General features: G+C 71.4%; 364 protein-coding genes and 5 pseudogenes (1 of these 369 only partly in view). 192 read left to right on the top strand and 177 right to left on the bottom strand.

Annotation, left to right across the window (positions count from 1 at the left end):
* Window positions 1-2,024: the 3' portion of a fused isobutyryl-CoA mutase/GTPase IcmF gene (gene icmF, locus AB0D85_RS09665; RefSeq protein WP_362316244.1), read on the top strand. The gene continues 1,201 nt to the left of window position 1, outside the view; only the last 2,024 of its 3,225 coding nucleotides appear in the window; its start codon lies beyond the left edge, outside the window; its stop codon occupies window positions 2,022-2,024.
* 28 nt (window positions 2,025-2,052) lie between these two features.
* Here icmF and AB0D85_RS09660 read toward each other — a convergent pair whose 3' ends face one another.
* From AB0D85_RS09660 to AB0D85_RS09625, 8 genes are all read right to left on the bottom strand, one after another.
* A complete protein-coding gene (locus AB0D85_RS09660; protein WP_362316241.1) occupies window positions 2,053-2,691 on the bottom strand; it encodes a TetR/AcrR family transcriptional regulator in 639 nt (212 codons plus the stop codon).
* A 130-nt stretch (window positions 2,692-2,821) separates the two neighbouring features.
* Complete coding sequence (locus AB0D85_RS09655) at window positions 2,822-3,409, bottom strand: helix-turn-helix domain-containing protein (protein WP_362316238.1); 588 nt, start codon at window positions 3,407-3,409, stop codon at window positions 2,822-2,824.
* A gap of 32 nt (window positions 3,410-3,441) precedes the next feature.
* On the bottom strand, window positions 3,442-4,611 hold the full coding sequence (locus AB0D85_RS09650; RefSeq protein WP_362316235.1) for an aminotransferase class I/II-fold pyridoxal phosphate-dependent enzyme: 1,170 nt from the start codon (window positions 4,609-4,611) through the stop codon (window positions 3,442-3,444).
* A 20-nt stretch (window positions 4,612-4,631) separates the two neighbouring features.
* Window positions 4,632-5,429, bottom strand: a complete 798-nt coding sequence (locus AB0D85_RS09645) for an SDR family oxidoreductase (protein ID WP_362316232.1) — start codon at window positions 5,427-5,429, stop codon at window positions 4,632-4,634.
* A 53-nt stretch (window positions 5,430-5,482) separates the two neighbouring features.
* Complete coding sequence (locus AB0D85_RS09640; RefSeq protein ID WP_362316230.1) at window positions 5,483-6,487, bottom strand: allophanate hydrolase; 1,005 nt, start codon at window positions 6,485-6,487, stop codon at window positions 5,483-5,485.
* Window positions 6,484-7,224, bottom strand: coding sequence for a carboxyltransferase domain-containing protein (locus AB0D85_RS09635; RefSeq protein WP_362316227.1), 741 nt, complete (start codon window positions 7,222-7,224; stop codon window positions 6,484-6,486). The genes AB0D85_RS09640 and AB0D85_RS09635 overlap by 4 nt, the downstream gene beginning before the upstream one ends.
* An 18-nt stretch (window positions 7,225-7,242) precedes the next feature.
* On the bottom strand, window positions 7,243-8,058 hold the full coding sequence (locus tag AB0D85_RS09630; RefSeq protein ID WP_362316224.1) for a 5-oxoprolinase subunit PxpA: 816 nt from the start codon (window positions 8,056-8,058) through the stop codon (window positions 7,243-7,245).
* Window positions 8,059-8,085: 27 nt separating this feature from the next.
* Entirely contained in the window at window positions 8,086-9,462 is a 1,377-nt protein-coding gene (locus AB0D85_RS09625) for an MFS transporter (RefSeq protein WP_362316221.1), read from the bottom strand.
* A 397-nt stretch (window positions 9,463-9,859) separates the two neighbouring features.
* On the opposite strand from AB0D85_RS09625, the gene AB0D85_RS09620 reads away from it, so the two are divergent.
* Together AB0D85_RS09620 and AB0D85_RS09615 are read left to right on the top strand one after the other, a co-directional pair.
* Window positions 9,860-10,498, top strand: a complete 639-nt coding sequence (locus AB0D85_RS09620; protein ID WP_362316218.1) for an RraA family protein — start codon at window positions 9,860-9,862, stop codon at window positions 10,496-10,498.
* The gene (locus tag AB0D85_RS09615) at window positions 10,495-11,715 is read left to right on the top strand and encodes a D-2-hydroxyacid dehydrogenase (protein WP_362316215.1); all 1,221 of its coding nucleotides are present in this window, start codon (window positions 10,495-10,497) and stop codon (window positions 11,713-11,715) included. The genes AB0D85_RS09620 and AB0D85_RS09615 overlap by 4 nt, the downstream gene beginning before the upstream one ends.
* Here the strand turns inward: AB0D85_RS09615 and AB0D85_RS09610 are convergent.
* The 8 genes from AB0D85_RS09610 to AB0D85_RS09575 all read right to left on the bottom strand — a co-directional run bounded on the left by AB0D85_RS09610 (window position 11,645) and on the right by AB0D85_RS09575 (window position 19,648).
* Window positions 11,645-12,652, bottom strand: coding sequence for an NADP-dependent oxidoreductase (locus tag AB0D85_RS09610; protein WP_362316212.1), 1,008 nt, complete (start codon window positions 12,650-12,652; stop codon window positions 11,645-11,647). The two genes, AB0D85_RS09615 and AB0D85_RS09610, sit on opposite strands and share 71 nt — an antisense overlap.
* Window positions 12,649-13,143 (bottom strand): nuclear transport factor 2 family protein, encoded by a 495-nt coding sequence (locus AB0D85_RS09605; RefSeq protein ID WP_362316209.1) that lies wholly within the window; start codon window positions 13,141-13,143, stop codon window positions 12,649-12,651. The genes AB0D85_RS09610 and AB0D85_RS09605 overlap by 4 nt, the downstream gene beginning before the upstream one ends.
* 32 nt (window positions 13,144-13,175) lie before the next feature.
* Window positions 13,176-13,922, bottom strand: a complete 747-nt coding sequence (locus AB0D85_RS09600) for an SDR family oxidoreductase (protein ID WP_362316206.1) — start codon at window positions 13,920-13,922, stop codon at window positions 13,176-13,178.
* 39 nt (window positions 13,923-13,961) lie between these two features.
* Window positions 13,962-15,140, bottom strand: coding sequence for a cytochrome P450 (locus AB0D85_RS09595; RefSeq protein WP_362316203.1), 1,179 nt, complete (start codon window positions 15,138-15,140; stop codon window positions 13,962-13,964).
* A gap of 13 nt (window positions 15,141-15,153) precedes the next feature.
* The gene (locus tag AB0D85_RS09590; protein ID WP_362316200.1) at window positions 15,154-16,305 is read right to left on the bottom strand and encodes a serine hydrolase domain-containing protein; all 1,152 of its coding nucleotides are present in this window, start codon (window positions 16,303-16,305) and stop codon (window positions 15,154-15,156) included.
* Window positions 16,306-16,335: 30 nt separating this feature from the next.
* On the bottom strand, window positions 16,336-17,280 hold the full coding sequence (locus AB0D85_RS09585) for a PDR/VanB family oxidoreductase (RefSeq protein WP_362316197.1): 945 nt from the start codon (window positions 17,278-17,280) through the stop codon (window positions 16,336-16,338).
* Window positions 17,277-18,116: an SDR family NAD(P)-dependent oxidoreductase gene (locus AB0D85_RS09580; protein ID WP_362316194.1), complete on the bottom strand. Its 840-nt coding sequence runs from the start codon at window positions 18,114-18,116 to the stop codon at window positions 17,277-17,279. Before AB0D85_RS09580 ends, AB0D85_RS09585 begins: the two co-directional genes overlap by 4 nt.
* Before the next feature lie 89 nt (window positions 18,117-18,205).
* Complete coding sequence (locus AB0D85_RS09575; RefSeq protein ID WP_362316192.1) at window positions 18,206-19,648, bottom strand: hypothetical protein; 1,443 nt, start codon at window positions 19,646-19,648, stop codon at window positions 18,206-18,208.
* Between the two features lie 260 nt (window positions 19,649-19,908).
* Between AB0D85_RS09575 and folD the strand changes: the two genes are divergently transcribed.
* Genes folD through AB0D85_RS09560 form a run of 3 tightly spaced genes read left to right on the top strand, consistent with a single transcriptional unit; the run spans window position 19,909 to window position 22,757 of the window.
* Entirely contained in the window at window positions 19,909-20,766 is an 858-nt protein-coding gene (gene folD / locus AB0D85_RS09570; protein ID WP_362316189.1) for a bifunctional methylenetetrahydrofolate dehydrogenase/methenyltetrahydrofolate cyclohydrolase FolD, read from the top strand.
* A gap of 3 nt (window positions 20,767-20,769) precedes the next feature.
* Window positions 20,770-21,672 (top strand): dioxygenase, encoded by a 903-nt coding sequence (locus tag AB0D85_RS09565; protein ID WP_362316186.1) that lies wholly within the window; start codon window positions 20,770-20,772, stop codon window positions 21,670-21,672.
* Window positions 21,669-22,757 (top strand): maleylacetate reductase, encoded by a 1,089-nt coding sequence (locus AB0D85_RS09560; RefSeq protein WP_362316183.1) that lies wholly within the window; start codon window positions 21,669-21,671, stop codon window positions 22,755-22,757. Before AB0D85_RS09565 ends, AB0D85_RS09560 begins: the two co-directional genes overlap by 4 nt.
* A gap of 141 nt (window positions 22,758-22,898) precedes the next feature.
* Here AB0D85_RS09560 and AB0D85_RS09555 read toward each other — a convergent pair whose 3' ends face one another.
* From AB0D85_RS09555 to folP (AB0D85_RS09490), 14 genes are all read right to left on the bottom strand, one after another.
* The gene (locus tag AB0D85_RS09555) at window positions 22,899-23,858 is read right to left on the bottom strand and encodes a sugar kinase (RefSeq protein ID WP_362316180.1); all 960 of its coding nucleotides are present in this window, start codon (window positions 23,856-23,858) and stop codon (window positions 22,899-22,901) included.
* Entirely contained in the window at window positions 23,855-24,511 is a 657-nt protein-coding gene (locus AB0D85_RS09550) for a bifunctional 4-hydroxy-2-oxoglutarate aldolase/2-dehydro-3-deoxy-phosphogluconate aldolase (protein WP_362316177.1), read from the bottom strand. The genes AB0D85_RS09555 and AB0D85_RS09550 overlap by 4 nt, the downstream gene beginning before the upstream one ends.
* Complete coding sequence (locus AB0D85_RS09545; protein WP_362316174.1) at window positions 24,508-25,932, bottom strand: MFS transporter; 1,425 nt, start codon at window positions 25,930-25,932, stop codon at window positions 24,508-24,510. Before AB0D85_RS09545 ends, AB0D85_RS09550 begins: the two co-directional genes overlap by 4 nt.
* Window positions 25,933-26,084: 152 nt before the next feature.
* Window positions 26,085-27,119 carry an alcohol dehydrogenase catalytic domain-containing protein gene (locus AB0D85_RS09540; protein WP_362316172.1) on the bottom strand — a complete coding sequence of 345 codons (1,035 nt, stop codon included), beginning with the start codon at window positions 27,117-27,119 and terminating at the stop codon, window positions 26,085-26,087.
* 34 nt (window positions 27,120-27,153) lie between these two features.
* On the bottom strand, window positions 27,154-28,674 hold the full coding sequence (locus tag AB0D85_RS09535; RefSeq protein WP_362316169.1) for a mannitol dehydrogenase family protein: 1,521 nt from the start codon (window positions 28,672-28,674) through the stop codon (window positions 27,154-27,156).
* A gap of 1 nt (window position 28,675) precedes the next feature.
* On the bottom strand, window positions 28,676-29,899 hold the full coding sequence (gene manD / locus AB0D85_RS09530; RefSeq protein ID WP_362316166.1) for a D-mannonate dehydratase ManD: 1,224 nt from the start codon (window positions 29,897-29,899) through the stop codon (window positions 28,676-28,678).
* The gene (locus AB0D85_RS09525) at window positions 29,896-30,894 is read right to left on the bottom strand and encodes a 2-hydroxyacid dehydrogenase (protein WP_362316163.1); all 999 of its coding nucleotides are present in this window, start codon (window positions 30,892-30,894) and stop codon (window positions 29,896-29,898) included. Before AB0D85_RS09525 ends, manD begins: the two co-directional genes overlap by 4 nt.
* Window positions 30,891-31,904: a LacI family DNA-binding transcriptional regulator gene (locus AB0D85_RS09520; RefSeq protein WP_362316160.1), complete on the bottom strand. Its 1,014-nt coding sequence runs from the start codon at window positions 31,902-31,904 to the stop codon at window positions 30,891-30,893. The genes AB0D85_RS09525 and AB0D85_RS09520 overlap by 4 nt, the downstream gene beginning before the upstream one ends.
* Window positions 31,905-32,124: 220 nt before the next feature.
* Entirely contained in the window at window positions 32,125-32,901 is a 777-nt protein-coding gene (locus AB0D85_RS09515) for an SDR family oxidoreductase (protein WP_362316157.1), read from the bottom strand.
* A complete protein-coding gene (locus AB0D85_RS09510) occupies window positions 32,898-33,833 on the bottom strand; it encodes an alpha/beta fold hydrolase (protein WP_362316154.1) in 936 nt (311 codons plus the stop codon). The genes AB0D85_RS09515 and AB0D85_RS09510 overlap by 4 nt, the downstream gene beginning before the upstream one ends.
* Window positions 33,830-35,041 carry an FAD-dependent oxidoreductase gene (locus tag AB0D85_RS09505; RefSeq protein ID WP_362316151.1) on the bottom strand — a complete coding sequence of 404 codons (1,212 nt, stop codon included), beginning with the start codon at window positions 35,039-35,041 and terminating at the stop codon, window positions 33,830-33,832. The genes AB0D85_RS09510 and AB0D85_RS09505 overlap by 4 nt, the downstream gene beginning before the upstream one ends.
* Window positions 35,042-35,061: 20 nt before the next feature.
* Window positions 35,062-35,991: a formyltetrahydrofolate deformylase gene (purU, locus tag AB0D85_RS09500; RefSeq protein WP_362316149.1), complete on the bottom strand. Its 930-nt coding sequence runs from the start codon at window positions 35,989-35,991 to the stop codon at window positions 35,062-35,064.
* 48 nt (window positions 35,992-36,039) lie between these two features.
* On the bottom strand, window positions 36,040-37,557 hold the full coding sequence (locus AB0D85_RS09495) for an FAD-binding oxidoreductase (RefSeq protein WP_362316146.1): 1,518 nt from the start codon (window positions 37,555-37,557) through the stop codon (window positions 36,040-36,042).
* Window positions 37,554-38,486, bottom strand: coding sequence for a dihydropteroate synthase (gene folP / locus AB0D85_RS09490; RefSeq protein WP_362316143.1), 933 nt, complete (start codon window positions 38,484-38,486; stop codon window positions 37,554-37,556). The genes AB0D85_RS09495 and folP (AB0D85_RS09490) overlap by 4 nt, the downstream gene beginning before the upstream one ends.
* Before the next feature lie 107 nt (window positions 38,487-38,593).
* Here folP (AB0D85_RS09490) and AB0D85_RS09485 point away from each other — a divergent pair, with 107 nt between their 5' ends.
* Complete coding sequence (locus tag AB0D85_RS09485; RefSeq protein ID WP_362316141.1) at window positions 38,594-40,921, top strand: LuxR C-terminal-related transcriptional regulator; 2,328 nt, start codon at window positions 38,594-38,596, stop codon at window positions 40,919-40,921.
* Between the two features lie 505 nt (window positions 40,922-41,426).
* Here AB0D85_RS09485 and AB0D85_RS09480 read toward each other — a convergent pair.
* Window positions 41,427-42,104, bottom strand: a complete 678-nt coding sequence (locus AB0D85_RS09480; RefSeq protein WP_362316139.1) for a GntR family transcriptional regulator — start codon at window positions 42,102-42,104, stop codon at window positions 41,427-41,429.
* A 155-nt stretch (window positions 42,105-42,259) separates the two neighbouring features.
* Between AB0D85_RS09480 and AB0D85_RS09475 the strand changes: the two genes are divergently transcribed.
* From AB0D85_RS09475 to AB0D85_RS09460, 4 genes are read left to right on the top strand one after another with little or no spacing between them, the layout of a single operon-like run.
* On the top strand, window positions 42,260-42,655 hold the full coding sequence (locus AB0D85_RS09475) for a carboxymuconolactone decarboxylase family protein (protein WP_362316137.1): 396 nt from the start codon (window positions 42,260-42,262) through the stop codon (window positions 42,653-42,655).
* A complete protein-coding gene (locus tag AB0D85_RS09470; RefSeq protein ID WP_362316133.1) occupies window positions 42,648-43,574 on the top strand; it encodes an NAD(P)-dependent oxidoreductase in 927 nt (308 codons plus the stop codon). Before AB0D85_RS09475 ends, AB0D85_RS09470 begins: the two co-directional genes overlap by 8 nt.
* Window positions 43,567-44,364: an N-acyl homoserine lactonase family protein gene (locus AB0D85_RS09465; protein ID WP_362316130.1), complete on the top strand. Its 798-nt coding sequence runs from the start codon at window positions 43,567-43,569 to the stop codon at window positions 44,362-44,364. Before AB0D85_RS09470 ends, AB0D85_RS09465 begins: the two co-directional genes overlap by 8 nt.
* A gap of 30 nt (window positions 44,365-44,394) precedes the next feature.
* On the top strand, window positions 44,395-44,556 hold the full coding sequence (locus AB0D85_RS09460; RefSeq protein ID WP_362316623.1) for a hypothetical protein: 162 nt from the start codon (window positions 44,395-44,397) through the stop codon (window positions 44,554-44,556).
* A 7-nt stretch (window positions 44,557-44,563) separates the two neighbouring features.
* Here the strand turns inward: AB0D85_RS09460 and AB0D85_RS09455 are convergent, their stop codons facing one another.
* Window positions 44,564-45,367 carry a hypothetical protein gene (locus AB0D85_RS09455; RefSeq protein WP_362316128.1) on the bottom strand — a complete coding sequence of 268 codons (804 nt, stop codon included), beginning with the start codon at window positions 45,365-45,367 and terminating at the stop codon, window positions 44,564-44,566.
* A gap of 147 nt (window positions 45,368-45,514) precedes the next feature.
* Window positions 45,515-45,817 (bottom strand): hypothetical protein, encoded by a 303-nt coding sequence (locus AB0D85_RS09450; RefSeq protein WP_362316125.1) that lies wholly within the window; start codon window positions 45,815-45,817, stop codon window positions 45,515-45,517.
* A gap of 149 nt (window positions 45,818-45,966) precedes the next feature.
* Here AB0D85_RS09450 and boxC point away from each other — a divergent pair, with 149 nt between their 5' ends.
* From boxC to AB0D85_RS09435, 3 genes are read left to right on the top strand one after another with little or no spacing between them, the layout of a single operon-like run.
* Entirely contained in the window at window positions 45,967-47,634 is a 1,668-nt protein-coding gene (gene boxC / locus AB0D85_RS09445; RefSeq protein WP_362316122.1) for a 2,3-epoxybenzoyl-CoA dihydrolase, read from the top strand.
* 4 nt (window positions 47,635-47,638) lie between these two features.
* Window positions 47,639-49,060 (top strand): benzoyl-CoA 2,3-epoxidase subunit BoxB, encoded by a 1,422-nt coding sequence (gene boxB / locus AB0D85_RS09440; RefSeq protein ID WP_362316119.1) that lies wholly within the window; start codon window positions 47,639-47,641, stop codon window positions 49,058-49,060.
* 10 nt (window positions 49,061-49,070) lie between these two features.
* A complete protein-coding gene (locus tag AB0D85_RS09435; protein WP_362316117.1) occupies window positions 49,071-50,666 on the top strand; it encodes a benzoate-CoA ligase family protein in 1,596 nt (531 codons plus the stop codon).
* Here AB0D85_RS09435 and AB0D85_RS09430 read toward each other — a convergent pair.
* Together AB0D85_RS09430 and AB0D85_RS09425 are read right to left on the bottom strand one after the other, a co-directional pair.
* On the bottom strand, window positions 50,639-51,481 hold the full coding sequence (locus AB0D85_RS09430; protein ID WP_362316114.1) for a PaaX family transcriptional regulator C-terminal domain-containing protein: 843 nt from the start codon (window positions 51,479-51,481) through the stop codon (window positions 50,639-50,641). The two genes, AB0D85_RS09435 and AB0D85_RS09430, sit on opposite strands and share 28 nt — an antisense overlap.
* A 188-nt stretch (window positions 51,482-51,669) precedes the next feature.
* Window positions 51,670-52,311: pseudogene (locus tag AB0D85_RS09425) on the bottom strand (acyl-CoA dehydrogenase family protein); the annotation flags it as partial.
* Window positions 52,312-52,760: 449 nt separating this feature from the next.
* On the opposite strand from AB0D85_RS09425, the gene AB0D85_RS09420 reads away from it, so the two are divergent.
* Both AB0D85_RS09420 and purU (AB0D85_RS09415) read left to right on the top strand, forming a co-directional pair.
* Entirely contained in the window at window positions 52,761-54,044 is a 1,284-nt protein-coding gene (locus tag AB0D85_RS09420; protein ID WP_362316111.1) for a hypothetical protein, read from the top strand.
* Window positions 54,045-54,070: 26 nt separating this feature from the next.
* Window positions 54,071-54,928 carry a formyltetrahydrofolate deformylase gene (gene purU / locus AB0D85_RS09415; RefSeq protein ID WP_362316109.1) on the top strand — a complete coding sequence of 286 codons (858 nt, stop codon included), beginning with the start codon at window positions 54,071-54,073 and terminating at the stop codon, window positions 54,926-54,928.
* A 50-nt stretch (window positions 54,929-54,978) separates the two neighbouring features.
* On the opposite strand, the gene AB0D85_RS09410 is transcribed toward purU (AB0D85_RS09415), so the two are convergent.
* A complete protein-coding gene (locus AB0D85_RS09410; protein ID WP_362316621.1) occupies window positions 54,979-55,860 on the bottom strand; it encodes a bifunctional methylenetetrahydrofolate dehydrogenase/methenyltetrahydrofolate cyclohydrolase in 882 nt (293 codons plus the stop codon).
* A 218-nt stretch (window positions 55,861-56,078) separates the two neighbouring features.
* Between AB0D85_RS09410 and AB0D85_RS09405 the strand changes: the two genes are divergently transcribed.
* On the top strand, window positions 56,079-57,590 hold the full coding sequence (locus AB0D85_RS09405) for a histidine kinase (protein WP_362316107.1): 1,512 nt from the start codon (window positions 56,079-56,081) through the stop codon (window positions 57,588-57,590).
* Window positions 57,587-58,249 carry a response regulator transcription factor gene (locus AB0D85_RS09400; protein WP_362316104.1) on the top strand — a complete coding sequence of 221 codons (663 nt, stop codon included), beginning with the start codon at window positions 57,587-57,589 and terminating at the stop codon, window positions 58,247-58,249. Before AB0D85_RS09405 ends, AB0D85_RS09400 begins: the two co-directional genes overlap by 4 nt.
* 255 nt (window positions 58,250-58,504) lie before the next feature.
* Here AB0D85_RS09400 and AB0D85_RS09395 read toward each other — a convergent pair whose 3' ends face one another.
* Window positions 58,505-59,362, bottom strand: coding sequence for a DMT family transporter (locus tag AB0D85_RS09395; RefSeq protein ID WP_362316101.1), 858 nt, complete (start codon window positions 59,360-59,362; stop codon window positions 58,505-58,507).
* 97 nt (window positions 59,363-59,459) lie between these two features.
* Here AB0D85_RS09395 and AB0D85_RS09390 point away from each other — a divergent pair, with 97 nt between their 5' ends.
* The 3 genes from AB0D85_RS09390 (at window position 59,460) to AB0D85_RS09380 (ending at window position 61,212) form a co-directional block, all read left to right on the top strand.
* A complete protein-coding gene (locus tag AB0D85_RS09390) occupies window positions 59,460-60,395 on the top strand; it encodes a LysR family transcriptional regulator (RefSeq protein ID WP_362316099.1) in 936 nt (311 codons plus the stop codon).
* A 142-nt stretch (window positions 60,396-60,537) separates the two neighbouring features.
* Window positions 60,538-60,744 (top strand): DUF2180 family protein, encoded by a 207-nt coding sequence (locus tag AB0D85_RS09385; RefSeq protein ID WP_362316093.1) that lies wholly within the window; start codon window positions 60,538-60,540, stop codon window positions 60,742-60,744.
* An 18-nt stretch (window positions 60,745-60,762) separates the two neighbouring features.
* Complete coding sequence (locus tag AB0D85_RS09380; RefSeq protein WP_362316090.1) at window positions 60,763-61,212, top strand: Fur family transcriptional regulator; 450 nt, start codon at window positions 60,763-60,765, stop codon at window positions 61,210-61,212.
* 18 nt (window positions 61,213-61,230) lie between these two features.
* Here the strand turns inward: AB0D85_RS09380 and AB0D85_RS09375 are convergent, their stop codons facing one another.
* From AB0D85_RS09375 to AB0D85_RS09365, 3 genes are all read right to left on the bottom strand, one after another.
* Window positions 61,231-62,298, bottom strand: a complete 1,068-nt coding sequence (locus tag AB0D85_RS09375) for a class II fumarate hydratase (RefSeq protein WP_362316618.1) — start codon at window positions 62,296-62,298, stop codon at window positions 61,231-61,233.
* 16 nt (window positions 62,299-62,314) lie between these two features.
* The gene (locus tag AB0D85_RS09370) at window positions 62,315-62,578 is read right to left on the bottom strand and encodes a hypothetical protein (protein WP_362316088.1); all 264 of its coding nucleotides are present in this window, start codon (window positions 62,576-62,578) and stop codon (window positions 62,315-62,317) included.
* 62 nt (window positions 62,579-62,640) lie between these two features.
* The gene (locus AB0D85_RS09365; RefSeq protein WP_362316085.1) at window positions 62,641-63,696 is read right to left on the bottom strand and encodes an alpha/beta hydrolase; all 1,056 of its coding nucleotides are present in this window, start codon (window positions 63,694-63,696) and stop codon (window positions 62,641-62,643) included.
* Between the two features lie 475 nt (window positions 63,697-64,171).
* On the opposite strand from AB0D85_RS09365, the gene AB0D85_RS09360 reads away from it, so the two are divergent.
* From AB0D85_RS09360 to AB0D85_RS09335, 6 genes are read left to right on the top strand one after another with little or no spacing between them, the layout of a single operon-like run.
* The gene (locus AB0D85_RS09360) at window positions 64,172-65,755 is read left to right on the top strand and encodes an ABC transporter substrate-binding protein (protein ID WP_362316082.1); all 1,584 of its coding nucleotides are present in this window, start codon (window positions 64,172-64,174) and stop codon (window positions 65,753-65,755) included.
* A gap of 2 nt (window positions 65,756-65,757) precedes the next feature.
* Entirely contained in the window at window positions 65,758-66,714 is a 957-nt protein-coding gene (locus tag AB0D85_RS09355) for an ABC transporter permease (RefSeq protein ID WP_362316079.1), read from the top strand.
* Window positions 66,711-67,610 carry an ABC transporter permease gene (locus tag AB0D85_RS09350; RefSeq protein WP_362316077.1) on the top strand — a complete coding sequence of 300 codons (900 nt, stop codon included), beginning with the start codon at window positions 66,711-66,713 and terminating at the stop codon, window positions 67,608-67,610. The genes AB0D85_RS09355 and AB0D85_RS09350 overlap by 4 nt, the downstream gene beginning before the upstream one ends.
* Complete coding sequence (locus AB0D85_RS09345; RefSeq protein ID WP_362316073.1) at window positions 67,610-69,346, top strand: ABC transporter ATP-binding protein; 1,737 nt, start codon at window positions 67,610-67,612, stop codon at window positions 69,344-69,346. The genes AB0D85_RS09350 and AB0D85_RS09345 overlap by 1 nt, the downstream gene beginning before the upstream one ends.
* On the top strand, window positions 69,343-71,352 hold the full coding sequence (locus tag AB0D85_RS09340; protein WP_362316071.1) for a CocE/NonD family hydrolase: 2,010 nt from the start codon (window positions 69,343-69,345) through the stop codon (window positions 71,350-71,352). The genes AB0D85_RS09345 and AB0D85_RS09340 overlap by 4 nt, the downstream gene beginning before the upstream one ends.
* Window positions 71,349-72,017 (top strand): TetR/AcrR family transcriptional regulator, encoded by a 669-nt coding sequence (locus AB0D85_RS09335; protein WP_362316068.1) that lies wholly within the window; start codon window positions 71,349-71,351, stop codon window positions 72,015-72,017. The genes AB0D85_RS09340 and AB0D85_RS09335 overlap by 4 nt, the downstream gene beginning before the upstream one ends.
* 124 nt (window positions 72,018-72,141) lie before the next feature.
* Here AB0D85_RS09335 and AB0D85_RS09330 read toward each other — a convergent pair whose 3' ends face one another.
* On the bottom strand, window positions 72,142-73,026 hold the full coding sequence (locus tag AB0D85_RS09330; protein ID WP_362316064.1) for an AraC family transcriptional regulator: 885 nt from the start codon (window positions 73,024-73,026) through the stop codon (window positions 72,142-72,144).
* Window positions 73,027-73,210: 184 nt separating this feature from the next.
* Here AB0D85_RS09330 and AB0D85_RS09325 point away from each other — a divergent pair, with 184 nt between their 5' ends.
* The 3 genes from AB0D85_RS09325 to AB0D85_RS09315 all read left to right on the top strand — a co-directional run bounded on the left by AB0D85_RS09325 (window position 73,211) and on the right by AB0D85_RS09315 (window position 75,585).
* On the top strand, window positions 73,211-73,801 hold the full coding sequence (locus AB0D85_RS09325) for a non-oxidative hydroxyarylic acid decarboxylases subunit B (RefSeq protein WP_362316061.1): 591 nt from the start codon (window positions 73,211-73,213) through the stop codon (window positions 73,799-73,801).
* 66 nt (window positions 73,802-73,867) lie between these two features.
* Entirely contained in the window at window positions 73,868-75,298 is a 1,431-nt protein-coding gene (locus AB0D85_RS09320; protein WP_362316057.1) for a non-oxidative hydroxyarylic acid decarboxylases subunit C, read from the top strand.
* Between the two features lie 53 nt (window positions 75,299-75,351).
* Complete coding sequence (locus AB0D85_RS09315) at window positions 75,352-75,585, top strand: non-oxidative hydroxyarylic acid decarboxylases subunit D (protein ID WP_362316054.1); 234 nt, start codon at window positions 75,352-75,354, stop codon at window positions 75,583-75,585.
* Between the two features lie 78 nt (window positions 75,586-75,663).
* On the opposite strand, the gene AB0D85_RS09310 is transcribed toward AB0D85_RS09315, so the two are convergent.
* A complete protein-coding gene (locus tag AB0D85_RS09310) occupies window positions 75,664-76,998 on the bottom strand; it encodes an NAD-dependent succinate-semialdehyde dehydrogenase (RefSeq protein WP_362316052.1) in 1,335 nt (444 codons plus the stop codon).
* Window positions 76,999-77,184: 186 nt separating this feature from the next.
* Between AB0D85_RS09310 and AB0D85_RS09305 the strand changes: the two genes are divergently transcribed.
* On the top strand, window positions 77,185-77,808 hold the full coding sequence (locus AB0D85_RS09305; protein ID WP_362316049.1) for a TetR family transcriptional regulator C-terminal domain-containing protein: 624 nt from the start codon (window positions 77,185-77,187) through the stop codon (window positions 77,806-77,808).
* Window positions 77,809-78,050: 242 nt separating this feature from the next.
* Complete coding sequence (locus AB0D85_RS09300) at window positions 78,051-79,286, top strand: MFS transporter (RefSeq protein ID WP_362316046.1); 1,236 nt, start codon at window positions 78,051-78,053, stop codon at window positions 79,284-79,286.
* Window positions 79,287-79,305: 19 nt separating this feature from the next.
* Here the strand turns inward: AB0D85_RS09300 and AB0D85_RS09295 are convergent, their stop codons facing one another.
* The 4 genes from AB0D85_RS09295 to AB0D85_RS09280 form a co-directional block, all read right to left on the bottom strand.
* Complete coding sequence (locus AB0D85_RS09295; protein ID WP_362316044.1) at window positions 79,306-81,087, bottom strand: ABC transporter ATP-binding protein; 1,782 nt, start codon at window positions 81,085-81,087, stop codon at window positions 79,306-79,308.
* 110 nt (window positions 81,088-81,197) lie between these two features.
* The gene (locus AB0D85_RS09290) at window positions 81,198-81,323 is read right to left on the bottom strand and encodes a hypothetical protein (RefSeq protein WP_260327453.1); all 126 of its coding nucleotides are present in this window, start codon (window positions 81,321-81,323) and stop codon (window positions 81,198-81,200) included.
* 155 nt (window positions 81,324-81,478) lie between these two features.
* The gene (locus AB0D85_RS09285; RefSeq protein ID WP_362316041.1) at window positions 81,479-83,200 is read right to left on the bottom strand and encodes an MFS transporter; all 1,722 of its coding nucleotides are present in this window, start codon (window positions 83,198-83,200) and stop codon (window positions 81,479-81,481) included.
* Between the two features lie 60 nt (window positions 83,201-83,260).
* Window positions 83,261-83,665: a MarR family transcriptional regulator gene (locus tag AB0D85_RS09280; protein WP_362316615.1), complete on the bottom strand. Its 405-nt coding sequence runs from the start codon at window positions 83,663-83,665 to the stop codon at window positions 83,261-83,263.
* 206 nt (window positions 83,666-83,871) lie between these two features.
* On the opposite strand from AB0D85_RS09280, the gene AB0D85_RS09275 reads away from it, so the two are divergent.
* Window positions 83,872-84,483: an XRE family transcriptional regulator gene (locus tag AB0D85_RS09275; RefSeq protein WP_362316039.1), complete on the top strand. Its 612-nt coding sequence runs from the start codon at window positions 83,872-83,874 to the stop codon at window positions 84,481-84,483.
* A 4-nt stretch (window positions 84,484-84,487) separates the two neighbouring features.
* Here the strand turns inward: AB0D85_RS09275 and AB0D85_RS09270 are convergent, their stop codons facing one another.
* From AB0D85_RS09270 to AB0D85_RS09250, 5 genes are all read right to left on the bottom strand, one after another.
* On the bottom strand, window positions 84,488-85,315 hold the full coding sequence (locus AB0D85_RS09270) for an IclR family transcriptional regulator (RefSeq protein WP_362316036.1): 828 nt from the start codon (window positions 85,313-85,315) through the stop codon (window positions 84,488-84,490).
* Between the two features lie 153 nt (window positions 85,316-85,468).
* Window positions 85,469-85,630: a hypothetical protein gene (locus tag AB0D85_RS09265; RefSeq protein ID WP_362316034.1), complete on the bottom strand. Its 162-nt coding sequence runs from the start codon at window positions 85,628-85,630 to the stop codon at window positions 85,469-85,471.
* Between the two features lie 52 nt (window positions 85,631-85,682).
* Window positions 85,683-86,513: a fumarylacetoacetate hydrolase family protein gene (locus tag AB0D85_RS09260; protein ID WP_362316031.1), complete on the bottom strand. Its 831-nt coding sequence runs from the start codon at window positions 86,511-86,513 to the stop codon at window positions 85,683-85,685.
* Complete coding sequence (locus tag AB0D85_RS09255; protein WP_362316029.1) at window positions 86,510-87,457, bottom strand: 3-carboxyethylcatechol 2,3-dioxygenase; 948 nt, start codon at window positions 87,455-87,457, stop codon at window positions 86,510-86,512. Before AB0D85_RS09255 ends, AB0D85_RS09260 begins: the two co-directional genes overlap by 4 nt.
* 11 nt (window positions 87,458-87,468) lie before the next feature.
* Window positions 87,469-88,452, bottom strand: a complete 984-nt coding sequence (locus AB0D85_RS09250) for a zinc-binding dehydrogenase (protein WP_362316027.1) — start codon at window positions 88,450-88,452, stop codon at window positions 87,469-87,471.
* A 101-nt stretch (window positions 88,453-88,553) separates the two neighbouring features.
* Between AB0D85_RS09250 and AB0D85_RS09245 the strand changes: the two genes are divergently transcribed.
* From AB0D85_RS09245 to AB0D85_RS09210, 8 genes are read left to right on the top strand one after another with little or no spacing between them, the layout of a single operon-like run.
* Window positions 88,554-89,942 (top strand): SRPBCC family protein, encoded by a 1,389-nt coding sequence (locus tag AB0D85_RS09245; RefSeq protein WP_362316024.1) that lies wholly within the window; start codon window positions 88,554-88,556, stop codon window positions 89,940-89,942.
* Window positions 89,939-90,274 (top strand): non-heme iron oxygenase ferredoxin subunit, encoded by a 336-nt coding sequence (locus AB0D85_RS09240; protein WP_362316021.1) that lies wholly within the window; start codon window positions 89,939-89,941, stop codon window positions 90,272-90,274. The genes AB0D85_RS09245 and AB0D85_RS09240 overlap by 4 nt, the downstream gene beginning before the upstream one ends.
* The gene (locus AB0D85_RS09235; RefSeq protein WP_362316018.1) at window positions 90,271-91,467 is read left to right on the top strand and encodes an FAD-dependent oxidoreductase; all 1,197 of its coding nucleotides are present in this window, start codon (window positions 90,271-90,273) and stop codon (window positions 91,465-91,467) included. Before AB0D85_RS09240 ends, AB0D85_RS09235 begins: the two co-directional genes overlap by 4 nt.
* 60 nt (window positions 91,468-91,527) lie before the next feature.
* Window positions 91,528-92,103 (top strand): 3-phenylpropionate/cinnamic acid dioxygenase subunit beta, encoded by a 576-nt coding sequence (locus AB0D85_RS09230; protein WP_362316016.1) that lies wholly within the window; start codon window positions 91,528-91,530, stop codon window positions 92,101-92,103.
* 31 nt (window positions 92,104-92,134) lie between these two features.
* Window positions 92,135-92,992, top strand: coding sequence for an alpha/beta fold hydrolase (locus AB0D85_RS09225; protein WP_362316014.1), 858 nt, complete (start codon window positions 92,135-92,137; stop codon window positions 92,990-92,992).
* A complete protein-coding gene (hcaB, locus tag AB0D85_RS09220; protein WP_362316011.1) occupies window positions 92,992-93,828 on the top strand; it encodes a 3-(cis-5,6-dihydroxycyclohexa-1,3-dien-1-yl)propanoate dehydrogenase in 837 nt (278 codons plus the stop codon). The genes AB0D85_RS09225 and hcaB overlap by 1 nt, the downstream gene beginning before the upstream one ends.
* Before the next feature lie 49 nt (window positions 93,829-93,877).
* The gene (locus AB0D85_RS09215) at window positions 93,878-95,473 is read left to right on the top strand and encodes a long-chain fatty acid--CoA ligase (RefSeq protein WP_362316008.1); all 1,596 of its coding nucleotides are present in this window, start codon (window positions 93,878-93,880) and stop codon (window positions 95,471-95,473) included.
* Between the two features lies 1 nt (window position 95,474).
* Window positions 95,475-95,936, top strand: a complete 462-nt coding sequence (locus tag AB0D85_RS09210) for a hypothetical protein (protein ID WP_362316005.1) — start codon at window positions 95,475-95,477, stop codon at window positions 95,934-95,936.
* Between the two features lie 138 nt (window positions 95,937-96,074).
* On the opposite strand, the gene AB0D85_RS09205 is transcribed toward AB0D85_RS09210, so the two are convergent.
* The 7 genes from AB0D85_RS09205 to AB0D85_RS09175 form a co-directional block, all read right to left on the bottom strand.
* Window positions 96,075-96,926, bottom strand: coding sequence for a PaaX family transcriptional regulator C-terminal domain-containing protein (locus tag AB0D85_RS09205; RefSeq protein WP_362316002.1), 852 nt, complete (start codon window positions 96,924-96,926; stop codon window positions 96,075-96,077).
* Window positions 96,923-97,414, bottom strand: a complete 492-nt coding sequence (locus AB0D85_RS09200) for a hotdog domain-containing protein (RefSeq protein ID WP_362316000.1) — start codon at window positions 97,412-97,414, stop codon at window positions 96,923-96,925. The genes AB0D85_RS09205 and AB0D85_RS09200 overlap by 4 nt, the downstream gene beginning before the upstream one ends.
* Window positions 97,411-99,786 carry a bifunctional salicylyl-CoA 5-hydroxylase/oxidoreductase gene (locus AB0D85_RS09195; RefSeq protein ID WP_362315996.1) on the bottom strand — a complete coding sequence of 792 codons (2,376 nt, stop codon included), beginning with the start codon at window positions 99,784-99,786 and terminating at the stop codon, window positions 97,411-97,413. Before AB0D85_RS09195 ends, AB0D85_RS09200 begins: the two co-directional genes overlap by 4 nt.
* Window positions 99,783-101,492, bottom strand: a complete 1,710-nt coding sequence (locus AB0D85_RS09190) for an AMP-binding protein (protein ID WP_362315994.1) — start codon at window positions 101,490-101,492, stop codon at window positions 99,783-99,785. Before AB0D85_RS09190 ends, AB0D85_RS09195 begins: the two co-directional genes overlap by 4 nt.
* Window positions 101,489-102,439: an acyl-CoA thioesterase domain-containing protein gene (locus AB0D85_RS09185; protein ID WP_362315991.1), complete on the bottom strand. Its 951-nt coding sequence runs from the start codon at window positions 102,437-102,439 to the stop codon at window positions 101,489-101,491. Before AB0D85_RS09185 ends, AB0D85_RS09190 begins: the two co-directional genes overlap by 4 nt.
* Window positions 102,439-102,954 carry a cupin domain-containing protein gene (locus tag AB0D85_RS09180; protein WP_362315988.1) on the bottom strand — a complete coding sequence of 172 codons (516 nt, stop codon included), beginning with the start codon at window positions 102,952-102,954 and terminating at the stop codon, window positions 102,439-102,441. The genes AB0D85_RS09185 and AB0D85_RS09180 overlap by 1 nt, the downstream gene beginning before the upstream one ends.
* A gap of 100 nt (window positions 102,955-103,054) precedes the next feature.
* Window positions 103,055-103,870: a fumarylacetoacetate hydrolase family protein gene (locus AB0D85_RS09175; protein WP_362315985.1), complete on the bottom strand. Its 816-nt coding sequence runs from the start codon at window positions 103,868-103,870 to the stop codon at window positions 103,055-103,057.
* A gap of 149 nt (window positions 103,871-104,019) precedes the next feature.
* Here AB0D85_RS09175 and AB0D85_RS09170 point away from each other — a divergent pair, with 149 nt between their 5' ends.
* Window positions 104,020-104,454, top strand: a complete 435-nt coding sequence (locus AB0D85_RS09170) for a RidA family protein (protein WP_362315982.1) — start codon at window positions 104,020-104,022, stop codon at window positions 104,452-104,454.
* Window positions 104,455-104,561: 107 nt separating this feature from the next.
* Here AB0D85_RS09170 and AB0D85_RS09165 read toward each other — a convergent pair whose 3' ends face one another.
* The gene (locus AB0D85_RS09165; RefSeq protein WP_362315980.1) at window positions 104,562-106,163 is read right to left on the bottom strand and encodes an NAD(P)/FAD-dependent oxidoreductase; all 1,602 of its coding nucleotides are present in this window, start codon (window positions 106,161-106,163) and stop codon (window positions 104,562-104,564) included.
* Between the two features lie 62 nt (window positions 106,164-106,225).
* On the opposite strand from AB0D85_RS09165, the gene AB0D85_RS09160 reads away from it, so the two are divergent.
* From AB0D85_RS09160 to AB0D85_RS09135, 6 genes are all read left to right on the top strand, one after another.
* Window positions 106,226-106,357, top strand: coding sequence for a hypothetical protein (locus AB0D85_RS09160; protein ID WP_362315977.1), 132 nt, complete (start codon window positions 106,226-106,228; stop codon window positions 106,355-106,357).
* 350 nt (window positions 106,358-106,707) lie between these two features.
* A complete protein-coding gene (locus AB0D85_RS09155) occupies window positions 106,708-108,366 on the top strand; it encodes an ABC transporter substrate-binding protein (RefSeq protein ID WP_362315975.1) in 1,659 nt (552 codons plus the stop codon).
* 67 nt (window positions 108,367-108,433) lie between these two features.
* The gene (locus AB0D85_RS09150) at window positions 108,434-109,438 is read left to right on the top strand and encodes an ABC transporter permease (protein WP_362315972.1); all 1,005 of its coding nucleotides are present in this window, start codon (window positions 108,434-108,436) and stop codon (window positions 109,436-109,438) included.
* Entirely contained in the window at window positions 109,435-110,295 is an 861-nt protein-coding gene (locus AB0D85_RS09145; protein ID WP_362315969.1) for an ABC transporter permease, read from the top strand. Before AB0D85_RS09150 ends, AB0D85_RS09145 begins: the two co-directional genes overlap by 4 nt.
* Window positions 110,292-111,290, top strand: a complete 999-nt coding sequence (locus AB0D85_RS09140) for an ABC transporter ATP-binding protein (protein ID WP_362315966.1) — start codon at window positions 110,292-110,294, stop codon at window positions 111,288-111,290. Before AB0D85_RS09145 ends, AB0D85_RS09140 begins: the two co-directional genes overlap by 4 nt.
* Window positions 111,287-112,108, top strand: coding sequence for an ATP-binding cassette domain-containing protein (locus tag AB0D85_RS09135; protein ID WP_362315963.1), 822 nt, complete (start codon window positions 111,287-111,289; stop codon window positions 112,106-112,108). The genes AB0D85_RS09140 and AB0D85_RS09135 overlap by 4 nt, the downstream gene beginning before the upstream one ends.
* A gap of 29 nt (window positions 112,109-112,137) precedes the next feature.
* On the opposite strand, the gene AB0D85_RS09130 is transcribed toward AB0D85_RS09135, so the two are convergent.
* Window positions 112,138-112,746 (bottom strand): TetR/AcrR family transcriptional regulator, encoded by a 609-nt coding sequence (locus AB0D85_RS09130; protein WP_362315961.1) that lies wholly within the window; start codon window positions 112,744-112,746, stop codon window positions 112,138-112,140.
* Window positions 112,747-112,845: 99 nt separating this feature from the next.
* On the opposite strand from AB0D85_RS09130, the gene AB0D85_RS09125 reads away from it, so the two are divergent.
* From AB0D85_RS09125 to AB0D85_RS09110, 4 genes are all read left to right on the top strand, one after another.
* Window positions 112,846-113,316, top strand: coding sequence for a hypothetical protein (locus AB0D85_RS09125; protein WP_362315958.1), 471 nt, complete (start codon window positions 112,846-112,848; stop codon window positions 113,314-113,316).
* A 10-nt stretch (window positions 113,317-113,326) separates the two neighbouring features.
* Entirely contained in the window at window positions 113,327-114,766 is a 1,440-nt protein-coding gene (locus AB0D85_RS09120) for an amidase (RefSeq protein WP_362315955.1), read from the top strand.
* Between the two features lie 310 nt (window positions 114,767-115,076).
* The gene (locus tag AB0D85_RS09115; RefSeq protein ID WP_362315953.1) at window positions 115,077-116,747 is read left to right on the top strand and encodes a CocE/NonD family hydrolase; all 1,671 of its coding nucleotides are present in this window, start codon (window positions 115,077-115,079) and stop codon (window positions 116,745-116,747) included.
* 120 nt (window positions 116,748-116,867) lie between these two features.
* Entirely contained in the window at window positions 116,868-118,472 is a 1,605-nt protein-coding gene (locus tag AB0D85_RS09110; RefSeq protein WP_362315950.1) for a class I adenylate-forming enzyme family protein, read from the top strand.
* A 25-nt stretch (window positions 118,473-118,497) separates the two neighbouring features.
* Here AB0D85_RS09110 and AB0D85_RS09105 read toward each other — a convergent pair whose 3' ends face one another.
* Together AB0D85_RS09105 and AB0D85_RS09100 are read right to left on the bottom strand one after the other, a co-directional pair.
* Complete coding sequence (locus AB0D85_RS09105; RefSeq protein WP_362315947.1) at window positions 118,498-119,145, bottom strand: TetR/AcrR family transcriptional regulator; 648 nt, start codon at window positions 119,143-119,145, stop codon at window positions 118,498-118,500.
* Window positions 119,146-119,240: 95 nt separating this feature from the next.
* The gene (locus AB0D85_RS09100; protein WP_362315944.1) at window positions 119,241-120,716 is read right to left on the bottom strand and encodes a GMC oxidoreductase; all 1,476 of its coding nucleotides are present in this window, start codon (window positions 120,714-120,716) and stop codon (window positions 119,241-119,243) included.
* 434 nt (window positions 120,717-121,150) lie between these two features.
* Between AB0D85_RS09100 and AB0D85_RS09095 the strand changes: the two genes are divergently transcribed.
* Window positions 121,151-121,843, top strand: coding sequence for a helix-turn-helix domain-containing protein (locus tag AB0D85_RS09095; RefSeq protein ID WP_362315942.1), 693 nt, complete (start codon window positions 121,151-121,153; stop codon window positions 121,841-121,843).
* 204 nt (window positions 121,844-122,047) lie between these two features.
* Here the strand turns inward: AB0D85_RS09095 and AB0D85_RS09090 are convergent, their stop codons facing one another.
* The 5 genes from AB0D85_RS09090 to AB0D85_RS09070 form a co-directional block, all read right to left on the bottom strand.
* On the bottom strand, window positions 122,048-122,599 hold the full coding sequence (locus AB0D85_RS09090) for a hypothetical protein (protein WP_362315939.1): 552 nt from the start codon (window positions 122,597-122,599) through the stop codon (window positions 122,048-122,050).
* Window positions 122,600-122,693: 94 nt separating this feature from the next.
* A complete protein-coding gene (locus AB0D85_RS09085) occupies window positions 122,694-123,599 on the bottom strand; it encodes an aldo/keto reductase (RefSeq protein ID WP_362315936.1) in 906 nt (301 codons plus the stop codon).
* 193 nt (window positions 123,600-123,792) lie between these two features.
* Window positions 123,793-124,812 (bottom strand): phosphotransferase, encoded by a 1,020-nt coding sequence (locus AB0D85_RS09080; protein ID WP_362315933.1) that lies wholly within the window; start codon window positions 124,810-124,812, stop codon window positions 123,793-123,795.
* Between the two features lie 41 nt (window positions 124,813-124,853).
* The gene (locus AB0D85_RS09075) at window positions 124,854-125,471 is read right to left on the bottom strand and encodes a TetR/AcrR family transcriptional regulator (protein WP_362315929.1); all 618 of its coding nucleotides are present in this window, start codon (window positions 125,469-125,471) and stop codon (window positions 124,854-124,856) included.
* A 168-nt stretch (window positions 125,472-125,639) separates the two neighbouring features.
* Window positions 125,640-126,668: a LuxR C-terminal-related transcriptional regulator gene (locus AB0D85_RS09070; RefSeq protein ID WP_362316613.1), complete on the bottom strand. Its 1,029-nt coding sequence runs from the start codon at window positions 126,666-126,668 to the stop codon at window positions 125,640-125,642.
* Window positions 126,669-126,747: 79 nt separating this feature from the next.
* Between AB0D85_RS09070 and AB0D85_RS09065 the strand changes: the two genes are divergently transcribed.
* Window positions 126,748-128,487: an amidohydrolase family protein gene (locus AB0D85_RS09065; protein WP_362315926.1), complete on the top strand. Its 1,740-nt coding sequence runs from the start codon at window positions 126,748-126,750 to the stop codon at window positions 128,485-128,487.
* 36 nt (window positions 128,488-128,523) lie between these two features.
* Here the strand turns inward: AB0D85_RS09065 and AB0D85_RS09060 are convergent, their stop codons facing one another.
* A complete protein-coding gene (locus AB0D85_RS09060) occupies window positions 128,524-129,828 on the bottom strand; it encodes an aspartate aminotransferase family protein (protein WP_362315924.1) in 1,305 nt (434 codons plus the stop codon).
* 146 nt (window positions 129,829-129,974) lie between these two features.
* Here AB0D85_RS09060 and AB0D85_RS09055 point away from each other — a divergent pair, with 146 nt between their 5' ends.
* Complete coding sequence (locus tag AB0D85_RS09055; protein WP_362315921.1) at window positions 129,975-131,414, top strand: amidase; 1,440 nt, start codon at window positions 129,975-129,977, stop codon at window positions 131,412-131,414.
* Window positions 131,415-131,600: 186 nt separating this feature from the next.
* Here the strand turns inward: AB0D85_RS09055 and AB0D85_RS09050 are convergent, their stop codons facing one another.
* On the bottom strand, window positions 131,601-132,191 hold the full coding sequence (locus AB0D85_RS09050) for a hypothetical protein (RefSeq protein ID WP_362315918.1): 591 nt from the start codon (window positions 132,189-132,191) through the stop codon (window positions 131,601-131,603).
* Between the two features lie 27 nt (window positions 132,192-132,218).
* On the opposite strand from AB0D85_RS09050, the gene AB0D85_RS09045 reads away from it, so the two are divergent.
* From AB0D85_RS09045 to AB0D85_RS09035, 3 genes are all read left to right on the top strand, one after another.
* On the top strand, window positions 132,219-132,455 hold the full coding sequence (locus AB0D85_RS09045) for a hypothetical protein (protein ID WP_362315915.1): 237 nt from the start codon (window positions 132,219-132,221) through the stop codon (window positions 132,453-132,455).
* Window positions 132,452-132,859 carry a carboxymuconolactone decarboxylase family protein gene (locus AB0D85_RS09040; protein WP_362315913.1) on the top strand — a complete coding sequence of 136 codons (408 nt, stop codon included), beginning with the start codon at window positions 132,452-132,454 and terminating at the stop codon, window positions 132,857-132,859. Before AB0D85_RS09045 ends, AB0D85_RS09040 begins: the two co-directional genes overlap by 4 nt.
* Before the next feature lie 66 nt (window positions 132,860-132,925).
* Window positions 132,926-133,570, top strand: a complete 645-nt coding sequence (locus AB0D85_RS09035; protein WP_362315910.1) for a TetR/AcrR family transcriptional regulator — start codon at window positions 132,926-132,928, stop codon at window positions 133,568-133,570.
* 23 nt (window positions 133,571-133,593) lie between these two features.
* Here AB0D85_RS09035 and AB0D85_RS09030 read toward each other — a convergent pair whose 3' ends face one another.
* Both AB0D85_RS09030 and AB0D85_RS09025 read right to left on the bottom strand, forming a co-directional pair.
* Window positions 133,594-134,550: an ornithine cyclodeaminase family protein gene (locus tag AB0D85_RS09030; RefSeq protein WP_362315908.1), complete on the bottom strand. Its 957-nt coding sequence runs from the start codon at window positions 134,548-134,550 to the stop codon at window positions 133,594-133,596.
* Window positions 134,547-135,308 carry a helix-turn-helix domain-containing protein gene (locus AB0D85_RS09025; RefSeq protein WP_362315905.1) on the bottom strand — a complete coding sequence of 254 codons (762 nt, stop codon included), beginning with the start codon at window positions 135,306-135,308 and terminating at the stop codon, window positions 134,547-134,549. Before AB0D85_RS09025 ends, AB0D85_RS09030 begins: the two co-directional genes overlap by 4 nt.
* 174 nt (window positions 135,309-135,482) lie before the next feature.
* Here AB0D85_RS09025 and AB0D85_RS09020 point away from each other — a divergent pair, with 174 nt between their 5' ends.
* Window positions 135,483-136,796, top strand: a complete 1,314-nt coding sequence (locus tag AB0D85_RS09020) for an amidohydrolase family protein (RefSeq protein ID WP_362315902.1) — start codon at window positions 135,483-135,485, stop codon at window positions 136,794-136,796.
* Entirely contained in the window at window positions 136,793-137,881 is a 1,089-nt protein-coding gene (locus AB0D85_RS09015; protein WP_362315899.1) for a membrane dipeptidase, read from the top strand. The genes AB0D85_RS09020 and AB0D85_RS09015 overlap by 4 nt, the downstream gene beginning before the upstream one ends.
* Here AB0D85_RS09015 and AB0D85_RS09010 read toward each other — a convergent pair.
* A complete protein-coding gene (locus AB0D85_RS09010) occupies window positions 137,854-139,050 on the bottom strand; it encodes an MFS transporter (protein ID WP_362315897.1) in 1,197 nt (398 codons plus the stop codon). The genes AB0D85_RS09015 and AB0D85_RS09010 overlap by 28 nt on opposite strands.
* A 54-nt stretch (window positions 139,051-139,104) precedes the next feature.
* Between AB0D85_RS09010 and AB0D85_RS09005 the strand changes: the two genes are divergently transcribed.
* Window positions 139,105-139,848 (top strand): helix-turn-helix transcriptional regulator, encoded by a 744-nt coding sequence (locus tag AB0D85_RS09005; protein WP_362315895.1) that lies wholly within the window; start codon window positions 139,105-139,107, stop codon window positions 139,846-139,848.
* A 23-nt stretch (window positions 139,849-139,871) separates the two neighbouring features.
* Here the strand turns inward: AB0D85_RS09005 and AB0D85_RS09000 are convergent, their stop codons facing one another.
* Window positions 139,872-141,068, bottom strand: coding sequence for an MFS transporter (locus tag AB0D85_RS09000; RefSeq protein WP_362315892.1), 1,197 nt, complete (start codon window positions 141,066-141,068; stop codon window positions 139,872-139,874).
* A gap of 105 nt (window positions 141,069-141,173) precedes the next feature.
* Between AB0D85_RS09000 and AB0D85_RS08995 the strand changes: the two genes are divergently transcribed.
* Window positions 141,174-141,755 carry a TetR family transcriptional regulator gene (locus AB0D85_RS08995; RefSeq protein ID WP_362315889.1) on the top strand — a complete coding sequence of 194 codons (582 nt, stop codon included), beginning with the start codon at window positions 141,174-141,176 and terminating at the stop codon, window positions 141,753-141,755.
* 42 nt (window positions 141,756-141,797) lie between these two features.
* Here the strand turns inward: AB0D85_RS08995 and AB0D85_RS08990 are convergent, their stop codons facing one another.
* Window positions 141,798-143,153, bottom strand: a complete 1,356-nt coding sequence (locus tag AB0D85_RS08990; protein ID WP_362316611.1) for an RICIN domain-containing protein — start codon at window positions 143,151-143,153, stop codon at window positions 141,798-141,800.
* 193 nt (window positions 143,154-143,346) lie between these two features.
* Here AB0D85_RS08990 and AB0D85_RS08985 point away from each other — a divergent pair, with 193 nt between their 5' ends.
* On the top strand, window positions 143,347-143,886 hold the full coding sequence (locus tag AB0D85_RS08985; RefSeq protein ID WP_362315886.1) for a GNAT family N-acetyltransferase: 540 nt from the start codon (window positions 143,347-143,349) through the stop codon (window positions 143,884-143,886).
* A 160-nt stretch (window positions 143,887-144,046) separates the two neighbouring features.
* On the opposite strand, the gene AB0D85_RS08980 is transcribed toward AB0D85_RS08985, so the two are convergent.
* Both AB0D85_RS08980 and AB0D85_RS08975 read right to left on the bottom strand, forming a co-directional pair.
* Window positions 144,047-144,622: an SMI1/KNR4 family protein gene (locus AB0D85_RS08980; RefSeq protein ID WP_362315882.1), complete on the bottom strand. Its 576-nt coding sequence runs from the start codon at window positions 144,620-144,622 to the stop codon at window positions 144,047-144,049.
* A 42-nt stretch (window positions 144,623-144,664) separates the two neighbouring features.
* Window positions 144,665-147,664, bottom strand: a complete 3,000-nt coding sequence (locus AB0D85_RS08975) for a glycosyl hydrolase (protein WP_362315879.1) — start codon at window positions 147,662-147,664, stop codon at window positions 144,665-144,667.
* Window positions 147,665-147,936: 272 nt separating this feature from the next.
* Between AB0D85_RS08975 and AB0D85_RS08970 the strand changes: the two genes are divergently transcribed.
* Window positions 147,937-148,875 carry an amidohydrolase family protein gene (locus AB0D85_RS08970; protein ID WP_362315877.1) on the top strand — a complete coding sequence of 313 codons (939 nt, stop codon included), beginning with the start codon at window positions 147,937-147,939 and terminating at the stop codon, window positions 148,873-148,875.
* 11 nt (window positions 148,876-148,886) lie between these two features.
* Here AB0D85_RS08970 and AB0D85_RS08965 read toward each other — a convergent pair whose 3' ends face one another.
* Window positions 148,887-149,393: a hypothetical protein gene (locus tag AB0D85_RS08965; protein WP_362315874.1), complete on the bottom strand. Its 507-nt coding sequence runs from the start codon at window positions 149,391-149,393 to the stop codon at window positions 148,887-148,889.
* Between the two features lie 75 nt (window positions 149,394-149,468).
* Complete coding sequence (locus AB0D85_RS08960) at window positions 149,469-150,098, bottom strand: TetR/AcrR family transcriptional regulator (protein ID WP_362315871.1); 630 nt, start codon at window positions 150,096-150,098, stop codon at window positions 149,469-149,471.
* A gap of 81 nt (window positions 150,099-150,179) precedes the next feature.
* Here AB0D85_RS08960 and AB0D85_RS08955 point away from each other — a divergent pair, with 81 nt between their 5' ends.
* From AB0D85_RS08955 to AB0D85_RS08940, 4 genes are read left to right on the top strand one after another with little or no spacing between them, the layout of a single operon-like run.
* Window positions 150,180-150,977, top strand: a complete 798-nt coding sequence (locus AB0D85_RS08955) for a sugar phosphate isomerase/epimerase (protein ID WP_362315868.1) — start codon at window positions 150,180-150,182, stop codon at window positions 150,975-150,977.
* Complete coding sequence (locus tag AB0D85_RS08950; RefSeq protein WP_362315865.1) at window positions 150,977-152,095, top strand: Gfo/Idh/MocA family oxidoreductase; 1,119 nt, start codon at window positions 150,977-150,979, stop codon at window positions 152,093-152,095. Before AB0D85_RS08955 ends, AB0D85_RS08950 begins: the two co-directional genes overlap by 1 nt.
* Window positions 152,096-152,148: 53 nt before the next feature.
* On the top strand, window positions 152,149-153,252 hold the full coding sequence (locus AB0D85_RS08945; RefSeq protein WP_362315862.1) for a Gfo/Idh/MocA family oxidoreductase: 1,104 nt from the start codon (window positions 152,149-152,151) through the stop codon (window positions 153,250-153,252).
* On the top strand, window positions 153,249-154,262 hold the full coding sequence (locus AB0D85_RS08940) for a sugar phosphate isomerase/epimerase (protein ID WP_362315859.1): 1,014 nt from the start codon (window positions 153,249-153,251) through the stop codon (window positions 154,260-154,262). The genes AB0D85_RS08945 and AB0D85_RS08940 overlap by 4 nt, the downstream gene beginning before the upstream one ends.
* A 33-nt stretch (window positions 154,263-154,295) precedes the next feature.
* Here AB0D85_RS08940 and AB0D85_RS08935 read toward each other — a convergent pair whose 3' ends face one another.
* Both AB0D85_RS08935 and AB0D85_RS08930 read right to left on the bottom strand, forming a co-directional pair.
* Complete coding sequence (locus tag AB0D85_RS08935) at window positions 154,296-154,739, bottom strand: universal stress protein (RefSeq protein ID WP_362315856.1); 444 nt, start codon at window positions 154,737-154,739, stop codon at window positions 154,296-154,298.
* Between the two features lie 163 nt (window positions 154,740-154,902).
* Entirely contained in the window at window positions 154,903-156,534 is a 1,632-nt protein-coding gene (locus AB0D85_RS08930; RefSeq protein ID WP_362315853.1) for a phosphodiester glycosidase family protein, read from the bottom strand.
* Window positions 156,535-156,689: 155 nt separating this feature from the next.
* Between AB0D85_RS08930 and AB0D85_RS08925 the strand changes: the two genes are divergently transcribed.
* Entirely contained in the window at window positions 156,690-156,848 is a 159-nt protein-coding gene (locus tag AB0D85_RS08925) for a hypothetical protein (protein ID WP_362315850.1), read from the top strand.
* 31 nt (window positions 156,849-156,879) lie between these two features.
* On the opposite strand, the gene AB0D85_RS08920 is transcribed toward AB0D85_RS08925, so the two are convergent.
* Window positions 156,880-157,854: a helix-turn-helix domain-containing protein gene (locus AB0D85_RS08920; protein ID WP_362315847.1), complete on the bottom strand. Its 975-nt coding sequence runs from the start codon at window positions 157,852-157,854 to the stop codon at window positions 156,880-156,882.
* Window positions 157,855-158,093: 239 nt separating this feature from the next.
* Between AB0D85_RS08920 and AB0D85_RS08915 the strand changes: the two genes are divergently transcribed.
* The 3 genes and pseudogenes from AB0D85_RS08915 to AB0D85_RS08905 form a co-directional block, all read left to right on the top strand.
* On the top strand, window positions 158,094-158,543 hold the full coding sequence (locus AB0D85_RS08915; RefSeq protein WP_362315845.1) for a peptidase inhibitor family I36 protein: 450 nt from the start codon (window positions 158,094-158,096) through the stop codon (window positions 158,541-158,543).
* 228 nt (window positions 158,544-158,771) lie between these two features.
* Window positions 158,772-159,632: a hypothetical protein gene (locus AB0D85_RS08910; protein ID WP_362315843.1), complete on the top strand. Its 861-nt coding sequence runs from the start codon at window positions 158,772-158,774 to the stop codon at window positions 159,630-159,632.
* Between the two features lie 329 nt (window positions 159,633-159,961).
* Window positions 159,962-160,048: pseudogene (locus tag AB0D85_RS08905) on the top strand (short-chain dehydrogenase/reductase); the annotation flags it as partial.
* A gap of 93 nt (window positions 160,049-160,141) precedes the next feature.
* Here the strand turns inward: AB0D85_RS08905 and AB0D85_RS08900 are convergent.
* Window positions 160,142-161,146: a ribosome-inactivating family protein gene (locus AB0D85_RS08900; protein ID WP_362315840.1), complete on the bottom strand. Its 1,005-nt coding sequence runs from the start codon at window positions 161,144-161,146 to the stop codon at window positions 160,142-160,144.
* 325 nt (window positions 161,147-161,471) lie between these two features.
* On the opposite strand from AB0D85_RS08900, the gene AB0D85_RS08895 reads away from it, so the two are divergent.
* The 3 genes from AB0D85_RS08895 to AB0D85_RS08885 all read left to right on the top strand — a co-directional run bounded on the left by AB0D85_RS08895 (window position 161,472) and on the right by AB0D85_RS08885 (window position 166,293).
* Window positions 161,472-161,942, top strand: a complete 471-nt coding sequence (locus AB0D85_RS08895) for a DUF1003 domain-containing protein (protein ID WP_362315838.1) — start codon at window positions 161,472-161,474, stop codon at window positions 161,940-161,942.
* 200 nt (window positions 161,943-162,142) lie between these two features.
* Window positions 162,143-164,827: a glucosidase gene (locus AB0D85_RS08890; RefSeq protein ID WP_362315835.1), complete on the top strand. Its 2,685-nt coding sequence runs from the start codon at window positions 162,143-162,145 to the stop codon at window positions 164,825-164,827.
* On the top strand, window positions 164,824-166,293 hold the full coding sequence (locus tag AB0D85_RS08885; RefSeq protein WP_362315833.1) for an alpha-amylase: 1,470 nt from the start codon (window positions 164,824-164,826) through the stop codon (window positions 166,291-166,293). The genes AB0D85_RS08890 and AB0D85_RS08885 overlap by 4 nt, the downstream gene beginning before the upstream one ends.
* A gap of 49 nt (window positions 166,294-166,342) precedes the next feature.
* On the opposite strand, the gene AB0D85_RS08880 is transcribed toward AB0D85_RS08885, so the two are convergent.
* Window positions 166,343-166,636 (bottom strand): WhiB family transcriptional regulator, encoded by a 294-nt coding sequence (locus AB0D85_RS08880; protein WP_362315829.1) that lies wholly within the window; start codon window positions 166,634-166,636, stop codon window positions 166,343-166,345.
* A 134-nt stretch (window positions 166,637-166,770) separates the two neighbouring features.
* Here AB0D85_RS08880 and AB0D85_RS08875 point away from each other — a divergent pair, with 134 nt between their 5' ends.
* Window positions 166,771-167,223: a hypothetical protein gene (locus AB0D85_RS08875; RefSeq protein WP_362315827.1), complete on the top strand. Its 453-nt coding sequence runs from the start codon at window positions 166,771-166,773 to the stop codon at window positions 167,221-167,223.
* A 12-nt stretch (window positions 167,224-167,235) separates the two neighbouring features.
* Here AB0D85_RS08875 and AB0D85_RS08870 read toward each other — a convergent pair whose 3' ends face one another.
* The 7 genes from AB0D85_RS08870 to AB0D85_RS08840 all read right to left on the bottom strand — a co-directional run bounded on the left by AB0D85_RS08870 (window position 167,236) and on the right by AB0D85_RS08840 (window position 178,265).
* Complete coding sequence (locus AB0D85_RS08870) at window positions 167,236-167,661, bottom strand: SsgA family sporulation/cell division regulator (RefSeq protein WP_362315824.1); 426 nt, start codon at window positions 167,659-167,661, stop codon at window positions 167,236-167,238.
* Window positions 167,662-167,764: 103 nt separating this feature from the next.
* Window positions 167,765-168,028 carry a hypothetical protein gene (locus tag AB0D85_RS08865; protein ID WP_362315822.1) on the bottom strand — a complete coding sequence of 88 codons (264 nt, stop codon included), beginning with the start codon at window positions 168,026-168,028 and terminating at the stop codon, window positions 167,765-167,767.
* 108 nt (window positions 168,029-168,136) lie between these two features.
* Window positions 168,137-168,790, bottom strand: coding sequence for a BON domain-containing protein (locus tag AB0D85_RS08860; RefSeq protein WP_362315819.1), 654 nt, complete (start codon window positions 168,788-168,790; stop codon window positions 168,137-168,139).
* A 142-nt stretch (window positions 168,791-168,932) separates the two neighbouring features.
* A complete protein-coding gene (locus AB0D85_RS08855; protein ID WP_362315816.1) occupies window positions 168,933-169,892 on the bottom strand; it encodes a LysR family transcriptional regulator in 960 nt (319 codons plus the stop codon).
* Between the two features lie 94 nt (window positions 169,893-169,986).
* Complete coding sequence (locus AB0D85_RS08850; protein ID WP_362315813.1) at window positions 169,987-172,662, bottom strand: AAA family ATPase; 2,676 nt, start codon at window positions 172,660-172,662, stop codon at window positions 169,987-169,989.
* 31 nt (window positions 172,663-172,693) lie between these two features.
* Window positions 172,694-175,408, bottom strand: coding sequence for a helix-turn-helix transcriptional regulator (locus AB0D85_RS08845; protein WP_362315810.1), 2,715 nt, complete (start codon window positions 175,406-175,408; stop codon window positions 172,694-172,696).
* A 124-nt stretch (window positions 175,409-175,532) separates the two neighbouring features.
* Window positions 175,533-178,265, bottom strand: a complete 2,733-nt coding sequence (locus AB0D85_RS08840) for an AAA family ATPase (RefSeq protein ID WP_362315807.1) — start codon at window positions 178,263-178,265, stop codon at window positions 175,533-175,535.
* 140 nt (window positions 178,266-178,405) lie between these two features.
* Here AB0D85_RS08840 and AB0D85_RS08835 point away from each other — a divergent pair, with 140 nt between their 5' ends.
* Both AB0D85_RS08835 and AB0D85_RS08830 read left to right on the top strand, forming a co-directional pair.
* Window positions 178,406-181,177: an AAA family ATPase gene (locus AB0D85_RS08835; RefSeq protein WP_362315804.1), complete on the top strand. Its 2,772-nt coding sequence runs from the start codon at window positions 178,406-178,408 to the stop codon at window positions 181,175-181,177.
* Between the two features lie 49 nt (window positions 181,178-181,226).
* The gene (locus tag AB0D85_RS08830; RefSeq protein ID WP_362315801.1) at window positions 181,227-183,965 is read left to right on the top strand and encodes an AAA family ATPase; all 2,739 of its coding nucleotides are present in this window, start codon (window positions 181,227-181,229) and stop codon (window positions 183,963-183,965) included.
* 11 nt (window positions 183,966-183,976) lie between these two features.
* Here the strand turns inward: AB0D85_RS08830 and AB0D85_RS08825 are convergent, their stop codons facing one another.
* Window positions 183,977-186,451: a lysylphosphatidylglycerol synthase transmembrane domain-containing protein gene (locus AB0D85_RS08825; RefSeq protein ID WP_362315798.1), complete on the bottom strand. Its 2,475-nt coding sequence runs from the start codon at window positions 186,449-186,451 to the stop codon at window positions 183,977-183,979.
* Between the two features lie 434 nt (window positions 186,452-186,885).
* Between AB0D85_RS08825 and AB0D85_RS08820 the strand changes: the two genes are divergently transcribed.
* Both AB0D85_RS08820 and AB0D85_RS08815 read left to right on the top strand, forming a co-directional pair.
* Window positions 186,886-187,437: a DUF308 domain-containing protein gene (locus tag AB0D85_RS08820; RefSeq protein WP_362315795.1), complete on the top strand. Its 552-nt coding sequence runs from the start codon at window positions 186,886-186,888 to the stop codon at window positions 187,435-187,437.
* 285 nt (window positions 187,438-187,722) lie between these two features.
* Window positions 187,723-188,082: a hypothetical protein gene (locus tag AB0D85_RS08815; protein WP_362315792.1), complete on the top strand. Its 360-nt coding sequence runs from the start codon at window positions 187,723-187,725 to the stop codon at window positions 188,080-188,082.
* 38 nt (window positions 188,083-188,120) lie between these two features.
* Here AB0D85_RS08815 and AB0D85_RS08810 read toward each other — a convergent pair whose 3' ends face one another.
* Together AB0D85_RS08810 and AB0D85_RS08805 are read right to left on the bottom strand one after the other, a co-directional pair.
* A complete protein-coding gene (locus AB0D85_RS08810; RefSeq protein WP_362315789.1) occupies window positions 188,121-188,501 on the bottom strand; it encodes a luciferase family protein in 381 nt (126 codons plus the stop codon).
* A 123-nt stretch (window positions 188,502-188,624) separates the two neighbouring features.
* Complete coding sequence (locus tag AB0D85_RS08805) at window positions 188,625-189,212, bottom strand: hypothetical protein (RefSeq protein ID WP_362315786.1); 588 nt, start codon at window positions 189,210-189,212, stop codon at window positions 188,625-188,627.
* Between the two features lie 207 nt (window positions 189,213-189,419).
* Between AB0D85_RS08805 and AB0D85_RS08800 the strand changes: the two genes are divergently transcribed.
* Both AB0D85_RS08800 and AB0D85_RS08795 read left to right on the top strand, forming a co-directional pair.
* On the top strand, window positions 189,420-190,307 hold the full coding sequence (locus AB0D85_RS08800) for a sugar phosphate isomerase/epimerase (protein ID WP_362315783.1): 888 nt from the start codon (window positions 189,420-189,422) through the stop codon (window positions 190,305-190,307).
* Window positions 190,308-190,367: 60 nt separating this feature from the next.
* Window positions 190,368-191,216 carry a sugar phosphate isomerase/epimerase gene (locus AB0D85_RS08795; protein ID WP_362315780.1) on the top strand — a complete coding sequence of 283 codons (849 nt, stop codon included), beginning with the start codon at window positions 190,368-190,370 and terminating at the stop codon, window positions 191,214-191,216.
* Window positions 191,217-191,264: 48 nt separating this feature from the next.
* Here AB0D85_RS08795 and AB0D85_RS08790 read toward each other — a convergent pair whose 3' ends face one another.
* Window positions 191,265-192,278 (bottom strand): Gfo/Idh/MocA family oxidoreductase, encoded by a 1,014-nt coding sequence (locus AB0D85_RS08790; protein WP_362315777.1) that lies wholly within the window; start codon window positions 192,276-192,278, stop codon window positions 191,265-191,267.
* 147 nt (window positions 192,279-192,425) lie between these two features.
* Window positions 192,426-193,604, bottom strand: a complete 1,179-nt coding sequence (locus AB0D85_RS08785; RefSeq protein WP_362315774.1) for a phytanoyl-CoA dioxygenase family protein — start codon at window positions 193,602-193,604, stop codon at window positions 192,426-192,428.
* A 110-nt stretch (window positions 193,605-193,714) separates the two neighbouring features.
* On the opposite strand from AB0D85_RS08785, the gene AB0D85_RS08780 reads away from it, so the two are divergent.
* Window positions 193,715-194,776 (top strand): LacI family DNA-binding transcriptional regulator, encoded by a 1,062-nt coding sequence (locus AB0D85_RS08780; RefSeq protein WP_362315771.1) that lies wholly within the window; start codon window positions 193,715-193,717, stop codon window positions 194,774-194,776.
* A gap of 12 nt (window positions 194,777-194,788) precedes the next feature.
* On the opposite strand, the gene AB0D85_RS08775 is transcribed toward AB0D85_RS08780, so the two are convergent.
* Window positions 194,789-199,741, bottom strand: coding sequence for a hypothetical protein (locus AB0D85_RS08775; RefSeq protein WP_362315768.1), 4,953 nt, complete (start codon window positions 199,739-199,741; stop codon window positions 194,789-194,791).
* 132 nt (window positions 199,742-199,873) lie between these two features.
* Here AB0D85_RS08775 and AB0D85_RS08770 point away from each other — a divergent pair, with 132 nt between their 5' ends.
* On the top strand, window positions 199,874-200,326 hold the full coding sequence (locus AB0D85_RS08770; RefSeq protein ID WP_362315766.1) for a hypothetical protein: 453 nt from the start codon (window positions 199,874-199,876) through the stop codon (window positions 200,324-200,326).
* Window positions 200,327-200,367: 41 nt separating this feature from the next.
* The gene (locus AB0D85_RS08765; protein ID WP_362315763.1) at window positions 200,368-203,592 is read left to right on the top strand and encodes a CHAT domain-containing protein; all 3,225 of its coding nucleotides are present in this window, start codon (window positions 200,368-200,370) and stop codon (window positions 203,590-203,592) included.
* Window positions 203,593-203,608: 16 nt separating this feature from the next.
* On the opposite strand, the gene AB0D85_RS08760 is transcribed toward AB0D85_RS08765, so the two are convergent.
* Complete coding sequence (locus AB0D85_RS08760; RefSeq protein WP_362315761.1) at window positions 203,609-204,379, bottom strand: hypothetical protein; 771 nt, start codon at window positions 204,377-204,379, stop codon at window positions 203,609-203,611.
* A 62-nt stretch (window positions 204,380-204,441) separates the two neighbouring features.
* Here AB0D85_RS08760 and AB0D85_RS08755 point away from each other — a divergent pair, with 62 nt between their 5' ends.
* A complete protein-coding gene (locus AB0D85_RS08755; RefSeq protein WP_362315758.1) occupies window positions 204,442-208,326 on the top strand; it encodes a CHAT domain-containing protein in 3,885 nt (1,294 codons plus the stop codon).
* A 184-nt stretch (window positions 208,327-208,510) separates the two neighbouring features.
* Window positions 208,511-209,923 (top strand): alpha/beta hydrolase, encoded by a 1,413-nt coding sequence (locus tag AB0D85_RS08750; protein ID WP_362315755.1) that lies wholly within the window; start codon window positions 208,511-208,513, stop codon window positions 209,921-209,923.
* A gap of 60 nt (window positions 209,924-209,983) precedes the next feature.
* On the opposite strand, the gene AB0D85_RS08745 is transcribed toward AB0D85_RS08750, so the two are convergent.
* From AB0D85_RS08745 to AB0D85_RS08735, 3 genes are all read right to left on the bottom strand, one after another.
* Window positions 209,984-211,048 carry a sugar ABC transporter substrate-binding protein gene (locus tag AB0D85_RS08745; protein WP_362315752.1) on the bottom strand — a complete coding sequence of 355 codons (1,065 nt, stop codon included), beginning with the start codon at window positions 211,046-211,048 and terminating at the stop codon, window positions 209,984-209,986.
* Window positions 211,049-211,138: 90 nt separating this feature from the next.
* Window positions 211,139-212,389 carry a sugar ABC transporter permease gene (locus AB0D85_RS08740; RefSeq protein WP_362315749.1) on the bottom strand — a complete coding sequence of 417 codons (1,251 nt, stop codon included), beginning with the start codon at window positions 212,387-212,389 and terminating at the stop codon, window positions 211,139-211,141.
* Window positions 212,390-212,403: 14 nt separating this feature from the next.
* A complete protein-coding gene (locus AB0D85_RS08735; RefSeq protein ID WP_362315746.1) occupies window positions 212,404-212,625 on the bottom strand; it encodes a hypothetical protein in 222 nt (73 codons plus the stop codon).
* A gap of 488 nt (window positions 212,626-213,113) precedes the next feature.
* Between AB0D85_RS08735 and AB0D85_RS08730 the strand changes: the two genes are divergently transcribed.
* On the top strand, window positions 213,114-214,196 hold the full coding sequence (locus AB0D85_RS08730; RefSeq protein ID WP_362315743.1) for a substrate-binding domain-containing protein: 1,083 nt from the start codon (window positions 213,114-213,116) through the stop codon (window positions 214,194-214,196).
* Window positions 214,197-214,225: 29 nt separating this feature from the next.
* Here the strand turns inward: AB0D85_RS08730 and AB0D85_RS08725 are convergent, their stop codons facing one another.
* Window positions 214,226-215,014, bottom strand: coding sequence for an AraC family transcriptional regulator (locus AB0D85_RS08725; RefSeq protein ID WP_362315740.1), 789 nt, complete (start codon window positions 215,012-215,014; stop codon window positions 214,226-214,228).
* Window positions 215,015-215,084: 70 nt separating this feature from the next.
* On the opposite strand from AB0D85_RS08725, the gene AB0D85_RS08720 reads away from it, so the two are divergent.
* Both AB0D85_RS08720 and AB0D85_RS08715 read left to right on the top strand, forming a co-directional pair.
* Window positions 215,085-215,903 carry a phytanoyl-CoA dioxygenase family protein gene (locus AB0D85_RS08720; protein WP_362315738.1) on the top strand — a complete coding sequence of 273 codons (819 nt, stop codon included), beginning with the start codon at window positions 215,085-215,087 and terminating at the stop codon, window positions 215,901-215,903.
* Window positions 215,900-216,184 (top strand): hypothetical protein, encoded by a 285-nt coding sequence (locus tag AB0D85_RS08715; RefSeq protein WP_362315735.1) that lies wholly within the window; start codon window positions 215,900-215,902, stop codon window positions 216,182-216,184. The genes AB0D85_RS08720 and AB0D85_RS08715 overlap by 4 nt, the downstream gene beginning before the upstream one ends.
* 21 nt (window positions 216,185-216,205) lie before the next feature.
* Here the strand turns inward: AB0D85_RS08715 and AB0D85_RS08710 are convergent, their stop codons facing one another.
* Together AB0D85_RS08710 and AB0D85_RS08705 are read right to left on the bottom strand one after the other, a co-directional pair.
* Window positions 216,206-216,856, bottom strand: a complete 651-nt coding sequence (locus AB0D85_RS08710) for a response regulator transcription factor (protein WP_362315732.1) — start codon at window positions 216,854-216,856, stop codon at window positions 216,206-216,208.
* Window positions 216,853-217,989, bottom strand: coding sequence for a histidine kinase (locus tag AB0D85_RS08705; protein ID WP_362315729.1), 1,137 nt, complete (start codon window positions 217,987-217,989; stop codon window positions 216,853-216,855). The genes AB0D85_RS08710 and AB0D85_RS08705 overlap by 4 nt, the downstream gene beginning before the upstream one ends.
* 133 nt (window positions 217,990-218,122) lie before the next feature.
* Between AB0D85_RS08705 and AB0D85_RS08700 the strand changes: the two genes are divergently transcribed.
* Window positions 218,123-218,851: a methyltransferase domain-containing protein gene (locus tag AB0D85_RS08700; protein ID WP_362315726.1), complete on the top strand. Its 729-nt coding sequence runs from the start codon at window positions 218,123-218,125 to the stop codon at window positions 218,849-218,851.
* A complete protein-coding gene (locus tag AB0D85_RS08695; RefSeq protein ID WP_362315723.1) occupies window positions 218,848-219,483 on the top strand; it encodes a VTT domain-containing protein in 636 nt (211 codons plus the stop codon). Before AB0D85_RS08700 ends, AB0D85_RS08695 begins: the two co-directional genes overlap by 4 nt.
* A gap of 9 nt (window positions 219,484-219,492) precedes the next feature.
* Here the strand turns inward: AB0D85_RS08695 and AB0D85_RS08690 are convergent, their stop codons facing one another.
* From AB0D85_RS08690 to speB, 5 genes are all read right to left on the bottom strand, one after another.
* On the bottom strand, window positions 219,493-220,149 hold the full coding sequence (locus AB0D85_RS08690; RefSeq protein WP_362315720.1) for a transglycosylase SLT domain-containing protein: 657 nt from the start codon (window positions 220,147-220,149) through the stop codon (window positions 219,493-219,495).
* A 418-nt stretch (window positions 220,150-220,567) separates the two neighbouring features.
* The gene (locus AB0D85_RS08685; protein WP_362315717.1) at window positions 220,568-220,993 is read right to left on the bottom strand and encodes a nuclear transport factor 2 family protein; all 426 of its coding nucleotides are present in this window, start codon (window positions 220,991-220,993) and stop codon (window positions 220,568-220,570) included.
* Entirely contained in the window at window positions 220,990-221,643 is a 654-nt protein-coding gene (locus AB0D85_RS08680; protein WP_362315714.1) for a cyclase family protein, read from the bottom strand. Before AB0D85_RS08680 ends, AB0D85_RS08685 begins: the two co-directional genes overlap by 4 nt.
* A 5-nt stretch (window positions 221,644-221,648) precedes the next feature.
* Window positions 221,649-223,217 (bottom strand): cytosine permease, encoded by a 1,569-nt coding sequence (locus tag AB0D85_RS08675; protein WP_362315711.1) that lies wholly within the window; start codon window positions 223,215-223,217, stop codon window positions 221,649-221,651.
* A complete protein-coding gene (speB, locus tag AB0D85_RS08670) occupies window positions 223,214-224,182 on the bottom strand; it encodes an agmatinase (protein ID WP_355724108.1) in 969 nt (322 codons plus the stop codon). Before speB ends, AB0D85_RS08675 begins: the two co-directional genes overlap by 4 nt.
* Before the next feature lie 152 nt (window positions 224,183-224,334).
* On the opposite strand from speB, the gene AB0D85_RS08665 reads away from it, so the two are divergent.
* Window positions 224,335-225,822, top strand: a complete 1,488-nt coding sequence (locus tag AB0D85_RS08665; protein WP_362315707.1) for a PucR family transcriptional regulator — start codon at window positions 224,335-224,337, stop codon at window positions 225,820-225,822.
* A gap of 93 nt (window positions 225,823-225,915) precedes the next feature.
* Here the strand turns inward: AB0D85_RS08665 and AB0D85_RS08660 are convergent, their stop codons facing one another.
* On the bottom strand, window positions 225,916-227,049 hold the full coding sequence (locus AB0D85_RS08660; protein ID WP_362316608.1) for a S1 family peptidase: 1,134 nt from the start codon (window positions 227,047-227,049) through the stop codon (window positions 225,916-225,918).
* Between the two features lie 292 nt (window positions 227,050-227,341).
* Here AB0D85_RS08660 and AB0D85_RS08655 point away from each other — a divergent pair, with 292 nt between their 5' ends.
* From AB0D85_RS08655 to AB0D85_RS08630, 6 genes and pseudogenes are all read left to right on the top strand, one after another.
* Window positions 227,342-228,820: a glutamate--cysteine ligase gene (locus AB0D85_RS08655; RefSeq protein WP_362315705.1), complete on the top strand. Its 1,479-nt coding sequence runs from the start codon at window positions 227,342-227,344 to the stop codon at window positions 228,818-228,820.
* Window positions 228,821-229,336: 516 nt separating this feature from the next.
* The gene (locus AB0D85_RS08650; protein ID WP_362315702.1) at window positions 229,337-230,563 is read left to right on the top strand and encodes an aminotransferase class V-fold PLP-dependent enzyme; all 1,227 of its coding nucleotides are present in this window, start codon (window positions 229,337-229,339) and stop codon (window positions 230,561-230,563) included.
* Window positions 230,564-230,741: 178 nt separating this feature from the next.
* Complete coding sequence (locus AB0D85_RS08645; protein WP_362316605.1) at window positions 230,742-232,757, top strand: discoidin domain-containing protein; 2,016 nt, start codon at window positions 230,742-230,744, stop codon at window positions 232,755-232,757.
* A gap of 15 nt (window positions 232,758-232,772) precedes the next feature.
* Window positions 232,773-233,363: a TetR/AcrR family transcriptional regulator gene (locus AB0D85_RS08640; RefSeq protein WP_362315699.1), complete on the top strand. Its 591-nt coding sequence runs from the start codon at window positions 232,773-232,775 to the stop codon at window positions 233,361-233,363.
* Between the two features lie 112 nt (window positions 233,364-233,475).
* Window positions 233,476-233,928 carry a DUF6082 family protein gene (locus tag AB0D85_RS08635; protein ID WP_362315696.1) on the top strand — a complete coding sequence of 151 codons (453 nt, stop codon included), beginning with the start codon at window positions 233,476-233,478 and terminating at the stop codon, window positions 233,926-233,928.
* Between the two features lie 12 nt (window positions 233,929-233,940).
* Window positions 233,941-234,215, top strand: a pseudogene (locus AB0D85_RS08630) (transcriptional regulator); the annotation flags it as partial.
* A gap of 267 nt (window positions 234,216-234,482) precedes the next feature.
* Here AB0D85_RS08630 and AB0D85_RS08625 read toward each other — a convergent pair.
* Window positions 234,483-236,357, bottom strand: coding sequence for an arabinofuranosidase catalytic domain-containing protein (locus AB0D85_RS08625; protein ID WP_362315693.1), 1,875 nt, complete (start codon window positions 236,355-236,357; stop codon window positions 234,483-234,485).
* A 186-nt stretch (window positions 236,358-236,543) separates the two neighbouring features.
* Between AB0D85_RS08625 and AB0D85_RS08620 the strand changes: the two genes are divergently transcribed.
* Window positions 236,544-237,068 (top strand): HAD domain-containing protein, encoded by a 525-nt coding sequence (locus AB0D85_RS08620; protein WP_362315691.1) that lies wholly within the window; start codon window positions 236,544-236,546, stop codon window positions 237,066-237,068.
* 20 nt (window positions 237,069-237,088) lie between these two features.
* Here AB0D85_RS08620 and AB0D85_RS08615 read toward each other — a convergent pair whose 3' ends face one another.
* Both AB0D85_RS08615 and AB0D85_RS08610 read right to left on the bottom strand, forming a co-directional pair.
* Window positions 237,089-238,702 carry a cation acetate symporter gene (locus AB0D85_RS08615; RefSeq protein WP_362315688.1) on the bottom strand — a complete coding sequence of 538 codons (1,614 nt, stop codon included), beginning with the start codon at window positions 238,700-238,702 and terminating at the stop codon, window positions 237,089-237,091.
* Window positions 238,699-239,118 carry a DUF485 domain-containing protein gene (locus AB0D85_RS08610; RefSeq protein ID WP_362315685.1) on the bottom strand — a complete coding sequence of 140 codons (420 nt, stop codon included), beginning with the start codon at window positions 239,116-239,118 and terminating at the stop codon, window positions 238,699-238,701. Before AB0D85_RS08610 ends, AB0D85_RS08615 begins: the two co-directional genes overlap by 4 nt.
* Window positions 239,119-239,757: 639 nt before the next feature.
* On the opposite strand from AB0D85_RS08610, the gene AB0D85_RS08605 reads away from it, so the two are divergent.
* Complete coding sequence (locus AB0D85_RS08605; RefSeq protein WP_362316603.1) at window positions 239,758-240,702, top strand: L,D-transpeptidase; 945 nt, start codon at window positions 239,758-239,760, stop codon at window positions 240,700-240,702.
* Window positions 240,703-240,768: 66 nt separating this feature from the next.
* Here AB0D85_RS08605 and AB0D85_RS08600 read toward each other — a convergent pair whose 3' ends face one another.
* Genes AB0D85_RS08600 through AB0D85_RS08565 form a run of 8 tightly spaced genes read right to left on the bottom strand, consistent with a single transcriptional unit; the run spans window position 240,769 to window position 249,407 of the window.
* The gene (locus AB0D85_RS08600; protein ID WP_362315682.1) at window positions 240,769-241,704 is read right to left on the bottom strand and encodes a sugar phosphate isomerase/epimerase; all 936 of its coding nucleotides are present in this window, start codon (window positions 241,702-241,704) and stop codon (window positions 240,769-240,771) included.
* On the bottom strand, window positions 241,701-242,309 hold the full coding sequence (locus AB0D85_RS08595; RefSeq protein ID WP_362315679.1) for a nucleoside deaminase: 609 nt from the start codon (window positions 242,307-242,309) through the stop codon (window positions 241,701-241,703). Before AB0D85_RS08595 ends, AB0D85_RS08600 begins: the two co-directional genes overlap by 4 nt.
* Entirely contained in the window at window positions 242,306-243,865 is a 1,560-nt protein-coding gene (locus AB0D85_RS08590; RefSeq protein ID WP_362315675.1) for a GMC oxidoreductase, read from the bottom strand. The genes AB0D85_RS08595 and AB0D85_RS08590 overlap by 4 nt, the downstream gene beginning before the upstream one ends.
* Window positions 243,866-243,897: 32 nt before the next feature.
* Window positions 243,898-245,028 (bottom strand): ROK family protein, encoded by a 1,131-nt coding sequence (locus AB0D85_RS08585; protein ID WP_362316600.1) that lies wholly within the window; start codon window positions 245,026-245,028, stop codon window positions 243,898-243,900.
* An 8-nt stretch (window positions 245,029-245,036) separates the two neighbouring features.
* Window positions 245,037-246,359, bottom strand: coding sequence for a carboxylesterase family protein (locus tag AB0D85_RS08580; protein ID WP_362315672.1), 1,323 nt, complete (start codon window positions 246,357-246,359; stop codon window positions 245,037-245,039).
* A gap of 2 nt (window positions 246,360-246,361) precedes the next feature.
* Entirely contained in the window at window positions 246,362-247,243 is an 882-nt protein-coding gene (locus AB0D85_RS08575; RefSeq protein WP_362315669.1) for a carbohydrate ABC transporter permease, read from the bottom strand.
* Complete coding sequence (locus AB0D85_RS08570) at window positions 247,240-248,112, bottom strand: sugar ABC transporter permease (RefSeq protein WP_362315666.1); 873 nt, start codon at window positions 248,110-248,112, stop codon at window positions 247,240-247,242. The genes AB0D85_RS08575 and AB0D85_RS08570 overlap by 4 nt, the downstream gene beginning before the upstream one ends.
* Complete coding sequence (locus AB0D85_RS08565) at window positions 248,109-249,407, bottom strand: extracellular solute-binding protein (protein ID WP_362315663.1); 1,299 nt, start codon at window positions 249,405-249,407, stop codon at window positions 248,109-248,111. Before AB0D85_RS08565 ends, AB0D85_RS08570 begins: the two co-directional genes overlap by 4 nt.
* Window positions 249,408-249,626: 219 nt before the next feature.
* Here AB0D85_RS08565 and AB0D85_RS08560 point away from each other — a divergent pair, with 219 nt between their 5' ends.
* Window positions 249,627-252,806 (top strand): amidohydrolase family protein, encoded by a 3,180-nt coding sequence (locus AB0D85_RS08560; protein WP_362315660.1) that lies wholly within the window; start codon window positions 249,627-249,629, stop codon window positions 252,804-252,806.
* A 125-nt stretch (window positions 252,807-252,931) separates the two neighbouring features.
* On the opposite strand, the gene AB0D85_RS08555 is transcribed toward AB0D85_RS08560, so the two are convergent.
* Window positions 252,932-253,921, bottom strand: a complete 990-nt coding sequence (locus tag AB0D85_RS08555; protein ID WP_362315658.1) for a D-cysteine desulfhydrase family protein — start codon at window positions 253,919-253,921, stop codon at window positions 252,932-252,934.
* Between the two features lie 202 nt (window positions 253,922-254,123).
* Here AB0D85_RS08555 and AB0D85_RS08550 point away from each other — a divergent pair, with 202 nt between their 5' ends.
* Window positions 254,124-254,858 carry a hypothetical protein gene (locus AB0D85_RS08550; RefSeq protein WP_362315654.1) on the top strand — a complete coding sequence of 245 codons (735 nt, stop codon included), beginning with the start codon at window positions 254,124-254,126 and terminating at the stop codon, window positions 254,856-254,858.
* 27 nt (window positions 254,859-254,885) lie between these two features.
* Window positions 254,886-255,314, top strand: coding sequence for an OsmC family protein (locus AB0D85_RS08545; protein ID WP_362315651.1), 429 nt, complete (start codon window positions 254,886-254,888; stop codon window positions 255,312-255,314).
* 62 nt (window positions 255,315-255,376) lie between these two features.
* On the opposite strand, the gene AB0D85_RS08540 is transcribed toward AB0D85_RS08545, so the two are convergent.
* A complete protein-coding gene (locus tag AB0D85_RS08540; RefSeq protein WP_362315649.1) occupies window positions 255,377-256,645 on the bottom strand; it encodes an MFS transporter in 1,269 nt (422 codons plus the stop codon).
* A 188-nt stretch (window positions 256,646-256,833) separates the two neighbouring features.
* Window positions 256,834-257,280 (bottom strand): DUF1772 domain-containing protein, encoded by a 447-nt coding sequence (locus AB0D85_RS08535; protein ID WP_362315646.1) that lies wholly within the window; start codon window positions 257,278-257,280, stop codon window positions 256,834-256,836.
* Window positions 257,281-257,371: 91 nt separating this feature from the next.
* On the opposite strand from AB0D85_RS08535, the gene AB0D85_RS08530 reads away from it, so the two are divergent.
* The 3 genes from AB0D85_RS08530 to AB0D85_RS08520 all read left to right on the top strand — a co-directional run bounded on the left by AB0D85_RS08530 (window position 257,372) and on the right by AB0D85_RS08520 (window position 259,872).
* Window positions 257,372-257,950, top strand: coding sequence for a TetR/AcrR family transcriptional regulator (locus AB0D85_RS08530; protein WP_362315643.1), 579 nt, complete (start codon window positions 257,372-257,374; stop codon window positions 257,948-257,950).
* 150 nt (window positions 257,951-258,100) lie between these two features.
* Window positions 258,101-258,592, top strand: coding sequence for a hypothetical protein (locus tag AB0D85_RS08525; protein WP_362315640.1), 492 nt, complete (start codon window positions 258,101-258,103; stop codon window positions 258,590-258,592).
* A 104-nt stretch (window positions 258,593-258,696) separates the two neighbouring features.
* The gene (locus AB0D85_RS08520) at window positions 258,697-259,872 is read left to right on the top strand and encodes a cytochrome P450 (protein ID WP_362315637.1); all 1,176 of its coding nucleotides are present in this window, start codon (window positions 258,697-258,699) and stop codon (window positions 259,870-259,872) included.
* A 54-nt stretch (window positions 259,873-259,926) separates the two neighbouring features.
* On the opposite strand, the gene AB0D85_RS08515 is transcribed toward AB0D85_RS08520, so the two are convergent.
* Entirely contained in the window at window positions 259,927-260,721 is a 795-nt protein-coding gene (locus tag AB0D85_RS08515; RefSeq protein WP_362315634.1) for a TetR/AcrR family transcriptional regulator, read from the bottom strand.
* A gap of 104 nt (window positions 260,722-260,825) precedes the next feature.
* Between AB0D85_RS08515 and AB0D85_RS08510 the strand changes: the two genes are divergently transcribed.
* The 3 genes from AB0D85_RS08510 (at window position 260,826) to AB0D85_RS08500 (ending at window position 267,135) form a co-directional block, all read left to right on the top strand.
* The gene (locus tag AB0D85_RS08510; protein WP_362315631.1) at window positions 260,826-261,305 is read left to right on the top strand and encodes an SRPBCC domain-containing protein; all 480 of its coding nucleotides are present in this window, start codon (window positions 260,826-260,828) and stop codon (window positions 261,303-261,305) included.
* 261 nt (window positions 261,306-261,566) lie between these two features.
* Window positions 261,567-265,817, top strand: coding sequence for a beta-galactosidase (locus AB0D85_RS08505; RefSeq protein ID WP_362315628.1), 4,251 nt, complete (start codon window positions 261,567-261,569; stop codon window positions 265,815-265,817).
* 79 nt (window positions 265,818-265,896) lie between these two features.
* A complete protein-coding gene (locus AB0D85_RS08500) occupies window positions 265,897-267,135 on the top strand; it encodes a 4-hydroxybenzoate 3-monooxygenase (RefSeq protein WP_362315625.1) in 1,239 nt (412 codons plus the stop codon).
* A 33-nt stretch (window positions 267,136-267,168) separates the two neighbouring features.
* On the opposite strand, the gene AB0D85_RS08495 is transcribed toward AB0D85_RS08500, so the two are convergent.
* From AB0D85_RS08495 to AB0D85_RS08485, 3 genes are all read right to left on the bottom strand, one after another.
* Entirely contained in the window at window positions 267,169-268,344 is a 1,176-nt protein-coding gene (locus AB0D85_RS08495; protein ID WP_362315622.1) for an MBL fold metallo-hydrolase, read from the bottom strand.
* 186 nt (window positions 268,345-268,530) lie between these two features.
* Complete coding sequence (locus tag AB0D85_RS08490) at window positions 268,531-269,442, bottom strand: LysR family transcriptional regulator (protein WP_362315619.1); 912 nt, start codon at window positions 269,440-269,442, stop codon at window positions 268,531-268,533.
* Between the two features lie 80 nt (window positions 269,443-269,522).
* Window positions 269,523-270,128, bottom strand: coding sequence for a TetR/AcrR family transcriptional regulator (locus AB0D85_RS08485; protein WP_362316598.1), 606 nt, complete (start codon window positions 270,126-270,128; stop codon window positions 269,523-269,525).
* Between the two features lie 238 nt (window positions 270,129-270,366).
* On the opposite strand from AB0D85_RS08485, the gene AB0D85_RS08480 reads away from it, so the two are divergent.
* The 9 genes from AB0D85_RS08480 (at window position 270,367) to AB0D85_RS08440 (ending at window position 280,262) form a co-directional block, all read left to right on the top strand.
* Window positions 270,367-271,716, top strand: a complete 1,350-nt coding sequence (locus AB0D85_RS08480; protein WP_362315616.1) for an aminomethyl transferase family protein — start codon at window positions 270,367-270,369, stop codon at window positions 271,714-271,716.
* 187 nt (window positions 271,717-271,903) lie between these two features.
* Window positions 271,904-272,791, top strand: coding sequence for a dihydropteroate synthase (gene folP / locus AB0D85_RS08475; protein WP_362315613.1), 888 nt, complete (start codon window positions 271,904-271,906; stop codon window positions 272,789-272,791).
* A 115-nt stretch (window positions 272,792-272,906) separates the two neighbouring features.
* Window positions 272,907-274,250, top strand: coding sequence for an aminomethyl transferase family protein (locus AB0D85_RS08470; protein WP_362315610.1), 1,344 nt, complete (start codon window positions 272,907-272,909; stop codon window positions 274,248-274,250).
* Window positions 274,251-274,327: 77 nt separating this feature from the next.
* Window positions 274,328-275,134: a methylenetetrahydrofolate reductase gene (locus AB0D85_RS08465; RefSeq protein ID WP_362316595.1), complete on the top strand. Its 807-nt coding sequence runs from the start codon at window positions 274,328-274,330 to the stop codon at window positions 275,132-275,134.
* Window positions 275,131-276,036 (top strand): formyltetrahydrofolate deformylase, encoded by a 906-nt coding sequence (gene purU / locus AB0D85_RS08460; RefSeq protein WP_362315608.1) that lies wholly within the window; start codon window positions 275,131-275,133, stop codon window positions 276,034-276,036. Before AB0D85_RS08465 ends, purU (AB0D85_RS08460) begins: the two co-directional genes overlap by 4 nt.
* Before the next feature lie 19 nt (window positions 276,037-276,055).
* Window positions 276,056-276,919: a bifunctional 5,10-methylenetetrahydrofolate dehydrogenase/5,10-methenyltetrahydrofolate cyclohydrolase gene (locus AB0D85_RS08455; protein WP_362315605.1), complete on the top strand. Its 864-nt coding sequence runs from the start codon at window positions 276,056-276,058 to the stop codon at window positions 276,917-276,919.
* Window positions 276,920-277,220: 301 nt separating this feature from the next.
* The gene (locus AB0D85_RS08450; RefSeq protein ID WP_362315602.1) at window positions 277,221-278,147 is read left to right on the top strand and encodes a LacI family DNA-binding transcriptional regulator; all 927 of its coding nucleotides are present in this window, start codon (window positions 277,221-277,223) and stop codon (window positions 278,145-278,147) included.
* Between the two features lie 283 nt (window positions 278,148-278,430).
* Window positions 278,431-279,801 (top strand): aminomethyl transferase family protein, encoded by a 1,371-nt coding sequence (locus tag AB0D85_RS08445; protein WP_362315599.1) that lies wholly within the window; start codon window positions 278,431-278,433, stop codon window positions 279,799-279,801.
* A gap of 80 nt (window positions 279,802-279,881) precedes the next feature.
* Entirely contained in the window at window positions 279,882-280,262 is a 381-nt protein-coding gene (locus tag AB0D85_RS08440) for an antibiotic biosynthesis monooxygenase (protein WP_362315596.1), read from the top strand.
* A 140-nt stretch (window positions 280,263-280,402) separates the two neighbouring features.
* Here AB0D85_RS08440 and AB0D85_RS08435 read toward each other — a convergent pair whose 3' ends face one another.
* Window positions 280,403-282,277 carry a DNA/RNA non-specific endonuclease gene (locus AB0D85_RS08435; RefSeq protein ID WP_362315593.1) on the bottom strand — a complete coding sequence of 625 codons (1,875 nt, stop codon included), beginning with the start codon at window positions 282,275-282,277 and terminating at the stop codon, window positions 280,403-280,405.
* A 390-nt stretch (window positions 282,278-282,667) separates the two neighbouring features.
* Between AB0D85_RS08435 and AB0D85_RS08430 the strand changes: the two genes are divergently transcribed.
* Window positions 282,668-283,750, top strand: coding sequence for a S8 family peptidase (locus AB0D85_RS08430; RefSeq protein WP_362315590.1), 1,083 nt, complete (start codon window positions 282,668-282,670; stop codon window positions 283,748-283,750).
* Between the two features lie 42 nt (window positions 283,751-283,792).
* Here the strand turns inward: AB0D85_RS08430 and AB0D85_RS08425 are convergent, their stop codons facing one another.
* Window positions 283,793-284,647, bottom strand: coding sequence for a TIM barrel protein (locus AB0D85_RS08425; RefSeq protein WP_362315587.1), 855 nt, complete (start codon window positions 284,645-284,647; stop codon window positions 283,793-283,795).
* Window positions 284,644-285,705: a Gfo/Idh/MocA family oxidoreductase gene (locus AB0D85_RS08420; RefSeq protein ID WP_362315584.1), complete on the bottom strand. Its 1,062-nt coding sequence runs from the start codon at window positions 285,703-285,705 to the stop codon at window positions 284,644-284,646. Before AB0D85_RS08420 ends, AB0D85_RS08425 begins: the two co-directional genes overlap by 4 nt.
* 148 nt (window positions 285,706-285,853) lie before the next feature.
* On the opposite strand from AB0D85_RS08420, the gene AB0D85_RS08415 reads away from it, so the two are divergent.
* Complete coding sequence (locus AB0D85_RS08415) at window positions 285,854-286,912, top strand: LacI family DNA-binding transcriptional regulator (protein WP_362315581.1); 1,059 nt, start codon at window positions 285,854-285,856, stop codon at window positions 286,910-286,912.
* Between the two features lie 185 nt (window positions 286,913-287,097).
* Here AB0D85_RS08415 and AB0D85_RS08410 read toward each other — a convergent pair whose 3' ends face one another.
* A complete protein-coding gene (locus tag AB0D85_RS08410) occupies window positions 287,098-288,018 on the bottom strand; it encodes a LysR substrate-binding domain-containing protein (protein WP_362315578.1) in 921 nt (306 codons plus the stop codon).
* A gap of 117 nt (window positions 288,019-288,135) precedes the next feature.
* Between AB0D85_RS08410 and AB0D85_RS08405 the strand changes: the two genes are divergently transcribed.
* The 4 genes from AB0D85_RS08405 to AB0D85_RS08390 all read left to right on the top strand — a co-directional run bounded on the left by AB0D85_RS08405 (window position 288,136) and on the right by AB0D85_RS08390 (window position 292,586).
* Window positions 288,136-289,257: a diaminopropionate ammonia-lyase gene (locus tag AB0D85_RS08405; RefSeq protein ID WP_362315575.1), complete on the top strand. Its 1,122-nt coding sequence runs from the start codon at window positions 288,136-288,138 to the stop codon at window positions 289,255-289,257.
* A 103-nt stretch (window positions 289,258-289,360) separates the two neighbouring features.
* Window positions 289,361-289,975: a LysE family translocator gene (locus AB0D85_RS08400; RefSeq protein WP_362315572.1), complete on the top strand. Its 615-nt coding sequence runs from the start codon at window positions 289,361-289,363 to the stop codon at window positions 289,973-289,975.
* Between the two features lie 48 nt (window positions 289,976-290,023).
* Window positions 290,024-291,298, top strand: a complete 1,275-nt coding sequence (locus tag AB0D85_RS08395) for a Zn-dependent hydrolase (RefSeq protein ID WP_362315569.1) — start codon at window positions 290,024-290,026, stop codon at window positions 291,296-291,298.
* 49 nt (window positions 291,299-291,347) lie between these two features.
* Window positions 291,348-292,586 carry an ArgE/DapE family deacylase gene (locus AB0D85_RS08390; protein ID WP_362315566.1) on the top strand — a complete coding sequence of 413 codons (1,239 nt, stop codon included), beginning with the start codon at window positions 291,348-291,350 and terminating at the stop codon, window positions 292,584-292,586.
* Between the two features lie 504 nt (window positions 292,587-293,090).
* Here AB0D85_RS08390 and AB0D85_RS08385 read toward each other — a convergent pair.
* Complete coding sequence (locus tag AB0D85_RS08385) at window positions 293,091-294,845, bottom strand: hypothetical protein (protein WP_362315563.1); 1,755 nt, start codon at window positions 294,843-294,845, stop codon at window positions 293,091-293,093.
* A 306-nt stretch (window positions 294,846-295,151) separates the two neighbouring features.
* Between AB0D85_RS08385 and AB0D85_RS08380 the strand changes: the two genes are divergently transcribed.
* Both AB0D85_RS08380 and AB0D85_RS08375 read left to right on the top strand, forming a co-directional pair.
* Window positions 295,152-296,375 (top strand): FAD-dependent monooxygenase, encoded by a 1,224-nt coding sequence (locus AB0D85_RS08380; protein ID WP_362315560.1) that lies wholly within the window; start codon window positions 295,152-295,154, stop codon window positions 296,373-296,375.
* A 345-nt stretch (window positions 296,376-296,720) separates the two neighbouring features.
* Window positions 296,721-297,935, top strand: coding sequence for a hypothetical protein (locus tag AB0D85_RS08375; protein WP_362315558.1), 1,215 nt, complete (start codon window positions 296,721-296,723; stop codon window positions 297,933-297,935).
* A gap of 145 nt (window positions 297,936-298,080) precedes the next feature.
* Here AB0D85_RS08375 and AB0D85_RS08370 read toward each other — a convergent pair whose 3' ends face one another.
* The 3 genes from AB0D85_RS08370 to AB0D85_RS08360 form a co-directional block, all read right to left on the bottom strand.
* Window positions 298,081-298,734 carry a hypothetical protein gene (locus AB0D85_RS08370; protein ID WP_362315555.1) on the bottom strand — a complete coding sequence of 218 codons (654 nt, stop codon included), beginning with the start codon at window positions 298,732-298,734 and terminating at the stop codon, window positions 298,081-298,083.
* An 84-nt stretch (window positions 298,735-298,818) separates the two neighbouring features.
* The gene (locus tag AB0D85_RS08365) at window positions 298,819-299,523 is read right to left on the bottom strand and encodes a hypothetical protein (protein WP_362315552.1); all 705 of its coding nucleotides are present in this window, start codon (window positions 299,521-299,523) and stop codon (window positions 298,819-298,821) included.
* A gap of 37 nt (window positions 299,524-299,560) precedes the next feature.
* Entirely contained in the window at window positions 299,561-301,324 is a 1,764-nt protein-coding gene (locus AB0D85_RS08360) for a serine/threonine-protein kinase (protein WP_362315551.1), read from the bottom strand.
* Window positions 301,325-301,658: 334 nt separating this feature from the next.
* Here AB0D85_RS08360 and AB0D85_RS08355 point away from each other — a divergent pair, with 334 nt between their 5' ends.
* Together AB0D85_RS08355 and AB0D85_RS08350 are read left to right on the top strand one after the other, a co-directional pair.
* Window positions 301,659-302,576, top strand: a complete 918-nt coding sequence (locus AB0D85_RS08355) for a pentapeptide repeat-containing protein (RefSeq protein ID WP_362315549.1) — start codon at window positions 301,659-301,661, stop codon at window positions 302,574-302,576.
* 173 nt (window positions 302,577-302,749) lie between these two features.
* The gene (locus AB0D85_RS08350) at window positions 302,750-303,283 is read left to right on the top strand and encodes a hypothetical protein (RefSeq protein WP_362315547.1); all 534 of its coding nucleotides are present in this window, start codon (window positions 302,750-302,752) and stop codon (window positions 303,281-303,283) included.
* Here the strand turns inward: AB0D85_RS08350 and AB0D85_RS08345 are convergent.
* Window positions 303,273-305,693, bottom strand: a complete 2,421-nt coding sequence (locus AB0D85_RS08345; protein WP_362315544.1) for a BTAD domain-containing putative transcriptional regulator — start codon at window positions 305,691-305,693, stop codon at window positions 303,273-303,275. The two genes, AB0D85_RS08350 and AB0D85_RS08345, sit on opposite strands and share 11 nt — an antisense overlap.
* Window positions 305,694-305,906: 213 nt before the next feature.
* Window positions 305,907-306,719, bottom strand: a complete 813-nt coding sequence (locus AB0D85_RS08340) for a hypothetical protein (RefSeq protein WP_362315541.1) — start codon at window positions 306,717-306,719, stop codon at window positions 305,907-305,909.
* A 526-nt stretch (window positions 306,720-307,245) separates the two neighbouring features.
* Between AB0D85_RS08340 and AB0D85_RS08335 the strand changes: the two genes are divergently transcribed.
* Both AB0D85_RS08335 and AB0D85_RS08330 read left to right on the top strand, forming a co-directional pair.
* Complete coding sequence (locus tag AB0D85_RS08335; RefSeq protein ID WP_362315539.1) at window positions 307,246-308,649, top strand: hypothetical protein; 1,404 nt, start codon at window positions 307,246-307,248, stop codon at window positions 308,647-308,649.
* 148 nt (window positions 308,650-308,797) lie between these two features.
* Entirely contained in the window at window positions 308,798-308,980 is a 183-nt protein-coding gene (locus tag AB0D85_RS08330; RefSeq protein ID WP_362316592.1) for a PQQ-binding-like beta-propeller repeat protein, read from the top strand.
* A gap of 217 nt (window positions 308,981-309,197) precedes the next feature.
* On the opposite strand, the gene AB0D85_RS08325 is transcribed toward AB0D85_RS08330, so the two are convergent.
* Window positions 309,198-312,566, bottom strand: coding sequence for a BTAD domain-containing putative transcriptional regulator (locus AB0D85_RS08325; RefSeq protein ID WP_362315536.1), 3,369 nt, complete (start codon window positions 312,564-312,566; stop codon window positions 309,198-309,200).
* 519 nt (window positions 312,567-313,085) lie between these two features.
* Between AB0D85_RS08325 and AB0D85_RS08320 the strand changes: the two genes are divergently transcribed.
* Window positions 313,086-313,319: a DUF1963 domain-containing protein gene (locus AB0D85_RS08320; RefSeq protein WP_362315533.1), complete on the top strand. Its 234-nt coding sequence runs from the start codon at window positions 313,086-313,088 to the stop codon at window positions 313,317-313,319.
* An 83-nt stretch (window positions 313,320-313,402) separates the two neighbouring features.
* On the opposite strand, the gene AB0D85_RS08315 is transcribed toward AB0D85_RS08320, so the two are convergent.
* From AB0D85_RS08315 to AB0D85_RS08305, 3 genes are all read right to left on the bottom strand, one after another.
* A complete protein-coding gene (locus tag AB0D85_RS08315) occupies window positions 313,403-314,188 on the bottom strand; it encodes a peptidoglycan-binding domain-containing protein (protein ID WP_362315530.1) in 786 nt (261 codons plus the stop codon).
* A 70-nt stretch (window positions 314,189-314,258) separates the two neighbouring features.
* On the bottom strand, window positions 314,259-315,257 hold the full coding sequence (locus AB0D85_RS08310; RefSeq protein ID WP_362315527.1) for a helix-turn-helix domain-containing protein: 999 nt from the start codon (window positions 315,255-315,257) through the stop codon (window positions 314,259-314,261).
* Window positions 315,258-315,715: 458 nt separating this feature from the next.
* Window positions 315,716-316,729: an RICIN domain-containing protein gene (locus tag AB0D85_RS08305; protein ID WP_362315525.1), complete on the bottom strand. Its 1,014-nt coding sequence runs from the start codon at window positions 316,727-316,729 to the stop codon at window positions 315,716-315,718.
* Window positions 316,730-317,269: 540 nt separating this feature from the next.
* On the opposite strand from AB0D85_RS08305, the gene AB0D85_RS08300 reads away from it, so the two are divergent.
* Window positions 317,270-318,448 (top strand): Cmx/CmrA family chloramphenicol efflux MFS transporter, encoded by a 1,179-nt coding sequence (locus AB0D85_RS08300; protein ID WP_362315522.1) that lies wholly within the window; start codon window positions 317,270-317,272, stop codon window positions 318,446-318,448.
* 57 nt (window positions 318,449-318,505) lie between these two features.
* Here the strand turns inward: AB0D85_RS08300 and AB0D85_RS08295 are convergent, their stop codons facing one another.
* From AB0D85_RS08295 to AB0D85_RS08285, 3 genes are all read right to left on the bottom strand, one after another.
* Window positions 318,506-318,973, bottom strand: a complete 468-nt coding sequence (locus tag AB0D85_RS08295; RefSeq protein WP_362315519.1) for a hypothetical protein — start codon at window positions 318,971-318,973, stop codon at window positions 318,506-318,508.
* 161 nt (window positions 318,974-319,134) lie between these two features.
* A complete protein-coding gene (locus tag AB0D85_RS08290) occupies window positions 319,135-320,136 on the bottom strand; it encodes a glycoside hydrolase family 43 protein (protein ID WP_362316590.1) in 1,002 nt (333 codons plus the stop codon).
* A gap of 271 nt (window positions 320,137-320,407) precedes the next feature.
* Window positions 320,408-320,989: a hypothetical protein gene (locus tag AB0D85_RS08285; RefSeq protein WP_362315516.1), complete on the bottom strand. Its 582-nt coding sequence runs from the start codon at window positions 320,987-320,989 to the stop codon at window positions 320,408-320,410.
* A gap of 464 nt (window positions 320,990-321,453) precedes the next feature.
* Between AB0D85_RS08285 and AB0D85_RS08280 the strand changes: the two genes are divergently transcribed.
* Entirely contained in the window at window positions 321,454-321,675 is a 222-nt protein-coding gene (locus AB0D85_RS08280; protein WP_362315513.1) for a hypothetical protein, read from the top strand.
* A 181-nt stretch (window positions 321,676-321,856) separates the two neighbouring features.
* Here AB0D85_RS08280 and ligA read toward each other — a convergent pair whose 3' ends face one another.
* Window positions 321,857-323,947: an NAD-dependent DNA ligase LigA gene (ligA, locus tag AB0D85_RS08275; protein WP_362315510.1), complete on the bottom strand. Its 2,091-nt coding sequence runs from the start codon at window positions 323,945-323,947 to the stop codon at window positions 321,857-321,859.
* A gap of 155 nt (window positions 323,948-324,102) precedes the next feature.
* Here ligA and AB0D85_RS08270 point away from each other — a divergent pair, with 155 nt between their 5' ends.
* Complete coding sequence (locus AB0D85_RS08270; protein WP_362315507.1) at window positions 324,103-324,399, top strand: LysM peptidoglycan-binding domain-containing protein; 297 nt, start codon at window positions 324,103-324,105, stop codon at window positions 324,397-324,399.
* Here the strand turns inward: AB0D85_RS08270 and AB0D85_RS08265 are convergent.
* From AB0D85_RS08265 to AB0D85_RS08250, 4 genes and pseudogenes are all read right to left on the bottom strand, one after another.
* Window positions 324,360-324,656 (bottom strand): annotated as a pseudogene (locus AB0D85_RS08265) (transposase); the annotation flags it as partial. The gene AB0D85_RS08270 and the pseudogene AB0D85_RS08265 sit on opposite strands and share 40 nt — an antisense overlap.
* 213 nt (window positions 324,657-324,869) lie before the next feature.
* Window positions 324,870-325,157, bottom strand: coding sequence for a hypothetical protein (locus tag AB0D85_RS08260; protein WP_078918362.1), 288 nt, complete (start codon window positions 325,155-325,157; stop codon window positions 324,870-324,872).
* Window positions 325,158-325,657: 500 nt separating this feature from the next.
* On the bottom strand, window positions 325,658-326,044 hold the full coding sequence (locus tag AB0D85_RS08255) for a hypothetical protein (protein WP_362315504.1): 387 nt from the start codon (window positions 326,042-326,044) through the stop codon (window positions 325,658-325,660).
* Between the two features lie 274 nt (window positions 326,045-326,318).
* Window positions 326,319-326,903: a hypothetical protein gene (locus AB0D85_RS08250; RefSeq protein ID WP_362315501.1), complete on the bottom strand. Its 585-nt coding sequence runs from the start codon at window positions 326,901-326,903 to the stop codon at window positions 326,319-326,321.
* Between the two features lie 584 nt (window positions 326,904-327,487).
* On the opposite strand from AB0D85_RS08250, the gene AB0D85_RS08245 reads away from it, so the two are divergent.
* The 5 genes from AB0D85_RS08245 (at window position 327,488) to AB0D85_RS08225 (ending at window position 332,006) form a co-directional block, all read left to right on the top strand.
* The gene (locus AB0D85_RS08245; RefSeq protein WP_362315499.1) at window positions 327,488-328,339 is read left to right on the top strand and encodes an NmrA/HSCARG family protein; all 852 of its coding nucleotides are present in this window, start codon (window positions 327,488-327,490) and stop codon (window positions 328,337-328,339) included.
* Between the two features lie 220 nt (window positions 328,340-328,559).
* Complete coding sequence (locus AB0D85_RS08240; RefSeq protein WP_362315496.1) at window positions 328,560-329,414, top strand: hypothetical protein; 855 nt, start codon at window positions 328,560-328,562, stop codon at window positions 329,412-329,414.
* A 164-nt stretch (window positions 329,415-329,578) separates the two neighbouring features.
* Complete coding sequence (locus tag AB0D85_RS08235; protein WP_362315493.1) at window positions 329,579-330,055, top strand: DinB family protein; 477 nt, start codon at window positions 329,579-329,581, stop codon at window positions 330,053-330,055.
* Window positions 330,056-330,280: 225 nt separating this feature from the next.
* On the top strand, window positions 330,281-330,811 hold the full coding sequence (locus AB0D85_RS08230; RefSeq protein WP_362315490.1) for a ParH-like protein: 531 nt from the start codon (window positions 330,281-330,283) through the stop codon (window positions 330,809-330,811).
* Window positions 330,804-332,006, top strand: coding sequence for an MAB_1171c family putative transporter (locus tag AB0D85_RS08225; protein WP_362315487.1), 1,203 nt, complete (start codon window positions 330,804-330,806; stop codon window positions 332,004-332,006). Before AB0D85_RS08230 ends, AB0D85_RS08225 begins: the two co-directional genes overlap by 8 nt.
* Here the strand turns inward: AB0D85_RS08225 and AB0D85_RS08220 are convergent.
* Complete coding sequence (locus AB0D85_RS08220; protein WP_362315484.1) at window positions 332,003-334,393, bottom strand: LuxR C-terminal-related transcriptional regulator; 2,391 nt, start codon at window positions 334,391-334,393, stop codon at window positions 332,003-332,005. The genes AB0D85_RS08225 and AB0D85_RS08220 overlap by 4 nt on opposite strands.
* 205 nt (window positions 334,394-334,598) lie before the next feature.
* Between AB0D85_RS08220 and AB0D85_RS08215 the strand changes: the two genes are divergently transcribed.
* On the top strand, window positions 334,599-335,075 hold the full coding sequence (locus AB0D85_RS08215) for a helix-turn-helix domain-containing protein (protein WP_362315481.1): 477 nt from the start codon (window positions 334,599-334,601) through the stop codon (window positions 335,073-335,075).
* Window positions 335,076-335,176: 101 nt separating this feature from the next.
* Here AB0D85_RS08215 and AB0D85_RS08210 read toward each other — a convergent pair whose 3' ends face one another.
* From AB0D85_RS08210 to AB0D85_RS08150, 13 genes are all read right to left on the bottom strand, one after another.
* Complete coding sequence (locus tag AB0D85_RS08210; protein WP_362315478.1) at window positions 335,177-335,863, bottom strand: 2OG-Fe(II) oxygenase; 687 nt, start codon at window positions 335,861-335,863, stop codon at window positions 335,177-335,179.
* An 87-nt stretch (window positions 335,864-335,950) separates the two neighbouring features.
* Complete coding sequence (locus AB0D85_RS08205; RefSeq protein ID WP_362315475.1) at window positions 335,951-337,624, bottom strand: B12-binding domain-containing radical SAM protein; 1,674 nt, start codon at window positions 337,622-337,624, stop codon at window positions 335,951-335,953.
* 64 nt (window positions 337,625-337,688) lie between these two features.
* A complete protein-coding gene (locus tag AB0D85_RS08200) occupies window positions 337,689-340,805 on the bottom strand; it encodes an AAA family ATPase (protein ID WP_362315472.1) in 3,117 nt (1,038 codons plus the stop codon).
* Between the two features lie 145 nt (window positions 340,806-340,950).
* Entirely contained in the window at window positions 340,951-341,154 is a 204-nt protein-coding gene (locus AB0D85_RS08195; protein ID WP_362315470.1) for an aroma-sacti cluster domain-containing protein, read from the bottom strand.
* A 74-nt stretch (window positions 341,155-341,228) separates the two neighbouring features.
* Window positions 341,229-342,506: an MFS transporter gene (locus AB0D85_RS08190; protein ID WP_362315467.1), complete on the bottom strand. Its 1,278-nt coding sequence runs from the start codon at window positions 342,504-342,506 to the stop codon at window positions 341,229-341,231.
* Window positions 342,503-343,207: an iron-containing redox enzyme family protein gene (locus AB0D85_RS08185; protein WP_362315464.1), complete on the bottom strand. Its 705-nt coding sequence runs from the start codon at window positions 343,205-343,207 to the stop codon at window positions 342,503-342,505. Before AB0D85_RS08185 ends, AB0D85_RS08190 begins: the two co-directional genes overlap by 4 nt.
* Window positions 343,204-344,238 (bottom strand): radical SAM protein, encoded by a 1,035-nt coding sequence (locus AB0D85_RS08180; protein ID WP_362315460.1) that lies wholly within the window; start codon window positions 344,236-344,238, stop codon window positions 343,204-343,206. Before AB0D85_RS08180 ends, AB0D85_RS08185 begins: the two co-directional genes overlap by 4 nt.
* Window positions 344,213-345,313, bottom strand: a complete 1,101-nt coding sequence (locus AB0D85_RS08175) for a radical SAM protein (RefSeq protein ID WP_362315457.1) — start codon at window positions 345,311-345,313, stop codon at window positions 344,213-344,215. The genes AB0D85_RS08180 and AB0D85_RS08175 overlap by 26 nt, the downstream gene beginning before the upstream one ends.
* A 4-nt stretch (window positions 345,314-345,317) precedes the next feature.
* Window positions 345,318-345,950, bottom strand: coding sequence for a GAF domain-containing protein (locus AB0D85_RS08170; RefSeq protein ID WP_362315454.1), 633 nt, complete (start codon window positions 345,948-345,950; stop codon window positions 345,318-345,320).
* Window positions 345,931-346,890, bottom strand: a complete 960-nt coding sequence (locus AB0D85_RS08165; protein ID WP_362315451.1) for a S8 family serine peptidase — start codon at window positions 346,888-346,890, stop codon at window positions 345,931-345,933. The genes AB0D85_RS08170 and AB0D85_RS08165 overlap by 20 nt, the downstream gene beginning before the upstream one ends.
* Before the next feature lie 417 nt (window positions 346,891-347,307).
* Window positions 347,308-348,069 carry an alpha/beta fold hydrolase gene (locus tag AB0D85_RS08160; protein ID WP_362315448.1) on the bottom strand — a complete coding sequence of 254 codons (762 nt, stop codon included), beginning with the start codon at window positions 348,067-348,069 and terminating at the stop codon, window positions 347,308-347,310.
* 113 nt (window positions 348,070-348,182) lie between these two features.
* Window positions 348,183-349,157: an alcohol dehydrogenase catalytic domain-containing protein gene (locus AB0D85_RS08155; RefSeq protein WP_362315445.1), complete on the bottom strand. Its 975-nt coding sequence runs from the start codon at window positions 349,155-349,157 to the stop codon at window positions 348,183-348,185.
* The gene (locus AB0D85_RS08150) at window positions 349,154-349,369 is read right to left on the bottom strand and encodes a hypothetical protein (protein WP_362315442.1); all 216 of its coding nucleotides are present in this window, start codon (window positions 349,367-349,369) and stop codon (window positions 349,154-349,156) included. Before AB0D85_RS08150 ends, AB0D85_RS08155 begins: the two co-directional genes overlap by 4 nt.
* 153 nt (window positions 349,370-349,522) lie before the next feature.
* On the opposite strand from AB0D85_RS08150, the gene AB0D85_RS08145 reads away from it, so the two are divergent.
* Together AB0D85_RS08145 and AB0D85_RS08140 are read left to right on the top strand one after the other, a co-directional pair.
* Window positions 349,523-350,731, top strand: coding sequence for a cytochrome P450 (locus AB0D85_RS08145; protein ID WP_362315439.1), 1,209 nt, complete (start codon window positions 349,523-349,525; stop codon window positions 350,729-350,731).
* The gene (locus AB0D85_RS08140) at window positions 350,724-352,304 is read left to right on the top strand and encodes a serine hydrolase domain-containing protein (protein ID WP_362315436.1); all 1,581 of its coding nucleotides are present in this window, start codon (window positions 350,724-350,726) and stop codon (window positions 352,302-352,304) included. The genes AB0D85_RS08145 and AB0D85_RS08140 overlap by 8 nt, the downstream gene beginning before the upstream one ends.
* Window positions 352,305-352,367: 63 nt before the next feature.
* Here the strand turns inward: AB0D85_RS08140 and ccrA (AB0D85_RS08135) are convergent, their stop codons facing one another.
* From ccrA (AB0D85_RS08135) to AB0D85_RS08120, 4 genes are all read right to left on the bottom strand, one after another.
* Window positions 352,368-353,720 carry a crotonyl-CoA carboxylase/reductase gene (gene ccrA, locus AB0D85_RS08135; protein ID WP_362315433.1) on the bottom strand — a complete coding sequence of 451 codons (1,353 nt, stop codon included), beginning with the start codon at window positions 353,718-353,720 and terminating at the stop codon, window positions 352,368-352,370.
* A gap of 242 nt (window positions 353,721-353,962) precedes the next feature.
* On the bottom strand, window positions 353,963-355,051 hold the full coding sequence (locus tag AB0D85_RS08130) for a hypothetical protein (RefSeq protein WP_362315430.1): 1,089 nt from the start codon (window positions 355,049-355,051) through the stop codon (window positions 353,963-353,965).
* Window positions 355,052-355,389: 338 nt separating this feature from the next.
* Window positions 355,390-356,925, bottom strand: a complete 1,536-nt coding sequence (locus AB0D85_RS08125) for a bifunctional 3-(3-hydroxy-phenyl)propionate/3-hydroxycinnamic acid hydroxylase (protein WP_362315427.1) — start codon at window positions 356,923-356,925, stop codon at window positions 355,390-355,392.
* A gap of 20 nt (window positions 356,926-356,945) precedes the next feature.
* Window positions 356,946-357,380 (bottom strand): type II 3-dehydroquinate dehydratase, encoded by a 435-nt coding sequence (locus AB0D85_RS08120; protein ID WP_362315425.1) that lies wholly within the window; start codon window positions 357,378-357,380, stop codon window positions 356,946-356,948.
* Window positions 357,381-357,527: 147 nt separating this feature from the next.
* Between AB0D85_RS08120 and AB0D85_RS08115 the strand changes: the two genes are divergently transcribed.
* The 12 genes from AB0D85_RS08115 to AB0D85_RS08060 all read left to right on the top strand — a co-directional run bounded on the left by AB0D85_RS08115 (window position 357,528) and on the right by AB0D85_RS08060 (window position 406,541).
* A complete protein-coding gene (locus tag AB0D85_RS08115; RefSeq protein ID WP_362315422.1) occupies window positions 357,528-358,691 on the top strand; it encodes a DegT/DnrJ/EryC1/StrS family aminotransferase in 1,164 nt (387 codons plus the stop codon).
* On the top strand, window positions 358,691-359,752 hold the full coding sequence (locus AB0D85_RS08110; RefSeq protein WP_362315419.1) for a Gfo/Idh/MocA family oxidoreductase: 1,062 nt from the start codon (window positions 358,691-358,693) through the stop codon (window positions 359,750-359,752). The genes AB0D85_RS08115 and AB0D85_RS08110 overlap by 1 nt, the downstream gene beginning before the upstream one ends.
* Complete coding sequence (locus AB0D85_RS08105) at window positions 359,737-360,402, top strand: HAD-IA family hydrolase (protein WP_362315416.1); 666 nt, start codon at window positions 359,737-359,739, stop codon at window positions 360,400-360,402. The genes AB0D85_RS08110 and AB0D85_RS08105 overlap by 16 nt, the downstream gene beginning before the upstream one ends.
* Window positions 360,395-361,426, top strand: coding sequence for a 3-dehydroquinate synthase family protein (locus AB0D85_RS08100; RefSeq protein WP_362315413.1), 1,032 nt, complete (start codon window positions 360,395-360,397; stop codon window positions 361,424-361,426). Before AB0D85_RS08105 ends, AB0D85_RS08100 begins: the two co-directional genes overlap by 8 nt.
* A gap of 238 nt (window positions 361,427-361,664) precedes the next feature.
* Window positions 361,665-377,120 carry a type I polyketide synthase gene (locus AB0D85_RS08095; RefSeq protein WP_362315410.1) on the top strand — a complete coding sequence of 5,152 codons (15,456 nt, stop codon included), beginning with the start codon at window positions 361,665-361,667 and terminating at the stop codon, window positions 377,118-377,120.
* Window positions 377,117-383,557, top strand: coding sequence for a type I polyketide synthase (locus AB0D85_RS08090; RefSeq protein WP_362315407.1), 6,441 nt, complete (start codon window positions 377,117-377,119; stop codon window positions 383,555-383,557). Before AB0D85_RS08095 ends, AB0D85_RS08090 begins: the two co-directional genes overlap by 4 nt.
* Before the next feature lie 29 nt (window positions 383,558-383,586).
* Window positions 383,587-388,911: a type I polyketide synthase gene (locus tag AB0D85_RS08085; protein ID WP_362315404.1), complete on the top strand. Its 5,325-nt coding sequence runs from the start codon at window positions 383,587-383,589 to the stop codon at window positions 388,909-388,911.
* 8 nt (window positions 388,912-388,919) lie between these two features.
* Window positions 388,920-395,378 carry a type I polyketide synthase gene (locus AB0D85_RS08080; protein WP_362315401.1) on the top strand — a complete coding sequence of 2,153 codons (6,459 nt, stop codon included), beginning with the start codon at window positions 388,920-388,922 and terminating at the stop codon, window positions 395,376-395,378.
* The gene (locus tag AB0D85_RS08075; protein WP_362315398.1) at window positions 395,375-403,639 is read left to right on the top strand and encodes a type I polyketide synthase; all 8,265 of its coding nucleotides are present in this window, start codon (window positions 395,375-395,377) and stop codon (window positions 403,637-403,639) included. Before AB0D85_RS08080 ends, AB0D85_RS08075 begins: the two co-directional genes overlap by 4 nt.
* A 28-nt stretch (window positions 403,640-403,667) precedes the next feature.
* The gene (locus AB0D85_RS08070) at window positions 403,668-404,423 is read left to right on the top strand and encodes an arylamine N-acetyltransferase (protein ID WP_362315395.1); all 756 of its coding nucleotides are present in this window, start codon (window positions 403,668-403,670) and stop codon (window positions 404,421-404,423) included.
* A complete protein-coding gene (locus AB0D85_RS08065) occupies window positions 404,423-405,649 on the top strand; it encodes an LLM class flavin-dependent oxidoreductase (RefSeq protein ID WP_362315392.1) in 1,227 nt (408 codons plus the stop codon). Before AB0D85_RS08070 ends, AB0D85_RS08065 begins: the two co-directional genes overlap by 1 nt.
* A gap of 10 nt (window positions 405,650-405,659) precedes the next feature.
* Window positions 405,660-406,541, top strand: coding sequence for an ROK family protein (locus tag AB0D85_RS08060; protein WP_362316587.1), 882 nt, complete (start codon window positions 405,660-405,662; stop codon window positions 406,539-406,541).
* Between the two features lie 21 nt (window positions 406,542-406,562).
* Here the strand turns inward: AB0D85_RS08060 and AB0D85_RS08055 are convergent, their stop codons facing one another.
* The gene (locus AB0D85_RS08055; RefSeq protein ID WP_362315389.1) at window positions 406,563-407,648 is read right to left on the bottom strand and encodes a cytochrome P450; all 1,086 of its coding nucleotides are present in this window, start codon (window positions 407,646-407,648) and stop codon (window positions 406,563-406,565) included.
* A 241-nt stretch (window positions 407,649-407,889) separates the two neighbouring features.
* Here AB0D85_RS08055 and ccrA (AB0D85_RS08050) point away from each other — a divergent pair, with 241 nt between their 5' ends.
* From ccrA (AB0D85_RS08050) to AB0D85_RS08015, 8 genes are all read left to right on the top strand, one after another.
* On the top strand, window positions 407,890-409,254 hold the full coding sequence (gene ccrA / locus AB0D85_RS08050) for a crotonyl-CoA carboxylase/reductase (RefSeq protein ID WP_362316584.1): 1,365 nt from the start codon (window positions 407,890-407,892) through the stop codon (window positions 409,252-409,254).
* A gap of 3 nt (window positions 409,255-409,257) precedes the next feature.
* The gene (locus AB0D85_RS08045; protein ID WP_362315386.1) at window positions 409,258-410,259 is read left to right on the top strand and encodes a ketoacyl-ACP synthase III; all 1,002 of its coding nucleotides are present in this window, start codon (window positions 409,258-409,260) and stop codon (window positions 410,257-410,259) included.
* Window positions 410,256-411,116 (top strand): 3-hydroxybutyryl-CoA dehydrogenase, encoded by an 861-nt coding sequence (locus tag AB0D85_RS08040; protein ID WP_362315383.1) that lies wholly within the window; start codon window positions 410,256-410,258, stop codon window positions 411,114-411,116. The genes AB0D85_RS08045 and AB0D85_RS08040 overlap by 4 nt, the downstream gene beginning before the upstream one ends.
* Before the next feature lie 764 nt (window positions 411,117-411,880).
* On the top strand, window positions 411,881-414,679 hold the full coding sequence (locus tag AB0D85_RS08035) for an AAA family ATPase (RefSeq protein ID WP_362315380.1): 2,799 nt from the start codon (window positions 411,881-411,883) through the stop codon (window positions 414,677-414,679).
* The gene (locus tag AB0D85_RS08030; protein ID WP_362315377.1) at window positions 414,672-415,301 is read left to right on the top strand and encodes a malonic semialdehyde reductase; all 630 of its coding nucleotides are present in this window, start codon (window positions 414,672-414,674) and stop codon (window positions 415,299-415,301) included. The genes AB0D85_RS08035 and AB0D85_RS08030 overlap by 8 nt, the downstream gene beginning before the upstream one ends.
* Window positions 415,302-415,398: 97 nt before the next feature.
* Window positions 415,399-416,118, top strand: coding sequence for a hypothetical protein (locus tag AB0D85_RS08025; RefSeq protein WP_362315375.1), 720 nt, complete (start codon window positions 415,399-415,401; stop codon window positions 416,116-416,118).
* Between the two features lie 45 nt (window positions 416,119-416,163).
* Window positions 416,164-416,709, top strand: coding sequence for an AAA family ATPase (locus AB0D85_RS08020; RefSeq protein WP_362315372.1), 546 nt, complete (start codon window positions 416,164-416,166; stop codon window positions 416,707-416,709).
* 38 nt (window positions 416,710-416,747) lie between these two features.
* Entirely contained in the window at window positions 416,748-417,086 is a 339-nt protein-coding gene (locus AB0D85_RS08015) for a hypothetical protein (protein WP_362315369.1), read from the top strand.
* 49 nt (window positions 417,087-417,135) lie between these two features.
* Here the strand turns inward: AB0D85_RS08015 and AB0D85_RS08010 are convergent, their stop codons facing one another.
* On the bottom strand, window positions 417,136-417,966 hold the full coding sequence (locus AB0D85_RS08010) for a YwqG family protein (RefSeq protein ID WP_362315367.1): 831 nt from the start codon (window positions 417,964-417,966) through the stop codon (window positions 417,136-417,138).
* Window positions 417,967-418,215: 249 nt separating this feature from the next.
* Between AB0D85_RS08010 and AB0D85_RS08005 the strand changes: the two genes are divergently transcribed.
* Complete coding sequence (locus AB0D85_RS08005; RefSeq protein ID WP_362315364.1) at window positions 418,216-419,022, top strand: hypothetical protein; 807 nt, start codon at window positions 418,216-418,218, stop codon at window positions 419,020-419,022.
* A 486-nt stretch (window positions 419,023-419,508) separates the two neighbouring features.
* Here the strand turns inward: AB0D85_RS08005 and AB0D85_RS08000 are convergent, their stop codons facing one another.
* Together AB0D85_RS08000 and AB0D85_RS07995 are read right to left on the bottom strand one after the other, a co-directional pair.
* Window positions 419,509-420,420 carry a YHYH protein gene (locus AB0D85_RS08000; protein ID WP_362315361.1) on the bottom strand — a complete coding sequence of 304 codons (912 nt, stop codon included), beginning with the start codon at window positions 420,418-420,420 and terminating at the stop codon, window positions 419,509-419,511.
* Window positions 420,421-420,936: 516 nt separating this feature from the next.
* On the bottom strand, window positions 420,937-422,385 hold the full coding sequence (locus AB0D85_RS07995; protein ID WP_362315358.1) for an amidohydrolase family protein: 1,449 nt from the start codon (window positions 422,383-422,385) through the stop codon (window positions 420,937-420,939).
* A 273-nt stretch (window positions 422,386-422,658) separates the two neighbouring features.
* Here AB0D85_RS07995 and AB0D85_RS07990 point away from each other — a divergent pair, with 273 nt between their 5' ends.
* The 22 genes and pseudogenes from AB0D85_RS07990 to AB0D85_RS07885 all read left to right on the top strand — a co-directional run.
* A complete protein-coding gene (locus AB0D85_RS07990; RefSeq protein WP_362315355.1) occupies window positions 422,659-423,486 on the top strand; it encodes an IclR family transcriptional regulator C-terminal domain-containing protein in 828 nt (275 codons plus the stop codon).
* Between the two features lie 72 nt (window positions 423,487-423,558).
* Complete coding sequence (locus AB0D85_RS07985; RefSeq protein ID WP_362316581.1) at window positions 423,559-424,749, top strand: CoA transferase; 1,191 nt, start codon at window positions 423,559-423,561, stop codon at window positions 424,747-424,749.
* On the top strand, window positions 424,742-425,584 hold the full coding sequence (locus AB0D85_RS07980) for a citryl-CoA lyase (protein WP_362315353.1): 843 nt from the start codon (window positions 424,742-424,744) through the stop codon (window positions 425,582-425,584). The genes AB0D85_RS07985 and AB0D85_RS07980 overlap by 8 nt, the downstream gene beginning before the upstream one ends.
* A 58-nt stretch (window positions 425,585-425,642) precedes the next feature.
* Window positions 425,643-426,500 (top strand): dioxygenase, encoded by an 858-nt coding sequence (locus AB0D85_RS07975; protein ID WP_362315350.1) that lies wholly within the window; start codon window positions 425,643-425,645, stop codon window positions 426,498-426,500.
* 472 nt (window positions 426,501-426,972) lie between these two features.
* On the top strand, window positions 426,973-427,830 hold the full coding sequence (locus AB0D85_RS07970) for a DUF6879 family protein (RefSeq protein WP_362315347.1): 858 nt from the start codon (window positions 426,973-426,975) through the stop codon (window positions 427,828-427,830).
* Between the two features lie 252 nt (window positions 427,831-428,082).
* Complete coding sequence (locus AB0D85_RS07965; protein WP_362315344.1) at window positions 428,083-428,646, top strand: carboxymuconolactone decarboxylase family protein; 564 nt, start codon at window positions 428,083-428,085, stop codon at window positions 428,644-428,646.
* Between the two features lie 151 nt (window positions 428,647-428,797).
* Window positions 428,798-430,087 carry an MFS transporter gene (locus tag AB0D85_RS07960; RefSeq protein WP_362315341.1) on the top strand — a complete coding sequence of 430 codons (1,290 nt, stop codon included), beginning with the start codon at window positions 428,798-428,800 and terminating at the stop codon, window positions 430,085-430,087.
* A 64-nt stretch (window positions 430,088-430,151) separates the two neighbouring features.
* Window positions 430,152-431,447, top strand: coding sequence for a neutral/alkaline non-lysosomal ceramidase N-terminal domain-containing protein (locus tag AB0D85_RS07955; RefSeq protein WP_362315338.1), 1,296 nt, complete (start codon window positions 430,152-430,154; stop codon window positions 431,445-431,447).
* On the top strand, window positions 431,444-432,688 hold the full coding sequence (locus AB0D85_RS07950; protein WP_362315335.1) for a hypothetical protein: 1,245 nt from the start codon (window positions 431,444-431,446) through the stop codon (window positions 432,686-432,688). Before AB0D85_RS07955 ends, AB0D85_RS07950 begins: the two co-directional genes overlap by 4 nt.
* A gap of 297 nt (window positions 432,689-432,985) precedes the next feature.
* Entirely contained in the window at window positions 432,986-434,383 is a 1,398-nt protein-coding gene (locus AB0D85_RS07945) for a hypothetical protein (RefSeq protein ID WP_362315332.1), read from the top strand.
* Window positions 434,384-434,448: 65 nt separating this feature from the next.
* Window positions 434,449-435,012 (top strand): hypothetical protein, encoded by a 564-nt coding sequence (locus tag AB0D85_RS07940; protein WP_362315330.1) that lies wholly within the window; start codon window positions 434,449-434,451, stop codon window positions 435,010-435,012.
* A 50-nt stretch (window positions 435,013-435,062) separates the two neighbouring features.
* Window positions 435,063-435,494: a hypothetical protein gene (locus AB0D85_RS07935; protein ID WP_362315327.1), complete on the top strand. Its 432-nt coding sequence runs from the start codon at window positions 435,063-435,065 to the stop codon at window positions 435,492-435,494.
* 93 nt (window positions 435,495-435,587) lie between these two features.
* Window positions 435,588-436,982 (top strand): alpha/beta hydrolase-fold protein, encoded by a 1,395-nt coding sequence (locus tag AB0D85_RS07930; protein WP_362315325.1) that lies wholly within the window; start codon window positions 435,588-435,590, stop codon window positions 436,980-436,982.
* Window positions 436,983-437,590: 608 nt separating this feature from the next.
* Complete coding sequence (locus AB0D85_RS07925; RefSeq protein ID WP_362315322.1) at window positions 437,591-438,619, top strand: LacI family DNA-binding transcriptional regulator; 1,029 nt, start codon at window positions 437,591-437,593, stop codon at window positions 438,617-438,619.
* 118 nt (window positions 438,620-438,737) lie between these two features.
* Window positions 438,738-439,979, top strand: a complete 1,242-nt coding sequence (locus AB0D85_RS07920; RefSeq protein WP_362315319.1) for an extracellular solute-binding protein — start codon at window positions 438,738-438,740, stop codon at window positions 439,977-439,979.
* Between the two features lie 21 nt (window positions 439,980-440,000).
* Window positions 440,001-440,984: a sugar ABC transporter permease gene (locus AB0D85_RS07915; protein ID WP_362315316.1), complete on the top strand. Its 984-nt coding sequence runs from the start codon at window positions 440,001-440,003 to the stop codon at window positions 440,982-440,984.
* Complete coding sequence (locus tag AB0D85_RS07910; protein ID WP_362315313.1) at window positions 440,981-441,844, top strand: carbohydrate ABC transporter permease; 864 nt, start codon at window positions 440,981-440,983, stop codon at window positions 441,842-441,844. Before AB0D85_RS07915 ends, AB0D85_RS07910 begins: the two co-directional genes overlap by 4 nt.
* 89 nt (window positions 441,845-441,933) lie before the next feature.
* On the top strand, window positions 441,934-443,673 hold the full coding sequence (locus AB0D85_RS07905) for a trehalase family glycosidase (RefSeq protein WP_362315309.1): 1,740 nt from the start codon (window positions 441,934-441,936) through the stop codon (window positions 443,671-443,673).
* A 70-nt stretch (window positions 443,674-443,743) separates the two neighbouring features.
* Window positions 443,744-445,597 (top strand): RICIN domain-containing protein, encoded by a 1,854-nt coding sequence (locus AB0D85_RS07900; protein ID WP_362315306.1) that lies wholly within the window; start codon window positions 443,744-443,746, stop codon window positions 445,595-445,597.
* A gap of 187 nt (window positions 445,598-445,784) precedes the next feature.
* Window positions 445,785-446,378: an HAD family acid phosphatase gene (locus tag AB0D85_RS07895; RefSeq protein WP_362315303.1), complete on the top strand. Its 594-nt coding sequence runs from the start codon at window positions 445,785-445,787 to the stop codon at window positions 446,376-446,378.
* A gap of 170 nt (window positions 446,379-446,548) precedes the next feature.
* The gene (locus AB0D85_RS07890; protein WP_362316633.1) at window positions 446,549-446,749 is read left to right on the top strand and encodes a hypothetical protein; all 201 of its coding nucleotides are present in this window, start codon (window positions 446,549-446,551) and stop codon (window positions 446,747-446,749) included.
* A pseudogene (locus AB0D85_RS07885) lies at window positions 446,686-446,982 on the top strand (TIM-barrel domain-containing protein); the annotation flags it as partial. The gene AB0D85_RS07890 and the pseudogene AB0D85_RS07885, both read left to right, overlap by 64 nt.
* A 265-nt stretch (window positions 446,983-447,247) precedes the next feature.
* Here AB0D85_RS07885 and AB0D85_RS07880 read toward each other — a convergent pair.
* The 5 genes from AB0D85_RS07880 to AB0D85_RS07860 are packed head-to-tail and all read right to left on the bottom strand — an operon-like array spanning window position 447,248 to window position 453,094.
* Window positions 447,248-448,654: an MATE family efflux transporter gene (locus tag AB0D85_RS07880; protein WP_362315300.1), complete on the bottom strand. Its 1,407-nt coding sequence runs from the start codon at window positions 448,652-448,654 to the stop codon at window positions 447,248-447,250.
* Window positions 448,654-449,709 (bottom strand): cysteine synthase family protein, encoded by a 1,056-nt coding sequence (locus AB0D85_RS07875; protein WP_362315297.1) that lies wholly within the window; start codon window positions 449,707-449,709, stop codon window positions 448,654-448,656. The genes AB0D85_RS07880 and AB0D85_RS07875 overlap by 1 nt, the downstream gene beginning before the upstream one ends.
* Before the next feature lie 18 nt (window positions 449,710-449,727).
* Window positions 449,728-451,059: an alanine racemase gene (locus tag AB0D85_RS07870; protein WP_362316578.1), complete on the bottom strand. Its 1,332-nt coding sequence runs from the start codon at window positions 451,057-451,059 to the stop codon at window positions 449,728-449,730.
* Window positions 451,056-452,096 (bottom strand): ornithine cyclodeaminase family protein, encoded by a 1,041-nt coding sequence (locus AB0D85_RS07865; RefSeq protein WP_362315294.1) that lies wholly within the window; start codon window positions 452,094-452,096, stop codon window positions 451,056-451,058. Before AB0D85_RS07865 ends, AB0D85_RS07870 begins: the two co-directional genes overlap by 4 nt.
* On the bottom strand, window positions 452,093-453,094 hold the full coding sequence (locus tag AB0D85_RS07860) for a TauD/TfdA family dioxygenase (protein WP_362315291.1): 1,002 nt from the start codon (window positions 453,092-453,094) through the stop codon (window positions 452,093-452,095). The genes AB0D85_RS07865 and AB0D85_RS07860 overlap by 4 nt, the downstream gene beginning before the upstream one ends.
* A gap of 286 nt (window positions 453,095-453,380) precedes the next feature.
* Here AB0D85_RS07860 and AB0D85_RS07855 point away from each other — a divergent pair, with 286 nt between their 5' ends.
* The 4 genes from AB0D85_RS07855 to AB0D85_RS07840 all read left to right on the top strand — a co-directional run bounded on the left by AB0D85_RS07855 (window position 453,381) and on the right by AB0D85_RS07840 (window position 458,291).
* On the top strand, window positions 453,381-454,937 hold the full coding sequence (locus AB0D85_RS07855; RefSeq protein WP_362315288.1) for an ABC transporter substrate-binding protein: 1,557 nt from the start codon (window positions 453,381-453,383) through the stop codon (window positions 454,935-454,937).
* 80 nt (window positions 454,938-455,017) lie between these two features.
* A complete protein-coding gene (locus AB0D85_RS07850) occupies window positions 455,018-455,926 on the top strand; it encodes an ABC transporter permease (RefSeq protein ID WP_362315285.1) in 909 nt (302 codons plus the stop codon).
* On the top strand, window positions 455,923-456,738 hold the full coding sequence (locus tag AB0D85_RS07845; RefSeq protein WP_362315282.1) for an ABC transporter permease subunit: 816 nt from the start codon (window positions 455,923-455,925) through the stop codon (window positions 456,736-456,738). The genes AB0D85_RS07850 and AB0D85_RS07845 overlap by 4 nt, the downstream gene beginning before the upstream one ends.
* Window positions 456,735-458,291, top strand: a complete 1,557-nt coding sequence (locus AB0D85_RS07840) for an ATP-binding cassette domain-containing protein (RefSeq protein ID WP_362315280.1) — start codon at window positions 456,735-456,737, stop codon at window positions 458,289-458,291. The genes AB0D85_RS07845 and AB0D85_RS07840 overlap by 4 nt, the downstream gene beginning before the upstream one ends.
* A gap of 26 nt (window positions 458,292-458,317) precedes the next feature.
* Here AB0D85_RS07840 and AB0D85_RS07835 read toward each other — a convergent pair whose 3' ends face one another.
* On the bottom strand, window positions 458,318-459,256 hold the full coding sequence (locus AB0D85_RS07835; protein WP_362315277.1) for a M48 family metalloprotease: 939 nt from the start codon (window positions 459,254-459,256) through the stop codon (window positions 458,318-458,320).
* 361 nt (window positions 459,257-459,617) lie between these two features.
* Here AB0D85_RS07835 and AB0D85_RS07830 point away from each other — a divergent pair, with 361 nt between their 5' ends.
* Both AB0D85_RS07830 and AB0D85_RS07825 read left to right on the top strand, forming a co-directional pair.
* Window positions 459,618-460,295, top strand: coding sequence for a response regulator transcription factor (locus tag AB0D85_RS07830; RefSeq protein ID WP_362315274.1), 678 nt, complete (start codon window positions 459,618-459,620; stop codon window positions 460,293-460,295).
* A gap of 149 nt (window positions 460,296-460,444) precedes the next feature.
* Entirely contained in the window at window positions 460,445-460,816 is a 372-nt protein-coding gene (locus AB0D85_RS07825; protein WP_362315271.1) for a BlaI/MecI/CopY family transcriptional regulator, read from the top strand.
* Window positions 460,817-461,373: the final 557 nt, after the last annotated feature.

Below are 461,373 nucleotides of genomic sequence, written 5' to 3'. Positions count from 1 at the left end.
CGCTGTCCGGTGGTGCCCTTCAGCCGGTCGATGTGCGCCACTCCTCCGGTATCCGGCAGGTGGTCCCGGCCGACCGGGTCCGCTACCTCGCCGAGATCAGCGACTCCGTCCGCGCGTACCACGGGGAGACCGGCCGGCTGGCCGAGGCGGCACGCCGGGTGCAGCGCCTGGAGGCGGTCCGGGCCGAACTCACCGGGGCGGGCTTCGACGCGAAGGACGTACGGTCGCTGCTGGCGGACGCACAGCGGCAGCTGCCGTACGAGATCACGGAACAGATCGGGGACTGGCCTGCGGTCGTCGCGTCCTACTCCGGCGACGAGCAGGTCGTGACGGTCCGGGACAAGGAGATCCGTACCAAGCTCAACCGTGAGTCCCTCTCCGGGAACAAGATCCCCCGCGTCGCCCTGCCCCGCTTCACCGACCACGGCGAACTGGTCCGGTTCTGGCGCGCGGAGAACCTGCCGGGCCGCTTCCCCTTCACCGCCGGGGTGTTCCCCTTCAAGCGTGACGGCGAGGACCCGGCCCGGATGTTCGCCGGCGAGGGCGACCCGTTCCGCACCAACCGGCGCTTCAAGCTGCTCTCCGAGGGGCAGCCCGCCACCCGCCTGTCCACCGCCTTCGACTCGGTCACCCTCTACGGCCGCGACCCCGACGAACGCCCCGACATCTACGGCAAGGTCGGCACCTCCGGCGTCTCGGTCGCCACGCTTGAGGACATGAAGGCGCTGTACGACGGCTTCGACCTGGTCGCCCCGACCACCTCGGTCTCCATGACCATCAACGGACCCGCGCCGACCATCCTCGCCTTCTTCCTCCACACGGTGATCGACCAGCAGACCGACAGGTTCCGCGCCGCCGAGGGCCGTGACCCCTCGCCCGACGAGGCGGCCGGGCTGCGGGCCCGTGCGCTGGCGACGGTGCGCGGCACGGTGCAGGCCGACATCCTCAAGGAGGACCAGGGCCAGAACACCTGCCTGTTCTCCACCGAGTTCTCGCTTCGGATGATGGCCGACATCCAGGAGTGGTTCATCGAGCAGAAGGTCCGCAACTTCTACTCGGTGTCGATCTCCGGTTACCACATCGCCGAAGCCGGGGCCAACCCGATCAGCCAGCTCGCCTTCACCCTCGCCAACGGCTTCACCTACGTCGAGGCCTACCTGGCCAGGGGCATGCACATCGACGACTTCGCCCCCAACCTCTCCTTCTTCTTCTCCAACGGCATGGACCCCGAGTACTCGGTCCTGGGCCGGGTCGCCCGCCGCGTCTGGGCGGTCGCGATGAAGGAGAAGTACGGCGCCAACGAGCGCAGCCAGAAGCTGAAGTACCACGTGCAGACCTCCGGACGCTCCCTGCACGCCCAGGAGATGGACTTCAACGACATCCGTACCACGCTGCAGGCCCTCATCGCGATCTACGACAACTGCAACAGCCTGCACACCAACGCCTACGACGAGGCCGTCACCACCCCCACCGAGGACTCCGTCCGCCGGGCCCTGGCCATCCAGCTGATCATCAACCGGGAGTGGGGCCTGGCCATGAACGAGAACCCGCTCCAGGGCTCGTTCGTCATCGACGAGCTCACCGACCTCGTCGAGGAGGCCGTGCTGAAGGAGTTCGACCGGATCAGCGAACGCGGCGGGGTGCTCGGCGCGATGGAGACCGGCTACCAGCGCGGCCGTATCCAGGACGAGTCGATGCTCTACGAGCAGCGCAAGCACGACGGCACCCTGCCCGTCATCGGCGTCAACACCTTCCGCAACCCGCACGCCGACACGGCCGAACCCGTCGTCGTCGAACTGGCCCGCGCCACCGAGCAGGAGAAGCGTTCTCAGCTGACGCGGGTCCAGGACTTCCAGGCCCGCCACCAGGAGCCGGCCCATACCGCCCTGGCCGCGCTCAAGGACGCGGCGGTCAGCCGCGACAACGTGTTCGCGGTCCTGATGGACGCAGCCCGCGTCTGCTCCCTCCAGCAGATCACCGACGCCTTCTTCGAGGTCGGCGGCCAGTACCGCCGTAACGTCTGAAAGGACCTCCCGAGGGGGCAGGGGAGGGTCAGGTGTGCGCGATGCTGCTCACCGCGGAGCGCAGGTCGTCCTCCTCGTGCAGCGGCGGGGGCAGCGGGGTCGCGTTGGCGGGATTGAGCGAGTCGAACAGCAGGGCGATGAAGCGGGCCCGGAGGGAGGGGGGAGTACCCGGAATCGCCAGGCCGGCGACGGCCATGACGAGAAAGCGCGGGATGTCCTCCGCGGTGAGATCCTCGCGGACCTCCCCCTGCTGCTGCGCGCGCAGCAGCAGGGGGTGCAACGACTCGCTGACGCGCTGAAGGGCGTCCACGGCGACATCGGTGAAGTTGCTGACGAAGGTGACCAGCCCCTTCTCCTCCGTGATCAGGTCGAGCAGCCGGGTGGCGACGTCCTGGAGCGACCGGCGCGGGTGCGGCGAGTCGGCCGCCCGGTCGATGAGGGGGAGCAGGTCGGTCTTGAGGATGTCGTCGAGGACCGCGCGGACGAGGGCCTCCCGGTTCGGGAAGTGGCGGTAGAGGGTCGCGATGCCGACGCCCGCCTCGGCCGCGATCTGGTCGAGGGACCCCTCGGCCGTGCCGAGGACGGCCCGTCCCGCGGCGGTGATGCGCTCCACGCTTGAGCGTGCGTCGACCCTGCGTCGTGGACCGCGGTCCTTGGCGGTGGCCATCTGAGGCTCCTTCTCGTTTCCCTCCACTGAGATGAAGGCTATCCGGACCCCCGCCCAACTGATAGTAATCTATCTGTTCGACAGTGCACTCTCGGTTTGAGAGTACCTTCTTATGATGCCGGACTTCGTCTCATTCCCCCTGGTGCTGCCTCGCGGCGGCCCAGCCGATCAGGGCGCCACGCAGCGCGGAGACCAGACAGCCCGCGGCCTCGTCCTCAGTGCGTCCGCTCTTGATGAGGTCGAGGATGTCCCGGGGATCGAACAGCGCGTTCCACAGGAACAGGGCCTCGTCGCCGAGGTCGCCGAGGCCGAGGTCCTCGGTGGTCTGCCGCAGCGGCTCGGTGAGCGCCTCGGCCTGCGGGGTGAGGTAGGCGGTCCCTTCGCGCAGCCGCTCCAGATAGCCGCGGTGCGAGCGCATCTGGGCCATCGCTCCGCCGTGTTCGAGGACGAGGGACACCCAGTACCGCGACACGGCTTCGAGCCGGGCCATGCCCCGGGTGGTCTGCCGCACGCTGAAGTCCCGCAATTCGGAACCCACTTGGGCCCGGAAGGCGTGCAGGATCTCCTCGACGGAGGAGAAGTGGCGGTAGGCCGTCGCGGTGGACACCTCGGCGTGCCTGGCGATCTCGGCGAGGCTGACCGGCGTCGGCGAGTTCTCGAAGAGCAGCGCGGCGGCCTTGATGAGATGCCGGCGGTTGCGCTCGGTGTCACTGCGCATGGGGCGACTCCTCGTGGTGGGCGGGACGGCGCTCATCGCAGGGACGCGAGGCCGTCGGCCAGCCTGCGGACGCCCTCGGTGATGGACTGCGGGCTGGCAGCGTACGACAGCCTCAGGTGCCCTTCACCCCGTGCCCCGAACTCGCTGCCGGGCCGGACGGCGACGCCGTGCGCCCGCAGTGCCGCGACGACCTCCACGGACGGCAGGCCGATGTCGTAGCGCGGGAACTGGTAGAAGGCGCCCTCGGGTTCGCTGAGCGTGAGGCCGGGGACCGCGGCCAGTTCCGTCCGCATGATCTCGCGGCGCTGCTCGTACGCGGCACGCATCCGGGCGACGTCCCCGGCGCAGTGCTCCACGGCGGCGAGCGCGGCGTCCTGGACGACGGTGTTGACCGAGCCGTTGAAGGTGTTGTGGACGCGCGCCGCCGCCCGGACGACCGGTGCGGGTCCCCAGAGGTAGCCGACGCGCCAGCCGGTCATCGCGTAGCTCTTGGAGAAGGTCTGGCAGTGGACGGTACGGTCGCGCAGGCCGTCGACCGAGATCGCCGAGGTGAACGGCCGGCCGGTGTAGTCAAGGTCGGAGTACGCCTCGTCGGAGATGACGAGCGTGTCCGTACCCGTCAACAGACCTGCGAGCGCCTCCAGTTCCGCGCGGCCGTGCACGATGCCGGTCGGGTTGACGGGGTTGCAGAAGACGAAGAGCCGGGCGCCGGTGAGGGCGTCGGCGAGCCGGTCGAGGTCCCAGTGGAGGTCGGACGCCAGCGGCACGGGTACGACGATGCCGCCGGCCATGCTGACCAGGTCGGCGTAGAGGGAGTAGGTGGGGTCGGGTACGACCACCTTGTCGCCGGGGTTGACGATGCCGAGGATCGACGCGGCGAGCCCGGCGGTGCCGCCCTGGGTGACCAGGAGGTCGGCGGCGGAGACGGGGGCACCGGCGATGCCGGTGAGCCGGTCGGCGAGCGCCTCGCGCAGCGCGGGCTCGCCCAGGAGCGGCGAGTAGTGGGTGCGTCCGGCGCGCAGCGAGGCCTCGGCCGCCTCGGTGATCTGCCGGGGCGTGTCGAAGTCGGGTTCGCCCATGGCGAGGGAGACCAGATCGGACCGGGACTGCGGCTGCTGGGTCCGGCGGGAGACGGCCTCGATCCGGGCGACGGCGTCGGCGGTGGTGAACCGGGGCGGCTGGGTGGTGACGGTGGGCGGCATGCGCTCTCCTGGTGGCGGGTTCAGATCTGGGGCCTGGCGTCGGCGGGCGCGCCCGCCCACCGGCTGATCTCGAGGTCGGCGGAGACGTCGCGCTGTCTGGTCGGGGCGACGACCATCTCCTGGAGGACCACGCGCTGGGGAAGGGCGACGGCGAGCCGAATGGCCTCGGCCACGTCCTCGGGCTGCACCATCAGGGCGCGTTCCTCCGGCGCCGGCGGCCGGGCGCGGTTGTCGAGGATGGGGGTGTCCGCCTCGCCGGGCAGCACGGTGATCGCCCGCAGCCCCTGGTTGCGGAAGGTGTTGTGCAGGAAGGTCATGAAGTTGCGGACCCCGGCCTTGGCCGCGCCGTAGGCGGCGCCGCCGAGCAGGTTGGGGTTGACCGCGGCGAGCGAGGAGACGGTGACGATCGTGCCCTTGTTCCGGGCGAGCATGCCCGGCAGCACGGCCTGGGTGAGCCGGAAGACCGCGGTCAGGTTCACTTCGAGAACCTGGCGCCACTCCTCGTGGGGGGTCCATTGCGGGTTGAGCACCGACGAGGCGCTGCCCGCGTTGTTGACGAGGACGTCCACCGGGCCCAACTCCGCCTGCGCCCGGTCGAGGACGCGCGTGACGTCGTCGGCGCGTGTGATGTCCGCGGCCAGGGCGAGGGCGGTTCCGCCCTCTTCGCGGACCGTGGCGGCGACCGCGTCCAGCGCCTCCTGTCTGCGGCCGACCAGGACGACGGTGGCACCGTCCCGGGCGAGGAGCCGCGCGGTCTCGCGCCCTATTCCGCTGCCGGCTCCCGTGATGAGCGCGATGGCGCCGGGCTGCGTCGTCACCGTTCCTCCTTGAAGATCAATTCGAGATCTCCTTCTTAAATGAGAATAACTTTTCACTTAATCGCGGACAAGGGCGGCATGAAGCCGAGGGCACCGAATGCCTCGGCGACGGCGCGGCCGAGCCTGTGGACCTCCGCCTCGCGGCGCGCGACGCGGCGAAGCGAGGTCTCGCGGTCGATCCAGCGGAACCGCAGCCGACGTCCGGGACCGGCTTGTCCGAGCAAGGGCAGGGATGCCTGTGAGGCGACACCGACGATGGGATAGCCCGCGGTCAGACTGCGGTAGCGGCCGAGGACGATCAGCTCGTCCGCGTGCGGGATCTGCAGCGACCCGACGGGCACGCCGTGCGAGACGATCTCCTCGTCGTCGTCGGGGTGCAGCACCGGCCCGTCGAGCCGCAGCCCCACATGGTTGGAGCGGGGTGTGACGACATAGGTCGCCCCCTCGATCACGTCGCGGATGCCAGGGATCGCCCGGACTCCGTGGGCGGCGACGACATCGATGACCCAGGGGTCCTCGTCGAAGCGCGTGACCGGGACCGGGAGCCGGAACAGCGGCGGCTCGAACAGTTGGCGTCTGAAGCCTCTGAACTCCGTTTCCAGGAGCACGCGCGAGCCCGCGGCGATCGTCTGCCCGAATCCCATGCGGGCGTCCGGGGCCGCGCTGCCGAGCAGGGTCCTCGTCTCCAGGGTGCCGTTCACGGCGAGGTAGGTGCGGGTGCCCCGGTCCATGTCCGGGCGGACCCTGATCTCCTGGCCGGCCGGGACCACCAACGGCGTCCAACTGCTCGCCGGTGTCCCGCCGATGGTGACCCGGGCGGGAGCGCCGGTCACGGCGAGCAGGACGTCGGCGTCCGGCACGAGGGCGAGTTCGCCGCCGAGGTTCTCGATCAGGGTGGCGTTCCGAGAGTTGCCGGCGAGAAGGTTCGCGACGGCGGCCGAGTGCTGGTCGGCCGCACCGCCCGTGGGCACACCGCGGCGCTCGGTGCCGCGGCGGCCGAGGTCCTGGAACGTCGTGACCCATCCGGCGCTGATGACGTCGAGTGCGACAGTGGTCATGCGTGTTCCCCCTCCAGCGGAAGCAGGAATCCGGCTTCGAGTGCTGCGGCTTCCGCGGGGGAGACGGGGACGAAGCGGACCACGTCGCCGGTGCCGAACGAGACCGGATCCGGGCGGGAGATGTCGACGACGGTGTACGGGGTGCGTCCGACCACACGCCAGCCGGTGGGCCCGGGGAACGGCTGGATGATCGCGTTGGTACCGGCGATCATGACGGCACCGGGGGCGACGTCCGTGCGCGGCTCGGCGCGTCGGCGTACCGGCCGGGGCACCTTGAGCCCGTCCATCATCGGGGCCATCGCCGCTCCGAGCAGGACGATCGTGAACGTGGACTCCGCGATCGCCTCGACGACTTCGGCAGGGGACAGCCCCAACTCCTCGGCGACGGAGGCCAGATCGGGCCCGGTCCCGTCGTCGAAGACCACAGGGATGGTGAACTGCTGTACGGCGCGGGCACGGTGGGCGTGGTCCGACGGTGAGGGCGCCCAGCGCGCCACCAGGCGGGCCGCGTACGCCACGTGGTCGAGTGCGGTCTGCAACGGGTCGAACTCGATGAGCAGGGACTCCAGACCGGAGACGACGTCGAGCACACCGTGCGGGAGGTGCGCCAGGAACCGTTCGCGGAACGCGGCGATCCCGGCCCTGCGGACGGCCCGGTCGCCGTGGGGGATGGTCACCATCACCGCCGAGTCCCCGAAGGGATCGACGGTGATGGCGCCGTACTCTGCTGTGGTCATCGCCTGACGCGTCCGGCCTCAGCCGGCCAGCGCGGCCTCGGTCTTCCGGGCTTTCTCCGCCAGGACCTCCCGCAGGCCCGTGACGCGGATGTCCTCGGCTTCGAGCGCGGCGCGCAGCGCCTTGCCGTTCGCCAGCACGGACGGGTGGTCGCCGTGCAGGAGCAGGACGTCCGCGTCGTGGCCGAGGGGGACCACGTTGCCGTTCACCGAACGCACGGTGCCCTCCTCGACGACCTGGGCGGAGCGCCGGCCGATCAGCTCGGGGTCGTGGATCAGCCCGCCCTCGTGCGACCGCGGGACGGGCATGCCGTCGTCGCCGTAGCCGCGGTCGGCGAGGAACACGTAACCGACGTCCAGGCCGCGCTTGCGGGACTCCTCGGCGAGCAGCCCGCGCTGGCAGATCACGATGTAGTCGGTGTTGTACGCGGCGATCGCGTCGGTGATGGCGCGCGCGTGCTTGGCGTCGGTCTGCGCGATCGACCCCATGCGTCCGTGCGGGGCGACATGGCTGATGGTGCCGCCGTGCACGCGTGCGAAGGCGTCGAGTGCGCCGAGCTGGTAGAGCACGTCGGTGCGGATCTCCTCCTCGGTCGCCTCGATGAGCCGCCGCCCGAACCCGACGAGGTCGGGGTAGCCGGGGTGGGCCCCGAGCTCGATGCCGCGCTCGACGCAGTCGGCGACCGTGCGGTCCATGATGCGGGGGTCACCGGCGTGGAAGCCGCAGGCGATGTTCGACGAGGTGACGAGCCCGAGCAGGGCGGCGTCGTCCCCGATCGTGTAGTTGCCGAAGCTCTCGCCGAGGTCGGCCACTACGGCCACGGACTTGGTTCCCATGATGTCTCCTGAGGTGGGGGTCGGGGTTCAGCCGGCGGCGAGGGGCCGGCCCTTGGTCTCGCGCAGGAAGGCGATGGCGGTCAGGGTGATCAGGGCGGTGGTGAGGGAGGCGAAGGCCGGGATCAGGTTGGAGCCGGTCGACTTGATGAGCTCGGTCATCACGAGCGGGGCGCTGCCGCCGAAGATGATCGTGGAGATGCTGAACCCGATGCTGTAGGCGGAGTAGCGCACGGAGGTCGGGAACATCTCGGCGAGCGCGGTGTGGACGACGGCGGCGTGGCCGGAGAAGGCGACCGCCAGCACGATCGTGCCGATACAGGCCAGCCCGAACTCGCCCGTGGTGATGAGCTTGAACATCGGGTACGAGACGGCGGCCATGGCGACGGCGGAGCCCGCGAGCACGGGCTTGCGGCCGATACGGTCCGACAGGCGGGCCATGAGCGGGATGGACACGGCGATGGCGACCAGGCTGAACGCCGTGACCGTGAGCGCCCTGAGCATCGAGAAGTTGTGCTCGCCCAGGTTGGTCTTCAGGTAGGTCGGCATGTAGACGAAGAGCAGGTAGTAGCCGGGGCCGTTGAGCGCGGGCAGGAAGATCGTGAGCGCGATCGCCCTGAGGTGGCGCGGGGAGGTCAGGGCCTCCTTGAGCGGGTTGCGCGCGACGGTGTTCTGCTCGCGCAGCGCCGCGAAGTGCGGGGTCTCCTCCAGCTGACGGCGGATGTAGAAGCCGATGTAGCCCAGCGGGACGGCGAGCAGGAACGGCACCCGCCAGGCCCAGGAGGTCATCGCGTCGTCGCCGAGCGCGGTGATGAGGACGGCGGAGAAGGCGCTGCCGAACATCAGGGCGACGAACGAGCCGACGGCGATGAAGCTCATCATGTAGTTGCGGCGCGCGTCCGGCGCGTACTCGCCGACGAACGACATCGCGCCGGCCACCTCGCCGCCGGCGGAGAAGCCCTGCAGCACCCGGAGGAGGACGAGGAGCGCGGGTGCGGCGACACCGATCACGGCGTGGGACGGGACGAGTCCGATGGACGCGGTCGCGGCCGAGATGAGCACCAGGAGGGTGGCGAGCAGGCCTTTGCGGCCGAGCCTGTCCCCGAGGTAGCCGCAGATCACGCTGCCGAACGGGCGGGCGAGGAAGCTGATCAGGAAGCCGACGTTGGTGAGGAACAGGCCCCCGGCCTCCGCCTCGCCCATGATGTTGATCGCGAGATAGGTGACGAGCAGGCCGTAGATGCCGTAGTCGTACCACTCGACGAACGAGCCGACCGCGCCCGCGACGGTCGCCTTGCGGACGACCTTGTCGTCGGCGGTGACGACGCCGGCCGCGGTGGTGCCGAGCCCGTCCGGTACGGCGTCGGGGCGATCTGATGTGGTGTCGATCCGGTCTGACATGGTCATTCGCGTTCACTTTCGGTGTCGCGGACGCCGGGGACGGTGTCCTGAGGATCGTGCGCCTCGGGGGGAGTTGTGTGCCGTCGGTGCTGTAGGGGGGCCTGTGGAGACCGGGTGGGGGCGTCACGGTCGAGGGCCGTCGTGGGCCGCAGAACGGTGCTGGGGCCAAGATGCAATGTGAATCGCGAATGAGAATAGGTTCGCATTCTGGGGTGGTCAAGACTCCGTGTTGCCCGGAAGTTAACGTTCTGGATCCATCCCGATTCCGCCCTGTAGGCCTGCTGATCCGCCGTGCACACCCCTTGTCTTATGGAGCGGGCGGCTGCACACTGTCACTCGAAAAACGCGAAAGACTTCTCACTTCCTGTCAGTCTTTCTTGCCAGTCGTCCGAAGGAACCTGCGATGACCCAGGACAACGTGCGCGTCACCACCGCATGGCAACGCGTCGACGGCCACCTCCTCGACCGCTTCCGTGCCCACTCCGTGGCGAACCTCGGCGACGCCCTCGACCGGCTGAACATCGTCGACGGCGGCGTCGCGCCCGTCTGGACCGGCGCCAGGGCCGTCGGCACGGCGCTTCCCGTGCTCACGGTCGCCGGTGACAACAAGGCCGTGATCGCGGCCCTCGAACACATCCGACCCGGCGACATCCTCGTCATCAACGCGTTCGGCTACGACGGCCGCGCGATCATCGGCGACAACCTCGCCCAGCGGTTCGCCGTGTACGGCGCCGTCGGCGCGGTCGTCGACGGATACGTGCGTGACGCCGCGATCATCGAACAGCTCGGCGTCCCGGTCTTCGCCCGCGGGCTGACTCCGGCCGGCCCCTTCAAGAACGGACCGGGCACCATCGGCGAACCGGTGGCCGTCGGAGGCGTCGTGGTGAACCCGGGCGACATCGTCGCCGCCGACGGGGACGGCGTCATCGTCATACCGCCGCACCGTGCCGAGGAAGCGCTCAAGGCCGTCGAGGAGATCGTCGCCCGCGAGGCAGCCCTCGACGCCGAGGTCGAGGCGCTGCGGAACAAGGCCGCCGTATGACCGGGCGGGTCCCGGCGCCGGACCGCCTCCGTGTCGCGATCGCCGCTCCGGTCTCCGAGGAGAACTGCGCGCGCATCCAGGAGCTGGAGCCGCGTATCGACCTGGTGGTCGACCAGTCCCTGCTCCCGCCCATGCGCTGGCCCGCCGACTTCGCGGGCGATCCGGACTGGCGGCGCACGCCCGGGCAGCAGCGCGCCTACGAAGCCGCCGTCGACTCGGCCGACGCCCTGTACGGCATCCCGGACGTCGACCCAGCGGCGCTGGCCCGCGCCGTCCGGTCCAACCCGCGCCTGCGCTGGGTGCACACCATGGCCGCGGGCGGCGGTGGGCAGGTCAGGGCGGCCGGTCTGACGACCGGGGAACTCCAGCGCGTCCTGTTCACCACCTCGGCCGGAGTGCACGGACGTCCGCTCGCCGAGTTCGCCGTCTTCGGTGTGCTCGCGGGCGCGAAGGACCTGCCCCGCCTCAACCGCCAGCAGCGCGACCACACATGGAGCGGGCGCTGGACGATGGGGCAGGTGAGCAGGCAGACCGTGCTGGTGCTCGGCCTCGGCGGGATCGGCCGCAAGGTCGCCGAGACGCTCGGCGCACTGGGCGCCGAGGTCATCGGCACGAGCAGAGGGGGTACCGGAGCAGGGGGTACTGGAGCAAGGGGTGCCGGAGCAGGGGGTGCCGACGTCCCTGGCGTCTCCGCCGTCGTGCATCCCGACCGCATCACCGACGTGGCCTCCACCGTGGACGCGGTCGTGAACACGCTCCCCGGCACGGAGGCCACCGAGCACCTCCTGGGCAAGCGGTTCTTCGACGCCCTGCGCCCCGGGGCCGTCCTCGTCAACGTCGGCCGCGGCAGCGTCGTCGACGAGGCCGCCCTTCTCGACGCCCTCGACTCCGGCCGGGTCGGCTTCGCCGCGCTGGACGTCTTCGAGACCGAACCACTGCCGGCGCACAGCCCGCTCTGGGACCACGAAGGTCCTGGTGAGCCCGCACACCGCGGCCCTCGACGCCGCCGAGGACCGTCTCATCGCGGAACTCTTCGCGGCCAACGCCACCCGCCTCCTCGACGGACACGACCTCCTCAACCGCGTGAACACCGTCGAGTTCTACTGACCAGGAAGACCTCCCCCTCCGCTCGCACCTTCGGTGCCGCTACACCCGCACCATCAGCTTCCCGTCGTTTCCGCCCTCCAGCAGAAGCGAGACGGACTCCGGTGCGTTGACGAGGCCCTCGACGACGTGGGAGCGGGCGGTGACGGAACCGTCGAGGTACAGGGGACGAAGGAGGTCGTCGAACTCCTGGTAGCGGTCGGCGTAGGCCGCGGCCACGAATCCTTCCAGGCGGGCGCACTTGTACAGCAGGAGGGGCAGGTTGGTGCAGCCGTAGGCGTCGTCGGGGCTCGCCAGGTCGTACTGCGACATCGCTCCGCAGACGACGATGCGGCAGTTCCACGCCATGTTCGCGAGTACGGCGTCGAGGAGCGGACCGCCGACGTTGTCGAAGAAGAGGTCCACGCCCTGGGGACACTTCTCCGCGATCGCCTCCCGGACGACCTCGGCCCGGTAGTCGATGGCGTCGTCGGCGCCCAGTTCGTCCACGACGAAACGGCACTTGCGTTCCCCGCCGGCGATTCCGATGACCCGGCAGCCCTTCGCCTTGGCGATCTGCACCACGAGTGACCCGGTCGCGCCGGCCGCCGCCGACACGACGACCGTGTCCGTCGGCTTCAGCCTGCCGATCTCCATGAGACCGATCGCGGCTGCCCGTCCGACGTGGGAGAAGACGGACAGGTACGCCTCGTCCGGGATCCGGTCGTCCCGCTCGTGGCGCTGGATGAACTGCGGCGAGGCGAGCGCGTATTCGCCCCAGCCCCACAGGCCGCTCACCAGGTCACCGGCCTCGAACCCCTCGGCGCGCGACTCCACCACCTCCCCCACGGCCACGCCGATCATGACGTCACCGACCGCCAGGGGGATGTAGGCCGTGGCGGGGTCGAGCTTGAGCCAGTTGCGCGAGGTCGGGTCGATGAAGAGAAGGGTGGTCCTGACCAGGACGTGACCGTCCGTCGGCTCGGGTACGTCGCGTTCTTCCCAGCGCAGGCACTTGGGGTCGTAGGAGCCGACGGACCGCTCCGCCACCACCCACACGTGGTTCTTCATCGGGCTTCTCCCGCCGAGAGCTCCGTCATGTCGCTGAGGACCCGGAACTCACCGGCGGGCCAGCCGCTGACCCAGCCGTTCTCCCAGCGGCGGCTCGCGATCCGCCAGCCGTCGGCGGTGTGCACGACCCGGTCGTGGTACCGCCCGTGGACGTGGTACAGCCGGTGCCCGCCCTCGGAGTCCACCGTCGCCCAGGGGTTGAAGGTCGTGGAGAGGGTCCTGGCGGAGTTCCCGTCCTCCTCGAAGTCGATCTGCAGGTTCGAGGTGATGTGGAAGAAGTGCTGGAAACCCCAGCCGCCCATGAAGTCGGACTCCTTGACCTGCGTCCAGGACATGACCGGACCGCCCGCGTCGGACATGTCGAAGGAGGTCTCCGTGACGAAGATGCGCTGTTCCAGGGTGCCGTAGTCGCTCTTGTCGACGGCGTGGACGTAGCGCGCGTACAGATCGGTGATTTCCAGGCGGGCGGACATCTCTTCGCGGCTCAACATGCTGGGTGGCTCCTGTCGGTGAAGGTGTCGGCTCAGGTGACGAGGAATCCGCCGTCCGCGGCGAGCACATGCCCGCTGACGAACGCGGCGTCGGGGGAGAGGAGGAACGCGACGGCGGCGGCGATGTCCTCCGGGCGGCCCAGGCGGCCCACCGGGGTGCGGGACATACGGAGCCGGAAGCCCGCGTCGTCGACCACGGCACGGGCGCCGTCGGTCGGCACGGAGCCGGGCATGACGGCGTTGACCCGGATGCCGTCCCGCCCCAGCTCACCCGCCGACTGGAGGGTCAGACTGGTGACGGCTCCCTTCACCGCCGCGTACAGCGCGCCACCGGGAACGCTGCGCACGGCGGCGGGGGAGGAGAGGTTGACGATCGCCCCACCGCCCTGGGCCCGCATCAGGGGGACGGCCGCCTGCATGGTCCAGATCGCGGCCTTCACCCCGATCCCGAACATGCCGTCCACGGTGTCCTCGTCGAAGTCGACGAGGGGCGCGTACGTGATCCACATGGCGTTGTTCACGAGCGCGTCCACCCGGCCCAGCCGCTGCCGGAGTTCGGCGAACGCGTTCAGGACGGCGGTCCGGTCGGTGACGTCGAGGGCCAGGGCCTCGGCCTGTCCGCCGCTGCCGCGTATCGCCTCGGCGGACTCGCGGGCGCCGTCGGCGTCCCGGTCCGCGGCGACGACGTGGTAGCCGTCCTCGGCCAGTCGCGCCGCCACGGCACGCCCGATGCCGCGACCGGCACCGGTGACCACGGCGACCTTGTGAGTGGGTGCCATTGCTCGCTTCCTTGGAGAGTTCCGTGCGGGGAAGGGGAATCAGACGAGGGCGACCCGGAGTCGGGTGACCTCCGTGATCGCGTTGGTCTCACGGGTCGTCCAGTCCTCCGTCAGCCGCAGCCCGGGAAAACGCCGGGCGACCGCCAGCACCGCCTCGTTGATCTCCAGCCGGGCGAGGTGCTGGCCCAGGCAGTTGTAGGGGCCGGCGCCGAACATCATCGGCCGTACGGCCGGCCGGTCGAGCCGCCAGGTCCCGGGGGCGTCGAACACCTCGGGGTCGCGCTGCGAGGCGCGCACCGAGACGTACACCCAGGAGCCGGCCTCGATCGGGAACCCGTCGATCTCCACGTCCTCGGCGGCGAGCCGGAAGATCGTGTTGAAGCGGGGCCGCAGCCGGATCGCCTCCTCGGTGGCGGCCGGGATCCTCGCCGGGTCGCCGACGACGTCCTGCCAGCGGGACGGTTCTTCGAGGAGCTTGCCGAAGGCGATGGCCGTCTGGTGGACGGTGTTGTCGATGCTGGCCTGAAGGATGGCGAGGGCCTCGGCGTGCAGCTCCTCCTCGGTCAGGTCACCGGCGAGCTGCTGCCGGATCATCGCCGAGGTGAAGTCGTCCCCGAGGTTCGAGCGCCGGGCGTCGATGTGCTCGCGGACGAAGTCGAGCCCCTCCCAGAAGGTGTCGACGAACTCCTGCCTGCGACCGCGGTCGTTGGTGAGCAGGGGGCCGAGCACACTGTCCGAGAGCCGGGCGATCGTGGGCGCCAGCTCCACCGGCGCGGACACCAGGTGGCAGTAGACCCGGGAGGGGATCTTCCACGCCAGGGCCTGGAGCAGGTCCACCTCGGCGGGATCACCGATCTCGTCGAGGACGTCGTGGACGATCCCGCGCACCGTGTCCCGCAGCTTCGAGATCTGCATCGGCCGCAGCAGCTTCGCCAGCGGCACCCGCATCCGCTTGCGCTGGTCGCCCTCGGTGGTGGTGACGACCTGGTTCCAGCGCCTGCGGATCTCGCCGTCGACGATGCCCAGGTCGTCCAGGCGCTTCAGGAACGACGGGCCCTTGAGGAGGCCCGGGTGCTCCAGGACGCTCAGGCCGGGGCCGTACCGGAGGACCTCGTAGCCCCGGTCGCTGCGCGCGATCCAGCTCCTGTCCCGGGCCTCTTCGAGCTCGTGCAGATCGGTGGTGTCCGCGGTGATCCACGGGACGTCGGTGGTGGTCATCGGCTGCTCCCCGTCACAGTGCGGCGCCGACGACGATGTCGGCGAGTCGTTCGAAACGTTCGATGTTGCGGGCCTGGGGGAGCAGACCGGCGGTCATGCCGACGAACGTGATGTCCAGCGCCGGATCGATCCAGAACACCATGCTGCCCGCGCCGTAGTTCCCGAAGGTCTCCGGTGTGGTCAGCGTGCCGAGCTGGTGGTTGACGATCCGGGGGCCGCGCACGTTGAAGCCCAGGCCCATGTAGGCCGGCGGCGGGGTGTAGCCGGCACGCAGGGCCACCGCCTTGTACAGCTCGTTGGGCAGGTCCTCGGTCCACACCTGGCGCGCCAGCCGTACCGTGCGCGGCGAGAGGATCCGTATGTCGTCGACGGTGCCCCCGCCGCGCAGCATCTCGGCGAAGCGGAACAGGTCGGCCGAGGTGGACGACGCGCCCGCCCACACGCTTTCGTTGTGCTCGGCGGTGAAGAGGCCGAAGTCGTCGTTGTTCTCGTGGGACAGCACCCTGATCGGGATCACCCCGCGCATGTCCGGAACGATGTGCCGGTGCTTGACCGCGGAGGGGACGCCGAGGTTCGTGTCGGACATGCCCAGGGGCTCGAAGAGGTCCTGGCGGAGGATCTCCGCGATGGAGCGCCCCTGCGGGTCGGTGCGGACCAGGGCCGCGGCGAGCAGGGCGTGGTTGGCCATGGGCGCGTAGTCGCAGCGGGTGCCGGGCTCGCTGGTGCCGTGGACGAGCTCGCACACCGCGGCGACCGTCTCGTCCAGGCGGTCCCAGGGCACCCCGGGCTTCGGCTCCCACACCCCGGGCATGCCGGTGGTGTGGGTCAGGAAGTGCAGGACGGTGGCCCGGTCCCGGGGCGCGCCGGCGAACTCGGGCAGCAGATCGACCATCTTCGTCGTCAGCCCGAACAGGCCCTGCTCCACGGCCCGCAGGACCAGGACGTTGACGAACGCCTTCGTGACCGAGAAGACGGAGAAGACCGAGTCGGTCCGGAGCGGGACCGTGCGCTCCGCGTCGCCGTAGCCGATGGCGACGTCGAGGACGGTCCGCCCGCCCCGCGCGATCCGGAAGGCACCCCCGTGATAGAGCCCGGACTCCACGTCGCGTTCCACGACCTCGCAGAAGCGGACGAGGCGGTCCGGGGCGAAACCTTGCTGGCCCATGAGTATGCGGCTCTCCTGAGTGTGTTCGTGTCAGAGATCGAGTTCGATGCCGGGGGTCAGCGACCGGGAGACGCAGATCAGCATCGTCTCGCCGGACTCCCGCTCCTCCGGGGAGAGGACCGAGTCCCGGTGGTCCGGGCGGCCGCCGAGGACCGCCGTCTCACAGGTGCCGCACGTTCCCTCACGGCACGAGTACTCGACCGGGATGCCGTGTTCCTGCGCCACGTCGAGAATCGACGTGTCCGCGGGCACCTCGGCAGTGATGCCGGAGCTCGCGAAGGTCACGGTGAACGGCCCTCCGGGGGCCGCCTCCTGGGGTGTGAACCGCTCGACGCGCAGGGCGCCGGCCGGCCGGCCGGCCATGGCGGACTCGACGGCCCGGAGCAGTCCCTCCGGCCCGCAGGCGTAGACGAGGCGGTCGTCGCCGCCGGATGCGAGGAGCTTCCCGAGGTCGGCGGTGCCGGACTCGTCGTCGGCGTGCACGTGCACGCGACCGCCCGGCAGCTCCGCCAGTTCGTCCAGGAAGGCCATCGACTCACGGGACCGGCCCAGATACGTCAACTGCCAGTCGGTTCCCCGCTCTTCGCACCGCCGCACCATCGGCAGGATCGGTGTGATCCCGACCCCGGCCGCCAGGAAGTGGTGCCCGGCGCCCCGGTCGACCAGCTCGAAGTGGTTCCGGGGTCCGGTGACCGTGACATCGTCACCCTCGCGGAGGTGGGCGTGGATCCACGCCGAGCCGCCGCGCCCGTCCGGTTCCCGCAGTACCCCGATGCGGTACGAGCCACGGTCACCCGGATCCCCGCAGAGCGAGTACTGCCGTTCGACCCCCGTCGGCAGGTGCACGGTCACATGCGCCCCGGGCTCCCAGGACGGCAGTTCGCGACCCTCGGGATGTTCGAGGACGAACCCGGCGACCGTGGCGGAGGCGCGGAAGCGGGTCCGCAGCCGCAGCCGCAGCGTCGGCGTGGTCATGCCCTGGCCTGCTCGATGGCCGGGCCGCCCTTGAGCCATGCGATGCGCTGTTCGAGCGCGGCCACGGAGTCCTCCGGCCGTACGACGACGAAGAACCGCTCCTCGTACAGGGCCTGTACGACCATCTCGGCGAACTCCGAGGGTTCGAGGCCGATCCGGGCGGTGACCTTGCGGATGGTGTCGAGGACCTGGTCGTGCACGGCGTTGCCCGCGCTGGACGGAACGTCCTCGGGCCGGTTGCGCTCCGCGTCGGGCATCCGGGTCTTGGCGATCGGCGCCAGGAAGGACACCCGCACGGGTTCGTCGTTGGCCCGCAGTTCCATGTCCAGGCTCTCGGTGAGCCCGAGGACCGCGAACTTCGAGGTGGCGTACGGGGCGAAGGCCGGCAGGGCGGCGGAGAAGGAGGAGCCGGAGCCGGTGTTCACGATGTGCGCCTCCTCCTGCTGCCTCAGCAGCGGCAGGAAGACCCGGCACCCGTGGATGACCCCCCACAGATTGACGTCGAGCACCCACTTCCAGCTCTCCGCCGGAACGTCGGAGAACTCCCCGCCCGTCTCGACACCGGCGTTGTTGCACAGCACGTGCACACTGCCGAACGCCGACACGGCCGCGTCCGCGAGCCGCCGGACGTCCTCCTCGAACCGGACGTCGGTGCGCACCGCGACCGCCTCGGCCCCACCCGCACGGATCCGCTCGGCCGCGGCCTGCAGGGGCGCCTCCTCGATGTCGGCGAGGACGACCTTCATCCCCTCCGCGGCGAACCTCTCGGCCAGGCCCAGGCCCACACCGCTGGCGGCTCCTGTCACGACGGCGACCTTGCCCCGCAACGACTTCATCGTCTTCCTTCCGTCCTCACCCGGCCGGCCGTCCCTGGCCGGGGGTGGATCGATCCTCGGTTCGTGCCGCGCCGCGCCGTAGCGCAGAACTACGCGTTCGCGGTACGCGCTTCGCCCGCGGGTGCCGTCCCAGCTGCCCGTGCCGGGAAGCGGCTGGGGATGCCGGACACGTCGAAGCGCTCGTTGCGGACCGGGTCGACGAGGTACGGGAAGCGGGCGACGGTCGCGCGGATCTCCTTCTGCCTGGTCCCGGGATCACCCCAGACCACGACGACCTCGGTGCCCTCCACCGCGACCGCGGTCTCGACCGTGGCCAGCGAGAGCATCTCGCCGGAGTGCGCGCTGAAGCACCGCCCCGACGACGTCCCGATGTCCCGCCCGGCCACCAGCACCCGGTCCGCCCACAGGCTCTGCAGGTGCTCGCGGTCGCCGACCTCGTACATGAAGTGGTTGGGCATGTTCATTTCCGGGTGTTCTTCGCCCTTGCGGAACTGCGACAGATACACGTCGGCGATGTCCTCGGGGTTCCACACCAGGGTGACCATGGTCCGCGCGTTCGCCGCGGCCTCCCGCTCCAGGGCCGCGCGGCCCACGAACTCGTGGTCGAACCTGACCATGTGTCCCCAGCCCAGCTCGTACGGGCTGCGGTAGCGGCGCGCCATGTCCTCACCGGCGCTGCCGTGCAGCCGCAGGAACTTGCCGATCGGCGGGAAGCCGAGCCCCGCGAAGAACGCGGCCAGTTCCTCGTCCTCGCCCCAGGGCAGCGGGAAGTGGTAGTACGCCTGCCCGAAGCCGCCCTGGGTGTGCTGGCACATGTAGGCCTGCACGCCCATCCTGCGGATCCCGTACTCCTCGCCGGCGGCCATCAGGGCCTCGTAGACGGGGATCGCCTGCTCGACCGGCCCGTGCACCTCGTAGGCGAGGGTGCCCGACATGCCGATCCGGATCACCCGGACCTCCGTGCCCGCGATGGTGGCCGTCCGGTGCCGGAGGAACCTGACGTCGTGCAGGTTCTCCTGGGCGGCGCCCTCCAGGACCTCCAGCGACCGGGGGCCGCTGAGCTGGAAGAGGAAGACCCGGCCGGTGAGGTCCTCGGCGGTGACGTCGAGGTCGGGGCGGTGGCTGAGCCGGTAGGTGAGGTAGGGCGACAGCCAGTAGGTGATGAAGTCGTCCTCGGCCAGCCGCAGCAGCATCCCGTGCGCGGCGACGCGGCCCAGCTCGTCCGTCATGATCGCGTGCCGGGACGCGCCGACCCGGAAGTTGGCGAAGCTGTTCACGCACACGCTGGACAGGAACTCCAGCGCGTCGGGACCCGTCAGCCGCAGCGTGGGCGAGGGGTTGAGATGACCGTGCAGCGAGGCGGTCGTCGTCGCGGCCAGCGTCTCGTCGCGCCACCCCGTGTACTCCCAGGCCTCGGCGTCACCGCCGAAGGCCCAGGCCGCGCACTCGTAGAACTGCACGATGGGGTCGTAGGGGACGAAGGGCGAGTGCGGGAAGGTCGGAAGCTGCGGCATCTGCGGCGTGTCGGCCATGGTGAACCTCTCTGATCGGTGCGGTACGACGCTGTAGTCGGCGGGCGGCGGCTCTTCTCCGGGAGAAGCTCCGTGGATGCTGCGGCCGGGAGCAGCCGCCGACATAGGGCAGAACTACGTGTTCGCGGTACCTGCACCCGCCGCAGGGCGTGCTCGGAGCACGTGGGATCGGTTAGCGTGCGCGGCAGACAACGGTCGGCTAGCAGCTGTCAGACAAACCGCTCCGGCCAGGGACAGGGACACACGACGGAGGTCGACGCATGGCCGCAGGAACACTCGACGGCACCGCACTGGCACGCCAGGTCCGCGAGGAGGTCGCCAAGGGGGTGGCCGCCCATCAGGCGGCCGGCGGCGGCGTGCCCGGCCTCGCCACCGTGCTCGTCGGCGACGACCCCGCGTCGGAGGTGTACGTCCGCAACAAACGGCGCCAGTGCGTCCAGGCCGGCATGCTCGACCTGCACCGCCGGCTCCCCGCGACGGCCGGGCAGGCGGAGGTCGCCGAGCTGATCGACGAACTCGCGGCCGACCCCGCGGTCTCGGGCATCCTGCTCCAGCTGCCGCTTCCGGCACACCTGGACGCCCAGGCGCTGATCGAGCGCATCCCGGCCGCCAAGGACGTCGACGGCCTGACCACGGCCAGTGCCGGGCTCCTCGCCCAGGGCCGCCCAGGGCTGCGCCCGTGCACCCCGGCGGGCGTGATGCGGATGCTCGACGCCTACGACGTGCTCCTGACGGGCGCGAACGCCGTGGTGGTCGGCCGCTCCGTCCTCGTCGGCCAGCCGATGTCCCGGCTGCTCCTGCAACGCGACGCCACCGTCACCGTCTGCCACTCGCGCACCCGCGACCTCGCCGAGGTGTGCCGGCGGGCCGACATCCTCGTGGTGGCGGCCGGCAAGCCGGGGATCATCGGCGCCGACGCGGTCGCCCCCGGGGCCACCGTGATCGACGTCGGCATCCACCGGGGGCCGGACGGCCTGCTCGGGGACGTCGACGCCGGGCCGGTCGCCGAGGTCGCCGGACTGCTGAGCCCGGTACCCGGCGGAGTCGGCCCGATGACCATCGCCATGCTGCTCGCCAACACCCTGGCGGCCGCCACCGCCGCCGACCCGAGGAACTGACCCATGACACCCGCACCCCCGAGCCGCCCCCTGTTCTCCGCCGAGCGCTCGGCGGAGGTCGTGACGGAGGCCTTCCGCGACACCCCCGACCCCCGGCTGCGCACCGTGCTCACCTCGCTGGTGGCGCACCTGCACGCCTTCGCCAAGGAAGTCGCCCTCACCCAGGCCGAGTTGGACACCGCGATCGACTTCCTCACCCGGACCGGCCACGCCTGCACGGACGTACGCCAGGAGTTCCAGCTGCTCTCCGACGTCCTGGGCATGTCGATGCTCGTCGACTCCCTCGACCACACGGGACCCGGCCAGGCGTCCGCGACCGAGTCGACGGTGCTCGGCCCCTTCCACATGGTCGACTCGCCGCCACGCGACCTCGGGGAGTCGATCTCCCTCGCCGAGGGCGGCGAACCCACGCTGGTCACCGGCCAGGTGCTCGGCGCCGACGGCACGCCGCTCGCCGGTGCCCTCGTCGACGTCTGGCAGGCCGACGAGAAGGGCTACTACGACGTCCAGCGGCCCGGCGAGGTACCCGACCGCAATCTGCGCGGCCTCTTCACCTGCGACGAGGAGGGCCGCTTCCGCTTCCGCACGATCCTCCCGGCGGCCTACCCGATCCCCGACGACGGCCCGGTCGGCCAACTCCTGAAGGCCACCGCCCGCCACCCCTACCGGCCCGCGCACATCCACTTCATCGTCGGCGCGCAGGGCCACCGCCCCCTGACCACCCACGTCTTCGTCGCGGGCTCGGACTACCTCGACTCCGACGCGGTGTTCGGCGTGAAGGAGAGCCTGGTGCTCGACTTCGACGAGGTGCGCGAACCGGAGCGGGCCGCGCCGTACGACCTGCCCGTGCCGTTCCGGCACGCCCACGTCGAGATCTCCCTGCGCGTGGCGGAGGCACACCGATGACGGTGATCCCCACGGACGGATTCGTCCACGAACAGCGCACGCTCCGGGTGCTCTTCCGCGAGGGCGCGCTGGACGACCTGGCTGCCGAGACGGACCGGCTCGGACTGACCCGGGTCATGGTGATCGCCGGTCCACGGCACGCCGCACGCGTGACGGAGCTCCTCGGCCCTCGCCAGGTGGCGGTCGTCCGGGACGCGCGCATGCACGTTCCCCTGGAGCAGGCCGAGGCGGTACGGGCCCGGTGCGCCGAGGCCGGCGCCGACGGCATCGTGGCGGTCGGCGGCGGGTCGGCGACCGGCCTGGCCAAGGCCGTCGCACTCACCCTGCGGATCCCGATCGTCGCCGTACCGACGACCTACGCCGGGTCGGAGATGACCCGGGTGTGGGGCCTGACCGAGAACGGCGTCAAACGCACGGGCCGCGACCCCGTGGTCGCACCGCGCACCGTGCTCTACGACCCCGCCCTGTTCGCGTCCCTCCCCGCCGAGCTCGCGATCCCCTCCGCCTTCAACGCGCTGGCGCACGCGGTGGAGGCGCTCTACGCCCCGGACCGCACACCGATGACCGACGTCGTCGCGGCGGAGGCCGCCGGCCGGATCGTGCGGGGGCTGTCCCGCCCGGCTCTGGACACCCAGGCACGCACCCAACTCCTGTACGGCGCCTGGCTGTGCGGGACGAGCCTGGACGCCACCACCATGTCGTTGCACCACAAGCTCTGCCATGTGCTCGGCGGCAGCTTCGGGCTGGCTCACGCGCCGACGCACACGGTGGTCCTGCCGTACGCGCTCGCCCACAACGAACAGGCCGCGCCCGAGGCCGCCGCCGTGGTGGCGGGGGCACTGGACGACGCGGGGGCGGCCGACGGTCCCGGCCCCGGTGAACGGCTGCGGCGATTCGCCCAGTCGGCCGGCGCGCCGAGAAGCCTGCGGGAGTTGGGGCTCGCCCGGGAGGACCTGGGGACCGCCGCACGGCTGGCGCTGTCATCGCCGTACGCCAACCCGGCGCCCCTGGACGAGGACAGCGTGCGCGCGCTCCTCGAACGCGCCTGGACCGGTATCCCCGCGCAGCCCGAGGGCACGCTCTGATCCGCAGATCACCGCCGAGCGGGACCTTCGACCGCAAGAGGCTGCGGCACCTGCCATGCGCGGCGGTGCCGCCACCCGCATCGGCGGCGGAGAGCTGCTCCGTCGGCCCGCGGTAAGCGCGCGACGGAGCGCGGGTGTCGCTCAGCGCAGCACGTCACCCGTGGCCTGCCGGCCGGCGAGTGCCGTTCGGCTGGGCATGCCCTCCCAGTCGCCGGGGACCGTGCACACCATCGCCCCGGCGAGCACCGCGGTGGCCAGGCACTGTTCGACGTCGGCGCCCGCGAGGAACTCGCTGAGGTAGGCGCCGACGAACGCGTCGCCCGCGCCGACCGGATCCGTCACCTGCACCGGGACGGCGGCCCGGTGGTGGGGGACACCGTCCACCAGGGCCATGGCTCCCTCGGCCCCCAGCTTGACGACCGCGACGGCGGGGCCCAGGGCGGTGAGGCTCCTGGCGAGTTCCTCCGCCGTCCTGTCTGCCGAGTCCAGGCCCGTGACCAGGCAGGCCTCGTCGTCACCGGCGAAGACCAGGTCGGCGCGGGTGACCAGGTCGCGGAGGACGGGGGCCGCCCGTTCGGGCGGCCAGAGCGCGGACCGGTGGTTGACGTCGACCGACACGGTCACTCCGTGCGAGCGGGCGACGTCCACGGCGTACGACACCGCGGCCGCCGCGGATTCGCCGAGTGCCGGGGTGATGCCGGTGACATGGAGGAGCCGGGCGCCGGCGACGAGTTCGGGGTCCACGTCGCCGGGGGCGAGCCGGGAGCCGGCCGAGCCGGACCGGTAGTACCAGACCTTGACCGCACCGCCGGGCAGCCGTTCCTTGAGCATCAGCCCGGTGGGCGCACCGTCGTCGCGCACGGCACGGACGTCGATCCCCTCGGCGGTGAGCTCACGCACGACACGGTCGCCGACGGAATCCGCGCCGACCCTGCCGATCCAGGTCACCGGGGTGTCCAGCCGGGCCAGGGCCACGGCGACGTTGCTCTCGGCACCGCCGACGCCCAGGGCTATCTGCGGTACATGCCGCAGATGGCCGACGGTCGTGGCGGCCAGCAGCCCCATCGTCTCGCCCAGGGTGACGACGCGCGGGCCGTTCACGACCGGGCTCCGGCGGCCAGGCCGAGGACGCGCCGCGCGCGGTGGGCGAGGGCTTCGAGGTCACCGCCGGACAGGGCGTCGCCCAGCAGCGGGCCACCGAGGCCGACGGCCAGCGCGCCGGCCCGCAGCCAGGCAGGGACGTCGTCGATGCCGATGCCTCCCGTGGGCATCACCGGCACGTCGGGATACGGACCGCCGAACGCGGCGAGATGGGCGGGGCCGACGGTCGAGGCGGGGAACAGTTTGACCGCCGAGGCTCCGGCGTCCCAGGCCGCGGCCAGTTCGGTGGGTGTGAGTCCGCCCGGGTAGGAGGGCACCCCGGCTGCCGTGGCCAGGGTCACCACGTCGGGCCGGAAACCGGGTGAGACGACGAAACCGGCTCCGGCGTCCAGGCTGCGGCGCGCCTCGTCGCCGGAGCGCACGCTGCCCATGCCGATGTCGACCGAGTCGCCCAGCTCCTTGCGGAGCGTCGCCAGGGTCTCCAGGGCGCCCGGGGTGGTGAGTGTGAGTTCGAGGCAGACGAGGCCCGCGTCGGCCAGTGTGCGGGCGACGGGGAGGAGATGGCGTCCGGAACCGGCTCGCAGGACCGCCACCACGGCGGTGCGGCGCAGCGCCTCGTCGGGCGGTATCCGGTGTGGTGCGGTGAGGGTCACGACGTGCTCGTTTCGTTCGCGGCCGAGGCGGGAGCGGGAGCGGGAGCGGGGGAGAGGGAGGGGGCGGTGGCGTCGGTGAGAGCGGTCAGGTCACGGTTGCGGGTCTCCGGCGCGATGAGGGCTGCGGCCAGGCTGATGATCATCATGAGGGTCATGTAGCCCGCGACGGGGACCCACGAGCCGGAGAACGAGGTGAGGAGGGAGGCGCAGATGAGCGGAGCGACGCCGCCGCCGAGGACGGAGGAGAACTCCCGGCCCAGGGTGACGCCGGCGTAGCGGTAACGACTGCCGAACAGCTCGGGGAAGTAGCTCATCTGGACACCGACGGCGCCCTGCCCGGCCAGCACGAACCCGATGATCATCGTCACGGTGATGGCCACCGGTGAGCCCGTGTTCAGCGCGACGAAGGAGGGTCCGGGCAGCAGCACCAGGGCGGAGAGGATGGCCGTGTAGACGGGCTTGCGGCCGACCCGGTCCGACAGGATGCCGAAACCTATGGCACCGAGGCCGCCACAGGCCGCTCCGATCATGAGGACCTTCGGCACGAAGGAGGCGTCCACACCGACGGTGGAGACCAGGTAGGAGGCCATGAAGACCTGGTAGGTGTACGACTGGGCGCTGATGCCGACGTTCATGAACAGCACCAGCAGCATGGGCTTGCGGCCGTGCCGGAAGACCTCGCCCACCGGGGACTCGGGCTTGTCCTGACGGTGCTTGAGATCCTGGAAGACGGGGCTCTCGGCCAGCTTGCGGCGGATCATGACGGCGGCGACCGTGACCAGCAGACTGCTGGCGAAGACCAGCCGCCAGCCCCAGCTCATCAGCTGTCCGTCGGGCAGGCTCTGCGCGAGGATCCAGGCGGCGGCGCCCATGACCGTGCCGAGCGCGGCGCCGGTCATCACCAGCGCGGCGAGTCGTCCGCGTCGTCCGGGCACGGCTGTCTCGGTGAGGAGAGTCGCTCCGCCGGACTGCTCGGCGCCCGCTCCGAAGCCCTGGAAGAAGCGGCACAGCACGAGCAACGCCGGTGCGAGGACGCCTACTTGGGAGTAGGTCGGCAGCAGTCCGATGGCGAAGGTGGAGCCGCCCATCAGGAACAGGGTGGTGATCAGGATCCACTTGCGGCCGAGCCGGTCGCCGAAGCGGGAGAAGAAGAGCCCGCCGAGGGGTCGGGCGGCGAAGCCCACGGCATACGCGGCGAAGCTGGCGAGCAGGGCGACCGCCGGCGTGGCGTTGGGGAAGAACAGGTCCCCGAAGACCAGCGCCGAGGCGGTGCCGTAGATGACGAAGTCGTACTGTTCGAGAGCGGTGCCGACGAGGCCCGCCCAGGCCGCGCGGCGGACCGCGCGCGGGTCGGCGGGAGCGAGTTCGGCGGGAGCGGGTGGGGTGGTGTCACTCGCGGGGGATCCAATGGGAGTGTCCATCAGCCATGCCTCCTTGAATGGGATGGGCCCTCTGCACGGTGGGGGACGTAGAGGTGCGGCGAATTGCCGTAAACGGGGTGAAATGCCGCTTGGGCGGCGTGAGGGTCCCGCTGGGTGGGCGGGAGATCCTGGAACGGGAGGACCGCGGCAGGTCAGACCGAGGTGCCGTCGGGGCGGATGACGACCTTGAGATGGGCCGGGTCCACGACGGGGGCGCGCAGCGCGTCGGCGGCGCGGTCGAGCGGGTAGCTGCCGGTACGCAGGGCCGCCAGATCGACCCGGCCGTCGGCGGCCAGCGCCAGCGCGCTGGGGAAGGCGTGAGCGTAGCGGAAGGCGGCGACCAGGTCGATCTCCCAGCGCTGAAGATGCGCCAGGGGTAGTCCGTCCACCGCGGGCGCGGCCTGGCCGACCACGGCCGCGCGGGCGCCGGGCCTGAGGGTCCGGACGCCCTGCCACAGGGCGGCGGGGTGGGCCGAGCACTCCACCAGGCGGTCCACGTCGGCGAGTTCGAGTTCTCGTACGGCCGTGTTGACCACGTGCGTGGCACCGAGCCGTCGGGCCTGCGCCAGCCGGGCGTCGTTGACGTCCGTGACGATCACCTCGGCGGCGCCGGCGGCGCGCGCGACCTGCGCCACCAGGATGCCGATCGGCCCGGCCCCGGTGACCAGCACCCGGTGCCCCACCTCGACCGCGGCCCGGCGCACCGCCCAGACGGCGACGGCCAACGGCTCGATGAGCGCGCCCAGTTCGAGGGGTACGGCGTCGGGCAACGGGTGGACGGCGCGTGCGGGAACGACCACGTGACCGGCCAGCACACCGTGCGTCGGGGGCGAGCCGAAGCAGGTGCCGGACGGGCACAGGTTGTAGCGGCCCGAGCGGCAGGTGGTGCACGTGCCGCAGCCGACGGCCGGTTCGATCGCGACCCGGGTGCCCACGTCGAGGGCGGTCTCCGGGCCGGACGCCACGACCGTACCGGCGGCTTCATGGCCGAGGACCGTCGGCGTGCGCAGCGTGTTGGCGCCGTTGCGGCCATGGGCGAAGTAGTGCATGTCCGAGCCGCAGACTCCGACGGAGTCGACTTCGACGACCACCTCGTCGGGGCCGGGTGGCCGGAGCGGCAGCTCCTCGATGCGGAGGTCTTCCGGACCGTACAGGACGGCCGCCCGGGTCAGCCGGGGAACTTTCATGGGTCTCACATCCTCGCGGGTCGTGGGTGGGAGTTCAGACAGCGGGCGACGGCTCCGCGTCCGCGGCCTCGCCGGCGGCCGCGGTCGCGGCCGCCGTGCCGTGCCGGGTGAGGACATCGATGAGTTCGGCGACTCGCGCGGTGAACTCGGCGTGTTCGGCGAGCCGGTTCCCGAGCAGTCCGCTGTCCATGACGGCGGTCACGAAGTCCCTGACCGAGGTGGAGCGGCGGGCGGTCTCACGGAGGCCGTCCCGGGCCGGGTCCGTCATGGCGGCGGCGTGCGGGCCCGGGTCGAATCCGGCGGGCGGCGCCATGCAGCACAGGTACGCGGCGACGGTGAGGGCCAGGTGATGCGGTACGCGTCCGGCCCGCAGCCGGACCAGCGCGGGATCCGGTACACGCTGGCGGAGTTTGACGGAGCCGTCCGAGCCGACCTGCCGGGTCCGGTGCCCCAGTGCGGAGTTGGCCCACCGCTCGAAGAGCTGTGCCACGTACGCGTCCTGATCGATGCCGTCGGGCACGGTCAGGCTCGGCAGGTACTCGTCGTGCAGCACCCGGCCGGCCGCGTCGGCGATGTGGGGGCGGGAGATCGCGTCGGGGATCGTGGCCCGGCCGTCGAGCGCTCCGAGGTAGGCGATGAGCGAGTGGGTGCCGTTCAGCAGGCGCAGTTTGAGCAGTTCGTACGGCTCGACGTCCTCGGTGAACAGCGCACCGCCGTGTTCCCAGGCGGGCCGGCCGGCGGCGAAGCGGTCCTCCAGCACCCACATGCTGAACGGTTCCGCGGGTACCGGAACCTCGTCGCGCAGCCCGAGCCGGTCGGCCACGGCCGTCCTCTCGGCGTCCGTGGTGGCCGGAACGATCCGGTCCACCATCGTGTTGGGGAAGGCCACGCAGTCGTCGAGCCACGCGGCCAGGTCGGCGCCCTCGGCGCCCGGCAGCGCTGCCGTGAACTCGCGTACCAGGCGGGCGGTCTGGGCACCGTTGCCGGCCAGGTTGTCACAGCTGAGGACGGTCACCGGCGCCGAGTGCCGGCGCAGGCGCCGCTGGAGCCCGCGGACGATCTGCCCGATCACGGTGCTCGGCGGTCCGTCCCCCCGCAGGTCCGCCGCCACGCCCGGATGGTCCAGGTCGAGACGGCCGGTGCGCGGCGAGAAGGTGTAGCCGTGCTCGGTGACGGTGAGGGAGACGATCCGGGTTCCAGGGGCCGCGATGGCGTCGACGACGGCATCGGGCTGACGGGCGGCGACCAGAACGCCGGTGTGCACGGCGGGTACGACGACCCGCGAACTGCCCGGTGCGATCTCCACCACGGAGTACCGGAAGTCCTGTGCGCGCAGGGCGTCGGCGACGGCCGCCGAGCGGCTCGCCACGCCCAGGATCCCCCACGGGCCGTCGGAGCGGTCCAGCACGCCGGCGGTGTAGACGGCCTGGTGCGCACGGTGGAAGTTGCCGAGGCCCAGATGGACGATGCCGGTCTCCGGGAGCGCGCGCCGGTGCAGCAGCGACCCTGCGGGAACGGTGTGGGCGTTGAGGCGCGGAAGGCAGGTGGTCGTCATCTCACCAGTCCGTCATCGAGCCGTCGCGGCGCCGGGCCACGGGCAGGTAGGCGGGTTCGTAGGGGAAACGCGCGGCGAGTTCCTCGTCGACCTCGACACCGAGGCCGGGCGCGTCGCCGGGGTGCAGATGGCCGTCGGCGTAGCTCCAGTCGTGCCGGAACACCTCGTGGACCAGCGGCTCGTAGCCCATGTACTCCTGGATGGCGAAGTTGGGTGTCGACAGGCCGACGTGCAAGGACGCGGCCAGCGCCACCGGGGAGACGTCGGACGGCCCGTGCGGACCGAGCCTGACCTGCCAGATGTCGGCGAGCGCGGCGATCCGACGGAGGCTGCTGACACCGCCGGCGTGCGTGACACAGGTGCGCACGTAGTCGATCAGCTGCTCGGTGATGAGGGACTGGCATTCCCAGACGGTGTTGAAGACCTCGCCGATCGCCAGCGGGGTCGTGGTGTGCCGGCGCACATGGCGCAGGACCTCCTGGTTCTCGGCCGGGGTGACGTCCTCCAGCCAGAACAGGTCCACCTCCTCCAGCGCACGGCCGAGCCGGGCGGCCTCGTTCGGGGTGAGCCGGTGGTGGGCGTCGTGCAGCAGGTGCAGTTCGGGGCCCACATGGTCGCGGACCGCCGCGAGGGCGCCGGGGGCATGGCGCAGATACGCGGCGGTGTCCCACACCTCCTCGGCGGGAGCGGTGCCCCGGCCGGCCGGCTCGTAGCCCGCGCCCTTCGCGGAGACCCCGTAGACCGTGTCGAGCCCGGGTACGCCCGTCTGCGCCCGGACCGCCAGGAAACCGCGCTCGCGCCGGGCGTCGACGGAGTCGAGCAGCCGCGGCACGTCCCAGCCGGTGGCGTGCGTGTACGCGAGGACGCGGTCCCGGACCGCCCCGCCGAGCAGCTGGTAGACGGGCTGCCCGGTGGTCCTGCCCTTGATGTCCCACAGCGCGAGGTCCACGGCCCCGATCGCGGTCATGGTCACCGGGCCGCGCCGCCAGTACACGCCCCGGTACAGGTACTGCCAGGTGTCCTCGATACGGGCCGGATCACGTCCGACGAGCAGCGGGGCGACATGGTCGCGCAGATACGAGGCCACGGCGAGCTCGCGGCCGTTGAGGGTGGCGTCGCCCCAGCCGGTCAGGCCCTCGGCGGTGGTGATCTTCAGGGTGACGAAGTTGCGCCCCGGGCTGGTGACGAGGACGTCCGCGGCGACGATGGTGTCGGGCTTGCTCATCGGGCCACCGCCACCACGTTGTCGATGCCCTGACCGGCGGCCAGCCGGCGGATGTTGGCCGTGATGTCCTCCGCGCGGCGGGCGAAGGTGTGCCGGGCCAGCCCCGAGGAGTGCGGTGTCATCAGGGTGTTGGGCAGTTCGTGGAAGGGATGCCGGCTCGGGGCCCCGGTGCGCCCGTCGGCGGGGTAGTCGTACCAGACGTCGAGGGCGGCGCCCGCGATCACCCCGTCGCGCAGGGCGGCGTACAGCGCGTCCTCGTCGACCACCGGGCCCCGGCCCACGTTGACCAGCACCGCCGATTCCCCCATCCGCTTCAGCTCCTTCGCCGCGATCAGCGAGGTGGTCCCGTCGTTGAGCGGTACCGAGACGACGACCACGTCACAGGTCTCCAGCAGGGAGTCCAGGTCGTCCATGTCACCGGCCCAGGCCAGCCGTTCGGCCACGGCGTCGACGCTGCCCCGGCGGGTGACGGCCACGCCCTGGGCGCCGAAGGCCCGGAAGCGTTGCCAGGCGCGGGCCCCGATGTGCCCGAAGCCGACGAAGCCGACGACGGCCTCGCTCAGCAGGCCGGGATAGGTCGGTGCCTCCCAACTGCCGCGCCGCAGCGCCGCGTCCTGACGGAGGAAGCCCCGCCTGAGCAGGACCGTGGCGGCGACCGCGTACTCGGCGATCGCGTCCTCGTGATGGAACGTGTTGGCCACGAGCGTGCCCGGCGCGAGCGCGCCGACGGCGATCCCGTCGATGCCCGCGCCGGCGGCGTGCACGAGGCGCAACTGCCTGCCCGCCGCGGCGAGTTCGGCCGGACAGGTCCCCGACACGAGGACATCGGCGCCCCGCAGCGCCGCCTTCACCGCGTCGGTGTCGGCGGGGTCGGGCCACCGAACGGCCGTCCCGGCGGGGAGTCCGGCCTCGAACTGCTCACGTATTGCCCGCAGATGGATGTCGCTGACCACGACGGTCAGCTCGTCACCGTGCTGGGCGGAGGGCTGCGTCATGAGCGCTCCCGTACGACGGCGTCGGCGCGGTCGGACACCTGGGCGGTGGAGCCGCGGACGACGAGCTGGGTGGACAGCCGCAGGGTGCGGGGCTGGTGCCGCTCGTCGCCGGCGGCCTGGGCGAGCAGTTCCAGGCTGAGCGATCCGGCCCGGTCCATCGGCACCGCGATGGTGGTCAGGGCGGGGTGCGAGGTGGCGGCCAGGGGCATGTCGTCGATACCGACGACACTGAGGTCCTCCGGGACCCGTACGCCCAGTTGACGTGCTCCGGCGATGACACCGAGGGCCACGAGGTCGTTGTGCGCGATGACGGCCGTGGCACCGGAGGCGATCACGCCCGCGGCGGCCGCGGTGCCGCCGGCCACCGTCTCCGACTGCCAGCCGAGCACCTCCAGCCGCAGTCCGGCCCGCTCGGCCTGCTCCCGGGCCACGTCGACACGGTGGCTGTTCGACCAGGAGTGCTGCGAGCCCTGGACGTACGCGACGTGGCGGTGCCCGAGCGCGGCCAGGTACTCGGCGGTCTGCCGCAGTCCGTCGCCGGCGTCGGCGAGGACGCAGTCGGCCGTCGTGGTCTCACGGTTGACGAGGACGACCGGGGTGTCGCCGCACAGGTCCAGCACGTCCTCGGCGTCGAGCCGCGGTGAGCACACGACGATGCCTGCCGACCTGGCACTCAGCTGGGTGATCACCTCCCGCTCCCGGTCGGGGTCGAAGTCGGTGTCGGCGAGGACGATCGTCTGCCGGCGGTGCCAGCCCTGTGCCTGGGCGGCCTTGACGAAGGTGCCGAAGACCGGGTTGGCGATGTCGGGAACGACCACGGCAACGGTCAGGTCGTCCGACGGTGCCTCGGCCGGACGCGGGGGAGGCGGTTCGTAGCCCAGCTCCTGGGCGGCCTCCAGAACCTTGCGCAAGGTTTCCGGACCCAGTCTCGTCGGGTCGCTGAACGCCCGAGAGGCTGTGGAGAGAGCGACCTTCGCGCGCTTCGCGACATCGGTCAAGGTGGGGGCCACGCCGCCACTCCGTTTCCTCGGTGGTGCTGAAGCGGCTCCGTCGACGTAACGTCGGCGAAACCTGAACGGTGTGGCTCTATGGTCGGCAAGCTTGCGCAAGCTTGTCAATGGTTGCGCAATGCGGATTGCGGCGGTCGTCCGTGACCGGTGAGGCGGAGAACGAGGACGGCCGGGCGCGGCAGCACCGCACCCGGCCACCGGCACCCGGCCCTCGGCGTTCTCAGTAGGCGACGACACCGCCGTCCACGGCGACCGCCGCGCCGGCCATGTAGGACGCGGCGTCGCTGCACAGCCACACGACGGCTTCGGCGACTTCCTCCGGGCCCGCGAACCTGCGGATCGGTGTCAGGGCCAGCAGCTGGTCCTTGACCTCCTGCGGCAGATCGGCCGTGAAGGGCGTCTCGATCGGGCCCGGCAGCACCGCGTTGACCCGGATGCCGTCCGCCGCGTAGTCCACGGCCGCCGCCTTGGTCAGTCCGACGACTCCGTGCTTGCTCGCCACGTACGTGGACAGCCCACCGGGGCGCGCGACCAGACCGGAGGCCGAGGCGGTGTTGACGATCGCGCCGCCCCGACCGGCCATGGCCCTGATCTCCGCCCGCAGGCACAGCCACACCCCGGTGAGGTTGACGCCGATGACGCGATTCCAGTCGGCCTCGGTCACCTCGGCCAGCCGCGTCACCTCGCCCTCGACCCCCGCGTTGTTGTGCGCGAAGTCCAGTCGGCCGAAGCGGTCGACGACGGCACGCACGGCCCCCTCGACCGACTCGCTGTCCGACACGTCGACGTGGAACGCCTCGGCAGTGCCCCCGGCTTCCGTCACCTCCTTCACCGTCCGCGCGGCCTGGGCGTCGTCGATGTCGAGCACCGCGACCTGGGCGCCGCGCCGGGCGAAGGCGAGGGCCGTGGCCCGGCCGATACCGCCGCCGGCCCCGGTGACCAGCGCGACCCGGCCGGTCATGTCCTGCGGGTTGACCTGCATGAGCCTGCCTTTCATGAGGGGAGGTCGAGGGTGCCCAGCCACGTCAGGACGACGTCGAGCACCTCGTGGTTGTTGAGTTCGAGGACCATGCCGTGGCCGTTGCCCCGGACCTCGTGATCCACGAGCCGGAGGTGGTCGGCGTGCGCACCCACCTCGCGCAGGTACTCCGCGACGGCCCGCGCCCCGCCGCCGAGCGGCGAGGCCTCGGCCTCGACGACGGCCACGGGCAGGTACTTCAGCCCGGGCAGCGTCGGCTTCGCGGCCTGCCGCAGCTCCTCCGGGGAGGTGACGGGCGGGTCGTACGGCAGGGGCGCGGAGGTGAGCCCCCAGCCGAGGGACAGGCCGATCTGCGGGGCGTCCAGGAACGGCGGTCCCGGCGGCTCGATCGCCACGACGGCCCGCACCAGGTCCGGGCGGGCGGCCGCGGCGAGCCAGCCCGCGGGGGCACCGAGGGAGTGGGTGACGACCACGGCGGGGCCGATGTCCTCCAGCAGCCGCACCAGTTGCTCGCCGTCGTGCCGCTGCGCGGCGGCCTGGTCCAGGGCAATGCCCGCCGAACTCGCGGTGAGCTGGACGATCGCGGGGTCGTCCGGACCACCCGGCCCCGGCCACTGGGTGTGCCGGGGATCGGCGCCGGAGGCGAAGATGCCGGCGGTCATCTCCCGCACGGGAGCGGGGCCGCGCTCGGCGGCCTCCGGGCCGGTACCGGCGGCCCGTCCGTACCCCGGGCGGTCGACGACGTACACGGGCCAGCCCAGTTCGACCAGCAGCGGTGCCCAGCCCGGACGGCCGTCCGGGGTACCGAGCCAGTCGGTGCCCTGGCCGCCGCCCCCGTGCACCAGCACGATCGGTGTGGACGAGCCGAGGCCCTCCGGCCTCTCCCATTCGACGTACAGCGCGCCACCGGGAGCGGAGGCGCCGATCCACCGGAATCCACGGGTGCTCATGACGCCGCTCCGGTGGGGACGAGCCGCGGCGAACGCAGCTGGGCCATGCCGAGCTGGGCGGCCCGTACCTTCGCGGGGTCGCCCGCTATGGACCGCGGCCCGGCCAGGTCCGCTTCCAGCCGCTCGGGGTCGGCCGAGTGGTAGACGAGCCGCTTGAACTCGCTCGCCATGGGCGAGGCGACATCGAGGAACTTCCGCCGCCGGTCCTCGGCGTAGCGGTCGAGCACCTCCGCCGGGGCCTCGCCGCGTACGACGGCCGCCAGCGCCGGGTACAGCACGAACAGGTCGAGCAGACCGCAGGTCAGGCCGAGGCCGCCGGTCGGGTTGGTGGCGTGTGCGGCGTCACCGGCCAGCAGGACGCGGCCCGCCCGGTAGCTCTCGGCCGACCGCTGGTGCAGCCGGTACGGCGAGTGGTGCACCAGGTCGACGTTCTTGTCGCCGGGCAGAAAGGCGTCGAAGAACGCGATCAGCCGTTCCGGCACGCTCTCGGCCGGAAGCGCCGCGTCCTCCGCGTACGTCACCCGCCACAGCCCCCGGTCGTCGATCTTCGCGACGACCGCGCCGTACTGGGGATCGACGACCATGTTGGCGTCGTTGAACCCGTACGCGTCGAACGGGTAGCGGACGTTGGTCGCCACGAACCGCTCCGGCCAGGTGAGGCCGTCGAAGCCGAGGCCCAGGGCCTTGCGTACGGTGCTGCTCGCGCCGTCGGTGCCGACCAGCCAGCGGGCCGTGAACTCGGCGGGTCCGTCAGGGCCTTCGGCCGTGACACGGACCCCGTCCTCGTCCTGGACGAGCCCGGTGACGGCGGTGTTCCACCGGACCGTGACGCCGGTCTGCTCCCGGAGCCGGCGCAGGGCGATCTCGCCGAGCCGGTCCTGGCCCAGGTGGATGTTGTTGTAGGAGCGGCCGGTGATCTCCTCCAGGGAGACCTTGCCCCACTCGACGACCTCGCCGGTGCGGGGGACCCGCAGGGTCAGTCCGTCGAGGGAGCACAGGCCCTCTCCCTCCATGTCGGGGAGGACGCCGAGTTCGTGGAGGCCGTCGAGGACGAACCACAGATAGGTCATGGCCCGTGGCGAGTCGCCGATGGCGGCCTCGCGTTCGAGCACGGTCACGCTCAGGCCCGACCGGGCGAGCCCGAGTGCGGTGAGCAGGCCCACCGGACCCGCGCCCACCACGAGGACGTCGGTGGATGGCTGTGTCACTGTCGTTTCTCCCAGCGGGCTCAGAAGACGATGGTCTGGTTCTCGTGCCGGACGATCCGGTCCTCGCAGTGCCAGCGCACCGCGCGCGACAGCACCGCCCGTTCGACGTCCGCGCCCAGTCGTACGAGGTCGGCGGTGGTGTGTTCGTGGCTGACCCGGACGACGTCCTGGTCGATGATCGGGCCCTCGTCGAGGTCCTCGGTCACGTAGTGCGCCGTGGCGCCGACGAGCTTCACCCCCCGTTCCTTGGCCCTCTTGTAGGGCGCCGCGCCGATGAAGGCGGGGAGGAAGGAGTGGTGGATGTTGATGAGCGGTGCGCCGACCTCCGCGAGGAAGCGCGGGGTGATGATCTGCATGTAGCGGGCGAGGACGACCAGGTCGACGTTGCCGCGCAGCAGCTCCAGCTGGCGCTCCTCCGCCTCGGCGCGGTTGTCGCGAGTCGCCGGGATGTGCACGAACGGCACTCCGAACGGGCGGATCTCGTCGGCGAGGTCGGGATGGTTGCTGATCACCATCGCCACGGTCATGTCGAGTTCGCCGCGCCGGTTGCGCCACAGCAGGTCGAGGACGCAGTGGTCGGTCTTCGACACCATGATGGCGACGCGCTTCGGCCTGGCCGCCTCGCTCAGCCGGAAGTCCATCCGGAAGTCCGCCGCGACCGTCTCGCGGAACTCGCGCTCGAACTCCTCGCGGGCGGCCGCGAGTCCGGGCAGCCGGAAGGTGGTGCGCTGCACGAACGTACCGCCGGCCGGTTCGGTGGAGTACTGGTCGAGCGAGACGATGTTGGCGCCGGCCCCGGCGAGGAAGGTGCTCACGGCGGACACCACCCTGGGCCGGTCCGGGCAGCTGACGAGCAGCCGCCCGAGATCCTGCACGGAAGAGACGGGGGAGGGGGACTGCGGCGCGGGGCGGGTGACCCGGTCCCTGCTTTCGGCCACGTCGACGGGCATGACTTGCTCCTTGACTTGCTGACGTGCGGGTGTTCCGTGGAGGCGGTTTCAGACGCGGTCGCGCAGCCGGCGCGGCCAGATCCCGGACTTGCCCGGCGCGAGGATCCCGTTCGGGTCCAGGGCGTCCTTGATCGTCTCGGCCAGCCGGCGCTGGGCGTGGTCGCCGAACGCGAACTGCTCCGCGACCAGGTCCATGTGCTGGAGGTTGGTGCGGTACGGCGTGTAGCCGATCGCCGCGACCTCCTTGACCAGGTCGGCGTAGCCGTCGTAGACGGACCGGGTCTGTTCCTCGTCGCGCGGGTCGAAGAACGTGGTGCTGATGTGCAGCGCGCTGCGGGGCATCAGGTACAGGCCGTTGACCTGGACGTGGCCGTGCCGGACGTACAGCGAGCGGATGAGCTGCTCGACCCGCACCACCGCGTCGCCCGTGTTCGGTCCGACCGGCGAGAAGTCCAGATGGCCGGTCACCTCGCCGAAGGGCAGCATCTTCGGGTCGAGGAGATCCATGTCGGGGATGCCGCGCTGCACGCGCTCGTCGTGGTTGGCCGGACCGGCGAGGTCGGTGGAGTCGAACGTCCGGCGCAGCACCTCGACGCCCGGTATCGCGCGCAGGGTCTCCTCGACGACCGCGTACTGCGCGTCGACCATCGCCGCCCGGCCGTAGAGGGCGAACCGAGCCGACCAGCCCTCGCCCTCGGGGTCGAGGAACATCGCGCCGCTCTCGTCGATCTCCAGACCCCGGTTGAGCAGCGGCAGGTTCTCGATCGTGCGGTCGAGCATCAGCCCGCGCAGGGCGTCGACGACCTTGCCGAGGGCGTCGTAGCCCCGGAAACGCGCCCAGCAGGTCGCGTACGTCTCGGGGCGGCGCATGACCCACCAGCCCGCGTTGGTCACGATGCCGAGGTTGGACTGCTGGAAGAGCCCGCCGAAGGAGGGGCCGAAGCTGTGCGGGTACACGTGCCGGGCCACGTTGCCCTCCATCGCGCCCATGCCGGTGCGCAGCAGGGAGCCGTCGGGCAGCACCACCTCCAGACCGCAGAGATTGCGCGAGTGGTCGCCGTAGGGCGTGTAACCGATGCCGTATTCCAGGGAGTTGCCGATGACGCTGCCCCAGCCGAGGTCGGGGATGGAGGGCCAGAGGTCACCGCCGGCCGCCTGGAGCGCGTCGAAGAGGTCGAACCAGCGCACGCCGGGCTCGACGACCGCGTAGGCGAGGTCCGTGTCGACCTCCAGGACCCTGTTCATGTTCCGCAGGTTGACCAGGACGCTGCCGCGCAGCCGCGGGGCGGAACCGCCGTAGGTGTTGTTGCGGCCCTGGCTGAAGGTGGACAGCGGGACGCCGTGCTCGTTGGCGATCCGTACGACGGCCTGCACCTGCTCGGTGCTCGTGGGCAGCAGCGCGGCCGAGGCGTCGAACTCGTCGGACTCCAGGTAGGTGTACGGGTCGCGGAACTCGCGCAGGGCCGACGGCTCGCTGATCACGGCCTCGGAGCCGAGTTCGGCGGTGAAGGCCGCGAGCGCCTTGTCGAGCGCGGCCGGGGTGGTGCCGTGGGGAACCGTCGTCATGCCGGTGCCTTTCTCAGAGGTGCGGGTGATGAGGTGAGCCGGGAACTCGGGGTGAGCCGGCTGCTCGGGGTGAACTGGGTGCTCGGGGTGAACTGTGTGAACTGCCGTGCCACACGGACCGCGTCCGCGGTGGCCGCGACGTCGTGGACCCGGACGCACCAGGCGCCGGCCGCCGCCGCGAGGGCGGACACGGCGGCCGTGGCCCGGTCCCGGGCATGCGGCGGCGGGGGAGCACCGTCGTCGGCGAGCAGTGCGCCCAGGAACGCTTTCCGCGACGCTCCGACCAGGAGCGGCCGGCCCAGGGCATGGAACTCGTGGAGCCGGCCGAGGATCGCCCAGTTGTGCTCCGCGTTCTTGGCGAAGCCGAGACCGGGATCGAGGACGACGCGGTCGGGACGGACTCCCGCGTCGGTGAGGGCGTCGAGGCGCATGCCGAGTTCGGCCACGGTCTCCGTCACCACATCGCCGTAGCGGGCCCGCTGCTGCATCCGCGCGCTGTGCCCCCGCCAGTGCATCGCGACATACGGCACGTCCGCCTCGGCGACGCAGCGCGCCATGTCCGGATCGGCGAGCCCGCCGCTGACGTCGTTGACCAGGACGGCGCCCGCGTCGAGGGCTGCCGCGGCCACCCGTGCCCGCATCGTGTCGATACTGACCAGGGCGCCGCTCGCGGCCAGCCCCCGTACCACCGGGAGCACGCGCGCCAGCTCCACCGGCTCGGGGACACGCAGGGCGGACGGTCGGGTCGACTCACCGCCCACGTCGACGAGGTCCGCTCCCTCCGCGACGAGCGCGAGCCCGTGCTCGACCGCCCGCGCGGGATCGTCGTACTCCCCGCCGTCGGAAAAGGAATCGGGCGTCACGTTGACGATTCCCATCACCAGGCAGCGATCGGTGACCGGCATGCCGAGGGGGCCGCGGAAATTCATTGCATTCCCCCGTCTTCCCCGAAGGCGTAACCTCGGCCGTACCGGGAGGCCGAAGTTGTTCGACCCGGAGACTTCATCTGGCTGAAACAATTCGTTAGGGTGCGGGCGTGGCACGACTGCAACGAGGCAATCTGCCGGCGGAGATGACGAGTTTCGTCGGCCGCCGAGCGGAGTTGCCCACCCTGAAGAAATCGCTGGAGCGGTACCGGACGGTCACGGCGACCGGCACCGGGGGCGTCGGCAAGACCCGACTGGCCCGCCGGGTGGCCGCCGAAGTGGCGAGCGCCTTCGCCGACGGGGCCTGGCTCATCGACCTCGACGATCTCACCGACGGCACCCTGCTGCCGTCCACCGTGCTGCTCGGTCTCGGCCTGCGCGACGACGGCGGAATGCCGGTGGAGGAGCGGCTCGCCGACCACTTCCGCGGCCGGCAGACGCTGCTGCTGCTCGACGGCTGCGACGGAGTCGTCGACGCCTGCGCGGGCCTGGTCACGCGGCTGTTGCGCGCCGCACCCGGTCTCAAGGTGCTGAGCACCAGCCGAAGGCCGCTGCATGTCGAGGGTGAGGCCGTCGTCGCCGTGGGGCCGCTGCCGGTGCCGTCCGACGACGCGCCCGAGTCCGGGGGCGCCGCGCTGACCGGGTACGACTCGGTCGCCCTGTTCATCGAGCGAGCCGCCGCCGTCCGGCCCGACGTCCTGGAGTCCGACGCCCGGCTGGCCGCGGTCGCACGCATCTGCCGGCGCCTGGACGGTCTGCCCATGGCGATCGAGTTCGCCGCCGACCGGCTCGACGTGCTCGCGCTCGACGAACTCGACGACCGGCTCGAGGACGCCTACCGGGTGCTGGTCTCGGGCCGGCGAGGCACCCCCGAGCGGCAACGGACGCTCCAGGCCCTCGTCGACTCCAGCTACGCGCTGTGCTCGCCGGAGGAACAGACGCTGTGGTCCCGGCTGGCGGTCTTCACCGGCCCCTTCGGTCTTCCGGCGATCGAGCACGTGTGCACCGACGACGTGATCCCGGAAGACAGGGTGCTCGATCTCGTCGCCGGGCTGATCGACAAATCGGTGCTCGTCCGTGAGGAGCGGCCCGGCGGGTCCTGGTACCGGCTGCCCCGGCTGCTCCGTGAGTACGCGATCCGCCGGGTGACCGAGCCCGCCGAATGGGAACGGCTGCGCGGACGCCATGTCCAGTGGTGTCTGTGGCTCGCCGGCCGGGCCTCCGACGGGCTGCTCACCGAGCGCTCCCAGGACTGGATCAGCCAGATCCGCGGCAACTACGCCAACTTCCGTGCGGCACTCGAATACTGCTTTCAGGACAAGGACGCCGCACAGGACGGGCTCCAGCTCGCCGCGGCCCTCTGGTACCACTGGCTGATGGCCGGCCTGGTCGCCGAGGGACGGGAGTGGCTGGACCGCGGGCTGGCCATCGCGCCCCCCGAGCCGACCGTCGGCCGGGCCCTCGCCCTGACGGCCGCCGCCTACCTCGCGGTCGTCGGCGGCGACTCCGCCGACGACCTGCTGGCCGCGTCCCACGAGGTCGTCGGCCACCTCGCGGATTCCACCGCCACCGGCCATCTGTGGTTCGTCGAAGGACTGCTCGCCGTCCAGCACGGCGACCTGGTCGCCGCCTGCGGGAAACTCGATGTCGCGCTCGCGGCGTTCCGTTCGGCGGGGAGCATGATGAGCAGCGGCAGGACGCTGTGCCTGCTCGCCATGGCGTGGACGCTGCGCGGCGACTGGGAGCGCGGCCGCCGGTACTGCGAGGAGTTCCTCGCCATGCCCGGTGCCGTGAGCGAGAACTGGGGCTTCGCCTACATCCAGTGGACGACCGCGCTCGCCGAGTGGCGGCACGGGAACTACGCCGACGCGCGGGCCGCGCAGGAGAACAGCGCCCGGCTGGCCCGCCGGTTCGACGACCGGTTCGGCATGGGCTCCTGCGTGCAGAGCGGTGCTCTGGTGTTCGCCGCGACGGGTGGTCACCGCAAGGCCGCACTGCTCATGGGGGCCGCGGAGACGCATCGCTTCCCGGCCTTCACTGTGCTCGACGGGCTGCGGCGGGAGTACGTCCCCGTGGTGCGCGAGGCACTCGGCGACGCCGTCTTCGCCGCGCTGGTCGAGGAGGGCCGGGGGCTGACCCTCGGGCAGGCCACCGAGGTCGTCGCGGGTGCCCGGTCCGCGCCGGGACTGGCCGCCGCCCCGGCGGTGCCGGACGCCCTGTCGCGACGGGAGTGGGAGGTGGCCCAGCTGGTGGCCGACGGCCAGGGCAACAAGCACATCGCCGCCGCCCTGGTCATCTCGACCCGCACCGCCGAGGGCCATGTCCAGCGCATCCTCGGCAAGCTCGGATTCACCTCGCGGGCGCAGATCGCCGTGTGGGTGACCGAGCAGCGCGCGCTCGCGAGCGCCGGGTCGCCCGTCGGCGAGGGCCGCGGCTGAGTCGGTGAGTCCAGGCATGAGCACCCCTTCGTGATCTCCTGGCAGCGTCCCGTGCGGGGCGCGCCGGGTGAACGCGGGGAACTACCTGTCGCCTACCTGTTCGTGCGCCGTGGGCAGGTGGGCGGCGGGTACGGGTAGACGCCCGGCAACGGCGAAGGCCCACCCGGTTCGGGTGGGCCTTCGCCGTGGAAGAAGTGGAGTCGGCCACTAGGAATTCGTGGTCGAATTTCATATTGCGAGCACAGCAGAGTTCCACAGGGCTTCGGTAATGGTGCAGGGCTTCGGTAATAGCCGGATATCTGCTTCCCGTCGAAGCTTCCCGAGATATGGGCGGGTTGCGCGAAGGCGGGCATCGAACTGCGGAACACGTCCAGATATTCGGCCATGTCCTCGTCCGGGATCGCCGGAATGCGGTCGGTGGCGATCACCGGGAAGCACGCCTCCAGGTGGCGGGCCCTGGAGGCCGTACGGCGGCGGGGAGTCCGGCGGGCCGCCGGTCAGCGGGTCATGGCGCGGCGGGAGTGTCGGACACCGCGGCCATCATGACCCTGGCGGCCTCCTCCACGTGGGCCGTCGCGGCGGCCTGTGCCGCGGCCCCGTCCCGGGCGTCGACCGCGGCGACGATCGCGCCGACCTCGACGACGCTGCGCTGCGCCCGGCCCTCCTGGGCGAGCGTCAGCGCGCGCAGCCGGGTCACCCGGTGCTGGAGTGTCTGCACCGTCTGGTGCAGGACCGGATTGCCGCACCCCCGGAACAGCACGTCGTAGGCCCTGGACTTCGCCTTCAGCAGTGCGGCGGCGTCGGCACCCCGCTCGGTCTCGTCCGCCAGCTCGGCGACGGCCTCGCGGAAGGCGGCCCGGTCCTCGTCGCTCCCGTTCTCGGCGAACAGCCGGGCGGCCAGTCCCTCCAGGGGCGCGCGCACCTGGTAGACCTGCAGGGCGGTCGCGGGAGAGATCACGGTGACGCACGTGCCGCGCCCGTTGCGCGACTCCACCAGCCCCTCCGCCTGGAGCTGTCGCAGCGCCTCGCGCACCGAGGCGCGGCTCGCCGAGGTCATCTCGCACAGCTCCCGCTCCACGAGCAGCTGCCCGGGAGTCAGCCGCTGGTCGACGATCGCGTCACGCAGGATGTTCGCCACCTGCTCGCGGATGGGGGCGTGCCGCAGCACCTGCATGTCGCTCATACACCGAGGATACTCAAGCCCGGACTGCTGTCAGACAGAAGACCAGGAACTGTCGGGCGAACTTTGTCTGACAGCTGCTAGCTTCTTTCAGTCGTAACCTCGGTTATGGTGACCGCACCGAAGCGTTCGACCCAGGAACCTCTGGAGGCACTGCCGTGACTGCCCACACGGAACCGATCGATCAACTCGCCGCAGGCGACGCCATGCGCCGCCGGGTGCTCGGCGACGCGCACGTGGACCGCTCCCGCGCCAACGCGACCCCGTTCAGCCGACCGCTCCAGGACCTGGTCACCGAGTACTGCTGGGGTGCCGTCTGGACCCGGCCGGGGCTTGAACCGCACATGCGCAGCCTGCTGAACATCGCCATGCTGACGGCGCTGGGCAAGCCCGACGAGCTGCGCCTGCACGTACGCGGGGCGATCAACAACGGGTGCACCACGGAGCAGATCCAGGAGGTGCTGCTGCAGGCCGCCGTCTACTGCGGCGTCCCGGCGGCGCTGGAGGCCTCCCGGGCCGCTCAGCAGGCCATGGTGGAGCTGGGACATGAGTGAGGCACCCGAGCGGCAGCGGATCGGGCTGGCCGGGCTCGGCCGGATGGGGCGTCCCATGGCCCGACGCCTGGTCCTGGCAGGCCACGACGTGTACGGCTACGACGTCGCCGAAGAGCTCCGCGCGAGCGTCGTCGCCGACGGGGTCACCCCGGTGGACTCACCGGCCGCACTCGCCGGATCCGCCGAGGACGTCATCCTCATGCTGCCCAACAGCGACATCGTGGAGGCCGTCGCCGCGGACCTCGCCGACGCGGTCCGGTCCGGCGCCCGCTGCCGTCGTATCGTCGACATGAGCTCGTCGGAGCCCGCACGGACCCGCCAACTCGCCGCCCGTCTCGCCGAGTCGGGCATCGAACTCGTCGACGCCCCGGTCTCGGGCGGCGTGAGCGGCGCCGAGGCCGGCACCCTCACCGTCATGGTCGGCGGCACCGAGGAGCAGTACGAGCGCGCCGAGCCGCTCCTCGCCCCGCTCGGCTCGTCGGTCGTGCACGTCGGCCCCGTGGGCTCCGGGCACGCCATCAAGGCGCTGAACAACCTGATGTCGGCGTGCAGCATGCTCATCACCGCCGAGACCATGACCGTCGCCGCGCGCTTCGGCATGGACCCGGCCACCGCGCTCGCGGTGGTCAACTCCGCGAGCGGCCGCAGCGGTTCGACCGAGGTGAAGTTCCCGAAGTTCGTCCTCACCGGCGCCTTCGACTCCGGCTTCACGGCCGCGCTGATGGCGAAGGACGTCGGCATCGCCACGCTGCTCGGCAAGGACCTGGCCGTCGAACTTCCGCTGGCCGAGGCGGTCGAGGCCCGCTGGCGCGAGCTGACCGCCGAACTGGCGCCGGGTGCCGACCACACCGAGATCGTGCGCCCCCTCGAAACGCGGCACGGCGTCAGCATCAGAGCGGCCTCGCCCCGCCATGACTGACACCTCGACGCCCGCGCACTGGGAGGTCTACGCCGTCCGCTTCGGCCGGCACCGGCTGCCGCGCAGCGCCTTCTACCTCAACTACGCGGGCTACGGCGAACCCGACGGCGACCTCACGATGGACTACTATCTCTGGCTGGTGCGCGGGCCCGCCGGAACCATCGTGGTCGACACCGGGTTTGCCCCGGAGGCCGGTCGGCGCCGTGGCCGCGAGGTCCTGGCCGATCCGGTCGCGGTCCTCGCCGAACTGGGCGTGGACGCCTCGACCGTGCCCACGGTGGTGGTGACCCACGCCCACTACGACCACATCGGCAACCTTCATCGCTTTCCGGCCGCCGAGGTGGTGATGAGCCGGCGCGAGTACGCGTTCTGGCAGGGGCCGTTCGCGGGCCGCGCGCACTTCGCGATCCCGACGGAGCCCGCCGAACTGGCCCTTCTCCCCGAGTTGTTCGAGGAGGGCAGGCTGACGCTGGTCGGCGCACAGCACCGACTCGCGCCGGGAGTGGAACTCCTCGAGGTCGGCGGCCACACCCCCGGCCAGCTGATCGTCGTGGTCCGCGGAGCGGCCGGTACGGCGGTGCTGGCCTCGGACGCCATCCACTCCTACGAGGAGTACGAACGCGACCGTCCCTTCGCGATCGTCGCCGACGTCGCGGGGATGTACCGCGCCTACGACCGGATCCGGGAGCTGGAACGGCAGCCGGGCACCAGCGTCGTGGCCGGCCACGACCCGGAGGTCATGACCCGCTTCACGCCCCATCTGCCGGGCACGGTCTGCCGCGTTCTTTAGACAACATCTTGTCGTAGCGAGGGCCACCGCATCCGCGTCCAGGTCTCCAGCGGCGCCTTCCCGCGCTTCGCGCGCAACCCGGGCACCGGAGAACCCCGGGCCACCGCGACCGCCCTGCGCGCCGCGGACCAGCAGGTCTTCCACGACCCCGGCCGCCCGTCGGCGCTGGTCCTCCCGGTGCACCGGACCTGAGCAGCGGTCAGGGACTTGCGGGGCCGATGCTCAGCCGAAGACCTCGAACTCCTTGCTGTTGGCCCAGTGACTGTTGTTGATGCCGGTCACGGTCAGCTTCACATACCGGTACGTGCCGCTGACGGTGCCGGTCACCGGTGCGCTCGTGGTGACGCCCGCCGAGTGTAACGAGGAGCTGCTCGCCGTCCACTGCGTGCTCGTGCTGCCGTCCACGACATTGGCCGCGCCCTGTCTGCTGTAGGCGGAGGAAGCGCTGGCCGAGGCATTCAGCGCCAGGTCGGAGACCTTCGAGACATTGCTGACCTTGATCAGCTCGCCGGAGTTGATCTGGATGTCGCCATTGCTCGCGACCGCCCTGCTGCCGCCGGAGGCCCGCGCCGACCTGCGCCGTCGCCGAGGACGAGGCGAGGTTGTAGGCGGCCGAACCGCCGGTGTCCGAGACCAGGTAGTAGCTGTCGCTCGCCGCGTCGTAGAGCGCCATCCCGATCGATTTGTCCGTGGCGGTGTACGAGATGACCGCGCCGTCGACGGCGGCCGAACCGCTGTAGCTGGTGGCCGGGATGTTGGTGCCGATGTTGAAGCCGGCCATGTCCGCGGGCAGCGCCTTTGCGACGAGCTGGGTCATCTTGTTGACCGCGGTGTTGAACCCAGTCATCCGCTTGGCTCCCTCGGGCATGGTGGGGATGCCGTACAGCGAGTGATTGGTGTCCGCCCACGAGTCGTTGAGCTGCCAGTAGTTGACGAATCCGCCGTTGACGAGGGCGGTGGTGGCGATGTCCGAGACGTTCCAGTTGCAGTCGTCCGGCCCCACGAAGTCGATGTTCGGCAGCGCGCCGATGGGGCTGTCGGCGCTGGAGACGCGGCTGCCGACGACATAGTTGGAGCTCTTGACGGCTCCGCCCCGCTGGTTGATCAGGCTGAACCACAGTGAGCGCTGCGCGGACCAGTTGCCGTTGGTTCAGTCGTAGAAGCCCTGGGCGATGGGTTCGATCTGGTTCCAGGCCAGCTCGATCTGGATGGTCTTGAAACCGGCGGCGGCCGTCTTCTCGAAGGTGTTCTGCAGCCAGTCCTGCGACAGGATCCGTGTGCTCTGGTCGGTGGGGATGGGGCTCATGTTGCCGTTGCCGAACGTCTGACACTCGCCGAAGGACTGGACTCCGCCCATGGTGAAGGGCTTCCCGTCGACCTCCAGACAGCCCTTGGTCCCGTTCGTGGCCACCTGGGACACCACGACGGAGTCGGCGTGGGCCTGGGGCTGCACGACGATCAGGCTCGCGATCAGTACGGCGGAGGTCAGCAGGGGTCTGGTGATTCCCGGTGATTGATGTTCTACAGAACCTTGACGTAGTTGAGAATTCATGTGGAGGATTTGCTCACTGGTACCCGTGCCCGCCCGAGGAGGCGCTCAGCATGGTGGTGGTGTCCTTCGACCGGAGCCCGCAGACGTACCGGCACTGGCGACTGAGCACGGACGGGCCGCTCGCCTGGCTGGAGTTGGACGTCGACGAACAGGGCGGCCTGGTCCCCGGCTATGAACTCAAGCTCAACTCCTACGACCTGGGCGTGGACATCGAGCTGTACGACGCCGTGCAGCGGCTGCGCTTCGAACACCCCGAGGTGCGGTCGGTGGTGGTGACCAGCGCCAAGGAGAAGGTGTTCTGCGCGGGGGCCAACATCCGGATGCTGGCGGCCTCCCCGCACGAGTGGAAGGTGAACTTCTGCAAGTTCACCAACGAGACCCGCAACAGCATGGAGGATGCCTCGGAGCACTCCGGACTCACCTTCATCGCCGCCGTCAACGGCGCCTGCGCGGGCGGCGGTTACGAACTCGCGCTGGCCTGCGACCGGATCCTGCTGATCGACGACAACGCCTCCACGGTCGCGCTGCCGGAGGTCCCGCTGCTGGGTGTGCTGCCCGGCACCGGCGGGCTGACCCGGGTCACCGACAAGCGCCGCGTCCGCAAGGACCTCGCGGACCTGTTCGCCACCCGCAGCGACGGCGTGCGCGGCAAGACGGCGGTGGACTGGCGGCTGGTCGACGAGGTCGTACCGCGCCGGGAGTTCCGTACGATCGTCGAGCAACGGGCCCTGGAGGCGGCCGGGCGCAGCTCTCGTCCGGCGGACGTGCGGGGCATCTCGCTGACCCCGTTGAAGCGCGAAGTCACCGATGACGGGCTCGCCTACCGCCACGCCCGCGCCGAGTACGACCGTCCGCTCGGCCTGGTCCGCATCACCGTGCGCGGTCCCGCCGGGCCCCCGCCCGCCGACGCCGGCGCCCTGCACGCCCAGGGCGCCGACGGCTGGCTGCTGGCCGTCACCCGCGAACTCGACGACCTGATCCTGCGGTTGCGCACCAACGAGACCGAGCTGGGCACCTGGGTGCTGCGCACCGAGGGCGTCCCCGAACTGGTCCTCGCCCATGAGCGGGCCGTGCTGGACGCGGCCGCCGACGGCGACTGGCTCGCGGGCGAGATCCTGCACTACTACAAGCGCACCCTGAAACGGCTGGACGTCACCAGCCGCAGCCTCGTCGCGCTGATCGAGCCGGGCGGCTGCTTCGCCGGGCTGCTCCTGGAACTCGCGCTCGCCTGCGACCTCCAGTACATGCTGGACGGTCCGCCGCCCGACGATCCCGACAGCCCCGAGCGGGCCGTCCTCGCCCTCTCCGCCGCCAACTTCGGCCCCTTCCCCATGGGCAACGGCCTGACCCGCCTGGAATCCCGCTTCTACCGGGAGGACGACCACCTCGACTGGCTGCGCCAGGAGACCGGCCGCCCGCTGAGCGCCGCCCGGGCCCGCGAACTCGGCCTGGTCACCGACGCGCCCGACGACCTCGACTGGGAGGACGAGATCCGTCTCGTGCTGGAGGCGCGGGCGGCCCTGAGCCCGGACGCGCTGACCGGGATGGAGGCCAACCACCGGTTCGTCGGCCCGGAGACCATCGAGACCAAGATCTTCGGCCGGCTCACCGCCTGGCAGAACTGGATCTTCATCCGCCCCAACGCCTCCGGTCCCGAGGGCGCGTTGCGCCGCTACGGCACCGGCCAGAAGGCGGTCTACGACCGGAAGCGAGTGTGACCCGATGCCCTCCGCGATCGACTACGACTCCCGCATCCCCAACAACGTCTCCCTCGCCGACGACCGCCGCCTGCAACGGGCGTTGGAGGGCTGGCAGCCCAAGTTCCTGAACTGGTGGGGCGAGATGGGCCCCACCCTGGAGAACCACGGCGTCTATCTGCGCACGGCCGTCTCCGTAGGCCGGGACGGCTGGGCCCACTTCGGCCACGTCAACGTGCCCGACTACCGCTGGGGCATCTTCCTGGCCGAGCCCACCCCCGACCGCCGTATCGGCTTCGGAGAACACCAGGGCGAGCCGGTCTGGCAGCAGGTGCCCGGCGAGTACCGCGCCGACCTGCGCCGCCTCATCGTCGTCCAGGGCGACACCGAGCCCGCGTCGGTCGAACAGCAGCGCCTGCTCGGCCTGACGGCGCCCAGCCTCTACGACCTGCGCAACCTCTTCCAGGTCAACGTCGAGGAGGGCCGCCACCTCTGGGCGATGGTCTACCTGCTGCACGCCTACTTCGGCCGCGAGGGCCGCGAGGAGGCCGAGGCGCTGCTGCACCGCAACTCCGGCAGCCCCGACGCGCCGCGCATCCTGGGCGCGTTCAACGAGGAGACCGCCGACTGGCTGGCGTTCTACATGTTCACGTACTTCACCGACCGGGACGGCAAGTACCAGCTCGGCTCGCTCAAGGAGAGCGCCTTCGACCCGCTCTCCCGGACCTGCTCCTTCATGCTGAAGGAGGAGGCGCACCACATGATGGTCGGGACCACGGGCGTCGACCGCGTGGTCACCCGCAGCGCCCAACTCGTCCGCGAGCACGACACCCTGGACATCGCCGCGTGCGGGGGCATCCCGCTCGACGTCATCCAGAAGTACATCAACTTCCACTACACGGTCTCCCTCGACCTGTTCGGCGGCGAGACCTCCACCAACGCGGCCAACTACTACACCGCCGGACTCAAGGGACGCTGGATGGAGGAGCGCCGCAAGGACGACCACCGGCTCACCGACGACAGCGGCTTCTTGAACAAGCCGCAGAACGACGGCAGTTGGACCCAGGAAGAGGTCTCCGCGCTGCTCGCCCTCAACCTCGACCTGCGCGACGAGTACATCTCCGACTGCCGGGGCGGTGTCACCCGCTGGAACCGGATCCTCGCGGAGCACGGCATCGACTACCGGCTGACCCTGCCCCACCCCGGCTTCAACCGCGACGTCGGCCTCGCCGCCGGACACCACATCACCCCCGACGGCACGATCGTCGACGAAGGGACCTGGGAGGCGAGCCGCCACCACTGGCTCCCCACCGCGGAGGACCTCGCGTTCGTCAGGTCGCTGATGCAGCCCGTCTACGAGCGCGGCAGGATCGCCCACTGGGTGGCACCGCCGGCCAACGGCATCAACGGCCAACCGTTCGACTACGAGTACGTCCGACTGGTGTGAGGTGAGCCGGATGCCCGAGGTGTTCAACGCGGCGGACCACCTGGTCGACCGGCATCTGCGCGAGGGGAACGGCGACCGCACGGCCCTCGTCACCCCGACCCGGAGCCTCACCTACGCGCAGCTGTCGGCGGAGGTCCGCCGGGTGGCGGCGGGACTGCGCGCGCTCGGCGTACGGCCCGAGGAACGCGTCCTGATGTGCATGACGGACGACGTCGAGTTGTTCACCGCGATCCTCGCCGCCTTCCGGATCGGCGCCGTGGCGGTCCCCGCCTCGACCATGCTCACCGGCGGTGAACTGGGCGCGCTGATCGCCGACTCGCGCTGCCGGGTGGTGCTCGGCTCCGCCGAGTTCGCCCCGCTCGTACGGGCCGCGCTCGGGTCGGCACCGGAAGTCTCACAGGCCGTCCTGACCGGCCCGGACGCCATGGGCCTTCCGGACCACGTACACGGCCGGACCTGGGAGCAACTGCTGGGCGCCGCCTCCGACGACCCGCCGTACCCGACCTGGCCCGACTCGCCCGCGCTGTGGCTGTACACCTCCGGCACCACCGGTACCCCCAAGGCGGCCATGCACCGGCACGCCGACATCCGGCTCGTGGCCGAGAACTACGGGCGGCGCGTCCTCGGCATCGGCCCGGACGACCGCTGCCTGTCGGTCGCCAAGCTCTTCTTCGCGTACGGCCTCGGCAACTCGCTCTTCTTCCCGCTCGCGGCGGGCGGCACGGCGCTGCTCGAACCCGCCAGACCGTCCCCGGCGCTCTTCGCGAAACGCGCGGCGGCCGACCGGGCCACGGTCCTGTTCGGCACCCCCAGCTTCTACGGCCCCCTGCTCGCGAGCGCAGACGTCCCCGACGACGCGTTCACCACCGTACGACTCGGTGTCGCGGCCGGTGAGGCACTGCCCGCGCCGATGTACCACGGCATGCTCAAGCGGTTCGGCGTGGAGGTGCTCGACGGCATTGGCTCCACCGAGATGCTGCACATCTTCGTCTCCAACCGCCCGGGACGCGTGCACCCCGGCTCCTCCGGCGAACCCGTTCCGGGGTACACCGTGGAGCTGCGGGACGCACAGGGCGGGGCGGTGGCGGGCAGCGGCACACCGGGGGAGCTGTACGTGCGGGGCGAATCGGCCGCCGTCGGGTACTGGTGCCGGGCGGAGACCACCCGCCAGGTGTTCCTCGGCGACTGGGTGCGCACCGGCGACACCTACGTCCGCAACGCGGACGGCACCTACACCTGTCTGGGCCGCACCGGCGACCTGCTCAAGGCCGGCGGCATCTGGGTCTCGCCCACCGAGGTGGAGGAGCGGCTGCTCGCCCATCCCGACGTGGCCGAGGTCGCGGTGGTCGGCGGACCGGACGCGGACGGCCTGGACAAGCCGGTCGCGTGCGTGGTGCCGGTGCCCGGCCGGGACATCGATCCGGATGCCCTGGTCGCCTGGTGCCGTGAGGGCCTGGCCGCCTTCAAACGCCCGCGCGTCGTCGTGCAGCTGCCCGAGCTGCCCCGCACCCCTACCGGCAAGATCCGCCGTAACGTCCTGCGGGCCATGGCCCGCGACGGCTCCTGGGCCGGTCCCCCTCAGGAACCGCCACTCCGGTCTCCCTGATCCCGTGTCAGCTCCGTCCAGCGTGCCAGTGCCGCCGGGCTCCACTCGGCATGTCTGCTGTGGAACAGCGCGGCGGCCCTGGCCCCGTTCCAGCCGGGCGGCAACAGCTTCGGAGGCAGCCGGGGGTCGAGGAACGGGAACCGGCGCCACTCGTGCACCAGCATGGTCTGGGCGTGCAGTACGGCGTCGCCGTCGGCCGGGCGCAGACCGGTGAACTCGTCGATGAACGCCTCGTAGCGTTCCTCGACCTCGCTCAGGTCCCAGGCGCGCGCCACCATCGCGGCCTCGCTGCCCACGGCGCCGTACGAGGCGGTGAAGGACATCGCGCCGTCGGCGAGCCCGAGTTCCTTCAGGACACCTAGCGCCTCCCCCTCCCGGTCCGCGTGCGGGGTGATCCACACACCGGGTTCGGGGGAGCCGAAGCCCGCCCAGGTCAGCCGGGTGCGCACCCGGTGGCGCAGATCCCGTTTCGCCTCCGGCACCGACGCCAGGACCACCAGCCAGGTGCCGTCCCAGGCGGCCTCGCCGCTCCCGAAGTCGTAGATGCGCTGTGCGCCCTCGGTCAGCAGCCGGCGTCCCGGCGGGGTCAGCGCCCAGCGCACCCGGCGGCCGACGCGCTCGGAGGCCAGCCAGCCCTCGGCCCCGGTGCGCGCCAGCGACTGACGGGCCGACTTCTCCTCGACCCCGAACCTCGCCAGCGCGTCCACCAGTGCCGACGTCCACACCGGGCGGCCCTGCGGCAGCACGTACTCGCCGAGCATGGTCATCAGCAGCGACCGCGCGCTGACCTCGCCGATTTCCCGGCGCCGGCTCACTACCGGCCGCGTCCGACCCGGGGCGGTCCCGCCGGACCCGCTCGCCGCCGCATCCGCCATGGCCGTCCGCCTCCCTCACTGCCACCGTCTCCGTGTAGTACACAATAACTTGTCGGTACGATGGATTTCAGTAGAGAGTCGGCATCCCTGAGCCGACAAGCCGACTACCCTCGCCGTCGATGGGGCGGTCAGCCTTTGTCGGGTGTCAGATCGCGTCCGATCAGCTCCTTCATGATCTCGGTGGTACCGCCGTAGATCGTCTGGATTCTGGTGTCGACGAACGCCCTGCCCACCGGGTACTCCGTCATATAGCCGTAGCCGCCGTGCAGTTGCAGGCACCGGTCGACGACCCGCTTCTGCAGTTCGCTCACGTACCACTTGCCCTTCGCCGCGTCCACGGCGGTCAGTTCACCGGCGTTGTAGGCCCGTACCGAGCGGTCGACGTAGGCCTCGGCGACGTCGATCTCGGTGGCCATCTCGGCGAGTTCGAAGCGGATGTGCTGCAGGTCGCCGATGGGCCGGCCGAAAGCGCGGCGCTCGAAGCAGTGGGCACGGGTCAGGTCGAAGATCGCACGGCTGGTCGCGATCGCCGTGGCGGTCACGCCGAGACGCTCCCGGGGAAGGTGGCTCATGAGCTGCTGCAGGCCCGACCCCACCGCGCCGAGGACGTTCGCGGCCGGTACCCGCACGTCCTCGAAGAACAGTTCGGCCGTGTCCTGGCCGGGCAGACCGATCTTGTCCAGTTTGCGGCCGCGGGTGAAGCCGGGCATGTCCCGCTCCACCACCAGGAGACTGAAGCCCCGCGAGCCGGCGTTGGGATCCGTACGCGCGGCGGCTGTGGCCCGGCCTGGCGGAGCACTTCGGCTCGGGCCGGCAGCGGATCCCGTTCGAGGACATGCGGGAACGGATGCTGTTCGCCGAGGCGTTGGAGGCCGTGCGCTGCTTCGACGAGTGCGTGATCGTCTCCGAGGCGGACGCCCACATCGGGTTCCGGTCGCCGTCGGTCCGGCTCAGTTCGCCGCCGAAGGCCATCGAGGCGCCGTACGACCGCCGTGGACGAGACGCCAGGGGGTGCCGGAACTCCTCGCGGCCCACACCGACTCCTGGTTCGGCCGGGCATAGCCGACCGGCGCGTTCCCGTACGTCATTTGTCGCATCGCGGACGCGGTGAAACGGAGGGCAAGCGGAGTCATCCGATCGTTCCGGAGCCGCCGGACCCCGGCCTAGCGTCGATGCTCGCCAGGCATCGGAGCCGGCCCGCACAGCGAGGGACGACGAAATGAACTACACGGTCAGCAGCATGCGCACGCCCCCGGAGGGCTACGCCTGGAGCCGCTTCGGCCAGCCCGAGTACACCGACTGGCTCGACGAGAGCATGTCCTGGAAGAACGCCTGTTACATCGGTGACTGGTCGTTCCTGTGGCAGCACCGGATCACCGGGCCCGACGCGCTCGCCATGCTCGGGGACATCACGGTCAACAGCTTCGCGTCGTTCGCGATCGGGCAGTCCAAGCACGCCGTCCACACCAACCGGGACGGCAAGGTCATCCACGAGGGGATCCTCACCCGCTTCGGCGACGAGGAGTTCATGCTGCACGGCCGTGGCGGCTTCTGGGCCCGCCACTACCTGGGGACCACGGACTACGACGCCAGGATCGAGCAAGAGGACTGGTTCATCCTCCAGGTCTCCGGGCCGTCCGCGGTCAAGGTCCTGGAGAAGGTCTCGGGCGCCTCGGACCTGCGGGAGACCAGGTTCATGTGGGTCAACTCGCTCAGGATCGTGGGCCATGAGGTGTGGGCGCTGCGCCAGGGCATGGCCGGTGAGATCGGCTTCGAACTGCAGGGTCCCATGGCGGCCAAGCAGGACGTCTACGACGCCGTGGTCGAGGCCGGGCAGGAGTTCGGCATCCGCAAGCTCGGCGCCAGGACCACGATGATCAACCACCTGGAGGCGTGCTTCCCGACGATCGCCACCGACTACATCCCGGCCATCTTCGACGAGGACATGGCGGGCTACCGCGAGTTCTTCACCTCGTCCATGCCGGCGTTCGCGCAGCCCGCCTACATCGCCGGTTCCTACGACGGGGCCGAGATCAGCGACTACTACCGCAGCCCCGTCGAACTGGGCTGGGCCCGCACCATCAGGTTCGACCACGACTTCCTCGGGCGGGAAGCCCTGGAGATCGAGAAGGCCGAGCCGCGGCGGGTCATACGGACCCTGGTGTGGCACGGTGACGACGTCGCGGACGTCTTCGCCTCGATGTTCCGCGAGGGCGAGCACTACCCGTTCATGGACATGCCCCGCGACCAGCGCGGTTTCATGTGGGCCGACAAGGTCACGGCCGGTGACGGCCTTGTCGGCGTCGCCACCTCCCGCGGCTACAGCTACTACTACCGGCAGATGCTGTCGCTGTGCACGATCGACGTCCGGCACAGCGAGCCCGGCACCGAGGTGACCGTTCACTGGGGAGAGCCCGGCGGTCCCCAGAAGGCCATCCGGGCCATCGTCGCCCCCGCTCCCTACAAGCCCGACCGCCGCCGCGCCGACCTGCACTCGGCGTGAGCGTCTCGAAGGAGAAGGGCGACCCCGTGTCCCAGACTTTCATCCTCAAGTTCGCCTGCGAGGACCGTCCCGGAATCGTCAGCCGGGTCACGACGGGACTCGTCAGGATCGGCGGCAACATCGAGGAAGCGAGCCACTTCAACGACCCGCTCTCCGGCCGGTTCTTCTGCCGGCTCGCCTTCGCGGTCCCGGCCGGGGTCGACGAGACCACCGTGCGGGAGAACGTCTCCGAAAGCCTCACCCCACTCGACGCGACATGGTCGGTGACCGGGGACGAGGCCCGGGCGAGGGTCCTGATCATGGCCTCGAAACTGGACCACTGCCTCGCGGACCTGCTCTACCGCTGGCGCATCGGGGAACTGCCCATGGACGTGGTCGGACTGGTCTCCAACCACCCCCGGGAGGTGTACCGGCACATCGATCTGGCGGACGTCCCGTTCCACCACCTTCCGGTGACCAGGGAGAACAAACCCGAGCAGGAAGCGAAACTGCTCACGCTCGTCGACGAGTACCAGGTCGACCTGGTCGTCCTCGCCCGGTACATGCAGATCCTGTCGGACGAACTCTCGGCGAGTCTCGAAGGCCGCTGCATCAACATCCACCACTCGTTCCTGCCGGGCTTCAAGGGAGCCAAGCCGTACCACCAGGCGTACGCCCGCGGTGTGAAGCTGATCGGTGCCACGGCCCACTACGTGACCGGCGATCTCGACGAGGGGCCGATCATCGCCCAGGACGTCGAGCCCGTCACCCACCGGGACACACCGGAGCAACTGGTCCGCAAGGGACGGGACATCGAGCGCCGGGTGCTGGCCAGGGCCGTACGCCATCACCTGGAGAACCGTGTGCTCCTCAACGGGCGGACGACCGTGGTCTTCCCCGACTGACAACCGTCTGTGGGGCCGCCGGACAGTGCCCCGGCGGCCCCACAGGCGAGTCAGGAGCCGGACAGGGACCTCTCGGCGGCCTCCACCACGTTGGTCATGAGCATCGCCCGGGTCATGGGTCCGACACCGCCGGGCATGGGAGCGAGCATATGGGCGACATCCGCGACATCGGCGGCCACGTCACCGACGATGCCGGCCTCGGTCCTCGTGATGCCGACGTCGAGGACGATCGCACCGGGCCTGACGTCGTCGGCCCGGACCAGTTCCGCCGCACCGGCCGCCGCGACCACGATGTCGGCACGCCTGATGTGAGCGGACATCTCACGCGTCTCCTGATGGCACATCGTCACCGTCGCGCTCTCCGTGTTCCGGGTCAGCAGCAGCGCCAGGGGCCGCCCGACCGTCACGCCACAGCCCACGATGACCACGTCCGCGCCGGTCAGCGGAACGCAGTAGCGGCGCAGCAGCTCGACGATGCCCCGCGGGGTGCAGGGCAGCGGCCCGGGCGCGCCGATGACGAGACGGCCGAGGTTCGTCGGGTGCAGGCCGTCGGCGTCCTTGGCGGGGTCGATGCTCTCCAGCACCGCTCCACGGTCGATCCCGTCCGGCAGCGGGAGCTGCACGATGAAGCCGGTGCACCCGGGGTCGGCGTTCAGGTCTTCGACGGCCGCGAGCACATCACGCCGGGTCGCCGACGCGGGCAGCTCGACGCGCAGCGACCGGATGCCGATCTGCTCGCAGTCGCGGTGCTTCCCGGCGACGTACGCCGCACTGCCCGGATCACTGCCCACCAGTACGGTCCCGAGACCGGGCCGTACCCCCTTCGCGGCCAGCCGGGCCACCCGCTCCTCGAGTTCCGCGCGGATGGTCCGGGCGGTGCCACGGCCGTCCAGGAGGTGGGCCGTGGCCGGCCGGCCCGCCCGAATCGTCATCGTGCCCATGAGGGTCGCCTTTCTGCAGGTGAACAGGGGTGCGAGTACGGTGGTGAAACCGCCGGTGGCACGTCGCACCACCCGTGCGGTCGCGTCGACAGTAGGAAAGGTGTCCGGGCCCGGTCATCGGGCGTACGACGCGATGTCCCGGCTGATCGCGGACGGCGGGGTGCGGACAAATGACGTATGCGCGCGACGGGCAGGAAGGAGGTCCCCCGGTGGAGAACGACGGGGAGTCGGTGCTCGACGGCGTGCCGACGGGCGTGGCCCTCGTGGGCACCGACGGCACGATCCGGTGGGTCAACCGGGCCGGGGCGGCCATCCTGGGCGGCACCCGCCGGGAGCTGACCGGCGTCGGCGCTCCCTTCCGGCTGGGCGGCCCGGACGGCGGATCCGGGGAAGAGGTGTGTTCCTGGTCGGACGGGACTCGCTGGCTGGCCTACACATGGGGGGCGAGCGTCCACGAAGGCGGCGACGGGACGCTGGTCGGCTTCCGGGACGTCACCGAGCAGCAGCAACAGCACCGCCGGGTCGCGGCGCTGGCGAGGACCGCGGCGAGCATGGCGTCGAACAGCTCCCTGGAGGAAGTCCTCGGCGCGATGGCCGCGGAGATCCAGCTGTCGCCCGGCGTCGCCGGTACCCAGATCATCACCTTCGCCCCGGGCGGGGACCGGCTGCAGCTCATGGGCTCCGCCGGGTTCACGGACGTGGAGACCTTCTTCGACCTGCTGATGGCCTCACGGGACCGGGGCGCCGACCTGGCCACCCTCCGGAGCATGGGCGAGCGCCGCCAGTGCGTCCTCCCCGAGCGCCGGGCCCGGATGCTGGCGGACCCGTCCTGGCAGCCACTGCACGCGTACGTCTCCCAACTGGACTGGGAGGACTTCGTGAGCACACCGCTGCTCTCCCGGGGCAAGGCGCTCGGCGCGCTCAACGTCTACCTCGCCTCCGGCCACCGGGCGACTCCCGCCATCCTCGAATTCCTCGGCGCCATGGCCGAACAGGCCGCCCTGGCCGTCGACTACGCCACCCTCCTGCACGAGGAGCGCAGCGCTGTGCGCCGGGAAGAGCGCAAGAGGCTGGCCCGGGACCTGCACGACTCGGTCGTCCAGCATGTCTTCTCCATCGGCATGCAGGCCAAGGCCCTCGGCGGGATCGCACGGCGCCTCACGGATCCACTCGCGCCCCGGGTGGAAGCCGTGGCCTCGGAGGTGACGGAACTGGTCGACGCCGTGCAGCGAGATCTGCGCGGCGTGGTGCTGGCACTCCAGCCGTCCGTCTCCGCCAAGCTGGGCCTCCTCCCCGCTCTGCACGCCCTCGCCCAGGGCATCGAACGCCGGCACGACGTGGCCGTCGACCTCGCCGTCGACCCCGTGATCGAAGAGGGCATCAAGGCGCCGGCGTTCAGCGAGGACGTCTACCAGATCATCAGCGAGGCCCTGCACAACGCGGTCAAGCACGCCGCACCGACATCCGTCCGGGTCGACGCCCGACGCGACCGCGACGGACACCGGTTGGGGATCGACATCGTCGACGACGGGCGCTGGGTACCGCCCGGCGCCGGGGAACGCCACGGCTTCGGTCTCGTCTCCATGCGGGACCGGGCCGGGCGGTGGGGCGGCTCCGTCACGGTCACCACCGCGACGGACGACACCGGCACCAGGGTCCGGGCCGAACTTCCGCTGCCCCACAGCGACAAGGAACAGCGGCGGAACGAGGGAACGGCATGAGCGGGCGGACCACGGACACCACTGTCTTCGTCGTCGACGACCACACGGTCGTCCGGCGCGGCATCGCGAGCTTCCTGGAGTTCACCGACGACATCACCCTCGTCGGCGAGGCGGCCGACGGCCAGGAGGCGCTGGACGCCCTCGGCGCGATGAGCATCCGGGGTGAGCTTCCCCATGTCGTCCTGCTCGACCTGCAGATGCCCCGGCTGGACGGCATCCAGACGGCGGAAGTGATCGCCGAACGGTATCCGCAGGTCCGCACGGTCATCCTGACCAGCTTCTCCGAGATCGAACGCGTCCAGTCCGCCCTGGCCCGAGGGGTGTCCGGGTACGTCCTCAAGGACGCCTCCTCGGACGAGCTGGAGGAGGCCATCAGGGCCGCCCGACGCGACGAGGTGTTCCTCGACCCTGCCGTGGCCCGACGGGTCACCCAGCGGCTCGTCACCCCGTCCCACGGCCTGGCCGCACTGAGCGCCCGGGAACGCGAGGTCCTCGTCCTCATCGCCCAGGGGCTCTCGAACCAGGCCATCGCCGAACACCTGTCGATCAGCGAACGCACCGCCCGCACCCACGTCAGCAAGCTCCTGACGAAGCTGGACCTGACCTCGCGCACCCAGGCCGCGCTGGTGGCCGTACGCGAGGGCCTGGTGCAGCCCTGAGGCAAGGCGCCGGCTGGGCCGGGACCCGCCGACGCCACACCTCGCGCGCAAGCGCGCGGTCTGCCCCGGACCCCGGTCCGGTCCGCCCCGCCACGGGCGGACCGGACCAGGCGTCCGGGCCACCTCAGCCGGAAGAGTGACGCCGGGTCAGCCGCAGCAGATGCCGCTCGCGCCGGCGGCTGTGGGACATCGCCGCCTTGGACTGCCGGAATCCGGCCGGTATCGGCTGGGCGGGGGCATGCCGGCCCTCCTCCCTCACCGCATGATGTCGACGAGGTGGGGCACGACGCGGGTCAGCCGGATCACGCCCCACAGGATCAGAGCGGCCCCGAGCACCTCGGGCACCAGCCACCAGCCGGTGCGGACCGACTCCCCGAACAGGGTGACGCCCAGCAGCAGGCTCACCGCCGCGTCGCCGATCGTCAGCGCGGGCTGCGAGGCGACGAGCGGACCGGCCTGCAGCGCGTTCTCCAGGAGCATCAGCGCCGCGATCCCGGCCAGTGCAAAACCGTACGTCTGCCAGGTGCTGAGGAAGGCCGGCAGCCCCGCGTCGGCGAGGCGGCCGGTGGCCGACTTCATCAGGGCGGCGGTCAGCGCGTTGCCGATCGCGGCCCCCGTCGCCAGGCCCGCCGCGCGGAACAGGGGCGAGGAGGAGGACCGTACGAGCAGCACGGCGACGGTGATGGCACCCAGGGTGAGGACGAGGACGGGGACCCAGCGCTGCATGGGGGCCTGCTGGCGGCCGCCGGAGGGGGAGGCGGAGGCGAGGAGGACGGCGAGGCCGGTCACCACTGCGGCGACCGCCTGCCAGCCCTGTGGGTCGAGCCGGCGGTGCATCAGCGGCATGGCGATCAACAGGGCGAACGGCAGTTCGAGCATGAAGAGGGGCTGGACGAGTGCCATCGGGCCGTTGACCAGGGCGAGCGCCTGGAACGCGGCGGCTCCCGCGACTCCGGCGATACCGATGGCCCATACGGGCTGCCGCACCAGGGCCCGCAGCAGACGAAGTCCGCTCCTGCCGGGGACGGCCGAGGCGGCCTTGCGCTGGAAGGCCGTGCCCGCCGCATTGCTGACGGCGCCCAGGACGGCGAAGAGCACGGCGAGCACGATCATGATTCCAGCATGCCCTCGACAGGCCGCCCCCTGCGCCTCGTGCGGGTGCGCGGAGACCACCGGCCACAACCGACGGTTGTGCTCATAGGCTGTCGGCATGGACCTCGACACCGTCCGGACCTTCGTCGCCGCCGCCGACGCGGGCCGGTTCCAGGAGGCCGCCGCGGAACTGGGAGTCACCCAGCAGGCCGTCTCCAAGCGCATCGCCGCGCTGGAGCGCAGCCTCGGGGTGCGGCTGTTCACCCGGACCGCGCGCGGTGCCGGGCTCACCATCGACGGGCAGGCGTTCCTGCCCCACGCGCGCGAGCTGCTGCGTGTCGCGGAGCGCGCCGCCGCGTCCGTGCGCTCCGGCCGCCGTCCGCTGCGCGTCGACGTGATCAACTCACGCGGCGCGACGTCGGGCCTGATGCGCGGCTTCCACCGCGCGCACCCCGAGATCGACCTCGGCGTCCTGATGCTGTTCGACATCGAGGCGGCCGTCGCCGCCCTCCGCTCCGGCACGATCGACGCGTCCTTCCGCGCGGTCGGAATGCCCGGCCGGCCCCTTCCTGAAGACATCGAGTCCGTACGGGTCCTCGACGAGCCGCTCCAGCTGATGACCGGCCCCCGACATGCGCTGGCCGGCGCCCGGTCGGTGACCCTCGCCCAGCTCGCCGGGCACCGGATCTGGATGCCCGGCATCGTCCCCGGCACCGAATGGGCCGCCTACTACGACGACCTCGTCGCCGAGTTCGGCCTCACCATCGAGGCGACGGGCCCCAACTTCGGCTCCGACGTGCTCCTCGACACCGTCGCCGACACCCCGGCCCTGGCCACCTTCATGAGCGAGCAGACCCGCCTCGTCTGGCCCGCCGGCCGCGACCTGCGCCGCATCCCGGTCGTCGACCCGACCCCGGTCTATCCGCACTCGCTCCTCTGGCACCGCGACAACCCCCACCCGGCGCTGGCCACCCTCCGCGCCCACCTCGCCGCCACGGCGGACGACCACGGCGCCGCCGGGACCTGGACGCCTGACTGGGTGACCACGCACTGAACACCGGTGCGCCCGCGGCCGCGCTAGAATTGACTCTGTCAAAACTAGCGGGTTATGTTCGATGAGAGCCGCCCAGCGAACGCGCGGCTGTCACATGCCCCACCGCGCAAGGCGGGTGGGCCAGTTCTCTCCGGGAAGCACCATGCACTGTTACGACTGCGCCCAAGAGGGGCGGAACGACAACACCGGGATCGGCGCCTGCACGCGCTGCGGACTCTTCGCCTGCGCCGATCACTCACGGGTCGTCCGCACGACCGTCCAGCGGCCCATCGGGGTGATCCCCATGACGAGCGCCGTCCCGTCCCGGCGCCTGGTCTGCGGCGCCTGCCGTACGGCCGAAGCCGCCTAGAACGGACAGGAGAGCCACATGGCCGCCGAGCAGTCTGCGAGCGACCTGCTCAAGCGCAGGGGGCTGCGCAGCACGGCCCAGCGCAGGGCCGTGCTGACCGCTCTCCAAGGCCATCCGCACTCCACGGCCGCGGACCTCGAGACACGTATCGGCACGGGTACGGACAAGGCCGAGGCCGGCGGACTCTCCAGGCAAGGCCTGTACAACGTGCTCGAAGACCTGACCAAGGCGCAGCTCATCCGCTGTATCGAGCCCGCCGGTTCGCCCGCCCGCTACGAACTGCGTGTCGGCGACAACCACCATCACCTCGTCTGCCGCCGCTGCGGTCTGATCGAGGACGTCGACTGCAGCGTGGGCGCGGCACCGTGCCTGAGCCCCGACGACGACCGGGGCTTCGCCGTCGACGAGGCCGAAATCACCTGGTGGGGACTGTGTTCGGCGTGTCAGGAGACCGTCGCGCAGCCGTGAACGGCCCTGGTGGCCGTGCTAGGTCCGGCCGACCATGGCGGCGGGATCGACGATGCGGTCGAAGTCCTTGGCGCTGATGTAGCCGGAGGCCACCGCTGCCGCGCGCAGGGTGGTGTCCTCGTCGTCGGCCCTGTGGGCGATCGCCGAGGCCTTGTCGTAGCCGATCACGGGCGAGAGGGCGGTGACCAGCATGAGGGAACGGTCGACGTAGGCGTCGATCTGGTCCCGGTTGAGTTCGAAGTTGCCCTGTGTGCCGGCGAAGGCGATGGCCCCGTCCTCGGACAGCACCTGGATGCAGACCATGACCATCGCCTCGCACTGGGTCGGGTTGACCTTGCCCGGCATGATCGAGGAGCCGGGCTCGTTGGCGGGGAGGACGAGTTCGTCCAGGCCGCAGCGGGGCCCGGAGGCCAGCCGGCGGATGTCGTTGGCGATCTTCATCAGCGGCACGGCCAGGGCCCGCAGCCCGGCGGAGGCGCCGGCCATGGCGTCCAGACCGCCCTGGGTCGCGAACTTGTTCCGCGCGGTGGTGAACGGGTGGCCCGTCGCGTCGGCGATCTCCGCCGCCACCTGTTCGCCTAATCCCGGCGGGGCGTTGAGTCCCGTACCCACCGCGGTGCCGCCCATGGCGAGTTCGTAGAGACCCTCGGCGGCGCCGGTGACCCGGTCCACGGCCTGCTGCAGAGCCCGCACGCTGGGCAGCAGATGCTCGTGGATCTCCCTGACCGCGGCGATGTGCATGGCGGTGGGGAAGGCGTCGTTGGAGGACTGCCCCATGTTGACGTGGTCGTTGGGATGGACCGGTGACTTGCTGCCGAGTGTCCCGCCGGCCAGCTGGATGGCACGGTTGCTGATCACCTCGTTGGTGTTCATGTTGGACTGGGTCCCCGAACCCGTCTGCCACACGTACAGCGGGAAGTGGTCGTCCAGTTCGCCCGCGACGATTTCGTCGGCCACCTGCCGGATCAGCCCGGCCTTCCAGGCCGGCAGCCGCCCCGCGCGCCCGTCGACGGAGGCGGCGGCCTTCTTGACGTGGCCAACTACCGGCTGACGGGCTGCGCGACTCCACTCGGCGACGCGCCGCAGGGTCCTCTCGGCGGGATCACGAGCTACGGCCGGACCTGGCGGCTCGACGCGCGCGCAACCGCATGGCCAGGTCGGCCACGACCGCCAAGGGGGCCGCCACGCAGGTGAGGTAGAGCAGAATCAGCGGCTGCCCGGGACGCGGCCGGATGTCGGTCCCAGGGATCGGGTCCGAGTTGAACGCCAGGGATGGCTTCACGTGGTGCCAGCGCGTGACCTCCAGGTACATCAGATACCAGGAACCGATCCACATCGCACCGCCGAGCCACTTCGCGTAGCGCATCCCCCGAGAATGCTGCCGCCGAGGACACAGCGCAAGACGCCGGTCACCGGTGGATCGGGCGGTCAGAGTCTGTCGACTTCCACGACAGCCGCCGCGAAGGCCTGCGGAGCCTCCTGCGGAACGTTGTGTCCTACCGGCAGGGTTCGGTGCGCATATTTCCCCGTGAATTTCTTGCGATATGCGGAACCGTTTCCCGGTGGCGTGAACGGATCATGGGCTCCGTCAATGGTGATCGTCGGCACCCCGATGGTCGGCGCAGCGGCGAGTCGCTTTTCCAGGGAGCTGTACCGCGGTTCGCCCTTTGCGAGGCCCAGCCGCCAGCGATAGTTGTCGATCACGATACCGACGTAGTCCGGATTCTGAAAAGCAGCCGCCGTACGGTCGAAGGTGGCATCGCTGAAATTCCATGTCGGCGAGTTGAACCGCCACACCAGTTTCGCCAGGTCGTGTCGGTACTCCTTGAGGCCGAGCACGCCCCTTTCGGTGGCGAAGTAGTACTGATACCACCACGCCCATTCGCTCTTCGGCGGCGACGGCATCTTATTGGCTTCGACGTTCACGATCAGATAGCCGGTCGTCGATATCAGCGCTTTGCAACGCTCCGGCCAGAGGGCCGCTATGATGTCGCCCGTCCGTGATCCCCAGTCATATCCGGCGAGTATGGGCTTCTCGATCCTGAGGGCGTCCATCAGGGCGACGATGTCAACAGCGAATGCCGACTGCTGGGCGTTCCTCGGTGTTTTGCCCGAAAGGAATCGCGTCGTTCCGTGACCTCGCAGATAGGGCACGACCACCCGGTATCCCTTCGCCGCGAGCAAAGGGGCGACCGCGACATAGCTGTGAATGTCGTAGGGCCAGCCGTGCAGAAGGATGACCGGTTGCCCGTGCACAGGCCCGGCCTCGACATACCCCACGTTCAGGTCACCCGCGTTGATCTGCTTCACCGGACCAAAGGAGGTGCTCGTCACGGGAACAGCCGCGGTGCGAGGCTCGGGTTTTTCCGATGCGGACTGCGTTTGCGCACCGCACGCCGTTCCGAACGGGGCCGTCGCCGCGGCGGCGGTCGCTGCCGTGCCAAGGAAGTGCCGACGACTGGGCGGGAGCCCGGACATGTCCATCGATGCATCTCCTTTTGGGGCGGCGCCGCGCCCGGGAGGCTTCGAGCCGCCCCTCGTGCTGACGCTTCCTCCCCGCCATCGCACACCCGTCGGAGTGATGACGCATCACGCGGTGCTCCGTCCGAGTGATGCGGGCATCCGGCACGTTTCTCGCAGAGCCGGCCGTGCCGACCGTGGTGACGCCCTCGACGGGTCGGGGGTGTGTCCGCCCTGCCCAGGCACCTCCGGGCCCTCGTCGCGGTGTGCGGGTTTCGACGCGGTCCTGCTCCACGCCTCCGTGTTCCTGGTCCCGGGTGCGACCGCCGCGCTCGCACCCGGAGCGCCCGGCTCGCGTCCTCCGACACCCCGTTACCGATCCGTTTCGCGACGTTAATTTCCGCGTCCGAAGGGTTGGCCGGAAGCCGCCGTCTGGTTATCGTTCACGAACTTCACTCAATCGTTCCACTGAACGAATAGCGAGAGAGACGGTCGGTCCATGCCCGACATCCACCTCCCGGGGCGCCGCTCGGTGCTCGCCGCGGGCGCGGCCGGCGCAGCCTCGCTCGGCGCGTCCTGGCTGCTCACCGGCTGTACGGGGGCAGCCGCAGCCCCCGATCTGACGGCTGCCACCCTGAAGGGCACCCCCGACCCCGGCGGCACCCTGCGCATCGCCCGGCCCCCGGCCTCCGACGCCGAGACCCTCGACCCGGCGAGCTCCCTGTCGGCGTACGAATACCTCGGCGCCCTCTACAACCGGCTGGTCCGCGTCGGCGCGGACGGCGAACTCGCCCCCGACCTCGCCGAGTCCTGGGAGTCCGACACCAAGGCCCGCACCTGGACCTTCCGGCTGCGCAAGGGCGTCACCTTCCACGACGGACGCGCCTTCACCTCCTCCGACGCCGCCTACACGCTCCGGCACATCCTCGACAAGGCCACCGCCTCACCCCAGGCCGCCGTCCTCGCCCCGCTCGTCGACCCGAGTACCCTGCGCACCCCCGACGCCCACACCCTCGTCGTCCCCCTGAAGACCCCGAACGCCGAGTTCCCCAGCCTCCTCACGCACTACAACTGCTATGTCATCCCCGACGGCAGCGCCAAGGGCATCGGCCGCACCGGCATCGGCACCGGCCCCTTCAAGCTGGAGTCGTTCGCCCCGGCGGGCCCCGGCCGGGTCACCGCGAACAAGGACCACTGGGCCGGCCGCCCGGTCCTCGACGCCATCGCCTTCTACTCGGTCGCGGACATGTCCGCGCGCTCCAACGCCCTGCTCGCCGGGCAGGTGGACCTGCTCTCCCAGACCAACCTCGACTTCGCCACCGCCCGGGTGGTCGCCGCCTCCGACCGGGCCACCGTCGCCCGGGTCAAGGACGCGCAGTGGTACGTGCTCCCGATGCTCACCACCGAGAAGCCCTTCACCGACGTCCGCGTCCGCCAGGCGATGAAGCTCGCCTACGACCCCGAGCACGTCGTGAAGGTGGCGCTCCAGGGCGCGGGCACGGCGGGGTGGGACAACCCCGTGCCGCCGACCGACCCCGCCCACATCGCCACTCACCCCGCGCACGACCCCGAGCAGGCCCGCCACCTCCTCAAGCAGGCCGGACACGAGGGACTGAGCATCGACCTCTACACCTCCGCCTACGACCCGCTGTTCACGCCGATGGCCCTCGCCTACCAGGACTCCGCCAAGCGGGCCGGTATCCGGATCCGGGTGAAGACGGCCGCCGCGGACTCGTACTACACGCAGATCTGGATGAAGAAGCCGCTGATGGCCACCTACTGGTTCACCGGGCGGCCGGTCGACCAGCTCTTCACCCAGATCTTCCGCAGCGGCTCCTCCTACAACGAGACCGCCTGGTCCGACAAGGAGTTCGACGCCGTCCTGGACCGCGCCCGCGCCGAGACCGACGACACGAAACGCCGTGAACTGTACGGCGAGGCGCAGACGTTGGTGATCGAGCGGGGCGGGGCGATGACCCCGATGTTCGCCGACCGGCTCGTCGGCATCTCCCGCAAGGTCCGCGGCTACGCCGAGCACGGCTTCGAGTTCGACTACCTCAGCATCGGCGTGAAGGGGGCCTGAGCATGCTGTCGTTCACCCTGCGCCGACTGGCCTCGGCCGTCGGCACGCTGTTCCTCTCCTCCGTCCTGGTCTTCCTCGCCGTCCAGGCCCTGCCCGGGGACGTGGCCACCCAGATCCTCGGCAAGGACGCCACCCCCGACGCCGTGGCCGCCCTGCGCGAACAGCTCGGTCTCGACCGGCCCGCCTGGGAGCGCTACTTCGACTGGATCAAGGGCGCCCTGCACGGCGACTTCGGCACCTCCCTCGTCTCCGGCAAGGGCGTCGGCGGCCAAGTCGCCCTGTACCTCGGCAACTCGGCGCTCATCGCCCTCGTCACCGTCCTGTTCGCGGTGACCGGTTCCCTCGTCCTCGGCGTCCTCGCCGGTCTCTACCGGGACCGCTGGCCCGACCACCTCATCTCCACCGTCAGCCTGGTCGGCATGAGCGTCCCCGAGTTCGTGGTCGCCACCGTCCTGGTGCTGGTCTTCTCGGTCGCGCTGCCCTGGTTCCCCGCGGTCGTCCTGTACGGCCCCGAGGCGAGCGTCGGACAGCTCCTGCCCGCCGTATGGCTGCCCGCGCTCGCGCTCGCCGTGGTCATGGCCGCCTACATCGTGCGGATGGCCCGTACCTCCGTCATCGACGTGATGGCCGGGGAGTACGTCACCACCGCCCGCCTCAAGGGCCTGTCCACCTGGCGGATCGTCACCCGGCACGCGCTGCCCAGCGCCCTGCTGCCCACCCTGCACGTGATCGCTCTCAACGTCGCCTGGCTCGCGGGCGGGGTCGCGGTCGTCGAGAACGTCTTCAACTACCCCGGCATCGGAAAGCTGATGCTCTCCTCCGTACAGAACCGCGACCTGCCCGTCATCCAGGCCATCGCCCTCGTCAGCGCCGTGATCTACGTCGTCTGCAACCTCGCCGCCGACCTCGGCGCCATGGCCCTCAACCCCAGGCTCCGCACCCGAGGGAGGACCCGGTGACCGCACTCGACACCACCCCGGCCCCTGCCAGTGCCGTCCCCGCGGCCGCGCACGCCGCCGTCCGCGCCTGGCGCGGCCTGCGCTCCTCCCGCACCGCCCTGGTGGGCCTGGCCGTCGTCGCCGTGCACATCCTCGTGGCGCTGCTCGCCCCGCTGCTCACCTCCTACGACCCGATCGCGAACGACGCCTCGCACGCCCTGCTCGGCCCGAGCTGGGAGCACTGGGCCGGCACCGACCAGTACGGTCGCGACGTCCTCGCCCGGGTGCTGTACGGAGGCCGGTACGGGCTCGGCGTCTCCGTCGCCGCCACCCTGATCACCGTCGCCCTCGGCACGGTCGTCGGCTGTGCGGCAGCCCTGCGTGGCGGCTGGTTCGACGACCTGCTCGGCCGGGTCCTGGACGCCATCCTGTCCGTGCCCTCGATCCTGGCCCTGCTCGTCATCGTCACCGCCCTCGGCACCGGCCCCGCGGTGATCGTCCTGGCCATCGCCGTCGTCTACGTTCCGCAGGTCGTCCGCGTGGTGCGCGGCGCCGCGCTGGCCGTCGTCCCCATGGACTACGTCACCGCCGCCCGCGCCCGCGGCGAGAGCACCTGGGCGATCCTGCGCCGCGAGGTGCTGCCGAACATCACCGACGTGGTCTGCGTGGAGTTCGCGATGCGCGCCTCCTGGGTGGTGCTGCTGATCTCCTCGCTGTCCTTCCTCGGCTTCGGCGCCGACCCGCCGACCCCCGACTGGGGGCTGATGGTCGCCGAGAACCGCACCGCCATCACCGTCGTCCCGATGGCGAGCCTCGCGCCGATCATCGCCCTGGCCACCCTCGTGGTCGGGCTCAATCTCGCGGCCGACGGCCTCTCCAAGGCGTGGGGCGTGGACCGGATCAGGGAGGGTTCCTGATGACCTCTGTCGTTTCCGTCGACTCCCTCTCCGTCGCCTACCGTTCCGGTGGTCGCGAGATACCGGTCGTGCACGAGGTGTCCCTTGAGGTGGCCCCCGGTACGACCCTCGCCCTCGTCGGCGAGTCCGGCAGCGGCAAGTCGACCGTCGCCGCCACCCTGCTGGGCCACCTGCGGCACGGCTCCCGCGTCACCGGCGGCAGCGTCCACGTTGATGGGCAGGACGTGTTCGCGCTGCCCGCACGGGAGTTGCGGCTGCTGCGCGGCGGGACCGTCGCCATGGTCGGCCAGAACGCCGGGCAGGCGCTGACCCCGACCATGCGCATCGGGCGGCAGATCGAGGAGGCGGGCGGCCAAGTGCCGGTCGTCGACCTGCTCGAACAGGTCCGGCTGCCCCGCCCCGCCGAACTCGCCCGCCGCTACCCGCACGAACTCTCCGGCGGCCAGCAGCAGCGCGTCGCCATCGCCATGGCCATCGCCGCCCGCCCCAAGGTCCTCGTCCTCGACGAGCCCACCACCGGCCTGGACGTCATCACCCAGCGCAGCGTCCTCGACCTGATCGCCGCCCTGCGCGACGAACTCGGCCTGGCCGCCGTGCTGGTGAGCCACGACCTCGGCGTCGTCGCGCACATGGCCGACGAGGTGTGTGTCCTGAAGGCGGGCCGGGTGGTGGAGGCGGCGGCCACCCGCCGGCTGTTCGCCGCGCCCCAGGACCCGTACACCAAGCGGCTGTTGGCCAGCGTGCCGCGCCTCGACGACGCCGGGCTCGCGGTCGTCGACGAGGCGGGGGAGCGGACGGTCCGCGCCAAGGCCGCCGTACCCGACGGCTCGCCGGTCGCCGTCGCCGCGCACGACGTGACCATCGACTACGGCAGTACGCGCGCCGTGCACGGCGTGTCCTTCGACGTCCGCCGCGGCGAGGTCCTCGCCCTCGTCGGCGAGTCGGGCAGCGGGAAGTCCACACTGGCCTGGACGCTCGCCGGACTGCGCACCCCCTCCGGCGGCACCATGACCCACGAGGCCGGCGACCTGGCCCGCCCGGCCCCGAAGCGCCCGCTCTCCCTGCGGCGCCGGGTCCAGCTGGTCTTCCAGAACGCCGACACCTCCCTCAACCCCCGCCGCTCCGTCGGTGACGCGGTCCGCCGCCCGCTGCGGTTCTTCGGCACCGCGACCGGCCGCACCGAGGCCGCCGAACAGGCCCGCCGGCTCATCGCCGACGTACGTCTGGACCCGGCCCTCGCCGACCGGCTGCCCGCCCAGCTCTCCGGCGGACAGCGCCAACGCATCGGCATCGCAAGGGCGTTGGCCGGGGAGCCGGACGTCCTGATCGCCGACGAGATCACCACCGCGCTGGACGTCTCCGTCCAGGCCGAGGTGCTGCGGCTCCTGGACGACCTGCGCCGGGAACGCGACCTGGCCTGCCTGTTCATCAGCCATGACCTCGCCGTGGTGCGCGGCATCGCGGACCGTGTCGTCGTGCTGCGGCACGGGGTCGTCGTGGAGGAGGGCCCCACGGAGGCCGTCTTCGACGCGCCCGGCCACCCCTACACCCGCCGCCTGATGGCCGCCGCCCTCGAACCCGACCCCGACGCACCGCCGTTGCCCGACGACGCCCCCGACTGGACGGACGCGACGGACGCGAGCGACACCGTCGACATCTGGACCGACCTCGGCGACGGCCACCGCATCCGCCGCTGGGAGCCCGTCAACGCCCCTGTGGCCGAAGGAGTTTCGTGAAGTACCGCGAGCAGTTCGAGCGCCAGGTCGTCCGCGAGGACGTCTGGATCCCCACCCGGGACGGCGAGACCCGGCTGCACGCCCGCATCTGGCGGCCCGTGGACGCCGAGGCCGACCCCGTGCCCGCGCTGCTCGAATACCTCCCGTACCGCAAGAGCGACTGGACCGCGCCCCGCGACGCCCAGCGCCACCCCTGGTACGCCGGACACGGCTACGCCTCCGTCCGCGTCGACATCCGCGGCCACGGCGACAGCGAGGGCACCCCCGGCGACGAGTACGACGCCCAGGAACTCGCCGACGGCGTCGACGTCGTCAACTGGCTGGCCGCACAACCCTGGTGCACCGGCAAGGTCGGCATGTTCGGGATCTCCTGGGGCGGCTTCAACTCCCTCCAGATCGCCGCCCTCGCCCCCGAACCGCTCAAGGCGGTCGTCACCGTCTGCTCCACCGACGACCGTTACGACAACGACGTCCACTACACCGGCGGTGCCGTCCTCGGCATCGACATGCTCGCCTGGGCTGGCACCATGCTCGCCTTCGCCTCCCGGCCGCCGGACCCGGCGGCCGTCGGCGCCGACCGCTGGCTGCCCATGTGGCGCGAGCGCCTCGATGCCCTCGTGCCCTTCCTACACACCTGGCTCGACCACCAGGAGCGCGACGCCTACTGGAAGCACGGCAGCGTCTGCGAGGACTACGGCGCCATCGACGCCGCCGTCCTTGCCGTGGGCGGCTGGAACGACCCGTACCGGGACACCGTCCTCCGCCTCGTCGAGCACCTCCCGGCCGACCGGGTGCGCGGCCTGATCGGCCCCTGGTCCCACCAGTACCCCGACCGGGGGCTGCCGCCCGGCCCGGCGATCGGCTTCCTCCAGGAGACCCTGCGCTGGTGGGACCAGCACCTCAAGGACACCGACACCGGTGTGATGCGCGAACCGCTGCTGCGCGCCTGGATCAACGACCCGGTGCCGCCCGCCACTTCGTACGACGTGCTGCCCGGCCGCTGGGTCGGGGACGACAACTGGCCCTCCCCGAAGGTGACCTGGAGCGAGCGCGCCCTGGCACCCGGCACCCGCACCCCGGTTCTCGTCCGTTCCCCGCAGCACACCGGGCTCGACGCCGGCCGGTTCTTCCCCTTCGGCAACGCGAGCGACCTGCCGCCCGACCAGCGCGAGGAGGACGGCCGTTCGGTCTGCTTCGACTCCGAGCCGCTCGCCGACCGCGTCGAGATCCTCGGCCGACCACGCGTCCGGCTGCGGCTGGACAGCGCCACCCCGCGCGCCAATGTGATCGTCCGGCTGTGCGATGTCGCTCCCGACGGCTCCTCGACGCTGGTCACCCGGGGGGTGCTCAACCTGCTGAGCAGGCACGGCCGGGACAAGGCGGTGGAGTGGATACCGGGGACGTACGAGGATGTCGTGGTCGAACTCACCGGCACCGGTTACGCTTTCCCGCCCGGCCACCGGGTCCGGGTCGCCGTCTCCGACGCCTACTGGCCGTGGGTGTGGCCGCACGGCGAGCGCGGGGAACTGCGCGTCGTACCCGCGGACAGTGCCGTACTCCTGCCGGTGCGGGAGGCCGGTGACGAGCCGTCGATCGTCTTCGAGGAGCCGGAGCAGGCGCCACCCCTGGCGGTCACCTACGATCAGCCGGCCGAGCCCCGGCCCGAACGGCTGATCACCCATGACGTGGCGGCGGGGGAGTGGACCCTGGAGGTCGATCCCAACTACGGGGGATCGCGGACGTACCCGGACGGGCTCCGCTACGAGGAGAGCGCACGGGAGACGTACCGTGTCCGCAGCGACGACCCGCTGTCCGCGAGCGCCGTGTCGCAGTGGCGGATCCGGCTGCGGCGCGGCGACGACTTCGACGCTGAGATCATGGCGCGTACGGAGCTGCGCGCCACGACGGAGGACTTCGTCATGGACAGCCGTATCGAGGCACGGGCGAACGGAGAGACAGTGGTCAAGCGGTCCTGGCACCACACCAGCGCGAGGACGTCGGGATGACCGCCGCCGAGTCGCCGCGCTCCGCGAAGACCCCGCGCCGTGCCGTCGCGGCGGCCGACCGCACCCGCCAGCCCACCGAGGTCAGGCGTCGGCTGATCGTCGAGGCGGCGATTCCGCTGATCGCGGAACGCGGCTACGCGTCGGTGGGCGTGAGGGACGTGGCCGCCGCTGCCGGGGTCTCCGTCGGCACGGTCACCTATCACTTCGGCAGCGTCCAGGAGATCCTGTCCGAGGCGATGGTGCTGCACATCGAGCGGTACTACGCGGAACTCAGCGAGGCCGCCGAGCGGGCGGGCAGCGGCGCGGAGGCGTTGCGGCTGCTCGTCGACGCCCTGTTCACCGAGGACACCGACCGGCACTGGCGGATGTGGTTCGACTACTGGAACGCGGGCGACCCGGCCACCGACGAGGCGTTCGCCCGCGGCCAGGCGGAGCGCTACGCCGCCTGGCACCGGCAGATCCGCGAGCTGGCCGAACGGGGCGTCGCGGACGGCGAGTTCCGCGGCGACGACCTGGACGGCTTCACCGTCCGCTTCGCCGCCCTGGCCGACGGCCTCGCCCTGCAGCGGATGCGCCAGTCACCCCCGCTCAGCACGCAGGACGCCCGTCGGCATCTGAACCGGCTCGTGGAGAGCGAACTCGCCGTCCGCCCGGACCGCGACTGATCCCACCGGCCGTGCGGACCCGCCCGCCCTGCTCGGGGTGCGTCCGCACGGCCGCCACCTCGGCCACGACGACGCACACGAACGCCGTGACCAGGTACATCGTCGCCGTCATCCGGTGGGCGGGTCAGGACTCGGCGTTGCGGTAGCGGGCCCGGAAGGCGGCCGGGGTCTCCCCGGTGCGGGTCCGGAAGAACCGGGTGAACGCCGTGGCCTCGGGGAATCCCAGGCGCTCCCCGACCACGGACGTCGCTAGGCCGCTGTGCACCAGCAGCCGCCGGGCCTCCAGCAGCACACGCTCGTCGACGAAGTGCTTGGCTCCGCAGCCGGCGGCGTCCCGGGTGGCGCGCGTGAGGGTGCGGACGCTGTAGCCGAGCCGGCGGGCGTAGTCCTCCACCCGGTGGGAGTGCGCGAAGTCCCGCTCGACCGCCTCCCTGAACCGCTGGAACGCCTCGTTGTCCCCGCCGTCCTCACCGGGCCCGCCGCGCCCGTGCGCCAGCCGCAGCAGGAGGACGGAGAGCAGATGCCGTACGACCTCCATGTGGGCCTCCAGGGGCAGCTCCCCGAGCCGGCCGAACTCGTCCTCCAGCAGGTCCAGGGTGCGCCTCGGAGCATCGTCCCCGGGGTGCAGCGGGACCGTGCGCGGCGCGGGCCGGTCGACCCGGGCGGCCCGCGCGGTGGCCGCGTCGAGGAGGCCCGGCTGGAACAGCACCACGCTGCCCTCGGCCGTGGCCAGACCCGACCGGAACTGGAGGATCTGCCCCGGCCGCACCCAGAGCCAGGCCCCCTCCTCCAGCGTGTGGTCGGCGAAGTCGACGGAACACGACAGCGGGCCGGACCGCACGGCGATCAGGTGGTGGAAGGACGGCCGCACCGGCGCGGCCAGCCCCCGGCCGTGCTTCAGGGCGCGGGTGTGCAGCGCGCCGAGGGACAGCACCTCGGCGCCCGGCGGTGCTCCCGCGGACGTCCGCAGATGGAGATCCGTGACCTCGATGTGTCCGTTTCTGTTCATGGCCTGTCGCCAGCGTACGACCTCCGGAACCGATTCCCCGCCTAGCGTGGAATGCGACGGGGCCGCCGCGCGGCAGCACGGGCCCCGGATTCCCTGAGCATCCCCCGTGGGCGGCCACGACCGAAACGGTCCGTGCGTGCCCGCCGAGTCGATGCCTCACCGCAACCCAAGGAGCTGATCACCCGTGCGACTCATCGTGGGCATGACCGGGGCGACGGGCGCGGCCCTCGGCGTCCGGCTGCTGCGCAGTCTCGCCGAGCTGCCGGAGGTGGAGACCCATCTCGTGCTCAGCAGGTGGGCCCGCGCAACGATCGAGCTGGAGACCGGCCTCACCGTGGCCGAGGTGAGCGCGCTCGCCGATGTCACCCACCGACCCGAGGACCAGGGCGCGGCCATCTCCTCGGGCTCCTTCCGTACCGACGGCATGGTGATCGTGCCCTGCTCGATGAAGACCCTCGCGGGCATCCGTGCCGGATACGCCGAGGGCCTCGTCGGCCGCGCCGCCGACGTGGTCCTCAAGGAGGGCCGCCGGCTCGTCCTGGTGCCGCGCGAGACGCCGCTGAGCGAGATCCACCTGGAGAACATGCTCCGACTGGCCCGTATGGGAGTGCGGTTGGTGCCTCCCATGCCCGCCTTCTACAACCACCCGCGGTCGGTCGACGACATCGTGGACCACATCGTCGCCCGTGTCCTCGACCAGTTCGACCTGCCCGCCCCCGCCGCCCGGCGCTGGGAGGGCATGCGCGCGGCCCGCGAGCCGCGCACCGCCGTCTGACCCGCCGCGCACCACCCCCCCCCGGAACCCCCCGGCCCCCGGAACCACCCAAGGACGAGAACCCTCATGGCCTACGACGATCTGCGTACCTTCCTGGACACCCTGGAGAAGGAAGGACAGCTCCTGCGCATCACCGAGCCGGTCCTGCCCGAACCGGACCTGGCCGCCGCGGCCAACGCCGCCGGCCGCATCGGCGAGGGCGCCCCGGCGCTCTGGTTCGACAACGTCAGGGGCTTCACCGACGCCCGGATCGCGATGAACGTGCACGGCTCCTGGGCCAACCACGCCCTCGCCCTCGGCCTGCCCAGGTCCACCCCGGTCAAGGAGCAGGTGGCGGAGTTCGCCCGCCGCTGGGACGCCTTCCCGGTGCCGCCCGAGCGCCGCGAGGACGCCCCCTGGCGGGCGAACACCCAGGAGGGCGCCGACGTCGACCTGTTCTCGGTGCTGCCCCTGTTCCGCCTCAACGACGGCGACGGCGGCTTCTACCTCGACAAGGCCGCCGTCGTCTCCCGCGACCCCGAGGACCCGGACCACTTCGGCAAGCAGAACGTCGGCACCTACCGCCTCCAGGTCATCGCCCGCGACCGGCTCGCCATCCAGCCCGTCCCCGTGCACGACGTCGCCCTCCACCTGAACAAGGCCGAGCAGCACGACGAGGACCTCCCCATCGCCATCACCCTCGGCAACGACCCGGTGATCACGATCGTCGCCGGCATGCCGATGGGTTACGACCAGAGCGAGTACGAGATGGCCGGCGCCCTGCGCGGCGCCCCCGCCCCGATCGCCACCGCGCCGCTCACCGGCTTCGACGTCCCCTGGGGCTCCGAGGTCGTCATCGAGGGTGTGATCGAGGGACGCAAGCGCCAACTGGAGGGCCCCTTCGGCGAGTTCACCGGCCACTACTCCGGCGGACGCCGGATGCCGGTGGTGCGCATCGACCGGGTGTCGTACCGCACCGACCCCGTCTTCGAGTCCCTCTACCTCGGCATGCCCTGGACCGAGTGCGACTACCTCGTCGGCCCCAACACCTGCGTCCCCCTCCTCAAGCAACTGCGCGCGGAGTTCCCCGAGGTGCAGGCCGTCAACGCCATGTACACCCACGGCCTGATGGCCATCGTGTCGACGAAGAAGCGGTACGGCGGTTTCGCCAAGGCCGTGGCGATGCGGGCCATGACCACCCCGCACGGACTCGGCTACATCACCACGGTCATCGTCGTCGACGAGGACGTCGATCCCTTCGACCTGCCGCAGGTCATGTGGGCGATGTCCGCGAAGGTCAACCCGTCCGGGGACGTCGTGGTCCTGCCCAACCTGCCGGTCGTGGAGCTGGCGCCCGCCGCCCAGCCCGCCGGCATCACCAGCAAGATGATCATCGACGCGACCACCCCGGTCGCCCCCGACGACCGCGGCAACTTCTCCACGCCGGTGAAGGACCTGCCCGAGGCGGCCGACTGGGCCGTGAAGATCCGCCAGTTGCTGTCCGAGGCCCGCGCCTGACCGGCCCGGCCGCCCCCCCGCCGCCCCGACCGCCCCGCCAAGGAGACTGCGCCATGCCGTCCTGCCCCCGCTGCACCCACGAGACCGTCGAGACCCTGTACACCTCGCCCGACCCCGGAGTCTGGGACGTACTGCAGTGCCGCCGCTGCCTGTACACCTGGCGCACCACCGAACCCGACCGCCGCACCCGGGCCGACGCCTACCCCGAGGAGTTCCGGCTGACCCCCGCGGCGATGGCGCACGCGCCGGAGGTCCCCGCCGTACCGCCCCTGCTCGGCCGGCCCTAGCCGCGCGGCCCGGACCGTCCCCGGCCCCCGCAGCCCGGCGACGGTCCGCGGGGCCCGCCCGGAGATCCACGCTGCCGCTCAGGCCACCGTGCGGATCAGCTTCTTGTTGGTGAACTCCTCGATGCCGAGACGGCCCAGCTCCCGGCCGAAGCCCGAGCGCTTCACCCCGCCGAACGGCAGCTCGGCGCCCTCCGCGCCCACGCCGTTCACGAAGACCATGCCGGCCTCGATGCGGTCGGCTACCCGCGCGGCTTGCTCCGGGTCGGTGGTGAAGACGTAGGAACCGAGGCCGTACGGGGTGTCGTTCGCGATCCGTACCGCGTCGTCCTCGTCGGCGGCCTGGAAGACCATCGCGACCGGTCCGAACAGCTCCTGGCGGGCCGCCGTGTGCTCGGTGGTCAGCCCGGTCAGGACGCCCGCCGGGAAGTAGGCACCCTGCCGCTCGCCGGAGCCGTGCAGGGTCGCGCCCTCCGCCACCGCCTCGCCGACCTGCCGGGCCAGGGTCTCGGCGGCGGCCGCCGAGGAGAGCGGCGCCCCGGTGGCGGAGTCGAGCAGCCGGGCCGTGAACTTCTCCACGAACCCGTCGTACAGGTCCGCCACGACCACGAACCGCTTGGCGGCGTTGCACGCCTGCCCGGTGTTGTCGAGGCGGGCGGCGACCGCGGCCTCGACGACGGCGTCCAGGTCGTCGGTGGACAGCACCACGAAGGGGTCGGAGCCGCCGAGTTCCAGGACGACCTTCTTCAGATGCCGTCCGGCGATCTCGGCGACGGCGGCGCCGGCCCGCTCGGAGCCGGTCAGCGAGACGCCGTGCACCCGGGGGTCGGCGATCACGTCGGCGATCTGCTCGTTGGTGGCGTACACGTTGACGTAGGCGCCCGCCGGGAAGCCCGCCTCCGCGAACAGCCGCTCCAGCAGCGCCGCCGTAGCGGGACACTGCGGGGCGTGCTTGAGGACGATGGTGTTGCCGACGGCCAGGTTCGGGGCCGCGAACCTGGCGACCTGGTACGCCGGGAAGTTCCACGGCATGATGCCCAGCAGGACGCCCACCGGACCGCGCCGGACGACCGCGGTGCCGGGGCCCGAGGTGACGTCGAGGGGCTCGTCGGCGAGGAACTCCTCGGCGTGGTCGGCGTAGTAGTGGTAGATGTCGACGCAGAAGCCGACCTCGCCCTCCGCCTCGGCGAGCGGTTTGCCCATCTCCCGCACGATGCTCGCGGCGAGTTCGGAACTGTGCTCCGCGTGCAGGTCGCCCAGGCGGCGCAGCAGCGCGGCGCGTTCGGCCACGGAGCTGGACCGGCCCCAGGCCCCCGCGGCGTGGGCGGCGTCGACGGCCGCGGCTGCCTCGGCGTCCGTGGCGGTCGGATAGGTCTCGACGACCTCGCCGGTGGTCGGGTCGGTGACGGCGTACATGGTGTCTCCATATGTAGGGCGTACGGGGGACAGGCGGTCCCGGCCCGGCGTCCGGACCGGGCGGCCACCGGATTCCGGCCCCACGGCGGTCGCCCGGCCCCTGTGACCGGCGGCTTCCGGCCGGTCCCGCTTATTGGGTGTGTGACCAATTGATTTATTGGTCGCCTACTCAATAACATCCGTCGCATGACGTCAAGAGCTCCGGGCGGGCGGGTCCGCAAGGCGCCCGCCGAACGCCGCAACGAGATCGTCGCGGCGGCGGCGCGGATCGGCCTCACCGAGGGCCTGGAGTGCATCACCCTGCGCAGGGTCGCCGACGAGCTGGGCGTCCGCCCCGGACTGGTCGGCCACTACTTCCCCGCGGCGGACGAACTGGTCGCCGAGGCGTTCACCAGCGCCACCATGACCGAACTCGACGGTCTGCTGCCGCCGGAGCCCGACGCCCCGCTGGACACCTTCCGGCGCTTCTTCGGCCTCATGTCGGACAGCGAGTTCGACGACGTCAGCAAGCTGTGGCTGAACGCCCGGCACCTGTCGCGCTACCGTCCGGTGCTGCGCGAACACGTCGTGAAGCAGGAACTGCTGTGGTGCCGGCGGCTGGAGGAGGTCATCGCCGCGGGCTCCGCGGCCGGGGTCTTCTCCTGCGCGGACCCCTGGGGCGCCGCCATCCGCATCCACGTCGCGATCGACGGCGCCAGCGCCTACGTCAACACCAGCGCCGACCACCGCCGGATGCCGACGGCGGACATGCCGCGCACCGTGGCGGAGGCCGAACTCGGCCTGCGGCGCGGCACGCTGGCCATCGACTGAGCGCTCCTGCGGTACGACCGTCGTGCGAGTGCCGTACAAGCCCGGGTGCCCTGGTGACGCAGGTCACCTCGTGGTGGGGGCCGATCGCGGAATGCGCGAGCATGTCATTCCGCTGCAACGTTCTTGGGGTGTGCTGGGCAAGGGTGCTCGGCGCGGCCGGTCACGGAGGGTGGAGACACCTCCCGGTACCGTCCCGCCCCCCCGCTCCGCACCACCGTCCCCGAAAGGTCTCCCCACCCGCCATGCCTCTGGCTCTGCTGGCCCTTGCCGTCGTCACGTTCGGTATCGGCACCACCGAATTCGCCACCATGGGCCTGCTGCCCCAGATCGCGGACGGGCTGGGTGTGTCGGTGCCGCACGCCGGCAACCTCGTATCGGCCTACGCCCTCGGCGTCGTCGTCGGTGCCCCCGTGCTGACCGGTATCGGCGCACGGGTGGCCCACAAGCGGCTGCTGCTCCTGCTGACCGGGCTGTTCGTGGTCGGCAACACGGCGTCCGCCCTCGCCCCGAACTTCGGTCTGCTCTTCGCCGCCCGCTTCCTGGCCGGACTGCCGCACGGCGCGCTCTTCGGCGTGGGCGCCGTGGTCGCCTCCCGGCTGGTGGCCCCCGACCGCGCCGCACGCGCCGTCTCCTGGGTCTTCCTCGGCCTCACCATCGCCAACATCGTCGGCGTCCCCGCCGGCACCGCCCTCGGCCAGCACCTGGGCTGGCGGTACGCCTACTGCGGCGTCGCCGTCATCGGGCTCGTGGCGCTCGCCGCGCTCGCCCTCCTCGTGCCCCACCAGCCGCGCGGCCCGCAGGCCGGCATCCGGCAGGAACTGCGGGCCATGGGCAACCGGCAGGTCTTCATCGGCCTGGCCACCGCCGTCGTCGGCTTCGGCGGCTTCTTCGCCGTCTACAGCTACCTCGTCCCCATGCTGACCCACCTGACGGGCATCTCCGACTCCTCGACCACCGTCGTCCTCGCCCTCTACGGCGTCGGCATGACCCTCGGCACCCTGGTCGCGGGCCCCCTCACCGACCGCGCCCTGCGGCCGACCCTCTACGCGGGGATCGTCCTGCTGGCCGCCTCGCTGGTGACGTTCTACTTCACCGTGCACAGCACGGTGCCCGCCCTGGTGACGGTCACCTTCATCGGCGCGATGGGCGCGCTCATCACCACGCCCGTCCAGATGCTGCTGATGATGAACGCGAAGGACGCCCCGACGATGGCGGCGGCCTCCAACCACTCCGCCTTCAACCTGGCCAACGCGGCCGGCGCCTGGCTCGGCGGTCTGGTCATCTCGGCGGGCTGGGGCTGGGCCGCACCCAACCTGGTCGGCGCCGCCCTCGCCGTCGCGGGACTCGGACTGGCCGTCACCGGCGGCTTCCTGGACCGCGGCGACCGCCCTTCGAAGGTGGTCACCTCGCAGGGCGCCGCGGAGCCGGGACCGGCCCCCGCACCGGCGGAGGGCCTGACCGAGCCGAACCGGGGCTGAACCGCCGCCCGCCCTGCCCTCAGGCGCCACGGGCCGCGACACCGCCCGGCACCGTGCTGGTCGCGGCCCCGTCCGCCAGGTGGAGCACCAGGTCGGCCTGGGCGGTCAGCCGCAGGTCATGGGTGATGAGGAACGTCGTACGGCCCGCGGCCAGCCGGCGCAGGGGCGCCATCACCCGGGTCGTGGCGGCGTCGTCGAGACCGGCGGTCGGTTCGTCGAGGACGAGCACGGGCGCGGTGCGCAGCAGGGCGCGGGCCAGCGCGATCCTGCGGCGCTGGCCGCCGGAGAGACTGTTCCCGCGCCGGCCGACGGGCGTGTCGTAGCCGTCGGGGAAGGCCACCACGAAGTCGTGGGCGTCGGCGGCCTCCGCGGCCGCGAACACCTCCGCGTCGGTGGCGTCGGGGCGGCCGTAGACGATGTTCTCGCGGACCGTGCCGTCGAAGAGCATGCTCTCCTGGGGCAGCAGCGTGATGTGCCGGCGCACCTCGGCCACCGGGAGCGCGGCGATGTCCAGGCCGTCGAGCAGGATGCGGCCCCGCGAGGGGTCGTGGAACCGCAGCAGCAGAGAGACCAGCGTGGACTTGCCCGCTCCGCTCGGCCCGGTCACCGCGACCAGCAGACCGGGCGGCACCTCCAGGCGCACCCCGTGCAGGACGGGGCGCCCCTTGCCCGGATAGGCGAAACCCACGTCCTCGAAAGTGACGGCACCCCGCAGGGGGCCGATCGGCAGCGGGACGTCCGGGTGGGGGAGGGCCTCGGGGGCAGGAGTGGTGCGCAGGACCTCGACGAGCCGTTCGCAGGCGGCGGTCGCCGAGGAGGCGCCGACGACCAGTTCGCCGAGCTCCTGCAGACGCGGGTGGAGATAGCCCAGGTACGCGGCGAAGGCGAGCAGCCCGCCGACACTGAGGTGGTGCGCGGAGATCTGCCAGGCCCCGGCCCCGATCACCGTCAGAACGCTGACCGTCTCCAGGAGTTCGCCGAGCGGGCCGTACACCGACGACAGCCGGATCTGCCGCAGGCCCGCACGCATCCAGTCCCGCCCCTCGCGGTGCACCTTGGCCCGCTCGGCCTCCTCACGGCCGTACGCCTGCACCAGGGGCATGTTGGCGAGGCTCTCCTCCAGCAGGGAGGCCAGCCGGCCGTTGCTGTCGCGTTCCTCGCGGGTCGCGCTGCGCATCAGGGTGCCGAACACCCGGGCGCCGATCCAGATCAGCGGGGCGGCGGCGAACGTGATCAGGGCCAGCTGCCAACTCGTGTACAGGGCGGCGGCCGCGAAGACGAGGGCACCGACGGCGGAGGTGAGCAGTTCGACGGGCGCGGAGGCCACCAGCGTCTCGACGACCTCGACGTCCCCGGTGAGGCGGGAGACGAGGTCCCTGGTGCCGTAGCGGTCCAGGCCGTCCGGCGGCAGCCGCTGGAGATGACGGAAGAGGCGGTCGCGCAGCCCGAGCAGGAAGTGCTCGCTCGTCCAGCCGGCCAGATAGCCGCCGGCCGTCGAGGCGACCGCGCCGACCGCGGCGAGGCCCAGCCACAGGGCCGCGGGGTCCCAGAACGCGGCGAGGTTTCCGGGCGTGAGCACATCGTCGGTGAGTTGCCCCGCGATACCGATCGCCCCCGCGTCGCAGCCCGCCGACACCACGAGGAGCAGCGCCGACACGAGTACGGCGACGCGATTGCCGCTGACCAGCGGCCAGAACGTGCGGAACGCCGCCCACGGCGAGAGCCGGGCGTGCCGCATCCGCGCCGAGGGGGCGGCGGGGTTCGCGGGGACGGACATGTCGAGCGGTGCGGCGGTAGCCATGGCCGGCCGGTACTCCCTGACTCCGTGGGCGCTGCCCGGTCTGCGGGCGGGCCGGGGCCGTCCGCCTCCGAGGGAAGGCGGTCCGGCCCCGGCACCGTCCGGCGGTCGCGTTACTTGGCGTGCTTCTTGTGCTTGCGGTGGTGCTTCTTGTGGTGGTGCTTGTGATGCGCCTCCTTGGCGGCACCGACTTCCTTCTTCTTGGCCTTCTTGGCCAGTGTGATCTTGGCGAAGGACACGACCATGCCTCCTTTCACATTCGACGGAACGCGGTACGCCGGTGAATACGAGGGCTGAAGTAATCGGATTCAAGAAGTGGGTTGTGTGTTGAATTAGATTCCCTTACCGAACCCACAACCTGAAATCCGCGTCAAATGCGTTGTGTTCGCGGTGATCAGGCCGGGCTGTCGCGCAGCCGGACGAGCGTGGACGCGGTCAGCCGGAGCGGTGCCCCGGCCGGGTCGACGAGGACGACCGTGCAGGTCGCGGCGTGCGCGAGCGCGGTGGTCAGACTGCCGTCGGTGAACTGGGCGAGCGGTCCGCGCGGCGAACGTCCGACGGCGATCGCGCGGGCGTGCACCTCGGCGGCATGCCGGGCCAGTACCCGGCCCGCGGCGGCGTGATCGCCGACGCTGTCCAGGATCTGGCCCGTGGCGGCGATCCCCTGGGCGGCGAGCCGGTCGAGGTGGGCGGTGACGGCGGCCCGGGCCTCGGCGGCGCTCTCGGTGTCCGCCGCCTGTTCCTCGACTACGGCGGTCCGCTGGACGTGGACCACCTCCAGCGGACTGCCGGTGTCCCGCGCCAGCCGGGCGGCGCTGTCCACGATGGCGGCGGCCCGCTCGTGGTCCCCGACGGCCACGACGACCGGGCCCGCGCCGGCCGCCACCCGCGGTCCGACGGGGGTGAGCGTCGGGACGACCGGCTCGCCGGCAACGAGCCGGGCCTCCGCGTCGCGCAGCAGCCGGTGCCCGCTCGCCAGCACCGGGATCGCGAGCAGGAAGGTACCGGCGCCCAGATAGAACGGGACGCTCAGATCGGTGGCGTCGGCGAGCTTCCCCGCGACGTACGGGGCCAGACCGCCGCCGATGAACCGCAGGAAGCCGTACGCGGAGGAGGCCACCGGACGCTCTACCGGCGAGACCACCATCACCGCCTGCGTGGTGAGGGTGTTGTTGATGCCGATGAAGACACCGCTCACGATCACCGCGACGATCACGACCGTGGGCGTGCCGACCCCCGCGGCGATGACGGCCATCACCGCACCGAGGCCGACGAGGTTGGCGTACAGCACGGGCGCGGTGCCGAACCGGGCCTGCAGACGCGGCGCGAAGAACACGCTGAACGCGGCCACCAGCAGACCCCAGCCGGTGAACACGAGCCCGAGCTGATGGGCGTTCAGCTCCATCGGATAGGGCGCGTAGCCGAGCATGGTGAAGAAGCCCCAGTTGTACAGCAGGGCCATGATGCCCATGGTCAGCAGACCGCGATGGCGCAGCGCCGAGATCGGCGCCAGCGGCGAGGTACGGCGCTCCGGCCTGGGCAGCTCCGGTACGAAGGCCAGGGTCGCGACGAGGGCTATGGCCATGAGGACGGCGACGCCGAAGAACGGTCCGCGCCAGCTGATGGCGCCCAACTCCCCGCCCAGCAGCGGGCCGACGGCTATGCCGAGGCCGAGGGCGGTCTCGTAGAGGATGATCGCGCCGCCGAAACCGCCGCTCGCCGAGGCGACGATGACGGCCAGCGAGGTCGCGATGAACAGGGCGTTGCCCAGCCCCCACCCGGCACGGAAGCCGACGATGCCGTTGATCGAGCCGGAGGCGCCGGCGAGCGCGGCGAACACGACGATGACCGCGAGACCGGCGACGAGGGTGCGCTTGGCGCCGATCCTGCTGGAGACCCAGCCGACGATCAGCATGGCGACCGCGGTCACGATCAGATAGCTGCTGAACAGCAACGAGACCTGACTGGGCGAGGCATGCAGGCTCTCGGCCAGCGCGGGCAGGATCGGGTCCACGAGGCCGATGCCCATGAACGAGATCACACAGGCGAACGCCACGGCCCACACGGCCTTCGGCTGCCTGAAAGGGCTCGCGGCCCTCGGATGCGGAGCACTCACAGCGGTCCTCTTTCCGGATGCGGACGGACGGGACAGGCCCTCGGGGAAGGGCCGGAGGGGTCAGCCGCGGGCCCGGCGATCCTCGATCGCCCGGGCCAGGGCGGGCAGGGCGAGCCGCACGGCCCGCTGTTCGGGCTCGGTCAGCTCCTCGATCAGTTCCTGGAGGGCGTGGGCGCGTTCGGCGCGCCGCTGCCGGAAGACGTCGAGTCCGGGGTCGGTGATCTCCACGAGGACTCCCCGTCCGTCGGTGCGGTCGGCGCCGCGGGCCACCAGCCCCGCGCGCTCCAGCCGGCCGACCAGCTGGGTCATCCCCGGCTGCGAAACGCCCTCGGCACGGGCGAGTTCGGTCAGCCGTAGCGGACCCTCCCGGCCCAGCCGGGCCAACGCGGCGGAGGCGGCGGTGCTCAGACCGCCGGCGGTGGCGCTGTGGCGCACATGCCGCACCAACTGCTCCACGGCGATCATCAGTTGCTCCGGCACCCCGGCCGGACCCTCCGCGCCGGCCGGTGCGCCACCACCGTCCCGATCGTCGAACCGGTTGTCCATAATGGCATTATGCATCTAGCTGTACCGTGAAACAATGTGTTCCGCGGTGATGACCTGCGCGCTCTTCCCCCTCCGGCGCGCCGGGCGCTGTCCCGGCGTCCGTGGCCTGCGCCTACAGTAGGTGCGTGTCCTCAGGAAACGCCGTCGTGGCGCGCAATGTGCGCCTCCTCAGAGAGCAGCGGGGTCTGTCCCTGGCCGAACTGGCCCGGCAGGCGGGGCTGGCGAAGCAGACCCTGTCCAATCTGGAGCAGGGGACCGGCAATCCCACGGTGGACACCCTCTTCTCCATCGCCGCCGCGCTGGGCGTGCCGGTCACCCGACTGGTGGCGGAGCGCGAACAGGTGATGACGGTTCAGCGCGGCGACGAGGTGGTCTGGGACCGGCACGCCGGCCATGAGTCCCGTTCCCTGGACCATGTCTACGGTTCCGGTGTCATCGAGAACTACCTGATCCGAGTCGGCCGCGAACCGCGGGACGAGGTGAAGCCGTCCGAGCCGCACCCGGTCGGAACGCTGGAGCACCTGTACGTGATCAGCGGCCGGGTACGGGTCGGCCCGGTCGACTCGCCCGTGGAGCTGTCGGCCGGGGATTTCGTGCGCTACCCGGGCGACCGGCCCCACATGTACGAGTCACTGGAGGGCGAGAGCCTGGTGCACGTCGTGGTGAGCGTGCCGCGGGTGCAGCCGGGGACCGGCGCCACCAACGTCGCGCGCACGCACGGCAACGGCCGGCACTGACGGATCAGGGGCGGGCCGCGGCGGCGGGTGCGTGCTGCCGGGCCCGGGCCGCCACGACCGCCCGGGAGGCCTCGTGGGCCACCCGGCGCAGGGCCGGGGCGAACCGCGCGGGGTCGAAGCGGGCGTCGGCGCCCGCGACGGAGAGGGCCGCCACCGGGTGGCCGGAGGCGCCCATGACGGGCACGGCCACGCAGGCGAGACCCCGGGCGGCCTCCTGGTGGTCGTAGGCGATGCCGTCCTGGCGGATGCGCCGCAGTGCCGCGCGGAAGCGGTCGGGATCGGAGAGCGTGTGCTCGGTACGGGCCGGCAGCCCCTCCGCGACCGCCGCCTCCGCCGCGTCGTGGTCGAAGGCGAGGAGCGCCTTGCCGACGCCGGTGCAGTAGGCGGGCAGCCGCGCGCCGATCTGTGAGGGGGAGCGGGCCGCGCGGTGGCCGTGGAGCTTGTTGACGTACACGATGTCGGTGCCGTGCAGCACGGCGAGATGCACGGTCTCGTGGGTCAGTTCGTACAGGTCCGCGAGGTGCGGCATCAGCACCTCCCGCAGCAGCAGCGGGGTCGGGCCGTAGGTGCGGGTGCCGATGTCGAAGAGCTGGGTGCCCAGCCGGTACCCGCTGCCGACGCGCTCGACCAGGTCGTTGCGCTGGAGGATGCCGAGCAGCCGGAAGGCGGTGGACTTGGTCAGCCGGGTGCGCCGGGCCAGCTCGCTGACGCCGACCTCCCCGTCCAGCTCCGCGAGCGACTTGAGCAGGACGAGGGCCTTGTCGACCGCCGTTGCGGATTCTCGGTCCGGTGCGGGCCGGACGCGCGGGGGAAGAGGTGTGGGCACGGGCATGACGGGCTCCGAGGACGTTCCGGGCGGCCATTATGGTGGACGCACGTCCAATGTAAATGACCGCTACGGCGATGTAAACGGAAGCAGAGGGCGGGGCGACGACCAGCCTCGTCACCCCGCCCTCTGCTTCCGCCCCGGGCCCCGCCCGATCCCTCAGGACACCGCCGCTGTCGGCGGCAGATCCGGCGCGATGTCCACGATCACGTTCTCCCTGCCACCGGCCGGCCCCCGGCTGCCGACCTCCAGCAGGATGCCGCGGACGTCGACCCGTACCGCCGGGACGCGGCCTCGGCGTGCCGCGGGACGCTGGAGCACACCCCGGCGTGGCCGATGGTGCCGGAGCCGATCACGGCCATCTCGGTCTCCTTCATGCCGCGTCCTTGTCGTCCTTGCCGTCCTTGTCGTTGTTGTCGCTGAACGTGGCGGAGACCGTGCCGAGGCCGGAGATCTCCGCGCGGACGGTGGCACCGGGAGTGACGCCGGACATGGGGCCGAGTGCCCCGGACAGCACGACCTGCCCGGCCCGCAGCGGCTCCCCGTAGGCACGGGCGGTACGGGCCAGCCACAACAGGGCGTCGAGCGGGTCGCCCAGACAGGCGGCGCCGTTCCCCTCGGACACGAGGACGCCGTCGACGTACATGCGCATGACCGCCTCGCGGGGCTCGAACGCCGTGAGCGGCAGACGTGCCTCCCCGAGGACGTACAGCCCGCTGGAGGCGTTGTCGGCGACGGTGTCGGTGATGGTGATGTCCCAGTCGGCGACGCGGCTGTCGACGATCTCCAGCGCGGGCACCGCGTAGGCGACCGCGGCACGGACGTCGGCCGGAGCGATGTCATCGCCGTCCAGGTCCGTCCCCAGGACGAAGGCGATCTCCGCCTCCGCCTTCGGCTGCAGCAGCCGTGACATGGGCACCCCGGCGTGGCCGGAGACGTCCATGTCGGCGAAGAGCACACCGAAGTCCGGCTGGTCCACGCCGAGTTGACGCTGCACGGCGGGGGAGGTGAGGCCGATCTTGCGGCCACTCACGACGGCTCCGCCGGCCAGCCGGAGCTCGATCAGCCGACGCTGGACCTGGTAGGCGGCGTCGACGTCGACCGTACCCAGCACATCGCGGACCGGAGCGCAGGGCTCCCGCTTCTCCGCGGCCACCAGCAGCCGGTCCGCCGCGATCCGGATCGCTTCCTCGCGCTCGGTCACCGGGAGGACTCCTGTTCCGCCGTGGCCACCGCGAAGCCGGCGATCCACTCGGGGATGGGCGCGTAGAAGCGGGAGGTCATGCGGTACCCGCCGGTGGCGGCGAGGGAGGCGAACGCGGCGATCCAGGTGCGTACTTCGTGGGCCGAGCCGCCGCCCTCCGCGCCCATCCACGCCACGCTCCAGCCGTCCACGTCACCGAGACGGCCGCTCTCCAGGGTGTCGAGCACGTGGTTGTCCCAGGCCGGGTTGATCGGGATCATCCTCGTCGAGCCCGCCGCGTAGTCCCGGCCCGCCTGGACGACCCGCTCCTCGCCCCGCGCCCGCTGCTCGGGCGTGGGCGGATGGCCCTCGATCAGGGCGTCGGCGACCCGGGGCGGCGCGCCGTCGAGGACCGGGACGGGCGGGTCGTGGGACAGCCCGCCGGAGCCGAGGAAGAGCACCCGCCGGTCCAGTTCGGCGGCGGCCTCGCCGATCGCGGTCCCCAGGGCACGGACACGGCTGACCGGCCCGAGCGGGGTGGCGACCCCGTTGACGAAGACGGGGACGACCGGGATCTTGTCGATACCGCCGAAGAGGACCTCCAGGGGCTGGACGAAGCCGTGGTCCACGGTCATCCGGGCGGACACGGTCAGGTCCACGCCCCGGTCGAGAACACCGCGGGCCAGGGCGCGGGCGGCGTCCGTGTCCACCGACAGCGGCCCCGCGGCGGAACCGAAGTCGCCGACGGCGTTCGCGTCCGTCGCCAGACAGAACGGGGGCATCTCCTTGTAGAAGAAGCCGTTGTAGTGGTCGGGGGCGTACAGGACCACCAGTTCCGGGTCGAAGGCACGGACGAAGTCGCGCGCGGCGTCCACGGCGCTCTCGACGGACCGGAGGACGTCCGGGGCCGGGTCGTTCTTGCCGATGAGGGGGGAGTGGGACAGGCCCACGGCGGCGGCGGTCATACCGGTGCTCCTCACTGTTCGGGGGCGGGCGGGTGGATGACGAGCTTGCCGGTGAGCCGCCCGTCGATCATCAGCTGGAAGCCCTTGTGGATCTCGTCCAGGGGCAGGGCGCGGTCGACGACCGGGCGCACGCCCGTGGCGTCCATGAGCTTCAGCAGACCGACCAGCTCACCGCGGGTGCAGCCGGTCGAGCCGAGGACGCGCTGCTGGAGGTAGAAGACACGGCCCAGGTCGGCGGGAGGGTTGGTGCCGCTGGTGGCACCGGCGATGACGACCGTGCCGCCGGGCCGCAGCGACTTCAGCGAGTGCGACCAGGTCGCCTCGCCCACCGTCTCGATCACGACGTCGACCCGCTCGGGCAGGCGCTCCCCGGTCGGTACGGCCTTGCGTACGCCCCAGGACTCGGCCTGTGCCCGCTTGTCCGCGCTGCGGCTGGTGGCGTACACGACCGCCCCGGCCGCGACCGCGAGCTTGATCGCGGCCGAGGCGACGCCACCGCCCGCGCCCTGGACGAGCACCCGGTCACCCGCGCTGATCCGCGCCTGTGTGAAGAGCATGCGGTACGCGGTGCCCCAGGCCACGGGCAGGCAGGCGGCCTCGTCGAAGGTGAGCCAGTCCGGCTTGGGGATCAGGTTGCGGGTGGGGACCGAGAGGTACTGGGCGAAGGCGCCGTGGTGCTGCTCCGAGAGGAGGGCGCGGTTCGGGTCCAGCGTCTCGTCGCCGAGTCCGGCGTCGGGGTCGGCGAGCACCGGGTGGACGAGGACAGCGTTGCCGTCCTCGTCGTAGCCCGCGGCGTCGCAGCCGAGGACGATGGGCAGCCGCTCGGGCGGATGGCCCACTCCCCGCAGGGTCCACAGGTCGTGCATGTTGAGTGAGGACGCGACCACGCGGACCGTGGACCACCCGGGGCGCGGTTCGGGCTTGGGGATGTCCCCCAGCACGAGCCCCGACAGCGGGTCGGTCGCGCTCTGGGAGATGGCGATGGCGGCAAGCATGCGGTCACGCTCTCCCGGGGGCGCGGACGGCCGACAGCGCGTGTGCCACTCTGCGGCACGACCGATGGCACATCCTTTCGCCGCTGCTGTTGCCTGAGCGCATGACCTCGACGAACGAACCCCAGGGCGCTGCCACGGCGGCACCGCGCGGGGCGCTGCGGCGCCCGGCAGACCTGGCACGGAACATCGACGTCTCCGGGCTCGTGGACACCGAGGGCGGACTGCTGGACCGCGTGATCTTCACCGACCAGGAGCTGTACCGGCAGGAACTGCGCCGTGTCTTCGCGCCGAGCTGGCTGTTCCTCGCGCACACCGACCAGTTCCACAAGCCCGGCGACTTCTTCACCACGTACATGGGCGAGGACCCGGTCATCGTCACCCTGGACCGCGACCGCCGCATCCGCGCCTATCTCAACTCCTGCCGCCACCGGGGCGCCCGCGTCTGCCGCGCCGACTTCGGCACCACCCGCAACTTCACCTGCACCTACCACGGCTGGTCCTACAACCTGGACGGCTCGCTGGTGAGCGTCCCCAACAAGGACGGCTATCCCGAAACCTTCGAGTCGGGGCAGTGGGGCCTGGTGGAGGTGCCGCACGTGGAGACGTACCACGGGCTGGTCTTCGGCACCTGGAACCCGGAGCCGGTCCCGCTGCGCGAGTCGCTCGGCGACATGGCCTGGTACATGGACGCCATGCTCGACCACGACGACGAGGGCACGGCCGTCGTCGGCGGAGTGCACAAGTGGGTGCTGGAGGGCAACTGGAAGCTGGCGGCCGAGCAGTTCGCCACCGACTGGTACCACGTGAACATGAGCCACGCCTCGGCGCTCATGGTGCTCTCGCCCGCCGGCAAGAAGCCCAAGGACGAGGTCGTGCACCGCACCGGCCGCCAGTACTCCGACGCGAACGGCAACGGCGCGGGCTTCCCGGTCCACCCGAAGAACCGGTTCGACGCCCAGACCGTGCACCGGTGGACCGACTACGACGCCCTGCGCGAACGCCTCGGCGACGCCCGCGTCGAGGGACCGCTGACCAACGGCCACGCCACCGTCTTCCCCAACTTCTCCTACCTCCCCGTCAACGGCTCCATCCGCGTCTGGCACCCCAAGGGACCGGACCGGATGGAGGTGTGGGCCTGGACGGTCGTCGACAGATCGATGCCCGAGGAGGTCCGTGAAGCCCAACGGCTGTACAACCTGCGGACGTTCGGGCCCAGCGGGATCTTCGAGCAGGACGACGGCGAGAACTGGAGCGAGGTGCAGGCCATTTCGAACGGCTTCATCACCAACGGCGTCGCCCTCAACTACCAGATGGGCATCGGCAGCGAACGCGAGGACGGCCGATACCCCGGGACCACCAGCGAGCTGTACAGCGACGCCGCCGGCCGGGCCTTCTACGGGCGCTGGCGCGAGCTGATGAACACCCCCGCATGGCACGAGGCCGCACACGAGGCTGCGCACGGGGCTTCGCACAAGGAGAGCACGGCATGAGCAACGGCATCCGGGTCGCGTCCCTGGACGACATCCCGCAGGGCGAGGGCATCGCCATCGACAAGGCGGTCACCGGGACCGCCGACGACATCGCCCTGCTCCGGGACACCGACGACAGCGTGTACGCCCTCGACGACACCTGCACCCACGAGACCGCCTCCCTGGCCGAGGGCTGGGTGGAGGACGGGTTCGTCGAATGCCCCCTGCACTCCAGCAGGTTCTGCCTGAAGAGCGGCGAGGTGCAGGGACTGCCCGCGACCCGGAACGCCTGTCCGCACCGGGTCGAGGTCCGCGACGGCGAGGTCTATCTCTTCCCCGGGGAGACGCCGTGAACGTGGTCGTCGTCGGCGGCGGAATCGCCGGCGTCAGCACGGCCGCCGCCCTGCGCTCCGGCGGCTTCGACGGCGACGTGACGCTCGTCGACGCGGGCGAGTTCCCCTACGACCGGCCTCCCCTCTCGAAGGACTTCCTGGCCGGCGCGAAGGACATCGAGCAGATCGCGCTGCAGCAGCCGCAGTGGTACGACGACCAGCGGGTGCGTCTGATCAACCGGACCGTCGTCACCGCGCTGCGGCCGGGCGAGGGCGCCGTCGAACTCGGCGACGGCCGGCTCCTGCCCGCCGACCGGGTCGTCCTGGCCACCGGCGGTGGCGCGGCCCGCCCGCCGATCCCCGGCGTCGACAGCGAACGTGTGCACGTGCTGCGCACGGCCGACGACGCCGACCGGCTGCGCCCGTCGCTCACCCCGGGCGCCCGGGTGCTGGTCGTCGGCGCCGGACTGATCGGCGCCGAGACGGCCTCCACCGCCGTACGCCTCGGCTGCCAGGTCGACCTGGTCGACCCGGTGGCCGTCCCGCTGGCCGGTGTCCTCGGCCCGGAACTGGCCACCTGGCTGCACGACCTGCACGCCCGGCACCCGATCACCACCCTGCGGGCCTCCGTGGAGTCCTTCACGGAGCGGCCCGGCGGCATCGAGGCACGGCTCACCTCGGCCGCCGTACCGCGGCTGTACGACGCCGTCGTGCTCGGCGTCGGCATGGTGCCGAGCACCGAGCTCGCCCGGATCGCCGGACTTGAGGTCGACCGGGGGATCCTGGTGGACGCGGGGCAGGTCACCTCCAACCCGGCCGTGCTCGCGGTCGGGGACCCGGCCCGTACCCGTGGGCGGGCTCGCGCCGAGCACTGGGAGGCGGCGCAGCACGACGGCGCCCGCGCGGCCGCCACCCTCCTCGGCACCCCGCCGCCGGCGCCCACGGCGTCCTGGTTCTGGACGGACCGGCACGCACGCCATGTCGAGGCCGTCGGACACCTGGCCGAGGCCCCTCGAACAGTTCTGCGCGGCTCCTTCGACGGACCGTCCTTCGCCGTCTTCGGCCTGCGGGACGGGCTCGTCGTCGCGGCGGCCTCCGTCGACGACCCGGCGGCCGTGCGCGCGGCGCGCCGCATGATCGACCGCCGGATCCCGGCCGACGCGGACCGGCTGGCCGACCCGTCCGTGAAGCCGCGCGACCTGCTGCGCGGCTGACGTGCCGCCAGGCGGCACAGCCCGTACCCCCTCGGCCCGCAGAAGGGATCGAATGACACCGTGAGCACAGCGACCGAGCAGACCCGGTCGGGCGCGGGGGACCGCGCCGACCGAGACACGCACTTCGAGGTCGAGCAGTTCTACTACGAGGAGGCCGCCCTCCTCGACGACGGCCGCTATGCCGACTGGCTGGAACTGCTCGCCGACGACCTCGACTACTGGATGCCCACCCGCACCAACCGGCTGCGCCGCCAACAGGCGCTGTCGGTGGCCGCGCGGGGCGAGGCCGCCTTCTACGACGAGACCAGGGAGAGCCTGGCCTGGCGCATCCGCCGGTTCGACTCGGGCATGGCCTGGGCCGAGGACCCCCCGTCCCGGACCCGCCACCTGGTGACCAACGTGATGGTGCGGTACGCGGACCCGGCCGAACACGACGGGTTCACGGAGCACGACCTCTGGGTGCGCTCCGCGTTCCTGGTCTACCGCAACCGGCTCGAACGCGAGGAGAACGTCTTCGCCGGCAGCCGCACGGACCTGCTGCGCCGGACCGGCGACGGACGGCTCCAGGTGGCCCGGCGGACCATCCTCCTCGACCAGAACATCCTCCAGGCGAAGAACATCTCCACCTTCTTCTGAGCCCCGGCTCCTCATCGGATTGGGACATCCCGTGACCGACCTCGATCTCGAACAGCATCGCGTGCAGACCTCACTGGGTGAGATCGCCGTGGCCGAAGCAGGTGAAGGGCCCGTGCTGGTCATGCTGCACGGCGGCGGACCGGGCGCCTCCGGCGTCAGCAACTACCGGCAGAACCTCCCCGCCCTGGCCCGGCACTTCCGCGTGATCCTCCCGGACCAGCCCGGATTCGGCGGCAGTTACCGTCCCACCGAGGAGGATCTCCGGCAGCGGTCCATCACCGAGCTCACGGTGGACGCCCTGTACCAGGCGCTCGACGCACTCGGGATCGACACCTTCCACCTGCTCGGCAACAGCCTCGGCGGCGCGGCCGCGATCGCCATGGCCCAGCAACGCCCCGAGCGTGTACGGCGGTTGGTGCTGATGGCTCCCGGCGGCGGCTGGCTGCCCTTCGGGCCCACCCCGACCGAAGGCCAGAAGGAGATGTTCCGCTACTACAACGGCGGCGGGCCCAGCGAGAAGAAGATGGCCGCGTTCATCCGCACCATGGTCTTCGACCACGGGCAGTTCGGCGAGGACGTCGTCCGCGCCCGCTACGAGGCCTCCCTGGACGAGAGCCACATCGCCTTCTACCACCGCTACAACGCGGCGTTCGCGAAGCGCGGGGGCATGGACCCGCTCTGGCGGGACCTGCACAGGATCACGGCGCCCACGCTGCTGCTCTGGGGCCGTGACGACCGTACGATCACGCTCGACGGCGCCCAGCTGATGCTCAAGCAGATCCGGGACGTCCAACTGCACGTGTTCAGCCGCTGCGGTCACTGGGTGCAGCTGGAACGGCAGCACGAGTTCGACCGGCTGGTTGCCGGCTTCCTTGCGGAGGAGGCGTGATGAGCGGCGGCTGGCTGGAGGGACACTCGGCCCTGATCACCGGCGGCGGCTCGGGAATCGGCCGTGCCGTCGCCGAGCGCTTCCTCGCCGAGGGCGCCTCGGTGACCGTCCTCGGCCGGGACAAGACCCGGCTCGACGAGGTCGTCCGGGCGGCCCCCGACCCCTCCCGGATCCACGCCGTCACGGCCGACGTGCGCGACTCCGCCGCCCTGCACACCGCCGTCGCCGAGACCGTCGAATGCTTCGGCAAGCTCGACACACTCGTCACCAACGCGGGCCTGTGGGACTACCAGCGCCAGCTCACCCGGCTCGGCCCAGAGGAACTCGACGCCACCTTCGACGAGATCTTCTCGGTCAACGTCAAGGGATATCTCCTCGCCGCGGAAGCGGCCTGGCGGGAGCTGGTGAAGACCCGCGGCAGCATCGTCATGACCCTCTCCAACGCCTCCTTCTACGTCAACGGAGGCGGCCCCCTCTACACCGCCAGCAAACACGCCTGCCTCGGCCTGATGCGCGAACTCGCCTACGAACTCGCCCCCAAGGTCCGGGTCAACGGCGTCGCCTGCGGCGGCATGAACACCGACCTGCGCGGCCCCGAGTCACTGGCGCTCGCCGACCGGTCGATCTCGGCGTCGTTCGCGAAGAAGGCACCGGACGCGCCCGCGCCGCCCATCCCGCTGCACGACTCCAGCACGGACCCCCGTGACTTCACCGGACCGTACGTGCTGCTCGCCTCCCGCGCCCAGAGCGGCCCGATCACCGGGCACGCGATCAATGTCGACGGCGGTATCGGCGTACGGGGGTTCGCGACCGCCGCCGGCGGCGACCATCTCTGACACCCACCCCTCTCGACGATGCTCGACGAAGCTCAATGAGGAGCCGCTCGTGACCACGCTCGCCACGACTCCGCACCCGGCCAACTCGGGCCTGCGGGTCGACCTCAATCCGGCCTCGGCCGTCGAACGCAACGCCCGCTACCACGGTGACGCGGTCGTCGTCCGCTACCCCGGAGGCGACCTGACCTACGCCCAACTCGACGACAAGGCCGCCCGGCTGGCCGGAGTGCTGGCGGACGGCGGTGTCTCGGCCGGGGACCGGGTCGCCTATCTGGGCCTCAACAGCGGCTCGTTCCTGGTGACGATGCTGGCCGCGTTCCGGCTCGGCGCCGTCTTCGTGCCGGTCAACTTCCGGCTGGCCGAAGCCGAGTTGGAGGCCGTCCTCAGCCGCAGCGGCGCCGTGGCCCTGGTCTGCGAGGAGGGGCACCGGGAGAGTGCCGACAGCGTGCGCGGCCGCACGAGCATCGCCCGCTTCCTGCTCGTGGACGACGACCCGGAGGTGCCGACGACCGGCGCGCCCGGCTGGGAGACCTGGTCGCCGCTGCTCGCGGCCGCCCGGCCGGCCGCGGACGTGGCGGCCAGGAGCGCGGACGACCCGGCGGTCCTGATGTTCACCTCGGGCACCACCGGCACCCCCAAGGGCGTCGTCCTGACCCACGGCAACATCTGGTGGAACTCCGTGAACGTGGAGCTCAGGCTGGACACCCGGCGCGGTGACGTCACGTACGCCGCCGCCCCGCTCTTCCACGTCGGAGCCCTCAACAGCTTCGTGCTGCGCACTCTGGTGCGGGGCGGCACCGTGGTGGTCCGCCGTGGCTTCGACCCCCGGACCTGCCTCGACGATCTCGTCGACCACCGTGTGAACTCCATGTTCGGAGTGGCTCAGATGTTCGCCGCACTCGCCCGGGTGCCCGGTGTCTTCGAGGCGGACCTGATGTCGCTGCGGTCGGTCGTGGTCGCGGGAGCACCCGTGCCGCCCTCGCTGATCGAGCTGTACGCCGAACACGGCATCCTGCTCCAGCAGGCCTGGGGACTCACCGAGACCGCTCCCTTCGCCACCCATCTGCCGGTCGAGCGCACCCTGGAGAAGGTCGGCTCCGCCGGCATCCCCATGCCCTTCACCGAGGTCCGGGTCGTCGACGCGACGACCAACCGGCCGGTCGGCGCGGGCGAGGCCGGGGAGATCGTCGTCCGCGGCCCCAACGTCACGGCCGGCTACTGGAACAACCCGGAGGCCGACAAGGCGGCCTTCGACGACGAAGGCTGGTTCCACTCGGGCGACATCGGCCACCTCGACGAGGACGGCTGCCTGTACATCGTCGACCGGCTCAAGGACATGATCATCAGCGGTGGGGAGAACGTCTACCCCGCGGAGGTCGAGCGCGTGCTGTCCGCGATGCCGGGCGTGATCGATGTCGCGGTCGTCGGGGTCCCCGACGAGCAGTGGGGGGAGACCGTGGCCGCCGTGATCAGCGTCGACGACCCGGCGGCGGTCACTCTGGAGGCCGTACACACCTGGGCGGCGGGGCGGCTGGCCCGCTACAAGCTGCCGAGACGCCTCACCGTCGTGCCCGCCGTCCCCAGGAACGCCTCCGGCAAGCTGGACAAGGCGGTCGTGCGGCGGCTGGCCGAGGGGAGGAACTGACGTGCCGGCGGTGCCCGGACTCCCCGCGCTGACCGTCGAGGGCGCGGGGCGGGCCACCGTCGAGTCGTGGAACCGGCGGTCGGGCAGTCTGCGGCTGCGCCGGGGCGGCACCGAAGCCCTGGTGCGCGTGGAGCGCTGCGCGGCCGGCCGGCTCCGGGACGCCTATCCCGTCAGCGCCCACGACGTGGAACTCGTGCTCGACCGGGCGGAACAGCGTGCGGCGACGGCCCCGGTGCTCCTCGGCGCGCTGGTGCGAGCCGTCCGCGCGGCCGATCCCCGCTGCCGCCGGGTGGTGTACGCGGTGGCGGAGGGCGACCGCGTCGCCACGGAGCACGCCGAGGCCGCGGGCTTCCGGTACGCCGTCGACGTGGACCTCCGGGACGAACCGCTGAGCCTCCTGGTTCACGAACCCGACTGGGTCACGCACACCGACATGGACCTGGACCGCGTACCCGGGAGCTGACCGGCAGGGGCCGCGCCCGGACCGGACACGGCCCCTGGAAGCGCTTCACACGTCCGGGTGTTGGGCGGCGAGCCGGTAGCTGCCGGCCACGCCCTCTCGGCTGGTTCAGCGCCCCCGACGGGCTTTGCCACGGCGCGGTCAGGACGGCGAGGACCAGTACGCGGCCGCATGGGCCAGCGCCCGGCCCTCCAGGATCGCGACCATGCGTTCGAAGAGGTGGACGGCGGCGGGGCCGGACCAGTGCTCGGGCAGCACCTCGCGGGGCAGTCCGGGGTCGCGGAACGGGAGCTTGCGCCAGTGGTCGATCACGGCGAGGTACGTGACGTAGGCCTGCCGCCCGTCGATGACCGCGGCCTCCGTGAGGCGCCGCGCCTCACCCTCGTACGCGGTGATGAACTCCCGGTAGCGCAGGTCGATCTCGTCGAGGTCCCAGCCGCCCCGGACCATGGCGGTCAGCGGCTGCCCGGCGACGTAGTCGCCGACGAAGACGGCGCACTGCTCGGTGAGGTCCAGTTCGGCGATGGCGCGCTGCGCGGCCGGGAGCATCCGGGCGGGCGCGATCCAGACCGCGGAGCCGATGTTGCCGAAGCCCAGTGAGGTCAGGTGGGCGGTCAGCTGGTGGCGCAGCGCGCGGGCGGACTCGGGCACGGAGAAGTTCACGAAGCACCAGCCGTCGCCGAGTTCGGCCGGCTGCCGGGCGTGCCAGATGACCTCGTCACCGGCGGCCAGCGCCTCCAGCGCGGCCGGCGTCAGCGCGTAACCGCGCATCCCCGCGCGGCTCTCCGACTCCAGCCAGCCGCGCTTCTTGAGCCGGAAGACCGCCGTCCGGACGCTCGCGGCGTCCAGCCCCGACGCGGTCAGCAACTCGACCGTGCCGGCGATGGGCATCCAGTTGCCCATCTTGCGCACGATGGCGCCGAGAAAACTCACGAGCACGGTCCGGGACCGGCGCGCCGCTGTGGTGGGCCGGTCGCCCTTCGTCTCGCTCATTCCAGTGAGTATGCCGGACCGGGATCGCATGATCGGACCGCCCCGGTCGATCGAACGGGACCGGTCAGCGCCGCGACCCACTCCTGCGGCCAGGGCACGCTCACGGCACCGCTCGCGTGGTCGCGGCCGATGTGCGCCGTCACATAACGGCCGTGCGCGGCCCGGGCGCGCGGACGGCCCTGGAACTCCTCGCCCCAGACCTTGAAGGCGAAGGTCATCGAGCTGGTGCCGATCCGCACCACTTCCACGACCGTGCGCACGTCCTGGCCGAAGAACAGCGGCGACTCGAAGTCCACCTCGTAGCGGACGCGGGGCGCCACCGGGAAGTAGCCGTGGAGACCGAGCCCGGCCATGAGCGAGGCCTCCGCCGCCTCCACGAACCGTACGACCGTGCTGTTGTGGTAGATCCCGGCCGCGTCCGTGTCGATCCACTCGATACGCGTCCGGTGCACGCCGACCGCGTGCGCGGCCGGGGGCGCGGCGGTCATGCCGGCACCGTGCGCGCGGCCGGGGTCCAGCGCAGGTGCACATCGCCAGCGGCGCCCGCGCGCAGCAGCGACAGCCGGGGCGGGATCTTGTCGGTGCGGGAGGTGGGCGGCTTGCGCCGGCCCGCCGCCCACTGCACCGGCCACTCGGCACCGGCCCCGATGTACTCCTGCTCCGCCGCCGACTGGAGGGTCCACTGCGGGTTGTAGAGGTGGGTACGGCCGAGGGCGCACAGGTCGGCCCGACCGGCGAGCAGGATCGAGTTCACGTCGTCGTACGAGGAGATGGCCCCGACCGCGATCACCGGCACCCCCGCGGGCCCGGCCACCTGGTGGCGGATCCGGTCGGCGAACGGGGTCTGGTAGGAGCGGCCGAACGCGGGCTTCTCGTCCTTGGCGACCTGGCCGGAGGAGACGTCGATGGCGGCGGCGCCGTGCTCGATGAACGCGCGGGCGATCCGCACCGCGTCGTCCGCGGTGTTGCCGTCCGGCATCCAGTCGGTCGCCGAGATGCGGACCGTGACCGGGATGCCGGGCGGGACGACCTGGCGGACCGCGTCGAAGACCTCCAGCGGGAAGCGCAGCCGGTTCTCCAGGGAGCCGCCGTACTCGTCGGTGCGCCGGTTGGCGACGGGGGAGAGGAAGGAGGAGAGCAGATAGCCGTGGGCTGCGTGCACCTCGACGAGGTCGAAGCCGGCCGCGACCCCGCGAACGGCGGCGGCGATGAAGTCGGCGACCACCTTGTCCAGGTCCTCGCGGGTGGCCTCCCGGGGGACGTGGCAGCCGGTGCCGTACGGGAGCGCCGAGGGGCCGATGACCTCCCAGTTGCCGTCGTCGAGCGGCTCGTCCATGCCGTCCCACATGAGCTTGGTCGAGCCCTTGCGGCCCGAGTGGCCGAGCTGGAGGCCGATCTTCCCGGTCGTACGGTCGTGGACGAAGTCCGTGACCCGGCGCCAGGCGTCGCGCTGCTCGTCGGTCCACAGCCCCGGGCAGCCCGGCGTGATCCGGCCCTCGGGCGACACGCACACCATCTCGCTCATCACCAGGCCGGCGCCGCCCAGCGCCTTGGAGCCCAGGTGCACCAGGTGGAAGTCGCCGGGGACACCGGAGTCCGAGGAGTACATGTCCATCGGGGAGACGATGATCCGGTTCTTCAGTTCGAGCGGGCCGATCCGGACCGGCTGGAACATCGCCGGGGCGACCTCGGGGGCCTGCTGGTGGCGGGCGAACTCGGACTCCATCAGCGCGGCGAACTCGGCGTCGCGCTCCTTGAGGTTCTCGAAGGTGATGCGCCGTGAGCGGGTGAGCAGGTTGAAGACGAACTGCGCCGGGTCCTGGCCCGCGTACATGCCGATGTTCTCGAACCACTCCAGCGACGCCTGCGCGGCCCGCTGGGTCGACTCGACGACCGGCTTGCGCTCGGTCTCGTAGGCGGCCAGCGCCTCGGCCACCGTCGGGTGCTCGTGCAGGCAGGCGGCGAGGGCGAGGGCGTCCTCCATGGCGAGCTTGGTGCCCGAGCCGATCGAGAAGTGCGCGGTGTGGGCGGCGTCGCCGAGCAGCACCACGTTGCCGTCGGACCAGCGTTCGTTGCGGACCGTCGTGAAGTTCAGCCACTTGGAGTTGTTGGTGAGGACCCGGTGGCCCTGCAGCTCGTCGGCGAAGATCTCCGCGATCCGGGCCACGGCGTAGTCGTCGGAGACGCCCGGCGGGAACACCTGGTCCTCGGTGCGGTCGAAGCCGGCCCGCCGCCAGACGTCCTCGTGCATCTCGACGATGAAGGTCGAGCCGGTGTCGGAGTAGGGGTAGCCGTGGATCTGCATGGTGCCCCACTCCGTCTGCCTGACGAAGAACTGGAACGCCTCGAAGACCAGGTCGGTGCCGAGCCAGATGTACTTGTTGTGCCGCCGGTCCAGGGACGGCCCGAACACGTCGGCGTACTTGGTGCGGATGGCGGAGTTGAGGCCGTCGGCGGCCAGCACCAGGTCGTGCGTGGCGCGCAGTTCGTCCACGTCGGGGGCCTCGGTGCGGTAGTGGACGGTGACGCCGAGATCGGCGGCCCGCCGCTGGAGGATCCCCAGCAGCTCCTTGCGGCTCATCGCCGCGAAGCCCTGACCGCCCACGGTGAACCGCTCGCCGTCGACCTCGACGTCGATGTCCGTCCAGCGGGCGAACCGGTTCTCCATCGCGGCGTGCACGACGTCGTCGGCGTTGTCGATGCCGCCGAGGGTCTCGTCGGAGAAGACCACGCCGAACCCGAAGGTGTCGTCGGGCGCGTTGCGCTCCCAGACGGTGACCTCGTGGGCCGGGTCGAGCTGCTTCATCAGGGCGGCGAAGTACAGCCCCCCGGGGCCGCCGCCCGCGATAGCGATCCTCATGGCCGGTCCTCCACGATCTGTTCTGCCACGATCTGTTCTGCCACCATCTGGTCCGTCGCGATCTGTTCTGTCGCGCTCTGCTCCGTGACGATCCGACGGAGCTTGAAGTGCTGGAGCTTGCCGCTCGGGTTGCGCGGCAGCGAGTCGGTGAAGCGCACGTCGCGCGGGTACTTGTACGGCGCGATCTGCCGTTTGACGTGGTCCTGGATGCCCCGGGCCGCCGCCGCGTCACCGGCCACTCCCTCGCGCAGGACGACGAACGCGCAGACGACCGAGCCGCGTTCGGCGTCCGGCGCCGCGACGACCGCCGCCTCCACGACGTCCGGGTGGGTGAGGATGGCGGCCTCCACCTCGGGACCCGCGATGTTGTACCCGGACGACACGATCAGTCCGTCGTTGCGCGCCCGGTACCAGTAGTAGCCCTCCTTGTCTCGGAGGAAGGTGTCACCGGTGATGTTCCAGCCGCCCAGGACGTAGGCGGCCTGCCGTTCGTCGTCGAGGTAGCGGCAGCCGACCGGGCCGATCACGCCGAGCAGGCCCTCGGCGCCGGGCCCGAGTTCCTTGCCGTCCGGTGCCAGGATGGCCGCGCGGTAGCCGGGCACGGGCTTGCCGGTCGCCCCGGGGCGGATGTCGTCGCCGTCGGCCGAGATGAAGATGTGCAGCATCTCGGTGGCGCCTATCCCGTCGATGACCTTGAGGCCGAGCCGGTCGCGCAGTTCCTCCCACAGGGCCTGCGGGATGTGTTCGCCCGCGCTGACCGCGCGGCGCAGCCCGGTGAGCCGGTCCGCCTTCCCGGACTTGAGGATCTGCTGGTACGCGGTCGGGGCGGTGGCCAGGACGGTCACCCCGTGCTCGGCGACGAGGTCGGCGAGTCCGGCCGGCGGCACCGACTCGGTGAGGAAGGCACAGGCGCCCGCCCGCAGGGTGAACACGACCAGCATGCCGAGGCCGAAGGTGAAGGCGAGCGGGGCGGTGCAGGCGACCAGGTCCTCGGGGAGCAGCCGGAGCGTGTGCTTCCCGAAGGTGTTGTCGATCGACAGGATGTCGCGGTGGAAGTGGGTGGTGATCTTCGGGACGCCGGTGGTGCCCGAGGTCGGCCCGAACAGCGCGACGTCGTCGGCGGCGGTGTCGGCGGCCTCGAACCGCCCCGCCTTCGCCTCGACCCGGTTGCTCAGGTCGTCGGCCGTGTCGCCGCCGTACGGCACGACGACCAGGTCCGGCGCGACCGAGTCCCGTACCGCGGACACGTCGTCGAGGAAGCGGTGGTCGACCAGTGCGACGACCGGCCGGGTCTTCGCCACGACGGGCGCCAGCTCGCCCGCCCGCAGTACGGCCATGGTGGTGACGACGATCCCGCCGGCCTTCACCACGCCCAGCCACGCGGCCACGGTCCAGGGGGTGTTGGGGGAGCGCAGCAGCACCCGGTTGCCGGGCACCAGGCCGAGGTCCTCGGTGAGCACCTGGGCGATCTGGTCGGCCCGCCGCCGGAGCTCGCCGTAGGTCCAGACGTCGCCGTCGGGGGTGCGCAGCGCGGGGCGGTCGGGGCCGAAGGCCGCCAGCGGGCGGTCGATCAGCTCGACGGCGGCGTTGAGCCGTTCCGGGTACCGGAGCGCCTCGGTGGTGAACTCCAGCACCGGCCACTGCCCGGCCGGCGGAAGGTGGTCGCGGGCGAAGGTGTCGGTGTGCCCCGAGGGCGACAGGGTCATCGTCGCCCTCCCTCGGCGGCGCGGATCTCGGCGGCCCGGATCATCCCTTCCTGGACGACGGTGGCCAGGTGCGTGCCGTCCGGGGTGAAGAAGCGGCCCGCGGCGAGCCCCCTGCCGTCGTCGGCCGCGACCGCCTGCTGGGCGTAGAGCAGCCAGCCGTCCACCACACCCGCCCCCGGCGCCCGGTGGAACCACATCGCGTGGTCGAGGCTGGCCGTGACCAGCCCTTCCCGCGCCCAGGGCAGGTCGAGGACGCGGAGCACCGGCTCCAGGATCGTGTAGTCGCAGACGTAGGCGAGGGCGGCCGTGTCCCGCTGCGCGTCCGTGAGCCCGTCGACCGGCCGCAAGGTGTCGAACGGCCTCACCCAGACCGCCTGGTGGGGCTTCCGCTCGCCCTCGACGTCGAGGTAGACCGGCCCCGGCACATGGCGCATGTCGAAGCCCCGGCCGCCGCACCAGTAGTCCCTGGAGACCTCGGTCATCGTCCCGCCGGTCCGCCCGGCGAGATACTCCGCGGAACTCGGCAGTTCCTCCGGATCGGGCAGGCCCGAGGCGTCCAGCCAGTCCGGGAGGTCTTCGCCGTAGCTCCCGCCGGGCTCGCCGGCGGCGAAGTTGGCCAGGCAGACGTAGAGCGGCTTGCCGTTCTGGTAGCCGCGCACCTGCCGGGTCGCGTAGCCGCGGCCGTCGCGCAGCAGCTCCACCTCGTAGCGGACCTCGGCGCCGATGTCGGCGGGGCGCATGAAGTAGGAGTGCATGGAGTGCAGCGTCTTGCCGTCGTCGACGGACTTCATCGCCGCCGCCGCGGCCTGGGCGACCAGATCGCCGCCGTACGCCTTGGGCCACGGGCAGGGCTGGGTGACCGCCGTGAAGGCGAGGTCGAAGCGCTCGGCCTCGGCGGGGGTGAGGGTGACGGCGGCGGTGAAGACCTCGGAGGTGGTGTCGGTCATCAGGGGCGGTCCGTCCAGTCGCGCAGGTCCGCGTCCGCGACCTGGGGGAGGTTGACCACGATGTTCTCCGGGGTACGGGTCGTCATCCAGGTCAGCGGGTTGTTGCGGTCGAGGTTGCACTCGACGTGGGGCAGGAACGGCGGGACGAACACCCAGTCGCCCTCCGCCATGTCGATGTAGTCCTCGAACTTCGCGCCGAAGTAGATCCGGGCCCGGCCGGAGAGCACATAGCCGCCGGTCTCGGCCTCGCCGTGGTGGTGGGGCACCGAGCGGTAGCCGCCGTCGTTGTGGACCTTGCCGAACCAGAGCCGGGTGGCCGGGGTGTGCTGGATGCTGACGCCCGAGATCCGGGTGGCACCGGCGGACTGCCCGGTGTCGCCGGGTTCCGTACCGCCGCGGGTGACGACCGGTACCACCAGGCCGCTCTCGGTGGCGTACATCGAGTTGTCGCCGTCGAGGACGTACTGCCCGGGGACCTGCTGCCCGGGGACGTACTGACTGGGATCGGGGTTCATGAGGACTCCAAGCCGGTGGATGAAGGGGGCGTCGGCGGACCAGCGGGTGCGGGCGGGTGCCAGTGGGTGCGAGCGGGTGAAGCGTCGGCGCCGACCGGGGTCAGCGGGTGAGGCGCACGGTGTTGCGGAGCGTGCCGATTCCGGATATCTCCGTTTCCACGATGTCCCCGTCGGCGAGGAAGCGCTTGGGCTCCCGGGCGACTCCGACGCCGCCGGGCGTGCCGGTCAGCACGAGGTCGCCGGGGCGCAGCACGGTGAACGTCGAGATGTACGCGAGCAGGTCGGCGGCGTCGAACACCAGCGTCTTGGTGGTGTCCCGCTGGACCTGCTCGCCGTTCACGCGGCAGATCACCTCCAGGCCCGCCGTCGGGTCGACCTCGTCCGGGGTCACGACCACCGGGCCGACGGGGGTGGAGGCGTCCCAGGCCTTGCCCTGGAACCACTCCAGGGTGCGGTACTGCCAGTCACGCACCGAGATGTCGTTCGCCACGGTGTACCCGGCGATCCCGGCCAGCGCGGTCGCCCGGTCGGCGCGGCGCAGGGTGGCACCGACCACCACGGCCAGCTCGGCCTCCCAGTCCACCTGGAGACCGGCCGGCAGCACGATGTCGGCCTCGGGACCGGTGAGAGTGTCCGCGTACTTCGGGAAGAGCGTGGGGTACGACGGCAGCTCGCGCCCGGTCTCCCGGATGTGGTCGGCGTAGTTCAGCCCGCAGCAGATCACCTTGCCCGGAGCCGGCAGCGGCAGCACCGGAACGGCGTCGACCAGCGCGTCCCCGGCCAGGCCGGCCACCTGCCGGACCGGCACCGCCGCCAGCAGGGCCGACAGGTCGCCGGCCGGCAGCGCCCGCCAGGTGCTCCTGTCGAGCACCGCGGCGCTGGTACCGGCGGCGTGGGCGACGGTCGAAAGACGCATGGGTTCTTCTCTCCCTCAGGCGCGGTGTGCTCCTTCTCGATATTTCATTATTTCCGCGAGCGTCACATCTCTGTCAATAGATGCTACGGTGTGGCGCCAGACAGCACAGATCCGGCACAGACCCGGCAACGCCCCCGCAGGAGTTCTCCATGGCGATCAACTCGGCCCCGGTTCCGGTGAACCCCGCGTCCCTGCCCAAGCCCAGCGGCTACTCGCACGGGACGCTCAGCGGCAACACGCTCTACCTGGGCGGCCAGACCGCTCTGGACAAGAACATGAAGATCGTCACCGGCGGGATCGTCGAGCAGTTCCGGCAGGCGTTCGGCAACGTCCTCGCCACGCTGAAGGAAGCCGGTGGCATCCCGGAGGACCTGGTGAGCATCACGCTCCACCTGACCGACATCCCGGACTACCAGGCGCACGGCAGGGAGATCGGGGCGGTGTGGCGCGAGCTCGCGGGGCCGGTCTATCCCGCGATGGCCGGCATCGGCACCACGGGCCTGTGGCAGCCCGAGGCCCTGATCGAGATCCTCGGCGTCGCGGTGATCCCCGACGAACGCCTCGTCCGGCCCGCCACCGTCTGAACCTCCGCGCCCTCGCGGCGAACGGCAGCCGTCCTGGCCGGCACCCGGGAGAACGGGAATCCCTCCGGAGACGGCCAGGACGTTTTCCCGCGGCCGGGTGAACGGCGTCAGTGCCCGCGCGAGCGGCGGCCCCGGCGCAGCAACTGCTGGGCGGCGAGATGGCCGGAGCCGCCGCCGAGACCGGGGCCGGGGTGTGTCGAGGCGCCGATGTGCCACAGCCCCGGCACCGGTGTCGCGTGCCGGGAAGCGGCCGGCAAGGGGCGCCAGAGCAGGTTCTGGTCCAGCTCGGCCGAGCCGCCGTACGGATCACCGGCGACCGCGTTGGGGTTGGCCGCCGCCAGGTCGGCGGGCGTGACGACGTCCAGGGCGAGCAGCTTGTCCGGCAGATCGGGGGCGTGCCGCGCGACCCGGGCGAGCACCCGCCGGGCGTACCCCTCCGCCAGCTCCTTCGTCCAGCCGGCGGACACGTCGAGTTCCTCCCCGGCGTCCCCGGCCGGGGCGAAGGGCAGCTCCTGGAGCTGCAGCCAGAGCGCCGCGCCGCCCTCCGGAACCCGCGAGGGATCCAGCACGTGCTGCTGTCCCACGACGACCGTCGGCCGACGCGGCAGCAGCCCCGCCTCCGCCTCGGCACAGGCGATGCCGGTGCTCGCCGAACCGTCACTGAGATGCAGCAGCGGTACGCCGGCCAGCCGGTCGTCGTTCCAGGCCGGCGGGGCGGAGAGCGCGACGTGGAGCTGCATCGCGGCCCGGCCGTGGCGGAACCGGCCGGCCTGCGCGCGAACCGTGGGGGAGACGCGGGCGTCGGCGGGCAGCAACTCGCCGTACAGCGCGGACGGGGTCACCGAGGCCAGGACGGCGCGGCGGGCGAGCAGGGTCTCACCCTCGCAGACGACACCGACGGCGCGCCCGTCGCCGTTCACCACGACCCGCTCCACGGTGTGTCCGGTACGGACGTCCACCTGCCACTCGGAGAGCAGTGCCCGGAACGCGTCCACGAAGCGGCCGGCCCCGCCCGCCACCACCGGCAGACCGAAGCCGTGGACGGTCGCGGCCAGGATCGGGAGCATGAGCGCGCCGGAGGCATGGTCGGGCGACAGCCCCGCATGCAGCAGCCAGGGCACCCACAGCAGATCCGCCTCGTCCCCGTGGAACTCGCGGCGGCAGTAGGAGCGGCCGCTGGTGACCGTGTCCCGCAGCCAGGCCTCCGTACCGGCCGGCTTCTCGTGGCGCAGCAACCTGACCGCGTGGCGCAGCACCTGCGGTGAACGCGGCTCGCTGCCGAGGAAGCCCCCGATCGCGTCGGCGTTGTCGAGGAAGCGTTGCAGCATCGCGAGGTAGGCGGCGCCGTCCTCCGGGTGGGTGAACGCGGCCGCGGTCGCCTCCGGAGCACGGTGGGCCAGCACCACCCGGCCGTCGTCCGCGACCGTGCCGGTGACGAACGCGTCGGCGTTGAGGTAGCGCAGGCCGTGCCGGTGCAGATCGGCGCCGAGCGCGGCGTACGCGGGGCCCGAGACGAACAGCGGGTGCCAGGAGGAGTACGTGTCGTGCAGGTATCCGGGGACGGTACGTTCCTCGGTGGCGATGAAGCCGCCCAGCCGGTCGGCGCGTTCGACGAGGGCGACCGACCAGCCGGCCTTCGCGAGTTCGGCGGCGGCGACCAGGCCGTTCACTCCGGATCCGACGACGACGGCGTCGACCGTGGTGGCCATGTGTGCTCCTGTCGGGTGTCGAAGAGGCGGGCCAACGGGGTACGGACCGCCCGATCCCTACGGTGGCGGCGCTCTCCGGCAGCGCGGCGGGCGCGTTCTCGTGGATCCGTACCCCGGTACGGGCCGAAGCCTCCGCCCGGCACGGGCGCCGGTACGGCACCTCCCTGTCCGGTGGCTCCCGGCAGGTCGCCTGAGGGGGCAGTGCCAGGGCCTGCCGGGCCACGCCCTGGACAATGTGTCGAGCTTTATATAAAGCTTGCTACACAGTGACGGTAGGGCGAAGCCCAGGGGCTGCCCCAGGATCTGGCAGTACCCGGAGGGCGCGGCCCGGCCGGTCCCGTAGCGGTCCGCGCCGGATCTCGACGGCCGGTCGCCCGCCGGCCGGGCAACCGCTCTCGATGCCCGCATGGAACGTACCTGTAAATCCTGCGTGAACCCTGGCTTTGTTGAATAACACCCGCTATACAGTGACTGTTATGCACAGCGCGCCTCGCTCTACGGGGCGATCTCGGAGCGTCGCTCCGCGCACACCAAGGAGACCCTCATGTCCCTGGCCGTGACGCCTCTTCGCCCATGGCGCAAGGCACCTCTCATCGGCTTCGCCGTCGCGCTCACCGTGACGGTCGGCGCCTGTTCCGGAAAATCCGACGGCTCTTCGCGGAACTCCGGTGCGGACAAGCGTGAACTCGTCTCCACGGCGGGGACCGCGGCGGGCAAGGTCGACCAGGTCACCTGGAACCTGACCAGCGGTGAGCCGGACACCCTGGACCCGCCGAACGCGGCGACCTACGGCGGCGGCCAGGTCGTGATGAACCTCTGCGACACCCTCGTCCGCTACGACGCGGACTACAACATGTCTCCGGGGCTCGCGGACTACAAGCAGGTGTCCCCGACAGAACTTGTCTACACCCTTCGCGGCAACGCGCGATTCTGGGACGGCAATCCGGTGACCGCGCAGGACGTGGCCTTCAGTCTCGAACGCGCGAAGAAGAGCAGTATCGTCAGCAGCTTTTTCGCGTCGGTGAAGTCGGTCAAGGCAACCGGTGCCAAGGAGGTCACGGTTGAATTCTCCGTGCCCGACGAGAAGTTCAACACGGAGATGACGAATATCGCCGGGGTCGTGGTCGAGAAGGCGTACACGGAAAAGGCCGGCAAGGACTTCGGCACCGCCGCGGGCGGGCTGATGTGCAGCGGGCCCTTCAAGCTCGACCGGTGGAAGTCCGGCGACTCCATCACGATGACGCGGAACGACAGTTACTGGGACGCCACGCGCAAACCCCTGGCCAAGCACGTCAAGTTCACCTTCGTCACCGACACCACCGCACTGACGAAGGCGCTCGACGCGGGCGAGATGGACGGCGCGTACGAGCTGCCGCCCACCGCGATCCAGGCACTGGAGAAGTCGAAGACCGGCAACCTCTACTTCGGACCGTCCACCCAGAGCGACGCGCTGAGCATCGCCAACACGGGCGTGCTGACCGAGGACCCGAAGCTCGGCGCCGCGCTCCAGCGCGTCATCGACCGTGCGGCCCTGGCCGAGGCCGTCTACCGCGGGGCCGGTCAACCCCTCTACACCTTCGTCACCCCGCGGACCTGGCCCACGGACCAGACCACCGCGTACGAGACGGCCTACAAGCAATTCGAGAAGTCCAGGTCGTACGACCTCAAGGCGGCGAAGCAACTGGTCGAGGAGTCCGGATACAACGGGCAGGACCTCGTGCTCGCCTACGGGGCCGGTGACCCCACCGCGAGCCGGATCGTCCAGCTGGTCCAGCAGCAGGCCAAGCAGGCCGGCATCAACCTCAAACTCCAGAGCATGGGAGCGCTGGCGTTCCAGCAGGCCGGCTACGACGCGAGCAAGCGCAAGGGGATCGACCTGATGTTCGGGTCGAGCTTCAACTCCGTCAGCGACCCGCTGGAGCCCGCCCAGTTCGCCTACCTGCCGGGATCGCCGTACAACTACGTCAACTACCACGACGCGGCGACCGCGAAGCTGCTCGACGAAGCGGCGAGCACCTTCGACAGCGCCAAGCGGGCCGAGATCGTCATCAAGGCGCAGCAGCGCTGGGAGGCGGCCAACCTCACCATCCCGCTGGTCGCCACCGACACGGTGACCTTCCTCAACAAGCGTCTCGCCGGGGCGGTCACCTCCTTCGCGTACTGGTCGATGCCGAACATGGCGTTCATCGGATCGGCCGCGTGACGCCGCGACGGGTGCCCCGCCCGCGTCATCCCCTTCGCTCCCTCGGCCTGACTGGGACTGCACGAATATGACAACCACCTCTGTAGCCGGCGGCTTCGCGCGCCGGTCCCGCCCCTGGCCCGGCCTGCCCGTGGTGCGAGCGGTCGTACGCGCTCTGCTGGGCGCGGCGGCGACCGCCCTGGCCGCCTCGTTCCTCATCTACGCCGCGCTGGCGCTCACCCCGGGAGACCCCGTCGACCAGGTGGTCGGCCAGCGGGCGACGAAGGAACAGCGCGCGGCGGCCCGGGCCCAACTCGGACTCGACGAGCCACTGCCCGTCCGGTACGTCCACTGGGTCGCCGATGCCGTCCAGGGAAACTTCGGACGGTCCATCACCTACCGCCAGGACGTGTCCGGACTCATCGAGCCGCGGATCGCGACCACCCTGACGCTCGTCCTCCTCGCCGCTGTCATCATCGTGGTCTGCGGAGTCGCCCTCGGCGCGGTCGGCGGCCTGAGCGACCGCTGGCGGCCCGTCATCGGCGCGTTCGTCGGCATGGGCCTCTCCGTCCCCGCCTTCGTCTCGGCAAGCATCCTCATCGGGATCTTCGCCGTGCAGCTCGGCTGGTTCCCGACGTACGGCGCCGGCGACGGGTTCGCCGACCGACTGCGCCATCTGCTGCTGCCGGCCGTCGCGCTGTCCCTCGGCTGGACGGCCTACGTGGCGCAGATGACGACGGCCGCCGTGCGCGAGCAGGCGGGCAAGGACCATGTGGCCACGGCCGTCGGCCGAGGGCTCGGGCGCGGACTCGTCTTCCGCCGGCACGTCCTGCGCAACGCCGCGCTTCCCGTCATGACCGCCTCCGGGCTCACGGTGGCCGGACTGGTCGCCGGATCGGTCGTCGTCGAGACCGCGTTCTCGGTCGACGGAATCGGATCACTGCTGATGAAGAGCGTGACCAACAAGGACTACCCGGTCGTCATGGCCATCTCGATGCTGATCGTCGTCATCTTCGTCGCGGTCACCACCCTGCTCGACCTCGCACAGACGGTCCTCGACCCGCGGACCCGGACCACCGGAGGCAACAGGTGACCACCCTCGCTCTGCCGGCCGGGCGGGCCGCCCGCATCGGCCGGTCGGTCCGGCGGGCCGATCCGGTGCTCCTGTCGGCCGCCGTGATCTGCTCGGTACTGGTCCTGCTCGCCCTGGTCGGTCCGCTGCTCGCACCGTACCCGCCCAGCGAGGCCGACCTCCTCGCGGCGAGCCAGGGGCCGGGCGCGGACCATCTGCTCGGCACCGACTCCCTCGGCCGCGACATCCTCTCCCGGATTCTCCACGGCGCCCGCCTCAGCTTCATGGGGCCCGGACTGATCGTCGTCCTGAGCCTCGCCCTGGGCACCGGCCTCGGGATCGCCGCGGCCTGGCGGGGCGGCCTCGTCGACTCGCTGCTGTCCAAGGTCTTCAACGTCGTCTTCGCACTGCCCGGGATCCTGGTGGCGATCGTGGCGGGCGCCGTGTCCGGCGGCGGGTTCTGGGCGCCCGTGCTCGCGCTGTCGCTCGTCTACACGCCCTACGTCGCCCGTGTGGTGCGGAGTTCGGCGGTGACCGAGCGGAACATGGCCTACGTCGAAGCCTGCGAACTCGCCGGCATGTCGGCCTGGCGCATCTGCGCCCACCACATCCTGCGCAACCTCCTCCCGATCGTCCTGGCCCAGGCGACGATCAGCTTCGGCTCGGCGCTCATGGACTTCGGAGCGGCCTCCTACCTGGGCGTCGGCATCCAGCCCCCGCAGGCCGAGTGGGGCCTGATGGTCAGCGAGGGGCAGGCGGAGCTGCTCGACGGGGCCATGCAGCAGAGCCTGTCCGCGGGCCTGATGATCCTGATCTCGGTGGTGGCGTTCAACACCCTGGGCGAACGCCTCGGTTCACGCGCTGGAGGACGGCGATGACTTCCGCACTGCTCGACATCGAGCACCTCCGTATCGATCTGCCGGGGCGTGGGCGGGCCGACGGCAGGCGCCGGGTCATCCACGACGTGAGCCTGAGCGTGCCGCCCGGGGCCTCGGTGGGCCTCGTCGGCGAGTCGGGGTCCGGGAAGTCGATGACCACGAAGTCCGTGATGGGCCTGCTGCCGAAGGGGGCCGTGGTCTCCGGTGCCGTCAGGTTCCGCGGGGACGACCTCTCAGCCTTCGACCGCCCGCGCTGGGCCGCCTACCGCGGCCAGGACGTCTCGATGATCCACCAGGACCCGCGGTCGTACACCAACCCCCTCGTGAAAATGGGTGACTTCCTCGTCGAGGCGGTCGTGGCCGGCAAGCTGATGTCCCGCGCCGAGGCCCGCGACCGGGCGTGCGTCCTGCTGCGGGACGTGGGCATAGCCGACGCGCCCCGTCGCATGGAGCAGTACCCGCACGAATTGTCCGGCGGACTGCTCCAGCGGATGATGATCGTCATGGCGCTGATGCCCTCGCCGTCGCTCGTGCTCGCCGACGAGCCGACGACCGCGCTCGACCCGACGGTCCAGGCCGAGGTCGTGGCGATCCTCTCCGAGCAGATCCGCGAACGTTCGCTCGGCCTCCTCTTCATCACCCACGACCTGGACCTCGCGGCGGCGATCAACGACTCGCTGGCCGTGATGTACGCCGGTGTGATCGTGGAGCAGGGCCCCTCGTCGTCGCTCGTCTCCCGCCCCCGGCACCCCTACACGGCCGGGCTGCTCCGCTCACGCCCCCGCCTGGACGCGGTCGACGAACTCCGTCCGATTCCCGGCCGGCCGCTGTCGGCCTTCGAGGCCGGGGAGGGCTGCGTGTTCGCGTCGAGGTGCGAGTTCGCGACGGACCGCTGCCGCCTGGAGCGCCCCGCGCTGAGCGGTTCCGGGGACCGGAGCGTCGCCTGCCACCGAGCCGACGAGCTGTCCGACGTCCTGGTGGGGGAGTCCGTATGACCGACAACATCCTTGAGGTACGGGGTCTGCGGAAGACCTTCGTCACCCGTGACGCCGAGGGACGCGGAGAGCATGTCGCGGTCGACGACGTGTCCTTCGACATCCCGCGCGGGTCGTGTCTGGCGATCGTCGGCGAGTCCGGGTCGGGCAAGACGACCACCGCCCGCATCGTCGCCGGTCTGGAGACGGCCGACGCCGGCACGGTGACGCTGGACGGCGAGACCGACACCCAGCGCCGAAGGCACCGCGGGCGGACGGCGCGACCGGTCCAGATGGTCTTCCAGGACCCCTTCGGCTCCCTCGATCCGCGCCAGCGGGTGGGGAACGGGATCGAGGAACTCCTGGGAATCCACCACCGGTTGAGCAGAACCGAGCGGCGCACCCGGGTGCTCGAACTCCTCACCCGGGTCGGGCTGGACGAGCAACACGCGGGCGAGTTCCCCGGCAACCTCTCCGGCGGACAGCGCCAGCGGGTGGCGATCGCCAGGGCGCTCTCCATGGAACCGAAGCTGCTGATCCTGGACGAGGCCGTCTCGGCACTGGACGTCAGCGTCCAGGCACAGGTGCTCAACCTGCTGATCGACATTCGCCGACAGACCGGCATCACCTATCTGTTCATCTCCCACGACCTCGCGGTCGTCCGTCAGATCAGCGACCACTGCGCGGTGATGCGGAACGGGCGGGTGGTGGAGGAGGGCGCGACTGCCGAGGTGCTCGGCAGTCCCCGTGAGGAGTACACCCGGACACTGATCGACGCCGTCCCGCGGCCGGGGTGGGTGCCCCGCCGCAGGACCGAGCTGACCGTGGCCAGGGAGTGAGCCGCGTGCCCCCGGGGCCGCCGCGCCGACTAGCGTGCGGCGGCGTCCGGTGCACCGGCCGGACGCGGCAGACCGAGCCCGCGCAGGCCGCGTTCGAGCACCCACTCGATCCGGTCCGGCGGCCACAGGTCCGGATGCTCGACCGCCGACAGGGTGACGCCGTTGGTCAGGGCCCGCAGATAGCCGACCGACGGTTCGAGGTCGTCGTCGGGGACCAGATCCCGCAGCCGCTCGCGGAGCAGGGCGCGCATCCGGTCCTCCATCGCGTCGAAGAAGTGACCGATCGAGTCGTGCTCGCCGCGATGGGGCACCAGCGCGATCCGTCCGGTCTCCGCCGTCACGTCCTCCTCCTCGGTCGGGACCATCCACCGGAGCAGGTTGAGCAGCCTGTCGTAGCCGACCTCTCCGTGATCGACCTCCTCCATGAGGGGGTCGTACGAACTGATCAGCTCGTCGGTGATCGCGACGAACAACTCGTCGCGGTTGGAGAAGAAGTGGGTCACGAGGGTGATGGAACCGCCCAGCTCCTTGGCGAGGCTCTTCAGCGTCAGCGCCTGGGTGCCTCCCGCGGCGAGGATGCGGATGGCCGCGTTGGCGATCTCCAGGCGGCGTTCGTGGTGGTCGATCGGGCGAGGCAACCAGGCTCCCGGTATCTGAGGCGTTTTCCCGTTCCGGATGAATTCCTCAGTAGTGTAACGGGTTTTATATGAAGAGCGTTGTACACAAAGGGAATGTGCATGGACCTGTCGGTTTCGCGGATCAGGGCGCTTTCCGCGCCATGGGCCGAGGTGCCCTCGCTCGCCGGGGGCGAGTTCGTCGGAAGCTGGTTCGCGGTGTCGCCGCGGCGCAACGAGGCCTTCGACGAGGTGACCTACGTGCTCGACAACAAGCATGTGCTGGACGGTGGGAACTTCCCCCAAGGACTGATGGAGGGCTTCTACGTCCTGGCCCTCCTGGACCACCTCGTCAATGAGGTGGTGTACGTCGAAGACCCGAAGTGGAGTGGCTGGAACTACGGCCTCGACCGCGTGCGCTTCGTCAGTCCGCTCACCGTGGCGGACCGCTTCCGGGTGCGCGGAACCCTTCGGGAGGTGACGCCACGGCAGGACGGATATCTCGTACTCCTCGACTGCGCCTATGAGGTCGAGGGGCGTGACAAGCCGGCGATGGTCGCCGAGTGGCGCGTCCTGTGGACGCTCGAGAACTGAGGATCGACATATGGGCAACGAAGACATCGTCTGGATGCCGGGCCACGAGATGGCCGCGGCCATCCGCGCCAAGGAACTGTCCCCCACGGAGGCGGTCACCGCGGTCCTGGAGCAGCTCGACAAGGTCGAGCCGGGGATCAACGCGTTCGTCACCGTCGTGCGCGAACAGGCACTGGAGCAGGCGAAGGAGGCGGAGGCGCGGATCGCGCGCGGCGACGAACTCGGGCCGCTCCATGGCGTCCCGATCACCGTCAAGGACCTCACCGCCACGGAGGGGGTGCGCACCACCTTCGGATCCGCCGCCTTCCGCGACTACGTCCCCGAACACGACGACATCGCGTGGTCGAGGCTGAAGGGCGCGGGCGCCATTCTCATCGGCAAGACCACCACCCCGCTGTTCGGCATGCTGGGCATCACGGAGTCGGACCTGACCGGCAGGACCTCTACGCCGTGGGCCGCCCCGACGCACACGTCCGGCGGGTCGAGTGGCGGGGCGGCGGCCTCCGTCGCGTGCGGCGTCGCGCCCTTCGCCTGGGGTTCGGACGGCGGCGGGTCCATCCGGGTCCCGGCAGCCTGCTGCGGTGTCGTGGGGTACAAGCCGACACCGAACCTGGTCCCCGGCGGTGAGTCGCCCTTCGAGACCTCCGCGGTCGTCGGTCCGCTCACCCGCAATGTCAGGGACGCGGCACTGCTGCTCGACGTCACCGCGGGACCGCACCCGACCCTGCCGCTCAGTGCCCCGCTGCCCGACGCGAGCTTCGAGTCGGCCACGCTGAACGCCTCGCTCGCGGGCCTTCGGATCGCCTTCTCTCCCGACTTCGGCAGCGCCGAGATCGACCGGGAGGTCCTCTCCGTCGTCGAGGCCGCGGTACGCACCCTGGAGACGGCCGGGGGCGCGCACGTCGAGCAGGTGGAGATGACCGTCCCCGACCCGATCGACTACTTCCACAACGTGTACGCCCCCGGCGTCGCGATGGGCCTCGACATGCCGACACCGGCCGGCCGGCTGGGGGACCTGCCGCTCCATCCCGCCGTGCGCCGCATGGCCGAGCAGGGACGCGCCATGTCGGCCATCGAATACCACCAGGTCCAGCAGATGACGCGGGCCGAGATCCTGCGCTCGTTCCTCACCGTCCTGGCCGGCCACGACCTCATCGTCACGCCGACGATGCCGGTCACCGCGTTCCCGCACCCCGGCGAGGAGGCGGGCAACACCCACGTCAACGGCAAGCCGGTGCGCGACCCCATGCTGGACTTCCACCGGATGACGGAGTCGCCGACCCACGCGATGCTGCCCGCGATCAGCGTCAACTGCGGCTTCACCGAGGCGGGTCTGCCCGTCGGTCTGCAGATCATCGGCCCCCTCCGCGCGGACGCCGCCGTCCTGGCCGCGGCCGCCGCCTTCGAGGGACTGACCGACTGGTCCTCGCGGCGCCCGCCGATCGCCTGACGTACTGCCCCGCTGGTCATGCCGGCGGCGCCGGCGGGGGCGTCACCGGTTTCCGGAGATGCCCTGGTCGCCCATTGCCCACACTTCCGCCCCGATTATATAGTGCATGCTATATAGCGACTGCTTCATGAAGGGCTCCTGGGCCCTCCGCACGTCTCCGCCGGCCCGGACCCGGCCGACGGCGTGGCGACGAGAAGCACCGGCCCGGTCGTCCCACGATCGCCGCACCCGCAGACGCCTCCCGGGCCCCGCCCGGTCCCTCCCCACCTCGATCGGCCCAGGCCGCAGATCGAAAGGCAGTCACCTCCCCATGAACATCGTTCGGTTCGAACCGGGCGCGGTCCCGGCCCAAGCCCGCCCCGTCGGGATCCCCATGCGCGACGGGGCCGAGCTGGCGGCCGACGTCTATCTCCCCTCCGACGACGGCCCGGCCCCAGCAGTGCTGGTCCGGCTGCCGTACGACAAGGACGGCATCTACTGCTTCATGCCGGAGATCGCGGCCCACATCGTCGAACGCGGCTACGCGGCCGTCATCCAGGACGTACGGGGCAAGTTCCGGTCCGAGGGCGCCACCGAGTTCGGCGTGCACGAGGTGAACGACGGCCACGACACCGTCGACTGGGTGGCGAGGCAGGACTGGTGCGACGGGTCCGTCGTCATGTGGGGCGACTCCTACTTCGGGCTGACCCAGCTCGCCGCGGCCGCCTCCGGCCACCCCGCGCTGCGTGCGATCGCCCCGCGGCTCACCGGCACCCAACTCAGCCGCGCCGTCCCGGCGATCGACGGTTCCCCGGCGGTGGACACGACCTGGCGCAGGGAGTACTTCGCCACCCACTACGTCGCCAGGGACACCTTCCTGTGGGAGGCCGACTGGTCGCAGCGGCCCCTGGCGGACCAGTTCGAGCGGTTCTTCGACGAGATCGGGCAGCGATCACCCAGCTACGACCGCGACATCACCGAACCTTCGGCGCTCCGCGCCCTGGACGTCGAGGAGTTGGTGAGTGCCAGGCCCGTGCCGACGCTGTTCACCGTCGGCTGGTACGACAACTGCGCGCCCTGGTCCTGGAACGACGTCACGCGGCTCCGCCAGGACCCCGAGTGGGCGCGGCACCTCCACCTCAGGCTGGAGGCGATCGACCACGAGAACTTCAGCCTCGCCGACGCACCGATCACCCCGGACAAGAACCACGCGGAATCCCCGGAGGCCCGCACCCGCCTGATCGCCAAGATCCTGGACCCGGCACTGGCCTTCTTCGACCACTGGCTCGGCCGCTCCCGGGCCGAGCCGCCCACGCGCGTCGCGTACGAGGTCTGCCGTGAGGGCTGGCGCACGGCAGAGGAGTGGCCGCCGCCGGCCGCCCGGCAGGTCGTGCTGCACACGGCCGCGGGCGAGGACGAGCGCCACGGACACCTCACCCCGGAACGCCCCGCCGCCGAGGGCGGGTTCCTGCGCTGGACCGCGGACGGCGCCGACCTGGTGCCGTCGATCGCGAACGACGCCTTCGCCATGGTCCACGGGATGCGCGACCTCTCCCTCGACACCGAACGCGGTGACGTCGCCTCGGCGCAGACCGAGCCGTTGCCGGACGGGCTCGTCCTCGCCGGCCCCGTGACCCTGCACGGCACTCTCCGGGCGGACCAGCCGAGCGCGGACCTGCACGTCCGACTGCTCGACATCGACGCGGACGGAACAGGATCGCTCATCGCACGCGGAAACGTCCGCCTGTCCGGGCTGTCCGAGGCGGAGGACGGTACGCCCTTCCGGGTGAGTCTCCTGCACGCCGCCTACCGGGTGGCCCCCGGTCACCGTCTGCGGCTGCACCTGGCGGGCAGCGACCACCCGGACTTCATGTTCAACCCGGGGGACGGGTCCGACGCCTGGGACGCCCTGAAGGCGGCCACGACCACCACCGCGCTCGCGCTCGGCGGTGCCGAGGGCCTGCGGCTGTCCCTGAGCGTCCTGCGGGACGACGACGCCTGAGCCGGCCCCTTTCGCCCACGACGTCCTTTCACGACCGTCTTTTCACGAACGTCCTTTCACGACCGTCTTTTCACGACGGCTTTTCATGACGCCTTTCACGACGACATAAGCGAGTCGCTGATGCCCGAGCAACTGCACATCGAGTTGGCCCCTCATCACCGAGGCTTCCTCGGTCTGACCGTCCCCGAGGCCCTCGACCTCGCGGCCGACCGGTGGGGCGACCGCCTCGCCGTCAGGATGATCGAGGGGGAGCCGAGCGAGCACACCTGGTCCGAGCTGCGTGAGCTCGTCGCCCGGGTCCGCTCCGGGCTGGAGTCCGCCGGTGTGGCGCCGGGCGACAAGGTCGGCATCATGCTGGGCAACCAGCTTGAATTCCCGCTGAGTTGGCTGGCCGTCATCGAGGCGGGCGCGGTGGCCGTGCCACTGAACGTCAAGTACACCGCGCGCGAGGTCGACTTCGTGCTGAGCGACGCGGGCGCCCGCTGGCTGATCGCCGACGCGGAGACGATCGTACGGCTGCGGCAGGACGGCGGTGTGGGGCCGGTCCCGCTCGGCCGGGTCGTGGCGGTGGGCGATGACGTCCCGGGCGCGGGCCCGGTCTTCTCGGACCTGGTGGCGTCGGGGGTCACCCCGCGAACGCACCGGGCCGACCCCCTGGACGTGGTCAACATCCAGTTCACCTCCGGGACCACCGGCCTTCCGAAGGGCTGCCTGCTCACCCACGAGTACTGGATCGAGTTCGGGGTGTACGGGAGCGCGCTCTTCGACGATCCGCAGCGGCTGCTGGCCGACCACCCCTTCTACTACATGCAGAACCAGGCCTACTTCATGATCGCCATGGCCGGTGGTGGTGCCCTGTGCGTCACCGCCGGCCTGAGCCGCCGCAAGTTCATGGGCTGGCTCGTCGACCACCGGATCGACTTCGCCTGGCTCGACGACTTCCTTCTCGACGAGCCCGCGCGGGACACCGACAGGCAACTCGCCATCAAGAAGGCGCCGATCTCCGAGATATCCGGCAAGGCCCATGCCGCCCTCGAACAGCGCTTCGGACTGCGGGCGCGCGACTGGTACGCGAGCACGGAGGCCGGCAACGGCACGTTCGTCCCCTGGGAGCGCACCGACCTCGTGGGCACGCCTACCATCGGCGCCCTGTGGCCCACCCGGGAGGCGAAGATCATCGACGTGGACGGCAACGAGGTGGCGGCGGGCACGTCCGGAGAGCTGTGCCTGCGCGGGAGCGGCATGATGCTGGGCTACCACAACCGCCCGGAGGCCAACGCGGAGTTGTTCCTGCCCGGCGGCTGGTACCGCACGGGAGACCTCGTCCGCAGGGACGGGGAGGGCCTGTACTACTTCGAGGGCCGTATCAAGGACATGGTCAAGCGCAGCGGGGAGAACATCTCCTGTGCCGAGGTCGAGCTGCGCATCCTGGAACTGCCCGAGGTCGCCGAGGCCGGGGTCATCCCTGTGCCCGACCCCGACAGGGGCGAGGAGGTCAAGGCCGTACTCGTCCTCAAGGACGGAGCGGCCCTGTCGGCGGGGGAGGTCGAGGAGTGGTGCCGTCAGGGGCTCGCCGCCTTCAAGGTGCCGCGCTATGTGGAGTTCAGGGACGAGCTGCCGCACACGTCGAGCGGAAAGGTGGCGAAGTCCGTCCTCCGCGGGGAGCCAGCGCCGCTCACGGGGAAGGTGGTCGATCTGCGCGTCCCGGTACGCGACCGGGGCTGACCGCGCACGGCAGTTCCGGTCGCGGTCAGTGCGCACCTGAGACGAGCGGCACGAGGATCTGGTCCACGATCCGCGCGATGTCCCCGGCGCCCAAGGCGCGCTCGTCGAACAGGGGTTGATGCACCATCAGGGCGATCGCTGCGGTGATCTCCAGGCGTCCGGGTTCCAGCAGTTGCCCGACGCGGGTGCTGTCGAGTTCTCCTCGTTCCTCGGCCCGGTGGAGGCAGCCCGCGATGCCGGTCCGCTGGGCTTCGACGTACCGCGCGCGCAGGTCGAAGGTCACCTCGGGATTGCTGCGGGTCGTGGCGAGCAGGACCGCGGTCAGGCGGGGGCCGCGGTCACCGGTGCATCCGGAGGTGCTCGTGAGGGTGTGCACCAGGTCGTCCCGAAGGCGGGCGGGGCGGGGCGGGCCGTCGCCTTCCGGCGGGGTGAAGTCGAGCGTCTCCAGAGCGTCGGCCACCAGGTCCTCCCGGGAGGCCCAGCGCCGGTACACGGTCGCCTTGCTGACCCCGGCCCGGGCCGCGACCTGGTCCATCGTCAGGTCGCCGTAGCCCTGTTCCGCGAGCAGGTCCAGGGTGGCCTCGACGATCAGGGCGTCCCGCGCGGCATCGCGCGCCGGCCCGTAGGTGGCGGCCGGTCGCTGTCGTCCTGTCCTGGCCCTCGTCGCACTCATACCAGGAACGGTAACGTGTCGAGACGCCGTCGTTATCCATGACGTCTGCGCAGAGGGCCGGAGGCAGGCTCTCCTGCCGCGCGGTGCCCGCCGACTCAGAAGACGCGCCCGAGGTCCTGCCGCACGATGGCCGCCAGGCTGTGTTCGGCGAGGGCGGCGATGGTCATGGACGGGTTGCACGCGCCGGTGGACCCCGGAATCCTCGCTCCGTCGAGGACATAGAGGCCTCGATGGCCGAGGACGCGGCCGTACAGGTCGACGGCGTCTCCCATGGGCACTCCGCCCAGGGCGTGCCAGGTCGAGGGGGCGCCGGCGTTGGTGTCGATCATCATGCCGCCACCCGCCTGGGCGAGGGCCTGCATACGCGCGGCGATCAGCTGCTGCAGCGCGGCGTCACCGGAGGAGGGCCAGGTCAGCACGGCGTCGTCCGTGTCCGCGTCGTAGGCCCAGGTGCCCGCGGCCTCGACGAGACCGAAGCCGATGACCGACATCGCCTTGACACCCGGCTGCTGAATCGGCGATCCGGCGTGCACGACGGTCAGCGGGATCGGGCTCTCGGGGTCGCGGCCGCCGACGCAGGCCGGCCCGCCCTGCTGGGTTCCGATGTCCCCGTCCATGCCGATCCAGGCGTAGATCCGGTCACCGTTGTTGCCCCACTGGGTGCCGATGGCATCGGGCAGGTCGGGCACCAGGCCCTTGGCGCGGGACTTGACCAGGAGCCGGGTGGTGCCGGGGGAGCCGGCGTTGAGGAACACCGCGTCCGCGACGATGCGCTTCTGCTCCTGTACGGTGCCCGCGGTGTCGATGCGGTCGACGGACAGGACCCAGTGCCCGTCGGCGTCGAGCGCGAGGTCGCGGACGATGTGCAGGGGTGCCACCCGGGCCAGACCGGTTGCCTCCGCCTGGGCGAGATAGGTGACGTCGATCGAGTGCTTGCCGCCGTTGTTGACGCCGAACGCGATGTCACTGGTGGTGTACGTCGGCTCGTACTGGCCGTACAACTCACCCCGGACGAAGCTCCAGTCGATGGGCAGGGGCACATGGAACGGGGTCAGGCCCGCCTTGGGAGCGGTGTCCTCGAACAGACGGGACGAGGTGTACGGGGTGCTGGCCAGTACGTCGTAGGGAATCGTGGAGATGCCCAGCATCCGTGCGACGGTGGGGTAGGCCCACTGGTCCAGTTCGTCGTAGATGCCGGCGGCCGCGGGCATGGAGGCGGCGAAGTCGGCCTTGCTCGGCTGCAGCGTCATCCCGTGGTACATGATCGATCCGCCGCCGACCGCGGCCCCGCACATGGCGGTCATTCCATTGCCCTCGACGGCTTCGAGTACGCCGGTGTAGGGCGTCCACGTCTTGTCGACGCCCGGGATGACGCTGTGGTCGGTGAGCCAGGCGGAGCGGTTGTCCATGGTGGCGAAGCGGCAGAAGGTGGTGGCGTCGGGGCCGGTGGGCCAGCGTCGCCCACGTTCCAGGACCAGGGCCGACACCCCGGCCTGGGCCAGCCGCAGAGCGGTCACACCCCCGCCGAAGCCGGTGCCCACGACCACGGCCCGCTCACGCTGCTCGGTCACGGGAACGGAGGAGGGGGAGGCCGACTGCCGGGGGGCCGTCGCCCACGCCGGACCGGCACCGGCCAGGGGTGCGCCCATCGCGGTCGCGCCGAGTAAGGCCGCGCCGAGCACGTGCCGGCGGCTGGGCCCGGAAGTGGGCTGAGATGAAGGGGTGTTGGGCATGGGGGAGTCCCATCGGGCGGGGCGGCCCCGGGCCGTGGGCCATGCGGGGCCGGAGTGTGTGGGGAGAGGCACTCGCGAGCGGAGTGGGGGGCGCGGCGGAGTTTCGGGCGCGCCGACCGGAAGCGCGGTCGACTCACCATGGCCTTGATGCACATTGATGTGTCCATGGCGAATCTGGGGCGCGGTCACACTAGCACCTTCTGTCGCGCTGTGCCATGAAGTCGCACTGCGACAGGATCTAGGATCTCCTTGTCTCAGTCGAGGGGAGGCGCATGACCGGGCGACCCGAAGGCCGCGCTGGGCGACCGCCGTTGACGGAACGGCGACGCGACGCGACGCGCATGGAGATCGCGGAGGAGGCGGTGCGGCTCTTCGGCGCACAGGGCGTGGCCGCGACCACCGCGGAGGACATCGCCGCGGCGGCCGGGATATCCACGCGTACCCTGTGGCGCTATTTCCGTTCCAAGGAGGAGTGCGTACGCCCCCTCCTCGCGGCGGGCATCGGCATCATCACGGAGCGCCTGCGGGCCCATTGGAGAGGCGAGACGTCGCTCGCCCAGGCCATTTCCGGCATCGACGACCCGGGCGTCGTCGCGGCACAGCCCATCGGGGCGCTCCGTGACCTGGTGCGGCTGAGCCGCGACGAGCCCGGTCTGCGCGCCGTTTGGCTGGAGACGCACTTCGACGCCGAAGCGGTGTTCGCCACGGTGATCGCCGAAGGCACCGGTCGGTCCGAATGCGACCTCGCCGTCCGGGTGGAAGCGGGCATGCTGAACGCCGCGCTGCGTGTCGCCGTGGAGAACTGGGCCCTGCGGCCCGAGCGGGCGGCGGGCCTGCCCCTCGGCGAAACCCTGGCGGCCGCTCTCTATCTGGTGGCCCGACGACTGGAGGCGGAACCGCCCCCGCACACCGACGAGAAGCCGGTGCTCGACCTCCCCGCGCCAGGCCGACGCGCGGAGGGGTGAACGGCGCCGTGTGCGCGGCGCGGTGAGAGGAAGCCCGGGTCGGTGTGGGGGCCGTTGGCCGACGGTGTACACCAGTTGATGTGCGTCGGCGGCGCCTGTCTGCGTTGCGTGAACCGGTGGCGGTCGGGGGTCGTCGGGGCGGGCCCGCAGTGCGTCGGCGAGCTCTTGGCCCTGGCCGTCCGGCTTGGCGAGGTCGGTGTCCCTTCAGTTCCGGCTGGGTTCCGGGGCGGTCGTCGGCTCGGGCGCCGTGGCGCGTCCGTACTGGTGCGGTGCGCCGAAATGCCCGCGCAGGGTGGTGGCCTCGTAGTCGTGGTGGAACAGGCCCCGGCGCTGCAGGACCGGGATCACCCGGTCCGTGAAGGCGGGGAGGCCGTCGCTGATGACGTCGGGGAGGATGACGAATCCGTCGCACGCACCGGCTTCGAAGAGTTCCTGCATGTCGTCGGCGATCTCCTCGGGGCTGCCCAGGAGGGTGGTGTGGAAGTCGGTGACACCCCGCAGGATCGCCTCGTAGGGCGTGCGTCCCTCGGTGAGCAGGCGCACGCTGTTCTCGGCGTGGAGTTGGTACGGCGCGGGGCGCAGCGCGGCGCGTTCGCGAGAAGTGAGCGGGGTACGGAGGCGGTCCGCGGGGATGTCCAGGCCCACGAGCGCCGACAGGTGCCGCAGTTTCGCGGACACGGGGGTCGGGGACAGGCGCAGCAGGGCCTCGCGCCGCGCCAGCGCCTCCTCGGTGCCGCTGCTCGACCCGGTGGCCATGCGTGGGGGTGCGGCTGTCGGAGGCTGCCCGTGCCCCGGTCGCGGCTACTGGGTGGGGTCGAACCGAAGGAGTTTCAGAGCCGTGGGTTCGCGGTCAGGTCGCGGAGCTGACCGGCTTGTTGAGGACGGCCAGGTCCTCCTCGGTCAGGCGCAGGCCTCCGGCGGCGATGTTCTCCGCCAGGTGGACCGGATTCGTGGTGCCGGGAATGGCCAGTACATGCGGGCCGCGGTGGAGGGTCCAGGCGAGCCGTACCTGCGCCGGCGTCGCATGGTGGGCGCGGGCGACGGAGCGGACGCGCTCGTCGTGCTCCTGGCCCGCGGCTGCCTCGCGCCGCAGACCGGAGACCGCGAAGAACGGCACGAAGGCGATGCCCCGCTCCCCGCACAGGTCCACCAACCCGCTCTCGTCGGCGCGGCGCCAGTCCAGGCCGTAGGAGTTCTGCACGCAGACCACGGGTGCGATCGTCAGGGCTTCGGCCACATGCTCAGGGCGGACCGCCGAGAGTCCGAGGTGCCGGATCAGGCCCGCCTGGCGCAGCTCGGCGAGGGCGCCGAAGAGCTCGCCGATCGAGGCTGTACGGGGGCCGCCACAGCGCAGGTTCACCACGTCCAGGTGGTCACGGCCGAGCTGGCGCAGGTTCTCCTCGACCTGGCCGCGCAGCTGGTCGGGGCGGACCGTGGTGAGCCACTCGCCGGCGGGATCGCGCGCCGGTCCGACCTTGGTCGCCACGACGACCTCGCCGGTCCAGGATGAGAGAGCGCGGTTGATGAGCTCGTTCGCGGACCGCAGCGGCGAGAAGTAGAAGGCGGCGGTGTCGATGTGGTTGACACCCTGTTCGAACGCGCTGTGCAGGAGGCCGACGGCGGCATCGCGGTCGATCGGCGTGCCGTCGGAGTTCCCCATCATGCCGTTGCCCGTCAGCCGCATCGCGCCGTAGCCGATGCGATTCACCTCCAGGTCCCCGAGCTTCCAGGTCCCTGCCGCCGCTGCTCCGCCCACCGTGCTCCTTCGCCCGTCGGTTCGTCAGGTCCTGGAGTATGGGGCCGTCACGGTGCGCTGCGACAGGCCGACGGACTGGGCGAAACGTCACGTTCCTGTCGGGAACCAACCATCGCCGCACAGCCGTTGGAACTGTCGAGAGCGCGTCGGTCGGATGGGCCGCAGGTGCCGGTCAGGGGGTGAGCGCTGACGCTCAGGCCGGTGCCCCGAGCCGGCCCGCCGGAGACGCGACGAATGCCCCGGCCAGGTCCACGACCAGGGGCCGGACCTGTTCGAGGATGAAGTCCGAGGTCTCGTCGCCCGGGCGGTCCACGGCCCAGCCCAGGTAGGTGAGTCCGCGCGCCAGGAGCATCGCGGGCCACATCGCGATGTCCTCGTCGCTGAGCGCGCGGATCCGCCGGTAGCCGGTCAGGAGCGCCGGGACGATGTCGTCGGCGCGCGGGTGCGGCAGGTAGAAGAAGGCCGCGGTCGCGAGGTCGAAGAGGTAGTAGCCGTCACCGCTGTCGTCGAAGTCGATGACGGTCATACCCCCGTCGCCGACCAGGACGTTCTCGGGAGTGAAATCGGCGTGGATCGAACCGTAGCGGTCGGCGGCCGTCCCGTACGCGCGGAGCGTCGCTTCGAGTCGGGGGACGGCCGTGGCCATGGTCGCGTGTCCGGCTGTGCCGGGAGCGAAGGCACGGCGCGGGTCGCCCCAGACCGCCCGGTCGCCGAGGAGTCCGTCGACGTCCCAAGGGCGTCTGGCGGACGCCGGGCGCGGGAGCGCGGCGGCACGCAGGTGCAGGTCTGCCATGAGGGCGCCGAGGTCCGAGAAGTCGGCCGCTTCGACGACGGCCTCGCCGGTGAAGGCCTCCCCGATGTCGCCGAGGGGAGCGGCGTCCGGCACCCACTCCAGCATGGAGACCTGGTGCGCGTCCCCGTCCTCGTCGGTGACCCGCGCCAGCGGCCGCCCGTCGAGGGCGGGACGGACCCGGGGGACCGGCACACCGGCCCCGGCCAGGGAACCGAGCAGTTCGAGCTCCTCGACGATCTCGGCGTCGGACCGGTAGCCGCTGCGGTGCAGCCGCAGTGCGTAGCTGCCGTCCTGCTCGTCGACCTTGAAGACGTAGTTCTCCCGGTATTTGACGAAGGTGACGCGGCCCTTGCCGCTGCGGCTGAAACAGGTCAGCGCACGGGCGGCGAGGCTCCTCGCGGAGTCGACGTCGGCAAGCATCTCGGGCGGGCCTTTCTCTCGCTGGAAGCCGGGGCGCCCGGTCAGACTCCTCTGACCAGGGCCTGCATGGCCTGGATGATGTCGTCGGTACGTGTGGTGTCCCGGGCGACCTCCGACAGCGCCGACCGCATGGCTCCCACCAGGAGCTCCGCCAGGGCGTGCGGCGGCGCCGCGTGCGTGACGGTGCCCTTGGCCCGGGCGGCCGCCAGGTCCTTCGCGATGAGGTCGGCCCACACCCGGGACGCGTGACCGCGTACCGGGTTGAGTGCCACGTCGAGAGCCGGGTCGTCGATGGAGTAGAAGCGGCCGATCAGGGGGCGTCGGGCCACGTCCAGCAGCGCCTCGGTGAGGGCGAGAACGCGCTCGGCGAAGTCGCCTTCGGCTGCGTAGATCTGCGACGCCTTCTCCAGGAGTTCGTTGTTGATCTCCTCGTAGAGTTCGCGGAAGAGCTCTTCGCGTCCCTGCGGGAAGTAGGTGTAGAGCGTTACCTTCGACGCCCCGGCGCGGGAGGCGATGTTCTCGACGGTGGCCGACCCGAATCCGGACTCGGCGAAGACCTCCAGGGCTGCCTGGAGCATTTCCTGGCGGGTCCGCAGCTTGTTGCGCTCGCGGAGCGACAGCGGCGCGGCACGGTCACCCGATTTCGCCTTGGGGGGCACGTGGGAATTCCTTCTGTTGTGTGTGGTCGCCGGTCTTGGAGTGCTGAATGTGAACCATGTCAGCGATGGAAACGTAGGCTGACGGTGAGGAAGGAGTCAATAAGGAGCGAAAGAAATTTGAACGGACCGTACGGAATTTCGCTGCCCAGCACCGACTCCACCTCCTCGTCATGGGGTCGGCTCCCTGGCGGCGCCCAGCAGTCGTTCGATGGCGCGAGGCGATGCCGGGTCGGTGCTGGGCAGCAGGATTCCCTCACGGACCGCGCGGACCGCGGCGGCGGTACGGCCGGGTGCCGCCAGTTTGTACAGGATGTGCTCGACATGCGTCATCGCGGTGCGTTCGCTGATGGTCAGCGTGCCGGCGAGCTGACGGTTGGTCGCCCCCGCGGTCAGGGCCGTCAGCGCCTCCAGCTCACGGGGCGTCAGCCGGTACGGGAGCGGTGCCGGCCGGCAGGCAACGGCCGTCGTCCGATCCTGTTCCGTGTCACGCACCATCCGGACCTCGAACCAACGGCTCTCGGCGGGCCACAGGAACTGCAGGTACGGCGTCCGCTGCAGGGCGAAGCGGCGGACGAGTTCGCGCACCTCGGGGTCGGCGGTCACGACGGCGGGCGTGCGGCCCCGGATCGGCTCGACGCGGCCGAACCGTACGAGCGAGACGGCGTAGGACTTGGGGATCAGCGCTGTCGAGGGATGCGGCACCATGGCGGCCCGGCTCAGGAGCGGCATCAGGGTGCCGAGCAGTGCGCGGTGGTGCTCGCCGAACTGCCCGGGGCGCGCGCCGGCCAGGTGCAGAAACCCCGCCGCCCGCCCCGACACGTCGCGCAGGGTGAGGGAAAGGCCGGCCGCGACTCCCGCCGGCGCGAAGCAGTCCGTGTAGTACGGCGAGCGGCGGAATCCGATGTCGTCGCTCAGACAGGCTGCGGGCGCGTCGCGGAGATGGCGGCCGAAGACCGGGTCGGCCGGCAGGTCCTCGCGGAGGACGCGGGCGACGTCGCGCGGACAGCCCTGGACGGCCAGACTCGCCGCCCGGGTCCCGTCCCAGGTGTCGAGCTGGGCCATGTCGGCGCCCGTGTGCGTCATGATCGCCGCGAGCGCGCCGGCCGGTGACTCCTCGTCCACGCAGACCCCGACACGCACCGCGAGCCGTACGGCCGACGCGTCGTGGCCGGGGGTGTCCTCGCGGGCGCGCTCCATGAGGTTCACGGCTGCCTCCTTCTGGCGATCCGTAACATTCCCGATTGTCGGTATCCGCTCGCTGACGTTGCATCGAGGCATGAGTACTTCCAGCAACGAAGCAGGTCAGACCCTTGTCCTGACCGGAGGTTTGGTCCGCGTCGACGAGTCCACCACGGCCGAGGCGATCGGCATCCGGGACGGCAGAGTGGTCTGCGTCGGTGACCGGCGGACGGTGTCGCAGCAGTGTCCCGGCGCACGCGAGATCGACGTGACCGGATCCGTGGTGGCGCCCGGCCTCATCGACACCCACCCCCACATGCTCCACTTCGCGATGTTCGCGGCCCCGCTGGTGGATGTGCGCGACGCGCGCTCGTGGGCGGACGTCGTCGACGCCGTCCGGGAACGTGCCAGGACGACTCCCGCCGGCCAGTGGGTGATGACGACCCCCGTCGGCGACGCCCACTTCTACGAGAAGCAGTCGTGGCGCGACCTCCCGGAGGGCGCGCTGCCGGACGCCGCCGCGCTGGACGCGGCGACCACCGAGCACCCCGTGATGATCCAGGCCTGGGCGCCCAGGGTGCCGAACCACGCCGCGTTCAACTCGGCGGCGCTGACGGCGCTGGGCATCGACGCGGACGCGCCGGACGGCGGCGGCGTCACCGTCGAGCGGGACACGACGGGCCGCCCGACCGGACGGGTCTCGGGAGCCGTGAACAACTACTACAACCACACCCACGACGACCACTGGGCCGAGGTCTGGGGCCGGATCCCCTTCATACAGCCGCAGTTGCTGCCCCCGGCGATGAACGCCGCGATGGCGGAACAGAACGGCCTGGGCGTCACAACCATCTACGAGGGCCACGCCATGGACCCCGAGCACATAGGGGTGTACGAGGCCCTCGACCGGGCGGGCGCGCTCACCCTCCGGGTCATGGCCGCGCCGGAGGTGCTCGGCTCGGCCACGGCCATCAAGGTCGAGACACCCGACGAACACAAGCTCGCCGAGCACCTGGCGAAGGCCGCGGCCGTCCAGGGCGACAGGGGCGAGTTGTTCAAGGTCAACGGCTTCACCATGGCGGCCACCGGCCCCGGCTACAACGGGCACCTGGCCATGCGCGAGCCGTACACGGGACCGTACGGCGAACCGACCGAGGGGCACTGGTTCATCCCGCCCCACATCCTCGGGACGGCACTGCGCGAGGCGGCGGAACGCGGCCTGCGGGTGAACCTGTGCGGCGGCGGGCTCAAGGAGCACGACGTCGTCCTCGGCCTGCTCGACGAACTCCGTGCGGACGGCGTGCTGAACGGCGGCGAGCACTGGATCTTCCAGCACTCGATCTTCCTCGACGCCCGCCAGGCCGAGCGCTACGCCGAGCACGGGTTCGACATGACCGTGAGCACCGCCTTCACCTACGGCAAGGGGGAGATGTACCGCGAGCGCATGGGCGAGCAGGTGCTCGCCGACCTGAACGCCTTCCGCCGCATGCTCGACTCCGGGATCAAGGTCGCCGCCGGCACCGACTGGGGCCCGAAGAACCCGTGGGAGTCCATGGCGCTCGCCGTCACCCACACAATGGGCAAGGGGGTGCGCTCCAACGACGGCCCGGCGCAACGGGTGGACCAGCAGGAGGCCTACGCCATGTGGGGCCGGAAGGCGGCCGAGGTGCTCGGCTGGCCGGGCATCGGCGATCTCCGCCCGGGCAGCCATGCCGACGTGATCCTGCTCGACCGCGACCCGGTCACCTGCGCCCTCGACGACCTGCCCGGGACGAAGGTCACCGCCACGCTCCTCGGCGGCAGGCTCGTCTCCGGAGCCCTGCCCGGCATGGAGGCCTAGCGGGCACGGGTCGGCAGGAGCCGGGTTCGTGCGCACCTACGCGGCTTCCAGCGCGTCGAGGCTCGCCGCGAGCCGGTCGACGAGGACTGTGAGGTGGTCGTGCCCGAAGACGAGCGGAGGGCGGATCTTGAGCACGTTGTCGTGCCGGCCGACCCTGCTGATCAGTACGCCTCTGCGCCGCAGGTCCTCCACCACCCGCCCGGTCAGTCCGGCGTCGGGGTGACCGCCGGCGTCGGCGAACTCCAGACCGAAGAACAGCCCGGTCCCCCTGACCGTCGTTACAGAGGGGTGGGCGGCGGCCAGCTTCTCCAGGAGCGCACGAGCGCGGTCGCCCACCTCCAGCGCGCCGGCCCGTAGCTCCCGGTCGGCCATCTCCCGCAGTACGGCCGCGCCCGCGGCCGCCGAGACAGGGTTGCCGGCGAAGGTGTTGAAGTACAGGTTCGCGCTGCCGAACTCCTCCAGCAGACCACTCGTGGTCACCACCGCCCCCAGCGGATGTCCGTTGCCCATGGGCTTGCCCAGCGTGACCAACTCGGGGGTGATGCCGAACAGTTCGTGGCCCCACAGCCGGGTCCCGGTGCGGCCGAAGCCGGACTGCACCTCGTCGGCGATGACCAGGCCGCCCGCGGACCGCACCAGGCCGGCCACCCCCTCCACGTATCCCGCGGGCACGCACGGCAGGCCTTCGGTGGAGAAGAGGGGGTCGAAGAGCAGGGCCGAGACCCCGTGGCCGGATGCGACGAGGGAGGCGATCGCGGCCCGGGCCTCGTTCAGGGCTATGGCCAGCACCGTCTCCTCCGGGCGCGGGTCGGCGGCGAGATCCGGGATGCGCAGCGCCCGCACGTGCGAGCCCAGCCGCTCCCGGACGGTCAGGCCGGTGGTGAGCACCGCGAGACTCGTGGTGTTGCCGTGGTAGCTGAAGTCCGAGACCAGTACACCGGTGCTGCCGGTGTGCTGGCGGGCCATGCGCAGGGCCAGTTCGTTGGCCTCGGACCCGCTGTTGGTGAAGAACACCTTGTCCAGTGGGGGCGCGAAGGTGCCCAGCAGCGCCTCGGCGTACTCGACGACCGTCTCGTGGACGTAACGCGTGTGGATGTTGAGGCGGGCCGCCTGCGCGGCGATCGCCTCGACGACCACCGGATTGCAGTGCCCCACGTGCGGCACGTTGTTGTAAGCGTCCAGGTACTCGACCCCGTCCGCCCCGCGCAGCCAGACCCCCTCGCCCGAGACCAGTTGGAGGGGTTCGGCGTAGAACGTGGGCGAGTGGGGCCCGAGTGTGGCGCTGCGACGAGCCATCAGTGCCTTGGTCGTCGATGTCGCCGATGTCGTGGCGGTCGTCATGGGGGCTCCTGTCGTTCGGGCCGCTGCGGACCTCTCCGCTTAATATTCGGAAGAGTATCGAATGCATTGACAGAAGTTTGAACGGGCCGTACAAAGTTTTCATTCGATCGTGACACGCCTCCAGGAAGAGCGAGGGACCCCCGACGATGAGTGACGAACTGTGGCGGTGGTCCGCCGAGCGGACCGCGCGGAGCATCAGGGAGAAGGAGGTCTCCGCGGCCGAGGTGGTGGCCGCGTCCCTGGCCAGGCTGGAAGCGACCAACGAGGTGACGAACGCCTTCGGCGAGGTGGCCGACGACGCCCTCGCCGCCGCGAAGGGCGCGGACGCGGCCACCACGCGCGGCGACGCCGTCGGCCCGCTGCACGGGGTGCCGACCGCGTTCAAGCTGAACACCCCCGTCGCCGGTCGACCCACCCCCGACGGCGTGGCCGCCTATCTCGACAACATCGCGGCGGAGACCGCGCCCGCGCTGACCAGGCTGCTGGACGCCGGCGCGATCCCGGTGGGACGGACCAACTGCCCGCCGTTCTCCACCCGGTGGACGACGGAGAGCGAGCACTTCGGCATCACCCGCAACCCCTGGGACCCGGCGGTCACACCGGGTGGTTCGAGCGGGGGAGCCGCCGTCGCGGTGGCGACCGGAGTGGTCGCTCTGGCGCACGGCAACGACATCGCCGGTTCGATCCGCTACCCGTCGGCCTCCTGCGGGGTCGTCGGCATCCGCCCCACCGTCGGCCGGGTCCCGCTCTGGCACTCGCCGCCGGGCTGGGGCGTGCCGCTCGCCGTCCAGCAGTTCGGAGTGGAGGGCCCTCTCGCGCGCACCGTCGCCGACCTGCGTCTCGGGCTGAGTGTCATGGAGGGGCCGGATCCGCGCGACCCGATGGCCGTGCCGGTACGGCACCTGGCGCCCGGTCCCGAGGACCGCCCCGTGTGCGTGGCCATGGTGACCGATCCGGGTGACCACCCGCTGGCCGGGCGGGGGCGACGCGAGACCGACGACGCCGTCCGCACGGCAGGCGCCTGGCTCGCCGACGCCGGCTACGAGGTCGAGGAGGTCGAACTCCCGGCACTCGGCGAGGCGGCCACACTGTGGTGGCGGCTGGTGCTGACCGAGTTCCGCGTGGGCGGTCTGGTCGCCGAGGTCCACCGGGTCGGGGACGCCGGCATCCGCAGGTTCTACGACCTGATGTACGCCGTGGTGGAGGAAGCCGTCGGGGAGGTCTCGTTCGCCGACTATGTCGCGGCCTACCAGCGCCGTGCCCTGGTGCGCAGACAGGTGGCCGAGTTCATGGCGCGCTACCCGATCCTCCTGCTGCCGGCCTCCGGCGAGCCGCCGTTCCCGCTCGGCGGAGACCTGGAGTCGGTGGAGCGGGCCCGTGAACTGATGACCCATCAGTGGCCCAACACCGCGGTTCCGGTGCTCGGCATCCCCGGGCTGGGCCTCGGCGTCACGCCGACTGAGGGCGCACCCCTGGGCGTCCAGCTCGTGGGCCGGGCCTTCGAGGAGGAGTGGCTGTTCCAGGCCGGCGAGGTGATCCAGCAGCGGTCGGCCCTCACGGTCCCGATCGATCCGCGCCGGCCGTGAGACCGGCGGTGGAAGGGACGGGCACGCCGCTCACACGGGCGTGCCTGATCTCCCACCCCGCGACGGCGGTGCGGCTCAGACCGTGAGGCCGCGGGTGGAAGTGCCCTGCGCCCGATGCCGCACGGCCTGCCCCACCAGCTCCTTCACCCGGGCGACCGGCACCGGCACCCCCGGTGTCTCCCGGAATCAGCGCTTCGCCTCCTCCTCGCTCAGCCCCTCGGGGCGCTCGGCCATGTACGGCCGGACGTAGACCGGCGTGCCCGGCTCGGTGCGCCAACTGTCGGCGAGCAGGCCGGTGTCGACGGCGTCGTAGCCGAGCACGTCCAGCAGCCGGCTCACCGTTTCCTTGGCCTGCGGGTCGTCACCGGCGACCGGCAGGGCGCTGCGGTCCGGGGCGCCCGCGGGGCGGGCGCCGGTGGACAGCCGAGGGAAGTCGATGTTGTTGAAGGCCTTCTCCACCCGCGCGCTGGCCAGGTGTCGCCGGACCGGCTCCGAGGGCGTCACCTCGGCCGTATCCCGGACCGCGGTCACCCGAAGAGAGCGTCCGCGAGGCGACGCCAGCCTTCCCGCATGCCCTTCCCGATCGGCTGGCCCTCCCGCCGCGAAGTAGGTGTCCAGCCGCTCCTTGATGCGCGCTTCGTCGCCCCAGACGACGATCGCGTCGACGAGCCGGTCGCTGCCGCCGTTCGCCAGATCGTCCTCGGTGAAACTGTCCCTCAGGAAAGTGTTGATGTAGTTCGGCAGGTTGCGGGACGTGGGGATGTTCGCATGGCCCATGGCGCGCGCCCGGCCGGGATCCGTTCCGTGTCAACTGCCTGGTCCCCGGCCACCTCCACACCCCCATGGGCGACCAGGGCGGGGCAGGAGGCCGGGAACTGCGGCGCAAGGCCAACTACCTGGGCCGCGCTGTTCATGACGAGCCCGGAGTCACGGTGGATCACCGGCACGGTGCTCCCGGTGGACGCCGGCACCACCGCCTCGACCGGCCTGGGCATGCTGGCCCGCCTGACCGCACCCGACGACAACGGAGCACAGCGATGAGCAGGACGGAACAGGACACCGCCGCCGCGCGTTCCCGGCGAGCGGCCGGAGAACGCGTGGTCCAGGAGATGCTGGGCGAGGAGTTCATGGCCGCGAACATGGGTGCCCAGCCCGAGGGGGACGGGCCCGTGTCCACCCTCGCCCGGCTCGCCCTGGAGCAGGTGTTCGGTGAGATCTGGGCCCGCCAGGGCCTCGACCGGCGCAGCCGCAGCCTGATCACGCTGGGCGTCCTGATGGCCCAGGGGCATCAGACGGAGCTGCGCAACCACGTCGTGGCCGGCCAGGCCAACGGGCTCAGTCCGGAGGAGATCCTGGAGGCGGTCCTGCACACCGTCCCCTACATCGGCTTCCCGGCCGCCGGCCAGGCGATGGCCACGGCGACCCGCACGCTCGCGGAGGCATAGCCGGTGCGGGGCGGGCCGCCGGGGCAGGCGGTCCGCCCCGTCGGCGCATACACCACAATGAGAAAGGTGACCGACCAGCCAACCGCCACCGTACGCAGACGCAACCCGCGAGGGCAGGGTGACCGCCTCCGCCAGGACATCCTGGAGGCCGTCGCCCGCCTGCTCGACGAGAAGGTGGCCAACGACGCTCTCCCCGTCTCCCTCCGCGAAGTGGCCCGGGAGGTCGGCATCGCCGCCCAGAGCATGTATCTGCACTTCGCCGACAAGGACGAGCTCGCCCGCGCGGTGACCGAGGACGGCTACGAGCGCCTCGTCACCGCCATGCGCGACGCCGACTCCGAAGCGGCTGCCGACGGAGCCGACGCCCGCGAGCGGCTGCGGGCCCAGTCCGAGGCCTTCTGCACCTTCGCCCGCACCCAACGGGGCGTCTACCGGCTCATGTTCGGTTACGACGCCACCGCCTTCGGGATCCCCCGCGAGTCCCATCCCGCGCTCCGTCTGCGGCAGCAGTGGGTCGACGCCCTGAGCGCCTGCGAGGACGAAGGGCTGAGCTGGCCCGACGGCACCGAGAACGCCGCCATCACCCTGTGGTCGGCCCTGTTCGGCCGCTTCGCCCTGTGGAGCCAGACCTTCGGCCGTCAGGACCCGGAAGAACTGACCGCCTTCGCCCACCGCACGGTCGACACCCTCCTGCGCGACGCACGTCATTGAGACCGGGCGCGGACCGGGATCCGTCACAGGTCCACCCGCACCCCCCACCCCCGCGCACCTGCCACGTCGTGGGCCACCCGGACCGCCGCGACGTCCAGGGCGGCATGACCGGTGGACTTGAACAGGGTCAGGGCACCGGTGTCACCGCCCCGTCCCGGATGGTCCCCGGCGAGCACGGAGCCGAGGAGGGTCACCGTCCGGCCGGGGGAGAGGTCCTGGAGTTCATGGGCACCCGCCGGCGGCGGGAACGCGGCCGCGCCCGTCCACTCGGCGAACAGGACCGCGTCCCGGACCGTGCCGGGATCCAGCTCGGGCCCCTGCGCACCGCCGACCGAGGAGAGGTGGACGCCGGGCGAGAGCCACTCCCGGCGGATGACCGGAGCGGTGGCGCCGGTGCAGCAGAACACCACATCGGCTCCGCGTACGGCGTCCTCGATACCCGGGGCGACCCGCGCACCGGGATACAGCGCGGCCGCCGCACGCGTCCGCAGCGGGTCTCGGCCCGCCACGGCCACCTCGGCCTCCGGTCGTACCGCCGCGAGCAGCGCCAACTGGGCGCGTGCCTGGGCCCCCGTCCCGACCACCGCCACCCGTCCGAGACCGGGACGGGCGGCCAGCGCCAGCGCGCTGTGCGTGGCGGACGCCGCCGTACGGACCTCGGTCAGGGACTCGGCGTCCACCAGCGCGATCGTCCGTCCGTCGTGCTCGTCGAACAACGCGACGAGCCCCCGGTGGAAACTGCGTCCGGGGTGCTCCGGATCGGCGGTCACGGTGACCAGTTTCGCGGCCAGCCCTACTCCGGGGACGTAACCGGGCATCGCGCCGAGCAGGCCGGAGGGTGTCAGGGCGGCGATCCGCGGCGGGACGGAGACCTCGTCACGGGCGACGGCGACGAGTGCTTGGGCGACCGCGTCGAGCACGGCGGCCGGCTGCAGCGCCGCGGCCGTCTGCCGACGGTCCAGCACCAGAACGCCGCTCACCGGCCGGCCTCCGCCGCGTCGGCGGTCAGCGCCGCCACCAGCTCATCGGCGGCGGCGCGCAACTCCCGTTCCACTGCGGTCAGTTTCGGCCCGTCGAACTCCGCGTCCGGTCCCACGACCGTCAGCGCACACACCGGTGCGCCCGGACCGGGCACCACCGCCCGGCTGACGGAAGCCACCAGCTTGTCGTTACGTCCGTGCTCCACGGCGACACCGGTCTGTTCCACCTCGGCCAACTCCCTTGCGATATCGCCGTCGTCGTCGGTCAGCGCGCCCAACCACCGCTTCCTCGCCTCCGGTTCGAGCGCGGCGACCAGGGCGAGCGGCCCGGCGAACCGCCGTACCGGCAGCAGCTCGCCCCGCAAGTGGCTGATCATGGCGAGCCGTTCGGGCCGGACCACGTCGATCACCCGGGCGCCGCCCTCCTCCAGCACCTGAAGGTTGACCATCATCGAGGTCGCGCCGGACAACCGCTCCAGCACCGGACGGGCCAGCGCGGTCAGCGAGTTGCCCGCGGCCGACGCCGACATCCGCAGCACGGCGACGCCGGGCAGGTAGCGGTCACCGGCCCGCAGCACCCAGCCCCGGCGGACCAGGTCCAGCAGGATCCGGTACGCGGTGGCGCGGTGCAGCCCGACCTCGGCGGCCAGTTCGGTCAGCCGCACCGGGTGCGGTGCGCGCGAGACGGCCTCGACCAGATCGAGCGCCTTGTCCACGGCCGACCGGGGCGGCCCTGCGGCAGGAGGTGCGTCGGGCATGGCGGCGGCTCTTCCCTCTCGTCCCCGGTGCGGCTTCGGCCCGGTCCGTCCTGTCCGGTTCGGGCCCTTGCGGGGGTCCACCGGCCGCAGAGTACAGTTACCCGCGTTTTCGCCACACGATACAGCTGTTACCCACGCCGTAACAGTGGACAGTTTCGCGGACCGAAGGTGACCATGACCGATCTGTCCCCTGGTGCCCCGACCCCCTGGGCCGCACCGCCCGCCGGCACCGTCATGATCTACCGCGGCGCCACCCTCTTCGACGGCACCGGCAGCCCGCCCCGGCCGAACACCACGATCGTCACCGACGGCGCCCGGCTCCACACCGTCACCGGCGACGCCGACCCACTGCCCCCGCTCGCCACCGACGCTCCCCGTGTCGACCTCGACGGACGCTTCGTCGTCCCCGGCCTGATCGACACCCACCAGCATCTGGCCACCCCGCCCGACCGCCCCGTCGCCGAGGCGGTGCTCCGGCGCCTGGTCCACAGCGGGGTCACCGCCGTCCGCGACATGGCCGACGACCTGCGCCACATCGGCGACCTCGCCCGGGCCACGCTGGTCGGCGAGATCCCCGGCCCCGACATCCGCTACGCCGCCCTCATGGCCGGACCCACCTTCTTCGACGACCCCCGCACCCATGAGGTCTCGCGGGGTGCCGTACCCGGCGCCGTCCCCTGGATGCAGGCCGTCACCCCCGACACCGACCTGCCCATCGCCGTCGCCCTGGCCCGCGGCACCCACGCCGCCGCGATCAAGGTCTACGCCGACCTGGACGCCGCGACCGTCGCCGCCGTCACCGCCGAGGCACACCGCCAGGGCATCGCCGTCTGGGCGCACGCCACCGTCTTCCCGGCCACGCCCGGCGAGGTCGTCGGCGCGGGCGTCGACAGCGTCTCCCATGTCACGCTGCTCGCCTTCGAGGATCCCACCGAGCCGCTGACCGGCTACAAGACCAAACCACCCGTCGACCACGACCGTTTCGCCGCGGGCGACGACCCGAAACTGGCCGACCTCTTCGCCGAGATGCGCCGCCGCGGCACGGTCCTCGACGCCACCGCGTCCATGTGGACGAGCGACGAACTCCGGGGCGACACGCCCGAGTCCGCCGAACGGGCCCGCCGCAACGCGGAGTTCACCGCCGCCGTCACCGCCCAGGCGCACCGCGCCGGAGTCGACCTCTGCACGGGCACCGACCACGAGACCGACCCCGGTGACCCCTTTCCCGCGCTCCACGGCGAACTCGCCTTCCTCGTCGACCACTGCGGCATCCCCGCCGCCGACGTCCTGCGCTCGGCCACCTTCGTCGGCGCCCGGGCCGCCGGCACCGAGGCGGACATGGGCAGTGTCGAACCCGGCAAGCTCGCCAACTTCGCCGTCCTGGACGAGAACCCCCTGCGGGACATCGGCAACCTGCGCACCATCGCGTTCACCGTCAAACGCGGACACCGTTTCGACCGCGCCGAGTTCGAGAAGGACGCGCAGTGACCGACACCGCCGCACGCCCAGTGATCGTCAACGCCCTGGGCCAGCTCGACAACCCCAACGCCCCCGCCGCCCGGGCCGCCGCCACCCAGCTCAACCCCGCCAGCGACCAACTCGCCGTCGACGCCCGCGCCATCGCCGACGCGCACGCCTCCGGCCTCACCGCCGTCAACATCACCCTCGGCTACACCATGGGCGACCTGCCACCGTACGAGCACACGCTCGACGAGCTGGCGGTCTGGGACCGGATCATCGACGACCATCCCGCCGACCTCCTGAAGGTCCGCACCACCGCCGACATCCACCGCGCCCACCGCGAACGGCGGATCGGTGTCGTCTACGGCTTCCAGAACGCCGTCGCCGTCGGCGAGGACCCCGACCTCGTCGACAGCCGCGTCGCCACCTTCGCCGACGCCGGCGTGCGTGTCGTCCAGCTCACCTACAACCAGGCCAACCACCTCGGCGACGGCTCCATGGCCACCGCCAACCGCGGCCTGACCCCCTTCGGCCACCGGGTCGTCGAGGCACTCAACGACCACCGTCTGATGGTCGACCTCTCCCACAGCGGCGAGCACACCTGCCTGGACGCCGCCCGGCACTCCCGGCAGCCCGTCTCCGTCAACCACACCGGCTGCCGCGCCCTGGCCGACCTGCCCCGCAACAAGACCGACGAGGAACTGCGCCTGGTCGCCGACCGGGGCGGGTTCGTGGGCATCTACTTCATGCCCTTCCTGAACCTCACCGGGCACGCCACCGCCGCCGACGTCGTCGAGCACATCGTCCACGCGGTCGACGTCTGCGGCGAGGACCACGTCGGCATCGGCACCGACGGCAGCGTCACCGCCGTCGACGATCTCGACGCCTACCGTGCCGCCCTCGCCGAACACGTCGCCGCCCGCCGGGCCGCCGGCGTCGGCGCGGCCGGCGAACGGGCCGACACCTACCCCTTCGTCGTGGACCTGCGCGGCGTCGACCAGTTCCGCGACCTGATCCGCCTCCTGGAGAAACGCGGCTACCGCTCCGAACGCATCGAGAAGATCCTCGGCCGCAACTTCCTCGACTACGCCGACCGCGTCTGGACGGCCTGACCGCCGACCCCGTGCGCCGTACCGCGGAACCTCGGCACGGCGGGCTCGCGCAGGGTGCCGAACAACAGTCGGCTCAGCACGGGCATCAGGACCAGCGGCGCCAGGGCCAGCTGCAGGGAGGTGGCGTCGGCGAGCCGGCCGAGCAGGGGCCCGGCCAGGCCGCCGACGCTCACGGTCAGACCGAGGGTGACCCCGCTGGCCGTGCCGATCCGCGAGGGCAGATAGTCCTGCCCGAGCGTCACCTGGAGCGAGAACGGCACGTACAGCCCGACCGACGTCAGCGCCACGAACCCGTAGAGGGCCGGACCCGGCACCCACACCACACCCGCCACCGCCGCGACGGCGAGGACGTACGACCAGCGGCAGACGGTCACCCGGTCCCAGCGGCCCGCCAGGGACCCGCCCAGAACCGAACCGATCGCGCCCCCGAGGTACAGGACCGTCAACGCCGCGGTACCGGCGGCCGTGCCACCGCCCGTGCGCTGCTGGGCGTAGAGCGAGACGAAGGTGCTCAGCCCGACGAACGCGATCGACCGGAACACCACGGCCAGTGACAGCCGTACGAACGACGCCACGTCGTCGCTCCCGCCGGACACCGGCGCGCCGCCGGCGTGGGCCGTCCCGTCCCGGAGGCCGCGCAGCACCGGCAGGCTCAGCACGGTCCCGGCCAGCGCCGGTATCACCAGCAGGGGTGTCCACCCCAGACCGCCGGTGGCCACCACGGCACCCACCATGAGCGGGGCCAGCGCGAAACCGATGTTGCCGCCGGTGGCGAACACCCCCATCGCGCGATGGCTGCCCCCGCCGGCGAGACGCGCCACCCGGGCGGACTCGGGGTGGTAGGCGGCCACCCCGATCCCGGACAGCGCCACGAACACCAGGGTGAGCGCGTAGGAGCCGTTGACCCCGCTCGACGCGACACCGGCACCGCTCAGCAGGGTGCTGACCGGCAGCAGCCAGGGCATCGGCCGGCGGTCGGTGAGCGCCCCGAACAACGGCTGGGCCACCGAGGAGAGGACGGACGCGGCCAGTACGACACCGGAGGCGACCGCGTAGGAATAGCCCCGCTCGGAGACGAGGAACGGCAACAGCGCCGCCACGGAACCTTGGTAGATGTCGACACAGGCATGGCCGACGGACAGCAGAGTGATCGATGTGTTCCTTCGCACCCCGCCATGCTCCGAGCCGGGCGGCCTGTCCCGCTTCCGGTAATCTGCCAGGTGATGACGGAAATCCGCCACCAGCCCGTCGCCCCGACCCACACCCGATGGCTGGCCCCCGGCCACGAGATCGACGCCCACCGGCACGACGACCACCAGATCGTCTACGCGGGCCGCGGAGTGCTGGCCGTGACGACGGGCGCGGGCTCCTGGGTCGCCCCGGGCAACCGCGCCATCTGGGTACCGGCCGGCACCGTCCACGCGCACCGCGCCTACGGCGAACTCGAACTGCACCTCGTCGGACTGCCCGCCACCGAGAACCCGCTCGCGCTCGACGCCCCCACCGTCCTCGCCGTCGGCCCGCTGCTGCGCGAGCTGATCGTCGCCTACACCCGCGGCGAGGACGACGGCAGCCCCGAACGGGCCCGCCTCCGCGCCGTCCTGCTCGACCAGCTGCGGGCCTCACCGCAGCAGCCGCTCCATCTGCCCACCCCCACCGCACCCCTGCTGCGCGACGTGTGCGCGATCCTCCGGGCGGACCCGGCCGACGCCCGCACCCTCGGGGAACTGGGCCGCGCCGTCGGGGCGAGCGACCGCACCCTGTCCCGGCTCTTCCGCGCCGACCTCGGCATGACCTTCCCGCAGTGGCGCACCCAGCTGCGCCTCCAGCACGCCCTGCTCCTGCTCGCCGACCGCAGCCCGGTGACGGCGGTGGCGCACGCCTGCGGCTGGTCGTCGGCCAGCGCGTTCATCGACGCCTTCCGGCGGGCCTTCGGCCACACCCCGGGCGCCCACCCGACCGGTTGACGGGCGGCACCGGCAGCGGCAGGTCACCCGCGGGCCGGTGCCGCGTCCCCTACCTCCCGCGGTGAACGGGCGGCGGGCGTGGCGAACACCGCGGCCACCACCAGCACGAGCACCAGGATCAGCGCGTGCCGCAGCCCGAAGTGCTCGCCGAGGTAACCGAGGGACGGCGGCCCCACCAGGAAGGCGACATAGCCGACGGTCGCGGCCAGCGAGACACGCGCCGCGGAGTTCTCACCGGAATCACCCGCCGCGGAGAGCGCGACGGGGAATCCGAGCGACGCCCCCAGACCCCACAGGACGGCGGCGGCAGCCGCGACCGCCTGGTTGTCGACGAAGATCACCAGGGCCAGTCCGGCGGCTCCGACGACCGCGCTCCCGCCCAGCGCCGCCGCCCGCCCGAACCGGTCCACGAACCGCCCGCCGACGAAGCGCCCGACGGTCATCGCGGCGGCGAACACCGCGTACACCGCGGAGCCCAGCGCGGCGTCGAAGCCGTGGCCGTCCACCATCACCAGCGGCAGCCAGTCGTTCGCGGTGCCCTCGGCCATGGCGAGGGCGAGGATGACGCAGCCGATGAGCAGCAGCGCCGGGTCCTTCCACACCGCCGCCCGCGCCGCGCCCGGCTCGTGGTGCTCGGCGACGGTCCGCCGTCCCACTTCGGTGGGGACACGCCGGATGACCAGGGCGAGCGCGGCCAGCACCAGCCCCGTGACGGCGAGGAGATGCACCACCACGGGGAAGCCGACCGCCGTCAGGCACATACCGATGACCGCGCCGACGACGGTGCCGAGGCTGAAGAAGCCGTGCATGGCGGGCAGCGTGGAGCGGCCGAGCAGCCGCTCCACCTCCGCGCCCTCGATGTTGAGGGCCACCTCGCCGCCGCCCATGCCCAGACCGAACAGCGCGAGGCCCAGCGCCACACCGGGGCCCGATCCGGTGGCGGCTCCGACGCCGACGACCGCGGCACCGGCCGCCACGGTCGACGTTCCGGCCAGGATGACGAGCCGGGCACCCCAACGGGCCACGACCGCGCCCGAGCACAGGATGCCGATCATCGAGCCGACCGACAGCCCGAACAGGATCAGCCCCATCTGCGCCGTGGACGCGCCGAGCAGATCGCGGACGTCGGGGGTGCGGGTGACCCAGGAGGAGATGATCAGGCCGGGGGCGAAGAACAGGACGAAGACGGCGGTACGGCGCCGGGCGAGGTCGGCGGTCATGGACGGTGGCTCCAGGGGTGTCTGCGCATGAGTCTGTACGACCGTACACACTAGTTGTACATCTGTACACACTCTGGAGCGGTCAACCCATGACACATTGAGGGCGTGAGCGGCACACGACGCGAGGTCCCGAACGATCCCGGACGCAAGGAGCGCATTCTCGACGCAGCCCTCGACGTGATCGCCGAGAGCGGCGTGCACCGGACCACCCATCGCAGGATCGCGGCACACGCGGAGGTCCCGCTGGGCTCCTTGACGTACTACTTCGACGGCATGGCGGACCTGCTCGCCCAGGCCTTCGCCCGGCTGTCGGACACCATGTCCCGGCTCTACCGGCAGACCCTGCAGTCCGCCGCCTCGACGGCCGAGGCCGAGTCGGCCGTCGTCGAGCTGATCTGCGGTCCGGCCTACGCCACGGAACGCGACATGACCCTCATCTTCGAGATGTACGCCTACGCCAATCACAACGAGGCGGTGTCCGTCACGACCCGCACCTGGCTCGAACGCAGCCGGGACAGCCTCGCCCTGCACTTCACCCCCGGCGTCTCCCGTGCGCTCGACGCGCTGATCGAGGGCTGGCCGATGCACCGCGCCTTCGCCGACGCACCCCTGGACCGGCGGCTCGTCGCCGAGACCGTGCACGCGATCGTCGCCGCCGGGCCGCGGCTCTCCACGGACGACACCTGAAACCGGCCGGAACGGCAGCGTGCCGCCCCGGCCGGCGGACGGTCACTGGCCCGGCGTGAGGATGTAGGTGTTGAGGGTGCCCACGGTGCTGAGCGGGGTCGGCGAACCCGTGTCGTACCGGTCCACGGCCAGGTAGTTGGGCTTCTTCCGGGCGGCGGGCGTGCAGAAGTTCAGTGCCCGGTTGAGGAGCTTGCCGTTGTCCGTCGCGGCGGTGGAGGCGATGGGGTAGTCCCGGAAGTGGTTCATCACGAACAGCGGGTGGAACGCGGACGAGTCGGTGGTGAGCGGCCGGTCGGTGCCCCAGCGGCTGTAGCAGGACCAGTCCGAGTCACCGAGACCGGCGCCCATGGACCAGTAGTTCTCCACGGTCCACTCGCGCTGGTACATGACCCCGAAGGTGTCGCGGGTGGTCCAGCCGTTGGCGGTGTCGCTCGCACGCGTCCGGTCGCTGAAGATCAGCAACTGCTTGCCGCGCGCGGCGAGATCGGCCATCGTCGGCCAGCCCTTCGTGGCCACGCCCTCCTGGTCGGGCCGGTACAGCACGTCGGACAGTCCGCTCACGCCCGCGAGGGAGGACTTCAGCACGTCGGAGGAGGCGTAGTCCTCCAGGAACACCGTCGCGAACTGCCCGGGGTTCGCCTTGAGGAAGTCGACGATGCGCTGGAGGTCGGTGGCGAGCGGAACCGGACTGCTGACGCCGTCGCAGCTGTTGTGGCAGAGCACGGCCTGGCCGGAGACGGTGTAGTCGTCGAGCATGAACCCGCGCACCCCGTCGGACAGTTGCCGGCTGATGCCGTAGTTCTGGTTCGGGAACAGACTGACCGGGAACGAGGCGAAGTTGCCGTCTGAGCTGTTGGCGAAGGCGTTGTGGGCGGTCAGGAAAGTGACCTGGTCGAGGGTGCGGGTGTCGGCGGAGGGCATCGCCGTGGTGGCGTAGGAGACCGGGGTGAGGTACCAGCGGGCGAGATCGCCGGAGGAGCCCAGCTGTACGGCACCGGAGTCCGAGGACGATCCCGTCAGGTACTGCGAGGTACCGGGGACGGTGACTGTGTACGTGCTGTCGGCGCCGGCGGTGACCGTCCAGGTGGTGCCGTCCGCACCGCAGGTGGCGGTGACCGCGGCGGTACCGCTGCGCCCCAGGCAGGTGCCGGACTCGTCGGCGTTCTGGAGCTGGTAACCACCGCTGACCGCCACGGCGGTCCACTGCTGGTGGTCCTCGTTGCCCTTGGGGTTGTGGGCCGCGACGGTGCCGCTGCTGTCGGCCGCGTTGAGGCCGGTGACGTAGTTCTGGAGGTAGACCGAGGCGGTGGGGACCGCGGCCGAAGCGGCGCCGGGGAGCAGGACGGGCGCCGACAGGGCGAGGACGGCGGAACAGCACAGGACGCGCAAGGGGCGCAGACGCACGGGAAATCCCTTCGCTGTGGCAGGAGTTGCCGATGGTGACAGAGTCATGGGATACCCGCCGGAATGTGTGCGGCGCCAGTCGTCCAACCTGAATTCCACATCACACAACGAAACTTGATGGTGCGTCAGTGAACAGAAGCCAAGCGTTTCCGGTTCGATCGGTCGGGCCGTCTGTTAGCGTGCGCGGATGGAAGATCTTGGACGCGTGGCGTGGCCGCCCGAGCCGATCAGGACCGAGAGGCTCGTGCTCCGTGAGCCCGAGGCGCGGGACCGTGCGGCGTTCATCGAACTGCTCGCCTCACCGGAGGTGCACACCTACCTCGGCGGTCCCCGCCCGCGTGACGAGCTCGAGCGCGAGACGCCGGAGGTGCCCCAGCGGTGGCCCGGGAGTTTCTTCGTCGAACTCGACGGGGCGATGATCGGCCACATCCTGCTCAGGAGAGCAACCGGTCACCGCCGTCCGGCAGCCGTGGGGAAGGCCGATCTCGGCTACCTGTTCATGCCGCGGGCGTGGGGATTCGGGTACGCCGCCGAGGCGTGCGCGGCGGCACTCGACTGGTTCGACGGCGTCTTTCCCGGCGAGCCGGTGGTGCTCGCCACCCAGACCGCCAACGCCGCTTCGATGCACCTCGCGGCGAAGCTGGGGTTCACCGAGGTGGAGCGCTTCGAGGCCTGGGACGCCGAGCAGTGGCTCGGCATGCGGTCCCCGGTCACGCCGTCCGGTTGAGATGGCGAAGGCGCCCCGCGGTTTCCGCTTCTCACCCGCTCCGGTCGCCGTGCCACGGCCGGCGGGGGCTGTCGCCGAACCGGAGGGTGGGACACGGGCCGTCGGCCGGTCCGAAGTCGCCCGACCCGGCCCGCTCCAGGGCGTCGTCGAGCCAACGGCCCTACCAGGTGCGGAAGTCGGTCTCCAGGCAGTACATCCCGGTGGCGCTCTCCAGGGAGTCCACCCACACCGTCCCCCGCCGCGGTCCGCGCAGCACGAGAAAGAACCAGTCGCCGCACCCGTAGTCCGCGATCGGCAGCCGCCCGTCGCTCCAGGGGGAGTCGAGGTACTGCCCCTGGAGCCGCTCGAAACCCGCGCCGTAGTCCGGGTCGGTCTCCAGGCGGGCCGCATGCGCCTCCCAGTCCTCCGGCCCGCCCAGCAGCTCCTGGAAGTCGACGTCCCCGGTGAGCGGGCTGTCCGCACCCAAGGCCTCCCGGCCCCACCCCTCCGTGATCCGTCCGGTGGCCTCCGCGAGCGGCAGGATGCCGTAGTACGGGCCCGGAGCACCGTCGCCGGCGACCGACAGGAACGCCCGGTAGTCCTCGGGCAGCCGGACGCCCACCAGCCCTTCCAGCGCCTCCAGTTCGCGCTCGCCGACGGGCCGCCCCGGCCGGTACCCGTGGGTGGCGGAGCCGAACAGCGCACGGCCGGGGTCGGCGGCGTCGAGCTGCCGCAGCTTTCTGACGATCTCGTCCACGAAGCGGCATCCTAGGCCCCGTTCACCGGGCCGCCGACCGGCTCAGGCCACGGACCGCTGGGCGTACGGGACGAGTTGGACCGGGCCGACGAGGCCGTACGCCTGGCGGGTGGCCGTTCCGAAGACCGCCGGGTTGCTGATCCGCAGCCGGTTGAACAGCGGGGTGGCGACCTCCACTTCGACGGTGTTGGAGCCGGGGCGGAGCAGTGCGCCGAGGTCCACCACGGGGTTGAGGCGGTCGACGGGACCGAGCCGGGTGCCGTTGACCGTGACCCGGCAGGTGTCGCTGACACCGCCCAGCCGCAGCACGGCGCCCATCGAGGAGGTCCACGTCTCCGGAAGCGTGACGGTCGTGCGGTAGCGGCCGATGCCGCCGACGTCGGCCAGCTCCGGGATCTGCGACCAGGGCAGCAACGCGTCGAGGGCGAGGGTGTGTTCGACGATCTCGGTGCTGGTGGCGTCGGCGCCGGGCCGCCAGTCGTCGACCGCGAGACTCCACCGGTCGAGGACGACGGCCGCGGGGACCTCGGAGAACTCCGCGGTGATCGTACGGCCGTTGGACAGGGTGGTGGTGTACGTGCCGGCCGTCGCCGCGCGGACGGTCAGCGAGCCGTCCGCGAACAGCACGCTGTCCGCGTCGGTGGCCACCGCGTGCGGACGGGCACCGGTACGGTCCCCGAACACGGCGGGCCTCGCCAGCGCGACGACGAGCGTCTCGCCGGGCTGGAGCGTCACCCGGAACGTGAAGGCGTCCCCGTCCTGGGTGTACTGGGCGAGCCGGGAGACCCGCCCGGTCCAGGGATCGAGGAGGTAGGGGACCGTGCCGGAACCCGGGTGCCGGGTGCTGCGCAAGGTCACCGAGTGGTCGATGGCGGCGACCGGCGGCTTGACCGTCTCCGCGTGCTTGCCGTTGCACAGGTAGTAGAAGTCGGCCTCGTCGGTCACGCGGTGCGCGTTGAGGAGAGTGGAGGACGTGGCGTAGGTGACGTCCGGCGTGACCCCGAGTTCCGTGAAGGCCGCGCCGACCAGCGTCTTGTCGCTGACCTGTCGGACGTTCGCCAGGGCCAGCAACTCGGCGGTGAGGGCGCGCAGTTCGGCGGTCTCACCGCTGTCGGGGAGCCCCGGGGTGAGGGCCTGGTCGAAGGCGCCGAGGAGCACGGTGGGCAGCCCGGCCCGCGCGAAGCCGAGCAGCCGGCGGGCGTCGGCGACGGCCAGCGTGGGGGTGGAGCCGTAGAAGAAGTCGCCTTCGAGGAAGAGCGCCTTGTAGGCGGGCCCGTCCGGCGCGAGCCGCTTCCCGGAGACCCTGGCCGACGGCAGGTCGAGCAGGGGCCCGCTGAGGAACTGGTGGGTCCAGCCGAGCGGAACGCCCGTGGAGGTCAGCCAGGACGCGCCGATGCCGGTCGCGGTGTAGCCGGTCTGCCGGAAGACGGCGACGTCCGCGCGGGCGGTACCGGACTGGAGCACCTGGTGCACACGGCCGAGGTAGCCGGCGACGTCCGGGGCGTGCCGCCACGTCGGCTGTCGCGGCCCCCACGACTCGCCGTATCCCGGCGCGCCGCCGTACGGGCTGAACGCGGCGAACCCGGGCCAGCTGACGCCCGGCGCGGTGGCATAGGAGAAGCCGTGGATCACCGTCTGGTTGACGCCCGCCGCGTACGCACCGCCCATGGTGCGCAGGAACCTGTCCCAGGTGGTGTTGTAGGCGCCGCCGGCGTACGCGCCCGCCTCGCACGACAGCACCCGTCGGCCGGCCATGTCGCGGCCCCCGGCCAGGCAGCGGTAGTCGTCGAGGTTCTTGAAGCCGAGGGACTCGCCCTCGGGGATGTCGAGGACGGCCGCCGAGGCGATCGCGTCGGTCTGCAGGCCGTACGGCTGTGAGCGCAGCTTCATGCCGTGCCCGTGCGCCCACTCCTTGAGCGCCCCCAGGTGGTGCTCGTTGAACAGGTTCGACACGGTCTCCCAGAAGTCGTGCCGGATCTCCTGGGTGAGCCGGGCCTCGAAGGCGAAGACCTGGTTGCCGCTGTCGAGGACGACGGCCGGCAGATACGGCAGCAGGTCGCGCCCGGTGTGCCGGCGGAACGCGTCCGGCAGTCCGGGGGTCCACTGCAGCGCCTTGGTCTCCAGTTCCACGGAGTCCTCGAAGAAGGCACCGCCCGCCGATCCGAGCAGTCTGCGCAGGGTGGGGTCGAGGATCTCGCCGTCCCAGTAGCGGGTGACGGCTGCGGTCCCCGCCGCGCTGAAGTGGTCGACGACATATGCGGCGGGGGAGGAGTGCGGTCCCGCCTCGGGCTGCTGCCCCGAACCCCGCTGCCAGTACGACAGGATCACCCAGGTCGCCTGGTCGGGCGGGGTCCAGCTCAGGTTGCCGTCCGACACCTGGGCGGTGAGGTCGGTGACGCTGTCCGCGTCCAGCCCGGTCGCCTTGCCGCTGGAGTAGGCGGTGTTCACCCGGGCGGCCTGCACCGCGAGCAGGGTCTGCACGGTCACGCCGGAGGCCGCCGCGCGGACCGGGGCCGGCACGGGTCCGTCGTAGGCGGCGCCACCCGTCGACGTGGCCTTCCCGTAGGCGAGTTCCTTCACCGCCGCGTCGTCGTCGGGGGTGACGCCCGGTACGGCGACGGGCCAGCTCGGGCCGAGGGTGAGGTCGACGGTCAGACCGCGCCGGGCCGCCTGGCGCAGCGCCGCCGCCACCCCGTCCCGCCAGGCGGTGCTGCCCCAGCCGTGGTGGGCGGTGTCCAGCACGGAGGTGTCGGTGACGCTGTGGTGCACGGCAGCGATCTCGGCCCCGCCGAATCCCGCGTCCGCCATCTGGTCGATCTCCCGCGCGACCTCGACGGGGTCCACCAGCCCGTCCGGCCACCACCAGCGGAACCTCGGCCGGACCGCCTTCGCCGGTGCGGCGAACCAGTCCGCCGCGGGTACGGCCGGCGCGGCGACGGCCCTCGCCGCGGGCCCGAGCGGAGCGAGCACACCGGCCGCCAGGCCGGCCGCCAGCACCGACCGACGGGTTGTCCCGCCGCGCTGAGAGGGGGATTCGAGCATGGTTCAGCCCCAAGTGGTCCCAAGGGTGGTCATGGACAAAGCTCGATTGAATCGATTCATTCACATCGGGCGCGGGAACCGTAATCCGGGCTTCGAACTGAGGTCAATAGGCTCGACAACGATTCAAGTTGATGACATTGGAGGGCAGGACCCCGGCGCGGCGAATGTCCGTCCGTCGTCCCGGGCGGAGGGTTGTCTGTCCTGAGGACACGGCGAACCCCTCGGCGGAGAGGGGCTGGACTCGTCGCCCGACGGCACCGATCGTGGGCGGTATGAACGATCACCGCACGGCACCCGCCGACCCTGCCGAACCCGCCACCGCGCACGGCCCTTCCGGTACGGAGGCCGACGAGGTCCGCCGGTTCCAGGAGCGGCTCGGACTTCCCGGGCTGGTCGACGTCCACACGCACTTCATGCCCGAGCGGGTCCTGCACAAGGTCTGGAACTACTTCGACACGAACGGACCGCTGATCGGCGGGCTCGCATGGCCGATCACCTACCGGAAGGAGGAGGCGGAACGGACCGCCCTCCTCCGGGAGTTCGGCGTCCGGGCCTTCACCGCGATGCTCTACCCGCACAAGCCCGGGATGGCGACCTGGCTGAACGCGTGGGCCGCCGAGTTCGCCCGCCGTACCCCCGACTGTCTGCACACCGCGACCCTCTTCCCCGAGCCGGGCGTCGAGACGTACGTCCGCGAGGCTGTCGACGCGGGCGCCCGGGTGTTCAAGGCGCACGTCCAGGTGGGGGCGTACGACCCGGCCGACGAACTCCTCCGGCCGGCCTGGGGATTGCTGGCCGATGCCGGGATTCCCGTGGTGATCCACTGTGGCTCGGGTCCCGCGCCCGGCAAGCACACCGGACCCGAGGCGATCGCACGGGTCCTGGCACGGCATCCGAGGCTGCGCCTGATCGTCGCGCACATGGGGATGCCCGAGTACGAGGACTTCCTCGGCCTGGCCGAACGGTACGAGGAGGTGCGGCTGGACACGACGATGGCGTTCACCGACTTCACCGAGCAGTTCATGCCGTTCCCGCGCCGCGCCGTGCCCCGGCTCGCCGCCCTCGGCGACCGCATCCTGCTCGGCTCCGACTTCCCCAACATCCCCTATCCGTACGTGCACCAGCTGCACGCCCTGGAGCGTCTGGACCTCGGACAGGAGTGGCTGCGGGCGGTGTCCCACGACAACGCGGCACGGCTGTTCGGGGTGTGAACCGAACGAGCTCAGTCCCCCGGCGTCGCGGCCACCACGGAGATGCCCGACTCCTGCGCGTCGAACATGCCGATCAGCTCCGCCAGCCCGACCGTGCCGCCCACGTGGTCGATCAGCACGACGGACTGCGGTACGCCGTCGTGCTCGGGCGGCACGAAGTCGGTGACGGTCTCACGGCGCACGAGCACGACACAACCGTCATGAGCGGGGTCGCTGGGCAGTTCGGCGAGGTGTGCACGCAACGCGGCCGGATGTGACTCCAGGTCGCCGGCGAGGAGGTTCCGGTGGGCCAGCAGGGACACACTGAGCCGTTCCCCCGCCCGCTCGTACCGCGCCCAGAGATCCCCCGGCAGCAGGTAGAACACGCCCTCGTCCACCTCGTGCCCCCGGTTCTTCAGCACACACACCATGGGCTCGGCCGGGTCGGAGGACGCCTGGTCGATGGCCAGGATCACTCCCTGGGCGTCAGGGTCGAACGAGGGGATCCTGCCGATCCACATGCGGGCGGTGCCGTCCATGGCCCGCATTCAAGCACACGGTTCCACCGGCGGCTCACGGTCCTCCGCGCTCCGGCTCCCGACCGCCGGACGGGCTCAGGGGAGTTCGGCGCCGATGAGGTTGCGCAGCATCGTGCGCAGATGGGCCGGCATGTCGATGACGTCCGGGCTGAGCAGCCACTGGATCTGCAGGCCGTCGATGAAGGCGATGAGGTCCGCCGCCAGCCCCGACGCCTCCACATGGGGGCGCAGGAGTCCGCGTCGTGCCAGGTCGTCGACGGCCGACTGCATCTGCCGGCGGGTGCGTTCGTAGCGGGCGACGAAGTACGGCCGCGCCGGGTGGTCCGCCGCGGTGGACTCGCTCGACAGCACCGCGAACAGGCTCACGATCAGCGGGTTGGCCTGGTTGTGCGCGACGAGCCGGATCATGCTGGCGAAGTACTCCAGGCCGTCGTGGTTGACCGCCCCCGACCGGAAGAAGTGCTCGTCGTCCTGGCGCTCGCGCTCCTCCAGGACCGCCTCCAGCAGCGACTCCTTCGTCGGGAAGTGATGCAGCAGCCCCGCGCGCGAGACACCGCAGGCGGCGGCGAGCTGGACCATGCTCGCGTTGCGGTAGCCGACCTGCCCGAACGCGGTGAACGCCGCCTCGATGATCTGCGCGCGCCGACGCTCCCCCTTGGGGTAGTTCCGTGGGGCCGTCCCCTGCCGTGCCGCCGCCCTTTCCATACGAAGATGCTAACCACCCCTAGAAACCGTCACCCCTGTCGGTATTCTGTTCTCCGACCGTCCGCCCGAGAGGAGTCCCTCATGTCGACACCGCAGATGTCGGTCCAGCTCTACTCCGTACGCAAGGCCCTGGAGGCCGACGAGGACGCGGCCCTGGGCCGCCTGGCCGCGCTGGGACTGAGCAACGTCGAGGCCTTCGGCTTTGTGCACCGCGCGGACGAACTCGCCGACGCACTCGGCAGGCACGGCCTGTCCGCGCGCACCGGACACGCCGGTTTCCTGTCGGGCGACGGAGCGTCCGGAGCCACCCTGGACGAGACGTTCCGGGCTGCCCGCCGACTGGGCGTGGAGATCCTCTTCGACCCGTTCGTGCCCGCGTCCCGCTGGGCCGACGAGAAGGAGATATCCCGCACCGCCACCCTCCTGAACGAGGCCGCGGCGCGCGCCGCCGACCACGGTCTGCGGGTCGGCTATCACAACCATTCGCAGGAGTTCGTGCACACCGTCGGGGGCGTCAACGCCTTCGACCGCTTCGCCGACCAGCTCAACCCGGAAGTCGCCCTGGAGATCGACCTGTTCTGGGCCTCGGCCGGCGGCAACGACGTCGTCTCCCTGCTGAACCGGCTGGGCTCACGCGTGCGCGCCCTGCACGTGAAGGACGGTCCGGTCATCGACGACCCGTTCACCTCGGGCGCCCCCTTCGACCCGGCCGACACCCGGCAGGTCGCCGCGGGCAGGGGAGAGGTACCGCTGGACGCCTCGCTCGACGCGGCCCGGCACGCCGAGTACGCCATCATCGAGTTCGACCACTACGACGGTGACATCTTCGAGGGCATCGCGGCCGGCGTCTCCTACCTGAACGGGAAGGGCATCGCCTGATGGCGGCACGGAACCCGGTCGGCGTCGGCGTCATCGGCGCCGGCAACATCAGCGACCAGTACCTGACCAACCTCACCAGGTTCCCCGACGTCCACGTGGCCGTCGTAGGAGATCTCGACACCACGCGGGCCGAGACCCAGGCCCGCAAGTACGGCGTCGAGGAGTGGGGAACCGCGGCGGATGTCCTCGCCCACCCGGACGCCGACATCGTCGTCAACCTGACCGTCCCCGCCGTCCACGCGGAGGTCAGCTCGGCGATCCTCGCCGCGGGCAAGCACGTCTGGTCCGAGAAGCCCGTCGCCGTCGACCGGGCCGACGCCCGAGCCCTGCTCGACCAGGCGGCCGCGGCCGGCCTGCGGATCGGCGTCGCCCCCGACACGATTCTAGGCCCCGGCCTCCAGACGGCCCTGCGGGCGATCGCCCGCGGCGACATCGGCACCCCGCTGTCCGCGCAGACCGTCATGCAGTACGCGGGACCCGACCTGTGGCACCCGAACCCCGAGTTCCTCTTCGCCGAGGGCGCCGGACCCCTCTTCGACATGGGGCCGTACTACCTCACCACCCTGGTCTGTCTGTTCGGCTCGGTCACCCGGGTCGCCGCGCTCGGCTCGACCGCGCGCGAGGTCCGCACGGTACGCAGCGGCGAGCGGGCGGGCACCGAGTTCACCGTCGCCGTACCCACCCATGTCTCCGCGCTGACGCGGTTCGAGGGAGGCGGCGTCGGCCAGAGCGTGTTCAGCTTCGACTCCCCGCTCACCCGCACCGGATTCGTCGAGATCACCGGCACCGAGGGCACCCTGGTCCTGCCCGACCCCAACACCTTCGCCGGCGACGTCAGGATCACCCGGGTGCCCCAGCGGGGCCGGGACCCGGAGTGGGAGACCGTCCCGCCCGTCGGCGTCGAGGCCGGCCGCGGTCTCGGCGTCCTGGACATGGCACGGGCCATCCGCGGCGGACACCCCCACATCGCCACCGGCGACCTCGGCTACCACGTCCTGGACACCATGATGTCCATCGACGAAGCCGTCGCCTCCGGCGAGACCGTCCACGTCACCAGCGCCGCCCCCACGACACCGCTCGTCCCCGAGGACCGGGACCCCTACGGAGCCACCCTGTGACCGAACCCCTGCGTGCCGGACCTTTGCGCGCCGGACCCCTGCGTGCTGGACCCTTGCGCGCCGGATTCATCGGCGGCGGCTTCATGGCGGCCGTGCACACCCGCGCGAGCCGCGCCGCCCGCGGCCACCTCGCCGCCCTCGCGAGCTCGACCCCGGAACGCGGTGAGCAGGCCGCACGGGACCTCGGCGTCGAACGGTCCGAAGCGGACGCCCACAGCCTCACCGCGGCCGGCGACCTCGACATCGTCCACGTGTGCAGCCCCAACCGCCTGCACACCGAACACACCCTGGCGGCGCTGGCCGGGGGCGCGCACGTCATCTGCGAGAAGCCGCTGGCGACCACGGCGGCGGACGCCGAACGCCTGGTCCGTGCCGCGCACGAGGCCGGACGGGTGGCGGCGGTCCCCTTCGTCTACCGCTACCACCCGATGGCCCGCCAGGCCCGCTCCCTCGTGGCCGACGGCCAACTCGGCACGGTCCTCACCCTGGACGCCGCCTACCTCCAGGACTGGCTCCTCGACCCCGGCGACACCAACTGGCGCACCGACCCCGAGGCCGGCGGTGCCTCCCGCGCCTTCGCCGACATCGGCTCCCATCTGTGCGACCTCGTGGAGTTCGTCTCCGGACAGCGCATCCACCGACTCACCGCCCGCACCCGGACCGTCTTCGGCCGCCGCGCCGACACCGAGGTCACCAACGAGGACACGGCCGCACTCCTCGTGGAACTCGGCAACGGGGCGCTGGGCACCCTGCTCGTCAGCCAACTCGCCCCCGGCCGCAAGAACAGCCTCACCTTCGAACTCCACGGCACCCGCCAGAGCGCCCGCTTCGAACAGGAACGCCCCGAGGAACTGTGGATCGGCAGGCGAGAGGGATCGCAACTGCTCCTGCGTGACCCCGCGACCGCCGCCCCCGACTCCGCCCGTATGTCGGTCCTGCCGCCCGGACACGCCCTGGGATACCAGGACGCGTTCACGGCGTTCGTCACCGACGTCTACAGCGCCGTACAGGGCGGACACCCCGAGGGAATGCCGACGTTCGCCGACGGACTGCGCGCCGCACGGCTCACCGAGGCCGTACTGGCCTCCGCCGCGCAGCACGGCGCCTGGATCGAGACCGCACCCGAGACTTCAGCCGAGACGGAGGACCGCACATGACCGCATCCACCCACCCCGTCACCCTGTTCACCGGACAGTGGGCCGACTTTCCCTTCGAGGAGGTCGCCCGGCTCGCCGCCCAGTGGGGCTACGACGGCCTGGAGATCGCCGCCTCGGGAGACCACCTCGACCTCCAGCGCGCCGACGAGGACGACGCCTACGCGGCATCACGCCTGGAGATCCTCGACCGGCACGGCCTCAAAGTCCACGCCATCTCCAACCACCTGGCCGGACAGGCGGTCTGCGACGCCCCCATCGACTTCCGCCACCAGGCGATCCTGCGCCCCTACGTATGGGGCGACGGCGACGCGGAAGGCGTCCGGCAGCGCGCCGCCGAGGACATGAAGCGCGCCGCGCGCGTGGCCCGCAAACTCGGTGTGGACACCGTGGTCGGCTTCACCGGCTCCGCCATCTGGCCCTACGTCGCCATGTTCCCGCCGGTCCCCGCCTCCGTCATCGACGCGGGCTACGAGGACTTCGCCACCCGCTGGAACCCGATCCTCGACGTGTTCGACGCGGAGGGCGTGCGCTTCGCCCACGAGGTCCACCCCGGCGAGATCGCCTACGACTACTGGACCAGCGTCCGCACCCTGGAGGCGATCGGCCACCGCGAGGCCTTCGGCTTCAACTGGGACCCCAGCCACATGATGTGGCAGAACATCGACCCCGTCGGCTTCATCACCGACTTCAAGGACCGCATCTACCACGTCGACTGCAAGGACACCCGGCTGCGCCCCCGCAACGGCCGGGCCGGCGTCCTCGGCTCGCACCAGCCCTGGGGCGACCCGCGCCGGGGCTGGGACTTCGTCTCCACCGGCCACGGCGACGTCCCCTGGGAGGACGCCTTCCGAGCCCTGGAGTCCATCGGCTACGACGGTCCCATCTCCATCGAGTGGGAGGACGCCGGCATGGACCGCCTGCACGGCGCGGCCGAGGCGGTCACCTTCGTACGATCGCTGCTCTGGCCCCTTCCGAAGGCGTCCTTCGACGCCGCGTTCAGCAACCAGTAGCCGACCCGGGCCGCCAGGCTGCCGGTCAGGCAGTCAGGCGGTCTCGGAGCGCACGATCACGACCGGGCAGGGGGCGTGCTGGGACACGTGCTGGCTGACGGACCCGAGCAGCGCGCGGGCGAACCCGCCGCGCCCCTTGCTGCCGACGACCACCACCTCGGCGCCCTGCGCGGCCCGCAGCAGGATGTCCGCGGCATTGCCGTGCACCACATGCGAGTCGACCGAGCCGGCCGCGTCCGCACCCAGCACGTCGGTCAGTTCCTGCCGCATCCGCTGCCGGGCCTCCTCCTCGTCGATGTCCATGTCCACGGCGGGCCCGGACCAGTTCTGCAGCCCCTGCAGTTCCCAGGCGGCGATCGCCTCGACGGCGCCGCCGACGAGAGCGGCGTAGCGCACGCCCCAGCGCAGGGCGGCGTACGAGGCCGGTGATCCGTCGACGCCGACCACGACCCTCGGCCCGGAGGCATGCCTGTCCATGTGTCCCACCTCTCCGACGGCTCCCGCGCAGCCCGGCCGCACGCCTCCACGCTGCGCGAGCCCCGGCCGCCCCGCCAGAAATGGACCGCCAGGCGCATGACGGACGTCGTGCCCGCATCGCCTCGCGGCAGGATCCCGGCGAGGCGATGCGCGCTCCGGCCGGTCAGCCCCGCCCGGTGCCCGGCAGGACCTGGACCGTGTCGCCGACGGCACGCTCCCCGGTCGCGTCGGAGGTGACGTTGACGAGGGAACCGTCGACCGCCATCGCGGTGGAGCCGCCGCCGTCGAGGTTGAGTGCCTGTACGGCGCCCAGGGAGCGCATGAAGTCGGCGGCCTCGGCGAGCGTGAAGCCCTCGCTGACGCCGGGCTGACGGCCGTCGACGGTCACCAGGAGCAGCCTTCCGCGGCGGTCGACACCGGCCAGGGTGCGGGGCTGGCGCACATTGGACCAGGCGAAGCCGAAGGAGAGGTCGAGCGGGTCGAGCGTGCCCTCGGTGGCGGCGTCGATGTGGACGCGGCCGTCCTCGACCAGGGTCGGCGCCGCACTGACGATGCTGTCGTCGGGACCGAGCCGCACCTGGCGCCCCGAGGCGTCCCGGACGACCTCGCGCAGCTCCAGGCGACGGCCCACCTCGGCGTGCTCGGTGAGCCAGTCGGCCGCCGACCCCGTACCCTGCAGGACCGAACCACCGGCCGGCACGGAACCGCCCCGGTCACCGCGGGAGACGACGACACCACGCCGGTCCAGTACCACCTGGACGCCGGTTCCGGTCGGCAGCGGTGCCCCGAACGCGGGGGTGAATCGCACCAGGTCGTCCGCCAGCGTGCAGGTGACGTCCTGACGGGGGAGTGCGGTGGGTACGGCACCCGGACGGCCGCAGTCGCGCACCTTGCCCGGGACCCGGTTGATGCCCTCCACCGCATGGACGTCGGAGCCGATCCGGACGGTGACGGTGGTGGACAGGTCCGCGACCCGCATGTGCCGTCCGCCGTCCTGGAGGATCAGCGCGGCACGCGAGCCGACCGCCATGGACTGCAACTCGCCGTGCACCGCGGACAGTCCGGCCGAGGTGCCCTGGACGCCGTCCGCGTCGGAGGTGACGAAGAACCCGCCGTTGACGCCCACCAGGGAGCCCAGACGGGCCGCCACCGTCGAGGTCTTCTCACGATCGGCGGCATTGCCACCGTCGCTCACCTCGACCGTGCCCCGCAGCCGGGCCGGGTCGATGACGGCGACGTGGACGCGTTCCGCGTCGGCGCGCTGCCGTCCGTCGTAGCCCGTCCACTCGACGGACGTACGGAAACCGGCCGCCGACACCGCCGAGTTGAGCGTGCCCGCCTCGGCCTGCGTGCCGAACGCGCCGACTCGGACCTGCCACCCCATCGTGCCGCGCGGGGTGTCGGAGTACTGGTCCCACGTCACCCGCTCGACGCGCGGTGTGAACCCGGCGGCCCGCAACTGCCCGGCAGTCGTGTCGGCCCAGTCGCGGTCACCGAGCGGGGCCCAACTGGCCGCGCCAGTAAGCCGATTGACGGCCGGGGCCTGGACGGTCACCGTCCACGCACCGGCGGCCTGCGGATCGTTCAGCACCCCGGTGCGCACCTGGACGCCCGGCGCCACGTGCTGCGTCGTCCACGCGATGGCGTCGGCCGCCGGGCTGCCGGCCCGTGCGCTCGCGCTGCCCGGCGGCACGAACGCCACCAGCGCCAGAACGGTCCCCAGGACGAACCCCCGCCCGGCTCTCCGCCGCACACCGCGCACCGCGCGTCCGGACATCTCGGCTCTCACGGACATGCCACTCCTGACGTACGACTCCAGCGATGCCACCCGGCACACCCGCACCGCCCCCCGCCATCCCAGTCCGACGCGAAGGCCCCCACATGAAGGAGCGGGCACCTGCCGGGGAAGCCTCGCTGACATCCGACATACCCGGCAGGCAGGATGGGGTCATGCCCACCCTGGTTGTCGAGATCCACGTACCGTTGCTGCCCACGCCCGGCCTGCCGGAAGGCTCCTACCCGTTTCCCTGGATCGCGTTCGTCAGTGACGACGAGGCCGAGGAGTTCGGCCTCGGACGACGTGTGCCGCTTCCGCTGCCTGCGGCCTGAGGGCCGGTGCGGAGCGTGGCTGTCGGGTGCGTCAGCCGAGGTTGGCGCGGAGCATGGACGCGCCGAGCGGGGTCAGGGTGTGCAGGACGCTCGCTGCCTGTCGCTGGCTGGTGATCAGGCCCGCGTCGCGCAGCACGGTGGTGTGCTGGCTGATCGAGGACGCCGAGACCCCGGCGACGCGGGCGAGTTCACCGGTGGTCGCGCCGGCGGCGGCCGCGCGCAGCACGGTGGCCCGGGTGCGGCCCAGCAGGGAGGTCAGGGAGGTGCCGGCGCTCTGGACAGGGGGCGGCTGGTGGTGCAGCGGGTACACGAGGACCGGAGGCAGGACGGGGTCGGCCATCGGGACCGGGGTCTGCCAGCAGAAATAGGACGGTACGAGCTTCAGGCCGCGGCCGTCGAGCCGGAGGTCCCGGTCGACGGTGGGGTGGCCGACGTAGAGGACCGGTCGCTTCCAGCGGATGTCCGGGCCGAGGCCGCCCAGCAGGGCCTCGACGCCGCCGTCCAGCAGCGTCCGGCACCGGATGATCCGGTCCGCGTCGATGCGCGCCTGTATGTCGTCGCCGTACGGGGCGATCGCGGTGTCGTGGTAGTCCCGCAGGGCCTGGACCAGCTCACGACGGCTGTCCGGGCGGGCCAGTTCCGGCACCCAGGGCGGGGCTCCCGAGATCCGGGCCAGGGTCTGCAACTCGGCCAGCACCCGGCGGGGCGGGGTGGCCAGCACCGCCTCCAGACCGGCCTCCAACCCCTCTGACGACTCCGCCGGATTGAGGAAGTCCGGGTAGTAGGGGCCCCGATGGAAGAGCGGCAGCAGCATCTTCCGCAGGACCCGGTCCAGTCCGTTCCCACGTAATCGCTGACACGTACCGCGGTACCAGTGTGCGTAGGCCCAGCGGCCCTGCCGGGTCTGGAAGCGGTGCATGCTCAGCGCGACCTCCCACAACGGATCCGGCTCGTGCACAACGCGCGTCCGGGCAAGGTCGACGTCCGTGAAATGAATGCGGAGCATGCGGTCCCCCCAAACCCCAACGGGCCCTGGTCCGGGGCCTGTTCACATCAGCATGGCCAGCCCCGTCCGGCGCTGAACACCCACGAAATCCGAAAAACATACGGAGCAACGGATTCCCCCCTGGCGACCTGCCTCTTTAAGGCCACGCTGCACATCATGGCCACCGGTTGGCGCCTCTGACACCGTGAATCCCGTCCATGCCATTCACCCTGCTCAGTCACCGTTCAGGGAGCGACAACATGAAGAGAATGTCCGCCGTCGCGGCCGGCGTCGTCCTGCTGCTCGGCTCGGCGGTCGGCACCGCGGCCGCCGACTCGTCCGGAAGCCCCGTCATCGCCGGCTCCACCTCGTCGGCCCTGTCCGCCCAGGTCGCCACGCCCGCGGCCGTTCCGTCCGGCTGCTCGGCCGGGTACCTGTGCTTCTGGGTCAACATCGGCTACAGCGACGGGCCGGGCAAACTGTCCGGAACGAACGCCAACTGGACCGCCTTCTCCCACTCGACGTGCGCCAGCAAGACGTGGAACGACTGTGCCTCGTCGATCTACAACGACGGCACGACCGACAACGCCGTGGTGTACACCGACGCCAACTACTCGGGCAGTTCGGGCGTGATCGACAAGGGCACGGGCGGAGACCTCACCTCGGCCTGGAACGACGTGATCTCGTCCAACTCCTGGGTGGCGCCCTGACCCCGCACCGGTAACGACCTCGCGGGCGGCCGGAGTTCCGCTTCCGGCCGCCCGTCACGGGCACATCCCATCCGAGTCGCAGGAAGCGTTTCCACGATGCCGACGGTCTCCACGCGCCTTGTCCGTACACCCCGAATCGGCGGCCTCCTCGCCTGCGCCGCCGCAGGTGCTCTCGTACTCGCGGGATGCGCGAGCTCCGTCTCGACACCGCGTGCCACCCGGGCCGACGTGATCACGCCGGTCGGGCTCGATCTGCTCACCGATTCCGGAACCTACCCGGCCGCCGAGAAATCACTGACCCGCGCGGAGTCCCGACTCATCGCCTCCTGCATGACGGCCCAGGGCCTCCGTTACGTGGTCGCCGACCCCACCTCTGCCTCCGCGACCACCCCGAGCGCCCAGGTGAACCTCCAACGGCGACGCAGCCAGGGCTACGGCCTGTACGAGCAGTACGCTCCCGCCACCGGAGAACCGACGCCGACGCCCGCCGCGAACGCATCCTCGTCGAACGACGCGTACGTCCGGCGCCTTCCCGCCGCACAGGCGGCCGCCTATATGACGGCACTGCGCGGCGGCACGTCCGACCTGCGTACGTTCCGCATGTCGGAGGGCACCCTCGAATTCTCGGTGAAGGGCTGCGAGGCGGACAGCCGCAGACGGTTGTACGGCAGCCTGACCACATACGCGGAGTTGGCGGCCATCCCCCAGAACCTGAACGCCACGCTGACCGGCCCTGTCCAGCGCGACGCCGCCTACAAGGCCCTGATGCGGAAGTGGAGCACCTGCATGGCCGCCCAGGGCTACCACTACGCGCTGCCGAGCGACGCCCAGGCCCGGCTCAAGGCGTCGTACACCCGGTCCGGCGCCACCCGGGCCCTGCGCGGGCGGGAGATCGCGACCGCCGTGGCGGACGGTACCTGCGCGCTGCGCCTGCGGATCCCGTCCGAGGTCGTGGCGATCAGAAAGCGCCTGGCCGCTTCCGTACTGACCACACAACAGAAGTCCGCCATGGTCGAGTTGGCGAAGTCCTGGCAGAAGGCGACGGCGACCGCGAAGGAGGTCGTCCGACAGTCCGGCGAGGCTGGGTGAGTCCACTGCACGGCCGCGGACGTAGGTGGGGGCCGGGGCCTGTCCGTGCAGCGTTCGTTGCCCAGAGGGATGGGCTCGTTCTTCAAGCAGGGCGTGCGCCCGCAGCCGCGGCGAAGCGGGCGCAGCCGAAGGCGGAGCGCATCCGGAAGTACGGGGCGATGCGTTTCGCGGACTACGCCGAGGAGTGGAAGGCCGGGCAGCGCCATCCGGCCGTTTAGGGCAGGCTGCGGACGCCCGGCTCGGGGCGACTTCAGGGCTGGACACCGGGCACGGCCGCCGTACCGGCGCCGGCTTCGGCGCGCTGCTGGTCCGGCTGTACTTCTCCACACGTTCACGCCAACGCCGGCTACGGGGTCGAGGGCACTTTCGAGGAGAGCGCCCTGGACCCCTTCCGTCACCAGTTCGACGTGAACGTCCTCGACGTCGTCGCGGTCACCCAGGCGGTCCTGTCCCGTCCGCGCGAGCGCAGTGCCGGGCACAAGGCTCGCCTTCCGGCGTCCGGGCCTGAGCTACTGCTGGGCGCGGCCCGGGTTGTCGGACTGGCCGGGCCTGCTCTGGGTGACGGCGAGCAAGTAACGCACCTGCTGCACGGAGTGGATGGTGGTGAGGCCGGGGATGTTGACGGGCTGTGGATGCCGGCCCTCAAGGGTGGTGTTGTAGTAGTCGGACGCCCGGTTCCAGTGGTCTTCGAGCTGGATGAGCCAGGGCTGCAGCCCGTGCTTGAGGGTGTAGTCGGTCAGGACGGTGCGGATCATCCTCTCGGTGTCCCAGAAGCGGGCGGCCTCGGAGGTGAACTGAGTCATGAGGGCCAGGGATCGGGCTGTGGGTTGCAGGTTGTGCCCGGTCGGGTTGGTCACCCTGGCCAGTTGCAGGATGCTGTTGCGGATGTCGAAGAAGCTGACCGGCATCGACTCGCTGCCTCGCCCGGCCGCTTGGCGCATGGAGTTGTAGTTGCTGCCCATGTGCAGCGCGATCGGGTTGGTGTGGATGTCGGAGGGAATCCGGGGGCTGTCGGTCACCGCCATGATGTCGTGAAGGGACTGCCGCTGGTCATTGAAGGCCCAGGTCGTGCCGTGCTCGTTGGAGAACCCGAGGACGTACATGTCCCACGGGCGGATCCATAAGGTGACACGGTGGACATGGCCGTTGTAGTCCGGGGCGCTGAGCGTCACCATGACCAGACCGACGGGGCCGCCGGTGCGCATCATGCCGTTGGTGGTGAAGGAGACCGCGTTGCGCAGGCTGGCGACGAAGTTCGAGTAGGAGATGCGGAGCGAGTTGCCGGGGTGTTCTCCCAGGTCCATGTACACATGGGAGAGCTGGCCGTAACCGGTGCTCGCCTGGGCCGCGCCGCTGGGGAGCAGTACGGCCGCCAGCATGGCGGCCAGCGCGACGAGGGACGCCAGGACCGTCCTGATGCGGCGCCGCAGAGCAGGCACGGGGCTGCCGCCGTCATCGGGCGGGAGTCCGTCCGGTTGTGCCTGGCCCTCGGCCGCCACCACCACAACTGCCATCACTGCCTCCTAGGGGTTGTTCCTGCCGCCCTTGAGGGCGCCTCACAACGCATCTTGGAGAGTGCGGCCGACGGTCTCTTCGGCCATACGACTGCCGGACATGCTTACCGACCGGATCGTGGTACGCCTGAGCTCGACCACCGGCCGTCGAGCTATTGGCCCTGGCTCGGCGCCCATGGTCAGGGAGCGGTCAACGACACCATCCAAGGAGCCACGTATGCCTAGGCGTTCGGTGGCTTTGGCAGTCGATTGACGGAAGGGTGGGCACCCGCCCGGCCCGTACGCTGGCCGCCATATCTCGTGAGCAGCGGATCAGGGAGCGGGCATGGATTCTGCGGCGAACGGTTCGGGCGTCCGGTTCCGGAATGAACAGGTCGTCTTCGCGCGGATGCGCGGAACCCAGGACCGGATCGCGGACGCGATCACCACCTTCTCCGGAACCATGTTGTTCGTCTACATCCACGCGGCGTGGTTCACCGTCTGGATCGCCTTCAACGAGCGGCTGTTCGGCCACTCGGCGGTCTGGGACCCGTACCCCTTCGGGCTGCTCACGATGATCGTCAGCCTGGAGGCGATCTTCCTGTCCACCTTCGTGATGGTGAGCCAGAACCGCCAGGCGGCCCGCGAGAAGATCCGCGCCGACCTGGACTTCGAGACCAACATCCGCTCGGAGGTGTGGTCGGCTCATATGGGACGTGCCCTCGGCGTCGACCCCAACGAGGTCGAAAAGGAGGTACAGGAACTCATCGCGCAGAACCAGGAGAAGATGAACGGCGGGGCGCCGTCTTCCCAATGAGCCGCCGGCCCCCCCTCGCCCGCTTACCGTCGGCGCGTCGGTCAGCCGAATGAAGCGGCGATACCGACCCGGTGGCGACGATGTTCCTCACCGGTCCGCGGTGACAGACAGCTTCGGCAGCCACGGCCCTGCCCGGGCCGTTGCGGCCGAGTACAAGACGGCCCAGTCCGAGTGAAGGTCCTGAGTGGGGAGGGCGTGCGATGGTGGCGAACGGCAACACGGCGGATCCCGAGCGGTCGCGGCTGGCGGAGGCCGACGCGGGGCGGGTGGCGTGGCGGCGCTGGGGGCCGTATCTGAGTGAGCGGCAGTGGGGCACGGTCCGGGAGGACTACAGTCCCGGCGGCGACGCATGGTCGTACTTCACCCACGACCAGGCCCGCTCCCGCGCCTACCGCTGGGGCGAGGACGGCATCGCGGGCGTCAGCGACGACAAACAGCGGCTCTGCTTCGCGCTCGCGCTGTGGAACGGCCGCGACCCGATCCTCAAGGAGCGGATGTTCGGCCTGACCAACGCGGAGGGCAACCACGGGGAGGACGTCAAGGAGTACTACTTCCACCTCGACTCGACGCCCACCCACTCGTACATGAAGTACCTCTACAAGTACCCGCAGGCTGCCTTTCCGTACGAGGACCTGGTGACCGTCAACCGGAGCCGCGGACGGCACGAGCCCGAGTACGAACTCCTGGACACCGGCGTCTTCGACGGGGACCGCTACTTCGACGTGTTCGTCGAGTACGCCAAGGCCGGACCGGAGGACCTGCTCGTCGAGATCACCGCCCACAACCGCGGGCCCGAGGAGGCCGTGCTGCACGTGCTGCCGACGCTGTGGTTCCGGCACACCTGGTCATGGGCGGGCGGCACGGCCGTGCCGAGCCTGCGGCACACCCCGGGCGCCGTCCGCGCCGACCACGAGGAACTCGGCACACGGTGGCTGTACTTCGCGGACGGGGCGGGGACCCTCTTCACCGAGAACGACACCGACAACGAGCGCGTCTTCGGCAGCCCGAACGCCACCCCCTACGTCAAGGACGGCATCGACCGCCACGTCGTCCACGGCGAGCCGGGCGCCGTCAACCCGGAGCGGACCGGCACCAAGGCCGCCGTCCACCAGGTGCTCACCGTGCCCGCCGGCGGCAGCGCCACCGTACGGCTGCGTCTGACGGACACCGAACTCGCCGCTCCCTGGGACGGGTTCGACCAGGTGATCGAGGTGCGCCGGGCCGAAGCCGACGAGTTCTTCGAGGGTGTCGTCCCGGACGACCTCGGCGAGGACGAACGACGGCTGGTGCGGCAGGCCCTCGCCGGGATGCTGTGGAGCAAGCAGTACTACTACCTCGATGTCGAGCGCTGGCTCGCCGAGCACGGCGTCGACCCGCTGGCCGCGGACCCTCGTGTGCGCAACAGCGCCTGGTACCACATGGTCAACGACGAGATCATGTCGATGCCGGACACCTGGGAGTACCCCTGGTTCGCGGCCTGGGACCTCGCCTTCCACACCATCGCCCTGTCGATGGTCGACATCGGCTTCGCCAAGGGGCAGCTGGAGCTGCTGCTGCGCCGCCTGTATCTGCACCCCAACGGCCAGATCCCGGCGTACGAATGGAACTTCGGCGACGTCAACCCGCCCGTGCACGCCTGGGCCGTCCTCTTCGTCTACGAGCTGGAGAAGCACCGTACGGGCCGTGGCGACCGCGTCTTCCTGGAGAACGCCTTCCACAAGCTGATGAACAACTTCACCTGGTGGCTGAACCGCAAGGACGTCGACGGCAACAACGTCTTCCAGGGCGGCTTCCTCGGCCTGGACAACATCGGCGTCTTCGACCGCAGCGCCCCGCTGCCCACCGGGGGCCACCTGGACCAGTCGGACGGCACCGCCTGGATGGCCCTGTACTGCCAGAACCTCCTCGAGATCGCCATCGAACTGGCCGACGCCAACCCGGTCTACGTCGAACAGGCGCAGACGCTGTTCGAGCACTTCGCGTGGATCGCCGTCGCCATGAACCGCATCGGCGACGACAACCAGAGCCTGTGGGACGAGGAGGACGGCTTCTTCTACGACGTCCTGCGGCTGCCCGACGGCACCGCGACCCGGCTGAAGGTCCGCTCCATGGTCGGGCTCATCCCCCTCGCGGCCACCAGCCTGGTGGGCGGCTGGATGGATCGCCGTTTCCCCGAACTCGTCAAGGGCGCAAGGGAGTTCATGGCGCGACACCCCGCCGTCGCGGTAGTGGCCTCGCAGCACGCCGTGGCGTCCGACACCGCGGGCGGCCATCTGTTCGCCCTGTTCGGCGAGGACCGGCTGCGCCGGATCCTGGCCCGGATGCTCGACGAGGAGGAGTTCCTCTCCCCGTACGGCATCCGCTCGCTCTCCCGCCGCCATGCCGCCCACCCGTACACCTTCGAGGTGCACGGTGAGACGTACGGCGTCGGCTATCTGCCCGCCGAGTCCGACTCGGGCATGTTCGGCGGCAACTCCAACTGGCGCGGGCCCGTGTGGTTCCCGGTCAACGTCCTGCTCATTCGCGCCCTGTTGAACCTGCATGCCTCCCACGGCGACACGTTCACCGTGGAATGCCCCACCGGTTCGGGCCGGCAGCTGAATCTGTACGAGGTCGCCCGCGAGATCTCCGACCGGCTCACCGGCATCTTCCTCGCCGACGCGGAGGGGCGCCGTCCGGTGCACGGCGACCGGGAGAAGTTCGCCAAGGACCCGCACTGGAAGGACCTGGTCCTGCTCCACGAGTACTTCCACGGCGACACCGGCGCCGGCCTCGGCGCCTCCCACCAGACCGGCTGGACCGGTCTCGCGGCGGTCACCGCCACCCTGTTCCACCTCGTCGGCCCCGGTGGCTGGGCCGCCCTGCGCGAGGAGCCGCTGTCATGAACGCATGGCCGTCCCAGCCGGTGGTCCACGAGATCAACACCCTTGTCTGGCTGGGAGAACTGAGCAGCCGGTACGCCCGCCGCATCACTCTGGGCGAGGTGCCGGGCGAGGTCTGGGACCGGGTCGTGCGGCCGGGCGTCGACGCGGTCTGGCTGATGGGGGTCTGGGAGCGCAGCCCGGCGGGGCTGGAGTCCGCCCTGCGGAACGAGTCCCTGCAGGCCTCCTTCCGGGCGGCCCTGCCCGATCTGACCACGGCCGACATCGTGGGATCCCCCTACTGCGTACGCGACTACGTCGTCGACCGGGCACTCGGCGGCCCGGAGGGACTGGCCGCCGCCCGGGCCGAACTGGCCGCACGCGGGGCGCGGCTGATCCTCGACCACGTGCCCAACCATGTCGCCCCCGACCACCCCTGGCTGATCGACCGCCCGGCCTGTCTCGTCCAGGGCACACGGGACGACCTGGCGCGCTCCCCCAACGCCTTCCTGGCGGCCGCCGGGCATGTGTTCGCCCGCGGGCGGGATCCGTACTTCCCGCCGTGGCCGGACGTGGTCCAGCTGAACGCCTTCAGCGAGGACCTCCGGTCGGTGACCGTCGACACGCTGATCTCGATCGGCGACCAGGCCGACGGCGTCCGCTGCGACATGGCGATGCTGCTCATGAACGACGTGTTCGCCAAGACGTGGGGGGAGTCGGCGGGCGCGGTCCCGGCCGAGGACTTCTGGTCGTACGTCATTCCGCGTGTGCGGGCCCGCCACCCCGGCCTGCTCTTCATGGCGGAGGCCTACTGGGACCTCGAATGGGCGCTCCGGCAGCAGGGCTTCGACCACTGCTACGACAAACGGCTCTACGACCGTCTGGTCCACGAGGACGCGGGGTCCGTACGCGCCCATCTCGGCGCCGGCCTCGACTACCAGCGCGGCCTCGTCCGCTTCCTGGAGAACCACGACGAGCCCCGGGCCGCCGCCGTCCTCCCGGGCGGTCGGGAACGGGCGGCGGCCGTCGCCGTCGCCACGCTGCCGGGCGCGACGCTGTGGCACGAGGGCCAGTTCGTGGGCCGCCGGGTGCACCTGCCGGTGTTCCTCGCGCGCCGCCCGCCGGAACCGGCCGACGCTGCCCTGCGCGACTTCCACGACCGCCTGCTTCCGGCCGCGGCCGCGGTCCGCCAGGGCGACTGGCAACTGCTGACCCCGACGGGATGGCCCGACAACGACACCCACCGCAACCTGCTGGCCTGGAGCTGGACCGACGGCGACACGCGCCACCTGGTGGTCGTCAACTATGCGGACCGGCCCGCCCAGGGGCGCGTGCCCCTGCCCTGGCCGGACCTCCGCGGACGCACATGCCGGCTGACCGACCTGCTCACCACGGACACGTTCGACCGCGACGGGGACGAACTCGCGGGCCCCGGACTGTTCGTGGCGCTGGACCCCTGGCGCTCGCACGTCCTCTCCCTGCACGGATAGCGCGGCCGCCGGGCCGCGGCGCCGTCGGGAGACCAGGACGACGGCGGCGTCACGCGGCTCTCGGCGGCCGGGCTCGGCGCCGCCGCATCCGCTCGCGCTCCCGCTCCCGCTCGCTGAGTCCGCCCCAGAACCCGTACTCCTCACGGGCGTCGAGCGCGATACGGGCGCAGATGTCCCGGACGGGGCAGCGCGCGCAGATCTCCCTGGCCCCGGCTTCACGGGCGAGCCGCTCACTGCCGCGCTCGCCCGTCGGGGAGAAGAACACCGAGACGTCCATGCCCCGGCAGCGGGCGTCGCGCTGCCAGTCCCAGTAGGCGAGGAACGGACGATGCCGGGAGATCATGCCGCCCGCTCCCTGTTCTGCACGCCCGCACCGGCGGCCGCACCGGCGGGCGGCGTGGTAGGCCAGGCGTAAGCGTCCGTCAGCAGTCGTCCGACCGAAGCCCGGATGATTATCGAATGCCTACCTTTGTTGCCATGAGTCTGGAACATGCCTCTTCTCCCGTGTCCGTGGTCGTCAAGTCAGCCGACCCGAGGTTCGCCTGCGATATCGCCACCGCTCTGCGCACCCGGCCCCGGATCCGTGTGCTGCGCCCGGACCAGGAAGGCCGGGCGGAGGCCCTGCTCGTGCTGGCCACCGAGCTCGACGACGACACGCTCTCCCTCATGGGCGGCGACGGCCGCCCCCCGCGGGCGCGCGGGCCACGCGTCGTGCTGGTGGTGCGGGCCGTCGGTTTCGATCAGCTGCTGCGGGCGGTGGAACACGGTGTGGTCAGCGTGCTTTCCCGGGGCGTCACCGGGCTCGACCAGATCGCCCTCGCCCTGCTGCGCACCCGCGCGGAAAGGCTTCACCTGCCCATACCCGTGCTTGCCGAAGGGCTGCAACTGCGGCACCGCACCCAGGGCGTCGACGGCACGAAGCGCGGGTAGGCATCGTGTGCGTCACCAGCTCCACTCGGCGAGGACGCGTTCGAGGGAGCCGTCCCAGTCGAACGACTCCGACTCCGCGCCGAACGCGACGATCTCAAGAGTCCGGACGAGCCAGGCCTGCAGGGGTTGGCAGTCGATTTCGAGGAGCGCCTCCCCGATCCGCCCCCGCAGCAGGACGAACAGGTGCTGTCCGCCGTGGTGCCGGCACGGCGGGAAGACCCGGATGTCCCCCTCGCCACTCGGGACCACCAGGCCGTGCATCAACAGCTCGCGGGAGAGCACCCAGGTGACGGCCCCGCCTGCGGCGGTGGAGAAGTCGACGTTCACCTCGAAGGGCCGGGCGGTGTCGTAACTGAAGCGGGCCCCGACGGGCAGGCCCTCGTACAGTGACACGTGCAGCCACAGTGTCAGGTCCAGATCCGGGCAGTCCCGTTCCATGTGGTTCCCTCCTGTGCCGGCGGCCGGCACGGCCGGGATGCGTACCCGGGGCCGCGCCGACGGCCGGTTCCGTACTCGGGCGGCGGGGTTTCCGCAGGCCGCCTCAGGCGGCGATGTTCCGCAGACCGCGCCGCTGGTGGACGATGATGTAGCCGAGCACCGTGTAGCCGGCCAGGTGACCGGCCGTCCGGACGAGCCTGTGGTGCCGCCGGGCACCGTGGGGCCCGTGTTCGTGCGGCTGTCGTGTCGGGGCGGCCTTCGTGCCCGCGACCAGGTCGAGTGCGTCGCGGAGGATGCGTTCGAGTTCGTTGCCGGGCCGGCTGGTCCGGCCGATGTCCTTGATCTTGGATCGTGCCGCTTCGCGCATGGCGTGCTTCTCCTGTCGGGCCGGTGGGCGGGGCGGGAAATGCCGCAGCGGGCCGGTCCCACGGCGTGCTCCTGGGACCGGCCCCGCGGCCCCCTGGCGCGGGGAACGTCAGCCGGTGATGTAGAGGTCGTCGCGCACGTCGTAGACGCCCGGCGCCATCCAGGCGGCCGTGATCACGGCGTCGTGCTCCGCCCAGGTGCGGACGTTGCCGGTGAGGACGACCGTGTTCCCGCTGGTGGTGATCGCGACGTCGCTGTCGTCGAGGATCAGCGCGTTGCGGTCGAGAGCGTCCTGGACCAGCAGGGTGACGTCGACCGGGTCGGCGTCGTCGGTTATCTGGATCTTGTTCTTGATGTTGCGGACGCCGGTGAGCCCGGCGACCGCCTGCTCGGCGGCGAACCGCTCGGCGCCGTACCGAACGGTGCCGGTCAGCGTCAGGTTGCCGTTGTCGGCACTCGCCTCGACGCCGAGCGGCACGGCGATGGTCGCCAGCAGGACGTTGTTCGCCGTGGCGGCCAGCGTCGCGTCGTCGCGGTAGTGATCGGCCGGCAGCACGACCTCCAGGTTGTTGTGCACCTTGGTCACACCGGAGACGCGCTGCGCCGCCGCGGCGGCCTCCACGTACTGGGGGTAGCTGGAGACCGTGCCGGTCAGCCTCACCTCACCGCCCAGGTTGTGGACGGTGATCTCCGACGGGTCGACCAGCGGATCGAAGACGAGTTCCGCCTCGACGGCCCCGCGGATGTCCTTGGTCTTGGTCATCTCCGTGCGTCCTTCCGTTCCGGTGACGGGCGGGGAATTTCCGCCCCGAAAAGATTTGAGCGCACCAGCCGGTGGGCCGTAAAAGTGATGGCAACTCTTGTGCCATTGCCGGGCTCTATGGATTTCACCGGGCGGCCGCGGCTCACGCGGCGATACCCTCGGCGGTGTCGAAGAGGACCTGCTGCAATTCGCGCGGCAGATCACCGCTCCACACCAGACCGGCCCGGGCGGCGAGCCGGGCCCCTTCGACGCGGACCGGAACCATCTCGCCGCGACCGGTGTCGACCGCTGTTTCCGGCTCGGTGCCGACCCGGTGCCACGGGCCGGTCAGCACCCCGCTGGGCCGGCTCCCGGTCGCGGCGAAGGCCAGCGTCATCGGCAGCGACTGACGGAAGGGCGGGTCGATGAACTCGAAGTACGGGTTGCTGGTGCGCAGGACGGCCCGCCAGGCGTCGTAGGTGCCCGGACCGACACGGCGCGGCCCGTGGATGATGTCCATGCGGGAGAGTTCCTCCAGGCCGATGGCCCCGCACGGTGCCGCCGGGTGCCGGGACGGGATCCATACGGCGGGTTCGTACTGCCCGATGTCCATGACGTCGAGAGGGTCCGGCAGGTCACGGCCCGCCGGGCTCATCCAGCCCAGCGCGGCGTCGGCCCGGCGCTCCAGGACCGGGGAGAACTCCGCGTCCAGGGCCGCCTCCAGCCAGCTGACGTCGACCGTGGGCGCCGCGGAGCGCAGCCGCGACACGGTCTGCGCGGCGAGCGCCGGCGGCAGGTGCGGCTGGACGACGAACCGCAGGCGCTGCCGCCCCAGCCCCGCCGCCCGCCGGGTCCTGCTGACACCGTGGTCGACCAGGGACAGCACGGCCCGTGACTCCTCCAGCAGTACGGTGCCGGCCTCCGTCAGTCGTACGCCGCCCCGCCCGCGCCGCAGCAGAGCCGTACCCACGAATTCCTCCAGACGCCGGATCTGCTGACTCAGCGTCGGCTGTGCGACATACATGCGCTCCGCGGCATGAGTAAAGGTGCCCGATTCCGCCACCGCCACGAAATAACGCAAATGACGAAGCTCTATACCCAGGGGCGCCTCGGTCTGTTTCATGCGAACCCCATCCGGCCACTTGAGAAAAACGCACTCAAATCATGGTGTCGGCACCCGGTGGTCCACGGCTTGCGTCATACGACTGTTCCCGTGTCTACAGCGGCCGGCGACGGTACATCGCCACGACGGACGCGGGCACCTGGAGCCGCTGCGCGATCTCGTCGTCCGGCAGTCGGAGGGCGGTGAGTTCCGTGATCCGCCGGTGCCGCTCGGCAGTCGTCTCCGGCCAGTGCAACAGGGCACCGGCCGCGTCCAGTTCGAGCCGCGCCTCGTCGGCCCAGGGGAGCGCGCCGATACCGTCGAAGGTGTCCTGGGCCGTCCGGAGCAGCGCGCGTGCCTGGTCGATCCGCCCCTGGCGGCGCAGCCAGGAGCCGTACCCGAGCTCGATCTTGGCGCGCGCGAACGGCCATCTCGACAGGTCCTGGCTCAACGCCGCGAGATGGCGGTCCTCCGCGTCGGTGTCGTCGGCGAGGACCGCGCGGGCGTACGACAGGTGGACGTGCAGGATCGGGGAGGGCGTGCGTGCCGCGAGCGGCTCCAGTCGGTCCACCAGGTCACGGGCGTCCGCGCGGTGTCCGGCGCGTACGGCGGCGTCCGCGAGGAGCATCAGGCTGGTGAACCGCTCCCGTTGGTGGAAGGTCGGGTCGGCCGGATCGAAAGCACGCCTCAGCATGCGATAGGCGTCCCGGTTCCGCCCCGCCGCGAGGCAGGCCGCCCCACGGGCGAGTTGGACGCAGGACAGAAGGTCGTTCAGGCGACGGCGGGCCGCTTCCAGTTCCGCCTCGGCTGCGAGTCGCAACGCCTCCTGGACGTCGCCGAGCAGCGCCTTCAGGATCGAGTCGCAGACCAGCGTGCCGGTTCGCCACACCGGCTGCCCGGTCTCCACCGCCAGCCGCTCGCCTTCCTCCGCCGCGGCCGCGGCCCGCGCCAGGTCGCCCAGGACCAGATGCGTCATCACCTGCATGGACAGCACGTGCGACAGCAGTCCGAGCCGGCCCTCCTTCCGCAGGATCGACTCGGCCCGGACGAGCAGTTCGGCCGCCAGCGCCTCGTGCCCCACCGCGTGCGCGGCCATCCCCAGCATCCGCAGCGCGTCGGCGCTCTCCCCGGGGGTCGTCCGGGCCAGGGTGTCCATGACCTGACCGGCGCGCAGCACCGGTTCCGCCACCCCGACGATCGCCAGTCGGCGCGGGTCGGCCGCACTCCCGGTCAGCTGGTCGGTCACCGTAGCCACGCGCTCGCGGGCCTCCGGCCCCGTGTCGGCCCACCAGCAGCGAAGAGCCGCCCCCAGCAGCAGGTTCAGCGCCAGATCGGCATCGGCCGCGGCGGCCGACCGCAGGGCGATGTCGCACAGTTCCCGCACCCGGACGGCTTCCCCGGGGATGCCGTCGTCGAAGATCTCCCGGAGCCATTCCATCCGCGCCCGGTCCAGGTCCGTCAGTTCACCCCGCGCGGCGGCCTGGAGCAGGTCGCTGACGATGTCTCCCCGGCCGAGCCCGAAGGCGTGCTCGGCCGCCATCAGGAGCCGGTGTCCGCGCAGCGGCGGCCAGTCCGTGAGCTGTGACGAGCGCTCCAGATTGGTGATCGCCGCCATCACGGCGCCGCGCCGCAGGGCCTCGGCGGCGTTGGCCTCCAGATCGTCGGCGATCCGTTCGTCGGGGCCCACGGTCGACTGCCCGCGGTGCCAGGTCCGGCGGTACGGATCGGTCAGGACATCCGCCAGGGCGCCGTGGGCCGCCTGCTGCCGGGTGAGGCTCTCGGTCTGCAGGAAGCCGGAGCGCATCAGGGGATGCCGGAACGTCACCCGGCCGTCCCGTACGTCCACCAGGCCCACCGCCTGAGCCGGGCCGAACGCCTCCGCGGTGACCTCGTCCCCGCGCAGGACCCCGGCCGCGGCGGTGACCTCGGTCAGGTCGTCGACGGGGTCGACGGCCGCCACGAGCAGCGCGTCCCTGGTCCTGGGCGGCAGCTCGGCGCCACGTCCGGCGAACGCGTGTTCAAGCCGGCCGGAGAGGCTGAGCGACCGCAGTCCGCCCGCGGACGGCAACGCCACCGCGGACGGCAACTCCCTCAGCGCGAGCGGATTTCCCTGGGCCTCGTCCTGGATGCGCCGCCGCTCGGCGGGACCCAGCCCCGGAGCGTGGGCCGACAGGATCCGTGCCGCCGCCTCGTCGTCCACGCCGCCCACGGTCAGCCGCGGGAAGCCGGCGTCCAGGAACGGGCCCGTATGGCCCGTACGCAGCACGGCGACGATCACCACGGATCCCGGCACGCGGCGCCCCACGAACGCCAGCACCTGGTGCGACTGCGGATCCAGCCACTGCACGTCGTCGGCCAGCACCAGTACCGGCCCGTCGGCCGCCACCAGCACCAACAGGTCCACCACGGCGAGGGCGATCAGGAACGGCTCCGGCGGCGGCCCGTCGGCCAGCCCGAACGCACCCAGCAGCGCGTCCTGTTCGCGCTCCGCCAGCCGTGGGATGTCGTCGAGGACGGGGAGCAGCATCTGGTGCAGCCCGGCGAACGGGAACGCCGCCTCCGACTCCACGCCGACCATGTCCAGCACCCGGAAGTCCCGGGACCGCCCGACGGACTCCGCCTCGTGCAGCAAGGACGACTTGCCGATGCCGGGTTCCCCGAGCACCAGCAGCACCGCGCCGCGCGCCGGTGTCCGGCCGAGGAGACCGGCCAGCACCTCGATCTCCCGCTGCCTGCCGACAAGCACCGCCGCCCCCATGGCTTCCTTCCACGGACCGCTGAGAGCGATCACGCTAGTGACGGCGCCGGGCCGGCGCCTTCGGTCATCTGACTGCGGCGATTCCTGACGTCGCGGCGAGCGCGCCGCCGTCCGGAAGCTTCAGCCGGGCGGCGAGATCGCGGCGCGAGGCGACTCCGAGCTTGGGGAACGCCCGGTAGAGGTGGGTGGCGATCGTCCGGTCGGACAGGTTCAGCCGTTGCCCGATCTGCCGGTTCGACAACCCCTGCGCGGCGAGCCGGGCGATCCGCAGCTCCTGCGGGGACAGCACCTGCTCGGCCGGTGCGAGGGAATCCGCGTCCGCCTGACCGCCGCCCTGCTCCGCCCAGTCGGCGAAGCCGACGAGCTCGAACGTGGTCTGCGCCGCGAGCAGTACCGACCGTGCCTCCACGAAGCGTCGCCGACGCCGCAGCCATTGTCCGTACGCCTGCTCGGTGCGCGCCTTGACGAGTGGCCAGCGGGCCAGATCCTGGCCGAGTGCCACGAGGTACAGCTCCTCGGCCACGGCGTCTGCGGCCAGCACGGCTCGTGCGTACGGCAGTTGGACGTGCAGCAGCGGGGCGGGAGTGAGCCGTGCGGTCTCCTCCAGATCCGCGAGTACGGCCGCCGCCTCGGCCCGGCGGCCGCAGGCGTTCGCCGCCGCCGCGAACGGCATCACGGCGGTCAGGGCCTCCCGGTGCAGGCTCTCGCCCATGTGGTCGAACAGCGGCCGCAGTTCGGCGTACGCCTCCGCGTGCTGTCCGGCCGCGAGCCTGGCCACGCCCCGGGCCGGCCGTACCCTCATGGCCAGTTCGCCGCGCTGCCGGCCGGCCACCGTGTCGGCCAGCTCCAGCGCCCGTTCGGTGTCCCCGCGCAGGGCGGCGGCGTGCGCGTCGACACAGGTGAGCTCGGCGATCCAGCCCGACTGCCGGGTCCGGGCGACTATCCGGCGGGCTTCGTCCGCCAGACGTGCGGCGTGCGGCCAGTCCCCGAGCAGCAGCAGGTCGCCGGCCTGGGTGATGAGCACGTGCGACAGCAGACCGAGCCGGCCCTGCCCCCGGAAGGCCGGTTCCGCCCGGCTCAGCAGCTCCACGGCCCGCACCGGGTCGCCGATGGTGTGTGCGGCGATGCCGAGCAGCCGCAGTCCGTCCGCGTCCGGGAGCCCCGAGACCGCAGCGTTCGAGGGCAGTCCGTCGGCCACCTCACGGCCGCGCGAGACGGGTTCGATCAGTGCGAGGGCAACGATGCGACGCGGGTCGTCCGCCGCGGTCAGCCCGTCGGCGACGGCGAGGAGCCCGGCCCGGTCGGCGGGCCCCGCTCCTGTCCGATGAGCCTGCAGTGCCCCTCTCAGCAGCAGGCCGAGCGCGTGGTCCGGGTCGCTCGTCGACCGCTCGGCGATGTCGAAGACGGGCGGCGTCGCGGTCCGGCCCGGTCGGACGGGCGCGTCGGACACGGCGCGCAGATACTCGGCCCACGCGCGGTCCGCCTCGGTGAGCCGCTGCCGGTCGGCCTGGTCGATCAGGTCATGGGTCAGGTGCATCCGGCCGAGACCGTATGCGTACTCCGCGGCACCCAGCAGCCGGTTTCCCCGGACGGCGGAGTCGGTGGTGAGCTGAGCCGAGCGTTCGAGCGTCCAGATGGCGGCCACGACGCCATAGCGGTGCAGCGCGAGGGAGTGCGCGGCCGCCAGTTCGTCCGCCAGTTCGTCGTCGGGGCCGTCCACGGACCGGGCCTGGTGCCACAGGCGCCGGTGCGGCTCGTCGGCCAGGACGGCCGCCAGGGCGGCGTGGGCGGCCCGCCGCCGGGCCGGCGACTCGGCGTCCAGCACCGTGTACCGGACGACGGGGTGGACGAAGCGGAGCCTCGTCCCGTCCAGCCGGACCAGCCGCCCCGCCACCGCACCGTCGAGGACGTCCACCGCCGCGGACCGGTCGCTCAGGACGGAGGCGGCGGCGAGGATCTCCGGCAGCTCGCCGACGTGGTCGACGGCCGCGACCAGCAGGGCGTCCCGGGACTGCCGCGACAGGCCGGCGAGGGCGTCGGCGAATGCGGTCGCCAGCGTGGCGGTCACGGGCAGGTGCGCCCAGGAGCCCGCCGGCCGCGCGCCGCTCGGTGCCGCGGGCAGTTCGACCAGGGCCAGCGGATTGCCGCGCGCCCCCAGGAGTATCTGCTCACGTTCCGCAGGGGCGAGCCCGTGTGCGTGGCGGTTCAGCAGCCGGCGCGCCGAGGAGTCGTTCAGCGCCGGCACCTCCAGCACGGCTGTGCCCGGCAGGGTCGAACCAGTGCGGAGGGCCGCGAGGACGACGACCGGGTCGTGGCTCACCCTGCGCGCCATGAACGCGAGTACCTCCCGGGTGGGCCCGTCGAGCCGGTGAGCGTCGTCGGCGATCAGCACCGCCGGCCGCCTCGCCGCGCTCGCGACCAGGAGGTTCAGCGCCGCCAGGGCGACCGTGAACGTCCCCGGCGGCGGTCCGGGTTCGGATCCGAGCACGGACCGCAGGACCGCGCGCTGGGCCGCGGGCAGGACATCGATCGTGCCGAGCAGGGGCCGCAGCAGCTCGCCCAGGCCGGTGAAGGGACCGCTGCCCGTCCGGCCGGTCGTCCAGAGCACCTGCCGGCCCATGGCACGGGCGGGCCCGGCCACGGCGTGCAGCAGGGCGGTCTTGCCGACCCCCGGCCCTCCCGCCAGCGCGAGCGCGCCACCGGCCGCGGGCAGTCGCCCCGTCAGTTCTCCCAGGGACCTCATCTCGTTGTCACGACCAAGGAGTTCGGTCTCGTGCATCCGCCCCTCCCCTCCACTCCACGGCGCCTGCACCGAGCATATGAAGACGATCACCGCGGGGCTTCAGTCATATGACTGGCCGCACGCCCGTTCAGTCGGCGGGAGAGCGCTGGGCGGACAGCGGCTACCCCTCCTCCAGGCGCGCCGCGAGCTGGGCCCTGGTGGTGACGTTGAGCTTGGGGAAGATCCGGTACAGATGCGAGCCGACCGTCCGGGGGGACAGGTAGAGCCGCTCCCCGATCTCCTTGTTGGACAGCCCTTCGGCCACGAGCCGTGCGATCTCCAGCTGCTGCGGCGAGAGTTCGTCCAGGGCCGACGCCCGGCGTTCGGCGACGCGCTCGCCGGAAGCCCGCAGCTCCGCGCGGGCCCGGTCCGCCCACGTCGTGGCTCCGATGAGCTCAAGGGTGGTCAGGGCGGAGCGCAGCGGTGTCCTCGAGTCGGCTGCCCTTCTGTGTCGGCGAAGCCACTCGCCGTATGCCAGTTCGAGCTTGGCGCGGACCAGTGGCCAGCGGGTCAGATCATGGCCGAGTGCCGTGACGTAGAGGTCCTCGGCGTCGGCGTCGTCGGCGAGGACGGCGCGGGCGTACAGCAGGTATGTGTGCAGGAGCGACGCGGGCGTGGTCCGGGCGACGCGCTCCAACTCGGCCAGGACCGGCGCGGCTTCCTCCCGGTGGCCGCTGTGCGCGGCGGCTTCGGCGAAGAACATCACCCCGGCGAAGGACTCGCGCAGGTGGCAGGCGGGGTCGGCGGGGTCGTAGAGCCTGCGCAACGCCTGGTACGACAACTCGTACTCACCGGAGCCGAGCCACGCCAGGCCACGCGCGAGCTGCACACAGCAGAGCAGGTCGTTGAGCCTGTCGCGGCCGGCCGCGGCCTCCGCGTCCGTGGCCAGCTTCAGTGCCCGCGCGGTCTCTCCGACCAGCCCGCAGCGGATCGCCTCCAGGCTCGTCGACCCGGTGGTCCACACCGGCTGCCCGGTGTCCGCCGCGATCCGGTGTCCCTCCTCCGAGACCATGAGCGCCCGGTCCCAGTCGCCCATCCACATGCAGTGGACCTGCATGGTGAGCACGTGGGAGAGCAGGCCGAGCCGGCCCTCCTCGCGCAGCTTCCGCGCCGATCTGCTCAGCAGGTCGATCGCACGCGGCAGGTCGCCGATCGCGTGCGCGGCCATGCCGAGCAGCCGCAGCGCTTCGGCGTCGAAGACATCGGCCGGTGACATCCGGGAGAGCAGCTCGTGGACGGCGGTGCCACACAGCACCGGTTCCGCCACCGCCAGGGCCGCGATGCGGCGCGGCTCGGTCGCGGACACCGGAAGTGTCTCGGTGACGGCGGCCACCCGGGCCCGCGCCTCCGGACCGGTGTCGGCCCACCAGCATCGCAGTGCGGCGCCGAGCAGCAGGTTGAGCGCGAGGTCGACGTCGCCCGTGGCCGCCGAGTGCTCGGCCATCGAGCAGAGTTCCAGCACGCGCGCGGCATCGCCGGGGACACCGTCGCTGAAGATCTCCCGCAGCCACTCCATCCTGGCCCGGTCCAGCTCCGACAGTTCGGTGCGCGCGGCGGCCGTCAGCAGCCGGTCGAGCAGGTCCGTCCGTCCGAGCCCGAAGGCGTGCTCACCCGCGAGCAGCAGCCGCCGCCCCTTTCTCGCCGAGCCGGTGGTGAGCTGTGCGGAACGCTCCAGGGCCCAGATCGCGGAGGTGACCGAGCCGCGCTTCAGAGAGATGGTGTGGCTGGCCTCCAGCTCGTCGGCGACCTCGTCGTCGGGGCCGAGGAACGACCGGGCCCGGTGCATGGTGCGCCGGTAGGGATCGGCGGTCAGCACCTCGGCCAGCGCCGCGTTGGCCGCGAGCCGGCGCATCAGGGGCTCCTCCTGCAGGATGGCGGAGCGCACCAGCGGGTGGCGGAACCCCACGTGCGTCCCGCCCACCGTCAGGAGCCCGGCTTCGATCGCGGTGTCGAAGACGTCCAGCGTCACGGGCCGTCCGGCCAGCACCGAGGCCGCGGCCAGTACCTCCGACAGGTCGTTGTCGTAGTCGACGGCGGCGATGAGAACGGCGTCCCGGGCGAGCCCGGGCAGGTCGGCAACCCGGCCCGCGAACGCGCGCTCCAGTCGGGTGGTCAACTGCATCGAGGGCAGGGGTCCGTCCTCGCCGACCGCCTCCTTCGTCTGCCATGCCCGTGGCAGCTCCACCAGCGCCAGGGGATTCCCGCGCGCCTCCAGCAGGATGCGGTCCCGGTCCGCGGATCCCAACCCGGGGGCCCGGGTGGCCAGGACATGGCGGGAGGTCGCGTCGTCCAGCGCGGAAACCTCGAACTCGGGCAGCCCGGCGGCGCCGAAGGGGCTCCTGTGGCCGTTGCGAACGGTCCCGACGATCAGGACGGCGTCGCCCTCGGCACGGCGGGCGACGAAGGCCAGCGCCTCCTGGGTGGACTGGTCCAGCCAGTGGATGTCGTCGACGGCCACGACCACCGGGGCCGCGATCGCCAGTTCGGCGAGCATGTTCAGCATGGCGAGAGCGACCTTGAACAGCTCCGGTGGCGGCCCGTCCTCGACACCCAGCGCGGTCAGCAGCGCCTTCCGCTGTGCCGTGGGCAGTTGTTCCGCCGCGAACAGCACCGGCCGCAGGAGCTGGTGCAGCCCGGCGAACGGAATCCTGGCCTCCGACTCGAACCCGCTGGCCAGCAGCGTGCGGTGTCCCGCCGCCTCGGAGAGCTCGACGGCCGCCCGCAGCAACGAGGACTTGCCGATGCCCGGATCGCCCCGGACCACGAGTCCGCCGCCCCCGCCCGTGAGACGCGCGACGTGATCCTGGAGATTCCTCAACTCGGTTTCGCGGCCGGCGAGTTCCGTGTCGACCATCCGAGCCCCTTTGCCTTGATCCGGATGACAGCGACATTAAGGTGATCAGCGAGTCCGGACATCAGTACGATGACTGAAGAAATACCGAAGGCCATAATCTGCCCTTACCGTGCACGGAACGAACGGCGGTGGAGCTCACCATGGTCGAAAGCTGGACGGGTCCAGGCGAACTGGTCGGTCGCGAGGCGGATCTCGCCCTGGTGACCGGACTGCTGGAGGCCGTCGGCGACCGGGGCTGCGCGCATGTGATCACCGGCGAGGCCGGCATCGGCAAGACCTCCCTCCTGGCCGCCGCGGGCGCCGAGGCACGGCGGCGCGGCATGACCGTGCTCACCACGCGGGGCGCGGAGTCGGAACGCCATCTGCCCTACGCCGCGCTGCACGACCTGTTACGGCAGGTGCTGCCCCAGGCCGACACGCTGCCCGCGAGACACCGGGAGGCGCTGCTCGGGGCCTTCGGGATGAGCGTCTCGGAACAGGCACCAGAACGGTTCTTCGTGGCTCTCGCCGCCCTCGAACTCATCGCCGAGGCCGCGTCCGCGCGGCCGCTTCTGATGGTCGTCGACGACATGCAGTGGGTCGATGCGGCCAGCCGGGACACCATCGAGTTCCTGGCCCGGCGACTGGAGTCGGAACCCGCCGTGCTCCTGGTCGCGCGGCGGCCGGTGCCCGCCGACGAGGACGGCACCTCCGGCGATCCCGCCGTCGGACACAGCGTCCTGCGCGGACTGGACCCGGAGGCCTCGCGCACGCTGCTCGTCCTGCGCGCCCCGAGCCTGTCGCCCGCGGTCGAGCGCCGCGTCCTCGACGAGGCACAGGGCAACCCCCTGGCCCTGCTCGAGCTGCCGGTCGCGCTGAAGCAGGGGCAGGCGGCCTTCGACGTACTGCCGCTGACCGCCCGGCTGGAGCGGGCCTTCGCGGCCCGGCTGGCGGGCGTCGACGCCGCGACCCGGCGGCTGCTGCTGCTCGCGGCCGTGAACGACGGCGACCGGGTCACGGACCTGGTGGCGGCGGCGAAGATCCTGTCCGGACCGGCGGCCGCACCGGACGGCATCCTCCCTGACATCGCTCCGGACCTGCTGAAGATCGACGGTCCGCGGACGGAGTTCCGGCACCCGCTGGTCCGCTCCGCGATATGGCACAGCGCCTCCGCGCGGGAACGGCGCGCTGCTCACCAGGCCCTGGCGGAGGCCCTCGTGGCGGATCCGGACCGCCGCGCCTGGCACCTGGCGGCGGCCACGACCGGCATCGACGAGCAGGTGGCGGCCGCGCTCGACGCCGCCGCCGACCGGGCGCTGGAGCGCGGCGCGCCGTCCTCGGCCGAGGCCTGGCTGGAGCGGGCCGCCGAGTTGTCCGCCGACGACGGCCACCGGGGCGGACGACTGCTGCGGGCGGCGGAGATCGCGTTCGAGCGCGGGCGCTCCGACAGCGTCCAGCAGCTGATCGACCGCGCGCGTGCCCTCCGGCTGGATGCCAGCGCGCAGGCCCGGCTCAACTGGCTGGACAGCGCCTTCGACGACGGAACTCCCGGTGACGCGGCCGGCATCCGCAGGCTCGTGGGATCGGCGGACCGCGCGCGCACCGACGGCGAGTTCGACCTCGCCGCCGATCTGCTGGTCGGCGCCGCCATCCGGTGCTGGTGGGCCGAGCCGGGACCGGGAATCCGCGCCGAGCTGATGGCCACGGCCGACAGTCTGACCGGTGGTCTGTCCCACGGCGACGCCGACCCCCGGCTGCTGGCGGCATGGGCGGTCGGCGGCAGGTTCACCCGGCATCGTCATGTCGTCGACCGCCTCAACTGGTGGGCCGAGCGCGGTGATGTAGACCCGGCGGCCACCGGTCTGCTGGCCCGCGCGGCGTTCGTCTGCGGCGAGTTCGCCCGCGCCCTGCACTTCACCCGCCCCGCTCGGGACGGCCTGCGGCTGGAGGGACGGCTCGGGCTGCTGGCCCAGGTGCTGGTGCTGGAGACCTTCGCGGCGATGTACCTCGGCCGATGGGACCTCACCGCTCCGGCCGCCGACGAGGCCGAGCGGCTGGCCGTGGAGACCCGCCAGCCGGTGTGGGAGGCGTGCGCTCTGCTCGGCCGGGCCAATCTCGCGGGACTCCGGGGCGAGACGGAGGCGGCCGAGACATCGTTGGCGAAGGCGGAACGGGTCGCCCTGATGACCGGGAACGAGGCGGTCATCAACGGCGCCCAGCTCTCCCACGGGCTCATCGAGCTGGGCCGGCAGCGGCCCGAGACCGCCTTCCACCAGCTGCGGCGCATGATGGACGAGGGCGACCACGCCTACCACCCGGTCCAGCAGGCCTGGGCGATCGACTACCTCGCCGAGGCGGCCGCCGCGAGCGGACACCTGGCCGAGGCCCGCACGGTCCTGACGCGACTGGAGCAGATCCTGGAGAGCACACCCGCCGACGGTGTCATGCGCGCGATCCGCTACGCCCGGGTGGCACTCTCCGACGACGGCGACGCCGAGCACCTCTTCAAGGACGCGTACGACCTCAGCGCGGCCGCATCTCCGTGGTACCGGGCCCGGCTCGACCTGGCCCACGGCGCATGGCTGCGCCGTGGGCGCCGGACGGCCGAGGCGCGCGGCCCGTTGCGGTCCGCGCAGAGCGCCTTCGACACCCTGGGAGCCGCGGCCTGGTCGGCGCGGGCCGCCCGCGAACTGCGGGCCTCCGGCCTGAAGACCGAGCGCGCCGCCGCCCAGGGCACACCGCGACTGTCGGCGCAGGAGTGGCAGATAGCCCGTCTCGCCGCCCAGGGGCTGTCCAACCGGGACATCGCGCAGCAGCTCTATCTGTCGCACCGGACCATCAGCTCGCACCTGTACAACATCTTTCCGAAACTCGGCATCACCTCCCGGGCACAGCTGCGTGGGGCGCTGCCTACGGGCGCTGACGATCAGTGAGCGCCGTCATCGGTCAAGTCGGGAACACTGCCCGGGCATGGGGGGATGAATGCGGCACGGATCTGGTGGCCTTGAAGGGTCTCTCCTCGGACGCGAGCGGGAGCTGGCGCTGCTCGCGGATTTCGTACGGCCGACGGGCGGGAGTCCCGCGCTCCTCGTACGGGGCGAGCCGGGGGTGGGCAAGACGACCCTGATCGAGGCGACGATCCGGCGCGCCGAGTCGGCGGGCACCACCGTGCTGCAGGCCCGCGGATACCAGGGCGAGGCCAGGCTTCCGTTCGCCGCGCTCCACCAGTTGCTCAGGCCGGTGCTTCGGAGAGTGGAGACCCTTCCCGAACGGCAGCGTTCGGCGCTGCGGGCCGCGTTCGCCATGGAGACCGAGGGCGTTCCGCCGGATCGGATGCTGGTGGGACTGGCGGCGCTGACCCTGCTGTCCGAACTCGGTGAGCAGTGTCCCGCCCTGCTGGTCGTGGACGACGTCCAGTGGCTCGACCGGGCGTCGCAGGACGCGATCGGCTTTCTCGGCCGCCGCCTGCGGGGTGAGCCGGTCGCCGTACTGACCGGAACCAGGGGCTCGGCTCCCGCCTCGTTCGGTGCGGACTTCGCCGAACTCGATGTCGAACCGCTGTCGGCCCATGCCTCCGTGGAACTGCTGGATCTGCAACCCGTCGCCCTGGCCGGGACCGTCCGACGGCGTCTGCTGAACCAGGCGCGGGGAAACCCGCTGGCGATCATCGAACTGACCAAGGTCGCCGGGGACGAGGAGGGACGGTTCCGGTCCGGGGAACACTTTCCGCTCACCGAACGGCTGGAGCGGATCTTCGCGATGCATCTGGCGGAACTGCCACGGCCTACCCGGAACCTGCTGCTCCTGATGTCCACCGCCGACGGGTTCGAGTGGCCGATGGTGGTCGCGTCGATGCCGGGCGGTTTTCCCGTCGACGCCCTGCTGCCGGCGGAGCGGGCCCAACTACTCCACCATGGCGACCTGGGGCCCTACTTCCGGCATCCGCTGATCCGTTCGGCGCTGTATCACACCGCCTCCCTGGAAGAGCGGCGCGCGGCGCACCGGACCGTCGCGCAGGCCCTGGAGCGGAGTCCCGACCGAAGGGCCTGGCACCTGGCGGCCGCCGCGAGCGGACCCGACGAGGATCTCGCCGTCATGCTCTCGGAGGTGGGCGAGCGCGCCGGCAGGCTCGGTGCCCCCAGCGAGGCGCTCGCCGCGATGGAGCGCTCCGCCGAGCTCACTCCCGACGCCACCGCGCGGGCCCGACGGCTGGCCAGGGCCGCCCAGTTCGCCCTCTTCAACGACCGGCCCGACAAGGTCGAACAGTACGCCGCCACCGCCGCCGCTCTGACGGACGCCCCCGATGTCCGTGACCAGTTGCCGGCGGAGGTCGGCTGGGCGGTGTCCAACACCGGGCGGCAGGACGCGGCGATGGAACTGCTGATCGCGGCGTCGCGGGCGGCTGCCGAGCGCACCCCGCAGTCGGCGGTGGGCATCCTGGGCGTCGCGGCGAGCGCGGCCTTCCACTCCGGGCGACGGGAGCACCGCGAGCAGATCCGGCAGGCACTGGCCCAGGTGACCGCGCGGATCGACGACCCGCCGCTGTTGCTCTGGATCGACGCCTCGACCGATTTCCTCGCCGCCCGCGAACGGATCCGCCAGGAGGCGGAGCGTTCGATCGCCGAGGGGAGCACCGAGTACCTCAGCCGCCTCATGCTGGGGGTGGCGGCCGGCCTCGCCGACCTCCCGGCCGAGGGCATCGAACTCCTGGGCAGCATCCTGGACCCCGAACGGAACGCGGCGCTGTCCGGCAACAACAGCTCGTTCCTGACGTTCTACGGTCACGCGTGCCTGGACGCCGGGAAGTGGCCGAAGGCCGAGGCGATCGCCGACTACTCGATCGCGATCTCCCTGGATCTCAATCCGGGGCTCGCCACCGCGATGGGCCAGTCCCTCAAGGCCATGCTGGCGGCCCTGTGCGGGAGGGCGGACGAAGCACGTACGCTCGCGCAGCGGGCGATGGCCGCCGCGGACCCGCAGAGCCGCATCGTCGGCGTGCGCTGCGGACGCGCACTGGGACTGGCCGCAGCCGCCGAAGGCGACCACGACGCCGCCTACGACCACTTCCGCGGGCTGTTCACCCATGCCGGGGAGCCCCTCCACGACCACCACTCCTACTACGCCCTCGGGGACCTGGCCGCCGCCGCGATCCCGGCCGGCCAGGCCCAGCAGGCGGAGACGGTGCTCGCGGTGACGGCCGCCGACCTGGCCCAGCGGTCCTCCCCGCGGCTGGACCTGCTGATGAGCACCGCCCGCGCGCTGCTGGCCCGCTCCGACGCGGACGCCGAGCGGCACTTCCGGGCCGCGCTGGCGGTTCCCGAAGGCGACCGGTGGCCCTACGAGCGGGCCCGCGCCCGGCTCGCCCACGGTCAGTGGCTGCGCCGGCAGCAACGGATCAAACCGGCCCGGACCGAACTCACCGCCGCCCTCGACGCCTTCGAACACCTCGGCGCCGTTCCCTGGGCCGAGCGCGCCCGCGGCGAACTGCGCGCGGCGGGAGTCCAGACGCCCACGGACCGGGCGTCGCTCACGAGCCGGCTGACCGCGCAGGAGCTCCAGATCGTCCGTCTCGCCGGTCTGGGGCTCACCAACAAGGAGATCGGCGAACGCCTGTTCCTTTCGCACCGGACCGTCGGCTCGCATCTGTACCGGATCTTCCCCAAGCTGAACATCACCACCCGGGCGCAGCTGCACGCCTTCGTCGACACGGATTCCGACTGACCTCTGCCCTGTCAGACGTAGCCCCGGCGTTGCACCACGCCGAGGGCCGCGGCGCCGAGCGGGACGTTGAGCCAGAACGTGAGCAGCCGGTAGACCAGTACCGCCGAGGTGGCCGGCCCCGCCGCCATACCGAGGGCGGTCAGACCGGCGATGAGACCGGCTTCGAGGGCACCGAGACCGCCGGGCACGGGAGCGGCACTGGCGATCAGCCGGGCCGCCATGTACGCGGCACCGAGCTGGACGACGGGCAGGTCACCACCGAGCGCATGGACCGACAGGCCGAGCCCGACGATCTGGACGAGAGGCAGCCCCAGCGCTCCGGCGACGCCGACGGCGAGCCTGGCCGGGTCGGACGCGACCCCGGCCATGGTCGATCCTGCCGCGCGCAGGAACGGCCACACCTTCTCCCGCAGGAGACGGCGGCCCGGTGGAGTGAGGCCGAGCAGGCCTCCTGCCGCGAGCGTCAGAGCGGCGGCGGGCAGGACGTACCGGCCCGCGGGCAGGCCCAGGTGCAGGCCGCCGTGGTGCCGCCCCGCCCAGGCGAAGAACACGGCGGCGACAACGGCGTTGGAGAGTGCGCCGGCCAGGCTCTGAAGCCCGACGGAGGCCGTGGCGGCCCCGGTCTCGATGCCCGTCTTCTGCAGGAAGCGCAGGTTGAGCGCCATCCCGCCGACGTTGCTCGGGGTGATCCGGTTCAGGAACGAACTGGCGAACTGGACCTCGTACGTCGGTCCGAACGGCAACCGGTCGGGGATCGTGCCGAGTTGGAGCCAGGTCGAGAACGCCTGCGAGACGAAGGTGACGGGCACGACGGCGAGCACCCACCACCAGTCGGCGGAGCGCAACGCGTCCACGGCGGCGCCGGCGTTGGCGAACTGCGGCAGGACGAGGTGCAGGACCAGGAACGCGCCCACGAGTCCCAGGGCCTTCTTCCAGGTGAGCCGGGCGAGGGGCGCGGGTGAGGCGGGTGGGGCGCCGGTGGCGGCCGTCACCTCGGCGGCGAGATCCCGCAGCAGACTCGGCCTGCCGCCGGGACGCAGCAGGCGCCGTCCCCCGCCCGCACGAGCGGCCCGGGCGGTGTTCTGGTCGTACCGGGTGACGGCGCGCCGGGCCGGGCCGACCAGCGCGAGTGGCTGGAGATAGGGCACGGCGTCCGCGAGGATCCGCGGACCGAGGCCGGCCAGTGCGCACGCGGTGGCACGGCGCGGGCCGACCCGCAGGGCGGTCGTGGCGAGCAGTTCGGCGATGTCACCGGCGAGCAGAGCGGGCGGAGAACCCGGCCGAGCGCGTGCGAACGCGGCGAGCCGCACCGCACCGCCCGGTTCGACGAGGACGTGTTCCGGGCGCAGGGCCCGGTGCGCCAACCGGTGCTCCTGCAGGCGGGCCACGGACGTCCATACCGCGATCAGCAGCTCATCGGTCAGCGCCTCGTCCGTCAGCGCGGACAGCGGCCGGGCGCCCCGCTCGACCGTCGCGACGAGCGCGCCGCCCCCTGCCACCGGATACGCGATCACGGGCTCTTCCACCCGGGCGCCGGTACGGGCCGCGAAGACGAGCATGAGCAGTTCGTGTTCCGCGGCGCCGAGCGGTGACTGCCCGCCCGCGTCGGCCGGGTGGCGCAGCAGCATCCGTCGGGCAAGCCGGTGGAACAGTTCGCGGTTGTGGTCCTCGGCGGCGAGAACCCGTACCGCCAGCCGCGAGCCGGCGGTGGTCTCGGCGTGGTAGACGATCCCCTCGCCCGGAAGCTGCGTGTCCGCGGGCAGCTCACGCACGGTGGCGACCGGGACTCCGCACGCGAGCAGCGCGTCGGCGACCGCCCGCGCCGTCGGCCGGTCCGCCGGCCCCCCGGCCAGCAGCAGCACGGTCGACCCGGCCGCGCCTCCCATGGCCAGTGCGGCGACCGCGTCCAGTGGCACGATCGCGGCCGCCGCGACGCTCAGCGCCGCGCACACGGCGGTCAGCGACCACAGACCCCGCCGCCACCGCGGCCCCAGCCACGGGCCCCCCGCCACGACCGCCGCCGCGCAGGCCGCCAGATACACCGCCGACGGCCAGCCCGCCTGCACCAGACCGCCCCGCCCGGCCAGCACCTGCGGCCACAGATCCGGCCTGCCGCGCGCCAACGCCAGGTGGGTGACAGACCAGGCGACCAGGGCGCCGAGCGCCGCGGCGGGTACGACCCGCAGGACCGGGTCGGCCCTGTGCCGTACGGCCCACACGGCAAGCGCGGCGGTCGGCGCGAGCATGGCGACCACCTGGACCGCCCCGACGAGCCCGTCCCGCAGCTCGGGCGGGAGCGCCGTCGCTGTGGTCAGCAGTCCCTGTTGGACCGTCCGGGCGACATCGCGCGTCACGACCGCCGACAGCACTGTCATCAGGACCGCGACGAGGGACACGAGCAGGCGCCACAGGTCGGCCGCCCGGCGGACGGCATGCGGCGGCGGAGCGTCGATCACGGGCGCCGGCAGGCCTTCCGACACGCTCACGGCGTCCGAGGTCAGATGTGTGCGAGGGCCCTCGATCACGGCCGACCGCCGGCCGGATCGAGTTTCCCGGGACGGACCGGCACCGCGTCGATCATGTCGACTCCTCGTCGGCGGTCTGAGAGCCGGGAGGAGGCGCCGATACCGCCCTGGAGGCGTCGTCCCCGCTCGGACGGCACCGATGCTGTCACCGGGAGACGGGCCGGCCTTCGGTCACTTGACTGCACTGCCGCATGACCGTCTCCGCCGGGCGAGTGCCGGGCCTGGTCCGTCCCGCGGGGTGAAGTACCGAGCGCAGTCGGATGACGGATCACCGTCCGGGCCGCCCGTCCTAGCGTTCACGGTGGACAACACGACCTCGAGCAAGGTCGGGCGCCCCCGTGCATCCCTCGCTTCGTGTCAGGAACGAGGCGACACCTCACAAGTGGGAGATCCTCATGCTCAGTTCGCCCAACGCACTGCTCTGGCGCGGCCTGCTGGCGGTCGCCATCGGAGTGGTCGCCGTGGCCTGGCCCGGTGTCACCATCGGCGCCGTCGTCATCCTCTTCGCCGTCTACGCGTTCATAGGCGCGGCGCTCGACGGCGCGCGGGCCTTCAGCAGCGACCGGGTGGGCCCGGTCTTCGGCTGGCTGCTCCTCGCCCTGCTGTCGGTGGTCGCCGGCGTGGTCGCGCTGGCCTGGCCCGGTATCACCGCGCTGGCCCTCACGATCTGGATCGGCGCATGGGCCCTGGCGACCGGGGCCATGGAGATCGTCCTGGCCTTCCAGCGCGGCGAACGGCCGGGCGAGCGCGCCCTGTTCGTGCTGAGCGGCCTGGTGTCCATCGCCCTGGCCTTCGTGCTGTTCGTCCGGCCGGACATCGGTGCGGTCTCGCTGGCCACCGTCTTCGGCCTGTTCAGCATCTTCTACGGCACCTCCGGCATCATCGCGTCCTTCCAGGAACGCCACCTCCTCAAGAACGCCGGGGGCGCGGAGCCGGTGGGAGCCTGAGCGAGCCGAGCCGTCCAGTACCACCGTCGTGGCGACGCCGCGGTCCGGGGATGACTCACGCGGTCGCGGGAGTCATCCCCGTCCTGGTCAAGCGCCAGGTACGCGAGGCGCTCGGGGAACCGACGTCCGGTCGGCGACCGCGACCGTCACACTGCCCTCCGCCTACCCCTGGTCCCGTGGTCGCCCGGACGGGCCGCCCGTCGTGCGGGTCGCCACCGCATCGGGACACCCTGACAGCAGGGGGAGTCCGGCATGCTCCAGTGCGTCACAGACGGGAGAAGGTCCATGCGAGTGGTGGAGTCCGAGGAGTGGGTGGTGGACTGGGCGGCACGGGCCCGCCTGGCTCCCCACGGCCGGCTGCTGGTCGGGCTTCTGCTGGAGCTGGCCACTCAGGCCCCCGTCAGGGCTCACCTGGCCCGCACCGTTGACCTGCCCCTGGAGAGCGCGGCAGGAGCACTGGGCACTTCACCCGCCGCCTTGCAGCGCGCGGTGTGCTGCCTGACCAGCGCCGGACTGATCAGTCACACCCTCCATGAGCCTGCCGGGCGACCCGCCCACGTGAGCATCACCTTGCTCTCCCAGCCGCCCGAGGACTGCCGGACCACGACAGCGGTCGGTTCGCCTGGTTGGCCAGTCGCCGAGTGACCCTTGCGGCCTGCGCGGGCCCGGAGGGAAGAGGGAGATCAGGAAACCGGATCATCTCTTCGGTCGGGGAATGTCACCCGGTTCCAGTTGCACCCGGGTGCCGCACCGGCGCACGCCGTGTGCGCCTGCAGAGCGGCGCTGACCAGGGACAGCAGTGTGTCGGCATCCGCGTCGTTGTCCAGGTGCACCGTCACCCACTGGGACTCCGGCAGCAGCCGTATCGCGGTGGATCGTCTCAGCTGATCTCCGAGCCGGCGGATCATCCGCCCGGTCAGATGAAGGTCGGCGTCGCTGGCGGAATGAAAATGCACGATCTCACAGCCTTGCGAGCACACCGCGCACCCCGTGCCGCAGCTGGCCTCCGTCCAGGTCAGCCCTGGCCAGGCCCGCAGCAGCTGCATGGCGCGCTCCGCACTCATGCCCGCCATGCTGCCCGAGGTCACCCCCGCTTCACCAGATGTTCCGCCCATCGGAACCTGGCCATAGTTTTCACCACCACTCCGTCCCCCGGGCGGGCGGCTGGCTGGCGTCGTTCAAAGGAGTCAGTGGAACACGACGGCGTGACCGCCGGCGATGCTCGCCAGGCACGCCCGGTAGAGCTGATACCAGGCGATACGCTCCGTCTCGAACGGTCCGTCAGTCGCAAGACCCATCGACGATGCGATACCCGAAAGTTCAGCCAGCAGGCGCTGACTGGAGCCGACCATTCCGGCGCCCTCGACTTTCGCCTCGTCAGGGAGGAAGAGCGGATCGTCGAAGTCGACCGGCACGTAGTAGCCGGCATGGTCGGAGTGACAGAGCAGGTGAGAGGTGAGCATCGACATCTCCTCTCGGATCTTCTCGCAGTCGAGGTCGTACTGGCGCTCGCTGACCGCCAGGGCCGGGGTGACAGGTTCTCCGAGGTTCGTGAGCACCAGGATGCGGCGCAGCTGGGTCAGATACCCGTAGGGGAAGCCACCGGAGAAGGTATGGGCAGGGGGCGGACCGGTGATCTCCGGCTCGTGCCAGCTGATTCCCTCTGCCATGAGCGCCTGGCCGAGGCGGGCGAAGGCGCGGCGGTGACCGTCGAGACCCTCGGCGTCATTGCGGGCCTGGTCGTAGAGGAGTCCCACTGATATCGAAAGTCCCATGGGCCCACAGCGTAAGCGCGACCTCTGACAGCCTCGGACCGGCCGCCGATGTCGGGGCCGGCGGATTTGATGGAAAAAAGAGGGTGCCGATGACGGGCAAATGATGGATCTGAGGGCTTCAGAAAGTGCCGCCTCGAACCTAGCGTTACGAGCGCGCGAACGGCTCGGCCGGCCCGCACCCGACCCGAACCACCGAAAGGCCACGGTATGACCACCCCATCGCTGAACCGGATCGCCGGTGCCCCCATCTCCTGGGGTGTGTGCGAAGTACCTGACTGGGGCTACCAGTTGACGCCGGAGCGGGTACTGAAGGAGATGCGCGAGGTCGGTCTGGCCGCCACCGAGTTCGGCCCCGACGGGTTTCTGCCCGCCGCGCCGGAGGCGATGGCCAAGGTCCTCGCCGACCACGACCTGCACGCCGTCGGCGGCTTCACCCCGCTGCTGCTCCATGTGCCCGGACACGACCCGCTGCCGGAGGCGGAGCGGCTCCTGGCGGGCTACGACGCCTCGAAGGCCGAGGTCCTGGTCCTGTCGGCGATCACCGGCCAGGACGGCTACGACTCCCGGCCCGAGCTCGATGCCGACGGCTGGCAGCTGCTGCTGTCCAACCTCGACCGGCTCACGGCGCTGGCCGCCGAGCGGGGTGTGCGCGCGGTCCTGCACCCGCACGTCGGCACGATGGTCGAGAACGGCGACGACGTCCGCCGTGTCCTGGAGCACTCGTCGATCTCCCTCTGCCTGGACACCGGCCACCTCCTCATCGGCGGCACCGACCCGGCGGAGCTGACCCGGCAGGCCCCCGAACGGATCGCCCACACGCACATGAAGGACGTGGACGCCTCCCTCGCCGCCAAGGTCCAGTCCGGCCGCCTCAGCTACACCGACGCCGTCCGCGCCGGCATGTACCGCCCGCTGGGCGCCGGCGATGTCGACGTGCGGGCGATCGTCACGCACCTCAGCGCCCGTGGGTACGACGGCTGGTACGTCCTGGAGCAGGACACGATCCTCACCGGGGAGCCCGGGGCGAAGGGACCGGTCGACGACGTGTGGGCGAGCGCCGAGCACCTGCGCGCGGCGCTGCGGGCCGACGCGTGACCGTGTACGGACCGCACGGCTCGTACCTCTCGTACGACGGCCCGTCGAAGGGGCTCCGGCATGAGCACTGAGGCGCTGCTGGCCACCTGCTGGACCACCGCCGGCGACGCCGCGCCGGGCCGTGGTGACGGGCGCAGCCCGCTGAGCCTGCGGGAGCGCGCCGAGGCTGCGGGCGCCGCCGGGTTCACGGGCTTCGGCCTGCTGCACACGGACCTGGCGGAGGCCGAGCGCGCCTACGGGCTCGCGGGTGTCCGGTCCCTCTTCGAGGACAACGGGCTCCGGCACATCGAGCTGGAGCTGCTCACCGACTGGTGGGCGGACGGCCCCCGGCGTGCCGCGTCGGACGCGGTACGCCGGGACCTGCTGAGGGCCGCCGAGGCACTGGGCGCGCGCCACCTCAAGATCGGGCCGGATGTGACCGGCGGGCCCTGGGACCCCGACGTATGGGCCGAGGAGTTCGCCGTGCTGGCGGCCCAGGCCGACGGGGTGGGCGCCCGGCTCGGCATCGAGTTCCTGCCCTGGTCCAACCTCCGGAACCTGCACGACGGCCTCCGGCTGGTCGAGGCCGCCGGGCATCCGGCGGGCGGCCTGATCATCGACGCCTGGCACATCGAGCGAGCGGGCACCCCGGCCGCCGAACTGGCCCGGATTCCCGGCTCCCGGATCGTCGGCGTGGAACTGGACGACGCCGACGAGCATGTCATCGGCAGCCTGTTCGAGGACACCGTCCGGCGCCGCCGCCTGTGCGGCGAGGGCTCCTTCGACCTGCCGGGAATCATCACCGCCCTCCGCGCGGCCGGCTGGTCCGGCCCCTGGGGCGTGGAGATCCTGTCCGACACGCACCGCGCGCTGCCGGTGAGCGAGGCCACCAAGGCGGCGTACCGCACCGCCGCGGCCCTCCTGGGATAAGACACGAGAGTGAGGGGGCAGCGCCGCTGCCCCCTCGCTCTCGTGCTCTCAGCTCGTGACCGGTGTACGCGGCCGGACCGGGAAGCCCGCCGCCCGGTAGCACTCGTCGATCAGCCGCATGGTTGTCAGCGCGTCCTCGGCGTCGAGCGGGAGTGTCGCACCGTGCCGCAAGTGGGCCGCGAAGGCCTCCAGTTGGTAGGTGTACGACGACCGGCGGCCGAGTTCCTCGGTGCGCTCGCCGGCGGGGGTGCGCACCACCACCCGGTCGTCCAGATGCGGTTGGACGAAGTTCACCGCCGTGGCCTCGCCGCGTGTGCCCACCACCCGGCAGCTCATCCGCCACTCGTGGTACGCCATATGGCAGCGGGCGGTGCCGGTGCCGCCGCCCGGGAACTCCAGGTCGGCGTAGAGCCACTCGTCGACGCCCGCGGCCCCCGCCCGCTCACCGCCGCGCGCGGTCGTCAGCCGGGGCGCGCCGCCGGCCCAGGGCGCGAGGGTCCGCTGCGCGTGCAGGCTGTAGCACCCGAGGTCCATCAGCGCACCGCCGGCCAGCGGCAGCGACCACCGTACGTCGGTGTCCGGCGGAGCGGGCATCGCGACCATGGTCTCGACGTGCCTGAGTTCGCCCAGCTCCCCGCTGTCCAGCAGCTCGTGGAGGCGGCGGGTGACCGGGTGGAACAGGTAGTGGAAGCCTTCCATGAACGCCGTACCGGCCTTGGCCGCGGCGTCGCGGACCTCGGCCGCCTCCTCGGCGTCGCTCGCGGACGGCTTCTCGGTGAGGACGTGTTTGCCCGCCTGGAGCGCGGCCAGGTTCCACGGCCCGTGCAGGCCGTTGGCCAGCGGGTTGTAGACGACCTCGACCTCCGGGTCGGCGATCAGGTCGGCGTAGGAGGCGGCTACCCGCTCCACACCGTGGGCCGCGGCGAAGGCCTCGGCCCGGTCACGGTCGCGGGCGGCCACCGCGACCAGGCGGTGGCCGCCCGCACGCGCGGGCCCCACGAGGGAGAGTTCGGCGATCCGGGCCGCGCCCAGGACGCCGATCCGCAGGGGTTCGTCGGTCATGCCTCGTATACCTCTTTCGTGGAAGCCTCGGTCGGCGGGAGCGGCTCAGACCGAGCAGGTCGTCACGCCGCTGTGGTCGGAGAGCAGGACGACCTTGTCCTGAAGCAGTGCCATGAGCGGGGTGTCCCTTTCGGCTTCGACCGTGCTTCAGCCGTGGCGGCGCTCGGCGCCCGCCCGCAGTTCCTGGCGCAGCCGGTCCGGGTCCCAGCCCTCGGCCACGGCCTGCCCGACCGTGTCCGCCTGGGAGGGCGGGGCGAGACCGTCGACCGGCGGGTCGAGGTCCAGGTTGGTGGGGAAGGGGTAGCCCTCGGCGGTGGCGGCGACCACCCGGCGCAGCCAGTCCTCCGAGACGCCCTCGGCCTTGCGGCGCAGCAGCACCGGGAAGAGCGCGTTGGCCATCGCCTCGCGGTCCACCGTCTCCATCGCGCGCCCGAACGCGGAGGAGATCTGCAGCAGGTTGGCCATGCGCCGGATACCGGTCGAGCGGTTGTGCCCGGCGGCGTGGAAGAGCGCGGGGTTGAAGAAGGCCGCGTCGCCCTTGGCGAGGGGGAGTTGGACGTGGTGGGCGTCGAAGTACTCGATGAACTGGGGGAGTCGCCAGGCGAGGTAGCCGGGCTCGTACTTCTGGGAGTGCGGGAGGTAGAGGGTCGGGCCGGACTCGACGGGCATGTCGCAGTGGGCGACGGCGCCCTGGAGGGTGAGGACGGGCGACAGGCGGTGGACGTGCGCCGGGTAGGCGGCGGCACGTTCCTGGCCGAGGAAACCGAGGTGGTAGTCGCGGTGCACGCTCTGTGCGGCCCCGCCCGGGTTGACGACGTTGACCTGCGAGGTGACCTGGTAGGCGGGGCCCAGCCAGGCCTCGGCGATCAGCGCGATCATGTCGTTCGCGTAGTAGTCGGCGAACACCTCCGGCGCCCGTACGGCGATCTTGTCCAGCGCGTTCCAGACGCGGTCGTTGGCGCCGGGCTTGGCGAAGTGGTCGCCGCGCGCGGCACCGCTCGCGCGCTCCTCCTCGATCAGCGCGGTGAAGGCCGCGGTGGCCCGGTCGACCACGTCCGGGTCGGCGAACGCGCCCTTGAGTACGACGATGCCGGGTCCGTCGAGCAGCGCCCGGATCAGCTCGCTCTGCACGTCGCGCCGGCCGTCGGGGGTGGCGGCGAGAGAACGGAGGCGGTCGCTGTCGTAGAGGAGCACGTTCTGCTCGATGCGCTCGGCCAGGGGGTGGTCCGTGGCGTCGGTCTTCTGCTCGACGAGGGAGCGGAACGTGTCGAGATCGCAGTCGGCCTCGGTGAGCCAGGTCCGGCCGGCGGTGGCTTGGGTGAGCATCCGGGTCCCTTTCGCAGTGCTTGCCCTTCTGCCAGTCTTGAGAACCCGAACCCATCATTCAATCCTCAGCACCGCATCAAAAGTCCATCATCATCTGCTTGGATGCCGACATGCGCCACACCTATACGATCAGGGAAATCGCCCGGCAGGCCGGGCTGAGCACGGCCACGGTCGACCGTGTCCTGCACAGCAGGGGCAATGTGCGGGAGACCACGGTCCGTGAGGTGCACCAGGCCATCAAGGACCTCGACCGCCAGCAGTCCCAGGTCCGCATCGGCGGCCGCACCTTCATGATCGACATCGTGATGCAGACGCCGGAGCGGTTCTCCACCGCCGTACGCGAGGCGCTGGAGGCCGAACTGCCCTCCCTCCACCCGGCCGTCGTGCGCTCCCGTTTCCACTTCCGGGAGACCTGCCCGCCCGAGGACCTGGCCGCCGCCCTGGACAAGATCGCCAGGCGCGGTACGCAGGGCGTGATCCTCAAGGCCCCCGACGTACCGGAGGTGGTGGCCGCCGTCGGCCGGCTGGCCGCGGCCGGCGTCCCCGTCGTCACCCTGGTGACCGACCTCCCGCACAGCGCACGCCTCGCCTACGTCGGCATCGACAACCGGGCGGCCGGTGCCACCGCCGCCTACCTGGTCGAGCAGTGGCTCGGTGACCGCCCCGGCCATGTGCTCACCACCATCAGCCGGGGCTCCTTCCGCGGCGAGGAGGAGCGCGAGATGGGCTTCCGCAGCGCGATGCGCCTCGCCGCCCCCAGGCGTTCCCTGGTGGAGGTCACGGACAGCGACGGCCTGGACGCCACCCAGCGCGACCTAGTCCTGGAAGCCCTCCGGCGCGACGAGGACATCGTGGCCGTCTACTCCATGGGCGGCGGCAATCTCGCCACCCTGGACGCGTTCGACGCGCTGGGCCGGTCCTGCGCGGTCTTCATCGCGCACGACCTCGACCACGACAACACCCGGCTGTTGCGCGAGCGCCGCCTCTCCGCCGTCCTCCACCACGACCTGCGCCAGGACGTGCGCCGCGCCTGCCAGACCATCATGCGCGCCAACCGAGCCCTGCCGGACGACGGCCCGACGCTGCCCTCGGCGATCCAGGTGGTCACACCGCTCAACCTCCCACCCGAGGCGTCGGCCGCGCCGTCGGCCGGCACCACCGGAACCCGTTGAAGCGGCGTTCGGTCATGGTGTGTCGGCGGTAGCCCTCCCGGTGTGAGCAGGCTGGATGACGGTGGCCGTTCCGGTACGGCGTTCCAGCTCGATCCGCAGGCCGTACAGATGGGAACGGGCCTGCGGTGTCAGTCCGTCGTCGCGGGCCAGGCGGTCGACGAGCCGGCGGGCGGCTTCGGAGGCGTCGGCGTCAGGCGGGGTGAACGGACCGGGCAGCCAGTGCACAAGGGCGTTCCGCGCGATGACGGGCAGCCGAGGGTCGTCGCCCGGGAACGCGTCGAGGACGGGCGCCCAGTCTCCCGCCACGGCGAGGGCGGTCAGCCGGCCCACCGCCACGCTGTGATGGGCGCCGGATGTGTCGAGGTCCCGCACCGCCCGGTACGCGCGTACAGCGTCCGGGTGGTCGGCGCCCGCTCGGGCGACCAGGTACCCCGTCGCCGCGAGCAGGTCCGCGAAGGGCGAGATCTCGCAGACGCCGAACGCCCCGAGCGAGACCGGTGCCGCCGAGTCCGCGCCGTCCTGCCGCGCGATCAGGTCGCACAGCGGGGGCAGCGCGGCCACGAGCCCGAGGGCGGCCGACGCCCGGGCGAGACGATGGACGTCGGCGTCCGCGGCGCTTCGCAGCCGCTCCAACACCCCTTCCGAGGCTCGGGCCGCGGCTTCCTGGTCCGCGAGGGACGGGACCGGCCCCGCCAGCAGGAGGAAGCCGTGGTCGGCCAGGACGTCGAAGGCGAGGTCCTGGTCGTCGGGGTCGGGTGAGGAGAGGAGGGCGGCGAGCGAGGCCCGGTGTGCCGAGCAGCGGGCCAGGGTGGCGGGCCAGTAGCCCCGGGACCGGGACGGCAGGTCGACGGCGACGAAGCGACGGTGGGCCTGGCGCGCCAGTCGCAGACCGGCCGGCCGGTCGCGGGCGAAGACGGAGTCCACGAGTGCCGCGATGCCGTCCAGGGAGCGACCCGGATCACAGGCCTCCGCCGCTTCCATCGCGAACTGCGGCACCTGAGGCAGGAGTTCGGCGGGCAGCGCCCGCACCGTGGCCGCCACGGCACCGGCACGGTCCGGGAGTGCGGCCCCGGCAGGCGAGCGCGGCCCGGACAGCAGGGCGAAGGCGTCGGCGCCGCGCTCGGGCGCGTCGTACACCAGCCGGTGCAGAGCGGCGGCGCGGCACAGCTCGTCCGCGGTGGTCCGGAGCACCTCGTAGGCCGAGTCGGGTTCTCCCTTCCGCCGCAGCACCTCCTCGTACGGTGCCGTCGTCGCCCCGCGCGGTACGTCTCCGACGTACTCCTCCAGCAGTTCCCCGGCCAACTCCCCTATCCCCGGCGCGAACCGTCGCTCCAACAGCGCGCGGACGCGATCGCGCCCCGGCAGTTGCCGCACGAGCCGGGCCCGCTCCACGGTGAGGTCGGCGGCCTCGCGACCGGAGAGCGGGCCGTTCAGGGCTTGTTCGACGTACGACAGCCCCGCGCGCTCCGCCGCCGGCCGGGCCTGGGCGAGGGAAGCGGGCTGAGCCATGCCCAGGGCGTCCAGGGCGGCGAGCGCGGCGCGTACCACCGGCCATGAGGTACCCGGCCGGACCAGATCCGCCGTGTGCAGCGCCAGACGGTGCAGGGTGAGCGTCTCGACCGCGTGCAGGGCGGACAGCGTCAGCTCCTGGGGCGTGTCAGGTGTGAGGAACGTGGCAAGCCGGTGGGTCAGTTCCCCGGCCAGGCGTCGGCCCTGCGAGGCCTGCCGGGTGGTGCCGGCCGCCGTCACCAGGGCCCGCAGCGCTGCCGTACGGGCGGTCGGCGGGCAGTCCGGGTCCGCCAGGGCGGTGAGCAGCCGGCGGTAGGCCACCGGCGCGTCGAACGCGGCCAGTGCGTCGGCCGCCGTGCGGTGTTCCAGCGCTCCGGCCCGCGGGTCCGCGAGGACCGCCTCCTGGTCGTGCAAAAAGGCCTCGACCGGCCTGCGTGGGGGAACTGCCGGGGCTCCGAGCAGTGCGGCGGCCTGCACGGGATCCGCCGCCGCGAGGTCCTCGACCAGACGCGGCAGCCACTGCCTGGGCTCCGGCACGAGCGCGGCCAGACACCGGAACGCCCCGTACCAGCGGTGCTTCAGCGCCAACCGCCGGCGCAGCTCCCGGTCGTCGGCACTTGACCGCAGCCAACGGAAAGCGAAGTAGTCGCGTTCCTCGACGTGGTGGAAGGTGCCTTCCGGGGTGAGTACCCCCGACTCGACAAGCACGGCCGGGGGTGGTTCCTCCGCGAGTCGTCCGCCGCCGGGCCGCATCTCTGGATCGATGAGCAGTGCGGCTCGCGCCTTGGCGTAACGGAGCGCGGTGTTGGGCCAGCTCGCGGTGATACCGGCGAAGTAGGCGTCCAGCACCTCGTATTCGTTGCCCGGCCGACGCCGTGCCGGTCCGCCGACGGGCCAGCGGGCGAGACGCGACAGCAGCAGGGGCGAGCAGCGTCCCTCCCGCAGCAGGTCCGCCCATGTGTCGGACAGCGCCAGGTCGGTGAGTTCGGCGGCGTGCTCGGGGCCGAGCCCGCGCTGCGCCGAGCGGCGGGCGAGATAGCGGGCGGCCTGCTCCGGCCGGGGACCGAGCAGGCGTACGGCGGTGCAGTCGTCGTACGCGGAGATCGGCTCACGGCCCGGTGCCGCCACGGTGACCGGCACCGCCGGGCGGCGGGCCCGGAACTCCCGCAGCGCCCCGGCCGCCGGCTCCGCCCCGGCTCCGCCCGGCAGGTCGGCCAGGACATGCACCGCGCCCGCCGTGAGGAGTGCGGCCGCGTCGGCCCCCGGTGCGACCAGCTCCAGCACCTCCCGGAGCTGTCCTTCCAGGGCGTCGGCGTCCGTGCACCGGCCGACGGCCGCCCCCGGCAGCCGTACGGGCAGCAGCCCCGGTACGCCCGTCGCCACCGCGTCGCCGCCTTCCAGCAGGGCGGCGAGTCTTCGGCGTTCCACCTCGTCGAGCAGCGTCGTACGGCCCGACCCGGCTGTTCCCAGTACCACCGCGTGCGACACGGCCAGGACCCGGTCGACGGCACTGGCGGCTTCGGCCCAGATCCGCGGACCGTGCCCGGACGCCGGAGCGGCCGTCCCGGCGGACAGATCCATGAACGGGGAGCGTGCCCCGCGCTCCTCGTCCAGCTCCCGCAGCCGTCGGTGCGTCGCCGGACCGGCCACCCTACGAGCCACACCGGTACGGCAGGCTCGCAGGACGTCCGCGAGACCGGCGTCGAGACTCGCCTCCGACGGCAGCCCGTCGACCACCGCGGCCAGGAGACCCGCCGCCCGGGGATCCGGCACGTCCGGGAGCAGGGGCAGCAACGCCTGTGCGGCGGCGACGAGTTCGCGGTCCTCCCACAGGCCGAGACCGGGTCCGCCCCGCTCCAGGGCCTCCGTCGCGACACAGGCCGCGGCCACCTGCCCGCGCCAGCACGCGGGCGTCTGCAGGGCGTCCGGCCACTTGAACGCACGGTGCGCGGCGAGCAGCAGGGCGACCTGGTACTCGCTCCACCACGGCTGTCCCGTGTCCTTGCCCGCGCAGATCCGTCGTACCCGGGCCCGCAGGGCGGCGAGCAGCCGGATCGCGGTGACCGCGGGCCGGCCCCGGTCGGCGACGAGACCGGCGAGCCGATCGCCGAGCACACCGCGGTTGTCCGGGCCCGGTGGCAGCAGGTCCGCCAGCAGGTCGCCGAGCAGCAGCAGTCGCAGTACGGCCACGAGGTCGTCGAAGGTCAGCCCGTCGGCCAGGGGCCGGCGCAGCAGGTTCAGCTCCAGCCACGCCAGGTCGTCCAGAACCGGCATGCCGCGCCGGCCCCTGGCGTAGTCGATGAGAAAGGGCCGGCCGTCGCAGAACAGGACGTTGCGGTGGTTGAGGTCGCCGTGGACCACGCCGACCAGGGTGGCGGCGGTGCGCTCCCGGACGACGTGTTGGAGTAGCGCGAAGGGGTCCCGGGCCCGCGTACCGCCCACCCGGACGACCCCCGGGGAGTCGTCGAGCATCCCCAGGGCGTCGCCGATGCGCCGGCGGGCGCGGTGCGGGCGGGTGTCGCCCACCCTGCCGTGGACGTACCGCACCTTGTCCGGGTCCAGGTTGCGCAGCGCGGTCGTGTTGCAGCCGGGTTCGAACTCGACGGCCACCACCGCGTTCTGGCGTTCCAGCAGAAAACCCTCGTCCGATGCCTTCAGCCCGTCCTGAGCGGAAAGCGTGACGAACTGCCCCGGAGACAGCGTGCCTTGCTGCGTCGGTGCGGCGAGTCCCGCTCGCACGACGTCCAGGGGCGCCAGTACATGGGCTTCGAGGGTTTCCAGGTCCGGACTGCCGTACACCGGCTGGCCCTTCGGGTCGACGCTGTTGACCACCACCCGCACATCGGGGCCGAGCGTTCCCTTCGCCGCCATGCGGTCATCGTGCTGGTGCCGGGGGCTCGCCCCCTGGTACATCGCCTGGGAGGCGACGCCCAGCAGGCGGTCCAGTGCGGTCACGGCGCGCTCGGCATCGTCGGCAGTGCCTCCCGGTGCCACCGCTCGCTCGGCCAACTGCTCCAGGCTCACGACCTCTTGGTGCTGATCGCACCCGGCCCACGTGACCACATCGACGTAGACCACGGCCTCGTCGGGTTCGAATTCCTGGGCGGCGGCCGGGTCGTGTGCGCCCGGGGTCGCTGTACGGATGGGCACGAACAGCGTGTGGGGAAGCTGGGAGAAGATGTCGCGGAACGCCAGGAGTTCGTCGTGGGAGTCCTCGGCGGGGGCCAGCTTGGCCACGTGCCGGGTCCAACCGTCGTCCGTCCTCACCCGCAGCCCGATCACCAGAGCGCCGCTCAGACCGTCACCGAACTGTCGCTCCACATCGATGTGTTGGGGGGACCACGTGGAGAGTCCCGGCACGCCTCCGGGGCTGTCGGACGTCCGTGCCCTGTGCAGCGCCGTCGAGATCCGCGCCTGGGCCTCCTCGTCGAACTGCTCGGCGAACGTGATCCGCACTCTGCCCCCTGACGGTGACGGCCGCCGCCACGGCGTCCGGTACAGCGTAGCCGTGCCGGCACACACAGCGACGGCCGGGTCTCGTGGCCGATACCATCCGATCGTGCACACCGCGCGGCGGGGGAGGGCGACGTGACCGGGACGGACGCGCTGGACGGGGCCACGACGGGGCCGTTGAGCTGGGACGACGTATGTGAGCGGTTCCACGACATCCGAGTGCGCGCGCACGCGCACGCCCTCCAGGACGACTGGCGGGCGCTCGTGACCGAGCGGTTCACGCCCAGCGCCGCGCTGCTGTCCCGTTGGCAGCGGCTGGCCGACGAGATCGAGCGGCTCGACGCGGGCCGGGACGACTCGACCGTGCGCTACGGAGACGACGTCGACGAGGAACCGGACGAGGCGGAGGACTCGGACGGCGCCTGGCTCGACGAGTGGGAGTCGGCGAGCGGGCGGTTCGGCTGCCCCGGTGACCTGTGCCGACGGGTCAGGACCGCCGATCTGCTGCCCCCGACATGCTGGCTGCAGAACCGCGAGATGCAGTCCATCCCCTCGGTCGCGCAGGCGCCCCCGGACGGCGCGTCCTGAGGGCGGCGACGCAGCCGCAGGAGACCACCGACCGCGATCCCGTGGCGGAACTCGGCGCGCTTCTGCAGCATGGCCAGGACACCGAGGACAGCACCGCGCTCCTCGCCGACACGGCCCTGCAGCTGGCCGACGAGGTGCTCGCAGGCATCGACTGGACGCCCGGCGGCGGAACGGGCGTGCCGGTCGAGGCGCTGCGGACCGCGACTCTCGTGGCGCAACTGCACCGGCAACGCGGCGGCTGCGACCCCGGACGGTACAAGGACGAGGTCCGCTCCGCCGCGGAGGTGTTGCTGGCTGTCCTGGCGCTCACCCCCGACGGGCCCGACCCGCGCCTGCTCGACAAGTACCGGGCGGTCTACGGCGGGGTCCCGGACACACACGTCCTGGCACTCGCACGGCACGGAGTGGGCATGCGTGTGCTCGGCCACGCGGAGCGTGTGAACGACACCGGAGCCGTGCGCCGCGCCCTGGTCCTGCTGCACTCCGCGCTCGCGGTGGCCACGCCGGACCACCGCAACCTGGCCGCCCTCCACAGCAACCGGGGCTCCGCGCACTGGGCGTTGTTCGAGCGGACCGGCGACCGGTCGGCGCTGGACGCGGCGGTGGCCGACTTCGCCGCCGCGGCCGGTGCCCCGGTCGGCAGTGTGCGTCCTGCCGCCGTGCCGCACGGCGGCAAGGACCGTGCGGCCCTGCTGGCCAACCTGGGCGCGGCCCTGGCCGTGCGGTTCGAGGTCTCCGGCGGCGCCACGGCGGACCTGGCGGCGGCGGTGCGCGTGCAGCGTCTGGCGCTGCGGGCCACCGCACGCGACGACCCGGACCGCGCGCTGTACCAGTCGAACCTCGGTTCGTCGCTGATCACCCGCTTCGAGCAGACGGGCGACACGCGCGCGCTCGCCGAAGCGGTACGGCTGCTGACCGACAGCCTGCGGACACCGTCGGCGGACGGACTCGAACAGGCGAACCGGCGAGGGAACATGGCGCGGGCGCTGGTGCGCCATTTCGAGCAGACGGCGGACACGGACGCGCTGCGGGCCGCCCTCGACCACATCACGCAAGCGGTCGCGGCGACCCCGCGCGACCACCCTGACTGGCCGTTGCGACTGGGCAATCTCGCCGCCGTCTGCGTGCGCGTCTTCGACCGGACGAAGGACGCCGCGATGCTCGAACTGGCCGAGTCCGCGCTCCAGGACGCGCTGAGCCGCCCGCACCGGCTGCGGCAGGCGCATCTGGAGAACCTCGGCAGTGTGCACCAGCGTCGCTACGACGTGCTGGGCGGCCCCGAGGGCGCCCGAGCGGCTGTGGCGGCCTACGAGGAGGCACTCGCGCTGGCCACCCTCGGCCACCCAGGCCGCCCGGGCGCCCTGTCGAACCTGGGCAACGCGCTCGTCGGCCGCCACCGCGCCGACGGCTCCCCGGCCGACCTCGACCGAGCGGTGGGCCTGCTCCGCGAAGCCGTCCGCACCGCTGCCGAAGACCCGGACCTCTGCCGCTACCTGACCAACCTGGGCGCTGCCCACGAGGAACGCGCGAAGCCGACCACGCGGACCGGCAACCGGCGTTCGGCCACCGGGGTGCGGGAACGGGAGCGCGCGCTCGCCGCCTACGCGGCGGCGGCCCGGGTGCCGACCGCGCCCGTACTGGGGCGGGCGCGGGCCGCGCTGTACCGGGGGCGGCTGGCGGCCACGGCCGATCCGCGGCGGGCGGACGCCCTCGACGGCTACCGTGACGCCGTCGGACTGCTGGAGGCCGTGGCCTGGTTCGGGCTGGGGCGCAACGACCAGGAGCGGCTGCTGCGCGAGTTCTCGGGCGCCGCCGGAGAGGCCGCCGCCTGCGCCATCGCGCAGGGGCGCCACGAAACGGCGCTGGAACTGCTCGAACAGGGGCGGGGAGTGCTGCTCGCCCAGGCGGTGGGCGGACGCACCGGGCACGACCTGCTCGACCGGAGCCGGCCCGGGCCGGCCCGTCGGCTGCGGCGGCTCCAAGACGTCCTGGAACGCCGCACGTTCGACTGGCGGGAACCCCCGGAGCCCGCGTCCCCGGTGCTCGCCCATGAGATGGCGCGCAGCTCGGCCGCGGCGGCCGAACGCGAGGAACTGCTGCGGCGCATCCGGCGGCTGCCGGGGCTGGAGCGGTTTCTGCTGCCCCCGGACGCCACCGAGCTGTGTACTGCCGCCGAGCACGGTCCCGTGGTCGTCGTCAATGTGAGCGCACTGCGCTGCGACGCGCTCGTCGTCACCACCGGCGGAGTCCGCTGCGTCCCGCTGCCCGGTCTGACCCGGGACGGGCTGCGCACGGCGGCCCGCACCCACCTGCGGCTCGTCGCGACCCTGAGGCGGCCCGGCACACCCCGGCAGCGTGCGGTGGCCGCCGAGACCCTGCGCGAGACGCTGGCCTGGCTGTGGCGGGCAGTGGCCGAACCGGTGCTCACCCACCTCGGCCTGGAACACCGCGACGACACCTGGCCCCGCCTCTGGTGGTGCCCCACCGGACCTCTCTCCCTGCTGCCCCTGCACGCCGCCCAGCAGTACGACACGGCCCGGCTGCGCGACACCGGCGTCGCGGACCGGGTGATCTCCTCCTACACACCCACCCTGCGCTCCCTGATCGCCTCCCGGCAGCCGCTCGCCGACCCCCAGGACTCTGCCTGTAGCGGAGACATCCGCTCCCTGCTCACGGTCTGCGTTCCGGACATCCCGGGCAGGCCTCGCCTCCGGCACGCCGCACGGGAGATCCGGGCGGTGCGTGCCGTGCGGCCCCCGGGGCCGGACGGCAGCTCCCGGGTGCTCGCCGGACGCCGGGCGACCCTCGCGCGTGTCGCGGCCGAACTCCACCGGCACCGCGGGCTGCTCTTCGTGGGCCACAGCGTCCAGAGCCCGAACGATCCAGGCCGCGCCGCGCTGTACGCCCAGGACGGCCCGCTGACCATGCGGGAGATCGCCGCGCTGCGGCTGCGCACCGCCGACCTCGCCTATCTGTCCTCCTGCGAGAGCGCGCTGGGCGACCAGAACCTGCCCGACGAGGCCCTCTCCCTCGCCGGCGCACTGCAGATCGCAGGGTTCCGGCAGGTCGTGGCGAGTCTTTGGTCGGTGCTCGACGCGGGCGCCCCGGAGATCACCGGCGGCTTCTTCGCCCGCCGACCGGTGTCCTCGGCGGGAGCCGCAGCGGGGGGTGAGGACTCGGCGACGGCCCTGCACGCTGTCCTGCGCACGGTGCGCCAGAACGACTCGCCACTGCTCTGGGCCGGCTACTGCCACACCGGCAGTTGAACCCGCCCCGCGCGGCTCACCGCAGAATCGGCAGATCCGCGTTGAGCCGCCGCGCCCCGAAGAGATAGGCGGACTGCGGCTGGATGTAGCACGCGTCGCGACGCCCGTACTCGACGTCGTCCGCCGACACCCGGATGATCCCCTCGTCGGCGGGATCCTCCGCGAAGTCCAGCAGCCGCTGCCGCAGTCCGGCGGCACCCGGCGACGCCGGGTCGAGATCGCAGACCTCCATCAGCCGTACCTGCCGGTACGACTGCCCGGGCACCCGGTGCGGACCGTCCAGCACGGTGCGTACGGCGACGAAGTCGACGGTGGACAGATCGACACCATGGTCCGGGTGCCCCACCTCGGCCAGCTCCTCGTCCAGTTCACGGCGCAGGCACTCCGCCGCGGACTCGCGTCCCTCGCCCTTGGCCCACCAGCGCGCGAATCCGGCCAGTGCTCGGGAGGGCACGAACCCCCGCAGGTCGTGCCGCATGTCGGGCCGGTTGCGCGGCTCCTCGTGGAAGCCCAGACGCTCCAGGGCCGGACGGGCCCCGGCGGCGTACTTGGCGACTCCGCCCGGGGGGCCGTAGGAGCCGGGGCGGCGCGGCGAGTGGAACAGGACATACCCGCCGTCGTCCTGCACCCGCAGCAGCACCGCGGCCGACACCCGCATCCGTCGGCCGGGCCGCAGCGCCGGCAACAGCAGCCGCAGCCTGCGCCGGTGCAGCCACAACCCGGCCGCGCCGGAACCGATCGCCGACACGATCAGCCCGGTCAGGATCTCCTGCAGCACTGTCCCCACCCCCGAATGACGTCACGCCGGAATGGTGCCCGCGTTCGTGTCGCCCCCTCGACAATGTCCCCATGGTCAGCGACCGTGACACACCGGACGTGTCCCGATTCCCCGGCGCCCTGATCCGCCGGGCGGGGTGCCGACTGCGCAACCGCCTCGCCGCGTATGCGAACGACCGCGCCGCCGGCTGGATGGTGCGGGCCGAGGGGCGCTCCGCGCGCAGACGGCTGAGCCGCGCCGAGCGCCTCCTGCGGCGGGCGATCAGGATCACCGCGTCCGAACGGGCCCGCCGTCACTTCTCCCTGAATCTCAGCCTGTTGCTCCAGCAGCGCCTCGAACTGTCTTTGTCCGACGACCCGTCCGAGGCGGCCGAGGCCGTCGGTGCGGCCCGCCGCGCCCTCGCCGGGCTGTCGGCGGACGAGGAGTGGTGGTGCGACGCCCTGTGCGCCCTCGCGGACGCGCTCCTGCTGGCGCACGCGACAACTACCGGCACCGAAGCCGGCGTTGACGAAGCCGTGCAGTGCATGGCCCGGGCCGTCGCCGACGCTCCGCGCGGGTCCGGTGATCTGCCCGCGCTGATCGTACGGCTCGGCAACGCGCTGGAGACGTCGGCGGATTCGAGGACACCCGGTGCTGAGTCCCTCGACCGGTCCTTCGACGTGGCCCGCAGGGCGGCGACGGAGGCTTCCGACGAGGTGCGGCCCATGGCACGGTTCGCGCTGGCCGAGGCGCTGTGCGGGGTCGCGTCGGCCGCCGACTGGACGGCCGCCCTGGACGAGGGCATCGGCATCTACCGTGACCTCGCCGATGAACTGCCCCCGCGCACAGGGGTGTTGCACGCTTTCGGTACCGCCCTGCTGCTGCGTGACGAGGCCGAGCACCACCCCGAGGCGGTCTCCGAGGGGCTGCGTGTGCTGCGCGAGGCGGTCTCCGTCACGGCTGCGGGAAGCGCGGAACGGCGCGCGGTGGAGCAGGACTTGGGCGCGGCCCTGCACGCCTCGTACGAACACACCGGGGACCGCGCGTTCCTCGACGAGGCGATCACGCTGCTCCGCACCACGGTCGAGAGCACGCCCGACGGTGAGTCCGGGCTCCTCCTGCGCGGAATGCGCCTGGCCATCTCCCTGGACGCCCGGGCCACCCGGACCGGCACGGCGGGCGACGCCCGCGAGGCCGGGGACCTGCTGACCCACGCCCTGGCCGACCCCGCGAACACCGAGGACGGCGAGGAGCACGCCAGTGTCCTGCTGGCCCTGGCCAACGCCCTGCTCACACTGGCCGAACTCACCGGCGAACCGGGCCTGGTCCCGAAGGCCGTCGGCCATCTGCGGGCGGCCGCGCGGACGGCGGCCGGCACGCTCCTTCGGGTCCGGATCCACTCCAGCCTGACGAGCGCGCTGCGCATGTCCTTCGCGCACGGCGGTCCACCGGCCGACCTGGACGACGCGCTGACGGCCGGACGCACGGCGGTACGGCTGGCCGGCGAGAGCGCCGCGGACCTGCCCGACTGCCTCACCAACCTGGCCAACACCCTCGCCGACCAGTTCGACCGGACCGGGACGCCCGAACTGCTCGACGAGGCGATCACGCACGCCCGTGCGGCGGTCGCCGGGTCGACGCCGGGGCGGCCCGGTCGCGGCGGCGCCCTCTCCTGCCTGGGCCTGTGCCTGGCCGCTGAGTACGAGGCGGTCAAGGACCTCACGGTGCTGACGGAGGCGGTGCGCCACCACCGCGAGGCGCTGCGGGTCACCGCCTCCGACGACGCCCGGCGGCCCGGCCACCTGTCGAACGCCGCCGTCGCGCTGGGTCTGCTGCACGAGCACACGGCCGAACCGGGGGTGCTGGCCGAGGCGATCGAGACCGCGCAGGAGGCCGTGGACACCGCCGCCGAACAGGACCCCGACCTGCACCTCTACCTCCAGACCCTCGCCCGCGTCCGGCGCGAACAGCACTTCGCCGCCCGTCGTGGCGCCGTACCGTATGCCGGAGTCCATCTGCGACAGGCCGTCGAAGCCGGACGCCGTGCCGTACGGGTCCTGCCACCCGGTGCGCCGACCGGGGCCGCCTGCCGGGGCAATCTCGCCGCGGACCTCCTGCTGAGCCACCAGGAGGACCTGAGCGTCGACGACAGCGACCTGGCCGAAGCCCTCACCCTGCTGGTCGGCGAAGCGGACGCCCTGCCGCCCGGCACACCGGAACGCGCCCTGTCGCTCTACAACCTCGGACTGGCCCGGACGGCTCGGTACGAGCGCACCCACGACGACGCCGAACTGTCCCTGGCCCTCACCGCGTTCACCGACGCGGAGCGGATCACGGCGGCGTCACCCATGCTGCGCGCCGAGGCCGCCCTCGAACACGGGCGGGCCGCCGCCTCGGCACAGCGGTGGCCGGCCGCGGTCGACGGCTTCGAACGGGCCCTCGCCCTGCTGCCGCTGCTGCCGTTCGCCCGGCTGGACCGCGGTGACCAGGAGTACGTCCTCACCGTCTTCGCCGGCCTGGGCCGCGACGCCGCCGCCTGTCTGCTCGCCTGCCCCGGCGCCGATCCGCTGCGCGCCGTGGAACTGGTCGAACAGGGACGTGGAGTGCTGCTCGACGCCATGTTCTACCCGGCGAGCGAGGTGATGGCGCTGTACCGGACCGCCCCGGACCTGGCCGAGCGGTTCGAGCGGCTGCGGGAGCGGCTCGACACCCGGCGCTCGCGTCAGTGGTCCCGCCGTTCCGGCAGCGGCACGGTCCGCCATCTGGACCGGTCCGCCGTACGGGAGCCGCCCGACGACGGGAAGCCTCTGGCGGCCGAACTCGACGACGTGGTGGGACAGATCCGTGCGCTGGACGGCATGGCACGCTTCGCCCGGGCACCCGCCGTCGGCGAACTGCTCACCGGCACCGACGGCGGCCGGGGCCCGGTCGTCCTGGTCAACGTCAGCCGCTACCGGTCCGACGCGCTGGCGCTGACCGGGGACGGCGTACGCGTCGTTCCCCTCCCCGGGCTGACCCTCGACCACCTGGCACGTGCCGTCGATCTGCACCTGCGCACCCTCCGCGCGATGCGCACCGCGGACAGCCGCACCGGGGCCGGCCGCCACCGGGTCTCCGAACGGCTCGCCGAGGTGTGCGCGTGGCTCTGGCAGACCGTGGCCGCGCCGGTGCTGGACGCACTGGAGCTGGCGCCGCGCGAGCACGACCGGCCCAGGCTGTGGTGGTGCCCGACAGGCCCGCTCGCCCTGCTGCCGCTGCACGCCGCCCAACGCTACGACGCCGGCCTCGGCCGGGACGACGGTGTGCCGGACCGGGTGATCGCGTCGTACACCCCCACCCTGCGCGCGCTGGCGACCGCACGTCGGCCACGCCCGCCGGCGGCGGACGGCGACGGCCCTGTCCTGGTCGCCTCGGTGCCCCGGGTGCCGGGACTGCGCCCGCTGGCCCACGCCGAGGAGGAGATCGCGGCGGTCGCCGCAGCCTGCCCGCGCCCCCCGGAGATCCTCCGGGCCGCCGACGCGACCCAGGACGCCGTCACCGGGCGACTGACACGGCATCGCTGCTGGCACTTCATCGGACACAGCAAGCAGGACCTGCTGAATCCCGGACTGGCGGCGATCCGGCTCGCCGACGGCGAACTGACCGCCCTTCCGCTGACGAGCCTGCGGCTGCACGGCGGGGACCTCGCCTTCCTGTCGTCGTGTGAGAGCGCGACGACAGGAACCGGCGTCCCCGACGATCCCCTCCATCTCGCGCTGAGCTGCCAGATCGCCGGCTATCGGCACACCGTGGGCACCATGTGGTCGGTGCTGGACCGCTCTGCCGCGGAGCTGGCCGGCCGGTTCTACGCCAACCTGACCGTCGACGGCCGCCTGGCCTACGACACCGCGGCCGACGCCCTGCACCGAGCCGTCCTGCACTTGCGCCGCACCTCGCCGATCGAGGTCTGGGCGGCGTATCTGCATGCCGGAGCCTGACGTGATGCCACGTTGGTCACTGTGTCCATCAGGCTGCCGCGCTCCGACACGGCACCTTCAGTAATGTTGTGCAGTCCATTGACTGCCGCAAGAATTGAGCACTACATTCCTCGGCGTCTTGGTTCCGTGCACTGAGTATCTGTTCGCGCGCCCGCTCCGCAGCCGCCCCCCAGGGAGCCCCCTCATGCCTGCCAGCACCCGTCCCCGTACGCGCCGCACCAGTCTGCGCACCGCTCTGGCCGCTCTGGCCACGCTGACGTCCGCGGCTCTCGCCGCGCTCCCGATGCCGACCGCCCAGGCGGACACGGCCACCGCCGGCCACCTCACCGGCAGTCTCTCCGACGGCGCCACCTGGGTGGCGGACGTACCCCAGAACTGGAACGGCACCCTGCTGCTGTTCAGCCACGGTTTCGGCCCCACCGTCGCCAGGGACGCCCCCACCGACGCCGTACGCACCGAGTTGCTCGGCGAGGGCTATGCGATGGCCGGGTCGTCGTACGACCCCAACGGCTCGATGTGGGCCCTGAACAGTGCCGAACGCGACCAGTTCGCCACGCTCGACGCCGTCACCGCGGAGATCGGCGAACCGCGGCGCACCCTGGCCATCGGGCAGTCCATGGGTGGGCTCGTCAACGCGCAGATCGCGCGGGACGGCGGCGGGCGTATCGACGGCGCGCTCGGCCAGTGCGGTCTGGTCGCGGGCGGTACCGATCTGGACAACTACCAGCTCGACGCCGAGTACACGATCGCCCGGCTGCTTCTGCCGGAGCAGGCGGTGAAGCTCATCCACTTCGGCTCCTCCGCCGACGCGGCCGCCACCGCCGAACAGCTCACCGACGCCGTCGCGGCCGCGCAGGCCACCCCGCAGGGCCGGGCCCGGGTCGCGCTGGCCGCCGCCTTCCTCAACCTGCCCGCCTGGTCGCCCGGAAAGGACCGGCCCGCCGCCACCGACTGGGCGGGACAGGAGGAGCAGCAGTACGACTGGTTCGCGCAGGGCATCCTGTCGTTCGTCGAGGGCGGCCGGTACGCCATGGAGCAGTCCGTCGGCGGCGACAACTCCTGGAACCGCGGTGTGGACTACGCCGGCCTGCTCGCCGACTCCGAACACGCACCCCAGGTACACGCCCTCTACCGGGCGGCCGGCCTTGATCTGCGGGCCGACCTGCGCGAGCTGACCGAGGGCGCCGTGATCACCGCCGATCCCGCCGCCGTCCGTACCGCGCGGCGGACGTCCTCCGCGGGCCAGGGACTCGAAGTGCCCCTGCTCGACATCCACACCACCGGCGACAACCTGGTTCCGGTACAGCAGGAGAACCGCTTCGCCGCCCGCGTGCGCGCCTCCGGCGACGGCGCGCTGCTGCGGCAGGCGTTCGTCGAGCGGCAGGGCCACTGCACGTTCACGACCGCGGAGACCGTGGCCGCCCTGCACGCGCTCGAACACCGCGTCAGCACCGGCCGCTGGGACGACGCCGCGACCCCGGACGCGCTCCAGCGGTCCGCCACCGCCCTCGAACTCGACGGGGCGGCCTACGTCACCTACCGCCCGGCCCGGCTGACGGTCGGCCGCGACCACCCGGCACACCTCGCCCACCACTGATGACGTGGGGGCCACTCATGTCCGAGGCAGCCGCGTCCTCGCCTTCCTCGCAGCGCGGTGTCAGTCGCGGCTGTTGCCCCACAGGGAGGTGTCGGTGCTCTTGAGGCTGGGGACGCCGCCGTACGTGCCGCCGTCGGCGGTGACGAGCGGGGCGGAGAGCTGGTCCTCCAGAATTCCGTCGCGGACCCGCACGATGGTGCTGTCGTGGTCGGTCCTGCCGGGCTTGAACGTCTTCCCGTCGATTGCGGCCTTCAGGTAGTACAGGGCGTACTTGGCGTAGAGGTCGGCCGGCTGGGACACGGTGGCGTCGATGTTGCCGTCGGAGATGTTCTGGAGTTCCCTGGGGGTGCCGTCGTTGGAGACGACGAACACGTGTTTCTTGTTCTTCGGGCCGGTCAGCAGCCCTTCCTGCTTGAGCACCTGGAGCGTGCCGGACAGGGCGAAGCTGGCCTGCATGTAGATGCCCTTGATGTCCGGGTGGGCTGTCAGGTCGGTCTGGAGTTTCTGTGCGGCCTCGGCGCCGTCCCAGTTGGTGGTCTCGCCGAACACCTGGACGCCCGGGTAGTTCTTCTTCATGCAGTCGTCGAACCCCTCGGTGCGGTCGCGGCCGTTGATCGACGCGAGATCGCCCTGGAGCATCACGACCTTGCCCTCGCCGCCCAGCTTGGTGCCCAGGTACTTGCATGCCTTCTCGCCGTAGGCGCGGTTGTCGGCGCGGACCACCATGTAGACCCTGCCGGCGTCGGGGCGGGTGTCGATGGTGACGACCGGGATCTTCGCCGCCCGCAACTGCGCCAGGATCGGCGCGATGGCAAAGGTGCTCTGCGGGGCCATCGCGATGCCCTTGACGCCCTGGAGGATGAGCGTCTGGGTGTTGGCGGCGAGTTTGCCGACATCGTTCTGCGAGTTCGTGGTCTTGAGCGAGAGGCCGAGTGCCTTGGCGTACTCCGGCGTGTATGCGATGTACGCGTTCCAGAAGTCGGTGTCGGAGCGCGGGTAGTCGACGCCGACCAGCGGCTTGCCGCCGCTCGACGTGGCCGTGGTGCCGGCGCCGTTGCACGCGCTGAGCAACACCAGCGCAGAGAGGCCGGAGGCGGTGGAGTAGAGGACGGATCTGAACCTCATCGGTACTTCCCGAGTCGATGTCACACCGACCGACACCAAATTTCAATTATATCCAGTTCTTTACCCTTGTATGTCTATACGCACCGGGCGTCAGGCGCGCCGGTGCGCCTGCTGTGTGTGCCGGGACAGTGAGTCGATGACCACCGCGGCGAAGAGCACGCCGCCCGTGATCACCAGCTGGACGGCGTTGGGCGTGTCGGTGAGGGCCATGCCCGAGGCGATCGACTGGATGACCAGTATGCCGAGCACCGCGGACCAGGTCGTGCCGCGGCCTCCGAACAGGCTGGTGCCACCGATCACGGCCGCAGCGATGGCGTTGAGCAGCAGGACACCCGAGCCGGAGTTCTGGCTCACCGACGTGATGCGCGAGGCCAGGAACAGGCCGCCGGTCGCCGCCAGGGTGCCGGAGACCGCGAGTACGGCCGTCTGTATGCCGGTCACGCCGAGGCCGGCGCGACGGGCTGCCTCGACGCTGCCCCCCAGGGCGTAGATCCGCCGACCGTAGGACGTGCGCCGGAGCATGATGTCGAGGCCCGCCACCACGGCGAGGAAGATCAGCAGAGCCAGCGGCAGGCCCTGGAACTGGTTCAGCAGGTAGGCGGCGGCGAACGCGATCACCGCCACCACTCCTGTGCGGACCCCGATGGTGCGCAGCGGGCGGTGCGGCATGCCGACGGCCCTGCGGCGGCGCCTGTTCAGGTAGGAGTCGAGGAAGACCAGGGCGGTGGCGAGCGCCGCCACCGCGTAGGCGACGCCGGCGTTGGTGAAGTAGTAGCTGGTCAGGTGGGCGATGAGCCCGTTCTCGTCGAGATTGACGGTGCCGCTGGTGCCGAGGACGGCGAGCATGAGGCCGTTCCACGTCAGCAGCCCGGCGAGGGTGACCACGAAGGCCGGCACCCGGGTTCTGGCGACGGAGTACCCCTGGACGGTTCCCGCCGCGGTGCCCGTCAGGACGGCGGCGATCAGGGCGAGCCATTCCGGCACGCCCTGGTTGACGCTGAGCACGGCGAAGACCGCGGCGGCGAACCCGCTGATCGAGCCGACCGACAGGTCGAGTTCACCGAGCAGCAGCACGAAGACGATTCCGACCGCGATGAGGCCCGTACCCACGATGTCCACGCTGAGGTTGGACAGATTGCGGGGCGAGAGGAAAGCGGAGTTGATGCACTGGAAGACGATCCAGACCGCGGCGAGAACGAGGGTGACGGGAAGGCTGCCCAGCTCACCGCCGCTCAGGCTGCGCCGCATTGCGGCGGTCCAGCCCGCCGCGGCGCGGGTGACGGCGCGCCTGGCGCGGGGCTGACGGGCTGCTGCGGGCCCGGCCCGCGTCTCGTCCGGCATGTCACGCATCCCTTTCACCACCCGGCGTCGCGGTGCGCCGGCCGGCGGGGCGCGTGGTCCGTGGCGCCCGTGATGGAGGAGATGGTCTGCTCCTGGGAGGTGGTGCTCGGGACAACGTCGGTGGTCTGTTCGAACCCCGGCGCCGTGGCCGTTTCGTCGAGAAGGAGGACGCGCGGATCGCCGGGAAGCGAGCGGGCGGTGGCGACAGTCTGTCGCCGGTCGCTGGACAGTGACACCAGGGGCCCGCACTGATCGGGACGCTTGGGGCCAGGCGCTCCAGCGGCTGCCCGGTGCGGCGCTCCGTCGCGACCACGGCCCGGGCAAGGGCGGTGTCCCGGACGCACGCATTCATACGCGAGGCCTCCCTCCTCCCTGGAGCCGTGCGGCTGCGACCGCGGTGCAGCGGCGTGGCCCACCGGAGCGGGGCGGGGTCGTGGCCTGCATCCGCCCGGAGCGGGCGAAAGCGGCAAAACGACCACTTCGCCAGTGTGGCACCGGCCATCGTGAACTGCGAACTCGGTGCCGCGCGACCGGCGTGATGCCCATCTGTCCGGTTTGACTCGCTATGTGATTCTGGTGAGGGGGAGTGCCCGGTGGCCGCAGGCCGGTACCCGGCACGGACGGGAGACGGAGGCGGAAATGCCTCACGACGGCAGTGCCCAGGCCGGAAAACCCGAACCGGACGCAAGGACGGGGGCCGGTCATGACGTGCCGTAGCCTCAAGGTGACGTCTCGGACGCGGTATGTCGTCGGCGCGCTCGTCGCGGGCCTATTGGTCACGCCCTCGGCCGCCTGCACAAGCGACGGGAAAACCACCGCGGACAGTTTCACCGTCGGCCTGCTGCTGCCGAGCCGGGTGGTGCCACGCTGGGAGAACTCCGACAAGCCGCTGATCGAGCAACGAGTGAAACAGCTCTGCCCGCACTGCAGCGTCGCCTATGCCAACGCCGACGACGATTCGACGGCCCAGCGGCAACAGATGACCGCCATGATCACCAAGGGGGTCAGGGTCCTCATCCTCGGCGCGACCGACAACAGGGCCCAGCGCTCCGCCGTCCAGGAGGCGCACAACGCGGGCGTCCCCGTCGTCGCCTACGACAGGCTCGCCGACGGCCCGATCTCGGGCTACGTCAGCTTCGACGGTGTCCAGGTCGGCACACTGCAGGGCCAGGCCCTCCTCAAGGCCGTGCGCGCCCCGGCCAAGGACAGGACCATCGTCATGATGAACGGCGACCCGACCAGCCCCAACGCCGCCTGGTACAAGAGGGGCGCACTGTCCGTCCTGCGCGGCAAGGTGAGGATCGGCCGTTCCTACGACACCCAGGGCTGGAGCACGGACAACGCGAACGCCAACATGTCCGCCGCCATCGCGGCCCTGGGCCCGGACCGGATCGACGGCGTCCTGGCCGCCAACGACGCCATGGCCGCAGGGGTCATCTCCGCACTCAAGAGTGCCCACGTCAGGAGCCTTCCACCGGTCACCGGCCAGGACGCCGACCTCGACGCGGTACAGCGGGTCATCAACGGCGAGCAGTCCATGACGGTGTACAAATCCTTCCGCGCGGAAGCGGAAGCAGCCGCTGCCATGGCCGTCGCACTGGGCCGCGGCGAGAAACTGCACGACATCGCCACGACGACGACCGACAGCCCCACCAACCGCGACATCCCGTCCGTGCTTCTCACCCCGGTCGCCGTGACGACCGCCAACGTCAGGCAGACCCTCGTCAAGGACGGTGTGTACACCGTCGCCCAGATCTGCACACCGCAGCTCCGGGCCGCTTGCGCGAAGGCGGAGCTGACTCCGTAGACGGGAATCCCTCGCTGAACAGTCGTATCTCATCGGCGTGCCGTCTGCCGGACGGCCCTCGGTGAGGCACCCAGTTCTCGGTGGCAGGTCTTGTTGAACGCCTGGAGGTCGGGGATGCCGACGGTCGCGGCGATCGCCGGGATGGCGAGCGTCGAGGCGACCAGGAGGTGCCGGGCCCGTTCCATACGGCGCCGCCGGATGTAGCCGACCACCGTGAGCCCGGTGTCCTTGCGGAACAGGCGCGTGAGCTGGGTGTGCGAGATCCCGGCGGTACGGGCGATGTCCGGGACCTCCAGCGGGTCGGCCAGGTGCTCCTCGATGTGGGCCATGGCCGTCCGCAGGGCGGGGTGCCGGGACGACCCCTCGCGCTGTGCGGAGGTGCCTGCCAGACCGGTCGTGCGCCACAGCACCGTCCAGAGCTCGGCGGCTGCCCGAGCCGGGGACTGAGGGCCGGCCGCGACCGTCTGCCGCAGCAGTTCGCCGAGCACCGCGGCGTCCGCACCCGCGTCCTGCATCACCGGGACGCGGTGGCGCTCACCCTCGCCCGGCAGCACGAAGTGGGCGTACAGGTGCTCGCAGGGCGTGGTGTCGTAGTGGAAGTGCACCTCGGTGTCGGGCGGCACGAGGCTCACGTGCCCGGGGCGGATCGGATGCCGGAAACCGCCGAACTCGAGGGTGCCGGAGTAGCCGTACAGATGGAGCTGCCACAGCCGCGGCAGCCGGAACACGTCGTGCGGTCCGGCGTGTCCGTGGACGCCCACGCCCGCGTTCGCCACCTGCGGAGGCAGATCGAGGGCCAGCTCCACGGAATGCGTCATGGCGGAAAAATACCAGCGGTCGCCGTTTACAGCCCACGACTTCCCGTATGCCTCCTTCTACGGTTGCCGTATGCCAACCACACGAGAACTGCTGAGTTCTGCCCAGGTGGCGCGGTTCGTGGCCCATGGATTCCTGCGCCTGGACGGCGTCGTGCCCCGGGAACTCAACCAGGAGGCGCTCGGCGTCTTCGACGCCGGGGTGCCCGCCGTGCCGTACGGCACTCCTGTGCCGAAGGCGTTCCCCGAGGGAACCCTCGCCCGTCGGCTCGTCGAACTCCCTGCCGTCGCGGGCGCGTTGGAGAGCCTGGTGGGCCCGAACCCGACCGTCGACCACCATTTCGTGCACACGCGTGAACCGCGCGGGGGCAGCGCGCAGCCGCTGCACGCCGACGCCCTCATCGACCTGCGGGCCGACGCCTTCGACGTGCAGCTCATGTACTACCCGCAGGAGGTCACCGCGGACATGGGCGGCACGCTCGTCGTCCCGGGCAGCCATCTGCGCCGGACCAACGAGTCCGACACCGGCCGCTACCAGAACCTGCGCGGCCAGACCCGGCTGACCTGCCCGGCGGGCACGGTGGTCCTGTTGCACCACGGGATCTGGCACGGCGGCCGGCGCAACGACAGCGACACCGTCCGCCACATGTACAAGATCCGTTTCAACCCGACCGTGCCGCAGGTGCGGCTGTGGGACACCGCGGACCTGCACGAGGCGGCTGTGCGCGAGGAGTTGTCACGCACCTTCCCCTGGTACGAACCGGCGACCGGCCGGCTGGAGATCCACAACCGGATCAGGCTCTGGCGTCTGCTCTCCGCCGACCCCGACTTCGACATCGAGTACTGGGCCACCCGGATCTCCAACCGGCCCGCGCAGAGGAGCCACCCGTGACCAGCTCGAACACCGTGCGGCAGCAGGTCCTCGTCCTGTATCTGAGCACCTCCGCCCTCGACTCCCCGGTCGTCGGCTGGGCCCGCTACGACGGCACCGGCGCGACCCGGCCCACCACCGGGGACAGCGACCTGCCGCCGTACGAGACGGGCGTCGCCGCGCTGCAGGACGGCTGGCGCCTCTTCCAGGCCGCCCAGCTCATCCCGCCGTACCCGGGGGCGGAACACGAGACGTCCTTCCTCAAGCACGAGTTCTTCTTCGAAAGGCTTGTGACAGCGTGAGCCGGGTATGCGCCGACGCGGTCAGGCGCCGAGCCCGGCGTCGCGGGCGAGCAGTGCGGCCTGGACCCGGTTGGTGACCTCCAGCGCGGTCAGGATGCGGCTCACATGCGCCTTGACGGTGCTCTCCCGCATCGCGAGGCGGGCTGCGATGTCGGCGTTGGTGTCGCCCTGGGCGAGCAGGGCGAGGACGTCGCGTTCGCGCGGGGTGAGCCGGTCCAGCCGCGCCTGGGCCGCTGTGGTGCCGCTGCGGGTCGTGGCGTGATAGCGGTCGATGAGGCGGCGGGCCGCGGACGGGTGGAGCATGGCGGAGCCCGCGGCCACCAGGTGCACGGCTCGCAGGATCTCGTCCGGGTCGGTGTCCTTGAGCAGGAAGCCGTCGGCGCCCGCCGCGAGCGCGTCGTAGACGTACTCGTCGAGGTCGAAGGTCGTCAGGATGACGACCTTCGGCGCGCGGGGGAGTGCCCGCAGGCGGATGGTGGCGGCGATGCCGTCCATCCGGGGCATCCGTACGTCGACCAGGGCGACGTCGACGTCATGGGCCGTGGCCAGTTCGATCGCCTGGAGCCCGTCGGCGGCCTGCGCGACCACCTCGATGCCCGGGTCGTCGGCGAGCAGGTCGGCCAGGCCCAGGCGGACCAGGGCGTCGTCGTCGACGATCATGACGCGGATCATGTGCGGGTGCCGTTCTGCTCGGTCTCGGTGGGGTGGGGGATCCGGGCGGCCAGTCGCCAGGCTCCCGCGCCGGCCGGGCCCGCGGAGAGGGTGCCGCCGAGGGCCGTGACGCGTTCGCGCAGGCCGATCAGCCCGTATCCGGAGCCGGCGGTGTCCGTGCGGGGGGTGCCCGGAGTGTTGGTGACCTCGACGAGGGTGACCGGCGGGCCGTAGCCGACTCGGACCGTGACCTGCGCGCCGGCGGCGTGCTTGCGGGCATTGGTCAGCGCCTCCTGGACAAGCCGGTACACGGCCAGGCGATGGGTGGTGGGGGCCTCCCCGGGCCGCCCCGTGGAGATCAGCTCGACGTGCTGACCGGCCGCGCGCGCGTCCTCGACCAGCTCGTCCACTTCGCGTATGACGGGGGTGAGCACGGGGGCGTCGGTCTCGCGCAGCGCCCCGAGCACGTCCCTGAGGTCGGCGAGAGCCTCGACGGACGTGGCGCGCAGCAGACCGAGCCGCTCGGCGACCGGCGACGGCAGCGAGGCGCTGCGGGTGACCAGAACACCGGAGTGCAGGGCGATCAGGCTGAGGCGGTGGGCCAGGACGTCGTGCATCTCGGCGGCGATCCGGGACCGTTCCGCCGATCGCGCCGCCTCCTCACGCAGCCGCGCCTCGACCCGCAGATGCTCGACGTCCGCCGCCATGGCCTCCACCAGCCGCCGCCGGCCGCCCAGCCACATGCCGATCACCACGGCCAGGGACGGCAGGAGCAGCGTGGACGCGTAACTCTGCGCGGTCCACAGCGAGGTGGCCCGGTAGCTGAGCAGATTCAGGCTCACCGCGGCCACGGCGCAGCAGGCCGCGATCCGGGCCCGGCCGTCCACCGCCAGAGAGAAGAGCGCGAGCACCAGAAGAGGCAACAGGGGCCAGCCCCACCATGCCGTGGCCGCCGTCACCAGCAGCGGCGCCACCGGCCAGCGCCACCGGGGCACCAGCAGGGCGGCCCCGCACACCACGGCCGTGGCGGTCACCGGGGCCAGAAACGCACGGCTGTCCAGCACCGCCGTGTTGAACGCGGCTGCCAGGACGCACAGCGTCACCAGCGCCACCCGCCCGTACGACGCCCACCTGCGGCCCTCTGTCCTGCTCACACCGGCGATCCTAGGCAGGACCGGCCGGTCGGGCCCCTCGCCCGTCGGGTACGGCGACCCCCTACTTTCGTAGCGGGAGACGGTGGCAGATCGGCGGATCCCGCGACGGGCCCTGATTTCTAGCGTCGCAGTCATGGACAACCGGACCACCCCCCGCCCGCGCTTTCCGGCGCAGCGCCACGCCGAACGCTGGACGTTCCTCGTCGAAGCGGCCCGTGATCTGCACACCACCGGCGCCGTCGCCCCCAGCGGCACGGCCCTGGCGCATGCTCTCACCGAACCCCTGAGGTCGCGGACGGGCGGCCCGCTGAACGTTCTCGAAGTCGGCGCCGGCACCGGCGCGGTCACACGCGCCCTGATACCCCAGCTGCCCCGGGGCAGCCGCCTGGACATCGTCGAGGCCAACCCACGCTTCGCCGAGCGCATCCGGCACCTCGTCGACGGCCACCCGGACATGGTCGGCAGGGCCGGGCACGTGAGCGTGCACGAGACCTTCGTCGAGGACCTCGACACCGACGCGCGCTACGACGTGATCGTCTCCGGGCTGCCGCTGACCAACTTCGCCCCGCAGCAGGTGGAGCGGATCATGTCCCGGTACCTGGAACTCCTGCACCCCGGCGGCGTTCTCACCTACTTCGCCTACCTCGGTACGCGCAGGGCCCGAGCGCTGACGGCTGCCCGGGCCGAGGCTCGCAGACATGCCGCCGTCGACCAGGTCATGGCCTCCTACCAGCGGCGCTACGCCATCGGCCGGTGGACCGTCTGGGCCAACCTGCCACCGGCCCACGCCTGGCACCTGCAGCGCCCCATCGCCGCCGCCGACCGGGTCCACCAGCCGCTGCCGGACGGAGCACGACGGTGAACGCCCTGTCCGACATCCTCGACCACCTCTCTCCGGTCGCGGCGTACGCGGTGGTCGCCGCGGCCGTGCTCGCCGAGTCGGTTCTGCTGGTCGGAGCCTTCGTCCCCACGCTCACCCTGCTGCTGACCGCAGGCGCGCTGGCCCGTGGTGGTCACATCAGTCTGTTCCTCGTCATCGCGATCGCGGCGTCCGCCGTGGTCGTCGGTGACTTCGCCGGGTATCGCACCGGCCGGTTCCTCGGCGAACGGCTGCGGGTGGACGGCATCGGAGGGCGCGTTCCGGAAGCGGCCTGGCGACGCGCCGAGACACTGATGACCCGGCATGGTGGACGGGCCGTTCTCCTCGCCCGTTTCGTGCCCGTGGTCCGCACGCTGGCTCCGCACTTCGCCGGCGCCACCCGCCTGCCTTACCGCCGCATCGCCCCCTACAGCGTCGTGGCCGCCGGACTGTGGGCCACCGCCGAAGCCGGTGCCGGGTACGCCGCGGCCACGTCCCTCCAACGGATACTCACACTGGGCGGCCCGGCCATCGCCCTGGTGGTTCTTACGGCCGTCGGAGTCGCCGTCGTCCGGCGACGTTCCGTTCTCCCGGCGCGACGTGCGGCCGACTCGCGGTCCGCCGCTGCCGACTAGCGGGGGCTCTCAGTAGGCGTGGTGGACCTGCCAGAACGCCCAGGCCTGGCAGGGGCTGCCATAGACGGAGTTCATGTAGCCGAGGCCCCACTTGATCTGGGTGGCCGGGTTGGTCTGCCAGTCGGCGCCGACGGAGGCCATCTTGGACCCGGGCAGCGCCTGGACGAGGCCGTAGGCGCCGGAGGAGGGGTTGACCGCGCGGTAGTTCCAGGTGGACTCGTGCTCCACGATGTTGCTGAAGCACTGGTACTGGTCGCCCGACATCATCTGCCGCGCTATCGCCTGGATCTGCGCGACGGTGTAGGTGCTCTGCACGGCGAATACGGAGGCGTCGTGAGAGGCGGTGGCCTTCGCCTTCGCGGCGGCCGCCTTCTTCTCGATCGCGGTCTTGGCGGCGGCCTTGCGGGCGGCTTCCTCCGCGTCCTTGCGGGCGCTCGCGTCGGCGGCGATGGCCTGGGTGTCGGCCTGCTGCGTGAGGGACGCGGTCTGCACCTGGGCCTGCCGGCCGACGGGTATGTCCGCCAGAAGCGTCGCGTCCGTTGCCGTCGCCTCCGCGCCGTGCGACGGCGCCGCGGTGTTGGCCGAGGCGACTCCGACAACGCTTCCGACAGCGGTGACCGCCGTGGCCGAGACCACCGCCAGTCCCCGGACCGAGTTCCGACTCACGTGCTTCCCTTTCGGTTCGTCCGTGCCGCCCTGCTGCGACTGGCGGGGACAACTCGCCTGCGGGGTCCGGCAGTTGGAACACTCTGCCGGGTCGGGACGGCCGGCGCAATGGTGAAGGAGGTGTGGATGCTCACAGTTGAGGCGCCGCGTGTCTGCCGAACAGAAGCATCGCCCCACGTCGACCTGCGCGAAGGGGAGATCCGTGGAACTGACGAAGTCCTTCGAACTCGCGCGTCGTCGGCGTGAGCGAGGACGGGCGGGGCGGTGCGGGCACCGCCTTCTCGCGGAAGAGGGGGCGTTTCATGGTCTGCCGGTCTGCCCGTCGCCGTGGAGGCGGCTCGGGCAGACGACCGCGAAGCCCCGTGAAGCCGGTCGACGCCCGGCGCGCCCCCGCTTCCCGCAGTGGGTGGCCGCAGGGTCAGGCAGCCGCCGTCGCCGGGTCGGGCGACAGGTGCTCGTGGACGGCGAGCCAGTTGTCGTCCCCGGTGCGGTGGAAGACGATGGTCTCGCGCTCGTGCACCGTCTCCTCCCCGGCCCTGGTGGAGACGCGGGTGGTCACCGAGTGGGTGAACACGGCGGTGTCGCCGAAGAGTTGGAGCAGGCGGTCCTTCGAGTCGCAGGCGAGGACGCGGAAGTCGTCCTCCTCGCTCCAGGTGCGCCACAGATCGCGGTACTCCTGGGTGGAGTCCAGACGCTTGCCGGTGGTGTGGAAGACGAAGCTGGCATCGGCCGCGAAGGCGTCGAAGTAGTCGTCGGTGCGGCCTTCGGCGAAGGCGGCGATCAGCGCGTCGGCCGCGGCGAGGACGGTGTCGTGGTCGTTGTCGTGACCGTGGTCGTTGCTCATGGCTGCGGCTCCGAGATCCGGGCCACGGCGCGGACGGGTGCGCCGTCCGCGCCGGGCAGGTGAAGGGGGAAGAGGCTGACGTGGACGTCGTGGCCGGCGTGCTGGGCGTCGAGGACCTCGGCGAGGTTGGTGAGGTTCTCGGCGATGACGGCGTCGGCGCCGCACAGGATGCGGTGGGCGGGAAGGGTCTCGCCGGGGGTGGGGTCGACGCTCAGCGCGTCGATGCCGACGGTGTACACGCCACGGGCGACGAGGAGGGCGGCCGCCTCCTCGGTCAGGTAGGGGTGGTCGTGGTAGGCGTCGGTGCCCCAGTGGGCCGACCAGCCGGTGGCCAGCAGCACGATCCGGCCCGCGGGGACATGGGCGAGCAGGTCCACGCCGATGGCCGCCCGGGGCGGCAGGCCCCGGGCGTCGACGACGTGGGCGGGGCCGTCGAAACGGTCCAGCGGCAGCTGGTCCAGCGCGGGCAGGCCGTCCTCGATGTGGGAGGGGGCGTCCACGTGGGTGCCGGACTGCGAACCCAGCCGGAGATGCAGGACGTTGACGCCGTCCTGGGCGGCGGTGAGCGCCGGACGGATGTCCACCTCCGGGTCCCCGGGGTAGACCGGCATGCCGGTGCGCAGGGGCACGGACAGGTCGATCAGGCGCATCCCGCTCACACCTCGGCCGGCTCGGGGACGCTGACGGGCGCGCCGTCGGCGCCGATGATCGGCGGCACCGGAGTGTCGACGGCGCGCACCAGCCGCGGGCCTTCGGGACCGAAGACGGCACGGGGCTCGGGGAACAGCCACAGCAGCGCGAGGTAGCTGATCGCGGCCAGGCCGAGCCCGACCGGCAGGGAGATGTCCACCCCGCCCGCGAGGTCGCCCAGGGAACCGACGAACTGGCCGGGCAGGTTGACGAACTGGACCGCGAGCAGGGCGGAGGCCAGCCAGGCGGCCATACCGCGCCAGTTCCAGCCGTGCGTGAACCAGTACCGTCCGCCTCGCTGACGGCGGTTGAAGACCTGCAGCGAGTCGGGGTCGTACCAGCCGCGGCGGGTGAGGAAGCCCAGGGTCATGATGACCATCCACGGCGCGGTGCAGACGATGATCAGCGTCGCGAAGGTGGAGATGGACTGGGTCAGGTTGGCGGCGAACCGGCCGACGAAGATGAAGGAGATCGACAGGACGCCGATGAACACCGTGGCCTGCACCCGGCTGAACCGGGGGAAGACGCTGGCGAAGTCGAGGCCGGTGCCGTAGAGCGAGGTGGTGCCCGTGGACATGCCGCCGATCAGCGCGAGCAGACAGACGGGCAGGAAGTACCAGGAGGGCGAGACGGCCAGCAGACCGCCCACGTAGTCCGGGGCGCTCGGGTCGAGGAACTTCCCCGCCTTCGCGGCGATGATCGAGGCGGTCGCCAGGCCGAAGAAGAACGGCAGGATCGTCGCGACCTGGGAGAGGAAGGCCGCGCCCATGACCCGGCGGCGCGGGGTGTCGGCCGGGATGTAGCGGGCCCAGTCGCCGAGGAACGCCCCGAACGAGACCGGGTTGGACAGCACGATCAGCGCGGAGCCGATGAACGCCGGCCAGAAGCCGGGCGTGCTCAGCGAGTGGAAGCTGCCCTGGTAGCCGGGGTCGAAGTCGCCCCCGAACGCGATCAGGCCGAGGACGAAGAGCAGCGAGGCGGCGGCGACCGCGATCTTGTTCACGAAGAGCATGAACCGGAAGCCGTAGATGCACACGGTCAGCACCAGCGCCGCGAACAGCCCGTACGCGAGCGCGTACACACCCTCGTTGGTCGGCAGGTGGAACATCCGGTGCGCGCCGCCGACGAGGGCGTCGCCGGAGGACCACACGGAGATGGAGAAGAACGCGACCGCGGTCAGCAGGGAGAGGAAGGAACCGACGACCCGGCCGTGCACGCCCAGGTGGGCGGAGGAGGACACCGAGTTGTTGGTGCCGTTCAGCGGCCCGAACACGGCCAGCGGCGCGAGGATCAGCGCGCCGACGGCCAGCCCGAGGCCGGTGGCGGCCAGGCCCTGCCAGAAGGACAGCCCGAACAGGATCGGGAAGGCGCCGAGGACGCAGGTGGCGAAGGTGTTCGCGCCGCCGAAGGCGACCCGGAACAGGTCCAGCGGTCGGGCGGTGCGGTCGGCGTCGGGGATGCGCTCGACGCCGTACGTCTCGATCTCGGTCAGCGCCGGGGCGTCGTGCTGCTCGCCGTGGGGGCTGGTGGTCATCTCTGCTCCTCGCGGGGGACGGCGGAGTCCAGGGTCAACAGGCTGATCAGGTCGTAGGCGACATGGGACGCGGCGAAGGAGGTGATGTCCGCGTGGTCGTAGGCGGGAGCCACCTCGACGATGTCGCCGCCGACCAGATTGAGTCCCGCCAGGCCGCGAAGGATCTCCAGCAGCTCGCGCGAGGTCATGCCGCCGGCCTCGGGGGTGCCCGTGCCGGGAGCGTGCGCAGGGTCCAGGACGTCGATGTCCACGGACACGTACAGGGGGCGGTCGCCGATGCGCTGCCGCAGCGCGTCCACGGTCTCGTCGACGCCCCGGCGCAGCACGTCGGAGGAGGTGACGATGCCGAAGCCGAGGCGGCGGTCCTCCTCCAGGTCCCGCTTGCCGTACAGGGGGCCGCGGGTGCCGACGTGGCTGAGCGCCTCGGTGTCGACGATGCCCTCCTCGACGGCGCGGCGGAACGGGGTGCCGTGGGTGTACTCGGCGCCGAAGTAGGTGTCCCAGGTGTCGAGGTGCGCGTCGAAGTGGAGGACGGCGACCGGGCCGTGCCGCTTGGACACGGCGCGCAGCAGCGGCAGGGCGATGGTGTGGTCGCCGCCGATGGTGACCAGCTTCGTCCCCTCGGACTGGAGCCGGCCCGCCTCCTCCTCGACGGTCTCGATCGCCTCGTTGATGTCGAACGGGTTCACCGGGATGTCGCCGGCGTCGGCGACCTGCGCCGCCGCGAACGGCGACACGTCGAGGCCCGGGTGGTACGGGCGCAGCAGCCGGGACGCCTCGCGGACCGCGGCCGGGGCGAACCGGGCACCGGGCCGGTAGGAGACGCCCGTGTCGAAGGGGACGCCGACCACGGCGATGTCCGCCCGCGCCACCTCGTCCAGACGCGGCAGCCGGGCGAAGGTCGCCGGTCCCGCGTAGCGGGGGACACGGGAGGAATCCACGGGTCCACGAGGCTCGGTCGTCATCGGGCACCTTCCTGTCGAGCCCGGAAGCGCACCGCCGGGAGAGAATGGCCCCGGCCCGGAGTGAATGGTTCCGGAAGCGGGGGATGTCTCAGTCTGCGAAGCGGCGACCCATGCGGTCAATTGTTGACGGCACGAAGAACTACAGTGGTCTTGTGTCCGACCACAAAGCATCGACTCGTTCCGCCCTCACCGTCCGCGACCTGCTGTCCTTCCCGGCGCTGCAGATGCGCCTGCTCGCGGGCGGCGGCGGACTGGGCCGTACGGTCTCCTGGGCACACGTCAGCGAACTGGAGGACCCCACCCCCTGGCTCGCCGGCTCGGAGGTCATCATGACCGTCGGCCTCGCCGTGCCCCGCGGCGCCGAGGCCCAGCGCCGCTACCTGGAGCGGCTCGACGACGCGGGCGTCGCGGCGCTGGTGCTCAGCACCCAGCTGCGGACCCCTCCGCTGCGGCAGGCCTTCCTCACCGCGGCCGAGGAACGCGGCTTCCCGGTGCTGGAGGTGCCGCTCACCGTTCCGTTCGTCACCATCGCGCAGGAGGTCGCCGCCGCCGTCAGCGAGAAGTCCGCCGAGCGGCTCGGCGCCCAGCTCCAGGTCTTCGGCGCGCTGCGCTGGATGGCCGAGGAGAACCTGGACATCCCCGCGCTCTTCGCCCGCCTGGAGCAGCTCAGCGGCTACCGGATCTTCCTCTGCACCACCCAGGGGCGCCCGCTGCTGCCCGGCGTCGCCGCCCCCGAGGACCTCTCGGTGCTCCCGGAGGACCCGGACGCCCCGCCGACCGTGCCCGGCGGCTTCGTCCTCCCCGTCCTCGGCCCGGGCGGAGCGGCCGGCTACCTGGTCGCGCTGGAACAGACCGGCGCCCGCCCGGCCGGACTGGCCGTCGTCCAGCACCTGGCCACGGTCGCCGCCCTGCGCCTCGCGATGGTGCGCCAGGAACGCGAGGTGCTCCGCCGGGAGGGGGCGGAGACCCTCGCCGAGCTGCTCCAGGACACCCTCGACCAGGCCGGCGCCCAGCGCCGGCTGGCCCACCACGGCCTGGCCGCGCAGCGGCCCGTCGTCCTCGCGGTGGTCCGTCGCACCCGCGACGAGCAGTTGGACAGTGCACTCTCCGACCACCCGCATCTGACCCTGCGCCGTGGCGAGGACCGCCTGGTCCTGGCCGAACCCGGCTTCACCGAGGCCCTGGCCGAGCTGCCCGGCGCGGTCTGCGGAGTGAGCCGGCCCTTCACCGTGGGCGAGCCGCCGCGGGTCGCCCGGCAGGAGGCGGAGTGGGCGGCCGGACGTGCGGAGGAGGCGGGCAAGCCGCTCGTCCACTACGGCGAGGACGCGACCGGACGCTGGCTGCCGGAGGACCGCCGGCTGCTGGCCGCGCTGGTCGAGCAGGTCCTCGGTGAGGCCCTGCGCTACGACGAGGCGCACGGCTCGCAGCTGCTGGTCTCCGTCCGCACCTGGATGGAACGCGACCGCCGGACCGAGGACGCCGCCGCGGCCCTCCACATCCACCCCAACACCCTCGCCTACCGGCTGCGCCGGTTCGGCGAGGTGACCGGCCGGGACCTGTCCACGACTGCCGCCTTCACCGAGGTCTGGTTCGCCGTGCGCGCGGCGACCGAACTGGGCGTGGCGGCCGAAGGGCCGTAGCGCGGGTGCACGACGCGGACCGAGGGGCCGGGCCGTCTCGGCCGGCGGACGGGAAACGTGCGGCGGTCGCGCGTCGTGCACCCGGCCCCGGGATCAGGCCGTGTGGAGCGTCAGCCCGTACCGGCTGAGGATCTCGTTGACCGGCTGGTACCAGGTCTCGCCGCCGGACGTGCAGTCGCCCCAGCCGCCCGAGGTGACGCCCTGCGCCTGGTCGCCGCTGATGAAGGAGCCCCCGGAGTCACCGGGTTCGGCGCACACGCTCGTCTTCGTGAGCTGGTAGACCGTTCCCTGGCTGTAGTTGACCGTCTCGTTCTTGGCCAAAACGGTGCCGCAGTGCCAGTGGGACGTGGAGCCCGACCGGCAGATGGACGCGCCGACGGGGGCCTCGGCGGAACCGCGGACGAGCTGGTCGGAGACCGTGCCCCAGCCGAGCACCACCGGCACGGTCCACCAGCCGCTGCCGACGCTCACCCACGAGTAGTCGTTGTCCGGGAACGAGGAGCCCTGGAAGGTGCCGACGTACGACCCGTCCCAGCCGTACACCGCGGCGCCGGGCTGGCCGCAGTGTCCGGCGGAGACGAAGCCGCCGTACACCGAGAAGCCGATGGAGCAGCGGACGTTGCCCGTGTAGTAGGGATCGCCGCCCACGGTTCCGGCGGCGAGGGTGCTGGGCGCGTGCGGGGTCTGCCGCACCTGGACGGGACCCGCCGCGCGGGCCCGCGCCAGGAAGGCCCGGACATCGTTGTCAGCGCGGCGTGCGCCGACGACGTTCACCACGACCGCGTCGGCCTCGGGGTCGACGTACCAGCTCGCGACCCCCGCGGGGGCGGGCAGCTTGTCGATGTGTGCCTTCGCCGCGTCGAGTTGCCGAGCGCTGTGCTGTACGAGGCGCACGGTCGCGCCGGTCGCGCGTACGGCGTCGGTGTTCGTGCCGCGGGTGACGGCGACGGTCAGGGTGCCGCTCGCGGGGTCGAACCAGGAGCCGGCGTAGGACGACCCGGCGGCCCGCTTGGCCCTGCGCTCCACGGCGGTCGCCGTCCGCTCGGCTGCCAGGCGGGCCTCGGCCTGTGCCCTGGTCAGACCCAGGTCGTGCTGCATGGCGGAGACGAGGGCGGGGGAGGCCGGTGCCTGCGGGGAGGGCGCCGAGGCGTCCGCGGCGGAGGCGGGCAGGGTGTTCGAGGTGGCCCAGGTGCCGAGGAGCAGGAGCGCGGACAGGGCGGTGCGCATGGCTGTTGTGCGTGTCAAGGGAGTGCCCCTTCGTTGTTCCAGTGACGTGGGGGTGGAACAGCAGACAGGTGAGAGCGCTCTCAGGCGTGCGTGGCCGAGCTTAACGACTGATCATGAACAGGTCCATGCCAATCCCGTCGCCTCTTGCCGGTCACTCTGCGCTCGTGCGTCGAGCGCGCCGTGTCGGCGGAGGCTCGACGAGTGTCCTGGATGCCCGTGTGGTGCGACGCTGGGAGCGGAGGCATCCACCGGGGGGACTGAGGCATCCACCGGGGGGACTCGGGAGGGCCCGATGGGACGTGATGTGCCGGCCCGAGTGTTCACACGGGAGGACCGGCGCCGGTACCGCGAGAAGATGCACAGCTGTCTCGACACACTGGCGCAGATGCTGCGCGGATCGGGCTTCGAGAGCGAGCGCCCCCAGGTCGGCATGGAGATCGAGCTCAACCTGGTGGACGACGACGGGCTGCCGGCGATGCGGAACACCGAGGTGCTGCGGGCGATCGCCGACCCCGCCTGGTCGAGCGAGCTGGGTCGCTTCAACCTGGAGATCGACATCCCGCCCCGGCAGCTGACCTCCGGTGGCCCCGGTGCCTGGGAGCAGACGATCCGCGACGCGCTCAACCACGCCGAGGACCGCGCCGCGACGGTGGGCGCCCACCTCATCATGATCGGGATCCTGCCGACGCTGGGGGAGGCGGACGTGGGCGAGGCGTCCCTGTCCGGTGACCCGCGCTACCGGCTGCTGAACGAGCAGATCTTCGCGGCACGCGGCGAGGACCTGCGGATCAGGCTGGAGGGCGTGGAGCGCCTCTCGATGTACGCCGACGCGATCACCCCCGAGGCCGCCTGCACCAGCACCCAGTTCCATCTGCAGGTCGACCCCAGGGAGTTCGCGGACTACTGGAACGCGGCCCAGGCCGTCGCGGGCATCCAGATCGCCCTCGCCGCCAACTCGCCCTTCCTCTTCGGGAGGGAACTGTGGCGCGAGACCCGAATCCCCCTGTTCGAGCAGGCCACCGACACCCGTCCCGAGGAGATCAAGGCCCAGGGGGTACGACCGCGGGTGTGGTTCGGAGAACGCTGGATCACCAGCGTCTTCGACCTGTTCGAGGAGAACGTGCGCTACTACCCGGCGCTCCTGCCCCTGTGCGACGACGAGGACCCGCAGGAGACCCTGGACGCCGGCGGAGTACCGCAGCTGGGCGAACTCACCCTGCACAACGGCACGATCTACCGCTGGAACCGCCCCGTCTACGCCGTCACCGACAGCGGCCCGCACCTGCGCATCGAGAACCGCGTCCTGCCCGCCGGCCCCACCGTGGCCGACATCATCGCCAACGCCGCCCTCTACTACGGCCTGACCCGTGCCCTGGTGGACGAGGACCGCCCGGTGTGGTCGCGGATGTCCTTCGCGGTCGCCGAGGAGAACCTGCACGCGGCCGCCCGCGACGGCATCGACGCCCGTCTGTACTGGCCCGGAGTGGGCGAAGTGCCCGTCACGGAACTGGTGTTGCGGCGCCTGCTGCCACTGGCGCACCGGGGCCTGGAGCTGGCCGGCCTGGACGCCTCCTGGCGCGAGCCCATGCTGGGCATCATCGAGCAGCGCTGCGTCGACGCCCGCAATGGCGCCCTCTGGCAGGCGGAGACGGTCCACCACCTGGAGAAGACCGGCACACCCGACCGCCGGGAGGCGCTGCGCCGGATGACCACCACGTACATGGACTACATGCACCTGAACGCGGCTGCGCACACGTGGCCTGTGGACTGAAGGTCTCGGCGGGGTGAGGACGTCTCGCCCGGGTGAGGACATCTCGCCAGGGTGAGTACATCTCGCCAGGGTGAGTACATCTCGGCGGAGTGAGAATGCCTCGCCGGGGTGAGGTCATCTCGGCGGAGTGAGAAGGCTTCGCTGGGGTGAGAGCATCTCACCGGAGTGAGGACATCTCGACAGAGTGAGAGCATCTCGTCAGGGTGAGAATGTCTCGCCGGGCTGAGAGGGAGACGGGAAGAACCGTCTGCCGAGGGCGCTGCCCCGCGAACGGCTGCCGTATCAGGCCGTCATGCCGGGCATCCGGTCCGGGAGGCATCCGGCCCGGGGAGGCGTCGTACCGGACACCCGGTCCGGGACGCCTCCGGCCTGGGAAAGCTCGCGCCGACCGGCGACGGGTAAGGCGAGCAATCCCCTCCGGGAGGCCGGACGGCGAGGCCGCCCCGGCGCGCGGGCGGTGATGGCCGCCGTGTCAGGATGCCGGATGATCACCCGTGCTTCCGGAGGCCTGCTGACGTGACCGAGACCGAGGTGGCCGTCGCGCCGCACCCCCTGCTGCTGCCCGACGGCAGGCTCGCCGCCGAGGCGTGGTCGCTGGACCCGGGGCTGCGGCACCTGAACCACGGATCGTTCGGTGCCGTGCCGCTGGTGGCACAGGAGCGGCAGGCGGAACTGCGCGCCGAGATGGAGCGCGCGCCGGTGGTGTGGTTCCCGGAGTTGCCGGGACGGCTCGCCGCCACCCGGACCGACCTCGCCGAGTTCCTGCGCGTCGACGCCGGCGACCTCGCCCTGGTGCCCAACGCCAGCGCCGGCGCCAGTGTGGTCTACAGCGCGCTTCCGTGCCGTCGCGGCGGGGAGATCGTGGTCACGGACCACGGCTACGGGGCCGTCACCATGGGAGCCGAGCGGCTGGCACGCCGCTGGGGCGGCCGGGTGCGTACGGCGCGGGTGCCGCTCGGCGCGGACGACAGCGAGGCGTACGAGGCCGTCGTCGCCGAGATCGGCGAGGCCACCGACCTCGTCGTGGTCGACCAGATCACCTCGGCGACCGCGCGCCGGCTGCCGGTCGAACGGATCGGCGCGGAAGCACGCCGCAGGGGTGTACCGATGCTCGTCGACGGCGCGCACGCGCCGGGTCTGCTCGCCGCGCCGCTCGCCGACGCGACGTACGACTTCTGGACCGGCAACCTGCACAAATGGGGCTGTGCCCCGCGCGGCACCGCGGCCCTGGTGGCCCGCGGGCCCCTGCGGGACCTGCTCCACCCGCTGATCGACTCCTGGGGCGCGGAGGATCCCTACCCCGACCGCTTCGACCAGCAGGGCACCCTGGACGCCACGTCCTACCTGGCGGCGCCGACGTCCCTCGCCTTCGTCGAAGGCGCCTGGGGCTGGTCCGCCGCCCGCCGTTACATGGACCGGTTGGCGGACCATGCCGCCCATGTCATCGGCACCGCCGTCACCCGTCTCACGGGTGAGGACAGCCGGGCCGACGTCGGGATGCCGGTTCCCGGCATGCGCCTGGTGCGGCTGCCCGACGGCCTCGGGCGCAGCCGGATCGACGCCGACGCGCTGCGCGACCGGGCGGCCCGCGAACTCGCCGTCGAGGCGGCCTTCACCAGCTTCGACGGCATCGGCTATCTGCGCGTGTCCGCCCACGTCTACAACACCCGGGCCGACTACGAGTACTTCGCCGAGAAGTGTGTCCCCGTGCTCGTCGACTGGGCCCGCACGTCCCGCAGTTGAGTCATCAGGTCAAGCGTCCCGGACACTTGACTCAGTAGGCGCGCGGCCCGATCCTCGTCCCAGGTATTGCGCGGCTCATGACAACCTCAAGGTTTCGTCAACCGCGCCCTCCGTCGACCGAGGGATGTGGGCCGTGACGCCGACTCGACGCTCGTACCGCAGACGCAAGAACGTCTCCATGCTGTCGCTGCTGCTTCTGGTACTGGCCATGGCCCTCGGGCCCACACCGAGTTCGGCGGCCGGCAACGACTGGTGGATCCCGACCGCACGGCCCGCCCCGGACGTCCAGATCGACGTCACCGGCGAGCCGTTCACCGGCACGAACTCGGCAGGGGAAGTACGGGGGTTCGTCGACGCGCACAACCACCTGTTCGGCAACGAGGCCTTCGGCGGCCGGCTGATCTGCGGCAAGGTCTTCTCCGAGGCCGGTGTCGCCGACGCCCTGAAGGACTGCCCCGAGCACTACCCGGACGGCTCCCTCGCGCTCTTCGACTACATCACCCACGGCGGCGACGGCAAGCACGACCCCGTCGGCTGGCCGACCTTCAAGGACTGGCCCGCCTACGACTCGATGACCCACCAGGCCGACTACTACGCCTGGGTGGAGCGGGCCTGGCGTGGCGGCCAGCGCGTGCTCGTCAACGACCTCGTCACCAACGGCATGATCTGCTCGATCTACCCGTTCAAGGACCGCAGTTGCGACGAGATGACGTCGATCCGGCTGCAGGCGAAGATGACCTACGCGCTCCAGGCGTACATCGACAAGATGTACGGCGGCACGGGCAAGGGCTGGTTCCGGATCGTCACCGACAGCGCGCAGGCGCGTGACGTCATCGAACAGGGCAAACTCGCCGTCATCCTCGGGGTCGAGACCTCGGAACCCTTCGGCTGCAAGCAGATCCTGGACATCCCGCAGTGCAGCAAGGAGGACATCGACAAGGGCCTCGACGAGCTCTACTCACTCGGCGTCCGCTCGATGTTCCTCTGCCACAAGTTCGACAACGCGCTGTGCGGCGTCCGCTTCGACTCCGGCGGCCTCGGAACGGCCATCAACGTCGGCCAGTTCCTGTCGACCGGCACCTTCTGGCAGACCGAGAAGTGCACGGGCCCGCAGCACGACAACCCCATCGGGAGCGCCACCTCGGAGGCGGAGTCGGACCTGCCGGCGGGGGTGGCAGTCCCCGCGTACGACTCGAATGCCCAGTGCAACAAGCGTGGCCTCACCGAACTCGGCGAGTACGCCGTGCGCGGCATGATGAAACGCAAGATGATGCTGGAGATCGACCACATGAGCGTCAAGGCCGTCGGCCAGGCGCTGGACATCCTGGAGTCCGCCTCCTACCCCGGCGTGCTCTCCTCCCACAGCTGGATGGACCTCGACTGGACCGAGCGGGTCTACGCCCTCGGCGGCTTCGTCGCCCAGTACATGCACGGCTCCGAGGCGTTCGTCGCGGAAGCCGCCCGGACCAAGGCGCTGCGCGACAAGTACGGCGTGGGCTACGGCTACGGCACGGACTTCAACGGCATCGGCGACCACCCCGCTCCACGCGGCGCGGACGCCGCGAACAAGGTGACGTACCCCTTCAAGAGCATCGACGGCGGCTCCGTCATCGACCGGCAGACCTCCGGCGAGCGCACCTTCGACATCAACACCGACGGCGCGGCCCACGCCGGCCTGATCCCCGACTGGATCGAGGACATCCGGCAGGTCGGCGGCCAGGACGTGGTGAACGACCTGTTCCGGGGCGCCGAGTCCTACCTGGACACCTGGGGGGCCACCGAACAGCACCAGGGCTCGGTGAACCTCGCCAAGGGGCAGCCGGCGACGGCCAGTTCATCGGAGTCCAACCCGTTCACCAGCTACCAGCCGGGCCGTGCCGTCGACGGCGACGACTCCACCCGCTGGGCCAGCGACTGGAGCGACGACCAGTGGTGGCAGGTCGACCTCGGCTCCACCCACCTGGTCTCCCGGGTGACGCTGGACTGGGAGCGCGCGTACGGCAAGTCGTACCGCATCGAACTCTCCACCGACGGCACGAACTGGGCGACCGCCTGGTCCACCACGAGCGGCGACGGCGGCCTGGACACCGCCCGGTTCACCGGCACCCCGGCCCGCTACGTCCGGGTCCACGGTCTCGACCGCGGCACCGACTGGGGATACTCGCTGTACGAGGTCGGAGTACACAGCGCCTGAGTCGGGAGTTCACGGATGACACGCATGCCGTCGGCCGAGCGGCGCCGGCAGCTGACGGAGGCAGCCATCAGGACGATGGCCCGGGACGGCGTCGCCAAGGCGACGACCCGGGCCATCGCCGCCGAGGCAGGCGTGTCGCTGAGCGTCTTCCACTACTGCTTCGACTCCAAGCAGGCCCTGGTCGAGTCCGTCATCACCACCCTCACCGACCAGTCGGTCACCGTCGTGCGGGAGGCGCTGCGGCCGAGGGCCACGCTGGAGGAGACCGTCCGGGCCGGCTTCGAGGCGTACTGGGACCACGTCCGCGACCACCCCGACGCGCACATGCTCACCTACGAACTGACGCAGTACGCCCTGCGCGAGCCGGGGTTCGAGCACCTGGCCCGACGCCAGTACGAGCTGTACGGCACCGCCTACACCGAGCTGATCGAGCAACTGCGCAGCAGCCGCGACCTCCGACTGCGCGTCCCCGTCTCCGTACTGGCCCGCTATCTCGCCGCCGTGACCGACGGCCTGACCCTCAACTACCTGGTCCTGGGCGACGAGTCGGCCTGGAACGACATCCTCGACACGGTCACCGCCCACATCGCGGGCCTCGTGGCCTGAGGCACGCATGTGGTTGTGAGGGTCCGGGGAAGGAAGCCGGACCGTTCTTGCCCGTCGGTGTGGGCGAGATGAAGTATCGGCTACAACTGACTTTGCTCCGGGGGGAGTTGTAGTGCCGATCCTGTTCGCCCTGCTGTTGGCCGCCGGGGTGGCCGTCTTGCTGATGCACGTGGTGCAGCGCCGCGAGCAGCACCGGGAGACACTGCGGGCCACCGTGCTGCAGGCACAGGTGGAACTGCTCAAGGCCGCGGCGGGCGACCCGGACCTGGCACGGACCGCCGCCGGGCCGCAGCTCACCGGCTCGGAGCCCGCGGAGGCCCGCCGGCACCTGTTCTTCGAGGCGCAGCTGACCGCCTGGGAACTGCAGTGGCGCGTCGGCGCCCTGTCCCAGCCCCAGCTCCGCGCGCACGCCTCGGCGCTTCTGGCCGGCGAGGAGGGACGTCGGCACTGGGAGCGCACCCGCACCGCCCGCGCCGCCCTGGCCGGCGACGACGAGAAGCTGCGGACCTTCACGAGGGTGTTCGACGACGCCCGGCAGACACTGAAGCCTGCCGACGCACACTGAGATCACGATCGGCTGAAGACGCATCTGCCGCTCGGCCAGTTGAAGCACTCCACCGGCAACCACCACGACCGGCGCCGCCCAACCCCATCGGCCTGCGCGACGAACCCGGCCCGCTGTGGGTGACCGAGCCTACCCTGCGCTTCCTCCTGCGGATCTCGGGCCCGAAATACGGCCTGTGCGACCCTCCGGAGATTCACGAGTCGTGGACCTCGGGGGCCGCGGAGGGGCTGCTGGAGAAATTCCAAGTCGCGTTGAAGGAAGCCCGGGATCGGGCGATCGCCGAGGACGCGTACGTCACCAACATCGGATTCGCCGCATAGCGGCAGCGTCCGGACACGGCAGGCGGCGCTGGTGTGCTTGTTTTCAACGGTCCGGGGATTCCAGCGGGTGAACGGGGCCGGGCGGAGTCGGTCGGTGCCGGCGATCCTGGCGCCGTCAGTACGCCGACATGAGCCGTCCGCCTCGGCCGGGCCTGATATGCCGCCGCAGCATGTACCTCGCCACGGCGGCGGCCGAACGAGGCCGTCGCCGTGGGGGTACTCCTCAGCCGAATCTCAGCTCAGGCCGAACTTCTGCGCGGTGGTGCCGTTGCAGTCCCAGATCTGGAGGCGGGTGCCGTTGGCGGTGGCTCCGCTGGGGGAGTCGAGGCAGCGTCCGGACTGGGGGTTGAGGAGGGAGCCGTCGGTCTGTTGGACCCACTTCTGGCCGCCGACCCCGTTGCAGTCCCACAGCTCGACCTTGGTGCCGTTCGCCGTGCCGTTGCCCACGATGTCCAGGCAACGACCCAGTGTGGAAAGGGAGTTGTCGGAGCCGTGGTACCAGTGCTGGTCGATCGCGTACGACTGGCAGCCCCACAGCTGCACGGCCGTGCCGTCGGTGCCGGTGTCGTCTCCGGCGACGTCCACGCATGTGCCGCCCGGACCGGCGACCGGGCCTCCGCCGTTCACCGAGAACTTCTGTGCGGTGGTGCCGTTGCAGTCCCAGATCTGGAGGCGGGTGCCGTTGGCGGTGGCGCCGCTGGGGGAGTCGAGGCAGCGTCCGGACTGGGGGTTGAGGAGGGAGCCGTCGGCCTGTTGGACCCACTTCTGGCCGCCGACCCCGTTGCAGTCCCACAGCTCCAGCTTGGCCCCGCCCGTCGTGCCGTTGTTCTCGATGTCGAGGCAACGCCCGAGGGTGGACAGCGAGCCGTCCGGGTTGTGCGTCCAGTGCTGGTCCTCGGCGTACGTCTGGCAGTCCCACAGCTGGACGGCGGCGCCATTGACGCCCGTGTCGTCGGCGGCCACGTCCACACACGTGCCGCCCGGTCCGGTGATCGTGCCCTGTGGACCGTTGGGCACGTCGGTCTCACCGCTGTAGCCGACGGAGACGATGTTCGCCTGGACGGCGTTCTCGGCGGCGTCGGTGGGATAGCCGGAGACCATGACGCCCTCGAAGAAGGTGCCCCGGTTCCAGTTGCTGTTGTCGCCGCCGATGCCCAGAATGATGCCGCCCTCCTGCTGCATCGGCTGATAGCCGCCCCGGGTGGGCAGTGCCCCGTCCCACCAGGTGCTCAACCCGCCCGACCGGGAGTCGCCGCCCTTGAGCGCGTACCTGGTCTGCCCGTTGTTCTTCAGGACGGCGGTGACGAATGTGCTCGTGTTGCCCAGGTTCGCCGTGTTGGACCCGTTGTCACCCTGGAACATGCCGTTCTCCAGATCGGCCTCCACCCAGGGCCCGTTGCCGGTGCACGGTGCGAAGTAGCAGGTGGTGGCGATCGAGACGGCGTCCATGTGCCCGTTGCCGGTGTCGGCCGGGGTGCTCTCGGCGTTGCCGTAGTCGAAGCAGCACGCGGATCCGACGTGGGTTCCGCTGGCCACCATGTAGGCGCCCTCGGGCTGCCCGTTGACGGCGACACCGGAGGCGACACCGGTGTAGCGGTAGCCCACGCCCGGGGAGATCCACACTCCGTACACCTTGTGCCCGCCCGCGGTGACGGCGATCTCGGAGGCGTCGGCGCCGCGGTCGGGCCCCGTCCCGGAGGTCCCGGCCGGGCCGGGGGTGAGGTCGTTGTGCCGGCCGCTCTGGTCGTAGATCCTCGTGATGCGGCAGCCTCCGTCGGCCGCGCAGAAGGCGTCCTGGGCGGCCGCGTCGGCGTAACCGCCCTGGGTCAGCTGCCCGATGTCCGCGGTCGCCCCGTCCGACAGGCGCGTCACCTGGTAGAGCGGGCCCGAGTACGAGGAGAGCAGTGCGCGGGTGACACTGTGCGCGGCGACGCACGGGGTGCCGGCCGCGGCGTAGATGTCGCACGGCAGCGAGCCGGCGGCCTGGGAGGCGGCGGGAAGCCCGAGCAGCAGTCCGAACGCGAGGGCGAGGACGGAGACCACGGCCGCCAGGCGCCGCCTCGGCCCGTGGTGCGGGCGGCTGACATTGCGGAGTAAGGGTCTATGCATGGCAAGTCCCTTCAAAGCTGGAGGTGGGGAAGCGCACCGATGGTGCGACTGCGCAGCTCTTTGATCGGCTCGGCCCGGAACCTATGTACCCTGTTCGAAAGTGTCAACATCTGTTTCCTTTTTTGGTACAGACCAAAAGCGACCGGTCCCCTGCCGGCCCGGGCCAAGACCCGATAGCGTGCGGCCGTGACCGGTCATGCCGAGCGCCCGCTGCTCTTCCTTGACGTAGACGGAACGCTTCTGCCGTATGAGGGCGCACGGCTTCCGACGACCCCACAGGGGTGGAAGGACTGGCAGGAGGCGTCGAATCCCCAGCTGGCGCGGATCGATCGCACGCACGGTCCCCGTCTGCTGGCGCTGCCCTGCGTCCTGGTGTGGGCGACCGCGTGGATGGGCGACGCCAACGAGGTGATAGCTCCGCTGCTCGGGCTGCCGCAGCTCGCCGTGGCCGAACTGCCGGACGTGCCGCAGGAGTTCGAGGCCGGCGCGCTGAACTGGAAGACCCGGGCCCTCGTCCGGGCCGCGGCGGGCCGCCCGTTCGTCTGGGTCGACGACGCCATCACCGACCTCGATCACGCGTGGGTGTCGACTCACCATCGAGGGCACGCCCTCCTCCATCGCGTCGATCCCATGACCGGCCTCACCGCTACGGACTTCGCGGTCGTCGATCGCTGGCTGCGGGATCGGTGTGCGGGCGCCGAGCCGCGGTAGTTCGTAGATCCTCTGGAGGTCTAGGACGAGTGGTGTGGGGGAGTGCCGGTGAGGAGGCGGTGCTCGTGGGATGCGTAGCGGCTGCGTTCCCGGTCGGTGGCCCGGCGGCCGGACAGGACCGTGGTGAGCCAGCCGGCGAGGAAGCCCGCGGGTACGGAGACCAGGGCGGGCGTGTTGTAGGGGAACCAGGCGAAGTCGGCGTCCGGGAAGGCGGACAGCGGTGTCCCGGACACCAGGGTGGTACCGGGGGCCAAGGCCAGGACACTCAGGGAACCCACGATGAGGGTGGCGAGCAGCGCCCTGCGCGTGTAGCGGCGCCAGAAGAGGCTGTAGAGGAGCGCGGGGGCGATGGCGGACGCGCCGAGCGTGAAGGAGACGGTCGCCAGGGGCTGCAGGCTGCGGTGCTGGGCGAGCACGGCCAGCAGGACGGTGGGGACCCCCACGGCCAGGGCACTGCACCGGGCGAGGGTGAGTTCCCGGGACGGCGCCGGGGGAGTGGCGCGGAACGCGGTCAGGTCGTGGGCGAGGGTGTTGGCGCAGGCGAGCGTCATGCTGGACACGGAGGCGAGGAGGGTGAGGAACACGGCGGTGGTGACGGTGGCGAAGAGCAGGCTCTCCGGCCGGGACAGCTCGGTGCCGAACGCGGCGCGGGCGCCCAGGAGGTAGGCGGTCGTGCCGTGCGCGTCCGCGGCGGCGATGCGGTCATGGCCGACCAGCGCGGTCGCGCCGGTGCAGATCAGCGTGAGCATCAGGATGAACAGGGTCACGGCGGAGACCGCCCAGGACATCGCACGGCGGACCTGGCGCGGGGTGCCCGCGGTGTACATCCGCATGGTGACGTGCGGCAGACAGGCACCGCCCAGCACGACGGCGCACTGGGTGCTGGCCATGTCGAGGGCCGGATGCGGACTGCTGGAGTACTGCAGGCCCCACGTCAGATAGGCGGGGCCCGCCCCGCTCCGCCGGGCCGCCGCGTGGAACAGGGCCTGGGGCTGCCAGTCGAACATCCGCAGGAGCAGGAAGCTCACGACCAGCCCGGAGCCGAGCAGGGCCACGGTCTTGAAGATCTGGACGAGCGCGGTTCCGGGCATCCCGCCCAGCGCCGCGTAACTGATCATGAGGACACCGGCCCCGGCCACGCACCCGTTCTTCATCGCGGCGTCGCTGAACCCGAGGACGTACGCCAGGAGTTCGCCGACCCCGGCGAGCTGCACGACCATCATCGGGACCAGCGCGGCGAGGGTGACCAGACAGGCCGTGACGCGCACGGATCGCGCCGGATGGCGGTGGGCCAGTGCGTCGCCCATGGTGTAACGGCCGGTGTTGTGGAGGGGTTCGGCCAGCAGGAACATCAGCAACAGCAGCGACAGCAGGGCGCTGAGGGCCAGCACGATGCCGTCGTAGCCGCACAGGGCGATGATCCCTCCGATGGTGAGGACGGTGGCGGCGGAGATGTAGTCGCCGGCGACGGCCAGCCCGTTGCGCAACGGTGAAAGGGATCGGTAACCGGTGTAGAACTCGGCGAGGTCGTCCGCCTCCGGGCCGGTGAGCACACACAGCAGCAGCGTGAGGGCGACGACCGAGCAGAACGCGACGAGGGACCAGGACTGGGCGGGCCCGCTGAACCCGGTCACGGCCGCTGCTCCCGCTCCAGGGCGGGAACCCGTGTCTGACGGCGGGCGCGGCGCGCCAGGGGATCCACGAAGCGGCGCGCGGTGGCCTCGAAGAGGAGCACCGCCAGCCAGGTGACCGGGATCTGGGCGAGGGCCAGGACCAGCCCGGTCGGCAGACCGCCGGGGCCGGGACGGGCCATCAGGGCGGGGGCCTTGACGGTCAGGGTGAGGAAGGCGACGAAGTAGCCGAGCGCGGTGACGGCCGCGACCCGCCGGTGCCACCGGGCCGCGCGCCGCAGCAGACGGAGCGTGCGGTGGGCGCCGGAGCGCGGATGCGGCCCGGGGACGTCGGACGGTTCCTGACCGTTCGACCAGGTGGGGACGGAACGGTCGTACGAGGACCGGGGCGCGGGTAACTCGGGGGAGTCGTGGGACATGTCGGCACCTCCTGCTGGAGCCCGGGCCCGGCGTGCGACGGACCGCGTGCGGGGAAGAGCGGTTCGGGCGACCGCACACCGTGCGGCGGCGGGATCGAGGCATGGCATCGAGGCAAGGGGTCGAGGCAGGGAGTCGGCGCAGGGCATCGAGGCGAGGCGTCGAGGAAGGGCATCGGGGGAAGGCGGTGGCGCCGGTCGTCCGGGACGGCGTCTCGCGCGTCGCCGTGGTGTGAACAGAGCGCCATGGTCCCTGGCACGGGCGTTGTCCGCCAGAGGTACGGCAGAGGTACGGCAGGGGCCGGCGGGAGCGGTCCGCAGCGCGTGTAGCTGACCGTGGGATCTTTGCCGAGGAGATGATGAAGCATTACGGGAGCGCGAGGTGGCGCGAATGATTCGGAAAGTGCGCCGTCGCACACCTCAGGAGCCCCGAGCCGTCCCGCAAGCGGCCCGCCCCGCCCCAGGGCCGCGTGCCGATTCTTGATCCACGCTTTACACGCCGCGCGGAACCGCACCCCATGCCGACGCGGTCCCAGAGGAAGTGGGGGCCTTCGGGACCGTAGAGCGGAAATTGCGAGAAGAGCGAGGCAGGGCGTGGGACGGCGTAAGGGCGGCATAGGAATCGCACTCGGTATGGTCGCGATGCTAGTGGGCGTGAGCGCCTGCGGCGGGGGCAGCAGCGACAACGCGGGCGGGCAGGACGCGAAGGCGTCGGGAAAGCCGAGTGCGAGCGCCTCGTCCTCGCCCTCGCCCACGAAGCCCGCGGGCCCGCCGATGCTGCTGGAGACCATCACCCCGCAGACCGGCACCACGGTCGGCGTGGCCATGCCGATCTCGGTGATCTTCACGAACCCGGTGGCGGCGAAGGCACGGGCCACCGTCGAGAAGCACATGAAGGTCAGCACCTCGCAGCCGGTGGTCGGCGCGTGGCACTGGATGGGTGACCAGCGTGCCGACTGGCGGCCGAAGACCTACTGGCCCTCGGGCACGAAGGTAAAGATCGACGCCGACATGACCGGTGTCAGCAACGGCAACGGACGCTACGGCGTGCACAGCTACACGCACACCTTCACGATCGGCGACGACGTACGCGCCGATGTCTCGGTGACCAACCACACCATGAAGGTGACCCGCAACGGCCAGACGGTGCGCACCCTGTCGATCAACGCGGGCAGCGCCCAGTACCCGACGTGGGACGGCACGATGGCCGTCATCGACAAGCAGGCGAAGGTCCACATGACCTCCTGCAGCGTCGGCATCAGCTGCGACAAGGGCAGTCCCAACTTCTACGACCTGACGCTGCCCTGGGACGTCCACCTGACCCAGTCCGGCACGTATGTGCACTACTCGACCGGCGACCCGTACCCGGGCAGCGGCAGCGCACGCGGCTCGCACGGCTGTGTCCACCTGTCCATGTCGGACGCCAAGTGGTTCTACGGCCAGGTCAAGCAGGGCGACCCTGTCACGATCACCGGCTCACCCCGCGGCAAGGCCCCTGCCGACAACGGCTACGCCGACTTCAACCTGGGCTGGGACGCGTGGCTCGCGGGCAGCGGGTCCGGAGAGCAGACGACCGCGACGCTCTGATCCACCCCCCGGTCCCCGCCCACGCCGTGCCCGCCGCGTCGCCGAGGCGGGCACGGCGGACGCGTCTCATCCGGACGCGATGAGCGAGGCCCGCGCCACGGCCGTACCCGCCCGGAGCGCCGCGACCGGATCGGCCGCCTCGTCGAGCTCGATGAGGACGGTGCCGGCCCCCGGCGTGCGGGACATGGCATCCGCCCAGCCGCGCCAGTCCACGACGCCCCGGCCCAGTTCGGTCATGTACGGCTGCTGCTGGGCGTAGACGGTCTCGTCTATGGTCAGGTGCCCGTCGATCGGCCCGACCGCGTCCTTCCAGTGGGCCAGGGCGATGCGCGGCGCATGGCGGCGGGCCACGGCCACCGGGTCGCCGCCGCCGAGGGCGATATGGCAGGAGTCGGGGCACAGCCAGACGTACCGCGGGTCGGTCAGGGCCATGAACAGGTCGATGTCGCGCTCGTACCACAGCGTGCTGTTCGACTCGGTGTGAAGGGCGAGCTTCACACCGTGCCGCGAGACGGCCTCGCCGACGGCGTGGGCGACATCGGCCATCCGGCTCATGTACGCGGCGTCGACGAAGAAGGGCGGGCGGGTCCCGTACGTCGCCCGCATGGGCAGCCCGGTGACGAGGAGTTCGGCGCCCACCTCGGCGAGGAAAGCCGCGCGCCGTTCGGCGTCGGCGACGATCGTCCGGAGACTCGCGCCGTCCCGCCAGTCCGGTGCGTCGCTGTCGGCGATGAACGCGCTCACCACGGACAGGCCGCGACCGGCGAGTTCGCTGCCGAACGCCCGCGCGCTGCCGAACGCCCGCAGCGCCGAGGCGATGTCACCGGGCGCGAACGTCAACTCGATGCCGGTGACACCGGATTCGGCCAGCGCGTCCATCACCCGCTCCCAGAAGGCCACGGGGCGCTCAAGGGCCAGGTCACGCACGGCGTCGCCCGAGTCCAGCCCCCAGAAGTCGGGGTGGTAGAAGGTGATGACGTCAGTGGCGAAACGCGGGGTCACTCGGCACCTCCACGGGCGTTGTAGACGGCGACCCCGCCCGCGTCGACGGCCTCCCGGTAGCCCCGGAACACCGCGAGGGCCTCGTCGCGCAGCACGTCCCCGACGACCCCGATCCCACGGGCCTCGAACTGTTCGGCCCAGTCGGCGCCGAGCGGGCCCTCGTCGAAGGTCGTGATCTCCTCCAACTCCGGGCCCTCTCCCGCGACCACCAGCCCGCGCACCCCGGACCACAGGGTGGCGCCGTAACACTGCACGCACGGACGCCAGTTGACGACCAGCTCATGGGCCGGCAGGCCCGCGCCGCCCAAGTCCCAGCGGCCGGTCGCGGTCTGGGCCAGCCCGAGCGCGAGGACCTCGGCATGGGCGCTGGAGACACCGGAGGCGAGGACGACGTTCACGCCCACCGAGACGATCCGGCCGGTGTCCTGCTCGGCGACGAGCGCGGCGAACGGACCGCCGTTGCCCTCCCGCCAGTTGCGGTCGGCCAGCCGGTGCACCAGCCGCATCCGGTCCTCGCGGTCCGGGACGACGGCGGGCACGTCGGCCAACTCGTCGTCGATCCACCCGGGCAGCGAGACCCGGAATTCCCTGGCGATGTCGATCATGCGCCGTCCTTCTGTCGAGGGGTGGTGAGTGTGGTCCGCCGCCGGGGAGCGGTGCGTGCGGTGACGGCCCGGGCCGCCCGGACGGCGGTCACCGCGCCCGTCAGGGTGACGTTGGCGGCCATGGCCGTGGGGATCACGCCGTTGCCGGCGAGGTACAGGTTGTCGTGGCCCCACACCCTGCCGTCCTGGTCGCACACGCTGGTTCCGTCGTCGGCGAGGCCGGCCCGGACGGTACCGGTCAGATGGAGCGAGGAGCCGGGCGGCAGCAGCGCGCTCTCGGTCGCCGGATCGAAGGCACCGAACTCCTCGGCCAGCGACCGCACTTCGTCCAGTGCCCGGCCGATCAGCGCACGGTCGGCGGCGGAGTGGGCGAACTCGACGCCGATCCGCGGCATTCCGGCCAGGTCGGTGTCGGAGTCCGAGAACACCAGCCGGTTCTCCGGACGTGACGCGACCGGGACGTACAGCGAGATGCCGACCGAGTGGGCGAGCGGCCGCCCCGCCTCGTCCACGTACGTCCGGTTCATGATCTGGCCGTGGAACGGCTGCGCCGCGCCGTTGTGGGGCAGCCACAGGGAGTCGGTGCAGAACTCGCCGGGGCGCGGCAGCGGAAGTTCGTCGAGGCCGATGCCGAACCGGTCGACGTCGAGCAGCACCCGGGCGGTGACGAAGGCGTGCTCGTTGAGCCGGCGGCCCAGCGCGTCCGGCCGGATGCCCGAGGCGAACAGCAGTTGCGGAGTGCGCAGCGTGTCGGCGCACACCACCACCGCGTCCGCGTCCAGTTCCGACTCGAAGCCGTCGGCGACGCGCCGCAGCCGTGCGCCCGAGACCCGGCCGTCCGCGACCCGGAGCCGGGTCACGAGCGTGCCGGTGACCAGTGTGAAGGCCGGGTCCGTGCCCGTCGCGAGAGCCGGGAGGATCGTCCCCGGGGCCGTGCGCGGCATGGGCCCGGCCGCCGTCGCCGTGACGGCCATGGGCATCGGCTGCGGGAGCCGGTCGGCCGGTGCGGTGCCGGTGTAACGGCGGCGCAGGACGTCGAGGACCAGGTGCCCGACCGGGGTCGGGCCGATCGCGGCCGGCGTCACCGCGAGCAACCGGTGCGCGGTGTCCAGGTCCTCGGCCCAGCTGGCCGGGTCCCCGAAGACGAACACCTCGTCCCCGGCCGGCCAGGGCGTCGCGGCCGTCCAGTGCACACCCATGCCGCCCGCGTTCCACGCGAGCGCCGCCTGGGGCATCGCCTCGGCCTCCTCCCCGAAGGCGAGCGCGTGGTACATGCCGGGCGTCAGCGCGGCGAGGCTCCCGGGCACCTCGCGCACCACCTCGGCTCCCGTGTACATGCCCTGGATGCCGGTGGCGACCTGTTCGTTGTAGCGGGCCCACAGGACCGGGTCGTCGAGGTCGTGCAGATGCAGACCGGGCGCGTCGCCGATCGCGGTACCGGCGTCGACCATGGTGATGCGCAGCGCCGGATCGGACTCGCGCAGCAGCCGGGCCACGAGGGCGCCCATGATGCCGCTGCCCACGATCAGGACCTGGGTGTGGGGGGAGTGGGTCACAGAAGACTCCGTAGGTCGGTTGCACGAAAAGGTCAGTTGCCCGGGACGAGCGGGCCGAACAGTTCGGTGTCCATGCGGTCCAGCGCCAGCTTGACGGCGCCGACGAGCGCGGCGTCACGGCCCAGGCCGCTCGCTCGCAGCTCGACCGCGGGGGTGCGGGCGGCGTGCAGGGCCTCGCGCACCCGGGGCAGCAGCACGTCGGCCGCGTCCTCCAGACCGCCGCCCAGCACGATCAGCGAGGGAGCGACCGTCCAGGACAGGGTGGTCAGGATCGAGGCGATGTTCGCCACGAACTCGTCGACCTCCGCGAGCGCGGCCGCCTCGCCTGCCCGGGCGGCCTCGAAACGGTCCAGCGCGACGCTCCGGCGGTCCGGCTCCGGCGAGGTGAGCCAGGCGACCGGCCGGTGCTCGACCGAGTCCGTCGGCATCGACACCGCCTCGATGATCTCGCCCGCCGCGCCGTCGAGCCCCCGGTGCACCGCGCCCCGGATGAGGATGCCGAGACCGGTCCGGTTCCCGAGCATGGCCCATACGACGTTGTCGTGATCGCGGGCCACCCCCCGCCAACGTTCCGCCAGCGCACCGAGGTTGGTGTCGTTGTCCGCGAACCACGGCACCCGGACCCGGCGCGTCAGCTCCCCGGGCAGGTCCACGCCCTCCCACCGGGTGGTGTGCACCAGCCGCCGTACCACTCCGTCGTCGTCGATCGCGCCGCCGCTCGCCAGCGCTCCGGCGCGCAGCCGGTCCGCCGACCCGCCCGCGTCCTCCAGCGCCTCCTGCACCAGCGCCGCCACGTCGTCGAGCGAGGCCTGTGGATCCAGGTAGGAGCGCAGTGGCCGGTGCGCGCGGCCGACGATACGGCCCCGCACGTCGGCGACGACCGCGGACACGTCCTCCGTGGTGATCTGCGCGGCCGCCAACAGGGCGTGCTCGGCCCGCAGTTCGTACCGCCGGGCGGGGCGGCCCGCGCACCCCCGGGCGGGCACCCGGTCGAGCTCGGCCACCCAGCCCGCCGTCACGAGGGAGTCCAGGATCAGCTCGATGGTGCGCCGCGACAGAGTCGTCCGCTCGGCGAGCGCGGTGAGCGTCGTCGGCGCGGCCGACACCGCCAACGCCCGCAGGATCACCGAGGTGTTGACCCGGCGGACCGCGCTCTGGTTCATCCCCGGCATCAGCACGCCTCCGCCTCCGCCGGGACCACGGGGTCGTACACGCCGGTGGTGTCGGCGGCGAACTCGGCACCGGGACGGCCGTACTCGCGTGCCGGATCACCCGGCCTGCCCGACGCCCGTGCCCAGGACGGCTCCCGGCCGTGCACGAACCCGACCAGATCGGCGTGCATCAGCGCGGCCAGCTCCGTGGGCGGACGGGGACCGAGGGCCTCCCGGACGCCGGGTGCGTCGAGGACGTCGAAGAAGAACGGGATGTCCACGCAGTGCGTGGCACCGCCGGTCGCGGGGGAGGGCCATGCGAAGGAGTACAGCCAGGTGCCGGCGGTGGCCTCCCGTCGGGAGCGGGCCGCGCGCGGGCAGGCGGCCCGGAAGAGGGTGTCGGTGACCCGGGTGCCCGCGGCGCGGGCGGCCTCCGGGGCCGTGCCGCCGTCGAACTCGTCGCCGGTCGCCCCCAGCAGCAGCGGTACGTCGAGACCGCGCCGGGCGAGCCCCTCGGGCACCCCCAGCGGCAGGATGTCGTCACCCGTGACCGGCCCGAGCATCAACACCTCATCGCCTCTCAAGTCCCGTACGCATTCCTGCAGTTCCGCCACGTCGATACCGGCGAATCCCTCGCGCGTGGGCGGTACGGCCAGCCGGTCCCCGAGCCTTTCGAGGAAGCCGTGGGCGGTGTCCCGGCCCACCTCGAAGAAGCCGCCGGACATGCTCACCGCCCGCTGGAAACGGCCCGCGGCGGCCGGCGAGGAGAGCAGCGCCAGTACCGCCGCGCCCCCGGCCGACTGCCCGGCGAGGGTGACCCGGTCCGGATCACCGCCGAACGCGGCGATGTTCTCCCGCACCCAGTCGAGCGCCGACAGCAGGTCCCGCAGCCCGAGATTGGCCGGTACGCCGTCCAGCGGCGCGAATCCGTCCACGCCCAGCCGGTAGCCGACCGTCACGGTCACGACCCCGTCCCGGGCGAAGGAACGCCCGTCGTACCAGGGGCTCGCCGGGCTCCCCGCCAGGAAGCCGCCGCCGTGGATCCACACCAGGACCGGACGGCCCTCGGCACCGGCCGGGGTGACGACGCTCAGGTTCAGGACGTCCTCACCCGGCACGGACGGCTCCGGGATCGTGGTTGTCGCGAACAGCGGCACCCGCTGCGAGGTGGCGCCGTGCCGGGAGGCGTCGTACGGCTCCCGGAACCGGCCGCGGGGGACCGGCGCCGCGAACCGCCGTACGCCGACGGGCGCCTCGGCGTACGGGATGCCGAGGAAACGCCGCAGCTCACCTGCACGACGGCCGACGATCGTGCCCGCGGGAGCCCGCACCGTGTCGCTCATGGTCACCGCATCCCCGTTCCGGCGACGCCCTGCACGAAATATCGCTGCAGGCACAGGAAGAGCACCAGTACGGGCAGCATCACGACGATCGCCCCGGCGAGCATCAGGCCGTAGTCGGTGACATGCGCGGCCGCCTGACTGGTCGCGGCGAGGCCCACCGGGAGCGTGTAGCTGGACATGCTCTGGGCGACGACGAGCGGCCAGATGAAGTTGTTCCACGAGTACAGGAACGACATGATCGTGACGGTCGCGACCGCGGGACCGGCCAGCGGCAGGAAGATCCGGAAGAAGATCCGGAACTCGCCCGCCCCGTCGATCCGGGCGGCCTCCAGCAGCTCGTCGGGGATCGACAGCGCGTACTGGCGCATGATGAACACCGACAGCGGCAGCGCCAGGGACGGCAGCGCGATCCCGGTCAGGGTGTCCGCGAGGCCCAGGTCGACGGTGATCACGAACTGGGTGACGAAGACCGTGGTGAACGGCACCATCATCGCCGCCATCACCGCGCCGAACGCCAGCCGCCGACCCGCGAACTCCAGCTTGGCGAGCGCGTATCCGGCGGCCGACGCGGCCACGATGTTGCCGACGACCGCCATCGACGCGACGACCACGCTGTTGACCAGGAACCGGCCGAAGCCCTGCGTCCGGAACAGCCGCACGAAGTTGTCCAGGGTGACATGGTGCGGCAGCCAGGCGCCCGGATCGGAGCGGATCTCGTCGAGACTGCGCAGCGAACCGCCGACCACCCACACGAACGGCAGCAGCGTCAGCAGGGCGCACAGCACCAACGCGCCGTACAGCAGCGGCTGGGAGAGGGACCGGCGGCGTACGGCGATCCGGTCGGCGGCGGGTTCGGCGTTCTGCAACGCGGCTACGGCGGTCATGAGCGGGGCCTCAGCAGTCGGAACTGGACGACACTCACCAGGGCCACCAGGACGAGCATCACGAACGACGCCGCGGACGACATCCCCAGCTCGCCGGATCCGAACTGGTGGTAGGTGTACAGCGCCACCGACTCGGTGGAGCCGAGCGGGCCGCCGTCGGTGAGCAGATACGGCTCGTCGAACACCTGGAGGTAGAAGACGGTCAGCAGCACGGACACCATCAGGGTGGTGGGCATCAGCATCGGCAGGGTGATGTGCCGGAGCTGCCGCCGGCGCCCCGCCCCGTCGAGCGCCGCCGCCTCGTACACGTCCCGGGGGATCGCCTGGAGCCCGGCGAGGAACAGCACCATCGCGGTGCCGAAGTTGCGCCAGACGCCGAGCGCGATGACCACGGGCATCGCCAGATGGGTGTCGTCCAGCCAGTTCGGGCCGGCCAGGCCGACCGCGGCGAGCACGCTGTTGACGGTGCCGTTCTCGTTGAAGGCGTACCGCCAGATCAGCGCGACCGCCACGACATTGGTCACGACCGGCGCGAAGAAGACCGTGCGGAAGGTCCCGCGCAGCCGCCGGATGCCGGAGTTCAGCGCGAGGGCCAGCGCGAACCCGGCCGCCATGGTCAGCGGCACGCCGACGGCCACGAACAGCCCGGTGTTGAGGATGTCCCGCACGAAGCTGTCGTCCTGGAACAGCCGGACGTAGTTCTCCAGGCCGGTGAAGTTCACCGCGAGCGGATGCCGCAGGTCCGAGCCGTGCAGATCGGTGAGGCTGAAGCCGAGCGCGGCGACGGTGGGCACGGCCGTGTAGAGCAGGAAGACCAGCGTGAACGGCGCGAGGAACAGCCAGCCGACGGCCGTCCGACGGGCCCTCACCGCGCCCCCGTGCCGAGACTCTCGGCGTACGCCTGCACGTTCGCCGCCGCCTTCGCCGCGCTCTCGGTGCCCTTGGCCACGGCCTCCGTCTCCTTGCCGAGCCGGGTGGCGACCTGCTGCCAGGTGGTCACCCGCGGGAACGCCCGGGTGTTCTTCAGCTGGGTCAGGAAGGCGTCGAGCAGCGGCTGCCCCTTGATCGCCGGGTCGTCCCAGGCGGAGACGACGGCCGGCAGCGAGCTGTACGCCTTGTACTGCGCGACCTGGGTGGCCGGCTTCGCGAGGTACCGCACGAACTTCCACGCCGCGTCCGCGTTGGCGCCGTCCGCGAGCACGCCCCAACTGCCGCCCGCCGAGAAGGAGACGCTGCCCGACGAGCCCGCCGGCAGCGGCGCGGTGGCCACATGGGCCGCCGTCCAGCCCTCCTTCTTCGCCGCGGTGTCGAGCTGCCCGACGACCCACGGACCGGTGATCATCGTGGCCGTCTTCCCGGACACGAAGTACGGCTGGGCGTCCAGGAAGGTCGGCCCGCTGGTGTCGGCGGCCTTGGAGGTGAAGAACGACGCGTTGTACGTGAGCGCGTCCACCATGGCCGGCGTGTCCAGCGTCCACTTCCCGCCGGTGAGCAGCGAGCCGCCCGCCTGCCAGGCGTACATGGCGACGTCCTGGCCGTTGAAGACGTCCCAGCCGATGTCCGCCCCGAGCCCGTGCCCGGCACCCGCACCCTGCAGCGCCTTGAGGAACGGCACCATCTGCGCCCAGGTCGTCGGCGCCTTGACGCCCGCCTTCGCGGCGAGGTCGGAGCGGTAGACGAGTGCGTAGGTGTACGCGTACCAGGGGACCGTGTAGGCCACGTCTCCGACGAGACCGGCGTCCCAGAGGCTGGTGAAGAACGACTTCGGCTCGACCAGCCCGTCCGGCACGGCCCGCAGGATCGACGGATCGAGGAACTGCGCCTGCGACTCGGGGAAGAACTGGGCGACGTCGGGCCCCTTGCCCGCGGCGATCGCCGACTGGAGCTTCGTGTAGTACTCGGCGTTCGGGATCAGCGTGAACTTCACGGTGAGCTCGGGATTCGCGGCCTTGAACGGCTTGACGACCTTGTTCAGCACGTCCGCGTCGCCCTGGGCGGCCCACACGTTCAGGGTGCCGGTGGCCGGTGAGTCGTCGACGGGCGCGGTGGAGGACTTGGCGGCCGTGGTCGCGCCGCCGCGGCCACAGCCGGTGAGGGCACCGGCGCCGAGGAGCGCCAGGCCGGCGGACAGCTTCAGGGCACCGCGTCTGGAGGGAAGGGACACTCGGGGGCTCCTGGATTTCGCGGGAAAGCAGCGTTATTGCTGACTGCGAAGCTACGAACGCCGTGTTGCACGGGCATGGCCGAGCCATCACGAATAATTTCGGAACTTGTAGCGAAATCGACCGGTCGCTCACCGTAATGAGAGCGGCTGTGATCACCGAGAGTGTTGGCCGGGGATGTCGTTGATCCCGGGACGACGGGTGCATCAGTGTGTACGGTCATGGACCGCGACCGGAGCAGCCACTTCCGTCCGACCCGCCGTCAACTCCTCGCCGCCGCAGGCGCCGTGCCCCTCGTGGGTGTGGCCCCCGCCGCCGTGGCGAGACCCCGGACCGGCGCCCCCTCCCTGATGTTCACCCGCGCAACCAACGGGGCGGCGACCCTCGCCCCGTCCGGCGACCACCTGATCGCCGAGGCGCAGGGCACCCTGTGGTCCCTGCCCCGCACCGGCGGCACCGCCCGCCCCCTCACCCCGGCCGACCTCGAACCGGGCCGCCCCACCCACTCCCCGGACGGCGAACTCATCGCCTTCTGCGCCTACCGGGACGGCGGATTCCACCTCTGGACCGTCCGCCCAGACGGCTCCGACCTGCGGCAGCGCACGGACGGCCCCTGGGACGACCGAGGCCCCGCCTGGTCGCCCGACGGCACCCGGCTCGCCTTCTCCTCGGAACGCGCCGGCGACCCGCTCGACGGCAGCCCGTACCGCATCCACGTCCTCGACCTGGGCACCGGCCGGATCACCCCCGTCACCGGCCGCACCGGCCAGGACGGTCCCCTCCAGGACACCCCGTGGGAGGACTTCGACCCCACCTGGTCACCGGACGGCTCCCGGATCCTCTTCGTCCGCGCCAAGACGGTCACCACCTCCCTGGGCCCGACCCTGGAGGCCCGCACCATCGCGGCCGTGCCCGCCGACGGCACCGGCGCGGTCACCGTCCGGTACACCGAGACCGAGACCGTCCAGGTCATGACGCCCGCCCTGGCCGCCGACGGCCGCCTGGCCCACCTGCGCACCACAGCCGCACCGAACGCCTCCTGCACCCTCGCCGTCGACGGCCGCCCCGTCCCGGTCACCGGCGACCTCGCCCCCGTGCCCCCGCGCTGGACACCGGAGGGGCACCTCCTCCTCACCCTCGACGGCGCCTTCACCCTCGTACGACCCGACAGTCCCGCACAACCGGAGACCATCCCCTTCGAGGGCGTGCTCCCCGTGCGGCGGCCCCGCTACCGCACCAAGGCGTACGACCTCGGCGAGGCCCGCACCCGTCCGGTGCGCGGCATCCATCTGCCCGCGCTCTCGCCGGACGGCCGGCAGATCGCCTTCGCCGCCCTCAACTCCCTCTGGCTGGCCGGAAGTTCGGGCGGCCAACCGCCACGGCGACTGCGCACGGCGGACCCCACCCGCTATGTCCTCGGCCCGAGCTGGGCACCCGACGGACGGTCCCTGGTCTACGCCGACGACCGCGACGGTCTGCTGGGCGTCCACCGGCACGATCTCGCCACCGGCGAGGAGAGCACGCTGGCGACCGGCGGCCGGGTGCATCCGGCGCTGTCGCCCGACGGACAGCGGCTCGCCTGCCTCGACATGACGGGCAGGCTCCTGGTCCGCGACCTCGCCTCCGGTACGGAACACGTCCTCGCCACCCCGCTCGGCGGCGGCGGACTGCCCGGCCGCCCCAGCTGGTCCCCCGGCGGCCGCCACCTCGCCCTCTGCGACCGCAACCGGCTCAACGCCCGCTTCCGCGAGGGCTACAACCTCGTCCGTGTCGTCGACACCACGACCGGCACCGACCGCCTGCACGCGGTGGCCCCCCACACCTCGATCGCCGACCGCTACGACTCCGGACCCGTCTGGTCACCCGACGGCCGCTGGATGGCGGTGATCGTCGAGTCCGCGCTGTGCCTGCTGCCCGTCGGCCCCGACGGCACCCCGAGCGGCGACCTGCGCACCCTCACCGACGAACCGGCCGACCACCCCTCCTGGTCGGCCGACTCCAGGACCCTCCTGTACCTCTCCGCAGGTCGGCTGCGGCTCGTCGACACCGACGGCGGCGCCGCGCGCACCGTCCGCGTCCCCCTCGACGCCACCGGACCCGCCCCCGCCGACCTGGTCGTCCACGCCGGACACCTGTGGGACGGCACCGGCGAGACGACCCGCGACGACGTCGACATCGTCGTACGCGCCGGACGGATCACGGCGGTCGAGCCGCACCGCGCGGGCCGCCGGATCACCGGCCGCCGTGTCGACGCCTCCGGACGCACCGTCATCCCCGGCCTGTGGGACACCCACACCCACCCCTGGCAGTCCACCTACGGCGGCCGCCAGACCGTCGGCCAGCTCACCTACGGCATCACCACCGCCGTGTCCCTGGGCGGCTTCGCCTACGAACAGGCCCGCATCCGCGAGGCCGTGGCCGCCGGGCAGCTAGCCGGACCACGGCTGCTGAGCACCGGCGAACTCCTCGACGGAACACGGGTCGCCTACAGCATGGGCCGCGCCCACCGGACCCGGCAGGGGCTGCGCCGCTCACTGGAGCGGGGCGCGGCGCTGGACTGGGACTTCGTCAAGACCTATGTGCGGGCGCCCGGTTGGGTGATGGCGGAGGCCGCGCGGTTCGCGCACGAGCGGCTCGGCGTCCGCTCCGGCAGCCATCTGCTGTCCCCCGGAGTCCAGCTCGGCCAGGACCTGACGACCCATCTGCAGGCCACCCAGCGCGCCGAGTTCGGGCACGCCGTCACCGGCACCGGCCGCTCCTACGAGGACGTCGTGGAGATCTACACCGCGCACGGGGTGCGCTTCTCCATGATCGCGACGCCCTTCACCTCCGTGCCCCTCCTCGGCGCGGACCCCTCCCTCGCCGACGACCCCCGGGTCACCGCCGTGATGCCCCCGTGGGACACGGCCAGCGTCCAGCAGTCCGCCGGCGTTCCGCCCACCGAGGCCCAACTCGCCACCCTGCGCACGGAGACCGACATCTACTGCCGCATCCTGGCCGCCGGCGGGATCGTCGCCCTCGGCACGGACCAGCCCCTCGTCCCGGTCGGCCTCGCCCTCCACCTCGGGCTGCGCGCCCTGCACGGTGGCGGCCTGTCCCCGGCCCAGGCCCTGCGCACGGCGACGGTCCTGCCCGCCCGCCTCTTCGGCGTCGACCACGACCTCGGCACCGTCCAGGAGGGCATGCTCGCCGATCTGACCGTCGTCGACGGCGACCCCTTCACCGACTTCGCCGCCCTCGTCCGCACCGTCGCGGTCGTCAGAGGCGGAGTGCCCTACACCACAGAGGAGTTGGTCACCTCCTTCGAACCGACGACCCGGCGCACGGCGATGGCCGAGGAGGACTGGCTGGAGGTGGGGAGACTGATGCGCAGGGACGGATGCTGCGACGGGCACCAGTAGCGCTCCGTCGGATTCCGGATCTGCTTCTGGCGAGGGTCGGCACCGTCCCAGGGCCCTGCGCTCGACCGTGAGCGGGCCGCCGTCGTACGAGCGCGGTATCACCGCCTGGAACCTCACGGAGTCGGTCACATGGTGCCGGCTGCGAGAGCCTCTCCGGCCCGTCGCAGTGCCTCCGGGTGGCCGAAGAGCCCGGGGAGTCCTCCGGTGTGCACGAAGACGGTGCGCTCACCCGGACGGATGTCACCCTCGCGCACGGCGGCGACGAGACCGGCCATGGCGCGCCCGGTGTAGACCGGATCCAGGATCAGTCCCTCGGTCCGGGCGGCGAGCAGGATCGCCTCCGCGACCGGCTCGGTGAGGCGGGAGTATCCAGCTCCCACTTGGTCGAGCCGTAGACGTGGCTGTCGCGGCGCGGGGGAGGGCGCGTCCAGGGCGGTCAGCAGCAGGTCGAGGGTGTGTCCCGGATCCTCCACGGCACCGCAGTGCACCCCAAGGACCCGGTCCGCGCCCAGGGCATGGACCAGCCCGGCCATCGTGCCGCCGCTTCCCAGCGCGACCACGGCGGTGTGCAGGTCGGGAGTCTGTCCGAGGAGCTCGTGGCCGCCGTCGACGTAGCCCAGGGCGCCGACGGGGCTCGATCCGCCGAAGGGAATGAGCGCCGGAGCCGCGTCCCGCTCGCGCAGCTCCCCGACGACACGGTCGAGGACGGCCGCGAGTTCGGTCCCGCTCACGGCGCCGGCCCAGACGATCCTCGCGCCGAGGAGGCCGTCGAGGGCCAGATTGCCCGCGGCCGTCTCGGTGGGCTCGCCCGCGAGGACGAGTACGACGTCCATGCCGAGACGCGCTCCGGCCGCGGCGGTGAGGCGAGCGTGGTTGCTCTGCGGCGCCCCACTGGTGACCAGGGTTCTCGCACCCTCGGCCAGGGCCTGTCCACAGGTCCATTCGAGCTTGCGGACCTTGTTCCCGCCGCCGCCCAGCCCGATCAGGTCGTCGCGCTTGATCCACAGGTCGTCCGGGCCGAGTCCCAGCGTCCGTGCGAGGCGCGGGGCTGGTTCGAGCGGTGTCGGCCAGGGAGCCAGGGTGACCTTGTGGTGGCCCCTGTGCATCGTGTCCATGTGACAGCCCCTTCGTCTCCGTGCCCGCGTGTCCGTCCCGGCGCACACCATGTTTTCGCCAGGACACACCCCGCTCAACATCGCCCCCGCTCCAGTCCCGGCCCGGGGCGCGCCGAGCGCGGGCCGGCCGGTCCCCGAAGAGGAACGAACATCTCCGATGCCGTACGACCGACCGGCGGGCCGCCCCGGGACAATGAACGCCATGAGTGACCGTATGAGCGATGCCGAGAACCGGCTGGCCAAGATCGAGCGGCGGCTGGAGAGCGGCGAACGCGACGTCGTGCCCGCGTGGCGCAGAGCCACGCAGGGCGAGCCACGATGGGCCGTGACCGCCGTCATCCTGATCGCCGTGGCCCTCCAGCTGATGCTGCCGCGCCGGCTCGCCTTCCAGCCGTACTGGGTCCTGCCGGTCCTGGAAGTGCTGCTGCTGGCCGGTCTGATCGCCGGCAACCCCCGGCGCGTCGAGCCCCGCACCCGTTGGCTGCGCGTGCTGGGACTGGCCCTGATGGGCCTGATCAGCCTCGCCAACGGCTGGTCGGCGGTCCGGCTGGTGGCGGGCCTCGTGAACGGCACCGAGGGCAAGGACGCCGGACCGCTGCTGCTGACCGGCGGCGGCATCTGGCTGACGAACGTCATAGTGTTCGCCCTCTGGTACTGGGAATGGGACCGCGGCGGACCCATGGCGCGGGTCTGCGGCCGGCAGCAGTACGCGGACTTCCTCTTCGTGCAGATGCAGAGCCCCGAGACCGCGCCCTCGGACTGGGAACCGGCCTTCCTGGACTATCTGTACCTGTCCTTCACCAACTCCACGGCCTTCAGCCCGACCGACGTGATGCCGCTGTCACGCTGGGCCAAAATGCTGATGATGCTGCAGTCCTCGGTCTCCCTGGTGACCGTGGTCCTGGTGGTGGCACGGGCCGTCAACATCCTGCGCTGACGGCGGGGGTGACCTAGGTTCGTGGACATGAGCGAAGACTCCCTGCGTCTCGTCACGGTCGGGCGCACCGGCACCGGCCGCTTCACCGCGACGAACGCCCGCGGCGGCACGATCGACTTCGGCACCGGCGACGGCACGGAATTCACTCCGGTGGAACTGCTGCTCGCCGCGATCGGCGGCTGCACGGCGGCCGACGTCGAGGTCTCCACCACCCGCCACACCGAGCCCACCGAGTTCACGGTCACCGTCAGCGGCCACAAGGTCGGCGACGAGGACGGCAACCGCATGACCGACCTTGCGGTCAGCTTCCACGTCACCTTCCCGGACGGCGCGCCGGGCGATCGTGCGCGCGCCATCCTGCCCCGGGCGGTCGCCGTCTCCCACGACCGGCTGTGCACCGTCAGCCGCACGATCGAGGCGGGGACACCCGTGGCCGTGTCGGTCGAGGACGCCTGAGCCCGTTCCGCAACCTCCGTCCGGCGCCGGCCGGACGGCCGGACGGCCGGCGGGCCACGGCATCAGCAGTCCGCGGAGCGTTCAGGTGGCGCTGCGAGTGACGACTTGCTCGCGTCGAGGCTGTCGGCCGTGCTGTGACGCGGGATCAGCAGGGCGACGGCTGCCGAGACAGCGACGCAGAGGGCAGCGAGGTCCGCGGTGACGCCGATGCCCACCTGCTGACCGAGGACCGCGCCACCGAGCATGCCCGCCAGAGTGGCTGCTGCCTGGATCATGCCGTAGGCGGAACCGACGCGGCCGAGCAGAGCATCAGGAGTGCGGCGTGCAAGGTAGGTGTCGACGGCGACCAGGAAACACACGCCCGGCGGCCCGATCAGGACGAACAGGACGAGAGCCCATCCGATGTCGTGGGTGTGGAACGTGACGGCGAAGACCGCGCTCAGCGCGGCCAGGCTGGTGATCATGACGCGTCGGTCGGAGAAGCGTGCGGCGGCGGCCCGGCTGAGCGGGGCTCCGGCCAGGTAGCCGACGCCCAGCGCGGCGAACAGCATGCCCAGCGTGCCGGCCCCGGCGTGCAGAACCGTGCCGGTGAAGGGAACGAGCAACGCGGTCAGGGCCGCGTTGCCCAGGAGGAATATCGCGGCTGTGGCGAACACGACGGGCAGGCCCGGGGTCACACGAAGATGCGCCGCGCCGGCGCGCAGGTCGTCCGCGAACCGCCTTAGCACCGTGCCCCGTTGGCGCTGCGGAGAGACAGGCCCGGGGCGGTGGCGGATCGCGGCGATCAGGATGGCGGACGCAAGGTAACTGGCGGCGTCGAGAGCCACGACCGGGCCGAAGCCGGCCAGTGCGTAGAGCGCGCCTCCGGCCGGGCCGCCGACGAGCCGGACGGTGCCGGAGACCAGCGCTGTCAGGGAGTTCGCCGCGGCCAGGCGCGGACCGCGCCCCACCAGTGCCGGGATGAGGGCTCGCCGGGCGGGGTCGAAGAACTGGCCGAGACCGGACTCGCCGATCAGCGCGACATAGATGAGCCAGACCTGGCCCGGGTGGTGGACGAGGAGCATGAGTGCGACGGTCGCGGCCCGCAACACGTCGATGGCGAGCATCGTGCGGCGACGGTCGCAGCGGTCGGCGAACACTCCGGCAACCGGGCCCAGCACGAGCGCCGGCAGGGTCTCCGCCGCCAGCGTCAAACCGGTGGCCATCGTTGATCCCGTCAGACGGAGCACGAAGTAGGGCGCCGCGACCAGCAGGAGCCAGTCTCCGAGACCGGACAGGAGATCCGCGACCGCCACCAGGCGAAAGTCGCGCACTCGCAGCACATCGAGCACGGCTCTGCCTCCCCATCGCGCCCGGACAGCTGCTGTGAACGAGCAGCTCGGCAACGCAGGTGTTAGCACTCTCCATGCGAGAGTGCTAACACGTGAGTACCAGGAGTCGTTGCCGTCACGCAAGGAGGCGCTGATGATGCCTACTTGCAGGTGATCGCCGACGAAGCCTGGCGGGTGGGCCCGTGGGCTCAGGTGAGGGCCGTGACCAGCAGGGCGAAGGCGGCGATGATGACGGCGACGCGGAGGTAGTGGTAGCGCTCCCAGCGGTTCAGCTGCTGCTTCCAGTCGGCGGGCCGGTTGTCGGGGGTCCACGTCTTGTTCCTGTTGTTGATCGGAACGAGCAGCAGCAGCGACATGACCACGCTGAGGATCAGCAGCGCGCCGGCGGTGACGACGAGGCCGGTGCCGTGGTGGTGCCGACCGGCGACAGCCCAGATGCCGACGAGGACGAGCGAGCCGATGTACCAGACCGGCATCACGGCGCCGAGCATCCGGCCCCCGTGGGCGTGGCCGAGCTGGCCGCTGTCCTCCGGGAGCGCGTTGAGGATCCGGTTCATGACGAAGGCGACGGAGAACTCCACCCCCACCATCACGCCGACGACCACGGTGGTGACGACCTCAAGTGCATTGAGCATGACGATCCCTCCCGGAATCTAGCGTTGCTAGGTGATAAGGCGACGCTAGTACTGCTGCCGCTCTCTTGTCTAGCGGTGCTAGGATCGGATCATGTCGGTACAGGAACGCAAGCAGCGGGAACGGGCGGAGCGCGAGCGCCTCATCGTGGCGACGGCCCGTGAACTCGCCGAGCAGCAGGGCTGGGACGCGGTCACCACCCGCCGGCTCGCCGAGCGCATCGAGTACAGCCAGCCCGTCCTCTACAGCCACTTCCGCGGCAAACGGGAGATCATCGGCGCCGTCGCCCTCGAAGGCGCCGCCGAGATGGCCACGGCGGTGCGCGCCGCGGCCTCCGGCGCCGACGGCCCGCGCGAGCGGGTCGCCGCCCTCGCCCGCGCCTATCTCGACTTCGCCGAACGCAACCCGGCGGTCTACGACGCCATGTTCCAGCTGGACGGTGGCCTGGCCTTCGCGCAGGAAGACACCCCGGAACCCCTGAAGGACGCCTTCGCCGCCCTGCTGGAGACCCTCGGCGAGGTCGCCGGCGACGGCGTCCACCCGGGGCTGTTCACCGAGGTGTTCTGGGCGTCCCTGCACGGGCTGGCCACCCTGACCCGGGCGGGACGGCAGCCGCGGGAGGACACCGACCGGAGAACGGAGCTGCTGGTGGACCGGCTCGCCGTGCTCTGACGCGCCGTCCCTGCGGGCGCCCAGCCGGGGTTCTCGGGCCCCGTACCCCAGACGGGCACCCGCCAAGGCCGTCAAAGCGGGCGGGCCGGGCTCGACGCGGCGCTGATATCGGAGTGCGAGGAGGCTCCATCGACTGTCACAGTCACTGTCGTGACCTTGATGGACGTACTCGTCGACTTCGCTCGCACCGGCCGGATCGGACCGCTCTGCTGCGGAATGCCCTTGGCCGAGGCCGAAGACCTTCTCGGTCCGGGACGTCCGCACCCGGCCATTCTCATGAAGGGGCCCGACATCGACGGTTACCCCTACTCCTGGGGCGGACTGAGCCTGGGCGTCACCCAACGGCGGGTCAGCGGCCTCTGGATCAACCTCAGGCCCGGCTCGACCACGAACCTCCCACCGCTCGTCCTGCCCGAATCCGAGACCTACGAGGCCACGGTTCTGCGCGAAGAACTCATCACGGCCCTCGACATCGCAGGCTGCCCGCATGAGATCAACAGCGGCCTCACCTTCGGCCGGCAGTCGAGCATCCTCACTCAGCCCGCCGACGTCTGCGCGGTCTTCAGCCTCCCCAGCCAGAACGACCACGTTCCGCACCGCGACCAGCACTACCTGGATGTCATGCACAAGCACGCAGCCTGACAACGCCGATTCCACTCACCCGCGGGGCCGGTGAACCAGTCCGTCGGGGCCCCGTGGTTACGATGCCCCGTGACCCGTTTCCCTTTTCCCGGCCGGAAGGCGCGATGACCACCGCCGTCTCGTTCCCCCTCGGTGCCTCGACCACGCTCGCCGAACTCGCCCGGGATCCGCACCCGCGCCTGGCACTGCTGCGCGCCCACGAGCCGGTGTCCTGGCTGCCCGAGCTGAACGGCTGGCTGGTCACCCGCCGCGACCTCGCGCTCGACGTGATGCGGGACTCGGTCACCTTCACCGTCGACGACCCCCGATTCACCACGGCACAGGTCGTCGGGCCGAGCATGCTGTCCCTGGACGGGGCCGCGCACACCCGCCACCGGGAGCCCTTCGCGGCCCCCTTCCGGCCTCGCGGGGTGCACGACGGCTTCGCCGCGTTCATAGAGCGGGAGACCTACCGTCTCGTCACCGCGCTGGAACCGGCGGGCGCCACCGAACTGCGCCGTTCCTTCGCCGGACCGCTCGCCGTGGCCGTGGTCACCGAGGCCCTCGGGCTGGTCGGGGCGACCACCGACACAGTGCTCTCCTGGTACGACGCCATCGTACGGTCGGTCTCCGACATCACCGCGGGGCTGGAGGCAGGCCCGGCCGGTCCCGCCGCGTACGCACAGCTGCGGGCCGCGGTCGAGGCCACCGTCGCCGACCGGCACGCGTCCTCGCTCCTCGTCTCCGCCGCCGAACGACTGGAACTGCCCGAAGTGGCGTCCAACGCGGCGGTCCTGATGTTCGGCGGCATCGAGACGACCGAGGCGATGATCACCAACGCGCTGCTCCACCTGCTCCAGAACCCCGGCCAACTGGCCGTCGTACAGGCCGATTCCGGGCTCCTGGACGGAGCCGTCGAGGAGTCACTGCGGCTTGAGCCCGGCGCGGCGGTGGTCGACCGTTACGCCACCCGCGACACCGTTCTCGGCCCGGCCGCCATCCGCCGCGGCGACCTGGTCAGCGTCTCCCTGACGGGCGCCAACCGTGACCCGGCCGTCTTCACCGACCCGGACCGTTTCGACGTCCGCCGTGCAAACGCCCGCCTCCAACTGGCCTTCGCCCACGGCCCGCACCACTGCATCGCCGCCCACCTCGCCCGCCTGGAGACCCGCATCGCCCTCCAGCGCCTGCTCGAACGCCTACCCGGCCTCCGCCTCGACCCGCAGCGGCCCACCTCGCCGTCAGGTCTCGTCTTCCGCAAGCCGGATACGCTGCACGTGCAGTGGGACGTTCCGTCCTGACGGCCACGCCTCGGCCGTCTCCATCCTCAACTTCCCCCTGTTTCAGGGCTGCTGTCAGTCAGCCCCGAAACAGCCCAAGTCGACACGAACGCCAGTGTGCAAGCCCTGCTCTTGGTCAGGGTGCGGTGCGGGCGTGAGCATCGGCGTTTCTCCGAGTGTCTTGAACGCGGCGGCCAGGCCTGTCTCGATGAGCTGGGCCGCACGGCGGACGTCGGCGGTCACCGCCTCGTGCACCCGCTCGGGGGTGCGGTCGCCCTTCAGATGTTTGCCGAGGCTCCGGAACTGGATGGGCCACAGCCCGAGCAACGCCGTTGCCGCGATCTGCGGTTCCGGATCATCCGGGTTCAATCCGGTGCGCTGGGCCAGCACTTCGGCCGCGACGCCGATGAGCCGGTCGGTCATGTCGTGGTGATAGGCCCGCAGTGAGGGCGTGGACCGGGTCAGTTCGCGGAACCGCCTGATCATGGCGGCGGCCTGGGCCGGGTCGTCCTGCGCGGCGATCCAGGACGTCATGCCGTGCAGTTCGTCGGACAGGATGCCCAGCACCGCGTCGACCGGGTGGCGGCCGGGGACGGCCAGGTCGGCGCGCAGGGCGGTCATCGTGGTCTCGCCCAGGTCCAGGACCAGTGATTCCTTGGTGGGGAAGTAGTTGTAGACCGTCTTCTCCGAGACTCCGCAGGCCTGGGCGACCTCGGCCACGCGAACGCCGTCGAAGCCGCGCTCCAGGAACATCTCGGTCGCGGTGTCCGAGAGGCGTTGCCGTGTCAGGCGCTTCTTCCGCTCCCGCAATCCCTCCGCTCCGGGCTCTCCGGCCTGTCTGCGCCATCCCGTCCAGTCCACTGTGCTCACGGAGGAAGCGTAATCCAGCGACGAGATTATTACTGCTACTGTATCTTTTCAGTGACTGTAAATAAGTCCTCTGGCGAAACGTCCTCACTGCCCTGGGAGCCCCCGTGAGTGCCATTCACATCGTCCGCGACTACCCGCATCCCCCCGCGAAGGTCTGGCGCGCCGTCACCGACCCGGCGCTCATCCCGCTGTGGACCGCGACGGGCGCGGGGGCGCGACCGGAAGGGTTCGCCACCACCGTCGGTACCGAGTTCCAGTTCATCGCCAAGCCGAAACCGGGCTGGAGCGGCATCGTCGACTGCGTCGTACTGGAGGTGGACGAGCCCCGGCTGCTGCGCTACTCGTGGACCGACCATGGCGGCGGCCAGACCACCGAGGTCACCTACCGGATCGAGTCCCGTGGTGCCGGGACGAGCTTCACCTATGACCACACGGGCTTCGCGGGAGCCGGCGGGTTCTTCATGGCCCAGATCCTGGGGCGCGTGCGGCGCAAGATGCTGAGCGTCGGCTTGCCCGCGGTGCTCGACGACCTCGACGAGGCCGGCAGGCTCCGCCCCGGCAGCGGTCTCAGGCGCAGGATCTGACGGGACTGGGCGGACCTTGACGCCCTCACCGTTGACGCGGACAGCAACCCCGTCGGCGGCGGAGCCGTCCCCGGACCGGGCGGTTTGCCGCCGACGAGTGGTCAGTGACCGCCCCGCGCAAGCCTCTTGAGCCGGTCCTGCCGACCCTGCCGACTCGGCCGTGTTCTCCCGCCCCATTGTGTTGAGCCTTGTGCCCCCCTACTGTTCGACTTTGCCTGAGTCTGTTCGATGCTGATTGCTCAGACGGTAGGGGAGGCCGCAGTGCGGGGTAGCCGGATCGGTTCAGAGGGTGCGAGACCCGGTCGCCGTCGGTGGTGGAGGGCGGTCCTCGCGACAGCCGCGACCATCGCAATGACCACCGGCATGACCACGGGTGCGGCCACCGGCATGACCATGGCTGCGGCCACGGGCATGACCACACGTACGGCCGCGCCCGCCGCGGCGCAGGACACCGGCGGCCAGGCATCCGCCACCGCCGCTGGCACCCCCGCCACCCCCGCCGCCAGTCCACAGGCGCACACGGTGACTCTCGACGGCTACTCGTTCCTCGTCGACGGGCGGCGCACCTATCTCTGGTCCGGCGAGTTCCACTACTTCCGTCTCCCGAGCCCCGACCTGTGGCGCGACATCTTCCAGAAGATGAAGGCCGCAGGCTTCAACTCCACCTCGCTGTACTTCGACTGGGGATACCACTCGCCCAAGCCGGGGGTGTACGACTTCAGCGGGGTGCGGGACGTCGACAAGCTGCTCGACATGGCCCAGGAGGCCGGCCTCTACGTCATCGCGCGCCCGGCGCCGTACATCAACGCGGAGGTCGACAGCGGCGGCCTGCCCGGCTGGATGACCACCAAGGCGGGCCACAACCGCAGCGACGACCCGGAGTTCCTGAAGTACGCCGACGAGTGGCTGACCCAGATCGACCGGATCATCGCCCGCCATCAACTGACCAACGGCACCGGGTCGGTCATCGCCTACCAGGTCGAGAACGAGTACTACAACGGCTCGGCCGCCGGCCGCTCCTACATGCAGCACCTGGAGGACAAGGCCCGCGCCGACGGCATCACCGTTCCGCTGACCGGCAACAACAACGGCACCTTCAACTCCGGTACGGGCGCGCTGGACGTGGACGGACCCGACTCCTACCCGCAGGGCTTCGACTGCTCGAACCCCTCGAAGTGGAACGGCGTCCCCGACATCAGCTACGACCACCCGGCCGGCAAACCGCTCTACTCACCGGAGTTCCAGGGCGGCGCCTTCGACCCCTGGGGCGGCCCGGGCTACGACAAGTGCGCCCAGCTGATCAACGACCAGTTCGCCAACGTGTTCTACAAGCAGAACATCGCCGTCGGCGCCACCGCGCAGAGCTTCTACATGACCTACGGCGGCACCAACTGGGGCTGGCTGGGCATGCCGGAGAACTACACGTCGTACGACTACGGGGCAGCGATCCGCGAGAACCGCCAGCTCGATCCGAAGTACTACGAGGACAAGCTGATCGGCTACTTCACCCAGTCGGTCGCCCCGCTGACCAAGACCGAGGCGATCAGGGCCACGCCGCCGGACGACACCGCGATCGTCGACACCGCCCGGATGAACCCCGACACCAAGACACAGTTCCACGTCCTGCGGCACGGGAACTCCACCTCCACGGCGGTCGACAAGACCCACATCTCGCTGGACTTCAACGCCCAGCCGGCCTCCGACACCACCTACACCTGGGACGACCCCGACTCCGCGCTCCAGTACACCGGTTCGTGGTCGCACGTGGCCAACACGAGCTACACCGGCGGCGACTACAAGCACACCGAGTCGTTCTCCAACAAGGCCGGCGACTCGCTCACGGTCCCCTTCGACGGTACCGCGATCCGCTGGATCGGCTCGAAGACCAACAACCACGGCTACGCCGACGTCTACCTCGACGGCACCAAGCAGGCCACGGTCGACGACTCCGGCGGCGAGAACCAGGCGGTGCTCTTCCAGAAGTCCGGCCTGGCCCCCGGAGCACACACGCTGAAGATCGTCGTCGACGGGAGCCACAGCTCGGCGTCGACGGACAACTACGTGGCCATCGACGCCATCGACGTGCCCACGGCCGACGCCTCCGCGCCGACCTACCCCGTCGTGCCCCAGCAGCCGGGCACCGCGATCACCCTCGACGGACGCGACTCGCACGTGATCGTGGCGAACTACCGGCTCGGGGACTCGCAGTTGCAGTACTCGACCTCGGAGATCATGACCAGCGCGACCATCGGAGACCGGGACGTCGCCGTGCTCTACGGCGATGCGGGCAGCGACGGCGAGACCGTCCTCAACTACCCCTCCGAGCCCACCGTGGCCACCAGCGACGGTACGGCCGCGGCCACCTGGGACGCGGCCACCGGGGACCTGCGGCTGAACTACACGCACAAGGGCCTGATCCGCATCGGCATCAGCGGCGGCGGGAAGCGCCCGCTGCTGCTCCTCGTCGGCGACAAGGACACGGCGAAGACCTTCTGGCGCCAGGACACGGAAGCCGGTCCGGTGCTCGTACGCGGCACCCACCTGCTGCGGACGGCGACCAGCTTCGACGGCGGCCACACCGTGGCACTCACCGGCGACAACGCCGACGACAAGAACGTCGAGGTGTTCACCTCCGCCGACCACGTCACCTGGAACGGCCGGACACTGCGCACCCGGGCCACCGACACCGGGAGCCTGACCGGGAACATCCCCGTGGCCGCCCCCATCCAACTGCCGTCGCTGACGAACTGGAAGCACGCGGAGGAGTCGCCCGAAGCGGCCCCCGGCTTCGACGACTCCAGCTGGCAGGTCGCCGACAAGGCAACCACCAACAGCGTCTCCGGTATCAACTCACTACCGGTGCTCTACGCGGACGACTACGGCTTCCACACCGGCAACACCTGGTACCGCGGCCGTTTCCGGGCCACCGGAAAAGAGACCGGAATCCACCTGGTCTCGGACTCCGGCGGCGACGCACAGGCGTTCTCCGCCTGGCTCAACGGCACCTTCCTGGGCAGCTCCACCACGGGCAGCGCCGACTTCACCTTCCCAGCCGGATCGGTGAGGTCCGCGGGCGACAACGTCCTCTCCGTGCTCACCGTGAACATGGGGCACGAGGAGGACTACAACTCGACCAACGGCAACAAGACCGCCCGCGGCCTGACCAGCGCCTCCCTCGTCGGAGCCCCGCTGACCTCCGTCACCTGGCGGCTGCAGGGCGTACGCGGCGGCGAGGACCTCCAGGACACCGTCCGCGGCCCGCTCTCCACGGGCGGCCTGTACGGCGAGCGGGCCGGCTGGTCCCTGCCGGGCTACCCCGACGCCAAGTGGAACAAGGTGTCCCTGCCGACGACCGACACCCGGCCAGGGATCTCCTGGTACCGCACGGACGTCGACCTGGACCTGCCGCACGGCCAGGACACCTCGCTCGGACTGACGTTCACCGACGACCCGGCACGCAAGTACCGTGCCACGATCCTCGTGAACGGCTGGCAGGTCGGCAACTACGTCAACTACCTCGGCCCACAGCACACCTTCCCGGTCCCCAACGGCATCCTGGACCCGAACGGCCACAACAGCATCGCCATCGCCGTGTGGAACCTGGACGGCAGCACCGGCGGCCTCGGTGACGTCCAGCTCACCGACTACGGCAGCTACGCCTCCTCCCTGCGCGTCGCGCAGAACGACAGCCCCCGCTACGACCACCGCACGTACGCGATGCCGAAGCGTCCGGGAGCGGATGTCACCCTGGACGTACCCGACACCGCCCAGCCGGCGCAGGCCTTCACGGCCCGGGCGACCGTCCGGTTGCCGAAGAACGGACCGTCCGCGTCCCGGCTGACGGCCTCGCTCTCCGCCCCCGACGGCTGGACCGTGAGCGCCACGAGCCCCGCGTCGGTCGAGCGCGTGCGATCCGGCGGATCGGCGACCTTCACCTGGCAGGTCCAGCCCCCGACCGGCACGCTGCCAGCCGCCTCGGCACTCACCGCCACGGTGCACTACGTGCAGAAGGGACGGCAGGCCACAGGCGCCGACGAGCGCATCATCGGCGGGATCCCACCGGCTCCGCCGGCCGGGCAGAGCGCTGTGAGCGACCTGCCGTTCCTGTCCTCCACCAACGGGTGGGGCCCGGTGGAGCGCGACAGCAGCGTCGGCGAGCAGGCGGCCGGGGACGGCCACCCGATCACCATCGCCGGCGTGGGCTACGCCAAGGGCCTGGGCACCAACTCGGTCAGCGACGTCGAGCTCTACCTCGCCGGAAACTGCTCGCGGCTGACGGCGGAGGTCGGTGTCGACGACGAGACAGGCGGAGCGGGCACGGTGACGTTCTCCGTGATCGCCGACGGCAAGACCCTGGTGACCACACCGACGATCCGCGGCAAACAGGCCGCCGTGCCGATCGACGTCGACGTCAGCGGCGCCCAGGTGGTCGACCTCAAGGTCGGCGACGCCGGCGACGGCAACGGCAACGATCACGGTGACTGGGCTACACCGACGCTGACCTGCGGCTGAAGAGTGCGCAGCAGCGCCGGTGCCCGGCGAGGGAACCACGCCCGGCCGCACTCGGCTACGCTGACTTGGGAGGTGCCAAGTGGCCGATGGGAAGGTCGAGTTGAGGGAAGCGCAGGAATCCACGACCGTCGTGGTGATCGGCGCGGGTCCGGCCGGGCTGACCGTCGCCAATCTGCTGCGCAAGTGCGGTGTCGACTGCGTCGTCCTGGAGCGCCGTAGCCGCGAGTACGTGGCGCAGCGGCAGCGGGCCGGCATCGTGGAGACCCGTGCCGTCCGGATGTTCGCGTCCTGGGGTCTGGCCGACCTCGTGCTGGGCGGCCCGCCGCACGACGGCATCCTGGAGTTCCGGGTGGACGGCGAGAGCCACCTCGTCGACGACAGCGACGGCTCCGAAGGCCCCGGCGCGCGACTGTGTCCCCAGCAGGTCCTGGTCCAGAAGCTCACCGCCGCCCACCTCGCCGACGGCGGCGACCTGCGCTACGAGGTGGCCGACGTCTCCCTGCACGACCTGACCGGCGACCGCCCGACCGTCCGTTACCGCTCCGCCGACGGCATCCCGCACACCATCACCTGCACCTTCGTCGCTGGCTGCGACGGTGATCACGGCGTCACCCGCACCGCCGTCCCCGACGGCGTCCTCACCGCCCACACCCTCGACCACGGCATCGGCTGGCTCACCGTCCTCGCCGACGCCCCGCCGCCCGCCCACCCCCTGCTGGCCGTCAGCCCGCAGGGCTTCGCCGCGCACTTCCCCCGCGGGCCGCACAGCAGCCGCTACTACCTCCAGTGCCCGCCCGACGACCACCCCGACGCCTGGCCCGACGACCGCGTCTGGGACGCGCTGCGCACCAGGCTCGCCGACCCCGCCCTCACCGCGGGCCCGATCACCGACCGCGAGACCTTCCGGCTGCGCAGCCTCGTCCACGACCCCATGCAGTACGGCCGCCTGTTCCTCGTCGGGGACGCCGCCCACATCGTGTCCCCCATGGGCGGCAAGGGCATGAACCTCGCTCTGTACGACGCCGATCTCTTCGCCCGCGCCGTCCGGGACCACGTCCGCGACCACGACGACACCGGACTGCGCACCTACTCGCAACGCTGCCTGCGCCGCGTCTGGAACGACCAGGAGTTCTCCGACTGGCTGACCCGGACGGTCCACGACGCCGGCGACGACACCCGCTCCGGCTCGTTCCAGCGCAACCTGGCCCGCGCCCGCCTCGACCGGCTCTTCACCTCACCGGCGGCCGCGCAGGCCTTCGCGGAACTCATGACCGGCATGGACCCGGACCAGAACCACCCCGTTTCCACGGGCCGTTGACCATCACATGCGGGCCGCTTCTCCATAGGCCGGTCACGCGTGGTGCGTCTGTGTCCGGCGACCGTTGCCGTCCCGCACCGGCACGTGCAGCAGGTCGCTTCCCAGGATCACGTGGCCGCCGTAGTCGGCCCGCCGTGCGCTGTCGCGGAGCAGGCGTCGCCAGGTCGCGTCGGAGACGGCGGCCGGGTCTCCCGGGCCGAGGTGGGTGGCGACCAGGGTGCGGGCACCGGACTCGGCGGCGATCCGGCCGAGTTGGGCCACGTCGGTGTGGGTGGTCAGGATGTGGTCGATGAGCGACTGCGGCAGGCCGAGACCGGCAAGTCCGTCGGGATAGAGGGCCTCGTGGACGAGTACGTCCGCGTCCCGGGCCAGGGCGATGACGTTGGGGGAGAGCGACGTGTCGCCGGAGAAGACGACACTGCCGTGGTCGGTGTCGAAGCGGTAGGCGTAGGCGGGGAACACCGCGCCGTGCGGGACGAGGACGGCACTGACTCTGACGTCGTCGTTCTCCATGACGGTGAACGGCCGCATGACGGGCGCGGTGTCCGTCGCGGAGGCGCCGACCGCGTCCGGCGGCATGACGTCGTGGACGTCCAGCAGAGTGGCCGGGTCGATGCCGATGTGCTCGGTCATGAAGAAGGTGGGGGCGGCGGCGTACGCCTGTCCGGCCAGCCTGGTCATCGCGACGGTGCCCGGCAGGGGGCCGGGGGCACCGGCCACGGTGGAGGCGATGCCGGCGGGGCCCGGGCCGTACACGGACACCGGGGTGCGGAAGCCCGAAGCACCGGACGCCCCGGCGGACAGGAGCGGGAAGGCGTAGTAGTCGACGATGTGGTCGGCGTGCAGGTGGGTGAGGAAGATGCCGGTCAGGGACGGCATGGACAGCCCCGCCCGCAGGTACTGGCCGACCGCTCCACGGCCGCAGTCGACCACATAGGTCTTCCCGTTCACCACCAGGGCGGACGAGATGCCGTACCGGCTCGCCAGCGGCGGCGGGCCGGAGTTGGTGCCGAGCAGGACCAGCGACAGGGCCGCGTCCGAGGCGGCCGACGCCGCGGCCGGCGTCGCCGTGAGCAGCGGCACGGCGCAGAGCGCCGCGGCCGCCGCCGCGCCCAGGACCGTTCTGCGGGGCGTCTGCCGCAACTCGTGCCTCGGCGAGGCGGGTTCCACGTGCTCCGCGTTCTGGGGCGGCTGGCCGTTCTCACACATGACGGGTGGCTCCTCCGAGAGGTGCGGGATGTGACGAGCCGGTCGGAGCGGCACGGGAATCGCCCCGCAGGCCGTCGTCCCGTCGCTGCTCGTGCGACCGCGATCACTGGGCGGGATGCTGCCCGCTGTCGCGTCGGCGAGGGGAGACGGCGTGGTGCAACCTAAGATGGCGTTCCGCGTACCGCCCTACTGCCGGAGCGTGGGGATGGGGTTCTCCCGGAACCAGCGGGTCAGGAACTCCAGCAGGGTGGCGGTCTTCCGCGGCACTGTCTGTCCCGGCCCGTACACGGCGTACAGCGGACGCTCGGGGACGGCCACCTCGGGAAGCTGCACGCGCAGTGCGCCGGTGAGGAGATCGTCGTATGCCGAGCGCTGCGGCAGCAGGGCGATACCGCGGCCCTGGAGTGCGGCCTTCTGCAGGGCGATGTACGAGTTCGAGGTGAAGGCCACGTTGCGGATCTTGTGCAGGCTGGAGCCCGAACCGTGCCCGAGCCGCCACACCGGCTCGTTGACGTGCACCAGACAGTCGCGGTCGGCCAGGTCGCCGGGCCGGTCGAGGGCGCCGTTGCGTCTGACGTAGCCCTCGGACGCGCACAGCACGAAGGGCAGCGACGCGATCTTCTTGATGTGCACCCGGGAGTCCCTCAGGTCCCGCGTGTGCAGCGCGACGTCGAATCCGCTGTCCAGGAAGTCGTAGGTGCGCTCAGACATCCCTCCGAGCTCGAACCGCACGGCGATCTTCGGATGGGCGGCGGCGAAGGCGGCGATGGCGTCCCCGACGTCGAGGCTGCCGATCCATTTGGGGCACACGACGTTCAGCGGGCCCTCGGCCCGGTCGTGCCGCTGCCCGATGAGGGCGTCCTCCGCCTCGATCTCGGCGATGATGCGGGCGGCGAACTCGGAGTAGCGCAAGCCGGTTTCGGTCAGGCTGACAGAGCGGGAGGTGCGGTTGACGAGACGGACCCCGATCTGGCGTTCCAGTTCCGCCACGTGCCGGGAGACGAGGGAGCCCGACGAGTTGAGTGCGCGGGCGGCGCCACTGAAACTGCCGAGCTGCGCGACGGTGACGAAGCTGCGCATGAGGAGGATCCGGTCCATGGCCGCTCCCTTCGCTAGATCGATTTAGTTGACGCTAGCAGACACCTTTCGCCCGAAGCGAGAGCGGAAAGCGAGGGAGGTCAGGCCGGGGCGGGCGCCGCACCGCGCAGGAAGACCCGGACCGCGACGGCGATGCTCTCCCGCACCTCCGCGTCGTCCGGCTTGCGCGGCGAGTTCGTCAGGAGCCGCATCTGGGCGTCGCCGAGCATCGCCTGGTACAGCTGGGCGGCCGCCCGCACGGGGTCGGCGATCTCGATCTCACCGGCGTCGTGCGCCTGCCGCAGATACCCGGCCAGTACGCCCTGGCCGGCGGACGGGCCGTGCTCGAAGAAGGCCCGGCCCACCTCCGGCATGCGCTCCGCCTCCGCGGTGACCAGCCGGTGCAGGGCGATGGCCTGCGGAGTGAGCACCAGGTCGGCGAAGTGGCCGCCCAGCGCGGCGAGCGTCTCGCCGAGGTCGGTGCCCGGGGGAGTGAAGGACTGCACGGGCCTGGACCACTCGTCGCACAGCAACTCCACCGAGGCCTGGAAGAGCGCGGCCTTGTCGGCGAAGTGCCGGTAGAGCGTCGCCTTCGACCCGCCGATCTCCGTCAGCACGTCCTCCATGGAGACGCCGGCGTACCCCTTGCCGAGGAACAGCTCCGCCGCCGCGCGCAGGATCACCTTCCGGCGGTCCTCGGCCCTCATCCTCTGCACGGCAGACATCGTATAAGCGCCCTCTTGACTCGTCCGTGGATGCCATGAGTACTGTACGGTACGGTACCGCAGCCGACGAGGGAGCATCCCTGTCGGCGCCCGCACGCCCCGTCGAGCCGCAGACGCTCACCGTCCGGACGCGCGCCCGTCTTGCGCCGCGCCGGCATCCATCCCATCCCGCCCCCTGTCGACATGCCCGCAGCCGCATCGGCATGGCCTGGAGGAAGCAATGGCACATCTTGAGGACCAGATACGCGAAGCCGGAGGCCCCCTCGCGCTGCTGCGCGGCGGGCGGTCGGGGGCGTACCCCTTCCCGATCCGCGCCGAGTTCACCAACTGGCGTGACGAGCAGGAGAGTTGGCGCAACTCTGCCGCGCTGATGGATCTCTCCCATCACATGACCGACCTCACGGTCGAGGGCCCGGACTGCTACCGCCTGCTCTCGGCTCTCGGCGCGAACAGCTTCGAGGGCTTCGGCCCCATGCAGGCCAAGCAGTTCATCGCGGTCAACCCCGACGGCCACCAGATCGGTGACTGCATCCTGTTCTGCCTCGCCGACGACCTGGTCCGTCTGGTGGGCCGCCCGCCGGCCCTCAACTGGGTCCACTTCCACGCCGAGACGGGTGGCTACGACGTCACCCTGCACCGGGACGAGCGCACCGCGCAGAACCCGAACGGCCGCGAGTTCTACCGCCTCCAACTCCAGGGGCCGTACGCCGCCCGCATCTTCGAGGAGGTCAACGGCGGCCCCATGCCGGACATCCCCTTCTTCACCATGGGCCGCTTCCGCATCGGAAAGTACGAGGTCACCGCCCTCAACCACCGGATGTCCGGCTTCCCCGGCCTGGAGTTCTTCGGGCCCTACGCCGATCTCGACGGCATCCGCGACACGCTCCTGGAGGCGGGGGAGCCGTACGGGATCCGTCAGGTCGGAGGGCGGGCCTATGCCTCGGTGGCCACGGAGTCGGGCTGGATCGCCTCCACCGTGCCCGCGGTCTACTCGGGCGACGCCATGAAGACCTACCGCGAGTGGCTGGGCGCCCGCTCCTTCGAGGCGAACCTCTCGACCGGCGGCAGCTTCGTCCCCGACCGGGTCGAGGACTACTACGTCACGCCCTACGACCTCGGCTACGGCCACATCCTGAAGTTCGACCACGACTTCGTCGGACGGGAGGCGCTGGAGCGGATGCGGGCAAAGAAGCACCGCAAGAAGGTGTGGCTGTCCTGGCACCGCGACGACGTCGCCCGCGTCTACGCGAGCATGTACGAGCAGGGCGACCGGCGCTTCAAGTACATCGAGACCCCGGCCGCGTTCTACTCCGCCTCGCAGTTCGACCGCGTCCAGAGCGTCGACGGCCATCTGATCGGGCTGTCGACCCTGTGCAGTTACTCGTCCAACGTCCGCGGCTGGATCTCCGTCTGCATGATCGACGCGGACGAGGTGGGGTACGGCCGGGAGGTCGAGCTGGTCTGGGGCGAACCGGACGGCGGCTCCGCCAACCCGACGGTCGAGCGGCACACGCAGACCACCATCCGGGCCACCATCTCCCGCCGGCCCTTCGCGAGCGACGGCCGCTGACCCGCGGGCCACGGCGGTGGACCCCGGTGACGACGTTCCGTGCGGCGCGCAAGGTTAGCTTTCGCCGGGCGAACGGAGCTTCGCACGTTCGTAGCTAGAACGATTAAGTCCTCTCTGGGTACGATGCGGACCCAATCGATTTAGTTGCCTTCCGCCACGGGACGCGGGATCGAGGAGGTTGCCGCCGATGCCAACCGCGCACAGCGTTGTCACGACCGAGGGGCCGAGGGTGCCGGAGGGGCTTCCCGCGCCGGGCCGCTGCCTGGTGATGGGGATCCTCAACGTCACACCCGACTCCTTCTCCGACGGCGGCCGGTACGCGGACACGTCAAGGGCCGTCGCCCGCGGGCTGGAACTCGCCGCCCAGGGGGCGGACCTCGTGGACGTGGGCGGCGAGTCCACCCGACCCGGCGCCCGGCCCGTCGGGCTGGAGGAGGAGCTGGCCCGGACCGTCCCCGTGGTGCGCGAACTGGCCCGGGCGGGTGTCCTCACGAGCGTCGACACCATGCACGCAGGGGTGGCCCGCGCCGCCGTCGAGGCCGGCGCGGGTCTGGTCAACGACGTCAGCGGCGGTCTGGCCGACCCGGCCATGGCACGCACCGTGGCCGGGCTCGGCGTTCCGTACGTCGCCATGCACTGGCGCGCGCCGAGCCACGAGATGGACCGCCGTGCGCACTACGGCGACGTGGTCGCCGACGTCACGGCCGAACTTGGCACGCGGCTGTGGCGGTTGGTGGACGAGGGGGTCGACCCGGCCCGGGTCGTCCTCGATCCGGGGCTCGGGTTCGCCAAGCGCCCGGAGCACGACTGGGCACTCCTCGCCGGGCTGGCGGAGCTGCGGGAGCTGGGCTTCCCGCTCCTGGTGGGCGCGTCCAGGAAGCGGTTCATCGGCGCCGCCCTCGCCGCGGGGGGTGCCGGTGACGTCCCGCCCGCGGGGCGGGACGTGGCGACCGCCGCGGTCTCCGCGCTCGCCGCCGCCGCGGGCGCGTTCTGTGTCCGGGTGCACGACGTCCCCGCGAGTCTCGACGCGGTCCGCATGGCGGCCGCGTACACCGAACACCTGGGCCGCACCTAGGGCGAGGGCGTCCCGCCAGGGCAGGACCGCATGCCTGGCCCGCTCCACTGCACCACTAGATCGATTTAGTTATCGGTAACGACACATTGTCCAGCAACGACAACGAGGAGCCGCAATGACAACCCCCTCCCTCCAGGACGGCATCGACAAGGCCGGTTCGCCGGTCGAACTGCTGTGGCGGCCGAACGCCGAGCCCTGGACCCCCGAGGTCGTCGAGCGCGAGTACACCGGCTGGCGCCAGGAGCAGGCCGCCTGGCACGAGGGCGTGGCGCTGCTCAACCTCTCCCACCACATGTACGACATGTGGATCGAGGGCCCGGACGCCACCCGGGTGCTCGCCGACCACGGCGTCAACAACTTCGAGAAGTTCGCGATCGGCCAGGCCAAGCAGTACGTGCCGGTCACCCGCAACGGCCACATCGTCACCGACGGCATCCTCGCCCGCCACGGCGAGAACGAGTATCTGCTCAGCGGCATCCCCGCGGCCCAGCACTGGGTCCAGTACCACGCGGAGAAGGGCGGCTACGACGTCGCCTTCGAGACCGACGCGTCCTCCGCGTTCCGGCCCGGCGGCGGCGCTCCCAGGCTGTTCCGGTACCAGATCCAGGGCCCGCTGGCGGCGGAACTCGTCGAGCGGGCCTTCGGCGGACCGCTGCCCGAGACCAAGTTCTTCCACTCCGCCGCGGTCGCCCTGGACGGGCACCCCCTGCGCGCCCTGCGGCACGGCATGGCCGGCCAGGCGGGCTTCGAGTTCATCGGCGACTGGGAGCACGCGGCGTACGTGCACGAGACCTTCCTCAAGGTCGGCGAACCGCTCGGCCTCGTCCAGGTCGGCGCCCTGGCCTACGCCACCCCCAGCGTCGAGAGCGGCTGGATCCCCTCGCCGGTCCCCGGCATCTACACCGACCCCGAACTGGCCGACTACCGCGCCTGGTTGCCCCTGTTCGGCATCGAGGGCAAGCGCCCGCTGAACGGCAGCCACTTCTCCGCGGACATCGAGGACTACTACGTCTCGCCGTTCGAACTCGGCTACGGCAAACTGATCCACTTCGGCCACGAGTTCGTGGGCCGGGACGCCCTGGTCAAGGCCAGGAGCGAGGCACGCCGGACCAAGGTCACCCTGGTCCTCGACCCTTCCGACGTGCGCAGGGTCATCGGCGAGGGCCAGGACCCCGGTTTCGTCCTCACCTACGCCCGCCACCGCGTGGAGAACGGCGACGGTGTGGTCGGCATGACGATGCAGAGCGCGTCGATCGACCCGGTCGGCACGGTCCTCGCGCAGACCCTCGTCGACCCGGAGCACGCCACGCCGGGCACCGAGGTGACGGTGGTCTGGGGTGAGCACCCCGGGGCGGGCACCGACCCCGAGGCCGACCTCGGCTTCCCCCGCATCCGCGCCACCGTGCAGCCCTCGCCGTTCAACGAGCACGCGCGCACCCTCTACCGCCGCGACCGCTGAGACGAAGGGCGACGCATCCCGTGACCACAACACGCACAGCGGTCGGCACCGCACTCCTCGACGACTTCTCCCTGGAGATGACCGGCAAGGACGTTCCCGGACTGGAGGAGGCCCAGGGCAGCATCCCCCAGGGCACCCGGATCAACGTCACCTTCCTCGGCAACGAGGACCTCGAGACGCGCCTGGCCGCCGCCCGCGCGGTCAAACGCCTCGGCTTCGTACCGGTGCCGCACATATCCGCCCGCCGCCTGGACTCGCGCGAGGAGTTCGAGCGCTTCCTGGCCGGTCTGCGGGCGGACGGCACCTGCGACAACGTGTTCCTCGTCGGCGGGGACCCGGCAGCGCCCGAGGGCCCCTACGCCGACTCCCTGTCCCTGATCGACACCGGTCTCCTGCAGAAGTACGGCGTACGGCATGTCGGCGTCACCGGGTACCCCGAAGGGCACCCCGCCATCGACGGCCCGACCCTGTGGTCCGCGCTCCAGGACAAGCACGCGGCACTGGCCGCGCAGACTCTGGAGGGCGGTGTCATCACGCAGTTCGGCTTCGACGTCGCCCCCGTGCTCGCCTGGGTGGAAGAAGTACGGCGCCAGGGCATCACCCTGCCGATCCGGATCGGGGTGCCGGGACCGGCCGGCATCAAACGGCTCATGTCGTACGCGGCCCGCTTCGGAGTCGGCACCAGCGCCTCCGTCGTCAAGAAGTACGGGTTCTCGCTGACCAACCTCATGGGCACCGCAGGTCCTGACCGCTTCCTGCGTGACCTGTCGGCGGCCCACGATCCCGAACGGCACGGCGACATGAAGATCCACTTCTATACGTTCGGCGGGCTCAAGGCCACTTCCGACTGGGCCGCCCGCTTCCGGAAGGAAAGCCTGGCATGACCCTCACCCAAGCCGCTCCGGCCCGCGCCGCGAAGGGCGGGCCGACCGCGCAGCAGGCCTCCCTGATCGTGCAGGGCGCCGACGCCACGGGCATCGTCGCGGCCGTGACGTCGGTCCTCGGCCGCCAGGGGGCCAACATCGTCTCCCTCGACCAGTACTCCGACAACCCGCAGGGCGGCGCCTTCTTCCAGCGCACGGTCTTCGGACTCGACGGTCTCCAGGCCGCGCTCCCCGCCCTGCGCGCCGATCTCGACAAGGCGTTGGTCGACGGGTTCGGGCTGAGCTACACACTGCGGGACATGTCGGCGCCCAAGCGGGTCGCGATCTTCGCGTCGAAGTCCGACCACTGCCTGCTCGACCTGCTCTGGCGCCACCGCCAGGGCCAACTCCCCGTCACCGTCGCCATGGTGATCTCCAACCACCCCGATGTCGCCGAGGAGGTACGCGGCTTCAACATCCCGTTCTTCCATGTGCCGTGCCAGGGCGCGGACAAGTCGGCGGCCGAGGCGGAACACCGGCGGCTGCTCAAGGGCAACGTCGACTTCGTCGTCCTGGCCCGCTACATGCAGATCCTGTCCGGCGACTTCATCCGGGACGTCGGCGTCCCGATCATCAACATCCACCACTCCTTCCTGCCCGCCTTCATCGGCGCGGGCCCGTACGCCAAGGCCAAGGAGCGGGGCGTGAAGCTGGTCGGCGCCACCGCCCACTACGTCACCGAGGACCTGGACGAGGGCCCGATCATCGAGCAGGACGTCGTCCGCGTCACCCACGCCCACACGGCGGCCGACCTCACCCGCCGCGGTGCCGACGTGGAACGGGCGGTGCTCTCCCGTGCCGTGCTGTGGCATGCCGAGGACCGGGTCATCCGCAACGGCAACCACACCATCGTCTTCGCCTGACAGGGAGCGGCCCGCCACCATGACCACCATCATCGACGGCACCGGGATCGCCCGGCGGATCCGCTCGCGGGTCGCCGACGAGGTCGCAGCCGACGCGGGTTCGGGACGGATCCCCGGCCTCGCGACCGTCCTCGTCGGCGACGATCCGGCCAGCGCCGTGTACGTCGCCGCCAAACGCCGTGCCATCAGGGAGGCCGGCATGCGCGACTTCCACCGTCATCTGCCGCAGCAGGCCGCCCAGGACGACGTGGCCGCGGTGATCGACGCGTTCGCCGCCGACCCGGCGGTCTCCGGCATCCTCCTCCAACTCCCGCTGCCCCCGCAGCTGGACGCCGCCGCGCTGATCGACCGCATCCCCGTCACCAAGGACGTCGACGGACTCACCACCGCCAGCACCGGCCTCCTCGCCCGAGGCGAACGCGGACTGCGCCCCTGCACACCCAGCGGGGTCATCGAACTCCTCGACACCGAGGGCGTCGCGGTCAGGGGCGCCCGGGTCGCCGTGGTCGGCTGGGGCGAACTCGTCGGACGACCCCTCACCCAACTCCTGCTGCGGCGCGGAGCCACCGTGTCCGTCGCCCACGAGCACACCACCGACCTCGCGGCCGTCACCCGCTGCGCCGACATCGTGGTGGTCGCCACCGGGGTCCGCGGACTCATCGGCCCCGAACACGTGCGCCCCGGCGCCGTCGTCATCGACGTCGGCATCCACCGGACACCCTCCGGCCTCACCGGCGACGTCCGCTCCGCCGAACTCGACGGCATCGCCGGCCGCATCACCCCCGTCCCGGGCGGGGTCGGCCCCATGACCATCGCCATGCTCCTCGTCAACACGCTCCGGGCCGCCCGATGGGCCGCCGAGCTCGAAGCCGTAGCGGCGTAGGGCCGTATGTGGCCCAACGGACGCGGCTCGCACCACACCAGGAGGCGCGGAACGGACGGGCTCCCTTCCCGCCACGGGCCCCGCCACGGGCGTCGCTCCTCTTGTATGCGTCACGCCGACGAGCCCACGCGCGCGTGGTGATCGAGCCGGCGATGGACAGGGCCGTGCCGCGGACGACTTGAACGATCCAGACGCGTAGGGTGGGCGTCGAGACTTAATCGTTCTAGATGTCGGACACCCTTTTGCCGACGCCGTTCGCGGGCAGGCACGTGACAGTCCGACGGGGAGGCAGTGTGCCGGCATGGGCCGTTCGGGCCGGGTGACGTTGACCGATGTGGCCAGGGCGTCCGGCGTGTCACGGGCGACGGTGAGCTTCGTACTGAACGACGACCCACGGCAGACGATCTCGGCGACGACCCGGGAGCGGGTCCTGGCGGCCGCCCGCGACCTGGGCTACGTCGCGCACGGCATCGCCCGCGCGCTGCGCGAGGGCTCCTCACGCATCGTCGTGCTCAACGTCGACTGGGGCATGGAGGGCAACTTCTCGCGGAGCTACGTCAAGGGCCTGGACGAGGAACTCGCCGAGCACGACCACATCCTCCTGGTCCGGCACGGGCACGCGATCCCGGAGTCCACACAGAAGGTCCTCGACACCATCGCGCCGCGCGCGGTCCTACGGCTGGGCGAGGCGTACATGCAGGGACACGAACCGATCGAGGAGGACTGGGAAAGCGGGTTCGCGGCCAACGCCGGGCTGCAGATCGGCCACCTCGCCGCGCGGGGGCACTCCAGGATCGCGATGGCCCTGCCCGACCACGACTTCCCGCTGACCGAGGCTCGCCTGGGCTTCTCCCGGGAGGCCGCCCGGCGGCTGGGGCTTGCGCCCCTGGAGCGGTTCGTCGTCCCCGGGCCGCGGGAGGCCGGCGCTGCCGCCGTCGAGGCGTTCCTGGCGGCCCATGCGGACGTGACCGCCGTGGCCGCCTTCGACGACGACATCGCGCTGCGCACCCTCACCGCCCTGGGCGACCTCGGGCGCCGGGTGCCCGAGGACGTGGCCGTGATGGGCTTCGACGAGACCGAGTACGGCTCCCTGTCCTCGCCCGCGCTCACGACGGTCCACATCGACGCCGAGGTCCTCGGCCGGATCGCCGCGCGCACTGCCCTGGGCATGCGCAGTGACGGGCTGACCCCCGTCCACGGCCGGATCGTGGTCCGCGCGTCGGTATGACGAGCGAGACGCGGAGTGATCGGCCACGCGCAAGTGGCCGGTCGTGTCGGGGCACGCAAGCAAAGATCTCTGCCACGTTCGAGGGCGTCTCCTGGCACCCCTGCTACGGTCGTACTTAACCGATCTAGTACTTCTTCGTCACGGGATGGACGGAGAGGTGCCCGCACAATTCGGGTGCTTTGAATCTCTCGTCGCCTGTTCCGCACCGGCACTGTCGCGTCGCCGCGTGCCGAGGTGCCGCGTCGTCGCACCGGACCGGGGCGCAGGAGAGGTCGAGGCGCCCGTGAGCTGGAGGATCCCCGTGGACATGGCCAAGGCGCAGCGCGACACCTACGAAGCGGTCCTGCGGCTGAAGGACGCTCCTTTCGTCGCCGAACGGCCGGCGTACTTCAGCCCGGCCGCGGCGGCGCAGGACAAGAGCAACTCCCTAGGCGCGTACGGCCACTTCGCCCAGACCCTGTTGCCTCTGGAGTACTCCGGCTGGGCCGAGGAGTGCGCGGCGCACGTCACCTCCTGCTATGTCGGGGACTGGTCGAGCCTGCACAAGGTCGTGGTCCGCGGGCGGGAGGCGCTCGCCTGCCTCGCGTGGCTGGGGATGCGGGACCTGTCCCGCTTCGAGCACGGGCAGATCAAGCACCACGTCCAGCTCGACGAGAACGGTCGGGTGGCGTCCGAAGGGATCCTCTGCCGGCTGGGCGAGGAGGAGTTCCTCTACACGGCGGGCAGCGGGGACTGGCTGATGTGGCAGCTAGGCCAGGGAAGTTGGGACGCCGAGGCCGAGGACGTCAGCCCCGAGCAGTTCATCTTCGGCGTCCAGGGCCCGGCTTCCCTGGACACCCTGGAGAAGCTGACGGGCGGGAGCCTGCGCGACATCGCCTTCAGCCGGAGCCGGAGGTCGACGATCGCAGGCGTGCCGGTACGGGTGCTGCGCACCGGCATCTCGGGCGAACTCGGCTACGAGGTGCACGGTCCCGCCGGACATGCCAACGAGATCTGGTCGGCCATCGTGGAGAGCGGACAGGGCTTCGGGATCCGCGAGTTGGGCCTCAGGTCCCAGCCGGTGCAGCACATCGAGGCAGGCATCGCCACGAACGGCCTCGACTACCTTCCCGCGTCCATCCTCACGCCCGGCGCACCGCGGCAGTTCCGCAGGGGGATGCCCGGCGGCAGCTTCGTCCCGGAGAACGGCATCACGGACTACTTCCGTAAGCCCGGCGAGCTGGGCTGGGGCTTCCGCAAGGGGGTTCCCGACCGGGAGTTCCTGGGGCGGGACGCACTGGCCGCCCAGGGAGAGCCCCGGCGGACCCTCATGGGCCTGAAGTGGAATGCCGAGGACGTGACCGGCATCCTCGCCGCGGCTCTCGTCGAGGGAGACCTGCCGGACGCGATGGAGCTTCCGCGCGGCCGCGGGCCCGTCTTCGACCAAGTGCTCGTCGGCGGACGGCGGGTGGGGGTGTCCACGGGACGAACGCTCAGTGTGAACCTGCGGTCGACCATCTCCCTCTGCGTGATCGACCGGGACCGGGCGACACCTGGTACCGAAGTGACGGTTCTGTGGGGCAGGCCGGGAACGGCGCAGCGAGAGGTCCGGGCCACGGTCACCCCGCTGCCCTTCAAGCCCGACCGGCGGCGGACAGAGGTGTCGACGCGGTGAGGTCAAGAATGTGATCCCTTCTGCATCCCGTTCAGGAAAGACGCTGGTTCGGCGAGGGCGTCCCGCCTTACGGTGATGTCATGAGCGATCACTCCGAAGCACCTGTCGCGCCTGTCCAGGCCTATGAACCTCCCTACTACGTGGCCGTATTCACCACGGTGCGCACCCAGGACCAGAGCGGCTACGGCGAGACCAACGCACGTATGGAAGACCTGGTGAAGGACGTCCCCGGATACCTGGGGATGGACCATGCGCAGACTCCTGGTGGGCTGGGCATCACCGTCGGGTACTTCCGCGACGCCGACGCCCTCGCGGAGTGGCGGAGCAACGCCGAGCACCGCGCGGCGCAAAAACGCGGGCGAGCCGAGTGGTACGAGAACTACACGCTGCACGTGGCGAAAGTGGAGCGCAGCCACGGTTTCATCCGAGAGCAGGTCCCGCAGAGCCCGACAGCAGGCTGACCCGCCGACGTCACCTCAGCGACCGCGACCGTCCCGCCACAGGCTCGCGTCGCCCGGGAGTCGGAGCCGCCCGCCCCTCGGCGGAGCGGCTCCGTTCGCCATCTGCGGGGTGTTCCCGTCCGGCAACGGCCGCCGCTGGTTCAGTCCCAGTGGATGTCGGCCAGGTCCTGCAACGGCGCTCGGGCGGCCACGGACTCCGGCACGAGCAGGTGGTCGCCCTTGTGGAGGGCGGTGGGGAAGCGGATGTGGGCCCGTTCCTCGATCTCGTCGAGGGTGACCTGGAAGACGCGGAACTCGTCGAGGTCCAGGGCTTCGAGCTGGTCCAGGTTCTGTGTGAGCAGGAACGCCTTGGCCTTGAGTTCACCTCGCTCGACGAAGGTGATGACCTTCCAGAACTCACGGGGGATCTTCACGTCCCGGTAGACGCGGTCGTCGTCCTGGAAGACCGGTCCGCCGAAGACGCTCACCTTGAGGTCGTCCACGTCGACGTCGGCGTAGATGGCGTCCTCCAGCTCGCCCCACAGGCCGCTCCGGGCGCTCTGGTTGAAGTCGTCCATCTGCGGGGTGATGTTGGTGTAGAAGAACGAGTCGGTGTTCGCCCTCTTGGCCTCGGGCATGCTGCCCCACGTCAGGTCCGCACGGCGGGCGATGTGACCGCGGTCGAGCCGGTTGGCCCCGTACAGCTCGTTCCCGACCTGCGTGTTCGCGGGAAGCCGCGGGTCCTTGGTGAAGGGTATGCCGGACCGGCTGAGCCTCTTGAGGCTCCCGCCGTCGATGTTCCAGGCCACCCAGAAGGGGAAGCGGCGCTTCTTGCTGAGGGTCAGCGAGTAGTGCGTGTACCCGATGACCTCGGAGCCGTTCAGGCGTACGGCGTCGCCGCTGATCTGCGCGGTCAGCTTCGGGATGTCTATCTGCTCGCTGAGGAAGTCCGGGTCGTATCCCTGCAGCGGCTGCACCGCCTCGGGAGAGGGCTGCTGCAGGGTGATCTCGAGCTTCTCGAAGACGGAGCTGGAGAGGCAGGCCAGCGCGTGGTCGTCGGGGTCGCCGGCGCCCTCGCCGCCGAAGTGCAGGCCCGCGAGGACCTTGCTCGGCCGGCCGTTCTGCTTGAACAGCCAGACCGCGCCCGAGTCACCGCCGCTGCTGATCTGCTGGTCGGCCGCCGGGTGCTCGTCGTCGGGTCCGATCTCGAAGCAGCCGATGATCTTCTCGCCGATGTCACCGCCGTAATCGATCTTGACCATCGTCTGGATGCGGCGGACGATCCCGTGGGTGACGCCCGTGGTCCGTCCGCTCTTGATGACCTTGTCGCCCAGGGCCGACTCGCCCAATTCCTGGGGCGCCACGTCGAGTTCCAGGATCTTGGGATCAAAGCCCCGGCCCTCCTCGATGGTGGCTACGGCACAGTCGCCGGCCGGTCCGAGATGGGAACGCTTCAGGACGCCGAGGTGGTTGCGGGATATCTGGTTGTCGTCGAACCGGCCGGGCTGGACGACTTCCTCGCCCGGCTGACCGTCCGGGCCCTGCAGTACGTGCCAGTTGCTGAGCACGTAGGGGGTGCCGTCGGTCTTGTCGAACACGATGCAGCCGACGGTGCCGGCCGTGACCGTCACCCCGCCGACACTGGCCCCGGGGGCTATGGGGTTGAGGCGGGTCTTCCGTTCGGGCTTCTGGGCCTCCGCGACCACCCGGAAGTGGGGCTCGTAGCTGCGTTCGATGACGTCGGTCGGCACCTCCACCCCGTCCACCGTGATGCTCGCCGGGATCCGGGAGGTGCCCAGTGCGTCGAGCCCTTCCGGCGTGGCCTTCCGCTCGACGGTGAACTGCAGCGCGACCTGCTTCCCTCGCGTGCCGTTCTTCAACTTGTGCCCGATCCCGACGGACGTCACGTTGGGGTCTGCGAGCAGGTCCGGTCCGCGTGTGCGGATGTACTGCGTCAGGGAATCGATCAGCCTGTCCTGGGCGGATGCCGATTTCTTCGGCGCCGACGAGCTACGGGTCTTGTTGTTGGTGGGCATGAAAGGGAGACGTCCCTTCGCGCAAGAGGGAGAACGGCTCACGCCCGGCACCGCGAACTTGTCAGCGCGGGTGCGGCGGCTCTGCGAGCGTCCACTGGCCACCACTCATCGAAACAAGGATGTGGGGCGTATGCCCTGAGATAGTGCCCCAAACGGGGTACAGCAGTTCGACCGCTCGTACGCAGGGCCCTGATCGGGCGCACACCGCGAGGACCGGGCGTCTGCGGATTCACCCGACCGGCCGACCGAACGCCGACAGGCCGCCACCGGGATCGCTCCCGGAACCGCCCGCCCCCTGTGCTCGTCTTGTGCGCTGACTGTGTATGAAACGGGGCTGTGGGGGACGTTGTGGCGCGGAACGTGACGAAGGCCGGTCTCATGGCGGTGGCCATGGCGACAGTGCTCGGGGCCTCGGCCTGCGGCGGGGAAGCCGGCGCGGCCGTCCGGGGGAGCGGTAGCGCGCTCTCCGCGCACGGGACGGGGGAGTCGCAGGCACCCTCCGGGAGCAGGGCGCCGTCCGGCTCGGCGCCGACGTCTCTCGGCACCGTGGGGACACTGTCCGGGACCGCGCAGACCGTAGCGGCGCCCATCACCCGGCACGTGCCGTGGAACCTGGACATCCTGGACCAGCGGTCACGGCCCCTGGACGGGAAGTTCACCACCACCGCCACGGGCAAGGGCGTTCACGTCTATGTGATCGACACCGGGATGGACATCGGCCACAAGGAGTTCGGCGGACGCGCCCACCTCGGCGCCGACTTCGTGGGCCCGAAGGACTCCGGTGACTGCTTCAGCGAGGCGGGCGTCGGCCACGGCACGTTCGTCGCGGGCATCATCGGCGGGGCGAAGTACGGGGTGGCGCCCAAGGCGGAGCTGGTACGGGTCCAGGGCATCCTGTGCGAGAGCGAGGGCGGCGGCTCCCCGGCAGCGGCCGAGGCGGCCCTGGTGAAGTCGGTCAAGTGGGTCACCGCGCACGCACAGAAGCCCGCGGTGGTGAACATGTCGCTCAACCTCGACCACCGGTCGGCGGCCCTGGAGTCCGCCGTGAAGAAGATGGTCGACGCGGGGATCCCGACGGTGGTGTCGGCCGGCAACTTCCATGACGACGCCTGCACACACTCACCGGCCGGCGTGCCCGGCACGATCGTCGTCGCGGCCTCCACCTCGAACGACCGCGCCTGGAGCGACGGCGGCTCGTACGGATCGGGGTACGGACGGTGCGTGGACCTGTACGCCCCCGGCCAGAAGGTGACCGCCGCCCTCGCCGGCGGCGGTACGACCACGGAGAACGACGGCGCCACCTCCTGGGCCGCGCCGCACGCGACCGGCGTGATCGCGCTGTACCTGTCGGCACACCCCCACGCCACGGCCAAGGAGGTCCACGTCTGGCTCGACCGCACGGCCACCCCGGGTGTCGTGCGCGGCGTCCGCTCCGACACCCCCAACCGGCTGCTCAACACCGGCGGCCTCTGACCTGCCCCGGCCGCCGCCGTCCAGCCGGGGAGTTCGTCCTGGTCAGGAGCTGACGGCGGCCGCAGTCGTATCGGCCGTGCCGTCGTGGCCCGGGAGAACCGGTACGGAGGTGGTGAAGGCGTCGCGGAAGGCGTCCAGGGCGGCGTCGGAGTCGTCGCGGGCCCAGCCTTCGAGGCCGATGACGCCGGTGTAGCCGAGGTTGTGCAGGGCACGCGCGATGGCGGGGTAGTGGATCTCCCCTGTGCCCGGTTCGCAGCGGCCCGGGACGTCGGCGACCTGGATCTCACCGATGTACGGCAGGGCCTGTCGGCAGAGCTCGACGAGGTTTCCCTCGCCGATCTGGGCGTGGTAGAGGTCCAGGTTCATCTGCAGGTGCGGGCTGCCCACGGCGCGTACGAGGGCCAGGGTGTCGGCGGCGCGGGCGAAAGGCGTTCCGGGATGGTCGACGGCCAGGTTGAGGTTTTCGAGGGTGAAGACCCGGCCCGAGTCCTCACCCAGTTCCGCGACGCGACTCAGCGTGTCCACGGCCGTGAGCCACATGTCCGGCGTGACGACATCGACGGGGCGCACGGGCAGGCCCTTGTCGTCGAGGCCGGTGCCGTGCAGGTTCAGCCGCGGGCAGTCGAGCCGGGCGGCGGCCTCCAGGGACGTACGGGCCGAGGAGAGCAGGGCGTCGATGCCGTCGGGGTCGGTGAGGTTGCCGGTCAGGTAGCCGGTCATGGAGGAGAACGTCGCGCCGGTCGCCGCCAGGGCGTCGAGGTCCTTGGCCGACCAGTCCCAGATCTCGACCTGGAAGCCGCGTTCGGCGATCCGGACCACGCGCTCGGTGAACGGGCTGTCCAGGTACAGCATTTCGGCGCTGGCCGCGAGGACGAAGGGAGATGTGGGGAGGGTCATGCGGTCACCTCGGTGATCGTAACGGGGCGGTCGGTCTCGACGCTGCGTATCGCCGCCAGGGCGACGGACAGGGCCCGGCGGGCGTCGTGGCCCGTGACGGCGGCGGGATTGTTGTGGCGGACGGCGTCGGCGAAGGAGGTCAGCTCGCCGACGTAGGCCGCACGCAGCAGATCGGTGTCGCGGCGGGCGGTGTCGACGTGGACGCCCTGGGCGCTGTAGAAGGTCATGTCCGTGGCGCGGCCGTCGCCGGCGGTCACCATGCCTTCCGAGCCGAACACCTCGGCGCGCACGTCGTAGCCGTACAGGGCGCAGAACGACGCTTCGGCGGTGGCGATGGCGCCGTTGTCGAAGCGGATGGTCACCACGGCGGTGTCCAGGTGGCCCCGGTCCTTGGCGTCCGGGCGGACGAGGGCGTCGGCGGTGGCGTGGACGCTGACCGGTTCGGCGCCGGGGTTGAGCCAGCACAGGGTGTCGAAGTCGTGGATGAGGGTTTCCAGGAAGATCGTCCACTGCGGGATACGGGCCGGGTCGGCGGTGAACGGACCCGGGTCACGCGTCAGCGACCGCAGCAGCTGAGGGGTACCGATCCGGCGATCGTCGATCAGGGCGCGAGCGGCGGCGAAGCCCGGGGCGAAGCGCCGGTTGAAGCCCACCTGGAGCACGACACCGGCCTGCGCCGCGGCGGCGACGGCCCGGTCGGCGTCCGCCAGGGTCACCGCCATCGGCTTCTCCACGAAGATGTGCTTGCCGGCCTCGGCGGCCGCGACGACCAGCTCGGTGTGGGCACGTGCGGGCGCGGTGATCAGCACTCCGTCGATGTCCTTCCGGCCGAGCACCTCACCTACGTCGGTGGCGGCCTGCGCCGCGCCCAGTTCTGCGGCGAGGTGTTCGGCCGCGCCTGGAACCGGGTCGCAGACCGCGGCCAGGGCGACGCCGGGGATGTGACGGGCGACGATCGTGGCGTGGTTCGACCCGATGCGGCCCGCGCCGATCGTGGCGAACCGCAGAGTGTGCGGGACGGGCCGGGTGCGGCCAGGGGGATGGTCAGCGACGGCCATGGCGGTGCTCCCAAAAACTAGTACGTTCTAGTCGGGACGGTAGAGCGCTCTCCGGGAGTCGGTCAAGGGTCGATATGCTCGGTGGACGGCCGCCGGCCGGCCGGTGGAACCGCATTCGACCAGGTTGGGGAGTGGCGAGGTGGCGGAGTTGGACGACGACGCTCGCGACGGCGAAGGCCTGCCGCCCCCCGCGCGCGTCGCCGGCTCCGCGGGCAAGAGACGCCCGACCATGGCCGATGTGGCCCAGGCCGCCGGTATCTCGACCGCGCTGGTCTCGATCGTGATCCGCGGCGTTCCCGGGGCCAGTGACGAGACCCGGCAGCGCGTTCTGCGGATCGCCGACGAGCTGGGATACGTCCCCGACCAGCGTGCCCAGAAGCTCCGTCGGTCCAGCTCGCGGGTGCTCGGTGTCGTCTTCGAGCTCCAGCAGCCCTTCCACGGCGATCTCGTCGAGCACATCTACGCCGCCGCGGCACGGCACCGCTACGACGCGGTGATCAGCGCGGTGGCTCCCAGCCGAGGGGAGTCCACGGCGCTCAACGCCTTGCTGCGCGAGCGCTGCGAGGCCGCGATTCTGCTGGGCAGCCGCCTGTCCACCGATGAACTGGAGCGGTTGGCCCGGCGGTTGCCCACCCTTCTCGTGGCCCGCCGCAGTGACCTGCCGAGTGTGGGTGCCGTCCGCAGCGACGACTCGCTGGGCATCAGGCTCGCGGTCGACCACCTCGTCGGCCTCGGCCATCGGCGGATCGCGCACATCGACGGCGCAGGCGCACCCGGCAGCTCGGACCGCCGTCTCGGCTTCCTGCAGGCGATGGCGGATCACGGCTTGGGGGACTTCGCCGACGTTCTCGCGGGCGGACTCACCGAGGAGGCCGGGGCGGACGGCATGAACTACCTGCTTGCCCGTCAAGTGCCGCCACCCACGGCCGTCATCGCCTTCAACGACCGGACGGCCACTGGTGTCCTGGACGTTCTCGCACATCACGGCCGCGCTGTGCCCGGAGACATTTCCGTGGTCGGCTACGACGACTCACGGCTCGCGAAGATGCCGCACGTGCAGATGACCACCGTCTCGCAGGACGCGCCCCGCATGGCAGACGCGGTGGTGACCGCCGCGCTGGACCTCATCGCGGGTGGCACCCCGCAGGAGATCGTCCTCACACCCCGCCTGGTGGAGCGGGCGACGACCGGTCCGGTGCCTCGCTGACCCTCGGAGCCGGTCCTCGTTCGGGGCACCCCTCCCGGCGGAAGTCCTGACATTCTCTAGAACGTACTAGTCACCTCTCTGCACTCGCCGGATGTCGGCGGCCCGCCGGACGGCTTTCAGCGCGTGGGGCGCCTTCTGGGCGGCCACTTGCGGAAAGGCCTGGAGGCTCCTGCGGCTGTCCGCTGCTATGTCTGGCTGGAGCTGAGGGCGACCGCCTGGCGGAGTGCGTCGCGGCACGCGAGGACGGCGGGGTGCCGACTGCGGCCCTGGCGTACGACGGTGAAGATGCGGCGCGTGCGCTGGCCGCGCGGCAGCCGGCGCAGGGCGACGGTCGGGGGCTGCCCGCTCCAGACGAGGTCGGGGAGGAAGGCCGCGGCGTGTTGCTGCTCGACGAGGCGCTGGTGGAGCAGCAGGTCGGTGCTCTCGAACCGTACGTCGGGTTCGAAGCCGGCGTTGCGGCACAGGGTCATCGCCCAGTGCCGGGCGGCCGTGCCTTCGGGTTCCATCGCCCAGGGGTGGTCCGCCAGTGAGCGCAGTGCCGCGGTCGGGCCGTCGGCGTCCATGGCGTCGGCCGACGTCGGCAGAGCAAGGTGCAGCGGGTCGTCGAGCAGGTCCTCCTGTTCGAGTTCGGCGGGCCGCGGGTTGGGGTTGCCGGGGTATTCCTCAGCCAGGACGAGGTCGAAGTCGCGCGCCTGGAGGGCCGGCAACGCCTTTTCCGGCTCCATGTGCGTGACGTGGACGCGCAGACGCGGATGCCGGTCGCGCAGCAGCCCCAGCGCGGTCGGGACGAGGGCCAGGGCGGCTGTCTGGAACGAGGCGATGCGCAGGCTGCCGGTCAGGTCGGCCAGCGAGGCGGCGATGTCCGCCTCGGCGCGCTCCAGGCGTTCGAGGACCGCTTCGGTGTGGGCGACGAGGATCTCGGCCTGCTCGGTCAGCCGCACCCGGCGTCCGACCGGTTCGAGGAGCGGGACGCCGACCTCGGCCTCGAGCTGGGAGAGCTGCTGGGAGACGGAGGAGGGTGCGTAGGAGAGAGCGGTGGCGACAGCCGCCAGCGTGCCGCGGTGCTTGAGTTCGCGGAGCAGACGCAGTCGGTGCAGATCGAACATCGCCGGATCGCTCTCCTCGCCCTCGTGAACCGAAGGCCGAATGATCGGTTTTTTCGATGAGTATAGGTCGGAAACATTCGCTGGACCGATCCCGAGGAGGCATCGGACGCTGTTGGTGTGTCCGACAACGCTTCCACTCCCCAAACGCTGCCGTGGTTCGCGCGACCCGATGCCCGTACCTGGCGATGCGAACCCGCGCCGGCCGAGGTGCGCGCCTTCCACTCGTCGCTGCCCGACTACGAGCCCACCCCGCTGACCGAACTCCCCTCTCTCGCAGACGAATTGGGAATCGGCCGGGTCTTCGCCAAGGACGAGTCGTGCCGACTCGGGCTGCCGGCGTTCAAGGCGCTGGGCGCGTCCTGGGCGGTCCACCGCACCCTTGCCGGGCGCGCCGCGAACGGCGCGGACCAAGGCCCGATCACCCTGGTGACCGCCACCGACGGCAACCACGGCCGCGCGGTGGCCCGCATCGCACGCCGCCTCGGCCAGGAGGCCCACGTGTTCGTCCCCCAGGGCGTGCATCCACAGGCGGTGACGGCCATCGTCGCCGAACAGGCCAAGGTCACCGAGGTCCCGGGACCGTACGACGAGGCCGTGCGCCTGGCGGCCGAGGCGGCTGCCGCGCCGGACGCGGTCCTGATCCAGGACACCGCATGGCAGGGCTATGAGCAGATCCCCGGGTGGATCGTCGAGGGCTACTCCACGCTCTGCGCCGAGATCGACGAGCAACTGGCAGCCGCGGGGGTAGTCGAAGGCCCCGGTCTCGTCGCCGTACCGGTCGGCGTGGGGTCGTTGGCCCAGGCCGTGGTCACCCACTACCGCAGCCGCCCCTCGGGACAAGCCCCTGCGCTGCTGTCGGTCGAACCGGAGGCCGCGCCCTGCGTTCTGGAAAGCCTCACCCGTGACGAACCCGTCAGCGTCACCACGGGCGAGACCACCATGGCCGGGCTGAACTGCGGCACCCCGTCCAGTATCGCCTGGCCGTACCTGCGCGCCGGTCTGGACGCCGCTGTCGCCGTCACCGACGCCGACTGCGCCCGCGCGGCCGGCGAACTCGCCGCTCTCGGCGTCTCCTCGGGCCCCTGCGGGGCAGCGACGCTCGCGGGTCTGCGTGCGGCGCTCACCGGCGAGGGCGCCGACGAACGCCGTACGGCACTGGGACTCGGGCCGGCCTCGGCGGTTGTACTGCTGAGCACCGAGGGCACCGCCGCCAACCCGCACTCCACCACCGGCCACTGACCACGCGACACCGGAAAGCCGCCTTGAACCACCGTTCCTTCATGACCCCACCGCCGACTGGTCCGATTGGTCCGACCGGTCCGATCAGCAGGAGGCCGGCAGCATGCTGACCCACCTCGTGGCCGCGATCGGTGTCCTCGGACTGCTGACCATCGAGCCCGGCCCGGACATGGCGGTGGTGACCCGACGCGCACTCGTGGCCCGTCCCGGAGACGCGCTGCGCACCGTCGGCGGGATCGCGACCGGGCTGCTGCTCTGGGGAGCGCTGACCGTCGCCGGCCTCGCGGCCGTACTCGCCGCCTCGCCCACGGCCTACCTGGCCGTCAGGCTTCTCGGCGCCGGCTACCTGGTGCTCCTGGGCGCGCAGGCGCTGCGGCAGCACCGCCCCGCCGCACCCACCACCTCGACGAGGACCGCTCCCGCCGGGAGCCCGTGGCGGACCGGCCTGGTCAGCAACGTCCTCAACCCGAAAATCGCCGTCTTCTACACCGGACTGCTGCCCACGCCGGCCCCGCCCGGGCTGCCCGCCACCTGGGCCATGACACTCCTCGTCCTCCTCCACACCACCCTCACCCTCGGCTGGCTCGGCAGCTACGTGCTCCTGCTGACCAAGGCCGGCCCGGTCCTCCACAAACCACAGGTCCGTCGTGCGCTCGGACGGACCACGGGCGTCGCACTGATCGGCCTCGGCCTCGTGGTCGCCACCGCGGCCGGCTGACGAGCGGCCACCACCCACCCTTTCCAACACCTTCTCGGGAGACAGGTCATGACGAGCTCCACCCCCGACAAGATCACCGTCAACGGCGACCGCCTGTGGCAGTCCCTGATGGACCTCGCCGAGTTCGGCGCCTACGACGACGAGCGCACCGGCCTGCGCGGCGTCAACCGTCTCGCGCTCACCGACGCCGACGCGGCCGGCCGCCGCCAGGTCATCGCGTGGATGGAACAGGCCGGGCTCGCCGTCCGCGTCGACCGGATGGGGAACGTCTACGGCCGCCGCGAGGGCACCGACCCCACCGCGGCCCCGGTGCTGACCGGCTCGCACATCGACAGCGTCGCCACCGCCGGCGCCTTCGACGGCTGCCTCGGCGTCCTGGGCGGCATCGAGGTCGTCCGCACCCTGAACGAGCGCGGCATCACCACCCGCCGACCCATCGAGGTCGGCATCTTCACCGAGGAGGAGGGCGTCCGCTTCGGCACCGACATGCTCGGCAGCGCGGTCGCCGCCGGCCGCCTCACCCTGGAGTACGCCCACGCCCTGACCGACCGCGACGGCCGCACCCTGGGCGGCGAACTGACCCGCACCGGCTTCGACGGACCCGTCGACGTACGCCTCGCCCCGCCCCACGCCTACGTCGAATGCCACATCGAACAGGGTCCCGTCCTCGCCGAGAACGACGTCCCGGTCGGTGTCGTCACCGGTGTGCAGGGCATCTCCTGGCAGGAGATCACCATCCACGGCCGCGCCGCACACGCCGGCACCACCCCCACCCACCTGCGCGCCGACGCCGGCCTCGCTGCCGCGCAGATCATCGTCCAACTGCGTGCCCTGGTCGACTCCGGTGACTACGGCGACCTGCGCGCCACCGTCGGCCATCTGATCGTCCACCCGGACCTGACCAACATCGTCCCGGCCCGCGCCGAGCTGACCGTCGACCTGCGCAACCCCGACGACGCCCAGATGGCACGCGCCGAGCAGGCCCTGGCAGCGTTCCTGCGTGAACTGGAGGGCAGCCGGCCGGGTCTGTCCCTGACCACCCGGCGGATGGCCAGGACCGCCTACGTCCCCTTCGACGAGGGCGTGCAGAAGGTCATCGCGCGGGCCGCCGACGACCACGGCCTGGAACACATCTCCCTGCTCTCCGGGGCCGGGCACGACGCCCAGGAGATCGCCGCGCTCTGCCCCACCGCCATGATCTTCGTGCGCGGCGAGTACGACGGCATCAGCCACAACCCCCGCGAGTACTCCACCCCTCAGGCATGCGCCCAGGGCGTCGACGTCCTGGCCACCACCCTCCTGCGCCTGGCCGACCAGGACTGATCAGCCACGACCGATCAAGGGAGCGGCATCGGTCGCTCCCCTCATCGGCATGCCCGCAACGGTGCTCGGCAAGCACCGCCACTCCTCAAGAGCCGCACTCCGAGAGGTACCCATGCTCCCCGAGACGTTCTCCGCTCCCGAACCCCTGGACTCCGGCCCCACCGGCCTGCTGGCCCGGCTGGTCGCCATCGACTCCGTCAACCCGGACCTGGTTCCCGGCGGCGCCGGCGAGACCGCCGTCGCCGACTTCTGCAGCCAATGGCTGACGGAGCGCGGCTTCGAGATCCACCGCCTGGAGAAGCGCCCAGGCCGGCCCTCGCTCGTCGCGATCGCCCGCGGCACCGGCGGCGGCCGCTCCCTCATGCTCAACGGCCACCTCGACACCGTCAGCCTCGCCGACTACGACGGCGACCCGCTCCATCCGCGGATCCGCGACGGCAGGATGTACGGCCGCGGCACCTTCGACATGAAGGGCGGCATCGCGGCCATGATGGTCGCCGCCGCCCGTGCCGCCGCCCGAGGACCCCTGCGCGGCGACGTCCTCCTCGCCTGTGTCGCCGACGAGGAACACGGCAGCTTCGGCACCGAGGAGGTACAGGAGTCCTTCACCGCGGACGCGGCGATCGTCACCGAGCCGAGCCATCTCGAAGTCACCCTCGCCCACAAGGGCTTCGGCTGGTTCGACGTACGGATCGACGGCCGCGCGGCCCACGGTTCCCGTCCCGATCTCGGCATCGATGCCATCGCCAAGGCCGGGCACTTCCTGGTCGCCCTGGAGGAACTCGGACACCGCCTCGCCCAGGGCCCGGCCCACCCGCTCCTGGGCACCGGCACCGTCCATGCCTCCGTCATCCACGGCGGCGAGGAAGCCTCCACCTACCCCGCGCAGTGCCGCGTCACCCTGGAGCGCCGCACCGTCCCCGGCGAGAACGCTGACAGCGTTGAGCGCGAACTGACCGCCGTACTCGACCACCTCACCGCCACGGTCCCCGACTTCCACTACCACCTGACCCGCGGCCTGCACCGCGCCCCCTTCGAGGCCGACCCCGAAGCCGCCATCGTGCGCACCCTCACCCGCCACGCCGAACAGTTCCTCGGCCGGCCGCCCGCCGTGCGCGCCGAGCCGTTCTGGACCGACTGCGCCCTCCTGGACCGTGCCGGCATCCCCTGCCTGCTCTTCGGCGTCGACGGCGAAGGCGCCCACGCGGCCACCGAGTACGTCGACCTCGCCTCGCTGGACCGCCTCACCGACATCCTCACCGCCACCATCACCGACTTCTGTTCCTGAAGCCCGCGGGTGTCCGTCCGTGAGGTACGTGCCGACGGTGTGGGTGACGCAGGCGGCGGCGCCGGGGAGGGCGTAGACGGCGTGGCCGCGGCCGCCCCGGATGGTTCTGTACGACGAGAGCGCCGACCGAGTTGTCGACGCGGGTGGCGGGTTCCGCGCCGCGCGGCCAGAAGGCGCACGGGGTGATGTTGGCGGCGAAGTCGCCGTAGAGCGGGTGGCGCGCTGTCGCTGCGGGCGTCACGCTGTTAGCAGAAGAGAGGCGGCTGGTGAGCTCTGGGGACGTCTGAGGGGGGCTCGGCCGCAGAAATGTCGTCGAGTTTCGGAAACTCCTGCCAGCCTGCCGGCCTTCTCGATGCAAATTTCGCGCCGCGTCATCCACTCCCGAACACGTCGTACGACGGCATGCAGCCGGGATCCGGGAGCACGCCGAACCTGCGAACGGCGCCTGCCCCCCTCTGCCCACCGGGGCCAGGCGCCGCTCGTCGTATGCGTTCCGCCTCGCCGTCAGTACCCGTGGGGGCGCCGGTTGGGGTCGAACTGCTGGACCTTCTTGGCGAGATTGGAACCGTCGATGGCGACGCCGTACCGGCTGCGGACGTACCGCATCGCGGCGGCGATGCATGCCACGGGGTCGTAGATGTTCACCGAGGTTCCGGGAGAGTGGCGTTGGGCGAATGTCTGCGGGATGCACTGGACGATGCCCCGGGAGCACTGGAAGGCGGTGAGCGCGCCGTTCAGTCTCACGATCCGTCCATCGTGCCGATAGCCGTCCCCGAAGTCCTTGACCTTGCTGAAGCCGGGAGGCGTGATGGCGTTGCGGTCCCACAGATTGCAGGCGTTGGGGTTGCCGGACGACTCGCGTGCGACGGCTGTCTTGAAGCCCTTCACCCAGTAGCTGCTCGCCTGGACTCCGGCCGCCGTACTCGCCTGCGCGATCCAGTCCTCCAGCGTGCCCTCGGACGTACACCTCTGGAACGTCACCTGCTTCGCGTCGATCTGCCCCATGGCTTCGACGCCGGTACCAACCGTCGTCTCGCCCACCGGGAAACCGATATGCACCCGGAACAGCCCTGCGCGCTGGCCGAGTTCCGTCAGCGACTGCACTCCTGGCGTCCCGACGGCGTCACTTCCGGAGAAGTGCAGCACCGTCCGACGAAACTCGTCGTAGAGGGTCTGAGTGGCGGTCTCGAAGACTCCGCGCTCGTCGGCCACGTCCGTGTGCATGACTCTCTTCAACCCGTCCTGCACCAGAGCCACATCGGCCCTCGGGCTGGCGTCGCCGCCCGGCTGCGCCTCTTCCTCCTGGACACTGTGCGTCGAGGCCCAGACCACCTGGTTCAGGCTGACCCAGGGCAGCTCCGCGGCCGGTGACGACCCCGCCCTGACGTTGAACAGCTCCGACTGCCTGCCCAGTTCGGCCAGCTCCTGCGGGCTGGGAACGCCGTGGCCGTCCGCCACGGAGTGGTCCAGTTTCTCCCGGCGGAATTGCTCGAAGAGGTCCTGTGTCTCCGCCTCGAACACGGAGTGCGGGTCGTCCGGGGCGACGCCCATGACCTTTTCCAACGCATCCTGCACGAGAGCGACATCGTCTGCCGTCGTGCCGTCGCCGTTTGGCGCGGCCTGCTCATCGGCCGTGGGGTGAGTGGCCGCCCAGGTGAGCTGGTTCGAGGACACCCACGGCAGCGCCGCTTCGACCTCTGCGACTTGCAGTCCATCGGACACATGGGACGAGGCAGTGGCCATATAGGTATATCCGGGCTTGCTCTTCAAACCCGGATCGGCCGTGACGATTCCCTCGGCGAATTTCGGCAGACCATATCCGTAGAGATTGCTGTCCCGGCGGCCACGCTTTTTCAGGTACACCCCGTCGCCCTCGGAGGAGCCGTTGGTGTTGGTGTTCCCCTCGATGGTGTACGCGAAATCCGCGTCGTACTGGTAGACGAGTCCGACGTGTTCGCCCCCCGTGGGGCCGAAGAACACCATCGCCCCGATCGCGGGATAGTACGAGAACCTGCCGCGGCTCTTGTACCAGTTGACAGCCGTCGAGCAAGAGGCGGTCACAGGTGCCAGACTCTTCACGCCGGCTTCCTGGAAGGCCCAGGACTGAAACGTCTGACACCATGACTGGTTCTGTGACCACTCCAGCCCGGGAACGGCGGGGGAAAACTTCTGATGGTTGTTGTAGTGGCCGTTCGAGAAACCTTCGTGGTATCCGACTTGCGTCTTCTCAAGGGCGATGAGGGTATCCGTCTGACTCATCGTGTTCCATCTCCTTCCCGCAGTCTGCGGGCCCAGAGAACGAAGGAACACGAACACGCACGAAAGAGCGCAAAGAACGCCAAGGGAATTCGGCCACCGGTCACTGGGCTCGCGCGGCCGTTATCTCCATGCTATCGCCGGTGATGCGGTGCCGCATCTCACCCCTCATGGCGCGGCGGATCACCTGGTCCGGGTGGCTGCACGAGTCGGCCAAGGGGAACATTTGTCCAATCCGTGGGCGGGTACTGCCGGTGACAGTGGGCTCATGACTGTTCCCGACCGGACTGAATGACAAGGAGGGGTGCGATGCGGATTCTCGTCTCCGGGGCCAGCGTCGCCGGCCCGGTGCTGGCGTACTGGCTCACCAGGCACGGCTTCTCTGTCACCGTTGTCGAGCGCGCGCCCACTCCGCGCAGGACCGGCGGCCACGCGGTCGACCTGTTCCGGCCCGCGATGAACATCTCGGAGAAGATGGGCGTGCTCCCGCGCGTCGAGGAACGGGCCACCGGCACCAACCGGATGACCGTCTGTCAGGAGGGCGCACGACGTCCCGTCCGGGTGGACCTCGCCAAGATCTTCAGCGCCGCCTCCGACCGGCACGTCGAGATCATGCGCGACGATCTGAGCGAGATCTATTACGACGCGGCGCGTCACGACGTCGAGTACATCTTCGGTGACTCGATCACGGAGATCTCGCCCGACGGCGAGGTGCGGTTCGAGAACGCCCCGCCGCGCCGTTTCGACCTCGTCGTCGGCGCGGACGGGCTGCACTCCACCGTGCGCCGCCTCGTCTTCGGCGACGAGCCCCGCTCAAGTGCCTTCATCGGGGCCTACTTCGGGGTGCTGAGCCTGCCGAACGTCTCCGCGCTCGACCGCGAGCTCCTCATCCACGTCGGCGTCGGCCGCACTGCCGGCATGTACGGCGCGCGGCACCTCGGGGACGCGCGGGCGTTGTTCCTGTTCCGGAGCGAGCGTGAGCTCGACTACCACCACCACGACGTGCCCCGGCAGAAGGAGCTGCTGCGCGGCGCGTTCGACGGCATGCACCCCGAGGTGGACCGCTGGCTGAACGAGCTGGACCGCACCCCGGCGTTCTACTTCGACTCGATCACCCAGCTCCGCATGGACACCTGGTCGCGGGGGAGGGTGACGCTCGTCGGCGACGCGGGCTACTGTCCCGGTCCGGCCGTCGGAGGCAGCACCAGCCTGGCCGTCGTCGGGGCGTACGTCCTCGCCGGGGAGCTGGCACGGGCGGGCGGTGACCACGAGCGCGCCTTCCCCGCCTACGAGCGCGCGATGGCGGAGCACGTGCGCGGCAGCCACGCGGCCGCGCTCAGCGCGGCGAAGACACTGATCCCCACCTCACGCCTTGGCGTGCGGGGACTGGCCCAGGGAGCCCGCCTGATCTCCGCCCTGCCCGCGGGGCCCAGCCGCGCCCTCCTCCGCCTCACCACCAAGAGCGGACGCCTCTACAACTCCATGACGGTCGACGACTACCCGCCGTCGCCCACCGCATCACGTGGGAGGTGAGCGCCCCATTTCGGCGCTTCGCGCGAAACGCCGACGGGGAAGGCACGACTGGCCGGTTCTGTTCGTTGTCCTGGTCTTCGCGGTGCACGGTTTCGGTTCACCGGTCGTGGGTCGGTGCCGTGCGTGAGCGCCCCGCCCGTGATCTGCGAGAACCGCATCCAGCCCAGTGTCCCGTCTCCTGGCGGCGGCCAGGGGTGTCCGGCCTGTGGCCGACCGCCCACTGTTTGGCCGATCGGAACTGATGTACAAGTGATGGCTGTACGACATCCGTTCGGCATGTGCCTGGGGAGGCACAGTGGTTCGCCGAACCGTGCTCGTTTCGACCGATCGTTTCAGGGGGGCATCATGCGCATACCTTTACGTGCCTGGATTCTGGCGGGTGCGGGCCTGCTCGCTGTGGGCGCCGGTCCGGCGTACGCGGCTGACACGTCGTCGGCCGTGCCGGCGGCGGGGTCCGTGCAGTACACCGTGCAGGACCTCGGCACCCTGGGCGGTACCCGCAGCGAGGCGACCGCCATCGACGGCAACACGGTCGTCGGGAGCTCACTGACGAGCGACGACGACGCCGAACACGCCTTCGCGTACGACCTGCGCAGACACACCATGACGGATCTCGGCACGCTGGGGGACTCCAGCCGGGCGACCGGCGTGGAGGGAAACTACGTCGTCGGGGAGTCGGACCTCTCCGCCGACGGCCCGGCTCACGGATTCGCCTACAACATCCGGACCCATCGCCTCGTCGACATCGGCACTCTCGGTGGCAGTACCACCACCATCACCGGCCTCGACGGTGACACCGTGGTGGGGACGTCGTCGCTGTCCGGCGACGTGGCCACCCACGCGTTCGCGTACAGCCTGCGCACCCGGACCATGACCGATCTCGGCAGCCTCGCCGGCCCGTCGGGCGTGAGCACCGCGGCGGCCGTCAGCGGTGCGATCGTCGTGGGCAGTTCCTCCCTGCCGAACACGCCTGCCACCACCACGCACGGGTTCGCGTACAACCTGCGCACCCGGACGATGACCGATGTCGGCACCCTCGGCGGAAGCTCCAGCACAGCCAACGACATCAGCGGTTCCACCGTGGTCGGTCAGTCTCGAACGGCCGACAACAGCCTCTCCGGATACGCCTACGACCTCCGCACCGGCATCCGCACGGACCTGGGGTCCCACTTCCTGACCGCACAACTGGTCAGTGGGAACACGGTCGTCGGCGGCGACAGCCTGCTCTCCAGCTCGTTCGACCTCACCACGCACACGACTGCCACGATCGGTTCCGGGCGTGGTGTCACCGAGGTGAAGCAGATCACCGGGGACCTCATGGTCGGTGACAACTTCGCCCCCAACTCCTTCGCCTTCGTCGCCCGCGTCAACGGCGACTTCACCTACCTGGCCTCCCTCGGCGGCCTCAACTCGTCCGCGGCGCAGGTCAACCGCCACGGCGTCGTCGCAGGCAGTGCGGCGCTCCCGCCCGCTGACCCGGTCACTGCCAACGGCCCGTTCCACGCCGCTGTCTGGGTGCCGCACACGGTGGCCCAGCAGAGCGGAGCCGCGCGAGGGTGAAGGCGTGCGGCACCCGGAAGGCCTGCCTGGCCTCGTCGTTCGAGGCGTGGGAGTGAACGCCCGGCAGCCGTTGCGGCTGCCGGGTAGCGGCAGACCGACCGCCACCACCGGGCGACTGGCGGGCGTGGACCTGCTCGATCATCCGCTACGCGATCTCCAGGACCGCAGCGGGAAGCGCGGCCTCCAGGACTTGCCTGCGTGGCAGGGAAAGGCCGAAGTACCGTTCGATGATCTCCAGTGCAGTGCGGTGCACCTCGCGGCGAGGCACGTCGGGGTCCGGCAAGCCGGCAGCAGCCAGCATCTCCTCGATGCGTACCGCCACCTCGCGGTCACCGCTCACGCCGTCGTATCCCCATGAACGGTCCAGGTGGAGATTGAAGGCGCACATGAGGCGATCCTCATGGAGGTAGGAGAACTGAGGCGGTACCGGTTTGCCGTTCTCCTCTTCGAACTCCAGCTGGAAGACGTGTGCGCCCTCCCGGGAAACAGGTGGCCGCGGGCCGAACTCAGCCTGCCAGCCGCCGTACTTGACCACGAAGACCCATTCGCCGATCTCTCCGAAACGCAGACCTATGGTGGGGTGGGGCTCCCAGGGGCCGTTCTCCACGACATCGATCAGGTCCTTGCTGGTGAGGCGGCCCAGGCTGCGGGCCGTGCGCGTCGGCCCGAACACTGTCGCGGTCAGCCGAGAGACCAGCTCTTCGGCGTCCAACCCCCGAGCGAGCACCACGCTGTAGCCACCGAAGGCGATCGACTGGGGAGCGGCAAGCCATGTGAGTCCGTCGGTCATGGCGATCATCGTGACGCACCTTTGCCGAGCGTGTCACGAGGCTCCGTGGTCGAGTGGCTCACGATGCTCATGCGCACACGGCCGGATCTCGGATCAACGGCAGCGGTAGGGGAAGGCCGTCGACGCGGTCAGCGGATCCGGCGACAGCACCTCAAGAGTGGCGGTCGCCCGAAGCGTGCCCTGACCGTCGAAGCTCCAGCGCAGGACGACGTCAGTACGCCGGGCGCCACGGGCGATGTGCTGATGGAGGGTCTCCGACACAGTGCCGTCGCTGCGTATCCAGCGATAGGTGACGTCGCCCGAACCGCCGTTGGTACGCAGGGTGCCGGTGATTGCGGCGGTGCCGTTGCAGCCCGGCCCGGCGGGGGCGGTGCGGATACCCACCCCGGTCACCGCGAGCGTCGGCCCGGAACGCTGCCAGGCCAGGTAGGCCAGTACCGCGATCAGCACGACCAACGGAAGCAGCCAGCCGCCCAGCGGACGGCGCCGGCGACGCCGTCGGCGGTGCTCGTCGTCGCGCGATGGCTCGTGGGGGCGGGCGGTGCCGTGCCAGACCTCCGCGGCCGAGCGGGAGGTGTGGGCACCGGTGCGAGCGGGGCTGGGCACCCCGGGGCCGAAGCGGATCTCCGGCGCGAAGTGGAGTGTGTCGGCAGGGCTGTCCAAGCGAACGGTCTCGGACTGGTCCGGATGCGGGAGCCGTACGGTGATGTCGTCCGTGACCGCAGGCCCGTCCTGTGGGTCGGTGCCGTACTCGGGCGGCAGGCCGTAGTGCTGCCGTGGGTCCTGGGGTGCCGTCATGGGAGTCTCTTGGGTGTGAGGATGCCGAGGGAGAGTTTCAGCGGATCGGGTTGCAGCTGCTGGGAGCGGTGATGGTGGTGATCGAGCCGTTGCCGGAGTCGGCCTTGGGACTGGTCGTCACCTCGGCTCCGAGGTAGGGGTAGGGGTCAGGCGTGCCGAAGGTGTGGGTGTAGCGGCCGGAGACCTGTGTCTGGCCCTTGGGCAGGGCGATCGACTGGGTGCCTTCGGCCGGTCCGGCCTGGTCGGCCGAGGCGCTGTCGAACCAGGTGAGGGTCATGGTGCCGTCAGCGGCTCCGTCGGTCTTCACGGTGACCGAGACCACCATGGCGCAGCCGGAGCCCAGTGGCCCGCTGGCCTGGAACGTCACGGAATACACGTGGAGTTGGGGGGACGGGGTGGTGGTGGGGGTCGTGGTGGTGGACGTTGTGCCACCGGTCCCGGCGGAGCTGTTTCCACCGCCGGCCGAGGGCGCGCCGGTGGTGCTCCCGGCGGTGGCGCCGCCCGTCGGGTCACTGGAAGTGCCGCCGACGGAGTCGCCCGAGGTGGACTCCGTGCCGGAATCCTCCGGAGAGGAGGCGGAAGTGGAGACCGAGGCGGAGGCGTCGGCCGAAGTGGTCGCCTCGGCCGACGCCGAGGCCGACTCCGTGGCGGAGCCCGTACCGGAGGGCGGAGTGTGGCCGGCGGTGTCGGCCGGGGACAGCGAGCCGGCAGCGTTCGACGTGCCGTCAGTGGCCCGGGAGTCGGCCCGGCTGTCGGACGGCTTCCCGGTCGCGACCGCGGTGAGGGTGAGCGCGCCGGCGAGCAGTGCCCCCGCCGCGGTCCCGGCCAGCACCCTGCTGCGGCGGCTCATCCGCATACGGCTGCGGGTGCCGGCCTTCGGTGGTACGAGTGTGGTGGTGGCCAGCGCGGTCGTACCTGAAGCGCCGGGCTCGGAGAGCGGAAACAGCAGGGGAAGCAGGGCCGCCAGAGCGACGAGCTTGCGCTGGCCGCGTTCCTCCCAGTCCTCGCCGTACGCGGCCGTGGCCACCGCCTCCAGCTCGGCGACGAAGCCGGCGGCCGTGGCCGGGCGCTCCTCGGGCGTCTTGGCGAGGCCGCTGCGCAGCAGTGGCCGCACCGGCTCCGGAACGAGTTCGTCGGGGATGGGCGCCTCCATGTGCTGGATCGCCAGTTCCATGGCGGTCGTGCCGGAGTACGGCTTGGCACCGGTGAGGCATTCGAAGAACGTCGCGGTCGCCGCGTACACATCCGAAGCAGGGCTCGCCGGCCGCCCCGTCCACTGCTCGGGTGCCATGTACAGCGGAGTACCCGCCACCACGCCGTCGGCCTGACCGACGGGCACGGCGATACCGAAGTCCACCAGCTTGGACGAACCGTCGGCGGCGACCAGGACGTTGTCCGGCTTGTAGTCCCGGTGCACCACGCCCGCCGCATGCGCGTCGGCCAGCCCCAGCAACGAGCCCTTGAGCACGGTGAGCGCCGCCTCGGGCCCGGTGGCACCCTCCTCCCGCAGGAGCGCCCGCAGCGGAACGCCATCCACCAGTTCCATCACGATCGCGGCACCCTGCGGCGTCTCCACGTACTCGTACAACTGGACCACATACGGCGACCGAAGCGCGCCGAGCAGCTCGGCCTCCGCGCGGAACCCGGTGCGGAATCGCTCGTCCCCGAGCAGCTGCTCGGAGAGGTACTTGACGGCGACAGGCGTCCCGGTGACGACTTGCCTGGCCAGCACCACCCTTCCGCTGGCTCCCGACCCGAGTTCGCGTACGGCGGTGTAACCGCTGACCTCCCATTCGCGCATGTCTGCCGTTCCCCCTTGTCCTGCGTGGTCCATGGGGTGAATCCTGCGCGGCGGTCTTGCAGCTCACTTGCAAGCGGGCCGCACGCGGGTGGCGCGCTCCGGCGGAGATGCTCCGGCGTGCTTACGGCGGCGGGCTGAGGGACGTGCCAAGCGCACCGGACGAAAGCGCCTCTTCGGGTCCGGGCCGGCCGAGGGCGACTGCAAGTGAATCGCAAGTAGGGCGGCTTAGCGTGGCGTTCGCCGACGCGGAAGTGCGTGCGGAACGAGAAGTGCGTTGAGGGCTGGGGGATCCGGATCGGCGCGGGCGCCGACGGGACCTCACGAGGGGAATCGCATGTTCACGTCACTGGGAAGGTCGGCGCGCCAGGTCTGCGGGGCGCTTACCGTCACCGTTCTGCTGGCCGCCTCGGGCCCGGCGCAGGCAGCGGTGCCGGAGCAGGCACGGGCGTTGCGATCCTCCGCGTGTGCCGCCCACTCGGGAAAGCAACTCGCCGGAAAACACCTGACGCAGGCGGACCTCGACTCGGACCACACGTTCCGCTGTGCCGATCTGCGCGGCGCCCACCTGGCCGGCCTCTCGCTCGCCCAGGGCGACTTCACCGGCGCCGATCTGTCCGGCGCCGATCTGCACCAGGCCAATCTCATCCAGACGGAGTTGGACGGTGCGACCCTGGCCAAGGCGGACCTGACCCATGCCGACCTCACGCAGGCAAGCGCCTCGCACGCGGATCTGTCGGGCGCGAACCTCACCGGTGCCGACCTGACCCAGGCGGATCTCACCGGGGCGAGACTGGACGGGGCCGCGCTGTCCGGGGCGCGGTTCACACAGGCCGAACTCGGCGGTGTGACCTTCGAGGGCGCCACCGGACTCATCCGCTGGGACCGTTATCTGCTCATCGGGGCCGCAGCCCTGTTCGTCCTGCTCGCCCTGCGGCTGCTGGTGGCGACCGGCCGGGCACCGGAGCCGGCGCCCCAACAGCGGGTACGCCAACTGGTCTTCGGGCTGACGGGCAGGCTGTTGGCCGTGCTCGGCCTGCACATCTTCGTCGGCTTCCTGATCGGCGAGATCGTGCCCGCGGTCGGCGATCCCGTTCAGCAGATCTGTCAGGGCCCCCAGTGCGCGGTCGGCGTCGGGGTGGGCTTCGCGGGGCCTTGGCTGGCCGTGGGCGCGGTCGCTGCCGGGTTCGCCGTCATGGCCCGGGGGAGGCGAAGGACGGCGCCGGTGAAGGCGACTGCGGAACGAGCCTGGTGAGATCGCGCCGCGGATCTTGCGGGTCGCCTGCAAGTGCACTGCAAGAGGGGCGGCGCACGCTGACCGGGTTGATTCCGGTGGGCGCCGGTCGGAGGGGGATCGGCGCCCACCGTTGTGCCGTCCGTCACGCAACCGTCAACGCCAACCAGCATGTTCACCGAGAAAGGCGTCCGATGCGCGGATCGCATACCGTCCACACAGTCGTCCTGCTGGCCGTCGCGCTCGCGACGGCAGGCTGCGGGTCGTCGGGCTCACCGTCCGCCGCCTCGGCGTCGGCGGGGTCGTCAGCGGCAAAGCCGACGTCCGCTGCTGCCGCCGCGGCGACCGGCAGCTGTGGTTCGTACACGGCGGGCAAGGACGGCGTCATCCGGACCTTCTGCGACGGTCCCGCCCAGGCCAAGGTCACCGTCGACGGACACAGCCATGTCCTCAAGGGCGGCACCTGTGAGTCCAGCGCCGGGCTGTGGTCGGTGAACATCGGTGTCGTGACCGGCGCCGACCACAAGGGTGCGCCGCCGGACTACTTCGGCGCCAACCTCCCCTTGAAGGGCGGCACGTTCTCCGGAGCCGACATGGCCGTCGACGTCGGCGGCAAGGCGTATCCGCTCAATGCCTCGGGCACCGTCTCCGCCGACCGCAAGAGCGGCACCTTCAGCGGCAAGCAGATCCTCGGGGATGCCACGGTCACCGGCAGCTTCACCTGCTGAGCCGGCGACCCGGCTGCCCGGACGGGGGGCAGTCCTGCCAGGGCACAGATGGCGCGGGCGTGTTCCAACGCGGCCCGGGACGGGGCGAGGAGGGTGAAGGCCTCACGGAGTTCGGCTGGCCCGTCCGGGCCGCTTCGACGACCGGGTCCGCGCCGCCCCGCCACAGCGCTGGGTCGGACAGGGTCCAGTACGCCTCGCCCAGATGCGGCATCGCGGAGGTGGGACCTGCGTTGAGGAAGGTGGCACGGCCCAGCGCCAGGAGCAGCCCGGGGTGCAGATCAGCCAGGGGCGGCTCCAGCAGGGCCGGCCCCGGACAGGCGGCGGCCGAACCGGTGGCGCCGCGACCCGGAGCGGCGGCCGCCGCCGTGCACATGGTGTCCACCACCCGGACATCACCCCGGTGCGGGGCCGGTAACACCTGGGCGGCGACCCGTTCGGGCGCGGTGACCGCACCGGCCAGGGCGTGGGCTGCCCGCTCGTGGAACAGACGGCGCTCGCCGGGCGCAAGGTCGCGGTAGACCGCTTCGCCGATGAGCGGGTGGACGAAGCCCAGCGGGTACCGGTCGCGGATCACCTCGGCCCGTACCAGCGGGGCGATGGCCTCGGCGACGGCACTCTCGGACAGGCCGGTGAGCTGTGCGACGGCGGGTAGTTCGGCGTCGTCACCGAGGACGGCGACGGCACGCGCCGCCGTGGCCGAGGCCTCCGGAAGCTGCGCGAGGCGGGCCAGGACCAGGCTGGACACGGCACGGGAGCCCAGCTCGGTGACCACACCGACCTGGTCGGCACACGGGCTGGCACCCTCGGCCCGCAGGGCGCGCAGCAGCAGGTGCAGCAGCAGCGGATTGCCCGCGGTGGCGCGGCGGCAGGCCTCGGCGAACGACTCGTCGACGGCTTCGCCGGGCCCGCCGAGTCTTCGGCGCACCAGGGCGGCGACGCTCTCGGCGCCGAGCGGCGCCGGATGGATGCGTACGGCGGTCGGGTCCTGGGCGAGTTCGGTGAGCGCGGCGTCGTCCGGGTCGGACTCCCCGCTCCGGACCGTCACGGCGATCAGCAGCGGCAGTCCGTCCAGGCGCCGGGCGAGGTAGGCGAGGAAGTGCCGGGACGCCGAGTCGCACCACTGCAGATCGTCGACGCAGAGCAGGACCGGGCGTTCGGCGGCCAGGGCCGCGACGACCCGGTACAGGCCGCTCAGCACCGCGAAGCCCTCCGGGACACTGCCCGGCGCAGTGGTCCGTTCGTCGAAGACGCCGACCACGTGGGCCGCGGCGCCGGTCAGCAGCCGCTCCCGCGACCTGGCCACGGCGTGCCCCAGCAACTGGCGGACTGCCCCGAAGCCGTACTCCTGCTCGCGGCGGCTGCCGCGCGCCCGCAGCACCAGGACGTCGTGGCCGTCGACAAGTCGCCGCAGTTCGGCCAGCAGACGGCTCTTGCCGATCCCGGCCGGGCCCTCCATCAGCACCAGCCCGGACTCCCCGGCGAGCAGCCCGGTCACACAGTCGCGCAGGTCGGCGAGTTCCCGGTCGCGGTCGAGAAGGTCGTCCGCGGCCCCCGGGCGGTGCAGGTCGGCGGGGCGCGGCCCGGACGCCGGCGGGGCGAGGGCCGGGCGGCCGTCCGGGAGCGGCATCAGCGCGGGCGACTGGGCCAGCACATCGGCCTCCAGGGCGAGCAGCGCGGGGCCGGGGTCGATCCCCAACTCCCGGGCCAGCAACTCCCTGGCCCGCCGCAGGGCGCCCAGCGCCTCGCCCTGGCGGTGCGCGCGATACAGGGCGAGCGCCAGCAGCCGGTAGCGTTCCTCCCGCAACGGGCCCTCGGCGACCAGTGCCTCGGCCTCCGGGATCAACAGGGCACTCTCCCCGCAGTCCAGGCGCGCCGCCAGCAGCCGTTCCCGGGCCACCTCGCGCAGCTCCGCCAGGCGGGCCGCCTCGGGAGCGGCCCAGGGCTGTCCGGTGTACTCGGCGAGCAGCGGACCGTGCCACAGTTCGAGCGCACCCCGCAGGGTCGCGGCGGCCCGCACCGGGTCCGCGAGCGTGGCGGCGTCCGCGATCGCCCGCTCGAACCGCCAGGCGTCGACCGCGTCCTCGGCGATCCGGAGGGCGTAGCCGGAACCCTCACGGACGATGAAACCGTTGCGGCTCTTGGCCGCCCGGTCCGGTTCGAACCTGCGTCGCAGATGCGAGACATAGGCGTGCAGCGCGCCGAGGGCGCTGGGAGGCGGCGCCTGGTCCCACAGCGAGTCGATGAGCTGGTCGGTGCTGACGATACGGCCGCGGGCGAGCACCAGAACGGCCAGCACCGCGCGCTGCCGCCGGCCACCGAGGTCCAGGGCCCCGGCCGGGTCGGTGGCGGTGAGCCCGCCGAGTATCCCGATCCGAAGCCCCTGGTCCCCGGTCGCCGGTCTGTCCGCCATCCCATGCCCCCTATGCCCTTCATACGGTGCGGAGTGCCGCATGGCCTCATGCGTCCGCTTCCGTATGGAACTGCGTTGAGGACGTGATACTCCCCGATTCCGGTTCCGTCGCGCGACAAACCGTTCCCAAGAGGTCTGCAAACCGGGAGCGGACCGTTGCCGGGCGGGCCTGCGTAATGGCGAACGGGGGGAGCGCCACCTGGGACATCGGCGTCAGCAGACCACCAGTGCCGCCAGGTGCATGGGCCAGTTGTTGCCGTACTGGTCGCGGACGATCGTCTGGACGTTGAGCGTCCTCCCGGTCGGCGGTGAGGCGATCCTGAACACCAGGGACGTCCTGCCCGAGGCGTCGCTGTAGCCGTACACCCCGCTGGTGATGCTCGTGGCACCGTCGAACCAGTAGTCGTCCCACACCGGTTCGCCCGCCAGGTCGTCGGCCGTGTTGTAGATACCGGGCGCGGTGCGCACGATCACGTAGTCCTGGGTGCCGCTGCTGGTCGACGAGCAGCTCTGGGTGATCGAGCCGGTCACCCGCATGTTGGGCCCGTCAGCGGCGGACTTCCCGTAGTCGGCCGAGCTGTTGCAGGCCAGCAGAGGGGTGCTTTCCACCGGGCGGGTGTACTGCCCGCCGGCGTACTTGAACGTGAAGGTCACGTTGAGCGTCGAACCGGCCGGAGTCAGCACCGGGTTGAAGAGGAGAGTGGCGCTCTGCCGGTCCGCGTCGAACGTCGCGGTGGCGGTGCCGGTGCGGCTGGTGCCCGCGATGGCCCAGGTCACGGTGGCGCTCGTCGGGTCGTACAGACCCGGGGCAGCCTTCCCCATGACGAAGGTGATGTGGTCGGTGGGGACCGTCAGACCCAGCGGTCCGCCCGTCGTCGGGCCGCACTGCTGGTCGATCAGCCCCATCGGCCAGCCGTCGAGCCCTGCGTACGCGGCGGGCGCGCCGATTCCCAGGGCGGCGAGCGTCAGTGCGCCCACCGCGGCCAGTGCGCGTACCGCGCGCCCGGCCCGTATGCGAAACCGCATGATGATCCCCTGATTCTGCTGATTCTGCTCGGTTCTCGGTCATCGCGGCGGGCAGCCACATCCAGCCCCCTTGCTCCACGATGGGCGCGGCTCTTGCAGCCAACTTGCATGGCCGCCTGCGTACTTGACCGGAGGGGCCGTCAGAGTGGGCCGTCCGCCGTGCGGATCACAAGGGGGGTGGGGCAGACGGCGTCGTGGACCGCGGACCGCGGAGAGCACAGCCCGGACTGACGGGCGGAAAACCCGACGTACGCCATGCGCACCGACGGGAACAACATCTCGGCGGGACCAACCGAGTTCTCGTACGTCACAGTAACCTGACGGTGTCCCACCAGTGTTGTTGGGTATCTGCGCGGGTGCGCGCAGGTGGGGGGCTTCACCAAGGGGGGCACCAGGAATGCCGGAGGGGTTGGCCCAGTGGGGGCCGGAGCTTTTCATGACGCGGGAACGGGAGCGATGTCGCGGCCTGGCACCGGAGAACGCGTTGGGAAGGGACCTCGCGCAAGGCGGTTCCGAGCCCTGCCTGTTGACCGTTCTGCGGCTGTCGGCGGGCAGGGACCCGGGAACCGATCTCACCAGTGGATGGCTCCCGAGGGCGCTCGCCCGCACCGGCCACCTCGTCCGCGCGGCTGAGCTGGCGTACACGATCAGTGACGAGCTCAAGCAGGGTACGGAGCTTCTGGAGCTGGTGAAGGCCGCGGCGGGCGCGGGAGACCTGTCCGGCGCTCAGGCGCTGGCCGAGTCGATTCCGCTGCGGCAGCTGCGGGACCAGGCATTGGTCGCCCTCGTGCCGGCGTGGGCCCGTGCCGGTGAGCGCGACAGGGCCGTCGCTCTGGCGGAGAGGATCCGCTACCCGCACAACTGGGGGTGGGCCTGGGCCCTGTTGGCGAAGGCGGTGGCGGACAGCGGCGACAGGGATGAGGCGTTCAGGTTCGCCGATCGCGCCGACGAGGTGAGTTCTTACGCCGTCGACGGGACGGAACAGGTGCTCGCCCTCCTCGTCGCGGTGGCCGTCGCCACCGGCGACCATGACCGGGCCACCGCACTCACCGACCGCTTGGAGGACATCTCCCGGTCCCGCAGCTCGGCAGGGTGGTCCAGGCCACGTCCCCTGGCGATGGTGCTGGCCCGCGAGGCGCGTGAGGGAGACCTCGACCGGCTCGACGCTCTCCTGCGCGACATGGTTCTGGACGGAGAACCTGAAAGAGACCTGGACGAGTCCGCCGTTCGTCCGAACTCCTCCAGATCCCCGCTCGATGCCTGGGACCTGGCATGTGTGCTGGACGCAGTCGCCGAAACCGCCGGCCAGGACGTGGCCCTGGCCGTCGCCGACCGCGCGGAGAGGCTGCTTGAGACCGACGACGGCCGTGATCACGACATTCTGCTGAGGTCCGTGACACTCCTCCTGGCCCGGCACGGGCAGAGCGAGCGGGCCATGGCCCTCGCCGACCGGCTCGACCCCGATCTGTCCGTGGGGCGGAAGGCGGAGGTTGTCGGGCAGTTGGCCCGCTTCGGCGACACGAGCGGGGCCGAGGCTCTCGCCCACGCGATCACCGACTGCCGGGCACAGGACAGGGCGCTGATCGACGTGGTCCGGGAGCTGGCCCGGCGCGGCGATCCGGGCCGGGCCGAGGCCCTCGTCTCCACGATCAACGACCGCTGGGCACAGGGCGAGGCACTGGTCGCGGTGGCCCGGGAGACGGCCCGGCACGGCGATCCGGACCGGGCCGAGACTCTCACCCGCTCGATCGCCTACCGCGCGACACGGGCCCGCGCACTGGCCGAACTCGTGGAACTGTCCGAGCCGCCCCACGCCCGCATGCTCGCCGCGCAGGCCGTGGTTCTTGACGGCTGGGCCCCTGTCCTGCCGGCCCTGGAGAGGATCGTGCCCCGTTCGGTGGCAGTGGTCGTCGACCGGATGACGAGCTGATCCGCGGCGCGGTACGTCATCCTGCCGAGCCGTACATCACCTCGTCTCCCGGACACCGAACCCCTGATTGTCACTGCTGACTGCGAGACTCGTTCCATGATTCGGACGGGGCCTACGCGGCCCTGCCTCCCGGACAGACCGTGGACTTCTGGGTGGACCTGGGACTCATCGTGACCGGCGGTCCCTCGGCAGTCCGACGTGGTCCACTCCCACGGTCGTCGAGGGGGTTGTGTACATGGGCAGCAACGGCTGGTACCTGTGGGCCGTGGACGCGGCCGGGACCGTGTACGTCAGCAGCCTGGACGACTTCGTGTACGCGATTCACACCTGACGTGACGCCCGTGAATCCCCTTTTTTCACGGGGAACGGCCACTCGCTGGAGGGGGGAGTGATCTGCAGCCCTCCGGGGGACCGCTCGTGATACGTACTCGTGAACACCCCGGCGGCCGTGGCGAACGCACGGCCCCGCCGCTGCTCCTGGCGCCGGACCGCGGATCACCCCGCCGCCGAGCTGCCGTCCGTCCCGTTGTCGAGCCGACGTCCGCCGCTCACCGCTGCCGTCGAACCACCTCCACCGACCGCAGCAGCCCCTCGGCCCCGCACTCCTCGGCGATGGCCTGCGCCTCACGCAGCGCGGCGCCTGACCCTGCCGCGGGGCCGTGCACGGCCAGCGCGTAGAGCGCCCGGGCGTGCTCCAGCCGCGCTCGGCCGGGGGCCAGCAATGCCACCGCCTCCTCCAGCTGCGGCAGGCCGTCCGCGCCGCGCAGTTCGCCGAGCATCCGCAGGGCGCGGCCCCAGTGGCTGGGTGCGCCCCAGCCCCGGGCCACCCGGAGCTGCTGCTCGGCGAGTTCCGTCGCCTCGGCCCGTTCGCCGAGGCCGGCCAGGGCCTGCACCCGCAGTGGGCCCCAGGGCCACCAGGCGGGGTTGGCCACCGGCGGCTGAAGGTGGCGTACGCCGTCCAGGCTGGCCAGCGCCTCGTCATGGCGGCCCTCCGCCATCAGCACCCTGGCCTGGCTCTCGCTCAGCAGGCGGGTGCCCTCGGTGCCGATGACCCAGCCACGCATCCGTTCCAGGCAGGCGCGGGCCCCCTCCACATCGCCCAGGTCGAGCAGGAGCCCGGTCATGAAGGTCCGGCCCTGGGGCGCGCCTGGGGCCAGGCCCCAGGTCTCGGAGAGCTCGATGGCGGTCGCCAGCGAGGTGTGGGCCCCGCGCAGGTCGCCGTGGTTCCACTGGGTCCAGCCGCGCCACAGGTTGGTGGCCAGTACCGAGAAGAGCGAGCCGCGCTGACGGGCCCGGACCAGCGCCGCGTCCCACAGATCGCCGACCTCCTCGTCGGCCAGGTGCAGCACGATCACGGCGGTGTACCAGAGCATCTCCTCGCCGGCATCCAGCAGCACCTCGTCGGCCACCGCGAAGCGGGAGAGTTCGACCGCTCTGGCGCGGTCACTGCCGTCATGGGCCGACTCGCGGGCCAGGTTGGCGGCGAGCATCCGGGCACCGGGGCCGTCGCCGCTGATCACCGGGAGCTCTTCGGCGCGGTACGACCGTGGGTGCAGTCCGTGCATGAAACCGCTGGTCCGTTCCAGCGCCAGCAGCCCCTGCCGCGCGTCGGTGAACTCGGCGGGCAGTTCCTCCGCGGCCCGCCGGGCGAAGGCGGTGGCCTGCCCGGGGCCTCCGGCGAAGACCAGGATGCGGGCCAGGGCGAGCGCGGCGATCGCCCGGCGGCCCGGGTCGGACAGGATCTCGTAGGCCTGGCCCAGATGCTCCGCGGCGGCGGGGCCGTTGCCGAGGGCCTCGGCGCGACCGAGTTCGAGCAGCACGTCGGGCCGCTGCTCGGGGCCGGGCGGCTCGTTCAGCGCCCGGGTGAGATAGGTGGCGGCGGCGTCGGCCGCGCCGCGCCCGATGGCTTCGCGGGCCGCTGTACGCAGCAGGCCGACCGCCCATGGGTCGCCCCGGTAGGGGGTGAGCAGCAGATGCGCCGCGATCCGCTCCGGCGGGGCGTCGGCGGCGTGCAGGGCGCGGGCGGCACGCTCATGGCGCAACTGCCGGTCGCCGGGGGACAGGTCGCGGTAGACGGCGTCGCCGACGAGGGGGTGCACAAAGCCGAGCGGGTACTGGTCGCGGATGATCTCGGCCCGCACCAGGGGCGCCAGGGCATGGGCCACATCGTCCTCCGGCACCTCCAGCAAGGTGGCGACATCCCGCAGCGCCGCCCCGTCGCCCAGCACCGCGACGGCCCGGGCCACCGCCGTGGCCTGGCCGGGCAGTTGGCCCAGGCGGCTGAGGACCAGCTGGGAGACGGCACGGGAGCCGACCTCGGTGACCGTGGCCGCCTGCTCGGCGTGCGGCCGGACGCCGCGCGACCGCAGGGCACGCAGCAACTGGCGCAGCAGCAGCGGGTTGCCCGAGGTGGCCTGGTGGCAGGCCTCGGCGAAGTCCTCGTGCGCGGCCTCGCCGAGCACCTGGCCGACCAGGTCGGTGGTGCCGGCCACGGTGAGCGGGGTGGGCCGGATCGGTACGACCGCGGGCGCGTCGGTGAGTTCGGACGGCAACGGCCCGCGGTGATGGGGTTCTCCGGTGCGCAGAGTGGCGACGACGAGGACAGGCAGCCCTCGCAGATTGCGGGCGAGGTGCGCAAGGAAGCGCAGCGAGCCGGTGTCGCACCACTGCAGGTCGTCGACGGCGAGCAGCAGCGGGCGTTCGGCGGCGAGCCGGACGGTGAGCTGGTACAGGCCGCCCAGCACGGCGAAGCCCTGGGGCACTGTGGTGGCCTGGGTGAGCTGATCACCGTGGTCGAAGACCACCGAGGCGGGGGCGGCGGCTCCGGTGAGCAGCTCACCGCCACGTCTGGCGACCTGGTTCTCCAGCAGCTGGCGTACGGCGCCGAAACCGTAGTCCTTCTCGCGCCGGCTGCCGCGTGCCGTCAGGGTCAGCATCCTGTGGTCGGCGGCCAGTTGGCGGGCCTCGCCCAGCAGGCGACTCTTGCCGATCCCGGCGGGCCCCTCCACCAGCACCACCCCGCCAACGCCGCCCCGAGCCCCGGTCAGGCGTTCATCGAGCTCGGCCAGCTGTCGGCCACGGTCCACCAGCACTTCGGCCCCCGGCCTGACCGCCCGCACCGCCACCGCCGCCGGTGCGGACACCGGCTGCCGGTCCAGCGCGGGCGACTGGGCCAGCACATCGGCTTCCAGGGCCCGCAGCGCGGCACCCGGGTCGGCGCCCAGCTCCTCGGCCAGTGTCTGTCGGGCCCGCCGCAACGCGCCCAGCGCGTCGGCCTGGCGGTGTGACCGGTACAGGGCGAGCGCCAACAGCTGCCAGCGTGCCTCCCGCAACGGGTCCTGGGCGACCAGCGCCTCTGCCTCCGGAACGAGTACGGCGCTCTCCTCGCTGTCCAGCCGGGCCGCCAGCAGCCGCTCCCGGGCCTGCTCGTGCAGGTCGCCCAGCCGGGCCGCCTCCGCCCGTGCCCACGGCTCGGCGGCGTACTCGGCGAACGCCGGACCACGCCACAGTGCCAGCGCACCCCCGATGACCCGGGCCGCCTCGCCGGGACCGGTGAGCGTCGCCGCATCCTGCAGCGCTCGCTCAAACCGCCGGGCGTCGACCGCCTCGTCCGGTATTCGCAGCGCATAGCCGACACCGTCGCGGACGATCACACCGCTGCGGTTCCTGGCCGTGCTGCCCGGCTCCAGCCCGCGCCGCAACCGTGAGACGTACGCCTGCAACGCCCCCGAAGCACTCGGCGGAGGCGTCTCGGGCCACACCGCCTCCGTCAGCCGCTCGGGACTCACCCCCGCCCCGTCCGCGACCACCAGCCGGGCCAGCACCGCACGCTGCCGACGGCCCCCGAGGTCCACGGCCCTCTCCTGAACCGTGGCCCGTACCTCACCCAGCACGCTGATCCGCAACGCGTCGTCCATAACTGCCCCCTTGCGATCGTTCGGGCAGCGACAGAATGCACTAAACGACCGTACTGTGGACACTCTCCAAGACCAGCGCCCCGGGGTCCGGCATTCCGCTCGGGCGCGAAGCAGATGCCCAGGCACAGCCTTCGGCCCGCTGTCCCATCGCTCAGCTACTCGGCTCGGCGCCGAGGTTCACGCCACCCCGGTGTCTGAACAGCCGGAACAAATATGGACAGCGGATGTCTCGGCCGGGCTGGTCGCAGTGGGAGGCGGGAACCCGGGACTCCCGGCAGGGGTCGGCTGGCTCGAGCGGCCCGGACACGGGCCACTGTCGTTCGTCGCTTCAGCGCACTGCTCCGCGAGGGACTCGCCGAGCAGTTCCCGCAGAAGGGAACCCTGCTCTTCTTCTTCGCTGGCGGCCAGGCCGACGAGGACGTGCTCGTACCGGCCGATGCCCCGAGACCCTGGCCGGGGTCTCGGGGCTGTATCTGCCGGTGAACACGCCCGTCATCCCGGCCGACGCGCCCCCGACCTGTGGCTGCCCCAGACCCGCCAAGCCCTGCTCGGCGACACCCGGGACCGGCCTCACCCCCGCCGAGCTCAAACCTTTCCTTCGGGCGCCTGCTCGCCCAGTTCGACAGCGACAGCGACAGTGACAGCGACGCGAGGATGACGTGGGGTGGAGAAGGCACCCTCTACTGGCTCATCCGCCCCGAGGACCTCGCAGCCCACCGCTTCGACCAGGCCCGACTCACCGTACAGTGCTGACAAGTCATCTCAACTGGCGATGAGTTCCGCAGGACCGAGCACGCTCCCTGATCCGAAACTCTGGGCCGGGCTGTCCCCGGATATCAGAAGCGGCCCGCGTTGAGTGCCTTCTGGAGCCCTTCCGTGGTCAGCTTCCCCCACTGTCCGTCCTGGGTGACACCGACGTGTGCCTGGAGGGCCTTGATCGTCTGCGGACCGATCTGGCCGTCGACGGCCACATGGAGGTGGCTCTGGAGCGCCTTCTTGGTATTCGGTCCGAATTCGCCGTCAGCGGTCACGCCCAGCACCCACTGGAGCGCCTTGGTGGTGTTCGGTCCGAACCCGCCGTCCACGGTGAGCGGGCAGTACGGGTTGTGGTTCGAGGACGGCGGAGTGGGGGAGCCGGTGCCGCCGCCGGGCAGCCGGAGATAGGTGAGAGGCTCGCCCCGGTGCGAGTTCGCCTCGTCCGCCAGGGTGGTGCGGATCGGGTCGGCCTCCTGGCCGTGGGACACACACAGCGCCCCGAGGCCCTTGGCCGCGCTCTCGACGAGGATGACGACGTGCGTACCGGTGCCCGCGCCGAAGACCACGAAGTCACCGGGCTGGGTCTCGGCAGCCGTGATGTGCTCGCAGTGGTCGAGCATCGTGCCGGTGTAGCCCTGCCCGTTGAACCCGGAGCCGTTGGGGTCCCCGGCCCCGCTCCACTTCGCCATGAGCGTGGCGAAGCCCGAGCAGTCGGTCGAGAAGGGAAGCGAGTGCACGGCTATGCCGATGGGCATCGGCCGGGCCTGCGAGTAGTGGATGTCCGCGTTGTGCTGGACCCCCCAGAGACAGTTGCTCACCATCGCCTGCCGGACCTGTGCCGTGGTTGCCTGAGCGGTAGTACTCATCCTGCACTCCTGTTCGTGAACCTGTTGGACACGGTGTCAGTGCGCAGGAGGTGACGTCGTTGGCGCAGCGTCACCCGTTCATTGACGCTGCGTCCACCGTCGTACCGCCCGCCTCCAGGACCTGGCGGCGGTAGTCGCCCGGGGGCACGCCGTGCGCGGTACGGAAGGCGCGGCTGAAGTCGGCGGCGTGATGGAAGCCCCAGCGTGCGCCGAGGGCGTGGACGGGGTGGTGGCGCAGCCGCGGGTCGGCGAGGTCGGCCCGAGTGCGCTCCAGGCGCAGGTGGCGTATCCAGGCCGCAACGGTGAGTTCGCGGTGCTGGAAGAGCCGATGCAGATAGCCGAGGGATATGTGGTGGTGGGCGGCGATCACGGCGGGCGTCAACTCCGGGTCCGCGAGGTTGAGTTCGACGAACGCCTCGATCCGGGCGAGCAGCGCCTGGCGGCGGGTCTCCGGGAGCAGCCGGTCCTCGGCGTCGATGTGCGAGGCCAGTGTCGCGGCGGCCAGATCGAGGGCCACCTCGCCCAGCCGTCGGACCTCGCGCTCGCCGACCTCTCGACGCCGGACGGCCCCGGCGACGCCGACGAGGTAGCGGGCGAAGACGGCGCTCATCCCGGCGACGCCGGACATGCCCTGCGCGAGCAGCGGGTTCAGCCGCTCCGGGCGTAACGGCAGTGCGGTCCTGGGCAGTTGCAGCATCACCAGCTCCCCCCGGCCGGCCCCGGGCAGGGCACGGGTCTCGAAGGGCTGGGAGGTGTCGTGGAGCAGCAACTGGCCCGGGGACAGCCGGGCCTCGTTGTCCCCCTGGGCGAAGTACAGCTCATTCCTCATGACGACGCTGAGCCCGTACCGCTCGGGGTCCGAGCGGCGCACCAGGGCCGACGAGCGCACGGACCGCATCTCGGGGTAGTCCAGCGCCGTCAGCAGGACCGGGCCGAGCTCCGCCACCGTCACCACGGACCGGAAGTCGGCGACGTGCGGGCTGCTGACCATCGACGGCACGATGTCCTGGGCCATCTGCTCGCACCACCACGGAAACCGGTCGGCGGTCGGCAGGTCTTCACTGCGCATGGTCACGATCACGTGCTGTCCTCCCCCGGAAAGCCAACGAAAACAGGACAGCACAGCCGATTCAACGCCCCGTCATGGAAGCCCCAAACGGGTCCTTCGCTCTCGCAACCAGTGGGTCAACTTGCCGACGTCTCACGTCCCGAGGTGACCAGGATCGCGGAGCGGATATCCATAAGCACTGCGCGCAACGGGAGTTGGCGGCCGCCCGAGCATGAGGTACTGACGTAGCCCCCGCCGGGCGTTCGACCGAGGCGCGCCCCGTCGTCCGTCCGCCCGACGAGGTTGTGGACATTGTGTGCCGTCCACCGCGTTCGCCAATGCGCTCGTCATCAAGTGCGCGATGTCACGCAGCCTGCTGAGCTGCGCCGACTCACCCCGAGGGTTTCCACTGCCCGGAGCCCGGCACTCACCCGCCACGCCCCTGGCAAGGCCGGACCCGCACGCCTGACGAAATACCACTAGTTGGAGAAGTCCTGGGTCATCCAGACGGTCCCCTTCGAGTCCCGGAACACGGAGATGCCGACGTGGGTGAAGGCGGAGCTGAGGATGTTGCGCCGGTGGCCGTCGTCCGGTGCCTTTTCGGCGAGCATCTGCTGGGTGAGGTCCACCGCTGCGGAGGCGATGGCTGCGGAGTCGTCGCTGACGCCGTCGGACTCGCCGATGTTCTCGCCCGCCGTGGTCCACTTCACGCCCGCGGTGGTTTCCCGGGCCCCCAACGCGTCCTCTCCCGGGCATTGATGGGACAGTCCGCACCCGTCCGCCATCACGGCGGTGTGTGCCGCGGCGCTGTGGTTCAGTCCGTCGGTGACGGTGTAGTCCGGCAGGCCGGCCGCTTCCCTGGCCTTGTTGATCGTGGCGAGAACCTGCTGTGCCGGGTCGACGCTTGTGGTCGGAGTCGGAGTCGGAGTCGGAGTCGGAGTCGGAGTCGGAGTCGGAGTCGGAGTCGGAGTCGGAGTCGCAGCGCTGGTGCCGGCCACGGGCACCAGCTTCCACTGCTGGTTGTCGGCGCCGTTGTCGTGGAACTGGATGACCGCCGCACCGTCGTCCGTGGAAGCGGACTTGACGTCCAGCATCTTGCCGCTGTTGCGCGACACGATCGTGACGGCGCCGCCGCTCACGTCGTCGACCCGCCACTGCTGGTTCGCGGCCCCGGAATCGGTCGCCTGCTGGATCTCGGCGAAGTCCGCCGTCGAGGCGTCCTTGACCGTCAGCACCTTGTCGCTGTTGCGGTTGACCAGCTCGTAGTAGCCGTCACCGGTCGACTTCAGCTTCCATTCCTGGTTGTCGCCGCCGTTGTCCTGGTACTGGATCACCGCGGCGCCGTCGGCCGTGGAATTCCCGTTCACGTCCAGCACCTTGCCGCTGTGCACGGATATCAGGTGGTAGTAGGCGGTGGCGTCGATCGTCGCGGCCTGGGACTTCGACTGAGGGAAGAGGAGCCAGGACCCCAGTACCGCGGGTATCCCGATCACCAGTCCGGTCGCGGTCCACCCGCGCCGATGGCGCCCGCGGCCTCGTCGGACCCCTTCGGTTGCCTGCCGGTTCGGACCGTGACCACTTGCTTCGTTCACGCGACGGATCTCCTTGATCACCCATGCTTCTGCGCGGCGGTCGGTGACTACCCTGCGGCCGTCTGTTCTGCACCGCCGTGCGCCATTTCGGTCGGACCCAGGCGCCTCATGGAGAGATCACTGGATCGCTGTTCAGTGACCGCCGAGCCGGAAAGGGTTGCCGCGTCGTGCGGCGGTTGTCCGACCGTTGTGAGCGCAGCAGCGATCCTTTCGGCGTGAAACCGAAGTGCCTCGGCGGGCGCGGGTCGGGTACCGTGCGGGCCATGTCGAGTCCTGAGTCGGACAGGGTGGGGGCTTTCGGTCACGCCGTCAGCCCCCGGAACCACTGAGCCTGTAGGCCCGCCGTCGCGCCGCACTGTGCGGTCGGACGACGGTTCCGTCGGGGCTGGCCGCGGTGACGAGATGACCTTCTCGTGCCTCTCTTCACCTCGGAGCCACTCGATGCCTCTCCCGCTATATCTGCTTGCCATGGCTGTTTTTGCCATGGGCACTTCGGAGTTCATGCTGGCAGGCCTCTTGCCGGACATCGCCTCGGACCTCGACGTCACCATCGGGACAGCCGGCACACTCACGTCGGCCTTCGCGGTCGGCATGATCGTCGGTGCCCCGCTCATGGCAGTACTGGCCCGTAACTGGCCTGGACGGTCGAGCCTGCTCGGTTTCGTCCTCGTGTTCCTGGCCGCCCACGCCATGGGCGCTGTCACTTCGAGCTTTTCGGTCCTGTTCGCCACCCGAGTGGTTGCAGCACTCGCGAACGCCGGATTCCTCGCCGTAGCCCTGACGACCGCCGCCGCGCTGGTCCCGCCCTACAAGAAGGGACGCGCGCTGGCCGTGCTCCTGTCAGGTACCACGGTGGCCACGATCGCCGGGGTCCCAGGGGGATCCGTGCTCGGCACACTGCTCGGCTGGCGGGCCACGTTCTGGGCTGTCGCCGCTCTCTGCCTGCCCGCAGCCATCGGCATCCTCACGGGCGTCCCAGCGCGTCCGACGGAGTCGGACGAGAGTGACGCGCCGACCTTGCGAGCGGAGCTGGCACAGCTCAGGAGTCCGCGACTGCTCCTGGTGATGCTGCTCGGGGCGCTGGTGAACGCGGCGACCTTCGCAAGCTTCACCTTCCTCGCCCCGGTCGTGACCGACACCGCCGGGCTGGGCGAGCTGTGGGTCTCCGTGGCTCTGATGCTTTTCGGTGTCGGTTCCCTCGTCGGCGTCACCGTCGCCGGGCGGTTGTCCGACCAGGGCCCCGGCCTGGTCCTCACAGCCGGCGGTCCGCTGCTGCTCATCGGCTGGCCGGCCCTGGCCATGCTGGCCGACAAGCCGGTCGCCCTGCTTGCCCTCGTGTTTGTGCAAGGCGCCCTGTCGTTCGCGCTGGGCAGCACGCTGATCACGCGGGTCCTCTACGAGGCGGCAGGCGCCCCCACCATGGCCGGCTCCTACGCGACCGCCGCACTCAACGTCGGCGCCGCCGCCGGTCCGCTCGTCGCGGCGACCATCCTCAGCACCGCGGTCGGGAACCTCGGGCCGCTGTGGGCAAGCGGGCTCCTGGTCGCTGTCGCGCTGCTCATCGCCTTCCCCCTGCGCACTGTGGTCGCGGCCGGCCGCAGCACCGAGGTGCTCCGATGACGCCTTCATCGAGGAACTCCACTGCACCCGCCTGCGGACCTCTGAAGCGGGGCCAGGTCAGCCCAGCTTCTCGTGGGCCGCGTTGAGGAAGGTGTTCATGTGTCCGCGCAGGTGGTCCCACGCGGCTTCGGGATCGCCGAGGTCCTCCCACAGGATGTGGTTGACCGCGCTCGCGTGGTCCCAGGCGAACTGGTAGAGCTCCGGTCCGATGAGGACCAGGATCATCCGTTCGCAGATCCAGAGGCGTTCGATGAGGGCCCGCGCGGCGGCGAGCCACTCGGGTGTGCGGCCGGTGGACCAGTCGGGTGCCTCGTAGCGTTCCTCGGCGAGGCGTATGCCTTGTTGCGTGAGCTGGATGAACTCCCGTATCACGTCGAGCCGTTCGGCACGGCGGGTCTCGGCCAGTTGCGTGGCCTGGCGCTTGTCCTCGGTGCGGGCGGCCTGGCGTGCGGTGGTGAGTTGGGCCAGGTAGGAGATGCCACCGCCGAGTACGACACCGATCGACGACGCCCAAAGCTGATTCACCCGCTCACGTTAGCCCGCAGGGCCGTGGTCCTGAGGGGCTCATGCCTTGCCGCAATCACGGAACGACGCAGCAGATTGACACCTGTGCTACCAACGTTGTTCAACGCGTCGCGGAATTCAGCAAGTTACTCTTCTGCCCGTCGCCCCTATCGCAGGACGTGTCAGGCGTCGCCATCCAGGTCGGTTCGGTGGCGCAGGATGCGGAGTGCGGGGCCCTCGAAAGCCATCTCGTACAGTTTCCCGCGGGCGTTCTCGAACGGGCGGTGGACGATCAGCATGAGTTCACCGTCGAAGGTGTGGAAGAGCATGCCGTGGCCGCTGTCCTCGCGGACCAGGGGGCGTCTCTGTTCCCAGGGGCCGGTGACCGTACCGGACTTGGAGACGGCGTAGGTCTGGACGTAACCGCCGGTGACGGTGCCGTCGGGGGCCGGGGTGTCCTTCTCGTACGTCGACCACAGCATCAGCAGGCTGCCGTCGGGCGCGCGGTGCAACTGGGGGCCGTCCGTGATGTACGGCGCGAGCTGGTGAGGGAAGCCGGCCGGGATCTGCTCGGTGAGCCAGGGGGCGTCCGACGCCTTGAAGAGGAGGACCGGGTCTCCGGTGGTGGCGGAGAGGTCCGGGGTCAGGCGTACGGCCTCCATCGTGCCATCGATGGTCTGGAGCCACTCGTGCGCGTAGACCAGCCACGGCTGCCCGGAGGCGTCGACGTGGAGCGTGCCGTCGAGCGCCATCAGGCGCTCGGGCGTGGTGGGGCGGGAAGGGTCCAGTACCGTGAAGGGACCCAGGAGCGAGTCGGACACGGCAACGACCGTGCCGCGCATGTGGTTGCGGACCGGGAAGGGGTTTCCCCAGCGGCCCGGCGCGGGCACCGGAAGCGGCTTCGACTCGTCGTGGAGCGTCGTGAACAGGTAGTACCGGCCCTCCCATGCGTGCACTTCCGGGGCCCACGCGCCGTCCGTCGCCCAGTTGCCGTCCTGCTCGGCGGTCAGGAAGACCACGGTGGGGCGGGTCCAGTCGCGCAGGTCATGGCTGCGGTAGACCATCGTGCCGATGCCGTCCACGCCTGACACGGACGGCTCGTTGGACGTGTAGAGGTGGTATGTGCGGGACTCGGCATCGGCCACGACGAACGGGTCGTGCAGAGGCATCCCGGGAAGCCGCATCGGTTCGTTGTCAGCCACGGGCGAAGCATACGTGCCGGTGCGGACCGGCCGCCGATGCACACCGTGTACGGGGCGTAGCGCTGGACCGTGAGGGTCGGTACCCGGGCCCGGGTACCGATGTCGGGGGCCGTCCGAGCCAGGAGCAGAGACGGTGCGGTAGCTGTCCAGCGCACGCTGGGTCGCCCGCTACCGGCAACTGGGTGCTCAAGGCATCCCACCGTGTCGCATCAGCGGCCGCGTTCGACACCGATCGCGCCGGCCGGATCGCCACTCAGGAGTGGGGCTCCAACCCGTAGGACGGCCTTTTGCCGGCGGGTGCTTCGTCGGCTGGGGCGCGCTGGCGGCGCAGTCTTCGCGGGTCGAGGGCTTCGCCGAGCGACCTGGCGACACTGCTCGCCGTCATGAGGTGGCCGACGATCAGCACCGCGAGGGACGCCTTCTCGCCCTGTCTCCCGGGTGCGGCCGGCCGTGGGCCGAGCTGCGGATCAGTCCTTCCCAGGGGGTCGCGGGTGACCTGCGCGGTGCTGCCGACTCGCGGGTTGCCCTCGACGGAGATCGTCGTGCCGTCGCCGAGACGGACATCGGCCCAGGCCGTGGAGGAGTCGCTGTCGCCCTGCACGGACCAGGACTTGGTGACCACACCCGCGGCCGTCACCCCGCGGTCGTGCAGGATCTGCTGGTCGATGTCCCACGCGCCGAAGGTGACGGCCGTGAACCAGCTGACGAGGACGGCAGCAACGCCGACGAAGCAGACCACGGCCTTTGATTTGCCGGTCCGGTCGGCCCGGTGCCGCCTGGCGTACCGGAACATCCGCACGGGCGCGCCGAGATAGACCGGCAGGCCCCCAAACATGAGGAACGTAAGCGGAATGTGGTACCCAGCGCGCCACACTTCCAGCACGAACCACGGCCACAGCAGCGAAAGCCCCCGCCGAGACGGCTGCCGCCAGCCTGCGCTTCCGCAAGATCCCGATCTGCCCGGAGCCCGTCGCTCGTCACACCTCGCCCTGGTGGCAGAACGATTGCCGATGGAGCGACTGTGACAAGGAGCCTGCCTCCCAGGTGACGACCAAGCTGCTTCGGCCCGGCTCTTCTGCCGGCCTGAGCAGGAGACCGGGAGCGTCCTCATCGAGGCGGCCGAGCGATTCACTCGCGGTGAGCAGACCGAGGCCGTCGCGAGGGAGCTTCGGGTGACGCCGCAGTCGGCCTCGGGGACGACCTGTCGGGTGAGGGCGACACCCTGTGAATCGCGGTGAGGTCTGGGCACTACCTGACGGCCGTAACGTCCTGATCATCAGCCTGACTGGCCTGGAAGAGATGTACGGCGCAGTCCTCGTGATCGTGCTGCACGAGAGCGGACGGTTCCCGGACACGGCCATGTCGGTGGTGATCGGCGTTCCACTCCCGAGCACCGCCGTCGCCGTCAACATCGTGCAGCTCAGGGTCAACCGGTTCGAGGGCGCAAAGCTTCTCGGCCCCGTCGACGCTGCGGCCATGGCCCGGGTGGACCAGGCCCTGCGCGCCGTACAAGACCTCTAGCCCGCCGCCGACGACCGAGGCAGTTGGGCTGGTCGGGGCGGGCGGGTCTGCTCGTCAGGGTCGGTTGTCAGCCAGCAGCGGGTCTTGTCAGTAGCCCAGTTGGTGACGTGCATGCACGAGTAGCGCACACTCGTGCTCGGGGCCTGAATCATGTCGGTACAGACCTCCCCTGGTCGACAGTTCAGGTCAGGAGGTCGGCCACCAGGAGGGCGAACTCGTCGGGTGTGGCGAGCCGGACGCCGAGCTGTTCGGCTTTGGCGCGCTTGGATCCCGCGTTCTCGCCCGCGACGACGAGGGTGGTCTTCTTGGAGACACTGGAGGAGGAGCGCCCGCCGGCCCGCTCGATGAGCTCGTTCATCTCGTTGCGGGAGAGCTTCTCCAGGACCCCGGTCATCGCGCCGGTGACGACCACCGTCATTCCGGCGAGCGGGCCGGCCCCTGCCGTGGCGGCCGGTGCCCCGTTGCCGGGGACCTCTTCGTCGGCGGGTGCGGGCGGAGTGGCTCCGGGTTCGGTCATGTTGACGCCCGCGGCGGTGAGTTTGTCGATGAGCGGGGCGAGTTCGGCCAGTTCCGCGACGATCGAGGGTGCCTTCTCCACGCCGATGCCGTCGACCTGCTGCATCGCCTCCGCGTCGGCGGCACGGATGTTGTCCATGGTGGCGAAGTGGCGGGCGATGCGTCGGGACATGGAGCGGCCGGTGCCGCGTATCCCGAGTGCGCACAGCACCCGTGAGAGCGACTGCTGTTTGGCGTTGGCGATCGCGGTGAGCAGGTTGTCGGTGCTGGTGGCGCCCATCCGCTCAAGGTCGAGCAACTGCTCCCGGGTGAGGGCGAACAGGTCGGCGAGGTCGGTGACGAGGCCGGCGTCGACGAGCTGGACGACGCGCGTGTGGCCGAGGCCTTCGATGTCGAGCTGGTCGCGACCGGCGGCGTAGGAGAGGGAGGCGACCAGGTGACAGTTGCGGCCCTGGGCGCACCGCCAGCGCTCCTCGTTCTTGTCGATGTCCGATCCGCAGCGCGGGCAGGTTTCCGGGAAGGCGATGGGCTGTTCGTCGCCGGTGCGCAGGTGGGCGACGGGGGCCTGGATGCGGGGGATGACGTCGCCTGCGCGGTACACCATGACCTGGTCGCCGAGCCGCAGGTCGCGGCGGGTGATGTCGGCGGGGTTGTGCAGGGTGGCGTAGGTGATGGTGGAGCCGTCGATGACGACCGGTTCGAGGACGCCACGCGGGGCGATGATCCCGGTACGGCCGACGTTCCACTCCACCTCCAGCAGCCGGGTGATCTTCTCCACGGCCGGGAGCTTGTAGGCGACCGCCCACCGGGGTGCGCGCGATCCTGATCCGGCGGCCTGCTGGTCGGCGGCGAGGTCGGCCTTGACGACGATGCCGTCGATCCCGAACGGCAGCCCCGCGCGGGCCGCGGCGATCTCCTGCACCCGGGCCAGAACCTCCTCCACCGACTCCGCAACGGCGTCCGGGACCGCGGTAACGGCACTGGTGTGCACGCCCAGCCCGGCCGCCAGGTCCATGAGCTCGCTGTGCGCGGACACGGTCAGTCGCTCCGTCGTCGCAGGGTCGGTGCCGGGCAGGGGCAGCAGCCCGTAGCCGAAGAACGACATCGGTACCGTGTACAGCCGCTCCCTGGCCCGCAGCGTGCCCGCCGCGGCGTTGCGCGGGTTCGCGAACGGCTGCCCACCGTGCTGGCCGCGCACCTCGTTGGCGTACTCGAACTGGGCGCTCGTCATGAGGACTTCGCCGCGCACCTCTACGGTGACCGGCTCGGCGAGCTGCTCGGGCAGTCCCTCGATGGTGCTGATCGCGTGCGAGACGTCCTCCCCGGCCGTCCCGTCCCCGCGGGTGATCAGCCGGGTGAGACGGCCATCGGTGTACCGGGCGGCGACAGCGAGCCCGTCCAGCTTCGGCCCGACGTGGAAACGGGTCACCTCATGCCCGATACGACGGGCCAGCGACTGGGTCCAGGCGGTGAACTCCTCCGGGGAGAACACGTTGTCCAGACTCAGCATCGCCACCGTGTGCGGGACATCTCCCTCCACCGCGCCGCCGGCCACCTTCCCGGTGGGGGAGTCGGGCAGCATCTGCTCGGGGTGCTCGGCCTCGAACGCGGCGATCTGGCGCACCAGCCGGTCGTAGGCGTCGTCGTCCAGCGGGGAGGTGCCGCCCGCGTAGTACGCGGCCGCCGCTCCGACGGCGTTCTGGACCGCCTGTGCGTAGGCGGCGGAATCCACGATCACTGCTGCAGGTGTTGTCATGACCGGCATCCTGCCGCCCACCACTGACAATGAGACTTGTAGGCGGGTTCGGAGGCCATGGCTCAACCACTGACTGACGCCGCACAACGCCCCCGGCGTCTCATGAGCGCCTGCCCCTCCGCCTCCGGTATGCCGGAGGCGACCTCCCGCGCTCCATGACCGGCCACACCACCCGCCCGGCCGTCGCACCGGCCGTCCACACTGTCCTGCTGTACCCCGGCGACACTCTGTGGGCCCTGGCCCACCACTACAGGACCACGGTCGCAGCATTGCAGCGCGCCAACCACCTCGGTGTCTCTTACCTGTGGGGCGGAACCGGCAGCGGTGGCTACGACTGCTCCGGCCTCATCCGGGCTGCCTGCGGGTTCGCCAGGGGCGCCGGCTTTGGAGGCAGCTCACGCTTGGGGGTGCCTTACGGCGCAAATCCCTCTAGGTCGCGTATTGAATCGTGATCAACTGGTGGGCCGGGTGAAGGTCTTTGATCCAGTTCATCGCGGCTTGCGGCATCGTGGTGTGCCCGCACGGTGTTGGAGTGGGCGACACAGACCAAGGACGGGTCCGCCTCGCCCGCTTCGCCGCTTCCGTGATCAGGACCTCCAACAGGACGTCCAACAGGGCCTTCGAAGATGTCGGCGTCATGCCACTGCCGGAAGCGGTTGAGCACGGTCGACCAAGCGCCGAACTCCTGCGGCATCTCCCGCCACTGCCCGCCGGTCCTGGACCGTCAGACCACACCCTCGAACTGCGGCCGGAGCCGTTGGGGGTATGGGCCGTACTCGCTGACAGGCGAATACGGCCCGGCGAACTCCCAGTCCATGTCCTTCAGTTGCACTCGCGTCATGCACGAAGATCTACCGGACCAGACCGCGCCGCGAGAGCGAAGTCCGGAACTGCCACCGCCTGCCGTCGAGTCGAACCAGGCTCAGCCGAGCCCGCGATGGGCCGCCCACAACGTCCCGGCGCGGCTGGCCGCGTCGACAACGAGAGCCGCGAGTTCCGGTTCGTCGGGGACCGGGAACGAGACATATGCTCCCCGACCACCGCCTACTGGTCGACCGTAGGCTTTCGCGGCGAGGTGACCGTCCGGGAGAAGCCGGATGTTGAGTGTGGTCAGCTGGAACTCTTCACCACGTCGAGTGTCTGTCCAGCGGAGGGCCTGCGGGATCGTGACGTTGATCGCCAGAGCACTCACTTCCAGGTCGCTGCTCATGGATGGATGATCCCACGAGAGTCGCGCAGGCGGGCGGGGTAAGCAGACAGTCTGATCGCGACTCGATACACGCCCTAGTGCACCAGACTGTCGTCGTGATCATGCCGCGTACACGGCTGGGAACGGGTACGGCCACCGCGTGATCACCGGAGGTTGTGCGGACTCCTGAAGATCGTGCGGTGGCCGTGGGCCATGGCGTAGACCCTGCCCGTTGGTGGGCGATGTTCGACCAGGTCATGGCCCGGCTCGCGCGTCGGTCCGGGAGGGTGGGGCCCCGGGCGACCGCCCGCGTCTACCTGTTCGGGCCGCTGTCGAGTGTCGAACGGAAGAACTGCCGGCAGCCGGCCGAACAGGTCGGCCTTGCCCGGGCTGATGCAGTGCCTTGCTGCGCCACGCCCGCAGGACGCACCACGTGCACCGAGCCCAAGGCACTGCGGCGCAGGCGGATATGAATGCCCCACTGCCTCTCCGCGATGGAGCCCACGCAGCGCGCGCGGTTGTCAGCAGGTGGAGTCGTCCTGGATCTCGATGCCGGTCACCGTGAAGGAAGAGGAGAAGTAGACCCCTTCGTTCGGCGCCAGGCAGGTGTAGTACGTGTCGCCGGCGTAGGTGTACCGCAGGTAGGCCAGGTCGGTGTTGCGGGTGTTGTAGACGTAGTTGGCGCCCTTGCTCTTCGAGCCGAGGGTTTGGTAGTAGCTGGTGATGTCCTGGTATGCGGCGGTGGGCGAGCCCGCATTCCAGTCGCTGTCGGTGAGGTAGAAGCAGACGCGGGGGTGCGCGCATCCGTTGTAGCTGGTGGCGGAGGCGGGTGTTGCGGAGAAGATGGCCGCGCCGACACCCATGGCGAACGCCATGGCGAGAGTCCGCTTGAGGAACGGCATGCGCATGTCTGCCTCTTTCTGTTGAAGAGATGTCACGGCGGGTGGGACAAGCACGGGGGCCGAAGGCCCGACTCGTCCCGTGCTGCGGACACCGAACTCGCCGATGCGTCTCCTCAGCGGCGTTCCGTGTTGCACACCGGACTGTGTGCCAAGGACCTTGTGAAAACCTTGCGCCCTGGTACTCCAGTGCGACCTCGGGATCCAACCGGCTCGGGGGTCTGCGAGTCGTCACGGGTAGTGGCGGCTTCACGAGGGCGCCGCAGGTGCCGGTCTGGGTTCGTCACATTCGCCAGGTGCTGGAGTACTGGATGTGCAGGCTCCCCGGTACGTTGCGGCGGGTCTGTGACCGTGGCCAGGGGCCGGGGCTGAGCTCGACGCAGAAGTGCCCTGCGTGTGGGTGGCGATGCAGATATGACGGTGCTTCGTCAACGAGGCCGCGAAGCGCGGTGCCGTGTTCGCGAAACGCGGTGGAACTGCCCACGACGAAGAGAGTATGCGCAGCGATGTGGAAATCGAGGTGGTCGCGGTACGTCCGGTAGTGTCGCTGCTGGTAGTCGATCACCGTCTCTTCGGGAAAATCCTGGGCCGGGGTGGTTGTGGTGTGGGGTTTGCCGGCACCGAGCCGCGCCCGGACCTGCTTCCACGACGCGATCGGAAACTGCAGGCTGTGGTGGACCAGAGCCAGGTCCAGCGAGACCGGTTCACCTTCACTCGTGACGCCGTCGGGGACCGGGTTGGCCCGGATCGGCAGGTAGACCAGCGAATGGGCGGACCGGGCGGCCAACGCCCACAGGTCGAGGAGTTGGGCTGCGCCATGCCGGTCGGAGTACATCGACAGCCAGTGACGGTCGTCGCGCAGCGCCAACCGTGCTGGGGTCGGGTCTGCCCGAATCACCCGAAACTCGTTGCTGCCCAGCCGGACTCTGTGTATGTGCACCCGCTGGGTCACAGGCTTCCTCATACTCCGGTTTGGCTTCGTGATCTTGCGTTGAACCTGGGCGAGCGGGAACGGCTGGTGGGTGACCATCGGGGGTCGTGCGGAGTCCTGAAGATCGTGCGGTGGTCGCGAGCCACAGCATAGGCGCTGCCCGTCGGCGGGCGATGTTCGAACAGGTCATCGCTCGTGTCGCGGGTCTGTTCAAGCGGGTGGAGTCGCGTGCCACGGCCCGCGCCTTCGTGCTCGGAGTGCTGTCCGGCGTCGAGCAGAAGACCTGCTGACGGCTGGCCGAACATGCCGGCCGCTCCGGCCACCCCAGCCATGCCGGCCATGCCGGTCCCGGGCCGGGCAGCGCCTGCTGCGATACGCCTGCTGCGACGGCGCCGACGCGGTCGAGTCCTCCAGCGCCCATGTCGCGCGCGTCGGCACCACGAGCCGTCGTTCGTGACGGATGGTTGCCGTCGGAGCGGACTTCAGGTCAGACGTCCACTACCGGAAAGGGGAGTTCTCTCATGGTGCATGAGCCGATCCTGGTGCTGGCTGCGACGGGCGGACAGGGCGGGGCCGTGGCCGACGCGCTGCTGCGCCGCGGAGCACGGATCAGGGCGCTGGTACGCGACCCAGGCCGGAGTGCCGCGCGGCAACTGGCCGACCAGGGCGTCGAGGTGGTGGCGGGCTCCCTGAGTGATCGCGGGTCGCTGGCGGCGGCCATGAAGGGGGTGGCCGGCGTCTTCGCGTTCACCACCCCCTTCGAGGCCGGTGTCGAGGCGGAGGTGGAGCAGGGGAGGGCCATCCTCGCCGCCGCGGCACGGGAGCGCGTCGCGCATCTCGTGTTCAGCTCGGTCGCCGGTGCCGACCAGGACAGCGGGGTTCCCCACTTCGAGAGCAAGGCGCGCATCGAGGCGGAACTGGCCGCGGGCGATGTGCCCTACACGATCCTGGGGCCGACGTACTTCTTCGACAACGCGCTCGGCGGAGCCCGGCGCATCCTCGACGGCATCCTCGACCTGCCACTGCCGCCCGACCGGCCGTTGCAGCAGCTCGCCCGGCCCGACCTCGGCGCGTTCGCCGCCGAAGTGCTGCTCAGCCCCGCTCGCTACGTCGGGCGGCGCATCGAACTGGCCGGCGACGCGCCCACGCCCGCGCAGATGGCTGCCGCGCTCGGTGCTGCGCTGGAACGGGAGGTCCGCCATGAGTACGTACCGCTCACGACCATCGCCAATCCGGACATGCACGCGATGTGGACGTTCCTGAACGGACCCGGCTATCGCGTCGACATCCCCGCGCTCCGGGCCGCCCACCCGGAGATCCGCTGGACCGGCTTCGCCGACTGGGCTCAGCGCACGTGGGCGACCCTCGGCTGAACCGGCCTTCCAACTCCCAACCGGCTCGCCGGACCGGGCAGCGCGCCCGTGGGTCTCTGGGGCCCGGTGCCGGGGAGGGGCCTCCATCCAGGTCGCCCGTCCCGGGCGCGGAAAACGATCCCGCGCGCTGTGAGAGTGCGCCCTGAGTGCGCCAAGCGGCCGGTCACGATCCCGTCGACTCGACGGGACGGCGCCGGCCGCAGTGTCAACATCAGCCGCTATGACGTCACTTGAAAGGACGGCCGCCTTCAGGCCTGACACGTGCAGCAGCGGCGCCGGCGGCATCGACTGGAGCGGCATCGGCTCGGCCGGAGCCATGAGCGCCTTCTGCGGCATCATGGCCGGGTTCGTCCTCGCCGGCATCGTCGTCGTCATCGGGGAGAGAAACCCGCCCGCGGGCGACGGCCACGCCTCCCGCGGCCTGAGACTTCTGCTGCCGTGTTTCATCGGGCTGGCGACCGCCTCGTACCTGTATGCGCTCACCTCCGGTGAACTGGTCTGCAGCCGTGCCATCACGGAGCAGCTGTTCTCGGGGGCGATCCTGGCGGGCGACGCCGTCGTGGTGATCGTTGCACTCGCCTGGCTGCTGCCCGCCTACGGCCGCAACACCCACGACACGGTCAGCTTCTTCCGCGGACTCATCCAGTTCGCCGCGCAGTTCTCCCTGTTGATGGTCGTCGTGTCCGCCTCCGGCTTCGACAACTCCGTCCTCCACCATCGAGCCGCCGGATGGTCGGACGCCATGGTGTGGGCGAGCTGGGTCGTCGGCGTCGGCGCCGTCTTCTACTTCTGGTGGAAGCGTCCGCCCGCAGCGGCGCCCCCTGGCCGGCCCGAGGAGGAGACCTACGAGCAGTGGCGCGACGAGGTCGTCCTCAACCGGCGGGTACGCATAGCCTCTTGGACGACGCTGTACGTCGGCGGTCTTCTCGCCGTCGCGAGCGGCGTCGCCGTCGGAATCCCCTACAACCACTGGGCCGCGATGGCGCCGGGGCTCGTGTACGTCCTCGGCGAAGCCGCGCTTCTCCTGCCGGGGGCCATCATCGTCACCGCGGTCTGGGCAGTGCCCCGCGAATGAGCGGTCGGCATCAGCAATGCGCCTTGATCAGCCAACTTGCGTTGACTCGTACAGCTCGTACAAGCACGAGTACTGAGGCCAGGTCCTAGGATCGTCGATGTCGTCCTGGACCACCGCTCGTCCGAGCCGGCGGCCCTCGGTCGGTGGTGTGATGGGAGAGCGTGATGGGCTCGTTCGATGTGCCGCTGGACGAGGAACGCACTCAGCTCGATGCGTTCGTCGAGGAGTACCGGAGCGCCCTCGATGCAACGCTCGACGGTCTTACCGAGGAGCAGGCGCGCTGTCGGCTCGTCCCGTCGGCGACGACGTTGCTCGGGCTGGTCAAGCACGTCACCTGGATGCAGCGGATCTGGTTCGAGGAGTGCGTCGGAGGCACGTCCCGTCGGGAACTCGGCCTGGTGGAGATCGCGGACGACTCCTTCCGGCTTGCCGACGACGACACCGTCGCCTCCGTCACAGCGGCCCACCGGGAGGCCTGCGCGACGGCCCGGGCGGTGGTCGCCGACCTGCCGCTGGACGTCGTCGTGACCGGCCACCGGAGCGGGCCGCGCACGCTGCGCTGGGTGTACCTGCAAGTCCTGCGCGAGCTGGCACACCACTGTGGGCACGCCGACATCCTGCGCGAACAGCTGGTCACATGAGGTGCGCGTCAGCCCCCTTCGCCGTGCCGCACAGAACGTGCCCGTTGGCTGGATCTCCGCTCTGTCGGCGCACAACTGGATGGCTGTACTATCAAAAAACAATATATTTTGATCGTTGACTTGATCCTTCAGAGCGGTTGTCGGGGCGGTCCGGGGGAGGGACGCCGGGCCGCTCGACGGCAGCGGACGCGGAGCGGCGGTGCCGTTCCGATGGGAGGGGTCCTGATGCTCACCGATCGGTCGCACAGACGCATGTGGCGGAGGGTGCGCACCCTCCTGGAGGGGCTCGCACTGCCGGACCCCTTCGACGCCGAGACCTTCCTGGCCCTCCTGGCCGAACGACGTGGCCGCCCGATCCAGGTCCTGCCCGTCACGGTGGACGTGGGGGTCCCGTGCGGACTGCTGGTGACGACCGACCACACCGACTACATCCTGTGCACTCCAGGGACCAGCGCACTGCACCGGCAGCACATCCTCGTGCACGAGGCGGCCCACCTGCTCTGCGGGCACGACCGGTCGCCCGCTCCCGAAGCACCGGGCGTACGCGCGCTGTTGCCCGGACTCTCTCCCGACCTGGTGCGCCGCGTCCTGGGCCGCACCGTGTACGCCGAGTCCGCCGAGCAGGAGGCGGAACTGCTCGCCTCTCTCATCCTGCACCGCGTGCTGAGGGAGGGGCCCGCGCGGGGCCGGGACCACGGACGGGCCGGAACCCTCGTGGGGGCGCCCTCCCGCCGCCCCGAGCGGTCACGTGTCTGACCTGCTCGCGTACCTCCCGGCCGTCGCCGCGCTGTGGCTGGGCTGCTACGAACTCCGTCTGCTGCGCTCCGGCAGCGACTCACCCTTCGCGGTGCGCTGTCTGTGCCGCTTCGGATTCTGCATGGCCGCGGCGATGGCCCTGCTGGCCCCTCCGACGGTGTCCCTGCGGTGGCTGTGGCCGTCGTTCCCACAACTGACCTACCTCCTGGGCCGCGAGATGGAGATGGCGGCCCTCGCCTTCCTCCCGCTGGCCGTCATCGAAATCGGCCTGCCCCGGCCCCGCCTGCTGACCGGACGACGGCACATCGGCGTCACCCTCGTCGCCACCGCGCTGTGCGCGGTGCTGTTCCTCTCCTCCGGCGTACGCACCGGGCGGCACGGCTCGCTTCTCGCGGAGGGGGCCGGAGCGGCGCTCCTCGCCTCCTGCGACACGGTCTTCACCGGCTACAGCCTGTGGTGCCTGGCCGTGTTCCTGGTCCCGGTGCACCGGTTCACCCGCGGGCTCGGTCCGGGCGCGCTGCGCACGGGCCTGCGGTTGATCACTGCCAGTGCCGCGGTGGGCCTCGTCTGGGCCCTGTGGGGCGTGTCGTCGATCGTCACCATGGCCGCCGACCACCGGCAGAGCGCCGGGCTGCAACCGGAGGGCCGGGCCCTCGGTCTGTGCTGTCTGGTGCTGGCTTTCCTGGGCGGTACCGCCGCCACCTGGGTCTCCGTCACCAGCGCGATCGGGCGGCGGCTACGGGCCTACCGCACCTACCGGGCCCTGGAGCCGCTGTGGTCGGCGTTGCGGGCCGTCTCTCCCGGGACGGCCCTGGACCTGGGCTGGCCGACGGTACCTCTGTTCTCCCTGCACCGCTCCGAGTTCGCCCTGTATCGCCGGGTGATCGAGATCCGGGACGGCTACCTGGAACTCCGTTCCTTCGTGCCCGCCGACGCCCGCGCGCTGTCGGCCGCGGCGCTGGACCGGTTCCCCGTGCCGCCCGCGGGCCGTGCGGCGATGGCCGAGGCCGCCGTCATCGCCGCCGCCCTTGAGGCCGCCAGGATCGGCGCCGGTGGCGCCGGCGACCAGGACACCGCGTTCACGTACCCGGCCGACTGTTCGATCGAGGAGGAGGCGGCGTGGCTGGTCCAGGTGGCCGAGGCGCTCACCGTGACCGGGCTGGTGGAGCACATGCGCCACCGGGTGGCGCGCTAGGACGGGATGAGCGTCGGCCCGGACCGGGTGGGAGCGGACGGCGGAAGGGCCGTCCGGAGGAACAGGGGCGGTTCCGGTGACGGGCGCTGGCCGGAGTGGTGCATCCAGCCCGCTATCTCCACTCGGGAGGAACAGCCCAGCTTCTTCATCGTGTCCCGTACGTGGTTGACCACGGTCCACTCCGAGATCGCCAGCCGGTGGGCGATCTGCCGGTTGCTCAGACCCGCCGCCACCAGGCGCGAGACCTCGGTCTGACGAGGTGTCAGCGGGCCGATCCGGGTTCGGGTGTCCGGGGGCAAGAGGGCTGTGGGGGGCGCGGCAGGAGGGGCGGGTGCCGGGACGAGGGAGGCCAGGAGGTCCGGGAACGACGCTCTGGAGCCGTCGATCAGGGCGCGGGCGAAGGCGGCCTCGCCCAGCAGCTCCCGTACCGGCTCCTCCAGTCGGGCCATGGCGAAGTCGGGCGTTCCCGAGTCCTCCGGGAACGCGCAGCGCCAGGTGTGGAAGGCCCCCAGGCCGCGGGCGGTGCCTGTGGCGCGCTCGACGACGTCGGGCAGGGCAGGGCTGCCCAAGGTGGTGGCGATGGCGCCCAGGACGGCTGTCGGGCCCAGGGCGCGCAAAGTCGACAGGGCCCGCTCGCAGTAGTGGGCCGTGGCCTGCGCGCGTCCCTCCGCGGCTGCGAAGACGGCCAGGTGGAGCAGGGCGGTACCGGCGACGAGCGTGTCCCGCCCCTGCTGGGCCGCGGCCAGTACCTGGAGTGCGGTGGTCGCCGCGGCCACCGTGTCACCGAGACGGAATCCCGCGAGCGCGGCCTCCAGCGACACATAGCGGGCCTCGTGGCGATCGCCGTCGGACAGGTGCCGGTCGGCCGCCCCGACGAGCAGCGCGGTGCCGCGGCCCGGGTCGGCGGCCAGGGCGCACAGGGCTCGAAGCCGCGTCACGCGAGCGGACAGCCCCGCGGCCTCGGCGGCATCCGCGGTGATCCGGTCCAGCAGGTCCGTGGCGGCCTCGGGCTGGCCCGCCAGGATGCCCGCCTCGGCGAGCAGCAGGTCGGTGCGGATCCTGTCGTGGTGGTCGGCCGGAGGCCACGAAGAGTCGGGGAGGGGGCACCCCTCGGCCCAGGTGCTCCAGCCGCCCGTGGCCCGCCAGTGGACGCGGATACCGTCGACGAGGTCGAGCGCCTCACCGGTTCGCCCATGGCGGAGCAACGTCTCCAGCGCCGTGCGGAGGTTGCGCTCCTCGCTCCAGAAGGCGGTCAGGCCCGAGCGCTGGTGGCCCGAGGTGATCCGGTCGGCGGCGGCGCGGGCGAGTTCCGCGTAGTAGCGGGCATGCGCCAGCCGGGCCGCGGTGTCCTCGGCCGGCGGGAGGTGGCGCGCGGTGCCGTCCGGCGGGAGCCGCAGCCGGAACCGGGCCGTGCCGTCCAGGCGGCCGGACGGCAGGGTGGAGGCGGTGAGCAGGTGGCCGCGCAGCAGGGTCTCCAGAGCCGAGGAGAACTCCTCCGGCGCGACGGCCGCGATGTGGCGCAGCGCCTCGGGGCCGAAGCCGCCGCTGAACACCTGGCAGCGCGCCAGCAGCCGGACCGGCGCCGCGTCGGCGCCCCGGGCAGGGGTGCCGCGCGGATCGTCACCCGGTGTCGCGGAGGGAGCGCCCTCCTCGGCGCGGACCGGGTGCGGGACGGTCCGGGCGCCCAGCGAGGCCCAGGCCACCTCGGGGCCCTCCAGCGCGGCGACCCGCGCGGTGCGGCAGAGCGCGCCGGGATTGCCGCCCAGTTCGACGCAGGTCCGGGCGATGACCTGCTGATTGTGCAGTTGGAGGGAGAACGCGGGATTGATCGTGCGCAGGCAGGCGAGGTACACCTGCACCGAAGGAACGCGCGCCAGTGCGCCGAGATCCAGCGCCGAGCAGTCGAGCGGCACTGCCAGCGGGTCCACCGGGAAGGGCACGAGGCCGTGGGCCGCGGGGGGCTGGCGGGCCGTGCCGAGGACCACGACGGACGCGACCGCGCAGGCCCGCAGCAGTCGGTGGTGGTCCGAGCGGTCGAGGTCGTCGACGAGCAGGAGGGGCCGGGCCCCTTCCGTGTCCCGGTCGGCGGTGAGGTCGGCGAGGAGGTCGAGCGCGCTGTCCGCGGACGGCTCGGCCGCGGCCTCCAGGCGTACGGTGGTGGCGCCGGTCGACGCGCTGTACGCGGCGGCCGTCTCGGCCGCGAGTCGCGTCTTGCCCGCGCCCGGGACACCGGTCAGCAGCACTCCGGGGGTCGACGGATCCGTCAGCAGGGCCGATAACGCGGCGAGCTCGCCGTCCCGTCCGACCACGTCGACGGGGAACGCGGTGGGCGGGCGCGGAGCGGGTGGGCGGGCGTTCTTCACAGGTAAGGGCACGGGGTTCGTCAAGGACGGCTCCGGGAGGTGGACCCAGGCGGGCGGGGAGAGCCAGGCGGTGCAACTCAGATGAAACGCCGTTGCGAAGTATTCATATCCGTTGACCACTTCAGCATGGCTGCCGACTCCGGGGGTGTCAACTACAGTGAAAGTCAACGGACTTGCTTTCATCTGAGTGGGTAGGCGCACTGGAGGCGGCGACAGAAGGGGGTAGGCGGTGGCCGAAGCGGAACCCACGCCGTCGTCACTGAGCCGGAAGGTGGACGGACTCTTCCGGCTCACCCGCAGGCCCGACGGCCAGCCGTTCAGCAACGAGGAGGTCGCCGCCGCGTGCCGGGAGGCCACCGGGGTGTCCTTCTCGACCACGTACCTGTGGCAGTTGCGCACCGGGCGCAGGAACAACCCGACCAAGCGTCATCTGGAGGCACTGGCCGACTACTTCGAGGTTCCGGTCGCCTATTTCTTCGACGACGAGCACGGTGCGAAGATCGCCGCGGAGATCGAACTCCTCGGTGCCCTGCGGGACGCCGGGGTGCGCAGCGTGGCACTGCGCGCGGTGGGGCTCTCCTCCGAGGCGCTCGGCACCATCAGCGACCTCATCGACGTGATCGCCGTCCGCGAGGCCGCCGCCCGGCGCGCCCGGGGCGCGGGGGAGGACCCGCCCGCGGCGGCACCCGGCGACGACCGGGACTGACGGACGACCGTACGGCGCGGGACGGCCCGTACCGGCGGCGGTCGGGTGGCGGCGGCCAACGGGTGTGGGGGCGGCCCCGGTCAGTGCGGGGGCGGCCCTGCTCAGTGTGGCTGCTCGGCGGGGCGGCGCAGGAAGAAGCCCGCGACGGAGCCCCGGACCCGGTCCCCGGCGTGCGGTTCCACCTTCTTGATCATGTGCGGTACGCCCGACCGCAGGACGACCAGCCGGTTGGGGCGCGGGGCGACGTAGTGTCCGACCCGCGAGGTGAGGTGGGCGTTCTGGTCGGCCGGCCGTGCCCCGGGCGTTCCGCTGGAGACGAGCAGTTCGGCGCCCCAGGACGCCTGCCACTCGGGGTGCGCGTACAGCACGAACGAGGCGGCCCGGTCGCCGGAGTCGTCGTGCCAGGCCAGCCCGGAGCCCTGCGGATAGAGGAAGGGGCGGCAGGTGAAGGCGTGCCAGTCCGTTCCGAACCGCCCGGTCCACGGCTCGATACGGGTCGTCTCCTCGGCCAGTTGTTTCACGACGACGTCGGTCGCCCCGCCGGACGGGTGCAGAGCGTGGTCGGCGAAGCGTCCCGTGAAATGGCCCTCCGGGTCGTTCAGCGTGCCCGGCCCGCTGAGGGGACTGCCGTCCAGCAGCCCGTAGACCTTGTTCCACGATCCGCCCCGGCGGCCGTGCACGAAGTGGTAGTCCTCGGTGCGCAGTCGCTGCCACAGCGAGGCCGCCGCCTCGGGGGCGAGGAAGTCGTCGAAGACGGCGAAGTCCTCCGTGCTCCAGGTGAGTTCCATGGTGTCCTCCGTGGACGGGGAAGGCGGTACGGCAGGGCTAGGGGCAGGGGCGAGGTGGGGTGGGGTGCGAAGGCGGGCCGGGTCCGGTCAGACGGTGGCGGTCCGGACGCCTGCGGGGCCCGCCGGGACCGGTGGCCGTGCGGCCGCCTCCTGGAGAAGCCGCCGCGTCATGCCAGCCGCCCGCCCGTCGCCCGAGCCCAGTACCAGCCGCAGCATCTCGGCCGCGGGCCCCGAACGCCCGTGCGCCAGGTGCACGGTGGCCACGTTGAGGGGGCGCAGCCAGTCCGGCTGCCGGGCCTCCTTCACCGGCCCCTCGTCGATGAAGGTCACTCCGGGACAGTCGGACAGCCGGTCGGCGAGGTGGGCCGCCAGTTCCCGGGGCGGCATCGGCTCGCAGTACACCAGCGGGGTCAGCAGGTCGGCCGCGGGGACGGTGCGGGGGCCGGCGGCGCCGGTCGCGGACAGCGGCCCGTCCGCCCGGTACAGGTGCCGGGGGTCGAGCGGGGTGCGGGCCAGCGGGGTGTGCGGGTAGACCCGCAGCCCGCAGGAGTAGCCCACCGACACACCCCGGTCGGCCAGCCGGCGGATGTGGCCGATCGCGTTCTCCAGGCTGTCGGCCGTCTCGCCGGGCTGGCCGAACAGCACCCCTATCTGTACGTCCATCCAGTCCGGCCGACGGCGCAACAGCAGACCGAAGGTGTCCTCGACATCGGACATCCGGTAGTTCTTGCGGTGCCCGCGCAGCATCCGGTCGTCGAAGGCGTCCACCGAGAAACTCGGACGCACACAGCGGGACCGGATCAGCGCGTCCATCAGCCGCTCGGAGAACGGCCTGACGTTGAAGTAGCCGTGCCAGCTGATGATGTCGCCGTGCCGGCTGCCGGCCAGTGCCTCGCACACCTCGGTCAGCGCCCCTTCGTAGGGCAGGTTGACCTCCGGGGCGGCCAGGTGGAAGTGGGTCAGCCCGTACCACTCGACGTAGTGCTCGGCCTCGGCGGCGACGGCCTGGGCGGGGCGCGCGTCCACCCTGCCGACGTTCACCGGATCGACGCAGTACGAACAGCGCAGCGGGCAGCCCGCATGGCTGCGCAGCGCGGTGGGGATACCCCGGGCCTTGGCGAACAGCACATACTCCGGCGCGATCCGCGGCAGCGCGGTGGTGGGCCGGGACACCACGCCGGGCTTCGGTCCCGGGCCGGGCCGCAGCACTCCGTCGGCGGTGCGCACCAGCCCGCCGGGGAGCGTGCGCAGCGTCTCGGCGATCACCTGCCGTACTCCCCGGGCGCCGCCGTCGGCGACCACGCGCGCCAGCAGGGCGGTGAAGGCCGCCTCACCGGGGCCGGCGAGGCCGAGGTCCAGGCCGAGCCGGTCCATCACCTCCACCGGACAGGAGGTGAACGCCGCGCCCCCCGCCACCACCGGCAGGCCGGGGTCCCAGGCGCGCAGCGCACCGGTCAGCTCGGCGATCGGCGCCAGATAGTCCACCACGTCGATCCACCGGCCGTCCGCGCCGGCCGATGTGTCGCAGGCGACCACGGCGTTGTCGATGTTGCGGATCGACAGGGCGACGAGGTCGGGCCGGGTCCGGTCGAGCACCTCGGTCAACAGGCCGGTGTGGTCGAGCGATTCGAGGAAGGGATTGCACACGGACACCTCGACCGGCAGTCCGCTTTCGGCGACCGCGGCCCGCAGGATCTCCAGGCCGTACGGGCCGACCGGCAGGACCTGGTGCGGATTGGCGTAGAGCAGGAGGAGACGCACGGGCGGCTGCTTTCTCGGAGTTCGCTCGCGGGGGACGGATCGTGCGGTGGGGCGGTGCGCACCGTCATGCCTGCGGGGCACGCACGCCCAGGTCCTGTTTGGCTTCGATCGCCCGGCGGAGCGCGCTGAGCGCCCGTCCGGCCACCGGGAGGCCGGTACGGCGGGCGAGGACGGCGCTGCAGAGCAGTGGTGTGATCACCGCGCCACTGCCGCGCACCGTGCCCAGACGGCGGACCACGGCGTCCAGGTGCGTCGCGGCCAGTTCCGGGTCGTCGGCCCGCAACGCCCCCACGGCGCGGGCCTGCAGGGCGACGGTGTACTCCGCCCAGGCTTCGGGGGGCGGAACGGGCACCTCGTCGAGCGCCGCCCCGCCTCGCGTCCCGCCCGACCGACCTTCGCCGGACGCCTCCCGGGCCAGCTCGGCCTGGAGGCCGGACAGCGATGCCTGGCGGACCATGCCGAGGGTGGCGCAGCGCTCGCCCTGGGCGGTCCACCAGTCGGCCGCGGCAGCCCAGTCACCGGACCGGGCCGCCAGGACGGCACGCCGGCCCGCGATGGTCGCGGCCCCGGTGCCCTGCCTCAGGTCGCGCAGCACCCCTTCGGCCTCGTCCATCGCGGAGTCGGCCGCCGCCCGGTCGCCGGACATGTGGCGCACCAGTGCCAGCGCGACGCCGGTGGCCGAGCTCAACAACCGGGAACCGGCGACCTCCTGGTGCAGCCGCTCGCAGTCGGCGAGTGCGGCGGGGACCGGGGTGTCGCCGTTGACCAGGGCCATCGCCAGGTTGGCGTAGACCTCGGTCAGCCCCAGGCAGGTCCCGGTGCCGTCGGCGGCCCGCAGCGCGGAGCGCAGCGCCTGCTCGGCGGCGGGATGGTCACCCGCCCGCAGGGACTGGAGCCCGGCGTACAGGTGCGCCCCGACGCGGGCCTCGGGCTCCGATGAGGCCACCGCGGCGAGGTAGTGCGGATCGTCCGGCACGGTGGGCGCGTCGCCGGTCACATAGGTGCGGGAATACAGCGAGTTGAGGCGAGCGTGGATCCGGGCGGCCGGGGCGGCCCGATCCGGGTCCGACAGCACACGCTCGACGCGTTCGAGGGCGGCCTGCGGCATTCCCTGGCTGCCCAGGGCGTACGCCTCCAGGACATCCAGGTCGTGGCCCCGCGCGCGGTCCGTCTCCGCCAGTGCCCGGGCGCGTCCGGTGTGCGTCAGCGCCAGTTCGGGTCGCCCACGGGAGAGGGCGAAGCGGGCGGCGACGCCGAATGCGGTCACGGCGGACTCGGCGGCCCGGACCGTCCGGTCGGAGCCAGGCTCCACCCCGCGCAACGCGGTGTGCGCCGCCAGCCAGTGCCCGGCCAGCAACTCGGCGACGGCGGGGCGCCGTTCGGCCAGCGGTTCCAGGGAGCGCGCGAGCCTGGTGTGCGCGTCGGCGGTCTCGGACAGCGTCAGCCGCCGCAGCGCCACCTCGGCCACCACCGGGAAGGCGGGCGCCAGGCGGCCCTTGTGGGCGTCGGCGGACTCCACCAGCCCGGCTTCGAGGAGTTCGGCCGCGGCCACGGCGACCCTGTCGGGCGCCATCAGGGTGCCCAGGTCCTCCAGGGACAGGTCCCGGCCGGCGGCGGCGAGCAGCACCAGGAGTTCCCGCGCGTCGGTGTCCAGCTGGTCCAACCGGGCGCCGAGCGCGGCGTGTGCGCTCGGCGGTGCCCAGTCGTCGCCGGGCTGGGCGAAGCGCCGCAGGGCGACCATCTGTTCGATGTAGCGGGGGATGCCGCCGGCTCGCGAGGCGATCTCCTCGGCGGCGGAGCCGGGGGCGGGAGGGGCCGGGTCGTGCCCCGGGGCCCCGGGGCGGGTGGGCCGGGAGCGGGAGTTGTCGGCGGCACACAGGTCTTGCTGCGCCGCAAGCAGCCGGTGGGCCAGCCGCCGCGCGTCGGCGCGGCCGAGCGGCGGCACGGTGAGCCGGTGGTCCCCCCGGCCGACCAGAGCCTCGGGGGCGGAGACCCCGACCAGCAGCACCACGACCGGCCGCCCCGGTGCGGCGGTCAGCTCGTCGAGCAGGTCGGCCAGTGCCCCGGGGGCCCACTCACTGTGCTCGACCACCAGAAGCAGGGGCCGCGAGCCCCGCAGCCGGTCCAGTGCCGCGGTCAGCGCGCGGCCCAGCTCGCCGCGGTCCTGGGCCAGGGCCTGCTCGGCGCGGGTGGTGGCGCCCGTCAGATGCACCGTCACGTCCACCATGTCCCGGCCCTGCCGCGCGGCGTTCTCGATCTCCTCCAGGAACAGACAGCAGGCCAGCAGCCCCAGTCCGGTCCCGGCGGGCGGGCAGCGCAGGACGGCTGTGGCCAGGCCCGTGCACCGCTCGAGAGCCTCGGCGACCAGCCTGGACTTGCCCACTCCGGAGGGACCCGCGACCAGGATGAGGGTCGGGCCGGTGGCAGCGGCGGCCGCGCCGATACGGGCGGTCAGTTCGCCGACCAGGTCGGCCCGTCCGACGGTGCCCGTCCCCGGGGCCGGGGCACCGGCCGGGCCGACGATCCAGGCCGGGACGGACCGGGCGAAGCCCTTGGCCGCGATCGGGTCGATCGCCCGCAGCGGAACATGGTCCTGCAGTTGGAGCCGGGTGGCCAGGTCCACGATCACCCCGTCGTCGGGTGCGTGCTGTTGGAGCCGCGCGGCCCGGTTGAGCACGGAGCCGATGACGAAGCTCGACGTCCGCCCGCTGACCGCGACATGGCCCGAGGCGACCGCGCACCGCACCGGAAGGTCGCTCAGCAGGAGTTCGCCCAGGCCTCGCGCGTACTCGCCGGTGCGGTGCGCGATGGCGGTGGCGGCGGAGACGGCGGTGGCGGCGGCCGACTCGCCGTGCTCCTCGACGCCGAACACGGCGACGACCGCGTCGCCGATGAACTTCTCCACCTTGCCGCCGTACTGCTCCACCAGCGAGCCGACCAGGGAGAAGTAGCCGTCCAGGACGGCCGCCCAGCGGTCGGGTTCGAGCGAGGTGGCCAGGCCGGTGGAGCCGACCACGTCGCAGAAGACGACGGAGACGAAGCGCAGACCGCTGCCGGGAGTGGCGGGTGGGCCGATCTCGGCCCCGCAGGCCATGCAGAAGCGGGCCGCCGACGGGTTGTCGGCACCGCAGCCGGTGCACAGGCCCGCGGTGGTTACGATGGGACCGGTGGGCTTGCTCATGCTGTTCTCCCCGTTCACTGAGCGGCAACCGGGTGGTTCACGACGCTTGCCCCGTCATGAACCACCCGGTCTGTACTACGGCCCAGACGTCACCGGTCCGGGTGGATGGCCCGGCCCGATGCCGATCCCTGGACGAGGGCCGGCACTACCAGAGGTAGCCGCCGCTGGGGTCGGAGACCACCGAGGAGTGGCCCTCCACGTCCGAACCCGCGGCCTCGACCCGGGACTTGACGCTCAGCAGGACGTTGACCTCGTCCTCGGTGAGGGACTTGAGCACCGCCTGCTGGGCGTCGGTGGCGTCGGTCAGGGAGAAGCCGGCCTCGGTCAGCCTGTCGAGCTTGTCTGCCATGGTGATCTCCTCGGTTGACGAACCTGCGCGTGTCACGCACAGGGCTCTGGTTTCCCGGTGCGGCGCACCGGAGTTCAGGGGGCCGGGCCGGGTGTCGGCTCCTCGGCCCGGCCGGCGCCTTCGGCTGCGGCGGACGGCGGATCGGAGTGCGGTACGCCGCCGAGCCGGACGGCGACCACGACGGCGGTGAGCAGGAGAGCGGCGCCCGCCATCAGCAGCAGGTGCCCGAGCCCGGTCCATACGACCAGGGCCGCCGCCAGCGCGGGTGCCAGTACGTTCAGTACGGTCGGCGCGGAATTCATGAGCGCCCATACCCGGCCGGTCAGCCCGACCGGCGTCTCGGAATGCACGATGGTGGGGAAAGTGACGAGAATTCCGGCACTTGCGATGCCCAGAAGGAAAATTACACACAGCCATACGGTGGAGTCAAGGCGTATTTCTTGGACAATGGCGAATCCGATGGCGACGATGATGCAGCCGATCACCAGGACCGCCCCCGCCATGGTGAGGAAAGGCCGCAGCCGCTCCGCGAAATGGCCCATGAGCAGCGAACCCGCGACCCCGCCCAGTCCGACGGCGGACACCATGTAGCCGATGTACGGCGTGCCCATTCCGAGTGCCGGCACGATCAGGGCGGCCATCGAATCGTAAAGGAAGACGACGAACATTAGGCTGCACATGACGAACAGCAGGGAACGCAGAATGCGTGATCCGAAAACGTGCCGGAATCCTTCTCTCAGCTCTTCGAAATAGTGCAGATCCGTATTCCGGGAAGGTGACGACGTCGTGCGCAGGGCGCGGGCGGTGAGCACCCCGACGAGAAACGTGCACGCGTTGGCCGCGAACACGGCCCGGGGAGACATGAAGGCCACCAGCAGACCACCGAACGCCGGTCCGAGGATCTTGACCGCTTGCATCGCGGTCTGCAGCCGCACCGTGGCGGCCCGGACACCGTCGGGCGGCACCGAGACCCGCAGCTGGATCTGGCCCGCGAGCCCCCCGACCGAGCCCAGCGCCGAACGGACCAGCACCAGCCCGGCCGCCCAGTACACCGTGGGGGCGACCACCAGGCCCAGGGTGAGCCCCGCCTGCACGAGATCGGTGAGGACCAGCACCCGCCGCGACTGCCGACGGTCCACCAGCACCGCCAGGAACGGGGTCACCAGCAGCGGCAGCATGCTCGCGGCCACCACCAGCGCCAGGTCGCCCGCACCGCCGTGCCAGACCGTGGTGACGAGCACCAGCAGCGCCACCTGGTCCAGCCAGTCGCCCAGACCGGAGACCACCGCGCTGGTGTACAGCAGCCAGAAGTCATGGCCCGCCGGCGGGCCCGGAACCCGCGCGCGGCTCATCCGGCCACGGCCACCGGGGAGTGCCGGTTGACCCGGCGGAGGACGTCCTCCATCACCTCGATCAGCCCCCTCAGCGAGTGCAGCGCGCTCACACCGAGCAGTTCCTCCTGCGCCGGGTCGAGCGGCAGCCGGTCGATCAGCCGGTGCACGTCGTCGCGGTGCTGCACATCCAACTGGGCGTGCCGGGCTATGGTGCGGAACGATTCCTCCGGCAGCCCGGTCCGGACCGCGAGGTCGCCGGCCAGCCCGGGACCGGGCGGGTTCCCCTCCAGCACCGCGATGTGCCCCACGAGCGCCACCGGATGCACATGGCGCACCCAGTAGTACTGCGAGCCGACCAGCGAGGCGATGGCCGCCCCCGGCAGCGTCGTGCGCAGCGCCTCGGGATCACCCCCGGCCACCACGTAGTCGTCGGCCACCCACTGGTCGTGCCCGTACTCCTCACGGATGTGCCTGGCCAGGTAGCGGCCCACCAGATCGGCCACCGGGTCGCCCTGACGGGCCGTGCACCGTTCGACGGCCGCCAGCATCAGCGGCACCGTGGCCCGGATCGTCCCGTGCAGCGCCTTGAGCCACTCCAGGTACACCTGGTCGCTGTGCGGATGGGTCCACATCCGCCGGGACGCTGCGTCCACCGCAGGCATCAGCAGCCCGATCTTCTCGCGCAGCACTCGCGATCTCGTCTGCTCCTCCACCGTCATCCGCCTTCCCCCAGGGCCACGCCCAGTGCCGTCACGGAGTCCGCGGCCCGCCCCGGAAGGCCCGCGATGTCGTACGCCTTCCAGCAGCCGCCGCAGACGTTCTCGAAACGTTCCTCGCGCAGGGCCTCGAAGCCGGGCAGATCGGCCACCGCCCCCGGCCCGAGCTGCCCCACCACCCTCAGCAGCGGGTCGTCCCGGAACCCGGCCAGCGCCTGCCCCACCCCCTCGGGCCGCCGGGTCGGGGCACGCAGCGCGGCCGGCCCGTGACCGGTGATCAGCCCCTCGTTGCAGCAGGGGATCACCACCCCGTCGTAGCGGACCGTGGGCGAGCCGAGCAGGGTGCACGCGGCCAGTGCCCCCACCTCGTGCCGGCTCTGGAGGGCGAAGACCCCCGAGCCCCGCCCGTACCGCAGGGGGGTGATCAGCTTGGTCTCCGCCTCGTCGGCCCAGCGTGGACCGAGCGCCTCTTGCAGCAGCCCCTCGGCCACCCGCGCGCCGCCGCCCGTGTCCAGTTCCTGGACGACGATGCCGCAGCCCGCCCGGCGGGCCGCGCGCAGCGCGCCGACGAACCGACGGCTCGACACACCGCCCTGGTGGAAACCGTCCGTGCTCAGGAAGAGCGTGGAGATCCGCGGCAGCAGCCGCCGTACCCAGCCGGGCGCGGAGCCGCTCTCGCGCGCCCAGTACCCGCTGGTGAAGACGACGGTGTCCAGCCCGGCGTCGGTGAACGCCCCGATCGCGTACGGCAGCGCCCGCTGCTCGGCGAAGGGTTCGCCGCCGGAGACCGCCACCGACCGCAGGCCGGGCAGCGCGACGATGCCGGCGACGACGTCGTGGAACGCCTCCCAGTCGGCGACCCTGCCACCGTCCGCGCGGGCGTCCACGGAGCAGTGGGCGCAGCCGACGGGGCACTGGTCGGTGATGTACAGCAGGACCGACTCACCGCGACGGCGGCGCATCGCCTCGGTGTCGGCCAGCGTGGGGCGGCTGCGCACCGCCCCGGTGTCAGCTTGCGTAGGACGGCTGTTCACGGTCCGCCTCCCATCCCAGGGCCACCAGGCCCCCGTAGCGGCCGGAGCGGCGCTCCGAGAACGCGGTCCCGTCCACCTGCTCGACGATGCGGCGGGCGGCGGCCTCCACCAGCCGGCCGGAGTCGGTGCGCAGGTACTCCGTCACCCGCCGCTCGGCCGCGGCGTCGCCGGACAGCGCCACGCAGTTGCCGCACATGCCCTTGTCGCACGGCCCGTCCGTGAACCGGCTCGCCACGAAGCTGGGTCCGAGCACGCGCAGTGCCCGGTACAGCTCCCGGCGCAGGAACTCCTCGCGCAGCTCGGGCCACGACTGGCGGGACGCGTGGCCGAGGATCAGGTGCTCCGGCATGCGCCGCTCCACCAGGTCCTGGTTGCAGCAGGCGTAGACGGTGCCGTCGTAGGTGACCAGCGGCCAGGTGATCCGGTCGCACGGGTCGACGGGCGCGACCGGAACGCCGGACCAGGGCGTGGCCGTCAGCCCGCCGAGCTGGCGGCCTCGTCCGATCGGACTCAACGTGCCCACCAGGATGGGCACTTGGTCGTCGAACTCACGGCGTACGTCGTCGACCAGACCGTGGAGGTAGGGATCGTCGTCCCCGCGCCCGGTGAGCTGGAAGCTGACCTGCGGCACCATCCGGCGTATCCGGTGCATCGCCCGGAAGACGTCGGCCCGGGCCACCTCGCGCTCGTGGAACTCGTCGAGGCTGGCCGCGAAGTGGTCCACCTCGCGGATCGCCGCGGACACCGGGGACGGCAGCCGACGGTTCTCCCGGGCGAACCACATGCCCGACAGCACGTACGAACGGGCGCCCACGGACCGGGCGGTGCGCGCCAGGTCGGCGACGAGCGCGGCCCGCAGCAGCGCCTCGCCGCCGGACATCAGCAGCAGGTCCGGGCGGGTCTCGCGGTCGAAGGACTCCACGAGCCGGCGGAACGGCGTCTCGGGATGCTGCTCGCTGGTGCTGGAGGAGTCGGTGGAGCAGTGGGCGCAGGACAGCGGGCAGCGGCGGGTCAGGGCCAGGTAGAGGCCGGCGGCGGGCTTGTTGCGGATGGCGCCGATTTCCAGCAGGTGCATGGGGTCACTCCCTTCTCGATGACAGGGCGTTGGCGATCTCCTCGAGCGAGGCGAGCGTCCGCGCGACGCCCGGGTCGTCGGTGCTGGCCAGGTCGGCCACCAGGGTGGTCAGCCGTTCGGCGGCCGCCGCGTGCCGTCCGGCGGGGCCGGGTGGCGGGCCCGCCAGCGCCAGGGCCGCCGCGCACTGGCGCGCCAGCTCCGAGACCAGTTCCAGGCCGGAGGTCGTGCTGCGCGGGCCCAGCACCGGGTCGAGCACCTCCAGAACGCCGAAGACGGACCCGCCGGTGTCCAGTGGCGCGGCGATGATGGCTTTCGGTATCCGGCCGGTGGAGGCCGCGAAGTCCCGGTTGAACTGGGCGTGGTTGTCGAGGTCGTCGGCGATCACCGCCTCCCCGCTCTGGAAGACCCACCCGGCTATGCCGCTGTAGTCGGGGATGGTCCGGCCCACCAGGCTGTCCTCCAGGGGATCGGAGATCGCCTCCAGGACGAGTGCCTCGCCCGCCGCGTCGTGCAGGAAGACCGACGAGGCGGGAGCGCTGAAGATCAGTCGGGCCAGCCGTACGGTCGAGCGCAACACCTCGTCGCGCCGGGACAGCGGAGGGCCGCTGAGGGGGGCGTCATACGCCGGATTCGTCATGGCCGGCTCCTTCGGCGGACGGGGTGGACGTGGTGGACGGGACGGGTGCGGCGGATACGTCGGACCGGGCAGGTCGGCCGGGCGGGTACGGCACGGCGGCAGCGGTGACGGGAGTGCGGGCGCGGGGCAGGCCGGGCACGTCGCTGAAGTTGTCCGAGAGGGCGGCGAGAACGTGCTTGACCTCGCTCACCGGAAGACGCGGATGCTTTCCGAGAATCCGGGCCACGAACCCGGTGACATGCGGGGTCGCGAAGCTGTTCCCGGAGAGGAACGAACGGCCCCCGCCCACCCAGGGGACCTCGATCCCGACACCGGCCGCGAAGAACTCGACCGGGGGCTGCGGACTGACCTCGATGCGCTCCGCGTCGGCGACCTCGTGCGACCCGACGGAAATCACCGAGGGAAAGATCCAGGGATAGCTGCGGACCGGGCTGTTGTGCGCCGAGGCCACGATCGCCACCCGGTTGAAGTACGCCTCGTCGGCGATGTCGTGCAGTGCGGCCTTGAACTCGCCCTTGCGTGAGGAGAGGCTGAGGTTGACGACCTGGAAGCGCTCCGCCACCGCCCAGCGCAGGGCCGTCAGCAGCGCGTTGCCGTCGCCCGCGAGCCGCGGCCCGAGGATCCGTACGCTGGTCAGACCCACGTCCGGCGCGATCCGCCGGATGATCGCCGCGCACGCGGTGCCGTGCCCGGCGGCGTCGCCCTGGTCGTCCGGGGCGATCCGGTACCCCGGCCGGCCGTCGCCCGCGGCGCCCTGCTCGACGCGTTCCACCGTGTACGACCCCTCCAGGGGGCCGATCTCGGGAAGTTCCGGCGCGACCCCGCTGTCGATGACGCAGACCCGGACCTCCGCACCGCGCGACCCGCCCCAGGCCCATTCCCGGTCCACCGCCGTGGAGGCCGCGACGGACGACCGGTCGACGAGTTCGCCGGCGTTCATATGGGCGAATCGGATCGTTGCTCGACGTGACGCTGTAGTGGTCAATGGAGCCTTCCGGTCGCTGGTGGCTCTCTCGGATGACGCGATGCCGAACCGTCGGACTGCCGGACCGTCCCGCCGTCGAACAGCTGAGCGGTGCCCGTGCACCGATTCTGTACGAGGCCTTCGGCCCTCGGACATCCCAGTTGTCTGGGGTGCTTTCCAGCAGGTCCTGCCCCTCGCGGCACGGAAACTGACAGTTCTCTGCACCGTCCGTCCCCTCCCGGAACGCCGCAACGGGCAACACTCGACATCCGCTGGTGAAGTGGTCTGGCCGAGAGGAACCATGGGCCGCAGGAGCAGATGGAGTCAGGCAGCGGAGGGGCGGAGTGTTGGCTGTTCCGCCGCCGGAACGTCCGCGCCTGGATTTGGGTGCGGTCAGCCGCGCGCGGCCGCCGCGTGCTTCGCCAGCAGGCCGATGATGTCTGCCTGGTGGTCCGTCAGGTAGAAGTGTCCACCCTCGAAGACCTTGAACTCGAACGGCCCTTCCGTGTGGTCGGCCCACATCTTGGCCTCGTCCGGGGTGACCTTGGGGTCGTCGTTGCCCACCACGCACGTAATGGGGCAGCTCAGTTTCGGGCCGGGCTCGTACCGGTACGTCTCGGCGGCCTCGTAGTCCGCGCGGATCACGGGGAGCGCCATCCGCAGGATTTCGGGTTCGTCCAGGAGCCTCGCGTCGGTGCCGTTGAGGCTGCGCATCTCGTCGATGAGGCCCGCGTCGTCGCGCTGGTGCACCTTCTCGTCGCGTTTGGCGGACGGGGCGCGCCGCGCGGAGACGATGAGGCCCGCCAGGACGACGCCGTGGTCACGCTCCAGCCGGCGCGCGACCTCGAAGCCGACAGTGGCGCCCATGCTGTGTCCGAAGAACAGCAACGGCCGGTCCGTCCAGGGCAGCAGCTCCGGCACGATCTTGTCCGCGAGCGCCGCGATGCTCGTCAGACACGGTTCCGTGCGCCGGTCCTGACGGCCCGGGTACTGCAGGGTCAGCGTGTCCACGGAGGCCGGCATGGCTGCGGAGAGCGGATAGTAGAAGCTGGCGGAACCGCCCGCGTGCGGCAGGCTGACCAGCCTGACGTCGCTGTCCGGACGCGGGTGGAAGCGGCGTATCCACGGGTTGCCCTGCTCGGTCGGCGTGACCATGTCGTGGGTGATTCCTTCCGCGGGCGTACCGGGGGGCGTACGGGGACGGTCTGCCACGACAGTCTCACCCCTGCGAGGAGGTCCCTCACACCCCTACCACCCCCTGGAGTACCTCAGGAGAGGTCGATCCAGACCTTCCCCGACGCGCTGGACGCCGCGACGAACGCCGCCTGCGCGTCCTCCAGGGGGTAGCTGTCGCTGACCACCGCGCCGAGCCGGGTCTTCGTGTCCGAGCCGAGCGCGGCGACGGTGGCGGCGAAGTCCCCCGGGTGGTCGTAGATCATGCTGCCGATGAGCGTGATCTGCCCCGCCACCACGTCACGGGGGGAGACACCGAGCGGCTCGGTGTTCATCCCGATCAGTACGGCGGTGCCATGCCGCGCGAGCCGCCGCAGGCCCTGTGCAACGACCCCGGGGGCTCCGGAGGTCTCGAAGAAGTAGGGCAGCCGGTCCCTGTCCGGGGGCAGGGGCGTCGCCCCCAGCGCACGGGCGCGGGCCAGCCGGGCCCGGTTGGGCTCCTGGACGAAGACCGTCACACCGTGCTCGACAAGGGCCTGGCACAGCAGCAGGCCCTGGGAGCCGGCACCGCTCACCAGGCAGCTCTGCCCCGCTGCGATGCCCGAGCGGCGCATTGCCGCCCGCGCCACGGTCGCGGGTTCCACGCAGACCAGGTCCTCAGGTGGCAGGCCCGGGGGGACCGGCCACACGAACGCGGCCGGCACCACCACGTACTCGCTCAGTAGTCCGGGGACGGTCAAACCGACCGCGGCCCGGCTGTCGCAGGCCGAAGTCCTTCCGGCCAGGCAGGCATCGCAGGCCAGACAGCAGTAGTCCGGTTCGATGACCACGTCCTGACCGGCCCGGGGACCGCCGACCTCGGCGCCGACCGCGACGATGCGGCCGGTTCCCTCGTGGCCGAGGATCCAGGGGAGGTACGGTACCGGTCTGCGGCCCGCGTACACCGCGAGGTCGGAGCCGCACAGCCCCGTGCCGCGCATGCGGACGAGGACATCCCCGGGGCCGCAGGACGGCTCCGGCACGGACACCACGGACAGCGCGCCGGGTCCGGTCAGCGCAACTGCCCTCAAAGCAACGCCTGCCGTCCATGGACACGGGTTCGCAGCATCATCCGAAAAGCCTGCCACACGTGACACGTGGGACGGTAGACCGTATCGGTGCGCATGTTGAACAACACCCTCTCTCCTGCCGTGAATTCGGATTTGTGCGCGCTTTCCGTGGCGTGGAGGAAGGAAAGCAGCGCCTGCCGAAGGGCATTTTCGGCTTTCCAGGCGCGATCCAATCCGGCTCCTTTCCGTTGTGCTGCCGTCGCGGACAGTGCGATACAGGGGGTGTTGAGGGGGGTTCTGAGGGGTGGTGCCGTGCTCGGCCGTTGTGGTTCGCTGGCGCCGGAAGGCACGGATTCAGTGAATTCTGCGACAGATTGACGGTCAAGATGACAGAAACGCGGCACGACCACTTTCCCATCTTCGATCTCGAGTCGATCGCCGACGAGCGCAACAAAAACCTGCCGCCCCGGCAGGTCATGATGAACGGTGCGCCGGTGTGGTTGGTGGCCCGCTACGACGAGGTGCGGGAATGCCTCGCGCACTCCGCGCTGAGCCCCGCCCCCGCGTACGCCGCGGAACACGGCCAGGAATCCCCGTTGAGCGGCCTTTTCATCGACACCGTGTTCGGCAACAACCCGCCCGAACACACCCGGCTGCGCCGCATGCTCACCAAGGAGTTCAACGCCGCCAGGGTCGAGTCGCTGCGTCCCCGGGTGCAGGAGATCCTCGACGGACTGCTGGACGAGATCGCCCCGGACGGCCACGCGGACCTGGTGCCCACCCTGTCCATCCCGCTGCCCACCCTGGTCATCTGCGATCTGCTCGGTATCCCGGCGGCCGATCGGCACGAGTTCCACCAGTGGGCCCAGGCGATGATCGCCTCCGGGTTCGACGAGTCGGCCATCGCGGCGTCCCGCGTTGCCGCACAGCAACTCTGGCACTACATCGAGCAGTTGACCGAACGTAAGCGACACGCCCCCGAAGGCGACCTGATCAGCGACCTGGTCTCCGCGAACGACGAGGACCGGCTCAGCCAGCGGGAACTGGTGGCCACCGCCCGGGTTCTGCTGGTCGCCGGCTACGAGCTGACCAGCGGCATGCTCAGCAACGCGGTGTTCGCTCTGCTGACCCACCCGCAGCAGCAGGAACTGCTGCGCCGCGATCCCGACCTGGTGGTGCGTAGCATCGACGAACTGCTGCGATACGACGGTCCCGGTATGTTCAACGTCCGGTTCGCCAACGAGGACGTGCAGATCGGACCGGCGCTGATCCGCGCCGGCGAGCAGGTGCTGATGGACTTGCAGGCGGCCAGCCGCGATCCCGCGCTGTTCGTCGATGCCGAGCGCCTCGACCTCACTCGCAACGCCACCGCGCACCTGCAGTTCGGGCACGGCATTCACTACTGCGTCGGCGCACCACTGGCCCGGCTGGAGGGGCAACTCGTGATCACCACGCTGTTGCGCCGCTTCCCGGACCTGCACCTCGGCTGTCCGGTGGAACAGGTCAGCCGCACCAAGAACAACTTCCTGAGTTCACTGGCCGGCCTCCCGGTTCGGTGGACCCCGCCATCGCAACCGGGGAACGCACATGACTGACGGTAGCCCGCAGCCGACCGAGATCGACGTGACCGCGCTGGGCGAGGCCCTGGCCCGGTACGCGCCGCTGGTGTTGCGCATCACCGCGACCCCCGGGGTGAGCATCGCGGTGACCGACCGGGCCGGCAACTCGCACGTGTCCGCCTACGGCATGGCCAACCTCGCGGACGCTACACGGATGCGGCCGGAGTCCGTGTTCCACCTCGGATCGATCTCCAAGCTCTATGTGTCCGCCGCGGTGGTGCAACTCGCCGAACGCGGCCTGCTCGATCTGCACCGACCGGTGAACCACTACCTGGACGAGTTCACCGTGCGCAACCCGCTGGGCTCCCGGGACATCACCGCCTACGACCTGCTGACCCACCAGAGCGGACTGGGCACCAGCAGTGCCTTCGACGCCACACTGGGCACGCCGGGATCACTGGCCAAGCATCTGGCAGACGGGTACGGCACGGCCGAAGGCATCGAGTACGGGCAGTCCGGCGCCCGCTGGACGGCCCCGGTCGGCGCGCGGTTCCAGTACACCACCTTCGGCATGGCCACCCTGGGCCACCTCGTCGAAGTCACCAACAAGGCCGGGTTGTCCTTCGCCGACTACGTGGCCGGCGAGATCATCGAGCCGCTGGGTATGACCGCGGCAGCCATCCCGGACCTGCCCGCGCCCGGCCATGTGCCCGCCGCGCTGCTGGACGCACGCGCCACCGGCTACGCGCGGTTCGGGCGCTGGTGTGTCCCCACCCCCGAGGTGCACACACCGCTGTACCCGGCGGGGGGCATGCTGGGCACGGCGGCGAGCCACAACCGGTTCTTGTGCTCGCTGATGCTCGGGGGCCGTCTCGACGGGAACCAGATCCTGCGCCCGGAGTCCGTGCGGGCCATGGTGACACCGCAGAACCCCGCCCAATTCCCCGGCGGTGACCACGGCATCGGACTGGGCATGGAACTGCGCCAGCTCGGTCGGCCCGACTTCTTCTTCGGCCATGCCGGGGCGTATCCGTTCGGCTGGTGGAGTTTTTCCCGGGTCTATCCCGGTCTCGGGTTCGCTGTCACCGTGCTGAGCAACGCCTGGGACATGGCGCGGTTCTTCAACCCGGTCGACCGCTCCGCGTCCGGTCTGATCACCGAGTTCGTCGCGAACTGGGTGGCCACCGGCGGCGGTTCGGCCGGCCGGTCGACGCTGGGCTGGGACGAGCAGGCCGCCTACGCGATGGGACTGCTGATGGGGGAGCGGCTGCGCGGCCTGTTCAACATCGCCGAACCGCTCGGTCCGGCGGTGACCGACCGGATGGTGGCGGGCGCGCGCCTGATCCCGGCCGAGGGATACGGCGAAACCTGGTCGGCCGACGGGTTCGCCGAGGGCGTGCGCGCGCTGGACGGGTTCGAGCCGTCGGCGGAGCGGATCCGCGCATTCCTGTCATCCCCGGAGTGCCTGGCGTCCGCGCCCGATCTGGACCTGCACGCCCTGGAGTTCGGCGCGAGTCACGCGGAGTGGCCGATGCCCATGTCGTTCTGGGCGGATCGGGTCGAGCAGAACCGCGCCCTGTACGGCCATCTCGACCAGCTTGGCTTCTGACCTCGCGTGCGCGCGACGGCGCTGACCCCCGCGCTCCGCGGGCACCCCGGACAGGGCATGACGTCATCCCTGCTGTTCGCTCGGGACCCGGAAGCGGTTGATGGCCTCGATGTGCCGGGAACGCATTTCCTCGTCGCGCACGCCCAGGCCCTCCTCGGGGGCCAGGCAGAGGACGCCGACCTTGCCCTGGTGGAGACCGCGGTGGACGTCGTAGGTGGCCTGGCCGGTGTCTTCGAGAGGGTAGACCTTGGAGAGAGTGGGGTGGATCCTGCCTTTGGCGATCAGCCGGTTGGCCTCCCAGGCCTCGCGGTAGTTGGCGAAGTGCGAGCCGATGATCCGCTTCAGCGACATCCAGAGGTAGCGGTTGTCGTAGGTGTGCTCGTAGCCGGAGGTGGAGGCACAGGTGACGATGGTCCCGCCCTTGCGGGCGACGTAGACGGAGGCGCCGAAGGTCTCCCGGCCGGGATGCTCGAAGACGATGTCGACATCCTCGCCGCCGGTCAGTTCACGGATGCGCCTGCCGAAACGCTTCCACTCACCGGGGTTCTGGGTGTGGGCGTCCTTCCAGAAGCGGTAGTCCTCGGCCGAGCGGTCGATGATCAGCTCGGCGCCCATGCTGCGGCAGACGGCGGCCTTGCGCTCGCTGGAGACGACGCAGACGGGGGTGGCGCCGCCGGCAAGCGCCAACTGGGTGGCGTAGGAACCCAGGCCGCCGGAGGCACCCCAGATCAGCACGTTGTCGCCCTGCTTCATCCGGGCACCGTTGCGGGAGACGAGCTGGCGGTAGGCGGTGGAGTTGACCAGGCCGGGAGCGGCGGCCTCCTCCCACGACAGATGGCCCGGCTTGGGCATCAGCTGGTTGGACTTGACGAGCGAGATCTCCGCGAGGCCTCCGAAGTTGGTCTCGAAGCCCCAGATGCGCTGCTCGGGGTCGAGCATGGTGTCGTTGTGACCGTCGGCGGACTCCAACTCCACCGACAGGCAGTGGGCGACGACCTCGTCACCGGGCTTCCAGGAGTTCACCCCGGGGCCCGTGCGCACTACCACCCCCGCCAAGTCGGAGCCGATGATGTGGTAGGGCAGGTCATGGCGCTTGGCCAGCGGGGACAGCCTGCCGTAGCGTTCGAGGAAGCCGAAGGTCGGCAGCGGCTCGAAGATGGCCGACCACACGGTGTTGTAGTTGACCGAGGAAGCCATGACGGCCACGAGGGCCTCGCCCGGGCCTGGTGAGGGAACCGGTACTTCCTCAAGGTGCAGCGACTTCCTCGGATCCTTCTCGGCCGAGGCCATGCCTTCGAAGATTCCGGTCTCGTCCTTCCGGATGACGATACCGCGAGCGAATTCGGGAAGACGTACACCGAGCCAGTCCTGCCGGGAAACGCCTTCGGTGAGGATTGCGCTGGTCAATTCGTTCACGTCGGGAACCCTAGAGTGGCACTGCCGTCATGTGAACCCCAGTTCCATTGGCCACTTAAGGGGGTACCCCCCTGCAATGTGGAGCGGCCCAGCCTCAATACCGGGATTCCCTCGGTGATATTGCTGACGACGGCCGCGGGGCAGACGCCCGGCCGGAGTCTCCAGCCGGGCGCCTGCCCTGGACCATCGGGTGCCGGCGACCGGACGGTTACGCCCGAGGCCGCGCCGTCATACCGTGCGGACTACTGGAACTGCTCCCAGGGGCCGATGCCGTCGGCGCGGGCGCGCAGCATGCCGTACTGGTCACCGGTGTAACCGAGTTCCGCCGACACGTACTTCCCGTTGCTCGACGAACGGATCGCATAGCCGCTGCCGGTGGGCTCGAAGGTGAACTGCTCCCAGGGGCCGATGCCGTCGGCGCGGGCGCGCAGCATGCCGTAGTCGTCGCCGCTGTAACCGAGCTCCGCGGATACGTACTTCCCGCTGTTCGACGAACGGATGGCGTAGGTGTTGGTCACGTCGTTGCGGCAGATGTCGAACTGCTCCCAGGGGCCGATGGCATCGGCGCGGGCGCGCAGCATGCCGTAGTCGTCGCCGCTGTAACCGAGCTCCGCGGACACGTACTTCCCGCTGTTCACCGAGTGGATTGAGGTGCCGGTGGTGACGCAGTCGGTCTCGTTCGGCTCCGCCGCCCCGAGGTCGTCGGCCAGGTAGCTGTCGTACGCCTGCAGTGTGTCCACGGCCTGGCCGAGCGTGGGGGTGCTGGACACCGGGACGGTGTTCCAGGTCAGCTCCCGCTGGTGTCCGTGCCGCCAGCCACGGGTGTGGACGGCGTCGGTGCGGGCGTTGTCACTGTTGGGATCCTTCGCGTCGACGTTCTGGCCGCTGTCCAGGTAGGACTGCAGGGCGTAGGCGCCCCAGTCCTCCCTGTTGCCCCAGGAGAATGCCTGCTGGTTGCGGAGGGGGTAGGAGAGGTTCTCCATGACGACCGGACCCGCGTCGCCGCCCTCGTAGGCCATGACCTTGCGCTTCTGCGGGTTGTAGAGGACGAACTTGCTCTTGTCGCCGACCTGTTCCCACTGGCAGTACGGGTTGGTGGGGTTGTTCTGCTGCAGCCAGACCGAGTCGTCCCACTGGCTGGCGCACAGCATACGGTCGGGCCAGTTGCCGTTGACGATGAGCACCGGCGTGCTGATCGTCACGGTGGAGTCATCCGCGAAGGCGGGAGTTGACGGAAGGACAGCCAGAGAGGCCGCGGCCAGGGCGACGACCGCGGCGGCGGCACGAGTGGCCTTCAGCACCGACGAGAGTCGTTGGGTGATGCTTGGCATGAGTTGTGGGGAGTCCTCTGCTGTTGGGGCCCCGCCGCCCGTCCCGAGGGCAGGCGTGAGGGACCGATACGGACGGGATGCAACTCGCGGCCTTCGCCGCTTCCCGGGGCGAGGTGTCACGTCGGTCCACACCGACGCCGCCCCGGCTGCACGGCATGAGCACATCACTCATCCGGGCACAGGGACCAGGAAGGAGAGCCGGACGAACTACCGGAAGACCTACCGGAAGAACCCTCGGACACCGCCCTGCCGCTGCCGCGGCAGGCCGTCCCGCGGGCGATCGGCTTGGACGAATTCACCCTGCGCCGCCAGCATTACGCCATGATCACCCTCGTGGATCAGACCGTGGTGAGGCGAAGAAGATTTCGCAGTTGGTCGATGATCCCGGGTATCTGGGAGACCGTGCGGGCGGCGCCGAAAACGATGTGGTCCGGGCGGACGAGGAGGGCGCGCGCTTTGATCGACCGCAGATACGTGTAATAGGTTCCATCGGTGTCGACCGGGCCGGTGGAATCCGTGCCGGAAGGAGCGAGCACGACGATGCGGGCATTGATCGCGGCGAGGAATACGCGGTCGGATTCGCTGAGTGCCGGGACCGGGTCGACGGTGCTGAGGAGGACGAAGCCATGCCCTACGACCTCGTCGAACAGGTCGGTGACGGAGCCGACGGTGACTCGCCCCTGCGGCACCGGCTCCCCGACCGGTGAGGGGGAAGTACCGTTGAGCGCGCGCTGGAGCACACCGGTGCGGAGCGGGATCGGGGCGGGGGCGCCGGACCGGGTACCGGGCAAAAGGGTGGCATCGCGGCCGGCGGCGGCCGTTTCGTCGGTGACACAGACGATGCGCCCGAGGGCGACGGCGGTCTCAACGGTCGCCCGGACATGCGGAAGCCGTTCCTCCATGTAGGCGTCCAGCAGAGTGTCGGAGGCGACGCCGCGGAGCACCAGGTCGAGTTTCCATGCCAGGTTCACGACGTCCCGGACACCGGAGCACATCCCCTGCCCGGTGAACGGCGGCATGGAATGGGCGGCGTCGCCGGCCAGCAGCACGCGGCCGCGGCGCCATCGGTCTGCCCATGACGCCCGGAATCGGTACACGGCCTGCCGTTCCAGGGTGGCGTTGTCCGGTCGGACGTCGAAGGCCTTCAACAGGCGCCAGGCGGTTTCGGCACGGTCGAGGTCGTCGATGTCCTCCCCGGGCAACCGCATGAACTCCCACCGCCGACGGCCGGGCCCGCTGGCGACGACGGTGGTGGGGCGGACGGGGTCGCAGATCTGCATGTTGGTGGGGGAGAACGTCCGCTGTTCGGCGAGGACGACATCGCAGAGCAACCAGTCGTAGGAGAAACCGAGATCGGTGACGCCGACTCCCATCCGCCGTCGTACGGTGCTGTTGGCGCCGTCGCACCCGACGACCCAGGAGCCGACGACGGTGGCGGTTCCGTCGGCGTCGGTGTAGGTGACCTCGCCGTCCTCGGTGACATCGGTGACGGTGCAGCCCGCCCGGACCTCGATGCCGGGCAGCGAAGCGGCACGGTCGCGCAGCACGGCCTCCAGCGTGGGCTGGTGCATGGTGGTGACGTCGGGCCAGCCGTGTCGGCCGGTGTCGGCGAAGTCGACGCCGATCAGGGTACGACCCTCGGCGTTGCGCCAGTCGTAGCCGTCGGCGGCTTCGCCGATCCGGGTGAACGCCGCGCCGACGCCGACGCGGGCGAAGCAGCGCGCGGTCTCCCCGTCGAAGCTGGTGGCACGCGGCAGTTGATAGGGCCGGAGCCGGCGCTCCAGCACGACCACCCGCCGGCCGGCGTCGGCCAGGAGGAGCGCCAGGGTCTGGCCGATCGGTCCGCAGCCGACGATCACCACGTCGGTGTCCACGCTCCGGTCCGGCACCGGAGTCAGCCGGCGGCCAGGTCGAGCAGCGCCTGCGCGGCCAGCCGGTAGCCGACAGTGCCCAGCCCGAAGATCACGCCGGACGACACCGGCCCGATCACCGACACGTGCCGGAACTGTTCCCGCGCCCACACATTCGAGATGTGCACCTCGATCCAGGGGCGTGGATATGCGGCCAGTGCGTCCCGCAGGCTCCAGCCGGCCATCATCAATGCCCCCGGATTGACAATGGCACCGACCGTGTCCGGATTCTCGTTGATGGTCCGCACCAGATCGCCCTCGGAGTCGGACTGGTGCGACAGCACCTTCCAACCGCGCCCGGAAACGACCTCGGCCACCGCGTCCTCGATGTCCGCCAGCGTGTCCGTGCCGTACACCTCGGGCTCCCGGCGGCCGAGAATACCCAGGTTGGGGCCATTCAGCAGAAGTAATTCGCGCACTCGGCGAACGTATCACCAGGCTGCCCGGAAATTGTCCGGCCCGCATCGCCTAGGGGGTCGTACGGGTGTGGCTAAGGGGGCATGACGAGATGTTTTCGACCTGGTTATCGTGCGGGCCGAGGATCGTTGAAGGAGGGCTGGCGAACAATGCTGGACAATGGGCTCGACCTGAATTTTCCGGCGTGGCCGCAGTACGACGACACCGAACGCGCCGGGCTTGTCCGTGCCCTGGAGCAGGGGCAGTGGTGGCGTATCGGCGGCAGTGAGGTGGACGAGTTCGAGCGCGAGTTCGCCGACTTCCACGGTGCCCCGCACACGCTGGCCGTGACGACCGGCACGCATGCCCTGGAACTGGCACTGCAGGTGCTCGGTGTCGGCCCCGGCACGGAGGTCATCGTGCCGGCGTTCACCTTCATCTCGTCGTCGCAGGCCGCGCAGCGACTGGGGGCGGTGGCCGTCCCGGTGGACGTCGACCTGAGCACCTACTGTCTGGACCCGGCGGCGGTGGAGGCGGCGATCACGCCGCGCACCGCGGCGATCATGCCGGTGCACATGGCCGGCCAGATGTGCGACATGGACGCCCTCGGCAAGTTGTCGGCGGCCTCCGGCGTGCCGTTGCTGCACGACGCGGCGCACGCGCACGGTGGGCGGTGGCGCAACCAGGGTGTGTCGGCGCTGGGATCGATGGCGGCGTTCAGCTTCCAGAACGGCAAGCTGATGACCTCGGGCGAGGGCGGCGCGGTGACCTTCCCGGACGCCGAGCAGTACGAGACGGCGTTTCTCCGGCACAGCTGTGGTCGTCCCCGCACGGACCGCACCTACCAGCACCAGACCTCGGGCTCGAACTTCCGGATGAACGAGTTCTCCGCGAGCGTCCTGCGCGCCCAGCTGGCCCGTCTCGGCGGCCAGATCGACACCCGTGAGCGGCGCTGGCCGGTGCTGGCCGAGCAACTGGCGCGGATTCCGGGCGTGCTGCCGCAGGCCACCGACGACCGGTGCACCCGAAACCCGCACTACATGGCCATGTTCCGGGTTCCCGGCATCTCCGAGCAGCGGCGCAACGAACTGGTCGACGCGCTCGTCGCCCGCGGCCTGCCGGCCTTCGCGGCGTTCCGGGCGATCCATCGCACCAAGGCGTTCTGGGAGACCGGAGCGCCCGACGAGTCGGTCGAGGCGATCGCCCGCCGGTGCCCGAACAGCGAGGCGCTGTCCGTCGACTGCGTCTGGCTGCATCACCGGACCCTGCTCGGCGAGGAGGAGCAGATGCACGCCATCGCCGCTGTTGTCTCCGACGCCCTGGCGGCGCTGTGATGCTCCGGCTCGCGATGGTCGGCTTCGGCTGGGCGGCCCGCTCGATCTGGTTGCCGCGACTGCGACAGCAGCCGGACCTGGCGGTGACCGCGGTCGTGGACCCGGATCCGGCGGCACGCGCGGCGGCCGAGAACGACGGCGTCGCAACGGTGCTCGACCGTCACGACGACTTGTCCGCCACCGACGTCGACCTGGCGATCGTCGCGGTGCCCAACCACGCTCACTGCACGGTGGCGGCCACGTTGCTGCGCCGCGGCATCCCCGTCTTCCTGGAGAAGCCGGTCTGTCTGACCGGGACGGAGGCCGAGGAGCTGGCGTCGGCGGAGAAGGAAGGCGGCGCCGTTCTGATCGCCGGCAGCGCCGCCCGGTATCGCGTGGACGTGCTGGCACTGGGCCGGGTGGCCGCGGACATCGGCCCGATTCGGCACGTCCGCCTGGACTGGGTGCGTGCCAGCGGAGTGCCCGGCACCGGGTGGTTCACCCGACAGGAACTGTCGGGCGGCGGCGCGCTGGTCGATCTCGGCTGGCATCTTCTCGACGTGCTGCTGGCCGTGCTGGGCCCCGTGGCGTTCGACGACGTGGTGGGCACGATCGGCCGGGACTTCGTGGACCGGCGGTCGGCGCAGGCGGCCTGGAAGGACGGGGCCACCACGGGCGCGACCGCGGACGTCGAGGACACGGTGCGCGGCTTCCTGGTCACCGCCGACGGCATGTCGGTCGCGCTGCATGCGAGCTGGGCGTCCCACGCCACCCATGACCTGACGGTGATCGAGCTGCACGGGCACGCCGGCACGGCCACGTTGACCTGCACCTTCGGCTTCAGCCCGAATCGGGTCGGCGATCCGGTGCTGACCCTGACCCGGGACGGCGCGACCAGCACGGTGCCGCTCGCGGCGGAGCCCGTCGGCGCCGAGTACGACCGGCAGGTGGCCGCGCTCACCCCGCTCCTCGCGGATCCGGCGAGCAGGGGCCGGGCCATGGACGACGCGCGCTGGACGGTGCGCGTGATCGAACGGGTCTACGCGTCGGCACAGGGCAGGGCAGCATGCGCGGTGGCCTGACTCCGTTGCCCACCAAGGCGATCGTGTTCGACCTGGACGGCGTGCTGGTGGACAGCTTCGGCGTGATGCGGCAGGCGTTCACGGTGGCCTACCGCGAGGTGGTCGGTCCTGGTGAGCCGCCGTTCGCCGAGTACAGCAAGCACCTCGGACGCTTCTTCCCGGACATCATGCGGATCATGGGGTTGCCGCTGGCGATGCAGGAGCCGTTCGTGCGGGAGAGCTACCGGCTGGCCGACCAGGTCAGGATGTTCGACGGCGTGCCGGACCTGCTGCACTCGCTGCGGGCCGGCGGGTTCGGCCTGGCGGTGGCGACCGGCAAGAGCGGGCCGCGGGCCAGATCCCTGCTGGACGGGCTCGGCGTGCTGGAGCTGTTCGATCACGTGCTCGGTTCGGACGAGGTGGCGAACGCCAAACCGGCGCCGGACATCGTGTTGCGGGCGATGGAACTGCTAGGCGTCGGCCCGGACGAGACGATGATGATCGGCGACGCGGTGACCGACCTGGCCAGCGCCCGGGCCGCGGGCGTCGCGGCCGTCGCGGCGCTGTGGGGCGAGAGCGATCCGGCCGGTCTGCTGGCCGCCGAACCGGACGCGATCCTGCATGCGCCCGGTGAGCTGCTGGCGCTGTGCCGGGGTGGTTCCCTTGCGTGACGGGACGGCCGAGCGCGTCGCCGTCGACCTCGGTGACCGTTCGTACGACGTACACATCGGTCCCGGCGTGCGCTACCTGCTGCCGGACATCGTCGCCGGCACCGGCGCGCGCCGGGTGGCGGTGGTGTCGGCGCGGCCGCCGGACTGGGTGCCCGACTGCGGTCGGCCGACGTTGCGACTCGATGCCCTGGACGGTGAGCGTCACAAGACGCTCGCCGAGGTGGAGCGACTGTGCCGTCGGTTCGCCGAGTTCGGTCTGACCAGGTCGGATGTGATTGTCTCGTGCGGCGGCGGCACCACGACCGATGTGGTCGGTCTGGCCGCGGCGGTCTACCACCGCGGCACGCCCGTCATCCACCTGCCGACCTCGCTGCTGGCCCAGGTGGACGCGAGCGTCGGCGGGAAGACGGCGGTCAACCTGCCCGCCGGCAAGAACCTGGTCGGCGCGTTCTGGCAGCCGGCCGCGGTGCTGTGCGACAGCGAGTTCCTCGACACGCTGCCGCCACGGGAACTGCTCAACGGCTATGGAGAGATCGCCCGCTGCCACTTCATCGGCGCCGACGACCTGCTCGGACTGCCGCTGCCGGACCAGATCGTGGCGGGCGTGCGGTTGAAGGCGTCCCTGGTGGCGGCCGACGAACGCGACGGCGGCTTGCGCCACTTGCTCAACTACGGCCACACCCTGGGCCACGCGATCGAACGGGCGACGGACTTCGAGGTGCGCCACGGCGAGGCCGTCGCGATCGGCACGGTGTTCGCGGGCCTGCTGGCCGGCGCACTGGGACGGATCCCGCCCGATCGGGTGGCCGAGCACGAGGTCGTGGTCAGCCACTACGGCCTGCCGACCGGACTGCCGGCCGGCGTGGACGATGCCGCGCTGGTGGACCTGATGCGGCTCGACAAGAAGGCGACCGTGGGCCTGGCGTTCGTGCTGGACGGCCCGAACGGAGCGGAGCTGGTGCGAGGCGTGCCCGAACGGGCGGTCGCCGACACGCTGGCCGCGATGCCACGCGCCGAAAAGTAGTCGAAACACGGCGGCGAGTTCCGGCAGGGCATTGGCAGGTCTTTTTCAAGGCGCAGGCCGGAAGGCTTTCTGCCCCCGAGAATCGCGCCTGAGCTGTGTATTTTCACGAACAGGGGGTGTGAGGGGGGAAATGAGGGGTGGCTGTATTCGTGTTTTCCATAGTTAGCATCTAGGAGCCAGTCGAAGTTCCGGCCGACCTCGCCCTTGAATGTCAAGCACGAAGAGAAGTGTGGGTGGCATGCTGCGCGCCGAATTGATTCGTCCTCTCCATGAACTCCTGCGGGAACAGAGCGCTCGATTCGGCGACAAGATCGCCTTCAGGGACGCCCACCGGGCGGTCGGCTACGCCGAACTGGAGGCGCGCACCCGTCGGCTGGCCGGACACCTCGCACAGGCGAGGCTGCGGCCCGGCGACCGGATGGCGATGCTGCTGGGCAACCGCGTGGAGATGGTGGAGAGCTACTTCGCCGTGGTCCGCGCCTGCGGCGTCGGCGTGCCGATCAACCCCCGGGTGTCCGCGGCCGAGCTGGAGCACATCCTCACCGACAGCGGCGCCACCGTGATCGTCACCGACCACGCCCATCTCGCCCAGCTCCCCTCGCTGCGCCACCCGCTGACCGTCCTCGTCGTGGGCGATGAGCCCACGCCGCCCGGCTGCCTTTCGTACGAGCGGTTCGCCACCACGGAACCGGCCGCCCCGGCCCCGGACGACCACGGCCTGGACGACATAGCGTGGATGCTCTACACCTCGGGCACCACCGGCAGGCCCAAGGGCGTGCTGACCACGCAGCGCAACTGCCTCTGGTCGGTTGCCGCCTCGTACGTGCCCGCGCTCGGCCTGACCGATACCGACCGCGTGCTGTGGCCGCTGCCGCTGTTCCACAGCCTCGCGCACATCGCCTGTGTGCTCGCGGTGACCGCCGTCGGCGCGACCGCCCGCATCACCGACGGCCTGTCCGTGGCGGACGTGCTGGACGTGTGGCGGGCCGAGGAATCCACCGTCATCGCCGGTGTGCCGACGCTGTACCACTACCTCGCGCGCGCCGCCAGGACCCCGGGATTCACCGCGCCGCCGGTCCGGGTCGGCCTGGTCGGCGGCGCGGTGACCACGGCCGCGCTGCGCCGGTCGTTCGAGGACGCCTTCGGCACCGCGCTGATCGACGCCTACGGCAGTACCGAGACCGCCGGCTCGATCGCCATCAACTGGCCGACCGGGGCCCGCGCGGAGGGCTCGTGCGGGCTGCCCGTGCCAGGGCTGGCGGTGCGCCTGGTGGACCACACGTCAGGGCAGGACGTGGCCGACGGCGCGGAGGGCGAGGTCTGGGTCCGCGGTCCGAACGTGATGGTGGGGTACCACAACCAGCCCGCTGCCACCGCGCAGGCGCTGGCCGGAGGCTGGTACCACACCGGCGATCTGGCCCGCCGCGACCAGGCCGGCTACCTCACCATCACCGGCCGGATCAAGGAGTTGATCATCCGGGCCGGTGAGAACATCCACCCGGGCGAGGTGGAGGAGGTGATACGGCGGGCGCCGGGCGTGGCGGACGCCGCCGTCGCCGGCAAGCCGCACGACGTGTTCGGCGAGGTGCCGGTGGCGTTCGTGGTGCCAGGTCCGAACGGCTTCGATCCGGCGCGGGTGCTGTCGCTGTGCCGGGAGCAGTTGGCGTACTTCAAGGTGCCCGAGGAGCTCTACGAGATCCAGCAGCTCCCGCGCACCGCGTCCGGCAAGGTCACCCGGCGCAAGCTCCTGGACGGCCCGGCCCGGCTGCGCGCGGTGGGCAACATCTACCACGAGGCCGTGTTCCGGCTGGACTGGATCCCGCTGCCGTCCGGCGGCACGCCCACGCTCGGCCACTGGTCGGTACGGGGCGACGCACCCGACGGCCTGGTCGCCGGACTGCGTGGCGCCGGCGCCGAGGTGTCGACGGACGCCGAGCCGGACGCCGGGCCGGACGCCGCCCCGGATGTCGTGGTCCTGGTCTCCGCCGACCGGGCACCGGCCGCAGAGCAGGTGGCGTGGCTGCGCGCGGCGCTGGCCGACGACCGCCTGGGCGCCGCCACCGTGCTGGTGCTCACCAGCGGCGCGGTCGCCACCGGCGCGGGCGAGGCCGTCGGGAACCTCGACCAGGCGGCGCTGTGGGGCGCGCTCCGGTCGGCGCAGGCCGCCGACGGCCGCCGGATCGTGATGGTGGACCTGGACGACTACGAGGACACGGCGGCGGTGGCGAAGCTGCCGTTCGTCGCCGGCTGCGGGGAAGGCCAGGCGGCCGTCCGCCCGGACGTCGTGCTGGTGCCGAGGCTGCACCGGCTGCCGGTGGACAACGAGGCCGGTGCGGACGGTCCGGCCAAGCTGACCGGCGCCGCGATCATCACCGGCGCGCACACCGAACGCGGCGCGGCCGCCGCGCACCACCTCGTCACCGCGCGCGGTGCCCGCCGGCTGCTGCTGATCGTGCCGCCGAGGACAGCCGAGCTCGCCGCGGAGCTGCGCACCCGGCTGGTCGAGGCCGGCGCCGCGGTGGACGTGGTCGAGTGCGACCTGGCCAACCGGCCGCAGCTCCGACGGGCCGTGGCCAAGGCCGGCGTCTCGGTGAGCGTCGTGCTGCACGCATGGGATCCCCGGGACAGCACCTCGGTCGGACAAGCCGTCGCGGAGGTGCGGGCCCTCGGTGACCTGGTGGCCCAACCGGGCCTCGGGGCCTTCGTGTTGTTCTCCGCCGCGGACGGCGTGCTGGGCTCTCCGGATTCCTGGGAGACGGCCGCGGTCGCCGCCTACTTCGACGCCTACGCGCAGCGGCTCAGCTTTCGAGGCGTGGCGACGTCGTCCCTGGCCTGGGGGGCGTGGGAGCACGGGCACGGCGACGCGACGGCCGCGCTCGATGTGCGCCGGAGCCTCGGCGTGCTCGACATCGCCCTGGGGCTGAACCGGCCGCACCTGCTCGCGGCCGAACTCGACACCTCCTCCTTCGCCGGGGACCAGGTGCCGTACGTGCTGCGGGACTTGGTGGACAGGCCTGGAGCGGCCCCTGACACGCCCGAGCCGACGGAGCTGCGGGACCGGCTGGCCGGCCTCGCCACGGCCGACCAGGCCCGCCTGCTGCTGGAGCTGGTGCGGGAGCAGACGGCCGCCCTGCTCGGGCTGGACGGGCCGCGGGCGGTGGCCGTGACGAAGGCCTTCACCCAGCTGGGCCTGACCTCGCTCAGCGCGGTGGCGCTGCGCAACCGGCTGGGCGACGCCACCGGTCTGCGGCTCCCGGTGACCGTCGCCTTCGACCACCCGACTCCGGCCGCGCTGGCAGAGTCGCTGCACCGGGAACTGTTCGGCGAGCCGGAGAGCACGGCTGAGGCACCGCTCCGGCCGGCCGGCGCGGACGAGCCGATCGCGATCGTGGGCATGGCGTGCCGGCTGCCCGGCGGAGTCGAGTCACCGGAGCACCTGTGGGAGCTGGTGCTCGCCGGTGGTGACGCGGTCGGTGGGTTTCCGACGGACCGAGGCTGGGACCTGGGCGCGCTGTTCCACCCGGACCCGGATCATCCCGGTACGAGCTACAGCCGGCACGGCGGATTCCTGGGCGGCGCCGGTGAGTTCGACGCGGAGTTCTTCGGGATCTCGCCGCGTGAGGCGTTGGCGATGGATCCGCAGCAGCGGTTGATGCTGGAGGTGTCCTGGGAAGCGCTGGAACGGGCCGGTCTCGACCCGACCTCGCTACGGGGCCGGCCGATCGGCGTGTTCACCGGCGCGATGCACCAGAACTACGGCGTCGGAGCGGCCACCGACGGCGTCGAGGGCTACCTGCCGACAGGCCTGTCGGAGAGCGTGTTGTCCGGTCGCGTGTCGTACGTACTCGGCCTGGAGGGGCCGGCGCTGACGGTCGACACCGCATGCTCGTCCTCCCTGGTGGCGCTGCACCTGGCGGCACAGTCGCTGCGCAACGGCGAGTGCTCGATGGCGCTGGCCGGCGGTGTCACGGTGATGGCGACGCCCGACTCGTTCGTCGGTTTCTCCCGGCAGCGTGGCATGTCCCGGGACGGCCGGTGCAAGTCGTTCTCGGCGTCGGCGGACGGAACGGGGTGGTCCGAGGGCGTCGGCGTGCTGGTGGTGGAACGGCTGTCCGACGCCGATCGGCTCGGTCACCGGGTGCTGGCGGTGGTGCGGGGATCGGCCGTCAACCAGGACGGTGCCTCCAACGGCCTGAGCGCCCCGAGCGGTCCGTCGCAGCAGCGGGTGATCCGCCAGGCGCTGGCGAACGCCCGGCTGTCCCCTGCGGACGTCGACGTGGTGGAGGCGCACGGTACCGGCACGGTGCTGGGCGATCCCATCGAGGCGCAGGCGATTCTGGCGACGTACGGTCAGGGCCGGGAACGGCCGTTGTGGCTGGGGTCGCTGAAGTCGAACATCGGTCATACGCAGGCGGCGGCCGGTGTGGCCGGCGTGATCAAGACGGTGATGGCCCTGCGCCACGGGATTCTGCCGCGGACCCTGCATGTGGACGAGCCGACGCGGCAGGTGGACTGGTCGGTGGGAGCGGTCGAGCTGCTGACCGCGCAACGGAAGTGGCCGGAGCTGGACCGGCCGCGGCGGGCGGGTGTGTCGGCGTTCGGCGTGAGCGGCACCAACGCGCACGTGATCCTCGAACAGCCGGAGCCGGAGCCGGAGCCGGAGCCGGAGCCGGAGCCGGAGCCTGTGCCGGCGGTCGAGGTGCCGGCACAGGGCACGGTACCGCTGCTGCTCTCCGCCAAGGGGCGGGCCGCCCTCGCCGCCCAGGCCCGGCGGCTGCGGGACTTCCTCGCCGCGGAGCCGGATCGATCCCTGTCCGACGTCGGCTGGTCGCTGGCGACCAGCCGCGCGGCCCTGTCCGACCGTGCCGTGGTCGTCGCCGCCGACCACGGTGAGGCGTTGGCCGGGCTGGACGCCCTGGCAGCGGGGGAGCCGGCGGCCGGCGTGGTGACCGGGGCCGGGGTCGAGAGCGTCGGCCGCACGGTGTTCGTGTTCCCCGGCCAAGGCGCGCAGTGGACCGGCATGGGCACCGAATTGCTGGCCGAATCGCCGGTGTTCGAGGCGAAGCTGCGCGAGTGCGCGGCCGTGCTCGACGAGCTGACCGGCTGGTCGCTGCTGGACGTCCTGACGGGGGCGGCCGACGCGCCGTCGCTGGAACGCGTGGACGTGGTCCAGCCGGCCTCGTTCGCGGTGATGGTGGCGCTCGCGGCGCTCTGGGAGTCCGTGGGAATCGTGCCGGACGCGGTGCTGGGGCATTCGCAGGGCGAGATCGCCGCCGCGTGTGTGGCGGGGGCGTTGTCCCTGCGGGATGCCGCGACGGTGGTCGTGGGGCGCAGTCGCGCGATCGCCGCCGGGCTGTCCGGGCTCGGCGGCATGGTCTCCGTCGCGCTGCCCCTCGACGAGGTGACGACGCTGATCGAACAGTGGCGCGGCGCGGTGCAGCCGGCCGCGGTGAACGGGCCGTCCGCCGTGGTGGTGGCCGGTGACGCCGCCGCGCTGGACGAACTGCTGGCGGTCTGCGAGCGGCAGGACGTACGGGCGCGCCGGATCCCGGTCGACTACGCCTCGCACACCACACACGTCGAGCGCATCGAGCGGGAGGTGCTGGCCGCGCTGGACACGATCACCCCGCGCGCCGCGACCGTGCCGTTCTACTCGACGGTGACCGACGAGTGGCTGGACACCGGCGTGCTGGACGCGCGGTACTGGTACCGGAACCTCCGGCACCCGGTCGGTTTCGCCCCGGCCGTCCGGGCGCTGGCCGACCAAGGGTATGACGTCTTCGTCGAGGTCAGCTCGCACCCGGTGCTGGCCACAAGCGTGCAGGACCTGCTCGACGGAGACGAGCATCCGGTGACGGTCGCCGGCACGCTGCGCCGTGACGACGGTGGCCTGCGCCGGTTCCTCACCTCGCTGGCCGAACTCCATGTGCGGGGCGTCCCCACCGACCTGCGCGCCGCCTTCGGCAGCAGCCCGCGGCCGGGCGAGTTGCCGACGTACGCGTTCCAGCACGAGCACTTCTGGCTGACCCCGGCAGGCGCCGACTCCGTCGTGGCCCTGCCGGACGGGGTCGTGCTCACCTCGACCCTGCCACCGTCCGCCGGGCCGGCGCGGTTGCTCGACCTGGTCGTGCGGGCCGGGGACGAGGTCGGTGGCCGGCTGGTCGAGCAGTTGTCGGTGGAGCACGCGCTGGATCCGGCGGGCACGGAGGTCCGGGTGGTCGTCGGCGCCGCCGACGAGCGGGACCGGCGGCCGGTCACCGTGCACGGCCGGCGAGCCGCCGGGGACGGATGGATTCGGCACGCCACAGGCACGCTCGCGACCGGCATGGGTTCGGTGCCGGCCCCGGCCGGTGAGGTGCTGGGCGAGGTGGACATCGACTCCGCGCTGTTCGCCGCCGCACTGGAACGTGTCGGCCCGGTCGTGGAGTTCCGGGGTGTACAGGTGGTCGCCACGGGCGCGCCCCGGGTGCGGGTGCACCGTGCCGGTGACGCGCTGTGGCTGACGGACGCCGGTGACGAGGTCGTCGCGTACGTCGAGGCGGTCCGGCTGGGCGAGCCGGAGGGCGGCGTGGACCTGCGCGACGCGCTGTTCGAGGTGGTATGGCAGCCCATCGCCGACGCCGCCGAGCCAGCGGCGGCGTTCGAGACCGTCGACCTGACCACCGGTTCCGGCGATATCAGGGACGCCGTGAACCGGGCGTTGGCGGCGGTGCAGGCAAGGCTGGCCGAACCGGTGCAGGGCCCGCTCGTCATCGTGACGTCATCGGTCACCGACGCTGCGAGCGCCGCGGTCTGGGGGTTGGTCCGGTCGGCGCAGTCGGAGCACCCGGACCGGTTCGTGCTGGTCGCCGTCGATACGCCGACCGGGCCGGACCTGCTGGCCCGCGCCGTGGCCACCGGTGAACCGCAGCTCGCCCTCACGGCCGGGCAGCTCACTGTGCCGAGGCTGGCCCGCACACCGACCCGGGCCCCGGACATACGACCGCTGGCCGGCACCGTACTGGTCACCGGTGGCACCGGAACGCTGGGACGCCTGGTGGCCCGGCATCTGGTCGACAAGTACGGCGTCCACGACCTGCTGCTGGTCAGCCGCAGCGGCCCGGACGCCCCAGGGGCCGCCGAGTTCGCGGCCGGACTGGACGCGTCGGTGCGCACGGTGGCGTGCGACGTGGCGGACCGAGAGGCAACCGCGCGGCTCCTGGCCTCGGTCGAGCCGCCGCTGAGCGCGGTCGTGCACGCGGCCGGTGTCCTGGACGACGGTGTGATCACGGCGCTGACCCCGGACCGGATCGACGCCGTCATGCGGGCGAAGGCCGATGCGGCGACCGTCCTGCACGACCTGACCGCCGGTATGGGCCTGGACGCGTTCGTGCTGTTCACCTCGGCCGCGTCGGTCTTCGGCAACCCCGGCCAGGGCAACTACGCCGCCGCGAACGCCGCCCTGGACGCACTGGCGGCCGGGTGGCGGGCCACCTCCATCGCCTGGGGGCTCTGGGCGCCCCGGTCCGAGATGACCGCGCGGCTCACGGACACCGACCTCGACCGGACCCGCCGCAGCGGCATGGCCGCCCTCTCCGAGGAACTGGGGTTGGCGCTGTTCGACGCCGCCCTGGCCGGGCGCGCGCCGACGGTCGTGGCCACGAAGCTCGATCTCGTCCAGCCGCGCGACGAGGTTCCGCCGCTGCTGCGGGGGCTCGTCGCGGCCCGCCGCCGCTCGGTGCGACCCACCGCGGACGCGGCGCTGGACGAGGAGGCGTTGCTGAGCCTGATCGGCCGGCATGCCGCACAGGTGCTGGGCCACGCCGACAGCGAACTCATCGTGGCGCAGCGGCCGTTCAAGGAAGCCGGCTTCGACTCGCTGACCGCCGTGGAACTGCGCAACCGGCTCAGCGCCGCGACCGGCCTGCGCCTGCCGACGACGCTGGTCTACGACCACCCGGACCCGCTTCGGCTGGCCCGACACCTCCACGCCCGGCTGACCGGCACGGCGACCGAGCAGTCCACCGCGGTCACCGCTCCCGCCGACGAGCCGATCGCGATCGTCGGCATGGCCTGCCGGTTCCCCGGTGGCGTGGCCGGCCCCGACGACCTGTGGCGGTTCGTGCGGGACGGGCGGGACGCCGTCGGCTCGTTCCCGGACGACCGGGGCTGGGACCTGGCCACCCTGATCGACCCCGATCCGGACCACGAGGGCACCAGCTACACCGACAAGGGCGCGTTCCTGGCCGACATCGCCGGGTTCGACGCGGACTTCTTCGGGATCTCGCCCCGCGAGGCGTTGGCCATGGATCCGCAGCAACGGTTGATGCTGGAGGTCTCCTGGGAGGCGTTCGAGCACGCCGGTATCGATCCGACCGCGGTACGGGGCACCCCGGTCGGCGTGTTCACCGGCCTGAACGTCCAGGACTACGCGCTGCGCCTGCACCTCGCGCCGGAACTGGTGGAGGGACACCGGATCACCGGTGCGTCGACCGCGGTGCTGTCCGGCCGGGTGGCCTACGAGTTCGGTCTTGAGGGCCCGGCGCTGACGGTGGACACGGCGTGTTCGTCGTCGCTGGTGGCATTGCATCTGGCGGCGCAGGCCTTGCGCAACGGTGAGTGCTCGATGGCGTTGGCCGGTGGCGTGACGGTGCTGTCGAGCTCCGATCCTTTCGTGGAGTTCTCTCGCCAGCGCGGGCTGTCCCCGGACGGCCGCTGCAAGTCGTTCTCCTCGGCGGCGGACGGGACCGGATGGTCCGAAGGGGCCGGCGTGCTGCTGGTGGAACGGCTGTCCGACGCGGAACGGCTGGGGCACCGGGTGCTGGCGGTGGTCCGCGGTTCGGCGATGAACCAGGACGGTGCCTCCAACGGCCTGACCGCGCCGAGCGGCCCGGCGCAGCAACGGGTCATTCGCCAGGCGCTGGCGAACGCCCGGCTGTCCCCTTCGGACGTCGACGCCGTCGAGGCGCACGGCACCGGCACGGTGCTGGGCGATCCGATCGAGGCCCAGGCCCTGATCGCCACCTACGGCCAGGGCCGGCAGGCTGACCGCCCACTGTGGCTGGGATCGGTGAAATCAAACATCGGGCATGCGCAGGCGGCCGCCGGTGTCGCCGGTGTCATCAAGACGGTGATGGCCATGCGGCACGGCGTACTGCCGCAGACCCTGCACGTCGACGAGCCGACCCCTGAAGTGGATTGGCAGGCCGGGTCGGTGGAACTGCTGACCGCGCGGAGGGACTGGCCGAAGGTGGGTCGTCCGCGGCGTGCGGCGGTATCGGCGTTCGGGGTGAGCGGGACCAACGCGCACGTGATCCTGGAACGGGGCGCCGACGCCGAAGCCGTGGCGCCGGCCACGGCGTCGGCGTCGGCGATCGTGCCGTGGGTGCTGTCGGCCCGGTCGGAAGCGGGACTCCGTGGCCAGGCCGAGCGTCTGGCGGCGTACGCGGCCGAACGCCCGGACCTCGATCCTGTCGCCGTGGCCCGGTCCTTGCTGGACACCCGGGCCGCGCTCCGGCACCGGGCCGTCGCTGTCGGCGCCGACCGGGACCAGTTGCTGCAGTCGCTGGACCGTGTCGTCCGTGGCGTTCCCGTGCCGGGCAGGCTCACGGTGCTCTTCACCGGTCAGGGCAGTCAGCGGGTGGGCATGGGCCGTGGGCTGTATGAGCGGTATCCGGTGTTCCGCAAGGCCTTCGACGAGGTGTGCGCGGAGTTGGACCGGCATCTGGACGGCCCCTCGGTCCGGGACGTCGTATTCGGAGAGCAGGACCTGCTGGACCGGACGGTGTTCGCGCAGGCGGGTCTGTTCGCACTGGAAACGGCGCTGTTCCGCCTGGTCGAGTCGTGGGGTGTGCGGCCGGACTTCGTTGCCGGGCACTCGGTCGGGGAGGTGACGGCGGCCCATGCGGCCGGTGTGCTGACCTTGCCGGACGCGGCGGTGCTGGTGGCTGCCCGGGGCCGCCTCATGGACGCCCTGCCGACGGGTGGGGCGATGGTGGCGGTGGCGGCCGCCGAGCATGAGGTGTCGCCGCTGTTGGTGCCCGGGGTGGAGATCGCGGCGGTGAACGGGCCTTCGGCGGTGGTGATCTCCGGTGACGAGGCCCAGGTGGCGACCGTCACGGCGGCGCTGGCGGCGCAGGGACGCCGGACCAAGCGCCTGACGGTCTCCCATGCCTTCCACTCGGCCCGGATGGAGCCGATGCTGGCGGAGTTCCGGACGGTGGCGGCCGGTCTCACCTTCCACGAGCCGGAGATCCCGGTGGTGTCCAACGTGACCGGCAAGCTCGCCGGACCGGACCGGTTCACCGCGGACTACTGGGCCGAGCATGTCAGGGCGGCGGTGCGCTTCCACGACGGCGTCACGGCGCTGCGGGAGGCCGGCGTGGCCACCTACCTCGAACTGGGACCCGGCGGCGTGCTGACCGCCATGGCGCAGGAGGCCGGCGGCGACCCGGCGGCATTCGTCCCGGCCCTGCAGCGCACCGAGGACGAGGCGTTCGACCTCGTCACCGCGCTGGCTCACCTGCACGTCCGCGGCGTGGACATCGACTGGTCGGCGTTCTTCGGCGGCGGCCCCAAGCACCACGTCGACCTGCCGACCTACGCGTTCCAGCACCGCAGGTACTGGATCGACCTGCCGGGCGACGTGGTGCCCAGGCGTGCCGAAGCGGTGACCTCGGCGCCGGTGACGGCTGAGCGGAGCAAGCAGCGGCGGACGGGCCTGGAGCTGGTGCTCGCCTGCACCGCCGAGGTGCTGGGGCACCACGACAGCCGGGACATCGACCTGGACCGCTCGTTCCAGGACCTGGGGTTCGACTCGCTGAACGCGGTGCGGCTGCGGAACCGGCTGCAGGAGGAGACGGGCCGTTCCTTCCCCACCACGTTGGTGTTCGACCATGCGACTCCGGTCGCGCTCGCCGCGTTCCTGGCCGGCGACGACATCGTCGGGACGGCGTCGGCCGGCGCGGTCGATGAGCCGATCGCGATCGTGGGCATGGCCTGCCGGCTGCCGGGCGGTGTCGAGTCGCCCGCGCAGCTGTGGCAGCTGGTGTGCGACGGCCGGGACGGCATCGGTGACTTCCCGACGGACCGCGGCTGGGACCTGGAGAACCTGTTCCACCCCGATCCGGACCACCCCGGTACGAGCTACACCCGGGCCGGCGGCTTCCTGTACGGCGCCGCAGGGTTCGACGCGGACTTCTTCGGGATCTCACCCCGCGAGGCGTTGGCCATGGATCCGCAGCAGCGGTTGATGCTGGAGATCGCGTGGGAGGCGTTCGAGCACGCAGGTGTGGATCCGATGTCCGTGCGGGGCAGCGATGTCGGCGTGTTCGCCGGTGTGGTCAACCACGAATACGGAGTGCGCGCCGGCCACGTCCCCGCCGAGGCCGAGGGCTACCTGATGACCGGCGGCGCCGGCAGCGTCCTGTCCGGCCGGATCTCGTACGTACTGGGTCTGGAAGGGCCGGCCGTCACCGTCGACACGGCGTGCTCCTCGTCGCTGGTGGCGTTGCATCTGGCGGCGCAGGCGCTGCGCAATGGTGAGTGCTCGATGGCGCTGGCCGGCGGCGTGACGGTGATGTCGAGTTCGGATGCCTTCGTGGAGTTCTCCCGTCAGCGGGGCTTGGCCGCCGACGGCCGCTGCAAGTCGTTCTCCTCGACGGCGGACGGCACCGGGTGGTCCGAGGGCGCCGGAGTGCTGCTGGTGGAGCGGCTCTCGGACGCCGAACGGCTCGGACACCGGATCCTGGCCGTCGTCCGCGGTTCGGCCGTGAACCAGGACGGCACCTCCAACGGCCTGACCGCGCCGAGCGGCCCGGCCCAGCAGCGGGTGATCCGTCGCGCCCTGGCCGCGGCCGGACTGGAACCGGCCGAAGTCGACGCCGTCGAGGCGCACGGGACCGGCACGGTGCTGGGCGATCCGATCGAGGCGCAGGCGCTGATCGCCGCCTACGGCCAGGATCGCGACCGGCCACTGCTGCTGGGGTCCTTGAAGTCGAACATCGGTCACGCGCAGGCGGCTGCCGGGGTGGCCGGCGTGATCAAGACGGTGCTGGCGCTGCGGTACGGGGTTCTGCCGCGGACTCTCCATGTGGACGAGCCGACCGCGCAGGTGGATTGGTCGGCCGGATCGGTGGAACTGCTGACCGCAACACGGGAGTGGCCGGACCTGGATCGGCCGCGGCGGGCGGCGGTGTCGGCGTTCGGCGTGAGCGGCACCAATGCGCACGTGATCCTGGAACAGGCGGCGCCGACACCGCCGACGACTGAACCGCCGACGACTGAACCGCCGACGACTGAACCGCCGACGACTGAACCGCCGACGACTGAACCGGCGGCGACCGGGCCGGTGACGGTCGTGGTGTCGGCCAAGTCTTCCGCTGCGCTGGCGGCCCAGGCGCAACGGCTGCTGGCCCTGGACGCCGAGCCGGCGGCCCTGGCGAGGGCGCTGGCGGCGTCGCGGGCGATGCTGCCGGAGCGGGCGGTCGTGCTGGCCGGGGACCGGGCGGAGCTGCAGGACCGGCTGGGGGCGCTGGCCCGCGGCGAGAGGTCGGCGGACATCGTGCGCGGCTCCGTCACGCGAGGGCGGACCGCGGTGCTGTTCACCGGTCAGGGCAGTCAGCGGGTGGGCATGGGCCGCGAACTGTATGAGCGGTATCCGGTGTTCCGTAAGGCATTCGACGACGCCTGTGTCGAGTTGGACCGGCATCTGAAGGGGCCGTCGGTTCGCGATGTCGTCTTCGACGACAAGGAATTGCTGGACCGGACGGTGTTCGCGCAGGCGGGTCTGTTCGCCCTGGAGACGGCATTGTTCCGCCTGGTCGAGTCCTGGGGTGTGCGGCCGGATTTTGTTGCCGGGCATTCCCTTGGCGAGCTGACGGCGGCACATGTCGCCGGCGTGCTGTCCTTGCCGGACGCCGCGGTGCTGGTGGCGGCGCGCGGTCGACTGATGGACGCGCTGCCGGCCGGCGGTGCGATGGCGGCGGTGGCGGCCGGTGAGCACGAGGTGTTGCCGCTGCTGGTGCCGGGGGTGGAGATCGCGGCGGTCAACGGCCCGTCGGCGGTGGTGATCTCTGGCGACGAGGCCAAGGTCGAGGAGGTCGCCGCGCAGTTGGCGGCTGCCGGCCACAAGACCAAGCGGCTCAGGGTGTCGCACGCGTTCCACTCGGCCCTGATGGAGCCGGTGCTGGCGGAGTTCCGGTCGGTGGCGGCCGGTCTTGCGTTCCACGAGCCGGAGATCCCGGTGGTGTCCAACGTGACCGGCAAGCTGGCGCAGCCGGGTCAGTTCACCGCGGACTACTGGGCCGAGCACGTGCGGGCCGCGGTGCGGTTCGCGGACGGTATCCGGACGCTGCTGGACGAACGCGTCGACACGTTCCTCGAACTGGGGCCGGACGCGGTGCTGTCGGCGGCCGGACCGGACTGCCTGACCGGACAGCCGGACGACGATGTCGTGTTCGTGTCGGCGCAGCGTCGCACCACCGACGGCGTGCGCGCCCTGCTGGCGGCCGTCGGCACGCTGCTCGTGCGAGGGCGCCACATCGACTTCGCGGCCCTGCTCGCCGGCTCCACCCGCCCGGCGGACCTGCTCGAACTGCCGACCTACGCCTTCCAGCGCGACCGGTATTGGCTCGGGGCCGCCGCACCGTCGGCTCGGCGGACCGACGATGTCGAGGGCCGGTTCTGGGCGGCGGTGGAGGCGGAAGACCTCGCCGCGGTGAGGGAGACCCTCGGTGTCCACGCCGCCCCGGACCTGGGGCCGACCATCGGTGTGCTGGCCGACTGGCGGCGCCGGCGCGCCGAACGGTCCGCGGTGGACGATCTGTGCTACCGGGTGAGCTGGAAACCGCACCGCGGCAACGGTCCGGCCGTACCGGACGGCACCTGGCTCGTGGTCAGGACGGCGCAGGTGGAGGACCCGACGCCGCTGCTGTCCCGGCAGGGACTGCGCGCCGTCACCGTGACGGTCGAACCCGGGGCCGGGCCGCTGACCGAGCAGCTCGGCGCCGCGCTGGCCGACGACACCGTGACGGGTGTGCTCAGCCTGCTGGCCCTGGACGACCGCCGGCGACCGGGATCGCCCCTGCTGACCGTCGGCGCGGCGGCGACGCTGGAGCTGATCCAGGCCCTGGTGGAACTCGGGGCCCGGCAGCAACTCTGCTGCGTCACCAGCGGCGCGGTGAGCGTCGGCCCGAACGATCCCGCGCCCGCCGTCGAGCAGGCGCTGGTCTGGGGCCTCGGCTACGCCACCGCCCTGGAGCACCCCGATCGCTGGGGCGGACTGATCGACCTGCCGGCCCGGCTGGACGACCGGTCGGCACGGGCCCTGGTCGCCGCGCTCACCGGCCTGGCCGACGAGGACCAGGTGGCCGTCAGGACGAACGGCCTGCACGTACGACGAGTGGTGCCGGCCCCGGCCGGCACCACCGCGGCCCCGCGCATCCACGGCACCGTGCTGGTCACCGGCGGCACCGAAGGCCTGGGGCGGCACGTGGCCCGATGGCTGGCCGACTCGGGCGCCGAACACCTCGTGCTGACGCTGGATGCCGACCCGGCCACGCCGGAGGTCGTCGCCCTCAAGGGCGAACTGGTCGAACGCGGCGCGAAGGTGACGCTGGCGACCGTGGACCTGACCGACCGGGACGCGGTCCGGAGCCTGGTCGACGAGGGGCTGACCGGGGTCGTACACACCGCCGATCTGGTCCGCACCGGCCCGGTCACCGACATCACGGCGGCCGAACTCGACGCCGTCCTGGCCGCCAAGGCCGAAGGGCTGACCGTCCTCGACGACGTGCTCGGCGACCGGCCGCTGGAGCTGTTCGTGGCGTTCTCCTCCGTGGCCGGCATCTGGGGCGGTGGCGGTCAGGGCACCCCCGGTGCGAGCAACGCCGTCGTCGACGCGATCATGCGGCGCCGGCGGGCGCGAGGGCTGCCGGCGACATCGGTGGCCTGGGGCCTGATCGACGGGTTCGGCGTGGCCGCCGACAGCGCCGCCCAGGAGCAGCTGCGCCGTCGCGGCGTGCTGTCGATCAGTCCGGAGGCTGCGGTCGCCGCGCTGGCCCAGGTGACCGGCGGCGACCCGGTGCTGGCGATGGCACGGATCGACTGGCCGACGTTCGCCCCCGCGTTCACCTTACAGCGGCCGAGCCCACTGATCGGCGACGTCCCCGGCGTGCGGGCGGCGATCGAGGCCGCGCGGCCGGAACCGGACGAGGCCGCCGCCCGGCGCCTCGCCGACCTGCCCGAGGCGGAACGGGACCGGGCGCTGGCCAGACTGGTGCGCGAGAGCACCGCGACGGCGCTCGGGCACCAGGGCGCGGACGCGATCAGCCCGCGCCGGGCCTTCCAGGAGATGGGGTTCGACTCGCTGGCGGCGGTGAGCCTGCGCAACTCCCTCGGTGCGGCGCTGGGCATCACCCTGCCGGCGACCCTCGTGTTCGACCACCCGACGCCGGCCGCGCTGGTCGAGCACCTGCGCACCGAACTGGCCGGGCCGCCGGAGGCCGAGGTCGACGAGACCGAGCTGCGGCGGGCGCTGGCCACCGTGCCGGCGAGCCGGCTGCGGGAGGCCGGCGTGCTGGACATCCTGCTGGACCTGGCCCGCACCGACGGCGCGCCGGCGGTCGCGGTGCCGGTGGCGGACGAGATCGAGCGGATCGACGGAATGGACGTCTCGGACCTGCTGCAACGAGCGCTGGAGGGCACGCAGCCATGAGCACCACCGAGAACGCACAGCTCATTGACGCCCTGCGGGCCTCGCTGAAGGACAACGCACGGCTCAGGCACCGGTACGACAGCGTGCTGGCCGCCGCGGCCGAGCCCATCGCCATCGTGGGCATGGCCTGCCGGCTGCCGGGCGGTGTCGAGTCGCCGGAGGACCTGTGGCGGCTGGTGTCGAGCGACGGCGACGGCATCACCGGCTTCCCGGACAACCGCGGCTGGGACCTGGACAACCTGTTCCACCCCGACCCCGACCATCCCGGCACCAGCTATGCGAGCGAGGGCGGCTTCCTGCACGAGGCCGGCGAGTTCGACCCGGGGTTCTTCGGGATCTCGCCGCGTGAGGCATTGGCCATGGACCCGCAGCAGCGGCTGATGCTGGAGATCTCGTGGGAGGTCTTCGAGCGGGCCGGTGTCGACCCGACGGCGTTGCGCGGCAAGGATGTCGGGGTCTTCTCCGGCATCGCGTTCCACGACTACGGCGCAGACCTCTCGGCGGTGCCGGAAGGGCTGGAAGGGTTCGTGCTGACCGGCGGGGCCGGCAGTGTGCTGTCCGGCCGCGTCTCCTACGTCTTCGGCTTCGAGGGTCCGGCGGTCACCCTGGACACCGCCTGCTCGTCGTCGCTGGTGACGCTGCACCTGGCCGTGCAGGCGCTGCGCAACGGCGAGTGCTCGATGGCGCTGGCCGGCGGCGTCACGGTGATGGCCGCTTCCGACGCGTTCGTGGGCTTCTCCCGGCAGCGCGGGCTCGCCCCGGACGGCCGGTGCAAGGCGTTCGCCGCGGCGGCGGACGGCACCGGGTTCGCCGAGGGTGCCTGCGTGCTGCTGGTGGAACGACTCTCCGACGCCCAACGGTTGGGGCACAACGTCCTCGCGGTGGTGCGCGGCTCGGCGGTGAACCAGGACGGCGCCTCCAACGGTCTGACCGCGCCCAACGGCCCGTCCCAGCAACGGGTCATGCGGCGCGCCCTGGCCAACGCCGGCCTGACACCGTCCGAAGTGGACGCCGTCGAAGCCCACGGCACCGGCACCGCACTCGGCGACCCGATCGAGGCACAGGCGATTCTGACCACCTACGGTCAGGACCGGGAACGGCCGCTGTGGCTGGGATCCCTCAAGTCGAACATCGGCCACACCCAGGCGGCGGCCGGCGCGGCCGGTGTGATCAAGATGGTGCTGGCGATGCGCCACGGGGTTCTGCCCCGGACCCTGCACGTGGACGAGCCGACCCCGCAGGTGGACTGGACGGCCGGCGAGGTGGAGCTGCTGACCGGGCAGCAGCCGTGGCCGGCGACCGGCCGGCCGCGCCGGGCCGGCGTCTCCGGGTTCGGCATCAGCGGCACCAACGCTCACGTGATCATCGAACAGGCCCCTGAACCGGTCGCGCCGGAGCCGACCGACACCCGGCCGATGTTCACCACCGCGCCGGCCCCGCTGCTGGTGTCGGGCCGTGGCGAGAACGCGTTGCGGGCACAGGCCCACCGCCTGCACAGCCACCTGGACTCCGCGTCGGACACCGGGCTCGGTGACGTCGCCTGGTCGCTGGCGACCACCCGCACCGCGCACGACCAGCGGGCGGTCGTACTGGCCGACGACCGGGACGAGGCACTGGCCGGGCTGACCGCGCTGGCCGAGGGCCTGCCCTCGCCGTCGGCCGTGCCGGGCAGCGCCGCCGACGGTGACCAGCGGGTGGTGTTCGTGTTCCCGGGGCAGGGCTCCCAGTGGCACGGCATGGCCGCCCGGCTCCTCGACGAGTCGCCGGTCTTCGCCGCCCGGATGGCCGAGTGCGACCGGGCCGTCGGCGAACTGGTCGACTGGTCGCTGCTCGACGTGGTGACCGACGCCGCAGGCGCCCCGTCGCTGGACCGGATCGAGATCCTGCAACCGGTGCTGTTCGCCGTCAACGTCTCGCTGGCCGCGATGTGGCAGGCGGCCGGCGTCGAGCCGGCGGCGGTCGTCGGACACAGTCAGGGCGAGGTCGCCGCCGCGTGCGTGGCCGGTGCGTTGAGCCTCGAGGACGCGGCGCGGGTCGTCGTGCTGCGCAGCGCGTTGTTCGCGGCGGAACTCGTCGGCAACGGCGCGGTCGTCTCGGTGGCCCTCGGGCCGGACGAGGTGGAGCGGCGGATCGCCGCCTGGGACGGGCGGTTGACGCTGGGCGGCCGCAACAGCCCGGCGGCCTCGACCGTCGTCGGCGACCTGGCGGCCCTGACGGAGTTCGTCGCGGAGTGCAGGGCCGCCGGGATCCGGGCGCAGGTCGTCGGCTCCACGGTGGCCTCGCACTGCGCACAGGTCGACCCGCTGCACGACCGCATCGTGGACATGCTGGCCGGCATCGCCCCGAAGCCGTCACGCATCCCGTTCTACTCGACGGTCGACGCCGCTCCGATCGAGACCGAGTCGTTGACCGGTGAGTACTGGTTCCGCAACGCCCGCTTCCCGGTGGAGTTCGACCGCACGGTCCGGGCCCTGCTCGCCGACGAGCACCAGTACTTCGTCGAGTGCAGCGCGCATCCGGTGCTCACGGTCGCGATGCAGGCCACGTTCGAGGACTTCGGCGCGGCGGCGGTCGCGGTCGGTTCGCTGCGCCGCGACGAAGGAGGCGCCCGGCGGCTGCTGACCTCGTTCGCCGAGGGCTTCGTGCGCGGGATGCCGGTGGACTGGCCGGCGGTGCTCGGCGGCGGGCAGCGCGTCGAGCTGCCCACGTACGCCTTCCACCATCAGCACTTCTGGCTGGAGCCGGCCGGCGGCGCGGTGGAGGCAGGCGGCCTCGGACTCACCGGCGCCGAGCACCCGTTGCTGGGTGCGGTGGCGGAGCTGCCGGAGTTCGGCGGTGTGGTGATGACATCGCGGTTGTCGCTGCGGGCGCATCCGTGGCTGGCGGATCACGCGGCGGCGGGGGCGGTGCTGTTGCCCGGTGCGGCGTTCGTGGAATGGATGGTGCGCGCCGGCGACGAGGTGGGCTGCGGCGTCATCGAGGAACTGGTGCTCGAAGCGCCGCTCACCCTGGGCGCCCGCGACGCGGTGCGGGTGCAGATCGCTGTCGGCGCACCGGACTCCGGCGGCCGTCGGCCGGTCACCGTGCACGCACGGCCCGAGGACGCCGGGCCCGACGCCGAATGGATGCGCCACGCCAGTGGCACGCTCACCGCGAAGGCTCCCGAACCGGCGGCCGAACTCCGGGAATGGCCCCCTGCCGGGGCGACTCCGGTCGACGGCGAGCGCGTCGCCGGTGCGTACGAGGAACTGGCGGCGCTCGGTTACGGCTACGGGCCGGCCTTCCGGGGCCTGAAGGCGGTGTGGACGGCCGACGCCGACGTGTTCGCCGAGGTGGAACTGCCCGAGGCGGTCCGTGCGGACGCGGCGGCGTTCGGACTGCACCCCGCGCTGCTGGACGCCGCCATGCACGCGATCGCGTTCCGGGCCGACACCGACGCCCGCCTGGCGCTGCCGTTCGCCTACCGGGACGTCGCCCTGCACGCCACCGGGGCCGCCACGCTCCGGGTGCACATCACCCCCGCCGAGGCCGACGCGGTGGCCCTGCATCTCGCCGACGCCACCGGCGCGCCCGTGGCCACCGTCGGCGCCGTGGTGTCACGGGCCGTCGAGTCGGCGGCGCCCGCCGTGAAGCCGGCGTCGGAGCGGATCTTCCAGGTCGTGTGGGAGCCCGTCGCCGCGGAGACGTCCAAGGCCATGGCCGACGCCGTGACGGTGAGCACCGCCGACGACATCCGGGAACTGGCCGAGACCGCCGACTTCGGGCTGCCGGAACTGCTGCTGCTCCACCTCCCGGACGACCGGCCCGACGACGACGTGACGGCGCTGACCACCCGCGTGCTGGGCCTGCTCCAGGCGTGGCTGGCGGAGCCGCTGGTCGACGACAGCCGCCTGCTGGTGCTCGGCCGCGGCGGTGTCGCGGTGCACCACGAACGTGAGCTGACCAGCGTGGCCACGGCCGCCGCATATGGCCTGCTGCGCTCCGCGCAGGCGGAGAACCCCGGTCGGGTGGTGATCGTGGACAGCGACGGGGCGGAGGCGTCAGCCGCCGCGCTGGCAGCCGCTCTCGACGCCGACGAGCCACAACTGGCCTTGCGGGACGGGCAGTTGTTCGTACGACGGCTGGTGCGGGCCGCAGGGCGGGAACGGCTCGACATACCGGCGGGACTGACCACGTGGCGGCTGCAGCCCGGCGGCGACGGCACGCTGGAGCACCTGGCGGCGGTCGAGGCCCCGGCCGCGACGGCCCGGCTGCGCCCCGGACAGGTGCGGGTCGAGGTGCGGGCGGCCGGCCTGAACTTCCTGGACGTGCTGGTGGCGCTGGGGGTCCGGAACGAGGCGGGCCTGGGCAACGAGGGCTCGGGCGTCGTGGTCGAGGTGGGGCCGGACGTCACCGGGCCGGCCGTCGGCGACCGGGTGATGGGGCTGTTCCCGGACGCCGTCGGGCCGCTGGCCGTGGCCGACCACCGCACGGTGATCCGGATGCCGAAGGAGTGGACCTTCGAGCAGGCGGCCTCGGTGCCGATGGCGTTCCTGACCGCCTACTACGCGCTGCGCGACCTCGGCGGCCTGGTCGCCGGGGAGTCGCTGCTGGTGCACGCCGCGGCCGGCGGCGTCGGCATGGCGGCCGTACAACTGGCCCGGCACTGGGGCGTGGAGGTCTACGCGACGGCAAGTCCGGGCAAGTGGGCGACGGTGGCCGCGTGCGGGGTCGACCCGGCTCGGATCGCCAGCTCCCGCAGCCTGGACTTCGAGGCCCGTATCCGCGACGCCAGCGGCGGCCGAGGCGTGGACGCGGTACTGAACTCGCTGGCCGGCGACTTCGTGGACGCCTCGCTGCGGCTGCTCGGCTCCGGCGGCCGGCTGCTGGAGATGGGCAAGTCGGACCTGCGGGACCCGGCCACCCTCCCCGGCGTGAGCTACTCGGCGTTCTCGCTCTTCGAGGCGGGCAACGACCGCATCGGGGAGATGCTCGCCGAGCTGGTCACCTTGTTCGAGCAGCGGGTTCTCACGCCGCTGCCGCTGACCGTATGGGACGCTCGGCTCGCCCCGGCGGCGTTCCGCCACATGAGCCAGGCCCGGCACGTCGGCAAGAACGTGTTCACGTTGCCACGGCAGCCCGATTCCGCCGGCACGGTGCTGGTCACCGGCGGCACCGGCTCGCTGGGGCGGCAGGTGGCCCGTCGGCTGGTCACGGAGCACGGGGTGCGCCACCTGGTGCTGGCCAGTCGGCGCGGCCCGGCGGCCGAGGGGATCGAGGAACTGAGCACCGAACTGATGGCGCTCGGGGCCACCGTGCGGGTGGTGGCCTGCGACGCCGCCGACCGCACGGCGCTCGCCGACCTGCTCTCGTCCCTGCCTGCCGATGCGCCGTTGACCGGTGTCGTGCACACCGCCGGCCTGCTGGACGACGGCGTGCTCACCGCACTCACCCCGGAGCGGCTGGCCGCCGTGCTGCGGCCGAAGATCGACGCCGCGCGCAACCTGCACGACCTCACCCGTGACACCGACCTGGCCCGGTTCGTGCTGTTCTCCTCCGCGGCCGGCACCTTCGACGCGCCGGGCCAGGGCAACTACGCCGCCGCCAACGCGGCGCTGGACGCCCTGGCCCAGCAGCGGCACGCCGCCGGCCGGCCGGCCACGTCGCTGGCCTGGGGCCTGTGGTCGCAGGTCACCGAGATGAGCGCCCACCTGGACGACGTGGACCAGAAGCGGATGGCTCGCGGCGGCATGACCGGCCTGACCGCGGCCGAGGGCCTGGAGCTGCTCGACGCCGCGCTGGGCGAACCGGATGCCGTACTGGTCCCGGCGGCCATGGACTTCGGGGCACTGCGCGCGCAGGCGGCCACGGGTGCGCTGCCCGCCCTGCTCCGCACTCTGGTCCGGCCGGGGCGGCGGGCCGCCCAGAGCGCCGCCGCGGACGTGGACGAACTGGCCGCCCGGCTGGCCCGGTCCGGCCCGGCCGAACGGGAGCACATCGTGCTCGGCCTGGTCCGGCAGGAGGCCGCGGCGATCCTCGGCCACGCCTCGCCCGACCTGGTCGAGCCGGACCGGCCGTTCCGCGACATCGGGTTCGACTCGCTGACCGCCGTGGAGCTGCGCAACCGGCTGACCGGACGGACCGGCGTACGGGTGCCGGCCACCGTGGTGTTCGACCACCCCACCCCGGCCGCGATCACCCGCCATCTGCTCGGCGAACTGGGCGCCGGGGGCGACGGTACCGAAGCGCTGTTGGTCGAGCTCGACCAGCTGGCGGCGGCGCTGGACACCGCGGGCACGGAGGCGCACGCCCGCGTGCTCGACCGGATGCGGGCGATCGTACGGCGCTGGGACTCGCCCGGTGCGCAACCGGCCGGCGGGGAACCGGACTTCGACGTGGCGACAGCCAGCGACGACGAGATCTTCGACCTCATCGACCAGGAGTTCGGCACCGCATGAGCCGCGCCGATCGAGGAGAGGGACCGCCCATGGCAGACGACAAGCTCCGTGACTACCTGAAGCGGGTCGTGGCCGACGCCCGGCGGCTGCAGAAGCGGGTGCGGGACCTGGAGGCCGAACGCACCGAGCCGATCGCCATCGTCGGCATGGCCTGCCGGCTGCCGGGCGGCGTCACATCGCCCGAGGACCTCTGGGACCTGGTGACGGCCGAACGGGACGGCATCAGCGGATTCCCCACGGACCGTGGCTGGGACCTCGACGCGCTGTTCCACGCCGACCCCGACCAGCCCGGCACCAGCTACGTGCGCGAGGGCGGCTTCCTGCACGACGCCGGTCGGTTCGACGCCGGGCTCTTCGGGATTTCGCCACGCGAGGCGTTGGCCATGGACCCACAGCAGCGGTTGATGCTGGAAGTGTCCTGGGAGGCGTTGGAACGCGCCGGTCTCGACCCGCGGTCGCTGAGCGGCGCGGACGTCGGAGTGTTCAGCGGCTACTGCGGGCACGACTACGGCACCGGCCTGCCCGAGGTACCGGATTCCCTGCAGGGTTTCATGATGACCTCCGACGCCGGCAGCGTTCTGTCCGGGCGGGTCGCCTATGTGCTGGGCCTGGAGGGGCCGGCCGTCACGATCGACACGGCGTGCTCGTCCTCGCTGGTGGCACTGCACCTGGCCGTGCAGGCCCTGCGGGACGGCGACTGCGCCATGGCGTTGGCCGGCGGGGTGACCGTGATGGCCACACCGCGGGCGTTCGTGGGCTTCGCCCGGCAGCGCGGGCTGGCCGCCGACGCCCGCTGCAAGGCGTTCGCGGCCGGCGCGGACGGCACCATCTTCGCCGAGGGCGTCGGCGTGCTGGTGGTGGAGCGGCTGTCCGACGCCCGCCGGTCGGGGCACAACGTCCTTGCGGTGGTGCGGGGTTCGGCCGTGAACCAGGACGGCGCGTCGAACGGGCTGACCGCACCGAGCGGTCCGTCGCAGCAGCGCGTGATCCGCCGGGCGCTGGCCGACGCACGTCTGTCCCCCTCGGACGTCGACGTGGTCGAGGCGCACGGCACCGGGACGGCACTGGGCGATCCCATCGAGGCACAGGCGATCCTGGCCACGTACGGACAGGACCGGGCCCGGCCGCTGCTGCTCGGCTCGGTGAAGTCCAACATCGGCCACGCACAGGGCGCCGCCGGCGTGGCCGGGGTCATGAAGATGGTGCTGGCCATGGGACACGGCATCGTGCCGCGAACCCTGCACGTGGACGAGCCCACGCCGCAGGTGGACTGGACGGCCGGCGCGGTGGAACTGGCCGTCGAGCAGCGTCCGTGGCCGGGGACCGGGCAGCCGCGCCGGGCCGCGGTGTCCGGCTTCGGGGTGAGCGGCACCAACGCACACGTGATCCTGGAGCAGGCACCGCCGATCGACGCCGGGAAACCGCCGGCCGACCTGGACGTGACTCCGCTGGTGCTCTCCGGGCACGGAAGCGAGGCGCTGCGGGCGCAGGCCGGCCGGCTGTCGGCGTTCCTGCGCGACTCGGCGGCGCCGACCGGCGAGGCGGCCCGGACACTGGCGTTCGGGCGGGCGGCGTTGCCGCAGCGCGCCGTGGTGCTGGCCCCGGGACGCGACGACGTGCTGTCCGCTCTGGACGCCCTGGCGCAGGGTGCCGACCATCCGGCCGTCGTGACCGGTGCCGTCGCCCGCGGCCGGCTGGCCATGGTGTTCCCCGGGCAGGGAGCGCAGCGGGCCGGCATGGGCCGCGCGCTGTACGAGCGGTATCCGGTGTTCCGGCAGACGTTCGACGAGATCTGCGTGGAGCTGGACCGGCAACTCGGCACGGACGTCCGGGACGTCGTGTTCGGCGACGCGGGGGAGCTGATCGAGCGGACGGTGTTCGCCCAGGCGTCGCTGTTCGCGCTGGGCGTCGGCCTGCTGCGGCTGTGGGAGTCGTTCGGCGTACGACCTGACGTGGTCGCCGGCCACTCGGTCGGGGAGATCGCCGCGGCGCACGCGGCCGGCGTGCTGTCCCTGGCCGACGCGATCACGCTGGTGGCGGCGCGCGGCCTGTTGATGGAGGCATTGCCGCCGGGCGGCGTGATGGTGTCGGTGCTCGCGCCGGAACAACGGGTGCGGGCGGCGCTGGTGCCCGGTGTGGACGTGGCGGCGGTCAACGGGCCGTCGTCGGTGGTGCTCTCCGGTGACGAGCACGCGGTGTCCCGGGTCGCGGACGAGCTGGCGGCCGCGGGTCACAAGACGAAGCGGCTCACCGTGTCGCACGCGTTCCATTCGGCGCTGATGGAGCCGATGCTGGCGGAGTTCCGGGCCGCGGTGTCCGGGCTGACCTTCGCGCCGCCGCAGCTGCCGTTCGTGTCGACGGTGACCGGCACGGTCATGGCGGAGTTCGACGCCGAGTACTGGGTGCGGCAGGTGCGGGACACCGTCCGGTTCGCCGACGGCGTCGGCGCACTGGCCGACTGCGAGGTGCGCACGGTGCTGGAACTGGGGCCGGACGGCGCGCTGTCGGCGCTGGGCCGGGACTGCTCGCCGGACGAGCGGATCGCCTTCGTGCCGAGTCTGCACCGCGACGGCGATGTCCTCAGGGCGCTCGCCGCCGGCCACGTGCGCGGCGTCGCCGTCGACTGGTCGCCGCTGCTCGGGGCCGGCCCGGTCCACACCGGCCTGCCGACCTATGCCTTCCAGCACGAGAACTTCTGGCTGTCCGGCGACCACAGCGGACAACCGACCACCGGGCACCCCCTGCTCGGCACCTTCGTCGACCTGCCCGACACCGGCGGCGCGGTGTTCACCTCCCGGCTCTCGCTGCGGTCGCAGCCGTGGCTGGCCGACCACGTCGTCGGCGGCGAAGTCCTGCTGCCCGGCGCCGCCATGGTCGACCTCGCGCTGCGGGCCGGCGACGAACTCGGCTGCGGCGCGGTCGAGGAACTGGTGATCGAGGCGCCGGTCGTGCTGCCCTTCGAGGGAGCGCTGGCGCTGCGCGTGAGCGTGGGGGAGGCCGACGACGACGGCCGTCGACCGGTCAGCGTGCACACCCGGCCGGACGTGGTCGGCGCGCCATGGACCCGGCACGCGCACGGCACCGTGCGGCAGCAGGCGGCGGCCCCGGACTTCTCGCTCGCGCAGTGGCCGCCGGACGGCGCGGTCGCCGCCGATCCCGCCGACCTGGCCGGCCTGTACGACGACCTGAGCAGCGTCGGATACCGCTACGGGCCGGTCTTCCAGGGCGTCCGTGCGGTCTGGACCCTCGACGACGCCGTGTACGCGGAGCTGTCGCTCCCGGCCGACCACCACGACCAGGCGGCGAAGTTCGGGCTCCACCCCGCCCTGCTCGACACCGCCCTGCACGCCGCAGCCTTCCTCGACCGCGCCGGCCTCTCGTCCCGGCGGACGACGCTGCCCTTCGCATGGCGCGACGTCGCCCTGTACGCGCCGGGGGCGACGATGCTCCGCGTCCGGGTCACGGCCGGCGGTCCCGACGTGCTGCGGCTGGATCTCGCCGACGGGGACGGTATACCGGTGGCGTCGATCGGCTCGCTGCTGTCGCGGCCGATCACCGGTCGGCTCGGCGCCGCCCGGGTGCGGGACAGCCTGTTCCGCGAGACCTGGCCCGTGCTGGAGCTCGCACCGGCCGCGCCGACCACGGTGGTCCCGGTGGCGACCGTCGCCGACGTACGGCGGCTGGACGGCGACGGGTTCGCCGGGCTGGCGGTGCCCGAATCCGGCGACGTCCGGGAGCTGACCGCCCAGGTCCTGGCCGTGCTCACCGAGTGGCTGGCGCTGCCGCTGACCGACTCGGCCCGCCTGATCGTGACGACGCGCGGCGCGGTCGCCGTCGACCCGGCCGACGTCCCCGATCCGGCCCAGGCCGCGGTGTGGGGCCTGGTCGGCTCCGCACAGACCGAGAACCCGGGCCGGATCGTGCTGGTCGACACCGACGGCCCGGTCGAGGCGTCGTCGGTGCTGGGTACGGACGAGACGCAGCTGGCGATCAGGGCCGGCCGCGCGCACCGCCGCCGCCTGATCCGCGCCGAGGCCGCGGAACCGCTGATGCGGGAGTCGGCCGGGACGGTGCTGATCACCGGTGGCAGCGGGTCGCTCGGCGGCATCGTCGCTCGCCATCTCGTCACCGAACACGGCGTGCGGCACGTGGTGCTGGCCGGCCGCCGGGGCGAGGCCGCCGACCTCGTCGCCGAGCTGGCCGCCCTCGGGGCCACGGCCCGCGCGGTGGCGTGTGACGTGGCGGATCGCGAGGCGACCGCGCGACTGCTGGCCACCATCGAGCCGCCGCTGACCACCGTCGTACACACCGCGGGTGTCCTGGACGACGGCATGGTCACGGCGATGACACCCGAGCGACTGGACACCGTACTGCGGCCCAAGGCCGACGCCGCCGTCATCCTGCGCGACCTCATGCCGGCGGCCGCGAAGCTGGTGTTGTTCTCCTCGGCCGCCGGCCTGTTCGGCAGCCCCGGCCAGGCCAACTACGCGGCGGCCAACTCCTTCCTGGACGCGTACGCCCGCCGGCAGCACGCCGCCGGCCGGCCGACCGTGTCCCTGGCCTGGGGCATGTGGGCGCAGCACGACGGCATGACGGCCGCGCTCGGCGACACCGACCGGGCCCGGCTGGCCCGTGGGGGCGCGGCGGCCCTGACCGCGGCGGAGGGCATGGCGCTGTTCGACGCGGCCCTGGGCGCTGCCGAACCCGTGCTGGTGCCGATGAAGGTGGACTTCGGGGCGCTGCGGGCACAGGCATCCGCAGGCACACTGCCCGGCCTGCTGCGCGACCTGGTGCCCCGGCCGCGAGGACGGACGGCACCGGCGGGCGACGACTTCGCCGCCCGCCTGGCCGCCGCCACCGCCGCCGACCGGCCGAAGCTGCTGCTGGACGTGGTGCGCCGGGAGGCCGCGTTGGTGCTGGGCCACGCCTCGCCGGCCGCGATCGCACCGGACCAGGTCTTCACCGACATCGGCTTCGACTCGCTGTCCGCGGTCGAGCTGCGGGACCGGCTGGCGGCACGCACCGGACTGCGGCTGCCGGCCTCCTTCACCTTCGACCACCCGACGCCGTCCGCGCTGGTCGAGTACCTGAGCGGCCGGCTCGGCGGCGGCCGGAACGACGACCGTGTGCTGGCCGAACTGGCCCGGCTGGAGTCGGCGGTGGCCGACGCCGGACCCGATGGCGCGGCCACCGGCCTCGTGCCGCGGCTGCGGGCGCTGCTGGCCCGGGTCGAGGCCGCCGCCGCGCCCGAGCCGTCCGGCGACGTGGCCGCCCGCCTGGAGTCGGCGTCCGTGGCCGACGTCCTGGCCTTCATCGACGACGAGTTCGGCCCGGAAGACCCCGAGGGAGAGTGACCAGAGCAGTGGACAGTCAGGACACGACCGGTGGCGACGAGCGTCTGGTCAAGTACCTCAAGCGGGTGACTGCCGACCTGCACCAGACCCGGCAGCGGCTGGCGCGGGTGACGGCGGAGCGTTCCGAGCCGATCGCCATCGTGGGCATGGCCTGTCGGCTGCCCGGCGGCGTCGCCTCGCCGGAGGACCTGTGGGACCTGGTCGCCGGCGGCCGGGACGCCATCACGGCGTTCCCGGACAACCGCGGCTGGGACCTGGACACCCTGTTCCATCCCGACCCGGACCACCCCGGCACCAGCTACGTGCGGGCCGGTGGCTTCCTGCACGACGCCGACCGGTTCGACCCCGGTTTCTTCGGGATCTCACCGCGCGAGGCGCTGGCGATGGACCCGCAGCAGCGGTTGATGCTGGAGGTCTCCTGGGAGGCGTTCGAGCGGGCCGGGATCGACCCGACGACGTTGCGCGGCCAGGCCGTCGGCGTCTACTGCGGCGCCCTCAACCAGGACTACGCGGCGCGGCTGGACACCGTGCCCGAGGGCGTGGAGGGCCACCTGGTGACCGGTGGTGCCGGCAGCGTGCTGTCCGGGCGCGTGTCGTACGTGCTGGGACTGGAGGGCCCGGCCGTCACGGTGGACACAGCCTGCTCGTCGTCGCTGGTGACGTTGCACCTGGCGGCGCAGGCACTGCGCGACGGCGAGTGCACGATGGCGCTGGCAGGTGGCGTGACCGTGATGTCCACCTCCTGGGCGTTCGTCGGGGTGTCCCGGCAACGCGGCATGGCCGAGGACGGGCGGTGCAAGTCCTTCTCCGGCGACGCCGACGGCACCGGTCTGGCCGAGGGCGCCGGCGTGCTGCTGCTGGAACGGCTGTCCGAGGCCGAGCGGCTGGGACATCCGGTCCTTGCGGTGGTACGAGGCTCCGCGGTGAACCAGGACGGCGCGTCGAACGGGCTGACCGCGCCGAGCGGGCCGTCACAGCAGCGCGTGATCCAGAAGGCGCTGGAGACGGCCGGGCTCGCACCGTCCGATGTGGACGCCGTGGAGGCGCACGGCACCGGCACCGCGTTGGGCGACCCGATCGAGGCGCAGGCCCTGCTGGCCACCTACGGCCAGGGCCGGCCGGCGGACCGCCCGCTGTGGCTGGGGTCGTTGAAGTCCAACATCGGCCACACACAGGCCGCCGCCGGCGTCGCCGGTGTGATCAAGATGGTGCAGGCGATCCGGCACGCGCAGCTGCCGCCGACGCTGAACGTCACCGAACCGACCGGGCAGGTCGACTGGTCGACCGGCGCGGTGGAGCTGCTGACCGCCGGCCGGGACTGGCCCGAGGCGGCCGGGCCACGCCGCGGGGCGGTGTCCGGATTCGGGGTCAGCGGCACCAACGCGCACGTGATCATCGAGCAGGCGCCGCCGGTTGCCGACCCCGTCGGGGCCGCCCTCGACGAGACGTCCGTCGGCGGCGGCATCGCGCCTCTGGTGGTGACCGGCCAGGGCACGGCCGGACGCGCCGCCCAGGCCCGGCAGCTGGCCGCTCTGCTGGCCGACCGGCCGGAGACTGCGGTCGGCGATGTCGCCCATGCGCTGGTCCGGAACCGCGCGGTGCTCCCGGACCGGGCCGTGGTGCTCGCCGCGGACGCCGTGGACGGGCTCACCGCGCTGGCCGACGACCGGTCCGCCGCCGGCGTCGTCCGCGGCGAGGGACCGCTCGTCACCGGCGAAGTGGCGTTCGTCTTCCCCGGGCAGGGCTCGCAGTGGCTGGGCATGGCCGCCGAACTCTTCGAGTCCTCGCCGGTGTTCGCCGCCGCCATGACGGAATGCGACGAGGTGCTGCGCGACTACGTGGACTGGTCGGTGATCGACGTGATCCGCCAGGATCCGGCCGCTCCCGACCCGACCCGCATCGAGGTCGTGCAGCCGTCGCTGTTCTCCGTGCACGTGTCGCTGGCCGCCCTGTGGCAGCACGTCGGCGTGCGGCCGGCCGCGGTGGTCGGGCACAGCCAGGGCGAGATCGCCGCCGCCGTCGTGTCCGGCGCGCTGTCGCTGTCCGACGGCGCCCGCGTCATCGTGGCCCGCAGCGCCCTGCTGGCCGAGGAACTGCTCGGCAAGGGCGCGATGGCATGGATCGGCACCTCCGCGGCCGACGTCGAGGCCCGGCTGGCGCAGTGGGCCGACCGGGTGTCCGTCGCCGGCCGCAACTCGCCCCGGGCGGTCACCGTGGTCGGCGAGACCGAGGCGCTGCACGAGCTCGTCGCCGCCTGCCAGGCCGACGGCATCCGCACCCAGATCGTCGGCTCGTCGGTGGCGTCGCACTGCGCGCAGATCGAACCGCTGCGTGACCGGCTGCTGGCGATGTTCGCCGACGTCACTCCGAGGGCCGCACGGGTGCCGTTCTACTCGTCGGTCAGCGGCACGAAGATCGACACCACCGGCATGGACGCGGAGTACTGGTACCGCAACGCCCGCGAGCCGGTCGACCTGGAAACGGCCGTACGCAACCTGATCGCCGACGGCTACGCGTTCTTCGTGGAGCTCAGCGCGCATCCCGTGCTCACCGTGCCGGTGCAGGAGACCGCGGAGGCGGTCGGCGCGGACATCGTCGCCGTCGGCTCGCTGCGCCGCGACGACGGCGGCCCCCGACGGTTCCTCACCTCCATGGCCGAAGGCTTCGTGCGCGGCCTGCCGGTGGACTGGTCCACGCTGTTCGACGCCGACCGCCCGGCGCATGTCGAGCTGCCGACCTACCCGTTCCAGCAGCAGCGTTACTGGCTGGCCACCAGCGACACGACCGGCGATGCCGGTGGCCTCGGCCTCAGCGGCGCCGAGCACCCGTTGCTGGGAGCGGTGGCCGAGCTGCCCGAGTCCGGCGGGGTGCTGGTGACATCGAGGCTGTCGCTGCGGTCGCAGCCGTGGCTGGCGGATCACGCCGCGGCGGGCACGGTGTTGCTGCCCGGCGCGGCATTTGTGGAGTTGGTGGTGCGCGCCGGCGACGAGGTGGAGTGCGGCGCCGTCGAGGAACTGATCGTGGAGACCCCGCTGGCACTGCCGCCGACCGGCGCGGTGCAGCTGCGGATCACCATCGGTGAGGCGGACGACTCCGGGTTCCGGCCGGTGAACGTGTACGCCCGTGCCGAGGACGCCGGCCCCGGTGCGCCGTGGACCCGGCACGTGCACGGCACCCTGACGGCTTCCCCGCCGGCCGCCGACTTCTCGTTCACACACTGGCCGCCCACCGGGGCGACCCAGGTCGACGAGGACCGCCTGGCCGGCTTCTACGACCGGCTGGCAGCCGCCGGATTCGGCTACGGCCCGGCGTTCCGCGGCCTGCGCGCCGTCTGGCTGGCCGGTGACGACATCTATGCCGAGGTCGAGTTGCCCGAGGAACAGCAGGCCGACGCCGCGCGGTTCGGGCTGCACCCGGCGCTGCTGGACGCGGCCCTGCACGCCGGAGTGTTCGCCGCCGGCGACGAGCCGAAGCTGGCACTGCCGTTCGCCTACCGGGGCGTGGCCCTGCACGCGAACGGTGCGTCGGCGCTGCGGGTGCGCATCAGCCCCGCCGGCGCCGACTCGATCCGCGTACAGGCGGCGGACGGCTCCGGGGCCCCGGTGGCATCGGTGTCCTCGCTGCTGTCGAGGGTGGTGGAACCGGCCCGGCTCGGTGGCGGCCCAACCGGTGACCAGGTGTTCCTGGTCGACTGGGAGGAGTACGCCCCGGCCGCCACCGCGGCGACCCGGCCCACCCCGGTGACGGCCACCGCGGACCTGACCGCGCTGACCGGCGGCGACGTGCTGCTCTACGACGTGCCCACGGCGCCCGGCACCGCGGCCGAGGCGGCTCGCGACCTCACCACCCGGGTACTGGCGGTGCTGCAGACGTGGCTGGCCAACCCGGCGTTGGCCGACAGCCGTCTGGTGGTCCGCACGAGCCGGGGTGTGAAGATCCGGGACGGCGAGACGCCGGATCCGGCGGTGGCGGCGGTGTGGGGCCTGGTCGGCGCCGCGCAGTCGGAGCACCCGGGCCGGATCGTGCTGGTCGACTCCGACGGCTCGCCGGCGTCGGACTCCGTGCTGCCGACTCTCCTGGACGTGGACGAACCGCAGTTCGCCGTGCGGGACGGGGCGTGCTTCCTGCGCCGCCTGATCCGCGCCGACGCCGCCGGCACCCTGGTCCCGCCGGCAGGCGAGCCGACCTGGCGGCTGGACACCCGCGCCATGGGCACGCTGGAAGGCCTCGCGCTGGTGCCCGCGCCGGAGGCCGCGCGCCCGCTGGAGGAGGGCCAGGTGCGGGTGGCGGTCCGCGCCGCCGGCATGAACTTCCGTGACGTGCTGATGGCGCTGGGGATGTTCCCCGGCACGATCGACATCTGCCACGAAGGCTCCGGTGTGGTCACCGAGGTCGGCCCCGGCGTGGACGACCTCGCCCCCGGCGACCGGGTGATGGGCGTGTTCCCGGGGGCGGGCGGTCCGGTCGCGGTGGCCGAGCGGTTCGCGCTGGCCCGGATGCCCGCCGGCTGGACCTTCGAACAGGCCGCCGCGGTGCCGGCCGTCTACCTGACGGCGTACTACGCGTTCAAGGACCTGATCGACCTGCGCCCCGGCCAGTCGGTGCTGGTGCACGCCGCCGCCGGCGGCGTCGGCATGGCCGCGGTCCAGCTGGCCCACCACTTCGGCGCGGAGGTCTACGGCACCGCCAGTCCGGGCAAGTGGCCGGCTGCGCTCGCGGCCGGCGTGCCTGCGGGCCGCCTGGCCAACTCCCGCACCCTGGACTTCGAGCAGCAGTTCCTGGACATGACCGACGGCCGGGGCTTCGACGTGGTGCTGGACGCACTCACCGGCGAGTTCGTGGACGCCTCGCTACGACTGCTGCCCCGCGGCGGCCGGTTCCTGGAGATGGGCAAGAACGACGCCCGCGACCCGGAGGCCGTCGCCGCACGGTATCCGGGTGTGACGTACCGGGTCTTCGACATCGCGGAGGCCCGCGGCGCCCGTCTGCGGCAGCTGCTGGAGGAACTGCTGGAGCTGTTCGACCGGGGCGTGCTCACGCCGCTGCCGGTGACCACGTGGGACATCCGGCAGGCGCCGGCCGCCTTCCGGCACATGGCGCAGGCCCTGCACGTCGGCAAGAACGTGTTCACGGTGCCGAGGGACCTCGACCCCGACGGCACGGTCCTGGTCACCGGCGGCACCGGCACCCTGGGCACGATGCTGGCCCGGCACCTGGTCCGCGTGCACGGCGTGCGCAACCTGGTGCTGACCGGCCGGCGCGGACCGCAGGCCGCGGGAGCCGCCGAGCTGCGGGCGGAGCTGACCGAGCTCGGCGCGCGGGTGCGGATCGTGGCATGCGACAGCGCCGACCGGTCGGCGCTGGCCGAGGTGCTGGCGTCGATCCCCGAGAAGGCCCCGCTGACGGCGGTGCTGCACGCGGCCGTCGTACTCGATGACGGGGTGGTGATGTCGCTGACGCCGGAGCGGCTGGCCGACGTGCTGCGGCCGAAGATCGATGCGGCGGTCCACCTGCACGAGCTGACCAAGGACCTGGACCTGGCCGCCTTCGTGCTGTTCTCCTCCGGGGCCGGCGTCTTCGGCAACGCCGGCCAGGGCAACTACGCGGCGGCCAACGCCTTCCTGGACGCGTTCGCCGAGTGGCGGCGCGCCCAGGGGCTGCCGGCCGTGTCGCTGGCCTGGGGTCTGTGGGCGCAGAGTGTGTCCGCCGGCGCGGCAGCGCACCTCGGCGAGGTCGACCACAGGCGGATGGCCCGCGGTGGCGTCACCGGCCTGTCGGCCGAGGAGGGCATGGCGCTGTTCGACGCCACCCTGCACGCGCCGCAGTCCGTGGTGCTGCCGATGAAACTCGACTTCGCGGCGCTGCGGGCCGAGGCGGCGGACGGCTCTGTGCCGCCGCTGCTGCGTCGCCTCGTCCGACAGGGCCGGCGGACCGCGCAGTCCGGAGGCGGGGCGGACGCACTGGCCGAGCGGCTGGCCCGGGCCGGCGCCGCGGACCGGGAGCAGATCCTGCTCGACCTGGTGCGCCAGGAGGCGGCGGCTGTGCTCGGCCACTCCTCGGCCGCGACAGTGCGGCCCGACCTGGCGTTCAAGGAGGTCGGCTTCGACTCGCTGACATCGGTGGAGCTGCGCAACCGGCTGGCCAACCGGAGCGGCGTCCGGCTGCCGGCGACGCTGACCTTCGACAACCCGACGCCGACGGCACTGGCCCGCTACCTGCGGTCGGTGCTGTGTCCGGACGGGGAGCCCGCGCCGGACGGCGACGGGACCGGGGTGGCGGAGGCGGACCTGCGCCGGGTGCTGGCGACGGCTCCGCTGGACCGGCTGCGGGAGCTGGGCGTGCTCGACGCCGTCCGGCCGCTGCTGGGCGAGGTGGCCGAGGAACCGGTGGGCGGTGCCGCCGAGGCACTCGCCGGCATGGACGTGGACGACCTGGTGGCCAGGGCGATGAGCAAGGCGGGGAAATGACACAGACGACGGACGCCAAGGTCGTGGAGGCGCTGCGGGCCTCCCTGATCGAGAACGACCGGCTGGAACGGGAGAACCTGCGCATCCGCGCCGCGAGCACCGCCCCGATCGCGATCGTGGGCATGGCCTGCCGGCTGCCCGGCGGCGTCGGCTCGCCGGAACAGCTGTGGGAGATGGTCGCCGGCGGCGGGGAGGGGATCTCGGAGTTCCCCACCGACCGCGGCTGGGACCTGGAGAACCTGTTCCATCCGGACCCGGAACACCCAGGCACCAGTTACGCGCGGGCCGGCGGCTTCCTGCACGAGGCGGGCGAGTTCGACGCCGCGTTCTTCGGGATATCGCCGCGCGAGGCGTTGGCCATGGACCCGCAGCAGCGCCTGATGCTGGAGATCTCCTGGGAGGCGTTCGAGCACGCCGGCGTCGACCCGTTGTCCCTGCGGGGCTCCGATGTCGGCGTGTTCACCGGCGTCACCCACCACAGCTACGCCGGCGGGCTCCAGCCGGTGCCCGAGGAACTGGAATCGGTGATGGGCACCGGGGTCTCCGCGAGTGTGCTGTCCGGGCGGGTGTCCTATGTGCTGGGGTTCGAGGGGCCGTCGGTTGCGGTGGACACGGCGTGTTCGTCGTCGTTGGTCGCCTTGCATCTGGCGGTGCAGGCGCTGCGCAACGGCGAGTGCTCGATGGCGCTGGCCGGTGGTGTGACCGTGATGCCGAACCCAGGGGTGTTCGTCGGCTTCTCCCGGATGCGCGGCATGTCCGAGGACGGCCGGTGCAAGTCCTTCGCGGCGGCGGCCGACGGCGCCGGGTGGTCCGAAGGCGCGGGCGTGCTGCTCGTGGAGCGGCTCTCCGACGCCGAGCGGCTCGGCCACCGCGTGCTGGCCGTCGTTCGCGGCACGGCGGTGAACCAGGACGGCGCCTCCAACGGCCTGACCGCACCGAGCGGCCCGTCCCAGCAGCGGGTGATCCGCCAGGCGCTGGCCAACGCCCGGCTCTCCACTGCGGACATCGACGCGGTCGAGGCACATGGCACCGGCACGGTGCTGGGCGATCCGATCGAGGCGCAGGCCCTGATCGCCACCTACGGCCAGGGCCGGGAACGGCCGTTGTGGTTGGGGTCGTTGAAGTCGAACATCGGTCACGCCCAGGCGGCGGCCGGTGTCGCCGGCGTGATCAAAATGGTGCTGGCGTTGCAGCACGGCGTGCTGCCGCAGACCCTGCACGTCGATGCACCGACGCCCGAGGTTGACTGGTCGGCGGGCGCGGTGGAGTTGCTGACCGCGCAACGGGACTGGCCGGCGGCGGACCGGCCGCGCCGGGCCGGCATCTCCGGCTTCGGCGTGAGCGGCACCAACGCCCACGTGATCATCGAGGAACCGCCGGCGGCCGAAGCGGCTTCGGTGCCGGGGCCACCGGTGCTGACCGGCGCGCACGTCCCGCTGGTGCTGTCCGGGCGCGGCGGCGCCGGCCTCGCCGGCCAGGCCGAACGGCTCCACACCTTTCTGGCCGACCGGCCGGGCCTGGACCTGACCGAGGTGGCCCGCGCACTGGCCACGACCCGCGCCGCGCTGCCGAACCGGGCCGTCGTGCTGGCCACCGACCACGCCGACGCGCTGGTCCGGCTGCGGGCGCTGGCGGCCGGCGAACCGACTCCGAACGTGGTCACCGGGCGCGCCGACGCCACCGAGCGGGTCGTGTTCGTGTTCCCGGGCCAGGGGTCGCAGTGGATCGGCATGGGCACGGCGCTGCTGGCCGAATCGCCGGTGTTCGCCGATCGGATGCGGGACTGCGCCGAGGCGCTGGACCCGGTGACCGGCTGGTCCCTGCTCGACGTCCTCGCCGGCGCACCCGGCGCGCCTTCCCTGGACCGGGTGGACGTCGTGCAGCCGGCGTCGTTCGCGATGATGGTGTCGCTGGCCGCGCTCTGGCGGGCCGCCGGCGTGACGCCGGCCGCCGTCGTCGGTCACTCGCAGGGGGAGATCGCCGCCGCCTGCGTCGCCGGCGGCCTGTCCCTGGCCGACGCCGCCAGGGTGGTGGCGTTGCGCAGCAAGGCGATCGCCGCCGGACTGTCCGGCCGGGGCGGCATGGTGTCGCTCGGCACGCCCGTCGACGAGGCCCGCGCTCTGATCGGACGCTGGGCGGGCCGGATCGAGCTGGCCGCCGTGAACGGCCCCGCCTCGACCGTGGTCGCCGGTGAGCCGGCGGCGTTGACCGAGCTGATCGAGGAAGCCGAGCGCGCTGGGCTGCGCGCCCGCCGTATCGACGTGGACTACGCCTCGCACACCGCGCAGGTGGAGGCGATCGAGGCGGAGCTGGCCCGGTCGCTGGCCGGGCTGCGGCCGACGACGTCTCAGATCCCGTTCTACTCCACGCTGTACGCCGACCGGCTGGACACCGCCGCACTCGACGGCGACTACTGGTACGGCAATCTGCGCGGCACCGTCCAGTTCGAAGCCGTCACACGCAGGCTGATCGACGACGGCATGGGCGCGTTCGTCGAGGTCAGTCCCCATCCGGTGCTGGTGCCCGCCGTCGAGGAGACCGCCCAGCAGGCCGGCGTCACCGTGACGGCGACCGGCACGCTGCGCCGGGACGAGGGCGGCGCCCAGCGGGTGCTGACCGCGATGGCGGCGCTGCACGCCGCCGCGGCCGCCGTGGACTGGGGCACGGTGCTGGGCGGTGGTCCGGCGCAGCCGATCGGGCTGCCCACCTACAACTTCCGCCACCGGCACTTCTGGCTCGCCGGCAACTACCAGGTCGCCGGCGCCTCCCGGAACACCGTCCACCTGCCGGCCGAGCCGGTGGACACCGACGGCCTCGCGGCGCGCCTGGCCGCGGTCAGCCCCGCCCAGCGGCGGGCCGTGCTGCTCGACCTCGTCCGCGCGGAGACGGCGGTGGTGCTGGGCCACGAGACCCTCGACGCCGTGGAGCCCGACCTGGCGTTCAACCAGATCGGCTTCGACTCCACGACCGCGGTCGAGCTGCGCAACCGACTGGCCGCCCGCAGCGGCACGGAGCTGCCGGTGACCCTGCTGTTCGACTACCCGACTCCGGAGGGCCTGGCCGACCACCTGCTGGAGCGGCTGGCCGACGACCTGCCGACGACCACCGCCGTCACCGCAGCCACGGCCGGCACCGCCGGCGCGGTCCGCAACGACGAGCCGATCGCGATCGTGGGCATGGCCTGCAGGCTGCCCGGCGGCGTCGAGTCGCCGGAGCAACTGTGGGACCTGGTGCTCGACGGCCGGGAGGGAATCAGCGGGTTCCCCACCGACCGCGGCTGGGACCTGGACAACCTGTTCCACCCCGATCCCGACCACCCCGGCACCAGCTACAGCCGGCACGGCGGCTTCGTGCACGACGCGGGGCAGTTCGACGCCGACTTCTTCGGGATCTCACCGCGCGAGGCGTTGGCCATGGATCCGCAGCAGCGCCTGATGCTGGAGATCTCGTGGGAGGCGATGGAACGCGGCGGCCTCGACCCGGCCGACCTGCGCGGCAAGGACGTCGGCGTCTTCACCGGCGTCACCTACCACAACTATGCCGCTGACGTGCGGAACGTTCCCGAGGAGCTGGAGGGGATCCTGGCGTTCGGCACCTCCGCCAGCGTGCTGTCCGGGCGGGTGTCGTACACGTTGGGGTTCGAGGGGCCGTCGGTGGCGGTGGACACGGCGTGTTCGTCGTCGTTGGTGGCCCTGCATCTGGCGGTGCAGGCGCTGCGCAACGGCGAGTGTTCGATGGCACTGGCCGGCGGTGTCACGGTCATGACCACGCCCGGTATCTTCGTCGGCTTCTCCCGGCAACGCGGCATGTCCGCGGACGGCCGCTGCAAGTCGTTCGCCGCTTCCGCGGACGGCACCGGCTGGTCGGAAGGCGCCGGCGTGCTCATGGTGGAGCGACTGTCGGACGCCGAGCGGCTGGGCCACCGCGTGCTGGCCGTCGTTCGGGGCACCGCGGTCAACCAGGACGGCGCGTCCAACGGCCTGACCGCACCGAACGGTCCGTCGCAGCAGCGGGTGATCCGGCGCGCGCTGGCCGATGCCCGGCTGTCCGCTTCCGACGTCGACGCGGTCGAGGCGCACGGCACCGGTACCGTGTTGGGCGATCCCATCGAGGCACAGGCGATCCTGGCCACGTACGGTCAGGGCCGGGAACGGCCGCTGTGGTTGGGGTCGTTGAAGTCGAACATCGGTCACGCCCAGGCGGCGGCCGGTGTCGCCGGCGTGATCAAGACGGTGATGGCGCTGCGGCACGGCGTGCTGCCCCGAACCCTGCACGTGGACGAGCCGACGCCACAGGTGGACTGGTCGGCGGGCGCCGTGGAGCTGCTGACCTCCCGACAGGACTGGCCGGAGCTGGACCGGCCGCGCCGCGCCGGTGTGTCGGCGTTCGGGGTCAGCGGCACCAACGCCCACGTGATCCTCGAACAGGCCGACACCCTGCCGCCGGCGAAGGTGACGCTGCTCGACGCCGAACTCCCGGTCCCGCTGCTGGTGTCGGCGCGCGGGAAGGCCGCCCTGGCCGCGCAGGCGCGACGCCTTGCGGCCTGGCTGGACGCCGAGCCGGACCTCGAGTCGCCGGCGGTGGCCCGCGCGCTGGCCGCCAACCGGACCGCCCTGCCGGACCGGGCTGTCGTGCTGGCCGCCGACCGGGCCGCCGCCGTGGCCGGGCTGCGCACCCTGGGCGACGGCGTCGTGGTGGGCAACGCCTCCGGGGCCGGCCGCCTGGCCATGGTCTTCCCGGGCCAGGGCAGCCAGCGGGTGGGCATGGGCCGCGAGCTGTTCAGCCGGTTCCCGGTGTTCCGGGACGCCTTCGAGGAGGCCTGCGCCGAACTGGACCGGCATCTCCGCGGTCATGTCTCGCACGCGGTGCGGGACACCGTGCTCGGCGAGTCCCCGGCGGCGGCCAGGAACCTCCGGGAGACCGTCTATGCCCAGGCCGGACTGTTCGCCCTGGGCGTCGGCCTGTTCCGCCTGTGGGAGTCGTGGGGCGTGCGGCCCGACATCGTGGCCGGGCACTCCGTCGGCGAGGTCGTCGCCGCGCATGTGGCGGGGGTGTTCACGCTGCCGGACGCGGCGGCGCTGGTGGCCGCCCGCGGCCGGTTGATGCAGGCACTTCCGGACGGCGGCGCGATGGTGTCCGTGGCGGCGAGCGAGCACCGGGTCCGGCCGCTGCTCGGGCCGGGTGTCGACATCGCCGCCGTGAACGGTCCGGCGTCGGTGGTGCTGTCCGGCGACGAGGACGCGGTGCTGGCCGTCGCCGCGGCGTTGGCGGCGGACGGCGTCCGCACCAAGCGGCTGGAGGCCGGCCGCGCCTTCCACTCGGCGCGGATGGAGGACATGCTCGCCGACTTCCGGGCCGTGCTGGCCACCCTGACGTACCACGAGCCGCAGTTGCCCGTGGTGTCCGACGTGACCGGCCGGATCGCGACCGCCGGCCGGCTGACCTCGCCCGACTACTGGGTGGAGCACGTCCGGGCCACGGTCAGGTTCGCCGACTGCGTGGACGCCTTGGCCGGACACGGCGTGCGGACGGTGCTGGAGCTGGGGCCGGACGGCACGGTGTCCGCGATGGGCCGGGCCTGCCTCGACGACGGCGGCCGGGTCGCGTTCGTACCGAGCCTGCGCCGGGACGAGGGCGAGGGGCGGTCGATCTTCACCGCGCTGGCCACCGCCCACACACGCGGCGTGCCGGTGGACTGGTCGACGTGGCTGGACGGCCCGACCGCGCCACCGGTCGAACTGCCCACCTACGCGTTCCAGCACGAGCACTACTGGCTCCTCGACACCGGCCGGCCGGTGGACGTCGCGTCGGCCGGGCTGGCCGACGCCGACCATCCGCTGCTCGGGGCGATGGTGGAGCTGCCCGGCTCCGGCGGCGTCGTGTTCACGTCGACGCTGTCCCTGCGGAGACAGCCGTGGCTGGCCGACCACGTCGCCGCCGGGACGGCCCTGCTGCCGGGCGCCGCGTTCGTGGAACTGGCGATCCGGGCCGGCGACGAGGTCGGCTGCGGCGTCGTCGACGAGCTGGTGTTCGAGGCTCCGCTGCTGCTGACCGATCGGGACGTGCACCTCCAGGTACAGGTGGGGGAGCCGGACGGGGACGGCCGGCGCACGGTGGCGGTGCACGGCCGTGCCGTCGATGCCGGGCCCGGTGCCGCCTGGACCAGGCACGTCGGCGGCACCCTCGCGCCGCCGCTCGCGCCGGCCGTCTTCTCCCTGGCCCAGTGGCCACCGGCCGGCGCGGAGCCGGTCGACGCCGACCGGATCGCCCGCCTCTACGGGGACCTCGCGGGTGCCGGGTACCGCTACGGGCCGTCGTTCCAGGGCCTGCGGGCGGCATGGACACTCGGCGACACGGTGTACGCCGAGGTGGCGCTGCCGGACGGGCCACGGGCCGACGCGGCGCGATTCGGCCTGCACCCGGCGCTGCTCGACGCCGCCCTGCACGCGTCGGCGTTCCGGGACCGCGACGCTGATGTGCCTCTGCTGCTGCCGTTCGCCTACCGGGGCATGGAACTCCACGCCGGCGGTGCGTCGACGCTGCGGGTGTGCATCGCCCCGGATACCGAGAACGCGATCACCGTGCAGTTGGCCGACGCCACCGGTGCCCCGGTCGCCTCCGTACGGTCGCTGGTCTCCCGACCGGTCGACCCCGAGCAGCTCGCCGCCGGCCCGGTCGCCGACCGGGTGTTCCTCGACGGCTGGACGGAGGTCCCGGCGCCGGCCGACCGCCCGGCCGTCTCCCCGATCCCGGTGTCCACCGTGGAAGAAGTGCGGAGCCGGGCCGAGGAGGGGAGCCAGGACGGGACCGGCACGCTGCTGCTCGACGTGCCCGTCGGCGACGTCCGGGAGGTCACCGAACACGTGCTCGCGATCCTGCGGGCGGTGCTGACGGAACCGGCCCTGGAGAGCACCCGCCTGGTTGTGTGGACCGACGGCGCCGTCGCCACGGAGCAGCCCGATCCGGCGCAGGCGGCGGTGTGGGGTCTGGTCGGCTCCGCGCAGGCCGAGAACCCCGGCCGGATCCTCCTCGTCGACAGCGGGCAACCGGTGAACGCGGTGCTGCCGGCGCTGATCGACGCAGACGAGCCGCAGGTGGCCGTCCGCGGCGACCGGGTGCTGGCCCGCCGGGTACGGCGCGCCGATGCCACCGCGGCGCAGGCCCACCCGATCGACCCCGCCGGCACGGTGCTGATCACCGGCGGCACCGGCGCGCTCGGCTCGGCGGTCGCCCGGCACCTGGTCGCCGTGCACGGGGTACGCAGCCTCGTACTGGCCGGCCGGCGCGGCCCCGACGCCGACCGGGCCACGGACCTGACGGCGGAGCTGACCGCGCTCGGCGCGAAGGTCCGCATCGCCGCCTGCGACGTGGCCGACCGGGACCAGCTGGCCGCGCTGCTGGCGTCGGTCCCGGACGATGCGCCGCTCACCGCCGTCGTGCACACGGCCGCCGTGCTCGACGACGGCGTCACCACGGCCATGACGCCCGAGCGCCTGGACACCGTGTTCCGGCCGAAGATCGACGCCGCGGTGAACCTCCACGAGCTGACCCGGGACCTGAACCTCACGGCGTTCGTGCTGTTCTCCTCCGGCGCGGGCGTGTTCGGAAATCCGGGCCAGGGCAACTACGCCGCCGCCAACTCCTACCTCGACGCGCTGGCGTTGCGCCGGCGGGCCGAGGGACTTCCGGCGGTGTCGATGGCCTGGGGCCTGTGGACGCAGACCGACGGTATGACGGCCGGTCTCAGCGACGTCGACCGCCATCGACTCGGCCGGGGCGGCGCGACGGGGCTCAGCCCCGAGGAGGGCCTGGCCCTGTTCGACGTGGCCCTGCGGCTGGACGAACCCGTGGTACTTCCGATGCGCCTGGACTTCGCCACCCTGGCCGACCGGGCGGCCGCCGGCCAGGTCGCGCCCGTGCTGCGGGGCCTGGTGCGCCGCCCCCGCCGGGCCGCCGGCGCCGAGGCGGACACCGAGACGTTCGCGGCGCGCCTGGCCGCCGCGACGGAACCGGAACAGGACGAGATCCTCCTCGAGCTGGTGCGCGCCGAGGCGGCCCAGGTGCTGGGCCACTCCTCGCCGACGGCCCTTGACCCGGAGCTGGTGTTCACCGACATCGGCTTCGACTCACTGACCGCGGTGGAACTCCGGGACCGGTTGGCGGCGCGCACCGGACTGCGGCTGCCGGCGACGTTCGTCTTCGACCATCCGACGCTACGGCTGCTCGGCGAGCAGTTGCGGCACGAACTGGCGTCCCGGTGACCGGGCGACCTGACAGAGGGGACCGACCGTGTTCACGGTGGACAAGTACCTGGAATACCTCGGCTACGCGCAGCGGCCGGCGCCGACCCTCCAGACGCTGCGGGACGTGCACCGCCGGCACCTGAGCCGGGTGCAGTACGACACCCTGCACGCGCTGCGGCTCGATCCGGACAACATGGCCGACATGGACCTGGACGACACGTTCGACAACGTCGTGCTCGGCGAGCAGGGCGGTATGTGTCTCCAGCTCAACACGCTGTTCGACCGGCTGCTGACCGGTCTCGGCTTCCGGGCGACGGTGGTGGCCGGCGGGACCTGGATCCCCGGCAACGTGTTCTACCCGGACCCTGAGCACATGCTGATGCTGGTCGACGTCGACGGCGCGCAGTGGCTGGCCGACGTCGGCCATGCGGGTGTGAGCTTCGTGGAGCCGCTGCGGTTCGCCCCCGGTGTGCAGGTGCAGGACGGCTGCGAGTTCCAGCTGTTGCGGCAGGACGGCTACCACGTGCTGCAGACCCGCACCAAGGGCAAGGACTGGCGGATGACGTTCCGGTTCACCACGCGGCCGCGCACCCCGAAGGACTGGGACGGCGTCGGCGAGGGCCAGGGTCCCGGCGTGCTCGCCTCGGTGCGCCGCCGGCGCCGGGCCGTGCCCGGCGGCCAGGTCACGCTCACCAAGAACCTGTTCACCGTCGTCGAGGACGGCGTCGAACAGACCAGGCTGCTGCGCGACCCGGCGGACGAGCGGCACGTCATCGACACCTACTGGGAGGGCCGCGCGTAATGAGGTTCGGTCTGCTGTACGGCCTGCAACTGCCCCGGCCCTGGGGCCCGGACGCGGAGAGCCGGCTCTACCACGAGGTCCTGGACCAGATCGAGCTGGCCGACCGGCTCGGCTTCGACAACGTCTGGTGTCCCGAGCACCACTTCCTTGAGGAGTACTCGCACCTGAGCGCGTCCGAGGTGTTCCTGGGGGCGGTCAGCCAGCGCACCCGGACCATCCGGATCGGGCACGCGGTGATGCTGATGCCGCCGGCGTTCAACCCGACCGCCCGGGTGGCCGAACGGATCGCCACGCTGGACGTGCTGTCCGGCGGACGGGTCGAGTTCGGCACCGGGGAGTCCACCACGCCGACCGAGCTGCTGGGCTTCGGTATCGAGCGGGCCACGAAGCGGGACCAGTGGGCGGAGGCGGTGGACGCGGCCGCCCGGATGTTCGTGGAGGAGCCGTTCGCTGGCTACGACGGCGCGTACGTGTCGATGCCGATCCGCAATGTGCTGCCCAAACCGGTGCAGCGGCCGCACCCGCCGATGTGGATGGCCTGCGGCAACCGGGACGCCATCCGGCTGGCCGCCAACCGGGGCCTGGGCGCGCTGAACTTCTCCTTCTTCGGGCCGGCCGAGACCCGCAAGTGGGTGGACGCCTACTACGCCGGCATCGAGTCCGAGGACTGCGTGCCGGCCGGGTTCGCGGTCAACCCGCAGATCGCCGCGACCATCCCGATGATGTGCCACCGCGACGAGGCCACCGCGGTGGAACGCGCCGTGGACGGCATCCAGTTCTTCAATTTCGGGCTCGGCTACTACGGCGGCTTCGGCAGCCCCGCACCCGGTCACACCAATGTGTGGGAGGTCTTCCAGCGGGAGCGGGCCGGACGCGGCATGGACCGGGCCGCCTTCGGCAAGCTCGGCGGCCCCCTGGGGAATCCGGCGCGCGGCGCCATCGGCACCCCGGAGCAGATCCGCGACCTGCTGCGCCAGCACGAGGAGGCCGGCCTGGACCAGGCGATCTTCCTGGTGCAGGGCGGCGGGATGCGGCACGAGGACGTGTGCGAGTCGCTGGAACTGTTCGCCGCCGAGGTGATGCCGGAGTTCAAGGAACGGCACGACAAAACGGAGCGGCGGAAAATGGAGCGCCTGCGGCCGGCCGTCGACGCCGCGCTGGCCCGGCGCGCGCCGGCCCGGACCGCCGACCCGGGCTACCGGGTGCTGCCGCGCAGTAAGCACTGAGGAGGACGGCATCTACCTGGGCATCGACATCGGCGGCAGCAAGGTCGCGCTGCGGGCCGAGCTGACCGACGGCACCGTGCGGGAGACGGCATTCCGGTGGACCGCGACCTCCCGCGGTGTCGACGACGTACACGAATTGAGGGCAGAGGTCGCCGTCATGACGGCCAATCAGGCTGCGTTGCAGGGAGTCGGCATCGCACTGCCGGCCACGGTGGACACCGACGGCATCGTGACGGCATGGCCCAACCGGCCGTGGTGGATCGGGCTGGACCTGCGCTCGCTGCTCTCCGACCTGTTTCCGGCGACCGGTGCCCGCTTCGGCGACGACGGCGACCTGGCCGCGGTCGCCGAAGCGGCGGCCGTCGGCGTGCGCGACGTCGTCTACGTCGGGGTGGGCACGGGAATCGGCGGCGGCATCGTGCTGGACGGCCGGTCCTGCCCCGGCCTGGGCCGCGGCTCGTGCGAACTCGGGCACATCGTGGTCGACCGCGCGGGACCGCCGTGCGTGTGCGGCCGGCGGGGCTGCCTGCAGGCAGAAGCGTCCGGTCCGGCGGTACTGCGGGCCGCCGGCCGGACGCTGGGAACGAAGGTGACCTACGACGAACTGGCGCGCGGGTGGGCCGCCGGTGCGCCGTGGGCGGGTGCGGCGATCGGCCACGCCGCCACCGTGCTGGCCACGGCGCTGGTCAGCGTGGCCGAACTGGTCCGGCCCGAGCTTCTCGTGGTCGGTGGTGGCTTCGCGGCCGGCCTGCCGGGCTTTGTCACCGGTGTCGCCGACCGGGTGTCGGAGCTGGCTCGTCCCGGCCATCCGACCCCGCCGGTCCGCCCGGCCGTGCTGGGCGGGCTGTCCTCGCTGCACGGCGCCGTGCTGGCCGCCAGGGGGCTGGCCTGACGGCGCCGTGGGAACGACGGCTCAGGCGGGCGGCGAGAACCGCACCGGCAGCTCGGACAGCGAACGCTGGAACGGGTTGGCGTTGCGGCCCACCTCGTCGGCCGGCTTGGCCAGCTCGATGTCCGGGAACCGCCGGAACAGCGTGTTGATGGCGATCTCGCCCTCCACCCGGGCCAGCGGGGCGCCGACGCAGAAGTGGATGCCGTACCCGAACTGGACGTGCATGGCCGAGTCGCGGGTGAGGTCCAGTTCCGTGCCGTCGACGTAGCGGCCCGGGTCGGTGTTGGCAGCCTCCAGATCGAGCAGCACCTGGTCACCGGGGTGCATGTCGGCTCCGCCGATGGCGAAGTCCACGTTGACGAAGCGCACGTTGAACTGGCCGGGACCGTCGTGCCGCAGCAACTCGTCCACCCCGCGCAGGTCGATCTCCGGGCGCTCGCGCAGTTCCGCGGCCACCTCCGGCCGGGACAGCAGCGAGTGGAGGGCGTTGCCGATGAACCCGCTGGTCAGCTCGTAGCCGGCGATCACCAGCGCCCGGCAGCCGGCCACCAACTCGCGTTCGCTGAGGCGCTCCTCGTCGCTGGCCGCGACCAGGTCGCTGACCAGGTCGTTGCCGGGGGAGCGGCGTTTCTGCTCGGTCAGGTCCGCCATGTAGTCCCACAGCTCCGCGGCCGCGGTCTGGGAAGCGGCGATCGCGTCCGGGTCGAAGCCGGCGGCCAGCATCGCCTGAGCCTGGTGGTGGATCTGCTCCCGGTCGCTGGTCGGGATGCCCAGCAGCTCGCAGATCACCAGCAGCGGCAGCGGCACGGCCAGCGTCTGCACCAGGTCGGCACTGCCGTCGGCGGCGACCTCGTCCAGCAGTGAGTCGGTGATCTCCTGGATCCGCGGCCGCAGCTGGTCCACCCGGCGTATGTTGAACACCTTGGTCAGCGGCTGGCGCAGCCGGGTGTGCGTCGGCGGGTTGCTGCCGATCACGGTGTCCTCGAACAGTCCGCTCAGCGGCGAGGCCAGCCCGTGCTCGGCGGCGAAGGCCGCGGGCGGGCTCAGCGCCGGATTCGACAGGCATTCCCGCACCTCGTCGTATCGCGACACCAGCCATACCGGCATTCCGTTCAGACTGACCCGTCTCGGCGGAACGTGCCGATTCCGTTCCGCTGCAATGGACTGTGGATCGAAGATCGGAAAATGCTCGCTCTGAATTTCGGTCACGGCGTGATGCTAGCAACGGGATACCAGGAAAATTGGTGTTCCGCGGTGCAGTGAGGGGGTCTCCAGCGGGTGGATAGGGGGTTGTTCCGACGGCGCCCGCCAGAGCAGTGTTGGCCTGTTGACAACCCCTGATATGAGGATGGTGGCAGTGGGCTCGCTAACGGACGCGCTGGCCGACGCCGTGTCAGCGGAGGAGATCGAACGTGCCGATCTGCCCGCGGAATTCCGGGCCGTACACGTCTGCGCCGAGGACGAGGCAATGTTCTCGGGTCTTTCGGACAAGGACGTCCGAAAGTCTCTCCGCGTCGGATCGGTTGCGATGCCGGAATTGGCGCCCGACGAGGTACTCATCGCCGTGATGGCGAGTTCCGTCAACTACAACACCGTGTGGTCGGCACAGTTCGAACCGGTGTCGCCTTTTCGATTCCTGGAGAAGTTCGGCCGCAAGGGCGGATGGGCCGGCCGGCACGACCTGCCCTACCAGGTGCTCGGCTCGGACGCGGCCGGCGTGGTGGTCCGGGTCGGCTCCGGCGTGCGCCGCTGGCGGATCGGCGACCACGTCGTGGTCAGCGCCGCCTACGTGGACGAGCAGGATCCCGGCACGCACTCGGACGGCATGATCGGCGAGGAGCAGCTCGCCTGGGGCTACGAGACGAACTTCGGCGGCATGGCCGACTACACCGTGGCCCGCGCCAGCCAGCTCATCCCGAAGCCGCCGCACCTGACCTGGGAGGAGGCGGCGTCCAACACCGCGTGCGCGAGCACCGCGTACCGGATGCTGGTCGGGGAGCGCGGCGCGCGGATGAAGCAGGGCGACGTGGTACTGGTCTGGGGCGCGGCAGGCGGCCTCGGCAGCTACGGCGTCCAACTGGTGCGCAACGGCGGCGGCGTGCCGGTCGCCGTGGTCAGCTCCGCCCGAAAGGCCGACGCCGTGCGCCGACTGGGCTGCGACATCATCATCGACCGCAACGAGATCGGCCTGACCGACGACCCCACCGACGACCCGGACGAGGTGATCCGGATCGGCAAGCGGCTGGGCGCGATCGTCCGCGAGCGCACCGGCCGGGACCCCGACATCGTCTTCGAGCACATCGGCCGGGCGACCTTCGGCGTCTCGGTGTTCGTGGTGCGCCGCGGCGGTGTGGTGGTCACCTGCGGCTCCTCCACCGGCTACCAGCACGTGTTCGACAACCGCTACCTGTGGATGAAGCTCAAGCGGGTGGTCGGCAGCCACGTGGCCAACCTCCAGGAGGCCTGGGACTGCAACCGGCTGTTCGAGCTGGGCGCGATCGTGCCGACGATGTCCGCGGTCTTCCCGATGGACGAGGTCGGCGAGGCGGTCCGGGTGGTGCAGCACAACCGGCACGTCGGCAAGATCGCGCTGCTGTGCCTGGCCGACCGGCCGGGGCTCGGCGTCACGGATCCCGAGCTGCGCGCCCGGGTCGGCGGCGACGACCGGCTCAACCCGTTGCGCGGCATGACGGCCGTCGTGGAAGGTGAGTAGACGATGACCTCTGCCATCGGCATCCTCGGCACCGGGGCGTACCTGCCCGCCCGCGAAGTCGGCAACGACGAACTCGCCGCCCTGATCCCGGACACCACCGCAGAATGGATCCTCCGCAAGACCGCCATCCGCAGCCGGCGCTACGCCGCCCCGGACGAGGCCGCCTCGGATCTTGCCGCCGCTGCCGCGCGGGCCGCACTCGCGGACGCCGGCCTCACCGCCGACCGGGTGGACCACATCATCGTCTGCACGTCCACCGGCGACTACCCACTGCCACCCACCGCGAGCGTCGTGCAACAGCTGATCGGCGCGGACTCGGCCGCCTGCTTCGACCTCAACGCGGTCTGCGCCGGCTTCGTCTACGGCCTCGAAGTGGCCCGGGGCCTGATCACCGCACGCCCCGGCGCACACGTCCTGCTGATCGGTGCGGACGTCTACTCCCGCTTCCTGGACTTCAGTGACCGCCGCTCCGCCGTACTGCTCGGCGACGGGGCCGGCGCGGTGGTCCTGGGCGCCGTCACGGACGGACACGGCATCCTCGGCATCGACCTGAGCACCCGCGGCGACGCACAGGACCTTCTCCGCATACCCGCGGGCGGCAGCCGATCGCCGGCGTCGCCCGAGTCGATCGCCACAGGCGGCCACTTTCTGCGCATGCAGGGCCGTGCGGTCCGCGAGTTCGTGCTGGAGAACATCCCGCCCAGTGTGGACAAACTGCTCGCCAACGCCGGCGTGAGCGCCGAGGAGATCGACTGCTTCGTACCGCACCAGGCCAACGGCGTACTCATCCAGGAGCTGGCGGCGCGCTGCGGGCTGGCCGGCACACCACTGGTCCAGGTGGTCGAGCAGTACGGCAACATCGGTTCCGCCTCCGTGCCGATCGGCCTGGACCACGCTGTCCGCGAGGGCACCGTCGAACCGGGCGGCCTGGTGCTGCTGTCGGCGTTCGGGTCCGGCATGTCGGTGGGCAACGGCCTGCTGCGCTGGGGCGGTGGCCCCGCGTGACCGTGATCGAACGGGTGGGCGTGGTCGGCACCGGCGCGATGGGCGGCGGACTCGTGGACGTCTGCGCCCTGGCCGGCCTGGACGTGCGGGTGGTGGCATCGTGCCTGGCCAGCGCCGAGCGCGCCGAGCGCCGGCTGGCGGAATCGATGGACCGCCAGTGGACCAAGGGGCGGATAGGCGAAGTCGAGCGGGACGCGGCCGTGGCCCGGGTGTCGTTCGGCACCGACCTGAAGTCGTTGGAGGACCGTCAGTTCGTACTGGAGTCGATCAGCGAGTCGCTGCCGGCGAAGCAGGACGTGTTCCGGGTGCTGGACGCGGTGGTCGAGGACCCGGAGGCCGTGCTGGCGTCGAACACCTCGTCCATCCCGATCATGAGCCTGGGCAGCGTCACCCGCGACCCGGCCCGAGTGGTCGGCACCCACTTCTTCAACCCGGTGACGAAGATGCCGCTGGTCGAGATCGTCGGCTCGCTGTGCACCTCGGCGGCCACCTGCGACCGGGCCGAGTCGTTCGTCACCGGGACCCTCGGCAAGCAGGTGATCCGGGTCAAGGACCGGCCCGGCTTCGCCGTCAACGCGCTGCTGGTGCCGTTCCTGTTCAACGCCGTGCGGATGCTGGACGCGGGGGGCATCGGCGCCGAGGACGTGGACCGGGGCATGACGCTGGGCTGCGGCCACCCCATGGGGCCGCTCGCGCTGCTGGACCTGATCGGCCTGGACGTGATCGTCGCCGTCGGCGAGGCGATGTACGCGCAGTCGAAGGACCCGGCCTGCGCACCGCCGCCCCTGTTGCTGCGCATGGTCGAGTGCGGCCTGACCGGGCGCAAGCGCGGTCGCGGCTTCCACTCCTACCCCTGAGGTACGCATGCCGCGATGAACCATGCCGCCCGCACCGGGCGGCCCCTGTCACGTTGTCCACCGGCAAGGGAGTTCGCTTGGGGGGAAGTTCCCCCTGACCTCGCACAGCGGGCGGCTGCGCTGCGAGGGCGAGGTCTTGCGTTGCCAAGGCCCTGGTACCGCATGGGGTGACCTGCCCCTGGACGGGATCCTTGCGCAGCCGGGTGCGGTTGTCCTCGACCTCGATGAAGCGGAAGAGGCAGACGCGGGCGGCCTGGAGCGCGCGACGCAGCCCTCCTTCGGCGCCGCGCCTCCTGGGATTCGGCCGCGTCGGCCATCGCGATGAGTTCCCCGGCGCCGTCGACTCACCAGTAGGGCGGGCGAACTGCCCGACACCTCGCCGGTCTTCGAGAACTTCCCTGCCCAGGGCGGCAGGACCGCCGACGAGAACCACCTGCGCTCGTCCACGTCCGCACCGACGCGCAACCTCACGCCTTTGATGACGGCCGTCGCGGATGACCGGGCGACGCCCTCGCTGCCCCTTTGACCACTCAACTCGGCTGTGCACGCATCAACCCGGCATCCCCGCGCACTCTCCCGGACCTCGATCAGGGATGCCTGGAGCGTTCAGCCGCCTCCTGTTGACCATCGCACCCGACGTGCACGCACATGAACACAGGAGTGCCTTTATGGACATTGCCGCGATGGGAATCGTGTGATCCGCTTGATCTTGAGGAGGCGTGATGCGTATGGCGGTAGGACGAGCTTGTGGCACAGAACAAGCGGTGACGACGGCCCAGCATATCGACGACGCCATCGACGAACTCGTCGAACGGGAGAAGGCGGCGACCGCGCTCGACGCGGCGCTGCGCCGGTCGAGCGAGGGCCGGGTCCGGATGGTCTTGGTGGAGGGTGCGATCGGAACAGGCAAGAGTGCGGTCGTCTGGCGCTTCTTGGAGAAGGCGGAGTCCGAGGGGGTCTTAGCCTTCGGTGTCCATATCCATCCGGATGAGCGCACGTTGACCGTTGGCATACTGGATCGACTGTTTCGCAACGTGGCGGTTCCGAATCTCTTCAGAACCGCCGTCGGCCGTAGACTCCTGGCACTGCGTGAAGGCATCGGCCAAGCCGATGGCTCGGCACTGATCAGACAACTGTGCGAGCTGGCCGCAGATCTGGTCGACCTGGCCGAATCCGTGCCGGTTCTGCTCGTCATCGACGACATCCATCACCTCGACACCGACTCACTGAACGCCCTGCTGCACCTGCTGCCCACCGCGAGCGCCGGCCGTGTCCTCGTGGTGCTGACCGCCGACGAGAGCCGGCATCCGCTCGGCTGGCGGATGCCCACCGGCCTGCTGATGCGGCCCAACCTCCAGCGGGTGGTGCTGAACCGCCTCAGCGAGGACGGCGTGCGCCTCGCCACCGCCCGCCGGTTGGGTGAAGCCGCGGCGGATTCCCTCCCGGCCGACCTCTTGGCGCTCAGCGCGGGGAACCCGCTGGTGCTGGAGTATCTCGTCCGGGCATACGAGGCCACCGGCACCGGCTACCCGCAGGGATACGCCCAGGCGTTCGTGGAGTGCCTGCGCCGCTGTCCACCGGAGACCGTCGAGGCGGTCCGGGCGCTGGCGGTGCTCGGCGGGCAGGCGACAGCGGAGCGGGTGGCCGAACTGGCCGCCGTCGACCGCGTGGACATGAACCTGCTGCCGTTGACGAACGCGGGCCTGCTCGATCTGCAGGCGTTCCGGCATCCCTCGGCCGCCCGGGCGGTGCTCTGCGACATGCCGACCGGGGTCCGCGCGGGCCTGCACCGGCGGGCGGCGCTGCTGCTGCATGACGAAGGGGCGCCGGCGCTGGACGTGGCACGCCAGTTGATCCAGGCGGACGAGCACGAACTGCCCTGGTCCGCGGGGCTCCTGCTCGACGCGGCCAGCGAGGCGCTCGCCCTCAACCGGGTATGGCTCGCCCTGGAATGTGTGAAGATGGCCAGCCGCGCCGAACACGATCCGGTGGCGCGCGCTGCCGTCGAGGCCCGGCTCAGCCGCCTGGAGTGGCAGCTCAAGCCCCTCGCCGCCGCCCGGCACGTGGAGTCGCAGCTGAAGGACAGCACAGCCGGCTGGTCGAGCCCACGTGACACCCTCGATCTGGCCTGGCGAGCGGCGTGGTTCGGGCAGATCGACGCCATCGAACCGCTGTTGTCCACGGTCGGCCGGACGCCGGACGACGGCGACCTGAACGATCTTGTGAACTGGCTGGCGTTCACCTTTCCCCAGCACACATTCGAGCGTAGGACGGCGACGTCACCGCCCTCCTCGGTCCTCGCGGAGCCGTGGCTGCACTCGGCGTCGAGCCTGGCCAAAGGCCTGGTCGGCGGGCCCGCCGACCAGGGCGTGGCCGATGCCGAACTGGTGCTCCAGTCCCTGGCGCTCGACCACGACTCCCTGTGGAGCGGGGAAACCGCGGCGCTGGCACTGCTCACACTGGTCTACACCGACCACCTCGAAGCCGCCGTCACGCACGCCGACCGGCTGCTGAACGAGGCACGTGACGCCGAAATGCCCACGTGGCACGCGGTGTTCATGGCCATCCGGGCCGAAGCCCTGTTCCGGCAGGGCAACCTGCCCGGGGCGTTCGGTCAGGCGGTCACGGCGCTCGCGGAGATCCCGGTCCAGGGCTGGGGCATCCTGGTGGGGCTACCGGTCGGCTGCGCGGTCCACGCGGCGGTTCGCATGGGCGACTTGGCCGCCGCGAAGCGCCTGCTCGGCTTGCCCGTGCCGGAGAGCGCGCTGCGCAGCCGCTACGGACTGCACTTCTTGCACGCGCGTGGGCACTACCGGTTGGCCGTCGGGCTGCCGCAGGCCGCGCTGGCGGACTTCCTCGCCTGCGGCAGCCTGGCGGAAGGATGGGGAGCCCACGACGCCGGCGTGGTGCCCTGGCGGACCAGCGCTGCCGAGGCGTGGTCCCGGCACGGCAACCCGGAGCAGGCGCGGCGGCTGCTGCGCGACCAGCTGGCGATGCTGCCACCGAGCAGCGGCCGCGCTCGTGGACAGGCCATGCGGATGCTCGCGCGCGTCTCCCGGGACACCCGGCGACCGCAGCTGCTCACCGACGCCGTCGACGTGCTCAAGGACTGTGGCGACAAGTACGAGTTGGCGCGCGCGTTGACGGACCTCAGTGTCGCCCTCCGCCAATCGGGCGACCAGCTCAAGGCCCGCCGTACCGCGCGGCGCGCCCTGCATTTCGCCGAGGCCGCCGGTGCGCAGCCGCTGTGCGACGAGGCCAGCCTGTACGACCAGGAAGCCAAGACGGTCGAACTGGCCCGCGCCGAGGAGGAGAAACTGTCCCTGCTGACCGGGCAGGAACTCCGGGTCGCCGCGCTCGCCGTCGAGGGCGACACCAATCTCGAGATCGCCGCGAAGCTCTACATCACGCCCAGCACCGTCGAACAGCACCTCACCCGGATCTTCCGCAAACTCAACGTGAAGCGCCGGGACGAGCTGCCCTGCCAGCTCGACACCTGGTCGGCCGCACGGCGCCGACTGACTCACCACTCACACAAGGGAAAAGACGAATACCGTGACTGAGACCACCTCGACTTCCGCAGACCTCTCGCACCTCTACGAGTTGTCGCCCGAGGGAAGGCGGCTGTTGTTCACCGACGCCAGGACCGGGTACGAATTCAGCTCCGAACCGGTGTCCGACGAGCGCCTGCGGGCCGTGTACGAGCTGGTCAAGTGGGCGCCCACTTCGGCCAACATCAACCCGATGCGCGTGCTCTACGTGCGCACGCCGGAGGGCAAGGAGCGGCTGCTGAACTGCGTCGCCAAGCCCAACCAGGACCAGACCGCGTCCGCACCGGTCACCGCCGTGATCGCGGTGGACACCCAGTACCCGGAGTTCGTGCCCGAGCTTGCGCCGTCCAATCCGAACTTCCGGTCCATGCTGGAGGCCAACGACGAACTGCGGATCAGCCACGGCGACTTCAACGCCAACCTGCAGGCCGGCTACTTCATTCTCGCGGTCCGTGCCACCGGGCTGGTCGCCGGTCCGATGAAGGGCTTCAACGCGGAGGCGGTGGACAAGGAGTTCTTCGACGACAGCCGCTGGCGCTCGATCCTCCTGGTGAACATCGGCTACCCGACCGAGGGTTCATTCCGTGAGCGACTGCCGAGGCTCACGTTCGAGCAGGCGGTACGGATGGCCTGAGCCACCCGCTGCCGCGACGGCCCGGCCACTCCATCGACGCGATGGCCGGGCCGTCCGGCAGCGGCGGGGAACCGCGCAGCATGGGGATACTGGTCCGGTGAGCAATGCCATGGCTGAATACGAAGCGGTTGTCGAGGAGTTGAAGCGAAGGGTCTACCTGGGCCTGCGTGAGGACAATCTCGACCCGCAGCAGGTCGTCGCCCTCGCCTGCGAACTGCTGGACTGGTTCCACAGCACCGACGCCATTCTGGAGGTCGTTGAACGGAATCCGGCCGAGGTGCCGCCGGCGGAGATGACAGCCCTGGCCTCGCGCATCCTGGAGGACGTGGGTTTCCAGCCGGGCTTCGATCTCGCCCCCGAGCGTTTGAGGACGTTGCGCGACGCGCTGCGGATCGTAGCCCGCGATCTGCCCACGCGTGGGATCAAGGGCGAACCGGAGATCGAGTTGCTGGATGACTGGTTCCCGGCGGGAGCCGGTGTCCGCCTCGCCGACGGTGAGAGGCTCAACTGGGCCGGCCCCGTCCTGCCGAGCATGTGCGACGACCCGGCCACGGCACTCACCAGTCTGACGATCATGATCCAGGAGAGTCTGCTCGAACGGACGTGGCGGGTCTGGCCGGTGTGTCCCCGACATGACCTCGGCGTCCACGGCTCGGAGCGGGAGCGGGAGGCTGTGTGGTGGTGCGCGGGCGACGACGGACACGTGCTGGCGTCGGTGGGTGAACTCGCACGTGCTCTGGGCCGCCGTCGCGCCAAGCAGGGGTGTCGGCAGGGGAGTTCGTTTCGAACGGCCACAGTCGTCCGGGCGTCTGCGTAGATGGCGTCCTGGAATGGCCCGGTTCTGTCACCGGCGGTCGGTAGCGTGGTCGGCGTGAGGGTGGGCAGCGAAGAAACCCGGCTGGTCGTGCTGCGCGGCAACAGCGCCTCGGGGAAGTCGTCCGTCGCGGCCGGTCTGCGCGAGCGGTTCGGCCGGGGCCTGGCCGTCGTCGGCCAGGACAACCTCCGCCGTATCGTGCTACGAGAACGGGACCGGCCCGGCGCCGCGAACATCGGCCTGATCGGACTGACCGCCCGCTACGCCCTGGACGCCGGTTTTCACGTGGTCGTCGAAGGCATCCTCTACGCCGACCGCTACGGCGACATGCTCACCGAGCTGTGCGCCGACCACCGCGGCCCGACTCACGGCTACTACCTGGACGTCCCGTTCGGGGAGACCCTCGCCCGGCACGCCACCAAGCCGATCGCCGACGACGTGAGCGAGGCGCAGCTGCGCGACTGGTACCGGGCACGGGATCTGCTGCCCGGCGGCACTGAGACCGTCATCGGCGCCGACAGCGCTCTGCATGAGACCGTCGACCGCATCATGCTCGACACCGGCCTTGCCCATCTGCCCGCCGTGGACCGCTGACCGAAGTACCAGTGCGTCGCGCGGACCCGGTGCGGCCAGTGATCATCCGTGGCGCGACCCCTGTGCTCACTGAGCGGGTCGTGGTGTGCTTCGGCCGCACCGCATGCGAGAGCTCATGGCCGAACGGCCCGCGGCCGCCACTATTGCCCGCCCGGATCGAGGAAACCGCCGAGCGTTTCCAGTCCGCTTGCCTCACGCCGGACTTCCCGCCCTACACCACCACCGGCGTGACCGGCAGCGAGATGGGCAGCATGCTGAAAAGCGCCATCGTGCATGCAGTCGGTATCGCGGGCGTCAGGGAACGCGGCGACAACGCGACGGGTGGACGAGGACGGTTGGTGGTGCGGTCGTTACGGGGTCTTGGCGGCGGGGCCTGAACCGGGCGGCTGGAAATGCCGGCAGAGCGTCACGAGTGAGGGGCAGCGGCTAGCACTGTACGGTGAGTCGGGCCTGGTCGAAGCGTTGGGCCGCGAGGTCCTCGGGGCGGATGAGCCAGTAGAGAGTGCCTTCTTCGCCCCATGCCATTTTCGCGTCGCTGTCACTGTCGAACTGGGCGAGCAGGGCCCAGCGTTCGGCTTCCTGGTCAAGGGGTTGGTCGCCCCAGGAATGGTTGCCGGCGAGGGTCGCGTTCGCGATGTCGTACTCCACGGGTCCTTGGACGGGCACGGCATGGCCGCCGATCTGGTGGCCGATCCGGGTGCGCAGGCGTCCGAAGGCTCGGAGGAAGGGCTTGAGCTCGGCTGGTGTCTGGCGGAGGTGAGGCCAGTGCCGGGTGTCGCCGAGCAGGGCTTGGCGGGCCTGGCGCAACCACAGGTCAGGGGCGCTCTGCCCGATGCCCGCGGTCAGCTCCACGCGAGGGAACGCCTCCAGCTCCGGCGGCGCGTCGGCCGGGAAGACGGGCGTGTCCTCCGAGACGTACAGCACCTGGGCCCCGGCCAGGGCCTCGGGGGCATCGGCCTGGCCGTCAGCAAAGAAGAAGAGCAGGGTTCCCTTCTTCGGGAACTGCTCGGCGAGCCCTTCGCGGGGTAGTGCGGCACAGTGCACTGAAGCGACGAACGACAGTGGCCCGTGTCCGGGCCACTCGGGCCAGCCGACCCCTGAAGGGAGTTCCGGGACCCCGCCGAGAACGGCGACGGTCTGCTCGCCGTCCACCGCCCGGCGAAGACGTATGCACGGACGCAGAAGCGCTGTCCAGCGCTGGGCAAGGTCCCCGGGAAGGTGCTCGGCGGCAAGCCGGGCGTACTGCTCATCAGCCATGTAGTGCATCATCTCTGCTCCTGAGGGGGCTGCGGCGACTCGCGTCAGTTCTCCCTGTACGTAGCCCGTGAACGGCTGAGACATCCGAAACGCCTGATCACATCTGCCAACATCGTGACCGCAGCGCACACGAGACATCGAGTACGGGCGCTGCGCAGCTCACCGCCGCCCCTCCCCACGACGACGACTTTCGGCCGGCCCCTCCCGGGGCCAGGACTTGGCCAATGTTCCCGGGAAGGCAAGCCCCCCATGGCAACAGAACAAGTCAGCCCTGCCACAAGTCCAGGCTTACGGCCTGCCACCAGTCCAGTCCGTGTTGCGGCCATCGCCGCCGCACTGCTCGTCTCCGGCTGCTCTGCAAACCTTGGCAGCGGCGGCGCAGAGGTGCAGGTGACCCCGCCGGTCACCGGATACGGCGGATTGCTGGGCCTGCCGCTGTCCTCCTACGGCACTTCCGAGCAGGACGACGGCGTGCTGTTCCAGGCGCGCAAGGCGTTGGTGGTCCGCTGTGTGAAAGCTCGCGGAGACACAAGCTATTCAGGCCAGAACATGAACCGGGTCGTCGCGAAAACGGAAAAGGAAAGGGAAGCTGTCCACCCGTTTGGCGCCTGGGGGTACATCGGCCGCGCCACCGCGAAGCGCTTCGGATTTCACCCCGGAATGACGCTCCCCACCGGTAAGAGCCCGACCGGCAAGACCACGAAAGACTTCAAAGCCTGTTTGGGGAAGGCGGACCAGCAGCTGCCGTCTCCGACCGGTACCGAGGGCTGGAAGCTCAGCCAGGATCTGTTCGCCCAGTCGTTGCAGCAAGCGGGCCGCGACAGCCGAGTCGGTGCCGCACGCAAACGCTGGTCCGCCTGCATGACCAGGGCCGGTCACCCGGCCGTTGACCCCGAGAAGCTGGCTTCCGGCCCCTGGAAGACGGCGAAACCGACCGGCGAGGAGACCGCTGCGGCCACCTCCGCCGAGTCCAAGGCCCCGAACGACTACCAGAAACAGGTCCGGAAACTGACCGGCCAGGCAGCACAGCTTCTGACCGTGTCTCCCACGACTTGAACCCGATCCGCACCCCCCACCCCGGACGGCACCGGTTCCTCCGTGCTGACCGGGGCGAACACCGACACGACAAGAAGGGGAACCCCAATGCTCCGTGCCCTCAAGCAAGCGGCCGTGACCGCGGCGGCTGCCGCCACCCTGATCGTCGGCCTCCCCGCGGCGCCCGCCTAGGCTCGCACAGATGTCACATGGAGTCGGCCACAGTCTGTCGTCTCCATGCCGGGCCCATGTAGTGCGGTGGGCATTGGCCGACCATGATGTTGTGCCCGCAGCGCGGGATCGGGACGACGCTCACCCCGGCGTCGGTCAGTGCGTCGGCGCTCGGGAGCGGGCCGTCGGCCACCGGGGTTGGGCGGCGTCCGTGTCTTCCCGCGGAAGGCGGGCATGCCGATGACGCCGGATCACGGCGCCGACGGCTGCGGAACGGATCCTGCCCGTAGAACACCGCGCGCAGGCCCCTGATCGTGTCCCGCACGGCCGCCGGGGTCAGTGGCTCCAGTCGTGACCGTGCGGATCCCCGGGGACCGTCACCGGCGTACCCCGGAAGCAGCCGATCGAGTACGGGTACTCGCCGTTGAGGTGGTAGTGGTACATGACGACCTTCCTGCCGTCCCACATGATCGCGTGGGTGTGACCGTGGCAGACGTCGAGGTCCTTGTTGCTGACGATCTGTCCGTCCTCGCCGCGCGGCCCGTAGATCCCGAAGCCGTCGATGGCGTATCCCACGAGCGGGGAGTGCCGGGATCGAACCTCGTTCACGGGCCCGCGGGACGCCGCCTTGCCGAAGCAGGTCTGTGAGGGGCCGTGGTAGTGGTACTGCGTCTCGTAGGGGTGGCCCCAGCAACGGTCGAGGGGGAGAGCCGCGTTGGGGTCGACCGGACGGTCCTCCGCGTCGGTGGCCACTTCCAGGTGAAAGGTGCCGCCCGCCAGAGCCATCCCCGTCGTCAGCTGGCCGATGCATGAGGGCTCGGCCGCGACGGCCGGATAGCGCGGGACGGTGACGTCGAGCTGCCACGGCTTGATGGGGATCGCGGCGGCATTGGGGTACCCGGGTGAGGGGATCTCCGCGTAGTACTTGTAGGCCGGGGTGCCCTTCTGGACGGGGAAGCGCCCGGTGGCGTGTGCCGGGAGGCCGTTGCCCGCGAAGTGCCTCTCGGTCTGCGTCGTCGTCACCCGCAGCACCTTGTGCCAGTGCATGACCCCCGACACGAAGGGGCGTTTGAGTACGTCGATCACGCCGTGCGCATCGATCCAGGGGCGGTCCGGCCGGGTGAGGGTGCCCCCTCGGCAGGCGTAGAGGGTGTCGCGCGCGGGCGAGGCGATCGACGTGCCGGTGGGAGGCGTGCGCAGGCGTGTGATCAGGGTGCCGTCTCCGTCTGCCCCACCGCGTACGTCCACGGCCGCCGCCCGCTCTGGATAAGGCCCGGCTACGGCCGCGGAGCCGGCCGGGGCCATTGCCGGGCCAAGAAGCGCGCAGGCGGCGCTTGCCACCGTGGCAGCGGATCTGAGTACGCCGATCATGAACATTCCCAGCTCAACAAGGACACCATCTCACCCCACCACGCACACACGACGTTGTCACCCTGACACGAACGGGCAACCGAGTGATTCCCCGCGGACTGTGACGATGGGTGAGACGGGCTGTGAGGGAGCACGTGACACCGTCGGCTTCCTCCGCCGTATTCATCCTGCTCCCAGTGTCAGCCTTGTTTCACATTTCCGTCTTCTCGGTGGCCAACTCGGTGCAACAGGCACGCTCGACAACGAGGCGACCTGCGGCAGGACCACCCATTCCAGTCGCATGAACTCAACGGACCCGCGCCGGATCGGGAACATGCTTGGCGTTGTGAACTGTGCCGCGGGAGGCGGCTGCAGCCGAGGCGGGGTCGCGTGAGCCGGGCCTTGTTCCGCCGGTCAACGACTGTGCGTCGAGGCGCTGCGGTAGTCGGTGTACGTGTAGGGGTTGTCGAGGACCTTCGTCTCGGGGATGTCCGGGTTCATGCCCTTCACCCATGCCTCCTCGCCCATGGCCGACCGCAGGTGTTCCACGGTCTGCTCGACCGTGCGCCGCACCGCGTTCAGGTCGACGCCGAGCAGCCGGTGCTCGTGCTTGACCACGCGGCCGTCGACGACCACGGTGTGCACGTCTCCGCGCTGGGCCTGGAACGCCACATGTCCGTAGGGGTTGAGGACCGGGAACGAGACCGGCGAGTGGTCGTTCTTCAACAGCACGAGGTCGGCCTTCTTGCCCGCCTCGATGCTGCCCAGGTCCCGCTCGCGGCCGAGTGCCCTGGCACCGCCGAGCGTCGCCCACTCCACCACCTGGTCGGCGCGCAGAGCGCAGTGGGTGACGGTCTCACCGCCGGCGTGGGCTTCCAGGTGCTCGCGGGCGCGGTCCGCGCCGAGTGTGGTGCGCATGGCGGAGAAGAGGTCGCCGCTCCACCACACGCTCGTGTCCATCGACAGGGAGACGGGGATGCCGTGGGAGCGGATCGCCCAGGTCGTGGGATAGCCCTGGCCGGCGCTCTGCTCGCTCTCCGTGGAAACCGAGACGGAGCCGCCGGTGGCCGCGATGCGGTGGTAGGAGTCGGCCGACAGGGTGGAGGCGTGTACGTAGACCGTCTCGGGGTTCATGAATCCGTGCTCGTGCATCAGCCGGATGCCGTCGTCGTTGGTGGCGCCCCAGACGCCGGCGTGGGTGGTGACGGCGACGCCGAGTTCGCGGGCCACCTCGAAGGCCGGCTTCTCGGGGAACGCGGGGTCGCCGGTGACATCGAAGGCGAGCTGGAAGCCCAGCATGTCGTCGCCGGTGATGCGGCGGCGGACGAAGTCCCGGAACTCCGGTGCCGCGGTCCATTCCGCCGGCGCCTGCTGGATGTTGCCGTAGGCGAGGACGAACCGTCCGGGCACCGACTGGAGCGCGTCCACGGCCGCGTCCGCGTGGGCGACCGTCTGCAGCCCGTGTGACCAGTCGACGACCGTGGTCACCCCGGCGTCCAGCGCTTCGACGGCGGCGAGGAGGTTTCCGGCGTGCACGTCCTCGGGCCGGAAGGCCTTGCCGTGTTCGAGGTAGTACCAGACGAAATACTGGCTCAGGGTCCAGTCGGCGCCGTAACCGCGCATCGCCGTCTGCCACATGTGCCGATGCGTGTCGATCATGCCGGGCATCACGATGCCGCCGGACGCATCGATTTCCGACGTGCCCTCCGGGACGGCGAGCCGCGGGCCGACCGCGGTGATCCGGTCGCCGGTCACGAGTACGTCGGTGTCGGTGAGCACCCGACGCGCGCGGTCCATGGGCAGCACCGTGCCGCCGCGGAAGACGACGGGGCGTCCCGCCGGGAATGGGGTGGACTGGCTCATCACTGAATCTCCCACTCTGCGCCGGACGAGTGTCCGTATGGCGGCTCGTTGTTGCTGTCTGATGGTCATCAGGCTGCAGACCGCTGTCAATACTGTGCGTATTCCGAACTCCGCCCAGAAGTTTCGGTGGATGTCCGCTCTACGGTCGGATGGCAGCCGTTGACGCCGCACCATGGACACAGGAGCCTGTTGTCCTGCGTAGAGTGCCCGCGGTGGGCTGTCCGTGAGACGGACATGCGCGCAGTGAAGTCGACGACATCCAGAGGAGCCACCATGCCGCGTGAAGGAACCGGGCCCGATTTCATCGAGGCGCTGGCCCGAGGTCTGGAGGTCATCACCGCGTTCCAGCCCCGGCAGCCGGTGATGACCTTGACCGACGTGGCGACCGCGACAGGACTGGCCAGACCCACCGCGCGACGGATCCTGCTCACCCTGGCCGAACTGGGATACGTACGCCCGCAGGCCGGTGGTTTCGCCCTGACCCCGCGCGTCCTGGACCTCGGTGTGGCCTACGTCCGCTCGATGGGACTGTGGGACGTGGCCCGTCCGCACCTGGAATGGCTGGTCGAGCGCACGAACGAGTCCTGCTCGATCGCCCAGCTCGACGGCTCGGACATCCTCTACGTCGCACGGGTCTCGGTGCCCAAGATCGTGACCCTCGCCGTGCAGATCGGCACCCGTTTCCCCGCGCTGCCCACCTCGCTGGGCAAGGTCCTGCTGGCCGCCCTGCCGCCCGAGGACGTGGCCCGGATCCTCGCCGAACCCAGCCGCTCCGGCCTGGAGTCGGTGTGGCACCCGGACCGGGCCGAGTGGGAGGCGGAGCTGCGTGAAGTGCGCGCACGAGGGTGGGCGATGACCGACGAACAGCTGGCCAGGGGCATCCGTTCGGTGGCGGCTCCGCTCCGGGACGGCTCGGGCCGGGTCGTCGCGAGCGTCAACGTCAACGCGCACGCCGCCGAGACCTCGATGGAGGTGCTGCTCAACGACTACCTGCCGCTTCTCCTGCAGGCCGCCGGCGAGATCAGCGTGGACTTCGCCCGGCTGGAGTCCGCACCGCACGCCGTCCGGCCGACGGGAGTGGGCGCGGCCGTGAAGTCTTGACGCCTTCTCCGTCAAGGACACAGAATCGCCTTCCGGACGATCGTCCGCTCTGCGGACGAGGAGGCGAGAATGATGTCACAGAGCGCCAAGCCCGCTCGGCAGGGCACCGAGGCACCCCTTTCCGGGGTGCTGGTCGCGGACTTCTCGCGGATCCTTGCCGGGCCGTACGCCACGATGCTGCTCGCCGACCTGGGAGCCGACGTGGTCAAGGTCGAGGGACCGAACGGCGACGACACCCGGACCTGGATCCCCCCGACCCGTGGCGAGGTCTCGACCTACTACCTCGGGATCAACCGGGGGAAGCGTTCGATCGCCCTCGACCTGCGTGACGAGGACGACGCCGAGGTCGCCCGGAAGCTCGCCCGCCGGGCGGACGTCCTGATCGAGAACCTCAAGCCCGGCGGCATGGCCAAGTACGGCCTGGACTTCGAGTCGCTCCGGCGGGACAACCCCGGTCTGATCTACACGTCGATCACCGGATTCGGTGCCGGGCCCGGCCGCCACGTCCCCGGCTACGACCTCATGGTGCAGGCCATCTCCGGGCTCATGAGCCTGACCGGCGACCCGGACGGGCCGCCCTACCGGGCCGGGATATCCGTGTTCGACGTCATGGCGGGCAACCACGCCGCGATCGGCATCCTCGCCGCACTGCGGCACAGGGACGCCACGGGCGCGGGCCAACTCGTCGAGGTGAACCTGCTGTCCTCGGCCCTGACCGGACTGGTCAACCACAGCTCGGCCTACGTCGCCGGCGGTACCGTGCCGTACCGGATGGGCAACGCCCACCCCAGCGTCTTCCCGTACGAGCCCTTGCCCACCGCCGACAACGACCTCATCGTGACCGCCGCCAACGACGGCCAGTTCCGCAAGCTGTGCGAAGTACTCGGCATACCGGAGGTCGCCGACGACCCGCGGTTCGCCCGCAACGCCGACCGCACCGCCCACCGCGAACAACTGCGCCCGTTGCTGGTCGAGAGGCTGGTGACACGCGACGCCACCGAATGGTTCGAGGCGCTGGTGGAGGCCGGCGTACCGAGCGGACCGATCAACACCATCGACGGCGGGTTCGCCATGGCCGAGCGCTTCGGACTCGACCCGGTCGTCACCGTGGGGGAGGGGGACCGCGCGGTGCCCACCACCCGGCATCCGATCCGGTTCTCCGAGACTCCCGCCGCCTACCGGCTGCCACCGCCCGAACTCGACGAACACGGCGAGGAGTTGCGCAAGTGGCTGTCCGGAGCCGAGGAGGCCGACCATGGCTGAGCCGGCACCCCGCCCCGCCTACCCCACCGCACTGGGCGCTTCCGACCTGAGGACCATCACCCTGCTCGGGCACGACCTGGCCGAGGACATCATGGGCTCGGTCGGCTTCGGCGAACTCGCGTTCTGGCTCGCCACCCAGCGGCGGCCCACGCCCGGCGAGACACGCGTCTTCGAGGCCGTGCTCGCCGCACTGACCGACCACGGCTTCACCCCCACGGCCATCGTCACCCGCCTGACCTACCTCTCCGCACCGGACTCGGTCCAGGGCGCCCTCGCCGCCGGCCTGCTCGGCGGCGGCTCCCGCTTCCTCGGCGTCACCGAGGACACCGGCCGCTTCCTGCACGACGTACTGGAGTCCCTCGACGGTGCCCTGCCCACCCAGGAGGCGGGCTGGGACGAGCTCGCCCTGCGCACGGTCCGGGAGCAGCGCGAGGCCGGGAAATTCGTCCCCGGCCTGGGGCACCACGTACACAAGGAGGGCGACCCCCGCACACCGCGGCTGATGCGCATCGCACAGGAGGAGGGCGTCTTCGGACCGCACCTGCACCTGTTCGCCGCCATCGGCCGAGTCCACCCGGCCGTGCTGAACAGAACACTTCCCCTCAACGGAGCGGGCGTCTGCGGCGCCGCCCTCGCGGACCTCGGTCTCCCGCTGCCGCTGCTGCGCGGCTTCGCGCTGCTGGCCCGTACCGCCGGGCTGATCGGCCAGCTCGCCGAGGAACTGCGCCACCCGGTCGCACAGGACGTCTTCCTGTCCGTCGACCTCAACAACACCCCCGTCCCACCGGACCCCTACACCCCAGAACCCCTCGGGGAAGGACGGCGCGAGGACTGACCCCGCGACCGCCGCACGCCCTCCACCGCAACCGCCCGCAGACCAAGGAGCCGCAACCGTGTTCGTCGACGAGGACAACATCACCGAGCTGGCCGTTCAGCGCTGGGCCACTGCGCACTCCCCGAGGCTGGGCGAACTCATGACCGCGCTCGTCCGTCACCTGCACGAATTCTCCCGTGAGGTGCGGCTCACCGAGGACGAGTGGATGGCCGCGATCGAGTGGCTGACCGCGGCCGGCCAGACCTGCGACGACAAGCGACAGGAACTGATCCTCACCTCCGACGTGCTCGGACTGAGCACCCTTGTCGTGCAGTTGAACAACATGTTCGCGCCGCAGGCGACCCCCGCCACGGTGCTCGGGCCGTTCCACATCGACGACTCGCCGACCGCGCCCTACGGCTTCGACATGTCGGACGGCATCGAGGGCACACCGCTGTTCTTCACCGGCAAGGTGACGGACATCGAGGGCAAGCCCCTCCCCGGCGTCGTGCTCGACGTCTGGCAGGCCGACGCCGACGGCGCCTACGAAGCCCAGCTCCCCGAGATCGACGAAGCCCGTCTTCGGGCCAAGTACCGCACCCGCGAGGACGGCACGTACTGCATCCGGACCATCGCGCCGCGCGGCTACGCCATCCCCATGGACGGCCCTGTCGGCGACCTGATGCGCAAGACGGACATCAGCTACTTCCGGCCCGCACACGTCCACTTCCTCATCGACGAGCCCGACTACCGCAAGCTGATCACCCACTTGTTCCAGGAGGGCAGCGAATACCTGGAGTCCGACGTCGTGTTCGGCACCAAGGATGCGTTGATCATCCCCTTCACCGAACGACCGGCGGGCGCCGCCCCCGACGGCAGCACACTCGAAGTGCCGTACCTGCAAGCCGAGTACGACTTCATCCTGCAGCCTCGCTGACCAAGAGACGGTCGACCGCGACGTCACAGCGGCCTCCGTCTGATCCCGTGCTCCGTCGCAGAGGCACTTGACCAGTACGAAGGGAGCAACAGCCGCAACGGCACCCATGCCAAGACCGTGCTGACCGACGTCGGGCCGACGGAAGCGAAGGCGCCTCGCGACACTGCCGACCGCAAGCGGTGGACCATGCGCTGGAAGGCGCCGCTCAACGCGTTCGACGAGTTCCTCACCCTCTACCCGGACACGGCCGCGCAGGGGTGGACCGACCAGGACCGCGAGATCGCCGGCACCGTGATGGAGCTCGGCGAGCACTACGGGCCGATGCGCGTGGCATCGGCCCGCAAGGTCGATTCCTGGCGGCGCTACTTCGCCACCCATGGCTCCCTCAGCGAGACCATGTACGGTTTCCGTACGCTACGGGCATCTTTGAATGTACGGTTCGCCGCCGGGGCGAAGCTCTGGGGAGCGCGCCATGTCCGAGCTGTTCGACGCGGTCGACGCACTGATCGCGTCCGTGTCACCGTTGCCGCCGCCCGCGGAGCGCAGGCGACTGCGCTCCGCGCACGGCCTGACCCAGGAGCAGATCGCCGGCGCGCTGCGGATCCGGCGCGCGACGGTGAGCGACTGGGAGGCGGGCCGCACGGAACCCCGCCAGCCGGAACGGGAGGCGTACGCGCACCTGCTCAGGAACCTGGCGCGGCTCCACCCCGGCGAATCCGCCGCGTCTCCCCGTGTCGAGCCGCCGGCGCCGGACGACTCCGTCACGCCCCCGGCCTCCTCCTGGCCCCTCGACACCACCTCCCGGCCCCTCGAGCCGGACGAGTTCGAGCACCTCTTCACCACGTTCACCCACACCGCCTGGCGTCTGGAAGGCCGCCGCCGCTACGGCTGGCACGAACGGCAGCCCGAGTACCGGGCGTTCACCGAGGGCAGCCATGTGCACTGGGACATCGACGCCCCCTGGTGCCGCAACCGGCGTGCGCAGACCGCCCAGGGCAAACGGTTCCAGCGGGTGCGGATCATCGACGAGCCGCACACCGAGTGCCAGTTGTACCTGCTGCTGCAGAACACCCCGCGCAACGCCGCCACCGGCGAGGACATCCGCTTCCTCACCCGTGCCGGATCCGGCACGCGCGGCCTGCCCGACGAGGACTTCTGGATCTTCGACACGGCGGCGGTCGCCGTCCTGCGCTTCGACGACGAGGACGAGGTGACCGGGACCGAGCTGATCACCGCTCCCGTCGAGGTGCTGCGCTACGCGCAGGCCCGGGACGCGGCCTGGCATCACGCGGTGTCACAGGAACGGATGGCGGACGGCCTCGGCGTCTGAACACCGGACGGCCTCGGACACCGAGCTTGCACAGGGCGAAAGATGTGTTTGCGCGACCCGTGACCGTCGCCGTCAGCAGCGGCTCGCGGCGGCCGCCGCACCCCGTCCAACGGCAATGTATGCCTTCCTTTCGCGGCGGTTCCACCCCGTAGACACCACCATTCCGCTGCGGTCATGTTTCCCGCGGGCCACTTTCCGTTCCCGGCCCGTCGCGAGCAGGGAGGCATTGTGCGGTTGACACCGCTACTCGACTTGAGCACGGAGCAGGCAGAGCTGCGGGCTCGGCTGGAAGCGCGCAGGGGAGGGGTCCACGGCCCCTTCCAGGTGCTGCTGCGCAGCCCGGAGCTGGGCGGGCGGTTGGAGGAGCTGAGCACCTCCTGCATGCGGGACTCGGCGCTGCCGCCCCGGCTGCGGGAGCTGACGCTGCTGACCGTGGCCCGCCGGTTCGACGCCCAGCACTCGTGGCTCGCCCACGTGGGCAGGGGCGAGGCGGCCGGCCTGGACCCGGCGGCCCTGGCCCGGCTGGCCCGTGGCGAGGAACCCGGCTTTCGCGGGCCCGACGAGCGGATCCTCCACCGGTTCGTCGAGCAACTCCTGGCCGACCACTTCGTCGACGACGACACGTACGCCGCCGCACTCGCGGAGTTCGGCGAACGGACGCTGATCGACCTGGTGATCGTGACGGGTGGCTTCGCCTCCCTCGCGCTCGTGCTGAACACCTTCCAGGTGGACCTGCCGCCCACCGCCGCACCGCCGTTCCCCGACGTCACCGGCTTCCGCCGCACACCGCGCGACAACGCGCCGGCCGCCTCCTGAGCGGGCGCCCCGCACCACGGGCGCGACACCGACGTCCCCCGCACCGGCCCGCCGCGCGCTCTCCGTTCCCTCCGTCGGGCGAACGCTCACGCCCGCCCCCTGTCCCCAGCCCCCGTTCTCCCCGTCCCCGAGTGAAGCGAGGCACAACGCCGTGTCCGAAACCGCAGTCCGTCCGCGCCCCCGTCCCTGGCGCACCGCCACCCTCGGCGGCATGGCGTCCTACCTGGACGGCGCCACCATCGTCACCGTCGGCATGTCGTCGGTGATCCTGCAGAAGCACTTCGGCCTGAGCACCTGGTCGGTCGGCGCGCTCAACTCCTTGCTCATGTTCATGTTCGCCACGGGCGCCGTCGTCGGCGGACGGCTTGGCGACGTCCTGGGCCGGCGCGCCGTCTACTCCGTCGACCTCGTTGTCTACGCCGTCGGCGTGCTCACCGTGCTTCTCGCGCCCGACCAGGCCTGGCTGTTCGCCGGCGTGATCATCACCGGTCTGGCCATGGGGGCCGATGTCCCCACCTCGCTGGCCTTGATGGCGGAGGAGGCGGCCGAAGGACGCCAGAGCAGCACCGTCGCCTATGCCCAGACGCTGTGGCTGGCCGGTGTGGCCGTGACCCAGATCATCGGCTACTTCGTCGGCGACATGGGGATGACGGGCGCCCAGATCATGTTCGGGCATCTGCTGGTCGTCGCGATCGTGGTGTGGGTGCTGCGGCGCGGAGTGTCCGAGTCCGCCGACTGGCAGCGCTCCCGCACCGATCCCGCCGCCGGCCGTGACCTGCGGGCCGCCTTCCGCAAGCCGTACGGCATCGGCCTGCTCGCGACCGGCCTCTACTTCGTCATCAGCGGCATCATGCCGAACGCCATCGGCCAGTTCGGCGCGTTCCTCGTGGTGAACCTCGGCCACTCCACGATCCAGGTGTTCAGCCTGATCGGCTGGGGCACGATGGTCGTCGGCATCGCGGTCGCCCTGCTCTTCCAGCGCCTGGCCGACTCGTCGACCCGCCGCGTGCTGCTGGTCGTCGGCCTGGTGTCGCTGGCCGCCGGCCCGCTGGCCGCCATCGCGGGGGGCTACTCCCTCACCTCCCTGGTCGTGCTGTTCATCGCCAACACCATCGCGGGCACCTGGGCGGGCGAGGGCCTGTACAAGGTGTGGAGCCAGGAGATCTTCCCGACCGGGATCCGCAGCACCGCCCAGGGACTCACCTTCGGCGCAGCCCGGTATGTCATGGCGGTCTTCGGCCTGTTCACGCCGACCCTGGTCCAGGACACCCCGACCCTGTTCATGGGCATCCTCATCGCGCTCGGCGCGGTGGCCACGGTCGTCGGTCTGCTGTGGCTGCCCCGACTGCCCAAGCACGGCCTGCGGGCCGGCGAGGACCGGGCGGCGCCCGGTGCCGCCACCCGCGAGGACTCCGGCGCCTCACTGTCCGGCTCGGCCTGACCGTCCCGGACCTCCCCGCCTCCCCATGCCATCGTTCTCCGCACACCACCAGGAGTGACCCCCCTTGCCTCCCGAGCACCACACCCCCGCAGCCGCCGCCTTCCCGCCCTCCACCGGGCAGCTGCGGGTCGGCGCGGTCAAGGCGGACATCACCCCCCGGGACCTGACCGGGCTGCACCCCATGCCCGGCGCGTTCTCCGCCGTGCACGACCCGCTCTTCCTGCGCGTGCTGTACCTCGGCAACGGCGACACCGAGGCGGTCCTGGTGTCGCTGGACCTCATCGAGGCCGGCGACGTCAGCCCGCTGCGCAAGCGCGTCGAGAGCGAACTCGGCATCCCCGCCGACCATGTCGTCGTCACCGCGACCCACACCCACAACGCCCCCAGGATCGCGGAGGTCTCGCCCGGCGCGCTGGCCCACGCGGGCGGACCGGAGTCGTTCGCGTACACGGAGACCGTCTACGACCGGATCGTCGCCGCACTGCGCGAGGCCCGGGCCACCGCCCGCCCGGCCCGCTTCGGAGCGGGCACCGGCACCGCCGACGTCAACGTCAACCGCGAGCTGTACACCGACGGGCGGTGGACCCTCGGGCACAATCCGGCCGGCCCTTCGGACAAGACGGTCTGGGTGCTCAAGTTCGAGGACCTCGACGGCCGCCCGATCGCGCTCCTGGTCAACTACGCAGTCCACTGCACGGTGGTCTTCGGCACCTCGGAGATCAGCGGCGACCTCGCCGGCGCCGCCTGCCGGCACATCGAGGACGTCCTGGGGGACGACCACGGCGGGCAGCCGGTCGCGCTGTGGACCCCCGGCCCGATGGGGGACCAGGCACCGAGGGTCGACCTCGGCGTCCCGTTCGGACAGGTTCCGGACGAGCGCCGGAAGGCCCGTGCCTACGCGGCCATGGCGGCGCAGGGCCTGATGGTCGCGGCTGAGGCGCTTCGCGTGGCGGGCGGAATCGACGCTCACGACGCGTCGCCGTCGATCAGCGCGGAGCAGCGCACGGTGGCCTGCCCCGTGAAGCCGGGCCGGGACCTCGTGGAGACCATGCGCCAGGCGGCCGCCGACACGGTGCCGCTGCGGCTGTCCCTCGTCCGGGTCGGCGAAGTGGCGCTGGCCGGTGTGTCCGGCGAGGTCGTCACCGAGGTCTACCGGCGGCTGCGGGCCGAGTCTCCGCTGGCCCGCACCGTGCTCGTGTCCATCGCCAACGACCGCATCGGGTACCTGCCCGACGACGCCCGTTTCGACCGCCCGGTCCATTCGGTCAACGGCTGCCCCGTCCCGCGCGGACATGTCGAGGACGCCATCGTCGACGGCGTCCTCGACATGATCCGAGGGCATTTCGGCGGTCCGGCATGAGCAGTCCCGCCCACGCGCTCACAGCCGGCGCCGGCCGGTCGGCCGTCGAACTGCCGCCGGCCGCGCTGCCCCTGGAGGGCTTCACGTCCGTGCGCGATCCTCTCCACGTCCGGGTGGTCGTCCTGGACGACACGGTCACCCGGATCGCCCTGGTCGTCATCGACCAGACATCGGTCTTCGACGAACAGCTCGCCCGTACCCGGGAGATCCTGCGCCGGACCTGTGCCGTGGAACCGCTCGACTGCCTCGTCGTGGCGAGCCACACCTTCTCCGCGCCGCACGTACTGGCACCCGGGGCCGGATCGAAGCGGAACGCCCTGCTCGCCGAGGCCGTCGACGACGCGGTCGACCGCGCCGCGCGAGCGGCGGCGGCCGCCATGCGGCCCGCCCGCGTCGGTTTCGGCCGCGGTACCTGCGAGGTCAACGCCCAGCGGGACGTGGCCACTTCGGACGGCTGGTGGCTGGGCATCGATCCCGCCGGCGACAGCGACCACGGGGTGGGTGTGCTCCGCATCGACGCCCTGGACGGCGTGCCCATCGCCCTGCTGGTCAACTTCGCCGTCCAGTCCTCGGTGACCAAGGACGCGACGACGCGGACGGGTGAGCGCCGGATCAGCGCCGATCTGGCGGGCGCGGCCACCCACCGGGTCGAGGAGCGCTGCGGCGACGGCACCGTGGCCCTCTTCCTGATCGGCGCGGCCGGGGACCAGGCTCCCTATCCGGCCGCCGCCCGTACGCCACCGGACGAAACCTCTGACGTGTCGACGCTGGTGGACCTCCTCGGAGAGCGCCTCGCTGATGTCGTACTGCGGGCGAGCGAGGGCATCGGCACCGAGCCCCTGGCCGTGCCCCTGCGGGTGATCCACGACCGGGTGAAGGTGCCCGGCCAGACACCCCCGGCAGGTCTGCACGCGCTGCGTCCGTCGACCGGCTACGCCTTCGAAGCCGCCGGCACGGCCGAGGCACCGCTGGTGGTGGTGAGGATCGGCGACACGGTTCTCGCCGGTGTCCAGGCCGAGTTGAACGCCCGCACCGGCCTTGCCGTCAAGGCGGCGTCCACCTTCCCTCAGACATGTGTGGTCACCATGGTCAACGGCGCCGCCAAGTACATGGCGGACGCGGGGAGTTACGACCGGATCACCTACGAGGCGATGAACTCCCGTTACGCGAAGGGGGCGGCGGAGATCATGGCCGAGCGGATCGTCGACGTCGTGCGCTCGCTGGACTCCGGAACTGGCTGAAAAATACCGGCGACGAAAATTCATGGCCATTCCACAGTCAAAAGCTATGGAAATTACATGCGTGGCCGATTCCGCGCTGTCCGTGCGCTCGACCGTACGTTTCGCGTACGGTCCCCGTTCTCGCGGCTCCCATGCGGCCCGCGAACGGCCTTCGGCACACACGTCGTGGATCCATTGGTTTCGTCCGGTGAATTGCCGGACGCGATATTCATGGTGATGCTCGTCAATCACCGTGATGCTGCTGCGGTGTTGAATCCGCATGACCGAATGAGCCGAAGATTTACCGCGGAGGATGAAATGCTCGAACAGCACGAAGACGGGAACGCGGAAACCGGGGCCGGCGGGGCCATGAGCCGACGGTCGTTCGTGGCCGCCGGTGCGGCCACGGCCCTCGCCGCCGCGGCCGTGAACGTCGTGGGCAGCGCCACCGCCGCCCAGGCCGCCACGGCGTCGGGCACCGGCCTGAAGGTGGGCGTCGGCAAGGCCGCGTTCACCCCGTCGGCCGCGCTGCTGCCGCTGGACAACTTCACCTCGGTCCACGACGACCTGCACGCGCGGGTGCTCCTCGTGGAGTCCGGCACCCGGCGTATCGCCCTGGTCGTCCTGGACCTGACCTCCATCAGCGCGGAGGCGATCGCGCTGATCCGCCAGGCCGTCACCGGGGCCACGGGCATCACCGCCGCCAACATCATGGTCACGGTGACGCACTGCTTCTCCGCGCCGCACGTCGCTGCCGCCAGCTCGTCGACGGCAGCGGCCACGTACGTCCAGAACATCGCCTCCGCCGCCAAGAGCGCGGTCGCCGACGCCGTCGAGAACCTCCAGGACGCCGAGGTCGGCTACGGCGCCGGCACGGCCGACGTCAACGTCAACCGCAACGTGCTCACCGCCGACGGCTACTGGCTCGGCGCCGACGAGCAGGGGCCGTCCGACAAGGGCGTCTACGTCGCCCGGTTCAACGACCTCGACGGCAACCCCATCGCCGTCCTGACCAACTACAACGTGCAGTCGTGCGTGATGCAGGACTCCGTGATGAGCGACGGCAGCCTGCCGATCACCGCCGACCTGGCGGGTGCCGCCGTCGCCCATGTCGAGGCGCAGTACCCCGGCGCCGTCGGTTTCTGGCTGGTGGGCGCCTGCGGCGACCAGTTCCCTGGTCTGCGCTCGAAGCGCTACACGATCGACAAGGACCGGAACTGGACGTACGGCGTCGACCTGCACGACGCCGGCTTCGCCCTGCTGACCGCGCAGGGCGAGCGCCTGGGCAACGAGATCGTCCGGGTGTCCCAGGCCATCACCGCCTACGAGCGCCGCAAGAACGTCGTGGTGCGTCTGGTCACCGACGACATCACCACCACCCAGGTCCAGGGCGCCCAGCCCTCGGGGCCGGTCAAGACCGCGACCTTCACCCCCGTCGGTACCGCCGAGGTGCCCTTGTGGATCTTCCAGGTCGGCAAGGGCGTGTTCGCCGGAGTGGAGCCCGAACTCTCCACCTGTACCGCGACGGCCATCCGCAAGGCGTCGCCCTTTGCCAGCACCTTCGTGATGTCGATGTTCGAAGGCGGTGCCAAGAACATGCCCGACCGCTGGAATTTCGAGCACTTCACCTATGAAGCGCTGGACGGCTTCTACATCGAGGGCACCGCCGAGCAGGCGGCCGCCCGGATCGAGCGCATTGTCAAGTCCCTGCGCTGAGCCAGTCCGTACCGGTTTCCGGGCCCCCAGAACGCGTCATCCGGGAAAACGAGAAAGGACACGAAATGGCCACACGACGGGCGTTCCTCGGACGGATACTCGGGACCGCGGTCGCGGTCTCGGCGGGCGCGACCGCCTGCAGCTCCGGCTCGGACGGCTCCGGCTCGGCCGCCGGCCACGTCAAGAGCGCCACCGCCATCGCCGTAGCGCTGGAGTACGACGCCGAGATCGACACCTCGAAGCTCTCCAAGTCGACCTTCACGGTCGCGGGCCGCACCGTGACCAAGGTGTACGCCAACACCGGCGTGGCGCTCGCCGACCGGGGCAGCGACGGCAGGTACGTCATCGTGGAACTCTCGCCCGACGACAGCGACGCGCTGCTGTGGGGCGGAGTGCAGTCCGGCATGTTCCCCGGGGGCGGGCAGGGCGGCGGGTCCGCGAGCCCGCAGCCCTCCACCCCGAGCAGCGCCACGGCCTCCTCGACCGGCGCGCCGGTCCTCGCGGGCCCCTCCGTGGGCGCGACCGCCGGCCCGGCGACGATCAAGACGGCCAAAGGCTCCGTGGTCGTCGGTGACGACTACAAGCCGACGGCGTTCTTCGAACCACCGCACACCTGGTCGACGCGCTGACGGCCGAGTACAGCATCCACAGCGACCGGCTCTACTCCACCGGTCAGTCGATGGGCGCGATGATGACCCTCGGCCTGAACATCAAGTACCCCGACCTGTTCGCCGCCTCCTGGGTCGTCGCCGGCCAGTGGCCGTCCGCACAGGCCGCGCCGCTGACCGGGAAGAACCTCTGGGTCACCGTCTCGCAGGGCGACACCAAGGCGTATCCCGGCGAGAACGCGATCATGTCGGTCATCGAGAAGGCCGGCACCGAGGTGGGCCGCGCCGTCTGGGACGGCAGGTCGACCGCCGCGAAGTTCGCCGCGGACGTCAAGGCCATGGCGGCCAGGAAGACGACGGTCAACTACGCCACGTTCCTGAAGGGATCAACCCTCACCGGGGACCAGGCGAAGGGCTCGAACGCCGTCGAGCACAACTCGACCTGGCCGATCGCCTACACGATCGAGGGCATCCGCGAGTGGATCTTCCAACAGCACAAGTAGCACGCCCACAGCTCACAGGTCCCGGCGGAAGTGGATCTGCTTGAAGCGCCCCATTCCCATGTTCTCGAAAGTGAATAGTCGAAGGAGTTCGCATTGGTTGCCAGGCGTACGTTCATCACTGGATCCGCGACGGCCGGAGCCGTGGCCGTGCTCGGCGGCGCGGCCTACGGCGCCGCCGCCACACCCGACGACACACGCTCACAGACCGGTCACATACGCGGCGCCACCGCCGTCACCGAGGTCTTCGGTGACGGCCAGAAGCTGATCGCCGTGGCGGTCGAGTACGACCGGGACATCGATACCTCGGCCCTCACCTCGTCCACGTTCGCGGTCACGGACCGGACGGTCACCAAGGTGTACGCGAACCGCGCGCCCCGGCCGGCCGAGCGGGGCCGGGACGGGCGCTACGTCATCGTCGAGCTCTCTCCCGACGACACGGCGGCGGCGCTGTGGGTCACCCAGCAGGGGGCCGGCGGCGGAGCGAGCGCCTCGCCCAGCCCCTCGGCCGGCGCGTCCAGCGGATCCGGTGGCGGTGCCCCCGGAGGCGGCGGCCCGAAGGTCGGCGACAGTACTCCGGGCGGCACGATCGTGGCGGCCACGGCCTCGCTCGTCCAGAAGGGCACGGTCACCACCACCCGCGGCGGCCGCTACGCACCCGACGGCACGACGCTGACCACCGGCGACGTCGTGAACCTGATCGTCGACGACTTCGAGCAGCACACCTTCGACGACCCCGCGACCGGCCAGACCCTCGGCTACAACCTCTTCGTCCCGAGGAACTACGACCCCCGCAGGCGCTACCCGCTGGTGCTGTTCATGCACGACGCGAGCGTCGTCAACGTCGCCACCGAAGGACCGCTGGTGCAGGGCCTCGGCGCGGAGTGCTGGGCGAGCGAGGAGGACCAGGCCAGGCACGAGGCCTTCGTGCTGGCACCCGAGTACGGCTCGGTCGTGGTCGACGACGACTACGAGCCCTCGACCCTGTTCGACGCCACCGCCAACCTCGTCGAGGCGGTGACGGAGAAGTACAGCATCGACACCGACCGGCGCTACACCACCGGTCAGTCGATGGGCGCGATGATGTCGCTGGGCCTGAACATCAAGTACCCCGACCTCTTCGCCGCCGCCTTCATCGTCGCAGGCCAGTGGCCCTCCGACGTGGCCGCGCCGCTCGCCGAGAAGAAGCTCTGGATCGTCGTCTCCCAGGACGACGACAAGGCCTCCTCCGGCGAGAACGCGATCACCCAGGTCATCGCCGACCAGGGCACCAAGGTCGGCACGGCCGTCTGGGACGGGCAGTCCACCGCCGCCCAGTTCGCCGCGGACGTACGCAACCTGGAGAAGCAGCGGGCCCCGGTCAACTACGCCTCCTTCCAGACCGGCACGACGGTGCCGTCCGGCTCCACCACCAGCGCGCACATGGGCACCTGGCGGATCGCGTACACGATCCCGGGCATCCGGGACTGGATCATGCGCCAGTCGAAGTAGCGCTGCCTCCGCACTCACGGCCCTCTCGTCGTCGATGGGCCCCTATTCGGCAGATGCCCGGCAGAGCTGTTCTGCCTCCTTCGTCCAGGGCTTCCCAGCCGCTGTTCCTCGCAAGGCTCGTCGTGGGTCGGGTTTCCGGCCACGGAGAAGGGCGCAGCCCTCGCCGCCGTGGCCGGGAGCCGCGAGTTTCGCGGGGCGTGGTGAGGAGAACTGTCGGGCCGCGCGATCTGCGAGGCCCACCCGGCTCTCCCGCGCGTCACGAATCCGAGCCGTCGCCCGCCGGTGCCCGGAGCCGGAAGCCGCGCGGTTGCGCCGGTGAAACGCCGGAACGACGGGTTCGTCGAACCGGTTCGAAGGAAGCTAGCACCCTCGAAACACCTCGGCAATCCGTCCGGCACCGGACGCCACCGCCGGTGTGCGTGGGGTTCCAGGATGGTTACGGAAGACGTGCTGTCGGAAGTATTGACAGGGCTCCTGGCTCGTTCCTACCTTCACTTCACGCGAACCGGTTCGACACGGCCGGCCGCACTTCTCCATCTCCCCACCAGTCACGGCACCGATGGTCGGTCCTCATCGAAGTGTCGAACCGGTTCGACTAGGAGTCGCTCGTGAACATCGGTGAGATCGCCCGGCGTGCCGGTGTCTCGCGAAGCACGGTGTCCTACGCGCTGAGCGGTAAACGCTCGGTATCGGAGGACACACGCCGCAGGATCCAGCAGGTCATCGACGAGTTGGGCTACCGCCCGAACGCGAGCGCCCGCGCCCTGGCCAACGGCCGTACCAACACCATCGGCCTGGTGTTCCCGCCGGCGGGCAACCACTACACCGGAATGCAACTCGACTTCATCGGCAGCGTGGTGGAGGCCGCCGCGGCCCATGACTACGACGTGCTGCTGTCCCCGAGCGGGGTGGACAGCGACCGCTCGTTCCAGCGGCTGTTGGGGGAGCGCCGGGTCGACGGCGCGATCCTGATGGAGATCAGGCTGGAGGACGACCGGGTGGATCACCTGGCCGCCCTGGACTTCCCGTCCGTCGCCATCGGCCGTACCGCTCATCCGGAGGTCGGCTGGTGGGTCGGTCTCGATCACACCGCGCTGGCGGAGGCCTGCGTCCATCACCTCGCTGACCTGGGTCATCGCCGGATCGCCTTCGTCAACCGCCCCGAGCAGCTCCTGCGGTCCGGCTACGAGTCGGCCCACCGCGGACTGGACGGGTTCACCAAGGCGGCCGCCGAACGCGGGCTGACGGTGCGAACGTACTGCTGCGGGGACGATGCCGCCTCAGGGCAGGAATGCCTGGAGCGGATCCTGCACGACGATCCGGCCACCTCGGGCCTGGTCACACTGAACGAGGCCGCTTTGGGCGGCCTCTACCGAGGGCTCGCCCAGGCGGGGCGCCATGTGCCGCGTGACTTCTCGGTCACCGGAGTCGTCGCCGGACGGTGGGCGGAGACGGTGACCCCGCAGCTCACCGCGGCGGACGTACCGGCGGAGGAGATGGGCCGGCGCGCCGTCGATCTCCTCGTCGAGCGGATCGATCACCCCGGCTCGACCGCCCGGCACCATCTGCTCGCGCCCCCGATCTCCTTGCGGGCCAGTACCGGCCCGGCCACCGGTGCGTGGGCCCCCGAAGCCTGACCGCACGGCACGGCTCCCCGCCTCCCGCACACCCGGCTCTCACCCCCGCCGTTCGGCGGGCCTGACCTTCCTGAACCCCTTCCACGGCATCCGCATGCCAGAAAACGAAGGATCCATCATGCACAGCACCTCCAGACGGCTGCTCGCCGCAGTGACCGTCTCGACCGTCGTCGCCGTCGTCGGCACCGCCTGTTCCTCCGGCTCGGGCAGCACCGGCACCAAGAGCGCGGACAGCGGCACGTACACCATCTGGGACCCCTACCCGCAGTTCGACAAGACCTCGGCCTGGGCGAAGCTGCTCGACCAGTGCGGTACGAAGGCCGGAGTGAAGATCAAGCGGACCGGCTTCGACACCAGCGACCTGGCCAACAAGACGCTGCTGGCGGCGCAGCAGGGCAACTCCCCGGACGTCCTCGTCGTCGACAACCCGGTGGTGTCGACCCTGGCCGAGGCAGGCGTGCTCACCACCACCGACGACAACAAGCTGGACACCTCGAAGGTGGACGCCAACCTGCTCGCGGCCGGCCAACTGGGCGGCAAGACCTACGGCACACCCATCGGCGCCAACACCCTCGCCCTCTACTACAACAAGAAGGTCCTGAAGGAGGCCGGGGTGGACATCACCTCGGTCAAGGACTGGACATCCCTGACGGCGGCTCTGGCGAAGGTCAAGAAGGCGGGCAAGAAGGGCATCACCTTCTCCGCCATCGGCACGGAGGAGGGAAGCTTCCAGTTCCTACCCTGGTTCTGGGGCGCGGGCGCGAACCTCACGCGGCTCGACTCGTCCCAGGGCGTCTCGGCGCTCTCCCTGTGGGCCGACTGGATGCAGAAGGGCTACGCCCCCAACTCGGTGCTCAACAACACCCAGACCACCAGCTGGCAGGAGTTCGCGAGCGGCGACTACGCCTTCAGCGAGAACGGCACCTGGCAGCTCGCCAACGCGGAGAAGGCCGGCTTCGACTACGGCGTCCTGCCCATCCCCGCCGCCACGGGGGGCAACGCCGCGGCCCCCACCGGAGGTGAGTTCGTCACCATCCCGGTCCAGAGCGACACCGCCCGCTACGCCACCTCGCAGAAGCTGGCCACCTGCCTGACCAGCACCCAGAACCTGTACGCCACCGACACCACCCTGTCCTACGTGGCCCCCACCGCGGAGGTCCAGGACAAGCAGGTGGCGGCGAACGCCAAGCTGAAGCCCTGGGTGGCCGCGGTCAAGGCGGCCAAGGGACGCACCAGCGACAACCTGGGGACCAAGTACCCCAAGATATCCGAGCAGTTGTGGAAGGCCGTCCAGTCCGCGCTCAGCGGGTCCAAGACGCCGAAGGAAGCCCTGTCCGCCGCTCAGCCGGCCGCCCGGTAACCAGGATCAGTCGGGTCGCAGATGAACCACACCACACAGCTGCCGGACCACCGGTCCGTGCGCGACCGGAGCGGGGCGCCGACGGCCGCCCCGCCCGCGGCCCGCGCCAGGATCCGGCGTCGGCCGACCTCCCCGCAGTGGGCGGCCTGGGGCTTCCTCGCCCCGGTGACCCTCTATCTCGCCCTGTTCTACGCATATCCGCTCTACCGCAACATCGACCTCAGCCTGCGCGACTACACGGTCCGCTCCTTCGTCCAGGGCAACGCGCCCTTCACGGGCCTGAAGAACTACCGGACGGTCCTCGACGACCCGACGTTCGCCCCGGCCCTGCTCCACACCGTGGTCTTCACCGCCGTATGCCTGGCCTTCCAGTACGCCATCGGCCTGGCCCTCGCGGTCTTCTTCAACCAGAACTTCCGGCTCTCGGCCACCCTGCGCGCCCTCTTCCTGGTGCCCTGGCTGCTGCCCCTGATCGTCTCGGCCTCCACCTGGTCGTGGATGCTCAACAGCGACTCCGGCATCGTCAACACAGCCCTGCACGCCATCGGCGTCGGACCGGTCAACTGGCTGACATCGCCGTCCTGGTCACTGACCTCGGTGATCATCGCGAACACCTGGATCGGCGTCCCGTTCAACCTGGTGGTGCTCTACAGCGGCCTCCAGTCCATCCCGGCCGGCCTGTACGAGGCGGCCGCTCTCGACGGTGCCAACGCCTGGCAGCGCTTCTGGCGCATCACCTTCCCGCTGCTGCGCCCGGTCTCCGCGATCACCCTGCTCCTGGGCCTCGTCTACACGCTCAAGGTCTTCGACATCATCTGGATCATGACCAAGGGCGGCCCGGCGGACTCCTCCACCACCTTCGCCACCTGGTCCTACCAGCTCGGCTTCGGCAACCTCCTGCCCGCCTTCGGCCCCGGCGCGGCCGTCGGAAACCTGCTCGTCGTGGCCGCACTGGTCTTCGGCCTGATCCACGTCAGGGTCCAGCGAAAGCAGAACGCCTCATGACCACCGCGACCCCGCACACCCCCGCCGCGTCACGACCTCACCGGCGGCGCCGGACCACCTGGTGGAAGACGGCCACGGGCCTCGTGCTGACGGCGGTCATGCTCTTCCCGGTCTACTGGATGGTCAACGTCTCCCTCACCCGCGACCAGGACATGCGCAAGAGCCCGCCGGACCTGCTCCCGCTGCACGGCACGCTGACCGGCTACCGCACCGTCCTCGACGAGCAGTTGCCCTACCTCGCCACCAGCCTCGTCATCGGGCTGGGCACCGTCGTCCTGACCGTGGCCCTGTCCGCTCCTGCCGGCTACGCGCTGGCCAAGCTGCGACCGCCCGGCCGGGGGATCGTGAACTTCGCGCTGCTGGCCGCGCAGATGATCCCCGGCATCATCATGGCGATGGGCTTCTACGCCATCTACCTCCAGCTCGGCCTGCTCCAGTCGGTGCCCGGGCTGATCGTCGCCGACTCCACCCTGGCCGTCCCCTTCGGCGTCCTCATCTTCGCCGCGTTCATGTCCGGCATCCCCGGTGAACTGCTGCAGGCCGCGAGGACCGACGGCGCCGGGCCGCTGCGCACCTTCTGGTCGATCGTCCTGCCGATGAGCCGCAACGCCGTCGTCACGGTGTCGCTGTTCGCCTTCCTGTGGTCCTGGTCCGACTTCGTCTTCGCCAACACCCTCGTGAACGGCGGCGCCCACGAGCCGATCACCCTCGGCATCTACCACTACATCGGCAACAACAACCAGGAGTGGAACGCCATCATGGCGACGGCCGTCGTGGCCTCGCTGCCGGCCGCGGTCATCCTCGTCCTCGCCCAGCGCTACGTCGCCGCCGGCGTGACCGCGGGCGCCGTCAAGGACTGAGTCCGCCCACCTCCACCGTCCCGTCACGACTGACGTGTCAGCGCGTCAGCCGGTCGATGCCCCCTGCTCCAGAAACGAGTCACGCCACCATGACCGCCGCCCGGCCCGGCCCGGCCTTCTCCGTCCACGACATCCCGTTCAGTACGTACGGATCCTGGTTCGGCATCTCGCCGGTGCTGGCGGAGAAGACGTACGCCGAGGACCTCCACCTCGTCTCGCACCAGAACGGCATGCACGCCGTCCTGCGCCTGGTACCCGTGGACCTGACAACAGGGGACCGTGCCGAAGCCCGAGTCGAGGCGACACCGGGCCTGCTCAGCTGGGTCGGCAGGGGTGGGCGGGTGGATCTGGCCTACGAGACACCGGACACCGTACGTCTGCGGGGGAGCGGTCTCGGCATCGACGTGTCCGCGGCCGCACAGGTGTTGACCCCGTTCAGCGGAACGTACTTCTTCCACGATCCGGTAGCGGACGCCCATGTGTTCACGTCGTACGAGACCGGACGCCGTTACCGCGTCACCGTGCTGTCCGGCAGGGTCGCCGGGACGTCCGGAGACCAGGTGCTGGGATCCGGCGACCGCGGCCTGGTCATCGCCGCCGAGGAGGCGGACGGTGACTGGGAGATCGCCGTGGAGGAACTGGAGACCGCGCGGCCGGCGTACACGTCCTCGGGGCCCTTCGACGCGATCACCGAGCGCGCGGATCGCTCGTTCGCGGCTTTCGCCGAGGCGGTGGCTCCCTGGCGTTCGTCCGCCACTCCGGCCGCCGAACTCGCCGCCTACGTCCTGTGGTCGGCGACCGCTCGCCCCGCCGGTCTTGTCACCCGGCCCGCCGTGCTGATGTCCAAGCACTGGATGGACAAGGTCTGGAGCTGGGACCACTGCTTCAACGCCCTTGCCCTGGCCCCGGGTTGCCCAGAGCTGGCCCTGGACCAGTTCGCCCTGCCGTTCGATCATCAGGACCCCGGCGGCGCCCTGCCGGACTCGGTCACCCACTCCGAGGTTCTCTACAACTTCGTCAAACCGCCCATCCACGGCTGGACCTTCGGCCGCCTGCGCCGCCGCCTGCCGACGCCTCCGACCCACGCCGAACTGGCCGGGATCTACGAACGGTTGGAACGCTGGACGGACTTCTGGCTCACCGCGCGGCGGGCCCCCGGCGCGGAACTCGCCCACTACCAGCACGGCAACGACAGCGGCTGGGACAACGCCACCACCTTCGACCCCGAGCGGGTGGTCGTCACCGCGGACCTGTCCGCCTTCCTCGTCCTGCAGATGCATGAACTCGCCTCTCTGGCACAGGAGTTGGGCCGTCCGGGCGACGCCGCCCAGTGGATACGGCGAGCCGATGAGACGCAGTCGGCGCTGCTCGGCCGGCTCTGGACCGGCGAGGAGTTCGTCACCAGCGGTGTCGACACCGGGGACACCTGGAGCAGTTCCAGCCTCCTCGACCTGATGCCCGTCGTACTGGGCGAACACCTTCCGGGCGAGGTCAGCGACGCGCTGGCCGACCGGATCAAGGCCCACCTGACCCCGTACGGCCTGGCCACCGAGCTGCCCACCTCGCCTCACTACCGTGCCGACGGTTACTGGCGCGGCCCGATCTGGGCACCCGCCACCGTCCTCGTCGAGGACGGCCTGCGCCGCGCCGGTCACGAACGACTGGCCGACGACATCAGCGCCAGGTTCCGCGCACTGTGCGAAACCCACGGCTTCGCCGAGAACTTCGACGCCCTCGCCGGCACCGGCCTGCGCGACCGCGCCTACACCTGGACCGCCAGCAGTTACCTCCTCCTCGCCGAAGCACACGCCCACCGAGACGGCCGCTGACCGGCTGCCTCGAACCCAGCCCCGGGGTCTCCGGGCCCCGGTTCCGTCCTCCTTCACCCAGGAGCCGCAGATGAATCAGCACTGGACATCTCCCAGATCCGGAGCCCGGACAGGACGCCGAAGGGCCTCATCCGCCGCCGTCCTGCTGGCCGCCCTGGCCGCGAGCCTGCTGCCCGCCGCTCCGTCGCAGGCAGCCGACACCAGCGTCACCGTCGACTTCGCCACGGCCGGCGGCGCCCCCACCTACCACGCCTCCGGCACCATCTACGGGATGACGCCGGACGGCTCGCTGCCGCAGGACCACTTCTACAAGGACATCAAGTGGCACCTCATGCGGGCCGGCGGCGCCCAGCTCAACAGCGGCGGGTACGCCACCAGCCTCGCCGACTACCAGACCCGCTGGAACTCGACGCTGGCCCAGTACAAGCGCACCACAGCCCTGGGCGGAACCTTCATCCTGCTCCCGCACGACCTGTGGGGCGCGGACGGCACCACCAACCAGGCCTTCCCCGGTGACAACGGCGACTGGACGCAGTTCGACGCCTTCCTCGACCAGCTCTTCTCCGACGTCAAGGCCAACAACATGACGGTGGAGTGGGACCTGTGGAACGAGGCCAACGGCAGCGGCTTCTGGGCCCGGTCGGAAACCCAGTACCTCCAGATGTGGGCCCGCTTCCACGCCGCCGTCCGCGCCAACTTCCCCGGACAGCTCATCGTCGGCCCCAGCATGGCCGGCGGCCCCTACACCTCCAACACCTGGCTGACCACGTACCTCGCCTACGTCAAGGCCAACAACGTCGCCCCCGACATCTACAGCTGGCACGACGAACCCGGTGACCCCGCAGCCGAGGCCGGCGTCATGGACAGCATGCTCTCCTCCTACGGCCTCACCAACACCCGCCCGTACCAGATCAACGAGTACGCCACCCAGGACATGCAGTCCCCGGGCGGCGGCGCCTGGTTCATCGGCCGCCTGGAGCGGGCCGGCGCCGACGGCCTGCGCGGCAACTGGGCCTCCGGCACCGACCTGCACGACTACGAGGCCGCCCTGCTCACCAAGAACAGCGCCGGTCAGTACCTGCCGCTGGGCGAGTGGTTCATGTACCGCTACTACGGCTCCCAGACCGGCAACATCGTCAACCTGGTACCGGGCACCGGCACCGACGGCCTGGCCACCAAGGACAACACGGCCAAGAACGCGAAGATCCTGCTCGGCAGCAGCGGCAACACCGGAACCGTCACCGTGAACCTCACCGGCCTCAACACCACCTCGGTGGTGGAGGGCGGCCAGGTCCGCGCCGTCGTCCAGCGCGTTCCCTACAACGGCGGAGCGGCCGTCACCGGCCCGGTCACCATCGCCGACACCACCCTGACGGTCAGCAACAACGCCGCGTCCGTCAGCATCCCCTGGACCAACGCCAAGGACGGCTACACCGTCACCCTGCTCCCGCCGTCCAACACCACCGTCTCCACCGTGGCCGTCAGCGAGAACAGCGGTCAGTGCCTGGACGACACCGGCCTCAGCACCGCCGACGGCACCCAGTACCAGCAGTACTACTGCGAGGGCGGCTACCAGCAGATGCTCGACCTCAAGCCGGTGAGCGGCAAGACCAACACCTACACGGTGGTCGACGAGCTCAGCGGCAAATGCCTCGACGTGTCCGGGTCCTCCACGGCCGACGGTGCCGCCGTCATCCAGTACACCTGCAACGGCGGGACCAACCAGCAGTTCACCCTCAACCCCGTCAGCGCGCTCGGCAACAGCCAGGACTATCAGCTCGTGGCCGTGCACAGCGGCAAGTGCGTCGACGTCAGCGGCGTCTCGACCACGGCCCGCGCCCAGGTCCACCAGTGGACCTGCGACGCGGCGAGTGCGCTGAGCACCAAGAAGAACCAGATCTGGCGCCTGGCCGGCAAGGTCTGACGCCCCTCGGACGGAAGCGTGCCTGTGCGACGGCGGAATTCACAGGACGCTGATCAGAACATGGGTGTCACGTTGCCGTACGGTCCCCAGCGGGACACCCACCGCACATTCGTCTCCAGCACCGTTGCGCAACGGCAGTCGCCGCAACGGAATCCGGCGACTGCCGTGACCATAGGAGCTCCCCACCATGAACCGTCTCACCGCGCGCCGCGCCGCCGTAGTCACGGCGGCCGGCCTCGGCCTGTCGTTCGCCGCCGCGCTGCCCGCGCAGGCCGCCGACTCGACCGTCACCGAGGCCCAGTGGCTGTCGGACGTCGCCGCCGTCACCGGCCCCGCGCAGACCTACATCGACGGTCGCGTCGCCGCCAACACCTCCGGTGCCAAGCTGGCGATCGTCCTCGACATCGACAACACCTCGCTGGCCTCGCACTTCGAGGGCGGTTACCCCACGCCGGCCACCGCTCCGGTGCTCGCCCTCGCCAAGGACGCGCATGCCAAGGGCGTCAGCGTGTTCTTCGTGAGCGCCCGCGTCAATCTGATCGACGCGATCACCAAGTACAACCTGACGCACGTCGGTTACACGGTCAACGGCCTCTACACCCGCTCGCTCATCGAGGTCGCGAGCGAGAGCGTCGCCGACTTCAAGACCGCTCAGCGCAAGAAGATCGAGGCGAACGGCTACGACATCGTCGCCAACATCGGCAACAACACGACGGACCTGACCGGCGGTTACGCCGACACCACCTACAAGCTGCCGGACTACGACGGCCTGCTGGACTGACCGTCCGGCGCACGTCGATCCAGGTCCGCCCGAGTGACACAACCCCGGTCACTCGGGCGGCCGGCCCGCTCCGGACTGGACGACTGCCGCGAGTGCCAGATCGCACAGCCACGAGACCGGCCGCGAAGTAGACGAAGACCAACTCCCTCCCCGGATCGACCATCCAGAGCGTGCACCCGCTGCCTACGGCGCAACAGGCCGAGCGCGGTGAGATGGTGACCGTGTCCGCCAGAGCCCTGGAACTGCGCTCCCCGCACGAGGTGCCGCACATCGAACCGTGGGGCCCGCACGCGGTGCGGGTCCGCGGCACACCGACATCGGGGGCTTCCAGGGCGGCGATCCGGATGACCCCGCGTACCGGGAGGTGCTGATCCGCTGGTTCCAGTACGGCACCTTCGGCCCGATCCTCACCGCACCGGTCACCGAAGCCGGGGCCCGAGCGCGGCGCGTGTACCCGCCGGCCGGAACCCGCTGGCTCGAACCGGCGACCGGCACCGTCCACGAAGGCGGCAGCGAAGTGGAAGCGGCGCCTCCGATGGAACGCATTCCCGTCTTCGTGCGTGAGGGCGCGGTCGTGGCCGATGCGTTCGACGGGGACTCGTAGGGCAGCAGTCGACGGCCCGCGTGAGGTCGCTGCGATCGTCCACGGCATCCTCCCGGGCGACATCCCCGACCCATTCCGCGCGGGACGGCGGTGAGCGCCATGACCGACGAGATGGACGTGGGCAACCCGCTCGCCTGAGAGCGCACCCGCATGGGCCGCGCAAGGAGGTGGCCGCGCAGGCCGGACCGGACGAGCACACTGTACGACCCGTGAGCAGCACGGGTGATGGGCGGAGGCGGACGGCCGACGAAGTTGCCGCAGCGGCCTACGACTGCATGCTCACCGAGGTCGTGGCCGTCGCCTTTGCCGACAGCCCGGTCACGAGCCGCCCGAACCGGCGCAGCAGCAGTACGGCGGTGGCCGCCAGGCCGGTGAGCAGGCCGAGCCAGATGCCGAGGGTGTCGAGGCCGACCGCGAAGCCGAGCAGCGCGGCGGCGGGGAGGCCGATGAGCCAGTAGCCGATGAGGGTGACCTGGAAGCCGCCCTTGGTGTCGTCGAGTCCGCGCAGCAGACCCACTCCGATGTTCTGCGTGCAGTCGAAGAACTGGAGGACCGCGGCCACCAGGAGGAGTTTCACAGCGGTGTCCATCGCCCGGTTGTCGTGGGTGTCGAAGAAGGGCGCGAGGACGATACGAGGGATGGTCACGTAGACGACAGCCACGACGGCCATGACTCCGGCCGCACAGGCCAACGCTGTGGTTTTCAGCCGCTGCGCGGCGGCCGTGTTGCCGAGGGCCAGTTCGCGGCTGACCCCGATGGAGGCCGCGTGCGAGAGGCCGACCGCGATCTGGAAGACGATGTACACGAGCTGGTTGACGGCGGTGTGCGCGGCCAGCGCTGCCGTGCCGAAGCTGCCGACCAGCAGTGCCACGACGGAGAAGAAGCCGGCCTCGGAGCCGTAGGTCGCGGCGATCGGCGCGCCGAGTCCGGTCAGTCGGCGCAGGGTCGCGGGCCGGGTCTTCCAGACGCTCAGGGAAAGCAGCGGTGCCAGCCGGGGATCGCGGCGGGCGGAGGCGTAGAGCGCCAGGAAGGACAGCGCGTACACGGAGGTGGTGGCCAGCCCGATGCCGGGCAGGCCCATCTTCGGGAGGATCCAGGTGCCGTGGATGAGAAGCCAGTTGAGGCCCGCGTTGACGGCGATGGAGGCGAGTGTGATGCGCAGCAGGGCCTGTGGCCGGCGCATGCCGACGGTGAACTGGCGGATCGCCTGGAACCACAGACAGGGCAGCAGGCCGGGCGCCATCGTGTAGAGCATCGGCTGTGCCACGTGGACGACGTCCGGGTCCTGGCCCAGCCAGACCAACGCGTGCCCGATCAGCACCATCAGGACGGCGCCCGCCACGCCCGCGAGCGTGGCCAGCAGCAGGGCGGCGCGGACCAGATCGCGGACGTCCTCTCCTGCGGCCTCGCCCGGCTCGGCTCGGGCGTCCGCGGCGGCCACCTGGTTGCCGACGGCGGTGACCATGCCGACGCCCATCGTGCGCAGCTGGTTGAAGACGACCATGGCCAGGCCGCCGGCCGCGAGGGCCTCGGTGCCGATCAAGCCCATCATCACGGTGTCGGTGGTGGTCAGCGCGACCTGGGCGAGCTGGGTGAGGACGAGGGGCACGGCGAGCGTGGCCAGGGCTCGGGAATCGGCGCGGAGTCGGGTCAGGGTCAGGGCGGGCGGCATCAGATGTGTTCCTGCGGGATCGGGGAAGCGGTCGGGCGGAGGCTGCACAGCAACTCGTCGACCTCGCGCTCCACTTGGGGGTCGAGCAGATCGCGTGCGGTCATCCAGTCGTCGTCGAAGACAGTGTCCATGTACTTTTCCCCGCCGTCGTTCACCAGGGCGACGGCAGTGGTCGCCGGTGGCTGCGAGGCGAGACGACGCAGCGCTTCGTACACCACCCCGCCGGCCGAGCCGCCGATGAGCAGCCCGACCCTGCGGGCCACCACCCTCGCGGTGACGAAGGCCTCGACGTCGCCGACCTTGACGCCCTCGTCGAGGAGGCCGTAATCGACCATGGCGCCGATGCCGGCCCCCTCGGGGGTGCCGGTGCCGGACTGGTAGTAGTCGTGCGCCGGTGGTCCGAAGGCGATGGACCCCTTCGGCTCGACACCGACGATCCGTACTCCGGGCACGGTCTCACGCAGCACCTTCCCGGTCCCGAACAGGCCGCCGCCGGTGCCGACGGCGCCGATCAGCTCGTCGACCCTGCCGTCCAGCGCCGCGTCGATCTCCAGGGCCACGGGGTGGTAACCGACGCCGTTCGCAGGGTTGTTGTGCTGCTCCGTGAAGTAGGCGTTGTCCGAGTCGGCGGCCATCTTCTCGGCGAGTTCCTCCCGGGCGGCCGTTGCCAGCTCCTCGTCGCCCTCCTGCGCGACGTAGACGAGTTCGGCACCGAGGGCCTTCATCGCGCGGAGTTTGTCGGCGGCCGCGTGGTGGTCGACGACGGCGGTGAAGGTGTATCCGCGTTCGGCGGCGACGACGGCCAGACCCAGTCCGGTGTTTCCGGAGGTCGACTCGATGATGCGGCCGCCCGGGCGGAGCAGTCCGCGCTCCTCGGCGTCGACGACCATCTGCCGAGCCATGCGTATCTTCGCCGTACCGGTCGGGTTGAACTGCTCCAGCTTCAGCAGCAGTCGGCTGCCGGTCGGGGTGCGGCACAGTTCGAACAGCGGGGTCGCACCGATGAGTTCGGAGACCTGCCGGACGACGGGCGGCCGGTGCAGGGAGTCGTGCATGGGGGGCTCCAGACGTGGTCAGGCGGGGTGGCGGTCGAGGTGCCAGCGGAAGCGGTCCGACGTCCGCTCGACGACGACCTTGGGCGGCAGCGGCAGTTCGTGGAACGGTGACTCGTTGGAGTCCATCTGGTAGCCGGCGGTGTTGAGGTACACGAGCAGGTCGCCCACGGCCGGTGGCGCCGGAAAGGGGATCTTGCGCCAGGTCAGCAGGTCCGACTCCAGGCAGGTCGCGGCTCCTACGCAGGCCGGGTGGGGGCCGTCCTCCGGGCGGGCGGGGACGAGCACCGGGTCGGGCAGGAACTCGCTGTCGAACCACTGCTCGGACAGGCTCAGACTGCTGCCGTCCACGGTCAGGATCGCGTAGCCGTCACGTTCCTTGACGCCTTGCACACGGAAGACCGTGAACCCGGCCTGGTCGAGCAGTGCCCGGCCGGGCTCGACCAGCAGCCGCATGTTCGCCGTCCTCAACACCTCGGCCAACGAGACGCTCCCGCCGGCGGGCACACAGGCGAGGACCGCGCGCAGGGCGTCGGCGCCCGCGACAGGGGAGTGGTACGGATAGAAGCCGCCGCCGAAGCGCTTCCCGGCGTGGAAGTGTTCGGCCCGGTTGCTCTCCCCGAACTCCCGCCAGTCCGCACCGTCGACGTAGTCCACCGCGAAGCCGCCGCCGATGCTGATGCTGTCGGCGGGCAGCCCGAGTTCCCGCGCCCGGCCGCAAAGGTCCACCAGCACTCCCGCCAGGTCGGCGCGTTGGCGGACGTCGTAGCCGGACAGATGGAAGCTGAAGCCCTCCAAGGACACTGCCGAGCCGGCGATCCGGGCCAGCGCGACGGTGAGCTCACTCTCATGGAGTCCGAACCGGCTGTGCGGTTGCTCCGCCGGAAGCACCCGCAGCAACGCCCGTGCCGTGCGGCCGAGTTCACCGGCCACCGCATCCAGCCGGGCCAGTTCGTCCAGCGCGTCCACGGCGATCAGCGCGCCCTGCAGCACGGCCACCCGCAGGAATTCGTCCGCCTTCGCCGGACCGGTGACCACCAGTTCGTCGCCTCGGACCCCGGCCGCGAGCGCCTCGCGCAGCTCGCCCCGGCTCGCCACGTCCACGCCCAGTCCGGCCACCGCGGCTCGTTCCGCGAACACGGCGGCCTTGTTGGCCTTTTTCGCGTAATACACCCGGCCGTCCACGCCCGACTCGTCGAACACCGCGTTGAACGCGGCCGCGTTGGCGTCGAAGGCGGTCGGCAGGAGTACGTGATAGGGGCCGCCGAGGCCGTGGGACAGTTCCCGCAGCAAGGGGTCGGCCAGCAGACCACGTGTCTCGGGGTCGGCGTGTGCGGGCAGCCGTGCCGTCACTTCCACAGCGGCACCGCCGTCCCCAGCTCCTGTGCCAGGGCGAGTTGGGCGAACCGGTGACCGAGCGCGATGTCGGTGACGACCAGACCGCTGTTGTAGGCGAAGATGCTCTGCCCCGCGTCGGTGCGCCCGGACGCCCGCCCGGCCAGGACGTCGGGAAACTCCGCGTCCACTTCTGGCAGCCGTCCCTCACGGTCGGCCATGTCGATGCCGGTGACCTGCATCTGCGCGGCGCTGGTGGCGATGACACGCCGGGCCCGATGGAGGGTCGAGGGCGCGATGCCGTAGCCGACCAGGACGCACAGGGCGGAGGGCTTCAGCCAGTCCGCCTCCACGCGGGCCGGAGTGTTCGGGCCCGCGGTCGCGAGCACGATGTCCGCCTCCTCGGCGGCCGCCCGCAGATCGGACACGACCTCCAGTTCCCGTCCGGGGAAGTACCGTTCCAACTCCTCCTGGACGGCGCCGATGCCGTCCGGATGGGTGCCGAAGAGCATCAGCCTCTTGAGATCCGGCAGGGTGGTCAGCAGAAACGGAAGGGCCAGCCGGCCCTGCGTACCGGTGCCGATGACGAGCACGCTGCGACTCCCCGGGGCGGCCAGTTCCCGGGCGAGCAGTGCGGAGACGGCCGGGGTGCGCAGGGCGCCCACCCGTCCGCAGTCCAGCATCGCGACGGGCAGACCGGTCTCGTCGTCGTACAGCGTCAGCGTCGTGTAGTAGTGCTGCCGGTCGCGGTCCTCGTGCAGGCCGTACTTGTACGACGTCTTGACGGCGACCACCTTGCGTTCGCCGTCGCGGCCGAGCATGGCGTAGGCGACCGAGTGGCCGTCGTCCGGCTTGACGGTCAGCTTGCGCGGGTTGTCGGAACGGCCCTCTGCCAGGGTGCGGTACGCCTGCTCCACCACGGACACCACGTCGGTGAGGGTGATGTCGATGCCGGCCACGTCGCTGGTGCTGAGGATGCGCAGAGTCCTGTCGTCGTGTCCCACGGAATCCCTCTCGACTTGGCTGCGGACGGGGTCTGCCTGAGTGCGGGTCATGCGTACGCCTCCAGCGCGACCTGGCCGTAACCGTGTTCGTCCTGTTCGGCGGCCGGCCGGGTGCGGCGGTGCGGGATGCGCACCGAGGCGCGCTTGAGCCAGCGGTCGGTGCCGTCGTAGCGGGCCCGGAAAGGCACCCGGCCGTGGACGACCAGGTCGTTGTCGACCACGAGGACGTCGCCGGGCTCCAGACTCACCGCCATGGAGACCCTGCTGAGCTCTTCCGACAGCCGGTCATAGGCCGCACGATGTTCCGCGGACCCCCGGTCGAGGGGGGTGTAGGCGGGGTCGAAGCGCAGTGTCAGCCCGTCCGGTGCGTCCCAGAGGGTGGGTACGGCGGGCGCGGTGCCGGCGTAGGTCTGAGCCTCGGTGTAGGCGTCGTCGGGGAGTATCGGCAGGACCGGCTCGCTCAGCATCGCGATGTCGGCCGCGTCGAGTCGGACCTCCCGTACGGAGGCGGCGGTGGTGGCCACCGCGTCGTGGTTGCGCAGGCAGCCGAGGACCAGCAGATGGGCGCGGCCGGGGTGGAAGGCGTCCTCGGTGTGCGGGCTGAGCAGCACGCTGCTGCTGGCGCCGGTCTGTTCGTCCTCGTGTCCGGGGGAGGGGACGATGTTGTGCACGAACCGGCCGTCCTGCTGGCCCTCCCAGGCGATCGGCGTGCCCATCACGGTGGACAGCAGCAGGAGGACGACGTCGTACAGTGCCCCGGCCCGTCCGGCGCTGGACCAGTGGCGTGGTGTCGGGCCGATGGCCTTGTCGTCGACGGGGATGCCGCGTACGACGAACAGGCCGGTCGCACTGTCCACGGGGCGGCAGACGTGGTGGACGTCGGCGCTCAACGACGCCGCTGTGCGGGGGACTTGGGCGATGAGGCGCGACCAGTCGAGGCCGTCGTCCTCGACGGGGCCGGCTGAGGAGAGAAGGTTCTGGGCCGCCTCGGTCAGTTCATGTACGGCGTGCGGATGCAGCTGGCGCACGGGAGCGACTGCCGTGGGCATGGTCGACCATCCGTTCTTGGGGTTGCGCGTGCGGGTGCGCGACGAGGTGATCGGGGGAAGGCCGGGCAACAGGGCGTTGACAGTGGATCGTCTGCGGCGGGACGAGAGGTCCACGTGTTGCGTTCCAGTGACGCGCCGGGCCGGCTCGGCTCAGGTAAGTCATACCTAAGTTAGGGTGTTCACGCGGAGTGCGCTGTACTCCACTTGGAGTATTGCCTCGCGGTCGATTTTTAGGATAGGCAAACCTAAGTAATTCGTTCGCTGTTTCTGAAAGTCGAGGACGAACGTGGATCTGACGAGACGCCAACTGCTCTGGGCCGGTGGCGCCGTGGGCGCAACGGCCCTGCTGGCGGCATGCAGCGGCGGCGGTGACGGCGAGTCGACCGGGGTGTCCCGTGGTGCGACCGCGAAGCCCGTCAAGGGCGGCACGCTGCGGGTGGGCGCCCTTGGCCACGCGAGCGCCATCACCCGCGATCCGCACGGCACCCAGGCCAACGAGAGCGACTACCTGATCATCAGCCTCGTATACGACACGCTCGCCGTACCCGGCAGCAAGCCCAACACCATGCCCCGGCTCGCCGCGAGCTGGAAGGCGTCCGACGACCTGAAGACCTGGCGGTTCACCCTCGCCAAGGGCGCCGCGTTCCACGACGGCTCGCCCGTCACCGCGGCCGACGTCGTCTTCTCCCTCAAGCGGCTGCGTGCCACTCCCGCCGGTGCCTCCCGGCTGCCCGGCATCCAGGCCAAGAACATCACGGCCGACGGCGACGACACGGTCATTCTCGTCTCCGACTACGCCAACGCCGAACTGCCCCTGCTCACCCGCCTGACCACCTTCGTCATCCCCGACGGCACCACCGACAAGGACATCGCCAAGGCGCCCGGCACCGGTCCGTTCAAGCTCGACTGGTTCCGCGGCGGCAACGCCCGCCTCGTCCGCAACGACGACTGGTACGGCGGTGACGTGTACCTCGACGCCATCGAGGTGAAGATCTTCGAGAGCCCCCAGGCCATGGCCAACGCCCTGCTGGCCGACCAGATCGACCTCGCCTCCAACGCCGGCGCCGTCGCGGCCCGCACGGCCGGGTCGCGCAGCGACATCCAGAAGATCCGGCGCCCCAACGACATGGCGATGCCCATAGTGATGCGCACGACGGACGGTCCCTTCGCCGACCCCAAGGTGCGGGAGGCCCTGCGCCTGGCCGTCGACCGCAAGGCCATGGTCGAACAGGTGCTGTCCGGCTACGGGAGCGTCGCCAACGACATCCTCGGCACCGGCGACCCCGCCTACGCCAAGAGCATCCCGCAGCGCACCCGGGACCTCGCCCAGGCCAGGCAACTGCTCAAGGAAGCCGGGTTCGACACTTCCAAGACCTACGAGATCCTCACCACCGAGGACATCTCCGGGCTCGCCGAGTCGGCCACCCTCTTCGCCACCCAGGTCCGCGAGGCCGGCGTCAAGGTGAAGGTCGTCAAGCAGGAGTCCGCGGTCTTCTGGGACAAGACCTGGCTCAAGGGCGACCTCTACACCACCTACTGGGGCACCAACGACTCGGTGGTCTTCTTCGCCAGCAAGACCATGGTCTCCGACAGCGGCCAGAACGAGGCCGGCTGGAAGAACAGCGCCTTCGACGCGGCCTACGAGAAGGCCATCGGAACCGCCGACGCCACCGAACGCACGGCCCTGCTCAAGCAGATGCAGCAGATCGAGTACGACAGCTCCGGCTATCTCCTGTGGGGTATGGCCGACGGTGTGGACCTTGCCGCGGCCAAGGTGCACGGGCTTCCCACCCTGCCCGGCTACGGGCGTGTCCAGCTCGAGAAGGCATGGCTGTCCAGTTGAGCACGGAAACCGGCGCGCCTCCCGGCGTGGTGCCAAGGAGCAGGTGGGCGTGGGCCGTTGCGGCCCGCGTCGGCCTCGTCGTGGCCAGAAGAGCGCTGCTGCTCGCGGCGCTCCTCGCCACGGTCTTCGTCGGCGTGGAGCTGCTGCCCGGCGACGCGGCGAGCGCGACCTCGGAACGCGGCGAGAGCGCCGCGGACCTGGCCCGGCGGCGCCATGAACTCGGCCTCGACAGACCGGTCCTGGAACGCTTCTGGGACTGGATGTCCGGCCTGCCCACCGGCGACCTCGGCACCTCCGCCCATGGCGAACCGGTCACCGGCCTGCTGACCACCGCGTTCCCCAATACGTTGGTGCTCAGCGGCACCGCACTGCTCCTCACCGCCCTGCTGTCGGTGACGTTCGCGTCCTGGGCGGCGCTGCGGCCCGAAGGACGTCTCGACCGGATCGTCACCGGTGTCTCGACCGCGGTCTTCGCCGTCCCGGAGTTCGTGGTCGCCGTCGGCCTCGTCCTGGTGCTGTCCCTGTGGGCCGGCTGGCTGCCCGCCGTCACCCTCACCGGCAGCGACGGCACCCCCGCCTCATGGACCATGCTGATCCTGCCCGCCCTGGCCCTGACCGTCCCACAGACCGGCTGGAACACCCGTATCGCCCGTGCCGCGCTCGCCGACGAGGCCCGCGCCCCCTACGTCGAAGCCGCCGTCCTCGACGGACTCGCCCCGCGCCGCGTGCTGCTGCGCCACATCCTGCCCGGAGCCCTGCCCACCATCGCCACCGGACTCGCCACGTCATCGGGAGTGCTTCTGGGAGGAGCGGTCGCCGTGGAGACCATCTTCAACTACCCGGGAATCGGAGCCGTCCTGTCCTCCGCGGTCGCCGACCGCGACGCCCCGGTGATCGCCGGAGTGACGGCACTGGCCGGCGCGGCGATCACCGTTGTCCTGCTGGCCGCCGATCTCGTCCGCGACCAGCTGACGGCAGGCCGCCGATGAGGGCCTCGAACCGCGCGGTCCTGCTCCGGGTGGCGCCGGCCGTTCTGCTCGTACTCCTGGCGCTGGCCGGCCCCTGGCTGACCCCGCACGCCGTCGACGAGCCCATCACCATGCCCTTTGCCGGACCCGGCCACGGTGTCCCTCTCGGCGGCGATCAACTCGGGCGCGATGTGCTCAGCAGACTCCTGGCGGGCGGGCGTTCACTCGTGGTGTCCGCACTGCTCATCGCCGTGGTGGTGACGGCGTCGGCCGCCGTGGTCGGCACCGTCGGCGCCCTGCGGCCGACCGTCGGCCGCATCGTCGAACGCGCCGCCGACATGCTGATCCTGCTGCCCGCCGTCCTCGGCGTCATGCTGGTCGCCCTCTCCTGGCCCGGCGGCGGGCGACTGGCCGTAGCCGTTGCCGCCATCGTCCTGGGATTCCCCTACGCTGTCCGGCTCACCGCCAACGCGGCGGCGCCCGTGGCAGCGTCCGGCTACGTCGAGGCGGCCGCCGCCGGTGGCGAACGACTCTGGTTCCTCGTGGTCCGCGAAGTGCTGCCCAACCTGCGGGCCACCCTGCTCGCACTCCTGGGCCTGCGCTTCGTCGAAGCCGTCTACGTCGTCTCCATGGCCGGATTCCTCCAGGTGGGGCCCCAACCACCCACCGCCGACTGGGCGTTGATGATCCGGGAGAACTCCTCGGGCATCCTCCTCAACCCCTGGGCCGTGATGGCCCCGAGCGCGGCCGTCGCCCTGCTGGCACTGAGCGTCAACCTCGCGGCGGCCGCCCTGGCCCCGCAGACAGGCCGAAAGGCGGCAACACTGCTGTGAGTCACCCACCCCGGAACACGGACGCGGACAGCGAGGACACCGTCGCCGCGGCGCTCGGCTTCGGTGTCGTGGCGGCGGACGGCCGAAAACTGCTCGAAGCGACCTCACTCAGCCTGCGGCCAGGGCGCGTCGTCGCCGTCACGGGCCCCTCGGGAACAGGGAAGACGACGTTGCTACGTGCCTTCCTCGGCCACCTGCCGCACGGCACGGTCCGCTCCGGCGGCACGGTCCATGTGCTGGGCCACGACATGTTCGCGGTCGATGACACCGAGCGCCGTGAGATCCGCAGAGACGGGATCGCCTACGTCGGCCAGGATCCCGCCTCGTCGTTGAACCCGCGGCTGCGGATCCGCACGCTCCTGTCCGAGCTGAGCGCGGACGCGTCCCCCGACGCTGTCGTCGAGCTCCTGGACGCCGTCCGCCTGCCCTCGGACCGTGACTTCGCGGCCCGTCGGCCGGGCCAGCTCTCCGGCGGCCAACTGCGCCGGGTCGCGCTCGCCCGTGCCCTCTCGAAGCGGCCTCGGCTTCTCCTGCTGGACGAGCCCACAGCCGGACTCGACCCGGTGCTCCGCGACGAGATCACCGAACTGCTCCGTACCCTGGCCCTCGGTCGTCGGCTCGCCCTGGGCTTGTCCTCCCACGACCGGGACGTCATCGCGCGGTTGGCGGACGACGCCGTGGACCTGACGGCCGTCGGAGTCCGCCCCCCGAGAACGCCGCGCCCTGCGGGCGACCGATCCGTCACTTCCGTCACTCCGGTTCGACCGCCCCACACGGCCGCCTCCGCTCGTCCCGTTCTCGAGGTCAGGGATCTCAGCGTGGTGTTCCCCGGCCGAGGAGCAGGTCAGCCAGGGCTGACGGATGTCCGGTTCGCCGTGGCCGAGGGCGCTGCCGCGGCGGTCATCGGCGCCTCGGGTTCCGGCAAGACCACGCTCGCCCGCGCACTCGTGGGCCTGCGGAAGCCCCGGTCCGGAACCATACGGTTCGACGGCGCGGACCTTCGGGCCACGGTCCGACGCCGCAGCCGGGAACAGCGACGCCGGATCCAGTTGATCACCCAGGACCCACTCGGTGCGCTCAACCCCAGCCGTACCGTCGGCTCGACGGTGGCCAGGCCCCTGCGCATCCACGGGAGAGCGTCTTCCGGCGCAGTGGCCGGCTCGGTGCAGGATCTGCTGGAACTCGTCGGGCTTCCCCGGTCCTTCGCGAGCCGCTACCCCCATGAGCTTTCCGGCGGACAGCGTCAACGGGTGGCGATCGCACGGGCGTTGGCGGCCGAGCCGGACATCCTCATCTGCGACGAGATCACCTCCGCACTCGACCCGGCCACGGGAGCCGCTGTCATGGACCTCCTCCACCGGCTGCGGCAGGACCGTTCCCTGACACTCGTCGTCATCAGCCATGACCTCACACTGGTCCGGGAGCGCACCGACACGATCACGGTCCTCGCGTCCGGTCGCGTCGTGGAATCCGGCAACACCGCGGATGTCTTCGCCGCTCCGCAGCACACGGCGACGCGGGAGCTGCTGTCCGCCAGCCTCGCAGCCACCTGATCGCCGCCCTTCGTCTCGGGCAGCGGTCAGCGGGGTACGACTCCCTGCGCCTCGCCCACTTCATGCCGCAGATGGAGCACGCCCACCACCGTCGCTCCCACGGACAGCAGAACGACGAGGGCCATGACGGCCGCAAGTCCCCGGAATGCCCCGGTGGAAGGCGGCGCCGCCGGCGTCAGGAGTCTGGCCACACGGTGCGAGACGGGGCCGGTCGCGCCGCCGAGCGCCAGATGGGGGCGCGTCGTCGGCCCCGCGTCATGGCTGGCCAGAGCGGCTCGGGCCACGGCGACGGCGACCAGCTTGCGGTCCCCGACCGCGCGGGCCGCTGCCTCGTCGGCCGCGAGTTCCGCGGCCAGACGGATCCCGGCCCGCACACTGCGGAGTGCCGGGTGGCAATGCGCCGAGATCTCGGCGATGGCCAGAAAGTGGTGATGCCGTCCGGAATTGTGCGCCCGTTCATGGGCGAAGAGAGCCTCCCGTTCGGCAGCCCGCAAACTCCGCAGCATTCCCGCGGTCACGACGATGCGGTCGGTGCGCCCCGGCAGCGCGTACGCGTCGGGCCGTGGCGAATCGATGACACAGAGGTCGCCCACCATGGGAAGTCGGGCGACCTTTCGCTGTGTCGCTCTCAGCGTTCGACTGTGTCGCACCGCGGAATACCCGAAGCGCAGACCGCCCAAGGCGAGTGAGCCGGCCGCCAGGACGGCCATCCCGGCCATGAGGTGTGCCGAAGGCGTGCAGAGATGACGGACAAAGTGATTGAGGTGGGCAAATGACGGTACGAGGTAGAGACCGGTCAGGACCAGAGCGCCGAGGGAGACGACACAAGCCGCGGCAAGGATTGCCGCGCTCACCGTGAGCGTCCACAAAGCGGCCGTGGGCCGTACCCACCCCAGAACGCGATGCGTCACGAGGCCCAGCAAGAACGGCAGCACAAGCGGTACCAGAAACAGTGGAGTCAGCAACAGGGGTCCTGGAGAGGAGCCGGGAGACACACAGGCTCCGCGCATTCTCCTGGCCGAGCGGGATCTCGTACCCGTCCTCGGTCCGTGAGGCTGGAAGTCGGGCTTTCACCGGCAGCCACCTATGCACTCACCCCAGTTGTCGACTACAGTGTTGTAGACCGTTTACAGCTATGTAGACGGTTTCGCTGGTCTTTCCCGAGGACGGTCGTACCGAATGCAACCCTCGGTCTGTCATCTCCGCAGACCACGGTACATGCGCTCGGCCGGCCGCCGGGCCGGTCGGTAGCACTCCGGCGTTGCCGGTCGGAGTTGGACGCGGCCGAACTGAGCGCTTATGCTTGATTTTTCGGTGAGGAAGTAAATGGTGTTGCGTGTACTGCTGGCCGGCGGACCGACCTCCGTACACTCTCGTATTGGCCAACTCATCGAAAGCGCACCGGACATCCAGATCGTCGCCGCGGTGGAGAGCGGTGTGGAGGGTGTCCGGCTGGCCCATGATCTGCATCCGGATGTCGTCCTCATTTATGCCCACAGTGAGGGGATGGACGGAATCGAGGTCGCTCGCCAGATAGTGGGAAGCGGTGAGTTGCCCGACGCGCACGCGGTGATGCTGGCGGACTCCGCCGAAGACGAGTCGGTGCTCGGTGCCCTCAATTCCGGAGTGCGCGGGTTCCTGGAAAAGGAAGCGCAGCCGGAAGCCCTTGTCGAGGCGATAAGAGCGGTAGCGCGTGGTGAGGCGCACCTCTCGCCTGCCGCGACACGATGCGTCCTTGACAAAATGTTTCCGTTCGCGTTGGCCGGCCCCGGCGACGACATCGAGCGGTCGTGGAGCGAACTCACGCCCAGGGAGCGTGAAGTCGTCTCCCTCGCGGCTCTCGGGCTGGACAACAAGGAAATATCCGGTCGGCTGATCGTCTCGCACTTCACCGTCAAAACGCACATCAATCGCGCCATGGCGAAGCTCAATGTCAGGAGTCGCGCCCAACTGGTGGCCGAAGTGCATCGAAGTGGGATTGTTCGCGCGAGGAGCGGCGAGTGACGAAAGGGCCGAGGTCCGCCGCGGCTGGGATCGTGGTGATCGGCTGAGTGGGAGGCGACCGCCCGCTGACCCGGGCCGTCGGGCCCGAGTTCCCTGCCCTCGATAATGGTCGCGGGGGTTGAACGGTCCAACGGAGCGCAGGGAGGGTCATGCCGGACAAAGAGGGTGAACGTCGGCCTGCAGGGGAGCTGGAGGCCAGCGTTCTGGCGGCGCTGTGGGCTGCGGGGAAACCGCAGACGGCGGCGCAGGTGAGAGCGGCCCTGTCACAGTCACTGGCCCGCACGACGGTTGCCACGCTGCTCGGCCGGCTCTTCGACAAGGGCGTCATAGACCGCAGCCCCGCACCCCGGGGTTTCGCCTACTTCCCGGTGGAGGACGCCCACGGCTTGACCGCCCGCCGCATGCACCGCGAACTCGACCAGGACGGCGACCGCAGTCTGGTGCTCGCTCGATTTGTGGAGGGACTCACAGGCCAGGACGAAAGGGAGTTGAGGCGTCTGCTGGAGGAGAGTGCGGAATGAGGTGATGGCGCGACTGGACGCGATCTGGTCGGCCGGCGCTGACCGCGAACCGCTCGTCCACTCCGTGCCGACCCCGGCCAACCGCTCCGGCCCCGAACGGCCGTGAGCTTCGCCGCAGCGACACCGCCTCGCCGACTGGCGAACTCACCTGCGGGGCAGAACGGGCGGCGACGTGGCTGTGTCCCCTGCCTGAATCCTTGCGCTCGGTGTCGGTGAGGTGTTCGGGCCGGCGCGTGATCCAGTCGGTGACCCGACGGACGGTCAGATGGGGCAGCGGAGCATCCGCCGGGATCGTCCCGGTGCGGTAGGGCCGCGCAGAGTGTCCTTGCCGGTGTCGACGGCCATACGTCCGCACAGACTGGCTCCGGGACGTCCGCCCAGGAACAGGGCGATGGCCGTGAGTTGGGCGGTGAGGGTAGGTGATGCCCACCTGCTCGTGATCGTCACGCACCTCCAAATCAGCGACAGCAATCCAGCGCGGCTTCGCCGTGCGCCGGGGGCACAGTAAATGCGCCGTCGTACGCCTGCAGATTGCTTGTCCGCCCTGCCCTGGAGAC

The sequence above is a fragment of the Streptomyces sp. NPDC048277 genome (genome assembly GCF_040652235.1).
Taxonomy (GTDB): domain Bacteria; phylum Actinomycetota; class Actinomycetes; order Streptomycetales; family Streptomycetaceae; genus Streptomyces.
This window is presented reverse-complemented; position numbering and strand designations above follow the sequence as displayed.

Bases quoted from the DNA above. Each gene is read 5' to 3' on its own strand.
- AB0D85_RS09125 (WP_362315958.1), top strand. From the start codon at position 112,846: ATGGACCTGTCGGTTTCGCGGATCAGGGCGCTTTCCGCGCCATGGGCC.
- AB0D85_RS09180 (WP_362315988.1), bottom strand. From the start codon at position 102,954: ATGAACCCCGATCCCAGTCAGTACGTCCCCGGGCAGCAGGTCCCCGGG.
- AB0D85_RS08425 (WP_362315587.1), bottom strand. From the start codon at position 284,647: ATGACCCTCCCCACATCTCCCTTCGTCCTCGCGGCCAGCGCCGAAATG.
- AB0D85_RS09155 (WP_362315975.1), top strand. From the start codon at position 106,708: ATGTCCCTGGCCGTGACGCCTCTTCGCCCATGGCGCAAGGCACCTCTC.
- AB0D85_RS08785 (WP_362315774.1), bottom strand. From the start codon at position 193,604: ATGCTCACCCAAGCCACCGCCGGCCGGACCTGGCTCACCGAGGCCGAC.
- AB0D85_RS09245 (WP_362316024.1), top strand. From the start codon at position 88,554: ATGACCTCGACGAACGAACCCCAGGGCGCTGCCACGGCGGCACCGCGC.
- AB0D85_RS09175 (WP_362315985.1), bottom strand. From the start codon at position 103,870: ATGCGTCTTTCGACCGTCGCCCACGCCGCCGGTACCAGCGCCGCGGTG.
- AB0D85_RS08880 (WP_362315829.1), bottom strand. From the start codon at position 166,636: ATGATCTCCCGGCATCGTCCGTTCCTCGCCTACTGGGACTGGCAGCGC.
- AB0D85_RS08400 (WP_362315572.1), top strand. From the start codon at position 289,361: ATGCTGACCCACCTCGTGGCCGCGATCGGTGTCCTCGGACTGCTGACC.
- AB0D85_RS08480 (WP_362315616.1), top strand. From the start codon at position 270,367: ATGGCACATCTTGAGGACCAGATACGCGAAGCCGGAGGCCCCCTCGCG.
- AB0D85_RS08930 (WP_362315853.1), bottom strand. From the start codon at position 156,534: ATGTCCGTGAGAGCCGAGATGTCCGGACGCGCGGTGCGCGGTGTGCGG.
- AB0D85_RS08725 (WP_362315740.1), bottom strand. From the start codon at position 215,014: ATGACGCATTCCGTGGAGCTGGCCCTCGATCTGCCTCCGCAGGTGGCG.
- AB0D85_RS09300 (WP_362316046.1), top strand. From the start codon at position 78,051: ATGCCTCTGGCTCTGCTGGCCCTTGCCGTCGTCACGTTCGGTATCGGC.
- AB0D85_RS08530 (WP_362315643.1), top strand. From the start codon at position 257,372: ATGTCGGTACAGGAACGCAAGCAGCGGGAACGGGCGGAGCGCGAGCGC.
- AB0D85_RS08170 (WP_362315454.1), bottom strand. From the start codon at position 345,950: ATGACGAATCCGGCGTATGACGCCCCCCTCAGCGGCCCTCCGCTGTCC.
- AB0D85_RS09315 (WP_362316054.1), top strand. From the start codon at position 75,352: ATGCCGTCCTGCCCCCGCTGCACCCACGAGACCGTCGAGACCCTGTAC.
- AB0D85_RS08920 (WP_362315847.1), bottom strand. From the start codon at position 157,854: ATGCTCCGCATTCATTTCACGGACGTCGACCTTGCCCGGACGCGCGTT.
- AB0D85_RS08975 (WP_362315879.1), bottom strand. From the start codon at position 147,664: ATGCTCGAATCCCCCTCTCAGCGCGGCGGGACAACCCGTCGGTCGGTG.
- AB0D85_RS08285 (WP_362315516.1), bottom strand. From the start codon at position 320,989: ATGTTTGGGGGCCTGCCGGTCTATCTCGGCGCGCCCGTGCGGATGTTC.
- AB0D85_RS09115 (WP_362315953.1), top strand. From the start codon at position 115,077: ATGAACATCGTTCGGTTCGAACCGGGCGCGGTCCCGGCCCAAGCCCGC.
- AB0D85_RS08105 (WP_362315416.1), top strand. From the start codon at position 359,737: ATGCGCGGTGGCCTGACTCCGTTGCCCACCAAGGCGATCGTGTTCGAC.
- AB0D85_RS08165 (WP_362315451.1), bottom strand. From the start codon at position 346,890: ATGAACGCCGGCGAACTCGTCGACCGGTCGTCCGTCGCGGCCTCCACG.
- AB0D85_RS09140 (WP_362315966.1), top strand. From the start codon at position 110,292: ATGACTTCCGCACTGCTCGACATCGAGCACCTCCGTATCGATCTGCCG.
- AB0D85_RS09105 (WP_362315947.1), bottom strand. From the start codon at position 119,145: ATGAGTGCGACGAGGGCCAGGACAGGACGACAGCGACCGGCCGCCACC.
- AB0D85_RS08740 (WP_362315749.1), bottom strand. From the start codon at position 212,389: ATGCCGGACGAGACGCGGGCCGGGCCCGCAGCAGCCCGTCAGCCCCGC.
- AB0D85_RS07865 (WP_362315294.1), bottom strand. From the start codon at position 452,096: ATGACCCGCACTCAGGCAGACCCCGTCCGCAGCCAAGTCGAGAGGGAT.
- AB0D85_RS08805 (WP_362315786.1), bottom strand. From the start codon at position 189,212: ATGGGACTTTCGATATCAGTGGGACTCCTCTACGACCAGGCCCGCAAT.
- AB0D85_RS07905 (WP_362315309.1), top strand. From the start codon at position 441,934: ATGACCGCCGCCCGGCCCGGCCCGGCCTTCTCCGTCCACGACATCCCG.
- AB0D85_RS09605 (WP_362316209.1), bottom strand. From the start codon at position 13,143: ATGTTGAGCCGCGAAGAGATGTCCGCCCGCCTGGAAATCACCGATCTG.
- AB0D85_RS08795 (WP_362315780.1), top strand. From the start codon at position 190,368: ATGAGCACTGAGGCGCTGCTGGCCACCTGCTGGACCACCGCCGGCGAC.
- AB0D85_RS09080 (WP_362315933.1), bottom strand. From the start codon at position 124,812: ATGCTTGCCGACGTCGACTCCGCGAGGAGCCTCGCCGCCCGTGCGCTG.
- AB0D85_RS09585 (WP_362316197.1), bottom strand. From the start codon at position 17,280: ATGACCACGCCGACGCTGCGGCTGCGGCTGCGGACCCGCTTCCGCGCC.
- AB0D85_RS08055 (WP_362315389.1), bottom strand. From the start codon at position 407,648: ATGCCGGTATGGCTGGTGTCGCGATACGACGAGGTGCGGGAATGCCTG.
- AB0D85_RS09345 (WP_362316073.1), top strand. From the start codon at position 67,610: ATGACCTCTGTCGTTTCCGTCGACTCCCTCTCCGTCGCCTACCGTTCC.
- AB0D85_RS09270 (WP_362316036.1), bottom strand. From the start codon at position 85,315: ATGCCCGTGCCCACACCTCTTCCCCCGCGCGTCCGGCCCGCACCGGAC.
- AB0D85_RS09620 (WP_362316218.1), top strand. From the start codon at position 9,860: ATGACCCAGGACAACGTGCGCGTCACCACCGCATGGCAACGCGTCGAC.
- AB0D85_RS07980 (WP_362315353.1), top strand. From the start codon at position 424,742: ATGGCTGAGCCGGCACCCCGCCCCGCCTACCCCACCGCACTGGGCGCT.
- AB0D85_RS09470 (WP_362316133.1), top strand. From the start codon at position 42,648: ATGAGTGAGGCACCCGAGCGGCAGCGGATCGGGCTGGCCGGGCTCGGC.
- AB0D85_RS07940 (WP_362315330.1), top strand. From the start codon at position 434,449: ATGGCCACACGACGGGCGTTCCTCGGACGGATACTCGGGACCGCGGTC.
- AB0D85_RS08260 (WP_078918362.1), bottom strand. From the start codon at position 325,157: ATGAGCAGCGACCTGGAAGTGAGTGCTCTGGCGATCAACGTCACGATC.
- AB0D85_RS09420 (WP_362316111.1), top strand. From the start codon at position 52,761: ATGAACTACACGGTCAGCAGCATGCGCACGCCCCCGGAGGGCTACGCC.
- AB0D85_RS09135 (WP_362315963.1), top strand. From the start codon at position 111,287: ATGACCGACAACATCCTTGAGGTACGGGGTCTGCGGAAGACCTTCGTC.
- AB0D85_RS08835 (WP_362315804.1), top strand. From the start codon at position 178,406: ATGGTCGAAAGCTGGACGGGTCCAGGCGAACTGGTCGGTCGCGAGGCG.
- AB0D85_RS08585 (WP_362316600.1), bottom strand. From the start codon at position 245,028: ATGAACCAGAGCGCGGTCCGCCGGGTCAACACCTCGGTGATCCTGCGG.
- AB0D85_RS08555 (WP_362315658.1), bottom strand. From the start codon at position 253,921: ATGGACACGATGCACAGGGGCCACCACAAGGTCACCCTGGCTCCCTGG.
- AB0D85_RS09055 (WP_362315921.1), top strand. From the start codon at position 129,975: ATGAGTGACGAACTGTGGCGGTGGTCCGCCGAGCGGACCGCGCGGAGC.
- folD (WP_362316189.1), top strand. From the start codon at position 19,909: ATGGCCGCAGGAACACTCGACGGCACCGCACTGGCACGCCAGGTCCGC.
- AB0D85_RS08235 (WP_362315493.1), top strand. From the start codon at position 329,579: ATGGGCTCGTTCGATGTGCCGCTGGACGAGGAACGCACTCAGCTCGAT.
- AB0D85_RS09150 (WP_362315972.1), top strand. From the start codon at position 108,434: ATGACAACCACCTCTGTAGCCGGCGGCTTCGCGCGCCGGTCCCGCCCC.
- AB0D85_RS08545 (WP_362315651.1), top strand. From the start codon at position 254,886: ATGAGCGAAGACTCCCTGCGTCTCGTCACGGTCGGGCGCACCGGCACC.
- AB0D85_RS09090 (WP_362315939.1), bottom strand. From the start codon at position 122,599: ATGGCCACCGGGTCGAGCAGCGGCACCGAGGAGGCGCTGGCGCGGCGC.
- AB0D85_RS08115 (WP_362315422.1), top strand. From the start codon at position 357,528: ATGCTGGACAATGGGCTCGACCTGAATTTTCCGGCGTGGCCGCAGTAC.
- AB0D85_RS08370 (WP_362315555.1), bottom strand. From the start codon at position 298,734: ATGATCGCCATGACCGACGGACTCACATGGCTTGCCGCTCCCCAGTCG.
- AB0D85_RS08355 (WP_362315549.1), top strand. From the start codon at position 301,659: ATGTTCACGTCACTGGGAAGGTCGGCGCGCCAGGTCTGCGGGGCGCTT.
- AB0D85_RS08580 (WP_362315672.1), bottom strand. From the start codon at position 246,359: ATGAGCGACACGGTGCGGGCTCCCGCGGGCACGATCGTCGGCCGTCGT.
- AB0D85_RS08685 (WP_362315717.1), bottom strand. From the start codon at position 220,993: ATGAGCAACGACCACGGTCACGACAACGACCACGACACCGTCCTCGCC.
- AB0D85_RS08655 (WP_362315705.1), top strand. From the start codon at position 227,342: ATGGGACGTGATGTGCCGGCCCGAGTGTTCACACGGGAGGACCGGCGC.
- AB0D85_RS08075 (WP_362315398.1), top strand. From the start codon at position 395,375: ATGACACAGACGACGGACGCCAAGGTCGTGGAGGCGCTGCGGGCCTCC.
- AB0D85_RS08645 (WP_362316605.1), top strand. From the start codon at position 230,742: ATGCTGTCGCTGCTGCTTCTGGTACTGGCCATGGCCCTCGGGCCCACA.
- AB0D85_RS08745 (WP_362315752.1), bottom strand. From the start codon at position 211,048: ATGAGGTTCAGATCCGTCCTCTACTCCACCGCCTCCGGCCTCTCTGCG.
- manD (WP_362316166.1), bottom strand. From the start codon at position 29,899: ATGAGCAAGCCCGACACCATCGTCGCCGCGGACGTCCTCGTCACCAGC.
- AB0D85_RS07910 (WP_362315313.1), top strand. From the start codon at position 440,981: ATGACCACCGCGACCCCGCACACCCCCGCCGCGTCACGACCTCACCGG.
- AB0D85_RS07880 (WP_362315300.1), bottom strand. From the start codon at position 448,654: ATGCCGCCCGCCCTGACCCTGACCCGACTCCGCGCCGATTCCCGAGCC.
- AB0D85_RS09595 (WP_362316203.1), bottom strand. From the start codon at position 15,140: ATGACCACCACCGACGTCCCGTGGATCACCGCGGACACCACCGATCTG.
- AB0D85_RS09560 (WP_362316183.1), top strand. From the start codon at position 21,669: ATGACGGTGATCCCCACGGACGGATTCGTCCACGAACAGCGCACGCTC.
- AB0D85_RS08520 (WP_362315637.1), top strand. From the start codon at position 258,697: ATGACCACCGCCGTCTCGTTCCCCCTCGGTGCCTCGACCACGCTCGCC.
- AB0D85_RS08595 (WP_362315679.1), bottom strand. From the start codon at position 242,309: ATGATCGACATCGCCAGGGAATTCCGGGTCTCGCTGCCCGGGTGGATC.
- AB0D85_RS09580 (WP_362316194.1), bottom strand. From the start codon at position 18,116: ATGAAGTCGTTGCGGGGCAAGGTCGCCGTCGTGACAGGAGCCGCCAGC.
- purU (WP_362316149.1), bottom strand. From the start codon at position 35,991: ATGCCCGTCGACGTGGCCGAAAGCAGGGACCGGGTCACCCGCCCCGCG.
- AB0D85_RS08095 (WP_362315410.1), top strand. From the start codon at position 361,665: ATGCTGCGCGCCGAATTGATTCGTCCTCTCCATGAACTCCTGCGGGAA.
- AB0D85_RS09615 (WP_362316215.1), top strand. From the start codon at position 10,495: ATGACCGGGCGGGTCCCGGCGCCGGACCGCCTCCGTGTCGCGATCGCC.
- AB0D85_RS09480 (WP_362316139.1), bottom strand. From the start codon at position 42,104: ATGAGCGACATGCAGGTGCTGCGGCACGCCCCCATCCGCGAGCAGGTG.
- AB0D85_RS08195 (WP_362315470.1), bottom strand. From the start codon at position 341,154: ATGGCAGACAAGCTCGACAGGCTGACCGAGGCCGGCTTCTCCCTGACC.
- AB0D85_RS09435 (WP_362316117.1), top strand. From the start codon at position 49,071: ATGCCCGAGGTGTTCAACGCGGCGGACCACCTGGTCGACCGGCATCTG.
- AB0D85_RS09205 (WP_362316002.1), bottom strand. From the start codon at position 96,926: ATGAGCGAGACGAAGGGCGACCGGCCCACCACAGCGGCGCGCCGGTCC.
- AB0D85_RS09170 (WP_362315982.1), top strand. From the start codon at position 104,020: ATGGCGATCAACTCGGCCCCGGTTCCGGTGAACCCCGCGTCCCTGCCC.
- ccrA (WP_362316584.1), top strand. From the start codon at position 407,890: ATGGTGGCAGTGGGCTCGCTAACGGACGCGCTGGCCGACGCCGTGTCA.
- AB0D85_RS07830 (WP_362315274.1), top strand. From the start codon at position 459,618: ATGGTGTTGCGTGTACTGCTGGCCGGCGGACCGACCTCCGTACACTCT.
- AB0D85_RS08915 (WP_362315845.1), top strand. From the start codon at position 158,094: ATGAAGAGAATGTCCGCCGTCGCGGCCGGCGTCGTCCTGCTGCTCGGC.
- AB0D85_RS08840 (WP_362315807.1), bottom strand. From the start codon at position 178,265: ATGGTCGACACGGAACTCGCCGGCCGCGAAACCGAGTTGAGGAATCTC.
- AB0D85_RS09195 (WP_362315996.1), bottom strand. From the start codon at position 99,786: ATGAGGATCGCTATCGCGGGCGGCGGCCCCGGGGGGCTGTACTTCGCC.
- AB0D85_RS09165 (WP_362315980.1), bottom strand. From the start codon at position 106,163: ATGGCCACCACGGTCGACGCCGTCGTCGTCGGATCCGGAGTGAACGGC.
- AB0D85_RS08640 (WP_362315699.1), top strand. From the start codon at position 232,773: ATGACACGCATGCCGTCGGCCGAGCGGCGCCGGCAGCTGACGGAGGCA.
- AB0D85_RS08420 (WP_362315584.1), bottom strand. From the start codon at position 285,705: ATGGCCGTCGCTGACCATCCCCCTGGCCGCACCCGGCCCGTCCCGCAC.
- boxB (WP_362316119.1), top strand. From the start codon at position 47,639: ATGCCCTCCGCGATCGACTACGACTCCCGCATCCCCAACAACGTCTCC.
- AB0D85_RS09610 (WP_362316212.1), bottom strand. From the start codon at position 12,652: ATGAAGAACCACGTGTGGGTGGTGGCGGAGCGGTCCGTCGGCTCCTAC.
- AB0D85_RS07845 (WP_362315282.1), top strand. From the start codon at position 455,923: ATGAGGGCCTCGAACCGCGCGGTCCTGCTCCGGGTGGCGCCGGCCGTT.
- AB0D85_RS08450 (WP_362315602.1), top strand. From the start codon at position 277,221: ATGGGCCGTTCGGGCCGGGTGACGTTGACCGATGTGGCCAGGGCGTCC.
- AB0D85_RS08780 (WP_362315771.1), top strand. From the start codon at position 193,715: ATGCGCCACACCTATACGATCAGGGAAATCGCCCGGCAGGCCGGGCTG.
- AB0D85_RS08885 (WP_362315833.1), top strand. From the start codon at position 164,824: ATGAACGCATGGCCGTCCCAGCCGGTGGTCCACGAGATCAACACCCTT.
- AB0D85_RS08325 (WP_362315536.1), bottom strand. From the start codon at position 312,566: ATGGACGACGCGTTGCGGATCAGCGTGCTGGGTGAGGTACGGGCCACG.
- AB0D85_RS08255 (WP_362315504.1), bottom strand. From the start codon at position 326,044: ATGCGCATGCCGTTCCTCAAGCGGACTCTCGCCATGGCGTTCGCCATG.
- AB0D85_RS09040 (WP_362315913.1), top strand. From the start codon at position 132,452: ATGAGCAGGACGGAACAGGACACCGCCGCCGCGCGTTCCCGGCGAGCG.
- AB0D85_RS08110 (WP_362315419.1), top strand. From the start codon at position 358,691: ATGCTCCGGCTCGCGATGGTCGGCTTCGGCTGGGCGGCCCGCTCGATC.
- AB0D85_RS08755 (WP_362315758.1), top strand. From the start codon at position 204,442: ATGGTCAGCGACCGTGACACACCGGACGTGTCCCGATTCCCCGGCGCC.
- AB0D85_RS08230 (WP_362315490.1), top strand. From the start codon at position 330,281: ATGCTCACCGATCGGTCGCACAGACGCATGTGGCGGAGGGTGCGCACC.
- AB0D85_RS08865 (WP_362315822.1), bottom strand. From the start codon at position 168,028: ATGCGCGAAGCGGCACGATCCAAGATCAAGGACATCGGCCGGACCAGC.
- AB0D85_RS08470 (WP_362315610.1), top strand. From the start codon at position 272,907: ATGACAACCCCCTCCCTCCAGGACGGCATCGACAAGGCCGGTTCGCCG.
- AB0D85_RS08375 (WP_362315558.1), top strand. From the start codon at position 296,721: ATGCGCATACCTTTACGTGCCTGGATTCTGGCGGGTGCGGGCCTGCTC.
- AB0D85_RS08360 (WP_362315551.1), bottom strand. From the start codon at position 301,324: ATGCGCGAATGGGAGGTCAGCGGTTACACCGCCGTACGCGAACTCGGG.
- AB0D85_RS09410 (WP_362316621.1), bottom strand. From the start codon at position 55,860: ATGACGATTCGGGCGGGCCGGCCGGCCACGGCCCACCTCCTGGACGGC.
- AB0D85_RS08925 (WP_362315850.1), top strand. From the start codon at position 156,690: ATGCCCACCCTGGTTGTCGAGATCCACGTACCGTTGCTGCCCACGCCC.
- AB0D85_RS09330 (WP_362316064.1), bottom strand. From the start codon at position 73,026: ATGAACAGAAACGGACACATCGAGGTCACGGATCTCCATCTGCGGACG.
- AB0D85_RS09355 (WP_362316079.1), top strand. From the start codon at position 65,758: ATGCTGTCGTTCACCCTGCGCCGACTGGCCTCGGCCGTCGGCACGCTG.
- AB0D85_RS08085 (WP_362315404.1), top strand. From the start codon at position 383,587: ATGGCAGACGACAAGCTCCGTGACTACCTGAAGCGGGTCGTGGCCGAC.
- AB0D85_RS08720 (WP_362315738.1), top strand. From the start codon at position 215,085: ATGCCAACCACACGAGAACTGCTGAGTTCTGCCCAGGTGGCGCGGTTC.
- AB0D85_RS09310 (WP_362316052.1), bottom strand. From the start codon at position 76,998: ATGTACGCCGTCACCGACCCGACCACCGGCGAGGTCGTCGAGACCTAT.
- AB0D85_RS09635 (WP_362316227.1), bottom strand. From the start codon at position 7,224: ATGACCACAGCAGAGTACGGCGCCATCACCGTCGATCCCTTCGGGGAC.
- AB0D85_RS08790 (WP_362315777.1), bottom strand. From the start codon at position 192,278: ATGACCGACGAACCCCTGCGGATCGGCGTCCTGGGCGCGGCCCGGATC.
- hcaB (WP_362316011.1), top strand. From the start codon at position 92,992: ATGAGCGGCGGCTGGCTGGAGGGACACTCGGCCCTGATCACCGGCGGC.
- AB0D85_RS09650 (WP_362316235.1), bottom strand. From the start codon at position 4,611: ATGCCGCCCACCGTCACCACCCAGCCGCCCCGGTTCACCACCGCCGAC.
- AB0D85_RS09065 (WP_362315926.1), top strand. From the start codon at position 126,748: ATGAGTACTTCCAGCAACGAAGCAGGTCAGACCCTTGTCCTGACCGGA.
- AB0D85_RS09190 (WP_362315994.1), bottom strand. From the start codon at position 101,492: ATGACCCTGTCGCCCTCGGGGCACACCGACACCTTCGCCCGCGACCAC.
- AB0D85_RS08430 (WP_362315590.1), top strand. From the start codon at position 282,668: ATGGCGACAGTGCTCGGGGCCTCGGCCTGCGGCGGGGAAGCCGGCGCG.
- AB0D85_RS09005 (WP_362315895.1), top strand. From the start codon at position 139,105: ATGACGGAAATCCGCCACCAGCCCGTCGCCCCGACCCACACCCGATGG.
- AB0D85_RS08750 (WP_362315755.1), top strand. From the start codon at position 208,511: ATGCCTGCCAGCACCCGTCCCCGTACGCGCCGCACCAGTCTGCGCACC.
- AB0D85_RS09545 (WP_362316174.1), bottom strand. From the start codon at position 25,932: ATGGACACTCCCATTGGATCCCCCGCGAGTGACACCACCCCACCCGCT.
- AB0D85_RS08010 (WP_362315367.1), bottom strand. From the start codon at position 417,966: ATGGCTGATGAGCAGTACGCCCGGCTTGCCGCCGAGCACCTTCCCGGG.
- AB0D85_RS08065 (WP_362315392.1), top strand. From the start codon at position 404,423: ATGAGGTTCGGTCTGCTGTACGGCCTGCAACTGCCCCGGCCCTGGGGC.
- AB0D85_RS08810 (WP_362315789.1), bottom strand. From the start codon at position 188,501: ATGAGTGCGGAGCGCGCCATGCAGCTGCTGCGGGCCTGGCCAGGGCTG.
- AB0D85_RS08350 (WP_362315547.1), top strand. From the start codon at position 302,750: ATGCGCGGATCGCATACCGTCCACACAGTCGTCCTGCTGGCCGTCGCG.
- AB0D85_RS09515 (WP_362316157.1), bottom strand. From the start codon at position 32,901: ATGAAAGGCAGGCTCATGCAGGTCAACCCGCAGGACATGACCGGCCGG.
- AB0D85_RS08955 (WP_362315868.1), top strand. From the start codon at position 150,180: ATGTCGACACCGCAGATGTCGGTCCAGCTCTACTCCGTACGCAAGGCC.
- AB0D85_RS08270 (WP_362315507.1), top strand. From the start codon at position 324,103: ATGACCGGCCACACCACCCGCCCGGCCGTCGCACCGGCCGTCCACACT.
- AB0D85_RS08045 (WP_362315386.1), top strand. From the start codon at position 409,258: ATGACCTCTGCCATCGGCATCCTCGGCACCGGGGCGTACCTGCCCGCC.
- AB0D85_RS08365 (WP_362315552.1), bottom strand. From the start codon at position 299,523: ATGACGGCACCCCAGGACCCACGGCAGCACTACGGCCTGCCGCCCGAG.
- AB0D85_RS08660 (WP_362316608.1), bottom strand. From the start codon at position 227,049: ATGCGCACCGCCCTGTCCGCGCTCCTGCTCCTCGGCACCTGGGCCACC.
- AB0D85_RS09385 (WP_362316093.1), top strand. From the start codon at position 60,538: ATGCACTGTTACGACTGCGCCCAAGAGGGGCGGAACGACAACACCGGG.
- AB0D85_RS08625 (WP_362315693.1), bottom strand. From the start codon at position 236,357: ATGCATAGACCCTTACTCCGCAATGTCAGCCGCCCGCACCACGGGCCG.
- AB0D85_RS08240 (WP_362315496.1), top strand. From the start codon at position 328,560: ATGACGTCACTTGAAAGGACGGCCGCCTTCAGGCCTGACACGTGCAGC.
- AB0D85_RS09320 (WP_362316057.1), top strand. From the start codon at position 73,868: ATGGCCTACGACGATCTGCGTACCTTCCTGGACACCCTGGAGAAGGAA.
- AB0D85_RS09380 (WP_362316090.1), top strand. From the start codon at position 60,763: ATGGCCGCCGAGCAGTCTGCGAGCGACCTGCTCAAGCGCAGGGGGCTG.
- AB0D85_RS09590 (WP_362316200.1), bottom strand. From the start codon at position 16,305: ATGGGCCAGCAAGGTTTCGCCCCGGACCGCCTCGTCCGCTTCTGCGAG.
- AB0D85_RS08140 (WP_362315436.1), top strand. From the start codon at position 350,724: ATGACTGACGGTAGCCCGCAGCCGACCGAGATCGACGTGACCGCGCTG.
- AB0D85_RS08130 (WP_362315430.1), bottom strand. From the start codon at position 355,051: ATGCCAAGCATCACCCAACGACTCTCGTCGGTGCTGAAGGCCACTCGT.
- AB0D85_RS07920 (WP_362315319.1), top strand. From the start codon at position 438,738: ATGCACAGCACCTCCAGACGGCTGCTCGCCGCAGTGACCGTCTCGACC.
- AB0D85_RS08390 (WP_362315566.1), top strand. From the start codon at position 291,348: ATGCCCGCAACGGTGCTCGGCAAGCACCGCCACTCCTCAAGAGCCGCA.
- AB0D85_RS09365 (WP_362316085.1), bottom strand. From the start codon at position 63,696: ATGGACATGTCCGGGCTCCCGCCCAGTCGTCGGCACTTCCTTGGCACG.
- AB0D85_RS07875 (WP_362315297.1), bottom strand. From the start codon at position 449,709: ATGCACGACTCCCTGCACCGGCCGCCCGTCGTCCGGCAGGTCTCCGAA.
- AB0D85_RS09020 (WP_362315902.1), top strand. From the start codon at position 135,483: ATGACCGATCTGTCCCCTGGTGCCCCGACCCCCTGGGCCGCACCGCCC.
- AB0D85_RS09535 (WP_362316169.1), bottom strand. From the start codon at position 28,674: ATGACGACCACCTGCCTTCCGCGCCTCAACGCCCACACCGTTCCCGCA.
- AB0D85_RS08345 (WP_362315544.1), bottom strand. From the start codon at position 305,693: ATGGCGGACAGACCGGCGACCGGGGACCAGGGGCTTCGGATCGGGATA.
- AB0D85_RS08145 (WP_362315439.1), top strand. From the start codon at position 349,523: ATGACAGAAACGCGGCACGACCACTTTCCCATCTTCGATCTCGAGTCG.
- AB0D85_RS08675 (WP_362315711.1), bottom strand. From the start codon at position 223,217: ATGACCACCAGCCCCCACGGCGAGCAGCACGACGCCCCGGCGCTGACC.
- AB0D85_RS08820 (WP_362315795.1), top strand. From the start codon at position 186,886: ATGCTCAGTTCGCCCAACGCACTGCTCTGGCGCGGCCTGCTGGCGGTC.
- AB0D85_RS09335 (WP_362316068.1), top strand. From the start codon at position 71,349: ATGACCGCCGCCGAGTCGCCGCGCTCCGCGAAGACCCCGCGCCGTGCC.
- AB0D85_RS09110 (WP_362315950.1), top strand. From the start codon at position 116,868: ATGCCCGAGCAACTGCACATCGAGTTGGCCCCTCATCACCGAGGCTTC.
- AB0D85_RS09255 (WP_362316029.1), bottom strand. From the start codon at position 87,457: ATGACCGCCGCCGCCGTGGGCCTGTCCCACTCCCCCCTCATCGGCAAG.
- AB0D85_RS08380 (WP_362315560.1), top strand. From the start codon at position 295,152: ATGCGGATTCTCGTCTCCGGGGCCAGCGTCGCCGGCCCGGTGCTGGCG.
- AB0D85_RS08965 (WP_362315874.1), bottom strand. From the start codon at position 149,393: ATGGACGGCACCGCCCGCATGTGGATCGGCAGGATCCCCTCGTTCGAC.
- AB0D85_RS09095 (WP_362315942.1), top strand. From the start codon at position 121,151: ATGACCGGGCGACCCGAAGGCCGCGCTGGGCGACCGCCGTTGACGGAA.
- speB (WP_355724108.1), bottom strand. From the start codon at position 224,182: ATGACGACCGAGCCTCGTGGACCCGTGGATTCCTCCCGTGTCCCCCGC.
- AB0D85_RS08290 (WP_362316590.1), bottom strand. From the start codon at position 320,136: ATGCGGCTTCCCGGGATGCCTCTGCACGACCCGTTCGTCGTGGCCGAT.
- AB0D85_RS09630 (WP_362316224.1), bottom strand. From the start codon at position 8,058: ATGGGAACCAAGTCCGTGGCCGTAGTGGCCGACCTCGGCGAGAGCTTC.
- AB0D85_RS08710 (WP_362315732.1), bottom strand. From the start codon at position 216,856: ATGATCCGCGTCATGATCGTCGACGACGACGCCCTGGTCCGCCTGGGC.
- AB0D85_RS09575 (WP_362316192.1), bottom strand. From the start codon at position 19,648: ATGGCCGACACGCCGCAGATGCCGCAGCTTCCGACCTTCCCGCACTCG.
- AB0D85_RS08830 (WP_362315801.1), top strand. From the start codon at position 181,227: ATGCGGCACGGATCTGGTGGCCTTGAAGGGTCTCTCCTCGGACGCGAG.
- AB0D85_RS09510 (WP_362316154.1), bottom strand. From the start codon at position 33,833: ATGAGCACCCGTGGATTCCGGTGGATCGGCGCCTCCGCTCCCGGTGGC.
- AB0D85_RS09305 (WP_362316049.1), top strand. From the start codon at position 77,185: ATGACGTCAAGAGCTCCGGGCGGGCGGGTCCGCAAGGCGCCCGCCGAA.
- AB0D85_RS08940 (WP_362315859.1), top strand. From the start codon at position 153,249: ATGACCGCATCCACCCACCCCGTCACCCTGTTCACCGGACAGTGGGCC.
- AB0D85_RS08310 (WP_362315527.1), bottom strand. From the start codon at position 315,257: ATGCGCAGTGAAGACCTGCCGACCGCCGACCGGTTTCCGTGGTGGTGC.
- AB0D85_RS08575 (WP_362315669.1), bottom strand. From the start codon at position 247,243: ATGACCGCCGTAGCCGCGTTGCAGAACGCCGAACCCGCCGCCGACCGG.
- AB0D85_RS08560 (WP_362315660.1), top strand. From the start codon at position 249,627: ATGGACCGCGACCGGAGCAGCCACTTCCGTCCGACCCGCCGTCAACTC.
- AB0D85_RS08495 (WP_362315622.1), bottom strand. From the start codon at position 268,344: ATGTGTGAGAACGGCCAGCCGCCCCAGAACGCGGAGCACGTGGAACCC.
- AB0D85_RS07900 (WP_362315306.1), top strand. From the start codon at position 443,744: ATGAATCAGCACTGGACATCTCCCAGATCCGGAGCCCGGACAGGACGC.
- AB0D85_RS07970 (WP_362315347.1), top strand. From the start codon at position 426,973: ATGTCCGAGCTGTTCGACGCGGTCGACGCACTGATCGCGTCCGTGTCA.
- AB0D85_RS09200 (WP_362316000.1), bottom strand. From the start codon at position 97,414: ATGACCGCCGCGCCCCCGGCCGCGCACGCGGTCGGCGTGCACCGGACG.
- AB0D85_RS08815 (WP_362315792.1), top strand. From the start codon at position 187,723: ATGCGAGTGGTGGAGTCCGAGGAGTGGGTGGTGGACTGGGCGGCACGG.
- AB0D85_RS08845 (WP_362315810.1), bottom strand. From the start codon at position 175,408: ATGCACGAGACCGAACTCCTTGGTCGTGACAACGAGATGAGGTCCCTG.
- AB0D85_RS07825 (WP_362315271.1), top strand. From the start codon at position 460,445: ATGCCGGACAAAGAGGGTGAACGTCGGCCTGCAGGGGAGCTGGAGGCC.
- boxC (WP_362316122.1), top strand. From the start codon at position 45,967: ATGGTGGTGGTGTCCTTCGACCGGAGCCCGCAGACGTACCGGCACTGG.
- AB0D85_RS08855 (WP_362315816.1), bottom strand. From the start codon at position 169,892: ATGAAACAGACCGAGGCGCCCCTGGGTATAGAGCTTCGTCATTTGCGT.
- AB0D85_RS08605 (WP_362316603.1), top strand. From the start codon at position 239,758: ATGCTAGTGGGCGTGAGCGCCTGCGGCGGGGGCAGCAGCGACAACGCG.
- AB0D85_RS08490 (WP_362315619.1), bottom strand. From the start codon at position 269,442: ATGGACCGGATCCTCCTCATGCGCAGCTTCGTCACCGTCGCGCAGCTC.
- AB0D85_RS08950 (WP_362315865.1), top strand. From the start codon at position 150,977: ATGGCGGCACGGAACCCGGTCGGCGTCGGCGTCATCGGCGCCGGCAAC.
- AB0D85_RS08535 (WP_362315646.1), bottom strand. From the start codon at position 257,280: ATGCTCAATGCACTTGAGGTCGTCACCACCGTGGTCGTCGGCGTGATG.
- AB0D85_RS08550 (WP_362315654.1), top strand. From the start codon at position 254,124: ATGAGTGACCGTATGAGCGATGCCGAGAACCGGCTGGCCAAGATCGAG.
- AB0D85_RS08970 (WP_362315877.1), top strand. From the start codon at position 147,937: ATGAACGATCACCGCACGGCACCCGCCGACCCTGCCGAACCCGCCACC.
- AB0D85_RS08890 (WP_362315835.1), top strand. From the start codon at position 162,143: ATGGTGGCGAACGGCAACACGGCGGATCCCGAGCGGTCGCGGCTGGCG.
- AB0D85_RS09525 (WP_362316163.1), bottom strand. From the start codon at position 30,894: ATGACGCAGCCCTCCGCCCAGCACGGTGACGAGCTGACCGTCGTGGTC.
- AB0D85_RS08280 (WP_362315513.1), top strand. From the start codon at position 321,454: ATGTACGGCGCAGTCCTCGTGATCGTGCTGCACGAGAGCGGACGGTTC.
- AB0D85_RS09465 (WP_362316130.1), top strand. From the start codon at position 43,567: ATGACTGACACCTCGACGCCCGCGCACTGGGAGGTCTACGCCGTCCGC.
- AB0D85_RS09495 (WP_362316146.1), bottom strand. From the start codon at position 37,557: ATGACGACGGTTCCCCACGGCACCACCCCGGCCGCGCTCGACAAGGCG.
- AB0D85_RS09600 (WP_362316206.1), bottom strand. From the start codon at position 13,922: ATGGCACCCACTCACAAGGTCGCCGTGGTCACCGGTGCCGGTCGCGGC.
- AB0D85_RS09185 (WP_362315991.1), bottom strand. From the start codon at position 102,439: ATGACCGACACCACCTCCGAGGTCTTCACCGCCGCCGTCACCCTCACC.
- AB0D85_RS09390 (WP_362316099.1), top strand. From the start codon at position 59,460: ATGGACCTCGACACCGTCCGGACCTTCGTCGCCGCCGCCGACGCGGGC.
- AB0D85_RS08340 (WP_362315541.1), bottom strand. From the start codon at position 306,719: ATGCGGTTTCGCATACGGGCCGGGCGCGCGGTACGCGCACTGGCCGCG.
- AB0D85_RS08895 (WP_362315838.1), top strand. From the start codon at position 161,472: ATGGATTCTGCGGCGAACGGTTCGGGCGTCCGGTTCCGGAATGAACAG.
- AB0D85_RS08935 (WP_362315856.1), bottom strand. From the start codon at position 154,739: ATGGACAGGCATGCCTCCGGGCCGAGGGTCGTGGTCGGCGTCGACGGA.
- AB0D85_RS09655 (WP_362316238.1), bottom strand. From the start codon at position 3,409: ATGCGCAGTGACACCGAGCGCAACCGCCGGCATCTCATCAAGGCCGCC.
- folP (WP_362315613.1), top strand. From the start codon at position 271,904: ATGCCAACCGCGCACAGCGTTGTCACGACCGAGGGGCCGAGGGTGCCG.
- AB0D85_RS09050 (WP_362315918.1), bottom strand. From the start codon at position 132,191: ATGGGCCATGCGAACATCCCCACGTCCCGCAACCTGCCGAACTACATC.
- AB0D85_RS09640 (WP_362316230.1), bottom strand. From the start codon at position 6,487: ATGACCACTGTCGCACTCGACGTCATCAGCGCCGGATGGGTCACGACG.
- AB0D85_RS07995 (WP_362315358.1), bottom strand. From the start codon at position 422,385: ATGAGCCAGTCCACCCCATTCCCGGCGGGACGCCCCGTCGTCTTCCGC.
- AB0D85_RS07895 (WP_362315303.1), top strand. From the start codon at position 445,785: ATGAACCGTCTCACCGCGCGCCGCGCCGCCGTAGTCACGGCGGCCGGC.
- AB0D85_RS07935 (WP_362315327.1), top strand. From the start codon at position 435,063: ATGGGCGCGATGATGACCCTCGGCCTGAACATCAAGTACCCCGACCTG.
- folP (WP_362316143.1), bottom strand. From the start codon at position 38,486: ATGAATTTCCGCGGCCCCCTCGGCATGCCGGTCACCGATCGCTGCCTG.
- AB0D85_RS08860 (WP_362315819.1), bottom strand. From the start codon at position 168,790: ATGACCAAGACCAAGGACATCCGCGGGGCCGTCGAGGCGGAACTCGTC.
- AB0D85_RS08960 (WP_362315871.1), bottom strand. From the start codon at position 150,098: ATGGAAAGGGCGGCGGCACGGCAGGGGACGGCCCCACGGAACTACCCC.
- AB0D85_RS08465 (WP_362316595.1), top strand. From the start codon at position 274,328: ATGACCGGCAAGGACGTTCCCGGACTGGAGGAGGCCCAGGGCAGCATC.
- AB0D85_RS09370 (WP_362316088.1), bottom strand. From the start codon at position 62,578: ATGCGCTACGCGAAGTGGCTCGGCGGTGCGATGTGGATCGGTTCCTGG.
- AB0D85_RS09240 (WP_362316021.1), top strand. From the start codon at position 89,939: ATGAGCAACGGCATCCGGGTCGCGTCCCTGGACGACATCCCGCAGGGC.
- AB0D85_RS07915 (WP_362315316.1), top strand. From the start codon at position 440,001: ATGAACCACACCACACAGCTGCCGGACCACCGGTCCGTGCGCGACCGG.
- AB0D85_RS08185 (WP_362315464.1), bottom strand. From the start codon at position 343,207: ATGACGGTGGAGGAGCAGACGAGATCGCGAGTGCTGCGCGAGAAGATC.
- AB0D85_RS08395 (WP_362315569.1), top strand. From the start codon at position 290,024: ATGACGAGCTCCACCCCCGACAAGATCACCGTCAACGGCGACCGCCTG.
- AB0D85_RS08300 (WP_362315522.1), top strand. From the start codon at position 317,270: ATGCCTCTCCCGCTATATCTGCTTGCCATGGCTGTTTTTGCCATGGGC.
- AB0D85_RS08175 (WP_362315457.1), bottom strand. From the start codon at position 345,313: ATGCACCTGCTGGAAATCGGCGCCATCCGCAACAAGCCCGCCGCCGGC.
- AB0D85_RS08610 (WP_362315685.1), bottom strand. From the start codon at position 239,118: ATGTCCCACGACTCCCCCGAGTTACCCGCGCCCCGGTCCTCGTACGAC.
- AB0D85_RS09060 (WP_362315924.1), bottom strand. From the start codon at position 129,828: ATGACGACCGCCACGACATCGGCGACATCGACGACCAAGGCACTGATG.
- AB0D85_RS09565 (WP_362316186.1), top strand. From the start codon at position 20,770: ATGACACCCGCACCCCCGAGCCGCCCCCTGTTCTCCGCCGAGCGCTCG.
- AB0D85_RS09250 (WP_362316027.1), bottom strand. From the start codon at position 88,452: ATGCTTGCCGCCATCGCCATCTCCCAGAGCGCGACCGACCCGCTGTCG.
- AB0D85_RS09295 (WP_362316044.1), bottom strand. From the start codon at position 81,087: ATGGCTACCGCCGCACCGCTCGACATGTCCGTCCCCGCGAACCCCGCC.
- AB0D85_RS09625 (WP_362316221.1), bottom strand. From the start codon at position 9,462: ATGACCATGTCAGACCGGATCGACACCACATCAGATCGCCCCGACGCC.
- AB0D85_RS09000 (WP_362315892.1), bottom strand. From the start codon at position 141,068: ATGACCGCCGACCTCGCCCGGCGCCGTACCGCCGTCTTCGTCCTGTTC.
- AB0D85_RS08900 (WP_362315840.1), bottom strand. From the start codon at position 161,146: ATGGCAGTTGTGGTGGTGGCGGCCGAGGGCCAGGCACAACCGGACGGA.
- AB0D85_RS08435 (WP_362315593.1), bottom strand. From the start codon at position 282,277: ATGCCCACCAACAACAAGACCCGTAGCTCGTCGGCGCCGAAGAAATCG.
- AB0D85_RS08410 (WP_362315578.1), bottom strand. From the start codon at position 288,018: ATGTTCGATCTGCACCGACTGCGTCTGCTCCGCGAACTCAAGCACCGC.
- AB0D85_RS07945 (WP_362315332.1), top strand. From the start codon at position 432,986: ATGCTCGAACAGCACGAAGACGGGAACGCGGAAACCGGGGCCGGCGGG.
- purU (WP_362315608.1), top strand. From the start codon at position 275,131: ATGACCCTCACCCAAGCCGCTCCGGCCCGCGCCGCGAAGGGCGGGCCG.
- AB0D85_RS09120 (WP_362315955.1), top strand. From the start codon at position 113,327: ATGGGCAACGAAGACATCGTCTGGATGCCGGGCCACGAGATGGCCGCG.
- AB0D85_RS08485 (WP_362316598.1), bottom strand. From the start codon at position 270,128: ATGAGGGCCGAGGACCGCCGGAAGGTGATCCTGCGCGCGGCGGCGGAG.
- AB0D85_RS08090 (WP_362315407.1), top strand. From the start codon at position 377,117: ATGAGCACCACCGAGAACGCACAGCTCATTGACGCCCTGCGGGCCTCG.
- ligA (WP_362315510.1), bottom strand. From the start codon at position 323,947: ATGACAACACCTGCAGCAGTGATCGTGGATTCCGCCGCCTACGCACAG.
- AB0D85_RS08315 (WP_362315530.1), bottom strand. From the start codon at position 314,188: ATGAGTACTACCGCTCAGGCAACCACGGCACAGGTCCGGCAGGCGATG.
- AB0D85_RS09070 (WP_362316613.1), bottom strand. From the start codon at position 126,668: ATGGAGCGCGCCCGCGAGGACACCCCCGGCCACGACGCGTCGGCCGTA.
- AB0D85_RS09395 (WP_362316101.1), bottom strand. From the start codon at position 59,362: ATGATCGTGCTCGCCGTGCTCTTCGCCGTCCTGGGCGCCGTCAGCAAT.
- AB0D85_RS08160 (WP_362315448.1), bottom strand. From the start codon at position 348,069: ATGGTCACGCCGACCGAGCAGGGCAACCCGTGGATACGCCGCTTCCAC.
- AB0D85_RS07990 (WP_362315355.1), top strand. From the start codon at position 422,659: ATGCCGCGTGAAGGAACCGGGCCCGATTTCATCGAGGCGCTGGCCCGA.
- AB0D85_RS09360 (WP_362316082.1), top strand. From the start codon at position 64,172: ATGCCCGACATCCACCTCCCGGGGCGCCGCTCGGTGCTCGCCGCGGGC.
- AB0D85_RS09540 (WP_362316172.1), bottom strand. From the start codon at position 27,119: ATGAAAGTTCCCCGGCTGACCCGGGCGGCCGTCCTGTACGGTCCGGAA.
- AB0D85_RS07860 (WP_362315291.1), bottom strand. From the start codon at position 453,094: ATGCCCACGGCAGTCGCTCCCGTGCGCCAGCTGCATCCGCACGCCGTA.
- AB0D85_RS09660 (WP_362316241.1), bottom strand. From the start codon at position 2,691: ATGGCCACCGCCAAGGACCGCGGTCCACGACGCAGGGTCGACGCACGC.
- AB0D85_RS08210 (WP_362315478.1), bottom strand. From the start codon at position 335,863: ATGGAACTCACCTGGAGCACGGAGGACTTCGCCGTCTTCGACGACTTC.
- AB0D85_RS08680 (WP_362315714.1), bottom strand. From the start codon at position 221,643: ATGCGCCTGATCGACCTGTCCGTGCCCCTGCGCACCGGCATGCCGGTC.
- AB0D85_RS08800 (WP_362315783.1), top strand. From the start codon at position 189,420: ATGACCACCCCATCGCTGAACCGGATCGCCGGTGCCCCCATCTCCTGG.
- AB0D85_RS08005 (WP_362315364.1), top strand. From the start codon at position 418,216: ATGGCAACAGAACAAGTCAGCCCTGCCACAAGTCCAGGCTTACGGCCT.
- AB0D85_RS09025 (WP_362315905.1), bottom strand. From the start codon at position 135,308: ATGCCCGACGCACCTCCTGCCGCAGGGCCGCCCCGGTCGGCCGTGGAC.
- AB0D85_RS08385 (WP_362315563.1), bottom strand. From the start codon at position 294,845: ATGAGTCAGACGGATACCCTCATCGCCCTTGAGAAGACGCAAGTCGGA.
- AB0D85_RS08700 (WP_362315726.1), top strand. From the start codon at position 218,123: ATGGACAACCGGACCACCCCCCGCCCGCGCTTTCCGGCGCAGCGCCAC.
- AB0D85_RS08440 (WP_362315596.1), top strand. From the start codon at position 279,882: ATGAGCGATCACTCCGAAGCACCTGTCGCGCCTGTCCAGGCCTATGAA.
- AB0D85_RS07950 (WP_362315335.1), top strand. From the start codon at position 431,444: ATGAGCAGTCCCGCCCACGCGCTCACAGCCGGCGCCGGCCGGTCGGCC.
- AB0D85_RS09400 (WP_362316104.1), top strand. From the start codon at position 57,587: ATGAGCGGGCGGACCACGGACACCACTGTCTTCGTCGTCGACGACCAC.
- AB0D85_RS08190 (WP_362315467.1), bottom strand. From the start codon at position 342,506: ATGAGCCGCGCGCGGGTTCCGGGCCCGCCGGCGGGCCATGACTTCTGG.
- AB0D85_RS08870 (WP_362315824.1), bottom strand. From the start codon at position 167,661: ATGGAACGGGACTGCCCGGATCTGGACCTGACACTGTGGCTGCACGTG.
- AB0D85_RS09280 (WP_362316615.1), bottom strand. From the start codon at position 83,665: ATGATCGCCGTGGAGCAGTTGGTGCGGCATGTGCGCCACAGCGCCACC.
- AB0D85_RS08200 (WP_362315472.1), bottom strand. From the start codon at position 340,805: ATGAGCAAGCCCACCGGTCCCATCGTAACCACCGCGGGCCTGTGCACC.
- AB0D85_RS08455 (WP_362315605.1), top strand. From the start codon at position 276,056: ATGACCACCATCATCGACGGCACCGGGATCGCCCGGCGGATCCGCTCG.
- AB0D85_RS07985 (WP_362316581.1), top strand. From the start codon at position 423,559: ATGTCACAGAGCGCCAAGCCCGCTCGGCAGGGCACCGAGGCACCCCTT.
- AB0D85_RS08875 (WP_362315827.1), top strand. From the start codon at position 166,771: ATGAGTCTGGAACATGCCTCTTCTCCCGTGTCCGTGGTCGTCAAGTCA.
- AB0D85_RS08245 (WP_362315499.1), top strand. From the start codon at position 327,488: ATGGTGCATGAGCCGATCCTGGTGCTGGCTGCGACGGGCGGACAGGGC.
- AB0D85_RS08985 (WP_362315886.1), top strand. From the start codon at position 143,347: ATGGAAGATCTTGGACGCGTGGCGTGGCCGCCCGAGCCGATCAGGACC.